This is a genomic window from Pseudomonas sp. LPB4.O, assembly GCF_038383825.1.
GTDB lineage: Bacteria > Pseudomonadota > Gammaproteobacteria > Pseudomonadales > Pseudomonadaceae > Aquipseudomonas > Aquipseudomonas putida.
The window spans coordinates 4553319-5011553 of record NZ_CP151298.1; the positions used below are offsets into that span (position 1 = coordinate 4553319).

At 62.6% G+C, this 458235-nt stretch carries 383 protein-coding genes, 14 tRNA genes and 3 rRNA genes (2 of these 400 running past the window's edge); 189 read left to right on the forward strand and 211 right to left on the reverse strand.

What is annotated here, in order from left to right; all coding sequences use genetic code 11:
* On the forward strand, positions 1-744 hold the 3' portion of the coding sequence (locus tag MRBLPB4O_RS20650) for an amino acid permease (protein WP_341796456.1). Its footprint begins 669 nt before the window's first position; the window shows 744 of its 1413 coding nt (coding positions 670-1413); its start codon lies off the left edge, out of view; it ends in the stop codon at positions 742-744.
* Here MRBLPB4O_RS20650 and MRBLPB4O_RS20655 read toward each other — a convergent pair.
* Together MRBLPB4O_RS20655 and phnN are read right to left on the reverse strand one after the other, a co-directional pair.
* Positions 723-799: transfer RNA gene (locus MRBLPB4O_RS20655), tRNA-Arg, on the reverse strand. The two genes, MRBLPB4O_RS20650 and MRBLPB4O_RS20655, sit on opposite strands and share 22 nt — an antisense overlap.
* A gap of 111 nt (positions 800-910) precedes the next feature.
* Positions 911-1504: a phosphonate metabolism protein/1,5-bisphosphokinase (PRPP-forming) PhnN gene (phnN, locus tag MRBLPB4O_RS20660; protein ID WP_341796457.1), complete on the reverse strand. Its 594-nt coding sequence runs from the start codon at positions 1502-1504 to the stop codon at positions 911-913.
* 344 nt (positions 1505-1848) lie between these two features.
* Here phnN and MRBLPB4O_RS20665 point away from each other — a divergent pair, with 344 nt between their 5' ends.
* On the forward strand, positions 1849-2175 hold the full coding sequence (locus tag MRBLPB4O_RS20665; protein ID WP_003254499.1) for an Arc family DNA-binding protein: 327 nt from the start codon (positions 1849-1851) through the stop codon (positions 2173-2175).
* A 184-nt stretch (positions 2176-2359) separates the two neighbouring features.
* Here the strand turns inward: MRBLPB4O_RS20665 and mgtE are convergent, their stop codons facing one another.
* The 9 genes from mgtE to alaS form a co-directional block, all read right to left on the reverse strand.
* Entirely contained in the window at positions 2360-3802 is a 1443-nt protein-coding gene (gene mgtE / locus MRBLPB4O_RS20670; protein WP_016498500.1) for a magnesium transporter, read from the reverse strand.
* Positions 3803-4234: 432 nt separating this feature from the next.
* Positions 4235-4311, reverse strand: a tRNA-Arg gene (locus tag MRBLPB4O_RS20675).
* A 73-nt stretch (positions 4312-4384) separates the two neighbouring features.
* Positions 4385-4461: transfer RNA gene (locus MRBLPB4O_RS20680), tRNA-Arg, on the reverse strand.
* 73 nt (positions 4462-4534) lie between these two features.
* A tRNA-Arg gene (locus tag MRBLPB4O_RS20685) sits at positions 4535-4611 on the reverse strand.
* A 71-nt stretch (positions 4612-4682) separates the two neighbouring features.
* Positions 4683-4759, reverse strand: a tRNA-Arg gene (locus MRBLPB4O_RS20690).
* Positions 4760-4865: 106 nt separating this feature from the next.
* Positions 4866-4956 (reverse strand) — tRNA-Ser (locus tag MRBLPB4O_RS20695).
* A 72-nt stretch (positions 4957-5028) separates the two neighbouring features.
* Positions 5029-5217 (reverse strand): carbon storage regulator CsrA, encoded by a 189-nt coding sequence (gene csrA, locus MRBLPB4O_RS20700; protein WP_003254503.1) that lies wholly within the window; start codon positions 5215-5217, stop codon positions 5029-5031.
* A 166-nt stretch (positions 5218-5383) separates the two neighbouring features.
* Positions 5384-6619 (reverse strand): aspartate kinase, encoded by a 1236-nt coding sequence (locus MRBLPB4O_RS20705; RefSeq protein ID WP_016498499.1) that lies wholly within the window; start codon positions 6617-6619, stop codon positions 5384-5386.
* An 84-nt stretch (positions 6620-6703) separates the two neighbouring features.
* Positions 6704-9328 carry an alanine--tRNA ligase gene (alaS, locus tag MRBLPB4O_RS20710; RefSeq protein ID WP_016498498.1) on the reverse strand — a complete coding sequence of 875 codons (2625 nt, stop codon included), beginning with the start codon at positions 9326-9328 and terminating at the stop codon, positions 6704-6706.
* 306 nt (positions 9329-9634) lie between these two features.
* Between alaS and MRBLPB4O_RS20715 the strand changes: the two genes are divergently transcribed.
* Positions 9635-10828: a M91 family zinc metallopeptidase gene (locus tag MRBLPB4O_RS20715; RefSeq protein ID WP_341796458.1), complete on the forward strand. Its 1194-nt coding sequence runs from the start codon at positions 9635-9637 to the stop codon at positions 10826-10828.
* A 42-nt stretch (positions 10829-10870) separates the two neighbouring features.
* Here MRBLPB4O_RS20715 and astE read toward each other — a convergent pair whose 3' ends face one another.
* The 13 genes from astE to acs form a co-directional block, all read right to left on the reverse strand.
* Positions 10871-11878: a succinylglutamate desuccinylase gene (gene astE, locus MRBLPB4O_RS20720; RefSeq protein ID WP_063423047.1), complete on the reverse strand. Its 1008-nt coding sequence runs from the start codon at positions 11876-11878 to the stop codon at positions 10871-10873.
* Between the two features lie 10 nt (positions 11879-11888).
* Positions 11889-12179, reverse strand: coding sequence for a hypothetical protein (locus tag MRBLPB4O_RS20725; protein ID WP_016488488.1), 291 nt, complete (start codon positions 12177-12179; stop codon positions 11889-11891).
* A 14-nt stretch (positions 12180-12193) separates the two neighbouring features.
* On the reverse strand, positions 12194-13543 hold the full coding sequence (astB, locus tag MRBLPB4O_RS20730) for an N-succinylarginine dihydrolase (RefSeq protein ID WP_341796459.1): 1350 nt from the start codon (positions 13541-13543) through the stop codon (positions 12194-12196).
* Between the two features lie 23 nt (positions 13544-13566).
* Positions 13567-15030: a succinylglutamate-semialdehyde dehydrogenase gene (gene astD, locus MRBLPB4O_RS20735; RefSeq protein ID WP_341796460.1), complete on the reverse strand. Its 1464-nt coding sequence runs from the start codon at positions 15028-15030 to the stop codon at positions 13567-13569.
* Complete coding sequence (astA, locus tag MRBLPB4O_RS20740; protein WP_016498492.1) at positions 15031-16059, reverse strand: arginine N-succinyltransferase; 1029 nt, start codon at positions 16057-16059, stop codon at positions 15031-15033.
* A 78-nt stretch (positions 16060-16137) separates the two neighbouring features.
* Positions 16138-17157: an arginine/ornithine succinyltransferase subunit alpha gene (gene aruF / locus MRBLPB4O_RS20745; RefSeq protein WP_341796461.1), complete on the reverse strand. Its 1020-nt coding sequence runs from the start codon at positions 17155-17157 to the stop codon at positions 16138-16140.
* A gap of 135 nt (positions 17158-17292) precedes the next feature.
* The gene (locus MRBLPB4O_RS20750) at positions 17293-18513 is read right to left on the reverse strand and encodes an aspartate aminotransferase family protein (protein WP_019473143.1); all 1221 of its coding nucleotides are present in this window, start codon (positions 18511-18513) and stop codon (positions 17293-17295) included.
* A gap of 530 nt (positions 18514-19043) precedes the next feature.
* A complete protein-coding gene (argR, locus tag MRBLPB4O_RS20755) occupies positions 19044-20024 on the reverse strand; it encodes a transcriptional regulator ArgR (protein WP_016498490.1) in 981 nt (326 codons plus the stop codon).
* Positions 20025-20122: 98 nt separating this feature from the next.
* Complete coding sequence (locus MRBLPB4O_RS20760) at positions 20123-20887, reverse strand: ATP-binding cassette domain-containing protein (RefSeq protein WP_043197038.1); 765 nt, start codon at positions 20885-20887, stop codon at positions 20123-20125.
* A gap of 22 nt (positions 20888-20909) precedes the next feature.
* Positions 20910-21608: an ABC transporter permease gene (locus MRBLPB4O_RS20765; RefSeq protein ID WP_016498488.1), complete on the reverse strand. Its 699-nt coding sequence runs from the start codon at positions 21606-21608 to the stop codon at positions 20910-20912.
* Complete coding sequence (locus MRBLPB4O_RS20770; protein WP_016498487.1) at positions 21605-22294, reverse strand: ABC transporter permease; 690 nt, start codon at positions 22292-22294, stop codon at positions 21605-21607. Before MRBLPB4O_RS20770 ends, MRBLPB4O_RS20765 begins: the two co-directional genes overlap by 4 nt.
* A gap of 88 nt (positions 22295-22382) precedes the next feature.
* Positions 22383-23168 (reverse strand): ABC transporter substrate-binding protein, encoded by a 786-nt coding sequence (locus MRBLPB4O_RS20775; RefSeq protein ID WP_341796462.1) that lies wholly within the window; start codon positions 23166-23168, stop codon positions 22383-22385.
* A gap of 614 nt (positions 23169-23782) precedes the next feature.
* Entirely contained in the window at positions 23783-25744 is a 1962-nt protein-coding gene (gene acs / locus MRBLPB4O_RS20780) for an acetate--CoA ligase (RefSeq protein WP_341796463.1), read from the reverse strand.
* Between the two features lie 397 nt (positions 25745-26141).
* On the opposite strand from acs, the gene MRBLPB4O_RS20785 reads away from it, so the two are divergent.
* Positions 26142-26396, forward strand: a complete 255-nt coding sequence (locus tag MRBLPB4O_RS20785; RefSeq protein WP_341796464.1) for a DUF2790 domain-containing protein — start codon at positions 26142-26144, stop codon at positions 26394-26396.
* A 151-nt stretch (positions 26397-26547) separates the two neighbouring features.
* On the opposite strand, the gene MRBLPB4O_RS20790 is transcribed toward MRBLPB4O_RS20785, so the two are convergent.
* The gene (locus tag MRBLPB4O_RS20790; RefSeq protein ID WP_341796465.1) at positions 26548-28107 is read right to left on the reverse strand and encodes a sigma-54-dependent transcriptional regulator; all 1560 of its coding nucleotides are present in this window, start codon (positions 28105-28107) and stop codon (positions 26548-26550) included.
* A gap of 255 nt (positions 28108-28362) precedes the next feature.
* On the opposite strand from MRBLPB4O_RS20790, the gene phhA reads away from it, so the two are divergent.
* The 4 genes from phhA (at position 28363) to MRBLPB4O_RS20810 (ending at position 31145) form a co-directional block, all read left to right on the forward strand.
* Positions 28363-29151 (forward strand): phenylalanine 4-monooxygenase, encoded by a 789-nt coding sequence (gene phhA / locus MRBLPB4O_RS20795; RefSeq protein ID WP_016498483.1) that lies wholly within the window; start codon positions 28363-28365, stop codon positions 29149-29151.
* Between the two features lie 40 nt (positions 29152-29191).
* Positions 29192-29548 carry a 4a-hydroxytetrahydrobiopterin dehydratase gene (locus tag MRBLPB4O_RS20800; protein WP_019472967.1) on the forward strand — a complete coding sequence of 119 codons (357 nt, stop codon included), beginning with the start codon at positions 29192-29194 and terminating at the stop codon, positions 29546-29548.
* 190 nt (positions 29549-29738) lie between these two features.
* Positions 29739-29867 (forward strand): hypothetical protein, encoded by a 129-nt coding sequence (locus MRBLPB4O_RS20805; RefSeq protein ID WP_016488505.1) that lies wholly within the window; start codon positions 29739-29741, stop codon positions 29865-29867.
* Between the two features lie 90 nt (positions 29868-29957).
* Positions 29958-31145, forward strand: coding sequence for an MFS transporter (locus MRBLPB4O_RS20810; protein ID WP_084967286.1), 1188 nt, complete (start codon positions 29958-29960; stop codon positions 31143-31145).
* A 124-nt stretch (positions 31146-31269) separates the two neighbouring features.
* Here the strand turns inward: MRBLPB4O_RS20810 and MRBLPB4O_RS20815 are convergent, their stop codons facing one another.
* A complete protein-coding gene (locus tag MRBLPB4O_RS20815) occupies positions 31270-34290 on the reverse strand; it encodes an FAD-binding and (Fe-S)-binding domain-containing protein (RefSeq protein ID WP_341796466.1) in 3021 nt (1006 codons plus the stop codon).
* Between the two features lie 152 nt (positions 34291-34442).
* On the opposite strand from MRBLPB4O_RS20815, the gene MRBLPB4O_RS20820 reads away from it, so the two are divergent.
* Complete coding sequence (locus MRBLPB4O_RS20820) at positions 34443-35327, forward strand: LysR substrate-binding domain-containing protein (RefSeq protein ID WP_341796467.1); 885 nt, start codon at positions 34443-34445, stop codon at positions 35325-35327.
* Positions 35328-35493: 166 nt separating this feature from the next.
* On the opposite strand, the gene MRBLPB4O_RS20825 is transcribed toward MRBLPB4O_RS20820, so the two are convergent.
* From MRBLPB4O_RS20825 to MRBLPB4O_RS20850, 6 genes are all read right to left on the reverse strand, one after another.
* The gene (locus MRBLPB4O_RS20825; RefSeq protein WP_341796468.1) at positions 35494-36912 is read right to left on the reverse strand and encodes an amino acid permease; all 1419 of its coding nucleotides are present in this window, start codon (positions 36910-36912) and stop codon (positions 35494-35496) included.
* A gap of 722 nt (positions 36913-37634) precedes the next feature.
* Entirely contained in the window at positions 37635-38702 is a 1068-nt protein-coding gene (gene rluB / locus MRBLPB4O_RS20830) for a 23S rRNA pseudouridine(2605) synthase RluB (RefSeq protein WP_132846931.1), read from the reverse strand.
* Positions 38703-38894: 192 nt separating this feature from the next.
* Positions 38895-39662: an SMC-Scp complex subunit ScpB gene (scpB, locus tag MRBLPB4O_RS20835; protein WP_341796469.1), complete on the reverse strand. Its 768-nt coding sequence runs from the start codon at positions 39660-39662 to the stop codon at positions 38895-38897.
* The gene (locus MRBLPB4O_RS20840; RefSeq protein WP_162801848.1) at positions 39649-40374 is read right to left on the reverse strand and encodes a ScpA family protein; all 726 of its coding nucleotides are present in this window, start codon (positions 40372-40374) and stop codon (positions 39649-39651) included. Before MRBLPB4O_RS20840 ends, scpB begins: the two co-directional genes overlap by 14 nt.
* Before the next feature lie 125 nt (positions 40375-40499).
* Positions 40500-41129 (reverse strand): L-threonylcarbamoyladenylate synthase, encoded by a 630-nt coding sequence (locus MRBLPB4O_RS20845; RefSeq protein WP_041167971.1) that lies wholly within the window; start codon positions 41127-41129, stop codon positions 40500-40502.
* Between the two features lie 13 nt (positions 41130-41142).
* A complete protein-coding gene (locus MRBLPB4O_RS20850; protein WP_016498473.1) occupies positions 41143-42003 on the reverse strand; it encodes a PHP domain-containing protein in 861 nt (286 codons plus the stop codon).
* Between the two features lie 67 nt (positions 42004-42070).
* Between MRBLPB4O_RS20850 and MRBLPB4O_RS20855 the strand changes: the two genes are divergently transcribed.
* The 5 genes from MRBLPB4O_RS20855 (at position 42071) to MRBLPB4O_RS20875 (ending at position 45704) form a co-directional block, all read left to right on the forward strand.
* Positions 42071-42664, forward strand: a complete 594-nt coding sequence (locus MRBLPB4O_RS20855; protein WP_341796470.1) for a septation protein A — start codon at positions 42071-42073, stop codon at positions 42662-42664.
* Position 42665: 1 nt separating this feature from the next.
* Positions 42666-42965: a YciI family protein gene (locus MRBLPB4O_RS20860; RefSeq protein WP_012273585.1), complete on the forward strand. Its 300-nt coding sequence runs from the start codon at positions 42666-42668 to the stop codon at positions 42963-42965.
* A 142-nt stretch (positions 42966-43107) separates the two neighbouring features.
* Complete coding sequence (locus MRBLPB4O_RS20865) at positions 43108-43785, forward strand: response regulator transcription factor (RefSeq protein WP_016498471.1); 678 nt, start codon at positions 43108-43110, stop codon at positions 43783-43785.
* Between the two features lie 101 nt (positions 43786-43886).
* Positions 43887-44303 carry a Spy/CpxP family protein refolding chaperone gene (locus MRBLPB4O_RS20870; RefSeq protein ID WP_016498470.1) on the forward strand — a complete coding sequence of 139 codons (417 nt, stop codon included), beginning with the start codon at positions 43887-43889 and terminating at the stop codon, positions 44301-44303.
* A 60-nt stretch (positions 44304-44363) separates the two neighbouring features.
* Complete coding sequence (locus MRBLPB4O_RS20875) at positions 44364-45704, forward strand: HAMP domain-containing sensor histidine kinase (protein ID WP_341796471.1); 1341 nt, start codon at positions 44364-44366, stop codon at positions 45702-45704.
* A 133-nt stretch (positions 45705-45837) separates the two neighbouring features.
* Here MRBLPB4O_RS20875 and MRBLPB4O_RS20880 read toward each other — a convergent pair whose 3' ends face one another.
* Positions 45838-46392 carry an NAD(P)H nitroreductase gene (locus tag MRBLPB4O_RS20880; protein ID WP_341796472.1) on the reverse strand — a complete coding sequence of 185 codons (555 nt, stop codon included), beginning with the start codon at positions 46390-46392 and terminating at the stop codon, positions 45838-45840.
* Positions 46393-46494: 102 nt separating this feature from the next.
* Here MRBLPB4O_RS20880 and MRBLPB4O_RS20885 point away from each other — a divergent pair, with 102 nt between their 5' ends.
* Positions 46495-47949: a TrkH family potassium uptake protein gene (locus MRBLPB4O_RS20885; RefSeq protein ID WP_016498467.1), complete on the forward strand. Its 1455-nt coding sequence runs from the start codon at positions 46495-46497 to the stop codon at positions 47947-47949.
* On the opposite strand, the gene MRBLPB4O_RS20890 is transcribed toward MRBLPB4O_RS20885, so the two are convergent.
* A complete protein-coding gene (locus MRBLPB4O_RS20890) occupies positions 47906-48967 on the reverse strand; it encodes an AraC family transcriptional regulator (RefSeq protein ID WP_049275127.1) in 1062 nt (353 codons plus the stop codon). The genes MRBLPB4O_RS20885 and MRBLPB4O_RS20890 overlap by 44 nt on opposite strands.
* A gap of 154 nt (positions 48968-49121) precedes the next feature.
* Here MRBLPB4O_RS20890 and MRBLPB4O_RS20895 point away from each other — a divergent pair, with 154 nt between their 5' ends.
* Positions 49122-49433 carry a DUF962 domain-containing protein gene (locus MRBLPB4O_RS20895; RefSeq protein WP_016498465.1) on the forward strand — a complete coding sequence of 104 codons (312 nt, stop codon included), beginning with the start codon at positions 49122-49124 and terminating at the stop codon, positions 49431-49433.
* 49 nt (positions 49434-49482) lie between these two features.
* Here the strand turns inward: MRBLPB4O_RS20895 and MRBLPB4O_RS20900 are convergent, their stop codons facing one another.
* Positions 49483-50295 (reverse strand): UDP-2,3-diacylglucosamine diphosphatase, encoded by an 813-nt coding sequence (locus MRBLPB4O_RS20900; protein ID WP_341796473.1) that lies wholly within the window; start codon positions 50293-50295, stop codon positions 49483-49485.
* A gap of 127 nt (positions 50296-50422) precedes the next feature.
* On the opposite strand from MRBLPB4O_RS20900, the gene MRBLPB4O_RS20905 reads away from it, so the two are divergent.
* Both MRBLPB4O_RS20905 and MRBLPB4O_RS20910 read left to right on the forward strand, forming a co-directional pair.
* Positions 50423-51190 (forward strand): AraC family transcriptional regulator, encoded by a 768-nt coding sequence (locus tag MRBLPB4O_RS20905; RefSeq protein ID WP_341796474.1) that lies wholly within the window; start codon positions 50423-50425, stop codon positions 51188-51190.
* Between the two features lie 167 nt (positions 51191-51357).
* The gene (locus MRBLPB4O_RS20910; protein WP_341796475.1) at positions 51358-52248 is read left to right on the forward strand and encodes a DMT family transporter; all 891 of its coding nucleotides are present in this window, start codon (positions 51358-51360) and stop codon (positions 52246-52248) included.
* Here MRBLPB4O_RS20910 and MRBLPB4O_RS20915 read toward each other — a convergent pair whose 3' ends face one another.
* Complete coding sequence (locus MRBLPB4O_RS20915) at positions 52249-52530, reverse strand: SelT/SelW/SelH family protein (protein ID WP_016498461.1); 282 nt, start codon at positions 52528-52530, stop codon at positions 52249-52251.
* 67 nt (positions 52531-52597) lie between these two features.
* Between MRBLPB4O_RS20915 and MRBLPB4O_RS20920 the strand changes: the two genes are divergently transcribed.
* Complete coding sequence (locus MRBLPB4O_RS20920; RefSeq protein ID WP_341796476.1) at positions 52598-54784, forward strand: patatin-like phospholipase family protein; 2187 nt, start codon at positions 52598-52600, stop codon at positions 54782-54784.
* A gap of 33 nt (positions 54785-54817) precedes the next feature.
* Here MRBLPB4O_RS20920 and MRBLPB4O_RS20925 read toward each other — a convergent pair whose 3' ends face one another.
* Both MRBLPB4O_RS20925 and recQ read right to left on the reverse strand, forming a co-directional pair.
* On the reverse strand, positions 54818-55255 hold the full coding sequence (locus MRBLPB4O_RS20925) for a MarR family transcriptional regulator (protein WP_016498459.1): 438 nt from the start codon (positions 55253-55255) through the stop codon (positions 54818-54820).
* 150 nt (positions 55256-55405) lie between these two features.
* Entirely contained in the window at positions 55406-57553 is a 2148-nt protein-coding gene (gene recQ, locus MRBLPB4O_RS20930; protein WP_016498458.1) for a DNA helicase RecQ, read from the reverse strand.
* Between the two features lie 245 nt (positions 57554-57798).
* Between recQ and MRBLPB4O_RS20935 the strand changes: the two genes are divergently transcribed.
* From MRBLPB4O_RS20935 to MRBLPB4O_RS20945, 3 genes are all read left to right on the forward strand, one after another.
* On the forward strand, positions 57799-58386 hold the full coding sequence (locus tag MRBLPB4O_RS20935) for a YecA family protein (RefSeq protein WP_010955200.1): 588 nt from the start codon (positions 57799-57801) through the stop codon (positions 58384-58386).
* A gap of 7 nt (positions 58387-58393) precedes the next feature.
* Complete coding sequence (locus tag MRBLPB4O_RS20940) at positions 58394-58759, forward strand: YbaN family protein (protein ID WP_341796477.1); 366 nt, start codon at positions 58394-58396, stop codon at positions 58757-58759.
* 312 nt (positions 58760-59071) lie between these two features.
* On the forward strand, positions 59072-60430 hold the full coding sequence (locus tag MRBLPB4O_RS20945; protein WP_341796478.1) for a TolC family outer membrane protein: 1359 nt from the start codon (positions 59072-59074) through the stop codon (positions 60428-60430).
* A 143-nt stretch (positions 60431-60573) separates the two neighbouring features.
* On the opposite strand, the gene MRBLPB4O_RS20950 is transcribed toward MRBLPB4O_RS20945, so the two are convergent.
* From MRBLPB4O_RS20950 to MRBLPB4O_RS20960, 3 genes are all read right to left on the reverse strand, one after another.
* Entirely contained in the window at positions 60574-61173 is a 600-nt protein-coding gene (locus tag MRBLPB4O_RS20950) for a DTW domain-containing protein (protein WP_341796479.1), read from the reverse strand.
* Positions 61174-61304: 131 nt separating this feature from the next.
* Positions 61305-62870 (reverse strand): PAS domain-containing methyl-accepting chemotaxis protein, encoded by a 1566-nt coding sequence (locus MRBLPB4O_RS20955; protein WP_197898184.1) that lies wholly within the window; start codon positions 62868-62870, stop codon positions 61305-61307.
* A gap of 136 nt (positions 62871-63006) precedes the next feature.
* Positions 63007-63900, reverse strand: coding sequence for a LysR family transcriptional regulator (locus MRBLPB4O_RS20960; protein ID WP_016498453.1), 894 nt, complete (start codon positions 63898-63900; stop codon positions 63007-63009).
* Between the two features lie 225 nt (positions 63901-64125).
* Between MRBLPB4O_RS20960 and speB the strand changes: the two genes are divergently transcribed.
* Positions 64126-65076, forward strand: a complete 951-nt coding sequence (gene speB, locus MRBLPB4O_RS20965) for an agmatinase (RefSeq protein ID WP_016498452.1) — start codon at positions 64126-64128, stop codon at positions 65074-65076.
* Positions 65077-65208: 132 nt separating this feature from the next.
* Complete coding sequence (locus tag MRBLPB4O_RS20970) at positions 65209-66588, forward strand: sodium:solute symporter (RefSeq protein WP_016498451.1); 1380 nt, start codon at positions 65209-65211, stop codon at positions 66586-66588.
* A 185-nt stretch (positions 66589-66773) separates the two neighbouring features.
* Here MRBLPB4O_RS20970 and MRBLPB4O_RS20975 read toward each other — a convergent pair whose 3' ends face one another.
* A complete protein-coding gene (locus tag MRBLPB4O_RS20975) occupies positions 66774-66902 on the reverse strand; it encodes a PA1414 family protein (RefSeq protein ID WP_009683677.1) in 129 nt (42 codons plus the stop codon).
* Positions 66903-67026: 124 nt separating this feature from the next.
* Entirely contained in the window at positions 67027-67920 is an 894-nt protein-coding gene (locus tag MRBLPB4O_RS20980; protein ID WP_063427284.1) for a LysR family transcriptional regulator, read from the reverse strand.
* A 106-nt stretch (positions 67921-68026) separates the two neighbouring features.
* On the opposite strand from MRBLPB4O_RS20980, the gene MRBLPB4O_RS20985 reads away from it, so the two are divergent.
* Positions 68027-69199: an MFS transporter gene (locus tag MRBLPB4O_RS20985; RefSeq protein ID WP_341796480.1), complete on the forward strand. Its 1173-nt coding sequence runs from the start codon at positions 68027-68029 to the stop codon at positions 69197-69199.
* 18 nt (positions 69200-69217) lie between these two features.
* Here MRBLPB4O_RS20985 and MRBLPB4O_RS20990 read toward each other — a convergent pair whose 3' ends face one another.
* The 4 genes from MRBLPB4O_RS20990 to MRBLPB4O_RS21005 form a co-directional block, all read right to left on the reverse strand.
* Complete coding sequence (locus tag MRBLPB4O_RS20990) at positions 69218-70144, reverse strand: DMT family transporter (RefSeq protein ID WP_014755720.1); 927 nt, start codon at positions 70142-70144, stop codon at positions 69218-69220.
* A gap of 106 nt (positions 70145-70250) precedes the next feature.
* Complete coding sequence (locus MRBLPB4O_RS20995) at positions 70251-70646, reverse strand: hypothetical protein (RefSeq protein ID WP_014590069.1); 396 nt, start codon at positions 70644-70646, stop codon at positions 70251-70253.
* 76 nt (positions 70647-70722) lie between these two features.
* The gene (locus MRBLPB4O_RS21000) at positions 70723-70977 is read right to left on the reverse strand and encodes a BrnA antitoxin family protein (protein WP_004576871.1); all 255 of its coding nucleotides are present in this window, start codon (positions 70975-70977) and stop codon (positions 70723-70725) included.
* Positions 70955-71233 (reverse strand): BrnT family toxin, encoded by a 279-nt coding sequence (locus tag MRBLPB4O_RS21005; RefSeq protein WP_341796481.1) that lies wholly within the window; start codon positions 71231-71233, stop codon positions 70955-70957. Before MRBLPB4O_RS21005 ends, MRBLPB4O_RS21000 begins: the two co-directional genes overlap by 23 nt.
* Positions 71234-71448: 215 nt before the next feature.
* On the opposite strand from MRBLPB4O_RS21005, the gene MRBLPB4O_RS21010 reads away from it, so the two are divergent.
* Entirely contained in the window at positions 71449-71721 is a 273-nt protein-coding gene (locus MRBLPB4O_RS21010; protein ID WP_341796482.1) for a hypothetical protein, read from the forward strand.
* A gap of 71 nt (positions 71722-71792) precedes the next feature.
* Here the strand turns inward: MRBLPB4O_RS21010 and MRBLPB4O_RS21015 are convergent, their stop codons facing one another.
* Entirely contained in the window at positions 71793-73154 is a 1362-nt protein-coding gene (locus MRBLPB4O_RS21015) for a DEAD/DEAH box helicase (RefSeq protein WP_341796483.1), read from the reverse strand.
* Between the two features lie 103 nt (positions 73155-73257).
* Here MRBLPB4O_RS21015 and MRBLPB4O_RS21020 point away from each other — a divergent pair, with 103 nt between their 5' ends.
* The gene (locus tag MRBLPB4O_RS21020) at positions 73258-74559 is read left to right on the forward strand and encodes a mechanosensitive ion channel family protein (protein ID WP_341796484.1); all 1302 of its coding nucleotides are present in this window, start codon (positions 73258-73260) and stop codon (positions 74557-74559) included.
* A 114-nt stretch (positions 74560-74673) separates the two neighbouring features.
* Here the strand turns inward: MRBLPB4O_RS21020 and MRBLPB4O_RS21025 are convergent, their stop codons facing one another.
* The 4 genes from MRBLPB4O_RS21025 to MRBLPB4O_RS21040 all read right to left on the reverse strand — a co-directional run bounded on the left by MRBLPB4O_RS21025 (position 74674) and on the right by MRBLPB4O_RS21040 (position 77729).
* Positions 74674-75609, reverse strand: a complete 936-nt coding sequence (locus MRBLPB4O_RS21025; protein ID WP_341796485.1) for an AEC family transporter — start codon at positions 75607-75609, stop codon at positions 74674-74676.
* Position 75610: 1 nt separating this feature from the next.
* Positions 75611-76486 (reverse strand): carboxylate/amino acid/amine transporter, encoded by an 876-nt coding sequence (locus MRBLPB4O_RS21030; RefSeq protein ID WP_049274453.1) that lies wholly within the window; start codon positions 76484-76486, stop codon positions 75611-75613.
* Positions 76487-76706: 220 nt separating this feature from the next.
* A complete protein-coding gene (locus tag MRBLPB4O_RS21035) occupies positions 76707-77306 on the reverse strand; it encodes an FMN-dependent NADH-azoreductase (RefSeq protein ID WP_341796486.1) in 600 nt (199 codons plus the stop codon).
* A gap of 108 nt (positions 77307-77414) precedes the next feature.
* Positions 77415-77729, reverse strand: coding sequence for a hypothetical protein (locus tag MRBLPB4O_RS21040; protein WP_024717905.1), 315 nt, complete (start codon positions 77727-77729; stop codon positions 77415-77417).
* 47 nt (positions 77730-77776) lie between these two features.
* Between MRBLPB4O_RS21040 and MRBLPB4O_RS21045 the strand changes: the two genes are divergently transcribed.
* From MRBLPB4O_RS21045 to MRBLPB4O_RS21060, 4 genes are all read left to right on the forward strand, one after another.
* Positions 77777-78700: a LysR family transcriptional regulator gene (locus MRBLPB4O_RS21045; RefSeq protein WP_341796487.1), complete on the forward strand. Its 924-nt coding sequence runs from the start codon at positions 77777-77779 to the stop codon at positions 78698-78700.
* Positions 78701-78712: 12 nt separating this feature from the next.
* Complete coding sequence (locus MRBLPB4O_RS21050; RefSeq protein WP_016498437.1) at positions 78713-79525, forward strand: alpha/beta hydrolase; 813 nt, start codon at positions 78713-78715, stop codon at positions 79523-79525.
* Positions 79519-80076 carry a peptidylprolyl isomerase gene (locus MRBLPB4O_RS21055; RefSeq protein WP_341796488.1) on the forward strand — a complete coding sequence of 186 codons (558 nt, stop codon included), beginning with the start codon at positions 79519-79521 and terminating at the stop codon, positions 80074-80076. The genes MRBLPB4O_RS21050 and MRBLPB4O_RS21055 overlap by 7 nt, the downstream gene beginning before the upstream one ends.
* A gap of 63 nt (positions 80077-80139) precedes the next feature.
* A complete protein-coding gene (locus MRBLPB4O_RS21060; RefSeq protein ID WP_341796489.1) occupies positions 80140-81972 on the forward strand; it encodes an ABC transporter ATP-binding protein in 1833 nt (610 codons plus the stop codon).
* Between the two features lie 160 nt (positions 81973-82132).
* Here the strand turns inward: MRBLPB4O_RS21060 and MRBLPB4O_RS21065 are convergent, their stop codons facing one another.
* The gene (locus MRBLPB4O_RS21065) at positions 82133-83260 is read right to left on the reverse strand and encodes a GNAT family N-acetyltransferase (protein WP_341796490.1); all 1128 of its coding nucleotides are present in this window, start codon (positions 83258-83260) and stop codon (positions 82133-82135) included.
* 262 nt (positions 83261-83522) lie between these two features.
* Between MRBLPB4O_RS21065 and MRBLPB4O_RS21070 the strand changes: the two genes are divergently transcribed.
* On the forward strand, positions 83523-84767 hold the full coding sequence (locus MRBLPB4O_RS21070; RefSeq protein WP_019473637.1) for a putative porin: 1245 nt from the start codon (positions 83523-83525) through the stop codon (positions 84765-84767).
* Positions 84768-84980: 213 nt separating this feature from the next.
* Here the strand turns inward: MRBLPB4O_RS21070 and MRBLPB4O_RS21075 are convergent, their stop codons facing one another.
* Positions 84981-86102 carry a beta-ketoacyl-ACP synthase III gene (locus tag MRBLPB4O_RS21075; protein WP_016498433.1) on the reverse strand — a complete coding sequence of 374 codons (1122 nt, stop codon included), beginning with the start codon at positions 86100-86102 and terminating at the stop codon, positions 84981-84983.
* A 175-nt stretch (positions 86103-86277) separates the two neighbouring features.
* Positions 86278-90183, reverse strand: a complete 3906-nt coding sequence (hrpA, locus tag MRBLPB4O_RS21080) for an ATP-dependent RNA helicase HrpA (protein ID WP_341796491.1) — start codon at positions 90181-90183, stop codon at positions 86278-86280.
* Between the two features lie 570 nt (positions 90184-90753).
* Between hrpA and MRBLPB4O_RS21085 the strand changes: the two genes are divergently transcribed.
* Complete coding sequence (locus MRBLPB4O_RS21085) at positions 90754-92118, forward strand: glutamine synthetase family protein (protein ID WP_341796492.1); 1365 nt, start codon at positions 90754-90756, stop codon at positions 92116-92118.
* Between the two features lie 24 nt (positions 92119-92142).
* The gene (locus MRBLPB4O_RS21090) at positions 92143-93450 is read left to right on the forward strand and encodes an FAD-binding oxidoreductase (RefSeq protein WP_341796493.1); all 1308 of its coding nucleotides are present in this window, start codon (positions 92143-92145) and stop codon (positions 93448-93450) included.
* A gap of 158 nt (positions 93451-93608) precedes the next feature.
* On the opposite strand, the gene fadD1 is transcribed toward MRBLPB4O_RS21090, so the two are convergent.
* Both fadD1 and fadD2 read right to left on the reverse strand, forming a co-directional pair.
* On the reverse strand, positions 93609-95306 hold the full coding sequence (gene fadD1, locus MRBLPB4O_RS21095; RefSeq protein ID WP_341796494.1) for a long-chain-fatty-acid--CoA ligase FadD1: 1698 nt from the start codon (positions 95304-95306) through the stop codon (positions 93609-93611).
* Positions 95307-95599: 293 nt separating this feature from the next.
* Positions 95600-97288, reverse strand: a complete 1689-nt coding sequence (fadD2, locus tag MRBLPB4O_RS21100; protein ID WP_341796495.1) for a long-chain-fatty-acid--CoA ligase FadD2 — start codon at positions 97286-97288, stop codon at positions 95600-95602.
* Between the two features lie 218 nt (positions 97289-97506).
* On the opposite strand from fadD2, the gene MRBLPB4O_RS21105 reads away from it, so the two are divergent.
* Entirely contained in the window at positions 97507-98451 is a 945-nt protein-coding gene (locus MRBLPB4O_RS21105) for a lysophospholipase (RefSeq protein ID WP_341796496.1), read from the forward strand.
* A 34-nt stretch (positions 98452-98485) separates the two neighbouring features.
* Complete coding sequence (locus MRBLPB4O_RS21110; protein ID WP_341796497.1) at positions 98486-98956, forward strand: MaoC family dehydratase; 471 nt, start codon at positions 98486-98488, stop codon at positions 98954-98956.
* Between the two features lie 126 nt (positions 98957-99082).
* Here the strand turns inward: MRBLPB4O_RS21110 and MRBLPB4O_RS21115 are convergent, their stop codons facing one another.
* The 6 genes from MRBLPB4O_RS21115 to MRBLPB4O_RS21140 all read right to left on the reverse strand — a co-directional run bounded on the left by MRBLPB4O_RS21115 (position 99083) and on the right by MRBLPB4O_RS21140 (position 102774).
* Positions 99083-100321 carry an RNA polymerase sigma factor gene (locus tag MRBLPB4O_RS21115; protein WP_341796498.1) on the reverse strand — a complete coding sequence of 413 codons (1239 nt, stop codon included), beginning with the start codon at positions 100319-100321 and terminating at the stop codon, positions 99083-99085.
* A complete protein-coding gene (locus MRBLPB4O_RS21120; protein WP_341796499.1) occupies positions 100321-100806 on the reverse strand; it encodes an SRPBCC family protein in 486 nt (161 codons plus the stop codon). The genes MRBLPB4O_RS21115 and MRBLPB4O_RS21120 overlap by 1 nt, the downstream gene beginning before the upstream one ends.
* Positions 100807-100827: 21 nt before the next feature.
* On the reverse strand, positions 100828-101172 hold the full coding sequence (locus MRBLPB4O_RS21125) for a YciI family protein (protein ID WP_341796500.1): 345 nt from the start codon (positions 101170-101172) through the stop codon (positions 100828-100830).
* Positions 101173-101216: 44 nt separating this feature from the next.
* Positions 101217-101642 carry a nuclear transport factor 2 family protein gene (locus tag MRBLPB4O_RS21130; RefSeq protein WP_341796501.1) on the reverse strand — a complete coding sequence of 142 codons (426 nt, stop codon included), beginning with the start codon at positions 101640-101642 and terminating at the stop codon, positions 101217-101219.
* A gap of 154 nt (positions 101643-101796) precedes the next feature.
* Positions 101797-102129 (reverse strand): type II toxin-antitoxin system HicB family antitoxin, encoded by a 333-nt coding sequence (locus MRBLPB4O_RS21135; RefSeq protein WP_341796502.1) that lies wholly within the window; start codon positions 102127-102129, stop codon positions 101797-101799.
* A gap of 387 nt (positions 102130-102516) precedes the next feature.
* Positions 102517-102774, reverse strand: a complete 258-nt coding sequence (locus MRBLPB4O_RS21140) for a DUF2790 domain-containing protein (protein ID WP_063427321.1) — start codon at positions 102772-102774, stop codon at positions 102517-102519.
* Positions 102775-103130: 356 nt separating this feature from the next.
* Here MRBLPB4O_RS21140 and MRBLPB4O_RS21145 point away from each other — a divergent pair, with 356 nt between their 5' ends.
* A complete protein-coding gene (locus tag MRBLPB4O_RS21145) occupies positions 103131-103499 on the forward strand; it encodes a GNAT family N-acetyltransferase (protein WP_341796503.1) in 369 nt (122 codons plus the stop codon).
* Here the strand turns inward: MRBLPB4O_RS21145 and def are convergent.
* The 3 genes from def to MRBLPB4O_RS21160 all read right to left on the reverse strand — a co-directional run bounded on the left by def (position 103454) and on the right by MRBLPB4O_RS21160 (position 105320).
* Complete coding sequence (gene def / locus MRBLPB4O_RS21150; protein WP_016498418.1) at positions 103454-103990, reverse strand: peptide deformylase; 537 nt, start codon at positions 103988-103990, stop codon at positions 103454-103456. The two genes, MRBLPB4O_RS21145 and def, sit on opposite strands and share 46 nt — an antisense overlap.
* Positions 103987-104946, reverse strand: a complete 960-nt coding sequence (locus MRBLPB4O_RS21155) for a YihY/virulence factor BrkB family protein (protein ID WP_016498417.1) — start codon at positions 104944-104946, stop codon at positions 103987-103989. Before MRBLPB4O_RS21155 ends, def begins: the two co-directional genes overlap by 4 nt.
* A 194-nt stretch (positions 104947-105140) precedes the next feature.
* Positions 105141-105320, reverse strand: a complete 180-nt coding sequence (locus MRBLPB4O_RS21160) for a CsbD family protein (protein WP_016498416.1) — start codon at positions 105318-105320, stop codon at positions 105141-105143.
* Positions 105321-105563: 243 nt separating this feature from the next.
* On the opposite strand from MRBLPB4O_RS21160, the gene MRBLPB4O_RS21165 reads away from it, so the two are divergent.
* Positions 105564-107036, forward strand: coding sequence for a NosD domain-containing protein (locus tag MRBLPB4O_RS21165; protein WP_341796504.1), 1473 nt, complete (start codon positions 105564-105566; stop codon positions 107034-107036).
* Between the two features lie 253 nt (positions 107037-107289).
* Positions 107290-107670, forward strand: coding sequence for a hypothetical protein (locus MRBLPB4O_RS21170; RefSeq protein WP_019471036.1), 381 nt, complete (start codon positions 107290-107292; stop codon positions 107668-107670).
* Between the two features lie 5 nt (positions 107671-107675).
* Here the strand turns inward: MRBLPB4O_RS21170 and MRBLPB4O_RS21175 are convergent, their stop codons facing one another.
* Positions 107676-108512, reverse strand: coding sequence for a S1-like domain-containing RNA-binding protein (locus tag MRBLPB4O_RS21175; protein ID WP_341796505.1), 837 nt, complete (start codon positions 108510-108512; stop codon positions 107676-107678).
* A 130-nt stretch (positions 108513-108642) separates the two neighbouring features.
* On the opposite strand from MRBLPB4O_RS21175, the gene MRBLPB4O_RS21180 reads away from it, so the two are divergent.
* A complete protein-coding gene (locus MRBLPB4O_RS21180; RefSeq protein WP_341796506.1) occupies positions 108643-109503 on the forward strand; it encodes a DUF6279 family lipoprotein in 861 nt (286 codons plus the stop codon).
* Between the two features lie 30 nt (positions 109504-109533).
* Here MRBLPB4O_RS21180 and aceK read toward each other — a convergent pair whose 3' ends face one another.
* Entirely contained in the window at positions 109534-111243 is a 1710-nt protein-coding gene (gene aceK / locus MRBLPB4O_RS21185) for a bifunctional isocitrate dehydrogenase kinase/phosphatase (protein ID WP_341796507.1), read from the reverse strand.
* Between the two features lie 284 nt (positions 111244-111527).
* Here aceK and MRBLPB4O_RS21190 point away from each other — a divergent pair, with 284 nt between their 5' ends.
* Together MRBLPB4O_RS21190 and MRBLPB4O_RS21195 are read left to right on the forward strand one after the other, a co-directional pair.
* Entirely contained in the window at positions 111528-112403 is an 876-nt protein-coding gene (locus MRBLPB4O_RS21190) for a DMT family transporter (RefSeq protein ID WP_341796508.1), read from the forward strand.
* A 13-nt stretch (positions 112404-112416) separates the two neighbouring features.
* Positions 112417-112875, forward strand: a complete 459-nt coding sequence (locus MRBLPB4O_RS21195) for a DUF4265 domain-containing protein (RefSeq protein WP_341796509.1) — start codon at positions 112417-112419, stop codon at positions 112873-112875.
* A 3-nt stretch (positions 112876-112878) separates the two neighbouring features.
* On the opposite strand, the gene MRBLPB4O_RS21200 is transcribed toward MRBLPB4O_RS21195, so the two are convergent.
* Both MRBLPB4O_RS21200 and MRBLPB4O_RS21205 read right to left on the reverse strand, forming a co-directional pair.
* Complete coding sequence (locus tag MRBLPB4O_RS21200; RefSeq protein WP_341796510.1) at positions 112879-113760, reverse strand: DMT family transporter; 882 nt, start codon at positions 113758-113760, stop codon at positions 112879-112881.
* A gap of 116 nt (positions 113761-113876) precedes the next feature.
* Complete coding sequence (locus MRBLPB4O_RS21205; RefSeq protein WP_167332716.1) at positions 113877-114038, reverse strand: hypothetical protein; 162 nt, start codon at positions 114036-114038, stop codon at positions 113877-113879.
* A 275-nt stretch (positions 114039-114313) separates the two neighbouring features.
* Between MRBLPB4O_RS21205 and MRBLPB4O_RS21210 the strand changes: the two genes are divergently transcribed.
* Positions 114314-115174 carry a formylglycine-generating enzyme family protein gene (locus tag MRBLPB4O_RS21210; protein ID WP_341796511.1) on the forward strand — a complete coding sequence of 287 codons (861 nt, stop codon included), beginning with the start codon at positions 114314-114316 and terminating at the stop codon, positions 115172-115174.
* Positions 115175-115299: 125 nt separating this feature from the next.
* Entirely contained in the window at positions 115300-117762 is a 2463-nt protein-coding gene (locus MRBLPB4O_RS21215; protein ID WP_341796512.1) for a TonB-dependent siderophore receptor, read from the forward strand.
* A gap of 222 nt (positions 117763-117984) precedes the next feature.
* Here MRBLPB4O_RS21215 and MRBLPB4O_RS21220 read toward each other — a convergent pair whose 3' ends face one another.
* The 5 genes from MRBLPB4O_RS21220 to MRBLPB4O_RS21240 form a co-directional block, all read right to left on the reverse strand.
* Positions 117985-135594 carry a non-ribosomal peptide synthase/polyketide synthase gene (locus tag MRBLPB4O_RS21220; protein ID WP_341796513.1) on the reverse strand — a complete coding sequence of 5870 codons (17610 nt, stop codon included), beginning with the start codon at positions 135592-135594 and terminating at the stop codon, positions 117985-117987.
* Between the two features lie 22 nt (positions 135595-135616).
* Complete coding sequence (locus tag MRBLPB4O_RS21225; RefSeq protein WP_341796514.1) at positions 135617-138970, reverse strand: amino acid adenylation domain-containing protein; 3354 nt, start codon at positions 138968-138970, stop codon at positions 135617-135619.
* Between the two features lie 296 nt (positions 138971-139266).
* Positions 139267-147123 carry an amino acid adenylation domain-containing protein gene (locus tag MRBLPB4O_RS21230; RefSeq protein WP_341796515.1) on the reverse strand — a complete coding sequence of 2619 codons (7857 nt, stop codon included), beginning with the start codon at positions 147121-147123 and terminating at the stop codon, positions 139267-139269.
* 1 nt (position 147124) lies between these two features.
* Positions 147125-153592, reverse strand: a complete 6468-nt coding sequence (locus MRBLPB4O_RS21235) for an amino acid adenylation domain-containing protein (RefSeq protein ID WP_341796516.1) — start codon at positions 153590-153592, stop codon at positions 147125-147127.
* A 260-nt stretch (positions 153593-153852) separates the two neighbouring features.
* A complete protein-coding gene (locus MRBLPB4O_RS21240) occupies positions 153853-154836 on the reverse strand; it encodes a TauD/TfdA family dioxygenase (protein WP_341796517.1) in 984 nt (327 codons plus the stop codon).
* Positions 154837-155016: 180 nt separating this feature from the next.
* Here MRBLPB4O_RS21240 and azu point away from each other — a divergent pair, with 180 nt between their 5' ends.
* The gene (azu, locus tag MRBLPB4O_RS21245) at positions 155017-155466 is read left to right on the forward strand and encodes an azurin (RefSeq protein WP_341796518.1); all 450 of its coding nucleotides are present in this window, start codon (positions 155017-155019) and stop codon (positions 155464-155466) included.
* A gap of 34 nt (positions 155467-155500) precedes the next feature.
* The gene (locus MRBLPB4O_RS21250; RefSeq protein WP_341796519.1) at positions 155501-157153 is read left to right on the forward strand and encodes a cyclic peptide export ABC transporter; all 1653 of its coding nucleotides are present in this window, start codon (positions 155501-155503) and stop codon (positions 157151-157153) included.
* A 38-nt stretch (positions 157154-157191) separates the two neighbouring features.
* On the opposite strand, the gene MRBLPB4O_RS21255 is transcribed toward MRBLPB4O_RS21250, so the two are convergent.
* The gene (locus MRBLPB4O_RS21255; protein ID WP_341796520.1) at positions 157192-158127 is read right to left on the reverse strand and encodes an aspartyl/asparaginyl beta-hydroxylase domain-containing protein; all 936 of its coding nucleotides are present in this window, start codon (positions 158125-158127) and stop codon (positions 157192-157194) included.
* Positions 158128-158300: 173 nt separating this feature from the next.
* Positions 158301-159275, reverse strand: a complete 975-nt coding sequence (gene cysK / locus MRBLPB4O_RS21260) for a cysteine synthase A (RefSeq protein ID WP_013973746.1) — start codon at positions 159273-159275, stop codon at positions 158301-158303.
* 133 nt (positions 159276-159408) lie between these two features.
* Here cysK and MRBLPB4O_RS21265 point away from each other — a divergent pair, with 133 nt between their 5' ends.
* The 3 genes from MRBLPB4O_RS21265 (at position 159409) to MRBLPB4O_RS21275 (ending at position 162740) form a co-directional block, all read left to right on the forward strand.
* Positions 159409-160482 carry a DUF748 domain-containing protein gene (locus MRBLPB4O_RS21265; RefSeq protein WP_019473480.1) on the forward strand — a complete coding sequence of 358 codons (1074 nt, stop codon included), beginning with the start codon at positions 159409-159411 and terminating at the stop codon, positions 160480-160482.
* A gap of 220 nt (positions 160483-160702) precedes the next feature.
* The gene (locus MRBLPB4O_RS21270; RefSeq protein WP_016488585.1) at positions 160703-161548 is read left to right on the forward strand and encodes a MoxR family ATPase; all 846 of its coding nucleotides are present in this window, start codon (positions 160703-160705) and stop codon (positions 161546-161548) included.
* A 13-nt stretch (positions 161549-161561) separates the two neighbouring features.
* The gene (locus tag MRBLPB4O_RS21275; RefSeq protein ID WP_284359854.1) at positions 161562-162740 is read left to right on the forward strand and encodes a VWA domain-containing protein; all 1179 of its coding nucleotides are present in this window, start codon (positions 161562-161564) and stop codon (positions 162738-162740) included.
* A 114-nt stretch (positions 162741-162854) separates the two neighbouring features.
* Here MRBLPB4O_RS21275 and MRBLPB4O_RS21280 read toward each other — a convergent pair whose 3' ends face one another.
* The 6 genes from MRBLPB4O_RS21280 to MRBLPB4O_RS21305 all read right to left on the reverse strand — a co-directional run bounded on the left by MRBLPB4O_RS21280 (position 162855) and on the right by MRBLPB4O_RS21305 (position 167284).
* Positions 162855-163772, reverse strand: a complete 918-nt coding sequence (locus MRBLPB4O_RS21280) for a biotin-dependent carboxyltransferase family protein (RefSeq protein WP_341796521.1) — start codon at positions 163770-163772, stop codon at positions 162855-162857.
* Complete coding sequence (pxpB, locus tag MRBLPB4O_RS21285) at positions 163769-164455, reverse strand: 5-oxoprolinase subunit PxpB (RefSeq protein ID WP_341796522.1); 687 nt, start codon at positions 164453-164455, stop codon at positions 163769-163771. The genes MRBLPB4O_RS21280 and pxpB overlap by 4 nt, the downstream gene beginning before the upstream one ends.
* On the reverse strand, positions 164452-165228 hold the full coding sequence (locus MRBLPB4O_RS21290) for a 5-oxoprolinase subunit PxpA (RefSeq protein ID WP_341796523.1): 777 nt from the start codon (positions 165226-165228) through the stop codon (positions 164452-164454). The genes pxpB and MRBLPB4O_RS21290 overlap by 4 nt, the downstream gene beginning before the upstream one ends.
* 236 nt (positions 165229-165464) lie before the next feature.
* Positions 165465-165986: a DUF2937 family protein gene (locus MRBLPB4O_RS21295; protein ID WP_341796524.1), complete on the reverse strand. Its 522-nt coding sequence runs from the start codon at positions 165984-165986 to the stop codon at positions 165465-165467.
* 9 nt (positions 165987-165995) lie between these two features.
* The gene (locus MRBLPB4O_RS21300) at positions 165996-166769 is read right to left on the reverse strand and encodes a class II glutamine amidotransferase (protein ID WP_086974630.1); all 774 of its coding nucleotides are present in this window, start codon (positions 166767-166769) and stop codon (positions 165996-165998) included.
* Between the two features lie 17 nt (positions 166770-166786).
* The gene (locus tag MRBLPB4O_RS21305) at positions 166787-167284 is read right to left on the reverse strand and encodes an MFS transporter (protein WP_341796525.1); all 498 of its coding nucleotides are present in this window, start codon (positions 167282-167284) and stop codon (positions 166787-166789) included.
* Positions 167285-167376: 92 nt separating this feature from the next.
* Between MRBLPB4O_RS21305 and MRBLPB4O_RS21310 the strand changes: the two genes are divergently transcribed.
* Entirely contained in the window at positions 167377-169419 is a 2043-nt protein-coding gene (locus MRBLPB4O_RS21310) for a S9 family peptidase (protein ID WP_341796526.1), read from the forward strand.
* Positions 169420-169576: 157 nt separating this feature from the next.
* Here the strand turns inward: MRBLPB4O_RS21310 and MRBLPB4O_RS21315 are convergent, their stop codons facing one another.
* On the reverse strand, positions 169577-169855 hold the full coding sequence (locus MRBLPB4O_RS21315) for a hypothetical protein (protein WP_341796527.1): 279 nt from the start codon (positions 169853-169855) through the stop codon (positions 169577-169579).
* A gap of 132 nt (positions 169856-169987) precedes the next feature.
* Here MRBLPB4O_RS21315 and MRBLPB4O_RS21320 point away from each other — a divergent pair, with 132 nt between their 5' ends.
* From MRBLPB4O_RS21320 to MRBLPB4O_RS21330, 3 genes are all read left to right on the forward strand, one after another.
* A complete protein-coding gene (locus tag MRBLPB4O_RS21320) occupies positions 169988-170359 on the forward strand; it encodes a YajD family HNH nuclease (protein ID WP_016488597.1) in 372 nt (123 codons plus the stop codon).
* A gap of 71 nt (positions 170360-170430) precedes the next feature.
* Positions 170431-170901: an RNA methyltransferase gene (locus MRBLPB4O_RS21325; protein ID WP_016498381.1), complete on the forward strand. Its 471-nt coding sequence runs from the start codon at positions 170431-170433 to the stop codon at positions 170899-170901.
* A 79-nt stretch (positions 170902-170980) separates the two neighbouring features.
* The gene (locus MRBLPB4O_RS21330; protein ID WP_341796528.1) at positions 170981-171319 is read left to right on the forward strand and encodes a DUF2892 domain-containing protein; all 339 of its coding nucleotides are present in this window, start codon (positions 170981-170983) and stop codon (positions 171317-171319) included.
* A 56-nt stretch (positions 171320-171375) separates the two neighbouring features.
* Here MRBLPB4O_RS21330 and MRBLPB4O_RS21335 read toward each other — a convergent pair whose 3' ends face one another.
* Complete coding sequence (locus MRBLPB4O_RS21335; RefSeq protein ID WP_341796529.1) at positions 171376-172584, reverse strand: hypothetical protein; 1209 nt, start codon at positions 172582-172584, stop codon at positions 171376-171378.
* A 41-nt stretch (positions 172585-172625) separates the two neighbouring features.
* Entirely contained in the window at positions 172626-173075 is a 450-nt protein-coding gene (locus tag MRBLPB4O_RS21340; RefSeq protein ID WP_016498373.1) for a YcgN family cysteine cluster protein, read from the reverse strand.
* Between the two features lie 143 nt (positions 173076-173218).
* On the opposite strand from MRBLPB4O_RS21340, the gene MRBLPB4O_RS21345 reads away from it, so the two are divergent.
* Complete coding sequence (locus MRBLPB4O_RS21345) at positions 173219-173812, forward strand: nitroreductase family protein (RefSeq protein WP_016498372.1); 594 nt, start codon at positions 173219-173221, stop codon at positions 173810-173812.
* A 113-nt stretch (positions 173813-173925) separates the two neighbouring features.
* On the opposite strand, the gene MRBLPB4O_RS21350 is transcribed toward MRBLPB4O_RS21345, so the two are convergent.
* From MRBLPB4O_RS21350 to MRBLPB4O_RS21365, 4 genes are all read right to left on the reverse strand, one after another.
* The gene (locus tag MRBLPB4O_RS21350) at positions 173926-174858 is read right to left on the reverse strand and encodes a D-2-hydroxyacid dehydrogenase (RefSeq protein WP_234229528.1); all 933 of its coding nucleotides are present in this window, start codon (positions 174856-174858) and stop codon (positions 173926-173928) included.
* A gap of 2 nt (positions 174859-174860) precedes the next feature.
* Positions 174861-175154: a YcgL domain-containing protein gene (locus MRBLPB4O_RS21355; RefSeq protein WP_016488604.1), complete on the reverse strand. Its 294-nt coding sequence runs from the start codon at positions 175152-175154 to the stop codon at positions 174861-174863.
* A complete protein-coding gene (gene rnd / locus MRBLPB4O_RS21360; RefSeq protein ID WP_341796530.1) occupies positions 175151-176284 on the reverse strand; it encodes a ribonuclease D in 1134 nt (377 codons plus the stop codon). Before rnd ends, MRBLPB4O_RS21355 begins: the two co-directional genes overlap by 4 nt.
* 225 nt (positions 176285-176509) lie before the next feature.
* Positions 176510-178147 (reverse strand): phosphoethanolamine--lipid A transferase, encoded by a 1638-nt coding sequence (locus MRBLPB4O_RS21365; protein ID WP_341796531.1) that lies wholly within the window; start codon positions 178145-178147, stop codon positions 176510-176512.
* Between the two features lie 252 nt (positions 178148-178399).
* On the opposite strand from MRBLPB4O_RS21365, the gene MRBLPB4O_RS21370 reads away from it, so the two are divergent.
* On the forward strand, positions 178400-178636 hold the full coding sequence (locus MRBLPB4O_RS21370) for a YdcH family protein (RefSeq protein WP_019470635.1): 237 nt from the start codon (positions 178400-178402) through the stop codon (positions 178634-178636).
* Between the two features lie 61 nt (positions 178637-178697).
* Here MRBLPB4O_RS21370 and MRBLPB4O_RS21375 read toward each other — a convergent pair whose 3' ends face one another.
* Entirely contained in the window at positions 178698-179879 is a 1182-nt protein-coding gene (locus MRBLPB4O_RS21375) for an aminotransferase class I/II-fold pyridoxal phosphate-dependent enzyme (protein WP_341796532.1), read from the reverse strand.
* A 92-nt stretch (positions 179880-179971) separates the two neighbouring features.
* Between MRBLPB4O_RS21375 and MRBLPB4O_RS21380 the strand changes: the two genes are divergently transcribed.
* A complete protein-coding gene (locus MRBLPB4O_RS21380) occupies positions 179972-180430 on the forward strand; it encodes an Lrp/AsnC family transcriptional regulator (protein ID WP_049276903.1) in 459 nt (152 codons plus the stop codon).
* 109 nt (positions 180431-180539) lie between these two features.
* On the opposite strand, the gene MRBLPB4O_RS21385 is transcribed toward MRBLPB4O_RS21380, so the two are convergent.
* Positions 180540-182870 (reverse strand): FdhF/YdeP family oxidoreductase, encoded by a 2331-nt coding sequence (locus tag MRBLPB4O_RS21385; RefSeq protein WP_341796533.1) that lies wholly within the window; start codon positions 182868-182870, stop codon positions 180540-180542.
* A 225-nt stretch (positions 182871-183095) separates the two neighbouring features.
* Between MRBLPB4O_RS21385 and moaA the strand changes: the two genes are divergently transcribed.
* The gene (gene moaA, locus MRBLPB4O_RS21390; RefSeq protein ID WP_341796534.1) at positions 183096-184100 is read left to right on the forward strand and encodes a GTP 3',8-cyclase MoaA; all 1005 of its coding nucleotides are present in this window, start codon (positions 183096-183098) and stop codon (positions 184098-184100) included.
* Positions 184101-184120: 20 nt separating this feature from the next.
* Entirely contained in the window at positions 184121-185020 is a 900-nt protein-coding gene (locus MRBLPB4O_RS21395) for a bestrophin family protein (RefSeq protein WP_341796535.1), read from the forward strand.
* 68 nt (positions 185021-185088) lie between these two features.
* Here the strand turns inward: MRBLPB4O_RS21395 and moaB are convergent, their stop codons facing one another.
* Positions 185089-185628 carry a molybdenum cofactor biosynthesis protein B gene (gene moaB, locus MRBLPB4O_RS21400; RefSeq protein WP_043204243.1) on the reverse strand — a complete coding sequence of 180 codons (540 nt, stop codon included), beginning with the start codon at positions 185626-185628 and terminating at the stop codon, positions 185089-185091.
* A gap of 140 nt (positions 185629-185768) precedes the next feature.
* Between moaB and MRBLPB4O_RS21405 the strand changes: the two genes are divergently transcribed.
* Entirely contained in the window at positions 185769-186656 is an 888-nt protein-coding gene (locus MRBLPB4O_RS21405; protein WP_341796536.1) for a LysR family transcriptional regulator, read from the forward strand.
* On the opposite strand, the gene MRBLPB4O_RS21410 is transcribed toward MRBLPB4O_RS21405, so the two are convergent.
* On the reverse strand, positions 186644-187426 hold the full coding sequence (locus MRBLPB4O_RS21410; RefSeq protein ID WP_341796537.1) for an AraC family transcriptional regulator: 783 nt from the start codon (positions 187424-187426) through the stop codon (positions 186644-186646). The genes MRBLPB4O_RS21405 and MRBLPB4O_RS21410 overlap by 13 nt on opposite strands.
* A gap of 368 nt (positions 187427-187794) precedes the next feature.
* On the opposite strand from MRBLPB4O_RS21410, the gene MRBLPB4O_RS21415 reads away from it, so the two are divergent.
* The 5 genes from MRBLPB4O_RS21415 (at position 187795) to MRBLPB4O_RS21435 (ending at position 194360) form a co-directional block, all read left to right on the forward strand.
* Complete coding sequence (locus tag MRBLPB4O_RS21415; RefSeq protein WP_341796538.1) at positions 187795-189408, forward strand: APC family permease; 1614 nt, start codon at positions 187795-187797, stop codon at positions 189406-189408.
* Positions 189409-189431: 23 nt separating this feature from the next.
* Positions 189432-190358 carry a 4-hydroxyproline epimerase gene (locus MRBLPB4O_RS21420; protein ID WP_341796539.1) on the forward strand — a complete coding sequence of 309 codons (927 nt, stop codon included), beginning with the start codon at positions 189432-189434 and terminating at the stop codon, positions 190356-190358.
* A 41-nt stretch (positions 190359-190399) separates the two neighbouring features.
* Positions 190400-191347 carry a dihydrodipicolinate synthase family protein gene (locus tag MRBLPB4O_RS21425; RefSeq protein WP_341796540.1) on the forward strand — a complete coding sequence of 316 codons (948 nt, stop codon included), beginning with the start codon at positions 190400-190402 and terminating at the stop codon, positions 191345-191347.
* A gap of 185 nt (positions 191348-191532) precedes the next feature.
* Positions 191533-193110, forward strand: coding sequence for an aldehyde dehydrogenase (NADP(+)) (locus MRBLPB4O_RS21430; protein ID WP_341796541.1), 1578 nt, complete (start codon positions 191533-191535; stop codon positions 193108-193110).
* Positions 193111-193112: 2 nt separating this feature from the next.
* Positions 193113-194360 carry an FAD-dependent oxidoreductase gene (locus MRBLPB4O_RS21435; protein ID WP_341796542.1) on the forward strand — a complete coding sequence of 416 codons (1248 nt, stop codon included), beginning with the start codon at positions 193113-193115 and terminating at the stop codon, positions 194358-194360.
* A gap of 115 nt (positions 194361-194475) precedes the next feature.
* On the opposite strand, the gene xenA is transcribed toward MRBLPB4O_RS21435, so the two are convergent.
* Entirely contained in the window at positions 194476-195567 is a 1092-nt protein-coding gene (gene xenA / locus MRBLPB4O_RS21440) for a xenobiotic reductase XenA (protein ID WP_341796543.1), read from the reverse strand.
* A gap of 49 nt (positions 195568-195616) precedes the next feature.
* Here xenA and MRBLPB4O_RS21445 point away from each other — a divergent pair, with 49 nt between their 5' ends.
* On the forward strand, positions 195617-195952 hold the full coding sequence (locus MRBLPB4O_RS21445) for a helix-turn-helix domain-containing protein (protein ID WP_016488623.1): 336 nt from the start codon (positions 195617-195619) through the stop codon (positions 195950-195952).
* Positions 195953-196086: 134 nt separating this feature from the next.
* On the opposite strand, the gene mqo is transcribed toward MRBLPB4O_RS21445, so the two are convergent.
* The gene (gene mqo, locus MRBLPB4O_RS21450; RefSeq protein WP_016498351.1) at positions 196087-197724 is read right to left on the reverse strand and encodes a malate dehydrogenase (quinone); all 1638 of its coding nucleotides are present in this window, start codon (positions 197722-197724) and stop codon (positions 196087-196089) included.
* Between the two features lie 332 nt (positions 197725-198056).
* Here mqo and MRBLPB4O_RS21455 point away from each other — a divergent pair, with 332 nt between their 5' ends.
* The 3 genes from MRBLPB4O_RS21455 (at position 198057) to MRBLPB4O_RS21465 (ending at position 202273) form a co-directional block, all read left to right on the forward strand.
* Positions 198057-198587: a sigma-70 family RNA polymerase sigma factor gene (locus MRBLPB4O_RS21455; protein ID WP_341796544.1), complete on the forward strand. Its 531-nt coding sequence runs from the start codon at positions 198057-198059 to the stop codon at positions 198585-198587.
* 4 nt (positions 198588-198591) lie between these two features.
* Positions 198592-199557: a FecR domain-containing protein gene (locus MRBLPB4O_RS21460; protein ID WP_341796545.1), complete on the forward strand. Its 966-nt coding sequence runs from the start codon at positions 198592-198594 to the stop codon at positions 199555-199557.
* 274 nt (positions 199558-199831) lie between these two features.
* Entirely contained in the window at positions 199832-202273 is a 2442-nt protein-coding gene (locus MRBLPB4O_RS21465) for a TonB-dependent siderophore receptor (protein ID WP_341796546.1), read from the forward strand.
* Between the two features lie 88 nt (positions 202274-202361).
* Here the strand turns inward: MRBLPB4O_RS21465 and MRBLPB4O_RS21470 are convergent, their stop codons facing one another.
* Positions 202362-202553, reverse strand: coding sequence for a YhfL family protein (locus MRBLPB4O_RS21470; RefSeq protein WP_003254720.1), 192 nt, complete (start codon positions 202551-202553; stop codon positions 202362-202364).
* A 189-nt stretch (positions 202554-202742) separates the two neighbouring features.
* Here MRBLPB4O_RS21470 and MRBLPB4O_RS21475 point away from each other — a divergent pair, with 189 nt between their 5' ends.
* Positions 202743-203360: a LysE family transporter gene (locus tag MRBLPB4O_RS21475; RefSeq protein WP_341796547.1), complete on the forward strand. Its 618-nt coding sequence runs from the start codon at positions 202743-202745 to the stop codon at positions 203358-203360.
* A 23-nt stretch (positions 203361-203383) separates the two neighbouring features.
* Here MRBLPB4O_RS21475 and MRBLPB4O_RS21480 read toward each other — a convergent pair whose 3' ends face one another.
* Entirely contained in the window at positions 203384-204547 is a 1164-nt protein-coding gene (locus MRBLPB4O_RS21480; protein ID WP_341796548.1) for an ATP-binding protein, read from the reverse strand.
* Between the two features lie 420 nt (positions 204548-204967).
* Here MRBLPB4O_RS21480 and MRBLPB4O_RS21485 point away from each other — a divergent pair, with 420 nt between their 5' ends.
* A complete protein-coding gene (locus MRBLPB4O_RS21485) occupies positions 204968-205231 on the forward strand; it encodes a hypothetical protein (protein ID WP_060519572.1) in 264 nt (87 codons plus the stop codon).
* 136 nt (positions 205232-205367) lie between these two features.
* Positions 205368-205640, forward strand: coding sequence for a DUF3077 domain-containing protein (locus tag MRBLPB4O_RS21490; protein ID WP_061203443.1), 273 nt, complete (start codon positions 205368-205370; stop codon positions 205638-205640).
* Positions 205641-205693: 53 nt separating this feature from the next.
* On the opposite strand, the gene MRBLPB4O_RS21495 is transcribed toward MRBLPB4O_RS21490, so the two are convergent.
* The 5 genes from MRBLPB4O_RS21495 to dapA all read right to left on the reverse strand — a co-directional run bounded on the left by MRBLPB4O_RS21495 (position 205694) and on the right by dapA (position 209399).
* Positions 205694-205783 (reverse strand) — tRNA-Ser (locus MRBLPB4O_RS21495).
* 91 nt (positions 205784-205874) lie between these two features.
* Entirely contained in the window at positions 205875-206585 is a 711-nt protein-coding gene (gene purC, locus MRBLPB4O_RS21500; protein WP_016498342.1) for a phosphoribosylaminoimidazolesuccinocarboxamide synthase, read from the reverse strand.
* A gap of 30 nt (positions 206586-206615) precedes the next feature.
* The gene (locus tag MRBLPB4O_RS21505) at positions 206616-207374 is read right to left on the reverse strand and encodes an MBL fold metallo-hydrolase (RefSeq protein WP_016488635.1); all 759 of its coding nucleotides are present in this window, start codon (positions 207372-207374) and stop codon (positions 206616-206618) included.
* On the reverse strand, positions 207375-208496 hold the full coding sequence (gene bamC, locus MRBLPB4O_RS21510; protein ID WP_016498341.1) for an outer membrane protein assembly factor BamC: 1122 nt from the start codon (positions 208494-208496) through the stop codon (positions 207375-207377). It lies immediately after the preceding gene.
* Positions 208497-208511: 15 nt separating this feature from the next.
* Positions 208512-209399 carry a 4-hydroxy-tetrahydrodipicolinate synthase gene (gene dapA / locus MRBLPB4O_RS21515; protein WP_341796549.1) on the reverse strand — a complete coding sequence of 296 codons (888 nt, stop codon included), beginning with the start codon at positions 209397-209399 and terminating at the stop codon, positions 208512-208514.
* 259 nt (positions 209400-209658) lie between these two features.
* Between dapA and MRBLPB4O_RS21520 the strand changes: the two genes are divergently transcribed.
* Positions 209659-210222: a glycine cleavage system protein R gene (locus tag MRBLPB4O_RS21520; RefSeq protein WP_016488638.1), complete on the forward strand. Its 564-nt coding sequence runs from the start codon at positions 209659-209661 to the stop codon at positions 210220-210222.
* An 11-nt stretch (positions 210223-210233) separates the two neighbouring features.
* Positions 210234-210707, forward strand: a complete 474-nt coding sequence (locus MRBLPB4O_RS21525; protein WP_197898984.1) for a peroxiredoxin — start codon at positions 210234-210236, stop codon at positions 210705-210707.
* 120 nt (positions 210708-210827) lie between these two features.
* Here the strand turns inward: MRBLPB4O_RS21525 and MRBLPB4O_RS21530 are convergent, their stop codons facing one another.
* Both MRBLPB4O_RS21530 and MRBLPB4O_RS21535 read right to left on the reverse strand, forming a co-directional pair.
* Positions 210828-211898 (reverse strand): AI-2E family transporter, encoded by a 1071-nt coding sequence (locus tag MRBLPB4O_RS21530; protein ID WP_341796550.1) that lies wholly within the window; start codon positions 211896-211898, stop codon positions 210828-210830.
* A gap of 20 nt (positions 211899-211918) precedes the next feature.
* Positions 211919-212158, reverse strand: a complete 240-nt coding sequence (locus MRBLPB4O_RS21535) for a sulfurtransferase TusA family protein (protein ID WP_016498337.1) — start codon at positions 212156-212158, stop codon at positions 211919-211921.
* Positions 212159-212280: 122 nt separating this feature from the next.
* Between MRBLPB4O_RS21535 and MRBLPB4O_RS21540 the strand changes: the two genes are divergently transcribed.
* Positions 212281-213717, forward strand: a complete 1437-nt coding sequence (locus MRBLPB4O_RS21540; protein WP_049278115.1) for a M48 family metalloprotease — start codon at positions 212281-212283, stop codon at positions 213715-213717.
* Between the two features lie 116 nt (positions 213718-213833).
* On the opposite strand, the gene nadA is transcribed toward MRBLPB4O_RS21540, so the two are convergent.
* Positions 213834-214892 (reverse strand): quinolinate synthase NadA, encoded by a 1059-nt coding sequence (gene nadA, locus MRBLPB4O_RS21545; RefSeq protein WP_019472564.1) that lies wholly within the window; start codon positions 214890-214892, stop codon positions 213834-213836.
* A gap of 297 nt (positions 214893-215189) precedes the next feature.
* A complete protein-coding gene (locus tag MRBLPB4O_RS21550; RefSeq protein WP_341796551.1) occupies positions 215190-216698 on the reverse strand; it encodes a YdgA family protein in 1509 nt (502 codons plus the stop codon).
* A 436-nt stretch (positions 216699-217134) separates the two neighbouring features.
* Here MRBLPB4O_RS21550 and MRBLPB4O_RS21555 point away from each other — a divergent pair, with 436 nt between their 5' ends.
* From MRBLPB4O_RS21555 to MRBLPB4O_RS21565, 3 genes are all read left to right on the forward strand, one after another.
* Entirely contained in the window at positions 217135-218487 is a 1353-nt protein-coding gene (locus tag MRBLPB4O_RS21555; protein ID WP_341796552.1) for an APC family permease, read from the forward strand.
* Between the two features lie 66 nt (positions 218488-218553).
* Positions 218554-220620: a methyl-accepting chemotaxis protein gene (locus tag MRBLPB4O_RS21560; RefSeq protein ID WP_341796553.1), complete on the forward strand. Its 2067-nt coding sequence runs from the start codon at positions 218554-218556 to the stop codon at positions 220618-220620.
* 145 nt (positions 220621-220765) lie between these two features.
* Positions 220766-221725, forward strand: a complete 960-nt coding sequence (locus tag MRBLPB4O_RS21565; protein WP_019472560.1) for a cation transporter — start codon at positions 220766-220768, stop codon at positions 221723-221725.
* A gap of 84 nt (positions 221726-221809) precedes the next feature.
* Here the strand turns inward: MRBLPB4O_RS21565 and MRBLPB4O_RS21570 are convergent.
* From MRBLPB4O_RS21570 to MRBLPB4O_RS21655, 18 genes are all read right to left on the reverse strand, one after another.
* Positions 221810-221885, reverse strand: a tRNA-Lys gene (locus MRBLPB4O_RS21570).
* A 60-nt stretch (positions 221886-221945) separates the two neighbouring features.
* Positions 221946-222620 carry a 7-cyano-7-deazaguanine synthase QueC gene (queC, locus tag MRBLPB4O_RS21575; protein WP_049276760.1) on the reverse strand — a complete coding sequence of 225 codons (675 nt, stop codon included), beginning with the start codon at positions 222618-222620 and terminating at the stop codon, positions 221946-221948.
* Between the two features lie 17 nt (positions 222621-222637).
* On the reverse strand, positions 222638-223285 hold the full coding sequence (gene queE, locus MRBLPB4O_RS21580; RefSeq protein ID WP_041167623.1) for a 7-carboxy-7-deazaguanine synthase QueE: 648 nt from the start codon (positions 223283-223285) through the stop codon (positions 222638-222640).
* Positions 223286-223453: 168 nt separating this feature from the next.
* Positions 223454-224260: a tol-pal system protein YbgF gene (ybgF, locus tag MRBLPB4O_RS21585; protein WP_016498328.1), complete on the reverse strand. Its 807-nt coding sequence runs from the start codon at positions 224258-224260 to the stop codon at positions 223454-223456.
* Between the two features lie 6 nt (positions 224261-224266).
* Positions 224267-224767 carry a peptidoglycan-associated lipoprotein Pal gene (pal, locus tag MRBLPB4O_RS21590; RefSeq protein WP_012273762.1) on the reverse strand — a complete coding sequence of 167 codons (501 nt, stop codon included), beginning with the start codon at positions 224765-224767 and terminating at the stop codon, positions 224267-224269.
* Positions 224768-224821: 54 nt separating this feature from the next.
* Positions 224822-226093, reverse strand: coding sequence for a Tol-Pal system beta propeller repeat protein TolB (gene tolB, locus MRBLPB4O_RS21595; RefSeq protein ID WP_341798919.1), 1272 nt, complete (start codon positions 226091-226093; stop codon positions 224822-224824).
* 26 nt (positions 226094-226119) lie between these two features.
* Complete coding sequence (tolA, locus tag MRBLPB4O_RS21600; protein ID WP_016498326.1) at positions 226120-227238, reverse strand: cell envelope integrity protein TolA; 1119 nt, start codon at positions 227236-227238, stop codon at positions 226120-226122.
* The gene (tolR, locus tag MRBLPB4O_RS21605) at positions 227238-227690 is read right to left on the reverse strand and encodes a protein TolR (RefSeq protein ID WP_012273765.1); all 453 of its coding nucleotides are present in this window, start codon (positions 227688-227690) and stop codon (positions 227238-227240) included. The genes tolA and tolR overlap by 1 nt, the downstream gene beginning before the upstream one ends.
* Before the next feature lie 14 nt (positions 227691-227704).
* The gene (tolQ, locus tag MRBLPB4O_RS21610; RefSeq protein WP_008090219.1) at positions 227705-228400 is read right to left on the reverse strand and encodes a protein TolQ; all 696 of its coding nucleotides are present in this window, start codon (positions 228398-228400) and stop codon (positions 227705-227707) included.
* Positions 228401-228402: 2 nt separating this feature from the next.
* Positions 228403-228855 (reverse strand): tol-pal system-associated acyl-CoA thioesterase, encoded by a 453-nt coding sequence (ybgC, locus tag MRBLPB4O_RS21615; RefSeq protein WP_016498325.1) that lies wholly within the window; start codon positions 228853-228855, stop codon positions 228403-228405.
* 125 nt (positions 228856-228980) lie between these two features.
* Positions 228981-230027, reverse strand: coding sequence for a Holliday junction branch migration DNA helicase RuvB (gene ruvB / locus MRBLPB4O_RS21620; RefSeq protein WP_043201924.1), 1047 nt, complete (start codon positions 230025-230027; stop codon positions 228981-228983).
* Positions 230024-230641 carry a Holliday junction branch migration protein RuvA gene (ruvA, locus tag MRBLPB4O_RS21625; RefSeq protein ID WP_016498324.1) on the reverse strand — a complete coding sequence of 206 codons (618 nt, stop codon included), beginning with the start codon at positions 230639-230641 and terminating at the stop codon, positions 230024-230026. The genes ruvB and ruvA overlap by 4 nt, the downstream gene beginning before the upstream one ends.
* A 109-nt stretch (positions 230642-230750) precedes the next feature.
* Positions 230751-231275, reverse strand: a complete 525-nt coding sequence (gene ruvC / locus MRBLPB4O_RS21630) for a crossover junction endodeoxyribonuclease RuvC (RefSeq protein WP_016498323.1) — start codon at positions 231273-231275, stop codon at positions 230751-230753.
* A 188-nt stretch (positions 231276-231463) separates the two neighbouring features.
* The gene (locus MRBLPB4O_RS21635; protein ID WP_059394726.1) at positions 231464-232210 is read right to left on the reverse strand and encodes a YebC/PmpR family DNA-binding transcriptional regulator; all 747 of its coding nucleotides are present in this window, start codon (positions 232208-232210) and stop codon (positions 231464-231466) included.
* Positions 232211-232324: 114 nt separating this feature from the next.
* Positions 232325-234100 (reverse strand): aspartate--tRNA ligase, encoded by a 1776-nt coding sequence (gene aspS, locus MRBLPB4O_RS21640; RefSeq protein WP_016498321.1) that lies wholly within the window; start codon positions 234098-234100, stop codon positions 232325-232327.
* A gap of 93 nt (positions 234101-234193) precedes the next feature.
* Positions 234194-234415 (reverse strand): zinc ribbon domain-containing protein, encoded by a 222-nt coding sequence (locus MRBLPB4O_RS21645; RefSeq protein WP_016498320.1) that lies wholly within the window; start codon positions 234413-234415, stop codon positions 234194-234196.
* Positions 234416-234507: 92 nt separating this feature from the next.
* Positions 234508-234837, reverse strand: coding sequence for a ribbon-helix-helix domain-containing protein (locus MRBLPB4O_RS21650; RefSeq protein WP_016488658.1), 330 nt, complete (start codon positions 234835-234837; stop codon positions 234508-234510).
* A 141-nt stretch (positions 234838-234978) separates the two neighbouring features.
* Positions 234979-235452, reverse strand: coding sequence for a Dps family protein (locus tag MRBLPB4O_RS21655; RefSeq protein WP_341796554.1), 474 nt, complete (start codon positions 235450-235452; stop codon positions 234979-234981).
* Positions 235453-235732: 280 nt separating this feature from the next.
* Here MRBLPB4O_RS21655 and MRBLPB4O_RS21660 point away from each other — a divergent pair, with 280 nt between their 5' ends.
* Positions 235733-236326: a cold-shock protein gene (locus tag MRBLPB4O_RS21660; RefSeq protein ID WP_341796555.1), complete on the forward strand. Its 594-nt coding sequence runs from the start codon at positions 235733-235735 to the stop codon at positions 236324-236326.
* A 62-nt stretch (positions 236327-236388) separates the two neighbouring features.
* On the opposite strand, the gene MRBLPB4O_RS21665 is transcribed toward MRBLPB4O_RS21660, so the two are convergent.
* On the reverse strand, positions 236389-236595 hold the full coding sequence (locus MRBLPB4O_RS21665) for a SlyX family protein (protein ID WP_016498318.1): 207 nt from the start codon (positions 236593-236595) through the stop codon (positions 236389-236391).
* Between the two features lies 1 nt (position 236596).
* Positions 236597-237016, reverse strand: coding sequence for an HIT domain-containing protein (locus tag MRBLPB4O_RS21670; RefSeq protein ID WP_341796556.1), 420 nt, complete (start codon positions 237014-237016; stop codon positions 236597-236599).
* Between the two features lie 692 nt (positions 237017-237708).
* Here MRBLPB4O_RS21670 and MRBLPB4O_RS21675 point away from each other — a divergent pair.
* From MRBLPB4O_RS21675 to MRBLPB4O_RS21685, 3 genes are all read left to right on the forward strand, one after another.
* Complete coding sequence (locus MRBLPB4O_RS21675; protein ID WP_338744939.1) at positions 237709-238992, forward strand: OprD family porin; 1284 nt, start codon at positions 237709-237711, stop codon at positions 238990-238992.
* A 160-nt stretch (positions 238993-239152) separates the two neighbouring features.
* Positions 239153-240868, forward strand: a complete 1716-nt coding sequence (locus tag MRBLPB4O_RS21680) for a proline--tRNA ligase (RefSeq protein WP_341796557.1) — start codon at positions 239153-239155, stop codon at positions 240866-240868.
* Between the two features lie 20 nt (positions 240869-240888).
* Positions 240889-241842, forward strand: coding sequence for a hypothetical protein (locus MRBLPB4O_RS21685; protein ID WP_016498315.1), 954 nt, complete (start codon positions 240889-240891; stop codon positions 241840-241842).
* 27 nt (positions 241843-241869) lie between these two features.
* On the opposite strand, the gene dinB is transcribed toward MRBLPB4O_RS21685, so the two are convergent.
* Positions 241870-242928, reverse strand: a complete 1059-nt coding sequence (gene dinB / locus MRBLPB4O_RS21690; protein WP_341798920.1) for a DNA polymerase IV — start codon at positions 242926-242928, stop codon at positions 241870-241872.
* 220 nt (positions 242929-243148) lie between these two features.
* Here dinB and MRBLPB4O_RS21695 point away from each other — a divergent pair.
* From MRBLPB4O_RS21695 to MRBLPB4O_RS21715, 5 genes are all read left to right on the forward strand, one after another.
* Positions 243149-243225 (forward strand) — tRNA-Met (locus MRBLPB4O_RS21695).
* A 134-nt stretch (positions 243226-243359) separates the two neighbouring features.
* Positions 243360-243436 (forward strand) — tRNA-Met (locus MRBLPB4O_RS21700).
* Between the two features lie 134 nt (positions 243437-243570).
* Positions 243571-243647 (forward strand) — tRNA-Met (locus MRBLPB4O_RS21705).
* A 261-nt stretch (positions 243648-243908) separates the two neighbouring features.
* Positions 243909-246551, forward strand: a complete 2643-nt coding sequence (gene mprF / locus MRBLPB4O_RS21710; RefSeq protein ID WP_341796558.1) for a bifunctional lysylphosphatidylglycerol flippase/synthetase MprF — start codon at positions 243909-243911, stop codon at positions 246549-246551.
* Positions 246551-247843 carry an AcvB/VirJ family lysyl-phosphatidylglycerol hydrolase gene (locus tag MRBLPB4O_RS21715; protein ID WP_016498312.1) on the forward strand — a complete coding sequence of 431 codons (1293 nt, stop codon included), beginning with the start codon at positions 246551-246553 and terminating at the stop codon, positions 247841-247843. Before mprF ends, MRBLPB4O_RS21715 begins: the two co-directional genes overlap by 1 nt.
* A gap of 58 nt (positions 247844-247901) precedes the next feature.
* Here MRBLPB4O_RS21715 and MRBLPB4O_RS21720 read toward each other — a convergent pair whose 3' ends face one another.
* Positions 247902-249812 carry a potassium transporter Kup gene (locus tag MRBLPB4O_RS21720; RefSeq protein ID WP_063427441.1) on the reverse strand — a complete coding sequence of 637 codons (1911 nt, stop codon included), beginning with the start codon at positions 249810-249812 and terminating at the stop codon, positions 247902-247904.
* A gap of 236 nt (positions 249813-250048) precedes the next feature.
* Between MRBLPB4O_RS21720 and rimO the strand changes: the two genes are divergently transcribed.
* From rimO to tsaA, 5 genes are all read left to right on the forward strand, one after another.
* A complete protein-coding gene (gene rimO / locus MRBLPB4O_RS21725; protein WP_059394723.1) occupies positions 250049-251380 on the forward strand; it encodes a 30S ribosomal protein S12 methylthiotransferase RimO in 1332 nt (443 codons plus the stop codon).
* 146 nt (positions 251381-251526) lie between these two features.
* On the forward strand, positions 251527-251979 hold the full coding sequence (locus tag MRBLPB4O_RS21730; protein ID WP_138737788.1) for a GNAT family N-acetyltransferase: 453 nt from the start codon (positions 251527-251529) through the stop codon (positions 251977-251979).
* A 77-nt stretch (positions 251980-252056) separates the two neighbouring features.
* Positions 252057-252767, forward strand: a complete 711-nt coding sequence (locus MRBLPB4O_RS21735) for an rRNA pseudouridine synthase (protein ID WP_049277699.1) — start codon at positions 252057-252059, stop codon at positions 252765-252767.
* Between the two features lie 47 nt (positions 252768-252814).
* Positions 252815-253276, forward strand: a complete 462-nt coding sequence (locus MRBLPB4O_RS21740) for a DUF1456 family protein (RefSeq protein WP_341796559.1) — start codon at positions 252815-252817, stop codon at positions 253274-253276.
* Positions 253277-253282: 6 nt separating this feature from the next.
* A complete protein-coding gene (tsaA, locus tag MRBLPB4O_RS21745; protein WP_059394717.1) occupies positions 253283-253975 on the forward strand; it encodes a tRNA (N6-threonylcarbamoyladenosine(37)-N6)-methyltransferase TrmO in 693 nt (230 codons plus the stop codon).
* A 74-nt stretch (positions 253976-254049) separates the two neighbouring features.
* Here the strand turns inward: tsaA and MRBLPB4O_RS21750 are convergent, their stop codons facing one another.
* The 4 genes from MRBLPB4O_RS21750 to MRBLPB4O_RS21765 all read right to left on the reverse strand — a co-directional run bounded on the left by MRBLPB4O_RS21750 (position 254050) and on the right by MRBLPB4O_RS21765 (position 258438).
* The gene (locus MRBLPB4O_RS21750) at positions 254050-255372 is read right to left on the reverse strand and encodes a dicarboxylate/amino acid:cation symporter (protein WP_016488678.1); all 1323 of its coding nucleotides are present in this window, start codon (positions 255370-255372) and stop codon (positions 254050-254052) included.
* A gap of 307 nt (positions 255373-255679) precedes the next feature.
* Positions 255680-257026 (reverse strand): ATP-binding protein, encoded by a 1347-nt coding sequence (locus tag MRBLPB4O_RS21755; protein WP_341796560.1) that lies wholly within the window; start codon positions 257024-257026, stop codon positions 255680-255682.
* Entirely contained in the window at positions 257023-257700 is a 678-nt protein-coding gene (locus MRBLPB4O_RS21760; protein WP_341796561.1) for a response regulator, read from the reverse strand. Before MRBLPB4O_RS21760 ends, MRBLPB4O_RS21755 begins: the two co-directional genes overlap by 4 nt.
* 132 nt (positions 257701-257832) lie before the next feature.
* Positions 257833-258438: an outer membrane beta-barrel protein gene (locus MRBLPB4O_RS21765; RefSeq protein WP_016488681.1), complete on the reverse strand. Its 606-nt coding sequence runs from the start codon at positions 258436-258438 to the stop codon at positions 257833-257835.
* A gap of 129 nt (positions 258439-258567) precedes the next feature.
* Between MRBLPB4O_RS21765 and MRBLPB4O_RS21770 the strand changes: the two genes are divergently transcribed.
* The gene (locus tag MRBLPB4O_RS21770) at positions 258568-259359 is read left to right on the forward strand and encodes a dienelactone hydrolase family protein (RefSeq protein ID WP_341796562.1); all 792 of its coding nucleotides are present in this window, start codon (positions 258568-258570) and stop codon (positions 259357-259359) included.
* A gap of 74 nt (positions 259360-259433) precedes the next feature.
* Positions 259434-260135 (forward strand): 4'-phosphopantetheinyl transferase superfamily protein, encoded by a 702-nt coding sequence (locus MRBLPB4O_RS21775; protein ID WP_341796563.1) that lies wholly within the window; start codon positions 259434-259436, stop codon positions 260133-260135.
* A gap of 3 nt (positions 260136-260138) precedes the next feature.
* On the opposite strand, the gene MRBLPB4O_RS21780 is transcribed toward MRBLPB4O_RS21775, so the two are convergent.
* Together MRBLPB4O_RS21780 and MRBLPB4O_RS21785 are read right to left on the reverse strand one after the other, a co-directional pair.
* Positions 260139-261746 (reverse strand): ATP-binding protein, encoded by a 1608-nt coding sequence (locus MRBLPB4O_RS21780; protein WP_341796564.1) that lies wholly within the window; start codon positions 261744-261746, stop codon positions 260139-260141.
* Complete coding sequence (locus MRBLPB4O_RS21785) at positions 261743-262441, reverse strand: response regulator transcription factor (protein ID WP_341796565.1); 699 nt, start codon at positions 262439-262441, stop codon at positions 261743-261745. Before MRBLPB4O_RS21785 ends, MRBLPB4O_RS21780 begins: the two co-directional genes overlap by 4 nt.
* A 792-nt stretch (positions 262442-263233) precedes the next feature.
* Between MRBLPB4O_RS21785 and MRBLPB4O_RS21790 the strand changes: the two genes are divergently transcribed.
* The 11 genes from MRBLPB4O_RS21790 to MRBLPB4O_RS21840 all read left to right on the forward strand — a co-directional run bounded on the left by MRBLPB4O_RS21790 (position 263234) and on the right by MRBLPB4O_RS21840 (position 277103).
* On the forward strand, positions 263234-266113 hold the full coding sequence (locus MRBLPB4O_RS21790) for a ribonucleoside-diphosphate reductase subunit alpha (protein WP_341796566.1): 2880 nt from the start codon (positions 263234-263236) through the stop codon (positions 266111-266113).
* Between the two features lie 139 nt (positions 266114-266252).
* Positions 266253-266384: a hypothetical protein gene (locus MRBLPB4O_RS21795; RefSeq protein WP_341796567.1), complete on the forward strand. Its 132-nt coding sequence runs from the start codon at positions 266253-266255 to the stop codon at positions 266382-266384.
* 506 nt (positions 266385-266890) lie between these two features.
* On the forward strand, positions 266891-268141 hold the full coding sequence (locus tag MRBLPB4O_RS21800; protein ID WP_016498293.1) for a ribonucleotide-diphosphate reductase subunit beta: 1251 nt from the start codon (positions 266891-266893) through the stop codon (positions 268139-268141).
* An 887-nt stretch (positions 268142-269028) separates the two neighbouring features.
* Positions 269029-270267, forward strand: coding sequence for an OprD family porin (locus MRBLPB4O_RS21805; RefSeq protein WP_341796568.1), 1239 nt, complete (start codon positions 269029-269031; stop codon positions 270265-270267).
* A 240-nt stretch (positions 270268-270507) separates the two neighbouring features.
* Complete coding sequence (locus MRBLPB4O_RS21810) at positions 270508-271314, forward strand: NAD(P)-dependent oxidoreductase (RefSeq protein ID WP_341796569.1); 807 nt, start codon at positions 270508-270510, stop codon at positions 271312-271314.
* A gap of 26 nt (positions 271315-271340) precedes the next feature.
* Positions 271341-272222, forward strand: a complete 882-nt coding sequence (locus MRBLPB4O_RS21815) for an SMP-30/gluconolactonase/LRE family protein (protein ID WP_341796570.1) — start codon at positions 271341-271343, stop codon at positions 272220-272222.
* Positions 272223-272286: 64 nt separating this feature from the next.
* On the forward strand, positions 272287-273258 hold the full coding sequence (locus MRBLPB4O_RS21820; RefSeq protein ID WP_016488691.1) for a TRAP transporter substrate-binding protein: 972 nt from the start codon (positions 272287-272289) through the stop codon (positions 273256-273258).
* 66 nt (positions 273259-273324) lie between these two features.
* Entirely contained in the window at positions 273325-273852 is a 528-nt protein-coding gene (locus MRBLPB4O_RS21825) for a TRAP transporter small permease (RefSeq protein WP_341796571.1), read from the forward strand.
* Positions 273853-275133, forward strand: a complete 1281-nt coding sequence (locus MRBLPB4O_RS21830) for a TRAP transporter large permease (protein WP_019472239.1) — start codon at positions 273853-273855, stop codon at positions 275131-275133.
* A 152-nt stretch (positions 275134-275285) separates the two neighbouring features.
* Complete coding sequence (locus MRBLPB4O_RS21835) at positions 275286-276209, forward strand: DMT family transporter (protein ID WP_341796572.1); 924 nt, start codon at positions 275286-275288, stop codon at positions 276207-276209.
* A 24-nt stretch (positions 276210-276233) separates the two neighbouring features.
* Positions 276234-277103, forward strand: a complete 870-nt coding sequence (locus MRBLPB4O_RS21840; protein WP_341796573.1) for an aldose 1-epimerase — start codon at positions 276234-276236, stop codon at positions 277101-277103.
* A gap of 48 nt (positions 277104-277151) precedes the next feature.
* Here the strand turns inward: MRBLPB4O_RS21840 and MRBLPB4O_RS21845 are convergent, their stop codons facing one another.
* The 15 genes from MRBLPB4O_RS21845 to MRBLPB4O_RS21915 form a co-directional block, all read right to left on the reverse strand.
* Positions 277152-278447 carry an MFS transporter gene (locus MRBLPB4O_RS21845; protein WP_341796574.1) on the reverse strand — a complete coding sequence of 432 codons (1296 nt, stop codon included), beginning with the start codon at positions 278445-278447 and terminating at the stop codon, positions 277152-277154.
* Positions 278448-278604: 157 nt separating this feature from the next.
* The gene (locus MRBLPB4O_RS21850; RefSeq protein ID WP_049275914.1) at positions 278605-279501 is read right to left on the reverse strand and encodes a LysR family transcriptional regulator; all 897 of its coding nucleotides are present in this window, start codon (positions 279499-279501) and stop codon (positions 278605-278607) included.
* 90 nt (positions 279502-279591) lie between these two features.
* The gene (locus MRBLPB4O_RS21855; protein ID WP_341796575.1) at positions 279592-281628 is read right to left on the reverse strand and encodes a pyridoxamine 5'-phosphate oxidase family protein; all 2037 of its coding nucleotides are present in this window, start codon (positions 281626-281628) and stop codon (positions 279592-279594) included.
* Positions 281629-281655: 27 nt separating this feature from the next.
* Positions 281656-282285: a glutathione S-transferase gene (locus MRBLPB4O_RS21860; RefSeq protein WP_341796576.1), complete on the reverse strand. Its 630-nt coding sequence runs from the start codon at positions 282283-282285 to the stop codon at positions 281656-281658.
* 169 nt (positions 282286-282454) lie between these two features.
* On the reverse strand, positions 282455-283006 hold the full coding sequence (locus MRBLPB4O_RS21865; protein WP_341796577.1) for a UPF0149 family protein: 552 nt from the start codon (positions 283004-283006) through the stop codon (positions 282455-282457).
* A 91-nt stretch (positions 283007-283097) separates the two neighbouring features.
* A complete protein-coding gene (locus MRBLPB4O_RS21870; RefSeq protein WP_341796578.1) occupies positions 283098-284087 on the reverse strand; it encodes an asparaginase in 990 nt (329 codons plus the stop codon).
* Positions 284084-285238, reverse strand: coding sequence for a hypothetical protein (locus MRBLPB4O_RS21875; RefSeq protein ID WP_341796579.1), 1155 nt, complete (start codon positions 285236-285238; stop codon positions 284084-284086). Before MRBLPB4O_RS21875 ends, MRBLPB4O_RS21870 begins: the two co-directional genes overlap by 4 nt.
* Positions 285239-285248: 10 nt before the next feature.
* Positions 285249-286145 carry a nitrilase family protein gene (locus MRBLPB4O_RS21880; protein ID WP_341796580.1) on the reverse strand — a complete coding sequence of 299 codons (897 nt, stop codon included), beginning with the start codon at positions 286143-286145 and terminating at the stop codon, positions 285249-285251.
* A gap of 145 nt (positions 286146-286290) precedes the next feature.
* Positions 286291-288225, reverse strand: a complete 1935-nt coding sequence (locus MRBLPB4O_RS21885; protein WP_341796581.1) for an FAD-dependent oxidoreductase — start codon at positions 288223-288225, stop codon at positions 286291-286293.
* Positions 288226-288369: 144 nt separating this feature from the next.
* On the reverse strand, positions 288370-290013 hold the full coding sequence (locus MRBLPB4O_RS21890) for an acetolactate synthase large subunit (protein WP_341796582.1): 1644 nt from the start codon (positions 290011-290013) through the stop codon (positions 288370-288372).
* A 445-nt stretch (positions 290014-290458) separates the two neighbouring features.
* Positions 290459-290574: ribosomal RNA gene (gene rrf, locus MRBLPB4O_RS21895) — 5S ribosomal RNA — on the reverse strand.
* A gap of 140 nt (positions 290575-290714) precedes the next feature.
* Positions 290715-293607, reverse strand: a 23S ribosomal RNA gene (locus MRBLPB4O_RS21900).
* A 235-nt stretch (positions 293608-293842) separates the two neighbouring features.
* Positions 293843-293918 (reverse strand) — tRNA-Ala (locus MRBLPB4O_RS21905).
* 6 nt (positions 293919-293924) lie between these two features.
* Positions 293925-294001: transfer RNA gene (locus MRBLPB4O_RS21910), tRNA-Ile, on the reverse strand.
* Between the two features lie 77 nt (positions 294002-294078).
* Positions 294079-295615, reverse strand: a 16S ribosomal RNA gene (locus MRBLPB4O_RS21915).
* Together the 16S, 23S and 5S rRNA genes with 2 tRNA genes alongside form the textbook arrangement of a ribosomal RNA operon.
* Before the next feature lie 457 nt (positions 295616-296072).
* Between MRBLPB4O_RS21915 and MRBLPB4O_RS21920 the strand changes: the two genes are divergently transcribed.
* Entirely contained in the window at positions 296073-296969 is an 897-nt protein-coding gene (locus MRBLPB4O_RS21920; RefSeq protein ID WP_341796583.1) for a formate/nitrite transporter family protein, read from the forward strand.
* Positions 296970-296972: 3 nt separating this feature from the next.
* Here the strand turns inward: MRBLPB4O_RS21920 and MRBLPB4O_RS21925 are convergent, their stop codons facing one another.
* Positions 296973-298064, reverse strand: a complete 1092-nt coding sequence (locus MRBLPB4O_RS21925; RefSeq protein ID WP_341796584.1) for an MBL fold metallo-hydrolase — start codon at positions 298062-298064, stop codon at positions 296973-296975.
* A gap of 130 nt (positions 298065-298194) precedes the next feature.
* Here MRBLPB4O_RS21925 and MRBLPB4O_RS21930 point away from each other — a divergent pair, with 130 nt between their 5' ends.
* Positions 298195-299268, forward strand: coding sequence for a diguanylate cyclase (locus tag MRBLPB4O_RS21930; RefSeq protein ID WP_341798921.1), 1074 nt, complete (start codon positions 298195-298197; stop codon positions 299266-299268).
* 50 nt (positions 299269-299318) lie between these two features.
* Positions 299319-301904 carry an EAL domain-containing protein gene (locus tag MRBLPB4O_RS21935; protein ID WP_341796585.1) on the forward strand — a complete coding sequence of 862 codons (2586 nt, stop codon included), beginning with the start codon at positions 299319-299321 and terminating at the stop codon, positions 301902-301904.
* Between the two features lie 100 nt (positions 301905-302004).
* On the opposite strand, the gene MRBLPB4O_RS21940 is transcribed toward MRBLPB4O_RS21935, so the two are convergent.
* Both MRBLPB4O_RS21940 and MRBLPB4O_RS21945 read right to left on the reverse strand, forming a co-directional pair.
* Positions 302005-302328, reverse strand: coding sequence for a DUF2025 family protein (locus MRBLPB4O_RS21940; RefSeq protein ID WP_016498271.1), 324 nt, complete (start codon positions 302326-302328; stop codon positions 302005-302007).
* A 160-nt stretch (positions 302329-302488) separates the two neighbouring features.
* Complete coding sequence (locus tag MRBLPB4O_RS21945; RefSeq protein WP_341796586.1) at positions 302489-303406, reverse strand: LysR family transcriptional regulator; 918 nt, start codon at positions 303404-303406, stop codon at positions 302489-302491.
* Between the two features lie 111 nt (positions 303407-303517).
* Here MRBLPB4O_RS21945 and MRBLPB4O_RS21950 point away from each other — a divergent pair, with 111 nt between their 5' ends.
* On the forward strand, positions 303518-304276 hold the full coding sequence (locus MRBLPB4O_RS21950; RefSeq protein WP_341796587.1) for an SDR family oxidoreductase: 759 nt from the start codon (positions 303518-303520) through the stop codon (positions 304274-304276).
* Between the two features lie 142 nt (positions 304277-304418).
* Here the strand turns inward: MRBLPB4O_RS21950 and MRBLPB4O_RS21955 are convergent, their stop codons facing one another.
* The 7 genes from MRBLPB4O_RS21955 to MRBLPB4O_RS21985 form a co-directional block, all read right to left on the reverse strand.
* Entirely contained in the window at positions 304419-305288 is an 870-nt protein-coding gene (locus tag MRBLPB4O_RS21955) for an HlyD family secretion protein (protein ID WP_016498268.1), read from the reverse strand.
* Between the two features lie 12 nt (positions 305289-305300).
* Entirely contained in the window at positions 305301-305507 is a 207-nt protein-coding gene (locus tag MRBLPB4O_RS21960; RefSeq protein ID WP_016498267.1) for a DUF1656 domain-containing protein, read from the reverse strand.
* Positions 305494-307482 carry an FUSC family protein gene (locus tag MRBLPB4O_RS21965; protein WP_284365204.1) on the reverse strand — a complete coding sequence of 663 codons (1989 nt, stop codon included), beginning with the start codon at positions 307480-307482 and terminating at the stop codon, positions 305494-305496. The genes MRBLPB4O_RS21960 and MRBLPB4O_RS21965 overlap by 14 nt, the downstream gene beginning before the upstream one ends.
* Before the next feature lie 300 nt (positions 307483-307782).
* Complete coding sequence (ccoM, locus tag MRBLPB4O_RS21970) at positions 307783-307899, reverse strand: cytochrome c oxidase subunit CcoM (protein ID WP_003254862.1); 117 nt, start codon at positions 307897-307899, stop codon at positions 307783-307785.
* A gap of 134 nt (positions 307900-308033) precedes the next feature.
* Positions 308034-308195, reverse strand: a complete 162-nt coding sequence (locus MRBLPB4O_RS21975; protein ID WP_003254864.1) for a hypothetical protein — start codon at positions 308193-308195, stop codon at positions 308034-308036.
* Between the two features lie 67 nt (positions 308196-308262).
* Positions 308263-308592 carry a hypothetical protein gene (locus MRBLPB4O_RS21980; protein ID WP_016498265.1) on the reverse strand — a complete coding sequence of 110 codons (330 nt, stop codon included), beginning with the start codon at positions 308590-308592 and terminating at the stop codon, positions 308263-308265.
* 63 nt (positions 308593-308655) lie between these two features.
* On the reverse strand, positions 308656-309351 hold the full coding sequence (locus MRBLPB4O_RS21985; RefSeq protein WP_049278000.1) for a hypothetical protein: 696 nt from the start codon (positions 309349-309351) through the stop codon (positions 308656-308658).
* Between the two features lie 162 nt (positions 309352-309513).
* On the opposite strand from MRBLPB4O_RS21985, the gene rapA reads away from it, so the two are divergent.
* Together rapA and MRBLPB4O_RS21995 are read left to right on the forward strand one after the other, a co-directional pair.
* A complete protein-coding gene (rapA, locus tag MRBLPB4O_RS21990; RefSeq protein ID WP_341796588.1) occupies positions 309514-312360 on the forward strand; it encodes an RNA polymerase-associated protein RapA in 2847 nt (948 codons plus the stop codon).
* Between the two features lie 294 nt (positions 312361-312654).
* Positions 312655-314919 carry an EAL domain-containing protein gene (locus MRBLPB4O_RS21995; protein ID WP_341798922.1) on the forward strand — a complete coding sequence of 755 codons (2265 nt, stop codon included), beginning with the start codon at positions 312655-312657 and terminating at the stop codon, positions 314917-314919.
* Here MRBLPB4O_RS21995 and MRBLPB4O_RS22000 read toward each other — a convergent pair.
* Positions 314819-315706, reverse strand: a complete 888-nt coding sequence (locus tag MRBLPB4O_RS22000) for an NAD(P)-dependent oxidoreductase (RefSeq protein WP_341796589.1) — start codon at positions 315704-315706, stop codon at positions 314819-314821. The genes MRBLPB4O_RS21995 and MRBLPB4O_RS22000 overlap by 101 nt on opposite strands.
* 170 nt (positions 315707-315876) lie before the next feature.
* Positions 315877-316188, reverse strand: coding sequence for a DUF2288 domain-containing protein (locus tag MRBLPB4O_RS22005; protein WP_063422167.1), 312 nt, complete (start codon positions 316186-316188; stop codon positions 315877-315879).
* Between the two features lie 360 nt (positions 316189-316548).
* Between MRBLPB4O_RS22005 and MRBLPB4O_RS22010 the strand changes: the two genes are divergently transcribed.
* From MRBLPB4O_RS22010 to nhaA, 8 genes are all read left to right on the forward strand, one after another.
* Positions 316549-317664, forward strand: a complete 1116-nt coding sequence (locus MRBLPB4O_RS22010; RefSeq protein WP_341796590.1) for a branched-chain amino acid ABC transporter substrate-binding protein — start codon at positions 316549-316551, stop codon at positions 317662-317664.
* Between the two features lie 186 nt (positions 317665-317850).
* A complete protein-coding gene (livH, locus tag MRBLPB4O_RS22015; RefSeq protein ID WP_008097482.1) occupies positions 317851-318774 on the forward strand; it encodes a high-affinity branched-chain amino acid ABC transporter permease LivH in 924 nt (307 codons plus the stop codon).
* A complete protein-coding gene (locus MRBLPB4O_RS22020) occupies positions 318771-320027 on the forward strand; it encodes a high-affinity branched-chain amino acid ABC transporter permease LivM (RefSeq protein WP_341796591.1) in 1257 nt (418 codons plus the stop codon). Before livH ends, MRBLPB4O_RS22020 begins: the two co-directional genes overlap by 4 nt.
* Entirely contained in the window at positions 320024-320791 is a 768-nt protein-coding gene (livG, locus tag MRBLPB4O_RS22025) for a high-affinity branched-chain amino acid ABC transporter ATP-binding protein LivG (protein ID WP_003254878.1), read from the forward strand. Before MRBLPB4O_RS22020 ends, livG begins: the two co-directional genes overlap by 4 nt.
* Positions 320792-321493, forward strand: coding sequence for an ABC transporter ATP-binding protein (locus MRBLPB4O_RS22030; RefSeq protein ID WP_016498257.1), 702 nt, complete (start codon positions 320792-320794; stop codon positions 321491-321493).
* A gap of 218 nt (positions 321494-321711) precedes the next feature.
* The gene (locus MRBLPB4O_RS22035; protein ID WP_341796592.1) at positions 321712-322386 is read left to right on the forward strand and encodes a hypothetical protein; all 675 of its coding nucleotides are present in this window, start codon (positions 321712-321714) and stop codon (positions 322384-322386) included.
* A 103-nt stretch (positions 322387-322489) separates the two neighbouring features.
* On the forward strand, positions 322490-324097 hold the full coding sequence (locus MRBLPB4O_RS22040) for an NAD(P)/FAD-dependent oxidoreductase (RefSeq protein ID WP_341796593.1): 1608 nt from the start codon (positions 322490-322492) through the stop codon (positions 324095-324097).
* Between the two features lie 313 nt (positions 324098-324410).
* Positions 324411-325586, forward strand: a complete 1176-nt coding sequence (gene nhaA, locus MRBLPB4O_RS22045) for a Na+/H+ antiporter NhaA (protein ID WP_341796594.1) — start codon at positions 324411-324413, stop codon at positions 325584-325586.
* Between the two features lie 70 nt (positions 325587-325656).
* On the opposite strand, the gene MRBLPB4O_RS22050 is transcribed toward nhaA, so the two are convergent.
* Positions 325657-326121 (reverse strand): glycine zipper 2TM domain-containing protein, encoded by a 465-nt coding sequence (locus tag MRBLPB4O_RS22050; protein ID WP_009684613.1) that lies wholly within the window; start codon positions 326119-326121, stop codon positions 325657-325659.
* Positions 326122-326268: 147 nt separating this feature from the next.
* On the opposite strand from MRBLPB4O_RS22050, the gene MRBLPB4O_RS22055 reads away from it, so the two are divergent.
* Positions 326269-326502: a hypothetical protein gene (locus MRBLPB4O_RS22055; protein ID WP_341796595.1), complete on the forward strand. Its 234-nt coding sequence runs from the start codon at positions 326269-326271 to the stop codon at positions 326500-326502.
* A 39-nt stretch (positions 326503-326541) separates the two neighbouring features.
* Here MRBLPB4O_RS22055 and pdxH read toward each other — a convergent pair whose 3' ends face one another.
* The 5 genes from pdxH to dinG form a co-directional block, all read right to left on the reverse strand.
* The gene (gene pdxH / locus MRBLPB4O_RS22060) at positions 326542-327189 is read right to left on the reverse strand and encodes a pyridoxamine 5'-phosphate oxidase (RefSeq protein ID WP_341796596.1); all 648 of its coding nucleotides are present in this window, start codon (positions 327187-327189) and stop codon (positions 326542-326544) included.
* Positions 327190-327208: 19 nt separating this feature from the next.
* The gene (locus tag MRBLPB4O_RS22065; protein ID WP_341796597.1) at positions 327209-328201 is read right to left on the reverse strand and encodes an OmpA family protein; all 993 of its coding nucleotides are present in this window, start codon (positions 328199-328201) and stop codon (positions 327209-327211) included.
* Positions 328202-328300: 99 nt separating this feature from the next.
* Entirely contained in the window at positions 328301-329446 is a 1146-nt protein-coding gene (locus MRBLPB4O_RS22070; protein ID WP_341796598.1) for a serine hydrolase domain-containing protein, read from the reverse strand.
* A 110-nt stretch (positions 329447-329556) separates the two neighbouring features.
* Positions 329557-331791 carry a beta-galactosidase gene (locus MRBLPB4O_RS22075; RefSeq protein WP_341796599.1) on the reverse strand — a complete coding sequence of 745 codons (2235 nt, stop codon included), beginning with the start codon at positions 331789-331791 and terminating at the stop codon, positions 329557-329559.
* An 80-nt stretch (positions 331792-331871) separates the two neighbouring features.
* Positions 331872-334016: an ATP-dependent DNA helicase DinG gene (dinG, locus tag MRBLPB4O_RS22080; protein WP_341796600.1), complete on the reverse strand. Its 2145-nt coding sequence runs from the start codon at positions 334014-334016 to the stop codon at positions 331872-331874.
* Between the two features lie 98 nt (positions 334017-334114).
* Here dinG and MRBLPB4O_RS22085 point away from each other — a divergent pair, with 98 nt between their 5' ends.
* Positions 334115-334579, forward strand: a complete 465-nt coding sequence (locus MRBLPB4O_RS22085; protein ID WP_341796601.1) for a CopD family protein — start codon at positions 334115-334117, stop codon at positions 334577-334579.
* A 102-nt stretch (positions 334580-334681) separates the two neighbouring features.
* Here MRBLPB4O_RS22085 and MRBLPB4O_RS22090 read toward each other — a convergent pair whose 3' ends face one another.
* The 4 genes from MRBLPB4O_RS22090 to MRBLPB4O_RS22105 all read right to left on the reverse strand — a co-directional run bounded on the left by MRBLPB4O_RS22090 (position 334682) and on the right by MRBLPB4O_RS22105 (position 337307).
* Positions 334682-335440: a collagen-like protein gene (locus MRBLPB4O_RS22090; protein ID WP_341796602.1), complete on the reverse strand. Its 759-nt coding sequence runs from the start codon at positions 335438-335440 to the stop codon at positions 334682-334684.
* Entirely contained in the window at positions 335433-335708 is a 276-nt protein-coding gene (locus MRBLPB4O_RS22095; RefSeq protein WP_341796603.1) for a DUF1145 domain-containing protein, read from the reverse strand. The genes MRBLPB4O_RS22090 and MRBLPB4O_RS22095 overlap by 8 nt, the downstream gene beginning before the upstream one ends.
* Positions 335709-335806: 98 nt before the next feature.
* Positions 335807-336526: an OmpA family protein gene (locus MRBLPB4O_RS22100; protein WP_341796604.1), complete on the reverse strand. Its 720-nt coding sequence runs from the start codon at positions 336524-336526 to the stop codon at positions 335807-335809.
* An 88-nt stretch (positions 336527-336614) separates the two neighbouring features.
* Positions 336615-337307 (reverse strand): OmpA family protein, encoded by a 693-nt coding sequence (locus MRBLPB4O_RS22105; RefSeq protein ID WP_338744993.1) that lies wholly within the window; start codon positions 337305-337307, stop codon positions 336615-336617.
* Positions 337308-337466: 159 nt separating this feature from the next.
* Between MRBLPB4O_RS22105 and MRBLPB4O_RS22110 the strand changes: the two genes are divergently transcribed.
* Genes MRBLPB4O_RS22110 through MRBLPB4O_RS22125 form a run of 4 tightly spaced genes read left to right on the forward strand, consistent with a single transcriptional unit; the run spans position 337467 to position 339139 of the window.
* The gene (locus tag MRBLPB4O_RS22110; protein WP_341796605.1) at positions 337467-337961 is read left to right on the forward strand and encodes a DUF6231 family protein; all 495 of its coding nucleotides are present in this window, start codon (positions 337467-337469) and stop codon (positions 337959-337961) included.
* A 2-nt stretch (positions 337962-337963) separates the two neighbouring features.
* A complete protein-coding gene (locus MRBLPB4O_RS22115; protein WP_341796606.1) occupies positions 337964-338440 on the forward strand; it encodes a YchJ family protein in 477 nt (158 codons plus the stop codon).
* A 2-nt stretch (positions 338441-338442) separates the two neighbouring features.
* Positions 338443-338928: an LEA type 2 family protein gene (locus MRBLPB4O_RS22120; RefSeq protein ID WP_341796607.1), complete on the forward strand. Its 486-nt coding sequence runs from the start codon at positions 338443-338445 to the stop codon at positions 338926-338928.
* 7 nt (positions 338929-338935) lie between these two features.
* Complete coding sequence (locus tag MRBLPB4O_RS22125) at positions 338936-339139, forward strand: SEC-C metal-binding domain-containing protein (RefSeq protein WP_019471879.1); 204 nt, start codon at positions 338936-338938, stop codon at positions 339137-339139.
* Between the two features lie 24 nt (positions 339140-339163).
* On the opposite strand, the gene MRBLPB4O_RS22130 is transcribed toward MRBLPB4O_RS22125, so the two are convergent.
* The 4 genes from MRBLPB4O_RS22130 to MRBLPB4O_RS22145 are packed head-to-tail and all read right to left on the reverse strand — an operon-like array spanning position 339164 to position 342766.
* The gene (locus MRBLPB4O_RS22130; protein ID WP_341796608.1) at positions 339164-340066 is read right to left on the reverse strand and encodes a pyridoxal-phosphate dependent enzyme; all 903 of its coding nucleotides are present in this window, start codon (positions 340064-340066) and stop codon (positions 339164-339166) included.
* Complete coding sequence (locus MRBLPB4O_RS22135; protein ID WP_341796609.1) at positions 340063-341271, reverse strand: MFS transporter; 1209 nt, start codon at positions 341269-341271, stop codon at positions 340063-340065. Before MRBLPB4O_RS22135 ends, MRBLPB4O_RS22130 begins: the two co-directional genes overlap by 4 nt.
* On the reverse strand, positions 341268-342056 hold the full coding sequence (locus MRBLPB4O_RS22140; protein WP_341796610.1) for an alanyl-tRNA editing protein: 789 nt from the start codon (positions 342054-342056) through the stop codon (positions 341268-341270). The genes MRBLPB4O_RS22135 and MRBLPB4O_RS22140 overlap by 4 nt, the downstream gene beginning before the upstream one ends.
* Positions 342053-342766 (reverse strand): serine O-acetyltransferase, encoded by a 714-nt coding sequence (locus tag MRBLPB4O_RS22145; protein WP_016498234.1) that lies wholly within the window; start codon positions 342764-342766, stop codon positions 342053-342055. Before MRBLPB4O_RS22145 ends, MRBLPB4O_RS22140 begins: the two co-directional genes overlap by 4 nt.
* Positions 342767-342938: 172 nt before the next feature.
* On the opposite strand from MRBLPB4O_RS22145, the gene MRBLPB4O_RS22150 reads away from it, so the two are divergent.
* From MRBLPB4O_RS22150 to pdeM, 7 genes are all read left to right on the forward strand, one after another.
* Positions 342939-344279, forward strand: coding sequence for a PLP-dependent aminotransferase family protein (locus MRBLPB4O_RS22150; protein WP_016498233.1), 1341 nt, complete (start codon positions 342939-342941; stop codon positions 344277-344279).
* 103 nt (positions 344280-344382) lie between these two features.
* Entirely contained in the window at positions 344383-346824 is a 2442-nt protein-coding gene (locus tag MRBLPB4O_RS22155) for a penicillin acylase family protein (protein ID WP_341796611.1), read from the forward strand.
* Between the two features lie 107 nt (positions 346825-346931).
* Entirely contained in the window at positions 346932-347948 is a 1017-nt protein-coding gene (locus tag MRBLPB4O_RS22160; protein WP_084966543.1) for a ligase-associated DNA damage response exonuclease, read from the forward strand.
* Entirely contained in the window at positions 347945-349603 is a 1659-nt protein-coding gene (locus MRBLPB4O_RS22165) for an ATP-dependent DNA ligase (RefSeq protein ID WP_341796612.1), read from the forward strand. The genes MRBLPB4O_RS22160 and MRBLPB4O_RS22165 overlap by 4 nt, the downstream gene beginning before the upstream one ends.
* 161 nt (positions 349604-349764) lie before the next feature.
* Positions 349765-350880, forward strand: a complete 1116-nt coding sequence (locus MRBLPB4O_RS22170) for a succinylglutamate desuccinylase/aspartoacylase family protein (protein WP_341796613.1) — start codon at positions 349765-349767, stop codon at positions 350878-350880.
* Positions 350881-350946: 66 nt separating this feature from the next.
* Positions 350947-353400 carry a ligase-associated DNA damage response DEXH box helicase gene (locus MRBLPB4O_RS22175; RefSeq protein ID WP_341796614.1) on the forward strand — a complete coding sequence of 818 codons (2454 nt, stop codon included), beginning with the start codon at positions 350947-350949 and terminating at the stop codon, positions 353398-353400.
* Complete coding sequence (gene pdeM / locus MRBLPB4O_RS22180; RefSeq protein ID WP_341796615.1) at positions 353397-354047, forward strand: ligase-associated DNA damage response endonuclease PdeM; 651 nt, start codon at positions 353397-353399, stop codon at positions 354045-354047. Before MRBLPB4O_RS22175 ends, pdeM begins: the two co-directional genes overlap by 4 nt.
* A gap of 6 nt (positions 354048-354053) precedes the next feature.
* Here pdeM and MRBLPB4O_RS22185 read toward each other — a convergent pair whose 3' ends face one another.
* On the reverse strand, positions 354054-354281 hold the full coding sequence (locus MRBLPB4O_RS22185; protein ID WP_016498226.1) for a hypothetical protein: 228 nt from the start codon (positions 354279-354281) through the stop codon (positions 354054-354056).
* 94 nt (positions 354282-354375) lie between these two features.
* Positions 354376-354942 carry a dCTP deaminase gene (gene dcd, locus MRBLPB4O_RS22190; protein ID WP_003258001.1) on the reverse strand — a complete coding sequence of 189 codons (567 nt, stop codon included), beginning with the start codon at positions 354940-354942 and terminating at the stop codon, positions 354376-354378.
* 328 nt (positions 354943-355270) lie between these two features.
* On the opposite strand from dcd, the gene MRBLPB4O_RS22195 reads away from it, so the two are divergent.
* Entirely contained in the window at positions 355271-355480 is a 210-nt protein-coding gene (locus MRBLPB4O_RS22195) for a cold-shock protein (protein ID WP_012273869.1), read from the forward strand.
* 187 nt (positions 355481-355667) lie between these two features.
* Here the strand turns inward: MRBLPB4O_RS22195 and apbC are convergent, their stop codons facing one another.
* On the reverse strand, positions 355668-356762 hold the full coding sequence (gene apbC / locus MRBLPB4O_RS22200) for an iron-sulfur cluster carrier protein ApbC (protein WP_341796616.1): 1095 nt from the start codon (positions 356760-356762) through the stop codon (positions 355668-355670).
* 158 nt (positions 356763-356920) lie between these two features.
* Between apbC and metG the strand changes: the two genes are divergently transcribed.
* From metG to MRBLPB4O_RS22235, 7 genes are all read left to right on the forward strand, one after another.
* Complete coding sequence (gene metG, locus MRBLPB4O_RS22205; protein ID WP_016498224.1) at positions 356921-358960, forward strand: methionine--tRNA ligase; 2040 nt, start codon at positions 356921-356923, stop codon at positions 358958-358960.
* 88 nt (positions 358961-359048) lie between these two features.
* On the forward strand, positions 359049-359597 hold the full coding sequence (locus tag MRBLPB4O_RS22210; protein ID WP_341796617.1) for an Rnf-Nqr domain containing protein: 549 nt from the start codon (positions 359049-359051) through the stop codon (positions 359595-359597).
* Positions 359594-360568 carry an RnfABCDGE type electron transport complex subunit D gene (locus MRBLPB4O_RS22215; RefSeq protein WP_341796618.1) on the forward strand — a complete coding sequence of 325 codons (975 nt, stop codon included), beginning with the start codon at positions 359594-359596 and terminating at the stop codon, positions 360566-360568. Before MRBLPB4O_RS22210 ends, MRBLPB4O_RS22215 begins: the two co-directional genes overlap by 4 nt.
* Positions 360565-361167: an RnfABCDGE type electron transport complex subunit G gene (locus MRBLPB4O_RS22220; RefSeq protein WP_341796619.1), complete on the forward strand. Its 603-nt coding sequence runs from the start codon at positions 360565-360567 to the stop codon at positions 361165-361167. Before MRBLPB4O_RS22215 ends, MRBLPB4O_RS22220 begins: the two co-directional genes overlap by 4 nt.
* Entirely contained in the window at positions 361160-361684 is a 525-nt protein-coding gene (locus MRBLPB4O_RS22225) for an Rnf-Nqr domain containing protein (protein ID WP_059395472.1), read from the forward strand. The genes MRBLPB4O_RS22220 and MRBLPB4O_RS22225 overlap by 8 nt, the downstream gene beginning before the upstream one ends.
* Before the next feature lie 4 nt (positions 361685-361688).
* Positions 361689-362327, forward strand: coding sequence for an endonuclease III (gene nth / locus MRBLPB4O_RS22230; protein ID WP_016498219.1), 639 nt, complete (start codon positions 361689-361691; stop codon positions 362325-362327).
* A 104-nt stretch (positions 362328-362431) separates the two neighbouring features.
* Complete coding sequence (locus MRBLPB4O_RS22235; RefSeq protein ID WP_016498218.1) at positions 362432-362608, forward strand: hypothetical protein; 177 nt, start codon at positions 362432-362434, stop codon at positions 362606-362608.
* A 55-nt stretch (positions 362609-362663) separates the two neighbouring features.
* Here MRBLPB4O_RS22235 and MRBLPB4O_RS22240 read toward each other — a convergent pair whose 3' ends face one another.
* Entirely contained in the window at positions 362664-363287 is a 624-nt protein-coding gene (locus MRBLPB4O_RS22240) for a response regulator transcription factor (RefSeq protein WP_016488774.1), read from the reverse strand.
* Between the two features lie 371 nt (positions 363288-363658).
* Between MRBLPB4O_RS22240 and MRBLPB4O_RS22245 the strand changes: the two genes are divergently transcribed.
* Positions 363659-364141 (forward strand): hypothetical protein, encoded by a 483-nt coding sequence (locus tag MRBLPB4O_RS22245; RefSeq protein ID WP_341796620.1) that lies wholly within the window; start codon positions 363659-363661, stop codon positions 364139-364141.
* A 71-nt stretch (positions 364142-364212) separates the two neighbouring features.
* Here the strand turns inward: MRBLPB4O_RS22245 and MRBLPB4O_RS22250 are convergent, their stop codons facing one another.
* Both MRBLPB4O_RS22250 and MRBLPB4O_RS22255 read right to left on the reverse strand, forming a co-directional pair.
* Positions 364213-365430, reverse strand: coding sequence for an argininosuccinate synthase (locus MRBLPB4O_RS22250; protein ID WP_341796621.1), 1218 nt, complete (start codon positions 365428-365430; stop codon positions 364213-364215).
* 416 nt (positions 365431-365846) lie between these two features.
* Positions 365847-366806, reverse strand: coding sequence for an OmpA family protein (locus MRBLPB4O_RS22255; RefSeq protein WP_341796622.1), 960 nt, complete (start codon positions 366804-366806; stop codon positions 365847-365849).
* 130 nt (positions 366807-366936) lie between these two features.
* On the opposite strand from MRBLPB4O_RS22255, the gene pyrC reads away from it, so the two are divergent.
* Positions 366937-367983, forward strand: a complete 1047-nt coding sequence (pyrC, locus tag MRBLPB4O_RS22260; RefSeq protein ID WP_341796623.1) for a dihydroorotase — start codon at positions 366937-366939, stop codon at positions 367981-367983.
* On the forward strand, positions 367980-368654 hold the full coding sequence (gene rnt / locus MRBLPB4O_RS22265; protein ID WP_016498213.1) for a ribonuclease T: 675 nt from the start codon (positions 367980-367982) through the stop codon (positions 368652-368654). The genes pyrC and rnt overlap by 4 nt, the downstream gene beginning before the upstream one ends.
* Positions 368655-368832: 178 nt before the next feature.
* On the opposite strand, the gene MRBLPB4O_RS22270 is transcribed toward rnt, so the two are convergent.
* The gene (locus MRBLPB4O_RS22270) at positions 368833-369435 is read right to left on the reverse strand and encodes a peroxiredoxin (protein WP_012273884.1); all 603 of its coding nucleotides are present in this window, start codon (positions 369433-369435) and stop codon (positions 368833-368835) included.
* A gap of 224 nt (positions 369436-369659) precedes the next feature.
* Between MRBLPB4O_RS22270 and MRBLPB4O_RS22275 the strand changes: the two genes are divergently transcribed.
* Complete coding sequence (locus tag MRBLPB4O_RS22275) at positions 369660-369878, forward strand: bacterioferritin-associated ferredoxin (RefSeq protein ID WP_016488781.1); 219 nt, start codon at positions 369660-369662, stop codon at positions 369876-369878.
* Between the two features lie 201 nt (positions 369879-370079).
* The gene (gene bfr, locus MRBLPB4O_RS22280; RefSeq protein ID WP_016498212.1) at positions 370080-370553 is read left to right on the forward strand and encodes a bacterioferritin; all 474 of its coding nucleotides are present in this window, start codon (positions 370080-370082) and stop codon (positions 370551-370553) included.
* 57 nt (positions 370554-370610) lie between these two features.
* Here the strand turns inward: bfr and grxD are convergent, their stop codons facing one another.
* Both grxD and MRBLPB4O_RS22290 read right to left on the reverse strand, forming a co-directional pair.
* Positions 370611-370946 carry a Grx4 family monothiol glutaredoxin gene (grxD, locus tag MRBLPB4O_RS22285; protein WP_016498211.1) on the reverse strand — a complete coding sequence of 112 codons (336 nt, stop codon included), beginning with the start codon at positions 370944-370946 and terminating at the stop codon, positions 370611-370613.
* A gap of 91 nt (positions 370947-371037) precedes the next feature.
* Entirely contained in the window at positions 371038-373146 is a 2109-nt protein-coding gene (locus MRBLPB4O_RS22290) for a molybdopterin-dependent oxidoreductase (RefSeq protein ID WP_341796624.1), read from the reverse strand.
* A 374-nt stretch (positions 373147-373520) separates the two neighbouring features.
* Here MRBLPB4O_RS22290 and argF point away from each other — a divergent pair, with 374 nt between their 5' ends.
* Positions 373521-374441, forward strand: a complete 921-nt coding sequence (gene argF / locus MRBLPB4O_RS22295) for an ornithine carbamoyltransferase (protein WP_016498209.1) — start codon at positions 373521-373523, stop codon at positions 374439-374441.
* Positions 374438-375547, forward strand: a complete 1110-nt coding sequence (locus tag MRBLPB4O_RS22300) for an ABC transporter ATP-binding protein (protein WP_016498208.1) — start codon at positions 374438-374440, stop codon at positions 375545-375547. Before argF ends, MRBLPB4O_RS22300 begins: the two co-directional genes overlap by 4 nt.
* Before the next feature lie 48 nt (positions 375548-375595).
* Here MRBLPB4O_RS22300 and ybaK read toward each other — a convergent pair whose 3' ends face one another.
* A complete protein-coding gene (gene ybaK, locus MRBLPB4O_RS22305) occupies positions 375596-376066 on the reverse strand; it encodes a Cys-tRNA(Pro) deacylase (RefSeq protein WP_012273891.1) in 471 nt (156 codons plus the stop codon).
* 303 nt (positions 376067-376369) lie between these two features.
* Between ybaK and MRBLPB4O_RS22310 the strand changes: the two genes are divergently transcribed.
* The 4 genes from MRBLPB4O_RS22310 (at position 376370) to glpD (ending at position 381367) form a co-directional block, all read left to right on the forward strand.
* The gene (locus MRBLPB4O_RS22310; RefSeq protein WP_016498207.1) at positions 376370-377221 is read left to right on the forward strand and encodes an MIP/aquaporin family protein; all 852 of its coding nucleotides are present in this window, start codon (positions 376370-376372) and stop codon (positions 377219-377221) included.
* Between the two features lie 51 nt (positions 377222-377272).
* Positions 377273-378772 (forward strand): glycerol kinase GlpK, encoded by a 1500-nt coding sequence (gene glpK / locus MRBLPB4O_RS22315; RefSeq protein ID WP_341796625.1) that lies wholly within the window; start codon positions 377273-377275, stop codon positions 378770-378772.
* A gap of 101 nt (positions 378773-378873) precedes the next feature.
* Positions 378874-379629, forward strand: coding sequence for a DNA-binding transcriptional repressor GlpR (glpR, locus tag MRBLPB4O_RS22320; RefSeq protein WP_016498205.1), 756 nt, complete (start codon positions 378874-378876; stop codon positions 379627-379629).
* A 199-nt stretch (positions 379630-379828) separates the two neighbouring features.
* The gene (glpD, locus tag MRBLPB4O_RS22325) at positions 379829-381367 is read left to right on the forward strand and encodes a glycerol-3-phosphate dehydrogenase (protein ID WP_341796626.1); all 1539 of its coding nucleotides are present in this window, start codon (positions 379829-379831) and stop codon (positions 381365-381367) included.
* Between the two features lie 27 nt (positions 381368-381394).
* Here glpD and MRBLPB4O_RS22330 read toward each other — a convergent pair whose 3' ends face one another.
* Positions 381395-385717, reverse strand: a complete 4323-nt coding sequence (locus MRBLPB4O_RS22330; protein WP_341796627.1) for an NEL-type E3 ubiquitin ligase domain-containing protein — start codon at positions 385715-385717, stop codon at positions 381395-381397.
* A gap of 335 nt (positions 385718-386052) precedes the next feature.
* Here MRBLPB4O_RS22330 and MRBLPB4O_RS22335 point away from each other — a divergent pair, with 335 nt between their 5' ends.
* The 7 genes from MRBLPB4O_RS22335 (at position 386053) to MRBLPB4O_RS22365 (ending at position 392922) form a co-directional block, all read left to right on the forward strand.
* Positions 386053-386970: a glutamate/aspartate ABC transporter substrate-binding protein gene (locus MRBLPB4O_RS22335; protein WP_049276558.1), complete on the forward strand. Its 918-nt coding sequence runs from the start codon at positions 386053-386055 to the stop codon at positions 386968-386970.
* 142 nt (positions 386971-387112) lie between these two features.
* Positions 387113-387859: an amino acid ABC transporter permease gene (locus MRBLPB4O_RS22340; protein ID WP_016488794.1), complete on the forward strand. Its 747-nt coding sequence runs from the start codon at positions 387113-387115 to the stop codon at positions 387857-387859.
* Complete coding sequence (locus MRBLPB4O_RS22345) at positions 387860-388531, forward strand: ABC transporter permease subunit (RefSeq protein WP_284364132.1); 672 nt, start codon at positions 387860-387862, stop codon at positions 388529-388531.
* Positions 388528-389262 carry an amino acid ABC transporter ATP-binding protein gene (locus tag MRBLPB4O_RS22350; protein WP_016498201.1) on the forward strand — a complete coding sequence of 245 codons (735 nt, stop codon included), beginning with the start codon at positions 388528-388530 and terminating at the stop codon, positions 389260-389262. The genes MRBLPB4O_RS22345 and MRBLPB4O_RS22350 overlap by 4 nt, the downstream gene beginning before the upstream one ends.
* Before the next feature lie 69 nt (positions 389263-389331).
* Positions 389332-391236, forward strand: coding sequence for an ATP-binding protein (locus tag MRBLPB4O_RS22355; protein ID WP_341796628.1), 1905 nt, complete (start codon positions 389332-389334; stop codon positions 391234-391236).
* Entirely contained in the window at positions 391233-392561 is a 1329-nt protein-coding gene (locus tag MRBLPB4O_RS22360; RefSeq protein WP_016498199.1) for a sigma-54 dependent transcriptional regulator, read from the forward strand. The genes MRBLPB4O_RS22355 and MRBLPB4O_RS22360 overlap by 4 nt, the downstream gene beginning before the upstream one ends.
* Positions 392562-392586: 25 nt before the next feature.
* A complete protein-coding gene (locus tag MRBLPB4O_RS22365) occupies positions 392587-392922 on the forward strand; it encodes a GlpM family protein (RefSeq protein ID WP_043197629.1) in 336 nt (111 codons plus the stop codon).
* Positions 392923-392977: 55 nt separating this feature from the next.
* Here the strand turns inward: MRBLPB4O_RS22365 and MRBLPB4O_RS22370 are convergent, their stop codons facing one another.
* Positions 392978-393973 (reverse strand): alpha/beta hydrolase, encoded by a 996-nt coding sequence (locus MRBLPB4O_RS22370; protein ID WP_341796629.1) that lies wholly within the window; start codon positions 393971-393973, stop codon positions 392978-392980.
* A gap of 196 nt (positions 393974-394169) precedes the next feature.
* Between MRBLPB4O_RS22370 and metR the strand changes: the two genes are divergently transcribed.
* On the forward strand, positions 394170-395087 hold the full coding sequence (gene metR, locus MRBLPB4O_RS22375; RefSeq protein ID WP_012273904.1) for a transcriptional regulator MetR: 918 nt from the start codon (positions 394170-394172) through the stop codon (positions 395085-395087).
* On the opposite strand, the gene MRBLPB4O_RS22380 is transcribed toward metR, so the two are convergent.
* Complete coding sequence (locus tag MRBLPB4O_RS22380) at positions 395071-395484, reverse strand: NUDIX domain-containing protein (protein WP_341796630.1); 414 nt, start codon at positions 395482-395484, stop codon at positions 395071-395073. The two genes, metR and MRBLPB4O_RS22380, sit on opposite strands and share 17 nt — an antisense overlap.
* A 126-nt stretch (positions 395485-395610) precedes the next feature.
* Between MRBLPB4O_RS22380 and MRBLPB4O_RS22385 the strand changes: the two genes are divergently transcribed.
* Together MRBLPB4O_RS22385 and MRBLPB4O_RS22390 are read left to right on the forward strand one after the other, a co-directional pair.
* Positions 395611-399891, forward strand: a complete 4281-nt coding sequence (locus tag MRBLPB4O_RS22385; protein ID WP_341796631.1) for a DEAD/DEAH box helicase — start codon at positions 395611-395613, stop codon at positions 399889-399891.
* Between the two features lie 273 nt (positions 399892-400164).
* Positions 400165-401784, forward strand: a complete 1620-nt coding sequence (locus tag MRBLPB4O_RS22390; RefSeq protein WP_341796632.1) for an FMN-binding glutamate synthase family protein — start codon at positions 400165-400167, stop codon at positions 401782-401784.
* A gap of 40 nt (positions 401785-401824) precedes the next feature.
* On the opposite strand, the gene MRBLPB4O_RS22395 is transcribed toward MRBLPB4O_RS22390, so the two are convergent.
* A complete protein-coding gene (locus tag MRBLPB4O_RS22395) occupies positions 401825-403243 on the reverse strand; it encodes an amino acid permease (RefSeq protein ID WP_016498193.1) in 1419 nt (472 codons plus the stop codon).
* 391 nt (positions 403244-403634) lie between these two features.
* Between MRBLPB4O_RS22395 and MRBLPB4O_RS22400 the strand changes: the two genes are divergently transcribed.
* The 3 genes from MRBLPB4O_RS22400 (at position 403635) to MRBLPB4O_RS22410 (ending at position 408173) form a co-directional block, all read left to right on the forward strand.
* Positions 403635-406784, forward strand: a complete 3150-nt coding sequence (locus tag MRBLPB4O_RS22400) for a transglycosylase domain-containing protein (RefSeq protein ID WP_341796633.1) — start codon at positions 403635-403637, stop codon at positions 406782-406784.
* A gap of 89 nt (positions 406785-406873) precedes the next feature.
* Positions 406874-407419 carry a PadR family transcriptional regulator gene (locus tag MRBLPB4O_RS22405; RefSeq protein ID WP_341796634.1) on the forward strand — a complete coding sequence of 182 codons (546 nt, stop codon included), beginning with the start codon at positions 406874-406876 and terminating at the stop codon, positions 407417-407419.
* Positions 407412-408173 (forward strand): siderophore-interacting protein, encoded by a 762-nt coding sequence (locus MRBLPB4O_RS22410; protein ID WP_341796635.1) that lies wholly within the window; start codon positions 407412-407414, stop codon positions 408171-408173. Before MRBLPB4O_RS22405 ends, MRBLPB4O_RS22410 begins: the two co-directional genes overlap by 8 nt.
* A gap of 119 nt (positions 408174-408292) precedes the next feature.
* On the opposite strand, the gene MRBLPB4O_RS22415 is transcribed toward MRBLPB4O_RS22410, so the two are convergent.
* Positions 408293-408928, reverse strand: coding sequence for a Pr6Pr family membrane protein (locus MRBLPB4O_RS22415; protein WP_016498189.1), 636 nt, complete (start codon positions 408926-408928; stop codon positions 408293-408295).
* 1 nt (position 408929) lies between these two features.
* On the reverse strand, positions 408930-409151 hold the full coding sequence (locus MRBLPB4O_RS22420) for a VF530 family protein (RefSeq protein WP_016498188.1): 222 nt from the start codon (positions 409149-409151) through the stop codon (positions 408930-408932).
* A 164-nt stretch (positions 409152-409315) separates the two neighbouring features.
* On the opposite strand from MRBLPB4O_RS22420, the gene MRBLPB4O_RS22425 reads away from it, so the two are divergent.
* From MRBLPB4O_RS22425 to cmoB, 7 genes are all read left to right on the forward strand, one after another.
* On the forward strand, positions 409316-411364 hold the full coding sequence (locus MRBLPB4O_RS22425; protein WP_341796636.1) for a TonB-dependent receptor: 2049 nt from the start codon (positions 409316-409318) through the stop codon (positions 411362-411364).
* Between the two features lie 217 nt (positions 411365-411581).
* Complete coding sequence (locus MRBLPB4O_RS22430; RefSeq protein ID WP_341796637.1) at positions 411582-412916, forward strand: carbohydrate porin; 1335 nt, start codon at positions 411582-411584, stop codon at positions 412914-412916.
* Between the two features lie 30 nt (positions 412917-412946).
* Positions 412947-415358, forward strand: coding sequence for a glucose/quinate/shikimate family membrane-bound PQQ-dependent dehydrogenase (locus MRBLPB4O_RS22435; RefSeq protein WP_341796638.1), 2412 nt, complete (start codon positions 412947-412949; stop codon positions 415356-415358).
* A 240-nt stretch (positions 415359-415598) separates the two neighbouring features.
* Positions 415599-418016, forward strand: a complete 2418-nt coding sequence (gene lon / locus MRBLPB4O_RS22440; protein ID WP_341796639.1) for an endopeptidase La — start codon at positions 415599-415601, stop codon at positions 418014-418016.
* Between the two features lie 109 nt (positions 418017-418125).
* Positions 418126-418518, forward strand: a complete 393-nt coding sequence (locus MRBLPB4O_RS22445; RefSeq protein ID WP_016498183.1) for a protease inhibitor I42 family protein — start codon at positions 418126-418128, stop codon at positions 418516-418518.
* Positions 418519-418607: 89 nt separating this feature from the next.
* Positions 418608-419351 carry a carboxy-S-adenosyl-L-methionine synthase CmoA gene (gene cmoA / locus MRBLPB4O_RS22450; protein WP_016498182.1) on the forward strand — a complete coding sequence of 248 codons (744 nt, stop codon included), beginning with the start codon at positions 418608-418610 and terminating at the stop codon, positions 419349-419351.
* On the forward strand, positions 419348-420304 hold the full coding sequence (gene cmoB / locus MRBLPB4O_RS22455) for a tRNA 5-methoxyuridine(34)/uridine 5-oxyacetic acid(34) synthase CmoB (protein ID WP_049276343.1): 957 nt from the start codon (positions 419348-419350) through the stop codon (positions 420302-420304). Before cmoA ends, cmoB begins: the two co-directional genes overlap by 4 nt.
* Positions 420305-420375: 71 nt before the next feature.
* Here cmoB and MRBLPB4O_RS22460 read toward each other — a convergent pair whose 3' ends face one another.
* Positions 420376-420579: a hypothetical protein gene (locus MRBLPB4O_RS22460; RefSeq protein WP_003252072.1), complete on the reverse strand. Its 204-nt coding sequence runs from the start codon at positions 420577-420579 to the stop codon at positions 420376-420378.
* 320 nt (positions 420580-420899) lie between these two features.
* Between MRBLPB4O_RS22460 and MRBLPB4O_RS22465 the strand changes: the two genes are divergently transcribed.
* On the forward strand, positions 420900-421574 hold the full coding sequence (locus MRBLPB4O_RS22465; protein WP_341796640.1) for a heavy metal response regulator transcription factor: 675 nt from the start codon (positions 420900-420902) through the stop codon (positions 421572-421574).
* Positions 421571-422953, forward strand: coding sequence for a heavy metal sensor histidine kinase (locus tag MRBLPB4O_RS22470; protein ID WP_341796641.1), 1383 nt, complete (start codon positions 421571-421573; stop codon positions 422951-422953). Before MRBLPB4O_RS22465 ends, MRBLPB4O_RS22470 begins: the two co-directional genes overlap by 4 nt.
* Before the next feature lie 128 nt (positions 422954-423081).
* Here MRBLPB4O_RS22470 and pdxJ read toward each other — a convergent pair whose 3' ends face one another.
* The 10 genes from pdxJ to rpoE form a co-directional block, all read right to left on the reverse strand.
* Complete coding sequence (gene pdxJ / locus MRBLPB4O_RS22475; RefSeq protein ID WP_341796642.1) at positions 423082-423822, reverse strand: pyridoxine 5'-phosphate synthase; 741 nt, start codon at positions 423820-423822, stop codon at positions 423082-423084.
* A gap of 43 nt (positions 423823-423865) precedes the next feature.
* Positions 423866-424549, reverse strand: coding sequence for a DNA repair protein RecO (gene recO / locus MRBLPB4O_RS22480; RefSeq protein WP_341796643.1), 684 nt, complete (start codon positions 424547-424549; stop codon positions 423866-423868).
* Positions 424550-424705: 156 nt separating this feature from the next.
* The gene (era, locus tag MRBLPB4O_RS22485) at positions 424706-425608 is read right to left on the reverse strand and encodes a GTPase Era (protein ID WP_264360582.1); all 903 of its coding nucleotides are present in this window, start codon (positions 425606-425608) and stop codon (positions 424706-424708) included.
* Positions 425601-426290 carry a ribonuclease III gene (rnc, locus tag MRBLPB4O_RS22490; protein ID WP_016488825.1) on the reverse strand — a complete coding sequence of 230 codons (690 nt, stop codon included), beginning with the start codon at positions 426288-426290 and terminating at the stop codon, positions 425601-425603. Before rnc ends, era begins: the two co-directional genes overlap by 8 nt.
* 161 nt (positions 426291-426451) lie before the next feature.
* The gene (gene lepB, locus MRBLPB4O_RS22495) at positions 426452-427306 is read right to left on the reverse strand and encodes a signal peptidase I (protein WP_049276347.1); all 855 of its coding nucleotides are present in this window, start codon (positions 427304-427306) and stop codon (positions 426452-426454) included.
* A 5-nt stretch (positions 427307-427311) separates the two neighbouring features.
* Complete coding sequence (gene lepA, locus MRBLPB4O_RS22500; protein ID WP_016498174.1) at positions 427312-429111, reverse strand: translation elongation factor 4; 1800 nt, start codon at positions 429109-429111, stop codon at positions 427312-427314.
* 182 nt (positions 429112-429293) lie between these two features.
* Positions 429294-430727: a DegQ family serine endoprotease gene (locus MRBLPB4O_RS22505; RefSeq protein ID WP_341796644.1), complete on the reverse strand. Its 1434-nt coding sequence runs from the start codon at positions 430725-430727 to the stop codon at positions 429294-429296.
* 176 nt (positions 430728-430903) lie between these two features.
* Entirely contained in the window at positions 430904-431869 is a 966-nt protein-coding gene (locus MRBLPB4O_RS22510) for a MucB/RseB C-terminal domain-containing protein (RefSeq protein ID WP_341796645.1), read from the reverse strand.
* A gap of 8 nt (positions 431870-431877) precedes the next feature.
* Positions 431878-432474, reverse strand: coding sequence for an RseA family anti-sigma factor (locus MRBLPB4O_RS22515; RefSeq protein WP_341796646.1), 597 nt, complete (start codon positions 432472-432474; stop codon positions 431878-431880).
* Between the two features lie 31 nt (positions 432475-432505).
* On the reverse strand, positions 432506-433087 hold the full coding sequence (gene rpoE / locus MRBLPB4O_RS22520) for an RNA polymerase sigma factor RpoE (RefSeq protein ID WP_003252049.1): 582 nt from the start codon (positions 433085-433087) through the stop codon (positions 432506-432508).
* 444 nt (positions 433088-433531) lie between these two features.
* Between rpoE and nadB the strand changes: the two genes are divergently transcribed.
* Positions 433532-435136, forward strand: a complete 1605-nt coding sequence (gene nadB / locus MRBLPB4O_RS22525; protein ID WP_241799942.1) for an L-aspartate oxidase — start codon at positions 433532-433534, stop codon at positions 435134-435136.
* 275 nt (positions 435137-435411) lie between these two features.
* On the opposite strand, the gene MRBLPB4O_RS22530 is transcribed toward nadB, so the two are convergent.
* Positions 435412-435876 carry a protein YgfX gene (locus MRBLPB4O_RS22530; RefSeq protein WP_341796647.1) on the reverse strand — a complete coding sequence of 155 codons (465 nt, stop codon included), beginning with the start codon at positions 435874-435876 and terminating at the stop codon, positions 435412-435414.
* Positions 435860-436114: a succinate dehydrogenase assembly factor 2 gene (locus tag MRBLPB4O_RS22535; protein WP_016498168.1), complete on the reverse strand. Its 255-nt coding sequence runs from the start codon at positions 436112-436114 to the stop codon at positions 435860-435862. Before MRBLPB4O_RS22535 ends, MRBLPB4O_RS22530 begins: the two co-directional genes overlap by 17 nt.
* A 133-nt stretch (positions 436115-436247) precedes the next feature.
* On the opposite strand from MRBLPB4O_RS22535, the gene MRBLPB4O_RS22540 reads away from it, so the two are divergent.
* Together MRBLPB4O_RS22540 and MRBLPB4O_RS22545 are read left to right on the forward strand one after the other, a co-directional pair.
* Positions 436248-437189, forward strand: a complete 942-nt coding sequence (locus MRBLPB4O_RS22540) for a folate-binding protein YgfZ (RefSeq protein WP_341796648.1) — start codon at positions 436248-436250, stop codon at positions 437187-437189.
* Between the two features lie 55 nt (positions 437190-437244).
* The gene (locus MRBLPB4O_RS22545) at positions 437245-438051 is read left to right on the forward strand and encodes an HDOD domain-containing protein (RefSeq protein WP_341796649.1); all 807 of its coding nucleotides are present in this window, start codon (positions 437245-437247) and stop codon (positions 438049-438051) included.
* A gap of 109 nt (positions 438052-438160) precedes the next feature.
* On the opposite strand, the gene MRBLPB4O_RS22550 is transcribed toward MRBLPB4O_RS22545, so the two are convergent.
* On the reverse strand, positions 438161-439540 hold the full coding sequence (locus tag MRBLPB4O_RS22550) for a sensor histidine kinase (RefSeq protein ID WP_016488836.1): 1380 nt from the start codon (positions 439538-439540) through the stop codon (positions 438161-438163).
* Positions 439533-440204 carry a response regulator gene (locus MRBLPB4O_RS22555; protein WP_016498165.1) on the reverse strand — a complete coding sequence of 224 codons (672 nt, stop codon included), beginning with the start codon at positions 440202-440204 and terminating at the stop codon, positions 439533-439535. The genes MRBLPB4O_RS22550 and MRBLPB4O_RS22555 overlap by 8 nt, the downstream gene beginning before the upstream one ends.
* 200 nt (positions 440205-440404) lie before the next feature.
* On the opposite strand from MRBLPB4O_RS22555, the gene MRBLPB4O_RS22560 reads away from it, so the two are divergent.
* The 5 genes from MRBLPB4O_RS22560 to MRBLPB4O_RS22580 all read left to right on the forward strand — a co-directional run bounded on the left by MRBLPB4O_RS22560 (position 440405) and on the right by MRBLPB4O_RS22580 (position 445918).
* On the forward strand, positions 440405-441694 hold the full coding sequence (locus MRBLPB4O_RS22560; RefSeq protein ID WP_063422238.1) for an OprD family porin: 1290 nt from the start codon (positions 440405-440407) through the stop codon (positions 441692-441694).
* A gap of 46 nt (positions 441695-441740) precedes the next feature.
* Positions 441741-442721 carry a tripartite tricarboxylate transporter substrate binding protein gene (locus MRBLPB4O_RS22565; RefSeq protein ID WP_049275301.1) on the forward strand — a complete coding sequence of 327 codons (981 nt, stop codon included), beginning with the start codon at positions 441741-441743 and terminating at the stop codon, positions 442719-442721.
* A gap of 199 nt (positions 442722-442920) precedes the next feature.
* Positions 442921-443379, forward strand: a complete 459-nt coding sequence (locus MRBLPB4O_RS22570) for a tripartite tricarboxylate transporter TctB family protein (RefSeq protein ID WP_016498162.1) — start codon at positions 442921-442923, stop codon at positions 443377-443379.
* A gap of 3 nt (positions 443380-443382) precedes the next feature.
* Entirely contained in the window at positions 443383-444897 is a 1515-nt protein-coding gene (locus tag MRBLPB4O_RS22575) for a tripartite tricarboxylate transporter permease (RefSeq protein WP_063422240.1), read from the forward strand.
* Positions 444890-445918, forward strand: a complete 1029-nt coding sequence (locus MRBLPB4O_RS22580) for an AbrB family transcriptional regulator (protein ID WP_341796650.1) — start codon at positions 444890-444892, stop codon at positions 445916-445918. The genes MRBLPB4O_RS22575 and MRBLPB4O_RS22580 overlap by 8 nt, the downstream gene beginning before the upstream one ends.
* 61 nt (positions 445919-445979) lie before the next feature.
* Here the strand turns inward: MRBLPB4O_RS22580 and ung are convergent, their stop codons facing one another.
* Positions 445980-446672 (reverse strand): uracil-DNA glycosylase, encoded by a 693-nt coding sequence (gene ung, locus MRBLPB4O_RS22585; RefSeq protein ID WP_049275302.1) that lies wholly within the window; start codon positions 446670-446672, stop codon positions 445980-445982.
* 125 nt (positions 446673-446797) lie between these two features.
* Here ung and MRBLPB4O_RS22590 point away from each other — a divergent pair, with 125 nt between their 5' ends.
* Entirely contained in the window at positions 446798-447904 is a 1107-nt protein-coding gene (locus MRBLPB4O_RS22590; RefSeq protein WP_341796651.1) for an enoyl-CoA hydratase/isomerase family protein, read from the forward strand.
* 30 nt (positions 447905-447934) lie between these two features.
* Here MRBLPB4O_RS22590 and MRBLPB4O_RS22595 read toward each other — a convergent pair whose 3' ends face one another.
* Positions 447935-448384: a hypothetical protein gene (locus MRBLPB4O_RS22595; RefSeq protein WP_341796652.1), complete on the reverse strand. Its 450-nt coding sequence runs from the start codon at positions 448382-448384 to the stop codon at positions 447935-447937.
* Between the two features lie 212 nt (positions 448385-448596).
* Between MRBLPB4O_RS22595 and MRBLPB4O_RS22600 the strand changes: the two genes are divergently transcribed.
* The 7 genes from MRBLPB4O_RS22600 (at position 448597) to MRBLPB4O_RS22630 (ending at position 455550) form a co-directional block, all read left to right on the forward strand.
* Positions 448597-450078: a diguanylate cyclase gene (locus MRBLPB4O_RS22600; protein ID WP_341796653.1), complete on the forward strand. Its 1482-nt coding sequence runs from the start codon at positions 448597-448599 to the stop codon at positions 450076-450078.
* Positions 450071-450283, forward strand: a complete 213-nt coding sequence (locus MRBLPB4O_RS22605; RefSeq protein ID WP_080889236.1) for a cysteine-rich CWC family protein — start codon at positions 450071-450073, stop codon at positions 450281-450283. The genes MRBLPB4O_RS22600 and MRBLPB4O_RS22605 overlap by 8 nt, the downstream gene beginning before the upstream one ends.
* A gap of 9 nt (positions 450284-450292) precedes the next feature.
* Positions 450293-450985: a 16S rRNA pseudouridine(516) synthase gene (locus MRBLPB4O_RS22610; RefSeq protein ID WP_341796654.1), complete on the forward strand. Its 693-nt coding sequence runs from the start codon at positions 450293-450295 to the stop codon at positions 450983-450985.
* Between the two features lie 347 nt (positions 450986-451332).
* Positions 451333-452220, forward strand: coding sequence for a (R)-3-hydroxydecanoyl-ACP:CoA transacylase (gene phaG, locus MRBLPB4O_RS22615; RefSeq protein WP_197898586.1), 888 nt, complete (start codon positions 451333-451335; stop codon positions 452218-452220).
* Positions 452221-452331: 111 nt separating this feature from the next.
* Positions 452332-452405, forward strand: a tRNA-Gly gene (locus MRBLPB4O_RS22620).
* 211 nt (positions 452406-452616) lie between these two features.
* A complete protein-coding gene (locus MRBLPB4O_RS22625) occupies positions 452617-454323 on the forward strand; it encodes a SulP family inorganic anion transporter (protein WP_341796655.1) in 1707 nt (568 codons plus the stop codon).
* A gap of 216 nt (positions 454324-454539) precedes the next feature.
* Entirely contained in the window at positions 454540-455550 is a 1011-nt protein-coding gene (locus MRBLPB4O_RS22630; protein ID WP_341796656.1) for a DUF4917 family protein, read from the forward strand.
* Positions 455551-455595: 45 nt separating this feature from the next.
* Here the strand turns inward: MRBLPB4O_RS22630 and MRBLPB4O_RS22635 are convergent, their stop codons facing one another.
* Positions 455596-456810, reverse strand: a complete 1215-nt coding sequence (locus MRBLPB4O_RS22635; protein WP_341796657.1) for an SAM-dependent methyltransferase — start codon at positions 456808-456810, stop codon at positions 455596-455598.
* Between the two features lie 144 nt (positions 456811-456954).
* Positions 456955-457572 (reverse strand): TPM domain-containing protein, encoded by a 618-nt coding sequence (locus MRBLPB4O_RS22640; RefSeq protein WP_341796658.1) that lies wholly within the window; start codon positions 457570-457572, stop codon positions 456955-456957.
* 186 nt (positions 457573-457758) lie between these two features.
* On the opposite strand from MRBLPB4O_RS22640, the gene bglX reads away from it, so the two are divergent.
* Positions 457759-458235, forward strand: the 5' end (the start) of a protein-coding gene (bglX, locus tag MRBLPB4O_RS22645; RefSeq protein WP_341796659.1) for a beta-glucosidase BglX. 1815 nt of this gene lie beyond the right edge of the window; the window shows 477 of its 2292 coding nt (coding positions 1-477); it begins with the start codon at positions 457759-457761; its stop codon lies off the right edge, out of view.

Below are 458235 nucleotides of genomic sequence, written 5' to 3' on the forward strand. Positions count from 1 at the left end.
GAGAACCCGCGGCAGAACGTGATCCGCGCGATCAAGAGCGTGATCCTGCGCGTGATGCTGTTCTACGTCGGCTCGGTGTCGATCCTGATCCTGTGCCTGCCATGGACCGACAAGGCCAACCTGGCCTCGCCCTATGTTTCGCTGTTCAGCCTGGCCGGATTCGGTGGTGCGGCGGTGGCCATGAAACTGGTGTTGTTCGTCTCGTTCATGTCGGTGATGAACTCGTTCATGTTCTCCAACTCGCGCATGCTGTTCTCGCTGAGCCAGCGCGGGCACGCGCCCAAGCTGTTCTCGCGCACCAGCGCCAAGGGCGTGCCGATCAATGCATTGCTGCTGAGCCTGTCGATCTGCACGGTGATCCTGACCGTACACTTTATCAGCGCCGGCGACCTGTTCATGACCCTGGCCAAGAGTACCGGCAGCCTCGTGATGGTCGTGTGGATCTTCATCATCATCGCCCATGTGGCCATGCGCTGGAAAACCCGTCATGAAGCGGTCGACCCCAAGGCCTTCCGCGCCTGGCTGTTCCCGTACGCCAATATCGTTGCGCTGTTCGCCTTGCTGGCAGTGATCGGCACCCAGGCGTTCGAACCGGCGTCGCGTTTCCAGTTCTGGTTCACGGTGCTGACGGTGGTGCTGGTAGTGGCGGGGTACTTCCTGACGCGCAAACGGACGGCCGCGGCTGCACAGGAGGCGGAGGCAAAAACGGGAGAAACAAGAAATGGCGTCCCAGGCAGGAATTGAACCTGCAACCTTCCCCTTAGGAGGGGGATGCTCTATCCAATTGAGCTACTGAGACGCTACGACCGGCAGCGAGCGCTGCGCAGCGGGATGGCCAGCATGTTAACCAGCATGCTGGCGTTTGTCATGCACCTGCCGGGCTTTTTCGCGTAATCCTTTTCTGGCACTGCTACAGCGGTGGCAGAACCCCTTCATCGCGAAGCAGCCCGAACAGGGCTGCGACCGCTGCCTCCAGGGTTGTCGAGTTGTCCAGCACATGCACTGAAGGATCGGGCGGTGCCTGCAAACGGGCGCTGCGAGCCAGGCGCTGCTCGATTTCCTCGGCGTTTTCGCGGCCACGGGCCAGCAGGCGCTGACGCAGCACTTCGGGCCTGACCTCGACCAGCACCGCCAGCAGGTCCGGGTAACGCTGGCGCGCTTCGGCCAGGTAGGCCCGCGAGCCATTCACCAGCACTGCCCTGCCCGCCGCCATCCACTCGTCCACCTGCTGCGCAATACCATAGTCCAGGCCGTTGGCGCGCCAGTGCATGGCAAATGCGCCCTGCGCACGCAGGGTCTCGAACTGCTCGGGCGTAACCCCATGAGCGGCTTCGCCCTTGGCTTCGGCCGAACGGGTAATGACGCGACGGGCAATTTCTACCCCGGCGGCCGCCAGTCGCTCACGTGAAGCGTCGATCAGGGAATCTTTCCCCGAACCCGACGGTCCTATCAGAAATATCAACCGGCCTGACCCTGATCGACGGTCGCTTGCGTCATGTTGCATAGCCACTATGCTCTATGAAGGGAAACCGCCGCATTCTAGGTGTTTTCCTTGCCTTTTGCTGCGTTTTACCAGTTTTTGACGGCAAAAGACTGACGGTTGGGCAAGCCGGAGCATGTAAAACTTTTCAAACCAGTGCTCATTTCTGATAATTGGTACTGGCAGAAAGCCTTTATCCGGCTCACTATTTGTCACAGAATTGACGCCAAGGAAACGGCGATGATGAGGCAAGATGAGCACCCATTTTTACTGCCGGTTGAACATTTTGTCGTCGCCACGGTCGTACTTCCACCCCGTGCGGCCAATTTGAGAACCGCTTCCCCTGAACCAAACTCCGGTCAATTTATATGCGCCCAATGAAACAGGCTATTTATTCGAGCCGCACCGCTGACAAGTTCGTCGTCCGCCTGCCAGACGGGATGCGTGAGCGCATTGCCGAGGTAGCGCGAAACCATCACCGCAGCATGAACTCCGAAATCATCGCGCGCCTGGAACAGAGCCTTATCCAGGAAGGTGCGCTGGGTGACGAGCTGAGCATGCGCCTGGACAGCCCTGAGCTGTCGCTGCATGAGCGCGAGTTGCTGCAGCGCTTCCGTCAACTGTCCCACCGCCAGCAGAACGCCCTGGTGGCCCTCATCGCTCACGATGTGGAAATGGCCGCTGACGCTTCCTGAGGTCTGCAGCGAACATGAAAAAGCCAGCGTAAGCTGGCTTTTTTGTGGCTGGCCTACGGCAACGGCATACGCCATTGCAGGAGCACTGTGGGAGCGGGCAAGCCCGCGAATCAGGCGACGCGGTGGATGGCACCGGCTGCGCCGGTGTTCGCGGGCATGCCCGCTCCCACAGGGAAAGATCGGTTTACAGCAGGAACAGCGTAGCCAGGCCGAGGAAGATGAAAAAGCCGCCACTGTCGGTCACGGCAGTGATCATCACACTCGCCCCCATCGCCGGGTCGCGGCCCAGGCGGGCCAATGTCATCGGGATGAGCACGCCCATCAGCGCTGCCAGTAACAGGTTCAGGGTCATTGCGGCGGTCATCACCAAACCCAGTGACCAGCTGCCATACAGCCAGAAAGCCACCGCACCGATCACTCCGCCCCACACCAGGCCGTTGATCAGCGACACTGCCAACTCCTTGCGCATCAGGCGGCTGGTATTGCCCGGCGACACCTGGTCCAGCGCCATCGCGCGGACAATCATGGTGATGGTCTGGTTACCCGAGTTGCCACCAATACCCGCAACGATAGGCATCAACGCAGCCAACGCCACCAGCTTTTCGATCGAGCCTTCAAACAGCCCGATAACGCGGGAAGCGAGAAAAGCGGTAATCAGGTTGATCGCCAGCCATGCCCAACGGTTGCGGAACGAGCGCCAGACCGAGGCAAAGATATCTTCCTCTTCACGCAGGCCCGCCATGTTGAGGACTTCGCTCTCGCTCTCCTCACGGATCAGGTCGACCATTTCGTCGATGGTCAAACGGCCGATCAGGCGCCCGCCTTTGTCTACTACAGGTGCCGATACCAGGTCATAACGCTCGAAAGCCTGCGCTGCATCATAGGCATCTTCCTCGGGCTGGAAGGACACCGGGTCGGTCGCCATGACCTCCGCTACCTTCTTCTCCGGGTCGTTGACCAGCAAGCGCTTGATCGGCAACACCCCCTTGAGGATGCCGTCGTAATCGACCACGAACAGTTTGTCGGTGTGGTTGGGCAGCTCTTTCAGGCGGCGCAGATAGCGCAGCACCACTTCCAGGCTGACGTCTTCGCGGATGGTGACCATCTCGAAGTCCATCAGCGCACCGACCTGCTCCTCGTCGTAGCTCAGCGCCGAGCGCACACGCTCGCGTTGCTGGGCATCGAGGGTTTCCATCAGCTCGTGAACAACGTCGCGCGGCAGCTCTGGGGCCAGGTCGGCCAGCTCGTCGGCGTCCATTTCCTTGGCGGCGGCCAGCAGCTCGTGATCGTCCATGTCCGCGATCAACGATTGGCGAACCGAGTCGGAAACTTCAAGCAGGATGTCGCCATCGCGATCCGAGCGCACCAGCTGCCAGACCGTCAGGCGGTCTTCCAGGGGCAAGGCTTCGAGGATATAGGCGATGTCGGCGGGGTGCAGATCATCGAGCTTGCGCTGCAGCTCGACGAGATTCTGGCGGTGGACCAGGTTTTCGACCAAGTCGTTGTGCGCGCCTTCCTGGCGGTGCGTCAGGTCTTCGACCACACGCTGGCGTTGCAGCAGTTCGACCACCTGGGCCAGGCGATCCTGCAGGCTTTCTTGCGCTTTTTTTACTTCTACTTCAGTCATAGGCGAACTCCACTCCCAGCAGCGGAGCACGCCGGGAGAATCAATCGGTCAGATCTTTCTGTATGAATCGTGTTAGCGAGTAACTACTGGGTAAGTCCATGGTGGTTTTCCACAAGCCCCGGCGGGGCTGACGGGCGCAATCATACACTGCTAAAGCTGTCAGATCGCTTAAATTTTTGGCCAGAACAATCGTTTGCGCGATAAAGGTGGGACAACGCTTGAAGCTATCAGTGCGACGGCGGCTCTGGCGTTTAAAGCACATTTGTTGTGTGCGTAGATGTGTTTGCGATGCCTGATCGAATTCGGCGCCGCACCAGCGGCCTCAAGCTACACCACAAACATTACAGAAGAGCTTAGATCGACATGGCCAACAATTCAGTGGCGCAGAAAAACAAAAAGCCCGCTCAACTGAGCGGGCTTCTTGATGGGATATGGCGGACTCAGCAGGATTCGAACCTGCGACCGCTCGGTTCGTAGCCGAGTACTCTATCCAGCTGAGCTATGAGTCCGTGTTGGTAGTTTTAGACCAGGTTACCACTGGTTGACTGAAGCAGCTGTGCAAGCAGAGCCACTTCAAGAAAGTGGCGGACTCAGCAGGATTCGAACCTGCGACCGCTCGGTTCGTAGCCGAGTACTCTATCCAGCTGAGCTATGAGTCCGCGATTGGAAGTTTTATACCAGTTACCGCTGGTTGACTGAAGCAGCTGTGCAAGCAGAGCCACTTCAAGAAAGTGGCGGACTCAGCAGGATTCGAACCTGCGACCGCTCGGTTCGTAGCCGAGTACTCTATCCAGCTGAGCTATGAGTCCGCGATTGGTAGTTTTAGACCAGTTACCACTGGTTGATTGAAGCAGCCTTGCAAACAAAGCCACTTCAAAAGTGGCGGACTCAGCAGGATTCGAACCTGCGACCGCTCGGTTCGTAGCCGAGTACTCTATCCAGCTGAGCTATGAGTCCGTGTCTTGCCGCGCATTATAGGTCGCTGAAACATTTTTGCAAGAACGTTTTCGTTTAAAAACAACTACTTAGCGTTCCTACCGTTTACAGCGCCCTACGCAAATAATGGCGGTGAAGGGGGGATTCGAACCCCCGATACCCTTATGAGGTATACTCCCTTAGCAGGGGAGCGCCTTCGGCCACTCGGCCACCTCACCGCAACACGAGGCGAATATTAAACAGGATCTTCCTCGCTTGCAACCCTTTTTTTTAAAAAAACTTCAAAAGAATTAAAGGCTTGGCTCCTCGTCCTTCTCTTTCTTGATCCGCAGGTAGATTTCCTCGCGGTGAACAGCCACTTCTTTCGGGGCGCTGACGCCAATACGCACCTGGTTGCCTTTGACGCCAAGCACCGTCACGGTGATCTCGCCGTCTCCAATGATCAGGCTCTCGGCGCACCGACGAGTCAGAATCAACATAGCTTTCTCCTTACGCAAAACATTCAGGGGTAACAGTCTTTGGTATCGGGGCCTGGTCGTGGACGACGACCAGGCCCCGGTTACTCGCCACACAGGGCAGGACAGGCCATGCGTGGCGAGCAGAAACGCGAAGGGCGCGGCAAGCCGCGCCCTTCCTGGCAGCGCCTTACTCGCCCTGTCGCACAGGTGCGTCGAGCTCGAACGCGGTGTGCAGCGCGCGCACGGCCAGCTCCAGGTACTTCTCTTCGATCACTACCGAAACCTTGATCTCGGAGGTGGAGATCATCTGGATGTTGATGCTCTCCTTGGCCAGCGCTTCGAACATGCGGCTGGCAACACCGGCGTGCGAACGCATGCCGACGCCAACGATCGAGACCTTGGCGATCTTGGTGTCGCCGATCACTTCACGGGCACCGATTTCGCGGGCAGTGTTTTCCAGCACGTTTTTCGCGCTCTCGTACTCGTTGCGGTGTACGGTGAAGGTGAAGTCGGTGGTGTTATCGTGGGCAACGTTCTGCACGATCATGTCGACTTCGATGTTCGAAGCGCTGATCGGGCCGAGGATCTTGAAGGCCACACCCGGGGTGTCCGGCACGCCGCGAATGGTCAGCTTGGCTTCATCACGGTTGAAGGCGATACCGGAAATGATCGGCTGTTCCATGGATTCCTCTTCATCAATGGTAATGAGGGTACCCGGACCCTCCTTGAAGCTGTGCAGCACGCGCAGCGGTACGTTGTACTTGCCGGCGAACTCCACCGAACGGATCTGCAGCACCTTGGAACCGAGGCTGGCCATTTCCAGCATCTCTTCGAAGGTGATCTTCTCCAGGCGACGGGCCTGTGGCACAACGCGCGGGTCGGTGGTGTAGACGCCATCGACGTCGGTGTAGATCTGGCACTCGTCAGCCTTCAGCGCCGCCGCCAGGGCCACGCCGGTGGTGTCGGAGCCGCCACGGCCCAGGGTGGTGATGCTGCCGTGCTCGTCGACGCCCTGGAAGCCTGCTACCACGACCACGCGGCCTTCCTTGAGGTCGGCACGAATCTTCTGGTCGTCGATCTGCAGGATGCGCGCCTTGTTGTGCGAGCTGTCGGTGAGGATGCGCACCTGGTTGCCGGTGTAGGACACCGCTGGCACACCACGCTTGATCAAGGCCATGGTCAGCAGGGCGATGGTGACCTGCTCACCGGTCGACACGATCACGTCCAGTTCACGCGGAACCGGCTGATCGGTGATCTGCTTGGCCAAGTCGATCAGGCGATTGGTTTCACCGCTCATGGCCGACAGCACAACCACCAGGTCGTCGCCCGCTTCACGGTGTTTCTTGACCTTTTCGGCTACCTGCTCGATCCGCTCGATGGAACCGACAGAGGTGCCGCCAAATTTCTGTACGATCAACGCCATTTCAATGGTGCCTCAGCCCATACAGGGCCCCAAAAAACAATCCAACATGAAGAAGCCGGCGACTAGACCGCCGGCCCCTTCATCTCAAAGTCCCTGCTCTGCGAATGGCACGGCCAGCGCCAGGGCCTGGTCCAGTGCAGCGACGTCGACGCCACCACCCTGGGCCATGTCCGGACGGCCACCGCCCTTGCCACCCACCGCCGCAGCGGCTTGTTTCATCAGATCGCCAGCCTTGAGTTGGCTGGAGAGGTCTTTGGTCACGCCGGCCACCAGCACAACCTTGCCCTCATGCTCGCTGCCCAGCAGGATCACTGCGTGGCCGAGCTTGTTCTTCAACTGATCGACCAGGGCCAGCAAGGCCTTGCCGTCCTGCCCATCCAGGCGGGCGGCGAGGACCTTGGCACCCTTGACCTCAACAGCCGCGTTGGAGAGATCGTCCCCGGCGGCGCTGGCGGCTTTGGCCTGCAGCTGTTCCAGCTGCTTCTCCAGCTGGCGGTTGCGCTCGAGCACAGCCGACAGCTTGTCGATCAGGTTGTCGCGGTTACCCTTGACCAGTTGCGCGGCTTCCTTGACCTGCTCTTCGGCAGCGTTCAGGTAGGCCAACGCAGCGGCGCCGGTAACTGCTTCGATACGGCGTACGCCAGAGGCCACGCCGCCTTCGCTGATGATCTTGAACAGGCTGATATCACCGGTGCGCTTGGCGTGGATACCGCCGCACAGCTCTACCGAGAAATCACCACCCATGCTCAGCACACGCACGGTGTCGCCGTACTTCTCGCCGAACAGCGCCATGGCACCTTTGGCCTTGGCGGTTTCGATGTCGGTCAGTTCCGTTGTCACCGGGGTGTTCTTGCGCACTTCGCGGTTGACGATGTCTTCCAGGGCCTTGATCTGCTCTGGCTTCAGCGCCTCGAAGTGGCTGAAGTCGAAACGCAGGCGCTGGCTGTCAACCAGCGAGCCCTTCTGCTGTACGTGTTCGCCCAGCACCTGGCGCAGCGCTTCGTGCAGCAGGTGGGTGGCGGAGTGGTTCAGCGAGGTAGCGTGCTGCACGTCGGCATCGACCTTGGCCTCGACTGGCGAACCGATTACCAGCGCACCGCTGGCGACCACGCCGTGGTGCAGGAAGGCACCGCCAGTCTTGGTGGTGTCGCGCACGTCGAAGCGCGCAGCGCCGGCCTGCAGGAAGCCGGTATCACCCACCTGGCCACCGGATTCGGCGTAGAACGGCGTGCGGTCGAGCACGACCACGCCCTGCTCGCCTTCACCCAACTGGTCGACGGCCTGGCCGTCCTTGTACAGGGCGATGATCTTGCCCTGGCCTTCGGTGGCGTCGTAGCCGAGGAATTCAGTGGCGCTGTCAACCTTGACCACGCTGTTGTAATCCATGCCGAAGGCGCTGGCGGAACGCGCACGCTCACGCTGGGCGTCCATCTCGCGCTCGAAGCCGGCTTCGTCGATGGTCAGCTCGCGCTCACGGGCGATGTCGGCAGTCAGGTCCATCGGGAAGCCGTAGGTGTCATACAGCTTGAACACCACGTCGCCCGGTACCACGTCGCCTTTCAGCTGGGCCAGGTCCTGCTCGAGGATGCGCAGGCCTTGCTCGAGGGTCTTGGCGAACTGCTCTTCTTCAGCCTTCAGCACGCGCTCGATGTGCGCTTGCTGGCTCTTCAGCTCAGGGAAGGCTTCGCCCATTTCGGCGGCCAGTGCGGCAACGATCTGGTAGAAGAAGCTGCCCTTGGCGCCCAGTTTGTTGCCGTGGCGGCAGGCACGACGAATGATGCGACGCAGCACATAGCCACGGCCTTCGTTGGACGGCAGCACACCGTCGGCGATCAGGAAACCGCACGAGCGAATGTGGTCGGCGACCACTTTCAGCGACGCCTGGCCATCATTGCTGCAACCGATGGCCTTGGCCGCAGCTGCCAGCAAGTTCTGGAACAGGTCGATCTCGTAGTTCGAGTGCACGTGCTGCAGCACGGCGCTGACGCGCTCCAGGCCCATACCGGTGTCCACCGACGGCGCTGGTAGCGGGTGCAGCACGCCGTCGGCGGTGCGGTTGAACTGCATGAAGACGTTGTTCCAGATCTCGATGTAGCGGTCGCCGTCTTCTTCTGGCGAGCCGGGTGGGCCGCCCCAGATGTCCGCGCCGTGGTCGTAGAAGATCTCGGTGCACGGGCCGCACGGGCCAGTGTCACCCATGGTCCAGAAGTTGTCGGAGGCGTAAGGGGCGCCTTTGTTGTCGCCGATGCGTACCATGCGCTCGGCCGGCACGCCAATTTCCTTGGTCCAGATGTCGTAGGCTTCGTCGTCAGTGGCGTAGACGGTGACCCAGAGCTTTTCCTTGGGCAGGTTCAGCCATTGTGCCGACGTCAGGAAGGTCCAGGCGAAGGTGATGGCGTCGCGCTTGAAATAGTCGCCGAAGCTGAAGTTGCCCAGCATTTCGAAGAAGGTATGGTGACGCGCGGTGTAACCGACGTTTTCCAGGTCGTTGTGCTTGCCACCGGCGCGCACGCACTTCTGGCTACTGACAGCACGGGTGTAGGCACGCTTCTCCGCGCCGAGGAAGCAGTCCTTGAACTGGTTCATGCCGGCATTGGTGAACAGCAGGGTCGGGTCGTTGTTCGGGATCAACGAACTGGAGGCGACTCGGGTATGTCCCTGCTCTTCGAAGAAGCGAAGGAAGGCTTCACGGATTTCTGCGCTTTTCATAGGTTCTTCCACGGAAACGGCGGCCGTTTGGGCTGATACGTCGAATCGACGAAACGACGGCAAAGGGCGCCATTATATCCAGCCTGAACGGCGGATGCAGTGTGTTTATACGCCCGAAACGGTCAATCGGCACGAAATCGTCATTTCGGACTTCAAAGTGGAGGCTATACGGTTCAGCGCCTCGTCACAACGCCCCCTCCTCGTCCATCTTGCCCCTAGATAAGTACCACTCCTCGCCTGCACAACCCTTTAGCTTTGGCCGCAGCGACAACCACCGCCCCCCATTCACAGCAAGCGAGCCTTCTCATGCACCCCAACCCCGTCTATTTCATTTCTGGCAGGACCAGCGGCTTTCAACAGCAGGCAGACACATCCATCGATGGCCAAGCCGTTCATCGTTTCTACGAATACCGGGACGACAAGATAGACGTCCTTCTCGAACAGGTATGGTTCGATCAGGGCCAGATCCCGGGCAAGCACCACATGGTGATTCAGAGCCATGCCTCGGCGGTCGATGTCGACATTTCCACCTACGATTGCCACCTCAAAGCCATTGTCGGCAACAAGAGGTTCATCCTCGCGCCTACCCACAGACACACCCTCATCATCAGAACAGCATCGGGTGAGGCCAACGTCCGCGTGGCGAAGGACGTGAAGACGCCTGTGATCATTCAGGCCGCAAAAGGCCGCGCACACATCACCACCGGCGGCGGCATCACCGAGGTCTTCACCGGCAGCAGCGATGCACAAATCAACGTGGGTCAGGGGCTGACATTCATCAAGCGTGGCTCGGCGAGCGGCGGTATCGGCGGTCATATCCAGGGAATCGACGGTCATATCCTGGTCGACGACCCCCATGAATCAGTCATTTATGCCCGTAACCAGGCGGGTGACGCCCGCTTCGAGCAACCCCTCTCCGCCCCGCTCGCCGCACTCGCCAACAACACACTCGACATACAAGGCAGCGATACCTTCAAACAGGCCGTTCACAACCACCTGGTGTTTCTTTGCCACACGGATTGCGGCCAGCAACTTCTGACTCAACTGGCGAAACGGTCCTGGATAAGGGTCACCGAAACACAGCTGGCCACCCGTTTCGACGTCTACACATCAGACCCGACCGACAATGACCATTACCTGCGACGAGACAGCAAACTGGAGTGGGTAGCCGGCTTGCCGGCCGAGGGCGGAAACCTGGCACTCAACCTGACGCGCTCGGACAGCGGCAATTTGCCGCTGCTCGACTTTTACCGTTGCTTGTGCGAAGCGTACAGCGCCTTCAACGGTACGACGGTACCTGGCCACACCTCAATAAGCACTATCGATCGCAGGCAGATCCAGGTCGACAACGCACACCTGCAAGCAATTGGCCTGCCGAGCGGCCCTCTGTACGATTTCGACAATAACCCCGACACGGCGCCAACCGACACCAACCCACCACCCTTCAACGAAAACACGCTGCGAATGGAACTGGGCCTGCCAGTACGCACCTACTACTGAGCAAGCCCATGTGGTGCGCCGGGACGCGCGCCACCTCCGCCATCAGCCCAGCCGCTGCCCCGAATCCGGCACAATGAGAATCCCCGCGCGCAAGCCGTTCTTCACCCTGGGGTTGGGGAAGATGATGCGCGCGCCCTCCTCCTCGACCACCCAGCGCGTCTCGGCCAGGTCTTCGGCCAGCAGGTAACCCTTGCTCAACTCGGAAAAGTTCTCGATGTCCGCCGGCAAATGCAGGTGGAAACTGTCGCTGTGCTTGATGATTTCGCGGGCGACGCTGAACAGCTGCAGGCCATCCAGCGAGCCTTCACCCTCTGGCTCGGTGCCTTCGATGATCTGGATCAGGCGCTGCTCCAGCCGGTCGAGGTTGACCTGCTCGTTCTGGCCAAACGGGCGGGCCTTGCCCAGCTCCAGGGTGAAGGCTTCGGCCTCCAGCTGTTCGTAGGTAAAGGCACTGAAAGTGATGGAGGATTTGCTTTGCAGCAGCACCGCCTCCATGCCGGCTGCCGCCAGGCGCGCCAGTTCGCGACGGGAGTGCTTGCGCCCCTCTTTATAGGGGTACAAGGCAAATTGCTCGATCTTCGAACCACGGATGGCGGTATGCAGGTCGTAATGCAGGCGGCTGCGCCCCGGCTTGCTGAAGAACACCCTGGCGAACTGCTCCAGCTCGGCGGCACGCAATGCCTCGAAACCACTGGAAAGCTCATGGCGGCCATTGAACAGCCGGTTGATGTCCTGCTCGATGAAGCGCTCGCCCTTGCGGATAGCCGCCGGGTTGCCGAACAGGAACAGCAGCCGTGCCTTGGGTTTGATCTTGCCGTTGGCCACGCCGTGCAGCAGCCGTTCGAGCAATTCGATCGGCGCCGTTTCGTTGCCATGGATGCCAGCAGACAACAGCAAGTCCAGCCCGCAATCATCGCTTTCGGCGGGGCGCACTTCGAGCGCGCCCTCCCCCAGCCAACGCAAACGCGCGCCCTTGGGTGTCACTTGGGTCTTCTCGGCCGGTTCGTGATCGGTGAGGGTCAGCTCAAGCAATTTGCCAAGGGCGAGCATAGGGGCTTCCTTAGTGGTGGTGGCCGCAGTCAGGGCCATGGACGTGATCGTCGTCTTCGCCAACCTCAGCCGGCTCCATTTCCAGCTGCAGGCTGACCAGGTTGGTGGCCATCGGGCGCAGCAGCAGGTTGGCGTATTCGGTGTCGTCTTCGTCGACGTCCACACCGATCAGCAGCTGGCCACGGCCGTCCTGCTGAATCCACACTTCCTTGCCTTGCCAAACCACGGCAAAGCGGGTGCAGGAGGTTTCCAGCTGGGTGCCGTCTTCATCTTCGAGGATCAGGCGCAGGGCGTCGGTCATTGCAAAGTCTCTCTTCAAGGTTGGCGTTGGAACGGGTATACCGAGCCCAACTTCAGGATCTGGGTCAATTCGTCCAGTGCCGTACGGCATTCCACCAGCAGTTGCGGGTCGGCCAGGTCCGCTTCGCCCAGGCGATCGCGGTAATGCTTGTCGACCCACAGCACCAGGGTGTCGTACAGCGGGGCGGTCATGATAACGCCTTGGTTGACCGCCGCCAGTTCCGATTCCTTCAACGCCACGCGCAGACGCAGGCAAGCCGGGCCGCCGCCGTTCTGCATGCTTTGCTTGAGGTCGAATACCTTGACCTCCTTCACCGGGCCACCCTGGCTGGTCAGCTGGCCGAGGTAGGCCCAGACCCGCTCATTGTTGCGGCACTCTTCCGGCACCACCAGCAGCATGGAACCGTCATCGCGGCTGAGCAGCTGGCTGTTGAACAGGTATGAGCGCACGGCATCCTCTACCGCCACCTCTGCCCGCGGTACACAGATGGCCTGGAAGGTGCCACCCTTGCTGGCCAGTTTAGCTCGCAGCTGGCCAAGCACCGCGTCGGTCTCGAGGAAAGCGTCCTCGTGGTAGAACAGCACCTCGCCGTTGCCCACCGAAATCACATCGTTATGGAACACGCCCTGGTCGATCACTGCAGGGTTCTGTTGAGCGTAGACCACACCGCCATCGCTCAGCCCATGCAGCCGGGCCACGGCCTGCGAGGCTTCCAGGGTTTGCCGGGCCGGGTACTTCTGCGGCGCCGGGTAACGGCTGTCGAAGGCACTGCGGCCATAGACGAAGAACTCCACACCCGCGTCGCCATAGGCACGGCAGAAACGCGTGTGGTTGGCCGCGCCCTCGTCACCGAACTGTGCCACGGCAGGCAATGCTTCGTGGTGGGCAAAGTGTTTCTCGTTGTTGAACATGGCGCCCAGCACACGGCTGGTGGTCGGGTGCTCAATGCTGCGGTGATACTTGCAGTTCAGGTTGGCGGCGGTGAAATGCACGCGGCCATCTGCAGTGTCGGCACTGGGGCTGACCGTGGCGGCGTTGGCCACCCACATGCTCGACGCCGAGCAGCTGGCCACCAGCAGAGGCATGGCCTCTTTGGCAGCACGCTGGATCACCTCGGCATCGCTGCCGCTAAAGCCCAGGCGGCGCAGCGCGGCCACATCCGGGCGCTCCTGGGGCGCCAACACGCCCTGCTTGAAGCCCATGTCGGCCAGCGCTTTCATTTTCGCCAGGCCCTGGCGCGCGGCTTCGCGCGGGTTGGAACCCTGCTGGCTGTTGCTCTGCGAAGCCACGTTGCCGTAAGACAGGCCGCCATAGTTGTGGGTAGGCCCCACCAGGCCATCAAAATTCACTTCATAGGATTTCATCGGCTAGGCTCCGTGACCTGTTGTTATAGGGTGACGCCCGGCGTCAGGGTCGCCGGCAAGGCAAGGCTGGCGGTCTCCAGCGAAGCCACGGGGTAAGCGCAGTAGTCTGCCGCGTAATAGGCACTGGCCCGATGGTTGCCACTGGCACCCACGCCACCGAACGGCGCACTGCTGGCGGCGCCGGTCAGTTGCTTGTTCCAGTTGACGATACCGGCGCGGCTGCGCAGCCAGAAGTACTGGTAGCGGGCACGCGAGTCGGAGAGCAACCCGGCGGCGAGACCGTACTGGGTGTTGTTGGCTTCATCGATGGCAGCATCGAAATCGGCATAACGGATCACCTGCAGCAGCGGGCCGAAGAACTCTTCGTCCGGGCGCTCGGCCACGGCCGTGACATCGACAATGCCCGGGGTCAGCAACGCGGCACCGGCCTGCGGCTGGGTCATTTCCAGCAGCTTCACGCCACCTTTGGCGGCCAGTTCGGCCTGGGCCGTAATCAGCGCCTGCGCCGCCTGCAGCGAAATGACCGAGCCCATGAACGGCGCTGGCTGCTCATCGAACGCACCCACCGTGATGGTTTTGCACACCTCGACCAGGCGCACGATCAGCGCATCACCCCAGGCGCCTTGCGGCACCAGCAGGCGCCGCGCGCAGGTGCAACGCTGGCCGGCGGAGATGAACGCCGACTGGATGATGGTGTACACCGCAGCGTCCAGGTCCCTCACCTCGTCTACCACGAGCGGGTTGTTGCCGCCCATTTCCAGGGCCAGGATCTTGTCCGGGCGACCGGCGAACTGCTGGTGCAGCAGGTTGCCGGTGCGGCTGGAACCCGTGAAGAACAGGCCATCGATCCCCGGGTTGGCGGCCAGCGCCACACCGGTTTCACGCGCGCCCTGCACCAGGTTCAGCACGCCCGCCGGCAGGCCGGCGGCGATCCAGCAGTTGACGGTCAGCTCGGCAACCTTGGGCGTCAGCTCGCTGGGCTTGAACACCACGCAGTTACCCGCCAACAGCGCCGGCACGATATGGCCATTGGGCAGATGACCGGGGAAGTTGTAGGGGCCGAACACCGCCACCACGCCATGGGGCTTGTGCCGCAGCACGGCCGTGGCGTCGGCCAGCGGGCCGCTCTTTTCCCCGGTGCGCTCGCGGTAGCTTTGTACCGAGATCGCCACCTTGTTGATCATGCTGGTGACTTCGGTCGCCGATTCCCACAGGGGCTTGCCGGTTTCCTCACCGATGCACTGGGCCAAGGCTTCGGCATGCTTTTTCAGCTGCTCGGCGAACTTCTCCAGCACGTCGATACGCGCTTCGAGGCTCAGTTGCGCCCACGCCGGAAAGGTCTGACGGGCTGCCTGGACGGCGGCGCCCACCTGGCTGGCGTCAGCGCCCTGCCCTTGCCAGATGACAGCCTGGGTCACCGGGTTCAGCGACTGCAGGGCTTCGCCCTGCCCCGCCAGCCAATTGCCTGCGATGTAATGCGTGGTCATTTACTGGGCCTCCCGGCTGGCCGATAGCGGCACGGCACGCACGTTGTCGCCGGCACCCATGCGCAGACGCTTGGCGGTCAACGGGTCGACCACCAAGGTACCGGCGGCCAGCCGCGCAGGCGCGGCAGTGATGCGGCAATCGTCGCGTTTGCGGTTGTGGATGATGTAAGGGGTGGCGTCGTCGCCCGGCGTGCCCACCGCCAGCACCAGCGTCTGGCTCTCGCGCACCGCGCGGATCTTGGCGGTATCACACTCGATGGCCGGGCCTGCGTCGAAGATGTCGACATAGCCCTGGTAGTTGAAGCCTTCCTGCTTGAGCATGGCCAGCGCCGGCTCGGTGTCGACGTGCACGCGGCCGATCACGTCGCGCGCCGCCTCGGACAGGAAGCAGGTGTACAGGGGGAACTTGGGCATCAGCTCGGCGATGAACGACTTGTTGCCAACACCGGTCAGGTAGTCCGCCTGGCTGAACTCCATCTTGAAGAAATGCCGGCCAAGGCTTTCCCAGAAAGGCGAACGCCCCTGCTCGTCGGACATGCCGCGCATTTCGGCAATGATCTTCTTGCCAAACAGCTCCGGGAACTCGGCAATGAACAGCATCCGCGCACGCGACAGCAGGCGGCCATTGAGCCCGGAGCGGTGATCGCTGCGCAGGAACAGCGAGCACAGCTCGGAATTGCCGGTCAGGTCGTTGGCAAGGAACAGGGTGGGGATTTCGCGATAGATCTTAAGCTCCTGCGAAGCACTGACGGTAAGGCCGACCCGATAGTTGTACCAAGGCTCGCGCAGGCCGACGGCACCGGCGATGGCACTGATGCCGACCACCAGTCCTTCGTCGTTTTCCAGCACGAACAGGTAATCGGTGTCGCCACGCTCGGCTTCGCCACGGAAGCTCTTTTCCGCCCAGCCAACGCGATGCCCCAGGCGTTCTTCGTTGGCCGGCAGCGTGGTCAGCCCGGTGGTGCCGGTGCTGCGTGCCAATTCGATCAACGCAGGCAAATCGCTGCTGCGTACAGGACGAACGATCATGCTATCTCCTTGTGCGGCGGCGTCGGCCGGCGCAAAACTCTTCTAACGCATCAATCCCGAAACGTCTGTTACCAGACCTCAGACCGCGACCAGGCGCACGCTGCCACCCTCGCCCACACCCAGCGCATCGGCCGCCGCCAGGCTCAGGCACACCGGTTTGCCGGGCACCCAATCCAGGTCCAGCAGCACCGCGCGGTAGTCCTGCAACTGGCCATTGCACACCAGGTACGGGCGCCCGCCCTTGCCTGGGGTGTCCTCGATTTTCACCGGCGCCGAGCGGCTCTGGGCAATCGAGCGAATGCCTGAGGTGCGCGCATGCAGGGTCGGGCCGCCGTCGAAGATGTCGATGTAGTGCTCGGTTTCGAAGCCTTCGCGCATGAGGATGTCGAAGGTGATCTGCGCGCGCGGGTGCACCTGGCCCATGGCTTCCTGCGCCTCATCGGGCAGCAGCGGCACGTAGATCGGGTAGTGCGGCATCAGTTCGGCGAGGAAGGTTCGGCTCTTCAGGCCACACAGGCGCTCGGCGTCGGAGTAGTTGAGGTCGAAGAAATTGCGGCCGATGGCATCCCAGAACGGCGATTCGCCGTTCTCGTCGCTGTAGCCGACGATTTCGGTCACTACCGAGTCGGCGAAACGCTCCGGGTGCGCGGCCATGAACAGCAGGCGACCGCGCGAATTGAGCTCGGCCCAGCCGCTGTTCACCAGCTCCGGCAATACATAGAAGCTGGTCAGCAGGCTGTTGCCGGTCAGGTCATGACACAACGACAGCACGTGGATCTTGTTGTGGATCTTCAGCTCGCGCGAGGCGTGCACGAAGGTCTCGTTACGAAAACTATAGAAAGGCTCGGAATACCCAGCCGAAGCGACAATGGCCGAGCAGCCTGCCAGCTTGCCAGTCTCGCTGTCTTCGAGCACAAAGAAATAGCTTTCCTCGCCGTTGAAGCTGACCTCGGCGGCGAAGGAAGTCTCGGAAGCGGCGATCTTGTCGCCCAGGCGAGCAGCGTCGTCCGGCAGCGAGGTGACACCAATGGGGCTGTCTGCAGCCATGCGCTGCACTTCGTTCAGATCAGCCATTTGCGCGGGGCGCATCACCAGCATGGTGTCACTCCTTTGGAATACGGGCCGCTCACGGCGGCACGGAAAAACGGCAGGTACACGGGCACCTGCAGTGAAATCGGGTATCGCCGGCCAGGCCCGGGAATGGCCTTTGCCGGCGAAGGTGGCGCAGGCGGGTCAGCCCTTGGTCAGGGTGGCCACGGCGCGCTCGAAGCGGTCCAGGCCTTCGTCGATGTCGGCGTCTTCAACCACCAGGCTTGGCGCAAAACGCACCACGTCCGGGCCGGCCTGCAGCACCATCACGCCTTCTTTCTCGGCGGCGTTGAGCACGTCCTTGGCCTTGCCTTGCCAGGCCTCGGTCAGCACGCAGCCGAGCAGCAGGCCGACACCACGCACCTGGGAGAACAGGCTGTACTTCTGGCCAATCTGTTCCAGGCGGGTCTTGAAACGTGCGTGCTTGGCCTTGATGCCGGCCAGGGTTTCAGGGGTATTGACCACATCCAGCACCGCGCAGGCGACGGCGCAGCCCAGCGGGTTGCCGCCGTAAGTGGTGCCGTGGGTGCCGACGGCCAGGTGCTTGGCCAGTTCGGTGGTGGTCAGCATGGCGCCGATAGGGAAGCCACCGCCCAGGCTCTTGGCACTGGTCAGGATGTCGGGCGTCACGCCGTAGTGCTGGTAGGCATACAGCGAACCGGTACGGCCCACGCCGGTCTGCACTTCGTCGAAGATCAGCAGGGCGTTGTGCGCGTCGCACAGCTTGCGAGCGCCTTCCAGGTAAGCCAGGTCGGCCGGTACCACGCCGCTTTCGCCCTGGATCGGTTCAATCACCACGGCGCAGGTCTTGTCGGAAATCTGGGCTTTCAGTGCTTCCAGGTCGTTGTACGGCACGTGGCTGATGCCGGTGATCTTCGGGCCAAAACCGTCGGAGTACTTAGGCTGGCCACCGACGCTGACGGTGAACAGGGTACGGCCGTGGAAGCTGTTCACGGTGGCGATGATTTCGTGCTTTTCCGGGCCAAAGCGGTCATGGGCGACGCGACGGGCCAGCTTGAACGCGGCCTCGTTGGCCTCGGCGCCTGAGTTGCAGAAGAACGCCCGGTCGGCAAAGGTGGCGTCCACCAGCTTGTGGGCCAGGCGCAGGGCCGGCTCGTTGGTGAACACGTTGGATACGTGCCAGAGGGTGTTGGCCTGGTCGGTCAGGGCCTTGACCAGTGCCGGATGGCAGTGGCCCAGGGCATTTACCGCGATGCCACCGGCAAAGTCGATCAACTCGCGACCCGACTGGTCCCACACACGGGAACCCTCGCCTCGCACAGGAATGAAGGCCGCCGGAGAATAGTTGGGGACCATGACCTGGTCGAAATCGGCACGTTGCACCGGGGCTTGCTCAACGGACATCTGAGTCTCCTGAAGAGGAACGCTGGCCTGGAAGTGGGCGAGCGATGGGGGGATTGTAAGGACTGATCCGCGCCTGTCCTTGCGGCCAAGCGACAACTTGTTACAGCGCAAAACCCAGTTTTGACAAGGCTTTCGGCAATGCGACAAACACTGTCGCAATCGCGCAGTGTACGGGAGAGAGGATGCTGGGTGAACGGGTGTTCACATAGGTTTGTGGGAGACGGGGATGTTCGGCGATGTTGATGTGTTGCCTGTGAGATCGAGCGCCGCCCGCGCGGCGCTTCGCAGCACAAGGCTGCTCCTACATCTGTTTCGGGCCAATTATTCCTGTGGGTATTGCGCGCGAACGCCTTGGTGCATGGCTCGATATCGCGTCAGGCAAACAAGGCGGTCGCGTGCGTTGGTGCAGGCGTGACTGGCCGGAAACAGATGTAGGAGCAGCCTTGTGCTGCGAAGCGCCGCGCGGGCGGCGCTCGATTTCCGCCCCACCATCACCCCCAAGGCATACACCCCGGGCCCCACGCATCATGTCAGCCCTTTTCGGCAGGCGCCGAGCTCAGTTCGAATGGGCTGCTGCTACGCCGCTGATTCCGGTCTTCCCGCGGCGTGGCGCCAAAGAAGTTGCGATAGGCACTGGAAAAATGCGGCCCCGAGGAGAAGCCACAGGACAAGCCGATCTGGATGATCGACTTACTGGTCTGCATCAGCATCTGCCGCGCCTTGTTCAGCCGTAGCTCCAGGTAGTACTGGCTCGGCACGCGGTTCAGGTACTGCTTGAAGATGCGCTCCAGCTGCCGACGCGACACGCACACATGCTGGGCAATCTCGTCAGTGGTCAGCGGCTCTTCGATGTTGGCTTCCATCAACAGCACCGCCTGGGTCAGCTTGGGATGGCTAGAGCCCAGGCGGTTCTGCAGCGGAATGCGCTGACGCTCGCCCCCCTCGCGGATGCGCTCCACCACCAGCTCTTCCGACACTGCCCCCGCCAGTTCCGCCCCGTGATCACGGGCCAGCACTGCCAGCAACAGGTCGGCCACGGCGATGCCGCCACAGGCAGTCATGCGATCACGATCCCAGTCGAACAAGTGACTGGTGGCAATGACCTTGGGGAAGCGTTCGGCAAAATCGTCCTGCCAGCGCCAGTGCACCGCAGCCCGGTAACCGTCGAGCAGGCCCAGCATCGCCAGCGGATACACCCCGGCAGCCAGGCCACCGACCGTGCAGCCACTGCGCGCCAGCTGCTTGAGCGCAGTCGACAAGGCAGCCCCTACCGCCGCAGGCGGCTCGTCAGCGAGCAGGAACAGTTTGTGGCAACCCTCCAGGCGGCCGGTCCACGGCTCGCCCGGCAGGCGCCACTCCCCCTCTGGCGCGGGCTCCGCCTGCAGGAAGGCCAGTTCGTAGACCACATCCGGATGCACCCGCTGCGCCACCTGCAACACTTCCTCGGCCAGCGCCAGGGTCAAGGGCCTGGTGCTGGGCCAGATGAGAAAACCGATTCGCTGGGTGGTCATAGGGTGCGGTCCGAAACCTGAGGTCGTTCGAGTCTGTGCGCCGGGTCAGGCTGCGCTCGCAGCGCAGCATGCCCTATTCTGGTGCAAAAATGCAGCTTTTACTTCAGGCTGCCGGAGAGGAACTGCTTCAGGCGCTCCGACTGCGGGTTGGCCAATACTTCGCGTGGGCAGCCCGCCTCTTCCACCAAACCTTTGTGCAGGAACACCAGCTGATTGGACACCTCGCGAGCAAAGCCCATTTCGTGGGTCACCACCACCATGGTCCGGCCTTCCTGAGCCAGCGCCTGCATGACCTTGAGCACATCACCCACCAGCTCCGGGTCGAGCGCCGAAGTCGGCTCGTCGAACAGCATAACCTCTGGCTCCACGGCCAGGGCCCGGGCAATTGCCACACGCTGTTGCTCGCCACCCGACATATGCCCGGGGAAGGCGTCCTTGCGGTGGGAGACACCCACCTTGGCCAGGTAGTGCTCGGCCTTTTCAAGGGCTTCTTTCTTGTTCATGCCCAGCACGTGTACCGGCGCCTCGATCACATTCTCCAGCGCCGTCATGTGCGACCACAGGTTGAAGTGCTGGAACACCATCGACAGGCGCGAGCGCATGCGCTGCAGCTGGCGCGGGTCGGAGGCCTTCAGCGCGCCGTCCTTGCCGGCCACCAGCTTGAGCTCTTCGTTGTTGAGCAGGATTTTGCCGGCGTGCGGCTGCTCCAGCAGGTTGATGCAGCGCAGGAAGGTCGACTTGCCCGAACCACTGGAGCCGATGATGCTGATGACGTCGCCGGCCTTGGCCGCCAGGGAAACACCCTTGAGCACTTCATGGCTGCCGTAGCGCTTGTGCAGGTCTTGGACTTCGAGTTTGTACATGCTGTCGATTCTCACAAAGCGGTCAGTGCTTGCGCGGCGCCAGGTAGCCGAGCCAGCGGCGTTCGGCCATCTTGAACAGGCGCACCAGGATGAAGGTCAGGCACAGGTAGAACACGCCCGCCGTGATGTAGGCCTCGAAAGGCAGGTAGTACTGGGCATTGACCGTGCGTGCGGCACCGGTGATGTCGATCAGGGTGACGATCGACGCCAGGCTGGTGGTCTGCAGCATCATGATCACTTCGTTGCTGTACTGCGGCAGCGCCCGGCGCAGGGCCGACGGCAGCAGGATGCGCCGGTACATCTTCATGCGCGACATGCCCATGGCCTTGGCCGCCTCGATCTCGCCGTGGGGCGTGGCCTTGAGGCTGCCGGCGATGATTTCTGCGGTGTAGGCACTGGTGTTGACACCGAACGCCAGGCAGGCGCAGAACGTGGCGCTGGACAGCAGCGGCCAGGCGAAGCTTTCACGTACCGCCTCGAACTGCGCCAGGCCGTAGTAGATCAGAAACAGCTGCACCAGCATCGGCGTGCCGCGAATCACGTAGGTGTAGAGCCACGCCACGAGATTGACCACAGGCTGCTTCGACACGCGCATCAGGCCCAGCGGAATGGCCGCCAGCAGGCCGAAGAACAGCGAAATCGCCAGCAGCTTGAGGGTGGTCAGCAGGCCGCCGAAGTACAACGGCAATGCCTCCCAGACGACGTTGTAGTCGAAGATCATAGTTCAGCCACCTTGACGCCCACCGAGTAGCGACGCTCGAGATACTTCAGGGCCAGCAGCGAGACGCTGGTCAGCACCAGGTACAGGGCCGCCACCGCCAGGAAGAAGGTGAAAGGCTCGCGGGTGGCATCGGCCGCCTGCTTGGCCTTGAACATCATGTCCTGCAGGCCGACGACTGAAATCAGCGCGGTGGCCTTGGTCAGCACCAGCCAGTTGTTGGTGAAACCCGGGATCGCCAGGCGAATCATTTGCGGCACCTGGATGCGGAAGAACACTTGGCGGTTGCTCATGCCATACGCCACGCCCGCTTCGGCCTGGCCCTTGGGAATACCGAGGAAGGCACCGCGGAAGGTTTCTGACAGGTACGCGCCAAAGATGAAGCCCAGCGTGCCGATACCCGCAGCCAGCGGGTTCAGGTCGATGTAGTCTTCGTAGCCGAGCAGCGGTGCCACCCGGTTGATGATGTCTTGCCCGCCGTAGAAAATCAGCAGGATCAGGACCAGGTCCGGAATACCACGGATAACGGTGGAATACAGATCGCCCAGCCAGGCCAGCCAGCGCACCGGCGACAAGCGCAGCGCCACACCGATCAGGCCGAGCACGATGGCCAGGGCCATCGACGACAAGGCGAGCTGCAGCGTCAGCCACGCCCCGTCGAGGATGACTGCCCCGTAGCCTTTCAACATGATGAGGTCCTCGACCTAGAGAATGAAAAATGGTGCAAACCTCAGAGCCTCTGCTGTTTGCACCATTGCACAGGTGAAACCCGACGTCTTAGTTCGAGTCTGGACCGTAGATGTCGAAGTTGAAGTACTTCTTCTCGATTTCTTTGTACTTGCCGTTGGCACGGATGGCGTCGATGGCCGCGTTGATGCGCTCGACGTTCGCTTTGTCACCCTTGCGCACGGCAATGCCGATACCGTCACCGAAGTACTTGGCGTCGGTGAAGGCCGGGCCTACGAAGGCAAAGCCCTTGCCGGCGTCGGTCTTGAGGAAGCCGTCTTCCAGCAGGGTGGCGTCAGCCACGGTGCCGTCGAGGCGGCCGGCCGCCACGTCCAGGTAGATTTCGTTCTGGGTGCCGTAAGGCACCACGGTGGCACCTTTGGCGCCCAGCACTTCCTTGGCGAAGCGGTCATGGATCGAGCCGCGCTGCACGCCGATCTTCTTACCTTTGAGCTCATCCAGGCTTTCGCTGACAGCGGTGCCGTCCTTCATCACCAGGCGCGCCGGGGTCAGGTAGTAGCGCTTGGTGAAGTCGACCGACTTCTTGCGGTCGTCGGTGATCGACATGGACGACAGAATGGCGTCGATCTTGCGCACTTTCAGCGCCGGGATCAGGCCGTCGAACTCCTGCTCGACCCAGGTGCACTTTGCTTTCATCTCTTCACACAGGGCATTGCCGATGTCGTAGTCGAAACCGGCGATGCTGCCATCGGGCTGCTTGAAGGCGAAGGGTGGGTAGGCAGCTTCAATGCCGATTTTCAGGGGTTTTTCATCGGCCTGCGACACCAGGGAAAACACAGACAGCGCCAGGGCGCCAAGCAGTGCGAGCTTCTTCATCAGGTAACTCCATCGGTACGGGGCAATACAAGGCAGGTAACAACTGCCCGATATGCGAATGGGTACAACGCGAGCCGCGCAGGGTTCGACCAAGGTCGCAGACCACGAGCGAGTGAGTGGCATTTTAGCGACAGCCCGGTAGTCGATATTTCTTCAAAGCGACAACTACTTACAGAAGCGCTTGAAACCGCTGCGGGCGATGTTGACAGCCAGTGCAAAATATGCAAAAGCGCAAGAAATAGAACCTATAGACCTAGCAATTCCTGGGCCTATTATTGGCAAAGCCTTGTACTACGGCAAGTGTAGCGTGCCGTGTTGCACAAAATGGCTAAGGAAACGCACCGAAACGGGCCTGATTTGTTTCTTCGCGCCCCGAACTTGTGCAGGACCGGTGACAGAACAGTTACCGATGAATGTCGGGTAACAGTAAAGCAAAAACCCCGCCGGTTGCCCGGGCGGGGTTTTGTCTGGTCGTGGCGTGTGTAAGCAGCCCTGTGGGAGCGGGCATGCCCGCGAAGCAGAGGCGCGGAGGATGGCACCGGCTGCGCCGGTGTTCGCGGGCAAGCCCGCTCCCACACAGGGCGCGCGCCCCCACAGCGCAAGCGACGAGACTATCAGGCCGAAGCCAGGTTCATGGCCTTGTGGGTATCGATCAGGTGCTGCACCACACCCGGGTCAGCCAGTGTCGAGATATCGCCCAGCGCATCGTACTCACCGGTGGCAATCTTGCGCAGGATGCGGCGCATGATCTTGCCCGAACGGGTCTTCGGCAGGCCCGGCGCCCACTGGATCACGTCCGGCGAGGCAATCGGGCCGATTTCCTTGCGCACCCAGTTTTTCAGTTCCAGGCGCAACTGCTCACTGGCCTCGACACCGGAATTGAGGGTGACATACACATAGATGCCCTGGCCCTTGATGTCGTGCGGCACACCAACCACTGCAGCCTCGGCAACTTTCGAATGCGCGACCATGGCACTTTCGATTTCGGCAGTACCCATGCGGTGACCGGAGACATTGAGCACGTCATCCACACGACCGGTGATCCAGTAGTAGCCATCTTCGTCGCGGCGCGCACCGTCGCCGGTGAAGTACATGCCACGGAAGGTCTTGAAGTAGGTGTCGACAAAGCGGTCGTGGTCGCCGTACAGCGAACGCGACTGGCCTGGCCAGGAGTCGAGGATCACCAAGTTGCCTTCGGCCGCACCCTCGATCAGGTTACCCAGGTTGTCCACCAGGGCGGGCACCACACCAAAGAACGGGCGGGTTGCCGAGCCCGGCTTGAGGCCGGTAGCGCCCGGCAGCGGGCTGATCAGGATGCCGCCGGTTTCAGTCTGCCACCAGGTGTCGACGATCGGGCAACGCTCCTTGCCTACAGTCTTGTAGTACCAGTTCCACGCTTCAGGGTTGATCGGCTCGCCCACCGAGCCAAGCAGACGCAGGCTGGAACCATCGGCCCCTTCAACAGCGGCCTGCCCTTCGGCCATCATCGCGCGGATGGCGGTTGGCGCGGTGTAGAGGATGTTGACCTTGTGCTTGTCGACGATCTTCGAGACGCGGGTAATGTCCGGGTAGTTCGGCACGCCCTCGAACAGCAAGGTGGTGGCGCCGTTGGCCAGCGGGCCGTAGACGATGTAGCTGTGGCCAGTGACCCAACCGACGTCGGCGGTGCACCAGTAGACCTCGCCCGGGCGATAGTCGAACACGCGCTCATGGGTCAGCGCGGCATACACCAGGTAACCGCCGGTGGTGTGCAGCACACCCTTCGGCTTGCCCGTGGAGCCAGAGGTATAAAGGATGAACAGCGCTTCTTCAGCACCCATTTCCTTTGGCGCGCAGTGGCTGGAGGCCACTTTCATCAGGTCTTCGTACCAGATGTCGCGATGCTGGTGCCAGGCGATATCACCACCGGTGCGCTTGCACACGATGATCTTCTGCACGCTTTTGGTTTCAGGGTTGGTCAGCGCCAGGTCGACGTTGGCCTTGAGCGGGGTACGACGGCCGCCACGCACGCCTTCGTCGGCGGTGATCACCACCTTGGACTCGCAATCGATGATGCGGCCGGCCAGCGCTTCAGGGGAGAAGCCACCGAACACCACCGAGTGGATCGCACCAATACGGGCACAGGCCAGCATGGCCACCACGGCCTCGGGGATCATCGGCATGTAGATGGTGACCACGTCACCACGGTGCACGTCCTGGCCACGCAAGGCGTTGGCGAACTTGCAGACCTGCTCGTGCAGTTCACGGTAAGTGATGTTGCGGTGCTCGGAAGGGTCGTCGCCTTCCCAGATGATGGCCAGCTGATCACCGCGCTCTTCGAGGTGGCGGTCCAGGCAGTTGGAGGAAACGTTCAGAGTGCCGTCGGCGAACCATTTGATATCGACGTGGTGGTCGTCAAAGGAGGTTTGCTTGACCTTGGTGAACGGTTTGATCCAGTCGATACGCTGGGCCTGCTCGCGCCAGAAGCCGTCCGGGTTGATCACCGATTTCTGGTACATGGCCTTGTAGGTGGCCTCGTCGGTCAGGGTAGTGGCCGCAACCTCGGGACGAACGGGATACAGTGGAGCCGCACTCATCTGTGTTACCTCGGTGTAATAGTTGTTTTTGTATGGAACCGTTTGTAACTGTACCAGAGCGACAAAAGCCATTCGACGTTGGTAGTAATTTGGTACGCCCGTTCCGGCAAAGCCCTCTAGCTCGGGCATTACAGCCCATGGGGGCAAAAAAATAAGGGGTTAACACGGGATTGTTACAGATTCTGTCAAAACACTTTATCAAAAGACCCACTGTTTCGGCCTTGGCCAGCGACATAAAATTCACCTCGCCAGCAACGGCAAGGCGATTAACAACTGGTAACAGCCCCCACGAAGGCAAGCGTTAATCTCCATCTAATCCCGATAGTTAAAACTAGCAATACTCGCGGCGCCATAAGCGCCGCGTGCCCCCTCACGACCTTAGACAGGTAAATAGAAAATGAAAGCTTTACTGGTATTGGTACTTGGCAGTCTTTGCGGCGCGGCGATCGCCGGCGAAGCCAAAGATGCCGAGCAGATTCCGGTTGAACAGTACAGTTACTCGCAGCACCTGGACATTGCCCGCGTCATTTCCATGAGCGAAGTGCCCAATGTGTGCGAAGTCGTGCCAGCCCGCATGACCTACGAGGACTCCCAGGGCCAGAAGCACATTCTCGAATACCGCGTGATGGGGAACGGCTGCTCCAACGGCTGACACCTTGTGAATTGGGGGCCCTGCGGGCCCCTTCGCGGCACAAGGCCGCTCCTACAGGTATTGCGCAATCCTCAAACCCGCGCCGAACCTGTAGGAGCGGCCTTGCGCCGCGAAAGGACTGCGAAGCAGTCCCAAGTTCTTTGCCTGACAACTAATCCGCAGACTTGTTAAGCGAGTAATCCCTCAACTTGTTGGCAATTGTCGTGTGCGAAACACCCAATCTTTTGCCCAAAGCCCGACTGCTCGAAAACTCTCCCATCAAACTTTCCAGTACCGCCTTTTCAAAGCGCCCGACAATCTGCGAAAGATCCCCTTCCAGCGAAAACTCACCCAACGGTTGCCGCGCGCCATAATCCGGCAAGCGAATATGCTCGCTTTTAACCACGCCGCCTTCACATAAAGAAACCGCCTGGAACAATACGTTTTCCAACTGCCTTACATTACCTGGCCAATGGTATTGCCCAAGTTTTTCCATTGCGGCCGGCACCAGCCGGGGCATGGCGCAGCCAATCTGCCGGCTGGCCTGATCGAGAAAGTGCTGTACCAGCCCTTCCAGCCCATCCATGCACTCACGCAAAGGCGGAATGTGCAGCGACAATACGTTGAGGCGGTGATACAGGTCCTGACGAAACTCGCCACGGGCACACAGCTCGGACAAATCCACCTGGGTCGCGCAAATCACCCGCACATCCAGGTAGACCTCTTCATCGCTGCCTACCCGGCGGAAGCAGCCGTCCTGCAGAAAGCGCAGCAGCTTCACTTGCAGGCGCGGGCTCATCTCCCCTACCCCATCAAGAAACAGCGTGCCGCCGGCGGTCAGCTCCAGCAACCCCAGCTTGCCCTCCGCCCGCGCCCCTTCGAATGCCCCGGGGCCGTAGCCAAACAGCTCGGTCTCGGCCATCGACTCCGGCAACCCGGCGCAATTGAGCGCCATCAGGGGCGACTGGCCGCGCGGGCTGGCCAAGTGGCAGGCGCGCGCCAGCAGTTCCTTGCCGGTACCGGTCTCGCCTTCAATCAGCAAGGGGGCATCCAGCGGTGCCATGCGCCGCGCCTCACGCACCACTGCGGCCATCACCCGCGAGCTCTGGAAGATGCTGTCGAAACCGCGCAGTTCCTGCTTGCGCACGTTATAGATACGCTCGCCGATGCGGTCAGCCCGGTGCAGGGTAAGTACCGCGCCCGCCAACGCCTCACTGTCATCGTGCTCGGACTGCAACGGGGCGATATCGGCCAGGAACACATCGCCTTTGACCTTGATGCGCATGCCGTTGATGCGCGACTTGTTGGCCCGCACCAGCTCCGGCAGGTCGAAGTCTTCCACGTAGCGCGCCAGCGGCATGCCGGGCACCTCGTCCACCCGCACCCCCAGCAGCTGCGCCGCGGTACGGTTGGCGGCGACGATGCTGCCGCCCATGTCGATCGACAGCACCGGGAAATCCAGCGCGCCCAGCAGTGCATTCAACTCCATGTGCCGGCGCTCGCTGGGCATCAGCCCCACGCGCTTGACGCCGAATACTCCGGCAATCGCCTCGAACTTGGGCCGCAATGCCTGGAACTGCAGGTTGATCAGGTTCGGGCAATGCAGGTAGATGGCGTTGCCGTGGTCGCCGCCCACCTCGCCGCGCAGCACGTTGATGCCGTACTCCACCAGCAGGTTGAGGATGTCGCGCAGGATGCCAATACGGTTCTGGCAATGCACTTTGATACGCATGAGGGCTCTCGAAGCGCCAATGTTTTTCAACACCGCGCAGAAAATTCGTAAAGATAAGCTGACAAAAACCGCGCAACCATCAGCCAGATGCCTCGGATTTTCCGACACCTGCTCGATTTTGTAAAATTATCGTTACGAAAGTAGGGTGGCGAGCAACTACAAGCCCTGCCATCCATCGTGCAAACCGACCCGGGTGGGGATATTACTTAGGCATGTCCTGCACATAACAAGAAAAGCCCTCACCAGGAGAGCCTCATGAAACAGACGCAATACGTGGCACGCGAGCCCGATGCGCATGGTTTTATCGATTACCCGCAGCAAGAGCATGCGGTATGGAACACCCTGATCACTCGCCAGCTGAAAGTGATCGAAGGCCGCGCGTGCCAGGAATACCTGGACGGCATCGACCAGCTCAAGCTGCCCCATGACCGTATTCCGCAGCTGGGCGAGGTCAACAAGGTGCTGGGCGCCACCACCGGCTGGCAAGTGGCCCGGGTACCGGCACTGATCCCCTTCCAGACTTTCTTCGAATTGCTGGCCAGCAAGCGCTTCCCGGTCGCCACCTTCATCCGCACCCCGGAAGAACTGGACTACCTGCAAGAGCCCGATATCTTCCACGAGATCTTCGGCCACTGCCCGCTGCTGACCAATCCGTGGTTCGCCGAGTTCACCCACACCTATGGCAAGCTCGGCCTGGCTGCGACCAAAGAACAACGCGTGTACCTGGCGCGCCTGTACTGGATGACCATCGAGTTTGGCCTTATGGAAACCCCGCAGGGTCGCAAGATTTATGGCGGCGGTATCCTCTCGTCGCCTAAGGAGACCGTCTACAGTCTGTCTGGCGAGCCCGAGCACCAGGCTTTCGACCCGATCGAGGCCATGCGCACGCCGTATCGCATCGACATCCTGCAGCCGCTGTATTTCGTGCTGCCGAACATGAAGCGCCTGTTCGACCTGGCCCACGAAGACATCATGGGCATGGTCCATAAAGCCATGCAACTGGGCCTGCACGCGCCGAAGTTTCCACCCAAGGTCGCCGCCTGAACGACCCTGCCGATAACAACTCGAACTGGAAAGACACCCCATGAATGCCTTGAACCAAGCCCATTGCGAAGCCTGCCGCGCCGACGCACCGAAAGTCTCCGACGAAGAGCTGGCCGAGCTGATTCGCGAAATCCCGGACTGGAACATCGAAGTACGTGACGGCCACATGGAGCTTGAGCGCGTGTTCCTGTTCAAGAACTTCAAGCACGCCTTGGCGTTCACCAACGCCGTGGGCGAAATCGCCGAAGCCGAAGGCCACCACCCAGGGCTGCTGACCGAGTGGGGCAAGGTTACCGTCACTTGGTGGAGCCACTCGATCAAAGGCCTGCACCGCAATGACTTCATCATGTGCGCGCGCACTGACAAGGTGGCTGAAACGGCTGAAGGCCGTAAGTGACCACTAAAAAATGGGGCCCAGACGGCCCCATTTTTTATGGGAAAAATGTGCGCTGTTCGCCCGCAAAACCGACAAGCGACCGGTAAAAAATCCAAACTGTCATCCAGACTTGTGTATCCTGCCCCAGCTTTGCGAAGCTTCAACCGCGCCTGGCGCAGACTTTTCACTCACACTTGCGAGGAACGACGAGATGCACGAAATCCCGAATCTTCCCTTCCCAAGCCTGAACCCAGAAGAGCCATCCGTGACCGTTCACGCCGAACCGGCAGCTGCCGTCGAGCAGGATGGTGACGATCAATCCAGCGCTGACCAGGAATAACTGCGCATCCCCGACTGTGTGAAAACGGCTGACCTGCGGGCTACCCCCGTCATCACGTTTTCACACCGTCCTGAACACACGTAGGTCCCCATGCCCGACTCACCGCGCCCCCTTGCGGTCACCCTGCAAGTCGTCTCCATCGTCCTCTTCACCTTCATCGGCTACCTGAACATCGGCATCCCACTGGCCGTGCTGCCCGGCTATGTGCATAACGACCTGGGTTTCAGCGCCGTGGTCGCTGGCCTGGTGATCAGCGTGCAGTACCTGGCCACCTTGCTCAGCCGCCCCACCGCCAGCCGCATCATCGACAACCATGGCAGCAAGAAAGCCGTCATGTATGGCTTGGTCGGCTGCGGGCTTAGCGGGGTATTCATGCTGGCTTGCGCCTTCCTCACCCACCTGCCATGGCTGAGCCTGACCTGCCTGCTGGTAGGCCGCCTGGTGCTGGGCAGCGCCGAAAGCCTGGTGGGCTCGGGCGCGATTGGCTGGGGCATCGGCAGGGTGGGCGCCGAAAACACCGCCAAGGTCATCTCCTGGAACGGCATCGCCAGCTATGGCGCACTGGCCATCGGCGCGCCCCTGGGTGTGCTGATGGTCAAGGGCCTTGGGCTGTGGAGCATGGGCGTCAGCATCATCCTGCTGTGCGCCCTTGGCCTGCTGCTGGCCTGGCCCAAGCAGGCCGCGCCTATTGTCAGCGGTGTACGCCTGCCGTTCCTGCGGGTGCTGGGCAAGGTGTTCCCGCACGGCTCGGGACTGGCCCTGGGCTCGATCGGCTTTGGCACCATCGCCACCTTCATCACCCTGTACTACGCCAGCCGTGGCTGGGCTGATGCGGCGTTGACCCTGAGCCTGTTCGGCGCCAGCTTCATCAGCGCGCGGCTGCTGTTCGGCAACCTGATCAACCGGATTGGCGGGTTCAGGGTGGCGATTGCCTGCCTGTCGGTGGAAACACTCGGGCTGCTGATGCTGTGGCTGGCTCCCAGTGCCGAACTGGCATTGGCGGGTGCAGCACTGAGCGGGTTTGGTTTCTCGCTGGTGTTCCCGGCATTGGGCGTGGAGGCGGTGAACCAGGTGTCGGCGGCCAACCGCGGCGCGGCGGTGGGGGCGTATTCGCTGTTCATCGATTTGTCGCTGGGGGTGACCGGGCCACTGGTGGGCGCGGTGGCGGCGGGGTTCGGGTTTGCTTCGATGTTTCTGTTTGCGGCGGCTGCCGCGGCTTGCGGGCTGGTGTTGAGCCTGTATCTGTACCGACAGGCGCGGAGTAGCCGCAGCCACTAACAAGCGGGGGCGCTTTGCGCCCCATTCGCGGCACAAGGCCGCTCCTACAGGGGGCACGCTATCACTTGTAGGAGCGGCCTTGTGCCGCGAATGGGCTGCAAAGCAGCCCCCGAGGCCCTGAAGATTAACGCTGAGCGTACTGCAACACCACTTCCAGCGGGTGGCGCATCTTGCGCTCGGTCATGCGCTTGACCTGGCTACGGCACGAGTAGCCCGTCGCCAACGGCTCCCCTTCCTTGTTCAGCTTGGTCGCCCAGCTCTGCTCGAAGATGGTCCGCGATGTCTCCTGGTTACGCGCCTCGTGCCCGTAGGTACCGGACATGCCGCAGCACCCCGTCGCCTCGGTCACCAGCTTCAGGCCCAAACGCTCAAACACCTGCTCCCACTGCCGGGTGCTGGCTGGCACGTTGGTCTTCTCGGTGCAATGCGCCATCAGGCGGAAGTTGCCCGGCGCGGTCGGCGCCTGCTCGGGCAGCACATCCATCAGCCACTCCTGCGGCAACAGCACCTTCGGGCAACCTTCCAGCCCCGGCACTTTCTGGTATTCCTGGCGATACACCAGGGTCATCGCCGGGTCCAGGCCCACCAGCGGCACGCCGCAGTCGGCCAGGGCCTTGAGCTGGGTGGCGTTGCGGATCGCCGCCTTGGCGAATGCACCGAGGAATCCCTGCACATGCAGCGGCTTGCCGTTGGCGCTGTACGGCGCCAGGAACACCCGATGACCCAGGCGGTGGGCCAGGTCGATAAAGGCTGACAGCAGCGGCGTTTCGAAGTAGCGGGTAAAGGCGTCCTGCACCAGCACTATGCTGCGTTCGCGCTGGGCCGGGGTCAGTTCACGCAGGGCCGGCACACTGGCCACGCCAACTCGGCAGCGGGTCAGGGTGGCCTGGAAGTTGAAACGGCTGATCAGCGGGCTGTCGACCATGCCGATCTTGTCGGCCAGCAGCCTGGTCACCCACTTCGAGCCCATGACCGCGTTGTAAAGCCCTGGCGCGTGGGCCAGGTACGGAATGCTGAATTCCAGCGAGCCAATCAGGTAGTCACGCAGCGGGCGCTGGTAGCGGCCGTGGTACAACTCGAGGAAGCGTGAACGGAAGTCCGGCACGTTGACCTTGATCGGGCACTGCCCGGCGCACGACTTGCACGCCAGGCATCCGGCCATGGCGTCATACACTTCATGGGAGAAATCTTCCTGCCCCTGGCTGCGTGCGCGGTTGTTGCGCAGGCGCGCTGGCAGGCCCTTGAGCCACGACACCTTGTTGCGCGCCGCGGCCAGCACGTCGATGTTCGCCTCGCCCTGCAGGCGCAGCCATTCGCGCATCAGCGAAGCACGGCCCTTTGGCGAATGCTGGCGTTCGCGGGTGGCCTTCCACGACGGGCACATGGCGTCGTTGGGGTCGTAGTTGTAGCAGGCGCCGTTGCCGTTACAGTGCACGGCACTGGGGAAGTCCTGCCACACGCGCTCGTCGATGGTACGGTCGAGGTCGCCGCGCAGGGTCACGCCATCGACCGGGGTCAGGCCTTCGGCGCTGCCTGGCGGGGTGCAGATCTTGCCCGGGTTGAGCTGGTTGTGCGGGTCAAAGGCACCCTTCAGGCGCTGCAGCGCCGGGTACAGCTCGCCGAAGTACTCCGGCACGTATTCGGAGCGAAGGCCTTTGCCGTGCTCGCCCCACAGCAAACCGCCGTAGCTTTTGGTCAGCGCCGCCACCGCATCGGAAATCGGCTTCACCAGCGCAGCCTGGGCCGGGTCTTTCATGTCCAGTGCCGGGCGTACGTGCAGCACGCCGGCATCGACGTGGCCAAACATGCCGTAGGTCAGGCCGTAGCCATCGAGCAGCGCGCGGAAGTCGGCGATGTAGTCGGCCAACTGCTCCGGCGGTACCGCGGTGTCTTCGACAAACGGCTGCGGGCGCACCTCGCCCTCGACGTTACCCAGCAAGCCCACCGAGCGCTTGCGCATGACGTAGACGCGAGTGACCGCCTCGGCGCCTTCTGCCAGGGTATGCCCCAGGCGCTCGACGCTGGTGTCCGCCTGCAAGTGTTCGACAAAAGCCTGCACCCGGGCGTTGACCTCGGCCGGCTCGTCGCCACAGAACTCCACCAGGTTGATGCCCAGGGTGGGGCGCTCGGGGTCGGCCGGGAAGTATTCGGCAACGCTGTGCCAGACGATGTCCTTCATCGCCAGCATCAACACCCTGGAGTCGACGGTCTCGATCGACAGCGGCTTGTGTGCCATCAGCGCGTTGGCGTCGCGCAGGGCATCCATGAAGCTGGTATAGCGCACGTTGACCAGCACCGCGTACTTGGGGATCGGCAGCACGTTGAGCTTGGCTTCGACCACGTAACCCAGCGAGCCTTCGGCGCCACACAGCACGCTGTTGAGGTTGAAGCGGCCCTGCTCGTCGCGCAGGTGCGCCAGGTCGTAGCCGGTCAGGCAACGGTTGAGTTTGGGGAAGGTGGTTTCGATCAGTTCAGCCTGTGTTTCCTGAATCTCGCGGGCCATGCGGTACACCTCGCCGACCCGGCCGGGCGCGGCGCAGGCCTGCTCCAGTGCTGCATCGTCGATCGGCAGGCTGTGCAGGCGCTCGCCACCGAGCAGCACGCTGTGCAGCTCCAGTACGTGGTCGCGGGTCTTGCCATAGGTGCAGCTGCCTTGGCCGCTGGCGTCGGTGTTGATCATGCCGCCGACCGTGGCGCGGTTGGAGGTGGACAGTTCGGGGGCGAAGAACAGGCCGTGCGGCTTGAGCGCGGCATTGAGCTGGTCCTTGACCGTACCGGCCTGCACCCGCACCCAGCGCTCCTCGACGTTGATTTCGAGGATCTTGTTCATGTGCCGCGACAGGTCGACGACGATGCCGTCAGTCAGCGACTGGCCGTTGGTGCCGGTGCCACCGCCGCGCGGGGTCAGCTTGACCTCCTGGAAGCGCGGGTCACCCATCAGCGTGGCAACCCGCGCCACGTCGTCGGCGTCCAGCGGGAACACCGCCGCCTGGGGCAAGCGCTGGTAGATCGAGTTATCGGTGGCCAGCACGGTACGGGTGCCGTAGTCGGCACTGATCTGGCCACGGAAGCCGCTGCTGCGCAGGGCTTCGAGGAATTCGGGGTAGTTGGCGCTCGGTGCAACGGTCGGCAGCTGGGCGATCATCGAAGGATGGCCTCTTGATATTGGCTAATTCACGGGATTCCTGTCGCTCCGGCATAGGTGTTGCCATGCCGGGGTGACGTATAGGCCAATGTTCCTGTAGTTTCGCCTCAGGGGCAAACGGATAATCCTGCCGCTATCAATGACTTTTATGAATGAATTACCGCCACCTGACACCGTCCATGTCGCTGCTGCTGGCATTCGAGGCCGCCGCCCGGCATGAAAGCTACACCCGCGCCGCAGCCGAACTGTCCCTGACCCAGAGCGCGGTCAGCCGCCAGGTGCAGGCGCTGGAACAGCAACTGGGCCTGACCCTGTTTCGCCGCGAAGGCCGCCAGGTGCAGCTGACCGATGTCGGCCGCCTGTACCAGCGCGAGCTCAGCGAGGCATTGGGGCGCATCCGCAGCGCCACCCTGCAGGCACTGGCCTACCAGTCAGGGGTGGGCACCTTGCGCCTGGCCACCCTGCCCACCTTCGGCTCGAAATGGCTGCTGCCGAGGCTGCATGCGTTCTACAGCGCCCACCCGGGCATGCTGGTGCACATTCATTCGCGCATCGAAGCCATCAACTTCGACACCAGCGAAATCGATGCCGCCATCGGTGTGGCCAGCCATGACCTGCCGGGGCTGATCTGCCATCGCCTGCATGCCGAGGAACTGGTGGTGATCCTGCCGCCGGAGGCCGGCGCAGATAGCCAGGGCTGGAGCCCGGCAAGGATCAGTGAAGAGGTGCTGTTGAATGTGGCCAACAACCCGCATGCGTGGGGCGAGTGGTTTTCGCACCATAGCCTGCCGCACCGGTCGATGCGCCTGGGGCCGAGCTTCGAGCTGACCTCGCATTTGATCCAAGCAGTGCGCGCCGGGATTGGCATCGGCCTGGTGCCGCGCATTCTGGTGGAGGAGGAGCTGGCCAAGGCAGAGCTGTACAGCCCTGGGGTAGCGTTTGCCAGCCAGCGCAGTTACTACCTGATCTATCCGCCCCGGAATGAGGCCTTGCCATCGTTACGGGCGTTCAGGAGCTGGTTGCTGGAACAGATCTGAAGGATACGTTGCCTGTGCCGGCCTCTTCGCAGCGCAAGGCTGCTCCTACACAGGGAACGGCGTCCGCCTGTAGGAGCAGCCTTGCGCTGCGAAGAGGCCGGGGCAGACAACAAAAAACCCCAAGTCAGTCGCCTGACTTGGGGTTTCTGCAGACTACGTTGCCGAGTTACTTGGCTGCGGTACCCGCAACTCCACCGGCATTCATCCTGCGGCGCGGCTTGACCATGTAGACAACGAACATCGCAAACAGCCACACCGGGATCGCATACACCGAAACCTGAATGCCTGGGATCATCAGCATGATGCCCAGAATCAGCACCACGAAGGCCATTACCACGTAGTTGCCATAGGGATACCACAGCGCCTTGAACAGCGGCTTCTGGCCAGTACGGTCCAGGTGCTGACGGAACTTCAGGTGTGAGTAGCTGATCATCGCCCAGTTGATCACCAGGGTAGCCACTACCAGCGACATCAGCAGCTCCAGGGCGTTCTGCGGCATCAGGTAGTTGAGCAGCACGGCGACAAGGGTAACGGCAGCCGACACCAGGATCGCACGCACTGGCACGCCACGCTTGTCGACCTTGGCCAGCGATGCCGGGGCATCGCCCTGCTCGGCCATGCCCAGCAGCATGCGGGCGTTGCAGTAGGTGCCGCTGTTGTACACCGACAGCGCGGCGGTCAATACCACGAAGTTCAGCAGGTGGGCGGCCACGTCACTGCCCAGCAGCGAGAACACCTGCACGAACGGGCTGCTGCCGTAGCTGCCACCCGAGGCATCGATGCTGGCGACCAGGTTGTCCCACGGGGTCAGCGACAGCAGCACCACCAAGGCACCGACATAGAAGATCAGGATGCGGTAGATGACCTGGTTGATCGCCTTCGGGATCACAGTCTTCGGCTTGTCGGCCTCGGCAGCGGTGAAGCCGAGCATTTCCAGGCCACCGAAGGAGAACATGATGAACGCCAGGGCCATGACCAGCCCGCTGACACCGTTCGGGAAGAAGCCGCCATGGGACCACAGGTTGGCGATGGTGGCGTCCGGGCCACCGCTGCCGCTGGTGAGCAGGTAGGCACCCAGGCCGATCATGCTGACGATGGCCACGACCTTGATGATGGCAAACCAGAATTCGGCTTCACCGAAGAACTTCACGTTCATCAGGTTAATGGCGTTGATCAGCACGAAGAACGCCGCCGCCGTGACCCAGGTAGGGATCTCCGGCCACCAGTAGTGAACATACTTGCCCACCGCCGAAAGCTCCGACATGCCCACCAGGATGTACAGCACCCAGCAGTTCCAGCCCGACAGGAAGCCGGCGAAACCACCCCAGTAAGTGTGGGCAAAGTGGCTGAACGAGCCGGCCACCGGCTCTTCGACAATCATTTCGCCAAGCTGGCGCATGATCATGAAGGCGATGAAGCCGCAAATGGCGTAGCCAAGGATCATTGACGGGCCGGCGGATTTCATCACGCCTGCAGAGCCGAGGAACAAGCCGGTACCAATCGCACCACCAAGGGCGATCAACTGGATGTGGCGGTTCTTCAGGCCCCGCTTGAGCTCGCCTGAATGCATGTTTTGTCCACTCATGAACGAAGTCACCTGCATTGTTTTTATCTGTGACGGAATCGGACCCACCGCGCTCGTGGCGCAGCGGAATGGGCAAGGTGATTACCTTGGGTTTCTTGACCTCAGGTGCCGCCGAGGCGGATCAACCAGGCGTGATCAAGAGTGCGCGGTACGCAAGAGGGTCACAGGTAAAACGCGGCGCACTGTATACCCCTGCAAACGCGCAGGCGTCAACGCGTTGCGTCCTTCCATCCGGAAAAAACGCAGCGATCCTGTGGTGTGGGCCTTGAAAGGCGGAGTGATCGGCGTACATGGCGCCTCCATTTGTTGTTTTGTCAGCCCGGCTCTGTGGACGGGCTCTTGCACACGGCAATGGCGGCTATAACACCGTGGGGACGGGGGTTTGGGCAAGGGTGGGAGGGCCCGGGACAGCGGCTTTGTCACCTGGACGCCGGCAAGGTTTGTTTACACGATTGGGCTTGATCTGAAATGCGGACTGAAACCGGCTACATTCGTATAAATTTCTTTACAGGGCGGTTCAGGAACTTGCCAGTCGTCCGAAAAATCTTTTTTGTTCAATATCTTGGGGCCGCTTTGCGGCCCTTTCGCGGCACAAGGCCATCCCTACAATGGCCGCGCAAGACCTCAAAGACCGGTCGTATGGGCTGCAAAGCAGCCGCCAATTCCCACAGGCATAAAAAAACCAGCCCGAAGGCTGGTTTCTTGATTACCACACTGGCTCATCAGCCACGCGGCTTGCCGCGACCACGGCCTGCCGGCTTGTCACCCTCAGGCTTGCCCGGGCGCTTGCGCATATCGCTTGGGCGCTCGGCCACCGTGCTGCCACGGTTAGGTTTACGCGGAGCCTCTTCACGCGGCTGACGCGCCGGGCGCTCACCAGTAGCGGCACCTTCGTGAGCCGGGCGCAGGTTGCGCACGCGCTCGCCACGGCCCAGCGGGCGGGTCGACTTGCGCTGCAGGCGCTCCATCTTGTCCTTGGCCTTGAGCTTCATGGCAGGCAGCGCCACTGGCTGCAGGCCCACTTCGGCGGCCAGGATGTCGATTTCGCCCTGGCTCATTTCACGCCAGCGGCCCATCGGCAGGTCGGAGTTGAGGAACACCGGGCCGAAACGCACGCGCTTCAGGCGGCTGACCACCATGCCCTGGGATTCCCACAGGCGACGTACTTCACGGTTACGGCCTTCCATCACCACGCAGTGGTACCAGTGGTTGAAGCCTTCGCCACCTGGTGCCTTCTGGATGTCGGTGAACTTGGCCGGGCCGTCTTCCAGCATTACGCCGGCTTTCAGGCGCTCGATCATCTCGTCGTCGACTTCACCACGCACACGTACCGCATACTCACGGTCCATCTCGTAGGACGGGTGCATCAGGCGGTTGGCCAGTTCACCGTCGGTGGTGAACAGCAGCAAGCCGGTGGTGTTGATGTCGAGGCGGCCGATGTTGATCCAGCGGCCTTCTTTTGGCCGTGGCAGGCGGTCGAACACGGTCGGACGGCCTTCCGGGTCGTCACGGGTGCAAATTTCGCCATCGGGCTTGTTGTACATGATCACCCGGCGAGTGGCCTCGGCGGCCTCTTCGCGCTTGATCAGCTTGCCGTCTACGGCAATGGCGTCGTGCAGGTCGACGCGCTGGCCAAGGGTGGCTGCGACGCCGTTGACCTTGATGCGGCCCTGGCTGATCCAGGCCTCGACGTCACGGCGCGAACCCACGCCAATGCGCGCCAGCACTTTCTGCAGCTTTTCGCCGGATGGCGGGGTGATTTCGGTATCTTGCAGGTCTTGCTCACTCATCTGGGCACCTCCCGGTGTAGGAATGAAAACAGGTTCTTGGCGACGAACGCGCCAAAAGGCCGCGCATCATACGCGGTTCGGCAATAGAACGCACTGGAGGTTAGAGGGTTTTGCAAGTATTGGGAGCGGTTTCAGCCTAGTGGTCTTGTGTTGATCTCACTGGCCCTATCGCCGGCACTGCCAAAAGAAGAATCAGGGCTGTAACTTCCCTTCTTCTTCCACGGAAGCCTCGGGCTCGTCTTCGCGCAAATCATCAAAATCAATCTTCAGCCCCTCCTCCATGGCATCCAGTTCCACCAGCAAGCTACGGAAGCTGGTTTCGTCCTTTGGCTCAGCAACCTCTTCGTCCCCAAGGCTGGCATCCGCCAACGCCTGCAGGTGCGCCGGCACGGGCGCGTCATCCGGGTCGAGCAGCGGCTCCGGCTCCATTTCGCGCAACTCGGCCAGGGCCGGCAGCTCATCCAGGCTCTTGAGGTTGAAATGGTCGAGAAACCCTTTGGTGGTGGCAAACATCGCTGGCCGCCCGGGCACTTCGCGGTAGCCGACCACGCGAATCCACTCGCGCTCGACCAGGGTCCTGATGATGTTACTGTTCACCGCAACGCCCCGTACGTCTTCAATCTCGCCACGGGTGATGGGCTGGCGGTAGGCGATCAGGGCCAGGGTTTCGAGCAGCGCGCGCGAATAACGCTGCGGGCGCTCTTCCCACAGGCGCCCGACCCAGGGCGCAAAGTCTTCGCGGATTTGCAGGCGGTAGCCGCTGGCCACTTCCTTGAGTTCGAAGGCACGGCCGCTGCACGACTTGCCAAGCACCTCAAGGGCCTGCCTGAACACGTGGGGCTCGGGGCGCTCGCCCTCTTCGAGCAGCTCGTACAAGCGCTCCAGGGATTGCGGCTTGCCCGAAGCCAGCAAAAAAGCTTCGATCAGTGACGCCAGGTCGCGGGGGTCATTCAGGTTCATCAGGTTCTTCAACAAGCGCTGGGCGAAGCCGCACGTGGATGGCGGCGAAGGGTTCATTCTGCACCAGTTCGATCAGCGATTCCTTCACCAGTTCGAGCACCGCCATGAAGGTAACCACCACACCCAGCTTGCCCTCTTCGGCGGCAAACAGCGCGCCGAACGGCACGAAAGCACCGCCCTTGAGGCGCTCCAGCACCTGGCTCATGCGCTCGCGGGTAGACAAGGTCTCACGGCTGATCTGGTGGCTTTCGAACAGGTCGTTGCGGCGCATTACCTCGGCCATGGACACCAGCAGCTCTTCCAGGCTGACCTGCGGCAACAGCTTGCGCACCTTGGCCTGCGGTGCTTCCAGGCGCGGCACCACGACATCGCGGCCCACCCGTGGCAGTTCGTCGATGCCTTCGGCCGCAGCCTTGAAACGCTCATACTCCTGCAGGCGGCGGATCAGCTCGGCGCGCGGGTCGCCCTCCTCTTCCTCGACATCGGCTGAACGTGGCAGCAGCATGCGCGACTTGATCTCGGCCAGCATGGCGGCCATCACCAGGTACTCGGCGGCCAGCTCCAGGCGCACGCTCTTCATCAGCTCCACATAGCCCATGTACTGGCGGGTGATTTCCGCCACCGGGATGTCGAGGATGTCGATGTTCTGCTTGCGGATCAGGTACAGCAACAGGTCCAGCGGCCCTTCGAAGGCTTCGAGGATGACTTCCAGAGCATCCGGCGGGATGTACAGGTCCAGCGGCATTTCGGTCAGGGCTTCGCCGTAGACCAAGGCCAGTTGCAGCTGCCGAGGGGCGTCGGCCTGTTCAGCCGGCGCCTCGGGCGTTTCCACCTGGCTCACGCGCTGACCAGAAACGGCGTGGGGTCGCCGCAGCCTTCGCGGATCAGTTCCGGCTCATCGCCGGACAAGTCGATGATGGTCGACGCCTTGAGGTCGCCGAAACCGCCGTCGATCACCAGGTCAACGTGGTGCTCCAGCCGCTCACGGATTTCGTGAGGGTCGGTCATTGGCTCGCTGTCGCCCGGCAGGATCAGGCTCACACTCATCAGCGGCTCGCCCAACTCGGCCAGCAAGGCCAGCGTGATGGCGTGGGCCGGTACGCGCAGGCCAATGGTGCGACGCTTGTCATGCAACAGCAGCCGCGGCACTTCACGGGTGCCGTTGAGGATGAAGGTATACGGCCCCGGCACATGCGCCTTGAGCAGACGGAAGGTGCCGGTGTCGACCTTGGCGTACAACCCCAGCTGAGACATGTCACAGCACATCAGGGTGAAGTTGTGCGTCTTGTCCAGCCCGCGCAGGCGACGCACCCGCTCAATCGCCGCCTTGTCACCCATCTGGCAGCCCAGCGCGTAGGCCGAGTCGGTCGGGTACACCACCACGCCACCCTTGCGGATGATCTCGACGGCCTGTTTTATCAGGCGCGCCTGGGGGTTCTCCGGATGAATCTGGAAAAATTGGCTCACGTAGTCATCCTGTTCATAGCGCCAAAGGCTGTTCATGGCTGAATCGACGCCACAGAGGTGGCAGGTCCTCGGGCAAAGGCCGGTAGGCACCGATCTCTCCCCAGGTGCCGGGGCCGTGGAAGTCACTGCCAGCGCTTGCCAGCAGACCGAACTCACGCGTAAGGATGGACATCGTGCCCACCTGCTCGGCCGGCATCATCCCGTTGACCACCTCAAGTGCCTGCCCGCCTGCCTGAATATAGTCGGCAATCAGCCTTCTGCGCTTGCTGCGGGTCAGGTCGTAATGCATCGGGTGGGCCAGGCTCACCCATGCTTTGGACTGGCGCAGGGTGGCGACAGTTTCGTCGAGGGTCGGCCAGTGCTGCTTGACGTCGCCCAGCTTGCCGGCACCCAGCCATTTGCGAAACGCCTCACCACGGTCCTTGACGTGCCCGGCCCGCACCAGGTACTCGGCAAAATGCGGGCGCGCCGGGGCGTTGCCGCTGTCGCCCAGTTCGTGCTGCACGGCGCGGGCGCCCTCCAGCGTGCCGGGCATGCCTTTGGCCGCCAGCCGTTTGTCGATTTCTTCGGCGCGCAACCAACGCCCCCGGTGCAGTGATTCAATCGCTGCCAGCAAGGGCGGCGCGTCCAGTGGGAAGTCATAACCCAGCACATGGATGGTCGCGCCACCCCAGGTGCACGACAATTCCACCCCGCTGACCCAATGCATGCCCCGTTCAGTGCAGGCCTGGCGTGCTTCGGCCAGGCCTTCGAGAGTGTCATGGTCAGTCAGTGCCAGCGTTTGCACCCCGTGCTCATGGGCCCGGGCAACCAGTACCGAGGGCGACAGGGCGCCGTCGGAGGCCGTACTGTGACAGTGCAGATCAACATTCATGGAGGAGCGCTTTCGCTGGAATCGATGTTTGTTATTATGCCGTCACATCCCGATTCTGGCTGCCATTGTGAAACAATTCATCGATTTCATCCCGCTGCTGCTGTTCTTCATCGTCTACAAGCTGGACCCGCGCCCCATGGAAGTCGCCGGCCACAACTTCGAATTCGGCGGTATCTACAGTGCCACGGCCATGCTGATCATCAGCTCGCTGGTGGTGTACGGCGCGCTATTCCTGCGCCAGCGCAGGCTGGAAAAGGGCCAGTGGCTGACCCTGGTGGCCTGCCTGGTGTTTGGCGGCCTGACCCTGACCTTCCACAGTGAAACCTTCCTCAAGTGGAAAGCGCCGGTGGTGAACTGGCTGTTCGCGCTGGGCTTTGCCGGCAGCCACTTCATCGGTGACCGGGTGCTGATCAAGCGCATCATGGGCCATGCCCTGACCCTGCCCGATGCCGTCTGGTCCCGCCTGAACGTTGCCTGGATCGCCTTCTTCCTGTTCTGCGGCGCGGCCAACCTGTTCGTCGCCTTCACCTTCCAGGACTTCTGGGTCGACTTCAAGGTGTTCGGCAGCCTGGGCATGACCGTGATCTTCCTGGTGGCGCAAGGCGTGTACCTGTCGCGCCACCTGCACGACGACCCTTCCATTACCAAACCCAAGGATTGACATGCTCTACGCCATCATCGCCAGCGACGTCGCAAACTCCCTGGAAAAGCGCCTGGCTGCCCGCCCGGCGCACATCGAACGTCTACAGCAGCTCAAGGCCGAAGGCCGCGTGGTGCTGGCCGGCCCACACCCGGCCATCGACAGCAACGACCCGGGCGAAGCCGGTTTCAGCGGTAGCCTGATCGTTGCCGAATTCGAATCGCTGGCTGCGGCGCAGGCCTGGGCCGATGCCGATCCTTACATTGCTGCAGGCGTGTACGACAAAGTCGTCGTCAAGCCGTTCAAGCAAGTACTTCCTTGACCTGAGACTGAGTCGCCTTCTTCGCGGGCTTGCCCGCGAAGAGCTGACGCGGTACCCGCAGTTATACGATTGCCATCAGTCTGCGGTATCTTTGCCACTGGCGGGCCGAATAGCCGCCGTCAATGGTTGAATTGAGTGAGTCATGAGCGAGCTGTTACTGATTGATGATGACCAGGAGCTGTGCGAGCTGCTCGGCAGCTGGTTGACCCAGGAAGGGTTCACGGTACGTGCCTGCCACGATGGCCAGAGCGCACGCCAGGCCCTGGCCGAGTACGCGCCGGCGGCCGTGGTACTGGACGTGATGCTGCCCGATGGCAGCGGCCTGGAGCTGCTCAAGCAATTGCGCAGCGAGCATACCGAGCTGCCAGTACTGATGCTCTCTGCACGCGGCGAGCCGCTGGACCGCATTCTCGGCCTGGAACTGGGCGCCGACGACTACTTGGCCAAACCTTGCGATCCGCGCGAGCTCACAGCCCGTCTGCGGGCAGTACTGCGCCGCAGCCACCCCACCGCCACCACCAGCCAGGTGGAACTGGGCGACCTGGTGTACAGCCCGGCACGTGGCGTGGCCAGCATCGACGGCCGTGAAATGACCCTGACCCTGTCGGAAAGCCGCATTCTTGAAGCCCTGCTGCGCCAACCCGGCGAACCGCTGGACAAGCAGGAGCTGGCGCAGATCGGCCTGGGCCGTAAACTGACTCTGTACGACCGCAGCCTGGACATGCATGTCAGCAACCTGCGCAAGAAGATCGGCCCACATGCCGATGGCCGTCCACGCATCGTGGCGCTGCGTAGCCGTGGCTATTACTACTGCCTCTGACCATCTTTACCGAGCCTTTACCATCCGCTGACTGCGCTTGACGGTGATCTCCCTAGACTGTGCTCATCCGGTAACCACCGGCCTATGAAAGGAGAGACACCATGCGCAAGACCCTTATCGCCCTGATGTTCGCCGCCGCCCTGCCGACCGTGGCCATGGCCATGCCTGAAGGCGGCCCGCGTCACGACGGCCCGCATCATCGCGGTGATGCGCCTTTCCATCAACTGGACCTGAGCCGCGACCAGCGCCAGCAGATCGGCAAGCTGATGGGCGAGCAGATGCAGCAGCGTCGTGAAATCAACGAGCGCTACTTGGCCAAGCTGCCAGCCGCCGACCAGAAAGCCATGAAGGACGAGCTGCAAGCCAGCCGCGACAAGACCGACACAGCAGTGCGCAATCTGCTCAAACCTGAGCAGCAGAAGAAGTTCGACGAACTGCAAAAGGAACGCGCCGCAAAGAAAGCCGAGTGGCAGGAGTTCCAGGCCTGGAAAGCTGAAAAAGGCACCAAGGCTCAGTAAGCTGTACGCCCGATGCCCGGCCCGTCTCCCTGCGGGCCGGGCTTTTACCGTTTACAGGAGGTGCACTTGCGTTCACTGTTCTGGCGCATTCTGGCCAGTTTCTGGCTGGCCATTACCCTGGTCGCAGGCCTGTCGATCCTGCTGGGCCACATGCTCAACCAGGACGCCTGGATCCTTAGCCGCCACCCGGGCCTGAATACCCTGGCCAGCAAGTGGGCCAAGCATTACGAGCAGGAAGGCCTGGATGCGGCACAGCACTTTCTGGAACGGCGCAAGGATCGCTACAAGATCGACGTGCAGGTGCTCGACGACAGTGGCGAGGCCGTGGTGCCCGGCACCTTCCCACGCCGTGCGGCAGCCTTCGAGGCACGCCAGCACAATGACGAGCGGCGCCTGCCATGGCGCCGGCTGACCGAGGAATACACCAGCCCCGAGACCGGCGATACCTACCTGCTGATCTACCGCATTCCCCATCCGGCGCTGGATGCCTGGCACCGCGAAAGCCTGATGTGGCCGCTCAGTGCCCTGGGGATTGCGCTGGTGGTACTGACCCTGTTCAGCCTGCTGGTCACACTGTCCATCACCCGCCCGCTAAGCCGCCTGCGCAGCGCGGTGCATGACCTGGGCCAGACCACCTACCAGCAGAACAGCCTGGCGCAACTGGCGGCACGGCGTGACGAGTTTGGCGTGCTGGCCAAGGACTTCAACAAGATGGGCGCGCGCCTGCAAAGCACCATTGGCAGCCAGCGCCAGTTACTGCGCGATGTATCCCATGAGCTGCGCTCGCCGCTGGCCAGGCTGCGCATTGCCCTGGCCTTGGCCGAGCGCGCCGGGCCCGAGCAGCGCGAGACCTTGTGGCCGCGCCTGACCCGCGAGTGCGACCGCCTGGAAGACCTGATCAGCGAAATCCTTGCCTTGGCCCGGGTCGATGCCGAGCAGGCGCATGCCGAGCCGGTCGACCTCAATGCCCTGCTCGGCAGCGTACGCAAGGACGCCCTGCTCAGCTCACCAGACCAGGACGTGCGCCTGGAGGCGCAGCCGGGGTTGACCCTGCACGGCTGGCCAACGCTGATCGAACGTGCCGTGGACAACCTGCTGCGCAACGCCCTGCGCTTCAACCCGCCGGGTCAGCCGGTGGAAGTGAACGCCGTGCGTGAGCAGGACCGTATCGTGATCAGCGTGCGTGACCATGGGCCCGGGGCGGCAGCCGAACACCTGGCGCAGCTGGGCGAACCGTTCTTCCGCGCACCGGGGCAGGACGCGCCGGGGCATGGCCTGGGGCTGGCGATTGCGCGCAAGGCGGCAGAGCGCCATGGCGGGAGTCTGGTGCTGGACAACCATCCACAGGGGGGCTTTGTGGCCAGGCTGGAGTTGCCCTTGGCTGAAGCTACTGGCAGTTGATGGGATTTAAAGGCTACTGACCTCTTCGCGGGGCAAGCCCGCTCCTACAGGTACGGTGCAGGTATCAGGCATCGCACAGTACCTGTGGGAGCGGGCTTGCCCCGCGAAGAGGCCAGTGGCCCTGATGCAATAATCAGCCCCAGGCGCTGACGAACTCGGCAGTGTCCAGCACCGGCGCAGTGCGCGGCTCGGTCAGCGGCGTGCCGACATACAGGTAGCCGATCAACTCTTCGTTCTCGGCCAGCCCCAAGCCCTTGTGCACATGGGCATCGAAGGCCATGTCCCCGGTGCGCCACACCGCCCCGACGCCTTGCGCATGCGCGGCAATCAGAATGCCGTGCGCTGCACAGCCCGCGGCCAGGCGCTGCTCGGACTTGGGCACCTTGAAGTGGTCCTGCAGCTTGGCAATTACCACGATCAGCAACGGTGCCCGCAACGGCATGGCGCGGGCCTTGTCCAGCGCTGCCTGGCTGGCATCGCCCTTGTTCTGCACGGCTTCAGCGAACAGCTCGCCCAGCTTTTCACGGCCCTGGCCTTCGATGGTGAGGAAACGCCATGGCCGCAGCTGGCCATGATCCGGGGCGCGCAAGGCAGCCTGGAACAGCGCCTCGCGCTGGGCGGCATTGGGTGCCGGTTCGGTCAGGCGTGGCACGGAAACACGGTTGAGCAATGCGTCGAGAGCCTCCATCGGCTACCCTCCTGGCAGTTGAATGTGCGGCCATTCTAGCGTTTACATCACCAGACCCATAGGTAGAATGGCGCCCTTCCGTTTCGAGTCAGAGCAGATCACATGGCGTTGCCGACCTTAAGGATCATTGGTTTCATCATCGGCATCTTCCTGATTACCCTCGCCGTCGGCATGGCCGTGCCCATGGCGACCCTGGTGATCTTCGAGCGCACCGGTGACATGCCGTCCTTCCTCTGGTCGAGCCTGATCACCTTCATCGCCGGCCTGGCCCTGGTGGTACCGGGCCGCCCCGAGCATGTGCACCTGCGCCCGCGTGACATGTACCTGCTGACGGTCAGCAGCTGGCTGGTGGTGTGCGTGTTTGCCGCCTTGCCGTTCCTGCTGACCCAGCACATCAGCTACACCGATGCCTTCTTCGAGAGCATGTCGGGCATTACCGCTACCGGCGCTACCGTGCTCAGCGGGCTCGATACCATGTCCCCGGGTATCCTCATGTGGCGCTCGATGCTGCACTGGCTGGGCGGCATCGGCTTCATCGCCATGGCGGTAGCGATCCTGCCATTGCTGCGCATCGGTGGCATGCGCCTGTTCCAGACCGAATCGTCCGACCGCTCGGAAAAGGTCATGCCGCGCTCGCACATGGTCGCCAAGTCGATCGTCGGGGTGTACGTCGGCTTCTCGATCCTCGGCTCGCTGGCCTTCTGGTGGGCGGGCATGAGCCCGTTCGATGCAATCAACCACGCCATGTCGGCCATCTCCACCGGTGGTTTCTCCACCTCCGACCAGTCGCTGGCAAAATGGGATATCCCGGCCGTGCACTGGGTCGCGGTGGTGGTCATGATCATGGGCAGCCTGCCGTTCACCCTTTATGTAGCCACCCTGCGCGGCAACCGCAAGGCACTGATCCGTGACCAGCAGGTGCAGGGTTTGCTGGGCATGCTGCTCGTTACCTGGCTGGTGCTGGGCACCTGGTACTGGTACAGCACCAACCTGCACTGGCTCGACGCCCTGCGCCACGTGGCGTTGAACGTGACCTCGGTGGTCACCACCACAGGCTTCGCCCTGGGCGACTACAGCCTGTGGGGCAACTTCTCGCTGATGCTGTTCTTCTACCTGGGCTTCGTCGGCGGCTGCTCCGGCTCGACGGCAGGCGGTATCAAGATTTTCCGCTTCCAGGTGGCCTACATCCTGCTCAAGGCCAGCCTCAACCAACTGATCCACCCACGCGCGGTGATCAAGCAGAAATACAATGGCCACCGGCTCGACGAAGACATCGTGCGTTCGATTCTGACGTTCTCGTTCTTCTTCGCCATTACCATCTGCGTCATGGCCCTGCTGCTGTCGTTACTGGGCGTGGACTGGATGACCGCATTGACCGGCGCAGCCGGCACGGTGTCGGGTGTGGGCCCGGGCCTGGGTGAAGTGATCGGCCCGTCGGGCAACTATGCCACGCTGCCGGACGCGGCCAAGTGGATCCTGGCGGCCGGCATGCTGCTTGGCCGCCTGGAAATCATTACGGTGCTGGTGCTGTGTATGCCGGCGTTCTGGCGTCACTGACCACTTCGGGATCCGCGCCCAGGCGGGCGCGATACTCGCTGGGGGTAACATCGAACCAGCGGCGGAACGCCCGGTAGAAGTTGCTGGGGTCGGCGAAACCCAGCAGGTAGGCGGTTTCCAGCAGTGTCATGCCCGGCTGGGCCAGGTATTGTTCGGCCAGCTCGCGACGGGTGTCATCGAGCAACGTCTGGAAACTGGTGCCCTCCTCCTGCAGTCGCCGCTGCAAGGTGCGCTGCGACAGGTGCAGGGCCTGAGCCAGGGTTTCGCGCTTGGGCTCGCCCTGCGGCAGGATGCGGCACAACACCTGGCGCACGCGGTGGGTAACCCGGCTTTCGGAAAAGCGTGCCAGGTACTCCCCGGCAAAACGGTCGTGCAACACCGCCATGGCCTCGTTGGCAGTCGGCAGCGGCGCTTCCATGTCGGCCCGCTCGAATACCAGCGCATCGTGCGGCGCACCGAACACCAGAGGTGAATGGAACGCCACCTTGTAGGGCTCGACATTCTTTGGCTGCGGCCCCTGCACCAATACCCGGCGCGGCTGCACCGGCCGACCGCTGAGCCACTTGCACAACGCCAGCGCACAGGCCAGCGATGCTTCGGCACTGTGCCGGGTCGGCGGCAAGTGGTCACCATGCACCGTCAGGATCAGCGAGTAGCCTTCGGCGCCAAGCACGAAACTGAGGTCGGAGCTTTCGGCGATGATGCGCTGGTAACGCACCAGGCGCTGGAAACCCTCGGCCAAAGTGCGGCTGGACATCAATGCATAGCCCACCACATGGAACGATGCAGGGCGTACTACCCGCGCCATGTTCAGGCCGATGGCTTCATTGCCCGATAACTCCACCGCCAACTGCCAGAGCCGGGTCATGGAGTCCTGGGGGAAACGTGCATCGGGGTCGTCAAGGGCAGCGAAGTCCAGCCCCAGCTGCTTGAACATGGACGGGCAGTCCAGTCCTTCCAGTTCGAGTGCCTTCACAATCCCTGATGCCCAACTGGCTGACGTGGTTCTTTCGCTCATGACAGGCTTCTTTTTACCGACCGCTCCTGCGGTGAACCCCAAGGATACTCAATTGGCGCCTATTGTCACTGGTAGGCCCCGTCAGTCACTCTAGACTCGAATCAGGCTCCACGCCGTGCATCTTGTCCAGAAGTATTAATCCCGGAGCACTGCCATGAACCGCACAGCGCAGTATCGCAGTTTTGCCGAGTTCTACCCCTACTACCTGGGGGAGCACAGCAATCCCACCTGCCGCCGGCTGCACTTTGTCGGCACCAGCCTGGTGATTGCCCTGCTGGCCTATACCATCGGCAGTGGCAAATGGTTGCTGCTGCTGGCCGTGCCCCTGTTTGGCTACGGCTTTGCCTGGGTCGGGCATTTCTTTTTTGAAAAGAACCGGCCGGCGACCTTCACCTACCCGCTGTACAGCCTGGCCGGGGATTTCGTGATGTTCAGGGATATCCTGCTGGGCAAGATCAGCCTGTAGATTCGGGGGCCGCGAAAGGGCTGCAAAGCAGCCCCATGGCCCTCAAGCCCTACGCCGGCTCGCGCAACGCCGCCACCGCCTGCGCTTCCCGTGCCTGGGCATCGGCCAGCCGGTACAGCTCGATGCTGCCATCCCAGTGCTCGATCAGCGCCGTGCACGACTCCACCCAGTCCCCGCAATTGAGGTACTCCACCTCCCCCACCTTGCGGATCTCGGCATGGTGGATATGCCCGCACACCACCCCATGAAAGCCACGCCGGGTGCACTCGTGGGCAATGGCATCCTCGAAGTCGCTGATGAAGTTCACCGCGCCCTTGACCTTGTGCTTCAGGTACGCCGACAGCGACCAGTAACCATAGCCATACCGCGCACGCCAGTGGTTGAGCCAGCGGTTGAGCACCAGGGTGAACTCGTAGGCACGGTCACCGAGAAACGCCAGCCAGCGATGGTAACGGGTAATCACGTCGAACTGGTCGCCGTGGATCACCAACAGGCGGCGCCCATCGGCGGTCAGGTGCTCGGCTTCATCCACCAGCTGGATATTGCCCAGGATCAGCCTGGAGTATCGGCGCAGGAATTCGTCATGGTTGCCGGTGACGTAGATCACCTCGGTACCGCGCTTGCTCATGGTCAGCAGGCGGCGGATCACGTTGGTGTGGGCTTGCGGCCAGTAGATGCCGCCGCGCAGTTTCCAGCCATCGATGATGTCGCCTACCAGGTACACGCGGTCGGCCTGGTAACCCTTTAGGAACTGCGACAGGTGTTCGGCCTGGCAGTCTCGGGTCCCCAGGTGCACATCGGAGATCCACAAGGTACGCACGCGTTGCTTGCGCGAGGGACGGGAGAGTTCGGCATGGCTCATGGACAGGCTCCGGCGCAGTTTGCTGGAGACTGGCAGGCGCGCATGACAGCGCCGTGGCAAAACGGTTACGAGTGATGGCCTGCAGGGAATGAGGCACAATGCGCATCTGCCCTGCGAGGACGCCCCCATGACCGCCGGCCCGATCCTCTCGCTGCGCCACTATCGCGACAGCCTGATCGCCCACAGCCACGAACACCCGCAACTGGTGTTTGGCCTGCGCGGCCGCCTGGAGTTCGAGGTGCAGGGGCAAGGCGCCGGGATCGACCGGCAGGGGCTGGTGGTGGTACCGGCGGGCGCGCATCACACCTGCGCCAGCGATGCCGGCAGCCACTGCCTGGTGCTAGATGTGCCTGGGGAGCAGTGGCTGCACGAGCAGTTGGGCGAGCATGCCGATGCCAGCCGCCGCCTGCTCGACCGCCCCGCCGCACTGGGCCTGGACAACCGTCAGCAGCAGTTGGTCGACTGGCTGGCGGCCAGCCCCATGGACGACCCGCTGATTGCCCGGCAAGGCGCAGCGCTGTTGCTGGCCAGCCTGAACCCAACGGCGGCAGCCAACGTGCGCCCCAGCCAGCGCTTGCCTTATGCCGCGTTCGATGCGCACATCGAGCAACATGCTGCCTACCCACTGCAGGTGGCCGACTTGGCGCGGCTGGCCGGGCTGTCCAGTGCCCGGCTGCACGCGCGTTTTATCGCGGAATGCGGGATGACGCCGATGGACTACATCCGCCAGCGGCGGTTGCTGAAGGCGCGGCGGCTGGTGGTGCAGACCTTGTTGCCGATGGGGGAAATTGCGGCGCAGGTGGGGTATGGCTCGCAGAGTGCGTTTTCAGCGGCGATGTTGCGGGCGTTCGGGTGTACGCCAATGGCTCTGCGGCGAGAGTCTGGCGACAACTGACAGCAGTCTTGCGACAGAAATCGTTGGCCTGTGGTTTTACACTTTGCCAGTGCCGGCCTCTTCGCAGCACAAGCCTGCTCCCACACAATACGCACAGTCCCTGTAGGAGCAGCCTTGTGCTGCGAAGAGGCCGGCAAAGTCGATAAAGATCTTGAGCAAGGACCACCATGAACCACCGCACCGCCCTCGGCGCACTGCACATTGGCGCACTGTTCTTTGGCCTGACCGGCGTCTTCGGCAAACTGGCCGCCAGCGCCAGCCCGTCGATCATCGTCTTCGGCCGCGCCGCCTTCGCCGTACTCGCCCTTGCCCTGTTCGCCAGCCTGACCGGCCCGGGCTGGCAACGCCTGAGCAGCCAGGATATCCGCCGCCTGCTGCTCGGCGGTGTGCTGCTGGCCGGCCACTGGGTCAGTTTCTTCATCGCCGTCAAAGTCGGCGGCGTGGCCATCGCCACCCTCGGCTTTGCCAGCTTCCCGGCCTTCACCGTCATCCTTGAAGGCTTGCTGTTCCGCGAGCGCATCCGCCGCAACGAGGCCGTGCTGGTACTGTTGGTCAGCATCGGTCTGATACTGGTCACGCCGGCCTTCGACCTGGCCAGCGAGGCCACTGGCGGCCTGCTCTGGGCACTGTTTTCGGGGTTGCTGTTCTCGCTGCTGTCCCTCACCAACCGCGCCGGCTCCGGGCGTTTGCCAGCGGTACAGGCTGCACTGTGGCAGAACCTGGTGGTAGGCCTGTGCCTGCTGCCGTTCGCAGCACCCGGCCTGGCAGGCGTGGCAACCATGGACTGGCTGTGGATCGCCCTGCTCGGCATCTTCTGTACCGGCGTGGCGCACAGCCTGTTCGTCGCCAGCCTGGCAGTGATCAAGGCGCGCACCGCCGCCGTGGTGTTCGGCATGGAGCCGGTCTACGGCATTGCCGTGGCCTGGGCGGTGTTCGCCGAAACCCCGACCCTGCGCATGCTGCTGGGCGGCGCGCTGATCATCTTCGCCATCGTGCTGTCCAGCCGCATGGCCACCGAGCAACCGCCCAAGCAGCGGCCTCTGGCCGAGGGCGCCTGATCAGCGGTCGTTGTGGCCAAGGTCACGCTGCGGGTCGATCTGGTCGCGCACCCGCTGCTTCAGCACCTTGGCTTCGGGGAAGCCGCCGTCGGCCTTGCGCTCCCAGATCTGCACGCCATTGCAAGTGATGCGGAAGATGCCGCCGGTACCCGGCTCCAGCGCCACCCGGCCAAGGTCGTCGGTGAAGGTGCTGAGCAGTTCCTGGGCCAGCCAGGCGGCGCGCAGCAGCCATTGGCACTGGGTGCAATAAGTAATGACGATTTCGGGCTTGTTGTCGGCCATGCTGAGGCATCTCCAGGTGAGGGGCCGCTTATACTAGCGGTCTTTAGCCCACGGTTTGAGACTCACGATGCGCCGTTTGCTGTTCTGTTTCATCCTTGTTCTCACCTCGCTTACGGCCATCGCCGCCGAATCTGCCAGGCCAAAGGTCGGCCTGGTGTTGTCGGGCGGCGCGGCCCGTGGCCTGGCCCACATTGGTGTGCTCAAAGCCCTGGAAGAACAGGGCGTGCGCATCGACGCCATCGCCGGCACCAGCATGGGCGCAGTGGTCGGCGGGCTGTATGCATCGGGCTACAGTGTCGAAGAGCTGGAAAAACTCGCCACCACCCTCGACTGGCAACAGGCGCTGTCCGATGCCCCGCCGCGCAAGGACGTGCCGTTCCGGCGCAAGCAGGATGACCGCGACTTCCTGGTCAAGCAGAAGCTCAGCTTTCGTGACGACGGCAGCCTGGGCCTGCCGCTGGGGGTAATCCAGGGCCAGAACCTGTCACTGCTGCTGGAAAGCAAACTGGCGCACACCGCCGACACCCGCGACTTCGACAAACTGCCCATCCCCTTCCGTGCGGTGGCCACCGACATCGCCAGCGGCGAAAAAGTGGTATTCCGCCGCGGTCACCTGCCTCAGGTAATCCGTGCCAGCATGTCGATCCCCGCCGTGTTCGCCCCGGTCGAACTGGACGGCCGCCTGCTGGTGGACGGCGGCATGGTCGACAACATCCCCGTGGACGTGGCCCGGGAAATGGGCGTGGACCTGGCAATCGTGGTCGACATTGGTACCCCGCTGCGCGATCGCAAGCAATTACTGACCGTGGTCGACGTGCTCAACCAGTCGATCACCCTGATGACCCGGCGCAATTCGGAAGAACAACTGGCCAGCCTGCGCCGTGACGACATCCTCATCCAGCCATCGCTGACTGCCTTCGGCGTGACCGACTTCGGCCGTGCACGGGACATGATCGACGCCGGTTACCGCGCCACCCGGCTGCTCGACCCACGCCTTGCCGCCCTGCGCCAGCCCGAGGGCGACAGCAGCCTGGCCGTGGCCCGCTCCCCGCGCCAGCGCACGCCGGTAATCACCGCGATCCGGATCGAAAACGACTCCAAGGTCAGCGACGACGTGATCCGCTCGTACATCCGTCAGCCGATCGACGCACCGCTGGAGCTGGACCGCCTGCAGACCGACATGGGCACGCTGTACGGCCTGGACTACTTCGACCGGGTGCAGTACCGCGTGGTGCACAAGGGCAACGACAACACCCTGGTAATCAACGCTCGCGGTAGACGCGGCGGCACCGACTACCTGCGCCTGGGCCTGAACCTGTCGGACGACCTGCGCGGTGACAGTGCCTTCAACCTGGGCGCCAGCTACCGGGTCAACGGCATCAACAGCCTGGGTGCCGAATGGCTGACCCGTGGCCAGATCGGCGACCAGCAAGAACTGTACAGCGAGTTCTACCAGCCGCTGGACGTGGGCTCGCGCTACTTCATCGCGCCGTACCTGGACGTCAGCTCACAGAATATCGAAGCCACCCTGGACAACGACCCCGTCGCCGAGTACCGCCTGGAGCGCTACGGCCTTGGCCTGAACGTCGGGCGGCAGATTGGCACCAACGGTGAAGTACGCCTGGGCGTGGGCAAGGCCTGGGGCGAGGCCGAAGTGCGCATCGGCGACCAGGACCTGCCCAAGGTCAGCTTCAATGAAGGCTTCTATGAGCTGAAATACTCGTTCGACACCCTCGACAACGTGTATTTCCCGCACAGCGGTGAGGACATCAGCCTGACCTTGCGCAAGTACGACAAGTCGCTGGACTCTGACCAGGATTACCGGCAGTGGCTGTTCAACCTGGACAAGGCCATCAGCAGCGGGCCGAACACGTTCGTGCTGGGCGGGCGCTACGGGCGCACGCTGGATGACACCGAAGTGGTGACATCGAGCTTCGTGATGGGTGGGGCGCGTGAGCTGTCAGGCTTCCGGCAGGACTCGGTATCGGGGCAGAACGTGAGCCTGCTGCGCATGGTTTACTACCGCAGGCTGACGCCACGGGCCTACGTACCGCTGGACTTCCCGCTGTACATTGGCGGGTCGCTGGAGCGTGGGCGCGTGTGGAACAACGACAACGAGTTCGACAGTGGCTACATCAATGCGGCGAGCATCTTCCTGGGGCTGGAGACGCCGCTGGGGCCGCTGAACTTCAGCTATGGCACTAACAGTGCGCACGAGCAGGCGGTGTACCTGAACCTTGGGCATACCTTCTGAGTCGTCGGGGCTGCCCAGCAGCCCCAGGGGCCCTCAGGACTTCTCGAGGTTGGCCAGGATCGTGGCATGCACGCGCATGCACACCTGCAACTCTGCCTCGTCCACCCCGGTAAACAGCTCCACCCGCAGTTGATTGGCGATGGTTTCGATCTGGTCGATCAGCGGCTTGGCCGGCGGGCACAGCAAGATCTTCTTGGCTCGTCGGTCTTCTAACACGGCCTGCCGGCGCACCAGCCCTTGGGCTTCCAGGCTGTCGAGCAGGCGCGCCAGGGTCGGGCCTTCGACGCCCACGCTCTGGGCCAGCTCACGCTGGGTGGGGGCTTCTTCGAACCGCGCCAGGTGCAGCAACACCAGCCAGCGCGCCTGGGACAGGTTCAGCCCGGCCAGGCGGCGGTCCAGCTCGGCACGCCAGCCCCGGGACATCTGGGCCAGCTGCATGCCGAAGCGGTGTTGGTTGTCGGTCAGGGGCATAGGCAACTCATTGAACAGATCTAATTATTAGGCAGCTAACCATGCCCCGCCCCACGAGGCAAGGCTCGCGCACCCTTCATTGTTCGATAATCGTCAAAAAGCATGACAAAGGTCAGCAGATGGCGGTTCTGCCCTCGATCCGGCTGCCGGTCACATCTCGAACTCGGCCGCCAGCGCCGCACGCACGCAATACAGCACACCCTCCGGCACACGGCCCGCAAACTGCGGCGCAATGGCCGACACCGGCGGCAGCTCGCCCTCGCCATCCAGGAAAGCGTCCTGCACTTCCATCAGCAGGTCTTCCGGCAGGTCGAGGGCCTGGTCGAGGCTCAGCTCCTGGCGGCCCAGCGCCTCGGCCAGCAGGCTATACACGTTCTTCTCGCTGCAGTTGAGCTGCCCGGCGATCTGCGCCGGGGTCATGCCGGCCCGGGCCAGGCTGACCAGTTCGTGGCGCAGGTCGAGCACCACTTTCGGCGCCTCTTCGGTGCCACCGCTGCTGTTCAGCACTTCGAGGAACGCCTGGCCGTAGCGTTCCAGCTTGCGCGCGCCCACACCGCTGACCTGGGCCATGTCGCTGAGGCTGACCGGCTGGCTGCGCAGCATTTCCAGCAGCGTCGAGTCGGGGAAGATGACATAGGGCGGCACACTGTGCTCCTCCGCCAGCTTGCGCCGCAGGGTACGCAGCGCTTCCCACAGCTCGCGCTCTTCGGCACGCACCAACTGGCTGGCCGGGCTGCCGCCACCGGACGACGAGGACTTGGCCGTGGTCTGCGGCTTGAGGTCGCGGCGCAGTTGCAAGGTCACCTCGCCGCGCAGCAGCGGCCGGCAGCTGTCGGACAGGCGCAGGCCGCCGTAGCCCTCCAGGTCGATGTCGACCAGGCCGCGCGCCACCAGTTGGCGGAACAGCGAACGCCACTCGACCTCGGCCAGGCCCTTGCCGACGCCGAACACCGACAGCTTCTCGTGGCCGAAATTGCGCACCTTCTCGTTGTCCTTGCCCAGCAGCACATCGACCAGGTGGCCCACGCCATAGCGCTGGCCCGTACGGAACACCGCCGACAGTGCCTGACGGGCCGGCTCGGTGGCGTCCCAGGTCTGGATGTTGTCGACACAGTTGTCGCAATGCCCGCACGGCTGTTCGAGGGTTTCGTCGAAATAGGCCAGCAGCGACTGGCGACGGCAGCGGGTTTCTTCGCACAGCGCCAGCATGGCGTCGAGCTTGTGCTGCTCGATGCGCTTGTGGCGCTCGTCACCTTCGGAGTTCTGCAGCATCTGCTTGAGCATCACCATGTCTTGCAGGCCGTAGGCCATCCAGGCATCGGATGGCAGGCCGTCACGGCCGGCACGGCCGGTTTCCTGGTAATAGGCCTCAAGCGACTTGGGCAGGTCGAGGTGGGCAACGAAGCGCACGTTGGGTTTGTCGATGCCCATGCCGAAGGCAATGGTGGCGACCATGATCAGCCCTTCCTCGTTGAGGAAGCGGTGCTGGTTGGCCGAACGGGTCTCGGCGGCCAGGCCAGCGTGGTACGGCAATGCCGGGAAGCCCTGTTCACAAAGAAAGGCAGCGGTTTCGTCGACCTTCTTGCGCGACAGGCAGTAGACAATGCCGGCGTTGCCGCGGCGCTCGCCGAGGAAGGCCATCAGCTGCTTGCGCGGCGCTTCCTTGGGTACGATGCGGTAGAAGATGTTTGGCCGGTCGAAGCTCGACAGGAAGCGCTCGGCGCCTTGCAGGTGCAGGCGCTGGACGATCTCTTCGCGGGTTCGCATGTCGGCGGTGGCGGTCAGCGCGATGCGCGGCACATGTGGGAACAGCTCGGCCAACTGCCCCAGTTGCAGGTATTCGGGACGGAAATCGTGGCCCCATTGCGACACGCAGTGCGCCTCGTCGATGGCAAACAGCGAGATGTCCAGCTCGCGCAGGAAGTCGAGCATGCGCGGCTGCACCAGGCGCTCGGGCGCCAGGTACAGCATCTTCACTTCGCCACGGCGCAGGCGCCCGGCCAGTTCACGCTGCTGCTCCGCCGTCAGGGTCGAGTTCAGCGCGGCGGCCGATACACCCAGTTCGTCCAGCGTGGCGACCTGGTCGTCCATCAGCGCAATCAGCGGCGAGACCACTACCGTCAGGCCCGGGCGCAGCAGCCCCGGCACCTGGAAACACAGCGACTTGCCGCCACCGGTGGGCATCAGCACCAAGGCGTCGCCGCCATTGGCCACGCATTCGATGATTGCTGCCTGGCGCCCACGGAAACTGTCGTAGCCGAAAATGTCCTTGAGAACGCGCTGAGCCTGTTCGAGCATGTGCAACTCCACAAATCGCCGTACCATCCTGGATACAGGCTGGACGAAAAACCCGCTCCGCACACGCCAAATGCGTAAGCGGTTTTTGCCAGGCGCCGATAAAATCTGCCCCTGGATGAAAAATCGCGGAGTATACCGCAGCACTGCACCGCACAGGGCACCACGGCGATAGACGTTCCCTTTACCCCGCTACCCGTGCTTGGTGCTAGAATTCGGTATCGTTTATTCCCCAAGGTAGCCCTGTAATGTCCTTCGCCGAGCAACTGACCCGCCTGCAAGCCTTCCTCGACGCCGACGAGCTGCACGAAGAGGCGCTGGACTACGTCGCCGCCCACGGCTACCTCACCGCCCTGTCGATCAACGCCGAAGACGTGCCCGAGCGCGAATGGATCGATGCCCTGTTCGCCGAAGAGCCGCACTACGCCAGCGAGGCCCAGCGCACCGAAATCGAAGCCACCCTGGTGGCGTTGAAAGCGCACATTGCCCGCCAGCTGGCCAGCGACGAAGAATTCGACCTGCCATGCGACCTCGACCTGACCGACGAGCCGGACGATTCTGACCTGCGCGGCTGGTGCATCGGCTTCATGGAAGGCGTGTTCCTGCGTGAAGAGGCCTGGTTCGAGAACGCCGAAGAAGAAGTCAGCGAGATGCTGCTGCCGATCATGGTTGGCTCGGGCCTGTTCGACGAACAGCCAGAGTTCGCTGACATCGCCAGCAACGCCAACCTGCAGGACGACATGATCGTACAGATCCCCGAGGCGCTGAGCGCACTGTTCTTGCTGCTGCACGCTCCTGACGAAAAACCGGCGCTGCTCAAGCCACGCCACCACTAAGTCGCCTGTGCCCTACCTGCTGCTGGCCATCGGCTGGCTCAGCGTTGCGCTGGGGGTGTTGGGGATTTTCCTTCCGGTATTGCCCACCACCCCGTTCCTGCTATTGGCGGCGGCCTGCTTTGCCCGCAGCTCGCCGCGCTTTCACCACTGGCTGGTCCATCACCCGAAGCTCGGGCCGTGGATCCGCGACTACCTTAGTGGTGAAGGCATCCCCCTCAAGGGCAAGGTCTACGCCATCGGCCTGATGTGGGCCAGCATCGGCCTGTCGTGCTATCTGGTGCCCCTGTTCTGGGCGCGCGCCTTCATGTTGACCAGCGCCGTGCTGGTAAGCCTGTATATCGTCAGACAGAAAACCCTTCACAAGCGAAAGTGACATTTTTTTGTCGCCAAATATCACTTTCGCCTAACTGACGTTTTCTTTATCCGAAATGGTTCTGGAACCGCACAAAAGCCTTGTAAATACTGGCTTTCGAGGCTTATTGCTCGCTCGCCTTCGACATGTTTTGTCGTCATTGTTAGACAATATACGTCTTATATGGCAATTTGATATGAATAAATCTTCTTATCTATCGCATTGAATGTACTTAGCTGTGTTGTTAAAAACCTGCAACACTATACGCGATAACTTTATCGTCATTTTTTTGGCGAGCAGCAGGATCAATTCCAGGATCAGGGAGATGTACCCATGCGCGTTTTGAACCCCATCACCAGTGCACTACTGTTGGCCCTGGCAAGTGCCAACGTACAGGCGATGTCGATCACCGAGGCCGTCCAGAGCGCCGTGGACTACCACCCGCAGGTCAGCTCCAATCGCAACAGCAAGCTGTCGGCCGATGAAGACGTCAAGTTTGCGCGTGGTGGCTACTACCCTTCCGTGGATTTGGTTGCTGGCTATGGTCGCCAGCGTTCGGACAACGCTACCACCCGTGCCGAGGGTAACCACAACAAGGAAACCCTCAACTACACCCAGTCCGAGCTGCGCTTGCGGCAGATGATTTTCGACGGCTTCAACACCTCGAACGAAGTGGGCCGCACCGAAGCGGTGTCCACCTCCCGCGCCTACTACACCCAGGCCGTTGCCCAGGATGTTGCCCTGCGTGCGACCGAGGTGTACCTGGAAGTGCTCAAGCGCCGCGAGCTGGTGACCCTGGCCAAGAACAACCTGCAAGCCCACCTGCGCGTCAACGACCAGATCGGCCTGCGTAACGAGCGCGGCGTCGGCAGCACCGCCGACCTTGACCAGTCCCGCGCACGTCGCGCCCTGGCGGAAAACAACCTGGACACCGCCGAAGTCGACCTGGCCGATGCCGAGGCCAACTTCTTCAGCGTGGTCGGCCGTGCCCCGGACGAGCTGGAAAGCCCGGCGAGCATCAAGGGCGAGGTGCCTGAGACCCTCGACGGCGCGCGCGACAGCATGCGCCAGAACAACCCTTACATCAAATCTGCCCAGGCTGACGTCAACGCCGCCGAGCAGCAATACGAAGTCGGCAAGTCGACCTTCTACCCGCGCTTCGACGCCATTCTGGCAACCGGTGCCAACAACAACACCGGCGGCGAAAAAGGCCACAACAACAACGACTGGCAGGCCGGCGTAGAGATGAACTACAACCTGTTCCGCGGCGGCAGCGACAAGGCCCGCCTGCAGTCTGACGCGCACAAGATCAACCAGGCCCTGGACATCCGCAACAACGCCCTGCGTGAGCTGACCGAAAACCTGAGCCTGGCGTGGAACGCCATGAACAACGCCAGCAAGCAGCTGCCGACCGCGCGTGAATACGCCGAGACCACCAAGCGCGTGCGTGCCGCCTACCAGGACCAGTTCGGTCTGGGCCAGCGTACCCTGCTGGACGTGCTGGACAGTGAGAACGAGCTGTACAACGCCGACCGTCGCTACACCGAAGTACGCTACACCGAGGAGTTCTCGCGCTACCGCGTGCTGGCGACCATGGGTGAGCTGCTGAGCAAACAGCGTATTTCGCTGCCGCCAGAGGCGCTGGCTACCACCGAGGTGCGTACCGAGGCGCGTTTGCCTGAGATGCGTTGATCGGCCTTAGATTTTGGGGCCGCTTTGCGGCCCATCGCGACACAAGGCCGCTCCCACAAGCGTTGCGCGCATGCCGCCCTTTGCGGGGTCTTCTGTAGGAGCAGCCTTGTGCTGCGAATGGGCTGCAAAGCAGCCCCCGGCCCTCACTCGACCCCGTGGTTGCGCTGGAACGTCTCCACCCCCATGGCCCTGATCTGCCCCTCGATCAACGCCTCGAACGGCGCCAGCAGTGCATCGAAGCAGGCCGGTTGCTCCAGCGCATTCAAAGCCCCCACCACCGCCTCGATAGTCGACAGCGCCCCCGCCTCCGGCGCCTTGCGCAGCCGATAACGCGAAGGTGCGACTGCCCCCAGCGTCACCCGTGGCAACCCCTCCAGTAGCGGGTTCATGTACAGCAGCTTGCGCGCCTTGCGCCAGGTGCCGTCGGGCACGATCAGCAACAACGGCGTGTCATCGACCTTGCCATAGGCCGTCAGCACCTGAGCGTCATCGCCCGGGAACAGCAGGGCCGGCCGATAACCAGGCGTTGCCAGCCATTCAGCCAGGTCATCGCAAACCTCGCCTACCCGTAGCTCGGCATTGTTCAGCCCAAGGGCAGCAAGGCGCGCAGTGTTCAGGGCATGGGCGGTTTCACTGGGGTGCTGCAGCAGGATGACGCGGGTGCGGCTGTCGAGCGCGGGGATCAGTGGGCAGAGACAATGGTCGAGCGGGCGCTGGCAGCGCTCGCAGCGGGGTCTGGGCATGGGGTTCTCCTTGGCGGGAACAGTTTGCCACAGAACCGGGGCCCGCTTTGCGGGCCATTCGCAGCACAAGGCTGCTCCTACAGGAGATCGCGATGCCTTTGCAGGAGCAGCGTGCTGCGGCCCCAGCGATCTCAGCGGTTGAAGCGCTCTGCCAGGCTGTGCAGGTACTCCGCCATGCGCTCCAGGTCCTGGCTGATTTCTGCCCCCTGCCTGGCCTGCCCGGCACTCTGGTCACACAGCTGGGCAATCCTCACGATCTGCTGGTTGATGTCCTCGGCCACATGGCTCTGCTGCTCCGACGCCGTCGCCATCTGCTGGCTCATGCCGGTGATGCGGCTGACCGCCTGGGCAATCCCGCTCAAGGCCGCCTGCACCGCCTCGACGCTGTGCACGCTGTCCCGCGAGATCTGTTCACCCCGGTTGGCGGTGCTCACCGCCCGCTCTGCTCCTGCGCGCAACGAGGCAATGATGTGGTGAATCTCATCGGTGGATGCGCGGGTACGCTGGGCCAGCGAACGCACTTCATCGGCCACCACGGCAAACCCCCGCCCCTGCTCACCTGCGCGTGCCGCCTCGATGGCAGCGTTGAGCGCCAACAGGTTGGTCTGCTCGGCAATAGAGGTAATCACATCGACCACGCTGCCGATGGACTGAGTCTGCTCGGCCAGCGCATTGACCGCCTGGCCAATGTCGTTGACGGCATCACTCATGCTGCCCATGGCTTTAAGGCTTTGCAGCGCCAGCTCGCTGCCCTGCTGCGCCAGCTGATCGGCATCGCCGGCCGCATGCGCCGTGCTTTGCACGTTGTGCGTGACCTGCTGGATGGTCGCCGCCATCTGCGCAATGGCCGTGGCCGACTGGTCGGTCTCGCTGCGCTGGCGGTCGAGCATCTGCGCCTGGGCATCGGACAGATCGGACGACTGCGCAGCCCGCGACTTCACCCCGACCCCGGCGTCCACCAGGCGGGTCAGGGCCGTTTGCAGGCGCGCTTCCTCGCTGATGATGGCCAGGTCAAGCTGGCCCAGCAGGCCCGGGTTGTCGCTATAGGTCAGCGCCACCAACGGGCTGGTGAAGGCTTTGGGGTGCTCGGCCAACGTGCGGCGGATAGCCTGGTTCTGCCGGTGCTCGACCAGGTACCAGGCCAACAGCAGGCTGGCCATCAGGATCCCAAGCGCTGCATAGGGCGGCAGCCACAGGTAACCGGCCGCCGACAGCAGGCCCGCGCCGATCAGCGGCCAGCCATGGCCCAACCCATGCCCGAGCCGCGCGGCCCACGGCACCGCAGCACGGTCGGCACGCAGGCGCGCATACAGCGCTTCGGCGCGCCGGATCTGCTCACGCGTGGGCACCGAGCGCACTGACTCATAGCCATTGATGCGGCCCTGCTCGTAAATCGGGGTGACATAGGCGCTGACCCAGTAGTAGTCGCCGTTCTTCGCCCGGTTCTTGACCACACCCATCCACGGTTTGCCCTGCTTGATCGTCTCCCACATATGCCCGAACACCGATGGCGGCATATCCGGGTGGCGCACCAGGTTGTGGGGTTGGCCGACCAGCTCGTCGTAGGTAAACCCGCTGATCGCCACGAAGGCTTCGTTGCAGTAAGTGATGCGGCTGTTGAGGTCAGTCGTGGAAATCAGGCGTTGATCGCTGGAGAAGGTTCTTTCGTGCTCAGTGACGGGCAAATTCATGCGCATCTGGGCGATCCTTGCAGGATGAACTAAGGGAAAAATCATCAGCGCAAGTTGATATGTAGCAGAGCGCTATCAGGTTAGCGGTCAGCTTTTGCCGGAATTTAACACCGCCCGACGGAATGCATGAGTGTGTCGCGTCTCAGCCCACGTTCAGCTGGCTTTTGAGCAGGTCGCGGAAGGTCTGGATCAAGGGCTCACGGCTACGCCCACGGCGAATGATCAGCGAAAACGGTGCCTGGTAGCCGAAGGTCGACGGCGACAGCACGCGCAAGTCGCCCTTGTCGACCCAGGCCTGGGCGTAGTGCTCGGGCAGGTAGCCGATATAGGCCCCGGAAAGGATCAGGATCAACTGCGCTTCCATACTCTCCACCGTCGCCGCGCTGTGCTTGAAGCCATGCCGGGCCAGCTCGGCCTGGCTCCAGTAACCACGCCCGACCATGCGCTGCTGGGTCACCACCTGCTCGGGGATGCGCCGCTCGTTATACAACGGGTGGCGGCTGCTGCAGTACAGCCAGTGCTGTTCACGGTACAACGGCTGGTAAAGCAGGCCGCTCATGCGCGAGGAGAACGCACCAATGGCCAGGTCCAGGCGGTTGTCCTGCACACCCAGTTGCAGCTCGTAAGGGCTGGACACCGACAAGTGCAAGTGCACCGCCGGGTGCTCCTGGCTGTAGGCGCCGATGGCTTCGGCCAGCGGCAAGGCCCTGTCACCGACCGTGGAGTCGATGACCCCGAGGTTGAGGGTGCCACGCAACTCGCCCTTGAGGGCAGCGGCATACTGCTCGAAGCCATCCAGTTCGGCCAGAAGCCGCAGGGTTTCCTGGTGGAACAGCTCGCCTTTGCTGGTCAGGCTGAAACCGCCACGGCCGCGGTGGCACAGCACGATCCCCAGTGCGCCTTCCAACTGACTCATGTAGGTGCTGATGGCCGAGGTCGACAGGTTCAGCTCGCGCTGCGCGTTGGCGAAGCCCTGGTGGCGCGCCACGCTGATGAAGATGCGCAGCAGTTTCAGGTCAGGCAATGTCGAGGCCATGGTGCAACGGTTCCGCAAGGGTATTTACGCGCAGTTTAACCGCTCTGCCGGCCTTTAGTTCAGAAATTCCTGAACTAAGTATTTGTCGGTAGCGATTCTTCCGCGGCACTACCTTGAGCAGACTTGGCCGAAATGTCCCTGCCCGCCGGCAAAACCACACTTGAAAGGCGCGCGGCGGCACAGGTTCGAACAAACAAAACAATCGACCGACTGATGAGGCCCACCGTGGACAAGACTCTCCACCAACCACTGGGCGGCAACGAAATGCCGCGTTTCGGCGGCATCGCCACCATGCTCCGTCTCCCCCACCTGCAAAGTGCCCAAGGCCTGGATGCTGCCTTCATCGGCGTGCCCCTGGACATCGGTACCTCGCTGCGCTCCGGCACCCGCTTCGGCCCACGGCAGATCCGCGCCGAATCGGTGATGATCCGCCCGTACAACATGGCCACCGGTGCCGCTCCGTTCGACTCGCTGTCGGTGGCCGACATTGGTGACGTGGCGATCAACACCTTCAACCTGCTGGACGCCGTGCGCATCATCGAAGAAGCGTATGACGAGATCGTCGAGCACAACGTCATCCCGATGACCCTGGGCGGCGACCACACCATCACCCTGCCGATCCTGCGTGCGCTGCACAAGAAGCACGGCAAGATCGGCCTGGTGCACATCGATGCCCACGCCGACGTCAACGACCACATGTTCGGCGAGAAGATCGCCCACGGCACCACCTTCCGCCGCGCCGTGGAAGAAGGCCTGCTTGATTGCGACCGCGTGGTACAGATCGGCCTGCGCGCCCAGGGCTACACCGCCGATGACTTCAACTGGAGCCGCCGCCAGGGCTTCCGCGTGGTTCAGGCCGAAGAGTGCTGGCACAAATCGCTGGAGCCACTGATGGCCGAAGTACGGGAAAAGGTCGGCGGCGGCCCGGTTTACCTGTCGTTCGACATCGACGGCATCGACCCGGCCTGGGCGCCCGGTACCGGCACTCCGGAAATCGGCGGCTTGACCACCATCCAGGCGATGGAGATCATTCGCGGCTGCCACGGCCTGGACCTGATCGGCTGTGACCTCGTCGAAGTCTCCCCGCCTTACGACACCACCGGCAACACCTCGCTGCTCGGCGCCAACCTGCTGTTCGAAATGCTCTGCGTGCTACCAGGCGTCGTGCGTCGTTAATACCGCTACACCCCGGCAGGAGCCATGAGGGAGGGCCACAGAGGCCCGCCAACAACACGACAAGACCGCCGGGCGCCGTAAGCCGCCCGCGTGGTCGATCTCGCCATAATAAAGATAATCGGGAGACCCCCAATGGCCTTGGACATCATTGTTGTAATGATCTATACCGCCGGCATGCTCGGGCTTGGCTGGTATGGCATGCGGCGCGCAAAAACCCATGAAGACTACCTGGTAGCCGGGCGCAACCTCGGCCCGGTGCTGTACATGGGCACCATGGCCACCACCGTGCTCGGCGGCGCTTCCACCGTCGGCACCGTGCGCCTGGGCTACGTCCACGGCATCTCCGGCTTCTGGCTGTGCGCAGCCCTGGGCCTGGGCATCATCGCCATCAACCTGTTCCTGGCCAAACCGTTGCTGCGCCTGCGCATCTTCACCGTGACCCAGGTGCTTGAGCAACGCTACAACCCCACCGCACGCCAGGCCAGTGCCGTGATCATGCTGGCTTACGCGCTGATGATCGGGGTCACCTCGACACTGGCCATGGCCACCGTATTGCAGGTGCTGCTGGACCTACCGTTCTGGGCTTCGCTGCTGCTCGGCGGCGGTGTGGTGGTGCTGTACTCCACCATTGGCGGCATGTGGTCGCTGACCCTGACCGACATCGTCCAGTTCGTGATCAAGACCGTCGGCCTGATGTTCATCCTGCTGCCGGTGTGCCTGTACAAGGCCGGTGGCTGGGACACCCTGGTGGCCAAACTGCCAGCGGCCAGCTTCCAGCTGACCACCATTGGCTGGGACACCATCATCACCTACTTCCTGATCTACTTCTTCGGCATCCTCATCGGCCAGGATATCTGGCAGCGGGTGTTCACCGCCCGTGATGAAAAGGTCTGCCAGCGTGCCGGTACCGTTGCCGGTGTGTACTGTGTGGTGTACGGCCTGGCCTGCGCCGCCATCGGCATGGCCGCGCATGTGCTGATGCCCGACCTGGCCAACCCGAACAACGCCTTTGCCGAGATGATCAAAAGCACCCTGCCCGATGGCATCCGTGGCCTGCTGATGGCCGCAGCCCTGGCAGCCATGATGTCCACCGCCAGTGCCGGCCTGCTGGCCGCCTCGACCACCGTGACCGAAGACCTGCTGCCCAAGCTGCGTGGCGGCAAGCAGTCGAGCCTGGGCATGAGCCGCCTGTTCACCCTGCTCACCGGCCTGGTGGTGCTGGGCATCGCGCTGATGGTGAACGATGTGATCAACGCACTGACCCTGGCCTACAACCTGCTGGTCGGCGGCATGCTGATCCCGCTGATCGGGGCGATCTTCTGGAAGCGTGCGACCACCGCCGGCGCGATTGCCAGCATGTCGCTGGGCTTTGCCACCGCGCTGCTTTTCATGTTCAAGGACGGGCTTGAAGCCAACACGCCGATCTACTACAGCCTGGCGATCGGCTTGGTGAGCTTCGTAGCGGTTAGCCTGATGTCGCGCAAACCAGTCGGTGCGGTGAATCTGGCCTGACCATTAGCCTGAAGCGGCCCTATCGCCGACAAGCCAGCTCCCACAAAAAATGCACAGGGCCTGAGGCTTGCGCAGTAACTGTGGGAGCTGGCTTGCCGGCGATAGGGCCAGAAGAGATAACAATAAACTCCAAGACACAAAAAAGGCCGCAGCACCCACCCAGGTGCTGCGGCCTTTGTCTTTTATCAGCGACGACGCGGTTGGCGTTTGCGCTGCTCTTCATCAGTCGGGATCGGCACCGGCTGCAAGGGTGGTGGAATCAGCCCCAGGGCGACCGCCAGGTCGTGGAGCCAGTTGGACAGTGGTTTATTCATAATGCCCCCTTGACGGGTCAGCCTCACGGCGAATCAATCCTGGGATGTTTCATACAGATCATAGCCTGATGTCCTGTATTACGCATGCCTATGCTCTTACAGATAAGGGCCATTTTGACGCGGATCAAGCCGTAGCGGCGCATTCCGACGACTGGTTAATCGTTTCGCTTTGTTGCAGGTCGATCCACGCCTGCAAATTCGCCCCACGCATACCCTGGCGCCACATCAGCCAGGTGACCGCCTGATCGAACGGCGCCTGCAGCGGGTGCACCCTTACCTGGGTGCGCCCAGGCAGGCTGTCGAGCATCGACTGGGCCATCATCGCCACACCCGCACCCGCGATCACACAGGCCAGCATGCTCTGGTACGACTCGATCTCCATCACCCGGCCCATGGGCGTGTGGGCATGTGCATACCACGCCTCCAGGCGCATCCGGTAAGAACAGCCTTGGCGGAAGGTGAACACCGCCTTGCCCGCCACATCCTTGGCAGTGTGGACCGCTGGGTGCTCGGGGCTGGTGATCAGCACCAGCTGCTCTTCGCACAGCGGCACGCCATCCAGCCCGGCCAGGCTTGGCGGGCCATCTACCAAGGCAGCGTCCAGTGTGTGGCCAAGCAGGCCTTCAAGCAGCTCGCCGCTGGGCGCTGCGCGCACCTGCAGGTTCACTGCGGGGTAAGCCTGGTGATAACGCGCGAGCAACGCCGGAAGGTGGGTCGCCGCCGTGCTGTACATGGTCCCCAGCACGAAGTCACCGGCTGGCTGGCCGCCGCGCACAGCGGCCAGCGCCTCGTCGCGCAAGGCCGACAGGCGGTTGGCGTACTCCAGCAGCACCTTGCCGGCCGGCGACAGCTGCAAGCGCTGGCGCTCACGCAGGAACAACTCGACACCCAGTTGCTCCTCAAGCTGGCGCAAACGCGTCGAGAGGTTCGATGGCACACGGTGCAAGCGTTCGGCGGCACGGGTGACCGAGCCTTCCTCGGCCACGGCCTGGAAGATACGCAGCTGGCTGAATTCCACAGCATTCTCCAAAACAGAACAACTTGATCATCATTATTCAATTTTATTGAACATAAAACCACCCTAACCTGCCAGTCATCGCTTACATCCGTGCAGGAGACCTGTCATGTCGCCCCTCATTCAACTGCTCGCCAGCGCCGTGGCGCTGATGATGGCCATGGGCATAGGCCGTTTTGCCCTCACCCCGCAACTGCCACAACTGATCGCCGAAGGCCAGTTCGACCTGACGGTCGCCGGGCTGGTCGCGGCCGCCAACTACCTGGGCTATTTCATTGGCGCGGTGGACGCCATGTTCGCCCGCTCACCCGGCCAGGTGCGCCTGCGCCTGCATGGGGGGCTGTGGCTGTGCGTGCTGCTGACCCTGGCCTCATGGGCCGCCGACGGGTTCTGGAGCCACCTGCTGCTGCGCTTTGGCACCGGCGTGGCCAGTGCCTGGGTGCTGGTGATGATCACCAGCCTCAGCCAACAGGTGGCCAACGCGCACAACCACCAACGGCTGGGTGCCCTGGTGTTTGCAGGGCCCGGCCTGGGCATCGCCGTGACCGGCCTGTTGGCACTGGTGGCGCACTTGGCTGGGCTGGGCTCGGCAGCACTGTGGCTGATCTATGCCGTGGCCGCGCTGGTGATGCTGCTGGCCGTGCGGCCTTGGTTGCCACGCGTTCTGCAAGCTGCGCCAACCTCATCGCCCTCGCACCCGGGCCCGACCCGCAGCGTCGGCATTGGCCGCCTGGGGCTGGTATACGCGCTGTACGGCGTGGGTTACATCCTGCCAGCCACCTTCCTCTCACAGATGGCCAACCAGCAGTTTCGCGGGCAATGGATGGCCGACCTGTTCTGGCCGGCGTTTGGCCTGTCGGCAGCGCTGGGGGTGATGCTGGTGAGCCTGCGCCGTGGTGGCCGCACCTCGACCTGGCTCACCGCCACCTTGTGGTTGCAAGGGCTTGGCGTGCTGGCCTGCCTGATGGGCGGGGGTATCGGGTTGGCGCTGGGAGTGGTGCTGTGTGGCGGGCCGTTCCTGGCCTGCATGCAACTGGTGATGCAGCGCTCGCGGGAGCTGGCACCGCATGCCACACAACGCAATGCCGGGCTGCTGACAGCGTGCTTTGCCCTGGGGCAGTTGAGCGGGCCCCTGCTGGCGACGGTCAGCAGCCATTACAGCGACGGCCTGCAACCGGCATTGATGCTGGCGGCGGGCGGGCTGGCGGTGGCGGGCGTGTTGGTCCAGTTGCCGGGTAACGCACAGCAAGGAAGCGCCTGTCAGGCCAAGGTTGCATCCTGAGCAGGTACAGGCAACACATCACCCTACCAACCGCCGCAATTGTTGCTTCACCCAAGGCTCGGCACTGACCAGGATCACACCCAACAACACCATCAACGCCCCCACCACGAAATTCGCACTGAGCGGCTCATCCAGCAGCAAAACGCCAAAGGTCACCCCAAACAACGGGGTAATGAAGGAAAACACCGCGAGGTTCGACGCCAGGTATTTGCGCAGCAACCAGAACCAGGTGAGGTAGCTGATGAACGACACCACAATCCCCTGGAACAATACACTGCCCATCGCCAGCGGCGTCAGCGACACCGCGCCGATCTGCCCGCTGAGCAGGGCGATCAGCAGCAGCCCGGCAAAACCGACCGCCAGCTGATAGAACAGGGTCAAGGTCGCCGGCGCCTCCGATAGCCGTGAACAACGCACCACCACCGTGGTCGCGCCCCAGGCCAGCCCGGCGATCACGCCAAAGGCATCTCCCAGCAAGGTGCGGCTGTCCATGTGCTCGAACGAAGTGCCACCGGCAAAGGCCATGGCAATGCCGCCGAAGGCCAGCAGAATGCCCAGCCACTGCAGCAGCCGCAAGCGTTCACTGGGTAGACGAAAATGCAGGCCCAAGGCGGTAAATACCGGCGCGGTATAGAGGAATACCGACATGTGCGCCGCCGAGGTCAGTTTCAGCCCTTCGGCAATGAACAGAAACTCCACCCCGAACAGCCCGCCCGCCACCAACCCTGCGCGCCAGGTACTGCCGACCTGCTCCCAGCCACCCCGCCAGCACAGCATCAGGCCTACCAGCACAGCGGCAATGCCATTGCGCAGGGCAGCCTGCATCACCGGCGCGATGTCGACGGCAGCAGTCTTGATCAGTACCTGCTGGCAGCCCCAGATCAGGCAAAGGCCCAGCATTACCTGGAAGGCAAAGGCGTCAGGATTCTTGCGGACCGCGCTCATAGGCGGGCCTGAGGGGTGATAGAAGGCATGGGCAAAGGCTCGGCAGCGTTCAGAGGCTACCGATTATCGGGTTTCGAACGCTGCACTTGCCAGCCTTAAAACGACCTCAAGCAATCTGTGCCTTCGCAGATACCCGTTCGAACGTCGTTTCGTCCAGCGCATCCTCCTGCTCATCCAGCACCTGGCGCGGGTGCTCGAAGCCGGGGATGCTGCTGTCGATCAGGCTCATCAAGCGCGAGCCGCGTTCGGTCAGGACGAAGTTTTCGCCATTGCCGCCGTCCTCTTCAGGCCGGCATTCAATGAATCCGCGCTCAAATAGCAGCTTTTCATACTCGCATGCACGGGTTTTCAGGTGATCCACGTCACCCACCGGCTCACCCTTGGCGGCCAGTGCAGCAGCATGCTGCTCGGCATAGGGGCGGGGCGTGAAGCTGTGACCGGCGCCGTTCTGCACTTCGTGCAGCAAGCGTTCGATCAGGTCCCAGTCGTAGGCGATGCTCATGGCTACGGGCTCCTGCTGTGGACGAAAGGGGTACACAGGTTGGGACCTGCCAAGGTTGCCAAGCGTTCCAAAGCGCTTAGCGCTGGCGTTGTTGCGCTTGCATGTACTGGCGCAGCAACTGATTGATGCGGGTCTGGTAGCCGCTGCCCTGCTCCTTGAACCAGGCGAGGACATCTGAGTCCAGTCGAATGGTCACCGTCTGCTTGGCGGGAACGCGCAGCTCGGCCTGGCGGAAAAAGTCCTGGTCCAGTTCAGGGATATCTGATGTGTCGATATCCTTGTCGTCCTGTCGGGCCAGGCGGCTCCAGTCAGTTCTCGATGATTTGGTCATAGTACCTGGCCTCCCGTTTGGTGGCTTTTCTTGCAGAAATGATGCGTATCACCTCACCCCGCCTCTCCGTGTACACGACGACACCTAACAGCGCCTTTAGCCATCCTAGGCTGACCCAACGTTCTTCAGCACATTCCACATCCTCATCACGCCGGATCAACATGGGATGGTTGAACATGTCAGGAACGTCGGCAAAGTCGATGCCGTGCTTGCGGATATTGCTCTGGTTTTTCCCTTCGTCCCATTCAAAGAACATGGGACGACCTGTATTTACAGCTGTACATACAATACCCCCTCTTTTCCTTCGAGACTAGAGCGATGTAGCGTGCTGCTCAACGGCGCTGGAGGGATACGGGAGCGTTTCAGAAACGGACTACCACCACCAAAGAAATCTTCCATCGGTCGCAAGCCCTGAACTTCCCTGCACCCACAGCCCTCCACCGGGCATCACCACCGCCGGAGGTTGGAAGGATGAAACCGCTACTGCCCATAGCCTGTGCCACTGCCCTGCTCTGCGCCCTGCCCGCTTGGGCCTGCACACCTGAAGAAGCGACGCAGAAACGTGAGGAGCTGGCCGGGCTGGTTACTCAGTTGACCGAGCAGAACCCGCAAAAGGCCAAGGAGATCAATGATGAGCTTCAGGGGATGGATCTGGGGACGGCGAGCAAGGACTTGCCCGACAAGTGTCAGCTGATCGACCAGCGGATCAAGGAGTTGAAGCAGGCAGAGAAAACGGCGGAGTGATCGTTCGTGGCCTGCGCACGCCCTTAGCAGAAGCAAGCTCGTGTCGCTTCTGCAAAGGGCCGGCGTGACTTTTATTCAGCAGCAGGCTTGCGCTTCTTCAGCGGCGCCAGGCCGTCAGCGCTGGCCAGCGGTGCGTTGGCCCGCGGTTTGGCGGTTGGCTTGCGCTTGGCGGCAGCTTTCTTGTCGCCGGTTTTCTTGTCAACTTTCTTCTTCTTGGCGCCAACAGCCTTGCCCGAGGCCTTGACCTTCTTCGGCCCGCTGTAGGTGCCTTTCACTTCCTTGATCACACGGCGCTCGAACTGCTGCTTGAGGTAGCGTTCGATGCTCGACATCAGGTTCCAGTCGTTGTGGGTGATCAGCGAGATCGCCAGGCCTTCGCCACCGGCACGGCCGGTACGGCCCACACGGTGGACGTACTCGTCACCGCTGCGTGGCATGTCGAAGTTGATCACCAGGTCCAGGCCGTCGATATCCAGGCCACGGGCTGCCACGTCGGTCGCCACCAGCACCTTGGAGCTGCCCTGCTTAAAGCGCTCGATGGCCAGTTTGCGGTCTTTCTGGTCCTTCTCGCCGTGCAACACGAAAGCCTTCACGTCCTTGGCCACCAGGTGACCGTAGATGCGGTCGGCCATGGCGCGGGTGTTGGTGAAGATGATCGCCTTGTCGAAGGTTTCGTTGGCCAGCAGCCACTGCGAGATGTGCTCTTTGTGCTGGTCGTGGTCGGCGGTGATGATCTGCTGGCGGGTGCCTTCGGCCAGCTGCGAGACGCTGTTGAGCATCAGGTGCTCAGGGTCTTTCAGCACCTTGCCGATGATGTCGCGCAGGGCAGCGCCACCGGTGGTGGCGGAGAACAGCAGGGTCTGCTCGCGGTTCTCGCACTCCTTGCACAGGCGCTCCATGTCTTCGGCAAAGCCCATGTCCAGCATGCGGTCAGCTTCGTCGAGGATAAGTACCTGCACGTGGGACAGGTCGAGGTTGCCGGCGTTGAGCTGCTCAAGCAGACGGCCCGGGGTGCCGATCAGCACGTCCGGCACCTTGCGCAGCATGGCGGCCTGTTCCTTGAAGTCTTCGCCGCCGGTCACCAGGCCCGCCTTGATATAGGTGAACTGCGAGAACAGCTCCACCTGCTTCAAGGTTTGCTGGGCCAGCTCGCGGGTCGGCAGCAGGATCAGCGCGCGGATCTCGACGCGCCCGCCTTTCAGGTCGACCAGGCGGTTGAGCAGCGGCAATACGAAGGCCGCCGTCTTGCCACTGCCGGTCTGCGCGGTCACACGCAGGTCGCGCCCTTGCAGGGCCAGGGGGATGGCCGCGGCCTGCACCGGGGTCGGCTCGACAAATTTAAGCTCGGCCACGGCTTTAAGCAGGCGTTCATGCAGGGCGAATTGGGAGAACACGGAGGTAACCTCAGGCAAGTGCGGGAAATTCAGTTGCATAGGGTAACGTTTTCTGCCGCCTTAGCCGAATTTCTTTTGGCAACTTTGTCGCCATCCGCGCTCTAATGGCACCTCGTTTCACAACAAGACTGTACCCAAGCCCATGGATATACAACGAATCTGGCGTGACTCCCTCGACCTGTGGGGCACCCTCGACCAACATCCCATGCTGCACGCGGCCATCGGCCTGGCGGTGCTGCTGCTGATTTCCCTGGTGGTCGGCCGCCTGGCGCGCTTCCTGATGCTGCATGGCGCCCGTCTGCTGGCCCGCCAGCCTGCCCTGAAGTGGCTGGACGACCTGCGCCATAACAAAGTGTTCCACCGCCTGGCGCAAACCACGCCCTCGCTGGTGCTGCAGTTTGGCCTGAAGCTGGTGCCGGAGCTGTCCGACACTGCCCAGCACTTCCTGGGCAATGTCGCCCTGGCCTTTACCCTGCTGTTCATGACCATGGCGCTGTCGTGCCTGCTGGATGCCCTGCTCGACATCTACGCCCGCACCGAACATGCCCGCACCCGCTCCATCAAGGGCTACGTGCAACTGGCCAAGATGATGCTGTGGATCTTCGCTTCCATCGTCATCGTCGCCACCTTGATCGACCGCTCGCCGCTGTTGCTGCTGTCCGGTCTGGGTGCCATGTCGGCGGTGCTGCTGTTGGTGTACAAGGACACCTTGCTGTCGTTCGTCGCCAGCGTGCAACTCACCAGCAACGACATGCTGCACGTGGGTGACTGGATCGAAATGCCGCAAGTAGGTGCTGATGGTGACGTGGTGGACATCACCCTGCACACGGTGAAGGTGCAGAACTTCGACAAGACGATTGTTTCCATCCCCACCTGGCGCCTGATGAGCGAGTCGTTCCGCAATTACCGCGGCATGCAGCAGTCCGGGGGCCGGCGCATCAAGCGCAGCCTGTTCATCGATGCGGCCGGGGTGCGCTTCCTCACCCGCGAAGAGGAGCAGCGCCTGAGCCAGGTGCAGTTGCTGGGCGACTACCTGGCCGGCAAGCGCCAGGAGCTGCAGAACTGGAACGAGGCGCTGGGGCCGGTGGCAGAGCTGTCGGCCAACCGCCGCAAGCTGACCAACATCGGTACATTCCGCGCGTTTGCCCTGGCCTACCTGAAAAACCACCCCAACGTGCACCCGAACATGACCTGCATGGTGCGGCAGATGCAGACCACCGCCGAAGGTGTGCCGCTGGAGATCTACTGCTTCACCACCACCACGGTGTGGGCAGATTACGAACGGATTCAGGGGGATATCTTCGACTATTTGCTGGCGGTGTTGCCGGAGTTCGGCTTGAGCCTGTATCAGCAGCCGAGTGGCAATGACATGCGGGTGGGGTTGAGTGGGCGTGCGGCGCAAGAGCCTGTGTCGCGTCGGCTGGAAGAGATGAGCGAGGCTTGAGATTGCCGGGGCTGCTTTGCAGCCCATTCGCAGCACAAGGCTGCTCCTACAAAATGTACGCGTTCCCTGTAGGAGCAGCCTTGTGCTGCGAATGGGGCGCAAAGCGCCCCCGAATCACCCCGCGTAACCTAGCAGGTACAACAACCCGGTCAAGGTCACCAGCGAAGCCACGGTCGACAACAGGATCGTCCGCGAAATCAGCCCCGCCTCGCGGTTGTAATACTCCGCCAGCATGAACGGCCCGGTCCCGGTCGGCAGCGCTGCCAGCAGCACCGCCGAAGCCGCCCACATGCTCGGCAGGCTGAACACCTTGTACGCCAGCACCCAGGTCAACGCCGGCTGCCCCACCAGCTTCAAGCCTACCAATGGCCAAGGGCTGGCTTGCGCACCCGCGCGCTTTTCTGCCAGGAATGCACCCAGAGATACCAAGGCGCACGGGGTGGTGGCCAGCGCCAGCATGTCGAGAAAATGCATCACCGGTTCGGCCAGCCCCAGCCCGCTCATGGCCCAGCCAGCCCCCGCCAGCGGCGAAATCACCAGCGGGTTCTTCGCCAACGCCTTGCCTACGACCACCACGGCGCGACCGATACGCCGCTCCTCCTGTAGCCCAACCTCGATGAGCGTCAGCGAAATGGCGAACACCAGGCACACCACGATCAACGATGAAATCAGCGCCGGCTGCAAGCCCGCCTGGCCGAACAGCAGCAGGCACAACGGGATGCCTATATAACCGGTGTTGGCATACCCCGCACTGAGCCCGTCGATGCTCGACGCTACAAGGCCATGGCCGCTGTTCAGGCGCCACAACAGCGTGACCACGAACATGGCCAGGGCGCCCGTGCCAAAGGCCGCGATGAACCCCGGGTGCCAGATCTCGCTCCAGGTGGCAGTGGCCGTCACCTTGAACAACAACGCCGGCAGGCACAGCCAGACCACCATCTTGTTGATTTCGGCGGCGGCCTTGTCACCCAGCTTGTTGGTCTTGCGGCACAGATAGCCGACCAGGATCAGGGCGAAGATCGGCGCAACAATGACGAAGATGGTGTGCATGTCAGGCCTTGTTGGCCAGCGGTGCCTGCGCGCGTGCGCCCAACCGGCTCAGCCACACCGACGCCAGGATGATCCCGCCGCCAATGAACAGCCGCCCCAGCGGCTCGTGCTGGTTCCAGATCAGCAGGTTCAGCAGCAACCCCACCGGCACATGCAGGTTGTTCATGACCGCCAGCGTGCCGCCTGAAACCATGCACGCGCCCTTGTTCCACCAGTACAGGCCCAGCGCCGTCGGGCACAGGCCCAGGAACAGCAGCACCAGCCATTGCACATCGGTACTCGGCAGGTGCTGGGCATTGCCGAACAGCAGGAAGGCCGGCAGCACCACCAGCAAGGCCCCCAGGTAGAAGTAGCCAAAACGGGCGTAGTGCGGCAGGTCACTGGGGTTGCGCGCGACCAGATGGCGGTACAGCACCTGGCCGGCGGCATAGGTGAAGTTGGCCAGTTGCAGCAGCAGGAAGCCGATGAAAAACTCGCCGCTGATGCTGTCGAAGCGGATCACCGCGGCACCGGCTACAGCCACCAGCGCAGCCAGCAGCGCCCATGGGTTGAAACGCCGGTTCATGGCGTCTTCGATCAGCGTCACGTGCAACGGCGTGAGGATAGTGAACAGCAGCACCTCTGGCACCGTGAGTACGCGGAAGCTCAGGTACAGGCAGACGTAGGTGATGCCGTACTGCAAGGCGCCGATCAGCAGCATCGAGCGCATGAAGCGCGGTTCGACCTGGCGCCAGCGGGTCAGCGGCAGGAACACCAGGCCGGCCAGCAGCACCCGTGCGAGCACGGCGAAGTAGCTGTCGACGTGCCCGGCCAGGTACTCGCCGATCAGGCTGAAGGAAAACGCCTGGATCAGCGCGACGATTATCAGGTAGCCCATGGTTGCCTCTCATGAATCAAGGCCGCGACCTTAGCGGGTTGCGGTAAATGAGTTCAACCATGAGGAATGTAGGGGCTGTACCAGCCTCTTCGCGGGCGTGCCCGCGAAGAGGCCGGCTCAGGTCCCCTCATGGCTTCACGCATAAAAAAGCCCGGCCATTGGCCGGGCAGTACACCCAAAGGAGCAAAAACAGGTGTCAGGGTTGGGAATTCAGTAAACCTCAGGCCACCGCCGCCAGTTTGGCCTTGGCCTGGTTGACACCTTTCTCGTGGAACTCGCCGCTCATGTTCAGGCCTTCGGCATGGATGAAGTCGACATCGTGAATGCCGATGAAAGCCATGACCTGGCGCAGGTACGGTTCCTGATGGTCACTGGTAGCGCCGGCATGGATACCGCCGCGGGCAGTCAGGACGATGGCGCGCTTGCCGGTCAGCAGGCCCTGCGGGCCAGTGGGGGTGTACTTGAAGGTGATGCCGGCACGCAGCACGTGGTCCAGCCAGGCCTTGAGGGTGCTGGGGATGGTGAAGTTGTACATGGGCGCGGCCATCACCAGCACGTCGGCGGCCAGCAATTCATCCGTCAATTCGTTGGAACGGCCCAGGGCCTCAAGTTCGGCGGCGCTGCGCTGTTCTTCCGGCTTCATCCAGCCACCCAGCAGGTTGGCGTCCAGGTGCGGCACCGGGTTTACGGCCAGGTCACGCACAGTAATCTGATCAGCCGGGTGAGCGGCCTGCCATTGCTGGATGAAATCTCGGGTCAGCTGACGGGAAACGGAATCCTGCTGGCGGGCGCTGCTTTCGATGATCAGTACGCGGGACATGGGGTGCCTCCATCGGCAAAAAGGGTGCGATTCGATGGAGGTGAGATTAAGGCTTGACCTATCGATAAAAAAGCGTAAAAAGTGGGTTCAATCAATCGATTAATCAGTTTATTCCGGACTGCAGTTCACGGCGATCCGTAGTTTGATGATCTGCCTGTTGAATTTGGCAGTGACATCCACGCTTTTACCGGCCGGCACGTTCACCCGGCGTACCCGCGGGGCCTCCGGGCCATTGCGGAAGGTTACCTTGCACGCCGCCGGGACCTGCCCGTAGTTGTTCAGGGTAATGGCGCCAATGTCGTAGGCCGTGTCATAGGCGGTGTAGTCAAGCTTGACCCCGGTCAGTTCCTTCTCCACATCGATGGGATAGGCCATGGCCCCGAGGGGCAGGCACATCAGTATTGCCGCACAACATTTCTTCATGGGCCGCTCTCCTTGAAAGAGGCAGCTTAGGACAACAGGAGCGAAAGATGAAAGCGCCGCGCGTAACCCTTGACCAGTGGCGAACCCTGCAAGCAGTGGTCGATCACGGCGGGTTTGCCCAGGCCGCCGAGGCACTGCACCGCTCGCAGTCCTCGGTCAGCTACACCGTGGCCCGCATGCAGGAGCAACTGGGCGTGCCACTGCTGCGCATCGACGGCCGCAAGGCGGTGCTCACCGAGGCGGGCAACGTGTTGTTGCGTCGCTCTCGCCACCTGGTCAAGCAGGCCAGCCAGCTCGAAGACCTCGCCCACCACATGGAACAAGGCTGGGAAGCCGAGGTGCGGCTGGTGGTCGATGCCGCCTACCCCAGTGCGCGGCTGGTACGTGCCCTGGCCGCGTTCATGCCGCAAAGCCGCGGCTGCCGGGTGCGCCTGCGTGAAGAAGTGTTGTCTGGCGTAGAAGAAGTGATGCACGAAGGCATCGCCGACCTGGCCATCAGCAGCTACAGCATTGGTGGCTACCTGGGCGCCGAACTGAGCGCGGTGGAGTTCGTCGCCGTCGCCCATCCTGAACACAGCCTGCACCGCCTAGGCCGGGAACTTACCTTCCAGGACCTCGAAAGCCAGTTGCAGGTGGTTATTCGCGACTCCGGCCGCGCACAGCCACGCGACGTTGGCTGGCTGGGTGCCGAGCAGCGCTGGACGGTCGGCAGCCTGGGCACCGCCGCCACCTTCGTCAGCAGCGGCCTGGGCTTTGCCTGGCTGCCCCGGCACATGATCGAGCGCGAGCTGACTGAAGGCGTGCTCAAACCGCTGCAGCTGGATCAGGGTGGCAGCCGCCACCCACTGTTCTACCTTTATTCGAGCAAAGAGAAGACCTTGGGCCCGGCCACGCAGATTCTCATCGAGCTGCTGCGCAACTTCGACACTGCGCCACTGGACGTGCCTTTCGCAGCCCCCCCGCAAGCTTGAGAGAACCAGCCCATGGCCTATTTCGAACACGAAGGATGCGCATTGCATTACGAGGAATATGGCCAGGGCGAACCCTTGGTGTTGCTTCACGGCCTGGGCTCCAGTTGCCAGGACTGGGAGTTGCAGGTGCCGGTGCTCAGCCGCCATTACCGGGTGATCCTCATGGACATCCGCGGCCACGGTCGCTCCGACAAGCCCCGCGACGGCTACCAGATCGCCACCTTCAGTGCCGACCTGCTGGCCCTGCTCGAACACCTGCACACGGGCCCCGTGCACTTCGTCGGCCTGTCGATGGGCGGCATGGTGGGTTTTCAATTCGCTGTCGACCACCCCCAGTGGCTGCGCAGCCTGTGCATCGTCAACAGCGCCCCCGAGGTCAAGCGGCGTACCCGTAGTGATTGGGCCTGGTGGCTCAAGCGCTGGGGCCTGGCGCGCCTGCTCAGTGTCGAAACCGTCGGCAAGGGCCTGGCCGAGCGCCTGTTCCCCAAGCCCCATCAAGCAGACCTGCGGCAGAAGATGGCCCAGCGTTGGGCGCGCAATGACAAACGCGCCTACCTCAAGAGCTTCGACGCCATCGTCGACTGGGGCGTGCAGGAACGCATCGGGCAGATCCACTGTCCTACCCTGGTGATCGCCGCCGACCACGATTACACCCCGATACAACTGAAAGAGCGTTACGTGGCCCTGATGCCCAACGCCAGGCTGGTCGTCGTCGACGATTCCCGGCACGCTACGCCACTCGATCAACCCGAGGTCTTCAACCAGACCCTGCTGCAGTTCCTCGCAGCCGCTTCCACCTCTCAAGGATCTTTGAGCCCATGCTGAAAAAACTCCTGCTCACCGCCTGCTCGGTCGCCTTCGCCACCAGCGTCATGGCCTCCGACAAGACCCCGCACGTCATGCTGGACACCAGCTTCGGCCAGGTCGAAATCGAGCTGAACGCCGAAAAGGCGCCGCTCAGCACCAAGAATTTCCTGGCGTACGTTGACAGCGGCTTCTACAACAACACGATTTTCCACCGGGTGATCCCGGGGTTCATGGTGCAGGGCGGCGGTTTCACTGACCAGATGGTGCAGAAGGACACCAAAGACCCGATCAAGAACGAGGCCAGCAATGGCCTGCTGAACACCCGCGGCACACTGTCGATGGCGCGCACCTCCAACCCGAACTCGGCCACCAGCCAGTTCTTCATCAACGTGGCCGACAACGATTTCCTCAACCCGGGGCGCGACGCCGGGTACGCCGTGTTCGGCAAGGTGACCAAAGGGATGGAAGTGGTCGACCAGATCGTCAACTCGCCAACCACCATCAAGAAAGGCATGCGCGATGTACCGGCCGACCCGGTCTACATCAAGTCGGCCAAACGCATCGACTGACCGCAGGCTGCACAGGGACGTGCAACCGCCTGAGGGCCGGATGGAACAGGAGTGTCGTTACCCATGCTGTACCGTCGTTTTGAACAGCTGATCGATATCTTTCGCGAAGCACCCAGTGAATCGCCACCCACCACCGTGTGGCCGTTCTACCTGTATTACCTGCGCCAGGTATGGCCCAGCTTCCTCGCCCTGCTGGTGGTCGGCCTGTTCGCCTCGCTGATCGAGGTGGCGATGTTCAGCTACCTCAGCCGCATCATCGACCTGGCCCAGGGCACGCCGAATGCCAGCTTCTTCAGCGAGCACAGTGGCGAACTGATCTGGATGCTGGTGGTGATTCTGCTGCTGCGGCCGTTGTTCTTCGGCCTGCACGACCTACTGGTGCACCAGACCATCAACCCCGGCATGACCAGCCTGATCCGCTGGCAAAACCACACTTACGTGCTCAAGCAGAGCCTCAACTTCTTCCAGAGCGACTTCGCCGGGCGCATTGCCCAGCGCATCATGCAGACCGGCAACTCGCTGCGTGATTCTGCCGTGCAGGCGGTGGACGCGCTATGGCACGTGCTGATCTACGCCATCACTTCGCTGGTGCTGTTCGCCGAGGCCGACTGGCGCCTGATGCTGCCGCTGCTGGTCTGGATCTCCGGCTACATCGCCGCGCTGTTCTACTTCGTGCCACGGGTCAAGGAGCGCTCGGTGATCTCGTCCGACGCCCGCTCCAAGCTGATGGGGCGTATCGTCGACGGCTATACCAACATCGCGACGCTGAAGCTGTTCGCCCACACCGACTACGAGCAGCAATACGCACGTGAAGCAATCCGCGAGCAAACCGAGAAAACCCAGCTGGCCTCGCGGGTAATTACCAGCATGGACGTGGTCATCACCACCCTCAACGGCCTGCTGGTGGTCGCCACCACAGGCTTGGCGCTGTGGCTGTGGAGCCAGTCGCTGATCACCGTTGGTGCTATCGCCCTGGCCACCGGCCTGGTAATCCGCATCGTCAACATGTCGGGATGGATCATGTGGGTGGTCAACGGCATCTTCGAGAACATCGGCATGGTCCAGGACGGCCTGCAGACCATCGCCCAGCCGGTTACCGTCACCGACCAGCCCAACGCGCCGGCGCTCAAGGTCAGCCGCGGCGCGGTGCATTTCGATGATGTCGACTTCCACTATGGCAAGGCTGCCAATGTGATCGAAGGCCTCGACCTGAACATACGCCCGGGCGAAAAAATCGGCCTGATCGGCCCGTCCGGCGCGGGCAAGTCGACTTTGGTCAACCTGCTGTTGCGCCTGTATGACGTGCAGGGCGGGCGCATCCTCATCGATGGCCAGAACATTGCCGAAGTCAGCCAGGCCAGCCTACGCGCACAGATCGGCATGATCACCCAGGACACCTCGTTGCTGCACCGCTCGATCCGCGACAACCTGCTGTATGGCCGCCCCGACGCCAGCGAGGCGGAGTTGCACGAAGCGGTTCGCCGCGCCCGCGCCGACGAGTTCATCCCGCAACTGTCGGACGCCCAAGGGCGCACCGGCTTCGATGCCCATGTGGGTGAGCGCGGGGTCAAGTTGTCGGGCGGCCAACGCCAGCGCATCGCCATTGCCCGAGTGCTGTTGAAGAATGCGCCGATCCTGATCATGGACGAAGCCACTTCAGCGCTGGACTCGGAGGTGGAGGCAGCCATCCAGGAAAGCCTGGAGACGCTGATGCAAGGCAAGACCGTGATCGCCATTGCCCACCGGCTGTCGACCATTGCCCGGATGGACCGCCTGGTGGTGCTGGACAAGGGCCGGATTGTCGAAAGTGGCAGCCATGCGCAGTTGCTGGAGCAACAAGGGTTGTATGCCCGGTTGTGGCATCACCAGACCGGGGGCTTTGTCGGGGTCGACTGATCTACGCTACGGCGCGCTTCTTGAGCGGCCTTGTGTCGCGAAAGGGCTGCGCAGCAGCCCGAGGTTTTCAGCTTCGCAGCAATAATTGCCGGGGCCGCTTTGCGGCCCTTTCGCGGCACAAGGCCGCTCCTACAGGGATCGCGCTGCAGCCGAAGACGCATCAGGCCCGGCGGTAGGGCAACATCCCCCTCGCCTCCTCGGCATACCCCTTGACCCCTTCGCGCTCCTGCAGCAGAAAATCCTCCACCGCCCGCCGCAACCCTGGGTGCAGCAGGTAATGCCAGGACCGCGTCAACACAGGCTCAAACCCGCGTATCAGCTTGTGCTCGCCCTGCGCCCCGGCATCGAAACGCTGGTAACCCTCGGCAATGGCAAAATCCATGCCCTGGTAGAAACACGTTTCGAAATGCAGCCGGTCGAACTCATCCAGGCACCCCCAGTAACGGCCAAACAGGCTGTCACCCCCCACCAGGCTCAAGGCCATCGCTACATCGCGCCCACCCTGACGGGCCATCACCACACGCAACGCCTCGGGCATGCGTTCGGCCAGCAGGCTGAAAAACTCGCGGGTCAGGTAAGGCGCGCGTCGGCGCACCGCATAGGTGTTGGCATAACACTGAAAGACGAAATCCCACTGTGCCTCGTCCAGTTCATCACCGCGGTACCAACGGAATTCGATGCCCTGCCCCGCCACCTGCTCACGCTCCTTGCGCATCTGCTTGCGCTTGCGCGAGCTCAGGCTGTCGAGAAAATCCTGGAAGTCCCGATAGCCCCGGTTTTGCCAGTGGAACTGACAGCCCAGGCGCTCCATCCACCCTGGCAGGCCCGCCAACTGCGCGTCCAGCGCCGGGTCGGTGAAGTTGATGTGCGCACTGGAAAGTCCGCCCTTGCCCAGATACTCCGGCAGGGCCTGCAGCATCAGCAAACCGTCAGCCGGGTCGGCCGTCAGCAGGCGTGGGCCGCTGACCGGGCTGAACGGCACAGCGCCGAGCAGCTTGGGGTAGTAGGCAATACCGGCCCGCTCACAAGCATCGGCCCAGCCGTGATCGAACACATACTCGCCAAACGAGTGCCACTTGCGGTACGCCGGCAGCAGCGCCCGTACCTGCCCGTCACGCTCCAGCACCAGGTGCTCGGCGGCCCAGCCGGTGCTGCGCTGCACACTGCCGCTGTCTTCCATCGCGCTGAGGAAAGCATGGCGCAGGAACGGTTGGCCGGCCGGCACCAGGGCATCCCAGGTGGCCGCCGGAAGATCACGCAAATGGGCAAGGCTATACAGGCTGGTCACGGTTTCGGCTCGCTGTCTGAAGGCGTTCAGTATCCCCAAGGAACGCTCCGCACTCAAATGACGAAAGCCGGGCTGATCCTTTTACTCTCAATTACTTAACAACAGTGCCACTAATTAGACATTAATCTGTCATTGGCCCCCGCAATACTTGCGCCTGTTTTCCGGAACCCCAGAACCTGTCTATTCAGGCCCTTTCCGAAGACATGCCAACGCAGGGGCAGGCGCTTGAGCCTCCCCCATTTTTTTCAGTAGGGAGAACCTTATGCGTCTTGTTTCTACACTTACCGGAGTGAGCCTCACCGGCATGATGCTGGCTCTGAGCGCCCCGGCCAGTGCTGCTGTCGACGCCAAGCTGCTCGAAATGCTCCGCGCCAACGGCTCGATCAACCAGGCGCAGTACAACGAACTGCAGGGCGACCTGGCAAAAGAAACCAAGGAAAAGGCCGACCAGAAAGCTCAGTCCGAACGCATGAGCTCGTTTGAACAAAAAGTGGCATGGGCCGCCAAGACCCAGATCAAGGGTGACGTGCGCCTGCGTTACGAAGACGTCAACGTCGATGACCCGAACAGCAGCAGCGGCAACCAGGACCGCCAGCGAGTGCGTGCCCGTGTCGGCTTCTACAGCGAGATCAACCCGCAGGTCGACGCCGGCGTTCGCATAGCCACCGGCAGCAGCGCCGACCGGCGCTCCACCAACCAGAGCCTCGACAACTACTTTGACAAGAAGTCGCTGTGGGTCGACCTCGCCTACCTCGACTGGCACCCTACTGCAGTCCCGAACCTGCACCTTATTGGCGGCAAGATGCCACAGCCTTGGGTAAGCATGGGCGACATCATCTGGGATAGCGACATCAACCCGGAAGGTGTGGCTGCCACTTACAAAGCGGACCTGGGCGGCGCCGAAGTCTTTGCCAGCGCCGGTCAGTACACCCTGAAGGACAACGTCGATGGTGATGGTGTCCAGTACAAGCACGATGCGCAGGTCTACCACGGTCAGTTGGGCGCCAAGTTCGCGCCGGCTGATGTGCTCAAGCTCACCGTGGGTGCGAGCATCTATGGTTATGACAACGACAAGGAAGCAGCCATCCTGCAGTCGTTTGGCAACACCACCAACGAGTTCAATCTGGTGGAAGGTTTTGGCCAGATCGATTTCACCGGCTTGGCCATTCCATTGTCGGCCTATGGTCAGTACGTGAAGAATACCGAGAGCACCGATGGCGAAGATCAAGCCTGGCTGGCTGGTTTGAAAACCAAGGTGGGAGCCTGGAGCCTGGACTACAACTACCGCGATGTGCAGCGTAACGCGGTGGTCAGCCTGTTCACCGATTCGGACTTTGGCAACGGCTTCACAGGTTCCCGTGGCCATAAGTTCAAGGTGGGTTACGAAATCGACAAGAACTTCTCCCTGGGTGCTGCCTACCTGATGGCCAAGACAGATCTGTCGCAGCTACCGAACAGCAATGCTGACGTAGACACCCTGCAGGTGGACCTGGAAGCCAAATTCTAAGCGTCACCCTCTCTGCTTCACGCTGAAGCGGGAAACGCCGACCCCATCCGGCGTTTCCCGCTTTTTTTGCCTGTGAAATTGTAAGGGGCTGCTTTGCAGCCCATTCGCAGCACAAGGCTGCTCCTACAGGGGGACGCGATCCCTTGTAGGAGCAGCCTTGTGCTGCGAATGGGCCGCAAAGCGGCCCCGGCTATCTCGGATCAGATCAAGCAATCAGCGCTTGCGCAGAATCACGCTACCAATCGAATACCCCGCACCAAACGAACTCAACACGCCCAGCGAGCCCTTGGCCAGGTCATCCTGGTACAGGTGGAAGGCAATCACCGACCCCGCCGAGCTGGTGTTGGCATAACGGTCGAGAATGACCGGTGCATCTTCCTCGGCCACTTCACGCCCCAGCAGCTTCTTGACGATCAGGTGGTTCATGCTGAGGTTCGCCTGGTGCAGCCAGAAGCGCTTGACGTCGCTCGGTTGCAGGCCGTTTTCCTGCAAGTGCTCACCGATCAGCTCGGCCACTTTCGGGCACACCTCGCGGAACACCTTGCGGCCTTCCTGGATGAACAGTTTGTCTGCCGCACCTTCGCCTTCTTCCGCCGCACGGTTGAGGAAGCCGAAGTTGTTGCGGATGTTGTTGGAGAACTCGGTCCATAACTTGCTGCTGACAATGTCGAACTGGTGCGCCGAGGTGGCCTGGTCGGCACGCTCGATCAGCACCGCCGTGGCGGCATCACCGAAAATGAAGTGGCTGTCACGGTCACGGAAGTTCAGGTGGCCAGTGCACACCTCCGGGTTGACCATCAGCACCGCGCGCGCCTGGCCCAGGGCCACGCTGTTGGCGGCGGTCTGGATGCCGAAGGTGGCCGACGAGCAGGCCACGTTCATGTCGAAGGCAAAGCCCTGGATGCCCAGCGCCTGTTGTACTTCGATAGCAATGGCCGGGTATGGGCGCTGCAAGTTGGAGCAGGCGACGATAACCCCGTCGACATCGGCAGCCGTGCGGCCGGCGCGCTCCAGGGCCTGGCGAGCGGCAGCCACGGCCATTTCGCAGAGCACCGACGGTTCGTCGTTGGAACGCTCTGGCAGGCGTGGCTTCATGCGCTGCGGGTCGAGGATGCCGGCCTTGTCCATGACGAAGCGGCTCTTGATGCCCGAGGCCTTTTCGATGAATGCCGCGTCGGACACCGGCGCCGCTTCGACTTCACCGCGCTCGATGGCGGCGGCGTTGTCCTGGTTGAACTGCTGCGACCAGGCGTTGAAAGAGGCCACCAGTTCTTCGTTGGAAATGCTCTGGGCCGGGGTGTACAGGCCGGTGCCGCTGATCACGACGTTATGCACGGTCGTTCCTCTGGTCAAAGGCCATCGCCACGGGGCGCTGGCTGGAAATATGGCAGGTTAATGGCACTTTAGTGCCAATTTAGGGGCGTAGGCTTGTCCCTGTGGGAGCGGGCGTGCCCGCGAAGGGCCGCAAAGCGGCCCCAAATTGCACCAATATTGCCACAACTGTAGAAGTTTAGCCTTCCACCTGACTCCACTGTTTGCTCAGTCGCTTGTCGGAAATCGGCACCTTGGTGCCCAACTGCTGGGCAAACAACGACACCCGATATTCCTCCAGCCACCAACGGTACAAAGCCAGTTGCTCATCACGCTTGCCCTCTTGGGCATGCTTGTCGGCACGGGCGTTGTACTGCGCCCACAGGTTGGCCAGTTCGCCGGACCAGACCCGGTCCTTCTGCACTTGCGAACCCAGCTTTTCCAGGCGTAGTTCCACCGCCTTGAGGTAGCGTGGCAGCTCCTTGAACCACGCCGCAGGCGTTTCGCGCACAAAGCCCGGGTACACCAGGTTGCTTAGCTGCTGCTTGATGTCGTTCAGCGCCACCGCCTGGCTCAGGTCGATCTTGCCCTTGAAGCGCTTCTGCAGGCCATGCCAGAGTTTCAGCACCTCCAACGTTAGCCGCGCCAGGCGCTCGGCATGCTCGGCCCAGCTGCCGCGCTTGCGTTCAGCCAGCCCGGCCAAGGCCGCGCCATCACGGGGCAGCGGTTGTTCGCCTTCGAGGATGCAGCTGTCCAGGCTGGCCAGCAGAATGTCTTCGACCAGCGCCTCGACCCGCCCCATTTCACGGTACAGCAGGCCCAGCTCGGTCAGCCCCGGCAGCTTGCCGCGCAGGAACTTGGCCGGCTCGGCCAGTTGCTGCAGCAACAGCCGTTGCAACGCGCGGCGGTGCTGGAACTCGGCTTCGGCCTGGGTCGAGAAGCGCCCTTCGCGCACGGTGCCGTTGTCTTCGACCAGCGCCGGGTACACGGTCATCGACAGCCCGGCAATCTTCTGCTGGGCGGTCTGTTTCACTTCGCTGAAAGCTTTGGCCTGCACCGGTTGTTCGCTTTTGGCATCACGCGGCACCGCCAGTGCTGCCTGGCTGGCAGCGGCAAAGCGTGCAGTCAGCTCGGCCAGGTCGCGGCCTTCGCCAAGGAACTTGCCCTGGCCATCAACCACCTCGATGTTCATTCGCAGGTGGCCTTCGACCAGCTTGACCGATTCGTCCCAGGCCTCATCGGACACCCGCGCACCGGTCATGCGCAACAGCTCCTGGCCCAGGGCCTGCGGCAGCGCCCCTTGGCCGAACGTCATGCGCGCCAGCGAGGCCTTGACGAAGTCCGGCACCGGCACGAAGTTCTTGCGCAGGGCCTTTGGCAGGTTGCGCACCAGCGCCACGCACTTGGCTTCCAGCAGGCCTGGCACCAGCCATTCCAGGCGTTCGCCGGGCAGGCTTGGCAACAGCGGTGCCGGCACCCGCACAGTCACGCCGTCACGCGGGTGGCCGGGCTCGAAATGGTAGCTCAGCGGCAGGCGCAGCTCGCCCACCTGCATGCTGTCGGGGTACTGTGCTGCGGTCACCTCGCTGGCCTCGCGGGCCAGCACGTCTTCCTCGCGCATGATCAGCAGGTTGGCGTCCTTCTGGCTGCCCATGCGGTACCAGCTGTCGAAGGTCGCGGTCTGGTGGATTTCCGCCGGCAGGCGCGCTTCGTAGAAGGCGTACAGCGTTTCTTCGTCGGCCAGGATGTCGCGCCGGCGGGCCTTTGCCTCCAGCTCGTCAAGCTCCTCAAGCAGGCGTTTGTTGGCTGCCAGGCACTTGGCTCGCGACTGGATTTCGCCCCCCACCAGGCCTTCGCGGATAAACAACTCGCGCGAAGTAACCGGGTCGATCGGGCCGTAGTGCACCGGGCGGCGGCCAACCAGAATCAGCCCGTACAGGGTGATCTGCTCATAGGCCACCACCTGCCCGCGCTTTTTCTCCCAGTGCGGTTCGAAGTGGTTCTTCTTGACCAGGTGGCCGGCCAGCGGCTCGATCCAGTCCGGCTCGATCTTGGCCACCATGCGCGCATACAGCTTGGTGGTCTCGACCAGTTCGGCGGCCATTACCCACTGCGGGCGCTTGCGCCCCAAGCCCGACGACGGGTGTACCCAGAAGCGCCGTTGGCGGGCCCCCTGGTAGTCGCCCTCTTCGGTCTTCTGGCCGATCTGGCTCAGCAGGCCACTGAGGATGGCCTTGTGCATCTTCAGGTAGTCGGACGGTTCCTTGTTCACCGTCAACTGCAGCTCACGGCAGATCAGTGCCAGCTGGCGGTGGGCATCGCGCCATTCACGCAGGCGCAGGTAATTGAGGAAGTTCTTGCGGCACCAGTTGCGCAGCGGGTTGGCCGTCAGCGCCTGGCGCTGCTCTTCGAAACCACGCCACAGGTTGACCAGCGCGGCGAAGTCGGAGTCCACATCCTTCCACTGTGCGTGGGCCTGGTCGGCGGCCTGCTGGCGCTCCGGCGGGCGTTCGCGTGGGTCTTGCACCGACAGCGCACTGGTGACAATAAGCACTTCCTGCAAGCTGCCCAGGCGTGCGCCTTCAAGCAGCATGCGGCCCAGCCGTGGGTCGACCGGCAGGCGCGCCAGCTGGCGGCCGATCGGGGTCAGCTGGTTCTCGCGGTTGACCGCCGACAGCTCTTGCAACAGATTGAAGCCATCGCTGATGGCCTTGCCATCCGGCGGCTCGATGAACGGGAAGGCATCGATCGCGCCCAGGCGCAGGTGCAGCATCTGCAGGATTACCGCCGCCAGGTTGGTGCGCAGGATCTCTGGGTCGGTGAACGCGGGCCGGCTGTTGAAATCTTCTTCGCTGTAAAGCCGTACGCAGATGCCTGGCTCTACCCGGCCGCAGCGGCCTTTACGCTGGTTGGCACTGGCCTGCGACACCGCCTCGATGGGCAGGCGCTGCACCTTGGCGCGGTAGCTGTAGCGGCTGATGCGCGCCGTGCCGGTGTCGATCACATAGCGAATGCCAGGCACGGTCAGCGAGGTTTCGGCAACGTTGGTGGCCAGCACCACGCGGCGCCCGGTGTGCGGCTGGAAGATGCGCTGCTGCTCGGCTGGCGACAGGCGCGCGTACAGCGGCAAAATCTCGGTGTGGCGCAGTTGCGCCTTGCGCAGGATTTCGGCGGCATCGCGGATTTCCCGCTCGCCCGGCAGGAAGATCAGGACATCGCCCGGCCCCTTGCCCTCGCTGCGCTCATGGTGCGCCAGCTCATCCAGGGTAGCGAGGATGGCCTGGTCGACGGTGAGGTCGTCCTCGATCTGGTTGCCTTCCTCGTCCTGCTCGCTGGTCAGCGGGCGGTACCAGGTCTCCACCGGGTAAGTGCGCCCGGACACCTCGATGATTGGCGCGTTATCGAAGTGCCTGGAGAAACGCTCCAGGTCGATGGTCGCCGAGGTGATGATCAGCTTCAGGTCTGGCCGGCGATGCAGCAGGGTCTTCAGGTAGCCGAGCAGGAAGTCGATGTTGAGGCTGCGTTCGTGGGCTTCGTCGACAATGATGGTGTCGTAGCGCTCCAGAAGGCGGTCGTGCTGGGTTTCGGCCAGCAGGATGCCGTCGGTCATCAGCTTGACCAAGGTATTGGAATCGCTCTGGTCTTCGAACCGCACCTGGTAGCCGACCAACCCGCCCAGCGGCGTGCCCAGCTCTTCGGCGACCCGCGCCGCCACGCTGCGCGCGGCGATCCGGCGCGGCTGGGTGTGGGCGATCAGGCCATGGCTGCCACGGCCCAGCTCCAGGCAGATCTTCGGCAGCTGGGTGGTCTTGCCCGAACCGGTTTCGCCGGCGATCACCAGCACTTGGTTTTCGGCCAGGGCCTTCTTGATTTCATCACGCTTGGCGGCGATCGGCAGGTTGTCGTCGTAGCGCACGGTCGGCACGCTCTGCTGGCGCGCGGTGACCTGGGCGCAGGAGGCCTGGACCTTTTCCACCCACTGCGCGAGCTTCGCCTCGTCGGGGCGCTTGCGCAGTTCGTGCAGTTGCCGGCGCAGGCGATGGCGGTCGGCGATCATGGCGTGGTCGAGGTTTTGCAGCAGTTTGTCGATGGCGTGGTCAGTCATGGGGCTTTTTAGTGATGCAGGTGAGCCTGCTTTTTCATGATCGGCATTCGAAGGATGCGCGATTGTCGCAGATTTGGGCCTACTTTGCTGTCCAGGCTGGCACGCTCCCTGTAGGAGCGGCCTTGTGCCGCGATGGGCTGCGGCAGCAGCCCCAGGATTTGCGCCCCAGCACACATTGCCGGGGCCGCTTTGCGGCCCATTCGCGGCACAAGGCCGCTCCTACAGGGATCGCATAGCGGCTGAAAGTTTAGCAAGGGCATATGTAAAGGTTGCCATTCACTGCTTTAATCAACCTTACGCCGCATGTGAGTATCAAAGGCATGACTCCCGTCCAGCCCATCGCCCCACCGTCGTCCCGCCCTTCGCTGCCGAAGGCCCGGAGCCGTGCCGGGGAAAATCCGCTGGTTCACATCATCCTCGCCTTCTGGGCTTTGTGGCACTGCCGCCACGCGCGCCCACCGGACACCTCGCTCACGCCATTGTGACCAAACCCGGCCTCCTTCTGGCCATTTGACTCAACTGGGCCGCCTGCTTGTGCGGTGGCCCTGTGCGCCCGTGAGCGAATCAATCATGCACTTTGCACCCGTAGAGCAGGCTTCCCGTTTCCTGGCCGAAAACCCCGATATCGAGCTGTTCGAGCTCTTTATCCTCGACGCCAACGGCGTACCGCGCGGCAAGCTGTTGCACCGCGAGGAACTGCTGGCCGTCTACCAGACCGGCCGGCCGCTGCCCAGCACCATCCTCGGCCTGACCCTGAACGGTGACGACGTAGAAAACTCGGGCCTGGTGTGGGACGTGGGCGACATCGACTGCCGCGCCTACCCGCTTGAAGGCAGCCTGGTGCGCTTGCCCTGGCGCCGGGTGCCAACCGCTGCCGTGCAGGTCAGCATGCACCCGAGCGAAGGCCTGCCGGCCAGCATCGCCGACCCGCGTCATGTGCTGCTGCGCACCATCGAAGCGCTGAAAGCCGACGGCTACCACCCGGTAATGGCCTGCGAGCTGGAATTCTTCCTGCTCGACCAGCAACGCGATGCCCAGGGCCGCCCGCAACCGGCGCTGGACAACGACGGTGGCCGCCCGCGCGCTACTCAGGTCTATGGCCTGCGTGAGCTGGAGCAGATAGAACCGTTTCTTGCCGACCTGTACGCCGCCTGCAAGGCCCAAGGCATTCCGGCACGTACCGCCATTTCGGAATACGCCCCAGGCCAGGTGGAAATCACCCTGGAGCACGGCGATGCACTGCAGGCGATGGACCAGGCCGTGCGCTACAAGCGCCTGGTGAAAGGCGTGGCCCATACCCACGGCATGCAGGCCTGCTTCATGGCCAAGCCGTTTGCCAACCTGGCCGGTACCGGCATGCACATGCACCTGAGCCTGGCCGACAACGCGGGCAACAACCTGTTCGCCAGTGAAGACAAAGCCGGCACCCCGCTGCTGCGCCAGGCTGTGGCCGGCATGCTGCGCCACCTGCGCGACTCGCTGCTGCTGTTCTGCCCCAACGCCAACTCGTTCCGCCGCTTCCAGGCCAACAGCTATGCGCCGCTGGCGCCGACCTGGGGCGTGGACAACCGCACCGTGAGCCTGCGTGTGCCAGGCGGCCCGGCCAACAGCCGGCATGTGGAACACCGCATTTGCGGCGCCGATGCCAACCCCTACCTGGCCGCAGCGGCAATTCTCGCCGCCAGCCACCGGGGCATCCGCGAACAGCTGGACCCAGGCGCACCGGTGGAGGGCAATGGCTATGCCCAGGCCACCGAACACCTGCCCACCGACTGGCTGACTGCCCTCGATGCCCTGCAACATTCCCATTGGGCCCGCGAAGCATTGGGCGAAGACTTCCTTGGCGTGTACCTGAAGGTCAAACGCGCCGAGTACCGCCAGTTCATGGCCGAAGTCAGCGAGCAGGACTGGCGCTGGTACCTGCACCAGGCCTGAGCCTCTACATAACAAGGAACACCCATGAACGCAGCATTGAACAAAGGCTCGGCGCAACGTGCGCCGTCCTACTACAGCGCCACCCTCAACGACCACACCGAGTACCCGCAGCTCAAGGGCACGGTGCAGGTGGACGTGGCCATCATCGGTGGCGGCTTCACCGGCATCGCCACGGCGGTGGAGCTGGCCGAGCGTGGCCTGAAGGTGGCCATCGTCGAAACCAACCGTATCGGCTGGGGCGCCAGCGGGCGCAATGGCGGCCAGGTCACCGGCAGCCTGTCGGGCGACGAGGCCATGCGCACGCAGATGCGTAGCCACCTGGGCGCCGAAGTCGACGATTTCATCTGGCACCTGCGCTGGCGCGGGCACCAGGTGATCGAACAGCGCGTGGCGCGCTATGGCATCGACTGCGACCTCAAGCACGGCCACCTGCATGCAGCGATGAAGCCCTCGCACATGAACGAGCTGCGCGCATTCGAGGCCGAGGCCCAGCGCCGGGGCATGGGCGAGCAGGTGCAATTGCTCGACCGCGCTGCAGTGGCCGAGCACCTGCAGAGCCCGCTGTACCTGGGCGCGTTGAAAAACCTGCGCAACCTGCACCTGCACCCGCTCAACCTGTGCCTGGGTGAGGCCCGCGCTGCCCACAGCCTGGGTGCATTGGTCTTCGAAAACTCCGAGGTGCTGGACATCGTCCACGGCCCGCGCCCGGCGGTGGTTACCGCCCACGGCCGGGTCGAGGCACGCCAGGTGATGCTGGCCGGCGATGTGTACCACAAACTGGAAAAGCGCCAGCTCAAGGGCAAGATCTTCCCGGCCATGGGCGGCATCGTCACCACCGCGCCGCTGGGTGAGCTGGCCGAGCAGATCAACCCGCAGGACCTGGCGGTGTACGACTGCCGCTTCGTGCTCGACTATTACCGCCTGACCGCCGACAAGCGCCTGCTGTTCGGGGGCGGCGCCAACTACTCGGGGAAAGATTCACGCGACATCGAAGGCGAACTGCGCCCGTGCATCGAACGCACGTTCCCGGCCCTCAAAGGCGTGCCCATCGAGTTCCAATGGAGCTGCGCCATGGGGATCGTGGTCAACCGAATCCCGCAGCTGGGCAAGCTGTCGGACAACGTGTGGTACTGCCAGGGTTATTCGGGGCACGGCATTGCCACCAGCCACATCATGGGCGAGATCATGGCCGAAGCGTTGACCGGGACACTGGAGAAGTTCGACACCTTCGCCCAGTGCAAGCATGTGCGGGTGCCGATGGGGGATTTGCTGGGTAACCCGCTGCTGGCGGCGGGAATGTGGTACTACCAGATGCTGGAAAAACTGCGCTGAGCCCGAAAGCGGTGCAACCTCTGGAGGAGCGGCCTTGTGCCGCGAAAGGGCCGCACAGCGGCCCCAGGTTTTCAGTGGTGTTGCTGAAATTGCCGGGGCCGCTTCGCGGCCCTTTCGCAGCACAAGGCTGCTCCTACAAGGGCCGCGCTGGCGGGGTGTCAGGCGATCTTCTTCAAGCCCTGCTTCTTGAGCTCTTCATCGCGCAGCTCGCGGCGCAGGATCTTGCCCACGTTGGTGGTCGGCAGCGAATCGCGGAACTCGATCAGGCGCGGTACCTTGTAACCGGTAACGTTGGCACGCATGTGCTCCATCACCTGCTCTTTGGTCACGGTCATGCCCGGCTTGACCACGATGAACACCTTGATCACTTCACCCGATTTCTCGTCCGGCACACCAATGGCTGCGCACTGCAGCACACCTGGCAAGGCCGCCAACACGTCTTCCAGCTCGTTGGGGTACACGTTGAAGCCCGAGACCAGGATCATGTCCTTCTTGCGGTCTACGATGCGCATGTAACCGTCGGCCTGGATCAGGGCGATATCGCCGGTCTTCAACCAGCCTTCGCTGTCGAGGATCTCGGCGGTGGCGTCTTCGCGCTGCCAGTAGCCCTTCATCACCTGCGGGCCCTTGACGCACAACTCGCCCACCTCGCCCAGCGGTAGCTCGTTGCCGGCGTCGTCGATGATCTTGCACAAGGTCGATGGCACCGGAATGCCAATGGTACCCACCTGGTTCGCTTCTGCCGGGTTCACCGCTGCCACCGGACTGGTTTCGGTCATACCGTACCCTTCGCATATGGCGCAGCCGGTAACGGCCTTCCAGCGCTCGGCCACGCTCAATTGCAGGGCCATGCCGCCCGACAGGGTGATTTTCAACGACGAGAAGTCCAGCGCACGGAACGCCTCGTTGTTGCACAGGGCAACGAACAGGGTGTTGAGGCCGACAAAGCCGCTGAACTTCCACTTGCCCAGTTCCTTGACCATGGCCGGCAGGTCACGCGGGTTGCTGATAAGCACGTTGTGGTTGCCGATCAGCATCATGGCCATGCAATGGAAGGTGAAGGCGTAGATGTGGTACAGCGGCAGCGGGGTGATGAGGATTTCGCAGCCTTCATGCAGGTTCGAGCCCATCAGTGCACGGCACTGCAGCATGTTGGCCACCAGGTTGCGGTGGGTCAGCATGGCGCCCTTGGCCACGCCGGTGGTGCCACCGGTGTACTGCAGCACGGCCACGTCGTTGGCCTGCGGGTTGGCCTCGGTCACCGGCTGGCCCTTGCCCAGGGCCAGGGCGTCGTTGAAGCGCACGGCCTGCGGCAGGCTGTAGGCCGGCACCATCTTCTTCACGTACTTGATCACGCTATTGATCAGCAGGCGTTTGAGCGGCGGCAGCAGGTCGGCCACTTCGGTGACGATGACGTGCCTGACCTGTGTCTTGGGTATTACCTTCTCGGCCAGGTGGGCCATGTTCGCCAGGCACACCAGGGCCTTGGCGCCGGAGTCGTTGAACTGGTGTTCCATCTCCCGCGCGGTATACAGCGGGTTGGTGTTGACCACGATCAACCCGGCACGCATGGCACCGAAGACCGCGACCGGGTATTGCAGGACATTGGGCAGTTGCACGGCAATGCGGTCACCGGGCTTGAGGTCGGTATGCTGCTGCAGCCAGGCGGCAAACGCCCCCGACAGCGCATACAGCTCGCCATAAGTGATAGTCTTGCCCAGGTTGCTAAAGGCCGGTTTGTCGGCAAAGCGTTGGCAGGATTGCTTGAGTACTGCCTGGATATTGGGGAATTCGTCAGGATTGATTTCCGCCGTAATCCCGGCTGGGTACTTATCCTTCCAAAAATTTTCGATCATGGAAGCCCACTCCTTCAGCAACAGCGAAGTTCGATTGGCGCGTCGATGCGCTTATTATTGATATGAGACGGCGGTTCGTTGCAAACCGGATCGTCTGAAAGCGGGCCGAGAGTAACAGCTTTGCCTGGGGTCGCCTAGAGGCCAAAACAGGCCTTGCAGTCACAAAAATGACTCAATGAACAATACAGGTCATTTTTAGAGTTTTTAACCAAAATGTCGCAGATCAGGCTGTAATCATCCTGTTAGAGCGGTTTTGAAGCATTCGCGGGCAAGCCCGCGAAGCCATCCCGGTATCACGCTATATCGCGCAACTCCCGCCGCAGGATCTTGCCAACCGGCGTCATCGGCAACGAATCACGCAGCACGATGTGCTTGGGTACCTTGTAGCCGGTGAAGTTGGCTTTGCAGTAGGCCTTGAGCTCATCCACGCTCACCCCGCCCTCGCGCGGCACCACAAACAGCTTCACCGCCTCGCCTGAGCGCTCGTCCGGCACGCCGATGGCTGCACAGTTGGCAACCTTGGGGTGGCCCATCACCACGTCCTCGATCTCGTTGGGGTACACGTTGAAGCCCGAGACGATAATCATGTCCTTCTTGCGGTCGACGATGCGGGTGAAACCGTCCGGGTCGATCACCGCGATATCCCCGGTCTTGAACCAGCCGTCCGCATCCAGTGCTTGAGCAGTGGCCTCAGGCTGCTGCCAGTAACCCTTCATCACCTGCGGGCCCTTGATGCACAACTCGCCCCGCTCGCCCAGCGGCAATTCGTTGCCGTCATCGTCGATAACCTTGAACGCGGTACCCGCCACCGGGATGCCCACGGTGCCCAGGCGCGCCAGCTGGCCATAGGGGTTGGTGCTGGCCACCGGCGAGGTTTCTGTCAGGCCGTAGCCTTCGACAATGCGGCACCCGGTAAGGGCCTCCCAGCGTTCGGCAGTGGCCTTGACCAGCGCCGTGCCGCCGGAGTTGGTGACCTTCAGCGCCGAGAAATCCAGCTGGCGGAAACCGGGGTGGTCCATCAGCGCGACAAACAGGGTGTTCAGCCCCAACAGCGCCGAGAAACGCCACTTGCCCAGCTCCTTGATGAAGCCGGGGATGTCACGTGGGTTGGTGATCAGGACGTTGTGGTTGCCGGTGACCATCATGCACATGCAGTTCGCGGTGAAGGCATAGATGTGGTACAGCGGCAGCGGCGCGATCATCACCTCCTGGCCGTCCTTGAGCAGCTTCTGCCCGTCGGGGCCGTGCTGCGAGAAGCAGGCTAGCACCTGCAACATGTTGGCCACCAGGTTGCCGTGGGTGAGCATGGCGCCCTTGGCCAGGCCAGTGGTGCCGCCTGTGTACTGCAGCACGGCAATGCCGTCCAGGCTCAACGGCACCGGTTTGGGCGACTGCTCGCGACCCTGGCGCAGCACCTGCTTGAACGCTATCGCCTGAGGCAGCTGGTAGGCCGGTACCATCTTCTTCAGCTTGTCGACCACGGTGTTGATCAGCCAGCCCTTGGCGGCGGGCAACAGGTCGCCCATCTTCGCCTCGATCAGGTACTCGATGCCGGTATCGGGCAGCACCTCCTGCACACGCTTGCCAAACATGTTCAGGTACACCAGCGCACGTGCGCCACTGTCCTTGAACTGGTGGCGCATTTCGCGCTCGGTGTACAGCGGATTGGTGTTGACCACGATCAAGCCGGCGCGCATGGCACCAAAGACGGCGATCGGGTATTGCAGCACGTTGGGCATCTGCACCGCGATGCGGTCGCCCGGCTTGAGGTCGGTGTGCTGCTGCAACCAGGCAGCAAAGGCTGCCGAATGTCGCTCCAGCTCCGCGTAGGTCAGGGTCACGCCCAGGTTGCTGAACGCCGGGCGGTCGGCAAAGCGCTTGCAGGAGCGCTCGAACACCTCGACGACCGAGGTGTAGGCATTGATGTCGATGGTGGAAGGCACGCCCGCCGGGCGCTTGTCATTCCAGAAGTCGGCTTGCATTTATTATTGTTCCTCTGCCTGGACCTGCACTGCGTCCTTTAGTCCTTTACCTGATCGCCTGCTGGCGAAAAGGCGTTGATCCGACGTTAGCAGGTAAGCCCAAGGCGGCATATACGCCAAGTGCCGCCATTAACATTGTGAATCTTATTTGTGCCCTTCCTGCAATCCGGCCGGTTGTGCATACACTGTTCGGGTACCTGTGCGCACAAGGACCCGCCATGCCCCACGACGCCTTCTGGCTACCCGCCAGCGAGCACTGCAGCCTGTACGTGCACCAATGGCTGCCGGCCACACCGGTAAAAGCCGTGGTGCTGCTGGCCCACGGCATGGCCGAGCATGCCGGGCGCTACCTGCGTCTGGGGCATGCCCTGAGCGAGGCCGGCTTTGCCCTGTTCGCTGCCGACCAGCGCGGCCACGGGCGCACCGCCGAGCTGGGCAGCCTCGGCCTGTTCGCCCGCCATCATGGCTGGAATGCCGTAGTCAACGACCTTGGGCTGCTGGCCCAGCACATCGGCCAGCAGTACCCGGGCACACCGCTGTTTCTGTTCGGCCACAGCATGGGCAGCTACATCGCCCAGGCTTACCTGCTGCACCACAGCGCCAGCCTGCACGGGGCGATTCTCAGTGGCTCCAACTACCAACCGGCGGCGCTGTACCGCGTGGCGCGGCTGATTGCCAGGCTGGAGGCCTGGCGCCAGGGGCCGCAGGGCAAGAGTGCGCTGATCGAATGGTTGTCGTTCGGTTCGTTCAACAAAGCGTTCAAGCCCAACCGCACGGCGTTCGACTGGCTTAGCCGCGACCCGGCCGAGGTCGACCTGTACGTCAGCGACCCGTTGTGCGGCTTTCGCTGCAGCAACCAACTGTGGCTCGACCTGCTGCAAGGCTTGGCGCAAATCAGCCAGCCGAGTAACCTCGCGCAGATCGATCCGAACCTGCCCATGCTGGTAATCGGTGGTGAATGTGATCCGGTCAGTGCCGGCAAGCGTCTCACCCATCTGGCCGACGCTCTGCGCGCGACCGGCAATCGACATGTACAGCTGCGCGTCTACCCTGAGGCGCGGCACGAAGTACTCAACGAAACCAACCGTGACGAGGTCACCGCCGATATTCTCGGCTGGCTTGATCAGGCGCTGGCCCTTGGCCGCCCTGCGCGCAGTGAATGATAGCCGCCCTCGCCCAACGCTTAAGGAAGCACCGATGTCCCAGGTCACCAACACGCCTTACGAAGCCCTCGAAGTTGGCCAGACGGCCGAGTACACGAAGTCCGTTGAAGAACGCGACATCCAGCTGTTCGCTGCAATGTCTGGTGACCACAACCCGGTTCACCTGGATGCCGAGTTTGCCGCCAAGAGCATGTTCCGCGAGCGTATTGCCCATGGCATGTTCAGCGGCGCGCTGATCAGTGCTGCAGTGGCCTGCACCCTGCCTGGCCCTGGCACCATCTACCTGGGCCAGCAGATGAGCTTCCAGAAGCCAGTGAAAATTGGCGACACCCTGACCGTGCGCCTGGAGATTCTCGAGAAGCTGCCCAAGTTCAAGGTGCGCATCGCCACCAATGTGTACAACCAGAACGATGAGCTGGTGGTGCAGGGTGAGGCCGAGATCCTGGCGCCGCGCAAGCAGCAGACAGTCGAGCTGGTGTCGCCGCCGAATTTCGTGGCTAGCTGAAAACCGAATTAGCCAGTTCCGGCTCTGTCGCCGGCAAGCCAGCTCCCACAGGATCACCATAGGCCTGAACATTGTGGTGATCCCGTGGGAGCTGGCTTGCCGGCGATAGGGCCGGTACCGCCACCCTCATTCAAGCGCCTGTAACCGCTGTTCGATATGCCGCCGCTCCGGCGCCTGCCGGGTCAGCGCCAGCGCCTGCCGCCACGCCGCACGCGCCTCCTCCACCTGCCCCAGCTGATAATGCAGCTCGGCCCGCGCCGCATGCGCCAGGTGATAGTCCAGCAGCTCACCGCGCGCCAGAATCCCTTCGACCTCCCGCAGGCCAACTTCCGGCCCGTCCCGCTTCGCCAGCGCCACCGCCCGGTTCAGCTCCACCACCGCTGACGGCCAGTGCCGCTGCAACACGTCGTACAGCCCGACAATCTCCGTCCAGTCAGTCTCTTGTGCCGTAGCTGCTTCAGCGTGCACCGCAGCGATCGCCGCCTGTACGGTGTAGGCGCCAAATGCCCGGCTTTGCAGGGCCTGGCGCACCAGCTCGCAGCCCTCGTCAATGCGTTGCCGGTCCCACAGGCTGCGGTCCTGCTGTTCCAGCACCACCAGGTTGCCCTGGGCATCGGTTCGCGCCTGCTGCCGGGACGCCTGCAGCAGCATCAATGCCAGCAGGCCGATCGCCTCCGCATCAGGCAACAATTGCACCAGCAGCCGCGCCAGGCGAATGGCTTCATCGCTCAGTTCCTGCAGCAGCAGTGACTCGCCCGAGGACGCCGAATAGCCTTCGTTGAATACCAGGTAGATCACCCGCAACACGCTCTCCAGGCGCTCGGGCAGCTCGTTCAGTTCCGGCACCTGGTACGGGATGCCGGCGTCGCGGATCTTGGCTTTGGCGCGGACAATGCGCTGGGCGATGGTGGCGGGGCTTTGCAGGAAGGCGCGAGCAATCTGCTCGGTGGTCAGGTCGCAGACTTCGCGCAGGGTCAGCGGCACCTGGGCATCGGCCGACAGCGCCGGGTGGCAGCAGGTGAAGATCAGCCGCAAGCGGTCATCCGCCAACAACTCTTCTTCACTGGGGTCGTGTGCCTGGCCGTCGAGCAGCATGCTCAGGTCTGCCTGAGAGCGGTCGAAACGGGCCCGTCGGCGCAGCGCATCGATGGCCTTGAAACGCCCGGTGGAAACCAGCCAGGCCCGTGGGCTATCGGGGATACCATCGCGCTGCCAGCGCTCGACGGCGATGAAGAAGGCATCATGCATGGCCTCCTCTGCCAGGTCGAAATCACCCAGCAGGCGGATCAACGTCGCCAGGATGCGTCGCGAATCCCGCCGGTACACGGCCTCGACTTCGGCACGCACCTGCGCCAGTGCCGTCATCAGTCGGGCATCCGCTGGGTCACCACCTCCACCAGGCGGTCCAGGCTTTCTCCCCAGCCCTGGTAGAAGCCCATTTCCTCATGGGCCAGGCAATCAGCGGCATTCCAGTGCCAGGCGCGGGCGGTATAGCGGGTTTTACCCTGCTCCTCGTCAAAGCTGATGACGGCGGTCATGAAGGCCTTGTCCGACGGCACCCAACCGGGGCCAAAGGCATCGGTGAACACCAGCCGGCGCGGCGCGACAATTTCCAGAAACACGCCCTGGGTCGGGTATTCACTACCATCCGGCGCCCGCATCAGGGTGCGGAATACCCCCCCAACCCACAACTGCATCTCGCACTCCGGGGTGGTCATGCCGTGCGGCCCCCACCACTGCATCAGCCACTGGGGTTCGGTCCAGGCGCGAAATACCTTGGCCGGCGGTGCGTCGATCAGGCGGCTGATGGACAACTCGTGTTGTGCTTGCGCGGGGTGTGCAAGGCTCATGCTGATGGTTCTCCGTAGCTGTCAGGGTTGCAGTTCGCGCACCGGTCGCACCTCGACACTGCCGACCCGTGCCGCCGGGATGCCCTTGGCGATGTTCAGCGCTTCGTTCAGGTCGCGGGCCTCCACCAGGTAAAAGCCGGCGAGTTGCTCCTTGGTTTCGGCAAACGGGCCGTCGGTCAGGCTCATGTGCCCGTTACGCACGCGCACCGTGGTGGCGGTTTGCACAGGCTTGAGCGCCTCGGCCGCCAGCATTCGCCCAGAGCCCTGTACGGCTTCGGCGTAGGCCATGCATTCGGCGTCTTCCGGGCTGTCGGGCAGGCTATGCAGCAGCCCCTCGTCACAATAGACCAGGCACAGGTATTTCATGGTCGCCTCCAGGGCATCGGCAAAGTGCGTTTGGCGATAACGGCTCAGGGCTTGAGATCGAACAGGGCTTTTTGCGTTTCCATGTCGAAAGGCGCCGACCAGTGCTCGTGGATCACCTGCCACTGGTCACCTTTCCGACGATAGCCCACGGTGGCGCGCATGAAGCCGCACTGGCTTTCGTCGTCGCCCGGGCCGCAGCGGTTCAGCCAGTGGGCCAGGGCCAGGTCGCCTGCGGCATGTACGGTGAGTTCGGCCAGTTCGAAGACCATGGGGCCGGTGCACATGCCCATGCACATTTCCCAGTGCGCCGTGTAGGCGGCCTTGCCTTTGAATTGCAGGGCCTGGATGGCATCGAAGGCAACGATGTCATCGGCATAGGGGGCGGTGATGTTGGGGATGTCACGATCGCGCACGGCCTGCATCCAGCGCTCGATCAGTTGGCGGATCTCGGTTTCGGCTGCGGTGATCATCGGGGTTCCTCCGACAGTACGTAGGTTTTGACACGCAGTGCGGCGTGCCTTCACCTATGGTCGAACGGAGAACGGAGGAATCGACAGGCCTTGGTAACTATTCTGTTCAGTGACGGCAGGATATTACCTATGCGCTGCGTTAGAGCAGCGTGGCTCAGGCCATCGCGGCTTGTTCAAATACCTCATCAGCCCACTGATTCAGGCTTTTACCGGCAGCACGGGCAGCGACACTCGCCGCAGCATGAACCTCAGGCCGAATTCTCAGCATGACCTTACCCGAAGCAGGCTTCTCCGGAGTAATGCCCTGCTCTACACAATCGGCCAGGTAATCCTCCAGTGCATCGCGGAACGCTTCATGCAATTCGGGCACCGACCTTGCGTGAAAACTGATGATGTCTCGCATACCGAGCACACGGCCGACGAAAATGTCATCACGCTCGTCGTACTCGATACGAGCGGCGTAGCCTTTGTAGCGCATGCAACTCATGTCCTGACCCCTGCCCGTAATAGAAATTCGCGAGCTTCTTCAATCTGATACCGCTTGGCTTCTTTAACTGGATGAGGCCGGTGACACCTCCAGCAGTGCTCACCAAGCAGCAGCTTGACCCTTGAGCCTTGCCGCTCCTGCACCTGGCCACCGAGATGGAGTATCAATGCCTCAATTTCGGAAAAAGCCAACGACGCCGTGGTCGGCGTTCGGAAAATTGCGTCGAGAATTTTGCGGTATCGAGTGTTCATCGAAAAATGCTATCAAATTAAGATAGCACTTTTTCCTCGATATTCATTCAGGATTTTACATTGCCGAGCTGTAAGACCGCTGATGGCCCTCTAGCCTGGGGAAGCAAGAGAGCCATCAATCTTTGACAAGGCCCGATCAACCCTGCTGACAACCCTCACCCATGGCGCGGTACTGGATGGTGTGCACCTGGCCCTGGTGGTCTTCGTAGGTCATGGTCGCAGGCACCACTTCGCAGACATTGGGGATGGTCGAGAGGTTGATCACCCGTTTGATGTCCAGGTTCATGGTGTAGTCGTACTGCTGGGCCACTGGCTGGCTGGAGACAGGTTGGGCCTCGTCGGCAAGGGCGAACGAGGACATACCGACCAATGCAAGAATCAGTAATGGTTTCATGTGGGTTTGCCTTTTGAGCATTCAAGCTGATCGATTGACTTCTAATGCCGTCAATGGCGCGGAGAAGTTGCCATCTACGGTGAAGATGGCACGAAGTACCGATCCCGCTTCGTACTGCCAGGGGGGATGAGTAAAATTCTACTCCCGGTTCGCAATAGTTGAACCCTGAAGTCGGATATTCACCCTTGCCGTATTTGCAACAATCTGCGTCAAATTGGCCGCAAAATCTCACGCCAGAGCCTTGGCGAGCTTTAAGGGCAGGACCCGCCATCTCATTAAAAAATATTCACTGCTCGACACTCTCGGCCACAGAACGCCGGCTGCTAGACCACTTTTACCGCCAACACGGCTCGCGCATGCGTGCTGCGGGCGACGCTGAACTGTGGGTGGCAAGGGCCCCGGGCATCGTTGCAGGCTTGAGCCTGAGTGGGGTGGGTGAAGGCTTTTGGTTGACGGGACTGTTCGTCGACCCGCAGCAGCGCGGCCAAGGGGTGGCCGGGCAATTGATCGAGGCGGCGCTGGAACAGGAAAAGGGACCCACCTGGCTGTTCTGCCACCCGGACCTGGTGCCGTTCTATGAGCGCCTGGGTTTCCACATGGCCGTGCAACTACCCGAAACCCTGGCCAGCCGCCTGCAGCGCTACCAGCGCAGCAAACGCCTGGTAGCCCTGCAGCGGGATCAGTCGTCGCTGAGCTCAAGCCCGGGGAACAGCACCTCGGTGTAGCCGAACTTGGCAAAGTCCTGGATACGCGACGGGTACAGCCGGCCGATCAGGTGGTCGCACTCATGCTGCACCACCCGCGCATGGAAGCCGTCGGCAAAGCGGTTGATCGGGCTGCCCTGGGGGTCGACCCCTTCGTAGCAGATATGCTTGAAGCGTGGCACCACACCCCGCAGGCCCGGTACCGACAGGCAACCTTCCCAGCCGTCCTCCACTTCAGTGGACATCGGCGTGATGACCGGGTTGATCAAAATGGTCTGCGGCACCGCTTCGGCATCCGGGTAGCGCTCGCTGCGCTCGAAGCCGAAAATCACCAACTGCAGGTCGATACCAATCTGTGGCGCGGCCAGGCCTACGCCGCCCACATGGCGCATGGTTTCGAACATGTCGTCGATCAGTTGCTGCAGTTCGGCAGTGCCGAGCATGTGCTCGGGTACTGGCGGGGCGATACGCAGCAGGCGTTCGTCGCCCATCTTTAAAATGTCACGGATCATCTGGGGTTCGGCTCGGAAGGTTGGTGCTGGCTCGGTTGCGGGTGTTCATGGCCCAGCACGGTGATGGTTTCCGGGGCCTTGTGCCCTTCGAAATCCTTCTCGCCAGGGTTCTTGCCCTCGCTCGACATGTGCTCGATCACCGCATTCATCTCCGCGCCCAGCAGCAACACGGCGGCGGAAATATAGAAATACAGCAACAGCACGATGATTGCACCAATACTGCCGTACATGGCGTTGTAGTCGGCGAAGGTTTTCACGTAATAGGCAAAGCCCAGTGACGCCACGATCCACACCACCACCGCCAGCACCGAGCCGGGGGTGATGAAGCGAAACTTCTGTTTTACGTCAGGCATCACGTAGTAGATAAGGGCCACCGCCACCATCAGCAATATGATGATCACCGGCCAGCGCAGAATGGTCCAAAGCGTGACAATGAACTCCTGCATGCCGATCTGGGCGGCGATCCATTCCATCACCTGCGGGCCCAGCACCATCAGCGCTGCGGCCGCCAACAGCATGCCAGCCAGGCCGATGGTGTAGAAAATGGAAAGCGGGATACGCTTCCACACCGGGCGGCCTTCGGGCACATCGTAAGCAGCGTTCATCGCGCTCATCATCAGGCGCACGCCAGCCGACGCGGTCCACAAGGCAATCACGATACCCACCGACAACAGCCCGCCCTTGGACTGCTGCAACTGATCGATCACCGGGTTGACCTGTTCCAGTGCCTGAGGCGGCAGCACCAGTTCCGATTGCAGGCGCAGCCACGAAAAGAAGTCCGGCAAATGCAGGAAACCAATCAGGGCAATGAGGAACAGCAAGAAAGGGAACAGCGAGAACAGCGCCTGGTAAGCCAGCGCGGAGGCGTAGGTGGACATCTCGTCATCAAGAAATTCCTTGACGGTACGAACCAGCACGCGGTGCAAGGGCAGGCCCTGCAGGGCGGAAAAAATCATAGCGTCTCCTTTCGCCGCTCGATCGATTCAACAGACAAGTCTAATAGACCATACCGCTGCTGTGCTGCTCCCGGCCAATGCATCAAAAATTGTGTAAGCCTGTATCAGCCTCTTCGCGAGCACGCCCGCTCCCACAGATACGTACATGTGGGAGCGGGCGTGCCCGCGAAGAGGCCGGTTCAGGTTGCCTCAAATCAAGGCTTCTTCACTGCGTCCTTTACATCGCCCTTGACCTGCTGCGCCTCGCCTTTAAGCTCCTGCGCCTTACCTTCGGCGCGCAGCTTGTCGTTGTCGGTCACCTTGCCAACACCCTGTTTCACGTTGCCGATTGCTTCGTTGGCCAGACCTTTGGCTTTGTCTTTAGTACCGCTCATGGCAAAACTCCTGCAAATGGAGACACGTGAACCGTGTCGACAGAAGGTGGACCCACCACCCTCGCCGGGAGTTTCAACGGATTTTCCAGCCACAAGCCGAGCGGTAAAACTGCGGGCGAATACCGCACCAAATCACCCCGGCGCACCTACTCAGCCGGCACAGCTGCCCTAGAATCCCCGCAAACGTCCGCCCAGAGCAGGCTGACACTCGATAAAAACAATGTTTTCCGGATACCCGCACCCATGCGTCTGATGCCTGCGCTGGTGGCCTTGCTGCCACTGCTCCCCCTGCCCGCCTTGGCCGCCGCACCGGCCAACCCCGAAACCCTGCGTGTCGAGCGCTACGCTGACGACGACCAGCCCGGCTCGCTGCGCTGGGCCATCGAAACCAGTAACCAGAACCCCGGCCACTACAGCATCGACATCGCCGCCGTCGGCAAGCCGCCCTACGTTATCCGCCCCAGCCGTGCGCTGCCGGAAATCAAGGGCCCGGTGCGCATCACCGGCCTGCCTTGGGCACTCGATGGCCAATACATCGCTATCGACGGTTCGGCCTACATCAAGGACCAGGGGGTACGCACCTGCCCCGGCGCCCTGCCCGGCCAGTTCGGCACCAACGTGCGCACCACCACCAACCCCGGGCTGGTACTACGCGACACCCAGGGCGTGCACCTGAGCGGCCTGGAAGTGCGCAACTTCTGCATCGGTATCCTGGTCAACCGCGCCAGTGGCAACGTGATCGAAGACAACCGCATCGTCGCCAACAAAGGCGGCGCGGGCATCATGCTGACCGGTGACGACGGCGCGGGTAACCCCACCGCTACCACCACGAACAACAACAAGGTGCTGCGCAACCAGCTGATCGACAATGGCGATGGCCTGGAACTGACCCGCGGCGCGGCATTCAACCTGGTGGCCGACAACCTGTTCCGCTCCACTGCAGCCAACCCCGAACCCTCGCAGGGTATCGAGATTCTGTTGGGCAATGACAACAGCGTGGTGCGTAACCGCTTCGAAAACTATTCCGACGGCCTGCAGATCAACTGGGGCAAGCGCAACTACCTGGCGGCCAACACCTTCAGCGGCAACTCGATCGGCGTCAGCGTCACCGGCGAGGGCAACATCCTCGACGGCAACCTGATCCACGGCAACCGCATCGGCGTTGCACTGCGCCCGGAACCGGATGCTACCGCCACGCGCCTGAGCGGCAACCGCATCTGGGGTAACAGCCAGGATATCCGCCGCTGTGAAGCGGGCGGTTCGTGCGTGCCGGGCCAACGCACCGGCGCCATCGTGTTTGGCGTGCCTGCGCAGGCCCATGCGCTGTATGTAGGTTCGCGCGGGGTGGGCGCCGACTTGCCGAAGAAAGACCAGGCGATCATCTGCGACGCCAAAGGCGAGCCCAAACCTTGCCAGCCGCTGCCCAATCATAACCAGCAGGCGCCACGGCTGCTTGCGCTGGAAGGCAATGTGTTGCGCGGTGAAGTGCAGGGGCCGGTGTCGAGCCTGCTGCGGGTGGAGTTCTTTGGCAATGCCGAGGCGGATGGCACCGAGGCGGAGCAGTACCTCGGGGAGGTGCTGGTGAACAGCGACAAACAGGGGCAAGCGCGGTTCGCACAAGTGCTGGAGAACATCGGCGGGTTGCGCAGCTTTACCGCGACCGTGACCACTGCCGATGGGGCAACCTCCCAGTTGAGCCTGCCGGTTCGGCGCTAACAACACCGACCCTCATCGGTTAATACGGCCGTTGTAGGAGCGGCCTTGTGCCGCGAAGGGGCTGCAAAGCAGCCCCAAGGTTCTAGCAACAAAGCCGATATTGCCGGGGCCGCTTCGCGGCCCTTTCGCGGCACAAGGCCGCTCCTACACTGACCGCGTCAGCCCCAACGCAAAGGTCTTCATCAAACCTTGCCCCGCCCCGTGCCACCCCTCACAATGCAGGCCTTCATAGCGTCAACCCGCAGGAACCTGCATGAAACTCGACAAACCCGCCGCCATCGCCCGGCGCAACGAAGCATTGGCCAAGCCGGTGCTGAACAGCAGCAACACCCTGTTCGCCATCCTGGACAACAAACGCAACCTGTGGTGGTTCGAAGTGCCCGTGAAGCTGCTGGGCAAGGGCCAGGCCGACTGGGTCAACCTGCTGCTGCACACGCCAGAAAGCGATGAGCTGCAGCACCTGAAAGTGCCCACCAACTTCCTCAAGGCTCATCTGGAGCAGATGGAAGTGCGCAAGCCCGGCAAGCGCCGCTCCACCATCAGCCTGGCCCTCAGCGCCGACCGCGACTCGCTGCTGCGCGACACCCGTCCGGGTGGCGAGCAGCTGGACTTCCGCAACTTCGTACAGGCGTAAGGCGGTCAGGCCCTTTCGATACGATCGTCATGGATGACGATCAGGCCCTGCTTGAACAACGCGCCAATAGCCTTCTTGAAGTTGCCCTTGCTGACGTTGAACAGCTTGCTGATCAGGGCCGGGTCGCTCTTGTCGCACACGCCCAACACCCCACCTTCAGCCTCCAGGCGCGCCATGATCTGCTCTTGCAGGCTGTCGGCCAGGGCCGCACCCACCGGTTGCAGGCTCAGGGCAATCTTGCCGTCGTGGCGCACTTCCTTGATGAAGCCCTTCTCGTGCATGCCCGAACGCAGGAACTTGAACACCTCGTTCTTGTGGATCAGGCCCCAGTGGCGGTTGTTGATGATGGCCTTGAAGCCCATCGGTGTTTCGCCGGCCACCAGCAACTCGACCGGTTGCCCGACTTTGTAGTCGGCCGGGGTGACGTCGAGGTAACGGTCCAGGCGTGACGTGGCGGTGATGCGGCGGGTGCGCTTGTCGAGGTAGACGTGTACCACGCAGTAATCGCCGATTTTCAGCTGCCGTGCCTCTTCCGAGTACGGCATCAGCAGGTCCTTGGGCAGGCCCCAGTCCAGGAAGATGCCGGCACCGTTGATATCCTTGACCTTGAGGCTGGCAAACTCACCCACCTGCACCTTGGGCTTCTCGGTGGTGGCGATCAGCTGGTCTTCGCTGTCCAGGTAGATGAATACGTTAAGCCAGTCATCCACCTCGGTTTCGGCGTTTTTCGGGATGTAGCGCCCCGGCAGCAGGATCTCGCCATCGGCGCCGCCGTCCAGGTACAGGCCGAAGTCCACGTGCTTCACGATTTGCAAACTGTTGTAACGCCCAAGCAGAGCCATTTCCGATGATCCTCAAGACAAGGCGGCTATTCTACACCTGAAGCCACCGGATGGCCCGACCACTGATACGGTGGAACCGCCAGCCCGCCCTTGCGTCTACCATCTGGCCAGACTGAGGAAGGAACAGCACATGCCGCTACGCCTGCCCAAAGCCCTGCTGATCGCCATCGCCTTAACCCTGGCCCTGGCCGCCTGCAGCCGCATCGACCTGGCCTACCGCAACCTGGACCGCCTGGTGCCGTGGTCGCTGGGAGATTACCTGGACATGAACAGCGAGCAAAAAGCCTTGCTCGACGACCGCTTGCGCGAACATCTGGCCTGGCATTGCAAGACCCAGCTGCCAGGCTACATCGACTGGCTGGACCGGGTACGCGGCATGGTCGCCGATGGCCAGGTGACCGACCAGGCCCTGCAGCAACGCACCCGCGAGGCCCGTGAGGCGATTGGCCGGGTGGCAGAGGAAATCACCCCGTCGGCCACCGAGCTGTTGCGCGGCATGAGCGACAGCCAGGTGGCGGAAATGCGCGAGGCGTTCCGCGAGGACATCAACGAACGGCAGAAAAAGTACGTGGATACCCCGCTGCCCAAGCAGATCGCCCGCCGTAGCGAGCGCATGGAGAAACGCCTGACCCCGTGGTTTGGCGAATTGACGGCAGCGCAGAAGCAGCGGGTGCAGGCCTGGTCCGCAGCGCTGGGCGACCAGAACCGCGAATGGATCGCCAACCGCGCCCACTGGCAGCAGCAATTGTTGCTGGCGATGAACCAGCGCAACGACGCCAGCTTCGAGCCACGCCTGGCGACGCTGCTGCAACGCAAGGAAAGTTTGTGGACGCCTGAATACCGCTCGGCATTTCAAAACACCGAACAACAGGCGCGCAGTTTGCTGGTGGACCTGGTGCAGCAGAGTACGCCGCAGCAGCGGCGGTTCTTGCAAGAAAAGCTGGGTAAGGTGCGGACTGATTTCAGTGAATTGAAGTGTTTGAAGGGTTGAAGTCACTGGTTGCCTGTCCTGGCCAAGCAATTACCGGGCCTTGCGCCGGTACGGAAACACATCAATCACCTTCCCCTCGCGAATGGCTGCCTGCAGCCCCTTCCAGTAATCCGCGTCATACAACTCCCCATGCAAGCGGCTGAACAACCGTCGCTGGCCAAGATCGGCAAACAGGAACGGCGGAAACTCTTCGGGGAACACGTCGTGGGGCCCGATCGAGTACCACGGCTCGCCCGACATCTCATCCTCCGGGTAACGCGGTGGCGGGATGTGCCGGAAGTTCACCTCGGTCAGGAAGCTGATCTCGTCATAGTCGTAAAACACCACCCGGCCATGGCGGGTAACGCCAAAGTTCTTCAGCAACATGTCGCCGGGGAAAATGTTTGCCGCCGCCAACTGCTTGATGGCCAGGCCGTAATCCTCCAGCGCCTCCAGCACCTGGCCTTCGCTGGCATGCTCCAGGTACAGGTTCAACGGCGTCATGCGCCGCTCTGTCCAGCAGTGGCGAATCAGTACAGTGTCACCCTCCAGTATTACCGTCGACGGCGCCACCTCCAGCAGCTCGGCCAGGCACTCCGGCGCGAACTTGCCCTGTGGGAAGCGAAAATCGGCAAACTCCTGGGTATCGGCCAGGCGCCCCACACGGTCGACGCTTTTTACCAGCCGGTACTTGTCGATCACGGTTGCGCGGTCGACGGTTTTTGATGGCGAGAAGCGGTCCTTGATGATCTTGAACACGGTGTTGAAGCCCGGCAGGGTGAACACGCTCATGACCATGCCGCGCACCCCGGGCGCCATGACGAAGCGGTCTTCGCTGCCGGCCAGGTGGTTGATCAGCGCCCGGTAGAACTCCGACTTGCCGTGCTTGTAGAAACCGATGGAGGTGTACAGCTCGGCAATATGCTTGCCCGGCAAGATGCGCTTGAGGAAGTTGACGAACTCTGCCGGCACCGGCACATCGACCATGAAATAGGAGCGGGTAAAGGAAAAGATGATCGACACCTCGGCCTCGTCGGTGATCAGCCCATCGGCCTCGATACCATGCCCCTCACGGTGCAGCAGCGGTATCACCAGCGGCCACTGCTCATCGCTGTTGTACAACCGGCCGACCAGGTAGGCACCCTTGTTGCGGTACAGCACCGGCGAAAACAGCTCCACCGCCAGCGTCGGGTCTTTGCAAACCCAATCCGGCAGGCACTCGCGCAGTTGCTCCTCAAGGCGTGACACGTCGCTTTCAAGGTCGCCATAGGCGAATGCATAGTCGGAAAGAATCGCCCGCAGCAGGCCCTGCAGATTGCCATCGGGGCGGTAGGTACAGGTTTGTGTGGCACGCTGGTGGCTGCGGATAGACGGCCGGGTGGTGTGGATGAACATGCAGCCGTCGCTGATCTGGTCATGGCTGAACAGGCTGCAGAACAACGAGTTGTACCAGGTCTCGGACAATTCATCGTCCAGGCGCGGGTCGATCAGGCGTATGTAGGCACTTTTCACCAGAGGCCACTGCTCGACCTCCAGCAGCACTTCGTCATCGAACGCATCACGCAACCAGCCGTTGACCTCGCCGACCTTCTGTTCGTAAAGGTTGATCCGAGCGGCGGCTGCCCGCTGGCTGTCTTGCCAACGCGCCTGCTCGAAGCGCTCGCGGGCGCCGAGGGTGATGCGGCGGAAATGCTCGCGGTAGTCGTCGAAGCCATCGAGGATCATCCGGGCGATCTCGCCGGCAGGCCAGTGCTGGGTCATGCGGTGGACCTCGGTGCAAAGATTGAGTACTGAGCTTAGCCGCCCTTGTGATCATGGGTTAATGCCACACCTCGAAGGCCTGCATGGCCTTTGTAGGAGCAGCCTTGTGCTGCGAAGAGGCCGGTACAGGCGAAAAATACCTGTGCTTGTACCGGCCTCTTCGCAGCACAAGGCTGCTCCTACAAGGGCCGCGCAGAGCGCAATGGATTGCACCGCAAGAAAGCACAAGAATCCCCCCGCCCCCTGGCGTACACTCGCGCCCTGCCCTGTACCCGGAGACCGCCGTGAGCCCCATCGCCCTAGCCCGCCTGCTGACACTTGCTGCCGTCTGGGGGGCGAGCTTTTTGTTCATGCGCATCATCGCCCCCGAGCTGGGCACAGTGCCGACCGCATTCTTCCGTGTATCCATTGCCTGCCTGGGCCTGATCGGCATCGTCGCGGTCGCCCGCGTGCGTTGGGACTTCCAGGGCAAGCTCGGTGCCTGCCTGGTGCTGGGCATGATCAACTCCGGTATCCCGGCCACCTTCTATTCCGTTGCCGCTCAGGTATTGCCAGCCGGCTACTCGGCGATCTTCAACGCCACCACACCACTGATGGGCGTGCTGATCGGCATGCTGTTCTTCCGCGAGCCCATGACCCTGCCCAAGATGTGCGGCATCTTCCTTGGCCTGTTTGGCGTCGGCATCCTCAGCGGCGCCGGCCCGGTGGCGCTGGACATGGCCCTGGTGCAGGGCGCCCTCGCCTGCCTGGCGGCCACCACCTGCTACGGCTTTGCCGGCTTCCTTGCCCGCCGCTGGGTCAGCGGCCTGGACAGCCGCCTTTCGGCACTGGGCAGCATGCTCGGCGCCACCTTGCTGCTAAGCCCGCTGTTCGCCTGGAGCGCGCTCAGCCAGCCGCCTGCCAGCTGGGGCGGCTGGCAGGTGTGGCTATCGCTGTTGGGCCTGGGCCTGTTGTGCACGGCGTTCGCTTATATCCTGTACTTCCGCCTGCTGGAAGAAATCGGCCCGGTAAAGGCCAGCACCGTGACCTTCCTGATCCCGGTGTTCGGTGTATTGTGGGGGGCGTGGCTGCTGGACGAGTCGCTGTCCATGGGGCACCTGTACGGCGGCTTGCTGATTGGCATGGCACTGTGGCTGGTGTTGCGCCCGACGCGCAACTGAAGCGGGGCACACGATGAACAGCGTATACAAGAAGGTCTTGTTCCGCCTGGAACAGGACGAAAACGGCTACCCACCCGCCTCAGTCGAGGGCCTGTGGGCCAAGGCTGTGGAAGGCGGCTATACGGTCGACAACATCCCCTTCCATGTCTACGGCATTGCCCCGGGTGATGTGATTGCCACCCGTGAAGAAAACGGCGAAACCTGGTTCGATGCACTGCGCAGCAGCAGCGGCAGCTCGGTGTTCCGGGTGCTGGTAAAGCCCCCGGAAACCCTGGACCAGGTACGTGCGGCCTTGCAGGACTTCGGCTGCAACTGCGAAACCGAGCAGGCCGTGAAGATGCTGGCTGTCGAGGTCCCGACGCAACGTTCACTCGACACCCTGCTCTACTACCTGCTCACCCAGCGCGAAGCCGGCCTGCTGGACTTCGAGGAAGGCGTATTGCGCCACGCCATCCCCGAAGAGTTCCGCTAGGACTTACGCCTCGGCCAGGCGCGCGACGGGCTTGCGAAACACGAACAGCAGGCCCACCACGATCAACCCCATGCCCAGCAGGCTGAGCGGTGCCAGTCGGTTGCCGAAGATCAGGAAGTCCATCACTGCGGTCACCGCCGGCACCAGGTAGAACAGGCTGGTGACATTGACCAGGTTACCCTTGGCGATCAGCCGATACAGCAGCAACGTCGCCAGCAATGAAACCACCAGGCCCATCCACAGCAACGCGCCGACAAAGCCGCCGGTCCACTCGACATGCAGCGGTTGCAACGGTGCGAACAGCGCGCACATGGCAAAGCCGGCCAGGTACTGCAACGGCAGCGTGCCCATAGGGTTATCGGTGATGCGCTTCTGCAGGATCGAGCCCAGGGTCATGCTGGCCAACGCCAACAGGGCAAACAGCATCCCTGCCAGCGACACCCCGCCCAGGTTGATGCCCTGGTACACCACCATGATCAAGCCGCCCAGCCCCAGACCCAGGCCGAACAGACGGCTCCAGGAGCGTTGGCGCTCCATCAGCACCACGGTCAGGATCGGTTGTACCCCCATGACCGTGGCCATGACGCCAGGGGTGACATGGGTGTTGAGCGCCAGCAAGTAGAAGATCTGGTAGGCGCCGAGCAGCACGCACCCGGTACCCAAGGCGCGCAGAATCGCCCCACGGCTGCGCGGCCAGCGCAGCCCCAGCAGCGGGCCGATCAGCAGCAGGCCGGCCAAGGCCAGCGCCGAGCGCAACAGCAGGAAGGCGAACGGGCTGGCATGCGCCAGGCCCAGCTTGGAGACGATCGCCCCGCTGCTCCACAGCAGGACGAACAGGCTGGTAGTGGCCACCGAGGCCACGGATGCTTTGGTAAAGACAGACATGTATTGCCACCTGATAGTAGGCAGGAAAGCCAAACGGACGGCGTGCGCTTCAGCGAGGGAAGTAGCCGACCGTGTTCAGTAGGTTGCGTGTGCGAAGGGGTTCGGCAAGCAGCCGATCAGCCCAGCACAACCACGCAAGGAGGCGGAGCTACGCCGCCTACGACGCCACTGACAGGTGGTGGGTAGTGACTGATCATGACCGGCTGCTGGCTGCCACGCACGACCATGCCCGCGACTGGCGCGATGGCAAAGCATGTGGTGGAAGGGCTGGCTGGCATGAACAGGTCTTCGGGAAGAGAACAGTGGGTTGGACTATAGCCCGGCGCCACATGGCTGGCAACTACCAGGCCGGCACACTCCTGTGCAGGGGCAGCCTTGTGCTGCGAAGAGGCCATCACTCCCTGCACATATGTATGAGGCAGCACTGGCCCTTTCGCAGCACAAGGCTGCTCCTACACAGGCCACATCCGATTGGCCACTGGTTAATTTTCCACCGCTCCGGCTCGTCTGAATGCGAAACGCAGCACGCATTCACCCGTTCCGAGGATCACCCATGAACGCAAAAGCCTGGCTCTACCGGCCAGCCCAGATCACCTGCCTGCTGCTGGTCAGCGCCTACGCCCACGCCGCCAAGCCCGGCGATATATTCAAGGACTGCAAGGACTGCCCGGAAATGGTCGTGCTACCCCCCGGCAGCTACGTGATGGGCGCCCCCGACGACGAAGTCGGCCGCCAGCCTGACGAAGGCCCGCTGCACACCGTGACCTTCGCCAAGCCCTTCGCCATGAGCCGCTACCAGGTTACCGCCGCCGAGTTGGACGCCTACATCAAGGCCACCGGCACCGTCATCAAGAGCGGCGACGACCGCCCCGGCCGCTGGTGCGAGGCCAGCAAGCCGACCTACAAGCAAGGGCCCCGCCAGCCGGCTGTGTGCGTGGACTACGACGAAGTACAGGCCTACACCCAGTGGCTGGCCAAGACCACCGGCAAGCCCTACCGCATGGTCAGCGAGGCCGAGCGCGAATACGCCGCCCGCGGCGGCTCCACCGGTCCGTTCCCCTTCCCCTTCGACGAGCCGGGCAAGTACGAAATCAGCAAGCACGCCAACACCTACGGCCCTCGCGATGGCTACACCTACACAGCCCCAGTGGGCAGCTACCCGGCCAATGCCTTTGGCATGTACGACATGCACGGCAACGTCTACGAATGGGTTGCCGACTGCTACCACGAAAGCTATGAAGGCGCCCCCGCCGACGGCAGCGCCTGGGTTCAGGACCCGAAATGTATCCGCGCGCACATGCGTGGCAACGACTGGGGCGAGCCGCCAATTTTCTCCCGCTCGGCCAACCGCAATGACCGCCTCAAGACAACCCGCGGCGACTTTCTCGGTTTTCGCGTAGCACGTGAACTGTGAAGTTGTGACGCGGTTAACGCAGCACTGGTGAAAAAAATAGCCAATAAGAATCGTTCCGGTTTTTCACAGGTGCTGCGTCACATAGCTGACATTAAAAAACCCTTCTGCCAACGAGACCGCAATAGATGTCCAAGTCCTTGCCCGGCCCGCTCAACCCGCTTGCAAAAGCGTTACTGATCCGTCATTCCCTTCGGCCCCGGCACGTGTTGTCGCGCGTAGGCCTGGGGCTGGCGTTGTCCACTGCGATGGTTGCCCAGGTGCAGGCGCAGGCGCAGGAATGGGCGCTGGATATTCCCGCGCAGTCGATGAACTCGGCGTTGCAGGCGCTGGCCAAGGAGACGGATACGCAGTTGCTGTACAGCCCGGAGGACATCGGTGGCTTGCAGTCCTCGGCACTTAAGGGCCGTCACGACCTCGCGACATCGCTGCGCATCCTGCTGGGCGGCAGTGGGCTGCGTTATCAGATCGACGGCAATACGGTGACGGTAACGGCGGGCTCTGCCGCAAAGGACGGCCAGGTCGAGCTTTCGGCGACTAACGTCAATAGCGTCGGCCTAGACGCAACCACCGAAGGCACAGGCTCTTACACGACGGGCGTGACAAGCACGGCCACGAAAATGAACCTGTCGCTTCGTGAAACACCGCAATCGATCACCGTTGTCACCCGTCAGCGCATGGATGACCAGCATCTGGGCGCTATTACCGACGTACTGAAACAGACGCCAGGTATCACCATTTCCCAAGACGGCGGGGAACGTTTCAACGTCTATTCGCGTGGCAGCGCCATCGACACCTACCAGTTCGATGGCGTCAATACCAGCCAAGAGAACCAGACGCGCAACATGCCCAGCACACTGTTGGACATGGCGTTGTACGACCGGGTAGAGATCGTCCGCGGCGCCACAGGCCTCATGACAGGGGCAGGCGAACCCGGCGGAGTCATCAACCTGATCCGCAAAAAACCAACCCATGAGTTCAAGTCTTATATCAAGGGCAGCGTAGGCTCCTGGGACAATTACCGCAGCGAAGCCGATGTCTCTGGCCCGTTGACTGAAACTGGCAATGTGCGAGGGCGCATGGTTGCGGCCAAGCAAGACAACCACACATTCATGGACTGGTACGACCAGAAACGCGAAATCTTTTATGGCGTCGTCGAGGCCGATGTGACCGACACGACCCTGGTACGTTTTGGCGTCGACTACCAGAAATACCGCTCAACTGGCTCGCCTGGCGTTCCTTTGCTGTTCACCAATGGCAAGCAGACCGATTTCTCCCGCTCCACCAGTTCTGGCGCACGGTGGATGTACGATGATTTCGAGACCATGAACTACACCGCTACCCTGGAGCAGCAGTTGGTGAACGACTGGAAGCTGCGGGTAGTGGCCAACTACATGGATGTGGACCGAGACGCAGACTTGGGATGGTATCGGAGCACGTCGGGTGTCACTTACCTGAACGAAGCAACCGGTTCGGCAAGCGCCGAGCGGGCCAAGATTTCTGCCGACCAAACGCAAAAAGGCCTGGACGTCAATCTCGCTGGCACCTACGACCTGTTCGGCCGCAGCCATGATCTGGTACTGGGCTACAACTACTCTGAATACGAGAATGACCACCGCTCCCAGACGGGCGGGATCGCCACCTTCAACTTCTACACTTGGGACAACTACCTGGCACGCGACGGCTACCGTCCATCCTTGATTTTCAACATCAAGACACGCCAGAGCGGCTACTACGTGGCCAACCGTTTCAACGTCACCGATGATCTGCACCTGCTGCTTGGTGCCCGAGTTTCGCAGTACACCTACGACTCCGACCTGACATCCCTGATCGCCAACACCAATACGGTCAGCAAGATGCGTGAAACCGGTCAGGTAACGCCGTACGCAGGTTTGATCTATGACCTGACGCCTGAACAATCCGTGTACTTCAGCTACACCGACATCTTCAAGCCGCAAACTTCGATGGACAAGGATGGCAAAGTCCTCGAGCCGGTTGTCGGCAAGAACTACGAAGCTGGCTGGAAAGGCGAGTTCTTCCAGGGCCGGCTTAACACCAGCGCTGCTGTATTCATGGTCGAGCGCGACAATTTTGCCGAACTCGATCCTGGCCAGCTCACTCCAACCGGCTCATCGGCCTATCGCGCAGTCGACGGGGCCAAGACCAAGGGCTTCGATCTTGAAGTCACGGGTGAGATCGCACCGGGCTGGAACGTACAGACAGGTTATAGCCATGCCAAAACCAAGGATGCCGATGGGGAGCGCCTGACCACGCAATTGCCCATGGACACCTTCCGCCTGTGGACCACCTATCACCTCAAAGGCGATTGGGACAAGTTAACGATAGGCGGTGGCGTGAACTGGGATTCGAGCAAATCGCTGACCTTTACCAACATCAACAACGCAAAGGCCAAGGATGACGATTATGCCGTCGTCAACCTCATGGCTCGCTACCAGGTCACCGAACACCTGGCGGCTACCGTCAACGTCAACAACCTGTTTGACGAAAAATACTACTCCGGCATGGCCGGCAGCTACGGTCACTACGGTGCACCACGTAATGCAACACTCGATGTCCGCTACGATTTCTGATCCTGCAAGCCAGTGTGAACAGCGCCCTTCTTCGTGAAGGGCGTTTTTTTTACCCGGTACCGGCAATCAGTATCCGCCAAGGGGCAACAAGCCTGCCCTACCAGGATAGCGGCAGGGCTGCACCCGCAGCCGAAGCAAAAAAAACCTGCGGAATCATCCTTGACGAATGACACCGCAGGTTGCTGAGCCCAGGCAAAGCCCGTGGTTCAGGGGCATGCTCCCTCAGTCACTTACCTTGTCTACCTCTTGCACCATTGTCACCAGGCCATCAATCACTTCCGGGTGTTTGAGGATGTCGTAATGCCCGGCGTTGATAGCCACATTAACGGTACTACGGCGGGTCCAGTACGGGCTGACGGTGTCGCCCGCCCACCAGCATGAGGCCTGTGCCGAGGTGCTCGGCAAACCGCTGATCTGTGAGGACAGCGCCTTTAATCGCATGGCAACGACGAAAGTATGGGCCAACTCGCCGCTGCTGATATCGGCATAGGCCGATTGCTCGCAATGATCGGCGCGCCATTGTTGGACCATTTGTTCCAGGGCAGCCGCCTCGGTATCGACAGGCACCACCCCCGCGGGCAGTTGCTCCTTCGCAATGCCCAGGACCACGCTCAGGAAACCACGCAAATCATTACCCCAGTCGCCTTCAGCCGGTACGACCTCTGGCTTGGGCATGAAGCTGTCAACCAGGCCTAGCGCCGCTACTTGCTGCCCTTGGTTTTCCAGTTCACGAGCAACCATCACCGCCAGTGATCCACCCAGCGACCAACCCATCAGTCGATAAGGGCCCTCAGGTTGTTTCTGGCGGATGTACTGGGCGTAGTCAATGGCCATCGACTCCAGGGAGTCGTCTTCCCAATCACGATCCAGGAACATGCGGCACTGCAAGCCGTAGACACTGCAATGGCCATCCAGGCGACGCGCCAGCGGCTCGTAGTCAAATACCGTGCCGAAGCCTGCGTGCAGGCAGAACAACGGTGTGGCATCGGCCACTCGGCTGTTGAGCAGCAAGAGCGGGTCAAGGTCATTTCCTGCGATAGTGAAGCCCGAAAGTTCGCCAATAGTCGGCTTGGCCATGACATCGCGCAACTTCAACTCGATGGGCAGATCTTCGTGCGCGCGTACCTTGGACAGCATCTTCAGCACCCGCAACGAGTCACCACCAAGCTCGAAGAAGTTGTCGTCGACCCCGACTTGGTCAACCTCCAACACCTCCTGCCAGATACGCGCCAGTACACGCTCGATATCATTGCGTGGTGCCACACGCTTGCGCTGCCCGGTAGCTTCGGGGGCGGGCAGTGCGTTACGGTCGATCTTGCCGTTTGGTGTAAGTGGCATCGACGCAAGCAGGACAACATGTGCTGGCACCATGTAATCGGGCAGCTCGGCACGCATCGCATCACGCAACTGCGCCGACATTACCATCGCGTTTGCTGACACCACATAGCCCACCAGTTGCTTGCCGTTGGCGACCTCGCGGGCCACGACCACCGCATCCTTGACATCAGGAAGGTTGCGCAGACGGGCTTCAATCTCTCCCGGCTCGATACGGAACCCACGGACCTTCAACTGGTTGTCCAGCCTACCGATGAAGTCAATGACCCCATTGGCACGACGGCGTACCCGATCTCCCGTGCGATACAGACGTGAGCCTGGGTTGAACGGGTCTGCGACAAAGCGTTCAGCCGTCAGCGCCGGGCGTTGGTGATAGCCTCGCGCCACCCCCTCGCCACCGATGTAGAGCTCGCCGGCGACGCCGTCAGGCAACGGGTTCAGGTCCTGGTCGAGTACATGCAGGGTACGCAGACCGACCCGTTCACCGATCGGTGCATAGACCGCTTCGCACGACTGCTGCGCCGATACCTTCCACAACAGGGGCGTGACGACCGTTTCTGTCGGCCCGTAGCCATTGGTCAGGTATTGAGGACGCAACGTACGCTTGACCAGCTCGAACAGCGCATCAGGCACGGCATCACCGCCAAAGCAGTAGATTCGCACCGGTGGTGCAGCCTGCGTCGATGCTTCGGCGAATTCTGCCAACTGCTGCAGATAAGCTGGCGGGAAGCAGGCAATATCGATGCGCTGCGCATGCAACACCTGCCAGGTTTCTTCGGCCGTCCACAAACGGTTGTCGCGTACCACGAGGCTGCCACCACTCGACAAGGTCGAGAGCCAGCGTTCCTGAGCACCGTCGAATGCAAACGACATGAACAGCAGCTCGCGGGTCGCTGTATCCATCTCATACAACTGGGCGATAGCCTGGCAATGCATGCGTATCTGCCCATGGCTCACGGCCACACCCTTTGGCTTGCCGGTAGAGCCGGAGGTATAGATCAGGTAAGCCAGGTTGTCATCCTGCACCTGCACCTGCGGCGCGCTGTCAGGTAGTTCAAGACCTGTCAGCAGGTCGAGCTCAACACAGCTGCGAACCTGGGCAAAGCGCTCACGCAAGCCACTGCTGGTGACTAGCAGATGCATGGCGGAGTCTTCGACAATCCACTGCAGACGGTCCTGCGGATAGTCTATATCCAGCGGCACGTAGGCGGCGCCGGTCTTCATCACTGCGAGGAATGCCACGATCACGTCCACTGACCGTTCCAGGGCGATCCCGACCGTGACTTCAGGGCGTGCCCCCAGGCTTGTCAGATGATGCGCCAATCGGTTGGCACGATGATCCAGCTCGGCGTAGGTCAATACCTGCTCACCGCAACTCACGGCCAATGCGTGTGGACGTTCGAAGGCATGCCGCGCGACTTGCCCGGCAAGGTGCAGCATGCTGCTTTCGCCGGCCGGCAGCCGATTACGCGCGACCGTCTGCTGCACCTGGGCCGAAGTGAGCATGCCAAGGCTGCCGATGGCGGCCCGGGGATTATCCAGCATGGCCGTGAGCAAAGACTCGAAGCTACCGCGTATGGCATCGGTGGCCGCTTGGGTGAAGCGGCTTCGCAGGTAGAGGAACTCGACCGACAAGGTCTCGCTCAGGTGTACGGCCAGGTCCATGGCGAAGTTGGTCACATCACGGTTGCTGACTTCACCGAACCGCAGGGTGCTATCGGCGCTTTCGCGCAAACGCTCATCCACGGGGTAGTTTTCAAAGACCACGATACTGTCGAACAACGCCTGCCCCGGTTGCCCGGCCCAGCGTTGTACGTCCGCCAGCGCTGCATGTTCATGGTCGCGCAACTCCAAATTGTAGGCCTGCAATTGTTGCAACCAGTCAGACACCACTACGTCCGGTTGTGGAGCCTGGACCACGGGCAGGGTATTGATGAACAGGCCCAGCATTTCATCCGAACCCGCCAGTCCCGCCGGCCGCCCCGCAACCGTTGCGCCGAAGCAGACGCTGGACTGGCCGGTATAGCGTTGCAGCAATAACAGCCAGGCGGCCTGAATGAGGGTGTTCGGGGTTACCCGCAAACGCTGTGCCTGCTGGCGCAGGCGCGAGGTCTTCGCGGCATCCCAGTGCAGGTACAACGCATCGTGACCCTCAAGTTTGCTGTCGGCATACGGGGCAACCGTCCCTGCCAACAGGGTCGGGCTTTCGAGTTCGCGAAGCTTGCCCGACCAGAACGCCTGCAATGCAGCCTGCGGCTGGCGGGCGAGCCAGCGAATGTACTCTGCAAAGCGCGTGACCGGCACACTCGACCCTTGACCGTGGTAACACTGCAGAACTTCACCCAGTAGGCGCGAGTTGCTCCAGCCGTCCATGAGGATATGGTGTCGCGTCCAGATCAGATGCAAACGCTCATCGTCGAGCCTGACCAGTGTCAGTCTCATCAATGGCGCACTCATCAGATCGAAACCTTGCGCCGTTTCATCCGCTGCCAAGGCTTGCAGATCGTCAGTGCTCACCTCACGCCCACGCCAGTCCAGGACCCGCGTTGGCAATTCGGCCTGGCGGTGCACCACCTGAAGTGGCTCGGCCAGCATGGGTGAAAGCCAGAACCCGGTGCGCAAAATGTCATGACGCACGATCACCTGATTCCAGGCCGTAATGAAACGATCAATCTCGAGCCCGGCCACTTCCACCGAGGTCTGATTGATGTACAGCCCGCTCTCCGATCCCTGCAGGGTATAGAACAACATCCCTTGCTGCATCGGCGACAACGGATAGATATCAGCGACCTGTTGAACAGGTACTGGCAAGCTGTCCAGTTGAGATTGGTTCAGGCCAGCGAGCGGGAAGTCCGAAGGTGTGACACCGGTGTGCTGTTGAAGGCAGCAATGCTCGATCAATGCGTTGAGTTCGGTCACATAGTCATCGGCCAAGCGCTGCAGTGTGGCCGGCGCGAACCGATCCCGGCTGAAGCTCCAGTTCAACTTGAGCTCACCGCCGTATACCTGGCCATTTATCGTTAGCATGCTTGCCAGTGGCGCGGACTTATCCTGAGGTGCCCCTGGGTATTCCTTGGCCGGCACGAATAGAGCAGAGGATGCATCAAAGCTACCATCGAACTGGCCAAGGTAATTGAACACGACTTCGCCATGCGGTAGCTGCACCAACGTATTGCGTGCCTGCTCATCGCCCAGGTAACGCAGCAGCCCATAACCCATGCCCTTGTCCGGCACCGCCCGAAGTTGCTCCTTGATCGCCTTGATCGAATCCCCCATGCCACGCTGTGGGTGCAGGTTTACCGGGTACATGCTGGTGAACCAACCCACCGTCCGGCTGAGGTCGATACCCTCGAACAAGTCTTCACGACCATGACCTTCCATGCGAACCAGCAGCTGCGGATGTGCAGTCCAGCGGCAAACCACTCGGGCCAATGCAGTCAGCAACAGGTCGTTGATCTGGGTGCGGTATGCCGCAGGAGCAACCTGAAGCAGTTGACGTGTGCGCTCACGGTCCAGACAGCTGCTGACCGAGGCAGCGTGTTTTTGCAGATTGCCGCCTTGCGGGTTGTCGCACGGCAGCGCATCGCTCGTACCTTGCAACTGCGCCTGCCAGTAGTCCATTTGCGCCACTAGCTGCGGGCTCGCCGCGTAGTCCCGCAATTGCTGCCCCCAGGCTTTGAACGAACTGGTCTTCTCCGGCAGGTTCAGCGGTTGACCGTCCCGCAGCGCCAGGTAAACCTGTTGCAGATCTGCTAGCAGTACGCGCCACGAGACACCGTCAACGACCAGGTGGTGGATCACCAGCAGCAGGCGTTGCCCACCGTCGGCCAGGTCGATGAGCACTGCGCGCAAGAGTGGCCCCTGCTCAAGGTTCAAGCTGCGCTGCGCCTGCTCGGTCACCAGCGACAATTGGCTGGCATCCGTTACCGAACGCGTCCACAGCAATGCTTGGGGAGCCTCCTTGAACGCCGCATGCCAGCCGCTTTCGCTTTGGTCGAAACTCAAGCGCAATGCATCGTGATGCTCCACCAGCGCGGACAATGCGGCACCCAAGGTTTCGCTATGCAGTATTTCACTCGGCTGCAACAGTACGGACTGGTTCCAGTGCTGACGCTGAGGGATGTCTTCGGCGAAGAACCATTGTTGGATCGGAGTCAATGGCATGCTGCCAGAAACCTTCCCTTGATCGACAGCACTACGCACGTTGCGTCGCGCGATCGCCGCCAACCTTTGGACCGTCTGGTTTTCGAACAACTCTTTGGGTGTGAACTGAATGTCCTGCAGACGTGCACGGCTTACCACCTGCAACGAAATGATGGAATCGCCACCTAGCTCGAAGAAGTTGTCGGTCAGACCGACCCTCTCCAGTTTCAGCACATCCGCCCAGATCGCCGCTAACTGCTGCTCCAGCTCGCTTTGCGGCGCAACGTATTCACCCTGCAACTGGCTGGCATCCGGCTGCGGCAGGGCCTTGCGGTCCAGTTTGCCGTTCGGTGTCACTGGCAGCTTGTCGAGCAGCAACAAGTGAGCCGGCACCATGTAATCCGGCAAACCGGCCTTGAGCGCCTCACGCAGGCTGTCGCGCAGCGCGCTTTCATCTTGCGTGTTGTCGACAGGCACCACATAGCCCACCAACTGCTTGCCGCTCGGTCCGTCCTGCGCCAGCACCACCGCTTCCTGCACGCTCGGCAGTTCCAGCAGGCGCGCTTCGATCTCGCCGAGCTCAATCCGCAAACCGCGGATCTTCACCTGATGGTCGATACGACCGGCGTAGTCGATCACGCCGTCGGCGCGGTAGCGCGCCAAGTCACCGGTGCGGTACAGGCGCCCGCCGTTATCACTGAACGGGTCCGGCACGAAGCGTTCGGCGGTCAGCGATGGGCGCTGGTGGTAGCCGCGAGCCAGGCCGACCCCGCCCAGGTACAGCTCGCCCGCACTGCCGCGCACGGCTGGCTGCAGGCTGCCTTCCAGGATGTGGGTCTTGAGATTATCGATCGGCTGGCCGATCGGCACGCTGATGCTTTCGTCCGGCTGGCAGGTCCAGTGGGTCACGTCGATGGCCGCTTCGGTCGGGCCGTACAGGTTGTACAGGCCCGCTGCCGGCAGGCGTTGCAGGGTTTGACGCGCCAGCTCGGCCGGCAGTGCTTCACCGCTGCACACCACGCGCTTGAGGGTGGTGCAGCTTTCGACCGCTTCGTGGGTCATGAACGCCTGCAGCATCGACGGTACGAAGTGCAGGGTGCTGATGCCATGGTGGTTGATGGTGTCGACCAGCAGTTGCGGGTCGCGGTGCGCCCCTGGCTGGGCCACCACCAAGCGCGCGCCGGTCATCAACGGCCAGAAGAATTCCCACACCGACACGTCGAAGCTGAACGGGGTTTTCTGCAGCACGCTGTCGCTGGCGTCCAGGCCGTAGGCCTTCTGCATCCACCACAGGCGGTTGACCAGGGCCTGGTGACTGTTGCCGGCACCTTTCGGGCGGCCGGTGGAGCCGGAGGTGTAGATCACGTAGGCGAGGTTCAGCGGCGCCACATCGACGGCCGGGTTGGCATCGCTGAAGCCGCTGAGGTCTTCGACATCCAGGTCCAGGCTGCGCAGGCCGGCCGGAATCGGCAGGTTGTCACGCAGATGCGACTGGGTCAGCAGCAAGGCGATACCGCTGTCTTCAAACATGTAGGCCAGGCGGTCCTGTGGGTACTCCGGGTCCAGCGGCACGTAGGCGCCGCCTGCCTTCACAATCCCCAGCAAGCCAATGACCATCTCCAGGCTGCGCTCCATGGCGATGCCCACCAGCGCATCCGGGCCAACGCCTAGTTCGCGCAGCTTGTGCGCCAGTTGGTTGGCACGGCGGTTGAGCTCAGCGTAGCTCAGAGCCTGCTCGCCAAACACCAGTGCCGGAGCGTCCGGGGTGGCGAATACCTGAGCTTCGATCAACGAATGAATGCTGCGCTCGTTCGGATAGGCCGCTTGGGTGTGGTTCCAGCCTTCGATCATCAGTTGCCGTTCTGCCTGGGCCAGCATTGGCAGTTCACCGACCAGTGCATCAGCGTTTTCAGTTAGCGCCTCAAGCAGGTTGCTGAAGTAGCCCGCCAAACAGTCAATGGTGTCGTCGCTCCACAACGTACGGTCATGGCTGTACTGCATCGACAGGGTCGCGCCCAGTTCCACCACCAGGGTCAGCGGGTAGTTGGTCTGCTCCTGTACGGCCACCTCGCCAAAGCGCAGGCCACCGGGCGCGCCTTGTTGCAGCGCCTCGGACACCGGGTAGTTCTCGAACACCAGGATGCTGTCGAACAGCGCGTCACCGCCCTGCCCCGCCCAGCGCTGCACGTCGTACAGCGGGGTGTGCTCGAATTCGCGCACAGCCAGGTTGCCAGCCTGCACCTGGCCGATCCACTCGGCTACAGTCTGCTCGGCACGCGGTGCACCGATCACCGGCAGGGTGTTGATGAACAGGCCAATCTGCTCTTCCACGCCGGGCAGGTCTGCCGGGCGGCCGGCGACCGTGGCGCCGAAGCACACGCTGGCCTGGCCGGTGCAACGCTGCAACAGCAGCAGCCAGGCCGATTGCACCAAGGTGTTGACCGTGACCCGGTTGGCCCGGGCGAAGGCTTCGATGCGTGCGGTCTGCTCGCGGTCGAAGGCCAGGCGACGGTCGCCGTAGCCGCTGCCGCCAGCACCTGCGCTGCCGGCGATGGCCTGAGCCAAACGGGTCGGCTCATCGAGGGAAGCCAGCTGGGCCTTCCAGAAGGCTTCTGCCACGGCGGCATCCTGGCCTTGCAGCCAGGCTATGTAGTCACGGTAATGAGTGGCCTGCGCTTGTGGCACCACCCCGGCATAGCGTTGCAGCACTTCACCCAGCAAGCGCGAGGTGCTCCAGCCGTCCATGAGGATATGGTGGTTGGTGTAGATCAGCTGGTGGCTGTCATCGCCCGTGCGTACCAGTACCAGGCGCAGCAATGGCGCTGCGGCCAGGTCAAAGCCGCGCTGGCGCTCGCCTTCGGCCAACGCCTGCAAGGCCTGCTCCAGCGCCGGTTGGCCGCGCCAGTCGTGCTCGCTGAATGGCAGCTCGACCGTCTTGCGTACCACCTGCACCGCCTGGTCCAGCTCGCCCTGCATGAGGAAGCCGGTACGCAGGATGTCGTGGGCATCGAAAGTGGCCTGCCAGGCCTGCTTGAAGCGCTGCACATCCAGCCCGTGCACGTCCACGCGCAGCTGGTTGATGTAGTTGCCGGCCTGTTGGTCAAACAACGTGTGGAAGAGCATGCCTTGCTGCATCGGCGCCAACGGATAGACATCGGCGATCTCGGCGGCAGGCAGCGGCAGGCTGTCCAGTTGTGCCTGGGTCAGCCCGGCCAGCGGGAAGTCCGAAGGTGTAACACCATGATGCTCCGCCTTACAACAATGAGTAATCACAGCCTTGAGTTCCTGGGCGAGTTCATCGGCCAGGTATTGAACCGTCGACTCCTCGAACACTTCCCGGCTGAAGGTCCAGCTCAGCTTCAGCTCACCAGCATAAACCTGGCCATTGATGGCCAGGAGGCTGCTCAGAGGCGTGTTTTCATCCTGGCCTTCACCACATCGCTCGGTTGCCGGAACCAGGAATGCCGCCTCATCTGCAAAGCTGCCATCGAACTGCCCGAGGTAGTTGAAAACGATATCTCCTTGAGGCAACAGCTCCAGCGCACGCTGCTGTTCCTCCCCCCCAAGGTAACGGAGTACGCCATAACCTACGCCCTTGTCTGGCACAGCCCGGAGTTGTTCCTTGACAGCCTTGATCGAGGCAGCCATTTGCGTGATGGGCTTCAACTTCACCGGGTAAATGCTGGTGAACCACCCGACCGTTCGGGTTACATCGATGTCGTCGAACAGGTCTTCGCGCCCATGCCCTTCCAGCCGGATGACCACCTCAGGTTGCCCGATCCAGCGGGCAACAACCCGGGCCAATGCAGTCAGCAGCAGGTCGTTGATCTGCGTGCGGTAAGCCGCAGGGGCTTCCTGCAACAGCTGGCGGGTATATGTCGGGTCGAGCTGGGTCGCCACCGAAGTGGCATATTTGGCCAGGTTGCGGCCCGCGGCATGATCCACTGGTAATGGGGCACTTCCGATGCCTTGCAAGCTGGCTTGCCAGTAGGCCATTTCACGTTGCAGTTCAGCACTACCCGCATACGCATGCAGGCGCTGCGACCAAGCCTTGAAGGCGCTTGTCTTGGCTGGCAGTTTCACAGGCTGCCCGGCGTTGACTGCCTGGTAAGCCTGCTGCAAGTCTTCAAGCAGTACTCGCCAGGACACGCCATCCACCACCAGATGGTGGATGGCCAACAACAGCCGTTGGCTGGCATCGGGCAACGTCACCAGCAACACGCGCAACATCGGCCCATGCTCCAGGCTCAAACTTCGCTGCGCCTCGTTGGCGAGCGCATGGAGCTGTTCGACACTTTCAAGAGCGCGTTGCCAAATGACCGCCTGCGCCTGCTGGGGAGCAAAGTGTGCCGACCAGTCGCCCTCGGTACACTCAAAGCGCAAACGCAACGCATCGTGATGGTCGAGCAAGGCTTGCAGGGCAGTGGTGAGGGTGGACATATCCAGAGGCGCGCCCGGACGCAAAAGCACCGACTGGTTCCAGTGGTGCCGCGCAGGTATCTCTACCGCAAAGAATCGCCGTTGTACCGGCGTCAAGGGCATGCTTCCGGTTACCGGCCCCTGGTCTATAACCAGGCCCGTCGAACGCCGGGCTACCGCTGCCAGCGCCTGCACGGTTTGATGCTCGAACAACTCCTTGGGTGTGAATTGCACGCCCGCCAGGCGGGCACGGCTGACGACCTGAAGCGAGATGATCGAATCCCCGCCCAGCTCGAAGAAGTTGTCTGTCAGCCCCACCTTTTCGAGCTTCAAGACATCCGCCCAGATGGCAGCGAGCTGTTTCTCCAGCTGCGATTGCGGCGCCACGTAATCTGCCTGCAGAAGGCTGGCGTCGGGCTGCGGCAGCGCCTTGCGGTCCAACTTGCCATTTGGAGAAAGCGGCAGTTGCTGCAAAAACATCAGGTGCGTTGGAACCATGTAGTCAGGCAGGCTCGCTTTGAGGATGCTACGAAGCGCATCGCGCAGCTCTGCCAACTGCCCGTCATCGATCTCAGGCCCGGCCGAGGGGGCAGGCACTACATAGCCAACCAGTTGATGGCCCTGCGGGCCAGGTTGCGCCACCACCACGGCGTGGAGAACGCTTGCATGCTCCTGCAAGCATGCCTCGATTTCACCGAGTTCGATCCGGAAACCTCGGATCTTCACCTGATGGTCGATCCGGCCCACATACTCCACTGCACCGTCGACGCGATAGCGGGCCAAGTCACCCGTACGATAAAGCCGGTCACCGCTGTGCTGTGCGAACGGATCGGGAACAAAACGTTCGGCGCTGAGCAGCGCCTTGCGATGGTAGCCCCGCGCCAGCGCCTTGCCACCAATATAGAGCTCACCGCAGACACCAACAGGTACAGGCTGCAACCCTGCGTCAAGAATCAGAATGCGTGTATCAGGAAGCGCATTACCGATCTCGACATCGCCATTTCTTGCACTCAAAGCCTGGCTGTGAGTCGCGTTGATGGTTGCCTCCACCGGCCCATAGCGGTTGTAGATCTGCACATGCGGCAGGCACTCAAGGGCCTTGTTCAGCAAGTCACTGGACAACGCCTCCCCGCCTGAAAACAGGCGTTTGAGGCTGTGGCACTGGGCCAGCCCCTCGGCCTCCAGGAAGTTTCTGAGCATGGAAGGAATAAAGTGCAGGGTGGTCACGCCATGGGTACGAATCAGCTCGATCAACAACGCCGGATCACGTTGATCACCCTGACGGGACAACAGCAACCTGGCACCACAGGTCAGCGGCCACAACAGCTCCCACACCGATACATCAAAGCTGAACGAGGTCTTTTGCAGCACCACGTCGTCTTCCCCAAGCGCATAGGCCGCTTGCATCCATAACAAGCGGGAGCAAAGTGCCTGCTGATCAATACCAGCACCTTTCGGCCTACCCGTGGACCCTGATGTATAGATCATGTAGGCAAGGTTGCCGGGTTCGGTCACGTTTGGCAGATTGCCAGGGGCCTCAGCCATGCGAAGCGCGCCATGGTCGACCAACACGCATTCAACCTGATCGGGCACCGGCAGTTTCGCCTGGCAGGCGTGGTTGGTCAGCAGCAAATGCACGCCGCTGTCTTCAAGCATGTAGGTCAGGCGCTCACGCGGGTATTCCGGGTCCATAGGCACATAAGCGCCCCCGGCCTTCAGAATCGCCAGCAAGCCCACGACCAGGTCCAGGCCTCGCTCCATGGCGATGCCCACCAGCACATCAGGGCCAACGCCCAGCGCACGTAGCTCATGGGCCAACTGATTGGCCCGGTCGTTCAACCCCTGATAAGTGAGCGATTCATCGGCAAAGCGCACAGCTTGTGCCTGTGGAGTCCGTGCCACCTGCGCCTCGATCAAGGCACTGACGCTGAGCCCGTCCGTGGCGGTTGGCTGGCAACGGTTCCATTGCTCGACTACCAGGCGCTGCTGCTGTTCATCAAGCAGCGGCAACTCACTCACCGGCCTGTTCGCATCCTCGACCAACGCCTGAAGTACATTACGCAGATGCCCGGCAACACCTTGAATGGCAATTTCATTCCACAACGCACGATCATAGGTGTAGCGGATGGAAAGTACGTTGCCCAGCCCTACTGCCACGCTCAACGGGTAGTTGGTTTGCTCGACATTGTCTACCTCGCCAAAACGAAGGCCGCTGGGCGCCCCCTGTTGCAGGGCTTCGGAAACGGGATAGTTCTCGAACACCAGGATGTTGTCGAACAGCGCTTCCCCCCCAGCGCCGGCCCAGCGCTGGATCTCATAAAGCGGTGTGTGCTCCAGTTCGCGCATGGCCAGGTTGTTTGCTTGAACCTGGTTGATCCATTGCCCGACCGTCTGTTCGCTGCGCGGCGAGCCAACAACTGGCAACGTGTTGATGAACAGCCCGATCTGCTCTTCGACGCCTGGCAGGTCAGCCGGGCGCCCGGCCACCGTGGCACCGAAACAAACGGTGTCCTGGCCGGTATAGCGTTGTAGCAAGAGCATCCAGGCCGATTGCACCAAGGTGTTCACGGTGACTCGATTGGTGCGGGCGAACGCTTCGATTCGAGCGGTCTGCTCCCGGTCAAAAATGTCATGCAGCGCAGCGTGGCCTGATGGTCGACCGTCTACGGGCAAACGCACAGCCTGAGCCAGGCGTGTAGGTTGTTGCAGGTTGGCCAACTGGCCTTTCCAGAAGGTCTCGGCAGCATTGCCATCCTGGCGTTGCAACCAGCCGATGTAATCGCGGTAATGCGTGGTACTGCTAGCCCGCCAATTGCCGGTGTAACGCTGGAGCACTTCGCCCAGCAGGCGCGAAGTACTCCAGCCATCCATCAGAATATGATGGTGGGTATAGATGAAGTGGTACTGATCGGCGCCGGTACGCACCAGCACCAGCCGCAACAACGGTGCTGCATCCAAGGGGAAGCCTCGCTGCCGCTCTCCCTCGGCCAATGCCTGTAGCGCGTGCTCGCGCGCAGGCTGCCCGCGCCAGTCATGCTCTTCGAAAGGTAGCGCAACGCTACGGCACACCACCTGTACTGCCTGGTCAAGATCGCCTTCCCAGATAAAGCCAGTGCGCAGAATACCGTGCGCCTGCAAGGCGGCCTGCCAGGCTTGCTTGAACGGCTCGACCTGCAGGCCTTCCACATCTACGCGCAGCTGGTTGATGTAGTTACCAGCATTTTGCTCATAAAGCGTGTGGAACAACATGCCCTGCTGCATCGGCGACAGGGGGTAGATATCAGCCACCTGGGCGGCATCGATCGGCAAGCTGTCCAGCTGCGCCTGGTTGAGTGCAGCCAGCGGGAAATCGGACGGCGTCATGCCATGATGCCTTGCATCACAGCAGTAGCTGATCAGTTGCTTGAGTTCCTCGACATATTCTTGCGCCAGACGCTGTATGGTCGACTCGTCAAACAGTTCGCGGCTGAACGTCCAGCCCATTTTCAGTTCGCCAGCGTAAACTTGACCATTGAGTGCCAACAGGCTACCCAAGGCGGCGTCTTCGCTTTGATTCGCCCCACCATACTCCCTGGCAGGTCGGAACAAGGTATTTTCATCTGCGAAACTGCCATCGAATTGACCCAGGTAGTTGAAGACGATTTCGCCCTTTGGCAACTGCGCAAGGATGTCCTGGCTTTCATCGCTTCCCATGTAACGCAGCAGACCATAGCCAATGCCCTTGTCAGGCACCGCGCGCAACTGCTCCTTGATGGTCTTGATCGTGCTGTCGAGTTGCGGCTGCACGTCCAGTTTCACCGGGTAGATACTAGTAAACCACCCCACGGTCCGCGTCAGGTCAATCTGATCGAAAACATCTTCCCTGCCATGGCCCTCAAGCCGCACCAGCACCTGAGAACGCCCGGTCCAGCGAGAAATGACACGGGCGAGGGCCGTCAGCAGCAAATCATTGATCTGGGTGCGGTAGGCAGCCGGGGCCTCATGCAAGAGTTTGTGAGTCCACTGCGCATCCAGGTGGGAGCTGGCATAAGCAGCATCCCGTTGGAGATTGCCGCCCTGCGGATTGTCAACAGGCAAGGCATCGTCTGCATCACACAGGTGATCCTGCCAATAGGCCAATTCTTGCGCCAGATCATCACTCTTGCCGTAGCGTTGCACCTGCTCGGCCCACGCTTTGAAGGAGCTGGTCTTGGCCGGCAAGGCTACCGGCTGGCCTGCTGCAAGAAACTGGTATGCCCCTTGCAGATCCTCCAGCAACACGCGCCATGACACACCATCCACCACCAGATGATGGACAACCAGCAACAGTCGCTGGGCGCCGTCGGCAAGCGTTACGAGCACTGCCCTCAACAACGGGCCGCAAAGGGTAAAGCTGGCCTGAGCTTCATCAGCCAGGCGCGAAAGCGCCTCAATATCGTCGACTGAACGATCCCACAGAACATCATGGGCATCCACGTCCAAGAAGGTGCCTTGCCATTGCCCTGCTACCTGATCGAAACCCAGGCGCAGGGCATCATGGTGCTGTAACACGCAGCCCAACGCTGCACTCAGCCGCTGGGCATCAATCTGTTCACTGGGTGCCAACAGTACAGACTGATTGAAGTGATGTGGTCGGGTAATCGCCTGATCGAAGAACCAGTGCTGCACCGGCGTCAGGGGCATGGAGCCCGTGACAACGCCCTGATCGATAGCCAGGTTGTCAGCAAGCCGGGCAACCGATGCCAAGCCCTGCACTGTCTGGTACTGGAACAGCTGCTTGGGCGTGAACTGGACGCCAGCCTGCCGCGCCCGGCTGACCACCTGCAAGGAAATGATCGAATCGCCGCCCAGCTCGAAGAAGTTATCGGTAATACCCACTTTTTCAAGCTTCAGCACGCTGGCCCATACCGCTGCAATTTCACGTTCCAGCTCCGAACGGGGCGCTACATGGCTGGCCTGGAAATGGCTGACATCGGGCTGCGGTAGCGCCTTGCGATCCAGTTTGCCGTTAGGGGTCAATGGCAGTTTGGCAAGGAACAGCAACTGTGCCGGTACCATGTACTCCGGCAGGTTTTGCTTGAGCCGGGAACGCAATGCATCACGCAGCGACGATTGTTGCGCGGGCGTGCCCGTCAGCGCTTCATCAACCGGCACGACATAACCCACTAGTTGCTTGCCAGACGGGCCATCCTGCGCCAGCAGGACCGCTTCGCGTACAGTCTCATGGGCCTGTAGCCGCGCCTCGATCTCACCCAGCTCGATACGGAAACCGCGGATTTTCACCTGATGATCGATACGGCCGACATATTCAATCAAGCCACCCGCCTGATAACGGGCCAGGTCGCCGGTACGGTACATGCGGCCGCCACCCTGCTCGTCGAACGGGTCTGGAATGAAACGTTCGGCAGTCAGCCCCGGACGCCCCAGATAGCCACGCGCCAAGCCTGCCCCGGCCATGTAAAGTTCACCGTTCACGCCCACCGGCACTGGCGCAACAGCATCACTCAGCAGATAGACCGAACTGTTGGCGATGGGTCGGCCAATATTGGCTTTGCCATGGGCTGCACGAAGCGTGAAGGTTGAATACGTAGTGTCTTCCGAAGGGCCGTAAAGGTCATACACCTGCTGAACATGCCCGGTGGCGTACAGGTCGTCGACCAACGACTGCTTCAAGGCTTCCCCGGCCAGGTTGATAGTGCGCACGGTAGCCGGCAAGCCTCCGGTCTCGTGCAGCATCTTGATCGCTGACGGCACGGTATTGATCAGTTGCACACGCTCTTTGGCTGCCAGATGAGGCAACTCCAGGGCGTTGGCCGCCAGAACCACATAGCCGCCAGCCGACAACGTGACAAACAGCTCCCATACCGACAGGTCGAAGCAGATCGACGTGGAAGCAAGCACACCGCACAGATCCTGCTGGCTGTAAACACCATGTGCCCAGCCGATCAGCGCAGTAACGTTGCGGTGCTCGATCAGCACGCCCTTGGGCTTACCCGTGGAACCTGAGGTGTAGATGCTGTACGCCAGGTTGCCCGGCTGTGTGATGCAAACCGGGTCAGTGGTGGGGTAGGACGCCAAGGACAACTGGTCAAGCAACAACGTCCTGGCATGAAACTCCTCGGGCATGCGCGCAAGCAGGTGCGATTGGGACAACAGCAATATCGACTGGCTGTCCTTGAGCATGTACTCAATGCGGTCCTGTGGATATTCCGGGTCAAGCGGCACGTAGGCGCCGCCGGCCTTGAGAATGGCCAACAGGCCAACGACCATGTCCGGGGTACGCTCCATGGCGATACCTACCAGCACATCCGGACCTACGCCTTGCTGCCGGAGCCTGTGCGCCAGCTGGTTGGCACGCTCGTTAAGCTGTGCATAGCTCAGCTCCTGCTCAGCGAAAAGCAATGCCGGTGCGTCAGGCGTTGCCTTTGCCTGGGTCTCGAACAACTGGTGCATGCATTGATCGGCGTGATAATCCGCCTGCGTGCTGTTCCAGTCACGAAGGACGCGTTGCAGTTCCTGGCCGTCAAGCATCGACAGGCCCGCCACAGGCTGGTTCGGTTGCGTCACGATACTGGCAAGGAGGTTCACCCAGTGTGCGGCCATGCGTTCGATGGTAGGTGCATCGAACAGGTCGGTTGCGTAGGTCAATGCTGCGCTGATGCCAGACTCATGATCAAAGGTGTCCAGTGCCAGATCAAACTTGGCGATATGGCTGCCCCAGGCCAGTTCCTCCATCACCAGCCCGGGAAGGGTGCGAGCGGTGTCTTGGCGGGTTTGCGACTGGTGGTTGTACATCACCTGGAACAACGGGCTCAGGCTTAGGCTCCGCTCAGGCTGCAACGCCTCGACCAGTTGCTCGAACGGCAGGTCCTGATGCGCTTGGGCACCGAGGGCACGCTGCCTGACCTGCTCCAGCAGTTCGGCAAAGGTGATGTTCAACCCAAACTCGGCACGCAATACTTGGGTATTGACGAAGAAGCCTGCCAAACGCTCCGTCTCCACACGGTTGCGGTTGGCGATGGGTACACCCACGCGTATATCCGACTGCCCCGAATAGCGATGCAGCAACGTCTGGAAGCTGGCCAGCAGCAACATGAAGGGTGTAACACCTTGCTGCTGCGCCAACCGTTTGAGCGAGGAGGTAAGCTCGGCAGGCAGTGGGATTTCCAGCCGCGCGCCTTGCTGGCTATGGAGGGCCGGACGAGGACGGTCTGTCGGCAGCTCCAGCACAGGCTGTTCGTCGCCCAGTTGAGCTTGCCAGTACTCCAGTTGCCGGTCCTTTTCACCGGCCTCCATCCACGCTCGTTGCCAGATGGCGTAGTCGGCGTACTGAATGGGCAGCGGGGGCAGCTGGATGTCATGCCCTTGGCTGGCCCCCTCGTAAAGCCGAAGCAGGTCTTCGACCATCACCGGCATCGACCAGCCGTCTGCAACGATATGGTGCAACGTGAGCACCAGTACGTGCTCTTGGGGAGCGAGTTTCAACAGCTTGGCACGCAACAGCGGCCCATGCTGCAGATCGAAGGGTTGCCGGGCCTCAGCTTCCAGGCAAGCTTGCAAGATGCCCGGCTCCTGAGACGCCACAGATTCCACGGCAAGTTCGAACTTCAAGCTTGCATGAACAACCTGTACCGCCTGCTCATCTTCCAGGCTGAACGTGGTACGCAGGATTTCATGGCGGCCGATCAGGACCTCGAAGCTGCGCTGCAAAGCGGCGATGTCCAGCTCGCCGCTGAACCTCAGGGCCGCTGGGATGTTGTAGGCCGAACTTTGCGGCTCCAATTGCCAGAGAAACCATTGCCGCTGCTGAGCATAGGAAAGCGGCAACCATTCTGCGTTCTGACGTGTCTGCGGAATTGGGAGCTGAGCCAGGCTCATGCCTTTTGATGCAAGTTTCTCCAGAAACAGCTTGCGCTGCGCCGAAGGCAGCCCGATAAAGCGCTGTACCAGTTCCATGTTTCGGTTATCTGTTTGCATCTCAAACTGCCTCAAGCTCGCTCATGAAGTCCTGGAGGTCATCCAGGTCAGCATCGGTATTGGTATTCAGGCCACTGATCATGGCTGCGTAGGTCTGCAGATCTGCGGCCTGGAACAACAGGCCGAGCGGCAGATTGACGCCCAGCTCCATCTGCAGGCGCGCCATCACCTGGGTGGCCAGCAACGAGTGCCCACCCAGTTCAAAGAAGTTGTCGTTCAGGCCAACCCTTTCCAGCTTCAGCACATCGGCCCAGATCGCCGCGATCTGCTGCTCGAGCGCGCTCTGTGGGGCCACGTATTCGCCCTGCAGCAGGCCGGCATCCGGCTGTGGCAGCGCCTTGCGGTCCAGCTTGCCGTTGCCGGTCAGCGGCAGCTCGGCCAGGAACAGCACGTAGGCCGGCACCATGTAGTCCGGCAGGCTGGCCTTGAGCCCTTCACGCAGCGTTTCGCGCAAGGCCACTTGCGCTTCAGGGTTGCCGACCACCGCACTGTCGGCGGGCACCACGTAGGCCACCAGTTGCTTGCCGCTCGGGCCATCCTGAGCCAGCACCACGCACTGCCGCACGTCGTCTTGCTCATGCAAGCGCGCCTCGATCTCGCCCAGCTCGATACGGAAGCCACGAATCTTCACCTGGTGGTCGATACGCCCCAGGTACTCGATCACACCATCACCCGCGTAACGGGCCAGGTCTCCCGAGCGATAAAGCCGCCCGCCCTGCCCGTCGAACGGGTTCGGCACGAAACGCTCGGCGGTCAGCGCCGGGCGGCCATGGTAGCCGCGAGCCAGGCCGTCCTGGCCAATCATCAGCTCACCGTGGCTGCCCGGTACGATCGGGTTCAGCGCGCCGTCCAGCAGGTACCAGCTGAGGTCGGGAATCACCTCGCCAATCGGGCTGCTGCCGACCTTCTTCAGGTCATCCAGGCCAATCGGTCGATAGGTCACATGCACCGTGGTCTCGGTGATGCCATACATGTTGATCAACCGTGGCAGGCCATCGCCGAACACCTCGAACCACGGCTTGAGGCTGCTCACATCCAGCGCCTCACCCCCAAACACCACATAGCGCAGGGCCAGTTTCCGGCCAGCCTGCGCGGCTTCGCAGGCAACCGGGATCAGTTGCTGGAACGCCGAAGGGGTCTGGTTCAATACCGTGACTTGCTCGTCTACCAGCAAGGCATGGAAGTCCTGCGAGGAGCGCGCCACATCCTTCGGCACGATGATCGCCTTGCCGCCATACAGCAGGGCGCCATACAACTCCCATACCGAGAAGTCGAAGGCGTAGGAATGGAACACCGTCCACACGTCGCTGGCATCGAAGCCGAACCAGCCTTGTGTGGCCGCGAACAGGCGCACCACGTTATGGTGCGCCAGCAACGCGCCCTTGGGCTTGCCGGTGGAGCCGGAGGTGTAGATCACGTAGGCCAGGTTCTGCGGCGACACCGACACATCCGGGTTGGCGTCGCTGTAGCCGGCCAGGGCCTGCTCGTCCAGCGCCAGGCACTGGATACCCGCTGGCGCAGGCAAGGCAGCGCGCAAATGGGTTTGGGTCAGCAACAGGGCAATGCCGCTGTCTTCGAACAGATAGGCCAGGCGATCCTGCGGGGATTCAGGGTCCAACGGCACGTAAGCACCGCCTGCCTTGAGGATGCCCAGCAGGCCGACCACCATCTCCAGGCTACGCTCCACGGCCAGCCCCACCAGCACGTCCGGGCCCACGCCCGACTCACGCAGGCGATGCGCCAGGCGGTTGGCCCGGCGGTTCAGTTCGCCGTAGCTGAGTGTCTGGCCGCCACAGCTCAGGGCGATGGCATCCGGAGAGCGCTGGACCTGCGCTTCGATCAGCTGGTGCAGTGTGCGCTCGCCGGGGAAGCTTGTATGGGTGCGATTCCAGTCATGAATGACCTGCATTCGCTCATGCTCAGCCATCATCGGCAAGTCGACCACTCGCTGCCCGGGATCACGCACGATTCCCTGCAACAGGTTCAACCAATGCCGGGCCATGCCCTCGATGGTTGTGGCATCGAACAGATCCGTCGCATAAGTCAATGCCGCGCCAATACCCTGCTCGTGCTCGAACGTATCAAGGGTCAGATCGAACTTGGCCGTATGACTGTCCCAGGCCAGCTCTTCCATCTCCAGCCCATGCAAGCTGTAGCGCTCGCCCTTTGCCTTGGCCTGGTGGTTGTACATCACCTGGAACAGCGGGCTGTGGCCCAGGTTGCGCTCGACTTGCAAGGCTTCGACCAGCTGCTCGAACGGCAGGTCCTGATGGGCCTGGGCATCCAGTGCGCACTGCTTTACCTGCTGCAACAACTGGCTGAAGGTCATCGTCAGATCGAATTCGGCGCGCAACACCTGGGTGTTGACGAAAAAGCCGATCAGGCGCTCGGTCTCGACCCGGTTGCGGTTGGCGACCGGCACGCCTACACGGATGTCGGGCTGCCCGCTGTAGCGGTGCAGCAGTGCCTGGAAGCTGGCCAGCAACAACATGAACGGTGTCACGCCCTGCTGCTGGGCCAGTTGTTTAAGCGCCGCAGCCAAGCCGTTATCCAGCGCAACCGTGACACGCGCTCCCTGATAGCTGCTGACGGCAGGGCGCGGGCGGTCAACAGGCAGTTCCAGCACAGGCTGCTCATCACCCAACTGGGCAGTCCAGTAAGCCAGTTGCTTCTCTTGTTCGCCGGCCTCCATCCAGTTGCGCTGCCAGGTGGCGTAATCGGCGTACTGCACCGGCAGTGCCGGCAGTTCCAGCGCCTGGCCCTGGCTGTGGCCGTGGTAGAGCTGCACCAGCTCGTTGACCATCACCGGCATCGACCAGCCGTCGGAGACAATGTGGTGCAGGGTCAACACCAGCACATGCTCGTCCGCCGCCAGACGCAGCAGGTGCACACGCAGCAGCGGGCCCTGCTGCAGGTCGAAAGGCAAGTGCGCTTCGGCCTCGACACGCTGACGCAGATGGTTGTCGTCAGCCTGCTCCAGCACTTCAATAGCCAGTTCGAAAGGAATGCGAGGGTGGATTACCTGAACCGCCCGATCCCCCTCCAGCTGGAAAGTGGTACGCAGCGTTTCATGGCGTTCGATCAAGGTCTCGAAACTGCGCTGCAGGGCCTGGATGTCCAGATGGCCTTTGAAACGCAAGACGGACGAAAGGTTGTACGCGCTGCTGACCTCGCCCAGCTGCGACAGAATCCACAGGCGTTGCTGGGCATAGGAAAGCAACGCCGGTTCTTCAGGGGGCCTCGGGAGGATTGGCGTAACACCGTACAGGTTCACGCCTTGTTTCTTGAGCAAGGCTGCCAACGCCTTACGTTTTTGGGTGGACAACGATACGACTGTATCGAGCAGCTCTTGCACAGGGAATCTCCTAAGAAATCAGCTCATCAATTTCCTCCGTAGTTAGACGGTTGAGTGGTGGCATGGATTTAGCCGGAAATTCGTGGCAGGTATCGCGCGGCATCTGTACGCATGAGACTGGAGGCTGCTCCAGGCCTGCAGGAGTGTCCACTGTAGGAGCGGGCTTGTCCCGCGAAGGGGGCCACGCAGTGCATGGCACCGGCTTCGCCGGTGTTCGCGGGACAAGCCCGCTCCCACAGTGATGGCGCCAGCTTGCAGAGCTTATGCAAGACCATTGCTGCCACAAGGCAGAAGGCTCAGGAAATCAGTTCATCGAGTTCTTCCATGCTCAGGCTATCCAGCAGCGCCAGGGACCTGGCCAGCTGGTCCTGGGTGGTATCGACAATTGGCGCCTTGCCCTCGAGCCGGCGGCTGAAGTCGGCCAGCACCGGGAACTCGAAGAGTTCTTTCAGTTCGGCCGCTACACCCGCTTGCTCCTGGATGCGCACAATTACCGAGGTGGCTAACAAGGAGTGCCCACCCAGCTCAAAGAAGTTGTCGTTCAGCCCGACCTTTTCCAGCTTCAGCACATCCGCCCAGATCGCCGCGATCTGCTGTTCCAGCTCGCTCTGCGGTGCGATGTACTCGCCTTGTAACTGGCTGGCATCCGGCTGCGGCAGGGCCTTGCGGTCGAGCTTGCCGTTCGGCGTTACTGGCAGCTTGTCGAGCAGCAACAAGTGAGCCGGCACCATGTAATCCGGCAAACCGGCCTTGAGCGCTTCGCGCAGGCTGTCGCGCAGCGCGCTTTCATCTTGCGTGTTGTCGACAGGCACCACATAGCCCACCAGCTGCTTGCCGCTCGGCCCGTCCTGCGCCAGCACCACCGCTTCCTGCACGCTTGGCAGTTCAAGCAGGCGCGCTTCGATCTCGCCCAGTTCAATACGCAGGCCGCGGATTTTCACCTGGTGGTCGATACGCCCGGCATAGTCGATCACGCCATCGCCGCGGTAGCGCGCCAGGTCGCCGGTGCGGTACAAGCGCCCGCCGTTAGCACTGAACGGGTCCGGCACGAAGCGTTCGGCGGTCAGCGATGGGCGCTGGTGGTAGCCGCGAGCCAGGCCGACCCCGCCCAGGTACAGCTCGCCCGCACTGCCACGCACGGCCGGTTGCAGGCTGCCTTCGAGGATATGCGTCTTGAGGTTGTCGATCGGCTGGCCAATCGGCACGCTGATGCTTTCGTCCGGCTGGCAGGTCCAGTGGGTCACATCGATGGCCGCTTCGGTCGGACCGTACAGGTTGTACAGGCCCGCAGCCGGCAGCCGTTGCAGGGTTTGACGCGCCAGCTCGGCCGGCAGCGCTTCACCGCTGCACACCACGCGCTTGAGGGTGGTGCAGCTTTCGACCGCTTCGTGGGTCATGAACGCCTGCAGCATCGACGGTACGAAGTGCAGGGTGCTGATGCCATGGTGGTTGATGGTGTCGACCAGCAGTTGCGGGTCGCGGTGCGCCCCTGGCTGGGCCACCACCAAGCGCGCGCCGGTCATCAACGGCCAGAAGAATTCCCACACCGACACGTCGAAGCTGAACGGGGTTTTCTGCAGCACGCTGTCGCTGGCGTCCAGGCCGTAGGCCTTCTGCATCCACCACAGGCGGTTGACCAGGGCCTGGTGACTGTTGCCGGCACCTTTCGGGCGGCCGGTGGAGCCGGAGGTGTAGATCACGTAGGCGAGGTTCAGCGGCGCCACATCGACGGCCGGGTTGGCATCGCTGAAGCCGCTGAGGTCTTCGACATCCAGGTCCAGGCTGCGCAGGCCGGCCGGAATCGGCAGGTTGTCACGCAGATGCGACTGGGTCAGCAGCAAGGCGATACCGCTGTCTTCAAACATGTAGGCCAGGCGGTCCTGTGGGTACTCCGGGTCCAGCGGCACGTAGGCGCCGCCTGCCTTCACAATCCCCAGCAAGCCAATGACCATCTCCAGGCTGCGCTCCATGGCGATGCCCACCAGCGCATCCGGGCCAACGCCCAGTTCGCGCAGCTTGTGCGCCAGTTGGTTGGCGCGGCGGTTGAGCTCAGCGTAGCTCAGAGCCTGCTCGCCAAACACCAGTGCCGGAGCGTCCGGGGTGGCAAATACCTGAGCTTCGATCAACGAATGAATGCTGCGCTCGTTCGGATAGGCCGCTTGGGTGTGGTTCCAGCCTTCGATCATCAGTTGCCGTTCTGCCTGGGCCAGCATTGGCAATTCACCAACCAGTGCATCAGTGTTTTCAGTTAGCGCCTCAAGCAGGTTGCTGAAGTAGCCCGCCAAACGGTCAATGGTGTCGTCGCTCCACAACGTACGGTCATGGCTGTACTGCACCGACAGGGTCGCGCCCAGTTCCACCACCAGGGTCAGCGGGTAGTTGGTCTGCTCTTGCACGGCCACCTCGCCAAAGCGCAGGCCACCGGGCGCGCCTTGTTGCAGCGCCTCGGACACCGGGTAGTTCTCGAACACCAGGATGCTGTCGAACAGCGCGTCACCGCCCTGCCCCGCCCAGCGCTGCACGTCGTACAGCGGGGTGTGCTCGAATTCGCGCCCAGCCAGGTTGCCAGCCTGCACCTGGCCGATCCACTCGGCTACAGTCTGCTCGGCACGCGGTGCACCGATGACCGGCAGGGTATTGATGAACAGGCCAATCTGCTCTTCCACCCCCGGCAGGTCTGCCGGGCGGCCGGCGACCGTGGCGCCGAAGCACACGCTGGCCTGGCCGGTGCAACGCTGCAACAGCAGCAGCCAGGCCGATTGCACCAAGGTGTTGACCGTGACCCGGTTGGCCCGGGCGAAGGCTTCGATGCGTGCGGTCTGCTCGCGGTCGAAGGCCAGGCGACGGTCGCCGTAGCCGCTGCCGCCAGCACCTGCGCTGCCGGCGATGGCCTGAGCCAAACGGGTCGGCTCATCGAGGGAAGCCAGCTGGGCCTTCCAGAAGGCTTCTGCCACGGCGGCATCCTGGCCTTGCAGCCAGGCTATGTAGTCACGGTAATGAGTGGCCTGCGCTTGTGGCACCACCCCGGCATAGCGTTGCAGCACTTCACCCAGCAAGCGCGAGGTGCTCCAGCCGTCCATGAGGATATGGTGGTTGGTGTAGATCAGCTGGTGGCTGTCATCGCCCGTGCGTACCAGTACCAGGCGCAGCAATGGCGCTGCGGCCAGGTCAAAGCCGCGCTGGCGCTCGCCTTCGGCCAACGCCTGCAAGGCCTGCTCCAGCGCCGGTTGGCCGCGCCAGTCGTGCTCGCTGAATGGCAGCTCGACCGTCTTGCGTACCACCTGCACCGCCTGGTCCAGCTCGCCCTGCATGAGGAAGCCGGTACGCAGGATGTCGTGGGCATCGAAAGTGGCCTGCCAGGCCTGCTTGAAGCGCTGCACATCCAGCCCGTGCACGTCCACGCGCAGCTGGTTGATGTAGTTGCCGGCCTGCTGGTCGTACAGGGTGTGGAACAGCATGCCCTGCTGCATGGGCGACAGCGGGTACACATCGGCGATCTGCCCGGCGGCCAGCGGCAGGCTGTCCAGTTGCGCCTGGGTCAGCGCGGCCAGCGGGAAATCAGATGGCGTCACACCTTGGTGTTGGGTATTGCAGCAATGCTCGACCAGTTCTGTCAGGGCCTGCCCGTAGGCTTGGGCCAAGCGCTCGATGGTGGCCGGATGGTGAACGTCGGCGCTATAGGTCCACTCCAGGAACAGTTCGCCGCCGTATACCTGGCCTGTGATGCTCAGCCAGTTACCCAGCTGCGCACCGGCACATTGGGTGCGACCTGCCGCTTCACCGCTTGGGGTGAACAGTGCGCTGCCTTCGCTATCAAAGCTGGCGTCGAACTGGCCCAGGTAATTGAAGGTGACACGGGGCTGGGCGGCGCTCGCCAGTTGCTCACGCACCTCGGGGGCGCCAAGGTAGCGCAGCAGGCCATAGCCGATGCCTTTGTCCGGTACTGCGCGCAACTGCTCCTTCACCCGTTTGATCGATTGGCCAAGGTCATGGCCAGGGGCAAGGCGCATCGGGAACAGGCTGGTGAACCAGCCCACGGTGCGGCTGAGGTCGAGGTCGTCGAACAGGTCTTCGCGACCGTGCCCTTCCAGCTGCACCAGTACGTTGTCCTGGGCACTCCACTGGCACAGCGTGCGCGCCAGTGCAGTCAGCAGCAGGTCGTTGATCTGCGTGCGGTAGGCGGCAGGGGCCTGCTTCAGCAGCTTGGCGGTACGCTCGGCGTCCAGTCGCGTGGCGGCGGTGCGGGCATGGGTGTTGTCCAGGCTGCCCTGTGGGTTGTCCCGCGGAAGTTCGGCGTTGTCGCCGGCCAGCACCTGCTGCCAGTAGCCTTGCTGTGCGTGCAAGGCCGGGCTACTGGCGTGAGCGGCAAGGCGCTCCGCCCAGGTATTCACCGGGCTGGTCTTGGCGGGCAGGCTCAAGGCCTGGCCGTTCAGCAATTGCTGATAGGCCTCCTGCAGGTCTTCCAGGAGGACGCGCCACGACACACCGTCCACCACCAGGTGATGAACCACCAGCAGCAGGCGCTGCTGGCCATCGGCGAAGTCGAACAGTTCGGCACGCAGCAACGGCCCGTGCTCCAGGTTCAGGCTGGCCTGCACGTCATTGCCGGCAGCGTCCATGTCGTCCAGCGAGGCCAACGTGTGCTGGCGTAGCAGCGGCGCAGTGTCCAGGGGCTGGAAGCGTGCTTGCCACTGGTCGCTACCTTGGGTAAAGCGCAGGCGCAGGGCATCGTGGTGTTTAACCACCGCGCGCAGGGCTGCTTCCAGTTGCGACACCTGTACCGGGTCGGCCGGTTCGAGCAATACGGACTGGTTCCAGTGCGCAGGCTGGGCAATAGCCATCTCGAAGAAGCGCACCTGGGCGGGCAGCAATACCGCCTCGCCACTGATACCGGGGTCCACGGGTGCCGATGCGGTGGCAGGTTGCTTGGCCTCGATGCGCTTGGCCACCTGGGCCAGTTGGGCGATGGTCTGTTGCTCGAACAGTTGCTTGGGGGTGATCTTGATACCCTGGCGCTTGGCGCGGGCGATGATCTGCAGGCTGAGGATGGAATCGCCGCCCAGCTCGAAGAAGTTGTCGCTGCTACCCACCTGCTCCAGCTTCAGTACATCGGCCCACACGGCGGCCAGTTTCTCTTCTATCTCCCCTTCTGGCGCCACATAACCACGGCTCACTGCGCCAGGCGCTGGCAACGCTCGCTTGTCCAGTTTGCCGTTGACGGTCAGCGGCAGGCGCTCCAGCAACAGCATCTGTGCCGGCACCATATAGTCCGGCAGGCGTGCTTGCAGTTGCGCCTGCAACTGCTGCACGGTCACACCACCTTCGGCCACGGCGTAGGCCACCAGTTGCAAGCGCTCGGCGTCGCCCTCCAGCGGCAACGCCAGCACCACCGCATCGTTGACGCCCGGCAGGCCAGCCAACATTCGGCCAACTTCACCCGGCTCCACGCGGTAACCGCGGATTTTAACTTGGTCATCGGCACGGCCAATGAACTCGACCAGGCCATCGGCCGTCAGCCGTGCACGGTCACCCGTGCGATACAGGCGCAAACCGTTCTCGGCCGGCACGAAGCGCTCGGCGGTCAGCGCGGGCTGGCCCAGGTAGCCCTGGGCCACGCCCTGCCCGCCCAGGTACAGCTCACCGGGCACCTGTGCCGCCAGTGGGTTGAGGTAGCCATCCAACACCTGGGCGCAGGCATTGCCCAGCGGGCGACCGACCGGCACCGTACGGCAGCCTGGCACAGGCGGGCCGGGTTCAAAGGTAAGCACACCGACCGTGGTTTCGGTCGGGCCGTAGTGGTTGATTACCCGGCAGCCTGGGCGCAGTTCGCGGACCTTTTCCAGCAAGCTCCAGCTGCATGCCTCGCCCCCCAGGATCAGCGCTTCGGCGGGCAGTACATCAGCACCGCGGGCTGCTTGCAGCAAACCTTGCAAGTGGCTCGGAACAAGCTTCAACACGCCAACCTGATGCTGCGTCATGTAGCTGGCGAAGCCATCCGGGTCGAATGCCAGCTCTTGTGGCAACAGATGCAGCAAGCGGCCGGAAGCCAGAGCGCCGAACAGCACGGTATGGCCCAGGTCGGCTGCGGGAGTGGACACCATTGCCATGCTGGCCGAGCCCGGCAGTTGCAGGCGCTCCAGCACGGCCTGGGTGTAGCTGGCCAGCGCGCCGTGGCTGACCACCACGCCTTTCGGCTGGCCGGTCGAACCGGAGGTGTAGATCAGGTAAGCCGGCTGCTCAGGCGCGATGGCCACCTCGACCGGGCTGTCGCTGCAGGTTGCCCAGGCGGTGTGCTCGCAGGCAATCACCTGTACACCTTGCAGGTCGGTGAAACGGTCATCACCGGGTTCGTGCAACAGCACTGAAGCACCACTGTCAGCAATCAGTTGTTGCAGGCGCTCCTGCGGTTGCTGGCCGTCCAGCGGCAGGTAAGCCGCACCGCTCTTGAGCACCGCGAGCAAGGCGCTGACCCACTCGATGGAACGCGGCAAGCACAAGGCTACGATGCTGCCAGCACCCACACCGCGCTGGCGCAGGAAGCTGGCCAGGCGATTGGACGCTGCCTCCAGCCCGGCCTGGGTCATGAACCGCTCACCGGCTCGCACGCCGCCGTGGGCCTGGCCTTGGGCTATGGCCTGGCGCCACAACGCAAGAATGTCACCCTGCGGATAAGACTGCACAGCAGCCGGCAGCGCAGCCACAAGCTCTGGGCAGTCGACGATTACCTGCTGCGGGTCGCGGGTCAGCGCACCCAGCACATGGCGCAATGAGCCAGCCATACGCTCGATGGTGGCCTGCTCGAACAGGTCAGTTGCGTAGGTGAAGTAGCCTTCAATGCCTTCGGCCTTGTCGGAAAAATCGAACGCCAGGTCAAAGCGCGCGTCGCCACCGTCACGGGCAAAACCCTCCACCTCCAGCGTACCCAGCCGCTTGCGTTCGGTGTCGCTGGCGGCCACGTGCTGGTTGATCTTGAACTGGAACAGCGGGTTGTGGGCCAGGTTGCGCTCCGGCAGCAAGGCATCCACCAGGTGCTCGAACGGCAGTTCCTGGTGCGACTGTGCGCCGCCGATCACGTCCTTGACCTGCTCCAGCAGCGCGGCAAAGGTGGCGCGCTCGTCCACCTGCACGCGCAGCACCTGGGTGTTGATGAAGAAGCCGATCAGGCCTTCCAGCTCCTTGCGGTTGCGCCCGGCGTTCGGCGCGCCGATGCGGATATCGGCCTGGCCGCTGTAACGCGACAGCACCACCGCCATGGCCGCCAGCACCAGCACGAACAACGTATGGCCACCCTTGCGCGCCTGGTTGCGCAGGGCTTCGGCCTGTTCGCCGGCAATGTCCACGCGCACCACCGCGCCGCGCTGGCTTGGCGTGGCCGGGCGCTCGAAGTCCAGTGGCAGGCTAAGCACCGGCTGCTCATCGCCCAGCTGTGTCTGCCAATATTCCAGCTGTCGCTGTGCTTCGCCGGCTTCCAGCCAGGCACGCTGCCAGATGGCGTAGTCGGCGTACTGGATCGGCAAGGCCGGCAACTGCGCCTGACGGCCTTCGGCCAGGGCGGTATACAGCTGGATGAACTCCTGCACCAGTACATCGCTCGACCAACCGTCAGAGATGATGTGGTGCATACTCAGCGCCAACACATGCTCCTCTTGCGCCACGCGCAGCAGGGTCACCCGCAGCAGCGGCCCTGTCAGCAGATCGAACGGCTGCTTGAGGGCTGCGTCCACGGCCACGCTCAACGAGGCTTCATCGGGCGGGCCGTCGAGCATCACCCGCTCCAGCGATAGCTGGCAGTGATCGAGAATTTCCTGATGGAACGCCCCCTCATCAGAGGCAAAGCGTGTGCGCAGTGACTCGTGACGCTGCACCAGCGCATCCAGTGCCTGTTGCAGCACCGCCTGGTCCAGCGCACCTTTCAGGCGCACCGCCATCGGCACGTTGTAGGCCGGGCTGGCAGGCTCCAACTGCCAGAGGAACAGCAGGCGCTGCTGGGCATACGACAGCGGGATGCGCGCCAGGCCCTGGCGTGCGGGCACGATGGGCAGCAGGCGGAAGCTCTGGCCGCTGGCCTGCATCTTTTCCAGGATCTGCTGGCGCTGCTCCACGGGGAGGCCGACGAAACGTTGGGCGATACGTTGTGCTGCAGTGAGTTCCATATCAGGCCTCTGTGAATGCGTTCATCATTTGTTCGATATCGCTCAGGCCGTCGTCGGAAAGCGATAGACCTTGCTCGTCCAGTGCCTGGGCGAACGCGCGCAGTTCGGGGTGGCTGAAGATCAGCCGCAGGGGCACGTCGAGCCCCAGCTCCACGTTGATCCGTGACACCGCCTGAGCGGCCAGCAGGGAGTGGCCGCCGAGCTCGAAGAAGTTGTCGTTCAGGCCCACCCGGGCAACGTTCAACAACTGCGCCCAGAGCGTGGCCAGCTGCTGTTGCCGCTCGGTCTGTGGCGCCTCGTAGTCATGCTGCGGCTGGCTTGGGTCGGGCAGCGGCAGCGCCTTGCGGTCGAGCTTGCCGCTGGGGGTCAGGGGCATGCTTGGCAGGGTCACCAGATAAGACGGGATCATGTAGTCCGGCAGGCTGCCCTTGAGGTACTGCTTCAGCGCCAGGCGCAAGTCACCGCTGTGGCCTTCAACTGGCACGGCATAGGCACACAGTTGTTTGCCAGTGGGCAGGTCGATAGCCAGCACGGTGGCCTCGCGCACGTCCGGGTGCGCCCGCAGGGACTGCTCGATTTCGCCTAGCTCGATGCGAAAACCTCGTACTTTCACCTGATGGTCGACCCGGCCGCGATAGGCCAGCTGGCCGTTCTCGTCGTAGTAGCCGAGGTCGCCAGTGCGGTACAGGCGGCCACCGCCAACAGGGTCGAACGGGTCGGGGATGAAGCGCTCGGCAGTGAGCGATGGCCGCTGGTGGTAACCGCGTGCAAGGCAGCCTGCACTGCCGATGAACAGCTCACCGGGCACACTCACCGGGGTTGGCGCCAGGCCATCGTCCAGCGCATGCAGGCTGCGGCCTGGCAAGGCTCGGCCGATAGGCACCCCCCCCAGGCTGATCTGCTGCTCGGTCATCACAGAGCAGTCATAGGTGGTGGCGACCACGGTGGCCTCCGTCGGGCCATAGGTGTTCAGCAGGCGCACGGCTGGCGGCCCATCGGCCAGCCAGGCGCGCAGGGCGTCTTCCGGCACTGCCTCGCCACCCACGTGAATCTGCTTCAGTCGGCCATAGGCTTCGGGGCCGCGACGCTCCAGCGCCAACAGGCGCCAGTAGGCGGCAGGCAGGTCGGCCACGGTTACGCCGTGGCGGTTGATTTCATCCAGCAAGGTGGCTGTATCCCACAGCCGCAGGTCGCGCAGCACCACGCAGGCGCCGCAGGCCAGCGGCGGGAAGAACTGCTCGATGAAGCCATCGAAGCTGAAAGTGGCGAACTGCAACACACGGTCGTGCGGGCTCAACCGCGAATAGTCGCCGGCCACCTGGCAGAACACCGACAAGGCATGGTGGTCGATGGCCACGCCCTTGGGCATACCGGTGGAACCGGAGGTGTAGATGACGTATGCCAGGTTTTGTGGCGTAACCAGGTTCGGTAGCCGCTCGGCTGGCCAGGCTTGCAACCACTCGCTGCCAGGCTCCAGCACCACGCAAGGCAGCTGCTTGGCCAGCTGCAGGCGCTCACGCGAGGCGGCATCGGCCAGCAGCAAGCCGATTTTGCTGTCCTCGACCATGTAGGCCAGTCGATCCTGCGGGTAGTCTGGGTCCAGCGGCACATACGCGCCTCCGGCCTTGTGAATGGCGATCAGCGCCAAGGCCATGCCCAAGCCACGCTCGACGGCAACGCCGACCAGGCAGTCCGGGCCTACGCCCAGTGCCCGCAGGCGATACGCCAGCTGGTTGCTGCTACGGTCCAGCTCGGCATAGGTCATCTGCTGGTCGTCGAAAATCAGCGCCAAGGCGTCTGGCCGCTCACGTGCCTGACGCTCCAGCAACTGGTGCGCGCACAGGCCGCTGCTGGCTGCTGGCGTCGGGTTCCAGCCATGGGTCAGTTGCTGGCGCTCGGTGCTGCCAAGGAAGTCCAGCTCGGCAACGCAACGCTGCGGTTCGGCGCAGATGGCCTCCAGCAGCGCCTGCCAGTGCCCGGCCATGCGCTCGATACGGGCTGCGTCGAACAGGTCGGTCGAGTAGTTGAACGAAGCCGTCACACCATCGGAGCGCTCCAGCGTGTTCAGCGAAATGTCGTACTGCGCGCCCGGCTCCAGCAGGTCCACTTCCTTGACGCTCAGGCCGTGCAGGGCATCGCTGGACACCTGCTCGCCCAAGTCGCGCAGGTGGTTGTACAGCACCTGGAAGAACGGGTTCACGCCCTGGTCCCGGTCGGGGTACAGCGCCTCGGCCACCTCCAGGAACGGCACATCCTTGTTGGCCTGGGCCTGCAAGGTGGTTTCCTTGATCGCAGCCAGCAGCTGCGGGAACGGTTGGCTGCCATCCACGCCAATACGGGCCACCACCACATTGATGAAGAAGCCGATCAGCCCTTCCAGCTCCAGGCGGTTGCGGTTGGTGACCGGTACGCCGATGTTCAGCGTACCCTTGCGGCTGTAGCGCGACAGCACGATGGCGTAAGCCGCCAGGAACACATGGAACAGCGTGGCGTTGGATGCCACCGCCAGTGCCCGCAGGCGCTCGGTCAGGGCCAGCGGCAGGCGCACGTCAAAGCGGCTGCCCTGGTAGCTTTTGACCTGCGGCCGAATGCGATCGGCGGGGAGTTCCAGCACTTCGAAGTCATCTTCAAGGCGGGCCTTCCAATAGTCGATCTGCGCCTGCATCTGCCCTTCGGCAAGCCATTTGCGCTGCCAGGCGGCGAAGTCGGCGTACTGCACCGGTAGCGGCTCGATGGCATGTGTCTGGCCGGTGGCCGCTGCGTTATAGGCAGCAGCGAACTCGCGCACCAGCAGGCTCATCGACCAGCCATCGGAAACGATGTGGTGCAGGGTCAGCGACAACAGGTGCTCCTGCGCATGCACCTTGAACAGGCGGGCACGCAGCAGCGGGCCGCGCTCCAGGTCGAACGGCACGAAGGCTTCGGCTTCCAGCTTGCGCATCTGCGCCGCGTGGTCCTGGCCGCTGAGGTCTTCAAAACCGATGGGCACCGGGGCGGCCGGCAGAATACGCTGCCAAGGCAAGCCTTCGGCCTCGACGAACACCGTGCGCAGCGACTCGTGGCGGGCGACCAAGGCGTCCAGCGCAGCCTGTACCGCCGCACGGTCAAGACTGCCCTGCATGCGCACGGCCATTGGCGTGTTGTAGGCCAGGCTTTCGGGGTTCAGCTTCCAGAACAGCCACTGGCGGTTCTGCGAACGGGACACTGGCAGCCGCTGCTGGCGGTCAAGTATTTCGATCTCCAGGCCTGCACCCTGCTCGCCTTCGGCCACTGCCTGGGCAAAGGCCTGCAAATCGACGGTGTCGAACAGGGTGCGCAGCGCAAGATCCACGCCCAGTTGCTTGCGCACCCGTGATACGGCCTGGGTGGCCAGCAGCGAGTGGCCGCCGAGGGCGAAGAAGTTATCCGTCAGGCCTACCTGCGGTACCTGCAGGACTTCGGCCCAGATTTGTGCCAGCTGCACTTGCAGCGGGGTTTGCGCCGCCTGGTACGCCACCTGGGTAGCGACCGGCTCTGGCAATGCCTTCAGGTCGACCTTGCCGTTGACGGTGACCGGCATGTGCTCCAGCACCATCACATAGGCAGGCACCATGTGCTCGGGCAACAGGCCTTTGAGGGTGGCGCGGATGGTGTCCTGCCAGGCCATGCTGTCGGCCGGCACCTGTGTGGGCACCAGCCATGCGGCCAGTTGCAGTTGCGGGGCCTGGCCATGAACGCGAACCACCGCGTTGGCGACACCGTCCAGCGTACGCAGCTGGTTTTCGATTTCGGCCAGCTCCACGCGGTAGCCACGGATTTTCACCTGGCCATCCATACGCCCGACAAATTGCAGGTCGCTGCCTTGGCGTACCCAGTCACCGCTGCGGTACAGGCGCTGACCGTGGCTGCCGCCTGGGTCGGGGACAAAGCGCTCGGCAGTGAGCGCCGGGCGGTTCAGGTAACCACGGGCCAAACCGGTGCCGCCGATGTACAGCTCGCCCTTGGCCTTGGTTGGCAGCGGCTGCAGGCAGCGGTCGAGTACCACAACCCGGGTATTGCCCAATGGCTTGCCGAGGCTGGCGTGCTCGTCAAGTTCGGCGACCAGCACGCCGACAGTGGTCTCGGTCGGGCCGTAGTGGTTGAACACCTTCAGTGCCGGATCCAGTTGGCGGATCTTGCCCAGCAGGCCCGGGCTGACGGCCTCGCCACCGAGCACCAGGCACTGCGCAGGCAATGCCGAACGGCCGGCCACCAGCATCGCCTCCAGGTGAGACGGCACGATTTTAAGCGCATCTACCTGATGCTCGGCCAGGTAGGCGGCGAAGCCTTCGGCATCCAGCACCTGCTGGCGTGACAGCATGTGCAGGGTGTGGCCACCGCACAGTGCGCCGAACAGCATGGTGTGGCCCAGGTCGGCAGCCGGCGTCGAGACCTGGGCCATGCTGCGGATGCGTTCGACCGGCAGGCGCGCGGCGATGCCATCCACGTAGTTGGCCAGAGCGCCGTGACTGATCGCCACGCCCTTGGGTTGCCCGGTGGTGCCAGAGGTGTAGATCACATAGGCCAGGTTGGCCGGCTCGGGCGCCAGGCGAACGGCACGGACGTTACCCGTCTGCACCCAGTCGATGCGCTGCACGCCATCGGCAAGTTCGGCCTGCCAGCTACCGGGGGCCAGCACCAAGCGCGTGCCGCTGTCGGCCAGCATGTAGTGCAGGCGTTCGGGCGGCTGTTCAGGCTCAAGTGGCAGGTATGCGCCACCGGCCTTGAGCACGCCAAGGATGCTGGCAAGCATGCCAACGCTGCGGTCGGCCAACACGCCGACCAGCGTGTCCGGCCCTACCCCGGCCTGGTTCAAGCGGCCGGCAATAGCTTCGGCACGGGCATCGAGCTCGGCAAAACTGGCTTGCTCGCCCGCGGCCATTACCGCCGTACGTTCGGGGTGACTGCTGGCGGCAGCGGCAAAGCGTTGGAGCACCGGCAAGGTTGCCTCGACCGGCTTCGGCTCACTGTGGGCAACGGCCAGGCCCGGCAATGCCAGCTCACCTACAGCACCACCGGTTTCATCAGCCAGCGCTTGCACCAAGGCCAGCCACTGTATGCCCAAGGCTTCGACGGTAGTGGTGTCGAACACATCCGTTGCGTAGGTAAAAGCCGCGTGCAACTGCCCGGCGCGTTCGTGGGTGTCCAGCGCCAGGTCGAAGCGGGCGGTGTGCTTTTCCAGCGCGATCGGCGCCAGGGTCAGGCCCGAACGGGTTTCGATGGCCTGCACATCAGCCACTTGGGCCTGGTGGTTGAACAGTACGTGGAACAACGGGCTCTCGGTGCTGCGCGGCAGCTCCAGGGCCTCGACCAACTGCTCGAACGGCAGGTCCTGGTGGCTTTGCGCGCCCAAAGCGGTCTCGCGCACGCGCTGCAGCAGCCCAGTGATGTCCAGCAGCGGGTCGATCTCGGTGTGCAGCACTTGGGTATTGATGAAGCAGCCGATCAGGCCCTGGCCTTCGGCACGGTTGCGGTTGGCGATGGGGACGCCGACGCGGATCGTTGCCTGGCCACTGTAGCGCTGTAATAGCAGCTTGAAGGCAGCCAGCAGGATCATGAACAGGGTGACGTTGTGCTTGCGCGCCACACCGCGCAAGCGCTCGGCGACGTCTGTGGCGATGGGGAACTCGTGGCGTGCGCCCCGGTAGCTGGGCCGGCCCTGGCGTGTGCGGTCCAATGGCAGTTCCAGCGGTGAATGGTCATCACCCAGACGGGCTTGCCAGTAAGCCAGCTGGCGCTCCTGTTCTCCGGCTTCCAGCCAGCTGCGCTGCCACAGGGCATAGTCGCGATACTGGATTGGCAGCGGCTCAAGGGTGGCGTCGGTACCCGCCACGGCGGCGTCGTACAGGCGCAGGAACTCGTCGATCAGCACGTTCATCGACCAACCGTCGGCGACGATATGGTGCAGGGTCAGTAGCAACACGTGATCTTGCGGGTCCAGTTGCAGCAGGCGCACACGCAGCAGCGGGCCGCTGGCCAGGTCAAACGGGGTCAGCGCCTCGGCTTCGGCGATGGACTCGACAGCGGCCTGGCGGGCACTTTCATCCAGTTCGGCCAGGGCATCCTGGCGCAGCTGCAACGGGGCAGCGACCGCATCGACCTGCTGGCGTACGTCATCGCCATCGGCGACGAACCGGGTACGCAGGGTTTCGTGACGGGCGATCAGGGCGTCGAAGGCGTGCTGCAGGGCAGCCAGGTCCAGCGTGCCATGCAAGCGCACAGCCATGGGCAGGTTGTACGCCGCGCCCTGCGGGTCGAGCTGCCAGAGGAACCACATGCGCCGCTGGGCGTACGATAGCTGGTCGCGCTCAGCTACTTCCACACCGGGCGCGATCGGCAGCACGGAAAAGTCCATGCCCTCGCCCTGCAGCGCCTTGAGGAACAGGCGGCGCTTGTCGGGGCTGAGTTCGATGAAGCGGCGGGCGAGCTTGAGCGTTTGATCAGCATTCATGTCGAGCGGTGTCCTGGCAGTCGAGCGGTAACTGTCAGACGAAGGCATGGGGGGCTGATTTAGGGGGGCAGCGGAGAACGGGCTTGCCGAGACTCTAAAAGTTGACGCAATCACTGTGGGAGCGGCTTCAGCCGCGAACACCGGCAAAGCCGGTGCCATTCTCCGCGCTGGATTCTTCGCGGGTGAACCCGCTCCCACAGGTCCTGCATCGTTCCTGAGGACAGTGATAACACTGCAGGAACACGGTACCTCAGAGCCCTTCAGCGCAGCAGTTCGGAATACCCCTCGGCCATCGCTACCACCACCTTGCGCTTGCCGGTAAACGGCGACCGCGCATGCGCCGCGAGCATGTTGTCGAGCATCAGCACATCATTCGCCAGCCAAGGGAAACTGATGGTGCAGTCATCCAGCACCCCGCGCACTTCATCGAGTAGCGAATCTTCGATGGTCGTACCGTCGCCGTAGTACACGTTGCGCGGCAGGTCCTCTTCCTCGACGATGTCCATCAGCGACTCACGCACTTCTGGTTGCAGGTTCGACACATGAAAGAGGTGCGCCTGGTTGAACCACACATTGTCCCCGGTCACGGGGTGGCGCCCCACCACCTGGCAACGCTGGCGGGTGCGCAGCTCGCCGTCGTCCTTCCAGATACACTCGATGGCATGCGCCCGGCAGTAGGCCTCGACCTGGCGCGGGTCTTCGGTGTTGAACACTTGCGACCACTCCACGTCCAGGCCGTTACCGTAGTTGCGCACGTACATCAGCCCTTTCTCTTCCAGACGTTGGCGAATGCGCACCGGCATGCGCCGGTACACCTCCCGGCTGTCGGCAATCGGCGTCTCGCCACCGGTCTCGGCGGGGATCACGCTGTAGAACCAGATCTTCATCGGCCATTCCAGGGTGTAGGCCTGCTCGTTGTGCAGCGGGATGCTCTGGTGCGCGGGGTACTCCGTTGAGGTGTAAACGCCCTTTGTCACGTTGCTGCGTGGCGTGGAGCCAAACTCGTAATTGAGCAGCGGGTGCCCGAAAGAGGCGGCAAACTGACGGAAGGCTTCGGCGCCACCTACCTCGAACCCGCGGAACAGGATGCCACCCGCCTGCAGCAGGTGCCGGTCCACCAGCGGCTGCAATTCGGCAAAGGCCTCCAGCAGGTCAACCCCCGGCTCCGGTGCGCGCACCAGCAGCGGCAGGTTGCCGCGCGTGGCGTCCAGGGGTTCGATGGCAAAGCTCAGCAGTTCACTCATGTACGGTCACCTCAAGCCAGGGCCGCTTTGGCGGCGTAATCGGGTTTTGCGCCATGGCGGCGCCTGACTAGATGAACGAGCGGGCCAGCGGGAAATTCACCAGGGCAGCACACGCAGGTAAAGCGCAGCCGCGCCGGTTCGTCTGAACGATGTGACCCTTTTATCGCCCAGGAACCGTACATGACTCGCCAGCTTCTGCTCCTCGCCCTGCTTGCCGCGGCCCCTGCCGCCTGGTCGGCGGAGCAATGCGCCGTGGAAATCCATGGCACCGACCAGATGACCTTCGACAAGGCCGCCATCACCGTACCCAAGGCGTGCACCTCGTTCACCGTCACCCTCACCCACCCCGGTGACATGCCAAAGAACGTCATGGGTCACAACTGGGTGCTGAGCACCGCAGCCGACATGCAAGGCGTGCTGGATGACGGCCAGAAGGCCGGCGAGGCGCAGGGCTATGTGAAACCTGGCGACACCCGGGTCATCGCCCACACTCGCCTGATCGGCGGCGGCGAAAAGGACAGCGTCACCCTCGACACCCGGTCGCTGAAGACCGGTACCGACTACAGCTTCTACTGTTCCTTCCCGTTCCACAGCACCTTGATGAAGGGCACCCTGACCCTTGGCAGCTGACCCCGCCCCCACCTCACCAGCGAGATCACGCTTCATGAAAACCTCCTCTCCCGGGGCCATCCGCGAATTGCTGGGCCTGCTCAAACCCTACCGCCCTGCGGTAATCGTGTCGGTGCTGCTGGGCATGCTCGGTGGCCTCGCCGTGACTGCCCTGCTGGCTACCGTCAACCAAGGCCTGCACGCTGACGGCGGCATGAGCCAGGGTGTGATCCTGGCCTTCGCCGGCCTGTGCGTACTGGCCCTGGTCAGCAGCGTGGCGGCCGATAGCGGCACCAACTACGTCGGCCAGAAAGTGATTGCCCGCCTGCGCAAGGACCTGGGTGCCAAAGTGCTGTCGGCGCCGATCGAACAGATCGAACGCTACCGCACTCACCGCCTGATCCCGGTGCTGACCCGTGACGTCGATACCATCAGCGATTTCGCCTTCGCCTTCGCCCCATTGGCCATCTCGCTGACCACGGTGACCGGCTGCATGGCCTACCTGGCCTGGCTGTCGTGGCCGATCTTCGTCATCACCCTGGTGGCCATCGGCATCGGCAGTGGTGTGCAGTACATCGCCCGGCAAAAAGGCCTGGCCGGCTTCAACGCCGCTCGCGATGCCGAAGACAACCTGCAGAAGCACTACTCGGCCATCGCTGAAGGCGCCAAGGAGCTGCGCATCGACCGCCGCCGCCGCCATGCCATGCTCACCCGTAATATCCAGGGCACCGCCGACTTCATCGCCGACACCCACATCCGTGCCATCAACATCTTCGTGGTGGCCAAGAGCCTGGGTTCGATGCTGTTCTTCGTGGTCATCGGCCTTACCCTGGCCCTTCAATCGCTATGGCCGAGCAACGACCCGGCAGTGATGAGCGGTTTCGTGCTGGTGCTGCTGTACATGAAAGGCCCACTGGAGACGCTGATCGGCAACCTGCCAATCCTTGGCCGCGCCCAGGTGGCTTTCCGCCGCATTGCCGACCTGGCCGAGCGCTTTTCGTCGCCCGAGCCGCACCTGCTGCTGGAGCCGCCGGTCAAGCGTGAAGCCACGGCTACGGCGCACCTGGAACTGCACGACGTCGAATACGCCTACCCGCCAGTGGACGGCAACGAGCCATTTCGCGTGGGGCCGGTGAACCTGAGCATCGAGCCGGGCGAAATCCTGTTCATCGTCGGTGAAAACGGCTGCGGGAAGACCTCGCTGATCAAGCTGCTGCTGGGCCTGTACACCCCGCAGCGCGGCGAAGTGCGCCTGAACGGCAAGGCTGTCGGCCCGGAGGGACTGGACGACTACCGCCAGCTGTTTACCACTGTGTTCGCCGATTACTACCTGTTCGAAGACCTGCCAGAGCACGAGCACAGCCTGCCCAGCGATGCCACACGCTACCTGGAACGGCTGGAGATCGCCCACAAGGTCAGCGTGCGTGATGGCGCCTTTACCACCACCGACCTGTCGACCGGCCAACGCAAGCGCCTGGCGCTGGTCAATGCCTGGCTGGACGGGCGGCCGGTGCTGGTGTTCGATGAATGGGCGGCGGACCAGGACCCGACCTTCCGCCGGGTGTTCTACACCGAGCTGCTGCCGGACCTGAAGCGGTTGGGCAAGACCATCATCGTGATCTCGCATGACGACCGGTATTTCGATACGGCGGACAAGGTGGTGCACCTTAGCCGTGGGAAGATAGTCGAGGCGTTGGAGCCGGCCTGAGAAAAGAGTGGGGGCGTTTGGCGCCCCCATTCGCAGAATCAGAACAACCAGCGATACAACGCGTATGCCACCACCACCGCCAGCACCGGCCGCAGCACGCGGTAGGCCTTGGGGTTGGCGCGCTTGAACTGCTTCACGTGGGTGCTGATTTTATTGCTGAACCGCTTGCTCCAGGCGTACGCCTGGTTGATGCCGCCCACGCGCTCGTCGTCGGTGTTCTGCGGCGCGGTGGCGCGGCCGAGGAAGGCACTGACCTGGCGGTTGATGCGGGTCATCAGCGAGCTGCTCAGCGGGCGCTCGATGTCACAGAACAGGATCACCCGGGTAACGTCGGTCTCGTTCTTGACCCAGTGCACGTAAGTTTCGTCAAACATGACGTCCTCGCCGTCACGCCAGGCGTATTCCTGGCCATCGACGTAGATGCGACAAGCATCGGAGTTCGGCGTGGACAGGCCCAGGTGGTAGCGCAGCGAGCCTGCGAACGGGTCGCGGTGCGGGTTCAGGTGGCTGCCGCCGGGCAGCAGCGCAAACATCGCGCCCTTGACGTTGGGGATGCTGCTGACCAGCTCGACAGTGCGCGGGCACAGTGCTTCAGCCGAAGGCAGCGGTTTGTCGTACCACTTCAGGTAAAAACGCTTCCAGCCTTTCTTGAAGAACGAACCGAAGCCGGCGTCGTTGTCCTTTTCGGCGGCGCGGATGTAGCCTTCGTCGAACAGGCGCATGGCCTCTTCGCGGATGTCCTGCCAGTTGTCCTTCAGCACGTCCAGCTCAGGGAAACGCTGACGGTCCAGGTAGGGCTTGGACGGCACACCGGAAAACAGGTACATCAAGGCGTTGTACGGGGCAAACAGCGCCGAATGGTTGACGAACTGGCGCAACACCGGCAGGCGGGCCTTGCCGCGCAGGTGCACGAACAGCACGCTGCCGAAAAACACCAGCAAGACGCCCGCCTTGGCTGCAAAGGAAAAGGTCATGCTTTCACTCCTTGGGGAAGAGCCAGGGCTGCGCCACCTGCTCTCCTGAAAATCATCCTGCCATCATAAACCGATCCCGCCCCGGTAAAAACAACCCGGGCGGGATCGCATTCATGAAGATTTTGCAATAAACCAGGCCGCCGATTGTTGCGCAGGGTCAGCGGCAAGGCCGATTACTGCTGGTTTTCCTGCTCGCTGAACATGTCGCTGAACAACATGCTCGACAGGTAACGCTCGCCCGAATCGGGCAGGATTACGACGATGGTCTTACCCTGCATTTCCGGTTTTTCGGCCAGGCGCACGGCGGCGGCCATTGCCGCACCACAGGAAATCCCGCAAAGAATGCCCTCTTCCTGCATCAGGCGAATGGCCATGGCCTTGGACTCTTCGTCGGTCACCGTTTCGACCTGGTCGACAATCGACAGGTCGAGGTTTTTTGGCACGAAGCCGGCGCCGATGCCCTGGATCTTGTGCGGGCTGGGCTTGAGTTCTTCGCCGGCCAGGGTCTGGCTGATCAGCGGCGAAGCCACGGGCTCCACAGCCACCGACAGGATGGCCTTGCCCTGGGTGTGCTTGATGTAGCGCGACACGCCGGTGATGGTGCCGCCCGTGCCCACGCCCGCCACCAGTACGTCGACGGCACCGTCGGTGTCGTTCCAGATTTCCGGGCCGGTGGTTTTTTCGTGGATGGCCGGGTTGGCCGGGTTTTCGAACTGGCCCGGCAGGAAATACTGGGCCGGGTCGGAGGCGACGATTTCGTTGGCCTTCTCGATGGCACCTTTCATGCCTTTGGCCGGGTCGGTCAGCACCAGTTCGGCACCCAGCGCCTTCAGCACCTTGCGGCGCTCCAGGCTCATGGAGGCTGGCATGGTCAGCATGAGCTTGTAGCCCCGTGCGGCGGCGACGAAGGCCAGGCCGATACCGGTGTTGCCTGAGGTGGGCTCGACGATGGTCATGCCCGGCTTGAGCTTGCCGCTGCTCTCCGCGTCCCAGACCATGTTCGCGCCGATGCGGCATTTGACCGAATAACCCGGGTTGCGCCCTTCGATCTTGGCCAGGATGGTTACGCCACGCGGGGCGATGCGGTTGATCTGCACCAGCGGCGTGTTACCGATGGAATGGGCGTTGTCTGCAAAGATACGGCTCATGGCAGGAGTCCTTGGCATGAAAAACAGCGGGAAAGACCTAAAGGGTAAGCCCCGACCGGTGGCCCGTAAAGCCTGTTCGAACTCGGCTGGGCGTGTTGCGGTCAACCGCACATCCCGCCTTGGAGACGTCCCGATGAGAGCCCGTTATCGCTGGCCGCTGATCGGCCTGGGCAGCCTGGTCGTGCTGCTGGTGGCCCTGCACCTTGCCCTGCCCTACCTGGTGCGCAACTACCTGAACGAAAAACTGGCCGACATGGGCGATTACCGTGGCCAAGTGGCCGATGTGGACCTGGCCTGGTGGCGCGGCGCGTACCAGATCAACGGCCTGAAGATCGTCAAGACCAGCGGCAAGGTGCCGGTACCGTTTCTGGACGCGCCGCTGATCGACCTTTCGGTGAGCTGGCATTCGCTGTGGTACGACAAGGCCGTGGTGGCCGAGGTGACCTTCGTGCGCCCGGAGCTGAACTTCGTCGACGGTGGCAGCAAGCAGGCGTCGCAGACCGGCCGGGGTACCGACTGGCGCCAGCAACTGGAAAAACTGCTGCCCATCACACTCAACGAAGTGCGTATCGACAACGGCGTGCTGACGTTCCGCAACTTCAACTCCAAGCCACCGGTCGACCTGAAGGCCACCCGGCTGAACGCCAACATTCGCAACCTGACCAATGTCCGTGACCCCAAAGGCCGTCGCGATGCGAGTTTTGAAGGTACTGCACTGATCGCGGGCGATGCGAAGGTAGAAAGCCGTGCCACGTTCGACCCGTTCAGTGATTTCGATGACTTCGAATTCAGGCTGCGCGCCACCGGCATCGAGCTGCGCAAACTGAACGACTTCGCCAGCGCCTATGGCAAATTTGACTTCAATGCCGGGCATGGGGACGTGGTCATCGAGGCGCAGGCGGAAAACGGTCGGCTTAACGGCTACATAAAGCCGCTGCTGCGTGACGTCGATGTATTCGACTGGCAACAGGACGTCGAGGAAAAGGACAAGGGCTTCTTCCGCTCGGTGTGGGAAGCGGTGGTGGGGGCGACCGAGACGGTGCTGAAGAACCAGCCGAAAAACCAGTTCGCCACCCGGGTGGAGCTCAGTGGCAGTGTGCGCAAGCAGGATATCAGCGCCTTCGAGGCGTTTTTGCAAATCCTGCGCAACGGGTTTATCCAGGCGTTCAATGCCCGATACGAGCGAGGCGCGCCGGATTCCGACTGAGGCGGCGTGACGGGGCATTCAGGGACTGAATACCCGGTCTGCGTTTGCAGCCGCTCAACCCCGCGTTATAGTCGGTAACAAATCGAAAACAGGTGTTGGGCCTTTCGCGGGCACGCCCGCTCCCACAGGTAACCCACAGCTCCAGGAATGTGTGCAATACCTGTGGGAGCGGGCGTGCCCGCGAAGAGGCCCTGACAGGCATACGGCAGAGGACAGACCCATGAAGTTCGAAGGCACCCGCGACTACGTCGCCACAGACGACCTGAAATTGGCGGTAAACGCGGCCATCACCCTCGAACGCCCGCTGCTGGTCAAGGGCGAGCCCGGCACCGGCAAGACCATGCTTGCCGAGCAGCTGGCGGCCTCGTTCGGCGCGCGGCTGATCACCTGGCACATCAAGTCCACCACCAAGGCCCACCAGGGCCTCTACGAGTACGACGCGGTCAGCCGCCTGCGTGACTCGCAGCTGGGCGTGGACAAGGTGCACGATGTGCGCAATTACCTGAAAAAGGGCAAGCTGTGGGAGGCTTTCGAGGCTGATGAGCGGGTCATCCTGCTGATCGACGAAATCGACAAGGCCGACATCGAGTTCCCCAACGACCTGCTGCAAGAGTTGGACAAGATGGAGTTCTACGTCTACGAAATCGACGAGACCATCAAGGCCAGACAACGCCCGATCATCATTATTACCTCCAACAACGAAAAAGAGCTGCCGGACGCCTTCCTGCGCCGCTGCTTCTTCCACTACATCGCCTTCCCCGACCGCACCACGCTGCAGCAGATCGTCGACGTGCACTACCCGAACATCAGCCAGTCGCTGGTCAGCGAAGCCCTGGATGTGTTCTTCGACGTGCGCAAGGTGCCGGGCCTGAAGAAAAAACCGTCCACCTCCGAGCTGGTCGACTGGCTCAAGCTGCTGATGGCCGACAACATCGGTGAAGCCGTACTGCGCGAGCGCGATCCGACCAAGGCCATCCCGCCGCTGGCCGGCGCGCTGGTAAAAAACGAGCAAGACGTGCAGCTGCTGGAGCGCCTGGCCTTCATGAGCCGGCGCGGCAACCGCTGACAGGAGCCGGGCCATGCTGCTCAACCTGTTCAATGAAATGCGCGCGGCCAAGGTGCCGGTGTCGGTACGCGAGTTGCTGGACCTTCACCAGGCCCTGCAAAAGCATGTGGTGTTCGCCGACATGGACGAATTCTACTACCTCGCGCGCGCCATCCTGGTGAAGGACGAACGCCATTTCGACAAGTTCGACCGGGCCTTTGCTGCCTACTTCAAAGGCCTGGAAAACCTCGACCGACACATCGAGGCGCTGATCCCCGAAGACTGGTTGCGCAAGGAGTTCGAACGTTCGCTCACGGATGAAGAGCGTGCGCAGATCCAGTCCCTGGGTGGCCTGGACAAGCTGATCGAGGAATTCAAGAAACGCCTTGAGGAGCAAAAGGAACGCCACGCCGGCGGTAACAAGTGGATCGGTACCGGCGGCACCAGCCCGTTCGGCTCGGGTGGTTTCAACCCCGAAGGCATCCGCGTGGGCGAGGCAGGCAAACGCCAGGGCAAGGCGGTAAAGGTGTGGGACCAGCGCGAGTACAAGAACCTCGACGACCAGGTTGAACTGGGCACGCGCAACATCAAGCTGGCCCTGCGCCGGCTGCGCAAGTTCGCCCGTGAAGGCGCCGCCGAAGAGCTGGATATCGACGGCACCATCGACCATACCGCGCGGGACGCCGGCTTGCTGAACATCCAGATGCGCCCCGAGCGGCGCAATACGGTAAAGCTGCTGTTGCTGTTCGACATCGGCGGCTCGATGGACGCCCACATCAAGGTTTGCGAAGAGCTGTTCTCGGCCTGCAAGACCGAGTTCAAGCACCTGGAGTACTACTACTTCCACAACTGCGTATACGAGTCGGTGTGGAAGAACAACCTGCGCCGCACCTCGGAGCGCTATTCCACCTTCGACCTGCTGCACAAGTATGGCGACGACTACAAAGTGGTGTTCGTCGGCGATGCGGCCATGGCGCCCTACGAAATCACCCAGCCGGGCGGCAGCGTGGAGCACTGGAACGAAGAGGCCGGGTATGTGTGGCTGCAGCGCTTCATGGAAAAATTCAAGAAGATCATCTGGATCAACCCGTACCCCAAGCAGGCCTGGGACTACACCGCATCAACCCATCTGGTGCGCGACCTGATCGAGGACAAGATGTACCCGCTGACCTTGCAGGGGCTGGAAGAAGGGATGCGCTACCTGTCCAAGTGATGTTGCCGGTGCCGGCCTTTTCGCGGGCTCGCCCGCTCCCACAGGTGCACCACAGACCCTGAGGTTCGTGGAATACCTGTGGGAGCGGGCAAGCCCGCGAAAGGGCCAGCAGCCTTACAACCAACGGCCCAGGTAAACCTGGTGCTCCCGCCAGGCCTCATCCTGCACCACCGCCCTGAACCGCGCCACCGCCCCCGGCATGCACTGCGCCAGTTGCGCCAGCGCCAACGGCGTCAATGCCCCCAGCCGCGGATAACCACCAATGGTCTGCCGATCATTGAGCAGCACAATCGGCTGCCCATCCGGCGGCACCTGCACCGCCCCCAGCGGTATCCCTTCAGAAATCATCGGCGCCCCCTGGTAAACCAGCTGCGGCCCCAACAGGCGAATGCCCATGCGGTCAGCCCGGCTGTCCAGCGTCCACTCCCGGTTGAAGGCTTCGAACAGGCTGGTACCACTGAAGTCACCGATCTGTGCGCCCATCACCAGGTCGAGCACAGGCTTTTCTGCGTACTGCGGGCGCAGCGCTTGCGGCACCTCGCGCAGGGTTGTATCGCTACCGGTAAACGCTAACGCCTGGCCTTTAGCCAGCGCCGCACCCTGGCCACCGATGCCACCCAGTGCTTCACGTACCACCGTGGCACAACTGCCCAGTACATCTTCGCCCAGGAACCCGCCCGGTGCCGCCAGATAAGCCCGCACGCCCTGCTTTGGCTGCTTCAGGGTCAAGCGCTGGCCCTTGCCCAGGGCAAAGCTGCGCCAGGGCGCGACAGGCTGGTCATCGACTCGGGCATCCAGGTCGGCACCGGCCAGGGCCAGCACGCAATCCTGTTCGGCCACCACGCCAAAGCCACCCAGCGCCACCTCGACCACCGGGGCCCCCAACGGGTTGCCCAGCAGCCAGTTGGCCCAGTGCATGGCCACCCAGTCCAGCGCGCCGCCCTGGGTCACGCCCAGGTGACGCACGCCAAAGCGGCCAGCATCCTGCAACTGGCACAGCGGCGTGCTGGCCTCGATCTTCAATTGCTTCATCCTTGTGCCTCCACATCGCCGCCCAACGCCAAGAACTCGCTGCGCGAAACCGGCACGAAACGCACCCGGTCGCCGGGCTGCAACAGGCTGTAGCCGTCACGCTCACGGTCGAACAGGCGCACCGGCGTGCGCCCGATCAGGTTCCAGCCACCCGGCGATACCGCCGGATACGCCGCCGTCTGGCGCTCGGCGATGCCCACGCTACCCGCCGCCACCCGCTTGCGCGGGGTGCTCAGGCGTGGGCTGGCCAGGCGTTCATCGACCAGGCCCATGAAACCGAAACCGGGGGCGAAGCCCAGGGCGAACACGGGATAATCACGTTCGCTGTGCAAGCGCACAACCTCGGTTTCACTCAACCCGCTGCGGGCCGCCAGCACAGGCAGTTCAGGGCCGACGCTGGCGTCGTACCACACCGGGATCTCGTGGCGCCGGCTGCCGCTGCCGGTGTCTGGCTGCAAACCCTCCAGCGCCTGGTTGATCAGCGCCCTCGCCTCGCCTGGCGGCAGGTCGAACTGCACCATCAGCGTGGTGTAGGACGGCACCAGGTCCAGCAGGTGCTCGCCGAACACGGCGCTCAGGCGCTGGCTAGCGGCGAGCATCCACGGCATGTTGGCCTCGTCGATACGGTCGAACAGGCGCACCATCAGGCTGTCGATGGCCACCACTTCGATACGCGCTTTCATTGCGGCTCCAGCGCGTCGAAGGCCTGGCGTATCTGCCGCACCGCCGCCACCGAACTGTCGTTGTCGCCATGCACGCAAAGGGTGCTGGCCTGCAGGCGCAGGGCGCTGCCATCGTCCGCCACCAGCGTATCGCCACGGGCCAGGCGCACCGCTTGCTCCACCACCAACGCCGGGTCGTGATGCACCGCGCCAGGCAAGCGGCGCGACACCAGGTGGCCGCTGGCGGTGTAAGCGCGGTCGGCGAACGCCTCGAACCACAGCGGCACGCCAATTTCATCGCCCAGGGCCTGGGCGGCGCGGTTGTCAGCGGTGGCCATCAGCATCAGAGGCAGGTTGCCGTCGTAGGCCGCCACAGCTTCCAGCACGGTGCGCAGCTTGAGCGGGTCGGCCATCATGTCGTTGTACAGCGCGCCATGGGGCTTCACATAAGCCACGCGGCCACCCAGCACTTTGCAGATGCCGTCCAGCGCACCAATCTGGTAGTGCAGCAGGTCGCGAATTTCCTCGGGGCTGCAGGCCATGGAGCGGCGGCCGAAGCCGACCAGGTCCGGGTAGGCGGGGTGCGCGCCGACAGTCACGCCATGCTCCAGCGCCAAGGCCACGGTGCGGCGCATGATGCCGGGGTCGCCGGCGTGGTAGCCACAGGCAATGTTGGCGCAATCGATGTAGGGCATTAGCTCGGCATCCAGGCCCATGCGCCAGCTGCCGAAACTCTCGCCCATGTCGCAATTGAGTAGCAGGCGTTCCACCACGCGGTCTCCCTTGTTGTTCATAGGCCTACCTTACCGCGCCTGCAGCTGTTTGCCGCGTGTTTCCTGCAGGCTCAAGGCCGCCGCAGGGGGCAGCGGAGTGCTGGGTCTAACCGATTTCAACCGCCCCACTTCTCACAGGCTGACTCGGCCCTTGTAGGAGCGGCCTTGTGCCGCGAAAGGGCTGCACAGCAGCCCCCAGGGGTTCAGCAGCGATGCACAAATTGCTGGGGCTGCGTACAAACTGATTTAGTAAGGCGTCAGCGCCAGCTTTCTTTCACCGCCCTGCGCCGCCCGCCCAGGATCACCCAGCCAAGCCCCAGCACCAGGCTTTCGACCACGAAGGCCAGCACAAACCCCGCGCCTACACCCCAGCCAATCGCCTCGGGCACCAGCAGGATCTGGTAGCTGTAACCATTGAGCGTTTCTTCGCGCAGCTGCGGGTCGGCCTGCACCAGCACATGCCAGGTACGCTGGGCCCAAGGCCCTTGCAGCGCCTGCCATTCGTTTTCCAGCAGTTGGTTGCGGATCATCAGGCTTTCGATGCTGTTGGCATCACTATTGAACACCGGGTCGTCACTGCTGCGGTAATGCTGCAGCAACGCCTGCAAGTCGCCCTTGAAGAAGCGCTCGGCGGTTTGCCGGAACCCATCAAGCGCCTCGCGCGATTCGAACAGGTGCGCCTCCACCCGCTGGCTATAGTCCTTGACCAGCCCCGGGACCTGGATACCGGCCAGCAGGCCGAAGGTGAACAGCAGCAACCGCAGGTAACTTCTGAACATGCAGCGTCCTTAGCTCTGGCCGTGCGCCACGCACTCGCCGTGCCGCCACAGGGCCCATTGACCCGGCTCGTAGCGGTGCCAGGTCTCGTTCTCGGTCAGGGCCTCGGTGGCAATCACCGTGACCACGTCGTTGGGGGTGGTTTCGGTATGAAAATCGACGATAAGGTCGACATCCTTCAACCGCGCGGCACCAAACGGCGCACGGCGGGTAATGTGCACCAGCTTGGTCGAGCAGAAGCAGAACAGCCAGTCGCCGTCGCTGAGCATGCAGTTGAACACGCCCAGGCCACGGTAGCCGGCACAAGCTTCGACCAGCACCGGTAGCAGCTGTTCCACCGGCACCGGCTCGGGGAAGGCACTGCGGATGCGGTTGAGCAGGTCGCAGAAAGCCGCTTCGCTGTCGGTGTCGCCCACCGGCCGGTAGAAGCTGGCCAGGCCCTTGAAGTCGCCCAATTGCCCGTTGTGCGCGAAGCACCAGTTGCGGCCCCACATTTCCCGCACGAACGGGTGGGTGTTGGACAGGCAGACCTTGCCGACGTTGGCCTGACGGATATGGCCAATTACCACTTCGCTCTTGATCGGGTAACGCTGCACCAGGTTGGCCACTTCCGACTCGCTGCTCGCGGCCGGGTCCTGGAACAGGCGCAGGCCACGGCCTTCGTAGAAGCCGATGCCCCAGCCATCACGGTGCGGGCCGGTACGGCCACCGCGCTGCATCAGGCCGGTGAAGCTGAAAACGATGTCGGTGGGGACGTTGGCACTCATGCCCAGCAGTTCGCACACTGGCGTGTCTCCTCCGTTTACAGACGGGGCTCGACCCGGCCATTGCCGCGGGGTGCGGCAGGGCGTGGGTCGTCGCGGTAACGGTCGCCGCGCTCGGCGGCCAAGGGGGCTTGCCCGCCGACCTGGTTATCCTCGTCCGCCTGGCGCTTGGCGGCGTCCTCGGCTTGCGCACGGCGCTCGCGGGCGCGCTTTTCCAGCGGCCAGCGCAGCAGCACGAAGAGGAAATACAGGCCGAAGGCAATCATGCCGTACATGGCGAAGTCGGACACCGCACGCCAGGCGTTGTTGCCGACCTTGAAGGCGACATCCAGGGCGGTGATGGCGATGGCCGGGGCGAAGCTGTCCTTGACCGGGTCGACCACGGTCGGGGTCAGCAGCAGCACGGCCAGCACCACCCGCAGCGGTTCGCGCAGCCAGCGCCACATCCAGCTGGTGACCTTGAAGGCCACCAGCAGGCAGCCCAGGGCGGCCACGGCGTACAGGCCCCAGGCGAAGGTGTAGTCGTTCTCGGTCATGGTGTTCGTGCAAGCCAGGCAAAGAGATGCCTATGATAAACACTTTTCCGGGCGCAGACAGTGTTTGCCTGTCCCTAGCCAAGAGATCACCAATGCCCAACAAGCCTCAGCCGCCCATCGCCCACGCCGACAACGCCGCGGACCCGTACGCCTGGCTGCAGCAGCGCGACACCCCCGAGGTACTCGCCTACCTGCAAGCCGAAAACGCCTACCAGGAAGCCTGCCTGGCCGACCAGGCGCCGTTGCGCGAGCACTTGTTCGAAGAGATCAAGGGCCGCATCCTGGAAACCGACCTGTCGCTGCCGGCACCCTGGGGCCCTTACCTGTACTACACCCGCACCACCGCAGGCGACGAATACCCACGCCACTACCGCTGCCCGCGCCCGGCCGACGACTCGAACACCGTCGATGAAAGCCAGGAGCAGCTGCTGCTCGACCCCAACGCCCTGGCCAATGGCGGCTTCCTGTCGCTGGGGGCGTTCAACGTCAGCCCCGACCACCGCCTGCTGGCCTACAGCCTCGATACCAGCGGCGATGAAATCTACACCCTGTACGTCAAGGACCTGGCCACTGGCAGCATCACCGCCCTGCCCTTCGACGACTGCGACGGCAGCCTGACCTGGGCCAACGACAGCCAGACGCTGTTCTTCGCCGAACTGGACGACACCCACCGGCCTTGGCGGCTGCGCCGCCACACCCTGGGCAGCGACGATGCGCAGACCGTGTTCGAAGAACCAGACGGGCGCTTCTTCCTGCACTGCTACCGCACCAGTTCCGAGTGCCAGCTGGTGCTGCTGCTGAACAGCAAGACCACCAGCGAGGCCTGGGTACTGGACGCCGAAACCCCGCAGGCGCCGTTCACCTGCCTGGCGCCGCGTGTCGAAGGCCATGAGTACTTCCCCGACCATGGCCAGCTCGATGGCGAGTGGCGCTGGTTCATCCGCACCAACCAGGACGGTATCAACTTCGCCCTGTACCACGCCCCGGTCACACCGGTGCCCAGCCGTGAACAATGGCAGGTGCTGGTGGCACACCGCGATGCGATCATGCTCGAAGGCCTCAGCCTGAATGCCGGCGCCCTGACCCTGAGCCTGCGCGAAGGCGGCCTGCCGATCATCGAAGTACGCCCGCAAGGCCTGCCGGCCTACCGCGTGGAACTCCCCGACGCTGCCTACAGCCTGTACGTGCAAGACAGCCTGGAGTTCGCCAGCACGCGCGTACGCCTGCGCTACGAAGCGCTCAACCGCCCAGCCCAGGTGCGCCAGCTGGCGCTGGCCACGGGCGCCCAGGCGGTGCTCAAGGAAACCCCGGTGCTGGGTGCGTTCGATGCCGATGACTATGTGAGCGAGCGCCTGTGGGCAACCGCCGCGGATGGCACCCAGGTGCCGATCAGCCTGGTGCGTCGCCGCCAGGACCTGGGCAAAACCGTGCCGTTGTACCTGTACGGTTACGGCGCCTATGGCGAAAGCCTCGACCCGTGGTTCTCCCATGCCCGCCTGAGCCTGCTGGAACGCGGCGTGGCCTTTGCCATCGCCCACGTGCGCGGCGGCGGCGAACTGGGCGAAGCCTGGTACCGCGCCGGCAAGCAGGAGCACAAGCCCAACACCTTCAGCGACTTCATCGCCTGCGCCGAGCACCTGATTGCCGAGGGCGTGACCACTGCCGAGCGGCTGGCCATCAGCGGCGGTAGCGCCGGCGGCCTGCTGATAGGCGCAGTGCTGAACCTACGGCCCGAGCTCTTCCGCTGTGCGATTGCCGAAGTGCCGTTTGTCGACGTGCTCAACACCATGCTCGACCCCGAGCTGCCACTGACGGTGACCGAGTACGACGAATGGGGCAACCCGGAGGAGCCGGAGGTGTATGAGCGGATCAAGGCGTATGCGCCCTACGAGAATGTAAAAGCGCAGGCCTACCCGGCGATGCTGGTGGTAGCGGGCTACAACGACAGCCGCGTGCAGTACTGGGAAGCAGCCAAGTGGGTGGCGCGCTTGCGGACGCGCAAGACCGACAACAACCTGCTGCTGCTCAAGACCGAGATGGGGGCTGGGCACGGCGGGATGAGCGGGCGGTACCAGGGGTTGAAGGATGTGGCTCTGGAATATGCGTTCGTGTTTGGCGAGCTTGGTATCGTTTGAGCTAGCTGGGGGCGCCTTGCGCCCCTTTCGCGACGCAAGGCCGCTCCCACAGAGACCGCACCGAGTTCAAGCCATGTGCAGTACTTGTGGGAGCGGCGTTGTGTCGCGATGGGCTGCAAAGCAGCCCCAAATTCCCGCCGGCAACTCACCTTGTCAGTCAATCATCCTCTCCCACCGGCTTCGGCGGGTCTTGGCGCAACCCCGGCAATGGCTGGTCCTTCGGCGGCCCGGGCACTGGCATTGGCGGCAACAAGGGCGCCCCCGGCTGGCTGTCGTAAGCCTTGGGCGGTGTACTCGGGGTTATCTGCGGGTATGGCGTGGGCGTGGGCGTACCCGGTGCACCAGGCACTGGCGTAGTGAGTCGTGGTGGCGTGCTGGCAGCTTCGGCCATGGGCAGGCCAGCCATCAACAACGCGGTGAGGATCGCGTGAAACATCAGCAACCTCCTGTCGGGAACCTGCTTACAGGCTACGCCTAAATCACCGCTTTCGCCTGTCCGCCTGCCCTGCAAGCGCGCTAGACTCAATGCCATAACCGTCATTTGCCTGATCAGAACAAAGGAAACACCATGAGCTCCACCTCTTCCGCCGCCGCCACCGCGCGCCTCGACCGCATCCTGGCCGATGCCAAGCGTGACAAGGAAATGGGCTACCGCGACAAGGCCCTGAGAATGTACCCGCACGTGTGCGGCCGCTGCGCCCGCGAATTCGCCGGCAAGCGCCTGAGCGAGCTGACCGTGCACCACCGTGACCACAACCACGACAACAACCCGCAGGACGGCTCCAACTGGGAGCTGCTATGCCTGTACTGCCATGACAACGAGCATTCGCGCTACACCGACCAGCAGTACTTCAGCGAAGGCTCCACCAGCACGCCGAGTATCGCCAAGGCCACCCACAACCCGTTCGCCGCGCTGGCGGGCATGTTGAAGAAAGACTGACCATCGATTCGGCCCCCGCTACTACCGGGCAGCCCGTATAATCGCGCTTTTTTCGCGAAGGGCCCCGGTACGTGGCAAACAAACGATACAGCTGCATCGGCCTGTTCAACCCCAAGTCGGCAGAAAACGTCGGCTCGGTGATGCGCGCTGCGGGCTGCTATGGCGTCAATTCGGTGTTCTACACCGGCAAACGCTACGAACGCGCGCGTGACTTCGTCACCGACACCAAGCGCGTGCACTACGACATCCCGCTGATCGGCATCGATGACCTGCAGCGCATCATCCCGCTGGGCTGTACGCCGGTGGCGGTGGAGCTGGTGGAAGGTGCGCGCCCCCTGCCGGACTATACCCACCCGGACCGGGCCATCTACATCTTCGGGCCGGAAGACGGCAGCCTCAGCCCCGAGGTGCGGGCGTGGTGCGAAGAAACCATCTACATCCCCACCGAAGGCTGCATGAACCTGGCGGCGACGGTGAATGTGGTGCTGTATGACCGCTTGGCCAAGGGGCTTAATACCCGCTCGGGGCCCAAGTTCAAATGAAGTTGCCGCTGAGCACCCCGAGTGAACGCGGCTGACACCCTGCTGGTCAGCTGCTTACATTTCACACGGAGGTCTTGCCATGCTCGATATACACTCTGCTGCGTCTTCACAGCACAATGTCCATGGTCTGGAACGGGTCAGCTCGCTGGCTGGCGGCGCGCTGATGGTGAGCAAGGGGCTGCGCCATGGCGGCCTGGTCGGCTTGCTGCAGCTGGTGGTGGGAGGTATTGCAGTGGCACGCGGGGTCAGCGGGCATTGCTCGACCAAGGCGTGGTGGCAGCGGCATCGGCAGGAGTACCACCGCTTGCGTTCGGATATAGAACACAGTGCGGCGGAGCTGGAGGCGTTGAAGGCCAGTGCCAAGGCGGCGACGCAGGGAGTGACGGTGACCGGGAAGGATCCGTTGGCTGACAGCTGATCTTTGTGTCGCCTGTACTGGCCTCTTCGCGGGGCCGATACAGGCGCCAGGGATGTCTAACGCAACGCCTTGCTTTGCAGTACCTCGGACTTGCGGCCCAGCACGTTCTCGCTGATTTGCACGAACTCTTCGGTGCTTACGCTGGGCAGCCGCATCAGCCCGCGCACCACATCGTCCAGCGAACGCTTGGCCTGGGTATGAATGCGGATTTCCTTGTCCAGTGCCTGTAGCAGGATTACCCCGCGGGCTACCTGGGCCGGGCTTGCGCGTTCGCCCTTGAGCTGGGTGACCTTGGCGCCCTGCTTGCTCAGGCGCGCCTGCCAGGCCTGGTAGCGGTCATCGCTGACCCCGCCCGAACGGCGCAGCAACTCGCTGGCGTAGTAGTCGGTCAGGCTTTCCACCAGCCAGTCATTGCCGTCGCGCCCACGGATCTGCGCAAACAGCTGCACCACTTCGCGCAGTAACGGGCTGCTGCCGTTCTCGCTCACCATCGGCCGGGCGCTGTGCAGGTACAGCGAACCCTGCGCGGCCATTGCCCCGCGCCACATGCCGTCACGGGCACCGACCAGCAGCAGCTTTGGCGGGTTGCGCGGGAACACCGCCTGCAGCTGCGGCCAGACGTAGGTCAGCAAGGTCAGGCTATCCATGCGCCGCATGCCCTGCCCCACCGGCGCGGCCACGGTGACCTCGGTATCGCCCAGGCGGGCACGGCGGCTACCCAGGTCGCCGGCCAGCATCCAGCCAGTCGGGCGGTCGAACAGGCGCGAAACGTTGTCGATGCGGAACTTGTCCTTGCCAATGCGTGGCCAGGAGGTCTCGATACTCTTCCAGCCCTCGGGCAAGTCGAACGCCAGGCGCGCCACCAGCTCGGTGCCATCTTGCTGGTCAAGTCGCGCAGGCGGTACCAGCTGGTCGCCGAGGAACAGCGCCCAGTGCGGGGTGATACGTGAGGAATAGGCACCGTTGGCGAGCTTCTGGTCGAGCTGCACGCGGTAGCTGAGGCTGGTCTTGCCGGCCGCCGGCTGCCACACGCCACGCTGGCCCTTGAGTTGCCATTGGCCATCGGCCTGGAAGCCGCTGAAGGCCCCGGCCTTGCCCAGGTCGAAGTCGAGGCTGCGCACGGCACTGCCTTCTGCCAGGGTGAGGCGCACTTCAGCCTGGCCACTGGCGGGCAACAGGCGCACCTGGTAGTCAAGGTCGACCTTTTTAGCCCAGGCTGGCGAACTGGCCATCAGGCCCAACAGCAAGAACAGCTGGCAACGCATACAGAAACTCCTTGTTTCCCCGTGGCAGCGGGCCGCGCCGGTCAGCTGGCGCGGAAGATCAGGTGGTCTTCCCAGTCGTCTTCGTGCACATCCTGCTCCCTGAGCATACGCCCCGACTGGGAAATGCGCTGTTCATGGACCTGCTGGCGATCGCCACAGACAAGATGGTGCCAGGCCGGCAGGTCCTTGCCCTCGCTGACCAGGCGATAACCGCAGGTGCTTGGCAGCCACGTGAACTGGTCGGCCTTGCCCGGGGTGAGCTGGATGCAGTCCGGTACATGCGCGAAGCGGTTGGGGTAGTCGCTGCACTGGCAGGTATCCATGTCCAGCAACTTGCAGGCGATACGCGTGTAATAGACGCTGTTGTCGTCTTCGTCCTCAAGCTTTTGCAGGCAGCACAGGCCGCAGCCGTCGCACAGCGACTCCCACTCTTGCGGGCTGAGTTGTTCGAGGGTCTTGCGCCGCCAGAACGGCGCGTTTTCAGCGATCATCACACGGTTTCCTGCACTCATCTTGGGGCCACGGCGCGCGGCGGCGCCAGTCTAGAGCCTGGCCTTCGGCAAAGCCAGACCGCTTGTCAGTCGCGACGGGACGCAGTAGCGTGCCGCTTTCCCGTACGTTTGCAGGAGCTGTCATGAGCGCCACCCCCCGCATTGCCGATTACGCCATCAACGAACAGTTCATCAACCGCTGGTCGCCGCGCGCCTTCACCGCCGAGCCGATCAGCGAAGAAACCCTGCTGAGCTTCCTGGAAGCCGCACGCTGGGCACCGTCGGCGTACAACTCGCAGCCTTGGCGCTTCCTGTATGCCCGCCGCGACACGCCGAACTGGGAGCGCTACCTGAACCTGCTGGTGCCGTTCAACCGCAGCTGGGCGCAACAGGCCTCGGCGCTGGTGCTGATCATCTCCAAGACCACCTTTGCCGCCCCGGGCGCCACGGAAGAAAAACCGGCGCTGTGGCACACCTTCGACACAGGTTCCGCCTGGGGCCACCTGGCCCTGCAGGCCAGCATCAGCGGCTGGCATACCCATGGCATGGCCGGATTCGACCAGGACCTGGCGCGTCAGGAACTGAAGGTTCCCGAGGGCTACGTGCTGCATGCCATGGTGGCGATTGGCAAGCTGGGTGACAAGGCCAGCCTGGATGAAGCGCTGCAGTCGCGTGAAGTGCCAAGCCCGCGCAAGCCGCTGAGCGAGCTGGCTGCCGAGGGTGATTTCAGCCTGTAAGGCCTGTGTAGGCTGCACTGGCCTCTTCGCAGCACAAGGCTGCTCCTGCAGGACCTCCATCGCCCTGCAGGAGCAGCCTTGTGCTGCGAAGAGGCCGATACAGGCACTACAAATCAGTAGCCCTTGGCGAAGTCGACTTCCCCACGCAACCCCTGCCCCGCTTCATAAGCCCGCACATTCTCGACAAACAACCGCACCATCGCCGCCGGCGAGGTGGGTGCCGAACTGTGCCCGGTCAGCAACAGCCCCCAGGCGGTCCAGAACGGGTGTTGTTTGGGTAGTGGTTCCTGCCGGCAGACATCGATCACCGCACCGGCCAGATGGCCTTCCTTCAGCGCTTCGACCAGGTCGGCATCGACCACCGCCACGCCACGCCCGGCATTGATGAACAACGCCGTGGGCAGGAAGCACTTGAACAGCGCCGCGTCATACAGGTCATGGGTAGCCGGGGTGTCCGGCAGCAGGTTGATCACGTAGTCGACCTGGCCAACCATGCGCGGCAAGTCGGCCAGGGCCGCCACCTCGACGAACGGTGCCTGTTCCCGGGCGGTGCTGGCCACACCGTACAGCACCACACCAAACGGTTGCAGGAACTCGGCCACACGCTGGCCAATGTCGCCGGTGCCGACAATCAGCACCTTGCGCCCTTCCAGCGTGCGCCCCGGGCGGTCATCCCAGCGCCGCTCGACCTGGCTGACCAGGCGCGACAGCACCTCGCGCTCATGGCCGAGCATGTAGGTAAGCATGTACTCGGCCATCACCTGGCCGAAGATGCCCACCGCACGGGTCAGGCGATAGTCACGCGGCAGGCCGTCGGCCAGCAACGGCGTGATACCGGCCCACGTCGATTGCATCCACTGCGGCTTGAGGCCCTGGCGCAGCAAGCTTGCCAGCAGGTCCGGCTGGCCCAGCCACACCGTGCACTGCGATGCCTGCTGCGCCAGTTCGGCGGAGTCACCGCTGGTCAGGATTTCCACTTCAGGCGCTGCTTCACGCAATAGCCCGGCGTATCGAGCATGCTCATGCTCAGCAATCAGTACACGCATGGTCAGACCGGGTCGTTACGGCGCAGCAGCTCTTCGGGCAGGTGCTCGATGTACTCATCTTCCAGCGGCGGCATCTGCAGGTGGTAGCCCTGGTTGTCGAGGTTCTCCAGTACCTTGGTGATGTCCTCGCGGGCAAGCTTGCGCTCGGGGCTGAGCACCAGGTCAAACGCGTGCATGGGGGTACCAAAGGCCGGCAGCAGGCCTTCGGGCACGCGCTCCAGGCCGTCCGCCTTGAGCACGTAGAGGTACATTTCGTTCTTGCGGGGGCTCTTGTAGATCGAGCAAATGCGTTTCATCGGGTCTCTCCGGCACCTGCGAGGTTGTCCAGCAGGGCCTGGCCCATGCGCTCACGGCGCCAGCCGCGCAGCGAATCGGGCAGTTGATATGGGCCGTTGGGGTAGCCGCTCTTGAGCAGCGCCTCCAGGGCTTTCTTGCGCAGCATCAGCTCGGGGGTAATCCCCAGGCGCTCGCCTTCGGCCTGGCCGATGGCACGCAGCTGCTTGAGGATGCCGGCGGCCTCGATCGGCAATGGCTCGGGCAAGGGCGCTGGCCACTGCTCCGCTGGCAGACTACCGGCGCGCTTGATCAGCTGGATGAGGAACTCACCGTCCTGACGAATGGTGCGCGGGTGCATCTCGTCGATCTTGGCCAGCGCCGACAGGTTGCTTGGCTGGCTCTTGGCCATGGGCCACAACGAGTGTTCCTTGAGGATGCGGTTACGCGGCACATCGCGGTTGCGGGCTTCGCGCTCGCGCCAGGCGCACAGTTCACGCAGCACCGCCAGTTGCTGGGGGGCCAGCTTCCAGGCGAGCTTGACGTCGCGGTACAGGCTTTCGGGCTCGACTTCACGACGCAATGCGGCCACCAGTTCGGCACCGTCCTCCAGCACCCAGGCGTACTTGTCGTCGGACAAGCGCGGGCGCAGCGCGGTGAACAGCTCGGCCAGGTGCACGGCATCCTCGGCAGCGTAGCTGACCTGGGTTTCCGAGAGCGGGCGCTGCAGCCAGTCGGAACGGGTCTCCCCCTTGGGCAGCTCGATACCCAGCACCTCTTGCACCAGGCGCGAATAACCCATGCTGAAGCCCAGATTCAGGTAACCGGCAGCCAGCTGGGTGTCGAACAGCGGCTGCGGCAGCTTGCCGGTCAGGCGCAGCAGCACTTCAAGGTCTTCGCTGCAGGCGTGCAGCACCTTGACCACGCCACTGTCTTCCAGCAGGTCGGCCAAGGGCTGCCAGTTGCCGATCAACAGCGGGTCGATCAGGAAGGCCCGCTGGCCGTCACCGATCTGAATCAGCCCGGCTTTCGGGTAAAAGGTGTCGACCCGCATGAATTCGGTGTCGACGGCGACGAAGGGCAGTTGGTGCCAGTCGCGGCAGTGTTCGGCCAGGCTCTGGTCGTCACGGATCCAGTGAATTTCGATGGCCACGAGGCTCTCCCACTAACATTGGCGCGCAGTATATACGGCGCGGGCACTGCTGGTGAAACCTGCGCCATCCCTGGAGTAGATAAACGGCGCTGCAAACCGGCCCGTTTTTGTAGGAGCAGCCTTGTGCTGCGAAAGGGCCGGTGCAGGCATTCTGGTAATGGGCTGGCTGTACCGGCCTCTTCGCAGCACAAGGCTGCTCCTACCGGGGGAGGTACAGTCATGCATTCAGCGCTTGGCCGCCAGCCAAGGCCGGCAGCTGGCGAACATGTCCAGCGACTGCTGGTAGAGCTCGGTGTGCACCTGTAACAGGCCGAGCATGGAGTGGAACAGGTTGTCCTGCGACAGCGGGGCATCGCTGAGCTTGGCCAGGCAGTCGGTGTCGAGGCCGAAGTCTTCCTTGTAGCTGTCGGAGAACCAGGTCAGCAGCGGCACGTGCTTCTGCTGCTCTGGGGCAATGGCGTAAGGCGTGCCGTGCAGGAACAGGTTGTACTCGCCCAGCGACTCGCCATGGTCGGACAGGTAGATCATGGCCGTATCGACTTTGTCCTGTTTGCTGCGCAAGGTGTCGATCAGCGACGCCAGCACCTTGTCGGTGTAGGCCAGGGTGTTGTCGTAGCCGTTGATGATTTCCTGCTCGCTGCACTGGTTCAGCGCGTTGCTCTGGCACACCGGCGTGAAGCGCTCGCCGCCAGTGGGGTAGCGCTTGAAGTATTCCGGGCCGTGGCTGCCCATCTGGTGCAGCACCAGCACGGTATCCTTGTCGAGGTTGTCGATCAGCTCGTCCAGGCCTTGCAGCAGGATCTGGTCATGGCATTCGCCATTGGCGCACAGCTGGGGGTCCTTGAGGTTGCTGACATCAATGAACTGCACACGGTCGCAGGTACCCTTGCAGCCTGACTGGTTGTCACGCCATTGTACGGCCAGGCCGGCACGCTGAAGGATGTCCAGCAGCCCTTCGCGGTTCTTCGCCACGCGGGCGTCATAATCCTTGCGTTTCATGCCCGAGAACATGCACGGCACCGAGACTGCCGTTTCCGTACCGCACGAGTGCACGTCGGAAAACGCCAACAGGCCCTGTTCCCTGGCCAGGTTCGGCGTGGTATCGCGGTCATAGCCCAGCACGCCGAAATGGTCTGCCCGGGCACTTTCACCAACCACCAGCACTGTCAGCGACTTGCGCTCATGTTTTTGCCAAGCGGCATCACGCTTGGCATCTTCGCCATAGTGCTGGAACGGGCGCGAAGCAGTACCGACTCGCTCGCTGACATAACCAATGGAGGCCCCGACGATATTGCTCGGGGTGAGCATCAGGCGCAGTTCGTGGTGGTTGCGAAACAGCGACGACAAGCCTTGATAGTTGACCAGCGCTACCGAGCCAAGGGCCACGACACAGGCACCACTGACCACCAGCTTGCCCAGCAGCTCACGGTGCCAGGGGCGGTAGGCGACAGGCGCTTTCCACAGCAGCACTGAAGGCAACACGCCCAGCAGCAGGATATAGGCAGCAAACTTCAGCGACATCAAGTCGCGCACTTCTGCAACATTGGTCTCAGCCATATTGCGGAACATGCCGGCATCAATAAGTACACCGTACTGGTTCATGAAGTAAGCCACACCGGCTCCACTCATGAACAACACGATAAGTAACGGCTTCAATATATAGCGGAAGGCAAACAAGGTGAGGATCAGATTGAAGGCAAACAACATCAGCACGGCAAATGCCAAGCTCAGCCACAGCCCCGACAGGCCGGCGGGCACGACCTCTTGCAGATGCTCCCAAAGGAACATGTTCAAGCCAATCAGCAGGTAAAGGCTGGCCAGCAGCGTGACCCATTCAGTCCGCATGGATTTGAAGTTGAGCATCAGCGTTCGCAATCAAGAGTAATTATCAACTCCCAGGCCGCATGGCACGGTGGGAAAGTTGGGCGAACTCTAGAAAGCGCGTCATCAATTTTTCGTGAAAAAGACGGTAACAATTTAGTGAAGCTGCGTCTTTTATCAATTACCTGACAGCGGTTCAGCTGGCATTCAGCCTGGCAGCCGTCACAAGCCTGCGCAAACGCGGCTATCCTCAGTGGTCAGGACCTTACCGACAACCCTGACAGAGGTGAAGAAATGCCAGTTCCGCATGATCTGCTCGCTGACCTGCACGTTACCGCTGATGCATTCCAGGCGCTCATAGACAAGGACCAGACGCTGCACACGCTGCACAAGGAATACAACGCCAAGGACAAGGAGGTGGTCGCCGCCGAAGGCAACGGTACCAACGACGACGCCGTCAACCGGCTGCGCAAGGAACGGTTGCTGATCAAGGACAAGATCGAACGGATCATCCATCCGCCCAAATCCTGACAAAAATTCATCCAACCTGCAGGCCTCTTCGCGGGCTCGCCCGCGAAGAGGCCTGCCGCCCTTACACTGCAGCCAGCGCTTTCAGTGCACCATCCAGGTCCTCGATCAGGTCGCGGTAATCCTCGATCCCCACCGACAGCCGCAGCAGATTCTCGCTGATCCCCATCACCCCTTTCTGCTCCGGGCTCAGCGAGCAGTGCGACATGGTCCACGAGTGGTTGATCATGCTCTCCACCCCGCCCAGCGAGTCAGCCAGCACAAAAATCTGCAGCGTTTCCACCAGGCGGTTGAGCGCGGCCCGATCACCCTTGACCTTCATCGCCACCACCGCCCCGCCACTGCGCATCTGGCGTTTGCACAGTTCATGCTGGGGGTGGCTTTCCAGCCCCGGGTAATACACCTGCTCGATCTGCGCATGCCCTTCGAGGAAACGTGCCACCTGCAGGGCGTTGCTGCATTGGCGTTCCATGCGCACATCCAGGGTCTTCAGGCCGCGCAGGGCGAGGTAGCAGTCGAACGGCCCCTGCACCGCGCCAATCGCCATGCTGATGCGGCGCAGGCGCGCCAGCAGCGCATCATTGGCCGCCACTACCACGCCACCGGTCAGGTCGGAGTGGCCGCCGATGTACTTGCTGGCCGAGTGCATCACCAGGTCCACGCCCAAGGTAATCGGGCGCTGGTTCCACGGTGAGCAGAAGGTATTGTCGATGCAGGTGAGAATCCCCCGCGCCCTGGCAAGGTCGCACACTGCCTTGATGTCGACCAGGTGCAGCAACGGGTTGGTCGGCGACTCGATCCAGATCAGCTGGGTTTCTGGCTTGATGGCGGCAGCCACGGCCTCAAGGTCGTTGAGGTCGACATAGGTGGTGGTCAGGCCCGAGGTGCGGCTGCGGTAGTCTTCCAGGATGCGGAAAGTGCCGCCATACACGCCGTTCATCACTACCACATGGGAATCCTTGGGCAGCAGCTCCAGCACCGTCGCAGTGGCATTCACCCCCGAGGCGCAGGCCACCGCGCCCACGCCTTCCTCCAGGGCGGCGACACAGGTTTCGTAGGCATGCCGGGTGGGGTTGCCGACCCGGCTGTAGGAGTACTCCGGCTTGTCGTCCAGGCTGCGCTTGGTGAACGAACTGGCGGTGACGATGGCCGGGAAGATGGCGTTTTCGGCGACGCTGAACTGCTCGCCGGCGTGAATGGTACGGGTGGCGAAATTGCGCGGCTTGTCGGACATGGTCAGGCCCATTGGCAGAGTGAAGGCTGCAACTATCGCACAACCCAAATCTTCTGGCCTTGGGGTAATCTGTGAAAAATTTTTCTACACGGCCCGCGCGCGATATGGACAGTTTCGACCAGCACATTCTTACCCTGCTTCAGCGCGATGCCTCGATCTCGCTCAAGGACCTGGCCGAGGCCGTCAACCTGTCCACCACGCCGTGCTGGAAGCGGGTCAAGCGCCTGGAAGAAGAAGGCTACATACTCGGCCGTGTCGCCCTGCTGGACCCCGAACGGCTTGGGCTGGGGCTGACGGTGTTCGTCCAGCTCAAGACCCAGCGCCACGACAGCGCCTGGCTGGAGCAGTTTGCCGCGACTGTGACCGGGTTCGAGGAAGTGATGGAGTTTTACCGCATGTCGGGGGATTGGGACTACATGCTGCGGGTGGTGGTGGGAGATATTGCGGCGTATGACCGGTTCTACAAAAAGCTGATTACCCGTACCGATGGGCTGTCGAACATCACCTCCAGTTTTGCCATGGAACAGATGAAGTACACCACGGCTTACCCGGTGCATCGGTGATCAAGGGCTGCTTTGCAGCCCATTCGCGGCACAAGGCCGCTCCTACAGGGGAATGCGATCACCTGTAGGAGCGGCCTTGTGCCGCGAAGAGGCCAGCTCAGGCAACCGGTCAATCCGAAGCCAACACCGCGGCAATGCGGTTCCCCGCCTTGGCTTTCTCGACCTTGATGGCCACAAATTTCGAAGTCGGGGTGTAGGTCCCCTCGCCATAACTTTCCAGCGGCACCAGTGGGTTGGTCTCCGGGTAATACGCCGCTGCCTGCCCCTCAGGCACGTCATACGCCACCAGGCGGAACCCGGAAACCCTCCGCTCCACGCCATCCTCCCACAGCGACACCAGGTCCACCTGCTCACCCGGCTCGAAGCCCAGGCGGCGGATGTCGGCCTCGTTGACGAACACCACTTCACGCAGGCCGAACACCCCGCGATAGCGGTCATCCAGGCCATACAGGGTGGTGTTGTACTGGTCATGCGAGCGCAGCGTCTGCAGGATCAGGTCGGGCTTGTCACCCCGCGCCAGCACCTTGGCGTTGACCAACTCTTCCGGCAGTGCGTGGGGCATGAAGCGGGCCTTGCCCGTGGCCGTGCGGAATTTGCGATCGGCGGCATTGTTGCCCAGGTGGAAACCGCCCGGGCTATGCAGGCGTTGGTTGAAGCCGGTGAAACCCGGGATCACGTCGGCGATCATGTCACGAATGCGGTTGTAGTCGGCCACCGCATACTCCCAGTCGATCGGCTGATTGCCCAGCGTGGCCTTGGCCATGCCGGCGACGATCCACGGTTCGGAGCGCATGTGCGGCGAACGCGGGCGCAACTGGCCGTTGGAGATGTGCACCATGCTGAAGGTGTCCTCCACGGTCACCCCTTGCGGCCCTTCGGCCTGCAGGTCGATTTCGGTACGGCCCAGGCACGGCAAAATCAACGCATCGCGGCCTGTCACCAGGTGCGAGCGGTTGAGCTTGGTGGAAATCTGCACGGTCAACGCGCAGTTCTGCAGGGCCGCGTGGGTGCGCGGGGTGTCCGGGGTGGCTTGGGCGAAGTTGCCGCCCAAGGCGATGAACACCTTGGCCCGGCCCTCTTCCATGGCCTTGATCGCCAGCACCGCGTTGTGCCCGTGGGCCCGCGGCACGCGGAACTGGAAGCGTTTTTCGATGGCGTCGAGCAGCGCCGCCTTGGGCTTCTCGTCGATGCCCATGGTGCGGTCCCCCTGCACGTTGCTGTGGCCGCGCACCGGCGACAGGCCGGCGCCGGGCTTGCCGACGTTGCCGCGCAGCAGCTGCAGGTTGACGATTTCCTGCACGGTCGGCACCGAATGGCGGTGCTGGGTGACGCCCATGGCCCAGCACATGATCACCCGCTCGGCCTTGCGGTACATGCGTGCGGCCAGCTCGATCTCGGCCAGGGTCAGGCCCGACTGTTTGACGATGTGCTCCCAAGAGGTGGCGTCCACCGCTGCCAGGTAGTCATCGACGCCGCTGGTGTGCTCGGCGATGAAAGCATGGTCGAACACCGCCGGCTCGCCCTTGGCCTGGGCTTCGCGCTCCCACTGCAAGAGGAATTTGGCAATGCCACGCATGGCCGCCATGTCACCGCCCAAGGCCGGGCGGAAGTAGGCGCTGGACGTCGGCTCGGAGCCGTTGCTGAGCATTTCGAACGGGTGCTGCGGGTGCTGGAAGCGCTCCAGGCCACGCTCCTTCAGCGGGTTGAAGCACACCACCTGGGCCCCGCGCTTGACCGCCTCACGCAGCGGTTCGAGCATGCGTGGGTGGTTGGTGCCGGGGTTCTGGCCGATGACAAAGATGGCGTCGGCCAGCTCCAGGTCGTGAAACACCACGGTGCCCTTGCCCACCCCGAGGGTTTCCGACATGCCGGCGCCGCTGGCTTCGTGGCACATGTTCGAGCAATCGGGGAAGTTGTTGGTGCCGTAAGCGCGCACGAACAGCTGGTACAGGAACGCCGCCTCGTTGCTGGCCCGGCCCGAGGTGTAGAACTCGGCCTCATCGGGCGACTGCAGCGCACGCAGGTGCGTGGCGACCAGCTCGAAGGCCTCCTGCCAGGTGGTTTCGACATAGTGATCGGTGGCAGCGTCGTAGCGCATCGGGTGCGTGAGGCGGCCCTGGTATTCGAGCCAGTAGTCGGTCTGGTCCTTCAGCGCGCTGACGCTGTATTTGGCGAAGAAGGCCGGGTCGACCGAGCGGCCGGTGGCTTCCCAGTTAACCGCCTTGGCGCCGTTTTCGCAGAACTTGACCATATCGCTTTCCGGCGACTCGCCCCAGGCACAGCCGGGGCAGTCGAAGCCGCCGTTCTGGTTGGTCTTGAGCATGGCCCGCAGGTTCTTGAAGGCATTTTCGCTGCCCAGCCAGCTTTTGGTGACGCTCTTGAGCGCCCCCCAGCCAGCGGCGGCGCCCTTGTAGTCCCTGATGTGTTCGTCCTGGCTCATGCGATGAATCCTCACGCTTCGATGCTTTTTTCCAGCCTATTGAGCGTGAGGCAGGGGCGTCCAATCGAAAGATCTTACGGTGTGATAAGCGGTTTCGATCATGGGCCGGGAATGTGGTTGCCGCCATGATAGAGGCCGTCGATCAAGCAGTCGGACAAAGCAATTTGACGCACCTGCGGCCAGGTTATAGCTTGGAGTTGTGTCCCAACCCATTCGAGCGCGAACGTGGAACAGAACAGCCGGGCCCTGATCGACGGCTTCAACCGGAAAATCGACTACCTGCGGATGTCGGTCACCGACCGCTGTGACTTCCGTTGCGTGTACTGCATGGCAGAAGACATGCAGTTTCTGCCGCGCCAGCAGATCCTCAGCCTCGAAGAACTGTTCCAGGTGGCCGAGCGCTTCGTCGCCCTGGGCACCCGCAAGATCCGCCTGACCGGCGGCGAGCCACTGGTACGCCAGGGCATCGTCGACCTGTGCGGGCGCATCGCAGCCCTGCCCGGCTTGCGCGAACTGTGCCTGACCAGCAACGGCTCGCAACTCGGGCGCCTGGCCCAGCCGCTGTTCGATGCCGGCGTGACGCGCCTGAACATCAGCCTCGACAGCCTGGACGCCGACCGCTTCAAGCAGCTGACCCGCACCGGCGACCTGCATCAGGTCATCGCCGGTATCGACGCCGCACGCAAGGCCGGGTTCAAGCGCACCAAGCTCAACTGCGTGGTGCTCAAGGGCCGCAACGATCATGAACTGGTCGACCTCGTGCGCTTCGCCATTGATCGCGAACTGGACATCACCTTCATCGAAGAAATGCCGCTTGGGGTGATCAGCGAGCACGAACGCGGCGAGTCGTTCTGCTCCAGTGATGAAGTACGTGAGCGCCTTGCCGAGCAGTTCACCCTGATCGAATCCACCGAATCCTCACAGGGCCCGGCCCGCTACTGGCGCCTGGCCGAAACCGCGAACACCCGAGTCGGCTTCATATCGCCGCACAGCCACAATTTCTGCGCCACCTGCAACCGCGTGCGCCTGACGGTCGAAGGCCGCCTGCTGCTATGCCTGGGCAATGAACATTCGGTGGACCTCAAGCATGTGCTGCGCGCGCACCCTGGCAATGCCGAACGCCTGGAAAAGGCCATCCGCGATTCGCTGCACCTCAAGCCGTACCGCCATCACTTCGAAGTCGGTGGCGACGTGCAGATCCTGCGCTTCATGAACATGACCGGCGGCTAAGCGGCCGTCTCTGGAAATCCATGATCGTCCACCCAACCCCCGATGTGCTGCGCGTGCTGTTCACCCTCAAGGGTTCGATCGTCAAGCGCATTGCCCTGCGCTGCCTGATGGTGACCCTGCTGGCCGCGCTGATCGTGCTGATCGAGCGCCATTACCCGGCGTTTTTCTACCCGGTGAGCGCCACGCCGTTCACCTTGCTTGGCCTGTCGCTGTCGATCTTCATGAGCTTTCGCAACAACGCCTGCTATGACCGCTGGTGGGAGGGCCGCAAAGCTTGGGGCAAGCTGATCATCGAAACCCGCTCGTTCGTGCGTGAGAGCGTTGTCATTACAGATGGAAAACTGCGTAACGAACTGCTGCGCAGCCTGTGCGGTTTTGCCCATGCATTGAATGCGCGGCTGCGCGGTGAGGACGAACTGGCGGCTGCCCGGCCATGGCTCGCCCGGCCAGAGGCGATCAGCTCGCACAACGTGTGCGATGGCATCCTGCGCGAAATTGGCCAGCATTGCTCAAGGCTGGCAGAGCAACAGCAGATCAGTGACTGGCGTTACAGTTTGCTGGAGCAGCGGCTGGTAGGGTTGACCGAAGTACAGGCCACCTGTGAGCGGATCAAGGGTACGCCCTTGCCGTTCCCCTATACGCTGCTGCTGCACCGCACCATCTACATCTTCTGCCTGCTGCTACCGTTTGCCCTGGCCGAGCCCCTGGGCTGGCTGGCGCCGCTGTTCACCACCATCGTGGGGTACACGTTCTTCGGGCTGGATGCGATTGGCAACGAGCTGGAAGACCCGTTCGGGCGCGATGAGAATGATTTGCCGACCGATGCCATGGTGCGGACTGTGGAGCGCGATGTGCTGGCGGGGTTGGGGGAGCAGCAGTTGCCGCCGGCGTTGTTGCCGGTGGGGTATGTGTTGAGCTGACGATTTGTGGTTGCCTGTTCTGGCCTCTTCGCGGGCACGCCCGCGAAGAGGCCAGAACAGGAGTAGCATCAGCCCCGGCTTGCGCAGGCCTCGATCGGCAACAGGTGTTTGACGAAATTGCACGGCCGATGCCGGGCATCCAGCTGCTCGGCCAGGATACCCTCCCACGCGGTACGGCAGGCCCCGGTAGAGCCAGGCAGGCAGCACACCAACGTTCTGTTGGACAACCCGGCCAACGCCCGACTCTGCACGGTCGAGGTGCCGATATCCAGAATCGACAACGCCCGGAACAGCTCGCCAAAACCATCGATGCGCTTGTCCAGCAAGCATTCGACGGCCTCCGGCGTGCTGTCTCGCCCGGTAAAGCCGGTGCCGCCGGTAATCAGCACCACCTGCACCTGCTCATCGGCAATCCAGGTCGCCACCTGGGCGCGGATCTTGTACAGGTCGTCCTTGAGCAGCGCCCGCGCCACCAGCCGGTGGCCGATCTCTACCGAACGGCTGGCCAGCAGCTCGCCAGAGGTATCGTTGTCGTAGGTACGGGTGTCGCTGACGGTCAGCACGGCGATGTTCAGCGGTACGAAGACTGCATCGGGTTGGACGCGCACGGTAAAGCTCCTTGAATGGCATTGTCGCCACGCTAGAGGCACGGCCCGAGGGCGTCCAATCAATATGGCGTACCGGGCGATCAATGACATCTATCGCAGACGTGGGTTAAGGTCTGCATAACCAGACGCCAGGCACTTTCATGGACATCAAGCAGCTCAAGTTCCTCATCGCCCTCGACCAGACCCGCCATTTCGGCCAGGCGGCGGCGTTGTGCCATATCACCCAGCCGACGCTGTCCATGCGCCTGCGCAACCTGGAGGACGAACTGGAGCTGGTGCTGGTCAAGCGTGGCCAGCGCTTCGAAGGTTTTACCGAGGCCGGCGAGCGCATCCTGGCCTGGGCCCGCACCCTGCTCGCCGCCCACGACGGCCTGCAGGCCGAGGCTGCCAGCTGCCGCGGCCAGGTGGTCGGCAGCCTGCGCCTGGGCACCGTGCCGCTGGCCAGCTTCAACCCCATGCACCTGCTGCTGCCGCTGCGCGAAAAATACCCCGAACTGCACTTTCAGCTCAGCTCGCTGAGCTCGGAACAGGTCATCGACGGGCTCAGCCGCAACCAGCTCGACTTGGGTATCTGCTACCTGGACCAGGTCAACACCAGCTTCTTTGAAGTGATCGAACTGGGCACCACCACCATGGGCCTGCTGCACGACACCCGGCACTTCCAGTTCGCCAGCGACCCGCTGCGCTGGGATGCACTCAGCGACATACCACTGGGCCTGCTGAGCAAAGGCATGCACTACCGCCAGTCTCTGGACCTGAGCTTCCGCAGCCGCGGCCTGGAGCCGAATGCGGTGCTGGAAAGCGACTCGACCTTCCAGCTGATCCAGGCCATCAACACCGGCATGTGCTGCGCGATCATGCCGCTGGACTGCGGCCTGGAAGACCTCAGCGAGCACCTGCGCATCTTGCCGGTGGCCGACGCCGCCATCCACAGCCCGGTCGGCCTGCTGTTGCGCCGCAGCGAGCCGCGCTCGGCGATTGCCGAACAGTGCTTCGCCGAGGCCAAGGTGCTGTTTCAAGCCACCTGATCGCTGGTGGCCTGGCGGTACTGCCGCGGGGTAAAGCCGGTCAGTTGCTTGAACTGGCGGCTGAAGGCGCTGTGGTCGGTGTAGCCGCAGCGCATCGCCACGTCCGTGATGGGCAGGTCCGAATGCAACAGGCGGTGGGCGTGCTCCAGGCGTGCCTTGTGGATCATCTGCCGGGGCGTGAGGTGGAACACCCGCTTGCAGTAGCGCTCCAGCTGGGCCACGGAAATACCGGCGATGCGGGTCAGCTCGCCCATGCTGATCGGCTGGTGAAAGTGCTGGCGAATGTGCTCGTCCACCGCGGCCAGGCGTTGATAGGCGGGGTGGCTGTCGGCGGCTGATTGCAGGTCGACCGAAATGCCGACCAGGCCGATGATCTCGCCCGCCTGGTTGTACAGCGGGCGCTTGTGGGTCAGGCACCAGCCGGGTTCACGGCTGCCGTACAGGTGCAGCTCCAGTTGGTCCTCCAGCACCATCCCTTCCTTGAGCACCCGGCGGTCTTGTTCGGTGTAGCCGGGGCCGAGCTGTGCCGGGAATACCTCGGCACTGGTCTTGCCCAGCAACGGTTGCAGGCGCTTGAGGCCACAGCGCTGGACCAGGGTGTTGTTGGCCAGCACATAGCGGGCAGCCGGGTCCTTGATGAAGATGGCGGCGTTGGGGATGGCGTCGAGGATCGGCAGCAGCAGCGACACACCGGCAAGCAGGGCCTCGAGGGTGGCGGGGCGGTGCTGGTCGAGAGACTGGTAGAGGGTTGCCAGGGGGGTGTTGGTCATCTTCTCTATCTCGGTTTGCTGGGCGGGCCTCTTCGCAGCACAAGGCTGCTCCTACATGCCTTGATAGCCATGCGGTCCTTGTAGGAGCAGCCTTGTGCTGCGAAGAGGCCAGCACTGGCGCTGCATCTCTCAAACCCTTATCCGGTATGGCCTACAGCCTATCTACCAGCCCACCCTGGCCACCAGCTTTTTTTGCAACTGTGCCGATTTCGTCATCCCCCCTGCAGAAAACCATCAAGAACCGTCGCCCCGACCGGTTCACTCTATGCCCCACGCAAGCCGCCCAAGTCCTACAAGAGCGCGGCCCAAAAAGCCGCATCTCGTGACATCAGACCTGCCTATCCAATAACCAACAAAAAGGCGAACCCATGTCAGGCAAATTCAAAAAACAGCTATCACTGCTGGACCTCACCTTCATCGGCCTAGGGGCCATTTTCGGCTCCGGCTGGCTGTTCGCCGCCAGCCACGTGTCGGCCATCGCCGGCCCGGCCGGCATCCTCTCCTGGTTCCTCGGCGGGTTCGCCGTACTGCTGCTGGGCATCGTCTACTGCGAACTGGGCGCCGCCCTGCCACGTGCCGGTGGCGTAGTGCGCTACCCGGTTTACTCGCACGGCCCACTGCTCGGCTACCTGATGGGTTTCATCACCCTGATCGCCTTTTCCAGCCTGATCGCCATCGAAGTGGTCGCCTCACGCCAATACGCCGCTGCCTGGTTCCCCGGGCTCACCAAGGCCGGCTCCAGCGACCCGACCGTGCTCGGCTGGCTGGTGCAGTTCGCCCTGCTGGGGCTGTTCTTCTTCCTCAACTACCGCAGCGTGAAAACCTTCGCCAAGGCCAACAACCTGGTCAGCGTGTTCAAGTTCATCGTGCCGCTGCTGGTAATCGGCGTGCTGTTCACCTTCTTCAAACCAGAAAACTTCGAGGTCCAGGGCTTTGCCCCGTTCGGCCTGTCCGGGGTGGAAATGGCCGTGTCGGCAGGCGGCATCATCTTCGCCTACCTGGGCCTGACGCCGATCATTTCGGTGGCCAGCGAGGTGAAGAACCCACAGCGCACCATCCCTATCGCACTGATTTTGTCGGTGCTGCTGTCCACCGCGATCTACGCCCTGCTGCAACTGGCCTTCCTCGGCAGCGTGCCCACCGAAATGCTGGCCAACGGCTGGGCCAGCGTGACCAAGGAACTGGCCCTGCCCTACCGTGACATCGCCCTGGCCCTGGGTGTGGGCTGGCTGGCCTACCTGGTGGTGGCCGACGCCGTGATCTCGCCCAGCGGCTGCGGCAACATCTACATGAACGCCACCCCGCGGGTGATCTATGGCTGGACGCAGACCGGCACCTTCTTCAAGTACTTCACCCGCATCGATGCAGAATCCGGCATCCCGCGCCCGGCCCTGTGGCTGACGTTTGGCCTGTCGGTGTTCTGGACCCTGCCGTTCCCCTCGTGGGAAGCGCTGATCAACGTGGTATCGGCTGCCCTGGTACTGAGCTACGCCGTCGCCCCGGTCACCGTCGCCGCCCTGCGCCGCAATGCACCAGACATGCCGCGCCCGTTCCGGGTCAAGGGCATGGCGGTGCTCGGCCCGCTGTCGTTCATCATCGCCGCGCTGATCGTGTACTGGTCGGGCTGGAACACCGTGTCGTGGCTGCTGGCCCTGCAAATCGTGATGTTCGTGCTGTACCTGCTGTGCAGCCGTTTCGTACCCACCCAACACCTGTCGCTGGCCCAGCAAGTACGCTCGTCGGCATGGCTGATCGGCTTCTACGCGGTGACCATCCTGCTGTCGTGGTTGGGCAGCTTCGGCGGCCTGGGGGTGCTCGGCCACCCGTTCGACACCGTGGCTGTGGCCGCCTGCGCGCTGGGCATCTACTACTGGGGCGCCGCGACTGGCGTGCCTGCCCACCTGGTGCGCCTGGAAGGTGAAGACGAAAGCGAAGCCGCCGCTGAAACCTATACCCGCCGCCCTGCCGCCGTCGCTTCCTGATCTTTTACGCAAGGGACAAGCCCATGAAACAGATACACGTCATCGACTCCCACACTGGCGGCGAACCAACCCGCCTGGTGATGAAGGGCTTCCCGCAACTGCGCGGCCGCAGCATGGCCGAACAGCGCGACGAACTGCGCGAGCTGCACGACCCATGGCGCCGTGCCTGCCTGCTGGAGCCACGCGGCAACGATGTGCTGGTCGGCGCGCTGTATTGCCCACCGATGTCGGCCAACGCCACCTGCGGGGTGATCTTCTTCAACAACGCCGGCTACCTGAACATGTGCGGCCACGGCACCATCGGCCTGGTCGCCTCGTTGCAGCACTTGGGCCTGATCGCACCGGGTGTGCACAAGATCGACACCCCGGTCGGCCAGGTCAGCGCCACCCTGCATGAAGACGGCGCCATCACCATCGGCAACGTGCCCTCCTACCGCTACCGCCAACAGGTAGCGGTGGACGTGCCCGGCCACGGCGTGGTGCGCGGCGACATCGCCTGGGGCGGCAACTGGTTCTTCCTGGTTTCCGAACACGGCCAGCGTATCGAGCTGGCCAACCGTGAGGCGCTGACCGAGTACACCTGGGCCATGCTCAAGGCCCTCGAAACCCAGGGCATCACCGGCGAAAACGGCGCGCCTATCGACCACGTCGAGCTGTTTGCCGACGACGCCAACGCCGACAGCCGCAACTTCGTGATGTGCCCCGGCAAGGCCTACGACCGCTCCCCGTGCGGCACCGGCACCAGCGCCAAGCTGGCCTGCCTGGCCGCCGACGGCAAGCTTGCCGAAGGCCAGACCTGGGTACAGGCCAGCATCACCGGCAGCCAGTTCCATGGCCGCTACGAGCGCGACGGCGACCACATTCGCCCGTTCATCACCGGCCGCGCCTACATGACCGCCGACAGCACCCTGCTGATCGACGAACAGGACCCGTTCGCCTGGGGCATCTGACCCCGCCTTTTTCCGACTGAATACTGCGAGGAGTGACAACAATGACCAACAACATCTTCACCGGCACCATGCCCGCCCTGATGACCCCGTGCACCGCCGAACGCAAGCCGGACTTCGACGCCCTGGTGCGCAAGGGCCGTGAACTGATCGCGGCCGGCATGAGCGCTGTGGTGTATTGCGGCTCGATGGGCGACTGGCCGCTGCTGACCGAGGCCGAGCGCCAGGAAGGCGTGGCGCGCCTGGTGGCCGCCGGCATTCCGACCATTGTCGGCACCGGCGCGGTAAACACCCGTGAAGCGGTAGCGCATGCCGCCCACGCCGCCGAAGTGGGCGCCGCCGGCCTGATGGTCATCCCTCGCGTGCTCAGCCGCGGCGCTTCGCTGATCGCCCAGAAACACCACTTCTCGGCCATCCTCGCGGCGGCGCCCAAGCTGCCAGCGGTGATCTACAACAGCCCCTACTACGGTTTTGCCACCCGCGCCGACCTGTTCTTCGAACTGCGCCGCGAATTCCCCAACCTGATCGGCTTCAAGGAATTCGGTGGTGGCGCCGACCTGCGTTACGCCGCCGAACACATCACCTCCAAGGATGACGACGTGACCCTGATGGTCGGCGTGGACACCCAGGTGGTGCATGGCTTCGTCAACTGCAACGCCACCGGTGCCATCACCGGTATCGGCAACGCCCTGCCCCGCGAGGTGCTGCACCTGGTAAGCCTGAGCAAGCAGGCGGCCAAGGGCGACGCCAAGGCCCGCCGCCTGGCGCGCGAGCTGGAAGCGGCGCTGGCGGTGCTGTCGTCGTTCGATGAAGGCTGCGACCTGGTGCTGTACTACAAGCACCTGATGGTGCTGAACGGCGACAGCGAGTACAGCCTGCACTTCAACGAAACCGACCTGCTGACCGATGCCCAGCGCAACTATGCCGAACAGCAGTACGCGCTGTTCCGCAACTGGTACGCCAGCTGGTCGGCCGAGCAGAACATCGCCTGACCAAAGCCCTGCTTGGGCCCTTGTAGGAGCGGCCTTGTGCCGCGAAGGGCTGCAAAGCAGCCCCAGCATTTCAGCGCAGACACACAAATTGCTGGGGCTGCTTTGCAGCCCTTCGCGGCACAAGGCCGCTCCTACAGGGGTTGCGGTTTACCTTGATACCCGAATTTGATCCACAAGGAGGATACATGACCCTCACCGGCAACATGCTGATCGGCCAGACGCCGGTAACCGGCAGCCGCGAAGCCATCCGCGCCATCGACCCGGCCACCGGCCAGCCGCTGGAACCGGCCTACCTGGGCGGCACCGGCGAACACGTGGCCCAAGCCTGCGCCCTGGCCTGGGCGGCGTTCGATGGCTACCGCGAAACCACGCTCGAACAACGGGCACAATTCCTCGAAACCATCGCCACCCAGATCGAAGCGCTGGGCGATGCCCTGATTGACCGCGCCGTGGCCGAAAGCGGTCTGCCCAAGGCGCGTATCCAGGGCGAGCGTGGCCGCACCTGTACCCAACTGCGAACCTTCGCCCGGGTAGTGCGGGCCGGTGAATGGCTGGATGTGCGGGTCGACAACGCCCAGCCAGAACGCCAGCCCTTGCCGCGCGCCGACCTGCGCCAGCGCCAGGTGGCCCTGGGGCCGGTAGCCGTGTTCGGCGCCAGCAATTTCCCGCTGGCCTTCTCGGTGGCCGGTGGCGACACCGCATCGGCATTGGCGGCTGGCTGCCCAGTGGTGGTCAAGGCCCACAGCGCCCACCCGGGCACCAGCGAACTGGTCGGCCAGGCGGTGGCGCAAGCGGTGAAGCTGTGCGGCTTGCCGGCCGGCGTATTCTCGCTGTTGTACGGTTCCGGCCGTGAAGTCGGCATCGCGCTGGTCAGCGACCCGCGCATCAAGGCCGTTGGCTTTACCGGCTCACGCAGCGGTGGTATCGCGCTGTGCCAGGCGGCCCAGGCCCGCCCGGAGCCGATCCCGGTATACGCCGAAATGAGTTCGATCAACCCGGTGTTCCTGTTCGAGGCGGCCCTGCAAGCCCGTGCCGAAACGTTGGCGCAAGGCTTCGTCGCCTCGTTGACCCAAGGTGCCGGCCAGTTCTGCACCAACCCCGGGCTGGTGATTGCCCCGCAAGGGCCAGCGTTACAGCGGTTTATCGACGCTGCCAGCGAGCACGTGCGCCAGGCCGCTGCGCAAACCATGCTCACCCCGGGCATCTTCAGTGCTTACCAAGCCGGTGTCGGTGCCTTGGCAGAAAACGCCAATGCCCAGGCTGCAGCCAGCGGCCAGGCCGGGCAAGGCCCCAACCAATGCCAGGCGCAATTGTTCGTCACCCAAGCCGAAGCCTTCCTCGCCGACCCGGCGTTGCAAGCTGAAATGTTTGGCGCGGCGTCGCTGGTGGTGGCGTGCGCCAGCGATGAACAGGTACACCAAGTGGCCGAGCACCTGGAAGGCCAGTTGACCGCTACCCTGCAACTGGACGATGCCGACATCGACCGCGCCCGTGCGCTGCTGCCGACCCTTGAACGCAAGGCTGGGCGCATTCTGGTCAATGGCTGGCCGACCGGCGTCGAGGTGTGCGATGCCATGGTCCATGGGGGGCCGTTCCCGGCCACCTCCGATGCCCGTACGACCTCGGTGGGCACGGCGGCGATCCTGCGCTTCCTGCGGCCGGTGTGCTACCAGGACTTCCCCAATGCCCTTCTGCCGCAGGCCTTGCAGCACGGCAACCCGCTGCAACTGCGGCGCCTGCTCGACGGCAAACGGGAAGGCTGAGTATGGTCGAAAACCCTGAAGCCGATATCGCCGTGGTGGGCGCCGGCATTGTCGGCGTTGCCTGTGCCCTGCAACTGGCCCGCCAGGGCCGCCGGGTGCTATTGGTCGACCGCCAGGCACCCGGCCATGGGGCGTCCTATGGCAACGCCGGGCACCTGGCCACCGAGCAGGTGTTCCCGATTGCCGACCTGTCGATCCTCAAGCGCTTGCCGCGCATGCTGCTGGACCCGATGGGCCCGCTGCGCCTGGACTGGAAGTACCTGCCCACGGCCATGCCCTGGTTCACACGCCTGCTGCTCAACCTGCGCCCCGCCCCGTTCCAGCGCAGTGTGGCCGGAATCCGCACGCTGAACGAAGGCAGCCTGGGTGCATGGCAGCGCCTGCTGGGCTCGATCGGGCGCAGCGACCTGTTCCAGGAGGATGGTTCGTTGCTGGTGTTCGAGAAGCCTGAGTCACGCCAGGCACTGGAGGCGTTGCGCACCCGCATGCAACAGCAGGCGGTGCCGGTGGACGTCTGGTCGGCCGACACCGTGCGCGAGGCGGCGCCGCAACTGAGCCCGTCACTGCTGGGTGGGCTGTTCTTTCCGCGCACCGGGCACTTCATCGACCCTTACCGGGTAGTGTGCGAATTGTTCGAAGCGGCCAAGGCCAGCGGTGTGCGCTTTGTTCAGGCGCAGGTCGATGGCGGGCAATTGCACAGTGCGGGCGTGAGCCTGGCCAGCGACCAGGGCACGCTCAATGCCCGCCAGGTGCTGATCAGCTGTGGTGCCCATTCTGCGAAACTGACCGCCGCGCTGACGGGCAAGCGGGTGCCGCTGGACACAGAACGCGGTTATCACCTGATGTTGCCGGGTGAACACCAGCGCCTGCCGTTTGCAGTCACCTCGCTGGAGCGCAAGTTCATCATGACGCCCATGGCCGAAGGCTTGCGCCTGGCTGGCACGGTGGAGTTCGCCGGGCTGGAGGCACCGCCGAGCATGCAACGGGCTTGGCAGTTGCACCGGTTGAGCAAGGGGTTGTTCCGGCAAGACTTGAGCGTCGAAGGGGCGACGCCGTGGATGGGCTTCCGGCCTTCGTTACCGGACTCGTTGCCGGTGATCGACAGGGTGTGTGATGGGCGGGTGCTGTTGGCGTTTGGGCATCAGCACCTGGGGTTGACCCAGGCGGCGGTGACGGCGGAATGGGTGGGGCGGTTGGCTGAGCAGGTTGGTGGGCCTGGGACGGCAGCCTACCGTCTGGATCGGTTCTAGATTCGGGGGCCGCTGTGCGGCCCATTCGCGGCACAAGGCCGCTCCTACAAAGAGCACGCTATCCTGTAGGAGCGGCCTTGTGCCGCGAATGGGCTGCGCAGCAGCCCCGGCATTCTCAGCGATAGCGCTCAAGCCAGTGCGCATACGGCGCCGGCAAGGTCCAGGAGGCTTTCTCCACCCCCAGCTCCTTGGCGGCAAAGTACGCCCAGTGCGGGTCGGCCAGGTGCGCACGCCCTACCGAAACCAGGTCCAGCTGGTTGGCCTGCAACGCGGCCTCAGCCAGCTGCGGTGTGCCAAAGCCCCACGCCGAAGTCACCGGCAGCTTCGCCTCACGGCGCACACGCTCGGCAATCGGCCCCATGAACGCCGGGCCCCACGGGATGTTGGTCTCGGGAATGGTGAAACCGACACTCACGCTCAGCAGGTCCAGGCCGCCTGACTTGAAGCGGCGCGCCAGTTCGATCGACTCTTCCAGGGTCTGCTCGTCGCGGCCATCGTATTCCAGCACACCAAAGCGCGCGGTCAACGGCAGGTTTTCTGGCCATACTTCACGCACCGCGGCCAGGGTTTCCAGCAGGAAGCGGCTGCGGTTGTCGAAGCTGCCACCGTAGGCGTCGGTCCGCTTGTTGGAGTGCTCGGAGAAGAAGCTCTGGCCCAGGTAGCCATGGGCAAAATGCAGCTCGATCCACTCGAAGCCGGCATCACGCGCGCGGCGGGCGGCATCGACGAAATCCTGTTTGACCCGGGCGATGTCGCCCAGCGTCATTTCGCGTGGCACTTTCGGCAGGTGCGCGCCAAAGGCAATGGCGGACGGGGCGATGGTTTCCCAGCCACGCGCGTCGTCGGCGGCAATGTGGTCGTCACCCTCCCACGGGCGGTTGGCGCTGGCCTTGCGCCCGGCGTGGGCGATCTGGATGCCCGGCACCGAACCTGCAGCCTTGATGGCCTGTACCACCGGTACGAAAGCCTGGGCGTGGGCATCGCTCCAGATACCGGCACAACCGGGGGTGATGCGCCCTTCCGGTGCCACCGCAGTGGCCTCGACCACCAGCAGACCGGCACCGCCACGGGCCAGGCCAGCGTAGTGCACGTGGTGCCAGTCGTTGATCATGCCGTCTTCGGCCATGTATTGGCACATCGGCGGAATGGCGATGCGGTTACGCAGGGTGACGTCTTTGAGGGTGTAGGGTTCGAACAGGGCGGACATGGGAAACTCCGGGTTCATTTGAATACTGTTGTTCGATCATAATCGAACTATGGCAATTAGTGAAACCCCCGTTATCATGTCGGCCATGCGAGCCTATAAACACCCCAACGCTGAAGACCTGATCCTTGAACGCCTGCTCTATGCGCTCAGCGACCCCGTGCGCCTGGAAATCGTCCGCCACCTGGCCGGCGTTGCCGAGGCCAGCTGTGGCGAGCTGGACGGGGGGCGGCCCAAGTCGAGCATGTCGCACCACTTCCGCGTGCTACGTGATGCGGGGTTGGTGCATACCCGCAATGTGGGGACGACCCATATGAATTCATTGCGCAGCGAAATGCTGGGCGAGCGTTTTCCCGGGCTGCTGGAGTGCATCCTGCGCCAGAGATGATTTTTGCCGCAGGCCCCTGGGGATAGTGATGAACCCGTGGGCCCATCAATGCGTAGAACCGCCGCGCAAAGGCCCGAACAGGCAAAAAAAAACCACGAGGTTTCCCCCGTGGCTTCTTTCACGACAATGGCCGATTACAGCGCCATGTCGTTCTCAGGCTTGCTTTCAACCGGCTCGCTGGCCGCGCCACCGAAATCGACGCTGGCGTCGATCACTGGCGGTTTCTCCAGCTGCAGTACTTCAGCGGTGTAGTTCCACTCTTTCTGGGTGGCCGCCGCCGAATCGTTCAGCTTGGTGCCGTAGCTCGGCACGATCTGCTTGATCTTGGCCTGCCACTCTGGGGTAGCGACCTTTTCCTTGAACACGGTTTCCAGCACGGTCAGCATGATCGGCGCAGCAGTCGAAGCACCTGGCGATGCACCCAGCAGGCCGGCAATGGTACGGTCTTCGGACGCGACCACTTCGGTGCCCAGCTTCAGCACGCCGCCCTTCTCGGCATCACGCTTGATGATCTGCACACGCTGGCCGGCCTGCCACAGGCGCCAGTCTTCCTTCTTGGCATTCGGGAAGTAGGTGCGCAGGGCTTCGAAGCGGTCATCGTCAGACAGCATCAGCTGGCCAGCGAGATACTCCACCAGCGGGTACTGCTCGATACCGACCTTGGTCATCGGCCACACGTTGTGGGTGGTGGTGCTGCTCAGCAGGTCCAGGTACGAACCGTTCTTCAGGAACTTGGTCGAGAAGGTGGCAAATGGGCCAAACAGGATCACGCGCTTGCCGTCCAGCACGCGGGTGTCCAGGTGCGGCACCGACATGGGTGGCGCGCCAGTCGAGGCAATGCCGTACGCCTTGGCCATGTGCTGCATGGCAATGGTCGGGTTCTCGGTCACCAGGAACGAGCCGCCCACCGGGAAGCCTGCGTATTCCTTGGCTTCAGGAATGCCCGACTTCTGCAGCAGCTTCAGCGCGCCGCCGCCGGCACCGATGAACAGGAACTTGGCGTCGGTAGCCGATTCGGTACCGTCCTTCAGGTTCTTGTACTCGACGTGCCAGGAGCCGTCCTTGTTGCGGGTGATGTCCTGCACTTCGCTGGACAGCTTCAGGTCGAACTTGTCCTGGGTCTTCAGGTGGCCAACCATCTGGCGGGTGATCTCGCCGAAGTTGACGTCGGTGCCGATTGGCGTCCAGGTCACGGCCAGTTTCTGGTTCGGGTCGCGCCCTTCCATCATCAGCGGGACCCATTTGGCGATCTGCGCGTGGTCCTCGGAGTATTGCATCGGGCGGAACAGCGGGCTGGCTTGCAGCGCGTCATAGCGCTTTTTCAGGAACTTGATGTTGTCATCGCCCCACACGAAACTCATGTGCGGGGTGGTGTTGATGAACGAGTGCGGGTTCTTCAGCACGCCCTGGCGAACCTGCCAGGCCCAGAATTGACGGGAAATCTGGAAGGCTTCGTTGATTTCGATGGCCTTGGAGATATTGACGTTGCCGTCTTTGTCTTCCGGGGTGTAGTTCAGCTCGGCCAGCGCGGAGTGGCCGGTACCGGCGTTGTTCCAGCCGTTGGAGCTTTCTTCAGCCACGCCGTCCAGGCGCTCGACCATCTCCATCGACCAGCTTGGCTCCAGCTCGTGCAGCCACACAGCCAGGGTGGAGCTCATGATGCCGCCGCCGACCAGCAGCACGTCTACTTTTTTGGTTTCTGCGGCGTGCGCTTGCATGAAGCTCGCAGCGACAGCCAGACCCAGCAAGGTCTTGCCAGCTTTCTTGAACATTGATCTATTCCAGTCAGGAGAACGGAGGGAGGGCCTGTGGCTGGCCCAGGTGTTCCGTGTTCTTCAGCGCAGGCTTGTTGTTGATCATTGTTCGGCAGCCAGAGAACCAGAAAACGACTCGGCCTTTTGTCGAATTGACCGACAGGGCTGAATCGTTTTTCTGATTGTATCCGAAATGCCAGCGCAAACAAATTGCCGGTCCTCGCGTCAAGGTGACGGGTTGTCCCAGGGGATACCCGCACGCTGTGCAGTGATTGCAGTATTTTTCCGGCGCCCCTAACATTGCGATCATTTCTCATTCGCACCAGTGTGCGCTCGCGCCGGATGCCGCCGTGGTTTCGATCCCAGAGTTGAACACCTCGCTCCATACCCTGTACCACAGCCACTCGCGCTGGTTGCTCGGCTTTCTGTACCGCCGGCTGGGCAGCCGCTGCGATGCCGCCGACCTGGTGCAGGACACCTTCGTGCGCATCCTCAAGCGCCCACGGCAGTTTGACGGCGACCGCGGCGAACGCTCGTACCTGGCGACCATCGCCCGCGGCCTGTGCGTCGACCATTGGCGCCGGCAAAAGCTGGAACAGGCCTGGTTGCAGCAATTGGCCTTGCAGCCCGAGGCGTTGCAACCCTCCCCCGAACAGCGCGCGATCATTGTCGAGACCCTGCACGAGGTGGACGCCATGTTGCTGCGCTTGCCGAGCAAGGTGCGCCAGGCATTCCTGCTGGCGCAGATCGATGGCCTGGCCTACCGCGATATCGCCGCGCACATTGGCGTGAGCGAACGCATGATCAAGAAGTACCTGGCCCAGGCGTTTCTGCACTGCGCCATTCTTGAAGCCGAACTCGACGGCTTGCTGGTGGAGTGACGCCATGACCGCGCCCGCGCAAAAACTCAGCCACGTCAGCCTGCAGCAGGCCGCGCACTGGTACGTGCAGTTACAGGACGAAAACGCCGCACCGCAGTTGCACACGCAGTGGCGACACTGGTTTGACCAGCACGGCGACCATCAGGCGGCCTGGCACTATGTGCAACGGGTCGGCCAGCGTTTTGCCCCGTTGCAGGCCGAAGGCGCCGCTGCGGGCCGGGCACTGCGTGAGCACGACGCGCGTCGCTTCAGCCGGCGCACCGGGCTCAAGTCGCTGCTGGTGCTTGGCGCCAGCTCGCTGCTTGGCTGGCGGGCGTGGCACGGTGCCCCGTTGTCGGGCTGGGATGCCGACATGGCCACCGGCATCGGTGAAACTCGCCAAACCCGGCTGGCCGATGGCAGCCAGTTGTGGCTGGGGGCGCAGAGCGCCGTGGACATGGAGTTTTCCACCCTCAGCCGGGTACTGCGGCTGCGCTTTGGCGAGCTGCTGGTGGAAACTGCCCACGACCCGCGCCGCCCGTTCTTCGTCGACACTGCGCAAGGGCGCATGCAGGCGCTGGGAACACGCTTTGCAGCTTGCCAGCTGGGCGAAAATACCCGGCTGGCTGTATACGCCGGCGCTGTCGAGGTGTGCACGGCTCAAAACGGCGAGCGCTGCATCGTGCCAGCAGGCCAGCAGGTGGACTTCAGCGCTCAGGCAATCAGCAACACCCGCCCAGCCCAAAGCGCCGGCGAGTCGTGGATTTATCACCGTCTCAATGCCGAAGACATGCCATTGGCGCATTTGCTGCAAACGCTGGGGCGCTATCGCCACGGGCACCTGGGTTGGCACCCGGATGTCGCCAAGCTGTCGGTGATGGGCGCCTTCCCGCTCAACGATACCGACCGCGCGCTGGCCTTGTTGCAAGCCGCGTTGCCGGTGCGGGTGCAGCGGCTGACGCCGTGGTGGGTCACAGTCGAGCCTGCCTGATTGGCACCTGTTTCAAGGCAAACACAAGCCCTGTAGGAGCAGCCTTGCGCTGCGAAGAGGCCGGTAAGGCTAAAGATTATCTTTGGCTGCAGTGGCCTCTTCGCAGCACAAGGCTGCTCCTACACAGGGACGCGGAAGCCTGAGTGATGGTGCTACCCACGTACATCCGCGCCAACGCATAAAAAAATCTGCCAAACCAGTTCCCTTTTTCCAAGCTCGTTCGGTTAACCCGGCATAGCCCTCCCAACTCACCCTTTCGATCCCAGAGACCAGCATGCCGACGCCCTTCCACCCCGCGCTTCGCCTGGCACTTGCCGCGCCGCTCTCGCTGTGTGCCGCCGCCCCACTGCTGTTACCCGCCAGCCAGGCCCACGCCGAACAGTCGGCCAGCGCCGAAACCCGCTTCAACATCGCACCCGGCTCGCTCACCAGCGCCCTCAACCAGTTCAGCAGCCAGGCCGGTATCTACCTGGCCGGCAGCAACGAACTGGCCGCCGGCAAGACCAGCCTGGGGCTGCAAGGCCGCTTCAGCGTCGCCCAAGGCCTGGCCCGGCTGCTACAGGGCAGCGGCCTGCAAGCCGTGCCCCAAGGCAGCACGGGTTATGTGCTGCAACCGCTTGCCGATGGCACCGCCCTGCAACTGGATGCCACGTCGATCAGCGCCGCTACCCTGGTCGCCAGCAACGGCCAGGGCGATAGCGGCTACCGCGCCGTCGCCAGTGCCACCGCCAGCAAAACCAGCAGCGCCCTGGCTGACACCCCGCGCTCGGTTTCGGTGGTAACCCGCCAGCGCATGGATGACCAGCAATCGCAAACCCTTACCGAGGTGCTGGGCTATGTCCCAGGCATTTTCTCCCCGCCGTTTGCCGGCGGTGACGGCCAAGCGGGTGACCTGTTCTTCATCCGTGGCTTCAACGCCACCGACTATGGCTATGGCCTGCTGCGCGATGGCCTGCGGGTGCAGGGCAACCGGTATGACACCAGTAGCGAGCCCTACGGCCTGGAGCGGGTGGAAGTGTTCCGCGGCCCGACTTCGATCCTGTATGGCGAAAACGCCCCGGGTGGCGTGGTCAACCTGGTCAGCAAACGGCCTACTGCCGACGCGCGCGGCGAAGTGCAAATGAGCTATGGCTCGCACAACCGCCGCCAGTTGGGTGTCGACGTTTCCGGCCCGCTAACCGATGAGGGCAATGTTCTCGGCCGCCTGGTGATGTTGGGGCGCAAGTCTGACACTCAGGTCGACCATCAGCCCGACGACCGCATGTACATCGCGCCATCGCTGACGTTGAACTTCGACGACTTCAACAGCCTGACCGTGCTGGCCACCTACCAGCGCGACCGCACCTTGATGGAGCTCGGTTACCCGGCCGCCGGCACCCTGCTGCACAACCCCAACGGCAAGATCGACAAGGACCAGCTGTCCGGCAACCCGGACTGGGACAACTTCGAACGGGAAACCTGGAGCCTGGGCTACGAGTTCAGCCACCGTTTCAACGACACCTGGCAGTTCCGCCAGAACTCGCGCTACCTGCAGTCGCGCATCGACCGCCAGGAAATGTGGCCAGGCAGCCTGAACAACGGCGGCTTCGGCACCACCCTGAGCAACACCGCGTACGACCGCTACAACAAGTCCATCGCCTACTCGCTGGACAACCAGTTCGAAGGCCACTTCAGCAGCGGCGCGTTCGACCATACCTTCCTGGTGGGGGCAAGCCTGGACCGCACATCGTTCAACCAGGATTGGGACGCGGGCAATGGCGGCACCATCAATGTGTTCGACCCGGTCTGGAACGGCAAGCCAAGCACGCCCCTGCATGTGCAGAACGCCTTGCTCGATCAGACCATGTACGGCCTCTACAGCCAGCTGCAAACCAAGGTCGACAACTGGGTACTGCTGTTGGGCGGGCGACTGGACCGGGTCAACAGCCAGTTCCGCAACAAAGCCGGCACCCTTAACGCACAAGCCGACATGAACAGTTGGGACAGCAAGTTCACCTGGCAGACCGGGGTGATGTACCAGTTTGAGAACGGCCTGTCGCCGTACTTCAGCTACTCCACCGCCTTTGCCCCTACCCAACAGACCGAAAGCAAGAGCGGCCCGCTGGACCCGACCACCAGCGAGCAGTACGAAGTGGGTATCAAGTACGAGCCCAAAGGCTGGAACACCGCCTTCACCGCATCGGTGTACGACCTGCGCAAGAAGGACGATGTGCTGTTCGATTCCGCCGTGGGTGACTACCGCCAGATCGGTGCCAGCCGGGCCAAGGGCGTGGAGCTGGAACTTAACAGCGACCTGAGCGAAAACCTCAACCTCACCGCTGCCTACACCTACACCGATTCGCGCATTACCAAGGACGTGGCCGGGTCGCTGTATGAAGACCACCAGATGACCGGCGTGCCACGCAACCAGGCGTCGGTGTGGAGCACGTATCGCTTCCGTGACGGCCTGCTCAAAGGCTTGCAGATCGGGGGCGGCGTACGCCACTTCGACAGTACCTTCGCCTATACCCCGGCAAGCCTGTACGGCAAGCTGGATACCGGTGACGTGACGCTGGTGGATGCCAAGGTGGGCTATGAAATCGACGAAAACTGGTCGGTCGAAGTCAACGCCCGCAACCTGTTCGACAAAGAGTATGTGGCAGGCTGCAACAACGCCGGCCGTTGCTACTGGGGTGAAGAGCGCACGCTGCTGGGAACCGTGTCGCTGCGCTGGTAAGTGGCCCACAAACAAAAGCCCCCGGCCATTTACATGACCGGGGGCCCTGGATCCCGTCGCAAGCGTCGCGATCAGGGTACCGCCAAGATTACTGCTGCTGAGGCAGTTTATCGATCGGGCCGCAGCCACCGATGATCTTGGAGATGGAAACCGAAGGGTGGAACAGGTAGTCGTAAGTGCAGTTTTTCGGTTGGTTGTAAACTTGGCCAGTGCAACCCGACAGCAGGGCAACACCCGAAACAACGGCAACGGCTACGGTGGCCTTGAACAGCTTTTTCATACTAAGTCCTTTAAATGAATCATCTTCGACCATCGTCTGATGGCCGCGGGATGATACAGACTCCTCCCATTGGATCCAAGTCGTACCTGGCACAAGTTCGTTGCAATTGTGCAACAACAGGTTGTAAAGCGCGCCTTCGCCGACGATAGTTCAGGGCACTGCCTTCGTATTGCCCAACAGGAACTCACCATGCTCGGCGTTACCGACTACGGCGCATTCGTCATCGCCTTCATCATTCTGCTGGCCATCCCCGGCCCAGGCAATTTCGCCCTGATCACCGCCACCGGCAAGGGCGGTATCAAGGCTGGCCTGGCCGCGACACTTGGGGTGATCGTGGGTGACCAGGTGCTGCTGTGGCTGGCGGTAGCCGGTGTCGCCACCCTGCTGGCCACCTACCCCACGGCCTTCCACATGGTGCAATGGGCCGGTGCTGCGTACCTGGCTTACCTGGGCCTGCGCATGCTCCTGAGCAAACCCGGTGGCGCTGCCCACGCCTGCCGCATGGACAACGGCCAGTACCTGCGCCAGACCATGATGATCACCCTGCTCAACCCCAAGGCGATCATGTTCTACATGGCGTTTTTCCCGCTGTTCGTCGACCCGGTGAAGCACCAGGGGCTGGTGACGTTCGGTTTCATGGCTGCGACGGTGGCGGTGGTGACCTTCGCGTATGGGCTGATTGCCGTGGTGCTGACCCATCAGCTGGCTGAACGCATGCGCGCCAACCCACGAATCAGCAGCCTGTTCGAGCGGCTGGCGGGGGCTTGTCTGATAGGGTTTGGTATCAAGTTGGCGGCGATGCGCTGAGCAAGGCCCGGCACAGTTTGTGGTCAACTCTGGCGACGCATGAACTCTGCAAAAAGCGGTACGGTGAAATCCAGCACACCATGATCGGTGCTGTACGCCATGCCTTTGGCGATGACCTTGGCTCTTGTGGGGCCAAGTGACGATTGGGTTCGGCCCATGGCCTTGGCGATATCACCTACCGCATAAGGCCCATCGCCAAGCTCCGACATGGCTCTGACGAAAAGCACTTCGCTGGGTGTCAACTGGTCGATACGCACCCTGAAGAAACCTGCATCCAGCAAAGCCAGGGTTTCCGAGTAGGATTGAACGACATCATCCAGCGATATCTCTGGCCCCTCGGCACAGTTCCACGCCGTGGACGCCCACTCTTGCAAAAAGAACGGATAGCCCTTGGTACGCACGACAATCTCTTGCAAGGCGGCCTCTGCAATGGATGCCTCCTCGTCCAGGATCGGCTTGAGCACGGCCTGGGCAGCAGCATCGGCATCAAGTGCATTGATTTCCGGATACAGGAACAGCCGCTCTGCATAGGATTTCGCCTCACCTGCCAACCGCGCGACCTGAGGCAGCCCGGCACCCACAAGCAGCACCGGCAGGCCTTCCTGAGACATTTTGTGCATGGAGACAATCAGGGCCCTGAGATCGGCTTCACCCAGGTACTGGACTTCGTCGATCAACAGAATCCAGCCTTTGCCTGCGGCCTGGGCCGCACGCCCGATAACGTTGAACAGGTCTGGCAGGTCGTATTGAAGATTGCCACTGTCCGCAAGGCCGGGCTCTGGCTCTACACCCACTTCCACACCGGCGATATCGATCTTGAAGATGGAGGCAAAGCCACGCAGGCCCTTCAGCCCCCGATTTGCAATTTGCTTGGCGGCTTCCACGGTGGACAGAGAGCGCATGACCTTGCGCATTTCCGGGTAAAGAAGGCGCGCAAGGCTTTCCTCTTCCGGCGACTCGACCTTGGAGACCAGCAAGCCCGCTTGCTCTGCAATTTTCCCGACTTCGTTCAAGAGCACCGTTTTGCCAGTCCCTCTCAAGCCAAGCAGCATCATGGAGCGCGCGCTGCGCCCGTTGATAGCCCGCCCACACGAAACGCGCGCGTGCTCAAGCACCACATCGCGGCCTGCCAGCTCAGGCGGTCTGCTGCCGGCGCCGGGTGCGAAAGGGTTGCGGTACGGGTCCATGGGCTGCCTCCAGAGAACGGTTATAGCAATAGATAGCGAAGTCTAGCGATTTTCGCTATCTATTAGTAGATTTCGGTAGCGTTTGCCCTTCTGCGCTGCAAATCAGCCCCCGTCCTACAGCTTGAACTCAGAATTATTCCCTTCCTTGTAGGGCGTTTCCCAAACATACTGGCAACCCGCTCAAACTGTTGCGACGGATCCGGTCGCGCTCTAGTCTCGGCTTGTCGTTGCAAAATCAACGGCCGGCTTTGACAGGCCGACGATTTCCCGCACACGTGCACTGTTTATGGCGGCTGTACGTGGGGCACCGTCGTGTGCGCCGAGTTACTCCGGGATCCTCGGTCTGTCAACCCATGTACAGCTGCCACCCTCTTGTTTGACAGCAAGCTTGCGGCAGCTCCAATGATCCTGGAGATGTGTATGCGCAAGATGGTCCCTGATCCCCCCTACTCCCTCGATTCCACCCAAGCCCTGCAAGACACCCTGGTCCAGTCCTCAGAGTACGTCCTCTGCGCCCTGTCCGTCGCCCGCCAGTCCGTGCAACTCAAGCCTACCGCCCACAGCTCGATTGTGATGCAGGCCGTGATCCATGAAATGGAGGCGGTCCAGAGCCTGGTCGAGTCGGCATTGATGCAATTGCAGATGCGGCCGCATTTACCCACTGAGCCGTACACCTTGCACTAGCAGGCCAGGCCTCTTCGCGGCTAAAGCCGCTCCCACAGGGTTATCTCCGCCCTCAGGCACTGCACAGCACCTGTGGGAGCGGGTTCACCCGCGAAGAGGCCAGCCCAGGCAACCCAGAACCCAGGGAAACAAATCAATGCCCACCGACAACACACAAGAACCCACCACAGTCGGCAAGACCTGCTTCTACCAAGGCGAAAACAACACCCACCCGCTGTTCCGCATCGAACCCGGCATCCCCTGCCAGGAAGCCCGCGAACAGGCTTCCGAACTGATGGGGTACGTGCGCGACCTGATCATCACCGGCCTGATGGACGGCGACCAGAAACTGATCTGGGCCTCGCACTACCTCAGCGCGATGGCCAAGGCGCTGCTGGATGATGCTGAATTGGGAATGATGAAAAAGTAAGGCACAACGAAAAAGCCCCTGAAAGCTTTCGCTTCCAGGGGCTTTATCTTGTATGGCGGAGAGATAGGGATTTGAACCCTAGGTACTGTTGCCAGTACAACGGATTTCGAATCCGTCCCGTTCGACCACTCCGGCATCTCTCCAATGCCGCGCATCATACCAGCGTTCTTTTAAAACGCAAACCTTTTTTTAAAAAAAATCGCGTGGTATCAGGCGCTTGCGTGAACGCGCCGATTACAGAGGCACGCCCAGGCGCTTGGCAACTTCTTCGTAGGCTTCGATCACGTCGCCCAGGCCCTGACGGAAGCGGTCCTTGTCCATCTTCTTGCGGGTTTCTTTGTCCCACAGGCGGCAGCCGTCCGGGCTGAACTCGTCGCCCAGCACGATCTGGCCGTGGAATACGCCGAACTCCAGCTTGAAGTCGACCAGCAGCAGGCCAGCGTCATCGAACAACTTGGTCAGCACCTCGTTGACCTTCAGCGACAGCTTTTTCATTTCGACCAGCTGCTCGGCGGTGCCCCAGCCGAACGCGACAACGTGGGATTCGTTGATGAAGGGGTCGCCCTTCTCGTCGTTCTTCAGGAACAGTTCGAAGGTGGACGGCTCCAGCTTGATGCCCTCCTCCACGCCCAGGCGCTTGACCAGGCTACCGGCGGCGTAGTTGCGCACTACGCATTCGACCGGGATCATGTCCAGCTTCTTCACCAGGCACTCGTTGTCGCCCAGCAGCTTGTCGAACTGGGTCGGCACGCCGGCTTCTTCCAGTTTCTGCATGATGAAGGCGTTGAACTTGTTGTTCACCGTGCCTTTGCGGTCGAGTTGTTCGATGCGCTTGCCGTCGAACGCCGAAGTGTCGTTACGGAACAGCAGGATCAAGCGGTCGGCGTCGTCGGTCTTGTAAACCGATTTGGCCTTGCCGCGGTAGAGTTCGTCGCGTTTTTCCATGATTGGGCTCCGCTTGCTTGAGGTGTTGGGCTAGGCGATTTCGCGCCAGTCGAGCCCGTGTTCCTGATTCGCCACCTGGAGCCAGTCCGGGTCGCACCCTAAGGTGTCGACGAAGCACTGGCGGGCCAAGTGTGGCAGGTTGTTCTTGCTGCTGAGGTGGGCCAGCACCAGGTGTTGCAGGTTGCTCCAGCCCAACTCGTGCACCAGGCGCGCGGCCTGGTGATTGTTCAAATGCCCTTGCATGCCACCTACCCGCTGCTTCAGGAAGACCGGGTAGTGACCGCGTGCCAGCAGGTCGCGGCAGTGGTTGGCCTCGATCAGCAGTGCATCCAGGCCCTGATAACGCTCCAGCAACAGCGCGTCGTACGAGCCCAGGTCGGTCAGCATGCCGAAGCGCCGCTGGCCGTCGCTGATCACGTATTGCAGCGGCTCGTAGGCGTCGTGCTCGACCCGCGCTGCGGTCACTTCCAGGCTGCCGATACGCAGGCTTTGGCCACACGCGAGAAAACCGGCCACCTCCACCGGCTTGCGCATGCCGCGCAACGTCCCTTGGCTGAGGTAGACCGGTACATTGTAGCGCCGTGACAGCAAGCCGACCCCATGCACGTGGTCGGCATGTTCGTGGGTGACCAGTACCGCGCTGAGCTGGGCCGCCGAAACGCCGAGCAGCGCCAGGCGCCGCTCGGTTTCACGCAGGGAAAAGCCGCAATCAACCAGGATGAACGTGTCACCACTGGCGATCAGCGTGCCGTTCCCTTGGCTGCCGCTTCCGAGTACCGCGAAGCGCACTTAGCCCAGGTGGTCCTGAATGGCGCTCAGCACGCGGCGGGCGACATCGGCCGGAGCCACGGTGTTGATGTTTTTCTCGACCGTGACCTGCACGCTCTCACCCACCTTGCTCAGGCGAACCTGATAGCGCTCGGCACGGGCTTCACGCTCTTCCTTGGTCGGCTCGCTGCCGAACATGCGGCCGAAGAAGCCAGGCTGGTTCTGCTTGTCATCAGGCTTTTCCGACAGGTTGATGTAGTACAGGCCCAGGCTGCGGTTGATGTCTTCGACACGCCACTCGCCACCCTGCTCCAGGGCACGGCCCACGCCAGACCAGGCGCGATCCAGGTCGGAGCCCAGGTACAGCACCGGGTTACCGCTGCCGTCTTCGCTCAGGCTGACGCGGCTTGGCGCGTCGAAATCGCGCGCGGCCAACAGCGACACCGAACCGCCTTTCTCGGCGCTGCGGTTCATGCTGGCAAGCATTTCGTCGACCAGCAGGGCATCGGCGCCGGTGTTGCTGGACGTGGACGGGAACCCTGGCTCGGCAGTGCTGCCGGCCGGGCGCTCGACGCTGACCACGTACACCTCGGAGGTGTTGCGCTGCACGCCAGGCTCCATGCGCACACGGACGCGCACTTCGCTGTCACCGCTGCTGGCGGTGCTGGCCAGGCGCTGGCCAAGCGATGCCGACAGTTCGTCGAAACGCTGCCAGGTGGTGTTGAATTCACCGGTCTGCGGGCGCTCTTCAGCAATACGGAAGCCGTTGTCCTCGAAGAACTGGCGGGCCACTGGCCACACCTCGGCAGGCGAATGCTGGGCCAGTACCCAACGGCTGCTGCCGCTGCGCTGCAGGCTGTAGTCGGTTACCTGAGCGGCGCCACCGGTCAGCGGCTGCGGGCGCGGCACTTCGAACTCGCCAGCGACGTTGTCGTCAGCGACGTTACGCGGGATCGGCAGCAGCGGGTCAAGGCGTTTGACGTTGCTAGCGTCCGGCGGCAGTTGCATCGGCGCGGTCGGGTGCGCCTGCAGGTAATCGCTGCCGCGGTCGCGGAAATAGCCATCCTCGCCCCACAGCCAACCACACCCACTGGTGCTGGAGATAATCAGGGCAAGGGCGGAAAGACCAGCCAGTCGCTTCATGCGGTGTACTTCCTCTTAAACCAGTACGCCGGACTGGCGCAAGGCAGTACGGACTTTTTCGTGGCAGCTTTCGCTCAGCCAGGTCAGTGGCAGGCGAATGCCTTTGTGCATCAGGCCCATTTCGACCAGCGCCCATTTCACAGGGATCGGGTTGGCTTCGCAGAACAGGTCTTTGTGCAGGGGCATGAGTTTTTCGTTGATTGCGCGGGCCTTCTCGGCATTGCCCTCAAGGGCGGCCTCGCACAGGTCGGCCATTTCGCGGGGGGCGACATTGGCAGTAACGGAGATATTGCCCTTGCCGCCCATCAGGATCAGCTCGACGGCAGTCGGGTCATCGCCGGACAGGACGAGGAAATCTTTGCTGACGCCATCGAGGATTGCCTTGGCGCGGACCAGGTCGCCGGTGGCTTCCTTGATGCCGATGATGTTCGGCACGGTCGACAGGCGAATCACGGTCTCGGCCTGCATGTCGCAGGAGGTACGGCCGGGTACGTTGTAGAGGATCTGCGGAATGTCGACGGCTTCGGCAATGTGCTTGAAGTGCTGGTACAGGCCTTCTTGCGTCGGCTTGTTGTAATAAGGCACGACCAGCAGGCAGGCGTCGGCACCGGCGCTCTTGGCGTTTTGGGTCAGGTGCACGGCTTCGGCAGTGGAGTTGGCACCGGTGCCAGCGATGACCGGTACGCTGCGGCTGCTGCGCTTGACGCGCTCGACCACGTGCTTGATGACCAGGATGTGCTCTTCGACATCCAGTGTGGCGGACTCACCGGTGGTGCCGACAGCGACGATCGCATGGGTGCCGTTTTCCAGGTGGAAGTCTACAAGTTTGTCGAGGCTGCCCCAGTCAACACGCCCTTGTGCATCCATGGGTGTGACCAATGCCACCATACTGCCCGCAATCATGTAACTGCTCCTGCCGGAAAAAGAGAGCGGTAATGGTACTGGGGGCATCGACCTTGCACAAGCGAAGCAGGCGGGCGGAGCATTCCCCTCGGCGCCTTATTTCGCTACCCTTGACCCTTTGATCGGTGCAGCGCGGCCCGCCGGGCCGTCGACCTTGCTCCCCGCCAGCGTCCAAGACCTCGCATGCGAGCCCCGGGCCCTGCCGACAGGAGGCTTTTGACCGTCCTGCACCGACCGCTCATCGCTTTAGGAATGCTGCATGTCCACCCCCACCACTGTTCGCGAACAATTCCTTGTCATCAGTGCCCTGGGACCGAATCCCATGGAGCTGGCCAACGTCCTCAGCCGCGCCGCCTTCGAAAACCGCTGCGCGGTGGTCACCTCGCGCCTGAGCCGCCATGGCGAGACCAGCGCCCTGGTGCTGCAAGTGGGCGGCAGCTGGGACGCCCTGGCGCGCCTCGAATCCACCCTGCCGGGCCTGGGCAAGAAGCACGGCCTGACCCTGGACGTAGTGCGCAGCGCCGACCAGGAAGTGCGCCCGCAGGCCCTGCCGTACGTGGCTTATGTCAGCGCCGCCTACCGCCCGGACATCATCAACGAGCTGTGCCAGTTCTTCCTCGACCACCGCGTCGAGCTTGAAGCCATGACCTGCGACACCTACCTGGCGCCGCAGACCGGCAGCAGCATGCTCAACGCCCAATTCACGGTGATCTTGCCGGCCGGCACCCAGATCAGCTGGCTACGTGACCAGTTCCTGGACTTTGCCGACGCCCTGAACCTCGATGCGCTGATCGAGCCTTGGCGTCCACAGAACCCAATGTAAGGAAACCGACCATGGCTGTAGCACTCGACCAACCCGTTGCCGACTTCCAGGCCCAGGCCACCAGCGGGCAAACCGTCAGCCTGGCCGAGCTCAAAGGCCAGCAAGTGGTGATGTACTTCTACCCGAAGGACAGCACGCCGGGCTGCACCACCGAAGGCCAGGGGTTCCGTGACCAGCACGACGCCTTTGCCGCAGCCAACACCGTGGTGTTCGGGGTATCGCGCGATGGCATCAAGTCGCACGAGAACTTCAAGGCCAAGCAAGGCTTCCCGTTCGAGCTGATCAGCGACAAGGACGAGGCCCTGTGCCAGCTGTTTGACGTGATCAAGCTGAAGAAGCTGTACGGCAAGGAATACATGGGCGTTGACCGCAGCACTTTTCTGATCGACAAGAACGGTGTGCTGCGCCAGGAATGGCGTGGGGTGAAGGTGCCGGGGCATGTGGATGCCGTGCTGGCTGCTGCCCAGGCCTTGAACAAGGCTTGAGATTGACGGGGGCCGCTTTGCAGCCCATTCGCAGCACAAGGCTGCTCCTACAGGGACTGCGCATGACCTTGTAGGAGCAGCCTTGTGCTGCGAATGGGCCGCAAAGCGGCCCCAGTTGCATCAAAGCAACGGCGAAACGCTAGGCTCCTGCCGCGGCCAGGCATCCAGCACGGCCTTGATCAGCGTCGCCAGCGGGATGGCGAAGAAGATCCCCCAGAACCCCCACAACCCGCCAAACAGCAATACCGCGCAAATGATCGCCACCGGGTGCAGGCTCACGGCCTCGGAGAACAGCAGCGGTACCAGCACGTTGCCGTCCAGCGCCTGGATGATCGCGTACACCGTCATCAGGTAGATGAACTGGTCGCCCCAGCCCCACTGGAACAGCGCAATCAGTGTCACCGGTACCGTCACCACCACCGCGCCCACATACGGCACCACCACCGACAGCCCCACCAGTAGCGCCAGCAGCGCGGCGTAGTTGAGCCCCAGGCTGATGAAGGCGATGTAGGTAGCAATGCCGCAGATCAGGATTTCAATGCCCTTGCCGCGAATGTAGTTGGCAATCTGCCGGTTCATCTCGCTGCCCACCCGGTTCAGCAAGGTGCGTTGGGTGGGCAGGTAGCCACTGACCCAACGGCCGATCAGTTCGCGGTCCTTGAGGAAGAAGAACACCAGAATCGGCACCAGCACCAGGTAGATCATGGCGTTGACCAGCAACGGCAGGCTCGACAGCGAAAAGGTCAACGCCCACTGCCCGAACTTGCCGATTTCCCCGCGCACCGACTCGATGGCGTGCAGCACCTGCTCGTCCGACACCAGGTGCGGGTAGCGCTCGGGCAACAGCAACAGCAACGACTGCCACTTGCCGAGCATGCCCGGCAGCTCGTTGAACAGGGTAATCAGCTGGTGCCACAGCAGCGGCACCAGCACCAGCATGAACACCGCCAGCGCCCCCATGAACAGGGCAAAGACCAGCATCACTGCCAGCCGGGTCGGTACCCGCAGCCGCTCCAGGGCATTGACCAGCCCCTGCATCAGGAACGCCAGCACCATGCCCGCCAGCACCGGCGCGAGCATGCCGCCCAGGGTAAGCACAGCGGTAAAAGCCAGGAACAGCAGCACCGCCAGCACCACCGCTTCTTCATCGGAGAAGTAGCGGTGCATCCAGTCGCGAAGCACTTTGAACATTGACGATCCTTGGAAAAGACTCAGGCCTTGCGCAGCCAGTAGGTATAGGTGCCGGCCTCAGCCGTTTCCTGCAGCAGGGTATGACCGGCCAGCTTGGCGAAAGTGCGGAAGTCGCGCTGGGAACCGGCGTCGGTGGCGATCACCTTCAGCACCGCGCCGCTGGCCAGGCGATTGAGCTCCATCTTGGCCTTGAGCAGCGGCAAAGGGCAATTCAGCCCGCTGGCGTCCAGTTCGGCGTCGCAGGTCAGGGTGTCACTCATCGCGGGGCTCTCCTAAGGCATTGCCGGGTTGCTGCTTCACAGGGTCGGCTAGGATAGCGCCACTGGTCGCCAACGTGTGAGCCCGCTACAGTAGGTATCTTTGACCGACGCGAGCTTCGTGCATGAATCTACTGCGCCCTACCCTGCTGACGCTGGCCTGCCTGATGGCCCTTCCCGGCCATGCTGACGACCTGCCATCACTGGGTGACGCCAGCTCTGCGATCGTCTCGCCGCAACAGGAACACCAACTGGGCCGTGCCTGGCTGAGCCTGCTGCGTGGCCAGGTCAACCAGTTGAACGACCCTCAGCTCAAGGACTACGTAGAGACTACCGTGTACCGCCTGGCCGAAACCAGCCAGCTGCAGGACCGGCGCCTGGAATTCATCCTGATCGACAGCCGTGAGCTCAACGCCTTCGCGGCCCCCGGCGGCATCGTCGGGGTCAACGGCGGCCTGTTCCTCAATGCCCGCACCGAAGGCGAGTACGCCTCGGTGCTGGCGCACGAACTGGCGCACTTGTCGCAACGCCACTTCGCCCGTGGCGTCGAAGCCCAGCAACGCATGCAACTGCCGATGATGGCGGCTTTGCTCGCGGGTATCGTGCTGGCTGCCGGTGGCGCTGGCGATGCGGGTATCGGCATGATTGCCGGCACCCAGGCGGCGGCAATCCAGGAACAGAGGCGCTTCTCGCGGCAGAACGAACAGGAAGCCGACCGCATCGGCATCCAGAACCTTGAAAAGGCCGGTTACGACCCGCGCAACATGCCCACCATGTTCGAACGCCTGGCGCAGCAGTACCGCTACGGCGCCAAGCCGCCGGAATTTCTGCTGACTCACCCGGTGACCGAATCGCGTATCGCCGACACCCGCAACCGTGCCGAACAGGCGCCCAAGGGCGGTGTCGAGGACAGCCAGCGCTATCAGCTGATTCGCGCGCGCGTGGCCCTGACCTATGAAGAAACACCCGGTCTGGCAGCCAAGCGCTTCCGCTCCCAGCTCGACGAAGACCCGAAACTTGACGCTGCACGCTATGGACTGGCCCTGGCGCAAATCAAGGGCGGCCAGCTGAACGAAGCACGCGAAAACCTGAAGCCGTTGCTGGCCAAGGCCCCCAACGACATCACCTACAACCTGGCGCAGATCGACCTGGACATCACCAACAACCGCCTGGCCGACGCACAGCAGCGGGCCGAGCGGATGCAGGGGCTGTACCCGGGCAACTACCCGCTTAAACAGGTGCGTGCCGATCTGCTGGTGAAGCAGAGCAAGCCGGCCGAGGCGGAGAAGATATTGAACGAGTTGATCAAGAGCCGGCCGGATGACCCGGACGTCTGGTACGACATGGCAGAAGTGCGGGGTTTGTCGGGCAATACCATCGGCCTGCACCGGGCACGTGCCGAGTTCTTCACGTTGGTAGGGGATTTTGACCAGGCGATCCAGCAGCTGGATTACGCCAAGCGCCGGGCGGGTGGCAACTTCCCGCTGGCGTCGCAGATCGACCAGCGCCAGCGCGAGATCCTGGAACAACAGCGTATGGTTCGGGAGATGATGGGGCGCTGAGAATCTGGGGGCGCTTTGCGCCCCATTCGCAGCACAAGGCTGCTCCTACAGAGATCGCATTCCCCTGGTGGAGCAGCCTTGTGCTGCGAATGGGCCGCAGAGCGGCCCCAGCATTTTCAGGCGTTACCGGAAAGCTTCAGGCGCGCCGCCTGGGTAAAGTCCAGCATGCGGTTCAGCGGCTTGATCGCCTTGGGCACCAGCGCCGGGTCGACAAAAATCTCGTTACTGCCATTACGCAGGCAATCCAGCACCCGCTCCAGGGTGTTCATCGCCATCCACGGGCAATGTGCACAGCTGCGGCATGCCGCGCCGTTGCCGGCGGTAGGGGCTTCGACAAACTCTTTATCCGGGCACAACTGCTGCATCTTGTAGAAGATGCCGCGGTCGGTGGCGACGATGAAGGTCTTGTTCGGCAGGGTCTGCGCCGCCTTGATCAGCTGGCTGGTGGAGCCCACTGCATCGGCCAACTCGATCACCGCTTCTGGCGATTCAGGGTGCACCAGGATCGCTGCGTCCGGGTACAGCGCCTTCATATCGGCCAGCTGGCGCGACTTGAACTCTTCGTGGACGATGCAGGCACCGTCCCACAGCAGCATGTCGGCACCGGTTTGCTTCTGGATATAACGGCCCAGGTGCTGGTCCGGGCCCCAGATGATGGTTTCGCCGTTGTCCATCAGGCTTTCGACGATTTCCAGCGCGCAGCTTGAAGTCACCACCCAGTCGGCACGGGCCTTCACGGCAGCGGAAGTGTTGGCGTACACCACCACGGTGCGCTCAGGGTGCTGGTCGCAGAAGGCTGAGAACTCTTCTACCGGGCAGCCCAGGTCAAGCGAGCAGGTGGCCTCCAGGGTTGGCATCAGCACGCGCTTTTCCGGGGTGAGGATTTTCGCGGTCTCGCCCATGAAGCGCACACCGGCCACGATCACCGTTTCGGCCGGGTGATTCTTGCCGAAGCGGGCCATTTCCAGCGAGTCGGACACGCAGCCGCCGGTTTCCTCAGCCAGGGCCTGGATGACCGGGTCGCAGTAATAGTGGGCAACCAGCACGGCATTCTGAGCCTTGAGCTCGGCAGCGATGGCCGCACGGTATTCGGCCTCCTGCTCGGCTGTCAGCGGGTTGGGCTGCTTGGCGTCGAGGTGAGCCTGAACCAACAGGCGTTCGGAAATCTGGGTCATGATCGCTGGACCTGCAGGCGCGCGTGCGCGTCAAATCGAGTGTATCACCCGGCCCTGGCAGATCGGCTAAGGGTGCCGGACGGTACGCAGGCCGCCACGGCCCTCTGCGGGCGCGGATTATTATCGGAGGCCGAAGGCTACAGACAATCCAGCGATTACTAAAGTGGTTTTTGTGTTGCCTGTGCTGGCCTCTTCGCGGGCATGCCCGCTCCCACAGGTACTACGCTGCCCTCAGGGGCAATGAGTAACCTGTGGGAGTGGGCGTGCCCGCGAAAAGGCCGGTACAGGTTCAATCAATCAACCCTGCGGCGACAGTGCTGCCAGGTGCGCTGCCATTAGCATGGCGAACTCTTCCACGGTCATCTTCTTGCCGTTGAAATCAACCATGCCATCGGCATAGTGCAGGCTGCTCACCACATCATTGCCTTCAACGGTGGCCAGGCCACTCTGCAGCGCCATCATGCCGACCATCTCCCCCGCCTGGCTCGACTGCATGGCAATCGCCTGGGCGTCGGTCTGGCCGTCCAGCAGCGCCTGCAAGGTCGCCAGGTCACCCATCATCGGCTTGGACAGGGACAGCTTGCCCTTCACCTCGGTGATCAGTTGCTTGCTCAACTGGTCCGGCGGCAAGTCGAAGCTCGCCGGGGCGGCGAAGTCCATCGACAGGTTGAAACGGCTCTCGCCATTGGCGGTCTTGAACGACAGGTTTTCTATCGCCACCTTGGGCTTGGCGGCCAGCAGCTGCCGCAGGTCACCCTGGAACCGGGCCTTCTCTGCGTCGTCCATCTGGATCTGCGGCACAGGCTGACCGGCTGCAGCGGCCGCCTCGAACTCCGGCAGGTGCGCCTGGTACCACTTCGACAACGCCTGCAATGCCGGTGCGTTGACCGAATTCACACTCACCAGCATGTGCGCCTTGCCCACCGCGCGGCCATCCCAGGTGATGTCGCCGACCTTGTACTCCACGCGACCGCCCACGGCATCCGGGCCGTCCAGGGTTTGCAGGACATTCTGCTCCAGGCCGTTGATCAGCAGCACTTGCTGCTTCGGCCCCAGGGTGACCTTGGTTTCGGCCAGCGCCAGGTCGACATTGCCCACATAGATGGCGTCGTGCGCGGTGGCCTGAAGGTTGCCGCCCACCTCCAGGCCTTTGAGTTCGAACGTGGCAGGCGGCTGGTCATCGCGCACAAGCTTCATCACGAAACGGTCGGCCTGGCCGTGGAACTTCGACGCCTTGCCTTCCTTGTCGCCACTGACTTCCAGCTGCATGCCCGAGAAGTCGAGGCTATTGCCGTCAGCCTCGTCGAGCTTGACCGGCGCGAGCCGGACCTGGCTGACCACACTGCCGCCGTAACCCAGGCTGGTCTGTGCGCTGACCGGGGCCTGCTCACCTGCAGCGGCGAACCACGCTGCGGTGGCATCGTCCTTCTGCAAGGTGCTGTTGCTGACCGCCATCACCGGCATCAGCTTCAACGCCTTGACCCGCGACCAGGGAAACGGCCCGTGCTCGATCTGGTCCGTCACGCCCACGTCGAAACTCACTACATCCCCTTCACCCACGTTGATATCGCGGGCCTTGAGCCGGTACTGGGCGGTACTGCTGAAGAAATGCTGCTCCAGCGACACCCGCTCGATGCTCATGCTGCCGCCGGTGGTCACCAGGGCCTTCTTGAGCTCGGCGTTGCTGCGGACAAGGGCATTGTCCAGCTCGGCAGGCAACTGCTTGCCGGTGTACCAGGCACCAGCGGTGGATGCGACGGCAATGGCAATCGCCAGGCCGGAAAGGATGCCAACTGATTTCTTCATGAATAGAACCGATTGTCCGTAAGGGCTTCTTGGGCGACAAAGGCCACGCAGGAGGCGAAGAGTACCACTGCGACAGAACACGATGGCCGATCGGAAAAGAGAAAACACATTTTTTCAGAGGCGACTGACACCCCTCAAAGAGAGCATCACTCGTTAATTTTTACGAACATCCGAATTGATCAAAACCGCAAGAAACCGCGCAAAAACCGAACAACCCCCCCTTTAAATCGATAAATATTTCAATTTGGTAACATCTTGTCATGTTTAACTTGACACCAACCTACCCATCGTTTTTTATTTTCACCACTTAGCGCGTCTCCCCCCGCGCCTTCCGCCGCTCCTACAAAAAAGGTGAACAACATGGAGCCCACCCGCTCGCCCTTGCCGCATGCGCAATACACCGTGCCCGCCGTTTACGCCCAGGAGCCATGCCAGCATGCAGCCTGATCACAGCGCTTCCGGCAACGGCCAACTCCGCAAAACCCTGCGCCTCTGGCACGTGATCATCATCGGCCTGGCCTACCTGACCCCGATGACCGTGTTCGACACCTTCGGCATCGTCAGCGGGATCACCGCCGGCCATGTGCCCAGCGCCTACATCCTGGCGCTGGCGGGCATCCTGTTCACCGCCGTGAGCTACGGCACCCTGGTAAAGCGCTTTCCGCAGTCGGGCTCGGCGTACACCTACACCCAACGCGCGATCAACCCGCATGTGGGCTTCCTGGTCGGCTGGTCGTCGCTGCTGGATTACCTGCTGCTGCCAATGGTCAACGCGCTGCTGGCCAAGTTGTACCTCTCGGCCATGTTCCCCGAAGTACCGGAGTGGATATGGGTGGTCGGCTTCGTCAGCCTGATCAGCCTGATCAACATGCGCAGCGTAAACCTGGTGGCGCACTTCAACCTGCTGTTCGTGGGCGTGCAGGTGGCGATCATCGCCGTGTTCATCTACCTGTGCGTGCACGGCCTGGGCCAGGGTGAAGGGCTGGGTACCACCTGGAGCCTGCTGCCGTTCGCCGACAACCAGACGCACCTGAGTGCACTGGCTGCCGGTGCGACCATCCTGTGCTTCTCGTTCCTGGGCTTCGACGCGGTCACCTGCCTGTCCGAAGAAACCCGCGACCCGGCCAAGACCATCCCGCGGGCGATCTTCCTCACCGCGCTGATCGGTGGCGTGGTGTTCATTACCGTGTCGTATTTCATCCAGGCCTACTTCCCGACCATGGCGCGCTTCCACGACCAGGAAGCGGCCCTGCCTGAAATAGCCCTGTACGTTGGCGGCAAGCTGTTCCAGTCGATTTTCATCGCCTGCACCGTGATCAACACCATTGCGTCGGGCCTGGCCTCGCAGACCAGCGTGTCGCGCCTGCTGTACGTGATGGGCCGCGACAACGTGATCCCGGCCAGCCTCTTTGCTCGCCTGCACTCGCGCTACAAGACGCCGGTGCTGAACATTGCGGTGGTGGGGCTGGTTGCACTTTCGGCGATCTACTTCGACCTGGTCACCGCCACCTCCATCATCAACTTCGGTGCGCTGGTTGCGTTCAGCTTCGTCAACCTGTCCGTGATCAACCACTGCTACCTGCGCGAAGGCAACCGCCGGGGCCTGGCCAACCAGCTGAAGTACCTGGTGCTGCCGACCATAGGCTTCTGCATCATCGTCTCGCTGTGGCTGGACCTGAACGCGCATTCGCTGATGTTCGGCGGCATCTGGGCGGCGGTCGGATTGATCTACCTGGGTTGGCTGACCAAAGCCTTCCGGTCGGCACCGCCCAACTACGTCGCCGAATGAACCACGCTGCCAACAACGCCCGCGCCAGACCGCGGGCGTTGTACTTGATCGAAAAGGAAAGCCCTCATGCCGCTGCGTCGCCTCTCCATCCAGTGGAAGATAACCCTGCTCGCCGGCCTGTGCCTGCTGGCCATCGTCGCCCTGCTGGTGGCCACGTCACTGACCCAGGCTCGGCGTAGCGCTGCGCTGGTCAACCAGGCCAACACCGCCATGCTCGACAGCAGCGCGCGCCAGCGCCTGCAGGCCCATGCCGAAACCCAGGCCCTGCGGGTGCAGCGCTACTTCATGGACGCCTACCAGTACGGCAATGGCTTTGCCCGCATGGTGCAGGTGCTCAAAGCCCGAGGCGGCAGTGACCTGCGCGCCGAGCTGACACGCCAGGCCCGTGCCAGCCTGGCCGGCAACCCGGATGTGATCGGCCTGTACCTGGTGTTCCAGCCCAACGCGCTGGACCAGCAGGACAGCCAGTACCTCGGCCAGGACGCCGTGGGCAGCAACGAAAGCGGGCGTTTCTCGTTGTACTGGTCGCAGCCGCGCCCCGGCACCCTGGAGCTTGAGGCCATGCCGGAAGCGATGCTCGGCGATGCCAGCGTCGGCAGCAACGGCGCGGCGAAGAACCGCTGGCTGACCTGCCCGCAAGACACCGACAGTACTTGCATGCTGGAACCCTACCTCGACGAGGTCAATGGCCGCCAAGTGCTGATGACCAGCATTGCCCTGCCGCTGCTGGAGCATGGCAAGGTGGTCGGCGTGGTCGGCCTGGACATCGGTCTGGCCAACCTGCAGCAACTGAGCCTGGACGGCCGCCGCGAGCTGTTTGATGGCCAGGGCCATGTCAGCATCGCCAGCGCAGCCGGCCTGCTGGCAGGCAACAGCCGCGATGTCAGCGCGCTCGGCAAACCCATGGACACTAAGGTGGCCGACGGCCTGCTGCGCGTAGCCCACCCCTTCGCCCCCATCCCTGACGCCGCGCCTTGGCAGGTGTTGCTGGAGCTGCCAGAAAGCGTGCTGCAGGCTCCCGCCGTGGCCCTCAACCAGCGCCTGGATGCGCACAACCAGAATGCCAACCTCACCAGCCTGCTGATCGGCCTTGGCGCCGCCATCGCAGGTTTGCTGCTGGTGTGGCTGACCGCACGCGGCGTTACCCGGCCAATCCTGGCCGTGGCCGCACGCCTGCAAGACATCGCCAGCGGTGAAGGCGACCTCACCCCCCGCCTGGACTACGCCCGCCAGGACGAACTGGGCCGGCTCACCCACTGGTTCAACCGCTTCCTCGACAAGCTGCAGCCGGTCATTGCCCAGGTCAAAGGCTCGCTGCAGGAGGCCCGCGGCACCGCCGACCAGTCGGCCGCCATCGCCAGCCAGACCAGCAATGGCATGCAGCAGCAGCACCGTGAAATCGAACAAGTAGCCACGGCAGCCAACGAGATGAGCGCCACTGCCCTGGATGTCGCCCACAACGCATCGCAAGCAGCCCAGGCCGCACGTGCCGCCGACCAGGCCAGCCGCGAAGGCCTGCAACTGATCGACAGCACCCGCGAGGGCATCGATCGCCTGGCTGCCGGCATGAACACGGCCATGGACGAGGCGCGAGCACTGGAAGGCCGCAGCGGCCAGATCGGCTCGGTGCTGGAGGTGATTCGCACCATCGCCGAGCAGACCAACCTGCTGGCACTCAATGCTGCCATCGAAGCTGCGCGCGCTGGCGAAGCCGGGCGTGGTTTTGCCGTGGTCGCCGATGAGGTGCGCGGCCTGGCCCAGCGCACGCAGGTGTCGGTGGAGGAGATTCGCCAGGTCATCGAAGGCCTGCAACAAGGTACCCAGGATGTCGTGGGCGCCATGCACGAAGGCCAGCGTCAGGCCCAGGCCAGCGCGGCACGCATGGAACAGGCGCTGCCAGCGCTGCAGCGCATCGGCGAGGCGGTGACCGTGATCAGCGACATGAACCTGCAGATCGCTTCAGCGGCCGAAGAGCAGAGCGCGGTGGCCGAGGAAGTGAACCGCAACGTGGCGGGCATCCGGGATGTGACAGAATCACTGGCTGGCCAGGCTGACGAATCGGCGCGCATCAGCCAGGCACTGAACCGGCTGGCCAACCAGCAACAGGCGCTGATGGAGCAATTCCACGTCTAACCTGCAAGGGCCCTTTCGCGGGCACGCCCGCTCCCACAGGTGCGTGGTCGCCTTCCCGGCCAACGCAGACCCGGTGGGAGCGGGCGTGCCCGCGAGGAAGCCCGTACAGACACCACAGCATTATCGTTTTTACTGAGCACACGTCATGCAAACCGCAACCAGATCCACCTTCTTCGACATCACCAGCGAACAGGGCCTGTTACGCACCTCGATTGCCGTCACCCTGTTCATCGCCACCATCGGTATCGCCTTCGGCCTGGCTTCCGGGTCGTTCTCCATCGTCTTCGACGGCGTGTACTCGCTGGTCGACGCCAGCATGAGCGGCCTGTCGCTGGTCGTGGTCAAGCTGATCACCTCGCACACCACCAGCGTGCAAATGTCGCGCAAGCTGCGCGAGCGCTTCACCATGGGCTTCTGGCACCTGGAACCGATGGTGCTGGCACTCAATGGCATCCTGCTAAGCGGTGTGGCCATCTACGCGCTGATCAACGCCGTCAGCAGCCTGCTGGAAGGCGGCCGCCACCTGGAGTTCGGCATTGCCATGGTCTATGCGGTACTGACCGTGATCACCTGCGTCACCATCGCCGTCGTCGAAGCCCGCGCCAATCGCAAGCTGAAGTCAGACTTCGTGCGCATGGACGTCAAGGGCTGGGTGATGTCGGCCAGCATCACTGCCGCGCTGTTGATCGCCTTCTGCTTTGGTTACGCGGTGCAAGGCACGTCGTTGGAGTGGGTGTCGCCGTACATCGACCCGGCGGTACTGGCGCTGGTGTGCCTGGTGATCATTCCGCTGCCGCTGTCGGTGGTCCGTCAGGCGCTATCTGAAATCTTTCTGGTTACCCCCGGCGACCTCAAGCTGCACGTCGATGAAGTGGCCAAGGCCTTCGTCGCCCGCCACGGGCTGCAGTCGTACCGCGCCTATGTCGCCAAGGTCGGGCGCTCACGGGAGATCGAGTTGTATTTCATCGTGCCAAAGACAATGGCCGCGAAGACCATCGATGAATGGGATACGTGGCGCAACGAGATTGGTGATGCGGTAGGCGGCGAAGGGCCGGACCGCTGGCTGACGGTGGTGTTCACCGGCGACCCGGAATGGGCTGAGTAAGCTGGGGGCGCTTTGCGCCCCCAAGGATCCCGAAAACGAAAAAGCCCGCGACCATTTCTGGTAGCGGGCTTTACGTACTGCGTATGGTGGGTCGTGTAGGATTCGAACCTACGACCAATTGGTTAAAAGCCAACTGCTCTACCAACTGAGCTAACGACCCGATTGATGGCGCGTATAATACTGATTTCTAACGAGAAATCAACACTCCATCAAAAAATCTTCAAAAATACCGCGTCGGGTCTGCTACACCGGCCGCCTTGAAGCCGTCGGCGCGCAGGCGGCAGCTGTCGCATTTGCCACAGGCGCGCCCGTCATCGTCGGCCTGGTAGCAGGAAACGGTCAGGCTGTAATCCACGCCACGGGCCATGCCGGCCTGCACGATCTGCGCCTTGCTCAGGTTCTGCAGCGGCGCCTGAATACGGAAGCCCTGCCCTTCTACACCGGCCTTGGTTGCCAGGTTGGCCATGCGCTCGAAGGCTTCGACGAACTCGGGGCGGCAATCGGGGTAACCGGAGTAATCCACGGCATTGACGCCAATGAAGATGTCACGCGCCTCCAGCACTTCTGCCCAGCCCAGGGCCAGCGACAGGAACACGGTATTACGCGCCGGCACGTAGGTGACCGGGATGCCTTCGCTCGGGGCTTCCGGCACATCGATGCTGCTGTCGGTCAACGCCGAACCACCGATACCGTCCAGGTTCAGGCCGATGACCTTGTGCTCGACCACGCCCAGGTCCCGGGCGACACGGGCAGCCGCATTCAGCTCGGCCCGGTGGCGCTGGCCATAGTCGAAGCTCATGGTGTAGCAGCTGTAGCCTTCGGCCTTGGCCATGGCTACGACGGTGGCCGAGTCGAGGCCGCCAGACAGCAGGATTACCGCGCGTTTCTCAGTCATGTGCTTTTTACTCTCAATCAACGTCCGGGTTCGTCGTTCCACAGCAGCTTGTGCAACTGCAGCTGGAAACGTACAGGCAGGTTGTCGGCAACGATCCAGTCGGCCAGGTCGCTGGCACTCACCTGGTGGTGGCTCGGCGAGAACAACACCTCACCGGCACGCTCAGCCAGGTTGTACTGGATCAGCTTGGAAACCGCCCAGTCATAGTCCTCACGGGAACAGATGACAAACTTGACCTGGTCGTTGCGGGTCAGCTGCTCGATGTTCTCGTAGCGGTTACGGTGCGACTCTTCGGAACCCGGGGTCTTCAGGTCGACAACGCGGCTGACGCGGGTGTCGGTGCCCGCGATATCCAGCGCACCACTGGTTTCCAGCGACACCTCGTAACCGGCATCACACAGGCGCTGCAGTAACGGCAAGGCGTTGGGCTGAGCCAGTGGCTCGCCACCGGTGACACAGACGTAGCGGGGCTTGAAGCCGGCAACCTGCTCAAGGATCGAATCCAGGGTACGAATAGTGCCGCCAGTGAAGGCATAGGCACTGTCGCAGTACTGGCAGCGCAGGGGGCAGCCGGTAAGGCGCACGAATACGGTGGGCAAGCCAGCCGTTCGCGTTTCACCCTGCAAAGAGTAAAAGACTTCTGTGATGCGTAATGTGTCTTGCATGCTCGCCACGGGCGTGACAGCTAAACAGGCTGTCCGCCTCCGTCAGGCACTGTCGCGGACTCGACATGGCGTTATCCGCAGCAGCGTGTTTACGAAAAAAGGGCAGTGATTCTAACGAAAAAACCCGCGACTGGCGCGGGTTTCTTTCGAGCGGTACAGCTACAGGGCTCAGAGCTTCTGCAGGTCACGCTGGGCCAGCTGCGCGGCGGAGGTGCCGGGGTACTGGGTGATGACCTGCTGCAGGATGCCCTTGACCTTGTCGGTATGGCCCATGCGGCGCTCGACGTCGGCCAGTTTGTAGAGCGAATCCGGCACTTTGCTGTGCTTGGGATACTTCTGGCTGACCTGGGCAAAGGCCTGACTGGCACCTGGCAGATCGCCTTTGGCCAGGTTCACTTCACCCAGCCAGTACTGCGCGTTGCCGGCGTACTGGCTGTTGGGGTACTTGCGCAGGAAGGCATTGAACGCCTGGCTGGCCTTGTCAAAGTCTTTCTGTTTGATCAGGTCGAAAGCAGCATCGTAGTAGAGCTTCTCTTTCGCTGGATCGCCGGGCTCGCTACTGGCGGCCGGTTGTTGCGCAGCAGCACCGGCTGCTGCATCGGGGGCGGCATTTGAAGCACCACCACCGGAGGAATTGTCAGGGGTCGCGGCAGGTGCAGCGCCACTGTTGATGCGACGGTCCAGGTCCTGGTATCGCTCCAGGTTTTCCTGCTTCATGCGCGACACATCGTTCTGCAGCTCTTCGATGATGCCTTGCTGGCGGGAAAGCTGGTCCTGCATCTGTTGCAGCTGCATGAACAGCTGGCCTTGTGCAGAGGCAGGGGCCGAAGCCCCTGACCCGGCATAGGCGCCGCTCGTGCCATAACCCACAGGCGGATAGCTGCCTGCGTTGTCATCTACTACAGGGACCTCAGCCCAGGCCGCGAGCGGCAGGCTGAGTGCGAGGACGGTTACTACACGGCGGCACATACGCATAAGAACTTACTTACGCAGTTCTACGCGACGGTTCTGAGCCCAGGATTGCTCGTCGTTGCCAGTGGCAACAGGACGCTCTTCACCGTAGGAGACCAGTTCCAGCTGAGCAGGGGAAACGCCCTGCAGAACCAGGTAACGCTGAACGGCCTTGGCACGACGCTCACCCAGAGCCATGTTGTACTCGCGGGTGCCGCGCTCGTCGGTGTTGCCTTCCAGGACAACGCGGTTGCCGTTGGACTTCAGGTCCTTGGCGTGAACGTCCAGAGCGCGCATGGCTTCTGGCTTCAGGTCCGAGCTGTCGTATTCGAAGTAGAAGGTGGTGATTGCGCGCAGGGCGGCTTCTTCGCTCAGGGAACCGTCAACAGCGCCAGTGTTGGCACCGTAGCCAGCGTTCGGATCTACAGCAGCGCCTTCGCCTGCGTTGTCACCGCCCTTCGAGGAGCAACCTACAGCTACGGCCATGGCCAGAGCCAGCGCAGCGAATTTACCAAACTTCAGCATTTCCATCGTGAAACTCCTAATGAAACCCCAGTGTGTTAAGCAAAACGTATTACGCCGCAATCAGTTCAGGTAAGGGGACCAGGACGGTTCTCTGACTTCGCCTTGAGCGGTAGGAAGTGGGAGCCTCACGCGGCCATTAAGCGACACGAGCATCAAGACTCCCCGGCCCTGCTGGCGGGTGGCGTAGATTAGCATGGTGCCGTTTGGCGCAACAGTGGGAGACTCATCAAGACTTGTTTCCGAGAGAATCTTTACACTTCCGCGCTGCAAGTCCTGTGCCGCCACTTTGAAGTTGGTAAAGCCCTGTTGGCGATGGATCATCACCAGGGTCTTTTCGTCAGCGGACAGTTTCGGGTTGGCGTTGTAGTTGCCCACGAAGGTTACGCGCTCGGCACCACCACCGCTGACCGACTGTTTGTAGATCTGCGGTTTGCCGCCACGGTCGGAGGTGAAGTAAAGGGTATTGCCATCCTTACCCCAGAACGGCTCGGTGTTGATACCTGGGCCTGCGGTAACCCGGCTGATCTGGCGCGACGCCACGTTCATCACATAGATGTCCGGGTTGCCGTCTTTCGACAGCACGAACGCCAGGCGCGAACCGTCCGGCGACCAGGCTGGCGCGCCGTTCAGGCCTTCGAAGTTGGTCACCTGCTCACGGCGGCCGGTATCGATGTTCTGAATGAAGATGCGCGGGCGTCTCTGCTCGAACGACACATAGGCGATACGCTTGCCATCTGGCGCAAAGCGTGGCGACAGGATCGGCTCACGCGATTGCAGCAGGGTGACCGCACGCGCACCGTCGTAGTCCGAACGCTGCAGGGTGTAGCGGGTGTTGTTGGTGGAGAAACGCTCGGCCGTCACGTACAGCATGCGGGTAGAGAACGCACCCTTGATGCCGGTGAGCTTCTCGAACGACTGGTCGGCGATGTAGTGCGCCATGTCACGCAACTGGTCGGTGCTACCCGCGACGCTGCCGGTCAGCACTTGCTGCTCGGTGGCGACGTTGAACAGTGCGTACTGCACCTGCAGGCGACCGCCCGATGGCACGATGCTGCCGACCATCACGTATTGGGCACCCAGCGCTTTCCAGTCACGGAAGATGACTTCGCTGGCCTGCGATGGCTGGCTGATCATGTTCTGCCGTGGAATCGGCGAGTAGTAGCCGGAGTTGCGCAGGTCGTTGCCGATGATGTCGGCAATGTCCTCGGGCAGCACGCTACCACCTTGCAGACCGAACGGCACTACCGCGATGGGCGTTGCCCGGTCGCTGCCGCTGGTGACCAGGATGTTCTTTTCCTCTGCCACGGCCATGCCTGCCACGCAGCACAGCATGACCAGCAGTCCTCTCAGACGTTTAATCACAACGCTAGATCCTCAGGTGTAAATGTCATCTTGAACGAACGATATTGGTTGAAATCGCTCGGCTTCATACCCTGCATCTCGGTCAAACGACCAATGTTCTTCACCGCAGCCACCGCCGAACTGTCATACGGGCCGTCACCACTGGAACGGGCCACGCTGACACTGGTGATGGTACCGTCCGGCAACATGTTGATCTGCAGGACCACCGTCATGCCCTTGCGCGCGGAAGGCGGACGTGCCCAGCCCTCGGCCGCGCGCATACGGATCAGGTCGTCGAAGTCGCCGGCCACCTGGTCACCCTGCTCGTCGGCCAGCGCCTGCTGCCGCTCGGTGGTGTCGGACAACAGCTCGGCCAGGGCCTGGGCTTTCTTGTCTTCTGCCGCCTTGCGGGCCGCTTCCTGTGCCTTTTTCTTCTGGGCATCTGCAGCGGCCTTTTTCTTGGCCTCTTCAGCTGCCTTCTTCTTCGCGTCCTCGGCCGCCGCTTTCTTCTTGGCGTCCTCGGCTGCTTTTTTCTTGGCCTCTTCGGCTGCCTTTTTCTTGGCGTCCTCGGCGGCTTGTTTCTTCGCCTCTTCAGCGGCCTCTTTCTTGGCCTCTTCTTCGGCTTTTTTCTTGGCTTCTTCCTCGGCCTTCTTCTTGGCGATGTCGGCCTGCTGCTTCTCGGCGGCCTTCTTCGCCTCATCGGCCTTCTTGGCTTCTGCGGCTTTCTTGGCCTCGCTAGCCTTGGCGGCTTCGGCAGCCTTGGCAGCGTCCTCGGCTTTTTTCGCCTCGGCGGCTTCGCGAGCCTCCTCGGCCTTTTGAGCGGCGTCGGCCTTCTTTTGTTCCGCGGCCTTCACGGCCTCCTGCTCGACCTTCTTCTGCTCCAGCTGCTCGACTTCGGTCTGGCGCGAAGCGGTTTTCTTCGCTTCCCCGGCAATCTTCTGATTGGTCTGGGTGGTCGCCTGGCTCTTGGACTTGAGCTGGTACAGGGTAGCCTGAACGATCGGCTTGGAAGGCGGCAGCTCAGGCGTCATGGCGAAACTGACGAACAGCATGGCAAACACCAGCACATGCAGGCCAATGGCCCAGACACTGGGCCAGAAGTAGCTTTCCGAGGCGGATGGCTCTCGCTGTTGCATCAGGGCGCCTCGGTAATCAGGCCAACGTTACCGACACCGGCCTTCTGCAACCCGCCCATGGCACCCATGACCGCGCCATAGTCGACAGCCTTGTCGCCACGAATGAACACCTGGGTCTGCTTGCCTTGGTCACGGCCGGCAGCAATGATCTTCGTCACTGCATTGGTCATGTCAGGCAAGGTCATGGCCTTGTCCATCTGCTTGTCGGTATCGACTTCGCTGCCAAGGTTCCAGTAGTAGGTCTTGTCGGCCTTGATGGAGATGGTGAGAATCTGGACGTTGTTGTCCTGCGGCAAGGCTTCACTGGAAACCTTGGGCAGGTCGACTTTCACGCCCTGGTTGAGCATGGGCGCCGTCACCATGAAGATGACCAGCAGTACCAGCATCACGTCGATGTAGGGCACCACGTTCATCTCGGCGACGGGCTTGCGTTTGTGGCGAACTCGGGCCATGGGCTTCTACCTGATTACTCTTCGCTGGTGTGCACTTTGCGGTGCAGGATCGCCTGGAACTCGTCGGCGAAGGTGTAGTAACGACCGATCAGCACTTCGCTGCGCGCGGCGAAACGGTTGTAGGCGATTACCGCCGGGATTGCTGCGAACAGGCCGATGGCGGTGGCAATCAGCGCTTCGGCGATACCCGGGGCAACGGTTGCCAGGGTGGCCTGCTGGGCGCTGGCCAGGCCGCGGAAGGAGTTCATGATCCCCCATACGGTACCGAACAGGCCGATGTACGGGCTGGTGGAACCGACGGTGGCCAGGAACGGCAGGCTCTGCTCGAGTTTTTCTTCCTCGCGCGAAATGGCTACGCGCATGGCACGGCCAACGCCTTCCATGACGGCGTCCGGGTCAACGCCCGGCTGCTGACGCAGGCGCGAGAACTCCTTGAAGCCGGCACGGAACACCTGCTCGACGCCGGAATCCGGGTCTGGGTTGCTGCCTGCCTGACGGTACAGCTTGGACAGGTCAATGCCCGACCAGAAGCGTTCCTCGAAGGCATCCAGTGCACGACGACCGGCGCGCAGCATGGTGCTGCGCTGGAAAATCATGATCCATGAGGTGACCGAGGCGGCCACCAGGATCAGCATTACCAGCTGTACCACTACGCTGGCATTGCTGACCAGACTCCACATGGAGGTATGGTCGACGACGTTAGCTTCCACGCTTATTCTCCTGCATTCGATTGATTACCCGAGCCGTCCGCCGCCAAGGCGTCGCGCAGCTGGGGGGGTATGGCTCGGGGTTTGAAAGTGTCGGCGCGCACGGCGGCCACCAGGAACTGCCCTTCGCAGAGCAGCGTTTCATCCTTTTCCCGCCAGACCTGCTGTACAAAGCGCAGGCTGGCGCGATTGAGTTCAAGTACTTGCGCGGTCACCCGCAACGCGTCGTCCAGCCGCGCCGGCGCGTGGTAGCGCGCTTCGCTGGAATGGACCACGAACAGCAGGTTGTCTTCGGCCAGCTGCGACTGGGAAAAACCCAGATGCCGCAGACGTTCGGTGCGCGCGCGCTCCATGAATTTCAGGTAGTTGACGTAGTACACCACGCCGCCCGCATCGGTATCTTCGTAATAGACGCGACAACGGTGTGCGAACGGTTCGAGCTGATTTTGCGCGCGCATACTCTAGTGCTTACTCCTCAGCTTGCCAATCCGCTGTGGCAACTGTTTTTTCTTCATTAATGTCTTATTGCCAGCGCACCCTTGGCATGCCAGCGGTAGGACCACGAAAAGTCGCTTTTGATCTGTCATTCATCGCCTGGCTCGGAAAAATCACCACCCTCCCCCAAACGCCCGGGAATATTCAGGCCAAAGTGCAGGTAGGCATGCCGGGTGACCACGCGACCGCGCGGCGTGCGCATGATGTAGCCCTGCTGGATCAGGTACGGCTCCAGCACATCTTCGATGGTATGACGCTCTTCGCTGATGGCCGCAGCCAGGTTGTCCACCCCTACCGGGCCGCCATCGAACTTCTCGATCATGGTCAGCAGCAGGCGGCGGTCGGAATGGTCGAAGCCACGTTCGTCGACATCCAGCAGGTTCAGCGCCATGTCGGCCACGGCCTTGGTGATCTGGCCCTTGCCGCGCACCTCGGCGTAGTCGCGCACGCGGCGGAGCAGGCGGTTGGCGATACGTGGCGTGCCACGGGCACGCCGGGCAATCTCGTAGGCGCCCAGGTCTTCGATGACCAGGCCCAGAATGTTGGCCGAACGGCTGACGATGGTGGCCAGGTCCTTGTCGCTGTAGAACTCCAGGCGCTGGACAATACCGAAGCGGTCACGCAACGGATTGGTGAGCATGCCGGCACGGGTGGTAGCCCCCACGAGGGTAAACGGTGGCAGGTCGAGCTTGATCGAACGGGCCGCCGGCCCTTCGCCGATCATGATGTCGAGCTGGAAGTCCTCCATGGCCGGGTACAACACCTCTTCGACGACCGGCGACAGTCGGTGGATCTCGTCGATGAACAGCACGTCGTGCGGTTCGAGGTTGGTCAGCATGGCCGCCAGGTCGCCCGGGCGCTCCAGGATCGGCCCCGAGGTGCTCTTCACCGACACACCCATTTCATGGGCAATGATGTTGGCCAGGGTAGTCTTGCCCAGCCCCGGCGGGCCGAAGATCAGCGTGTGGTCGAGCGACTCGCTGCGGCCACGGGCGGCCTGGATGAACAGCGCCATCTGCTCGCGCACCACCGGCTGGCCGATGTAATCGTCCAGGCTCAGCGGGCGAATCGCACGGTCCTGGACCTCTTCGCGGTCGCGGCCACTGGCGGCGATCAGGCGGTCGGCTTCGATCACTTGGTAATCATCCCTTTAAGGCTGCGGCGGATCAGCTCTTCACTGCTCAGGCCGGCCTTGTCTTTGATCGCGGCGATCGCCTTGCTGGCTTCCTGCGGCTTGTAGCCCAGCGAGACCAGAGCGCTGACGGCATCAGCCTCGGCGCTGGACTCGCTGGCGGCCGGCAGCGGGCCATCGGACACCAGGGTGAACATGGCCGGGGAGGTTTCCCAGGCCTTGAAGCGGTCCTTGAGCTCGACCAGAAGGCGTTCGGCGGTTTTCTTGCCGACACCGGGCACGCGTACCAGGGCCGAGGTGTCCTGGGCTTGCACGCAGCGCACCAGCTCATCGACTTCCAGGCCGGACATGAGCGCCAGTGCCAGCTTCGGGCCCACGCCGTTAAGCCGGATGAGCTCGCGGAACAGCTCGCGCTCGCGCTTTTCGGCAAAACCATAGAGCAAGTGGGCGTCTTCGCGCACGACCAGATGGGTGTGCACGGTGACGGGTTCGCCCACCTTGGGCAGACGGTACAGCGTGGTCATGGGAACTTCCAGTTCGTAACCCACGCCGTTGACGTCGATAATCAGGTGCGGCGGCTGTTTCTCCGCCAGGGTGCCGCGCAAACGTCCAATCACGTTCCGATCCTTCCTCTCGGGGAGCCGGTCAAAGACCGCTCAACCCTATCAGCAAATGCAACGGGTGAACGCATCACCCGAACAAAATGTGTATCAGCGCATGAAGCGCCTACAGACGCAAGCGCCCGCCGCGCCGCCGCGCCGTTGCCAGGCCATGGGGCACCAGGCTGGAACGGGTGTGGGCGTGGCACAACGCGATGGCCAAGGCGTCGGAGGCGTCGATCTGCGGCTTTTGCGTCAGTTTCAGCAGGTGCATGACCATCATCATCACCTGCTCCTTGTTGGCCCCACCAGTGCCGGCCACCGCTTGCTTGACCTGTGTGGCGCTGTATTCAGCGATTTCCAGGCCGGCTTCGGCGGCAGCGACGATAGCCGCGCCGCGGGCCTGGCCGAGCTTCAGCGCCGAGTCAGCGTTGCGCGCCATGAACACCCGCTCGATGCCCATGGTCACCGGTTCGTGCTGGGCGATGATTTCACTGACACCACGAAAAACGATCTGCAGCCGCTCGTGCAGCTCGCCGCTGCCGGTGCGGATACAGCCCGACGCCACGTACTCACAGCCACGGGCGGTCTGGCGTACTACGCCGTAGCCGGTGATGCGCGAACCGGGGTCGATACCAAGAATCAGAGTCATAGTGCCTGTCGTTCAAAGCTCACGGTTCAAGACCATTAGGGCCGCTGCGCGACCTATCGCCGGCAAGCCAGCTCCCACGAGTACAGTGCAGGCCTGAAGAAATGCACTGTACCTGTGGGAGCTGGCTTGCCGGCGATGGGCTGCGCAGCGGCCCCAATAGCAGCCTTGACGCGAAGGGTCAGGAGACCTTAGCCGATATTTTCCATGATCTCGTCGGAAATCTGGGCATTGGAGTAGACGTTCTGCACGTCATCCAGGTCTTCGAGCATGTCGATCAGCTTGAGCACCTTTTCAGCACCGTCCTGGTCGAGCTCGGCACTGGTGGTCGGCTGCATGACGATTTCTGCGTCATCGGCCTTGAAACCAGCCTCTTCCAGGGCGTTACGCACGGCATAGAAGCTGTTGAACGAGGTGAACACGTCGAACGAGCCGTCATCGTTGGCTACCACGTCGTCAGCATCGGCTTCCATCGCCGCTTCCATCAGCGCGTCTTCATCCACGCCTGGGGCAAAACTGATCTGCCCCTTGCGCTCGAACAGGTAGGCCACCGAGCCGTCGGTACCCAGGTTGCCGCCACACTTGGTGAAGGCATGCCGCACGGCGGCGGCGGTGCGGTTGCGGTTGTCGGTCATGGTCTCGACCATGATCGCCACGCCACCCGGACCGTAACCTTCGTAGCTGAGCTCTTCGACGTTGTCGCTTTCGTTGGTGCCGGCACCACGGGCCACGGCGCGATCGATGATGTCGCGGCTCATGTTGGCGCCCAAGGCCTTGTCCAGCGCCAGACGCAGGCGCGGGTTGGATGCCGGGTCAGGGCCGCCCTGCTTGGCAGCGACCGTCAGCTCGCGGATCCACTTGGTGAAGACCTTGCCTCTCTTGGCATCCTGGCGCTCTTTGCGGTGCTTGATGTTCGCCCACTTGGAATGACCAGCCATAACGACTCCGAATACTTTGAATCACAAACAGCCCCGCCCCTGTACGGGGCGGGACGGGAAAATACCTGCGCCGAAACGCAAAGGCGCATCCATGTGGATGCGCCCGGGGACCGCTTACTCGACCTTGGTCTGTTCGCGCAGTCGGATGTGCAGCTCGCGCAGGGCCTTGGCGTCGACCAGGCCAGGGGCCTGAGTCATGACGCACGCGGCGCTCTGGGTTTTCGGGAAAGCGATCACTTCACGGATCGACTGGGCGCCGGTCATCAGCATGACCAAGCGGTCCAGACCAAAGGCCAGGCCACCGTGCGGCGGCGCACCGAACTTCAGGGCGTCGAGCAGGAAGCCGAACTTCTCTTCCTGTTCCGCCGCTTCGATGCCCAGCAGGCGGAACACAGCCTGTTGCATCTCTTTGCGGTGGATACGGATCGAACCGCCACCCAGTTCAGTACCGTTCAGGACCATGTCGTAGGCACGGGACAGCGCTGTGGCCGGGTTGGCCTCAAGCTCTTCCGGCGAGCACTTCGGCGCGGTGAACGGGTGGTGCAGCGCGGTGAAGCTGCCGTCTTCGTTCTCTTCGAACATCGGGAAGTCGACGACCCACATCGGTGCCCACTCGCAGGTGTGCAGGTTGAAGTCGTTGCCGACCTTGATGCGCAGTGCGCCCAGGGCCTCGCTGACGATCTTGAACTTGTCGGCACCGAAGAAAACGATGTCGCCATCGACCGCGCCAACGCGATCGAGGATCACGTTGAGGTTGGCTTCAGGGATGTTCTTGACGATCGGCGACTGCAGGCCTTCGACGCCCTTGGCGCGCTCGTTGACCTTGATGTACGCCAGGCCCTTGGCACCGTAGATGCCAACGAACTTGGTGTACTCGTCGATCTTGCTGCGCGGCATGCTGGCGGCGCCAGGCACGCGCAGGGCGGTAACGCGGCACTTCGGATCGTTGGCCGGGCCTGCGAATACCTTGAAGTCGACATCCTTCAGCTGGTCGGCAACGTCGACCAGTTCCAGCGGGTTACGCAGGTCTGGCTTGTCGGAGCCGTAACGGCGCATGGCTTCTTCGAAGGTCATGTGCGGGAATTCGCCGAATTCCAGGTCCAGCACTTCCTTGAACAGCTTGCGGATCATGCTCTCGGTCAGGCCCATGATCTCGCTTTCATCGAGGAAGCTGGTCTCGATGTCGATCTGGGTGAATTCCGGTTGGCGGTCAGCACGCAGGTCTTCGTCACGGAAGCACTTGGCGATCTGGTAGTAGCGGTCGAAGCCAGCGACCATCAGCAGCTGCTTGAACAGCTGGGGCGACTGCGGCAGGGCGAAGAAGCTACCGGCGTGGGTACGGCTTGGCACCAGGTAGTCACGCGCGCCTTCCGGGGTGGCACGGGTCAGGATCGGCGTTTCGACGTCGAGGAAGCCGTTTTCATCGAGGAAGCGACGGATGCTGGTGGTGATGCGCGAACGCAGACGCAGCTTCTCGGCCATTTCCGGGCGACGCAGGTCGATGAAGCGATAACGCAGGCGGGTTTCCTCGCCGACGTCGGAGTATTCGTTCAGCGGGAACGGCGGGGTTTCTGCTTCGTTGAGCACGGTCAGCTGGTAGCCAAGGATCTCGATGGCACCGGAGGCCATGTTGGCATTCACCGCGCCGTCAGGGCGCTTGCGCACCTTGCCGGTGACTTGCACGACGTATTCGCTGCGCACGCGGTCGGCGGCGGCGAAGGTTTCGGCGCGATCCGGGTCGAACACGACCTGGGCCATGCCTTCGCGGTCACGGATGTCGAGGAAGATCACCCCGCCGTGGTCGCGGCGACGATGGACCCAGCCGCAAAGGGTGACTTCCTGGCCGTCCAGGCTCTCGTTCAGTTGGCCGCAATAATGGCTGCGCATCATGATGGTGGTTTCGCTTCTCGTGATTCGTGTATTCGGTGGAGGCCTTGGCCGCCCGGAGGGCTAATACTGCAAGACCCGGTCACAGCATTCAACTCAGTCGGCCTTGTCGCCGCCTGCAAGATTCTTTTTCGCCCCGGTCTTGAAGTCGGTTTCGTACCAACCATTACCGCTCAGGCGGAAGCCTGGCACCGACAGCAGCTTCTTCAGCGCCGGCGCCTGGCAGGCCGGGCAATCGGTCAGCGGCGCGGCGCTGATCTTCTGCAGTGCTTCCATGCGGTGCTCGCAGGATGCACATTGATAGTCATAAAGGGGCATGGGTGTCTCTCGTCAACCACAACGCTCGCTGCCAGGGCAGCAAAAAGCGGGATTATATATGGTTAGCAAGCACTGCGCAGCCCGCCAGGCGATCAGCGCACACTTGGCGGGTCTTGCAGCCAGGCAACGCAGATTACCCGAATCAGCCCACTGAAGTTGCGCACTCCACCCTGGCGCAGGTGCACTTCACGGTCCACGTAGGACAACACCGCACTGACCGAACAGCGGTTGGCGGCGGCGATGCGTTCCAGGATGCCCCAGTAGACGGCCTCCAGACGCAGGCAGGTGGAAAAACCGTTGAGCCGCACCGAACGTGATACCGGCTGCGTCTGCAACATATCGAAATCTGCCTTGAACGGATCAATGCACTGTTTTCCTGGCCAGCTCCCCTGGCCAGCCACACGCTTGCTCGCTTGCATCATGCGCCCTACTTCCTCGTCACCGGTAACAGGTGACCAATGAAGCGCTGGGCAGCAGGTTTAGAGCAGCGGCAAAGTCTTCCCGCACAGTTACCGACAGGCGCAGCCTTGTGCTGCACCTGCCGGGGACGCGCCGCCTGTTGATTACTTGCCGTCGAGCAATACCCGCAGCATCCACGCGGTTTTCTCGTGCACCTGCATGCGCTGGGTCAGCAAGTCGGCAGTCGGCTCGTCACTGACCTTGTCCACTACCGGGAAAATACTGCGCGCAGTACGCACCACGGCCTCCTGGCCCTGGACCAGCTGGCGGATCATCTCGTCCGCCGGGGGTACGCCTTCCTCCTCCTGGATAGAGGAATGCCGTGCATAGAATGCATAAGACCCCGGCGCAGGGAAGCCCAGGGCACGGATGCGCTCGGCAATCGAATCGACTGCCAGTGCCAGTTCGTTGTACTGCTCCTCGAACATCAGGTGCAGGGTGCGGAACGACGGACCGGTGACGTTCCAGTGGAAATTATGGGTTTTCAGATACAGCACGTAGGTATCCGACAACAGGCGGGACAGCCCATCGACGATGGACTTGCGATCTTCTTCACTGATACCGATATCGATTGCCATTGAAGTTCCCCTTTCCATAAGGCTTGAGACTCAAGCGGACGCCGACCACTGTAGCAACACTTGACCCACACCGCCTGTGACATGGCGCAACACATCGCCCACTGAGGCCTGCGGTTTGAGTAGCCTTCGCCTTTGCTGTTAAATAGGCACCGTGCCACCCGTGCGGACTGTTATTGCCGGGTGCATAGGCTGGCTTGTCACGTGTTCGCGCCCTACACCTCATGCGCACCGTGCTGCCAGCTCTTCCTGTGATCGGCCTTCTCAACTGTGAGCCAACCCCATGTTCAAGATCGTCCATCTGGTGACGGGCGTGGCAGCCTTGCTGCTATCGCTCATACCGAGCCTGAAAACCGATGCAACACCCTTCCTGCAACAACCCGACGCGGTTTACCTTGCCCTGCTCGGCCTGCTCAACCTGGTCCTGGCCCCGGTCGTGCCGCTGTACTACCGCGGCGCCCGGCAGCAGTTGCAGCACCTTGCCTGCGCCCTGCTGGTGGTGGCGGTGGTGCTGCAGACCCTGACGCTGCTGGCTCGCCCGGAAATGGGCAACCTCGCGGCGCTGGTCTGTGCGGTACTGGCCGTGGCCCTGCACCTGGCGGTGGGTTTTGCCCGCAGCCCGCGCAAGGCACGCAGCATCCAGCATGCCGCCCAGGATACTGGCAACCGTGATACCGGCACGGTGAAGTGGTTCAACACCTCGAAAGGCTTTGGTTTCATCTCCCGCGATTCGGGTGATGACATCTTCGTGCACTTTCGTGCCATACGCGGCGAAGGCCACCGCATCCTGGTCGAAGGCCAGCGCGTGGAGTTTTCGGTGATGCACCGCGACAAGGGCCTGCAGGCCGAAGATGTGGTGGCAGTTACCCGCCGCTGATTGTCTTGCGATAGCGCTCCTTGTGGCCGCGGGCATGCCCGCGCCCACAAGGACTCGTGTGATCAGTAATGAGGCGGCGGCGCCTCTTCCCCCTCGGTGCCGTACTGGCCGACCATCTCTTCATGGCGCTTGATCAATTCGGCCACCTGTAATTTCAGCCGCTCGATCACCTGCGCCTGCTCGACCACCACATCATTCAACGCCTGCAGGGTGTCATCCTGGAACGCCTGGCGGGTTTCCAGTTCGACGATTCGCAATTCCAGCGACATGTCAGGCCTCCTGATAGCCAGCAAGCTGCAGCCCACGCACGCGCTGGCGAATGGCTTGCAACTGGTCGTCGCGGTAGGCCACGGCCGGGCACTTGCCCCACACCGGTGCTGGCCAGGCGGCATCGTCACGCAGGCGCACGATCACGTGCATGTGCAACTGGCTGACCACATTGCCCAGGGTGGCCACGTTCATCTTGTCGGCGCCGTAGCTGGCCTTCAGTGCTTCAGCCAGCAGGGTGGTTTCCTGCCACAACTGCTGCTGCTCTGCCGCTTCCAGCTCGAACAGCTCGCTGATGCCGGCGCGCTTGGGCACCAGGATGAACCATGGGTAGTTGGCATCCTTGCTCAGCAACAGTTGGCATAACGCAAACTCCCCCAGCACCAGGGAATCCTGCTGCAAACGCGAATCCAGGACGAACACGGCATATCTCCTTCAGGCAAAAACAACCCGCTTTCAAGCGGAAAACAGGCCTGCAAGGATACCTTGCACATTCCCGGTAACACAGCGCTACTTTTCGCACCAAAATGAGGCCGTCTGCGCGCCGCCACCACACTTGTCACCCCACAAACGACTCTGGATGAACAAGTTGCGGTAACACATTGACTTTCATGACAGCTTTTCAAATTTTAATGATTCTCGACTCCATCATGCCCTGAGGTAGCCTTCGCCCCGTGTTTACGGCACTTTCCGACCCTCGGTAGCAGATTTTGTGAAAATTTCATGAAGTGTTGCGAATTTTGAGCACGCTTGTTGCATTCCCTTCACGCCAAGTCGGCACGACATCTGCAGTGGCAGGTGTACGCGACAAATAACAACAGCGGCATTGGTTACCAGGGAGTTTCCTCAACCAGAATCCGTAGTTACAGATTCGTTACGGTGACAGGAACAGCGCTGGCGTTATACGGCCCATAAACCGGGGCGTGATTTGCGACATGGAAATACCTAAAAGCGACATGGCAAAAAAGTTCCGCAAAGAGTCTATATAGCCATATCGCCAACAACAGTCAGCGTGCTATACATTTTCGCCGACATAACAAGAAAGAGCTGCACCCTATAACTAAAACACTTGGGCGCGGCGGTACTCTTCCTAAAAACCAAAGGAGCAAATCACGATGCGCGTGATGAAGTGGAGCATGATCGCCCTGGCCGTTGCGGCAGGGACCTCGCAGTTGGCAATGGCCTCGGCACAAGACGAGTCCAAAGGTTTCATCGAAGACAGCAAGCTGAACGTCAAGACCCGCATGCTGTACTTCAGCCGTGACTTCCGTAACAACGCGCCTGGCACCCAGAGCCGCGTTGAAGAAACCGGCCTTGGTTTCCTCGGCACCTTCGAATCGGGCTTCACCCAAGGCACCGTAGGCTTCGGTGTCGACGCCATCGGCATGCTGGGCCTCAAACTGGACAGCGGCAGGGGCCGTGCCGGCACCGGCCTGTTCCCGACAGGTTCCGACGGTCGCTCGCAGGATGACTACTCCGAAGGCGGCGGCGCAGTGAAAATGCGCATCTCCAACACTGTGCTCAAATGGGGTGACCAGTTCACCGCCCTGCCAGTGCTGGCTACCGACGACAGCCGACTGCTGCCGGAAGTTGCCGAAGGCGGCCTGATCACCAGCAACGAGATCGATGGCCTGACCCTGCACGCGGGTCACTTCACTGCCATGAACGCCCAGGCACAGACTTACCACGACAGCCTGAACATGACCGAGGCCAACGTCTTTGGTGGCACCTACGCCATTAATGACAACCTCAGCACCAGCGTTTACTACTCGCACATCGAAGACCATTTCCGCAAATGGTACGGCAACATCAACTGGGCGCTGCCGATCAGCGACAAGCAAGGCCTGGTGTTCGACTTCAACATCTATGACACCAAGTCCATCGGCAACAACCTGACCGGCGCATTCGTCAGCAAGGCCGACGGCAGCAACGAACTCGACAACATTGCAGCCAGCCTCTCGGCCGCCTACAACATTGGCGCCCACACCTTCACCCTGGCCTACCAGAAAGTCAGCGGCGACGGCGACTACGCCTACGGCGTCGACGGTGGCGGTACGGTCTTCCTGGCCAACTCGGTGGCCCGTTCCGACTTCAACGCCGAAGACGAAAAGTCCTGGCAGGCACGCTACGACCTGAACTTCGCCGAATTCGGCGTACCAGGCCTGACCTTCATGACCCGTTACGTGCGCGGTACTGGTGCAACTACCCGCACCACCGACGACGGCAAGGAATGGGAACGCGACATCGACGTGAAGTACGTGCTGCAAAGCGGCCCTGCCAAGGACCTGAGCTTGCGCGTACGTCAGGCCACCTACCGTTCGGGCGATGGCGTCTACTACGGTTCCCCATCGATCGACGAACTGCGCCTGATCGTGGAGTACCCGCTGAGCATCCTGTAAGCCTGGCTTGCAGTGCCCCGCACTTGAAAAAGCCCGGCGATCTCGCCGGGCTTTTTCTTGGCTGACAAGCGGCCCGCCCTGGGGCATCCTGTACGCCTTCGTTTCGCCCCCGTACAATGCGGGGCTATTTCAACGTCTTAGGCAATCGACACGGCTAACCATGCGCACCAGTCAATATTTGCTCGCCACCCAGAAAGAAACCCCTGCCGACGCAGTGGTCATCAGCCATCAGCTCATGCTGCGTGCCGGCATGATCCGCAAACTGGCCTCCGGCCTGTATACCTGGCTGCCGATGGGCCTGCGGGTAATGCGCAAGGTCGAGGCCGTGGTGCGTGAGGAAATGAACGCCGCCGGCGCCCTGGAAGTGCTGATGCCAAGCATCCAGCCTGCCGAGCTGTGGCAGGAGTCCGGCCGCTGGGAACAGTACGGCCCTGAGCTGCTGCGCCTGAAGGACCGCCACCAGCGCGACTTCTGCGTTGGCCCGACCCACGAAGAAGTCATCACCGACCTGGCCCGTAACGAGCTGTCCAGCTATAAACAGCTGCCGCTCAACATGTACCAGATCCAGACCAAGTTCCGTGACGAGATCCGCCCGCGCTTCGGCCTGATGCGCGGCCGCGAGTTCATCATGAAGGACGCCTACTCGTTCCATGCCGACCAGGCTTCCCTGCAGGAAACCTACGACCGCATGCACCAGGCGTACAGCAACGTATTCACCCGCCTGGGCCTGGACTTCCGCCCAGTGCAGGCCGACACCGGCTCGATCGGTGGCAGCTACTCGCACGAATTCCACGTGCTGGCCGAATCCGGCGAAGACGACGTGATCTTCAGCGACAGCTCCGACTACGCCGCCAACATCGAGAAGGCCGAGGCCATCCCGCGTGAAACCGTGCGCCCTGCCCCTACCGAGGAGCTGCGCCTGGTCGACACGCCAGATGCCAAGACCATCGCACAACTGGTTGAAAACCACGGCCTGGCGATCGAGAAGACCGTCAAGACCCTGATCGTGCGCGGCGCTGAAGAAGGCAAGCTGATTGCCCTGATCGTTCGCGGCGACCACGAGCTGAACGAAATCAAGGCCACCAAGCTGGAACAGGTTGCCGATCCTCTGGTCATGGCCACCGAAGCCGAACTGCGCGACGCCATTGGCGCCGGTGCCGGCTCGCTCGGCCCGCTGAACCTGCCGCTGGAATGCATCATCGACCGTTCGGTTGCCCTGATGAGCGACTTCGGCATCGGCGCCAACATCGACGACAAGCACTACTTCGGCGTGAACTGGGAGCGCGACCTGCCGGTTCCACAGGTCGCCGACCTGCGTAACGTGGTCGAAGGCGACCCAAGCCCGGATGGCCAAGGCACCCTGGTGATCAAGCGCGGCATTGAAGTGGGCCACATCTTCCAGCTGGGCACCAAGTACAGCGAAGCGCTGAAGTGCCAGGTACTGGGAGAGAACGGCAAGCCGGTGGTTCTGTCGATGGGCTGCTACGGTATCGGTGTGTCCCGCGTCGTCGCCGCTGCCATCGAGCAGAGCTATGACGACAAAGGCATCATCTGGAACGATGCCCTGGCCCCGTTCCAGATCGCTCTGGTACCGCTGCGCTACGAAACCGAGGTGGTTCGCGAGGCAACCGACAAGCTTTACGCCGAACTGACCGCCGCCGGCTTCGAAGTGCTGCTGGACGACCGCGACAAGAAGACCAGCCCAGGCATCAAGTTTGCCGACATGGAGCTGATCGGCATCCCACACCGCATCGTCGTCAGCGATCGCGGCCTGGCCGAAGGCAACCTGGAGTACAAGCACCGCACCGAGCAGGACGCCCAGGCGTTGCCGCTCAATGAAGTGCTGAGCTTCCTGCAGGCCCGCGTTCGCCGCTGATAACCAATGCACGAGTGATCATGTTCAAGCGAAGTACCTTTACCCTGGGGGGCGCCGCACTGTGCGGCGCCCTGCTCGTCAGCGGCTGCGCCAACCAGATGTCCCAGCGCAGCGACCACGAGGAGCGCGTCGAGCGCAAATTGCTCGAGCACACCCTGCAGATCGATGTCGGCGAGCCGAAGGTGATGGAGCTGCCGCAACGACGTGTGCGCGTGCATGAGCAGAAGCGCTTCGAAGTCACCGAGTTCGAAGTCACCCGTCGCTATGACCGCTACACGCCTTACCAGCCCTGGCGGGAGGTCTACGAGATCCCGCTGGGTGCAGTGGCCGTGGTAGCGGGCGTCGGCGCCAACGTGGTCAACGTCTTCGCCTTGGGCAACCTGCCGGAAAGCATCACCCATGACTGGCTGAGCTATGGCGTGGACGGGCTTAACCCGTTCATGAACGTGCCGTCCAACGGGCGTGCCCAGCAGAACCTGGCCGGGATCAGCGAAGTGCAGAAAGGCAAGCGCGAGGAATCGACCAGCGTGCCCTGGAGCGAACGCCTGGTCGAGGTCAAGGCCGGCAAGATGACCCACGAGCTGACCACCGACAGGAACGGCGTGCTGCGCCTGAACCTGCTCGACAGCCCGTTCTCCGAGCAGAACCTCAACCACGTCGGCACCCTGCACCTTCAGGTACTCGACGAGGACAACGCGGTGCGGGGTGATGCCAGCCTGCTGGTCAGCGCCACCTTGCGCAACAAGCTGCTCGAAGCCCATGAGCTGATCTTCGACGACCTCGAAGATGATGATGTCGGCCAGTGGGTACATCGGGTGAAGCGTCTGTCGGAGCTGGGCCTTGAAGAAGAAGCCAGTGAAATGGAACAAAGCCTGATCGAGCTGACTCGCAACGATCCGGAGCTGCAGCAGGAATTTCTGCAATCGCTGACCAAGGCCACTGGCCGGTTGGTGGCAGATCCGGGCGTGCAGTAAAAGAACGGGCCGCTATGCGGCCCCTTTTCATTCAGGCGTAAACAGCTCCAACTGCTCATGCGCTCCGCGTAAATCGCGCAACCTCACCCCTACCCCCAGCAAGCGCACCGGCTTGCCACCCCGGGCGAACGCCTGCCCCAGAAGCTGCCGATAACTATCAAGGTCCCGCCCGGCCCCTGCCTGCTCCATGGTGGTCTGGCTGAAGTCATGGAACTTGACCTTGACGAACGGCTTGTCCGGCCGATAACTGCTGTCCATACGGGCGATGCGCTCGTTCAGGCTCTCCAGCAGCTCGGGTAACCGCGCCAGGCAACTGGCCAGGTCCGGCAGGTCGGTGTCGTAGGTGTTTTCCACGCTGACCGACTGCCTGCGGCTGTCATTGTGTACTGCACGCTCATCTACACCCCGCGCCAGCCCCCACAAACGCTCGCCAAAGCTGCCAAACTCACGCACCAGTGCCAGGCGCGACCATTCACGCAGGTCAAGGCAGGTTTCGATGCCCAGCCGCGTCAGTTTATCTGCCGTCACCTTGCCCACCCCATGCAGCCTGGCCACCGGCAAGGCGGCGACAAAGGCCTCCACCTCGCTCGGGGTAATCACGAACAGCCCGTTGGGTTTGCGCCAGTCACTGGCAATCTTGGCCAGGAACTTGTTTGGCGCCACGCCCGCCGACACGGTGATATGCAGGGTGCGGGCGACACGCCGGCGGATATCCTCGGCGATGCGCGTGGCACTACCCGAATACCACTGGCTGTCACTTACATCCAGGTAGGCTTCGTCCAGCGACAAAGGCTCGATCAGCTCGGTGTAGTCGCGGAAGATCGCATGGATTTCCCGCGAGGCCTCACGGTAGGCCTCGAAGCGCGGCTTGACGATCAACAGGTCGGGGCACAGCTTCAGTGCATGCCGTGACGACATGGCCGAGCGCACACCATAGGCACGCGCTTCATAGTTGCAGGTAGCGATCACCCCACGGTGCTCAGGCGAGCCCCCAACCGCCATGGGCCGCCCGGCCAGGCGGGGGTCGTCACGCATCTCGATCGCGGCGTAGAAGCAATCGCAGTCGACGTGGATGATCTTGCGCAAAGACATGGATGGCCGTCAGCACTGTAAATTCATACAGATAGTATCGCATGCGACCTACCTGAAACACCTCACCCGCTGCATCACCCGACAATCTGCCTGAAAGCCCCGTCACGCCTGAGCCGCTTGCTGCTGACGAGCGCTAAGGGTTTGAACAAAAAAGGGTTTTTCAATGAAACTGCTTGACACTGTGGCGTAAATCCGTAGAATTCGATCTCACAGGCGCGGGATGGAGCAGCCTGGTAGCTCGTCGGGCTCATAACCCGAAGGTCGTCGGTTCAAATCCGGCTCCCGCAACCAGATTCAAGAAAAGGCCACTGTTCATACAGTGGCCTTTTTCTTTGCCTTCAAAAAAGTAAAACCGAAAAACCTTTGATAAATCAAAGCTTAGCGCTTGACACACCCTCAGCAAACTGTAGAATGCGCCCCACAGACGCGGGATGGAGCAGTCTGGTAGCTCGTCGGGCTCATAACCCGAAGGTCGTCGGTTCAAATCCGGCTCCCGCAACCAAGTTCAAGAAAAGGCCACTGTTAACGCAGTGGCCTTTTTCTTTGTCGGCTGAAAAGTGCCATCGGAAAAACATCGACAAATCAAAGCTTAGCGCTTGACATACAAACCACACGCTGTAGAATCCGCCCCACTGACGCGGGATGGAGCAGCCTGGTAGCTCGTCGGGCTCATAACCCGAAGGTCGTCGGTTCAAATCCGGCTCCCGCAACCATATTCGTCAGAACAAACCCCGCCTGTTTAACAGCAGCGCGGGGTTTGTTGCTTCTGCCCTCCCTGCTTTTCGTCGCATCGATTTTCCCCGCCCTCCAGCCAACCCGCAGGCTTGAGGCATCGTGCCCAGGATGAACTATCTTTAACCCTGCCAAGCCGCTGAAAGCGCCTGAGGCCGGAGTAACATTGGGTACGTTTTCCTAAGGGACTTTCACTTGGCCGTACCTCCCCTCAACCTCGCGCTGCAGGCCCGAGGCACCCCATGACTTCTCACAACCCCGAACCTCCGGTGCCACTGGCCTCGGCGCTACCCGGTGCCGTGCAGCGTCTGCCCTTGCTCGAACGCGTGAGCCGCTACCGCCAGCCCATCGGCCTGGCAGTGACCCTGGTGCTGTTCACCATGGCGTTGATTGCCTGCCGCCACCTGCTGAGCGAGCTGGACATCCATGCCTTGCACGGTGCCATGCTCAGCGTACCGGCCCAGTCAGTGCTGGGCGCCTTGCTGGCGACCGTGATCGGCTTCGTGATCCTGCTGGGTTACGAGTGGTCGGCCAGCCGCTATGCCGGCGTGAAACTGCCGGCACGCAGCCTGGTGCTTGGCGGCTTCAGCGCCTTTGCCATTGGCAACGCCATCGGCCTGTCGATGCTTTCGGGTGGCTCGGTGCGCTACCGCCTGTATGCACGCCAGGGGCTGGGCGCTGGCGAAGTCGCACGCATGACCGTGTTTGCCAGCCTGTCGCTAGGCTGCGCGCTGCCCCCCCTCGCCGCCTTGGCAACCTTGAGCGACCTGCCGGCAGCCTCGACCGCACTGGGGTTGGCGCCTGGCCTGCTGGCAGGTATCGCCGCCGCCGTGCTGGTGGCGTCCGCCCTGCTGGTGTTCGGCTTGTACCGCCGGCGCTTGGCCGAACAACCGCTGGCCAATAACCTGCTGGTGCAACTGGGCCGCCGTACACTGCGGCTGCCGGGCGCGCGCCTGGCCGCCCTGCAATTGCTGATTACCGCGCTGGATGTGGCAGCGGCCGCCACCGTACTGTATCTGCTGCTGCCTGAAGCACCACCCTTTGGCGCGTTTGTGCTGGTGTACCTGCTGGCCCTGGCCGCAGGCGTGCTCAGCCACGTACCGGGCGGCGTCGGGGTGTTCGAAGCCATCCTGCTGGCGGCTTTTGCCGACCAGCTCGGTGCCGCGCCGCTGGCGGCCGCCCTGCTGCTTTACCGGCTGATCTATGTGGTGCTGCCCCTGCTGCTGGCCTGCGTACTGCTACTGGCCAATGAAGCCCGGCGCCTGCTGTTCGCACAGCAGGCCATCAAGGCCGCCTCCGGGATGGCCGCCCCCATCCTGTCGATAATGGTATTCCTGTCTGGGGTGGTGCTGCTGTTTTCCGGCGTCACGCCCGAGATCGACACGCGCCTGGAGCACATGGGCTTCCTGGTGCCGCACCGGCTGATCGATGCCTCGCACTTTGGCGCGAGCCTGATCGGCGTGCTGTGCCTGTTGCTGGCCCAAGGCCTGCGCCGGCGGCTGTCCGCAGCCTGGCTGCTGACCACCGTGCTGCTCTTGGTCGGTGCCCTGCTGTCGCTGCTCAAGGGCTTTGACTGGGAAGAGGCTTGTCTGCTGACCTTCACCGCGGCCCTGCTAGCCTTGTTCCGTCGCTCGTTCTACCGCCCCAGCCGCCTGCTGGAGCTGCCATTTTCGCCAGTGTTCCTGGTGGCCAGTGCCTGTGCGGTCGGCGCATCGGTGTGGCTGCTGTTGTTTGCCTACCAGGATGTGCCCTACAGCCATCAGCTGTGGTGGCAGTTCACCCTCGACGCCGATGCCCCGCGCGGCCTGCGCGCCGCCATGGGCAGCGCCTTGCTGCTGGCTGCCTTGGCGCTGACCTGGCTGCTGCGCACCGCGCCGCCGGTGATCCACCTGCCCGACGACGAAGAACTGCAGCGCGCCAACCGTATCCTGCTGGCCTCCGACCAGCCCGACGGCGGCCTGGCCCTGACCGGCGACAAGGCGTTGCTGTTTCACCCACGCGACAATGCCTTCCTTATGTACGCCCGTCGCGGCCGTAGCCTGGTGGCCCTGTACGACCCGATCGGCCCGGCCCAGGAACGCGCCGAAATGATCTGGCAGTTCCGTGACCTGTGCGACCTGCACCACGCCCGGCCAGTGTTCTACCAGGTGCGCGCCGAAAACCTGCCGTTCTATATGGACATTGGCCTGACCGCACTGAAGCTGGGCGAAGAAGCCCGGGTGGACTTGCGCCGCTTCGACCTCGAAGCCAAGGGCAAAGAGATGAAGGACCTGCGCTACACGTGGAACCGCGGTGGCCGCGATGGCCTGAGCCTGGAAATTCACGAACCTGGCCACGCCCCGCTGGCAGAGCTGAAGGAAATTTCCGATGCCTGGCTCGACGGTAAAAACGTGCGCGAAAAAGGCTTCTCGTTGGGGCGCTTTAGCCCGGAGTACCTGCAGCACTTCCGTATCGCACTGATCCGCTTCCAGGGCCGGCCGGTGGCGTTCGCCAACCTGCTGGAGACCCACAGCAACGAGCTGGCCAGCCTCGACCTGATGCGTGCGCACCCCGAGGCACCGAAGCTGACCATGGAGTTCATGATGATCGGCCTGATCCTGCACTACAAAAGCCATGAGTATTCCCGCTTCAGCCTGGGCATGGTGCCGCTTTCAGGCCTGCAGCCGCGGCGTGGCGCGCCCCTGACCCAGCGCCTGGGCTCGATGGTGTTCCGCCGTGGCGAACAGCTTTACAACTTCCAGGGGCTTCGACGCTTCAAGGACAAATTCCAACCGGATTGGGAACCCCGCTACATGGCCGTGCCGGCCGGGCTCGACCCGCTTGTGGCACTGGCCGATACTGCCGCCCTGATTGCAGGCGGCCTGACTGGATTGGTGAAACGTTGATGACCCGACGCTTTTGGCTGTACCTGCTGGTTCCTCTGCTGCTGGCCGCCCTGGGAGGGGTGCTGGCATTCTGGCTGTGGACGCGCCCGGCCCCCGAGGCGCGCCTGGAGCAATTGAGCAGCAATGGCGCCAGCATCACCCGCGTGACCCCAGGCGTGCACCCGAAGGCCCGGGTGGCCATCGGTGTGCCACAGGATCAGGCGCTGACGGACAAGCAGCTGCTCGACCTGAGCCAGGCCGGTGAAGCCCAGCTGGTGCAGGTGGTTTTGCCGCCTAACGACTGCAGCAAGCAGCAACAGGTCATGGACCAGGCCCTGGCCGAGCTGTCGGACAAGCCGACATTGGTCGCTGGTATCGGCCCTGGCGCCGCCCAGGCCTGGCGCTGGCTGGCCAGCCAGAACGATGACAAGGCCCGGGCAATTTCCGTGGACTTCACCGTCGAGCAACCCGGCTGCCAGGCACCGCTGCCCAAAGCGGCTGCCCATGGCCACTGGAACGTCGCCTGGAACGACAACCCGGATGACGCCAGTGCCGCATTCGTGCGCGACCAGGCCAATGCCGAAACCAGCATCAGTGACTACGACATCCACTTGCCACAAGTGCTCAAGGCCCAGCTGACCCAGGCCCTGGTAGGCCACGATGGCAACGCCCTGGCCATCCCCGTGGTCGAAGTGCCGGCCGGGCAGACCACCGACACAGTCACCCTGTTCCTCTCCGGTGACGGCGGCTGGCGTGACCTGGACCGCGATGTCGCCGGGGAAATGGCCAAGCTGGGCTACCCGGTGGTGGGTATCGACACGCTGCGCTATTACTGGCAGCACAAGACCCCGGAGCAAAGTGCGGCCGACCTGTCCGAGCTGATGCAACATTACCGGCAGAAGTGGGGTACCAAGCGCTTTGTACTGACCGGCTATTCGTTCGGTGCCGATGTGCTGCCGGCAATCTACAACCGCCTGCCGGTGGAGGACCAGCAACGCATCGACGCGGTGATGCTGCTGGCCTTTGCCCGCAGCGGCAGCTTCGAGATCGAGGTCGAGGGCTGGCTGGGCAAGGAAGGCCAGGAAGCCCCAACCGGTCCGGAAATGGCCAGGCTGCCGGCCGCCAAGGTGGTGTGCGTGTATGGCGTGGAAGAGACCGACGAAAGCGGTTGCACCGAAAAGACCGCGGTGGGTGAGCGCCTGAAGCTGCCTGGGGGGCACCACTTTGATGAGAACTACCCGGCGCTGGCCAAGCGCTTGATTGGTGAGATCGAGACACGCCAGGGCAAGTCCAGCGTCGCTGAACAGAACTGAGCTCTCACCGTTGGAAGATTGACGCGGTCAATGTAGGACCGCGTCGAGTCTTGCCAACTCAGATCTCGACCTGGGTCCCCAGTTCGATCACCCGGTTCAGCGGCAGGTTGAAGAAGCGCAGGTTCCCGTTGGCATTCTTCAGCAAGAACGCGAACAGGTTGCCCCGCCAGCGCGACATCCCCTCCAGCCGCGAAGCGATTACCGTCTCGCGGCTGAGGAAGTAAGTGGTGCGCATCGGGGTGAAGTCCAGATCGTCCAGATGGCACAGCTTCAATGCCGCCGGCACGTCGGGCTCGTCCATGAAGCCAAAGTGCAACAGCACTCGGAAGAACCCGTCACCATAAGCCTCCACCTCGAAGCGCTCCTGCTCCGGTACCCGCGGCCGGTCCTCGCTGACCACAGTCAGCAACACCACCTGGCTGTGCAGCACCTGGTTATGCAGCATGTTGTGCAACAAGGCGTGGGGCACGGCATCCGACCGGGCAGTGAGGAACACCGCCGTCCCTTCGACCCGGTGCGGCGGCTGAATGCGGATACTGCTGATGAACAGCGGCAATGGCAGCGCACCTTCGTCAATGCGCTCCACCAGGATCTGCTTACCGCGCTTCCAGGTGCTCATCAGCAGGAACAGCACACCGCCAGCCAGCACCGGGAAGGCACCGCCCTGGAAGATTTTCGGCACGTTGGCGGCGAAGAACAGCCCATCCACAAACAGGAAGCCCACCAGGATCGGTACTGCCAGCACCGGCGGCCACTTCCACAACAGCAGCATCACCGCCGACACCAGAATGGTGGTCATCAGCATGGTGCCGGTTACTGCCACGCCGTAGGCCGCCGCCAGGGCGCCGGACGACTCGAAGCCGATCACCAGCAGCACCACGCCCACCATTAGCGTCCAGTTCACGGCGCCAATGTAGATCTGCCCCTGCTCGTCGCTGGAGGTGTGCTGGATCTGCATGCGCGGAATGTAACCCAGCTGGATGGCCTGGCGGGTCAGGGAAAAGGCCCCGGAAATGACCGCCTGCGAGGCGATCACAGTGGCCATTGTGGCCAACCCGACCAACGGCAACAGCGCCCAGCTCGGCGCCAGCAGGTAGAAGGGGTTGCGGGCCGCCTCCGGGTTTTGCAGCAGCAGTGCACCCTGGCCGAAATAGTTGAGTACCAACGCGGGCAGCACCAGGATGAACCAGGCCCGGGCAATCGGCTTGCGGCCAAAATGCCCCATGTCGGCATACAGCGCCTCGGCACCGGTCAGCGCCAGCACCACGGCACCGAGGATGGCTACGCCCATGCCTGGGTGAACCACGAAGAAGTTCACCGCCCAGCCCGGGTTGAAGGCCTTGAGCACTTCCGGGCTCTGTGAGATGCCGTGCACGCCCAATGCGCCCAGCACCACGAACCAGGTGACCATGATCGGGCCGAACAGCTTGCCGATTTTCTCGGTGCCGTGCTTCTGCACCAGGAACAGCGCCACCAGCACCACCAGCGAAATCGGCACCACCCAGTGGTCGATTCCGTCAAACGCCAGGCCCATGCCCTCCACGGCCGAGAGCACCGATACCGCCGGGGTGATCATGCTGTCGCCATAGAACAGCGAAGCGCCGATCAAACCGCAGATCACCATCAGCGTACGCAACCGCGGGTAGGCGGCCGTAGCCCGCCGCGCCAGCGCGGTCAGCGCCATGGTGCCACCCTCGCCCTGGTTGTCGGCGCGCAGGATGAACATCACATACTTGAACGACACCACCCATAACAGCGACCACAGGATCAGCGACAGGATCCCCAGCACGCCATCATGGTTGACCGGCACCCCGTAGCCGCCGGTGAAGACTTCCTTGAGGGTATACAACGGGCTGGTGCCAATATCGCCATAAACCACCCCGACCGCCGCCACGAGCAGGCCCAGCGACCGCGCCGCCCCCTGCTTCCCCGCGTGCCCGCCCTCGGCGTGACTGCTTGCCTGAACCATCGACCACTCCCGCAGACGGCCATCTCGGCCTTTAGTATTCACTCGCGCGCCAGGCCCCCGAAGGCACCTTCACGCAACGGCGCGAAGCATAGCGCAGCGTTCGTCGTATTTCTGCTGGTCAAGCGACCTTGCGCTCGCTAGAATTGCGCACTTTTTGATCAGAGGCGCCAAAAAGCGCCCGTCAAGATCGCCCGCGATTCCGGCCGGGCGACCTGCATTCAATACCGAGGTTAGTCATGTCCACCACGCCCGCCACCCCCAAGGTAGGTTTCGTAAGCCTGGGTTGCCCAAAAGCCCTGGTCGATTCCGAGCGCATCCTCACCCAGCTGCGCATGGAAGGTTATGAAGTCGTGCCCACCTACGAGGACGCCGACGTGGTGGTGGTCAACACCTGCGGCTTCATCGACAGCGCCAAGGCCGAGTCGCTGGAAGTGATCGGCGAAGCGATCAAGGAAAACGGCAAGGTCATCGTCACCGGCTGCATGGGTGTCGAGGAAGGCAGCATCCGTGACGTGCACCCCAGCGTGCTGTCGGTCACCGGCCCACAGCAGTACGAGCAGGTGGTCAACGCCGTACACGAAGTGGTACCGCCACGCCAGGACCACAACCCACTGATCGACCTGGTGCCGCCCCAGGGAATCAAGCTGACCCCGCGCCACTATGCGTACCTGAAGATTTCCGAAGGCTGCAACCACAGCTGCAGCTTCTGCATCATCCCGTCGATGCGCGGCAAGCTGGTCAGCCGCCCGGTGGGTGAAGTACTGAGCGAGGCCGAGCGCCTGGTCAAGGCCGGGGTCAAGGAGATCCTGGTGATTTCCCAGGACACCAGCGCCTACGGCGTCGACGTCAAGTACAAGACCGACTTCTGGAACGGCCGCCCGGTCAAGACCCGCATGCTCGAACTGTGCGAGGCCCTGAGCAGCCTGGGTGCCTGGGTACGCCTGCACTATGTGTACCCGTACCCGAACGTCGACGACGTGATCCCGCTGATGGCCGCCGGCAAGATCCTGCCTTACCTGGACATCCCGTTCCAGCACGCCAGCCCGAAAGTGCTCAAGTCGATGAAGCGCCCTGCCTTCGAAGACCGCACCCTGGCGCGCATCAAGAACTGGCGCGAACAGTGCCCTGAGCTGGTGATCCGCTCCACCTTCATTGTCGGCTTCCCAGGCGAGACCGAGGAAGACTTCCAGTACCTGCTGGACTGGCTGACCGAAGCCCAGCTCGACCGTGTGGGCTGCTTCCAGTACTCGCCTGTAGAAGGCGCCCCGGCCAACGACCTGGGCCTGGAAGAAGTGCCGGACGACATCAAGCAAGCGCGCTGGGACCGCTTCATGGCCCACCAGCAGGCCATCAGCACCGCCCGCCTGCAACTGCGCATCGGCAAGGAAATAGAAGTGCTGATCGACGAAGTCGAGGAACAGGGTTCGGTTGGCCGCAGCTTCTTCGATGCCCCGGAAATCGACGGCAGCGTGTTCATCGATGGCGACCATGGCTTCAAGCCAGGCGACAAAGTGCGTTGCCGTGTAGTGGATGCCGACGAATACGACATGTGGGCAGAGCCCATCTAAAACGGCTGAAACCTGAAAAGCCCCTGCCTTGGCATTCCCGCTTGGAATGACCGGAGCAGGGGCTTTTTTACGGGTCGCGCAACGCGAACAAGCCGACCGGTGGTTGGCCTGCTATGTTTTCCTGATCGCCATGGAGGACCACCGGCATGCCATCGCTACTGACGCTACAAACCCCGCACTTGCGCGACTATGGCGAGCTTGTGCAGGTGTGGGAGGACTCGGTACGTGCCACTCACGATTTCCTGCCAGAGGGCTACATTGTTTTACTGCGCGAACAGGTGCTGCGCCGCTACCTCGACGCAGTGATGCTGATCTGCTGCAAGGACCGGCAGCGCATCTGTGGCTTTGCCGGGGTCGCCAACGGGCGCGTGGACATGCTGTTTGTTGCCCCTGAGTACCGCGGCAAAGGGGTGGGCAAGCGCCTGCTGCACTATGCGATCGACGAGCTGAACGCCGAGCGCCTGGACGTCAACGAGCAGAACTCTCAGGCCTTGGGCTTTTACCTGCACGAAGGCTTCGAGGTAATCGGCCGATCGGAAACCGACGGCCTGGGCCAGCCCTACCCTCTTCTGCACATGCGCCTTGGCAAAATGGCGTAAATGACACAGATTCCCAGCCCCTCTGCCGCTCAGGCAGGTACAATGCTGGCCTTTCCCTGCCTTTGCGAATTGCCGTCATGTCCGAACCCGTCCGCCTGTCCAAACGCCTTATCGAGCAACTTGGCTGCTCCCGCCGCGATGCCGAGCTCTATATCGAAGGTGGCTGGGTCACGGTCGACGGCGTGGTGGTCGAGCAGCCGCAGTTCAAGGTAGAGGACCAGCGCGTCGAGCTGCTCCCGGGTGCCCGCGTCGAAGCGCTGGAGCCGGTAACCCTGCTGCTCAACCAGGCGGCCGGCGTGGACAGCGAAAGCGCCCGCGCCAGCATGAACATGGCCACCCTCAGCGAGGCGCACCGCGAAGGCGTGCGCGCCCTGCATGGGCACTTTAACCGCCAGGCCTGCGTGGCACCGCTCGAGCGCGGCGCCAGCGGCCTGCAGGTATTCACCCAGGACTGGCGGGTAAGCCGCAAGATCGAGGCCGACCTGCGTCGCCTGGAGCAGGAGTTCATTGTCGAAGTGCGCGGCGAGACCACACCTCAGGCGCTGGAACGCCTGGCGCGCGGTGCCACGCGCAATGACCGCGAGCTGCCCAAGGCCAAGGCCAGTTGGCAGAACGAGACCCACCTGCGCATGGTGCTGAAAAACCCCCAACCCGGGCAGATCGCCGAGCTGTGCGCCTACCTGCGCCTGGAACTGGTAAGCATGCGACGCATTCGCCTGGGTGGTGTGTCGATGGGCAAGCTGCCCCTCGGCCAATGGCGCTACGTGGCGACTACCGAACGTTTCTAAGCAATACGCCACGCACAAGCGTGGCACCTGAACAGGATTCTGCAGCAATGAACCACAACGACGTCCTGCGCAGCCTGCGCTACATGCTCAAGGTGAACGACGCCAAGATGGCCGAGATCATCGGGCTTTCCGGCCTCGAGGTGACCCCCCTGGTATTGGCCACCTACCTGAAGAAAGAAGAAGAGGAAGGCTTCGTCCGTTGCCCTGATCGGGTGATGGCGCACTTCCTCGATGGCCTGGTAATCCACCGCCGCGGCAAGGACGATAGCCGCCCGCCATTGCCGGTTGAGCTGCCAGTGACCAACAACCTCATCCTCAAGAAGCTGCGTGTGGCCTTCGAGCTCAAGGAAGACGACCTGCACGTGATCCTCAAGTCGGTCAACTTCCCGGTCAGCAAGCCTGAACTGAGCGCGCTGTTCCGCAAGGCCGGCCACGAAAACTACCGCCCGTGCGGCGACCAGTTGCTGCGCAACTTCCTCAAAGGCCTGACCCAGCGCGTGCGCGGCTGAGTGGCCATGCAGCATACGGTTGCACCCGTCGGCATCGTCCGCTCCTGCTTCAAGGAGAAATTCGCCATCCCGCGCCAGCCCCAACTGGCGCCTGCGGCGCGGGGCGTGCTCGAACTGCTGCCGCCGTTCGACCAAGGTGATGCGGTCGAAGGCCTGGAGCAGGTCAGCCATGTCTGGCTACTGTTCCTGTTTCACCAGGCCCTCGAGGACAAGCCGCGCCTGAAAGTGCGGCCACCGCGTCTGGGCGGCAACAAGAGCATGGGGGTGTTCGCCACTCGTGCCACCCACCGGCCAAACGGCATCGGCCAGTCGGTCGTGCGCCTGGAGGGTGTAGAGCCTGGGCGCCTGTTGCTGTCCGGGATCGACCTGCTCGATGGCACGCCGGTACTGGACATCAAGCCGTATGTGCCGTACGCCGACTGCATTACAGACGCCAGCAACCAGATGGCCAACGCAGCGCCCGCCGCGATTGCCGTGCAGTGGGGCGAAAACGCCCTGCCCCAGGCCCGCGAGCATGCACTGCGCCTGGCTGAACCGCTGGTAGAACTGATAGAACAATGCCTGGCGCAAGACCCGCGCCCGGCCTACCAGGTACCACCGGCCGAGCGTGTGTACGGAGTGAAGTTCTGGGATGTGCAGGTGAGGTGGCATTACCCTCAGCCGGAGGTGATCCGGGTGTTGGAGGTGGTGCTGGCCTGACCGCGCACCGACGCGAACAGCGCACATGAAAAAGGCGACCCGAAGGTCGCCTTTTTCGTACTACAGCCGCGCGATCAGCGCGCTGGGCCTTCGGCCACGCCCAGGTCATCAGTTGGACGGGTATCGACCAGCGGTGCACCACCGGAGGCCAGCTCGGAGGCCAGCTTGTCGTTGTCCATTTCCTTGACCCACTTGGCCACGACCACGGTGGCAACGGCATTGCCCACCAGGTTGGTCAGTGCGCGGGCTTCAGACATGAAGCGGTCGATGCCGAGGATCAGCGCCAGGCCAGCTACCGGCAGGTGGCCAACAGCCGACAGGGTGGCGGCCAGCACGATGAAGCCCGAACCGGTGACGCCGGCAGCACCTTTGGAAGCCACCAGCAGCACCAGCAGCAGGGTAATCTGGTGGGTGATGTCCATGGTGGTGTCGGTGGCCTGGGCGATGAACACCGCAGCCATGGTCAGGTAGATCGAGGTGCCGTCCAGGTTGAACGAGTAACCGGTCGGAATGACCAGGCCGACGACCGACTTCTTCGCGCCCAGGCGCTCCATCTTGGCCAGCATGCGTGGCAGGGCCGATTCCGAGGAAGAAGTGCCCAGCACGATCAGCAGCTCTTCACGGATATAGCGGATCAGCTTGAGCACGCTGAAGCCGTGGGCGCGGCAGATACCGCCCAGCACCACCAGCACGAACAGCAGGCAGGTGATGTAGAAGCACGCCATCAGGTAGCCCAGTTGCACCAGCGAACCCACGCCGTACTGGCCGATGGTGAAGGCCATGGCGCCGAAAGCACCGATCGGGGCCAGTTTCATGATCATGTTGATGATGTTGAACATGACATGGGCGAAGCGGTCGATCATGTCCAGCAACGGCTTGCCGTAGCTGCCCAGGCGGTGCAGGGCAAAGCCGAACAGCACCGAGAACATCAGCACCTGCAGGATGTCGCCGTTGGCGAAGGCACCCACTACCGTGTTAGGGATGACATTGAGCAGGAAGCCGACGGTGGTCTGCTGTGCGCCGGCGGCGGCGTAGGCGGCCACGCTGCTGGCGTTCAGGGTGCTGACGTCGATGTGCATGCCAGCGCCCGGCTTGACCACGTTGACGACGACGAGGCCGATGATCAGGGCGATGGTGGAGACGATTTCAAAGTACAGCAGCGCGTAGCCGCCAGTCTTGCCGACCGACTTCATGCTCTGCATGCCGGCGATGCCGCTGACCACGGTGCAGAAGATGATCGGGGCAATGACCATCTTGATCAGTTTGACGAAGCCGTCACCCAAGGGTTTGAGGGCGACGCCCGTTTCCGGGTAGTAGTGGCCGAGCAGGATGCCGATGGTGATGGCAACGATCACCTGGACATACAGGGATTTGTACAGCGGCTGACGTGTCGTCATGGCTCATTTTCCTCAAGTGTGCCGGTTCACCCTTCCCAGGGTGATGGGGCACCTGAATCGCTAACCCCCCTGCACTTGGAGGGATTTGTCGTTGTGTTCGAGCTGCCTGGGCAGGCCTCTGCGAAGATCAATAGCAAGGGTGGTGCCAAAATGCCCATGAAGGGTGCAAGGGCCGTATTTGCTAGGGATAAATGCCCAACGACAGGGCAATTTGCCTGAGGAAGGCTGGCGGATTTCCGCCCGGTGGCGGGTTTTGTACAGGGTGGATGGCGGGAATCCGCCCACCTGAATCAGAGGTGCCGGCCAATCAATCGAGATGGAAAGTGATTCTGAACGCCGCGCCACCCAAGGGCGAATCCCCCAGGCTGAGCTCGGCGTCATAGCTGTCGACAATGTCCTTGACCACCGCCAGCCCGATGCCTTGCCCCGGGTGCTGGCTGTCCAGCCGCTCACCGCGCTCCAGAATGCGCTCGCGCTGGTCGGCCGGCACCCCAGGCCCATCGTCTTCGATACACAAGGTCAACTGCCCAGGCGCCTGCTCTAGGCTCACCCGCACCTGGCCAAGGCTCAGGCGGTAGGCGTTTTCCAGCAGGTTGCCGAGCATTTCCAGCAAGGCGCCCTGCTCCATCGGCACCTGCGCCGCATCGGGCAATTCCAGTGCCACGCTCACCTGCTTGTCCCGGTAGACCTTGGCCAAGGTGCTGCACAGGCTGTCGAGCAACGGCCGTAGCCTCACGCTGTGGCGCACCAGGCCGCTCTTGCGCAGGCTGGCGCGTTGCAGCTGATAGTCGATCTGCTGGCTCATGCGCTCGATCTGGCTTTGCAGCACCCGCGCCTGCTCGCGCTCACCGCTGCGCTGCTGCAGGCTTTCGCCCACGCCTTGCAACACCGCCAGCGGCGTCTTCAGGCTGTGCGCCAGGTCGTCCAGCGAGTCGCGGTAGCGCGTACGCTGCTCACGCTCACTGCGCAACAGGCGGTTGAGCGAGCGGGTCAGGCGCAGCAGCTCGCGCGGGTGCTCGCCGCTCAGGCCATCGCGCGCGCCCGACTCCACTTCATCCAGCTCATGGCTAAGCCGGCGCAACGAGCGCAGGCCCCAGGTCAGGCCAGCCCATAGCAGCACCATCAGCGCCAGCAAGGCAGCACCGAAGCCCAGGTAGAGCTTCTCGCGCAGGCCATTGAGGGTGGCCGTGTACTCGCTCACCGGCTGCAGGGCGACAATGCTGTAGGCGGCACTCTGGCCCCCCAGTAGCTTTACCTCGACGTCGTAGACAAAGAACTCTTCGCCATCTGCTTGATGAATGCGGGCGAACTCATTGCCACGCCCGTCGTAGCGCGGGCGGTAGTTGATGTGCCGGTCGGCGGTGGCCCGCGACTGCCAGACCAGGTTGCCGTCGCGGTCGAAGATATAACCGAGCAGGCCCGTGTACGGCAGGTTATAGCGCTCGTCCGGCAGCAGGGCCGGCATCTGCAACTGACCATGCTCGATGCGCGCGGCGGAAATCAGCGTGGTCACATCCGAAGCCAGGCGCTGCTCGATCGACTCCTGCAGCGCCAGGCTGAAGGCCTTCTGCAAGGCCGGTAGCAGCGCCAGCATGAACAGCAAGGCCAGTACTGCGGCGGCCAGCATCAGGCGTATCCGCAGCGAGCGGATCATCGGCAGCGCTCGGTGAACAGGTAGCCCAGGCCGCGCACGGTGTCGATGGGTTTGAAGCCGTGCTCGCCCTCAAGCTTGCGGCGCAGGCGGCCGACCAGTACTTCGATGACATTGGGGTCGCGCTCCTCGTCGCCTGGGTACAGCTGCTCCATCAGGCGATCCTTGGCCACCACCTGCTGATGATGGCGCATGAGGTATTCGAGAATGCGGTACTCGTAGGCGGTCAGCGCCAGGGGCCGGTCGTCGAGGGTGGCCTGCTTGCGGTTGAGGTCGAGTACCAAGGGGCCTGCGGCGATGGTCGACTGGGTGAAGCCGCTGGAGCGGCGCAACAGGGCATTCAGCCGCGCTTCGAGCTCTTCGAACTGGAACGGTTTGACCAGATAGTCGTCGGCACCGGCGGCCAGGCCCTCGACCTTGTCCTGCCAGTTGCCGCGGGCGGTGAGGATGAGAATGGGGAAAGTCTTGTCCTGGCTGCGCAGGCGCGTGATCAGTTCCAGGCCACTGATACCAGGCAGGCCCAGGTCGATGATGGCCAGGTCGAAGTGGTACTGCCCGGCTTGGTACAGCGCCTCCTCGGCATCGGCGACCGCCTCGACCACATGGCCGCTTTCGCCCAGGCGGGTGTAGAGGTGATGGCGAAGCAGGGCTTCGTCCTCGACCACCAGCAGTTTCATGTGCAGCTCCTTAATGTGTATTGCCTGTACCGGCCTCTTCGCAGCACAAGGCTGCTCCTACAGGGGGTGGTATTCCTGTAGGAGCAGCCTTGTGCTGCGAAGAGGCCGGTACAGGATAACGCGGCTCGCCCGTCAGAACTTGTAGGAAGCAGCCAGGTATGTCTGCGCGCTGCTGGTCAGACGCAGGGTGCCGTCCTTCGGCCCGCCATGCGCACCCACTTCGGTCGCGGCATTGGTGCGCAGGTAACGGTAGCCCAGCTCCACCGAAGCCTTGTCGGTGATGTCCTGGATCACACCGGCCTGCAGGCCGTAGGCATAACCGTAGTCGGTATCCCGGCTGGCGCCTGGCGAGTCCTGGGTGAGCTTGGTCATGCCCAGGCTGCCACCGCCGAACAGTTTGGTGGTATCGCCCACCGGCAGGAACAGGTCGTAGCTGCCCAGCAGGTTTTCCTGGCGCAACTTCAGGCCACTGTGGTCACCCGAGACGTTGTCGTAGGTCATGTAGTAGCGGCCCTGATCGTTGATCTTGCCCACACGTACACCCCAGGTGTCGTCCTTGCCGATGATGCCATCGGCGTTGAGCTGGTCGGTGTTGCGCTGCAGCAGGCCGGACTTGCGAACCTTGTCGCTGGTCTGGCCGTAGGTGAGGCTGGCGAAGTTGTCGTCGGCGGCCTGGGCAGTGGTGATGCCAGCGGCACAGACGGCCATGGCGGCAAGCAGGGTGTTGAAGGTTTTCATGGCTGGTTACTCCAGTTGGGTGCGCTGTTTCGGTCTGGAAGCTAGAGTAAGGAGGGCACCCTGAACCGCGACTGAACCCTGGCTGAACCTCGGCTGAACGAACTGTCTGCAAGACAAGGAGTAGTAAAGATGCGTGCCCTGCTGGCCCTGACCCTGATGTGCAGCGCCGCCCTCGCCCAAGCGGCGGTAATGACCCGTGAAATTCCCTACCAGGACGCCGACGGCAACCGCCTGGTCGGCTACTACGCCTATGACGATGCGCTGGACGACAAACGCCCAGGCATCGTCGTGGTGCATGAATGGTGGGGCCTGAACGACTATGCCAAGCGCCGTGCACGAGACCTCGCGGCCCTGGGCTATAAAGCGCTGGCCATCGACATGTACGGCGATGGCCAGCACACCGAGCATCCGCAGGAGGCCCAGGCATTCATGGCCGAAGCGATGAAGGACCCGGCCGCGGCAGCAGCACGCTTCGACGCGGGCCTGGAGCTGTTGAAAAAGCAGCCGAACGTCAACAAGCACCAACTGGGTGCTGTGGGCTACTGCTTTGGCGGCAAGGTGGTGCTCGATGCCGCACGCAGGGGGGAGAAACTGGACGGCGTGGTGAGCTTCCATGGCGCGCTGGCCACCCAGACGCCGGCCAAGCCTGGCGTCGTGCGGGCGGACATCCTGGTTGAACATGGCGCTGCGGACAGCATGGTCACCCAGCAGCAGGTGGAGGCGTTCAAGGCGGAAATGGATGCGGCCAAGGTCAACTACCAGTTCGTCAGCATTGACGGTGCCAAGCATGGGTTTACCAACCCAGATGCAGACCGACTGAGCCATGGCGAACATGGTGGACCGGACATTGGCTACAACAAGGCAGCGGACGAGAGCTCCTGGGCGGATATGCAGGCGTTCTTCAAGAAGGTGTTCAAATAAGGATTGTCGGGGCTGCGTTGCAGCCCCAGCAATCCCACCTCCCACACCGCCGCTGCGGCTGGCACAATAGCGCCATGAACACTCTCCCAGCCTGCTGCGCCCCGCTCCAGCACCACTGGCCCTTGCCTCGCCCGCTGCCCGGCGCGGTGCTGGTCAGTTGCGCCTTCGACCCTGCCCGCCTGGCATCCGACGACTTCCAGCGCGCCGGCCTCGTGCCCAGCGCAAGCCTGCAGCGCTCGGTGGCCAAGCGCCAGGCTGAGTACCTGGCCGGTCGCGTATGCGCGCGCGCGGCGCTGCAGCGCCTGGACGGTCGCGACTACGTGCCCGGCACCCATGAGGACCGCTCGCCGATCTGGCCGGCGGGCGTTCGCGGCTCGATCACCCACGGCAAAGGCTGGGCCGCCGCCGTAGTCGCCGCCGAGGGCAGTTGCCAGGGCCTGGGCCTGGATCAGGAAGCCTTGCTGGATGACGAACGCGCCGAACGGCTGATGGCCGAAATCCTCACCCCGCCCGAGCTCGAACGCCTGGACCGCCGTCAACTCGGCCTGACGGTCACCTTGACCTTCTCGCTGAAGGAAAGCCTGTTCAAGACCCTCTACCCGCTGACCCGCCAGCGCTTCTATTTCGAACACGCCGAAGTGCTGGACTGGTCCACCGAAGGGCTGGCCCGCCTGCGCCTGCTCACCGACCTGTCGCCGCAGTGGCGCCAAGGCGCCGAGTTGCAAGGCCAGTTCTGCCTGCAGGACGGCCACCTGCTCAGCCTGGTCAGCGTCTGACCTTTACTGTGGCGCTTGCTGGCGTGGCCAGTTCAGGCTGAAGCAGGCACCACCCAACGCTTCGCTACGCCCCACCGTCGCCCGGCCCGTGTGCCAGTAGATGATTCGCCGCACGATCGACAGGCCCAGGCCGTGCCCACCCGAAGCACGGGTGCGGCTGTCGTCCAGGCGGGTGAACGGGGTGAAGATACGGTCCCAGAAGCCCTCGGGGATCCCCGGGCCGTCATCTTCGACATCAATGCGGCACCGCTGCTGCCCCAACTGGTAACTCACGCGCACCTCAGATCCGGCATGGCGCATGGCGTTGCCGACCAGGTTCTGCAGTGCCCGGTGCAAGTACCGCGGCTCGGCCTCGACCCAGGCGCCTTCGGCATCCGCGCCCTGGCAGTCGCCGCGCACGACCCGCACCTCGGCACGCAACGGGGCCAGCTCTTCGATCACCCGCGCGAGCAAGGCATCCAGGTCGACCCGCTGGAACTTCAAGGCCGGCGCGCCTTGCTCCAGCCGGGCGTAGGTCAGCATTTCGTCGACCAGCTTGTCGAGGTCCTGGATATCCCCGTCCATGCCGGCCAGATGCTTGGCGCGTGCCTGTTCGGTGGTGGCACTTTCGATCATCTCCAGGCCAAAGCGCAGGCGCGCAACCGGCGTACGCAACTCGTGGGACACCGCCCGCACCAGCTCGCGCTGCATGCTCAGCGAGCGCTGCAGGTGCTCGGCCATGCCGTTGAAGGCGGCGGCCAGGCGCCCTACCGAGTCGGCGTCGCCTGCGGGCACGCGGGTGTCCAGGCTGCCCTGGGCGATGCGTGTGGCGGCAATCTCCAGGCCCGACACGCGGCGCTCCAGCTGGCGCACCAGCAGGTAGACCACCAGGCCGATCAGGCACAGGCCGAGAAAAGTAATCAGGATCAGCAACTGCGGCGGATACGGGTTGAGCTGGTACAGCGGGCCAATCTCCAGCACCCAGGGCGAGCCTGCCAGCCCGGCAAACACACGAATCGAGTCGCCATCCTTGCCCAGCGCCATGACGGTGTCGCCCTCCTCGACCCGGCGCCGCTGATCATCGTCCAGGCTAACCCGCTCGATGCGCTGCAAGGCGACGCCAAAACCGAAGCCCTTTTCCTGCTTGATCTGTGCCAGTCGCTGCTGCTGCTCGGTTATAGGGTAGCGAACCAGTTCATCGGCCAACAGATACAGCGTGGCCCGCGCCAGTTGCTCGCTTATCTGTTTGATCTGCGCCACCAGCATCAGGTCTTCCTGGCCCACCTTGCGCAGCACTTGCGCCGCATGTGGGCCGGTCTTTTCGACCACCACCAGGCCGCGGTACAGGCGCGCCCGCTGGCCGCCGTCAAGGCTGCGCGCAGTCATCGGTTGCAGCGCCAGCGGCACACCGAGCAGTCGCTCCCAGATCAGCAGCGAGCGCTTGCGTTCGGTTGCATTCTGCTGGGCCAGGTTGTCAGCCATCAGGCTGAAGGTGCCTTGGGCCAGGCCCTCCCGGTGCTGAGCGGCGCGCACTTCGTTGGCCAGGTGCAGGCTGAGCACGCCGAGCAGGGCCACCAGCACCAGCACCGCCAGCATGCCGCCGTAGATGCGCAGAAAGATCGAGTTGTTCATGGCGCTTCGCCGACAAACAGGTAGCCCTTGCTGCGCAGGGTCTTGATCAGCCGTGGCTGAAGCGGGTCATCGCCGATCTTGGGGCGGATTTTGGAGATGCGTATGTCGATGGAACGGTCTTGGCCGTCGTAGCCCACGCCACGCAGCGCGGTGAAGATCTGTTCGCGGGTCAGTACCCGGCCGGCGTTGCTGGCCAGCAGCCAGAGCAGGTCGAATTCGGCACCGGTCAGCTCGATCAGCTGGTCGCCCAGGCGCGCCTCGCGCAGGCGGTTGTCGATACGCAGCGCGCCAAAGACCAGGTCCTGGCGCTTGCTGTCCACGGCTTCGCTGCGGCGCAGCAGGGCCTGGATACGCGCCAGCAGCAGGCGTGGGCGTACCGGTTTGCAGACGTAGTCGTCGGCACCCAGGTCCAGGCCCTGGACCTGGTCGAGTTCGTCGCTGCGTGCGGTGAGCATGAGGATCGGCCCGGGGTACTGGCTGCGCACCCGGCGGCAGATGCTCAGGCCGTCCTCGCCAGGCAGCATGAGGTCGAGGATGACCAGATCGGGCTGGCTGTCGACGATGCGCCGGGCGGCGCGGGCGCCATCGCCCTCCACCGCGACCTCGAAGCCGTTGGCCTGCAGGTACTCGGCGGTGAGCTCGGCCAGGCGCTGGTCGTCTTCGACGATGAGGATGCGGGGTGCGGGGTGGTCCATGGCCTCTGCCTTTGCTTGTTGTTTTTTTATTACCGGTACCGGCCTCTTCGCAGCACAAGGCTGCTCCTACAGGAGACGGCGCTCTTCTGTGGGGCCGGTACAGGCAACATAACCCTTTCACCAAAAGGCAACATCCCCCCTGGATACTAAGCCCCACGCCCGGCATTGCCAAACCGCCCGCAGCGGGCTCGACTGAACCGTTTTTTGTGATAGGGTTCGCGCCCGAAAAAAACTGCCATGGGGCAGCAAGGCGCAGAAAAATACTGCAAACCACTTGGCACAAGGCCTACAGCGAATACCCACCATTCACTCACAAAGTACGCACACGTTATCCACAGGCGCTCGCCTTGCAAAGCCCCCAATACCGCATTATCTTGTATCCCGAACGCAGCGAACCACTACATATAGGGGTTCGTGCAAAATCACACACAAAAGTCAACCCGCAAAATCAAGCGATTTTCCGAGCTGAACTTCAGGTGATTTCAGCAGCCAAACCGCTCCTGCGGAGGCGACCGAGGCAAGCCCTTCCAAGGCCTTGTTCGGGTATGGGTGTTGCAGGCCTGGCCTGGCATCCATCAGCAACAGTTTTTGGGCCCCGCCCAAAACCTTTGACTTCGGCCAGGGAGCGGCAAGCCATTGCCCCTTATTCCTGAGTCTGTCCCGAAGTCGGTACGCCCGTGCGGGCGGATGCGTATGCATTGCGCATCCCCGCCGGGCCATCGAGCAACTGGACGGAACGGTGGGCGCCCAAAAGGCGCCTGAACAATATAGAAACTGTGGAGACACCCACCCATGCAAACCGACACAACTCGCGAGAACCCGCAGGCCAAGGTGCCGCAGGCCGCCGATTCCAACCAGGATCTGGCCGCCACTGCCCCTGGCCAACTGCGCGTGATCAAGCGTAACGGCACTGTCGTCCCCTACACCGACGACAAGATCACCGTTGCCATCACCAAGGCGTTCCTTGCAGTTGAAGGCGGCACCGCGGCCGCTTCGTCGCGCATCCACGACACCGTCGCGCGCCTGACAGAACAGGTGACCGCCACGTTCAAACGTCGCATGCCATCGGGTGGCACCATCCACATCGAAGAAATCCAGGACCAGGTAGAACTGGCCCTGATGCGCGCAGGCGAGCAGAAAGTTGCCCGCGACTACGTGATCTACCGCGACCAGCGCGCCAAGGAGCGTGCCACCCGCGCCAACACCGACGCCGTGGTCGAGCCGCACCCGAGCATCCGCATCACCCTGGCCGACGGCAGCCTGGCGCCGCTCGACATGGCCCGCCTGAACACCATCATCAGCGAAGCCTGCGAAGGCCTGGCCGAAGTCGATGGCGACCTGATCCAGCGCGAAACCCTGAAGAACCTGTACGACGGTGTAGCCATCAAGGACGTCAACACCGCCCTGGTGATGACCGCCCGTACCCTGGTAGAGCGCGAGCCGAACTACTCGTTCGTTACCGCCCGCCTGCTGATGGACACCCTGCGCGCCGAAGGCCTTGGCTTCCTGAATGTAGCCGACAGCGCCACCCACCACGAGATGGCTGACCTGTACGCCAATGCCCTGCCGGCCTACATCGCCAAAGGTATCGAGTTCGAGCTGCTGAACCCGGCCCTGGCTGACTTCGACCTGGAAAAACTGGGCAAGGCGATCAACCACGAGCGCGACCAGCAGTTCACCTACCTGGGCCTGCAAACCCTGTACGACCGTTACTTCATCCACAAGGATGGCGTGCGCTTCGAGCTGCCTCAGGTGTTCTTCATGCGTGTGGCCATGGGCCTGGCGCTGGAAGAGAAAGACAAGGAAGCCCGTGCGATCGAGTTCTACAACCTGTTGTCGTCCTTCGACTACATGGCCTCGACCCCGACCCTGTTCAACGCCGGTACCCTGCGCCCGCAGCTGTCCAGCTGCTACCTGACCACCGTGCCGGACGACCTGTCGGGCATCTACCACGCGATCCACGACAACGCCATGCTGTCGAAATTCGCCGGTGGCCTGGGCAACGACTGGACCCCTGTGCGTGCACTGGGCTCCTACATCAAGGGCACCAACGGCAAGTCCCAGGGCGTCGTACCGTTCCTGAAAGTGGTCAACGACACCGCCGTTGCCGTCAACCAGGGTGGCAAGCGCAAGGGCGCCGTGTGTGCCTACCTGGAAACCTGGCACCTGGACATCGAAGAGTTCATCGAGCTGCGCAAGAACACCGGTGATGACCGTCGTCGTACCCACGACATGAACACCGCCAACTGGATCCCTGACCTGTTCATGAAGCGTGTCTTCGATGACGGCAAATGGACCCTGTTCTCGCCTTCGGAAGTGCCAGACCTGCACGACCTGACCGGCAAGGCCTTCGAAGAGCGCTACGAGTACTACGAAGCCCTGACCGAGTACAACAAGATCAAGGTGTTCAAGACCATCCAGGCCAAAGACCTGTGGCGCAAGATGCTGTCGATGCTGTTCGAGACCGGCCACCCGTGGCTGACCTTCAAGGACCCGTGCAACCTGCGTTCGCCGCAGCAGCACGTAGGCGTGGTTCACAGCTCGAACCTGTGCACCGAGATCACCTTGAACACCAACAAGGACGAGATCGCGGTCTGCAACCTGGGCTCGATCAACCTGCCGAACCACATCGTCGACGGCAAGCTGGACACCGTTAAGCTGCAACGCACCGTGAACACCGCCGTGCGCATGCTCGACAACGTGATCGACATCAACTACTACTCGGTGCCGCAAGCGCGTAACTCGAACCTCAAGCACCGCCCGGTCGGCCTGGGCATCATGGGCTTCCAGGACGCACTGTACCTGCAGCACATCGCCTACGGCTCCGACGCTGCCGTCGAGTTCGCCGACAAGTCGATGGAAGCGGTCAGCTACTTCGCGATCCAGGCGTCCTGCGACCTGGCCGACGAGCGTGGCGCCTACGAGACCTTCCAGGGTTCGCTGTGGTCCAAAGGCATCCTGCCGCTGGATTCGCAACAGATCCTGATCGAGGCCCGTGGCCAGAAGTACATCGACGTCGACCTGAACGAGACCCTGGACTGGGCGCCGGTGCGTGCTCGCGTACAAAAAGGTATTCGTAACTCGAACATCATGGCCATCGCGCCAACCGCGACCATCGCCAACATCACCGGCGTGTCGCAGTCGATCGAGCCGACCTACCAGAACCTGTACGTGAAATCGAACCTGTCGGGCGAGTTCACCGTGATCAACCCGTACCTGGTCCGTGACCTGAAGGCCCGCGGCCTGTGGGACTCGGTCATGATCAACGACCTGAAGTACTACGACGGTTCGGTGCAGCAGATCGAGCGTATCCCGCAAGAGCTGAAAGACCTGTACGCCACCGCGTTCGAAGTCGAGACCAAGTGGATTGTCGACGCTGCCTCCCGTCGCCAGAAGTGGATCGACCAGGCTCAGTCGCTGAACCTGTACATCGCGGGTGCATCGGGCAAGAAGCTGGACGTGACCTACCGCATGGCCTGGTACCGTGGCCTGAAAACCACCTACTACCTCCGTGCCCTGGCTGCGACCAGCACCGAGAAGTCGACCATCAACACCGGCAAGCTCAACGCCGTTTCCAGCGGTGGCGACAGCGCCCCGGTCCAGGCAGCCGGCCCAGCGCCAGTGCCGAAGGCCTGCGCGATCGACGAGCCTGACTGCGAAGCCTGCCAGTAAGGCCTGAATGCCGCGCGGGGTGCCTACGGGTGCCCCGCGCGGCATTTTTGTATCCGTGCCTCAGAGAAACCCTGCCCTTTGCCCACCGCTCGCGCGGCTCGGTAAAAGAACAGGACCTCTCAAAACAGGACGCAAGCCCATGGCCCGGAAAAAAGTGGCAACTCGCAAGATTGGTCGTAATGCTGAAACCGGCCGTTTTACCTCGGTAGAAGTAGCACGCAAACAACCCAAGACGCATATCGTCGAAACGCTGCGCAGCCACCGCTGCTAGTGTTGTGTGCCCCGGCCTCATCGCCGGCAAGCCAACTCCCACAGGTATTGCATCGCCCTGCAGCCAGGCGCGGTGCCTGTGGGAGCTGGCTTGCCGGCGATGAGGCCGGGCACACAACAAAATCCCCTCAAAAACACTATATGATGTGCCTTAAATTTAAACTGGCACAACATATAGGTTAGCGCTACACTCTCCCCCCGTAGAAGAACACAGCCATTTCGTGAACGGATGCACGCAAAACCGGTCGAAAAGTTACCTTCGCCCGCAAGACATGCGCCCCGATCGAAGGTGAATTCCGGTATACTTTGCGCCCTCTGAAAAGAGCGCCATTCAATTGTCCTGGCCCCTCCCCGAGGCCTGGCCAGGTACAAGCCAGAACACATTCAGATGTAAACGAGAGTCAGCCTCTCGAGCTGTCCATTCGCCGTTACCGGCCTTGCGTCAGGCATCACATTTTTAAAATCCAACCGGTTGCCCCAGGGCGACCCTCAAGCAGGAGCCAAACCATGCTGAGCTGGGACGAATTCGATAACGAAGACGGCGAAGTAGCCGCCAAAGGCAACACCCCTGCGCAGGCCGCTGCCGCCGCCACCCTCGACAAGCTCGACAGCGCCGGTGGTGCGGCCGCTCTGGAAGCTCGCGCTGCTACCGCGTCGGATTCCGAAGCCGTCAAACGTGCCAAAGCTGCCCTCGACGCCCTCGACGTGGCCGAAGGCCTGGCCGAGCTGGAAGGTTCTTCTGCCCGTGTCGCGGTAGACGAAAAGCGCATGATCAACTGCCGCGCCGACCTGAACCAGCTGGTACCGTTCAAGTATGACTGGGCCTGGCAGAAGTACCTGGACGGCTGCGCCAACCACTGGATGCCGCAAGAGGTCAACATGACCGCCGACATCGCCCTGTGGAAGAGCCAGGACGGCCTGACCGAAGACGAGCGCCGCATCGTCATGCGCAACCTCGGCTTCTTCTCCACCGCCGACTCGCTGGTTGCCAACAACCTTGCCCTGGCCGTGTACCGCCTGATCACAAACCCGGAGTGCCGCCAGTACATCCTGCGCCAGGCCTTCGAAGAGGCGATCCACACCCACGCCTACCAGTACTGCATCGAGTCGCTGGGCATGGATGAAGGCGAGATCTTCAACATGTACCACGAGATCCCGTCGGTCGCCAAGAAAGCCGCCTGGGGCCTGAAGTACACCCGCGCCATCTCCGACCCGGAATTCAACACCGGCACCGTCGAAACCGACAAAGAGCTGCTGCGCAACCTGATTGCCTACTACTGCGTCCTGGAAGGTATCTTCTTCTACTGCGGCTTCACCCAGATCCTGTCCATGGGCCGCCGTAACAAGATGACCGGCGTCGCCGAGCAGTTCCAGTACATCCTGCGTGACGAGTCGATGCACCTGAACTTCGGCATCGACGTGATCAACCAGATCAAGATCGAAAACCCACATCTGTGGGATGCGGCGATGAAGGAAGAAGCGACCCAGATGATCCTGCAAGGGACCCAGCTGGAGATCGAATACGCCCGCGACACCATGCCACGCGGGGTGCTGGGCATGAACGCGGCGATGATGGAGGACTACCTCAAGTTCATTGCCAACCGTCGTTTGACCCAGATTGGCCTGAAAGAAGAATATCCAGGGACTACCAACCCGTTCCCATGGATGAGCGAGATCATGGACTTGAAGAAAGAGAAAAACTTCTTTGAGACGCGTGTGATCGAGTATCAGACGGGTGGTGCTTTGAGCTGGGACTGATTGTCCGGGCTGAACATCGAGAAGGCTGCCAATTGGCAGCCTTTTTTATTGGTAGAGGAAGCATCGCAAGTCAGCGGACGGTTTCGCCTGTGTGGCCTATTCGCGGGCCAGCCCGCTCCCACAGAACGGCTTCATCTTCCTCGGTCATCAGGACTGGCCTGAAGGGTAGCTGGCCCCGCTCCGCTATATATTGCAGAGCCTGTCGAATGCACTGATCTTGGGGATTCTGCAATGGCGAATTGTTTGCCGGGGCCGCTGTGCGGCCCTTTCGCGGCACAAGGCCGCTCCTACAGGGAATTGCGTAGCAGAGGAGATTTGCCAAGGTAGCTGACGGCCGTGGCGCCAGGGAGCGCTGGATCTTAGGCGGGAAGCGTGGCGGAAAAGGAAGAGGCCCCGCCCACGCCGACAAGAGGGGTACGGCACCAACGAGGATGCCGGGACTGGACATGCCAGTCTACGTGGTCGAGGGCGAGGCCAGATCTGAAGATAGCGCAGGCTAGCGGCAGAGTCAGTCAATCAGATTTGATTTGTAAATCTTGTCCCGCGTACGGCGCGTGGAATGCAGCAACTGGGACCCTACCTGCTCAGCTATCAGCCGTTGACAGCTCACCTCCCACTTGCTAATAATCGCCCACAGTTGTACGACAACACATAACAAAAACAACAATCAGTGGACGATCCCATGTCGACCCCCATCCCGCTCCACCCACGTCTGTTGCACACCCCTCTTCGCCCGGCCAGCTCGCGTACACCTGCCGCTACGTAGCGCCCGGTTACCGCGCATTCACCCCTGGCCCTGACCGGCCCGTTAACTACCCGCCCCTGCCGCAGGCCGCTTGCGCGTGCCCGGTGGACGGGCTGCCACACCCTTCGGGAGCACAACAATAATGAAAATCTGCCACACCCTGCCCTTCGCCCTGCTTGGCGCCGGGGTCATCGCCGGCCTGCCGGGCACCAGCCTGGCCGCCGGTTTTGTCGAGGACAGCAAGGCCACCCTCGGGCTGCGCAACTTCTACATCAACCGCAACTTCACCAACCCCAGCAACCCGCAGAGCAAGGCCGAGGAGTGGACGCAAAGCTTCATCCTCGATGCCCGCTCGGGGTTCACCGAGGGGCCGATAGGGTTTGGCGTGGATGTGCTGGGGCTGTGGTCGGTCAAGCTCGATGGCGGCGGCGGTACCTACGGCACGGCGTTGCTGCCGCGCCATGATGATGGCAAGCCAGCAGATGACTACGGGCGCCTGGCAGTGGCGGGCAAGGCGCGTATTTCCAAGACCGAGCTGAAGATCGGGGAGTGGATGCCGGTGCTGCCGATTCTACGCTCGGACGACGGTCGCTCGTTGCCGCAGACGTTCCGTGGCGGGCAGGTCACCTCCAATGAAATCGCAGGGTTGACCCTGTATGGCGGCCAGTTCCGCGGCAACAGCCCGCGTAACGACGCCAGCATGGAAGACATGAGCTACGGCGCTGGCGTGTCGGACCGGTTCAACTTCGTCGGCGGCGAATACAAGTTCAACCAGGACCGCACGCTGGTGGGCCTGTGGAATGCGGTGCTGAAAGACGTGTACCAGCAACAGTACCTGCAACTGAGCCACAGCCAGCCGGTGGGTGACTGGACCCTGGGTGCCAACCTGGGCTACTTCCATGGCGATGAGGACGGCTCCGAACGCGCTGGGGAACTGGACAATAAAACCTACTCGGGGATGTTCTCGGCCAAGTACGGCGGCAGCACGTTCTGGGTGGGGCTGCAGAAAGTCGATGGCGATACCTGGATGCGGGTCAACGGCACCAGTGGCGGCACCTTGGCCAACGACAGTTACAACTCCAGCTTCGACAATGCCAACGAGCGTTCGTGGCAGGTGCGTCATGACTTCAACTTCGTCACCGTCGGGGTGCCGGGGCTGACCTTGATGAACCGCTATATCAGCGGGCGCGACGTGCACAGCGGGGTGGTGACCGATGGTAAGGAGTGGGTGCGTGAGACCGAGCTGGCGTACGTGATCCAGAGCGGGGCGTTCAAGGATTTGAGTGTGAAGTGGCGAAATTCGTCGATTCGGCGGGATTACAGCAATAACGAGTTCGATGAGAACCGGTTGATCTTCAATTACCCGTTATCGCTCTTGTAACCGAAAAGACCGGCACTGATTGAAATTGGGGCCGCTTTGCGCCCCATCGCCGGCAAGCCAGCTCCCACCAGGCCGCGGTAATTTCCAGCCAAGTGGAGTGCCTGTGGGAGCTGGCTTGCCGGCGATTGGGCCCTGACAGGCCATAAAGAGACGCAGGCCTCATTGACAACAGCCGAACCCACCGCCAATAATCAGTAAAGTCATACGACAACCTACAACAATTAACAACAAGAGCCGGCCATGACCCCTACCCCCCTCAATCGCCTGCTGCTCACCGGAGCCGCAGGCGGCCTGGGCAAGGTCCTTCGCGAACGCCTGCAAGGCTACGCCGAGGTCCTGCGCCTTTCCGATATCAGCCCGATGCCACCTGCTGCAGGCCCGCATGAAGAGGTGATTACCTGCGACCTGGCCGACAAGGCTGCGGTACATGCGCTGGTTGACGGCGTTGATGCCATCATCCACTTCGGCGGCGTGTCCACCGAGCATTCCTTCGAAGACATCCTCGGGCCAAACATCTGCGGCGTGTTCCATGTTTACGAGGCCGCACGCAAGCATGGCGTGAAGCGCATCATCTTCGCCAGCTCCAACCACACCATCGGTTTCTACCGCCAGGACGAGCGCATCGACGCCCACTCGCCGCGCCGCCCCGACAGCTACTACGGGCTGTCCAAGTGCTACGGCGAGGATGTAGCCAGTTTCTACTTCGATCGCTACGGCATCGAGACCGTCAGCATTCGCATCGGCTCTTCGTTCCCGCAACCGCAAAACCCGCGCATGCTCTGCACCTGGCTGAGCTACGACGACCTGGTGCAACTGATCGAGCGCGGGCTGTTCACCCCCAACGTAGGCCACACCATCGTCTACGGCGCCTCCGACAACCGCACCGTGTGGTGGGACAACCGCTATGCCGAGCACCTTGGCTACGTGCCCAAGGACAGCTCCGAGCGCTTCCGCGCCGCCGTGGAGGCCCAGCCGGCGCCCGCCGCCGATGACCCGAGTATGGTCTACCAGGGCGGCGCCTTCGCCGTGGCCGGCCCGTTCAACTGAACCCACGCACGCCAGGAGGCACGGCCATGAACTGTGAACTGATCGTCGACGCCCGCAACGGCACCGGCGAAAGCCCCGTGTGGCACCCCAGCGAACAGGCCCTGTACTGGGTCGATATTCCCGCCCGCCATCTGCACCGCTGGCAGGCGGCCGATGGCAAGCACCAGGTCTGGCAGGGCGACGAGATGCTGGCCTGCATCGCCCGCAGCGGCCAGGGCTGGGTCGCCGGCATGGAAAGCGGCATCTTCCAGCTCCAGGCCAAGCCCGACGGCAGCCTTGATAGCCGCCTGCTCAGCAGCGTGCCGCACGCCCAGGCCGGCATGCGCTTCAACGATGGCCGCTGCGACCGCCAAGGCCGCTTCTGGGCCGGCACCATGCTGCTGGACATGCAGCAAGGTGCCCACGTGGGTGCGCTGTACCGGCATGATGGAGAAGGCCAGCTGCACCTGCAGCAAGACGGCATGATCGTGCCCAACGGCCTGGCCTTCAGCCCCGACGGCACGCGCATGTACCTTTCCGACTCGCACCCCAACGTGCAGAAGGTCTGGGCTTTCGACTACGACATCGACAGCGGCACGCCGTACAACAAGCGGCTGTTCGTCGACATGCGCGGCTACCCAGGCCGCCCCGATGGCGCAGCAATCGACCAGGACGGCTGCTACTGGATCTGCGGCAATGACGCCGGGCAGATCCACCGCTTCACCCCTGACGGCCGCCTCGACCGCTCGCTGAGCGTGCCGGTGAAAAAGCCGGCAATGTGCGCCTTCGGTGGCGCCAACCTCGACACCCTGTACGTCACCTCGATCCGTCCCACAGGCACAGACCTCAGTGACCAGCCCCTGGCGGGCGGGGTATTTGCCCTCAACCCTGACACCAAGGGCCTGGAGGAACCTGCCTACCGGGGCTGACGCCCCCTGCCGCACCCACACTTGCACGCACGAAACCGGATAATAAAAACCACGGAGTTTCATCATGACGTTCAAACGCAAGCTGCTCCTTGCCGTACTCCCGTTCGCCTTCAGCGTGGCCATGCCCGCCTCGGCACTGGACATCAAGTTCGCCGAAATCCACCCGGCCGGCTACCCGACCGTGGTCGCCGAGCAGAACATGGGCAAAAAACTCGAACAGGCCAGCAATGGCGACATCACCTTCAAGATGTTCGCCGGCGGTGTGCTGGGCTCGGAAAAGGAAGTGATCGAACAGGCGCAGATCGGTGCGGTGCAGATGACCCGCGTCAGCCTGGGTATCGTCGGCCCGGTGGTGCCGGATGTGAACGTGTTTAACATGCCGTTCGTGTTCCGCGACCATGATCACATGCGCAAGATCATCGACGGCGAGATCGGCCAGGAAATCCTCGACAAGATCACCAACTCCGATTTCAACCTGGTGGCCCTGGCCTGGATGGACGGCGGCTCGCGCAGCATCTATACGAAAAAGCCGGTACGCAGCCTGGAAGACCTTAAGGGCATGAAGATTCGCGTGCAGGGCAACCCGCTGTTCATCGACATGATGAACGCCATGGGCGGCAACGGCATCGCCATGGACACCGGGGAAATCTTCAGCGCCCTGCAAACCGGCGTGATCGATGGCGCCGAGAACAACCCGCCCACCCTGCTTGAGCACAACCACTTCCAGAGCGCCAAGTACTACACCCTGACCGGCCACCTGATCCTGCCGGAGCCCGTGGTGATGTCCAAGACCACCTGGAACAAGCTCAGCCCCGAGCAGCAGGCGTTGGTGAAGAAGGTGGCGCGTGAAGCACAGATGGAAGAGCGCGCACTGTGGGACGCCAAGTCTGCCGCCAGCGAAGAGAAGCTCAAGGCCGCTGGTGTCGAGTTCATCACCGTCGACAAGAAGCCGTTCTATGACGCCACCGCCTCGGTACGGGAAAAATACGGCGCGCCGTACGCCGACCTGATGAAGCGTATCGACGCCGTCCAGTAACAGCGGCCCCAGCCCAATCGACCTCGGCAGTGCGGCGCCCGCCGCCCTGCCGCTTTGGTGATGCCCATGAAAAACCTCTTCCTGCGTGTGAACGACACGCTGTACCGCGCCTGTATCTGGATCGCCGGCCTGTCGATCCTGACCATGACGCTGATCATTCCCTGGGGCATCTTCGCCCGTTACGTGCTCGGTACCGGCTCCAGCTGGCCGGAGCCGGTGGCCATCCTGCTGATGGTGGTGTTCACCTTCGTCGGCGCCGCTGCCAGCTATCGGGCCGGGGCGCACATGGCGGTGGCGATGATCACCGATCGCCTACCACCGCTGCAGCGCGGCGTGATCGCGCTACTGGTGCAAGTACTGATGATTCTGGTGTGCGTGTTCATGACCTACTACGGCACCAAGCTGTGCATCACTACCTGGAACCAGTTTCTGGCCTCCCTGCCAGGTGTGCGGGTGGGCATGACCTATGCGCCGATCCCGATCGGTGGCGTGCTGACCCTGGTCTTTGTGCTGGAAAAACTCCTGCTGGGCGACCAGAGCCACCGCAAGGTGGTGCGTTTCGACCACGTAGAAGAAAGCGAAGGAGCGGCATAAATGGATGCGTTCATTCTGTTGGGCAGTTTCATTGCACTCATCCTGCTGGGCATGCCGGTAGCCTACGCCTTGGGCCTGTCGGCCCTGATCGGCGCCTGGTGGATCGACATCCCACTGCAGGCGATGATGATCCAGGTGGCCAGTGGGGTTAACAAGTTCTCGCTGCTGGCCATTCCATTCTTCGTGCTGGCCGGCGCGATCATGGCCGAAGGCGGTATGTCACGGCGGCTGGTGGCCTTTGCCGGGGTGCTGGTGGGCTTCGTCCGTGGTGGCCTGTCGCTGGTGAACATCATGGCCTCGACCTTCTTCGGCGCGATTTCCGGCTCGTCGGTGGCCGACACCGCCTCGGTGGGCTCGGTGCTGATCCCGGAGATGGAGCGCAAAGGCTACCCGCGTGAATTCTCCACCGCCGTGACCGTCAGTGGCTCGGTGCAGGCGCTGCTGACCCCGCCCAGCCACAACTCGGTGCTGTACTCGCTGGCGGCGGGCGGCACGGTATCCATCGCCTCGCTGTTCATGGCGGGGGTGATGCCCGGGTTGCTGCTGAGCGCAGTGATGATGGGCCTGTGCCTGATCTTCGCGAAGAAGCGCAACTACCCCAAAGGCGAAGTGATCCCGCTGCGCCAGGCGTTGAAGATTGCCGGTGAGGCGCTGTGGGGCCTGATGGCCATGGTCATCATCCTCGGCGGTATCCTGTCGGGCGTGTTCACCGCTACCGAATCGGCCGCCGTGGCGGTGGTGTGGTCATTCTTCGTGACCATGTTCATCTACCGCGACTACAAGTGGCGCGACCTGCCCAAGCTGATGCACCGCACGGTACGGACCATCTCCATCGTGATGATCCTGATCGGCTTTGCCGCCAGCTTCGGCTACGTGATGACGCTGATGCAGATCCCGTCGAAGATCACCACGGCGTTCCTGACCCTGTCGGACAACCGCTACGTGATCCTGATGTGCATCAACTTCATGCTGTTGCTGCTGGGCACGGTGATGGACATGGCGCCGTTGATCCTGATCCTCACGCCGATCCTGCTGCCGGTGATTACCGGTATTGGTGTGGACCCGGTGCACTTCGGCATGATCATGCTGGTGAACCTGGGGATCGGGCTGATAACACCACCGGTCGGCGCCGTGCTGTTCGTGGGCTCGGCCATCGGCAAGGTAAGCATCGAGTCGACGGTGAAGGCGCTGCTGCCGTTCTACCTGGCGCTGTTCCTGGTGCTGATGGCGGTGACTTACATACCTGCGATCTCGCTGTGGCTGCCTAGCGTGGTGCTGTAACGGCAATCGGGGCCGCTCTGCACCCCATCGCCGGCAAGCCAGCGCCCACAGGATTGTGCAGCCTTCCAGCCCTGCGCACCCTGTGGGAGCTGGCTTGCCGGCGATGGGCTGCAAAGCAGCCCTCTGGTTCTTTCTGCAAATGGATCCTGCACATGGCTGTCCCCTCCTCTGCTGCTCCCCTGTTCCCGCGCAAACTGGCCATCGCCCTGCTCGCCCTGCTGGCCTGCTCATTCGCCGGCAACCACATCGCCGCGCGCATCGCCTTCGATGACGGCACCGGCGTGCTGCTGGCGATTCTGTGCCGCTCAGGCATCACCTTGCTGGTACTGGCCTGCCTGCTGTTGTGGCAACGCCAGGCGCTGAGCCTGCCCGCAGGCACCCGGCACTGGCAACTGCTGCTCGGCCTGCTGATCGCCACCCAAAGCCTGTGCCTGTACTCGGCGGTGGCGCGCATTCCGGTGGCCCTGGCGCTTCTGGTGGGCAACACCTTCCCGATGCTGCTGGCGCTGCTCACCTGGGCGCTGGGCGGCGCACGCCCCACCGGCCGCACCGTGCTGTTCATGGGCCTGATCCTGTGCGGGCTGGTGCTGGCTCTGGATGTGCCGGCACGCCTTGCCGACAGCGGCACGGCCAACCCGCACTGGGCGCTAGGGGTCGGCCTGGCGTTCGGCGCCGCCTGTGCCTTCGCCTGCGCCTTGTGGATTACCGACCACAAACTGGCCAGCGTGCGCGGCCCCGTGCGCAGCCTGCTGACCCTGCTGATCGTGTTCTCCAGCATGCTGGTTGCGGGCGCAAGTGGCGTGATGCCGTCCGGCTTGTCACTGCCGGGCAGCAGCAGTGGCTGGGTGGCGTTGGCCAGCCTGGTGGTGCTGTATGGCCTGGCCTTCACCTTGCTGTTTGTGTGTGTGCCAAGGCTGAACATGGCGCAGAACGCACCGGTGATGAACGTCGAGCCCATCGCCACACTGCTGCTGGGCTGGGCCTTGCTCGACCAGCAGCTCGGCACCCTGCAATTACTCGGCGGTGCCGTGGTGGTGTGCGGCATCGTGCTGCTCACCTACCGCCGGGCCAGTTGATTGTTCATTTGAAAGGAGCCTTGAATGGCTGTGACCGAACTGCACCTGCAGGACCACCTGACCCGCCTGAGCCTGGCGCCGGAGCTGGGCGCCAGCCTGGTCAACTGGGAAGTGAAAGCGACCGGGCAAGCGCTGCTGCGCCATTCTGACCCGGCCGCGCTGGCCAGTGGCACCCCGCGACGCCTGGCCTGTTACCCGCTGGCGCCATGGTCCAACCGCATTGCCGAGGGTGGCTTCGCCCGCCCGGATGGCTGGCAGGCGCTAACGCCCAATACCGGGCACGACCCCTACCCGATTCATGGCAGCGCCTGGCAGCAGGCCTGGCAGGTGGAGCACCACAGCGAGCGACGCGCGCGCCTGAGGCTGCACAGTGAAGTGCCGTTTGCCTACCAGGCAACGCTGGATGTGCACTTGCATGAGGGGTGCCTGAACCTGGACCTGCATGTAACCCACCTGGATGAACCAGCTACCTGGTATGGGTTGGGGTTGCATCCTTACTTTCCGCGATATCCCGATACCCAGCTGTATGCCGCGGCGCGCAAAGTGTGGCTGGCCGAGCATGGGCGGTTGCCGTCGTACCAGGCCGAGGTGCCCGAGCAGTGGTGCTTCAATGCCTTGGGCCGTTTGCCCGAGACGGTGGTCGATCACGCCTTCAGTGGCTGGCCGGGAGAGTGTGTGATCGAACAGCCAAGCGCGGGTTATCGACTGGCGTGCAGTGCCAGCGGGGCTGAACACTTTTTGCTGTTTTGCCCGCAGGGGCAAGGTTTTTTCTGCTTTGAACCGGTAAGCCACCCGGTCAATGCGCATCACCTGCCAGGGCGGCCTGGGTTGCGGTTGTTGCAGCAGGGGGAAGGAATGAGCCTGGGGTTCAGGATGCAGTATCGACCCCTTTGATTGTGTTGCCTTGATGGGGGCCGCTTTGCGGCCCCTGAATTTCAAGCCTTATGCCAATGCCCCGGTCGGGTTCGCCATCGGCGTGACCGAAGGCTCGCCACGCACCTCCCGCGCCACCTTCCACACCAGCACTGCCGCCACGATATCGAACGCCGCCAGCACCACGAACAGCGGGCTGTAACCAATCTGCGTGACCAGAATGCCGAACACCAGGGTAAACACCGCCGCCCCTAGGTACCCGCACATGCCACCCATGCCCGTCGCTGTGGCCACCTGGTCCTTGCTGAACGAGTCCGAGGTGATGGCGTACAGCGCGCCCGACAGTGTCTGGTGGGCAAACCCGCCAATGCACAGCAACAGGATCGCCATGTACGGGCTTTCCACCAGGCCGATGCAGGCCGGGCCGATCATGCAACTGGCACCGAACACCAACACCATCTTGCGCGAGGTGAACAGCGACACCTTGAAGTAGCGGTGGAACAGCGGGCTCAGGTATCCGCCCAGCACACAGCCGATATCGGCAGCCAGGAACGGCAGCCAGGCGAACATCGCCACTTCCTTGATGTTCATGTGCCGCTCGGTCATCAGGTACAGCGGAATCCAGGCGTTGAAGGTTTGCCAGGCCGGCTCGGAGAGGATCCGCGCCGAAGCGATGGCGTAGAAGTTGCGGGCCTTGAAGATGCGCTTCCAGGCGCCCTTCTCGCGGCTGTCCTGTTTGAAGTGCGCTTCCTGGCCGGCCAGGATGTAGTCGCGCTCCTCATCGCTCAGGCGCTTCTGGTCGCGCGGGTGCTTGTACAACAGCATCCACAGCAGGGTCCAGACAATCCCGGAGACACCCACGATCACGAACGCCAGCTGCCAGCCACTGTGCAGGATCGCCCACACCACCAGCGGCGGTGCCAGCAAGGCGCCAAGCGACGAGCCGATGTTGAACCAGCCGATCGCCACCGAGCGTTCCTTGGCCGGGAACCACTCGGTGGTTGCCTTGACCCCAGCCGGCAAGCCGGCGGCTTCGGTCATGCCCAGCAGCCCGCGCATGAAGGCCATGCTCTGCCAACCGGTGGCCAGGGCGGCGCCAGCACACGCCAGCGACCAGGCCATGGCAAACACGGCAAAGCCCAGCTTGGTGCCGATGAAGTCGATGAACCAGCCGGCTACCGGCTGCATGAGGGCATAGCACACCTGCCAACTGGCAACGATCTTGGCGTATTGCTCGGTACTGATGGAGAGGTCGGTCATCAAGGTGGGGGCGGCCACCGAGAGGGTGTTGCGGGCGAGGTAGTTGACGACGAGCCCAGCCGTGACAAGGCTGACCATCCACCAACGGATGCCTTTCATCTTCATGGTTCACCTGAGTTTCTTGTTTTTAGTGTGGCGAGCAATTGGCGCGAACACCGGCAGCGGTATTTGCGACAAATTGTTTCAGGCGGAAGAGTGCCATGTCATAGGTCGTCGTACAACAGTTATTATTTCTTAATGTTTCACCTTGCGTTGTACGATCTCAGTCCAGCTGCTGGGCCCGCAGCGCCTGCGCTAGCATGTCGATGAAGGCCCTGACCTTGGCAGAGCCGTACTTGCTCTCGCGATGCAACACATGAATCGGCCAGGGCGCCTCCTCGTACTCCGCCAGGATCACCTGCAACTGCCCACTGGCCAGCTCATCGGCCACTTGGTACGACAACAGGCGGGCAATCCCCAGCCCGCCGCTGGCGGCAGCGATCGCCCCGTCATTGCTGGTCACCGTCAGGCGCGGCTTCATACGCACCAGGGTTGGCTCTTCTGTCACTCCAAAGCGCCAGCCTGCCCGGGGCGACAGGTTGGTGGTGCCGATCACCGCATGCCCGGCCAGGTCCGAGGGATGCTTCGGCACGCCATGGCGCGCCAGGTAGTCGGGTGACGCACACAACATGCGCCGCACCCTGCCGACCCGCAACGCCTTCAACCCGGAGTCGGGCAACGGGCCGATGCGCACGGCCACGTCCATGCCCTCCTCGACCATGTTCACCACACGGTCGAGGAAGTAGGCGGAAACATCGACGTCCGGGTACTGCTGCAGGTAGCGAACGATACAGGGCATGACGAACTTCTTGCCGAACAGGATCGGGGCGGTAACTGCCAGGTCGCCTTTGGGGGTGGCGTTGATGCCAGCGGCCGCTTCGTTGGCTTCGTGGATGCTGGCCAGGATATGCCGGGTGTCTTCCAGGTAGCGGCCGCCAGCTTCGGTCAGGCGCACGCTGCGGGTGGTGCGCAGCAGCAGCTTGACGCCCAGCTGGTCTTCCAGGGCGCTGACAGCGCGGGTGACGGCAGCCGGGGAAATGTCCAGGCGGCGAGCGGCGGCAGCGAAGCTCTCCAGCTCACCTACCGCAACGAATACCTTCATCAGGTGGATCTGGTCCATGCGGGCTCCTGGGTATTTGGGGTGCCGGGATTATCGGATATCCGGGCGCTTTGTGCTGCCAGTCTTGGCCTCTTCGCCGGGACTGGCATATCAGATATCCAGCACCAGCGCCTGTATCCCCTCCTCAACCTGCCCCGGTACCGCACAACAGATCAGTACCGATCCCGCCTCCGGCAGCTCTGCCGGTGGGTTCGGGTAATGCACCTGGCCGCTCACCAACCTGGTCTTGCAGGTACCGCACGACCCACCCCGGCAACTGAACTCCGGCGCCAACCCACGCGCCTCGGCCAGCTCCAGCAGGGTGCCGCTGCCTGGTGCCCAGCGCGCCTCCTTGGCCGACGCTGCGAAATACACAGGCACTGGCTCGCGGGCCGCAGGCGGCTGTTGCAAGGTGGGCTGGCCTGCATCCGTGTGCCGGCGCAGCGTTGACGGGCCAAAGGCTTCAGCGTGAATGCGCGCATCCGGCACGTGCACCGTGCGCAGCCCTTCATACAGGTCCTGAGTAAAGCTGCCCGGGCCGCACAGGTAGAAATCGTAGTCGTCCAGCGCCAGCGTCGCCTTGACCTGCTCGATGCCCAGTCGGCCGGTAAACTCATAATCCTGCCCGGCCACGGCATGGTCTTCTGGCTGGCTCAAGGCGCGATGAACGTGCAGCAAGCCGCCAGCCTGTTGCCGCAAGCTTGCCAGCTCCTGCCTGAATGGCAGGTCGGCCAGGCTGCGGGCGCCATGGAACACATGGATGCGCCGTGCCTGGCCTTTGCTCAGCTGCTCACGCAGCATGGCCAGCAACGGCGTGATACCCACGCCCGCACCAATCAGCACAAGCGGGCGCGTACTTTGCTCATCCAGGGTGAAACTGCCCATAGGCGAGCGCACATCCAGCACATCACCTGCCTTGACGCGCTCATGCAGGTGCCGAGAGGCGGGGCCCTGCGCTTTTACGCTGATACGCAGGTAGCCATCGGACGGTGCGCTCGACAAGCTGTAGGTCCGGATCATCGCGGCCTCACCGTCGATCTGCACTTGCACCGGAATGTGTTGCCCTGGCGCAAAGACCACGCTGCTATCGCTGGGCGGTTCAAGGTAGAACGAGCGGATATCGCGGCTCTCCTGCTCCACCCGCAGCACACGCCAGGCCTGCCATTGGCGCTGTCGCTGGCGTTGCTGCAAGCGTGCGTCGGCCTCGGCCCAGGTGCCAGTCATCAGGCTGGTCGGTGCGTATTCCTTGAACGCCCAGCGCAGGGAAACCGCCGCCGGGCGCCACACTGCCTGCTCCACCTCCAGCGTCCACAGCCGCTCGGCACCGTCGAAGGCCTGGATGGCCGGGCTGTCCAGCAGCACCTCCGCACGCCCGCACAGCTGCAGCACGTTGCCGTTGCGGAAATCGATGAACAGCAAACCGGCCCGCGGGTTCACCAACAGGTTGCCCAAGGTGTTGAAGTGCAGGTTGCCCGCGTAGTCGGGAATGATCAGCCGATTGCCCACGACCTTGACGAACCCTGGCCGGCCGCCACGGTGAGAAACATCCACAGCGCGCTGGCCGTCACCTTGCTCGACATAGCTGGCGACGAAGAACGTGTCGGCAGCCTGGATCATGCTGACGCTTGTGGCATCCAGTGTGGTCGCATCGACACGCGCCTGGGCGGGCTCGGCAACGCGGGTGTAGTCACGCAACTGGATGTACTGCGGGCAGTTGCCGAACGACTGCTCCACCCTCACCTGCAGTTGTCCTTCTGCAGCCTGGCGGATCTGCCCGTTGATGCGATTGCGCCGACGGGTGTGCAGTTCGATACCCAGCAGGCCGACCGCCTGCCCGGCTACCAGCCCCGGGGTGGCGGGGTCATCTGCTGGCAGCGTGGTATAAATCGTCAGCACGCGAGGGTCGGGCGAGCTGACGAACCCTTCCGGCCCTTCCAGCAGGGTGGCCCAAGGCCGGCCAAGAACGTCCACACTGGCGGCCACCATGAACGGCAACTGGTGATAGAAACTACGGTGCTGGTCGGGCATGTAGTCACGAATGACCTTTTGCCCGAACGCCTCCATGCGTTCTGCTACACCGACCTTTTCCTGCAGGGTTTTCTCGCCCGCATGCCAGGGCGAGGGGCGGTGGTCCGGGGGCTGTTGCATGGTGGCGTTCCTCTCGAAGGCGAGGTATCAGGCGCTGGTCTGCAGCCCGATCACAGTGCGTGGCATGGCCACGAACCCCGGCAGCGACTCGATCCGCGCCAGCCAACTGCGCACGTTGGCATAGGGCTCCAGCGACACGTTGCCTTCGGGGGCGTGGGCGATGTACGAGTAGTTGGCGATGTCGGCGATGGTGGGCGTGCTGCCCGCCAGGAATGGCACCTTGGCCAGCTCGGCGTCGATCACCTTGAGCAGGGTATGGGCACGGGCAATGACTTCGTCTGTGTTGAACGCAGCGCCGAACACGGTCACCAGGCGCGCAGCAGCGGGGCCAAAGGCCAGCGGGCCTGCAGCCACCGACAACCAGCGCTGGACACGGGCGGCGGCAGCGGGTTCTTCGGGCAGCCAGGTACCGTTGTCGTACTTTTTGGCCAGGTAGACGAGGATGGCATTGGAATCGGCGATCACCGTGCCGTTGTCATCGATAACCGGGACCTGGCCAAACGGGTTGAGGGCCAGAAAATCCGGCTGCTTGTGCGCGCCTTTGGCCAGGTCGACGAACACTAGCTCGGTGGGCAGGTTGAGCAGCGAGAGCATCAATTCGATGCGATGGGCGTGGCCAGACTTGGGGAAGTTGTAGAGCTTGATCGGGTTCGACATGGGTTTGGCTCCTGATCAGCACCGGGATGGGCTGGTGGAGCCTATGCTGCACTGGATCGGCTGGCAGCAGAATCAGTGCGTAAGGGAAACCATAATTTCGCGGGGCGCAATAATGGTTTCCAACAGATGTGCAGTTAAGTGCAGGGATCGCTAGCCAACGAATATCAGGTCAGTGCAGCTTCTTGAAATACCGGAACAGCCCACGTGCGGCCTCAACTACCTGCGGAACGCAGGCCTGGATATCCGCTTCGCTCATCTGGTCCAGCAGCTCGAAGTTGTCCTCCAGCCCATGTAGCGAAATGGCCTTGAGCAATAGCGCCTGCTCCTGCGGCAACTCGCCCCAACCGGCAATCTGGGTACCGCGCATATAGCCGAAGCACCACTCCTCCATGACGATCACAGTGCCAACCTCGCCCTCGCTTTCCTCGAACAGCGGCTCGAAGTGGTCTACGTCATCAGTCAATGCCTCTTTCACCTGATTGGCATAGCGCAACATCAACGCGGTGTACGCTTCTTCGTGCGCAGCCTTCTTGAACTTAGGCACCTTGCCACCGGCCACTGCGGGCAGCCATTGCTCTGGGAAGACGGCGACCGGCGAACTGGCCAGCGCGGTGAAAAAGCCATTGAGCTCGGCCAGGTTCAGCACGGAATAGTCGTTGCCGTAGGTGATCAACAGGTCTTCGAGACGGTCGAGTTCTTTTTCGCTGAGTACGGGGAGCATGGGTGAGAATCCTGGGAAGCAAAAGTGTGTGCACCCTAGCACAGCAACGCCGGAAGGGCTGCCCGCGTGAACTACCGCGCGGGCAGATGGTTCAGGCGTGCAACCAGTCCTGCAGCTCGTGTCTCCGGTCGGTGCCAATCAGCAGCCACAGCAAAATGCGGCATTTGCGCGGGCAGAGGTCCCCCGCCATGTATACGCCTTTTTTCTGCAGGTCGATTTCTGCACCCGCAAACCCATAGGTTGTCCGGGCGGTTGGCCCTTTACCTGTGCGCGTGGCAACAACTACTGGCAAGGTGGGCGCCAGGTGTTCCAGCACCTCGGACCAACTAGCGGCAACATGCCCAGCGCCGAAGCCGGCAATGACCAACCCTTCATAACCCAATGTAGCCACAGCCTGCAGCAGCGCCGTGTCTGCGTCCAGGCAGGCTTCCAGCAGGGCAACGCGCTGGTCGGTGCGATGCGGTACGGGCAGCACTTCCCGTCGTGCTGGCGGATGGCGATAGACCACTTCCCCCTCCACCACTTCGCCCAATGGGCCGGATCCCGGCGACTCGAACGCGGCTAACGCCATACTGGCCGTCTTGCGAACCCTTGCCGCGCAGTGGACCTGGTCATTCATCACCACAAGCACACCACGCCCGCAGCTGCCCTGTGCCAATGCAACCTGCGCCGCAGACAACAGGTTGGCCGGCCCATCATTGCCCGGCTGGCTGGCCGAACGCATGGCACCGGTCATCACCAAGGGCGCATCGAATGGCCACAGGAGATCCAGGAAATAAGCCGATTCCTCCAGGCTATCGGTCCCTTGGCTCACCACCAAGGCCTGGGCCCCGCGCTCAACCTCGCACCGGGCCCATGCCAGCACGTCCAGCAACGTCGCAAAGTCCAGCGAGGCACTAGGGACCAGACACAATGAAGCAACATTCAATTGCGCCATCTCGCGCAACTGTGGGACCTGAAGCAGTTGCTGCTCGCAGCCCAAGGTTGGCGTCACACCACACCCGACAGCCCCGGCCTGCATACTGACCGTGCCCCCCAGGCTAGCGATCGACAGCCTGGGCAGGCTGGAATGTTCAATCATGCTTTTCCCCCCGCAAGTAACCCGATCAGAGGCACGATCCCCAAGGTGCTGATGGCCATCGACATCACGTTGCCGATGTAGCCATGCACATAAGCCGGCAACCGCTGGGTGATCGCCACTGCCAGCGGCGGAGCCACCAGCGCCCCCAGCACTGCGCTGGCCACCACCACTTGCCAGCTGCCGCCATGCGTCAGCACTGCGGCCGGAACGATCGAGACAATCGGAATGTAGGTAGGGTACCACCCCCGGGCTTGCCACTGGCCTCGCCAGAATACGACCCCAACCAGCGATGCCAGGGCCTGCCCGGCCACTATGTGCATCACCAGCATTGAACCGTAGGACGGTGCAGCCGGGGCTAACAAGTAAGCCAGCAACACGCCCAGCAGCAGCCCGAGGCTGGCCAGCTCATTACCGAAAAATGGCGCTTCGCTGAAATCGGCCAGCACCCGACGCAACGTCCAGACCACACCGTAGTCTGGCCGGTTGATGACCGGCGCCACTGCGGTGGCTACACGACTTTGGCGTACCCATGAAGGAAAGCGCTTGCACAGGAGGAAGGCCACGACACTGGCTACCGCCATGCCGCTCACATTACCAACTACCACGGGCAACTGCAGGGGATAGCACAGGTAGTTGACTATCAGAAGGCTGGCCGGTGTTACCAGTAGAGCACCCAGTACCGCCCCCGTGATCGTCACCCGCCAGCCCGCACCAAACAGCAACACCATGGCGGCCGGCAATGACACGAAGGCGACGAAGGTGGGTTGCCAATTGCCACTGGCCAAGGTCCACCCCCACAACGCGTGGCTAAGCACCAAGCCCAGGAACGAACTGGTGAACACCCATGGCCATAATCCGCTGCCATAGCAAATGGCAAAGCCCTGCCAGCGATACCCTCGCACGTGGGCCCAGTGCGCCAGGCAAGCGCCAAGCAGCAAGCCCAGTGCGGGCAGCTCGTGCTTGTAGAATGCCACTTCACTGATATCACCGACGATCCAGCGCAAGCGACTCAGGGGCTGATCGAGCGTCGCCACCATAACTGCATAATCCGGCCATTGGCCATGGGCAAGGCTCGCAGCGAGCACAAGCAGCAGACAGGCAAAAATCAACACAGGCCAACGCTGCTGTCCTGAGAAGAGTAGCGTGTTCATTTGCGACTCCTCAACGTGGCATTGGCGCGTGCAAGCGGTAACCAAGATTGGCATCGTAGAGGTCGATACGCCGGTCCCGCGGCAGGTCGTTGAGGTTGTTCCAGATCGGCGCCGAGCGTGCACTGCTCAGATCTACATCGGCATAGAGAATTTCTTCGGCCTCTGCACTGCCCACTTCGCCAATCGGCCAGCCATTGGTACCGGCGATCAGCGAGCACCCCAGGAAGCGCCCGCCCCGCTCGCTCCCGACACGGTTCGCGGCGGCGATGTAAACGTTGTTGACATGCGCTGCGGTCATGGTCAGGTACGAGGCCATGCAGCGCCCTGCTTCATCGAACAATGGTGGCGGGGTCCATACCCAGTTGTTGAGGCTGCAGATGATGTCGGCACCTTGCGCCGCCATCAGCCGCGGGACTTCCGGGAACCATATGTCCCAGCATATGAGCAGGCCGATACGCCCGATTGGCGTCTCGAATACCGGGAACCCCAGATCGCCGGGGGTGAACCAGAGTTTTTCCTGGTTCCAGAGGTGCGCCTTCCGGTAGTGCCCGAGCCGGCCTTCAGGGCCAAACAGTACGGCGCTGTCGTAGAGCTTCAGCCCGTCGCGCTCGGAAAAACCTGCGGCCAGGTAAACCTGGTATTCCTTGGCGAAGTCCTCCCAGGCTTTCAGGCAAGGGCCGTCCTGCAGCGTCTCTGCATGGGCATAGGCTTCGGCGCGGGAGTTGAAGGTGTAGCCAGTATTGGCCAGCTCAGGCAGCACTATCAGGTTGGCGCCTTCGCGTGCTGCTCGCCGGGCCAGCGCCAGACCATTACCCAAGTTACGCTCGCAATGCTCAAGACCGACCTGGGGGTCGTACTGGATGACAGCGATACGTACAGGGCTGACGGGGGAACAGGATTCAGACATGGCGGCTTCCTTTTTGTGGTTGTTTTGGAAGGACGCCAGTAAAGCGATGTTGGGCCTGGGAGGGACAGTCAGGAGGGTCCGATGGGACCAAAGGAAAATCACATGATCGCAGTAGGACTCCCCCTACAAAATGCCCCGTACGCCGCTATTTCCCAACCTGATAATGTGGGTAGTGCTCAAGGGTAAAGCCACCATTGAATTGCGCTGAAGTGTTGTTGCAGAGGTTGATGACCGTATCAATCGCCGTGCGCAAACACGGCTCGGTCCACCCGGCGTCAACGGAGAAGGACTCTCCAGCCAGATACAACCCTGAGCTCCCGCTCAGATCACGGTTGTATTTCATCAGGCTTACCGCATCATAATAGGTACCTGCCCTATACAATTTCGCACACCCGAGCGCATTTCGGTCTGTGCTCCAACGCTGTATGCGAATGTTTCGAGTGTCGATGTAGGGCGATATAGCCTCGCCTACATTGGTGCACCGCAGCAGGATCCGATCGAGCTCCTTCAGGCACTTGGTCGCCAATTCCTCATCAGAGAAGGCTGCCAATTTTGTTGCATCATCCTCCCAGGTATAACTGAGGAGAATGCAGTCATCGGGGTAGCTGTCGTTGTATCGATAGGCATAGACATCGTGCACAAAGCTATCGGTAATCAGGATTTGCGGCAGTGGCTTGCGGTCGAGAAAACGTTTCTTCAGCGGCGCATAAACCTTGCAACTGGTCTCCCAGTGGGCATGTTTCCAGGCATCGATAATCGACTGAGGCAACATCTGGCGGGTGAAGCCGCTGAGGCGGATGTTGGTTTCGATCAGCCAAGACGGAGTGGTTATGATCACGCTGTCAAAGTCTTGGTACTCGGTGGTCTCGTGTATCGGATCACTGCACTGCCAACGATATCCGACCCTGACCCGGCCATTTTCCAGCTTCTGCACCGCGCACACGGACGTATCTGTCAGCAGCCCATCATCTCTTTCCAGCAGATGGTCATAAAGCGAGATCCCTCCCATGCCGACGTCCAGGTACAACAGGCATTCGTCCATGGCCGCAAGTCCGAGATAGGCGGGTCCTTGAAACGGCAATCCCCTGCTATCAGGAACATTGTTGGCTTCAAGATGCGGAGCAGCGTAAGGCATACCTGCTGAATCCACACGGCCATGCACCAGCTGCAAATGACTGCTGAAGCCAAAGATTGCCGTACGTAGCGGGTACAAGCAGCAAACATCATAAAATGCTCCCCAGCTGCCGTCGCCAATACCGATTGCATAGAAAATCGCTGACTCATCACTGCTCATGCCCAAACCGCCAAAGTCACCGGGGTTTTCAGGATCCCAGGCAACGAGGGCGGGCAAATGCACCAAATCCCTGAAGGACAAGCGGTGATAGCGTTCGACGATGTCCCGCCATGTCGACTCCCAGCTTGGCGTGCCATAAACAGCGGAAACGTGTTCAGCAAACCGCTGAGCAAAACTGCGCCATTTCTCGTAGACCTGCTGCAAGACAGCCGACGGTGGTGGTGTTTCCCCTGACGGATTACGCCAGACCAACAGCACCGGGTCACCCTCACCTTGTATTTGCCCTTCGCGCAGATAAATACCCGTGGCATTCACCCAAGGTGTACCTGGATTGGGGAAATCAGAAATCCGCAGCTCAAACAGCTTGGCGTAATACGCCATAAGCGAGCGGCCATCTTTAGGTGATTCTCCTGTCCTATTGAAGAAAGGCATGCGCATAGCCCCCATTTCAAAAGGAGTGACAGGGTGCTTGTGGCTTGCAGGGTTGTTCACGACTGTCAGGTGTCGCCCGCCTACACGCCGGGACTGCTCGATCAAGGTGATACGGCTAAAACCACAGCGCAATAATTCCCGGGCCGCAGTCAACCCGGTAACGCCGGCACCGACAATACAAATGCGGTGTTCGGGCTGTGTGGCCCGTGCAACGCCTCCCTCTTGTTCGATCAGGCGGCGGTAGTCGAAGCAGAGATCTGGGGGGTTAGGGAAACGCGCGGCCCACGGCTGCATCGGCAGTGATGGGTCGATGGTCAGATCGGCGGGGTGGTTGTGTGTAGAACCAATTGTCATGGTCTTGTGTTCTCCATTATTTGAAGAACCTGAGAATGAGCAATTGCTAGATGCGTGAGGGGTTGTTATGCACCACCCGCCGGCTCCTACAGGATCGTGAGATACCTGAAGGGGCCGGCTTGCCAGCTATACCGTCGTCGGTGCTTACACCGCCAGCGCGCGCTCACGCAGCTCGCTGTTGAGGATGCGGTCGTTCTCGCTGTAATCGACCGGGCAGTCGATAACGTGCACGCCTGGGGTCTTGATGCAGTGTTCCAGTAGCGGCAGCAGGCCTTCGGCGCTTTCCACGCGGTGGCCGTTGGCACCGTAGGCTTCGGCGTATTTGACGAAGTCCGGGTTGCCGTAGTCCAGGCCGAAATCGGTGAAGCCCATATTGGCCTGCTTCCAGCGGATCATGCCGTAGCCATCGTCACGCAGGATCACCACGGTGATGTGCATGCCCAGGCGTACAGCGGTTTCCAGCTCCTGGCTGTTCATCATGAACCCGCCGTCGCCGCACACCGAGATCACCGGGCGGTCCGGGTGCACCAGGTGCGCCGCCATGGCCGATGGCAGGCCCGCGCCCATGGTGGCCAAGGCGTTGTCCAACAGCACGGTGTTCGGCTTGTGCGCCTTGTAGTTGCGGGCGAACCAGATCTTGTAGATGCCGTTGTCCAGGGCAACGATGCCTTCGGACGGCAGTACGCGACGGATGTCGGCCACCAGGCGCTGTGGGTAGACCGGGAAGCGGTTGTCATCAGCGCCTTCGGCGATCTGTGCTTCGTTGGCTTCACGGATGGCCATCAGGCGGGTGAAGTCCCAGTGCGAGGTGTCGTTCAGCGCTTCGCTGATCTGCCACACGGCGTTGGCGATGTCACCGATCACTTCGACCTGCGGGAAGTAAACAGCATCGACTTCGGCAGAGCGGAAGTTGATGTGGATGACTTCGGTGCCGCCACGGACCATGAAGAATGGCGGCTTCTCGATCACGTCGTGGCCGATGTTGATGATCAGGTCGGCCGCTTCGACGGCGCGGTGCACGAAGTCACCCGACGACAGCGCAGCGTTGCCGAGGAAACGCGGGTGGCGCTCATCGACCACACCTTTACCCATCTGGGTGGTGATGAACGGGATGCCGGTCTTGTCGATCAGTTGCTTGAGGACCTTGGCGGTCATCTTGCGGTTGGCACCGGCACCAATCACCAGGATCGGGTTGCGCGCATTCTGCAATTTTTCGACGGCAGCCTGGATGGCCACATGCTCGGCCAACGGACGGCGGTGCAGGCTGCGCGGGATCGGCAGTGCGTCGGTCTGCTCGGCGGCGATGTCTTCCGGCAGTTCCAGGTGTACCGCACCCGGCTTTTCTTCTTCAGCCAGGCGGAAGGCTTCGCGCATGCGGGCCGGGATGTTGTCGGCCGAGGCGAACTGGTGGGTGTACTTGGTGATGGGGTCCATCATGCCGCACACGTCAATGATCTGGAAGCGGCCCTGCTTGGACTTCTTGATCGGCTTCTGCCCGGTGATCATCATCATCGGCATGCCGCCCAGGTAGGCGTAGGCGCTGGCGGTAACCAGGTTGGTGGCGCCAGGGCCGAGGGTGGACAGGCTGACGCCAGTCTTGCCGGTCAGTCGGCCGTAGGTGGCAGCCATGAAACCTGCAGACTGCTCGTGACGGGTCAGTACCAGCTTGATCTTCGACTTGCGCAGGGATTCGAGCAGGTCAAGGTTTTCTTCACCGGGAATGCCGAATACATATTCGACACCTTCGTTTTCCAGGCATTGCACAACGACATCGGCGGCCTTGGCCATCTTGCTTGCTACCTCAAGTGATGGGACGGTGGAAGTCCAGAAATGCGCAGCACGGTACGCTGGCATCGCTCGGTCCAGGGGTAGAAATGCCCTGAATCAAAGTCTTGACGTAGGATGGGCGTGGGAAAGTCACGTTAATGTAACTGCAATATTGTCGCAGTGCTGCGCTGGCGCCGTTGTAGAAGCAACAGTCTTGCTCAGGCTTTGAAAGCGCGCTCGTCTAGTATTCTGGCTCGAATTGTGGGGGGGGCGACGTACCACAGATCCCTGTAGGAGCAGCCTTGAGCTGCGAAGAGGCCATTGCAGCCGAAGATAATCTTTAGCCTTACCGGCCTCTTCGCAGCACAAGGCTGCTCCTACAGGGGGGCGGGCAGGACTAGGGATATTTGCGCCGCAAAGACAAAACCCCTACCTGCATGTGCAGATAGGGGTTTTGCGAAATGAATCTTGACGATGACCTACTCTCACATGGGGAAACCCCACACTACCATCGGCGATGCATCGTTTCACTACTGAGTTCGGGATGGGATCAGGTGGTTCCAATGCTCTATGGTCGTCAAGAAATTCTGTAGCCAGAATGTCCAGATGGACAGCCCAGCGAATCCGGATATGCGATATTTGTGGGTTGTTGCGAACTTTCGGTTCGTGTCATCTTCACCACCACAATTTGGCGTCTTAGGCGCAAATTGCTTGGGTGTTATATGGTCAAGCCTCACGGGCAATTAGTATTGGTTAGCTCAACGCCTCACAGCGCTTACACACCCAACCTATCAACGTCGTAGTCTTCGACGGCCCTTTAGGGGATTCAAGATCCCAGTGAGATCTCATCTTGAGGCAAGTTTCCCGCTTAGATGCTTTCAGCGGTTATCTCTTCCGAACATAGCTACCCGGCAATGCCACTGGCGTGACAACCGGAACACCAGAGGTTCGTCCACTCCGGTCCTCTCGTACTAGGAGCAGCCCCTCTCAAATCTCAAACGTCCACGGCAGATAGGGACCGAACTGTCTCACGACGTTCTAAACCCAGCTCGCGTACCACTTTAAATGGCGAACAGCCATACCCTTGGGACCGGCTTCAGCCCCAGGATGTGATGAGCCGACATCGAGGTGCCAAACACCGCCGTCGATATGAACTCTTGGGCGGTATCAGCCTGTTATCCCCGGAGTACCTTTTATCCGTTGAGCGATGGCCCTTCCATACAGAACCACCGGATCACTAAGACCTACTTTCGTACCTGCTCGACGTGTGTGTCTCGCAGTCAAGCGCGCTTTTGCCTTTATACTCTACGACCGATTTCCGACCGGTCTGAGCGCACCTTCGTACTCCTCCGTTACTCTTTGGGAGGAGACCGCCCCAGTCAAACTACCCACCATACACTGTCCTCGATCCGGATAACGGACCTGAGTTAGAACCTCAAAGTTGCCAGGGTGGTATTTCAAGGATGGCTCCATGAGAACTGGCGTCCCCACTTCAAAGCCTCCCACCTATCCTACACAAGCAAATTCAAAGTCCAGTGCAAAGCTATAGTAAAGGTTCACGGGGTCTTTCCGTCTAGCCGCGGATACACTGCATCTTCACAGCGATTTCAATTTCACTGAGTCTCGGGTGGAGACAGCGCCGCCATCGTTACGCCATTCGTGCAGGTCGGAACTTACCCGACAAGGAATTTCGCTACCTTAGGACCGTTATAGTTACGGCCGCCGTTTACCGGGGCTTCGATCAAGAGCTTCGCTTGCGCTAACCCCATCAATTAACCTTCCGGCACCGGGCAGGCGTCACACCCTATACGTCCACTTTCGTGTTTGCAGAGTGCTGTGTTTTTAATAAACAGTCGCAGCGGCCTGGTATCTTCGACCGGCATGGGCTTACGGAGCAAGTCCTTGACCCTCGCCGGCGCACCTTCTCCCGAAGTTACGGTGCCATTTTGCCTAGTTCCTTCACCCGAGTTCTCTCAAGCGCCTTGGTATTCTCTACCTAACCACCTGTGTCGGTTTGGGGTACGGTTCCCAGTTATCTGAAGCTTAGGAGCTTTTCTTGGAAGCATGGTATCAACCACTTCGTCGCCTAAAGGCAACTCGTCATCAGCTCTCGGCCTTGAAATCCCGGATTTGCCTAAGATTTCAGCCTACCACCTTAAACCTGGACAACCAACGCCAGGCTGGCCTAACCTTCTCCGTCCCTCCATCGCAATAACTGGAAGTACAGGAATATTAACCTGTTTTCCATCGACTACGCTTTTCAGCCTCGCCTTAGGGACCGACTAACCCTGCGTCGATTAACGTTGCGCAGGAAACCTTGGTCTTTCGGCGTGCGAGTTTTTCACTCGCATTGTCGTTACTCATGTCAGCATTCGCACTTCTGATACCTCCAGCAAGCTTCTCAACTCACCTTCACAGGCTTACAGAACGCTCCTCTACCGCATCACCAAAAGGTGATACCCGTAGCTTCGGTGCATGGTTTGAGCCCCGTTACATCTTCCGCGCAGGCCGACTCGACTAGTGAGCTATTACGCTTTCTTTAAAGGGTGGCTGCTTCTAAGCCAACCTCCTAGCTGTCTAAGCCTTCCCACAACGTTTCCCACTTAACCATGACTTTGGGACCTTAGCTGACGGTCTGGGTTGTTTCCCTTTTCACGACGGACGTTAGCACCCGCCGTGTGTCTCCCATGCTCGGCACTTGTAGGTATTCGGAGTTTGCATCGGTTTGGTAAGTCGGGATGACCCCCTAGCCGAAACAGTGCTCTACCCCCTACAGTGATACATGAGGCGCTACCTAAATAGCTTTCGAGGAGAACCAGCTATCTCCGAGCTTGATTAGCCTTTCACTCCGATCCACAGGTCATCCGCTAACTTTTCAACGGTAGTCGGTTCGGTCCTCCAGTCAGTGTTACCTAACCTTCAACCTGCCCATGGATAGATCGCCCGGTTTCGGGTCTATACCCAGCGACTAAACGCCCTATTAAGACTCGCTTTCGCTACGCCTCCCCTATTCGGTTAAGCTCGCCACTGAATATAAGTCGCTGACCCATTATACAAAAGGTACGCAGTCACCTAACAAAGTAGGCTCCCACTGCTTGTACGCATACGGTTTCAGGATCTATTTCACTCCCCTCTCCGGGGTTCTTTTCGCCTTTCCCTCACGGTACTAGTTCACTATCGGTCAGTCAGTAGTATTTAGCCTTGGAGGATGGTCCCCCCATATTCAGACAAAGTTTCTCGTGCTCCGTCCTACTCGATTTCATTGACAAGAGATTTTCGTGTACGGGGCTATCACCCACTATGGCCGCACTTTCCAGAGCGTTCCACTAATCTCAAACCAACTTAAGGGCTGGTCCCCGTTCGCTCGCCACTACTAAGGGAATCTCGGTTGATTTCTTTTCCTCAGGGTACTTAGATGTTTCAGTTCCCCTGGTTCGCCTCTTGCACCTATGTATTCAGTACAAGATAACCAGCTTGTGCTGGCTGGGTTCCCCCATTCAGAGATCTCTGGATCACAGTCTGTTTGCCGACTCCCCAAAGCTTATCGCAGGCTACCACGTCTTTCATCGCCTCTGACTGCCAAGGCATCCACCGTATGCGCTTCTTCACTTGACCATATAACCCCAAGCAATCTGGTTATACTGTGAAGACGACATTCGCCGAAAATTCGCACGTTGCTCTTTCGAGCAGAACTCACAAATTTTACCTTAGCCTGATCCACCAGCAGTGAAACTGGTGTTCAGTCTATTTCTATCACATATCCGAATTTTTAAAGAACGATCTGACAAAAGTCAGAAATCAACACTCATCAACGAATGTTCATTTCTAAGTTCTGATCAAGTAAAGCGAGTGGTGGAGCCAAGCGGGATCGAACCGCTGACCTCCTGCGTGCAAGGCAGGCGCTCTCCCAGCTGAGCTATGGCCCCGCATATTGGTAGGTCTGGGCAGATTTGAACTGCCGACCTCACCCTTATCAGGGGTGCGCTCTAACCAACTGAGCTACAGACCTATATAGGGTCTTGATCGTCTTCGACAATGAATCAAGCAATTCGTGTGGGAGCTCATCAGCAGGCTGATGTCGTCGATTAAGGAGGTGATCCAGCCGCAGGTTCCCCTACGGCTACCTTGTTACGACTTCACCCCAGTCATGAATCACACCGTGGTAACCGTCCTCCCGAAGGTTAGACTAGCTACTTCTGGTGCAACCCACTCCCATGGTGTGACGGGCGGTGTGTACAAGGCCCGGGAACGTATTCACCGCGACATTCTGATTCGCGATTACTAGCGATTCCGACTTCACGCAGTCGAGTTGCAGACTGCGATCCGGACTACGATCGGTTTTGTGAGATTAGCTCCACCTCGCGGCTTGGCAACCCTCTGTACCGACCATTGTAGCACGTGTGTAGCCCAGGCCGTAAGGGCCATGATGACTTGACGTCATCCCCACCTTCCTCCGGTTTGTCACCGGCAGTCTCCTTAGAGTGCCCACCATAACGTGCTGGTAACTAAGGACAAGGGTTGCGCTCGTTACGGGACTTAACCCAACATCTCACGACACGAGCTGACGACAGCCATGCAGCACCTGTGTCAGAGTTCCCGAAGGCACCAATCCATCTCTGGAAAGTTCTCTGCATGTCAAGGCCTGGTAAGGTTCTTCGCGTTGCTTCGAATTAAACCACATGCTCCACCGCTTGTGCGGGCCCCCGTCAATTCATTTGAGTTTTAACCTTGCGGCCGTACTCCCCAGGCGGTCAACTTAATGCGTTAGCTGCGCCACTAAAATCTCAAGGATTCCAACGGCTAGTTGACATCGTTTACGGCGTGGACTACCAGGGTATCTAATCCTGTTTGCTCCCCACGCTTTCGCACCTCAGTGTCAGTATCAGTCCAGGTGGTCGCCTTCGCCACTGGTGTTCCTTCCTATATCTACGCATTTCACCGCTACACAGGAAATTCCACCACCCTCTACCGTACTCTAGCTTGCCAGTTTTGGATGCAGTTCCCAGGTTGAGCCCGGGGCTTTCACATCCAACTTAACAAACCACCTACGCGCGCTTTACGCCCAGTAATTCCGATTAACGCTTGCACCCTCTGTATTACCGCGGCTGCTGGCACAGAGTTAGCCGGTGCTTATTCTGTCGGTAACGTCAAAACACTAACGTATTAGGTTAATGCCCTTCCTCCCAACTTAAAGTGCTTTACAATCCGAAGACCTTCTTCACACACGCGGCATGGCTGGATCAGGCTTTCGCCCATTGTCCAATATTCCCCACTGCTGCCTCCCGTAGGAGTCTGGACCGTGTCTCAGTTCCAGTGTGACTGATCATCCTCTCAGACCAGTTACGGATCGTCGCCTTGGTGAGCCATTACCTCACCAACTAGCTAATCCGACCTAGGCTCATCTGATAGCGCAAGGCCCGAAGGTCCCCTGCTTTCTCCCGTAGGACGTATGCGGTATTAGCGTTCCTTTCGAAACGTTGTCCCCCACTACCAGGCAGATTCCTAGGCATTACTCACCCGTCCGCCGCTGAATCGAAGAGCAAGCTCCTCTCATCCGCTCGACTTGCATGTGTTAGGCCTGCCGCCAGCGTTCAATCTGAGCCATGATCAAACTCTTCAGTTCAATACTGCTTGGGTTTTTAAGAAACCCTAAACTTGGCTCAGCAATCTCAAATGACTATGTGATTTCTCGCATGGCCACTTGTGATGCTGATAATCTTGTTGACTATCAGTCCATACTCACAAGCACCCACACGAATTGCTTGATTCAATTTGTTAAAGAGCGTTTGGTTAAGAGCTTTTCGTCTCAACCGAGGCGCGCATTCTACGCCTTCCTGACTTGCTGTCAAGCGTTTATTTCGAAGTTTTTTACAACCGCTTCCTTTCGAAAGCTAACAACTTCAAACACTTACCGCTTGCCCCGAAGCGTTTGTCGCTGCGAGGTGGCGAATAATACGCGCTTTGAAATTAGAGTCAACACCTTGATCTAAAAAACTTTTCAAAGGTGTTTCGCTGCCTCCTGGCAACTAATGGAAGCGCAGCGGATCTGTAATGAAACACCCCCACGGAGCGTAGCGGCCATGAGCGATGGGCAAAGCGAGAAAACCCCGGGCCTGTCTGCAGATGAAGAGCAGGAAGTCAGCCACAACCAGCCGCCGCGGGCGGCAGTGCTGCACGAGATGATTCGTTCCCAGGGCGACCAGGAGCTGGAGCGTACGCTCGCCGCGCTGTGGTGGTCGGCACTGGCCGCCGGCTTGTCCATGGGCCTATCGCTGATGGCCATGGGGCTGTTCTACGCCCGCCTGCCGGACGGCGACAGTGCCCAGGTGATTGCCAGCATTGGCTACAGCGCAGGCTTTCTCGCCGTTATCCTGGCACGCCAGCAACTGTTTACCGAAAACACCCTCACCGCCGTGCTGCCAGTCATGACCGCCCCTACCCTGGCCAACTTCGGTCGCCTGTTGCGCCTGTGGGGCGTGGTACTGCTCGGCAACCTGGCCGGCACCCTGCTGGTGGCCTGGGTCATGCTGGAGCTGCCGATCTTCGACAGCAAGACGGATGTAGCCTTTTTGGAGATTGGCCGCAAGGTCATGAAGAACGACGTCAGCCAGATGTTCGCCAAGGGCATCGTCTCGGGCTGGATGATCGCCACCATGGTCTGGATGATCCCATCCATGGAGCACGCCAAGATCTGGATCATCATGATGATCACCTACCTGATGGCCCTTGGCGACTTCACTCATATAGTAGTGGGCTCGGTCGAAGTCTCTTATCTGGTCTGGGCCGGCGATGAGACCTGGCGCAGCTTCTGGCTGGAATTCGCCTTGCCGACCCTGGCGGGCAATATCATTGGCGGCAGCTTTATCTTCGGCCTGATCAGCCATGCTCAGGTACGCAGTGACAGCGGCAAGCCGCCCTCGCAACTATTGAAAGATGACCAGGACCGGCCCTCGCGCAGCAGGGACGACAAACATTGAAGCTCAGCGTGCCGCCATTGTGCGCTCGTTCGCCTGGCCCCGCTGGCGCACAGGCCGCGGCTTCCACCAGTTCTGCCCGGCATGCGGTGAGCCAAGGCTGACCCGCTCGCCCATCTGCGGCGTACTCAGGCGCACCTGAGCCTGATTGGCCAGCGTCAGTATGCGTTCGAAGGGCTCCTGCCAGCCGTGGGTAGACAGGTCGAAAGTGCCATTGTGAATCGGCAGCATCCAGCGCCCGCGCAAATCCAGGTGGGCCTGCAAGCTCTGCTCCGGCTGCATGTGCACATCGGGCCAGGCGACGTTGTAGGCGCCGGTTTCGATCATGGTCAGGTCGAACGGCCCGAAACGTTCACCTATCTGCTTGAAACCGTCGAAGTACCCGGTATCGCCACTGAAGAACACCCGCACATCCTCATCGACAATCACCCAGGACGCCCACAACGTCCGATTGCTGTCCAGCAACCCGCGCCCGGAAAAGTGCTGTGCCGGGGTAGCGACGAAGCGCACGCCTTCCACCACGCTTTCCTGCCACCAATCCAGCTGCCGCACTTTCGCAGGGGCCACCCCCCAGCGCATCAGCAGGTCGCCCACCCCCAGTGGCGCCAGAAACACCCCGGTGTGCGGCGCCAGCTGGCGAATCGCCTGCTCGTCGAGGTGGTCGAAGTGATCGTGCGACAGCACTACCGCAGCCAGCGGTGGCAACTGGTGCAATGCCAGCGGCGGCGCATGGAAGCGCAAGGGGCCCGCCCACTGCACGGGCGAGGCGCGCTCGGCGAACACAGGGTCGGTGATGAAGAAGCGCCCGCGCAATTTCAGCAATACCGTGGAATGCCCCAAGCGCCATAAGCTGTGGTCCGGGGCATCGAGCACCTGCTGGCGGGTCATGGGCTGGAGGCTGATTGGCATGGCTGGCCGGGTTTGCGGGGGCTTGCGCAGGAACAGGTACTTGAGCCCGATGCGCAGCTTTTTCAGCACGCCATCCTGCGGCCGCACCGCCTGGTTATGGAAACGCCCATCCTGCTGGGGTGCCGGCTCGCCAGCGTGGTTGGCCAAAGGAACCATCAGCAGCACTCCAAGCAACAGGAAAGCCTTCATGTTACCCCACAGTGATCGCATCAACCGTGAATTGGCTTGTAAGGTCATTTTTCGCCGATGAAACTGTGTTCAACAATATTCACGTGAGTTAAGCGATAAACGGCACCCCGGCAGAAGAACAATGACCATGATGGACAATCGCAGCGGCAAAGGCCTTTCATTCGTCAAGCGCATCTACCTGCCGCGCGTTATCGGCATGGGCATCGGTCTGCTCAGCGTCATGGCCGGCATGGCTCCGCTGACGCCGCCTGCCTGGCTATGGGGCCTGCTGCTGTTCAACGGGCTGCTGTGGCCGCACGTGGCCTACTGTTGGGCTACCCGCTCGGTAACCCCTTACCAGGCGGAACAGCGCAATTTGCTGCTCGATTCACTGATGGGCGGGTTCTGGACCGCCGCCATGCACTTCAACCCGTTGCCCAGCGTGACCGTGCTGTCGATGATGACCATGAACAACGTATCTGCCGGCGGCAAGCGGCTGGTCGTGCGCGGGGCAGTGGCCCAGCTGGCCGGCATGCTTGTTGCCGTTCTGGTGCTCGGCCCCGGCCTGCAGCTGAACGCCACGCCCCTGCAGGTTTATGCCTGCCTGCCGATGCTGACGCTGTACCCGCTGGCCCTGGGCTGGGTGTGCTATCAACTGGCGATCAAGCTGGCCGACCACAAGCGCCGGCTGAGCGCCCTGACCCTCACAGACAGCCTGACCGGGCTGCTCAACCATGGCGCCTGGAAAGACCTGCTGCTGCTGAAGTTCCAGGCCTGTAAACAGCAACAAGGAGGCGCGGTCATTGCCCTGATCGACATCGACCATTTCAAGACCATCAACGACACCTTCGGCCACGTGGTCGGCGATTGTGTACTGCGCCAGCTCAGTGCCGAGCTACGGCGCAACCTGCGCGATGGCGACCAGGCCGGGCGCTACGGCGGCGACGAGTTCTGCGTCATCCTGCCGGACACCAGCGAAGCTCAGGCCTGCCTCGCCATGGAGCGCCTGCGCGAACGGGTCGCCAACTACCGTAACCCGCAGTTGCCGCACCTGCGTATCAGCCTCAGCATCGGCCTGTCAGCATTCGAGGCTAGCCTCGAGTCCCCGGAACACTGGCTGGAACAGGCGGACAAGGCGCTTTACACCGCCAAGCACGCAGGCCGTGACCAAGTCAATTTTGCCCGCGGCGAGGCTGCGACGCTCAGGCTGGCCTATCCTGATTGAGCCTCCTGCCTGATTGCCCGGTGGGGGCTGCTTGAAGGAGCCGCTCGCGCATGGCCAGGACCGCCAACCTTCCACCCGCAAGCCCCACGCCGCGCTTTCAGGTACGCCACCTGATCGCCGGTTTCAGCGCTGTTTTCGGGCTGGCCTGCCTGGTCACCCTCGGAGCGCTGTTCAATATCGCGACCACGCTTGACCAGCAGGAGCGCCAGCGTAGCGCCTTTCATGCGACCCAGGCGCTGGAGCAACGGCTGCTGGCCTCACGCCAGTTTCTGTCCAGCTATGCCGTATGGGATGCGGCCTTCGAGCACCTGGCGGGGAATGCCGACTGGAAGTGGGCCTACGAGGAAAAGAACATAGGCGAGTCGCTGTACAGCGCCAGCGGCTACGAAGGGGTGTTCGTGGTGGAAAACGACCGTACCATCTATGCCTTGTTCAAAGGACAACCCAGCCAGGCAGGCGCCAACACCTATATAGATGCGCCGTTGCAGCCGATCATCGACCTGGCCCGGGCGGCGGCCATTCCCCGCGAGCAGATCACCCGTTTCGTGCTGTTCAATGGCTGGCCGGCCGTACTCAGTGCCGCAGCCGTACGCCCGGACCGCGACGTCACCGAAAGCGAGGTAAGCCAGGCGCCAGTGATGCTGTTCGTCGACCAGCTTACCGAAGAAAAACTGGCGCAGCTGGGCAAAGGTGCCGGCCTGGCCGGCATGCATGTGGAAAAGGAAGACATGCAGCAGCATGACCACCTACGTATCGACCTGGGTGACACCGGCTATCACCTGTCCTGGAGCAGCCCGCTGCCTGGTCACCAATTGCTGTGGGCGGTAATGCCAGCCCTGCTGGGCGCGCTGCTGATACTCGGCCTGATCATGCTGTACCTGTTCCGCCTCACCTTGCGCAGCTCGCGGGCAATCGGCCTGACGCTTTCACACTTGCAGCAGAGCAACCAGGCCCTGGAGGCCAGCGAGCAGCGGTTTCGCGCGGTGGCCGAGTCGGCATCCGACTGGATCTGGGAAACCGACCGGCAACAACGCCTGACGTACCTGTCGCAGCGCTTTGCCAATGTCACCGGCTACCCGGTGGACGACTGGCTGGGTCACCCGCTCAACCAGTTGCTGGCCTGCGATACCACGCCGCTCTCACCTTGGCTGGACGCCCTCGCCAACGCAGACCCGCAACAGTTGGCCAACCTGCGCTGTACTTACCGCGACCAGAATGGCCAGAACCGCTACTGCAGGATTTCGGCCCGCGCGATCTGGCATGACGACAAACCCATCGGTTTTCGTGGCACCGCCAGTGACATCACCGACGAGGTCGACGCCCATGCCCGCATCCAGCACCTGTCGCTACACGACCCACTCACCGGCCTGGCGAACCGCAACAAGCTAGCCAGGCACCTGGAGCAGGCCCTGCTGCGCGGCAATGAATCGCCGCCACTGACCTTGCTGCTGCTGGATCTGGACAACTTCAAACCGATCAACGACTCCCTCGGCCATGGCGCCGGGGATGCGGTGCTGCAGGAAGTGGCGACGCGCCTGCGCGACACTACCCGCGATGGCGACCTGGTCGCACGCCTGGGCGGCGATGAGTTCATTGTGGTGCTCAGCGGCATGGACAACCGCAGCGAAGTGGACCGCTTCTGCGCACGGCTGATCGGCCTGCTGCAGCAACCCATCAGCTTTGACAGCCAACCGCTGCACGTCGGGGTCAGTATCGGTGTCGCGCAGACCCGCACCCAAGGCTTCGATGCCGGCGAGCTGATCCGCTGCGCCGACATCGCCCTGTACCAGGCCAAGGCCGATGGCAAGAATACCTGGCGCTACTTTGCCGCTGAAATGAACCAGCAGATCCAGTACCGCCGCCAATTGGAAAACGACTTGCGCCGGGCCCTGCGCAACCAGGAGTTCGTGCTGCACTACCAGCCACGCTACCGCATCAGCGACCTGCGCATCGTCGCGGTCGAAGCCTTGCTGCGCTGGCAGCACCCACAGGAAGGGTTGCTGGGGCCGGATACCTTCATCCCGCTGGCCGAGCAGAGCGACATCATCGTCGCGCTGGGCCGCTGGGTGCTGCGCGAAGCCTGCCGCACTGCCCACGACTGGCCCGCCGACATTCTGGTTTCGGTGAACCTGTCGCCTGCGCAGTTCCTGCGTAGCGATGTGGTCGCCGACGTGCGCGAGATCCTGCTGGACACCAGCTTCCCGGCCCAGCGCCTGGAGCTGGAAATTACCGAAAACGTGATGCTCAACGACATCGAGGGCGCGCTGGGCACCATGCTGTCACTCAAGGAACTGGGCGTACGCCTGAACATGGACGACTTCGGCACCGGCTACTCATCGCTGGGCTACCTGCGTACCTACCCGTTCGACAGCATCAAGATCGACAAGCGCTTCATCAGTGGCCTGAACAGCAACGGCGGCAGCGACCGCGCCGTGGTGCAGGCCATCATAAACCTGGGTGAGGCGATGGGGTTGACGGTAACTGCCGAGGGAGTAGAGAGCGAACAGCAACTCAGCGCGCTGGAAAAGGACCACTGCCACGAAGTGCAGGGCTTTTACCTGAGCCGGCCGCTGGACAGTGCCGGGCTGGCAGCGCTGCTGCAGCCCCCCTCTCAAAGCACTGCACAGCCCTTGTAGGAGCAGCCTTGTGCTGCGAAGAGGCCGGTACAAGCTGCACAGTTGATGGTGGCTTCACCGGCCTCTTCGCAGCACAAGGCTGCTCCTACAAGGGCCGGGTTTATTGCTGCATGCTGCGTTCGGCCACGATCTCTGGCAGATCCCGGCGGCGCAGGTAGGCGCGCAGTGGCTCAGCAATATTCAAGCGGTCATCCACATGCTGCTCCAGCAGCAGCGCCAGCCGCTCACGGCACAGCGCCATGCGCTGCCCTTGCTCGGCACGCCAGACAAACTCGCTGCAGGGGGTAATGCTGTCGTCGGCCACATCCATGCCGAACGAGTCCTCGGAAAAACGCACGATATGAACGCCGCGCTTGCCATGAAAACCGACAAAGCCCTTGAGCTGGTCGGCGGCATTGCAGATGTCCTGGGAAGTGATGGCCATGACGTAACCTCGCAATGATATCGGAAGATACGCACGCCTGGCGGGGATCGGTCGCCTCTACCGGGCAACTCGCAAACTGGAGCCTAACGCAAGTGCCAGGCCGTTCGCCAAGGTTTTTCGTGCTTGCCCCGCACGTCTGCACCTGCGCCCGGCACCCTGTTCAGCGTTCACTTGGCGCTGGGTCGACCTGCGACGCCAGCACCGCCGCCAGCCACTGCATGAACGCCTGAACCCGGCGCGGAACGTGCCGTTGCCGGGCATACAACAGCGACACCGGCATGGCCGGGGCCTGCCAGTCTTCCAGCAGTGAAACCAGCTCGCCCCGCTGCAGGTGCTCGGCAACCCCCACCGCCGGTACCTGAATCAGCCCCAGCCCGGCCAGGCAAGCCGCCGAGTACGCCTCGGCGTTGTTGACCGTGACCACACCCGCCATGGCCTGATAGTGCAGCTCATCCCCTTGCAGGTACTCGAACCCGGCGCTGCGTGCACCCAGGTTGCGCACGTAATGCACCAGCTGGTGCCCGGCCAGTTCCTGCGGCGTCTGCGGTACCCCGTAGCGGGCCAGGTACGCGGGGCTGGCACAGTTGCGCATGCTCAATTGCCCGACCGGCCGTGCCACAACATCCAGGTCATGCAGGGTACCTATGCGCATCACGCAGTCGAACCCTTCGCGCAGCAGATCCACCTGGCGGTCAGTACAACTGAGCTCCACCTCCAGCCGCGGAAAGCGCTGCAGAAACTGCGGCAACGCCGGGATGATGACCCGCCGGGCCATCATGGTCGGCAGGTCGATGCGCAGGCGCCCGGCCAGCTCGGCATCGTCGGCCCTGAACAGGCTCTCGATCTCGTCCATGCCTGACAGCAGGTCTTTGCTGCGCTCGTACAGCAAGGCGCCATCCTGGGTCGCCTGTACCCGGCGGGTAGTACGGTTGAACAACTGCGTACCCAGCAAGCGTTCCAGCGCCTTTACCTGCTCTGACACGGTCGAGCGTGGCAGCCCCAGGCTCTCGGCAGCCAGGGTGAAGCTGCGGACTTCACTGACCCGCACGAAGGTGCGCAACAATTCAAGCTTGTTCATTCGGGCATCGACTATCCGGTTCTGGCGAACAGTATTTCCATTTTTACAGGATTTAACAGCCTCGCGCCGACCAATAATCTGACCTCATCCACCCACCCTGAGGTTTTCACCATGACTCGCAAAATTGCCCTGATCACTGGCGCCAGCCGCGGCCTTGGCCGTAATGCCGCCGAACACCTGGCCGCACGCGGTATCGATGTGATCGGCACGTACCACAGCAAGGCGGACGAAGCCCAGGCCGTCGTTGCCCGACTGGAACAGGCCGGGGTCAAGGCGGCCATGCTGCAACTGGACGTCAGCGACAGCAGCAGTTTTGCCAGCTTCGCCGAGCGCCTGGGCAGCACGCTGCAGCAGCACTTTGGCCGCGAGCGTTTTGACTTTCTGGTGAACAATGCCGGGATCGGCCTGAACGTGCCGTACATCGAAACCAGCGAGGCACAGTTCGACCAGTTACTGAATATTCAGCTGAAAGGGCCGTTCTTCCTCACTCAGCGCCTGCTGCCGCTGTTGGTCGACAATGGCCGCATCGTCAACATTTCCACCGGCCTGGCGCGCTTTGCGCTGCCGGGGTATGCCGCCTATGCCGCGATGAAGGGCGCCATGGAGGTGCTGACCCGCTACCAGGCCAAGGAACTGGGCGCGCGTGGCATCCGGGTGAACATTCTGGCGCCGGGGGCGATCGAGACCGATTTTGGTGGCGGCGTGGTGCGGGATAACCAGCAGGTGAATGAGTACATTGCCGGCAATACGGCGCTGGGCCGCGTGGGCTTGCCGGATGATATCGGCGCAGCGATTGCGCTGTTGCTGGAAGACGGCAATGGCTGGATTACCGGGCAACGGCTGGAAGTGTCGGGCGGCATGTTCCTCTGAGGCTCACGGCACGCCAGGCGATGCGCCGTACCTGCAGGAGCAGCCTTGCGCTGCGAAGAGGCCGGCATGGCCAACACAACTACATTGCCTGTACTGGCCGCTTCGCAGCACAAGGCTGCTACAAGTTAGCAAGGCAGCACCATCACTGCTCGCCCCGGTCTTCATGCACCTGCACGCTCGCGGTCATGCCTGCACTCAGGGTCACCCCTTCCGGTACCTGGTCCAGGCGAATCCTTACGGGTATGCGTTGGGCCAGCCGCACCCAGTTGAAGGTTGGCTCTACCTCCGGCAGCAACTGGCTGTCCGGGTTGCTGTTGCGGTCGGTGATGCCGCGGCTGATGCTCTCCACATGCCCCTGCATCGGCTCGCCCGCACCCATCAGCCAGACTTTCACCGTGTCTCCCACGCGAATACGCGGCAGCTTGGTTTCCTCGAAGTAGGCCTGGATATAGAAGGTTGAATCATCCACCAGGGCCATTACCGATTGCCCGGTGTTCACATAGTTACCCTCGGCCAGACGCAGGTTGGTGATATGCCCGCTGCGTGGCGCCCGCACTTCACTGCGCGCCAGGTTGATCTTGGCAACCTGCAACTGCGCTTCGGCTTCATGCAGTTCGCCACGCGCAATGGCTGCATTGATCTGGGCATTTTCACGCAGTTCGGCACTGATCGCTTCTGGCCCCAGGGCGGTACGCCGGGCTGCCTCGCGCTCGCGCAAGCGCAGTTGCTGCGCGCGGGTCTCAGTCACCGCACTGGCCTGGTCGAAGGCCGCCTGGAAGCGCTCGCGGTCGATGCTCATCAACAGGTCGCCAGCCTTGACCTGCTGGTTATCACGGGCCTTGAGCTCACGCACCCAGCCGGACACGTCAGGGGCGATCACCACCACATCGGCGCGCACACGGGCGTCACGGGTCCAGGGCGTAAGCATGTAGTACTGCCACAGCTGGTAGCCGGCCCAGACGGCCAGAGCCACCACACACAGCGTCACCAGGGTACGTACGGCCGCACGCATCGAAACACTCCTTTATAAAGCTCCCAGCAGCCTCACCACCAGGAACAACACACAAACGAACAGCGCTGCATCGAACAACGCTTCATGCCAGATCCAGCGCCCCAACGGCGTCGCCTGCACCACCAGGCGCAACACGCCGGTTATCACCAGCGCCAGCAACACATAAAGCAGAAACGGGCTGAGCAGCACGCCGCCCACTTCCCATTCACGCAACCCCATGGGCTTCCTCCTGCCAACGGCACCACTTGCCCCAGCTTTTCTGCAACTGCAGCACAGCCCCTTCGGCCAGCCGCAGCGGGTCACTCGCAGGCAGCCGACGCAAGGCGGCAATGAATTGTTCACTGGCGGCGTCCAGGCGCTGCCCACGCCCGGCGGCCGGCCCCTTGGCCAATACCGCCTCCACCTGCTGCAAGTACTCGCGCTCGGCCCGCCCCAAGGGGGCCTGGGCAACCGCCAGGCACATGCGCAGGTGCACCAGTTCATCGCCGATATCCAGCCCGTGCAGGCCGTCATCCCAGCGCTTGCGCTCGTTTTCGGGCAGCTCGCCAGCATGCCGCGCCAGTTGCATCAGGCGGTCGGCCATGCGCCCGCCAAACCAGCTGTCGGCGCCGCGCAGGTCGCGCCGGGTCAGGCGCACCAAGTCGCTCTGGGTGGCGGCACGCAGGCGCCGGCCCAGCCAGGCCGGGTGGCGGAATACCAGTAACCGGAAGGCCATCACCGCTGCCGACACCCCTACCAGCATCGCCAACGCACTGTTGAGCATGGTCGCCACACCAAACTGCATGGCGTTGAGCGGGGATACCAGCACGATGAAGTGCAGGCAATAGGAAGTGGCGGTGGCCCCGGTGCGTGGGTGGGCCATGCCCAATGCGCCGAGAAACAGCGGCACGCCCATGCCCAGGCAAAGCATGGCGAAGCTGCTCCATTGCGGCAGCAGGATCTGCCCCACCAGAAACGCCGCAGGTATCGCCAGGAAGATCCCGCGCAGGAAGCTCAGGCCAATCTGCGCGCCGTTCTCGCGGCTGGCGAACAGGCTGCAGACCACGCAAGTCAACACCAGGCCTCCCGGCGCCGAAGGCCACGCTGTCGCCAGCCAGAAGCCGCTCATCACCAGAAAAGCCAGTGCGCTGCGTGAGCCGAACAGCAAGGCCAGCGACCAGTCGCGGTGCACGGCCAGGCCTTGGGATACATCCTTGGGCGCCCTGCCCGCCTCCACATCCTCCAGCGCCAGGCTGGCAGCCATGGCGTAATCCAGTAGCAAGGCCATGCGCGCCAGGCAGTAGTGCTCCGTCGAACTGATCTGCTCATCATGGGCGGCATCCCAGATGCGCTGGCGCAGCAGCAACAGGCTGGGCTGGTCGGGTTTGGCCAGAAGCGCGCGCACCTCTTCCAGCCAGTGTGCCAGGTGTGCTGCCTCACGCTCATCGAGTTGCCGCCACTGCCGGCGCACCGAGCGCGAGATGCGCAACAGCACCATCAGCTTCTGGCTGAGACCACGAATGGCGCGAGCTCGCTGGCGCCCGCGGTTGCCTTCGAACCAGGCATGTTCACGCTGGCTGTCGATGGCAACGATACGCCCCAGGCTCTCCAGCAAGCCTTTGCGCGCCTCATCCTCGCCGCCCAGCATGGCACTGGCAGCCTGCAGGCCGTTCTGCCAGGCCTGCCGCGCCTGCCCGCCCAATTGCTGCTCCACCCGCATTGGCCAGAGCAAGGCACTGGTGGCGGTGGCGCAAAAAATGCCCAGGCAGATCTCGGTACACCGTGCCACGGCCTGGTCGAACACCTGCAACGGGTGGTCGATGGCCGGCAAGGCAATAATCGCCGCGGTGTAGCCAGCCAATACAAAGGCATAGGCCCAGGCGCTGCGCAGTTGGGTCGAGGCAGCAGTGCACAGCGCCAACCACAGCGCCAGGGTAATGAGGAACAAGCCAGGGGTCTGGGCAAACAGGCCGATGAACACCACTGACATGACCGTGCCGACCAAGGTACCGGCCAGCCGTGCCAGGCCTTTCTGCACCACCATCCCGGACAGCGGCTGGGCGACGATGAAGGCGGTCATCAGTGCCCAGGACGGCTGCTCCAGGCCCCAGCGCATCGCCAGCCACAACGCCAGGCCGCCACCGAGCAAGGTCTTGATGGCGAACTTGAGGGCGAGGCTGGTGGGGGCGAACAGGGCCTGAAGAGTGATGGGCACTAGGCGGACCTTGCGGGGGATGGTCGTACTGGAAAGATAGACAATGATGAGAAGGATAATGCGGAAACGATTAATTAGCTAGCTAATCATCTGTATTGGAACATCGGTAAGCCTGTGCCGGCCCTTTCGCAGCACCAGGCTGCTCCTACAGAGATCCCGTAGAGCCAGGCATCACGCTCAACCTGTAGGAGCAGCCTTGTGCTGCGAAAGTCCCGGCACAGGCAACACTTAAATCCCAGGCAAAAAAAATGGGCGACCGAAGTCGCCCTAAATGCCTTGCGTGCTCGTGTACCCGAAAGGTCAGCGCGGCTTGCGCTTGTTCGAGTCCTTCCAGATGAAAATGCCCAGACCGGCAAAGAAAGCGACCATCAACCCGACCGTTACCACACCAGCGATAACCACGTTGTCGAAGAACATGCTGGCCTCCCATTCGTCTGCCGTTGTCCGATGGGTGAACGTTAACCAATGTGAGGGGGGAGAAAATTGATCGGGGTCAATGGTGCCCGGGGCCGGGCACGCGAGGCGGCTGCAGGGTTGACCTGCGTCAAGTTTCAGCGCTTCTTCGGTTTGCCCTTGGGCTTCTTTTTCTTGCTGGTGCTCAACGGCAGGGCTTGCTCGAACGCGTTGCGCATTTCGTTCAGGCGCTTTTCCTTGAGGTCGTGGACGCGCTTGGCGCGTTCGGCATCAAAATCGATGAGGTTGTCTTGGCTCATGGGCGGGCTCGACGATCAACTGAGGCTTGCATGATGAAGCCAGGCGCAGGCGCTGACCAGCCCCGCGTCAGACTTCGATATCCACCAGCAGCCCCTGGCGTACGTGCTCGCCCATCAACGGGGCGACCGGCACGGTGTTGTCAGCGTTGACCTCGTCACCTGGCACGGCACTGTAGCGATCCTGGTCGCCCTGCTTGCGACGTTGCTGCTGGCGCCGCTGCTCCTCGCGCAGCAACAGCACCTGCTCCTGCGGGTCGCGCTGGTGCTTGAGGTCGATGCCACTTTCGCTGGACGTAGGCTGCGCCGGCACCACCGGCTTGATGTCGGGGGTCGGCTTGACCGGGTCCAGTTGCGAGGTCACCGGGGCAGCGCTGAGCGGGATGATTGGCGGCAGCATGGACGTTCTCCTATACCCCCTGTATCGGCAGGCGCGGGTTTACCTTGATGTCATGGACAACAATTACTCGGCTTCGTCGTCAGGATCATCGTCGCTTGGCGGGCTGGCTTCGCTCCAGGGCCGCTTGTAAACCTGCTGCCAGACCGCATCCATGTGATCGCGCAGCACCTGCGGCGCGGCTTTGAGCGAGGCACTGTCATCCCGGTCACCGCCGATCGGCTCCTCACCCGCCGGGCTGATCAGTGACTGGCCGGTGATGGTGTAGCTGGCCTGCCCTTCGCGCATCTCGATAGCGATATCGTGCGGGTCGATGCCGCCGCCACAGAAGGCATGGCTGGCCACCGTAACCTCGGCCACATCATCCTTGTTCAGGTCGCTGACATCACTGACGTCGGTATAGAAGTCCACGTCCAGGTCCAGCCCCGGGCAGGTGGTTTCCTGCTCGATCTGCCAGCGCGCCTTGAATGCATCGCTTTCGGCAGTGCGCCCGTACAGGGTGGCCTTGAGTACCACCTTGTCCACTTCCTGCTCGCTTTCCGGGTCGCTGGCCTGGCCATCGCTGCGGCTCAATACCAACAGGCCTTCACCGTCGCGGTCACGAAAGTGCACGCTCTTGATCGGCGTCTGCACGCCCAGGACCTCAAGTTGCTCCATCGGGATGGCCGGCAAGGTCTCAAAGTTTTTCTGCTCGCAGGCGGCCAGCAGCAACAGGCTGCCCACGGCCATGGAAGCGCTGATCCAGCGGTGCTTGGCAGACATGTTGATCCGAGGCCCTCGTCAGCTGCACGGTGCAAGACGATGAAACGGCTAGACTGACTAACTTCCTGTTGTCGATCGGCACCTTTCGGTGCGTTCGCACTTTGGTCTGACCGGCCGATCCGTTAACATAATCGGCTTTTTCATCGCGGGAGTTCAGGCAGTATGGCGCAGCAGTATCAACCGGGGCAACGCTGGATCAGCGACAGCGAAGCAGAGCTCGGCCTGGGTACCATCCTGGCGCAGGATGGCCGCCTGTTGACCGTGCTCTACCCGGCCACTGGCGACACACGCCAGTATTCCCTGCGCAACGCGCCGCTGACCCGCGTGCGCTTCTCGCCAGGTGACCAGATCACCCACTTCGAGGGCTGGAAGCTGACCGTGCGCGAAGTCGACGACATCGACGGGCTGATGGTCTACCACGGCCTGGACGGTCAGAACCAGCCGCGTACCCTGCCAGAAACCCAGCTGTCGAACTTCATCCAGTTCCGCCTGGCAAGTGACCGGCTGTTTGCAGGGCAGATCGACCCCCTGTCGTGGTTCAGCCTGCGCTACAACACCCTGCAGCACACCAGCAAGCAGATGCAGTCGGCGCTGTGGGGCCTGGGGGGCTGCCGCGCGCAACCGATCGCCCACCAGCTGCACATCGCTCGTGAAGTCGCCGACCGCAGCGCCCCGCGGGTACTGCTGGCCGACGAAGTGGGCCTGGGTAAAACCATCGAGGCCGGCCTGGTGATCCATCGCCAGTTGCTGTCGGGCCGCGCCAGCCGCGTGCTGATCCTGGTGCCGGAAAACCTCCAGCACCAGTGGCTGGTGGAAATGCGCCGCCGCTTCAACCTGCAAGTGGCCCTGTTCGATGCCGAGCGCTTTATCGAAAGCGACGCCAGCAACCCGTTCGAGGATGCCCAGCTGGCGCTGGTTGCACTGGAATGGCTGGTCGACGACGAAAAGGCCCAGGACGCATTGTTTGCCGCTGGCTGGGACATGATGGTCGTCGACGAGGCCCACCACCTGGTCTGGCACGAAGACCAAGTCAGCGCCGAATACGGCCTGGTCGAGCAACTGGCCCAGGTGATTCCGGGCGTGCTGCTGCTCACCGCCACCCCCGAGCAGCTTGGCCAGGACAGCCACTTCGCCCGCCTGCGCCTGCTCGACCCCAACCGCTTCCACGACCTGGCCGCCTTCCGCGCCGAGAGCGAGCACTATCGCCCGGTGGCTGAAGCCGTGCAGGAGCTACTCGATGAAGGCCGCCTGTCGCCCAAGGCCCACGCCACCATCCAGGGTTTCCTGGGTGCCGAAGGCGAAGCCCTGTTGGCTGCAGTCAGCGACGGCGACAGCCAGGCCAGCGCACGCCTGATCCGCGAGCTGCTGGACCGCCACGGCACCGGCCGCGTCCTGTTCCGTAACACCCGTGCGGCAATCCAGGGCTTCCCCGAGCGCCAGTTGCACCCTTACCCGCTGGCCACACCCGAGCAGTACCGCGACCTGCCAGCCGGCGAGCACGCCGAGCTGTACCCGGAAGTCGCCTTCCAGGCCCAGGGTGATGTGGCTGACGACGAGCGTTGGTGGCGTTTCGACCCGCGCGTCGACTGGCTGATCGACACCCTGAAGATGCTCAAGCGCACCAAGGTACTGGTCATCTGCGCGCACGCCGAAACCGCCATGGACCTGGAAGACGCCCTGCGCGTGCGCTCCGGCATCCCGGCCTCGGTGTTCCATGAAGGCATGAACATCCTCGAGCGCGACCGCGCCGCCGCCTACTTCGCCGACGAAGAATTCGGTGCGCAAGTGCTGATCTGCTCCGAGATCGGCAGCGAAGGCCGCAACTTCCAGTTCGCCCATCACCTGGTGATGTTCGACCTGCCAGCACACCCGGACCTGCTCGAACAGCGCATCGGCCGCCTTGACCGGATCGGCCAGAAGCACACCATCCAGTTGCACATCCCGTACTTGCTGGGCAGCCCGCAAGAGCGCCTGTTCCAGTGGTACCACGAAGGCCTTAACGCCTTCCTCAACACCTGCCCCACCGGCAACGCCCTTCAGCACCAGTTCGGCCCACGCCTGCTGTCGCTGCTTGAAGGTGGCGAGAGCAAGGCCTGGGATTCCCTGGTGAACGACGCCCGCAGCGAGCGCGAGCGCCTGGAAGCCGAACTGCACACTGGCCGCGACCGCCTGCTGGAGCTCAACTCCGGCGGTGCCGGCGAAGGCCAGGCGCTGGTCGAGGCCATTCTCGAACAGGACGACCAGTTTGCCCTGCCGATCTACATGGAAACCCTGTTCGACGCCTTCGGCATCGACAGCGAAGACCATTCCGAGAACGCCCTGATCCTCAAGCCGAGCGAAAAGATGCTCGATGCCAGCTTCCCGCTGGGCGACGACGAAGGCGTGACCATCACCTACGACCGTGCCCAGGCGCTGTCGCGCGAGGACATGCAGTTCCTCACCTGGGAGCACCCTATGGTGCAGGGCGGCATGGACCTGGTGCTGTCCGGCTCTATGGGCAACACCGCCGTGGCACTGATCAAGAACAAGGCACTCAAGCCGGGCACCGTCCTGCTCGAATTGCTGTTCGTCAGCGAGGTGGTGGCACCACGCAGCCTGCAGCTGGGCCGCTACCTGCCGCCGGCGGCACTGCGCTGCCTGCTCGACGCCAACGGCAACGACCTGGCCTCCCGCGTGGCTTTCGAAACCCTCAACGAGCAGCTCGAAAGCGTGCCGCGTGCCAGCGCCAACAAGTTCGTCCAGGCCCAGCGGGACGTGCTCGCCAAGCGCATCAGTGGCGGTGAAGAGAAGATCATGCCGACCCACGTCGAGCGCGTAGCCGAAGCCCAGCGCCGTCTGGCAGCCGAGGCCGACGAAGAGCTCGCCCGCCTGGTGGCACTGCAAGCGGTCAACCCAAGCGTGCGCGACAGCGAAATCGACGCCCTGCGCAAGCAGCGTGAAGACGGCCTGGCGATGCTGGACAAGGCCGCCTTGCGCCTGGAGGCCATTCGCGTGCTGGTGGCTGGCTGATCTGACACGCCCGCTGGTGGCCTGACCACCATTTTGTAGGAGCAGCCTTGTGCTGCGAAGAGGCCGTATGCCCCACAACATTATTGTGAGGCTTACGGCCTCTTCGCAGCACAAGGCTGCTCCTACACGTATATGCCCCTCTTTATGCCTGATGGCGATTGGGTTGATAACCAAATCGTAGAAATCAATATGCCATTATTCAGGAAGGCTTAAACACCTCTTCCTATACTGCCTCTGGACAGTCTGCACAGGGTTGTAGGGCAGACGAGTGAAAACTCGATCATGGGGCACTCAATGGAATGGCTGGGGCTGCAACTGTTCGCCGACCTTCCGGCAACCGGGCGCATCGTTATCGATTGCCGCCATGAACCGTTCCTGGTGCTGCTTGCCTACTTCGTTGCCAGCGCGGCTTGCTTCGCGACCCTCGACATGGCCGAGCGCCACTCCCACAGCGAAGACCCCACTGCCCACCGACAATGGCACATGCTTGGCGCCTGCTGCCTGGCCGGTGGCATCTGGGCCATGCACTTCATCAGCATGCTGGCCTTCCAGGCGCCGGTGGAGGTGCACTACGACGTTTCCCTTACCATTCTTTCGCTGCTCATCGCCCTGGGCGTCGCCTGGGTGACCATGCACAGCCTCGACCGCAGCCAGATGCGCGCGCATCACTTCCTGCTGAGCGCAGTACTGATCGGCCTGGGCATCATCCTCATGCACTTTGTGGGCATGGCTGCGATGCAAACCGGCGCCCAGCAGTACTACCAGACTGGCCTGTTGCTGGTCTCTGCTGCCCTTGCCCTGCTCACCAGCCTGGCAGCGTTGTGCCTGGCCCGGTACTTGCGCAATGGCAGCGGCACGCTGCACCAGGCCATGAAGTACGGCGCCAGCCTGCTGATGGCCGGTGGTATCGTCGCCACCCACTTTACCGCCATGTCGGCCATGACTCTGGTGATCCCGGCCGATACCGCACTGCGCCTGCCCTCTGGTGACAACAGCCTGCAACTGGGGCTGGGCATCGGCTTCATCACCCTGCTTATCAGTGGCGCCAGCATCAGCGCCGCACTGGCCGACAAGAAGCTGCAGAGCAAGGAGCACGACCTGCGCCGGGTCAGCATACTGCTCAGCCAACTGGACCAGGCCCGCGCCTCGCTGCAGCAGGCCGCGCACTACGACGCCCTGACCAACCTGGTAAACCGCCGTGGCTTCAACCAGGTGTTCGCGGAGCGCCTGGCCGATCACCAGGCCACGGAAAACCGCCTGGCAGTGATGTTCCTCGACATCGACCACTTCAAGCGCATCAACGACAGCCTTGGCCACGACGCTGGCGACGAACTGCTCAAGGTGATCGCCAACCACATCAAGGCCGCCACCCGCAATCAGGACCTGGTTGCACGCCTGGGCGGCGACGAGTTCTGCGTGGTCACCAGCCTCAACAGCTGCGACGAAGCCCGCCACCTGGCACAGCGCATCATGCAACGGATGAAAGAGCCCATCGACCTGGGTGGGCGGCGCATGGTCATGACCACCAGCATTGGCATCAGCATTTTCCCCGACGATGGCAACAGCGCCGAAGAACTGCTCAAGCATGCCGACCTCGCCCTTTACCAGTCCAAGGATAGCGGGCGCAACAGCCTGCACTTTTTCAACCACAACCTGAAAACCCAGGCCTCCTTTGCCCTGCAACTGGAAGAAGAGCTGCGCCTGGCCCTGCTCGAAGAGCGTGGCCTGTGCGTGCATTACCAACCTATCTTCGACATGCACAGCGGGCAGGTGGCCAAGCTCGAAGCCCTGGTGCGCTGGCATCACCCCCAGCACGGCCTGCTGGCACCCGATCGCTTCATCGGCATTGCCGAAGCCAACGGCCTGATCATCGACCTTGACCTGTGGGTGATGCGCCACGCCTGCGCCGACCTGGCGCACCTGCAGCGCCACGGTTATGGCGACATCAAAGTGACGGTGAATTGCTCAGCCGTAACCCTCAGCCACGATGAACTGCCCAACGAAGTGGAGAAGGCGCTGTTCCACGCCGGGCTCGCGCCCCGGAACCTGGAGCTGGAAGTGACCGAAAACGCCCTGATGGGCGATATCCAGCGTACCGTCAACCTGCTCAAGCGCGTGCGTGCCCTTGGCGTGGCGCTGTCGATCGACGACTTCGGTACCGGCTACTCGTCACTGGCCTACCTCAAGCGCCTGCCGCTGGACGTGCTGAAGATTGACCGCACCTTCCTGCAGGATGTGCCGGGCAGCCAGAAGGACCGCGAGATCGTCCAGGCGATCATCGTCATGGCGCATACCCTGCACCTGCAGGTTGTCAGCGAAGGCGTAGAAACCGTCGAACAGCAGGCATTCCTTGAAGCCCATGGCTGCGACTACCTGCAGGGCTACCTGCTGGGCCGCCCGGTACCGTTGGCCGATCTGCGGCCGCTACTTGAGCGGCTGCAGCGCCAAAGCGAGGGAGTCAGCCCTTGTTGCGGTACAGTTCTACAAGGGTCGCCGGATCTTTTTGCAGGTAACCCTGGCTACCGTGCAGGCGCATCAGCTGCGCGGCGAGGCCACTGAGCGGCGTCGCCGAACCCTGCTCACGGGAAAACTTGACTGCGCCGTCGAGGTCTTTGAGCAGCGTGCGCACGTGCCACTTGATTGGCTCGAAGCGGCTTTCGGCCATTTGCGGCGCGAGGATCTGCAGTGGTTTGGAATCGGCAAAGCCACCCGCCAGTGCTTCGGCGATCAGCGTCGCGTCCACCCCGGACTGCTCGGCCAGCGCCACCACTTCGGCGATTACCAGCGCATTGCACGCCACGATCATCTGGTTGCAGGCCTTGGTCACCTGCCCGGCCCCCACAGCCCCCATGTGCGTCACGCGCTGACCAAGCACGTGCAGCACTGGGCGTGCTCGCTCTAGGTCGGCCGCTTCACCGCCAACCATGATCGCCAAGGTACCGGCCTCGGCACCGGGTGTGCCGCCAGACACCGGGGCATCCAGCCAGGCCATGCCGCACAGTACCGCGAGCTCGGCGGCCATATCACGGGTGGCGGTGGGCTCCAGGCTGGAGAAATCAATCAGCAACTGGCCACTGCGCCCACCGTGAGCAATGCCGTGCTCGCCGAACACCACCTCGCGGACCACGGCCGTGTCGGCCAGACACAGCAGTACCATGTCGCTGCCCTGGCACAATTCGGCGGGGCTGCTGGCCAGGCGCGCGCCGGCAGCGACCAGCGCAGCACACTTGTCCGGGCTGCGGTTCCACACGGTCAGCGGGTACCCCGCCGCCAGCAGGCGTCGGCACATGGGCAGGCCCATCAGGCCAATGCCGGCGAATCCAAGCGAAGGTAGTGCAGTGCTCATCAATGACTCCTGGCTATTCGAATTGTTTTCCAGGCTGGCCGGAACGGTGGACACATTACGCATCCCGTAAACTGTTACCGCCACGCCGAATTGTTACTTACCTCTACCCGCCTTGAACGCCTTCAAGCACCAAAACGGGGCTGCTGCGCATTTTTGCGCACCAAAAAAGATCATGCTTCAGTCGGGCGCTTCGCCTGAATCACGATGAACGGCGAAACCACCACGGCCCAGATCTCTGGATCGCGGCTTTGCAGGTCCAGTGCCTGCTCGGCCGATACCGGCCCAACAGTGCCATCACTACGCCACTTGGCGAAGATCTCGCTGCGATTCTCGGCCATCGCCTCGGCAACGGTGATCAGGTCGAGGCTGGGGTCGACCCAAATCAGGTCACCCTTGGCCCAGAAACGCTCCAGGGCTTTCCACTCGATGATTGCCGTCTCGCCAAGCAATTTGGCATAGAGGGTGCTTGTTTGATCAGTCATGGGCGTGTATCCGCAAAAATCGGCCAATAAAAAAGGTCGGCATTTTTGCAGAAAAACCCAGGTACAAATATGTAATTTGGTCGATTGACCCCGAACTTGTGGGGCGGGGTCGCAGATACAGGCCATTTGATGGCGCCTTTTTGTATCTTTCTGTCGAGCACGCGACAACCCAGGAAACAGGCACTTTTTGACGGCTTTCCAAGCGCTCAAACAGCGCTCTACACTGTACCGGTACAGTTCCGGGACATGTTCCGGGGGAAGGTGGGCTTGCGCGTTGGCATGGCCACGCTGCAAATCCCGCCCGGTCTGTAGCCCTGGCCGCCAGGACTATAAGAATTACAACAGAATGAGTGGAGCACTATGATCAAGATTTCCAAGCTGTTCGCCGCAATGGTACTGGCCGGGGTAGCCAGCCATTCGTTTGCCGCCGATACCATCAAGATCGGCATCGCCGGTCCGAAGACGGGTCCTGTGACCCAGTACGGCGACATGCAGTTCATCGGCGCCAAACAGGCCATCAAGGACATCAACGCCAAGGGCGGCGTCGATGGCAAAATGCTTGAAGCCAAGGAATACGACGACGCGTGCGACCCTAAACAGGCCGTGGCAGTCGCCAACAAAGTGGTCAACGACGGTGTCAAGTTCGTCATTGGCCACCTGTGCTCCAGCTCTACCCAGCCTGCGTCCGACATCTATGAAGACGAAGGCGTGATCATGATCACCCCCGCCGCCACCAGCCCGGAAATCACCGCGCGTGGCTATAAAATGATCTTCCGTACCATTGGCCTGGACAGCGCCCAGGGCCCAGCGGCCGGCAACTACATCGCCGACCACGTCAAGCCGAAGGTCGTTGCGGTGCTGCACGACAAGCAGCAGTACGGTGAAGGCATCGCCACCGCGGTCAAGCAGACCCTGGAAAGCAAAGGCACCAAGGTTGCCGTGTTCGAAGGCCTGAACGCGGGTGACAAGGACTTCTCCTCGATCATCCAGAAGCTCAAGCAGAACAATGTCGACTTCGTCTACTACGGCGGCTACCACCCAGAGCTGGGCCTGATCCTGCGCCAGGCACAGGAAAAAGGCCTGAAAGCCAAGTTCATGGGCCCAGAGGGTGTGGGTAACGACTCGATCTCGCAGATCGCCCAGAACGCCTCCGAAGGCCTGCTGGTCACCCTGCCGAAGTCGTTCGACGCCGACCCTAAAAACAAGGCCATCGTCGACGCCATCAAGGCCGACGGCAAAGACCCGAGCGGCCCGTTCGTGTTCCCTGCCTACTCGGCTGTCCAACTGATCGCCGAAGGCATCAAAGCGGCCAAGTCCGAAGACGCCGAGAAGGTGGCAGAAGCCATCCACGCCGGTACCTTCAAGACCCCGACCGGCGACCTGTCGTACGACGCCAAAGGCGACCTGAAAGACTTCAAGTTCGTGGTATACGAATGGCACTTCGGCAAGCCGAAGACCGAAGTCTCCCCTCAGTAACTGCGTGACTAAATAGCTGACCGTAGAAGCCCACTGTGCGAGCAGTGGGCTTTGTTTTACGAGGTTCATGGGCCCGACTCCCGCGATCCGGGGGCGGGCCCACCTGAAAATCTTAAAACCGTCACCCGCGGTTTCCTGGCATACCCCCGCCAGCGAAATGCAAATCAGGTTTTTAGGAGCGCTGTAATGCCTGAGATCTACCATTTCTTCCAACAACTGGTTAATGGATTGACCATCGGCAGCACCTATGCCTTGATCGCCATCGGCTACACGATGGTGTACGGCATCATTGGCATGATCAACTTCGCCCACGGCGAGGTGTACATGATCGGTTCCTACGTGGCCTTCATCGCCCTGGCGGGCCTGGCCATGATGGGCATCCATTCGCTGCCGATCCTGATGACCGTTGCCTTCGTCGCGACGATCTTCGTCACCAGTGCCTATGGTTACAGTATCGAACGGGTTGCCTACCGCCCCTTGCGCAACAGCAACCGTCTGATCCCGCTGATTTCCGCCATCGGCATGTCGATCTTCCTGCAGAACACCGTCTTGCTGTCGCAAGACTCCAAGGACAAGTCCATCCCCAACCTGATCCCCGGAAGTTTCTCGTTCGGGCCAGGCGGTGCGGAGGAAGTTCTGATCAGCTACATGCAGATCCTGGTGTTCGTGGTCACCCTCGTGGCAATGACCCTGCTCACCCTGTTCATCTCCCGTTCCCGCCTGGGCCGCGCCTGCCGCGCCTGCGCCGAAGACATCAAGATGGCCAACCTGCTGGGCATCAACACCAACAACATCATCGCCCTCACCTTCGTCATCGGTGCCGCCCTGGCGGCGGTGGCGGCCGTGCTGCTGAGCATGCAGTACGGGGTGATCAACCCCAACGCCGGTTTCCTGGTGGGCCTCAAAGCCTTCACCGCGGCGGTGCTGGGTGGCATCGGCAGCATTCCGGGCGCCATGCTCGGCGGGCTGGTGCTGGGCGTAGCCGAAGCCTTTGGCGCCGACATCTTCGGCGACCAGTACAAGGACGTGGTGGCATTCGGCTTGTTGGTTCTTGTCCTGCTATTCCGGCCGACCGGCATCCTGGGCCGCCCGGAGGTTGAAAAAGTATGAGCAAAAATCTCAAACAGGCGTTCTTCAGCGCCTTGCTGGTCTGGGCCGTGGCCTTCCCGGTGCTGGGCCTGAAACTGAGCATCGACGGCATCAGCCTGGTCGTGCACAGCCAGGGTTCGTTCACCATCAGCATCATCGCCGTGTGCTCGGTATTGATGTTCCTGCGCGTGCTGTTCGACAAGCAGTGGAGTTCGGTGATGGGCCGCCGTTCGGATCGCAAGCTGATCCCGCCGGCCGTCAGCAACTACCTGACCCTGCCCAAGACCCAGCGCTATGTGATCATTGGTCTGATCGTTGCGGCACTGGTGTGGCCGTTCTTCGGCTCGCGCGGTGCGGTCGACATCGCCACGCTGATCCTGATCTACGTGTTGCTGGGCCTGGGCCTGAACATCGTGGTCGGCCTGGCGGGCCTGCTCGACCTCGGTTACGTCGGCTTCTATGCCGTCGGCGCCTACAGCTACGCCATGCTCTCGCACTACCTGGGCTGGAGCTTCTGGGTGTGCCTGCCGATTGCCGGCCTGATGGCCGCCACCTTCGGCTTCCTGCTTGGCTTCCCGGTGCTGCGCCTGCGCGGTGACTACCTGGCGATCGTGACCCTTGGCTTCGGCGAGATCATCCGCCTGTTCCTGCGCAACCTCACCGACTGGACCGGCGGCCCCAACGGCATCAGCAACATCCCCAAGCCGGAGTTCTTCGGCCTGACCTTCGAACGCCGTGCCGCCGAGGGCATGCAGACCTTCCACGAGTTCTTCGGGCTGGAATACAACTCGATCAACAAGGTCATCTTCCTCTACCTGGTAGCCCTGCTGCTGGCCCTGCTCGCGCTGTTCGTGATCAACCGCCTGCTGCGCATGCCAATCGGCCGCGCCTGGGAAGCCCTGCGTGAAGACGAGATCGCCTGCCGTGCGCTGGGCCTGAACCCGACCATCATCAAGCTCTCGGCCTTCACCCTCGGTGCCTGCTTCGCCGGTTTCGCCGGCAGCTTCTTCGCTGCGCGCCAGGGGCTGGTCACACCGGAGTCGTTCACCTTCATCGAGTCGGCGATCATCCTCGCCATCGTCGTGCTCGGCGGCATGGGCTCACAACTGGGCGTGATCCTCGCGGCCATCGTGATGATCCTGCTGCCCGAGCTGATGCGTGAGTTCAGCGAATACCGGATGCTGATGTTCGGTGCGCTGATGGTGTTGATGATGATCTGGCGTCCGCAAGGCTTGCTGCCTATGCAACGTCCACACATGGAGCTGCATCGATGAGCCGTGAAATTCTGCAAGTCAGCGGCCTGAGCATGCGCTTCGGCGGCTTGTTGGCGGTCAACGGCGTGGCCCTGACCGTCAAGGAAAAACAGGTGGTGGCGCTGATCGGCCCGAACGGCGCCGGCAAGACCACCGTGTTCAACTGCCTGACCGGTTTCTACAAGCCCAGCGGCGGCACCATCCTGCTCGATGGCCAGCCGATCCAGGGCCTGGCCGGCCATCAGATCGCCCGCAAGGGCGTGGTGCGGACCTTCCAGAACGTGCGCCTGTTCAAGGAAATGACCGCCCTGGAAAACCTGCTGATCGCCCAGCACCGTCACCTGAACACCAACTTCTTCGCCGGCCTGTTCAAGACCCCGAGCTTCCGCCGCAGCGAGAAGGAGGCCATGGAACGCGCGCAGTACTGGCTGGAGAAGGTCAACCTGACCGAATTCGCCAACCGTACCGCCGGCACCCTGGCCTACGGCCAGCAACGCCGCCTGGAAATCGCCCGCTGCATGATGACCCAGCCGCGCATCATCATGCTCGACGAACCGGCCGCGGGCCTGAACCCGAAGGAAACCGAAGACCTCAAGGCACTGATCGCCTACCTGCGTGAGTCGCACAACGTCACCGTGCTGCTGATCGAGCACGACATGAAGCTGGTGATGAGCATCTCCGACCATATCGTGGTGATCAACCAGGGCACCCCCCTGGCCCACGGCACGCCGGAAGAGATTCGCGACAACCCTGATGTGATCAAAGCCTACCTGGGGGAAGCGTAAATGCTGAAGTTCGAAAACGTTTCCACCTTCTACGGCAAGATCCAGGCGCTGCACAGCGTGAACGTGGAGATCAACCAGGGCGAGATCGTCACCCTGATCGGTGCCAACGGCGCCGGCAAGTCGACCTTGCTGATGACCCTGTGCGGCTCGCCGCAGGCGCACAGTGGCAGCATCAAGTACCTGGGTGAAGAACTGGTCGGCCAGCCGTCCTCGCACATCATGCGCAAGAGCATTGCCGTGGTGCCTGAAGGCCGCCGCGTGTTCGCCCGCCTGACCGTCGAGGAAAACCTGGCGATGGGTGGCTTCTTCACCAACAAGGGCGACTATCAGGAGCAACTGGACAAGGTGTTGCAGCTGTTCCCGCGCCTGAAGGAGCGTTATATCCAGCGTGGCGGCACCATGTCTGGTGGCGAGCAGCAAATGCTCGCCATTGGCCGGGCGCTGATGAGCAAGCCCAAGCTGTTGCTGCTCGACGAGCCCTCGCTGGGCCTGGCGCCGATCATCATCCAGCAGATCTTCGACATCATCGAGCAACTGCGCCGCGATGGCGTGACCGTGTTCCTGGTGGAGCAGAATGCCAACCAGGCGCTCAAGGTCGCTGACCGCGCCTATGTGCTGGAGAACGGCCGGGTGGTGATGCAGGGGACAGGTGAAGCACTGCTGACCGACCCTAAGGTGCGCGACGCGTACCTGGGGGGTTGATCGGAAAAGGGCCTTCGGGCCCTTTTTCATGCCTGCCAGAAATGTCTCGCCAGTACCGGCCTCTTCGCGGTCTTGCACGCTCCCACAGAAAACCCACGGTACCTGTGAGAGCGGGCGAGCCCGCGAAGAGGCCGGCACTGGTAACCATTGACTTGAGATCCACCGCCGGCCTGAGTAACGTGGCCAGCTCTTTGCCAAAGATTCCCGGAGTTCGCCCGATGCGCCTCACCCCCACCCTGCTGCTCACCGCCCTGCTGCCCCTGTTCGCCGGCTGCCAGCTCATGGCTGACGCGCCAAGCGACCCGAATATCGGCACCACGCGCATGCAGGGCGAACTGCGTGCCGCCGGTGGCCAGCTGCTGTTCAAGCCGTGCAGCGAAAACCGCACGTTCGTGATCAACGACGTCGGCGCCACCGGCATCCTGCAGGAGGCCGCCAACCTCGCCAAAGACGCCAACGACAAACTGTTCGCCGACGTCCGTGGCCGCCTCACCGGCAGCAAGCAGGCCAACAACGACGGCCAGCTTGAAGTGCGCCGCCTGTACCGCCTGGAACCCTCCACGCGCGCCTGCGAAGACCCCAACTTCAAGCAGCTGACCCTGCGCGCCAATGGTCATGAACCCGAGTGGGACATCAAGGCCAGCGGCAAGGGCATGGTGCTCAGTCGCGTGGGCCAGCAGCCTTTGCCCCTGCCGTTTCTGGAAGAAGAAGTACCCGGCGGCGGCCTGACCCTTACCAGCGAAGCCAACGGCCAGCACGTGGAACTGTGGGTCGCGCCGCAGCGCTGCGTAGACAGCGCCACGGGCGCCATCCACCACATGCGTGCCGAGCTGCGCATCGACGGCAAGACCCTGCAGGGCTGCGGCTACTACGGCGGCGCGCGCGACAACTGATCACCGGGTACTTTTATCCTGCCAGTCGGGGCGGCGAACAGCTTATACTTGGCGGTTTGTGTAAAGCCGCCGGCCGCCCATGGCCGGGATACTGGACCCTGCCATGCTACGAATCACCGAACTCAAGCTGCCCCTGGACCATCCCGACGAAGCGCTGCGTGAAGCCATCGTCCAGCGCCTGGGCATCCGCGACGAGCAACTGCTCAGCTTCAACCTGTTCAAGCGCAGCTACGATGCGCGCAAGAAGAACAGCGAGTTGCTGTTCATCTACACCATCGACCTCGAAGCCAGCAACGAAGCCGAGCTGCTCGACAAGTTCGCCGACGATCACAACATCGGCCCGGCACCGGACGTGACCTACAAGTATGTCGGCCACGCCCCGGCCGACGTGCAGGAACGCCCGATCGTGGTCGGTTTCGGCCCGTGCGGCATCTTCGCCGGCCTGCTGTTGGCGCAGATGGGCTTCAAGCCGATCATCCTCGAACGTGGCAAGGAAGTACGCCAGCGCACCAAGGACACCTGGGGCCTGTGGCGCAAAAGCGTGCTCAACCCAGAGTCCAATGTGCAGTTCGGCGAAGGCGGCGCCGGTACCTTCTCTGACGGCAAGCTGTACAGCCAGATCAAGGACCCGCAGCACCACGGCCGCAAAGTGCTGGAAGAGTTCGTCAAGGCCGGTGCGCCGGACGAGATCCTGTACATCAACAAACCGCACATCGGCACTTTCCGCCTCACCGGCATGGTCGAGCAGATGCGCCAGGACATGATCGCCCTCGGCGCAGAAGTACGTTTCCAGGAAAAGGTCACCGACCTGCTGGTCGAAGACGGCCAGCTGACCGGCGTGGTGCTGGAGAGTGGCGAACAGCTGCACTCGCGCCATGTGGTCCTGGCCCTTGGCCACAGCGCCCGCGACACCTTCCGCATGCTGCATGCCAAGGGCGTGTACATGGAAGCCAAGCCGTTCTCGGTCGGCTTCCGTATCGAGCACCCGCAAACGCTGATCGACAAAGCGCGCCTGGGCAAGTACGCCGGCCACCCGAAACTCGGCGCCGCCGACTACAAGCTGGTGTACCACGCCAAGAACGGCCGCTCGGTATACAGCTTCTGCATGTGCCCGGGTGGCACCGTGGTCGCCGCCACCAGCGCCCCAGGCCGGGTGGTCACCAACGGCATGAGCCAGTACTCGCGTAACGAGCGCAACGCCAACTCTGGCATCGTCGTCGGCATTGACCCCGAGCGCGACTACCCGGGCGGCCCACTGGCCGGTATTGAACTGCAAGAGCGTCTGGAAGCCCACGCCTACGTGATGGGCGGCAGCAACTACCAGGCCCCGGCGCAGCTGGTGGGTGACTTCGTTGCAGGCCGGCCATCGACCGCCCTGGGCAGTGTCGAACCGTCCTACAAACCAGGCGTGACCCTGGGTGACCTGGCGCCGAGCCTGCCCGACTTCGCCATCGAAGCCATCCGTGAGGCACTGCCGGCGTTCGACCGCCAGATCAAGGGTTACAACCTGCATGACGCGGTGTTGACCGGGATCGAGACGCGGACCTCGTCGCCACTGCGCATTACCCGGGGTGAGGATTACCAGAGCCTGAACCTGAAAGGGTTGTTCCCGGCGGGTGAAGGCGCCGGCTACGCGGGCGGGATTCTGTCCGCGGGTGTGGACGGGATCCGTATTGCCGAGGCGGTAGCGCGGGATATGCTCGGCCTGTAATTTTGTATCGCCTGTCAGGGCCCTTTCGCGGGTAAACCCGCTCCCACAGGTACTGCACAGTATTTGAGAACTGCGCAGTACCTGTGGGAGCGGGCGCGCCCGCGAAAGGGCCCTTGCAGGAATCAGAAATATCCAACCCGAACATCAGACATTCCCTCCCCCTTCCGCCCCCGTCTGCATCTAGGCTTCACACAGCCTAGCCGGCAACACCATATAACAAAAACGAATATAGTTTTTGTTTTAAAGCATATCGTCACAGGCTAGGGTGTACGCCCGTATCATTCGTAAACTGCTCATGGAGAGCCTATAGCCCGTGCGTAGCCTGTTTACCCGTTTCTTCCAGCTTGAAGCCGCCAGCGGCCTGCTGCTGATCGCCGCCGCCGTCATGGCACTGATCATCAACAACTCACCACTGTCCTACCTGTACAACGGGCTGCTCGATGTGCCCGTCGCCGTCCAGGTCGGCGCGCTGAATATCGCCAAGCCTTTGTTGCTGTGGATCAATGACGGCCTCATGGCCCTGTTCTTCCTGCTCATCGGCCTTGAGGTCAAGCGCGAGGTGGTCGACGGCCACCTGTCCAAACCTGCCCAGGTGATCCTGCCTGCCACTGCTGCCGTGGGGGGCATGGTGGTGCCAGCACTGATCTACTGGTTCATCAACCGCGACAACCCGGCGGCCGTGGCCGGCTGGGCGATCCCCACTGCCACCGACATCGCCTTCGCCCTTGGCGTGCTGGCCCTGCTGGGCAAACGCGTACCGGTATCGCTGAAACTGTTCCTGATGACTTTGGCGATCATCGACGACCTGGGCGCGATCATCGTCATCGCCCTGTTCTACTCCGGGACACTGTCGAGCGTGTCGCTGCTACTGGCTGCGGCCTGCCTGGTGGCGCTGGTAGCGATGAACCGGCTTGGCGTGGTCAAGCTTGGGCCGTACATGATCGTTGGCCTGATCCTGTGGGTCTGCGTACTCAAGAGTGGCGTACATGCCACGCTGGCCGGTGTCGCCCTGGCCTTGTGCATCCCGCTGCGTACCCGCAACGCCGAGACTTCGCCACTGCTGTCCCTTGAGCATGCCCTGCATCCTTGGGTCGCTTATGCCATTTTGCCGATTTTTGCCTTCGCCAATGCTGGCGTCTCGCTGGCAGGCATGACCGTAGACAGCTTCACCCACCCGGTGCCGATGGGCATCGCGGTTGGCCTGCTGCTGGGCAAGACCGTGGGCGTTTTCGGCCTGACCTGGCTGGCGGTCAAGCTGCGCCTGGCCGCGCTGCCTGAGGGTGCCGGCTGGGGGCAAATACTGGGGGTGGCGATACTCTGCGGCATCGGCTTCACCATGAGCCTTTTCGTTGGCTCGCTCGCCTTCGCCCCGGGTAGCAGCGATTACGCCGGTATGGACCGCATGGGTATTCTTACCGGCTCGTTCTTCGCCGCAGTGATCGGCTACGCCGTCATCGCCATGGCCAGCCGCAAAACCCGTGTTGGTTGACGTTACTGAAGCATGAAAAAACCCCGACTGGCAGCGGCCATGTCGGGGTTTTTGTTTTACTGCGCTACGGTCAGTGCGAAACGCGGCTGGTGCCATCAACAGTCATGATGCGCACGCGGTCGCCAACGCGGAAGATTTCGTTCTCCTGCACGGCCTGCACGTAGGCACGCATGCTGCCATCGTCCTCACGCACGGTGATTTCGACGCCTTGGGTGCGGGTCAGGCCTTCTTCTGCAGCGGAACCGGCCAGGCCACCGGCCACGGCACCGATCACGGCTGCAACAATGCTGCCACGGCCACCGCCTACAGCACTGCCGGCTACGCCACCAACGATGGCGCCAGCGCCACCGCCGATCGGGGTCTTGGTACCTTCGATCTTGACCGGGCGCAGGGATTCGATGGTGCCCATGCGCACGGTTTGCACGCGGCGGGCTTCATCACGGGAGTAGCTGTCACCGGTCAGGCTCGAGGCACAGCCCCCCAGCAGCAGCGACATGGTGGTAAAGGTCGCCACCAGCAAAGCGGATTTACGCATGGGTAAAGTCTCCATAAGTCAGGTGCTCATTAGACGCTGCACGTTGACGGCTGTCACGGTACAAACGTAATAAAATTGTTTTCATTCAGCCGGTGTACAGCCTGTGCGGTTCTGCCATAGGCTCATCAATTGAGACCAAGGATAGCCATGGATTACTTCATCGTCGTGGTCACCACCGTTGCCGGGCTGTATTTCCATTGGTGGCTGTATGTACGCATGCGCCGCTGGATGGACCGTGACCTGGCGTTGTCGCTGGCGGGGGCTGACCCTGAAAAGCGTGAGTACATGCTGGAAAGGTTGGCGCAGGCGCGGCAGGAGAAGGTGGGGCGCAAGCAACTGGCGGGGTGGTTGGAGCGCGAGGCGGCGGGGTATCGGGGGTAGCCTGATGGATCACTGGGGCTGCAAAGCAGCCCCAAATTCTCAGGGTGCCAGCCGCTCACGCAGCCATTGCCCGTCCACCAGCCGGTAGTTCAAGCGGTCATGCAGGCGGCTCGCCCGCCCCTGCCAGAACTCGATACGCTCAGGCAACAGACGATAACCACCCCAGTGCTCCGGGCAGTGCGGCTGGGTGTCGGAGAAGCGCGCTTCGGTGGCCTTGACCAGGCCCTCCAGCTCTTCACGACCGGAAATCACACGGCTCTGCGGCGAAGCCCAGGCGCCCAGGCGGCTGCCCAGCGGGCGCACCTGGTAGTAGTCGTCCGACTCCTTGGCCGTGACCTTTTCCACCCGCCCTTCGATGCGCACCTGGCGCTCCAGCGCCGGCCAGAAGAAGGTCATGGCCGCAAAAGGGTTGGCCTGCAGTTGCTGGCCCTTGGCGCTTTCGTAGTTGGTGAAGAAGGTAAAGCCCTGCTCATCGAGCCCCTTCAACAACAGTACGCGGCAATGTGGGCGGCCTTCGCCGTCCACAGTCGCCAGGGTCATGGCATTGGCTTCCACCGGTACCTGCTCGGTCTTCACCGCATCGGCAAACCACTGGTGGAACAAAGCGAACGGCTCCCCCGGGGCCTGGGCTTCGGCCAGGCCATCACGGGTGTAGTCGCGGCGCATATCGGCCAGGGATTGGGTCATTGCTGCGTTTCCTTGACGATCAGTTGGTCTTCGCAGGGCTATTGGCAGCTACTTTCTTGTCAGCGGTAGCTTTCTTGGCGGCAGGCTTGGCGGCTGCCTTGGCCGGCGCAGCTGTTTTCTTGGCCGTGGCCTTGGCAGGGGCCTTGGCCTTGGCAACAGGCTTCTTCGCCGCAGGCTTCTTGGCTGCTGGCTTGCTGTCGACGGCCTTGGCTGCAGGTGCCTTGGCATCCTGCACCGCAACCATCGAGGCCGGGACAGGTGCCGGGGCGGCCTGCTGGTACTTGGCCAACAGTGCGACCATGGTGTTCTGCGGGGTCAGCAGCATTTCCACGCGACGGTTCAGGGCACGGCCCTCGATGCTGTCGTTGGCGGCACGTGGCATGACCGAGCCCATGCCCTTGAGGGTCAGGCGGTCACGCTGCAGGCCGCTAAGGCGGAAGATGGCCGATACCGAAGCGGCGCGTTCCAGGCTGAGCTTCTGGTTGGCAGCGGCAACGCCGCTGCTGTCGGCATGGCCCAGTACCAGCACGGCAGTCTTGGGGTCGCCTTCGACGGTCTTGGCCACACGAGTGATCGGGCCGAGGGTCATTGGCAGCAGCATGTTCGGGCGATCAGGGTTGTACGAGCTGTCCACCGGCAGGGTGACCGCCAGCACATTGTCGCGGCGCTCCAGTTCCAGCTTGCTGTCCTTGATGGCTTCACGCAGCTTGGGCTCGTACTCGTCCAGCCAGGCCTGGGTGGCCTTCTGGTCGATCTTCGGCACGACCGGCCCTTTGGCTTGCTTGTCATCGCCGCCGAACGGCCACCACCAGCGGCTGGCGCTTTCGGACTTGGCATCGGCCTTGGCCACTTTTTCGGTGACGGCTGCCTTCACTTCCTGCTCGGCGACCTTGTCGGAACCGAAAGGCCACCAGCTGGAGCCACCTTCCTTGGAGCCGTCCGGAGAATGACTGGCGCAGCCGGTAACGGCGGTCAGGCACAGGGCGAGTGCTAAGGTTTTATGTGAAGACATCAGCGATACACCATGAATTAGAAAGAGATTTTGCCAACGCACATGAGGCGTTGGCATTGAGGATAGTCAAAGGGGCGGGGCAATACCCGCATTACCCGATCAAAGGCAACTGGCAAGAACACGGACCAGTTTCTGGGCTCGTGGATCCATGAGCACGTAGGGACCAAGTGTATTGACCACGAAACCGAAGGCCACGTCGTGCTCCGGGTCGGCAAAACCGACCGAGCCACCAGCACCTGGGTGGCCGAAGGCGCGGGCGCCGAGGCCAAAGGTGGCATTGGCCACATCAGGCTGGTCGAGCATGCAGCCCAGACCAAAGCGGGTCTGGGTGAGCAAGGTGCGGTCCTGGCCGAGGCTGTGCTCGCGAGTCAGTTCATCAAGCAGTTCGGATTCGAGCAGGCTGCCGTCCAGCAAACCGGCATAGAACCCTGCCAGGCTGCGGGCATTGCCATGGCCATTGGCCGCCGGCTGTTGCATACGTCGCCATTCCGGCTTATTGGTGCTGGTCAGGATCGCCGGCGGGTTGGTGAAAGCACGGGTCGATAGCGCCTCGGGTTCGCGCATGGTCACCTGCAGCAAGCGCTGCGCGGCGGCGTCCCCGGGGTTGCCCTTGCCACGGGCGATGTGCGCCACGCGGTAGAACTCTTCGTCTGCCAGGCCAACATGGAAGTCCAACCCCAACGGGCGGGCGGTGCGGGCCACGATCGAGTCGCCAGGGCCACGGCCATCGGCGCGGCGAATCAGCTCGCCGATCAGCCAGCCGTAGGTGATGGCGGCATAACCGTGTTCGCTACCGGGTGTCCACCATGGCGTTTCAGCCGCCAGGGCATTGACCATGGCCTGCCAGTCGTACAGGGCTTCAGCGGGCAGCAGCTCACGGATGGCCGGCAAGCCGGCGCGGTGACTGAGCAGCTGGCGCAAGGTGATCGACTGTTTACCGGCCTGGGCGAACTCGGGCCAGTAATTGGCCACAGGTGCATCGAGGGCCAGCTTGCCCTCGCCCACCAGTTGCAGGGCGGTGACAGCGGTGAAGGTCTTGGTACAGGAGAACAGGTTGGCGATGGTGTCGCTGTGCCAGGCCTGCTGGCCATCCTTGTCGGCACTGCCGGCCCACAGGTCGACGACGGTTTCGCCACCGACCTGGATGCACAGCGCAGCGCCACGCTCCTGGGGATCTTCTAACAGCGCGGCAAAGGCTTCGCGCACGGCTTCGAACTTCAGCTCATAGTGACCCTGGATCTGCACCCGCTGTACTCCGTACGACCATGTCCAAAAAAGGTGTGCATTGTTTCAGTACTTGGGTGTTTTGCAAACTGGCTTGGGCCAAATGGTCGCGACGAACGGTAGCTTCGTGCTCAGGGAGCCGGTTTTTCCAGCAGGGTGCGCAATTGGCCCATCGCCTGCAGGTTGCTCTTGCGCACAGCGTCGACAAACCCCGGGTACGGCACATCGGTGATCGCCACCAGCCCGAGGTGGCCGTTTTCGCCGTCAAGCAGGCGGCCGCTGGCCGGCTGGTCGAGGTACTGGAACCAGTGCGCACCAACGATCATCGGCTGCGCCAGGGCCGCCTTGAGGAAGTTGCCGTAAGCCGGGCCGCGGTCTTCTTCCCGCGCCAGCTCCAGCGGCCCCGGCCAGAACGGCCCGCGATCTCGTGAACCGAACTGGAACTCGGACACCAGCACCGGCTTGTCCAGCTCGGCCAGGCGGGCAAAATCGTAGCCGTCCTGCGGCTTGAGGGTATAGAAGTTGAAGCTGAGCACATCGCAGAACTCGGCACAGGCCTTGACCGCCTCCGGCGTGCTCACCGCGTAGCGGCCACCGAGCAGCAGGTGATTGGGGGCATGCCACTTCAATGAATCGGCAATGGTCTTGAAGTAGGTCTCGGCGAACACCTGCTGGAAGTGCTGGTAGTCGCGCTCGATTTCCGGGTGTTGCGGGTCGGGCAACGGCGCCTCGAAGCCCGGGTCTTCCATGAGTTCCCAGGCGGTCAGTTCGATGCCCCAGGCCTTGGACAGCCCTTGCTGATTGCGGTACTTGTCACGCAACTGCTTGAGGAAGGCGCGCTTGGCCGGTACATCGGTAGTCAGGCGCAAAGTGCCATAAGCCAGGCCATACCGGGCTTTAGGGTCGCTGCCTGGGGCAGCCCAGGCCAGCTCGTTGTCGGCGAAATAGCCAATCAGCCAAGGATCGTCACGGTGATCACGGGCGGCAATGGCCACGGCGCGCTCGGTGGCCATGGCAAAGCGCGGGTCGAACGGGTCGGGCATGCTGCCCCACCAGTCCATGCCGGTGCTGATGCTGGCGTAATCACCCACGATCGACAGCGGCAGGGTGTAGGGCATGCGCTTGGCCAGGCCCAGGGCGGGCTCGCTCCAGTTGCCGATCGTGTTGAAACCCCAGGCCTGCAAACGGTCCAGCGCATGCGTTTGCCAGCGGGCAGCGTCCAGAACCAGTGGCGGGCAGTTGGCTGGCTGCCCTTCTGCGCCAGGCGGGCAGGGTTTGCCGTAGGTACGCTGCACGTTGGCGGCATAAAAATCGAACCAGCGCCCTTGCTTGAAGTGGCGCCCTTGCGACGAGGCATTGCCATCGTCGTTGTTGCCCTCGCCGTAGAATGCGGCCAGAGCATCGCCCTCGCCCGGCAACCCCTTGAACATGCCTTCACGGCCGGCGACGTAGGTACGCCCGCCATCTGCGGCGACGGCGTTCACCCCCAGGGAATAGAACGGGTGCCCTTCCGGTGTTACCAGGTACCAGCGGCCATCACGCTTTTCGGTGCGAAAGAAGCCCTTGGCCTCGAAGGCCGGCCCTGCCAGCAGCCCGCCGTAGCCATCGAGTTGCTGCTTGCCGCGTTCAGCCAGCCAGCCCTTGAGCTGCTGCTGTTCACGCGTATCGGCCGCCTTGAGCTGCTCGTCATTGGCAACCTTCTCGGGCCAATTGCCGCGCGTGGACTGGCCATAGGCATCGATCAAATCCTTATAGGCCGCCTTGTAGGCCTGGTCGTCATCCTGAATGCCTACTCGCTCGATCAGCAGGTTCTGCGCCACCTTGGGGCTGGGGATGCTCAGGCTGACCGAGGCCACCTGCTTGAGGTCTACCGCGCCCGCGCTGCTGGTCAGCAGCAAGCGCTGGCCACCATGGTGCCACGGCATGGGTGGGCCGGCGCGCATGCCCTGGCTCAGCGGCGAGCTGGCCGTCAGCGGCACCATCACGGTTTGCGCGGGGCCGGCCGGCAGGTCAACGCGGCTGGTCAAGGTGCGGCCATCGCTGCCTTGCACCGTGACATCCACCGTCAGCGCCCAGTCCATGGCACTTTGCATGCGCAACGTGAGGAACTGCCCGGTGGACCAATCCCACGCCTCGCCTTGCGGGCTCAGCCGCAGGGTGGGCCGCTCGACCGGGTTGAACACCACTCGCCGCAACACCTCGCCCTCGGCCGTTTGCTCCGCGTTGTACTGCGGCATGCCGGCATCCTCGGTCACCACATTGACCACCGAGGCCGGGCGCACGAAGCTGAACAGCGTCTGCTGCCCGGCCAGCAAGGGCGAGCTGAACAACAGGGCGAAAACGGCAGGCAGGGTGAGGCGGACCATAAGGCTGGGGCTCTCCTTCAGGCCCCTTACGGGACCAAGACTGAGTAATGGACAACGCGCCGGAGCAAGTGCTCCGGCGGTCAGGAAATCTCCCGCCGGAACGGCGGCAGCGCATTGAGAATAGCCTTGCCGTAGCGCTGGGTGACCAGGCGCCGGTCAAGCAAGGTGATGACACCGCGATCTTGCTCGGTACGCAGCAGGCGCCCGCATGCCTGGATCAGCTTCAGCGAGGCGTCGGGTACGGCAATTTCCATGAACGGGTTACCGCCGCGGGCTTCTATCCACTCCGCCAGTGCGGCTTCGACCGGGTCATCGGGCACGGCAAATGGAATCTTGGCAATCACCACATGCTCGCAATAGGCGCCAGGCAGGTCGACACCCTCGGCAAAGCTTGCCAGGCCGAACAGCACGCTGTGCTGGCCATCGTCGACCCGCGCCTTGTGCTTGTTCAGGGTTTCCTGCTTGGACAGGTTGCCCTGGATCAGGACCAGCTTGCGCCAGTCACGGTCCAGGCCATCGAACACATCCTGCATCTGCTTGCGCGAGGAGAACAGCACCAGCGCGCCACGGGCATCTTCGACGATGTTCGGCAGCTCGCGGATGATTGCCGCGGTGTGTGCCGCCGCATCGCGTGGGTCGGCCTTGAGGTCGGGCACCCGCAACAGGCCAGCGTCGCCGTGCACGAACGGGCTGGGCACCACACAGGTCATCGCATCACGCGGTAAACCGGAGCGCATGCGGAAGCGGTCGAACTTGCCCAGCGCGGTCAACGTCGCCGACGTCACCAGCGCACCGTGGGCAACGCTCCACAGGCTGCGGCGAAGCATCTCGGCGGCAAGGATCGGGCTGGCGTTGACTTCGATGTCGAACATCGCACCGCTCTCGGCCAGCGTCAGCCAGCGAGCCATGGGCGGGCTGTCTTCCGGGTCTTCGGCGGTGAAGGCCGTCCACAGTTCCCAGTTGCCCTGGGCACGGGTGACCAGGCTGCCGAACAGCGGGTACCACTCCTCGGCCTGGTGGCTGGCGATGCCGATATTGACCTCGCCGTCCATGCCTTCCTTGAGCAGATCGGCCAGGCGGGTGAACAGGTCGTTGAGGCGGGCAAAGCCCTTCTTCAGCTCGATACCCACTTCACGAAGCTGTTCCGGCACGACGCCGCCTTCGAAGCGATAGCGCGGGCGCTCACGGCCCTCGGTGTCTTCACTGGGGCGGAAGTCGGCAACCTGCTCGCAGAGGGTGAACATGAACTGCTGCTGGGTGCGCACTTCGCGCGCCAGCTCCGGGACCTGTTCGATGTACTTGCCCAGGTCGCCGGGCAGCGGGTGCTGGGCCAGCAGCTTGGTCAGGTTCTTGGCGGTCTGTTCCAGCCAGTCTGCGGTGGAGCGCAGGCGCGAATAATGAGCGAAGTGGCCGATGGCCTTGTCTGGCAGGTGGTGGCCTTCGTCGAACACGTACATGGTGTCGCGCGGGTCGGGCAACACTGCACCCCCGCCCAGGGCCAGGTCGGCCAGCACCATGTCGTGGTTGGTAACGATCACGTCTACCTTGCCCATGCCTTCACGGGCCTTGTAGAACACGCACTGCTGGAAATTCGGGCAGTGGCGGCCGGTGCACTGGCTATGGTCGGTGGTCAGGCGGGCCCAGTCCTGGTCTTCCAGGGCTTCTGACCAGCTGTCACGGTCACCGTCCCAGCGGTTGCCGGCAAGCTTCTCGATCATGCTGTTGAACAGCTTCTGGCTGCGCTCGTCGACCTCGATGCGAAAGCCCTCTTCCTCGAACAACTGGGCAGTGGCCGACTGGGCGTGACCCTCCTGCAGCAGGATGTCGAGCTTGGACAGGCACAGGTAGCGGCCACGGCCCTTGGCCAGGGCGAAGCTGAAGTTGAGCCCGCTGTTGCGCATCAGGTCGGGCAGGTCCTTGAAGACGATCTGCTCTTGCAGGGCCACGGTAGCGGTGGCGATCACCAAGCGTTTGCCAGCGGCCTTGGCGGCCGGGATGGCGGCCAGGCTGTAGGCCACCGTCTTGCCGGTACCGGTGCCCGCCTCCACGGCAACCACGGCAGGCTCGCCGGTGCGGCGGCCTTCATCGTCGCAGGCAATGTCGCCAAGCACCTTGGCCACTTCGGCGATCATCAGGCGCTGGCCATAGCGAGGCTTGAGGCTCTTGGCTTCGAGAAAACGCGAGTAGGCGCCCTGGATGGTGGCTTTGAGTTCGTTGCTGATCATGGTCTGCAGGCGCCCGTCGGGCTGGATATATTTTCAGTGTTTCGCATGGGGCGGCTATCATACCCCGCTATTGTCCTTTATGCCGCATGGAGATCCGGATGCTCGCCTTTGCCCTGCCCTACACACTGCATGTTCTGGCTGCCCTGGTATGGGTCGGCGGCATGTTCTTCGCCTGGCTGGTGCTGCGCCCGGCAACGGTTGCGGCCCTTGAAGGGCCTGCGCGGCTGCGGCTGTGGGTGGAAGTTTTCCGACGCTTCTTCGGCTGGGTCTGGCTGGCGGTGGCGATCTTGACGATAAGTGGTATCGGCATGTTGCACATGCGTTTCAGTGGCTTCGAGACTGCGCCGAAGTACGTGCAGGTAATGATCGGTGGCGGCATCGCCATGTTTGCCTTGTTCATGCGCATTCAGGCGCTGCTGCTGCCGGAGCTGAAGACGGCGGTGCAGGCCGAGGACTGGCCGACGGGTGCGGCGGTGCTGGGGCGGATTCGGCGGATGGTGGGGATCAACCTGCTGCTGGGCCTGGCAGTGGTCGCTGTGGCCAGTTCGCGCCTGATGATCTGACGGCTGAGTTATGCGTTGGAGATAGATCGAGCGCCGCGCGGGCGGCGCTCGATCGCATAGGCGCTGCAATTTCCCTCGCGAGAACTTCGCAGCCAAAAAGGTTCACAGGTGCTGCAGAATCAGCTCACCTGCGGCGCCTGCCAGGCCGGGCTGCCCAGGCTGCCCTGGCCGGCCATTGGCGCCAGCATCGGTGCTGTACACCAGGCAACCCTTGCTAGCTCCCCCTTTACCCGCCTTGCCCGCCGCCCCGGGCTTGCCTGGGGCGCCACCATCCAGGCGCACGACAACGCGCTCTTGCGCGAAGCCCTGCGGCACGCTCAGGCGAATGCGCCCTCCCGGCGCGCCATCATGCCCGTCGCCGCCGTTATCGCCATTGGCACCACGACTGGCCTGGCCCCAGGTGCAGCCACCCGCCTGGCCGTTGCCACCATCAAGCCCCACATAACCCGGAGCGCCCGCGCCACCACGGGCATCGATCGCCACCCGTTCGGCATCCACTTCAGCCAGTTTCAGGTCCAGGCTGCGGCCCGGACGAGCTGCCCGCTGATAACTACCCGCCGCCCCGGGGGCACTGAATTCACTGCCCTCACCCAACTTCGCGCTACGCGCCTCGATCACCAGGGGGCTATCGGAGGGTGCGATGGCGATGCGCGCATCACGCCCCAGTTCCAGCTGGTCGACCGTCAATTGCGCAAGCGAGGCAGGCAGCAACAGGGTTGCCGCATCCGCGACACGCAGGTGCGTGAAGTGCACGCTGGCCGACTTGTCGGGCAGGCGCAGCATGGAATTGGCGGCGACCTCCAGGCTTTCAGCCTGGGCCAGGGGAGCGGCCAACATGGCCAGCAACATCAGATTACGCATTTCGCGGCGCCTCCTGCGCACGGGGAATGGACATGACATGGAAGATACCTGTCAGCAGGATCTGCAAACGGTCGAACCAGCGGTGGCTGCGCCCACGCAGGCTGCCATTGAAGAACAGCACCTCGAGCAGGTGCAAGCCGAACAGGACGATGCCAGCGGCATTGATCAACAGATTGAAAGGCACAGGTTGTGGCATCAGCTGATTGAACAACGCCACACCCCAGAAAGCGACCGTCAGGACCTTGCCCAGGCCCAGGATGAACTTCATACCCCGCCCCTATTGAATGTTGTTATGTCGAGGCGGCCCGTTCGAGCGGGCCGTGCGACCCACATTAACTGCAATGCCAAGTCAGGCGCCAGCAGCGCTCAGTTGAGGTGCAGCTCCACCCGTCGGTTGCGCGCGCGGCCCTCCTCGCTTTCGTTATCGGTGATCGGCTGGCTTTCTCCGCGGCCCTGGCTGGTGACCTTGCCCGGCTCCAGGCCCTGACTGATCAGGTACTCGGCAACGCTGCTGGCACGGCGCTCGGAAAGCGCCTGGTTGTAGCTATCGGAACCCACGTTGTCGGTGTGCCCGATCACACTCACCTTGGCTATCGTCGGCGAGTCGAGTTTTACCACCAGGCCTTGCAGGCGTTGCTGCGCCGCCGGGGTCAGGTCAGCGGAATCGAAGGCAAACATCACCGCACCGTTGTCATCGAGGATGATCACCTCTGGCGAGGGCTCAGGTGCAGTGGCAGGCGCCGCTGCCGGGTACTCCTTCAGCGGGCAACCCATGTGGTCGACTGCAGTGTTGGCGGGGGTATCGGGGCAACGATCGCGGCGGTCGAAAATACCGTCGCCATCTTCGTCGCCATCCTGGGCGTAACAGATCAGCCCACCGGCGATAGCGCCCAGGGCACCGCCACCTGCGGCCCAGGTAGAACTTTCAATAGCGCCCAGGCCGCCACCGACCAGGCCGCCCAGCAGGCTGCAGATGGGCCAGGTCCTTTGGTTGAGCGGCGCACTACCATCGCTGTGGGTTGCACAACCCGCGAGCAGGCTGGCAGCCACCAACAGCGGCAATGCCGCCTTCGACGTCACACTCATGCTGAATGCTCCTGTGTCATCGGCCACGAACGGCTGACTGGCATGAAGACGCGCCCGCGCCACTGCTCAAGGCACGGGCGCACACCGTCTACCGCTGGATCTTGATTTCGGTACGGCGGTTCATGGCACGCCCGTCGGCCGTGGCATTGTCCGCCACCGGCTGGGTTTCACCAGCACCGACCACCGAAACGAAGCTGCTGCGCGGTACACCGCTCTCGACCAGGTAATCGGTCACCGAGTGGGCGCGGCGCTCGGACAGTTTCTGGTTGTAACTGTCGGAGCCGACGCTGTCGGTATGGCCGCTGACGCTCAGGCGGGCAGACGGCGCTTCCTGTTTCAGGCGCGTGGCAATGGTATTGAGGCGCTCTTTGTCACTGGCGGTCAGGCGCGCGGAATCGAACTCGAAGTGCACATCGCGGATGACGATGACTTCTTCCTTCTGCACCACCACTTCTTCCACCACCGCTACCGGCTCAGGCGGGCACCCGTTGGCATCGACCTGCACACCACGCGGGGTGCCCGGGCACTTGTCACGGCTATCCGGCACGCCGTCGCCATCCTCGTCGCCATCGCCATGGGCCCAGCAGTAGCCCGCCGCCAGGCCACCGCCCAGCAACGCACCCCAGCCAGCCCAGCTGGAACTTTCAATAGCGCCCAAAGCGGCGCCGCCTACACCCCCGACGGCGGCACATTTCGGCCAGTCGGTTTTTTGCAAACCTGCACAACCAGTCAACACACTGGTGAGCAGTACCAGGGGTAACGCTGTGCGTACTATGCTCATTTCATTGCTTCTCCTAGGGGGAATCGGCATAAGGCCGATCTCTGGGAGTAAAGACCGCGCTTTCCAACCCTGCCAGCAATAAGCCACGACGTGGTCACATGCCTCTTTGCCCACACGCCGCGGCCCGCTAGTCTTGGACGACTTGAACGAGGATTGGCAATGACCGACGGTTTTTCCCAACGCACCCCGCAGCAAGCCCTCGCGGCCCTGCTCGAACGCTTCACCCCGCAACGCCTGCTACTGGTCGGTACGCGCTTCCCGGCGCTGGACGCCTTCGCCCAGGCGCACCCCCGGGTGACGATCGCCACGGCTGCCCCGGGCCCGCTGCCGGCCGAACTGGCGGCCCAACGCTTTGATCTGGCGGTGCTGGTGGACTGCCTGGAACACCTGCCCAAGCGCACCGGCCTGGAACTGCTCGGCGGCATTCGCAACCTCAATGCCAGCCGGGTAGCGGTGCTGGCCGACCTGGCCGCCTGCGGCTGGCAAGACACCGACTTCTTTGCCCTGGCGCTGTCGGCCAGCGAGAAATTCTGCCGTGACCAGCAGGTATTGAGCCTGTTCACCTATGATCTACATGACTACAAGCAGGTCCCGGACTGGCTCAACGCCAGGTTCTGGGCCAACCCTGAAAACTTCGGCAAGTACTGGTGGTGATGATGAGTGTCTCGGTCTGCCCTTGCGGCAGTGGCAACCTGCTCGACGCCTGCTGCGGGCATTACCATGCAGGTACCCCGGCACCGGATGCCCAGACGCTGATGCGCTCACGCTACAGCGCTTACGTGCTGGGCCTGGTCGACTACCTGGTGGCCACCACCCTGCCGGCCCAGCAAGCCGGACTGGACCAGGCCGCCATGGCGGCCTGGAGCGCCCAGAGCACCTGGCTGGGCCTGGAGGTGGAAGACGCCGAAGTACTGGGCGGCCAGCCGGAGCACGGGTTTGTCACCTTCACCGCGCGCTGGCACGACCAGGATGGCGATCACCAGCACCGTGAACGTTCGGCATTCGTCCAGCATGCCGGGCGCTGGTACTTCATCGACCCTACGGTTGGGCTGAAGGCCGGGCGCAACGACCCCTGCCCTTGCGCCAGCGGGCAAAAATTCAAGAAATGCTGCGCCAGTTACGTGGGTAGCTGAGCATGATGGCCCGCGCCCGCCTGCTGCTGCCCTGCACACTGACGGCATGCCTGGCCTTTCTGGCGGGCTGTGCCAGTTGGGGGGGTGACGACTGGCGCGAACCCGAAGTGCACCTGGTCGAGGTCGAAACGGTCAAGGCCAGGTTGCTGGAGCAGGAGTTCGTGCTGCACCTGCGGGTCGACAACCCCAATGACAGCCGCCTGTTCATCCGCAACCTGTCGTATGCAATACGCCTCAACGACCTGCTGCTGGTGCAGGACGAAGCCAGTGTCTGGCGCAGCGTGGGCGGGCACGCCCGGCGCACCTTCAAGATTACCGCGCGCACCAACCTGTGGCAGCACCTCAAGCCACTGGCCAAGCTGCTCAAAAGCAGGCAGCCGCTGCATTACACCTTGGAGGGCGAACTGGCGACCGGGTTGGTCATCCATCGGGACCTGCACTTATCGCGCAGTGGTGAGATAATCCCCGGCGATCACATCCCGGAGTAACCCTGCAATGTCTCAACAACCCCACGTTCATGGCCCTGACTGCAACCACGACCATGATCATGACCACCACCACGATCATGGCCATGTACACGGCCCGCACTGCAACCACGGCCACCAGGAGCCGGTACGCAACGCCCTGAAGGACGTTGGCCGTAACGACCCTTGCCCGTGCGGTAGCGAGAAAAAGTTCAAGAAGTGCCACGGCGCCTGATCGACTGACTCGATTCAAAACCTGCTACGCGGCCTTTCGCCGGGTCGCCCCCAGCAAGTCCTGGTACCAGAGGCCGGCGTCATAGGCGATGGTGACCAGGGTGGTTGCTGCATAGCGCGGGTGCTGTGCCATGCGCTGGGCGACGGCGAGGCAGGCTGCGGCGGTATTCCCCACGAAAATGCCACTTTGCATGTAGAACCAGCGCTGTGCAGCCAGCATTTCGGCGTGCTGCACCTGAGCCCGTTCGTCCACCAGCGCCCAGTCCATGAAGGGTGGGCAAACACCCACCGCCATGCCTTCAAAGCGATGGTCCGTGAACACGCCCGCCCTTGAATCACAACCGCTGGGGTCGACCAACACGGTCGAAACGTCAAAACCGTGGTCCTTCAGCCCCAGGGTAATGCCTGTGAAACTTGCGCCAGTGCCGGCGCAGCCGACAAACAGGATTTCCCGCCCGGCCCCGACGTTGGTCAATTGCACGGCAAGCTCACTGGCCGTCTGGTAACGATGGGCTTCAATGCCCACCGGGTTGTTGAATTGATCGGTGTAGAAATAGGACTTGCCCAGTGCGGCCTGGTTCTCCAGGTGATGCATCACGACATCCTTGGGTGTGGCGCCGGCCACCAGCATCTCTTTGCCGATCAGCCTGGCACCAAAACACTCCAGCAAATCCCGTTTGGTCTGGCTGAAGCCAAGCCCTACTGCCAGTTCCACGGCAACCTGGTACTTGTGGCAGGCCGCCAGCAAGCCGAAACCGAAACTGCCGCCGGTTTTTTCAATGACCGTGGTCACACCCGGGATGATGTCGCCGTTGCGCAGGGCATGCTCGACAATGTGCCGGGCTGCCCGGTATTTGTGGCTGCCGCCCGGGTTGTTCATTTCCAGTTTGGTGTAGATGCGTTCGCTGACGCTGATGAGCTCGCTCATTTGCGGCTACCTTCCATTGAAGTGTGCAGACAGGCCTTGTTCTGCAGCAGGCCGGCAGTGGCGAAGAGCAAACCGATGCAAAGGGCCATGCAGATGGCATTGGTGCCATCCCAGCCAACCGTACTCAGCAACAGCGAAGGGCTGAACGCACCGACGGTTGCCAGAATGGCAATGGCGAGGTCGTTCTTGCCCTGCATCTGCATCGCTGCCGGGCTGTTTTGCAGCGACTGGGCCAGCAATGCGCCGCCGCCCACATACGTCAGGTTCCAGCCCAGCCCGAGGGCAATCAGCGCCAGGGTCATCATGGCGTAGCTGTGCGACCAGATATTCAGCGCCGAGCAACCGATCAACAGTGCCAGCCCGGCACAGATGGTGGTCTTGATGCCCAGCTTCTGGATGATTGCGCCGGTAAAGAATGACGGTGCAAACATGGCAACCACATGCCACTGGATGGCCAGGCGGACATCAGAGAAGTCCTCATGCATGTGTTTCATGTGCATCGATGCCTGAATCATGAGCAGGTTCATGATCCCGTAGCTCAGCGCCGCAACCGCCATGGCAACTTTCACCGACGGGCTGAACGGTTCGCGGGGAGTGGCCGTTTTTTCCGCGTGCTGACTGGATTTGGCGATGCCGGCATCGTCGGGCAGGCAAACGGCAATCAACAGCGACATCAGCGCAAGGCCAACGAACGAGGCATAACACAGCGAAAATAGCGGGTACCCACCCACGTCCCTGAGCCACTCCGTCAGAGTCGGCCCCACCACGGCTGCAATCACGCCCCCCGCCACCACCAGTGAAAGGGCCTTGGGCTTGAGGCTCTGGGCCAGGTTGTCAGTGGCCGCGAAGCGGTTGAAGTTGGCGAAGGCGATATAAACGCCCAACGCTGAATGGCTCAGTACCAGCAGCTGGAAGTGCTGGTATTCCACGGCCAGATAACCGCTGACACCAGAAGCCGCCAAGGGGATCGACCCCAGCATGAAGGCTTTCTTGCGACCGATACGGCTCATCAACCTGGAGACTGGGTACGTTGCCAGCATCAGGCAGAGAAACTGGAACCCGTAGGGCACGGTGGACCACGCAGCAGCCGGCGCCAATGCGGCCCCGACGATGGCGGCCATGGTCACGGACATGACAGCGGACGTCAGGTTGATCGACTGTGCGGTGAAGTACAGGTAGGTACGCCGCGGGAGTGTGCTGTTCATAACGCAGGCTCGTGATAGGTGGAAACATCGATTTCGGCATCGGGGAACACGCAGATCAGCCGCTCTTTGCCTTTGCCCAGGCGTTTGCGGCGCACGGACATGCGCCCGATCCGCCGAGGCGACTCAAGGTGTGTGCCGCCACACGGGATTTCGATGCCGTTGTAGGTCCACAGGCGCGCATCTTCCAGGCCCTGCACCGCGTAGTGTTCGATGGGCGCATCGCAGGCGATCAGCTCATTTGCACGCCGTTCTATCTCCACCACGTCTTCGGCAGTGAATGCGTCTTCGACCAGAAAGTCGAAACGCGCCGAGTCTTCCTTGATATGGCAGCCGATGGTCCACTGTTTCAGTTCTTCACGCAGGCTGATGGCGGCGGCATACAGGAAGTGACTGGCACTGTGAGACAGTGTCAACCGTTCGCGTCGGTCGATATCTATAGTGATGCGGGCCGGCATGCCGACGGTGACTTCATCCAGCAAGTGCAAGTCATCAGGGTGCAGGCTGTGAATAATGATGCCGCCCAGTTTTCCGCCTTTGAAACCTTCCAGGCGAATAGGGCTACCGTAGAGTTTTTTAACCCAGACAAAGCGCACAGTGCCTATCGGCAGTTCAATCGTGCCGACGTCAGCTTCCTGGCCGCCACCTTCGGGATAGGCCACGGTACTCTGCAATTCGATACCGTCACTGTGTACCCGCGTTACTTGAGTATTCGCACCCGCCAGGTATTGGTCCTTGTAATAAAGTTTCTCGGTATTGCGCAACACTTCATAATTCAGAGAATTCATGGTTCCAATACCACCTGCAGTGATGTTTTTACCTGCACACGGGCGGCGGCAGGGACGTCTTTGGTAATGATGCAGCCCGGCCCGATGAAGGCGCCGTCGCCGACGTGGATAGCACCCAGCACACTGGCGAACGCGCCGATCTGTACCCGGTTGCCCAAGGTCGGGTGCCTGGGGCTCGAAGGGTTGTCACTGATACCGCGGGCGCCCAGGGTGACGCCGCCCAGCACGTAGCAATCGTCACCAATGGTCGATGTTTCACCAATGACGGTGCCCATGCCGTGATCGATGATGAATCGCGCACCGATACGGCTGCGGAAATGAATTTCCGCCCCCGAGAGCATTTTTCCGCGCCTGGAGATCATGGCGGCCAGGCACTGGCCGCCAGCACCGTAGGTAGAAGCCGTATTGCAGTAGACCCAGTGGGCAAGCCGATAATGCAAAACCGCAGAATAAGAGGTGTAAGTTCTTGCAATAAATACCAGGTCGCGGCCAGCCGCTGGATCTTTTTGGGCAAAGGCCTGCAAGTCGGCATGGGCCTGTTCGGAAACACTTTCAATAATCAGTGTTTCTTTCAGCGCTTCGAACTCGTCGATTGAACAGCATTCCAATAACGCCGAGGTCACAAGATTCTTGACTACTTTGAATGACGCCAGTTCGTCAGGCAAAGGGAGCCTGGCAATGACGGCAGATTGCATGTCCATAGTATGCATGGGCTTGATATCCAGTTGTCTGGTCTGCACAGACGCTAAAAGTGCCGCCTTTGCTGGCAGCCGAAAGTTCCGACAAGGGGATAGTGGCAGGTACTGGCCATTTGCAAACGAACAGTCGACAAGCATTTCCGTTAACTGTTAGGCTTTTTTTTCTAACGGTTTCGGACCTGCCATGAACCCCTCCAGCCTTCATCACCTGTTGAAACAGCGCCTGGATGCAGGCGAGTGGTCGCCAGGGCAACGCATGCCCTCCATTCGCAAACTCACGGCCGCCGTCGATTTCAGTTACCACGACGTGGTATCGGCGTATGCCCAGCTGGTCAGCGAAGGTGTGTTGACGGCCTCGCCCGGCCGCGGCTACTTCGTCGCCAACCGCAGCCGGCAGACGAGCGTGATCCACGAGCCCGAGTGCATGGCCGGCGATCCGCTGTTCCGGCTGCTGCAGGGCGGCCAGCACTACACCAAACTGGGCAGCGGCTGGCTGCCGCCGGCGTGGCGCGACACCGAGCTGCTGGCCAAGGCGATTCGCCGCACCGCGCGGCTGGAGCAAAGCTCGCTGGCAGAGTACGGCGACATCCAGGGTTACCTGCCCATGCGCAAGCAGCTGTGCGTGCACATGAAACGGCTGACCCGTGTCGAAGCCCGACCCAACCAGTTGCTGACCACCCTGGGCGCCACGCAAGGCCTGGACCTGGTTGCCCGGTTGCTGATCAAGCCAGGCGACCACGTGTTCGTCGACGAGCCGGGCAACGGCAACCTGATCAAGCTGATCCAGCTGGCGGGTGGGCACGTCGTCGGTATCCGGCGGACCCAGGACGGGCCGGATGTGGAGGAAATGCGGCGCTACCTGGCCATCCACAAGGTCAGAGCGTTCTTCTGCAACAGCACCTTCCACAACCCGACCGGCAGCAACATCAGCCCGCACAACGCCTTCAGCGTGCTACGCCTGGCGGTGGAGCACGAGTTCTACGTGGTCGAGGATGATGTGTATGGCGACTTCAGCCCTGCCGTGCGCCAGACCTTCGCCGAGCTGGACAACCTTGACCGGGTCATCTACATCGGCAGTTTTTCCAAATGCCTGTCCGCCTCGTTGCGCGTGGGCTTCATCGCCTGCTCGCAAGACCTGATAGAACCGCTGACCCGACTGAAACTGCTGACCTGCGTGGCCGTGCCTGCGTTTTGCGAGCGCTTCGTCAACACCATATTGTCGGACGGCACCTACGCCCGGCACATGAAGGATGTACAGCAGCGCCTGATCCGGCAGCAAGTCCAGACCCAACGATTGTTGCTCGAGCGCGGCTGGCAGTTCGAGATCGCGCCGCAAGGGGGCATGTTCCTCTGGGTCTACCACCCGGACCTGCCCGACCTGCAACCCCTGGTGCGCAAACTGGAGCAGCACAAGATTCTGCTGATGCCCGGCTCTGCATTCGCGGTCACCCGTGACTACCGACGCTATGCGCGTATCAATTGCACGCATTTTTCCGACACGCTGGCAGACCACTTCAACGTTTGAGCCCGCGCAGGCAAATAAACCGACACAGGACCTTGCACGGCGCCTGCGCGCTTACTACCTTAGCGCCTTTCGAAACCCGCCTCGCCTTGCAGGAGCCCTTGTCATGGCCGCCCCCGCCTTTCCTCCCTTCCGCCTGCGGTTTGCAACCGCCGCCACGCTGCTCGGCATGCTCGGGCTGGCCGGCTGCCAGACGGGCGGCCACCAGGACAGCGTGCCACCGACCAGCGGCGTGCAGCCGCTCAAAGGCCTGGCGCAGAACGTCTCGATCCGCCGCAACGCCATGGGCGCGCCATTGATCGAAAGCAGCAGCTTCCATGATGCGCTGTTCAGCCTGGGCTACGTGCACGCGGGCGACCGTATCGAACAGATGGTCGCCATGCGCCTGCTCGCCCAGGGCCGCCTGGCCGAACTGGCCGGCAGCGACGCGCTGGACATCGACCGCCTGATGCGCGCTGCCAACCTCAAGCAGAGCGCCGCCCAGCAATACGCCGACGCATCGCCACGGCTCAAGCGCTTCTTCGAAGTGTATGCACGCGGGGTCAACGCCTACCTGTTCCGCTACCGCGACAAGCTGCCGGCCGACCTTGCCAACAGCGGCTATCGCCCCGAGTACTGGAAGCCCGAAGACTCGGCGCTGATCTTCTGCCTGTACGCGTTCAGCCAGTCGGTGAACCTGCAGGAAGAACTGAGCGCCCTGACCCTGGCGCAGAAAGCCGGCAGTGACAAGCTGGCCTGGTTGCTGCCAGGTGCACCGGATGAGCCGTTGGCCGAAACGGAAGTGGACAAGCTCAAGGGCCTGAACCTGGCCAGCCAGTTGCCGGGCCTGCCAGCGCTGGCGGCCGCCAGCCAGAAACTGGCCGACCTTGATCTGCTCGGCAGCCCGGGCTCTGCCAACCTGGCGCTGGGCCCGCAGCGCAGCCGCAGTGGCAAGAGCCTGCTGGCCAGCGACAGCCGCGCCGCCTGGGCCCTGAGCCCGGTACAAATCCACACGGGCAAGTACCAGGTTGCCGGCCTGTCGTTGCCCGGCCTGCCGATCGTGCTGGCTGGCTACAACGGCAAGCTGGCCTGGAGCAGCAGCGCCGTGATGGCCGACAACCAGGACCTGTACCTGGAGCAACTGCGTCGCCAGGGCAGCCAGCTGACCTACCTCGCCGATGGCAAATGGCTGCCGGCCCGCGCCCGTAGCGAAACCTTCTTCGTCCGGGGCCAGCGCCCGCTGCGCGAGGTGATGTACGACACCCGCCACGGTACCCTGCTGGCCCAACCTGATAACGCCAGCCTGGGCCTGGCGCTGAACCTGCCACAGTTCAAGGGCGACCGCAGCCTGGATGCACTGTTTGACCTGACCCGTGCCAAGAACGTCGAGCGCGCCTTCGACAGCACCCGTGAAGTGACCGCCGCCGCCCTCAACTTCGTCTTCGCCGAGCCCGACCATATCGGCTGGCAGGTCAGCGGCCGTTACCCCAACCGCCGCGAAGGCCAGGGCCTGCTGCCCTCGCCGGGCTGGGACGGGCGCTATGACTGGGACGGCTATGCCGACCCAATGCTGCACCCCTACGACCAGGACCCACCCGCCGGCTGGATCGGCCACGCCAACCAGCGCAGCCTGCCACGTGGCTATGGGATGCAGTTGTCCAGCACCTGGTACTACCCGGAACGCGCTGAACGCCTGGCCCAGCTGGCCGGCAATGGCCGCCACGACAGCCGCAGCCTGATGGCCCTGCAAAACGATCAGGAGACCCTGCTGGCCGCCAAGCTCAAGCAGATGTTCGATGCCCCTGGCATGGCCCAGCCACTGAAACAGGCGATCGATGCCCTGCCCGCCGCACAGCGCGACAAGGCCAAAGACGCGCTGGCCCGGCTGAAAGCTTTCGACGGCCGTCTGAGCCCGGTGTCGGCGGATGCAGCGCTGTACGAGCTGTTCCTCCAGGAAGTTGCACGGCAAACGTTCCTCGACGACCTCGGCCCAGAGTCCGGCCCGGCGTGGCAGGCGTTCGTCAGCAATGCCCGGTTGTCGTTCTCGGCGCAGGCCGATCACCTGCTGGGGCGCGACGACAGCCCGTTCTGGGATGACCGCAGCACCCCGCAGAAAGAAGACAAACCCACCATCCTCGCCCGCAGCCTGGCTGGCGCGGTGGATGCCGGCACCGCACAACTGGGTGCCGACCGCCGCGCCTGGCAGTGGGGCAAGCTGCACCAGTACCGCTGGCCGGCACCGGCCTACCATGGCCTGGGCGATGCCACCAGCCGTTCGCCGCTGGCCGCTGGCGGCGATTTCACGACCCTGGCCCTCACGCCGTATGCCTGGGGCAGCGACTTCGACACCCGTCTGCCGGCCTCGGCGCGGATGATCGTCGACTTCGGCCAGGCCGAACCTTTGCAGGTGCTGACCAGCAGCGGCCAGTCCGGCAATCCGGCCAGCGCGCACTACAGTGACGGGCTGGATGCCTGGTTCAAAGGGCGCTTCATGAGCCTGCCGCTACAGCCGCAAAACTTCGGCAGGGCGTATGGCAACCCGCGGCTTACGTTGGTGCCCGGCAAATAAACGGCATTGCCTGCTTTGGGGCTGCTTGGCAGCCCCAACCATTTCCTGTCGAACTTCCTTTCACCCGCATGGCTCCTAACTGGTAACTCCAAACCGGCGCCCATGCCATGGACCTCGTTATCGCCCGCCCCGAAGGCCTCTACTGCCCGCCCGGTGATTTCTACATAGACCCTTGGCGGCCGGTGGACCGCGCCGTGATCACCCATGGCCACGGTGACCATGCACGCACCGGCAATGGCCATTATCTGACCGCCAGCCCCGGCGCCGGTATCCTGCGCAGCCGCCTGGGCCAGGGTATCAATTTGCAGACCCTGCCCTATGGCGAGCGCCTGATACACCACGGTGTGACCCTGAGCCTGCACCCGGCCGGGCATGTGCTGGGCTCGGCGCAGGTGCGCCTGGAGCATCAGGGCCAAGTCTGGGTCGCCTCTGGTGACTACAAGGTAGAGCCCGATGGCACCTGCACCCCCTTCGAACCGGTGCCGTGCCACACCTTTATCACCGAATCGACCTTCGGCCTGCCGATCTACCGCTGGCCAAGCCAGGGTGAGATCTTCGCCGGCATCAATGCCTGGTGGCGGGCCAACAGCGAACAGGGCAAGGCCAGCGTGCTGTTCTGCTACGCCTTCGGCAAGGCCCAGCGCATTCTGCATGGGCTGGACCCCAGCATCGGCCCGATCCTCGTGCATGGCGCCGTCGAGCCGCTCAACCGGGTGTACCGGGACGCCGGCATACACCTGCCGCAGACCCACTATGCCGGCGATATCCCGCGCAACGACCCTTTGCTGCGCCAGGCGCTGGTCCTGGCACCACCCTCGGCCGGTGGCAGCAGCTGGATGCGCCGCTTCGGCGAGTACAGCGACGCCTTCGCCAGCGGCTGGATGCTGTTGCGCGGCGCCCGCCGACGGCGCGGCGTGGACCGGGGCTTCGTGCTCTCGGACCATGCCGACTGGCCCGGCCTGCTGTGGGCAATCGGCCAGACCGGCGCCGAACGGGTGATGGTTACCCACGGCTCGGTCAATGTGCTGGTGCGCTACCTCAACGAACAAGGCCTTGATGCCCGCGCCTTCGCCACCGAGTACGGCGACGAGGACGACGTCGCCACTACCGAACCTGCACCATGAAAGCCTTCGCCACGTTGTACCTGCGCCTGGACGCGACCACGTCCAGCAATGCCAAGCTTGAGGCCCTGCGCGACTATTTCGCCAGTGCCCCCGCCGAGGATGCGGCCTGGGCCGTGTACTTTCTGGCCGGCGGGCGCCCGCGCCAGCTGGTGCCCACGCGCGTGTTACGCGAACAGGCAACGGCACAGGCCGGGTTGCCGGACTGGCTCTTTGAAGAAAGCTACCAGGCAGTAGGTGACCTGGCCGAAACCATTTCGCTGTTGGTGCCCGTACACGCCGATGGCAGCAATGAAGGCCTTGCCACCTGGGTGGAGCAATATTTGCTGCCGCTGCGCGGGCTATCGCCTGAGCAGGTTCAGCAGCGCCTGCAGCCGCTGTGGGCGCAGCTGGACCGCCCCAGCCTGATGCTGTGCCTGAAGCTGATCACGGGCAGTTTTCGCGTGGGCGTGTCCAAGCTGCTGGTCACCCGCGCCCTGGCACAACTGGCCGGGCTGGACGCCAAACGCATCGCCCAGCGGATGGTCGGCTATACCGATATCAGCCACCGTCCAACAGCGGCCAGCTACCAGAGGCTGGTTGCAGCCGAGTCGGCCGATGAACACAGCCAGCGCGGCGGCCAGCCCTACCCGTTCTTCCTGGCGCACCCGCTGCAAGCGCCAACGGAACAGTTCGACACACTGCTTGGGCCGCCAAGTGCCTGGCAGATCGAGTGGAAATGGGACGGCATCCGCGCCCAAGTGGTCAAGCGCGAAGGCCAACTGTGGGTTTGGTCGCGTGGCGAAGAGCTGGTTACCGAACGCTTCCCCGAGCTGCACAGCCTGGCGCAGACGTTACCCGATGGCGTGGTGCTGGATGGTGAAATCCTGGTATGGAAGCCAGGCGATACCCCCGCTGAACTGGCCGTCCAGCCTTTTGCCCTGCTACAGCAGCGCATCGGGCGCAAGACGCTAGGCAAAAAATTGCTGAGCGATGCCCCGGTGGTGCTGCAAGCCTACGATCTGCTGGAGTGGCAAGGCGAGGACTGGCGCAACCGGCCGCAGCACGAGCGCCGCCGGCAACTGGAACGGTTGGTGGAAGACCACCCACTGGCCCCGGTGCTGCTGTCGCCCCTGCTTGATGGCCCGGACTGGGCCGACCTCGCCCGCCAGCGCGAGCAATCACGCAGCCTGGGTGTCGAGGGCCTGATGCTCAAGCAACGTGAAGCCTTGTACGGCGTTGGGCGCACCAAGGACATGGGCACCTGGTGGAAGTGGAAGATCGACCCGTTCAGCGTCGATGCCGTGCTGATATACGCCCAGCGCGGCCACGGCCGGCGGGCCAGCCTGTACAGCGACTACACCTTCGCCGTGTGGGACGCACCGGCCGGCACACAGGGGCGCGCACTGGTGCCCTTTGCCAAGGCCTACTCCGGGCTCAGTGACGAAGAAATGCGCAAGGTCGACGCCATTATCCGCAAGACCACGGTGGAAACCTTCGGCCCGGTGCGCAGTGTGACGCCGACGCTGGTGTTCGAACTGGGCTTCGAAGGCATCGCATTATCGAAACGCCATAAAAGCGGCATCGCCGTGCGCTTTCCGCGCATGCTGCGCTGGCGGCTGGACAAGCCGGTGGAAGAGGCGGATGACCTGGCGACCCTGCAGGCATTGCTGGCCTGAGGCAGTTTCGGCCCCCGGAGGGCCTTTTCGCGGGCATGCCCGCGAAGAGGCCAGCACGGTGATCGAGGCGCAAGCGATGGAGGCGCAAGGCCAAAAACTATGCTTCTATCTTTGTGCCGACCCGTGTCGCAGACCGTATTCGCCACGCATCCAGGACCACCATGCACCATTCAACACACGACCTGCTCTCACCCGTTCCGGGCATCACCCGCCAACTGCACAGCTTTCACTTCGGCCCCCGCGGTGGTGGCAAGGTCTATATACAGGCCTCGCTGCACGCCGACGAGCTACCGGGCATGCTGGTGGCCTGGCACCTCAAACGCCGCCTGGCGGACCTTGAACAACAAGGCCGCCTGCAACGTGAAATCATCCTGGTACCGGTGGCCAACCCGGTCGGCCTGGAGCAAGTGCTGCTGGATGCGCCACTGGGGCGCTTCGAACTGCAAAGCGGCGAGAACTTCAACCGCAATTTCGTCGACCTGTCGGACAGCATCGGCGACCAGATCGAAGAACACCTGGCCCAGGACCCGGCCCACAACATCGCACTTATCCGCGAATACCTGCGCCGTGGGCTGGACGCACACCCGGCCCGCACACCCCTGCAGGCCCAGCGCCTGATCCTGCAGCGGCTGGCCTGCGACGCCGACATGGTGCTGGACCTGCACTGCGATTTCGAGGCGGTCGAGCACCTGTACACCACTCCAGACGCCTGGCCGCAGATCGAGCCGCTGGCCCGCTACCTGGGGGCCCAGGCCAGCCTGCTGGCCACCGACTCGGGCGGACAGTCGTTCGACGAATGCTTCAGCCTGGTCTGGTGGCAGTTGCAGCAACGCTTCGGCAAGCGCTTCCCGATTCCGCTGGGCTGCTGCTCGGTGACCGTCGAGTTGCGCGGCCAGGCGGATGTTTGTCATGACCTGGCCAGCAAGGATTGCCAAGCGATAATCAACTTCCTGACCCACGCGGGTGTAATCGAAGGCGCCAGCCCCTCCTTGCCAGCATTGCTCCACCCCGCCACGCCGCTGGCCGCTGTGGAACCGGTGTCGACGCCACTCGGCGGCTTGCTGGTGTATCACGCCAAACCCGGTCAGCACCTGGAAGCCGGCCAGTTGATCGCGGAAATCATCGACCCGCTCAGCGACCGGGTGACCGCAGTGCGTAACAGCCAGCCGGGCCTGCTGTACGCCCGCAGCGTGCGGCGCATGGCAACGGCTGGCATGGTCATCGCCCATGTGGCCGGCGAGCAGGTGTGCCGCAGCGGCTATCTGCTGGGCAACTGATTCGGTAAAACCATTGCCCCTGGCGGATGGTCTGTAGAAGCACACCCTTCGACGGACCACTGCCTCATGCCCGCCGCCACCGACCTTGCCAATGCCTGGTTCGCCAAACGAGGGTGGAAGCCGTTCGCTTTCCAGCGACGCGTGTGGGCAGCTGTCGAGCGTGGTGAGTCTGGCCTGCTGCACGCCAGCACCGGCGCCGGCAAGACCTACGCCGTGTGGCTCGCCGCGCTTCGCGCTTTCAAGCCCAAGCCCCAGGGCAGCCAACCTGTGCCCTTGCAGGTGGTGTGGGTCACGCCCATGCGGGCCTTGGCCGCCGACACTGCGCGCGCCTTGCAGGCGCCGCTCGATGAGCTTGAACTGCCCTGGCGTGTAGGCGTGCGCAGCGGCGACACCGGCAGCGCCGAACGCGCCCGGCAAGCACGGCGCCTGCCCAGCGTGCTGGTCACCACCCCCGAAAGCCTGACATTGCTGCTGACCCGGGCACAGGCGCGCGAAGATTTCGCCACGCTGCGCCTGGTGGTGGTGGATGAATGGCACGAACTGCTGGGCAACAAGCGCGGTGTACAACTGCAACTGGCGCTGGCCCACCTGCGCCAGTGGCACCCCGACCTGCCCACCTGGGGCCTCTCTGCCACGCTTGGCAACCTGCAACACGCGCTGGAGGTGCTGTTGCCGCAAGGCGGCCTGCTGGTGCAGGGCCGCCAGGACAAGGCGCTGCAGGTCGATACCCTGCTGCCGGCGGCAATAGAGCGCTTCCCGTGGGCCGGCCACATGGGCCTGAAGATGCTCGACCAGGTCAGCCAGGAGATCGATGCCAGTGCCAGCTGCCTGGTGTTCACCAATACCCGTGCCCAGGCCGAACTCTGGTACCAGGCCCTGCTTGAAGCCCGCCCCGACTGGGCAGGGCTGATTGCCTTGCACCATGCCTCGCTAGCCCGGGAAACCCGAGACTGGGTCGAGCGCAGCCTCAAGCAGGGCAGCCTGAAGGCAGTGGTCTGTACGTCTAGCCTGGACCTGGGCGTGGACTTCCTGCCGGTGGAGCGGGTGCTGCAAATCGGCTCGGCCAAGGGCATTGCCCGCCTGATGCAGCGGGCTGGCCGCTCCGGCCATGCACCGGGGCGGCGTTCGCGCATAACCCTGGTGCCCACTCACAGCCTGGAACTGGTGGAAGCCGCAGCGGCGCGCCAGGCACTTGCGGCCGGGCACATCGAAGCGCGCGTCTCGCCACGGCTGTGCATGGACGTGCTGGTGCAGCATTTGGTCAGCATGGCCCTGGGCAGTGGCTTTGACGCCGAACAGCTACTGGCCGAAGTGCGCAGCACCTGGGCGTTCGCCGCATTGCGCGACAGCCAGTGGCAATGGGCCCTGGACTTCGTCTGCCGCGGCGGCGGCTCACTCAGCGCCTACCCGGACTACCAGCGTGTCGAACGCCAGGCCGATGGCATTTACCGGGTCGCCAGCGAGCGCTTGGCGCGGCGCCATCGCATGAGCATCGGCACCATCGTCAGCGATGCCAACCTGCAACTTAAATATTGGTCCAAGGGCGGCGGGGGCAAGACATTGGGCAGTGTTGAAGAGGCATTCATTTCACGCCTGCGGCCCGGCGATACGCTGGTATTTGCCGGGCGCGTGCTGGAACTGGTGCGCGTGGAAAACATGACGGCCTATGTGCGTCGCAGCACTGCGCGCAAGGCTGCGGTGGCCCGCTGGAATGGCGGGCGCATGCCGCTGTCGAGCGAACTGGCCGACGCGTTGGTCGAACAGCTCGATGCCGCAGCCCATGAACGCTTCGACGGCCCTGAGATGCGTGCGGTGCGCCCGCTGCTGGCGCTACAGGCCCAATGGTCAGCGTTGCCCACCACCGGCACATTACTGGCCGAGACGTTCAAATCCCGCCAGGGCTGGCACTTGTTCCTGTACCCGTTTGCCGGGCGCATGGCCAACCTGGGCCTGGCCAACCTGATCGCCTGGCGGGTCAGCCACGTGCAGCCACTGTCGGTGTCCATTGCTGTCAACGATTACGGGTTCGAACTGCTCAGCCCCGGTAACGTGGACTGGGCGGCGCACTTACCTCAGGCGCTTGCAACCGGGCAACTGCTGGAAGATGTGCTGGCCAGCCTGAATGCGGGAGAAATGGCGTTGCGGCGCTTTCGTGAGATCGCCCAGATAGCCGGGCTGGTGTTTGGCGGGTACCCGGCGGCGCAAAAAAGCACCCGACAGATCCAGGCGTCCAGTGGGCTGTTCTACGAGGTTTTCCGCAAGCATGACGCCGGGAATCTGCTGCTGGGTCAGGCGCGGGATGAGGTGCTGAGCGAGGAGCTGGAAATCGAACGGCTGCATCGGCATTTGCTGAAAATGAACGGCCTGCAACTGGATATGCGTATGTTGAAACGGCCAGGGCCGTTGGCCTTTGCCTTGCTGGTGGAGGGCATGCGCGAGACCTTGAGCACCGAAAAACTGGCGGACCGCATTGCCCGGATGGTCGCCGAGCTTGAACGCGCGGCAGGCGGGCCAGAATGACCCATCAGCCCATCGAGCACTGCGGTCAGACGCTTTGGCTGCTTGCCGACAAGGCCATCTACTGGCCTGCTCGCCGGGCCTTGCTGGTTGCCGACCTGCACATCGGCAAGGCCGCCAGCTATCGCGCCCTGCATCAACCAGTACCGCGCGGCACCACCGCAGCGACCCTCGCCCGCCTAGACGCCCTGCTGGCAGCGCACGACTGCGAGCAACTCATCGTCCTTGGCGACTTTCTCCATGCGCGCACCGCCCGCGCACCCGCAACGCTGGCCAGGCTTCAGGTGTGGCGGGAGCGGCATGCGCACCTGCATATCGTGCTGATACGCGGCAACCACGATCGCAACGCTGGCGATCCACCCGCCTCGCTGCGCATTGAAGTACAGGACGAACCCTGGATACTGGAGCCGTTTGCGCTACAGCACGAGCCCCGGCCCCACACGATGCACCCGGTGCTGGCAGGCCATGTACACCCGGCTTTCGTCCTGCGCGGGAAGGCCCGTCAGCGCGTGCGATTGCCATGCTTCCTGATCGATGAAGGCGTCAGCCTGCTACCGGCATTCGGAGAATTCACCGGCGGCTGGACAATCGCACCAGGCGCAACCGGCCGCGTATACCTGGCCGGCGCAGGGCGTGTCTGGGCGCTGTAAAAGTGCTCAGGCTACAGGCGCTGGCGGCGGCTCGTCCGGCAACGTTGGCTCACCCGGCTCCATGGGTTGCGTTTCACCCGGTTCCGGTGGCTGTGGCGTATCGGGATCAGGCTGATGGGGCACGCCCCCCGCCTGCATCGGCAGCGGGTGCGCCAGCAGTGACCAGGGCAACAACCCGATGTGGTTTGGCTGCAGGCCTGCCAGCTTGGCACTGATTGCGGGATGGAGTTTCATTGGCGGCTCCTGACGAAGGCCGATGCACATCATGCGCACCGGCATTACTGCGTTGGAGTGCCAAAGGCACGGGGAATTCCCCGCGTTTGTCGGGTCAGGTACGTGGCAGGGTAACGCCGCGCTGGCCCTGGTATTTGCCGCCACGGTCCTTGTAGGACACTTCGCACTCTTCGTCAGACTGCAGGAACAGCATCTGTGCCACGCCTTCGTTGGCGTAAATTTTTGCCGGTAGCGTGGTGGTGTTGGAGAACTCCAGCGTCACATGGCCTTCCCACTCTGGCTCAAGCGGGGTGACGTTGACAATGATGCCGCAACGGGCATAGGTGCTCTTGCCCAGGCAGATGGTCAGCACGTCACGCGGAATGCGGAAGTACTCGACGGTGCGGGCCAGGGCGAAGGAGTTCGGCGGGATGATGCACACGTCGCTCTTGATATCGACGAAGCTGCCGGCATCGAAGTTCTTGGGATCGACGGTGGCCGAGTTGATGTTGGTGAAAACCTTGAATTCGTCGGCGCAGCGCACGTCGTAGCCGTAGCTGGAGACACCGAAGGAAATGACCCGGCTGTCCTGTTCGCCGCGCACCTGGCGCTCGACGAATGGTTCGATCATGCCGTGTTCCTGCGCCATGCGGCGAATCCACTTGTCCGATTTGATGCTCATGGCGGGGGTGTCCTGAAGAGTTGCGTGGTAAAAATCGTGATCCGCATCTTACCGGTCCCGGCGCCCAGGTTAAAGTTCTATGCCGCATCCCGCGCCAAGCGGAGGCTGCAGCCACCGTCGATCCGAATTTGCCTAATGCATCCTCAGACCATTGGCAGGTTGCGGAAAGTGGGGTAAGGTGGCGCCACTGTGCTGCACGTGACACCGAGAATCTCTAGTTTGATGCACGATCCTGATCGGCCCATCGCTGAATTTTCTGCTCTCTTTGCGCTCAGTCCCGGGCAGGGTTTTTCCTGACCGTTCTTAAATTGTCCAAGGAGACAGAAAAATGTCCAACCGTCAAAACGGTACCGTTAAGTGGTTCAACGATGAAAAAGGCTACGGCTTCATCACCCCTCAGTCGGGCGACGACCTGTTCGTGCACTTCAAAGCCATCCAAGCTGACGGCTTCAAAACCCTGAAAGAAGGCCAGGCTGTTACTTTCGTCGCTACCCGCGGCCAGAAAGGCATGCAGGCTGAAGAAGTTCAGATCGCCTAAGTCGATCTCGCTTCCTGGCTTTCAAAAAAACCCGCCTTCTGGCGGGTTTTTTTATGCCTGTGTAGGAGCGGCCTTGTGTCGCGAAAGGGGGGGCGAAGCACCCCCCAAGATATGTGATCCAACCAAATACTGCTGGGGCCGCTTTGCGGCCCTCTCGCGACACAAGGCCGCTCCCACAGGAAATGCGTCAGTCTTCGCTGATGGTAATGCTCGGCATCGCCGGTGCCGCCGCTTCTTGCAAGACGATCCGTGCACCCACCTGGCGGGCCAGTTCCTGATAGACCATGGCAATCTGGCTTTCCGGCTCGGCAATCGCCGTGGGCTTGCCGCTGTCGGCCTGCTCGCGGATCAGCATCGACAACGGCAACGATGCCAGCAGGTCGACGCCATACTGGCTCGCCAGCTTCTCACCACCGCCTTCGCCGAACAGATGCTCGGCATGACCACAGTTTGAACAGATATGCACGGCCATGTTCTCGACCACGCCGAGCACCGGGATGTTGACCTTGCGGAACATCTCCACACCTTTCTTGGCATCCAGCAACGCCAGATCCTGCGGGGTGGTAACGATCACAGAGCCGGCCACCGGCACCTTCTGCGCCAGGGTCAGCTGGATATCGCCGGTACCCGGCGGCATGTCGATCACCAGGTAATCCAGGTCGTCCCATGCGGTTTGGGTCACCAGTTGCAGCAGCGCACCAGAGACCATCGGGCCTCGCCAGACCATCGGCGTATTGTCGTCGGTGAGGAACGCCATGGACATGACTTCCACACCATGGGCCTTGATCGGCACAAACCACTTCTGGTCACGGATCTGTGGGCGGGTGCCTTCAGCAATACCGAACATCACGCCCTGGCTTGGGCCGTAGATGTCGGCATCGAGAATACCCACGCGCGCGCCTTCGCGGGCCAGCGCCAAGGCCAGGTTGGCCGCGGTGGTCGACTTGCCTACCCCACCCTTGCCCGAGGCCACGGCAATGATGTTCTTGACGTTGGCCATGGCCGGTACCTGGGCCTGGGCCTTGTGCGCGGCCACCTGGCAATCGATCGACACCTGGGCGCTGCTGACGCCCTCGAGGTTGCCGATGGCGGTCTGCAGCACCTGGGCCCAGCCGCTCTTGAACAGCCCGGCGGCATACCCCAACTGCAATTGCACGCTGACCTGCGCGCCCTGGATATCAATGGCGCGCACGCAACCGGCGCTGACCGGGTCCTGGTTCAGGTAGGGGTCGGTGTACTGGCGAAGCACGCCTTCGACGGCGGCACGGGTGACGGCACTCATGGAGACTCCCATTGGCAAACTTGATGTAGAACAGGCGCCTATCCTAACCCGTCAATCGTCAGCAGATGCGCATGCGGGGTGAAATATCTTCGCCGGCCCTTTATAGTGGCCGATCACCCTCATTTTTACCCCGTAGCCAGATAAGTAGCCGAGCCACCATGTCCGAGCCACGTCAGATTCTCGTCACCAGCGCCCTGCCCTATGCCAATGGATCCATCCATCTTGGCCATATGCTCGAGTACATCCAGACAGACATGTGGGTCCGCTTCCAGAAAATGCGCGGCAACCAGTGCATCTATGTCTGCGCCGACGACGCCCACGGCTCGGCCATCATGCTGCGTGCCGAAAAAGAAGGCATCACGCCGGAACAGCTGATCGCCAACGTCCAGGCCGAGCACAGCGGCGACTTCGCAGACTTCCTGGTGGAGTTCGACAACTTCCACTCCACCCACAGCGAAGAAAACCGCGAACTGTCGAGCATGATCTACACGCGCCTGCGTGAAGCCGGGCACATCGCCACCCGTTCGGTGACCCAGTATTTCGACCCGGAAAAGGGCATGTTCCTGGCCGACCGCTTCATCAAGGGTACCTGCCCCAAGTGCGCGGCCGAAGACCAGTACGGCGACAACTGTGAAAAATGCGGCGCCACCTACGCACCTACCGAGCTGAAGAACCCAAAGTCGGCGATTTCCGGTGCCACCCCGGTACTGCGTGATTCGCAGCACTTCTTCTTCAAGCTGCCCGACTTCCAGGCCATGCTGCAGCAGTGGACCCGCAGCGGCACCCTGCAGGATGCGGTGGCCAACAAGCTGGCCGAATGGCTGGATTCCGGCCTGCAGGAGTGGGATATCTCCCGTGACGCGCCGTATTTCGGCTTCGAGATCCCGGGCGAACCGGGCAAGTACTTCTACGTGTGGCTGGACGCGCCAATCGGCTACATGGCCAGCTTCAAGAACCTGTGCGCACGCCGTCCCGAGCTGGACTTCGACGCCTTCTGGAAGGAAGACTCCAAGGCCGAGCTGTACCACTTCATCGGCAAGGACATCGTCAACTTCCACGCCCTGTTCTGGCCCGCCATGCTCGAAGGCGCCGGCTTCCGCAAGCCGACCGCGGTCAACGTGCACGGCTACCTGACCGTCAATGGCGCCAAGATGTCCAAGTCGCGCGGCACCTTCATCAAGGCCCGCACCTACCTTGACCACCTGCAGCCGGAATACCTGCGTTACTACTACGCAGCCAAGCTGGGCCGTGGTGTCGACGACCTGGACCTGAACCTGGAAGACTTCGTGCAGAAGGTCAACTCCGACCTGGTGGGCAAGGTAGTCAACATCGCCAGCCGCTGCGCCGGGTTCATCCACAAAGGCAATGAAGGCGTGATGGTGGCCGGCGATGCCGCACCGGAGCTGACCGAGGCCTTCCTGGCCGCTGCCCCGTCTATCGCCGAAGCCTACGAAGGCCGCGACTTCGGCCGCGCCATGCGCGAGATCATGGCGTTGGCCGACCGCGCCAACGCCTGGATCGCCGACAAGGCACCGTGGTCGCTGGCCAAGCAGGAAGGCAAGCAGGATGAAGTGCAGGCCATCTGCGCCCAGGGCATCAACCTGTTCCGTCAGCTGGTGATCTTCCTCAAGCCCGTGCTGCCCGTGCTGGCCGCCGACGCCGAGGCCTTCCTCAACGTTGCCCCGCTGGCCTGGAACGACCACCTGTCGCGCCTGGAAAACCACCAGCTGAACCCGTTCAAGGCACTGATGAGCCGCATCGAACCGGCCAAGGTCGAAGCCATGGTCGCAGCCAGCAAGGAAGACCTGCTGGCCGCCGAAGCCAAGGCCCCGGCCGGCAATGGCGAGCTGACCAAGGACCCGCTTTCGGCAGAAATCGAGTTCGACACATTCGCTGCCGTTGACCTGCGCGTGGCACTGATCGTCAAGGCCGAAGCCGTAGCCGGCGCCGACAAGCTGCTGCAACTGACCCTGGATATCGGTGACGAGCGCCGCAACGTGTTCTCCGGCATCAAGTCGGCTTACCCCGACCCGTCCAAGCTGGAAGGCCGCCTGACCATGATGGTTGCCAACCTCAAGCCACGGAAGATGCGCTTTGGCGTGTCCGAGGGCATGGTCATGGCCGCCGGCCCTGGCGGTGAAGAAATCTACCTGCTGAGCCCGGACAGCGGCGCCAAGCCAGGCCAGCGCATCAAGTAACGCCCCTGCCCCGGCCCTCGTGCCGGGGCAGTTCCTTCTGCGCCTTGCTTGCCGGACAACCACCCTGATTCCCGGCTATCGTCATCTCATGAGCGACTACATCCTGGTCCTGATCAGCGCGGCGCTGGTCAATCACCTGTGCCTGCTAAAACCGTCAGCCCCCAGGCTGCACTTGCATGTGCACGGCCTGGCCTGCGCGCTGTGCATTGCGCTGGGCGTGATCGGTGCCCAGTTGCTGGTGCGAGGGGTGCTTGCCCCGTTGCACATCCAAGACCTTGCCCTGTTCGTGCTATTGCCCTGGCTGGCATTGCTGGCATGGGGTGTGCCGTGGCTGCTGGCCAAATGGCGCCCGACCTGGCCCGTGACGGGGTTGCCAGGCCTACTCTTGAGCAATGCCGTAGCGCTTGGGCTGGCGCTACAGCAGGCCAGCGACGACAGCACGTGGCCCGCCATTCTGCTGCAAGCCTTGCTGGCCGGTGGTGGCTTCTGGCTGGCGCTGGTCTTGTTCACTGACCTGCGCCAGCGCAGTGCCCATGCCGATATCCCCGGCGTGCTGCGCGGCCTGCCTATCGAATTGATCGGTGCCGGGGTAATGGCCATGGCATTTTCCGGCTTCAATGGGTTGTTTGCACAATGAACACCAGCCCCGACCCGCGACTACGCACCAGCATGGGCCTGGTCTTGCTGGCCTGCATACCTGGCCTGCTGACACTGCTGTGGCTGCACGGCTGGGGTTTGCTGGTAAACCTGTTGCTCTGCGCCAGTGCCGCCATACTGTGCGAAACCCTGCTGCTTGCAATGCGCGGGCAACCGCCGAAGCCGGCGCTGAGCGATGGCAGCGCACTGGTGACAGCCATCTTGCTGGCGTGCGCCCTGCCCACCCTCACCCCTTGGTGGTTACCTGTGGTTGCCACCAGCGTTGCCATCGGCATCGGCAAGCAAGCGTTTGGCGGTGTCGGGCGCAACCTGTTCAACCCGGCCATGGTAGGTTATGCCTTCGTATTGCTGAGCTTCCCGTTGCAGATGAACCATTGGCCAGGGCCTGCACCTGGCCTGCTGGAAAGCCTGCAGCAGGTGTTTACAGGTGGTCAGCACATTGATGGCTGGGCTCGGCCTACGCTGCTCGACGGCCTGCGCCACAATCGCAGCCTGACCATTGACGAGCTGTTCGCCAGTCATCCGGGCTTCGGTAGTATTGGCGGCAGGGGCAGTGAATGGGCCAACCTGGCGTTCCTGCTTGGCGGCCTGTTCCTGCTGCAGCGCAAGGTGATCAGCTGGCACGCGCCTGCGGGCTTGCTGGCAGGGCTATTCGTGTTCAGCCTGTTGGGCTGGAACGGTTCGGGGTCGGACTCCAACGGCTCACCCTTGCTGCACCTGTTCTCTGGGTCAACCATGCTGGCGGCGTTCTTCATTGCCACCGAGCCCGTCTCCGGCCCCAAGAATGAATGGGCCAGGTTGTGCTTCGGCCTGGGAGCCGGGCTGCTGATCTACCTGATTCGCACCTGGGGCAACTACCCGGATGGCACGGCATTCGCCATCTTGCTGATGAACCTCATGGCACCGAGCCTTGAGCGCCTGGCCCTGCAACGCCAGCAGGCCCCCCGATGAACCGCCTTGCGCGTGACGCAGGCCTGCTGCTGCTGACCGGGGCACTGGCTGTGTCTGCCACGCTGACCTGGCGACATTGGACCAGTACCGCCATCGTCAGCGCCGAGAAGCAACTGCAAAGCCGCCAGCGGCTGGCGGTGCTGCCTGAAGGCAGTTACGACAACCAGCCACTGGACAGCCCCCTGCCAAGGCCCGCCGCCCAGCGGCCAAACAGCCGGATCCTGGCAACTTACCGGGCCACCCGAGCCGGCGAGCCCACCGCAATCATCCTGATCACCCAGGCCCAAGGTTATGTCGGGCCGATCGTGCTGAGCATCGCCATCGCCGCCGACGGCCGGCTGATCGGTAGCCAAGTGGTCGAGCAACAGGAAAGCCCGGGGTTGGGCGCACGCCTGGGAGACCCACAGGTGCACTGGCTGGAGCAGTTTGACAACCGTCAGTTGGGCGACCACTGGGCGCTGAAGCGGGACCAGGGCGACTTTGACCAACTGGCCGGCGCAACCGTGACCTCACGGGCCGTGATCACGGCACTACAGGAGGCCCTGAGCTACTTCGATGAGCAGCGCAGCACGCTGCTGGAGGTCACCCCGCATGAATAGCGTCTACTGGCTGGCAGCAAGCCTTGTGCCCATGCTCGGTGCCACCGTAACGCTGCGCGAGGGCGCCGCCATCGGCGTGTGCGCGATCGTGATGGTTAGCCTGCACCAGGTGTTGCTGGCACCCTTGCGCCAGCGGCTGGCCAACTGGGCGTACGTGCTGGCGAGCCTGTTGCTGTTGGCCGCCCTGGCAAGCTGCCTGCAACTGGCCTTGCGTGCGTGGCTGCTGCCACTGGCCATAGCCCTGGGCCACTATCCAGCGCTGCTTTGCCTGCCATGCCTGGCTTACGACCACCTGTTGCCTGATCAGGGCCGCTGGCGCCTGCTCGTCAGGCACCTTGGCGCTGTGCTTGGCATCTGCCTGCTGCTCGGCGCCAGCCGCCAAGGGTTGGCTGAGCTGACCGGCCTGCACCTGGCCAGCCTGGCCCCCGGCGCGCTGCTACTGCTCGGACTGCTGCTGGCCTTGTACAATCGCCTGCGTCCGGGCCCTGCCCACCCACGTCGTCAAGGAAAGCTCTGATTTCATGAATGCCGCCAAACGCCTGGAGATCTTTCGCAGGCTGCACGAAGACAACCCCGACCCCAAGACAGAACTGGCCTACACCACCCCGTTCGAACTGCTGGTCGCCGTGACGTTGTCTGCGCAATCCACTGACGTCGGCGTCAACAAGGCCACCGCCCGCCTGTTCCCCGTCGCCAACACCCCCGAGGCCATCCATGCCCTGGGCGTTGAAGGCCTGAGCGAATACATCAAGACCATCGGCCTTTACAACAGCAAGGCCAAAAACGTCATCGAAGCCTGCCGGATGCTGATAGAGCAGCACGGCAGCGAGGTGCCGCAAACCCGCGAAGCGTTGGAGGCACTGCCCGGCGTGGGCCGCAAGACCGCCAACGTGGTGCTTAACACTGCCTTTCGCCAGCCGACCATGGCGGTGGATACCCATATATTCCGGGTCAGCAACCGCACGGGCATCGCGCCAGGCAAGACGGTGCTGGAGGTGGAGAAGAAACTGGTCAAGTTCGTGCCAAAGGATTACCTGCTCGACGCCCATCACTGGTTGATCCTGCATGGGCGCTATGTGTGCCAGGCCCGCAAGCCAAGGTGTGGCAGTTGCCGGATCGAAGACTTGTGCGAATACAAGCACAAGACCAGTGACGATTGAGCCGATAGCTCAAAACCACTCGCGGCGATTGAAAAAATCTTTTTTACCAGCGTCTGCTTTCTGGTTATAAGGACGGCCAATGGCCCCTTGGCTTGGAGCGACTCATGAGCACCGATAAAGACGACCTGTCGATCGAAGATGATTTTGTTGCCACAGAGGATGAAGCGGAACCCCAGGTGGAAAGCGCAAAGACCAACCTGAGCAAACGCCGCACCATCGACAACATGCTGGAAGAACGGCGCCTGCAAAAGCAACTGGCCGATTTCGACTACGACCTGTAGCGCTGCTCGGGAGCCCTGGCAAAGCCTCCTGACGGGAGGCTTTGCGGCCTGGCAGTCAGTTAAGACCTTGCCGCTGCGCCAGTTCGATGAGGTCAACCAGCGACCGCGCATTGAGCTTGAGCAACAGCCGGGATTTGTAGGTACTGACCGTTTTGTTGCTGAGGAACATGCTGTCGGCAATTTCCTTGTTCGAGCGCCCCCGCGCCAACTGCTGCAACACGGTCATCTCGCGCGCTGAAAGACGGTTGACCATATCCGTCTCGCTCCCCCCTCCCCTGCCACGCGACGCATGCAAGGCCTGGTTGGGGAAGTAGCTATACCCTGACAACACGGCCTTGATGGCGCTGAGCAATTCGGTGAGTTCCTGCTGCTTGCACACGTAACCCGATGCCCCCGCCTGCATGCAGCGCATCGAGAAGTTGCCGGGGGCCTGCGACGTCAGTACCAGGACTTTGCTCCCCGGGCTGAACGTTGCCATGCGCGCGATCACCTCCAGGCCATCAAGCCTGGGGATGCCAATATCCAGTACCACGATATCCGGCAGGTGTTGCCGTGTGAGTTGCAGTGCAGCCACCCCGTTGTCGGTTTCCGCCACCACGTCATACCCATGCCGCTCCATCAGCATGCGCACGGCCAGGCGTATGACCGGATGATCATCCACGATAAGCACTTTATTCATGCGATATCCATTGATTCATTGTTTTTGCTTTGGCACGCCACGATAACCGACAGGGCGTCCGATGGCGCGGCGAATTCCCAGCGAAACTGATGAGCAGATGAAACTTACAGAACTTACGGAAATTTCCTACAAATAATTACTGCAGTTGTAATAACTAAATTCTTTATCACCAAACTGACGGTATCACCCGCCCGCAATTTCGCACCAGTTGAAAACCTGACGCCCACTTGAAGAAATATCCAACTCAAACACGCTGAAAAATCAAGGCAACCAGGCTATTCGGCGATTAGTTCTCACCCGGAAACCAGTCCAGTCTTTAGTTGAGTTCAACGGTCAGGTATAGATGGGCAAAACCGCTGGAGACGGCCCAAATGACCCAAGCACAACCTGTCGCCCCGCTGACGATCATTGCCATCTTCGCGGGGATCATCGAAGCCTCCGCGCTCGCGACACTGCCGTTTCTCAGCGAGTCCAGCCAAAAACTCTACACCTGGTTTCTGGTGGGCTTCCCGTTTTTTCTCACAGCACTGTTCTTCCTGACGCTCAATTTCAACTACAAGTCGTTCTACAGCCCATCGCCCGGCAGAACGACGGATGACAACATGCCGATCCCCAACAACGTGGCCACTCCTGCCATGACCAACAGTCCCCACGAAGCGACCAAGGGCGAGCCAGTCACGTTCATGTTTTCCGGCCCCGACGCCAACCGCATGATGGAACAGCAACTCCTGTCTGCACTAGCCCACCCCCCCGTACCAGCGCGTACCTGGCGCTTTTGCAATCTGGACAGGCGGCAATGTGCGCAGCTGTCGATCAGCGCACTCGAGGGCAACGTCGTGAACGACGAGCGCTAAAAGCCCGGACGTTTCTGCAGCCAGAAAAAAACCCCGGCCTGAGCCGGGGTTTCTACGACACGTGCCAGCAATCAGAGCAGCGAACGGCCCTTGTTGGCAGCAATGCGCATGCGCAGTGCGTTCAGCTTGATGAAGCCGGCCGCGTCTGCCTGGTTGTAGGCGCCGCCATCTTCCTCGAAGGTCGCGATGTTGGCATCGAACAGCGAGTCGTCCGACTGGCGGCCGACCACGATCACGTTGCCTTTGTACAGCTTCAGGCGTACCACGCCATTCACGTTGACCTGCGAAGCGTCGATCATCTGTTGCAGCATCAGACGCTCCGGGCTCCACCAGTAGCCGGTGTAGATCAGGCTGGCGTACTTCGGCATCAGCTCATCTTTCAGGTGAGCGACTTCGCGGTCCAGGGTGATCGACTCGATGGCACGGTGGGCCTTGAGCATGATGGTGCCGCCTGGGGTCTCGTAGCAGCCACGCGACTTCATGCCGACGTAACGGTTCTCGACGATGTCCAGGCGGCCGATGCCGTTGGCACCGCCGATACGGTTCAGGTCGGCCAGGACGGTGGCCGGAGTCTTCTCGACGCCATCAATCGCAACGATGTCACCGTTACGGTAGGTGAGCTCGATGTAGGTCGCCTGGTCCGGGGCGTTCTCAGGCGAGACGCTCCAGCGCCACATGTCTTCTTCGTGCTCGGTCCAGGTATCTTCCAGGACACCGCCTTCGTAGGAGATGTGCAGCAGGTTGGCGTCCATCGAGTACGGCGACTTCTTCTTGCCGTGGCGCTCGATCGGGATGCCGTGCTTTTCGGCGTAGTCCATCAGTTTTTCGCGGGACAGCAGGTCCCACTCACGCCACGGGGCGATGACCTTGACGCCTGGTTTCAGGGCGTAGGCACCCAGCTCGAAACGCACCTGGTCGTTGCCTTTGCCGGTGGCGCCATGGGAAATGGCGTCAGCGCCGGTTTCGTTGGCGATTTCGATCAGACGCTTGGCGATCAGCGGGCGGGCGATGGAAGTACCCAGCAGGTACTCGCCTTCGTATACGGTGTTGGCGCGGAACATCGGGAACACGAAATCACGCACGAATTCTTCGCGCAGGTCGTCGATGTAGATCTCTTTAACACCCATTGCCTGGGCCTTGGCACGGGCCGGCTCGACCTCTTCGCCCTGACCCAGGTCAGCGGTGAAGGTCACCACTTCGCAGTTGTAGGTATCCTGCAGCCACTTGAGAATCACCGAAGTATCAAGGCCGCCGGAATACGCCAGTACGACCTTTTTTACGTCCGCCATGCCATCACTCCACGGGGTTGTACGGAAAGGGATCGATTCTAACGACCTTGCGGATAAATTTACAGTGGGGCGACAGCTTCTGACGACAAAGCGACAGGAACTGTCGGAAGGGCGACGGGTGTATGCATGACCATCTCTAGCGCCTGTGAGATCGAGCGCCGCCCGCGCGGCGCTTCGCAGCACAAGGCTGCTCCTACAGTTGTTTCCGGCCAGTCACGCCTGTGCCTGAGCACGCGAACGCCTTGTTCGCCTGGCACGATATCGACGTGGACGCCAAGGCGCAGCGCTGCAACTTCAGGAATAACTGGCCCGAAACAGATGTAGGAGCAGCCTCGTGCTGCGAAGCGCCGCGCGGGCGGCGCTCGATCTCACAGGCGCTGGAAATGTCGTGGCAAACACCTGGAGCCACACCGATCTCAGGGCGCCTTCGCCCCCGGCGCGGCAGCAGCCGGGTTGGCTGGGGCTGGGGCCGGGGCGGCAGGCGCCGCTGGCTCAGCCGGTTTTTCCACAGGTTTCTCAACCACCGAAACCCGATCCAGCTCGATATTCACCCGGCGATTGCGCGCCCGGTTGGCAGCGCTGTTGTTCTTCACCAACGGGTACTGCTCGCCATGGAAGCGCACCGTGATCTGGTCTTCAGCCAAGCCATGGGCCTTGAAGTAGTCAGCCACCGCCAGCGCGCGACGGCGCGACAGGTCACGATTGGTCAGGCGGTTGCCACTGTTGTCGGAGTGGCCGTTCAGCTCGATGTGGTTTACCGTCGGGTCGGCTTTCATGTAATCCAAGATCACATCCAGCCGTGCACGCGCCGACGCGTCCAGATCGGTGCCGCCACCCGGGAAGCCCACTTGGGTCTGGCGCACCTGATCGTAATTCATTGGCAGCAGCTTGCTGGCACAAACCTGGTAGTCGCTGTAGGCCTTGGCAAAGCTGACCGGCAGCACGCGCACTTCCATCGGCCTATCGGCCTCACCGGTGTAGTTGCGCACCACTGTGCTGCGCCCGTCGAGCAAGCCGTTGATCAGGCGGCTGGCCTGGCCTTGGGAGGAACTGAACAGCACTCCGGTGCGGGCCATGCGCACACTGCCCAGGTTGATATCACCCCGCCCAGGCTGCCACGGCGCCGCCGCCGCCAGCAGGCTGGCCGTACCTGCACCCAGTACGTTGCTGTCCGAACGCAGCTGGAACACAGGTTGTTCACCTGCCCGACGCACGAACTCGCCGCTGCCAAAACCTTCTATTGGCTGGATAAGACGGCACTCGAACTGGTCACCCTCGACCTTCCAGGCAATGTTCTCCATGCGCGTCTGGAAAGTCAGTGCGCCGGCCGGCAGGCTGGCGAACAGGGTCAACAGGGTTAGGTAACGCTGGCGCACGGGCGGCTCCACTAATTCTGACGGCTTACCTGCAGGCTATCGGACGCCTGCCGGAAAACTTGATAGCCGTGCTCGCCCCAGGGTTTTCCGGTAGCATTGGGGCTTGAGTTCGACCCGCCTGGAATCCCCAATGTCCGATCGCCTGACCCTCCTGCGCCCCGACGACTGGCACATCCATCTGCGCGATGGTGCCGTCCTGCCCCACACCGTTGGCGACGTGGCGCGCACTTTTGCCCGTGCCATCATCATGCCTAACCTGGTTCCTCCGGTGCGTAATGCCGACGAGGCCGGCGCCTATCGTGAGCGCATCCTGGCCGCCCGCCCTGCCGGCAGCCGCTTCGAGCCGCTGATGGTGCTGTACCTCACCGACCGCACCAGCGCCGACGACATCCGCGAGGCCAAGGCCAGCGGCATCGTGTACGCCGCCAAACTGTACCCGGCCGGCGCTACCACCAACTCCGATTCGGGCGTGACCAGCATCGACAACATCTTCCCGGCCATCGAGGCGCTGGCGGAAGTTGGCATGCCGCTGCTGGTGCATGGCGAAGTGACCCGTAGCGAGATCGACGTCTTCGACCGCGAGAAGCGCTTCATCGACGAGCACATGCGTCGTCTGGTCGAGCGCTTCCCGACGCTGAAAGTGGTGTTCGAACACATCACCACCGGCGATGCCGCGCAGTTCGTTACCGAGGCTTCGGCCAACGTCGGCGCGACCATCACCGCGCAGCACCTGCTGTACAACCGCAACCACATGCTGGTTGGCGGCATTCGCCCGCACTTCTACTGCCTGCCGATCCTCAAGCGCAACACCCACCAGGTGGCGCTGCTGGACGCGGCCACCAGCGGTAACCCGAAGTTCTTCCTGGGCACCGACTCGGCACCGCACGCTCGTCACGCCAAGGAAGCCGCCTGCGGGTGCGCCGGTTGCTACACCGCCTACGCGGCCATCGAAATGTACGCCGAAGCGTTCGAGCAGCGTAACGCGCTGGACAAGCTGGAAGGCTTTGCCAGCCTGCACGGCCCGGCCTTCTACGGCCTGCCGGCGAACACCGACACCATTACCCTGGTGCGTGAAGAATGGACCGCCCCGGACAGCCTGCCATTTGGCGAGCAGACCGTAATCCCGCTGCGCGCCGGTGAAAAACTGCGCTGGCGCCTGCTGGAGGAAAACGCGTGAGCGAAGAACTCTACGAAGACGACATGGACACCCAAGGCAGCAGCGGTTCGCGCCACCCGATGGCCGAGCGCTTCCGCGGCTACCTGCCGGTAGTGGTGGATGTGGAGACAGGTGGTTTCAACAGCGCCACCGATGCCCTGCTGGAAATTGCCGCCGTCACTATCGGCATGGACGAGAAAGGCTTCCTGTTCCCCGAGCACACTTACTTCCACCGGGTAGAGCCGTTCGAGGGCGCCAACATCGAAGCCGCCGCGCTGGAGTTTACCGGCATCAAGCTGGACCACCCGCTGCGCATGGCCGTCAGCGAGGAAAGCGCGCTGACCGACATCTTCCGCGGCGTACGCAAGGCACTCAAGGCCAATGGCTGCAAGCGGGCGATCCTGGTCGGCCACAACAGCAGCTTCGACCTGGGCTTCCTCAATGCGGCGGTGGCGCGCAACGACCTGAAGCGCAACCCGTTCCACCCGTTTTCGAGCTTCGACACCGCTACCCTCGCGGGCCTGGCGTATGGCCAGACCGTGCTGGCGCGTGCCTGCCAGAGCGCGGACATCGACTTCGACGGGCGTGAGGCGCACTCGGCGCGGTACGACACCGAGAAGACGGCCGAGCTGTTCTGCGGCATCGTCAACCGCTGGAAAGAGATGGGCGGCTGGCGCGACTTCAACGATTGAGTTGAGTCCGGGGGCCGCGTTGCGGCCCTTTCGCGGCACAAGGCCGCTCCTCCAGGGTATGCGTACTCCCGCAGGAGCGGCCTTGTGCCGCGAAAGAGCCAGGACAGGCACTGAAAGCCCTGTAGTCCAGGCACAAAAAAACCGGCCACGAAGGCCGGTTTTTTTATGCGAGCGGCAATTACAGCTTGCCAGCGTTCTCGCTCAGGTAGGCTGCGACGCCTTCTGGCGAAGCGTTCATGCCTTTGTCGCCTTTTTTCCAGTTGGCAGGGCAGACTTCGCCGTGCTCTTCGTGGAACTGCAGGGCGTCAACCAGGCGCAGCAGCTCGTCCATGTTACGGCCCAGTGGCAGGTCGTTGATGATCTGCGAGCGGACAACACCGTTGGTGTCGATCAGGAAGGCGCCACGGAAGGCCACGCCGCCTTCGGACTCTACGTCGTAGGCTTTGCAGATTTCGTGGGTCATGTCGGCAGCCAGGGTGTACTTCACCTGACCGATGCCGCCGTTGTTGACCGGGGTGTTACGCCAGGCGTTGTGGGTGAAGTGCGAGTCGATCGACACGCCGATCACTTCGACGTTGCGCGCCTGGAAGTCCGGGATGCGGTTGTCCAGGGCGATCAGCTCGGACGGGCAGACGAAGGTGAAGTCCAGCGGGTAGAAGAACACCAGGCCGTACTTGCCCTTGATGGCCGAAGCCAGGTTGAAGCTGTCGACGATCTCGCCATTGCCCAGCACGGCTGGAACGGTGAAATCGGGGGCTTTCTTACCAACGAGTACGCTCATTGTAATCTCCTGATGAGGGTGAAAAACCGTTTGCCGGGCCAGACGGGCTTGCCCGACATCCAACAAAGGCCGACCATCATACACGGCTTCTGATGACAGGCCGAATCCATCAGGCAGGCAACCACCGGTCGCTCAAGCACAGCCTTTTCAGAAAGCACTTTGACAAGCATTCTCATTAACATTAAGCTCCAATCCATCGACTCAACCCGCGATGGTCAGCCCTTATGTATGTGTGTCTTTGTGTCGGCGTCACCGACGGACAGATCCGCGATGCGATCTATGAAGGATGCTGCAGTTACAAGGAAGTGCGAGCCGCGACCAATGTCGCAAGCCAGTGTGGCAAATGCGCCTGCCTGGCCAAGGAAGTGGTCCGTGAGACCCTGACCGAGCTTCAGGTCAGCCAGGCCGCCCTGCCCTATCCCGTGGAATTTACCGCGGCCTGAAACCCCAGAATTCAATGAACCGGACCCTGTGTCCGGTTTTTTTATGCCTTGAATTCAATAAGTTAGCGCTCCAACGCGGTTCACAAACATTCTTATTCCTATTAATTTTCACTTATTATTCAACAACTTAGGTTTGACACTACTAAGTATCGGGCTCAAACTTCACTGTATTGGCACACTTCTACAGGGCAGGAACCCGTAATGAAAGGCGACGTAAGCGTCATCCAGCATCTCAACAAGATCCTCGGAAACGAGCTGGTCGCGATCAACCAGTACTTCCTGCACGCACGCATGTACGAAGATTGGGGCCTGAACAAGCTCGGCAAGCACGAGTACAAGGAATCCATCGACGAGATGAAGCACGCTGACAAACTGATCAAGCGTATTCTCTTCCTCGAAGGCATCCCTAACGTTCAGGACTTGGGCAAGCTGCTAATCGGCGAGCACACCAAGGAAATGCTCGAGTGCGACCTGAAGCTTGAAAAGAAAGGCCTGGCCGACCTGAAGGCAGCCATCGCCCATTGCGAAACCGCTGGCGACTTCGGCTCGCGTGACATGCTTGAAGAGATCCTCGAATCCGAGGAAGAGCACATCGACTGGCTGGAAACCCAACTGGGGCTGATCGACAAGATCACTATCGAAAACTACCTGCAGTCGCAGATGGGCGAAGAATAATTATTCGCCGCATAAAAAAACCCGCTATCAGCGGGTTTTTTTATGCTTGCCGGAAGCTCAGGCTTCGGAAGCCTTGGCTTTGGCAGCAGCGTCCTTGATCAGGGTTTGCAACTCACCCTTCTCGAACATTTCCAGCATGATGTCGCTACCGCCAACCAGCTCACCGGCTACCCACAGCTGCGGGAAGGTCGGCCAGTTGGCATATTTTGGCAGGTTGGCACGGATTTCCGGGTTCTGCAGGATGTCGACGTAGGCGAACTTCTCGCCACAACCCATCACTGCTTGCGATGCCTTGGCCGAGAACCCGCATTGCGGGGCATTCGGCGAGCCTTTCATGTAAAGCAGAATGGTGTTGTTGGCAATCTGCTCTTTGATCGTTTCGATGATATCCATGTAGCACCTCGGCTTAACTTTGCGACGCTGTTGTCGGCACGGTGGCGCATTGTAACGGAAAGCCGAGCAGCGTGCTCGGCCTTGCTGTTCCTTACGCGGCCTCCACCTGCACGGGTACGCCATTGAGCGCAGCGTTGCCGGAAACCTGGTCACGCAAGCGCTCGTCGGTCAGGTCATTGGCGCTCACCCCGGGCTGCGCCTGGGCGATCTGCATGTGCACGCCCTGACGACCGTGACCGAAGCCATGGGGCAGGCTGACCACACCGGGCATCATGTCCTCGCAGGCTTGCACCTCGACTTCGAGATCACCCGTGCGGGAGCGGATACGCACCCGCTGGCCGTCCTGCAACTGTCGCTGTTGCAGGTCTTGCGGGTGCATCAACAGATGATGGCGAGGCTTGCCTTTCACCAGGCGGTGGAAATTGTGCATCCATGAGTTGTTGCTGCGCACATGGCGGCGGCCGATCAGCAGCAGCTCACCCGGTACGGGCGGTGCCAGTTGCGTCAGGCGGTGAAGGTCGTCCAGCAATACCTGGTGTGCCGCTTCGACAGCCTTGCTGGTAGTCGCCAGGCGCGCAGCGAGGTTGCTGCGTAATGGCCCGAGGTCAAGCCCGTGTGGGTGCTCATCCAGCGTTGCCAGTGACAGCCGCCAAGGCGTTGCTTCACCATAGCGCCCCTTGCGCAAGGCCAGATCGATCATCTGCGCAGGTGCCCAGGTCGGTTTCAACTCAAGCTCGGCACGCCTGGCAAACGCCTGGGCCAGGCCGACGAAAATTTCCCAGTCGTGCAGCGCGCCGTCAGGCTTGGCCAGGATCGCCCGGTTGAAGCGGGTGACGTTGCGCACGGCCAGCAAGTTGAAGGTGCTGTCGTAGTGGTCGTTTTCCAGCGAGGAGGTGGAAGGCAGGATCAGGTCGGCATGCCGAGTGGTTTCGTTGATGTAGAGGTCGATGCTGAGCATGAATTCCAGGCCTTCCAGGGCCGCATCCAGCTGGCGACCGTTAGGCGTGGACAGCACCGGGTTGCCGGCCACTGTCACCAAGGCGCGTACTTGCCCTTCGCCAGGTGTCAGCATCTCTTCAGCCAGGGCCGCTACTGGCAGCTCGCCACCGTACTCGGGCAAACCCGACACCCGGCTCTGCCAGGCGTTGAAATGGCCGCCCGAGGTTGTGGCCACCAAGTCGACGGCGGGCTCGGTACACAAAGCGCCGCCTTCACGGTCGAGGTTGCCGGTCACCAGGTTGATCAGTTGCACCAGCCAGTGGCAGAGGGTGCCGAAGGTTTGGGTGGAAACGCCCATGCGGCCATAGCACACGGCCTTTTCTGCCGCAGCGAAGTCCCGTGCCAGCTGGCGGATCTGCGTAGCGGCAATGCCGCAATGCGGGCTCATGGCTTCGGCGCTGAGGGGGGCAAGGGCCTCACGCACCTGCTGCAGGCCGTTGATGGGTAAGTGCGAACCTTGCGCCAGGCCCTCCTCGAACAGGGTGTTGAGCACGCCGCACAACAAGGCTGCATCCCCACCCGGACGGATAAACAGGTGGGTATCGGCCATGGCCGCCGTTTCGCTGCGCCGAGGGTCCACCACCACCAGGCGCCCGCCCCGGCCAAGCAGGGCCTTGAGGCGCTTTTCCACATCGGGCACGGTCATGATGCTGCCGTTGGAGGCCAGCGGGTTGCCGCCAAGAATCAGCATGAAGTCGGCGTGGTCGATATCCGGAATCGGCAGCAGCAGGCCATGGCCATACATCAGGTGGCTGACCAGGTGTTGTGGCAGCTGGTCCACCGAGGTGGCCGAGAAACGGTTGCGTGTCTTGAGCAAGCCGAGGAAGTAGTTGCTGTGGGTCATCAAACCGTAATTGTGCACGCTTGGGTTGCCCTGGTAGACCGCCACCGCATTGCGCCCGTGGGCCTGCTGGACCGCCCACAACTTATCCGTGGCCAGAGCAAAGGCCTCGTCCCAGCCGATGGCCTGCCAACGCTCCCCTACCCGCTTGTGGGGCTGGCGCAGGCGGTCAGGGTCGTTCTGGATGTCCTGCAAGGCCACGGCCTTGGGGCAGACGTGGCCACGGCTGAACGGGTCCTGGGGGTCGCCCTTGATCGAGCTGATTAGCGCCCGCCCGTCGTCTTCATGGCTGACTTCGATGTTCAGCCCGCAGATTGCTTCGCACAGGTGACAGGCACGGTGATGCAGGGTCTTGGTCATGGCCGCCTCTGCCTTGTTGTTGTCGAACACTGACTATGCGCCCGCCCCCTGCCCCCGGCCAGCGCCCTTCGCCTCGTGAATCCACCGACATCAGGCACACGATTTGCGACAGCCATTTGCCAAATTGCCAGCAAGCCCTGTACAACCTCGTGTAGCAAATAAAAAACAGCACAGGCCGACGGGTGAAGACACCCTTTGCAACACCCTTTGCAATCAGGCCGCTGTTCCCCCTTGGCTTCAGGCGACATTTACTTATAGTATTGCGCCTTTCCCTATTTTCGTCCGCCCCGTGCGGCTTACGCCGCAGGTCAATCCCGTTGTCAAAAAAAACCATACGGTCGACCTGCATACCGTTGCAGATAAGGTAGTCAATCATGAGCGCTAGGCACTTTCTCTCCCTGCTGGACTTCACCACCGACGAATTGCTCGGGGTGATCCGCCGCGGCATCGAGCTGAAGGACCTGCGCAAACGAGGCGTGCTGTTCGAGCCTCTGAAGAACCGCGTGCTGGGCATGATCTTCGAGAAATCCTCGACCCGTACCCGCGTGTCGTTCGAGGCTGGCATGATCCAGCTGGGCGGCCAGGCCATCTTCCTGTCGCCACGCGACACCCAGCTGGGCCGTGGCGAGCCGATCGGTGACAGCGCCATCGTGCTGTCGAGCATGGTCGATGTGGTAATGATTCGTACCCACGCCCACAGCACGCTGACCGAATTCGCCGCCAAATCGCGCGTGCCGGTGATCAACGGCCTGTCCGACGAGTCGCACCCATGCCAACTGCTGGCCGACATGCAGACCTTCCTCGAGCACCGCGGCTCGATACAGGGCAAGACCGTGACCTGGATCGGCGACGGTTTCAACATGTGCAACTCCTATATCGAGGCCGCCAGGCAGTTCGATTTCCAGCTGCGCATCGCCTGCCCCGAAGGCTACGAGCCGGATCAGCGCTTCATGGCGCTGGGCGGTGACCGCGTGCAGATCATCCGCGATGCCAAGGAAGCCGTGCGTGATGCCCACCTGGTGGTCACCGATGTCTGGACTTCCATGGGTCAGGAGGAGGAAACTGCACGGCGCCTGGCGCATTTCGCGCCTTACCAGGTCACCCGCGAACTGCTCGACCTGGCGGCACCCGATGTCCTCTTCATGCACTGCCTGCCCGCCCACCGTGGCGAGGAAATCAGCCAGGACCTGCTCGACGACCCACGTTCGGTCGCCTGGGACGAGGCTGAAAACCGCCTGCATGCACAGAAGGCGCTTCTCGAATTCCTTGTAGAACCGGCTTACCACCACGCATGAGTCAACCCCTACTGCTCAACCTGCGCAACCTCGCCTGCGGCTACGGCGACCAGCGCATCGTCCAGAACCTCAATCTGCACCTGAACGCAGGCGACATCGGTTGCCTGCTGGGTTCATCCGGTTGCGGGAAAACCACCACGCTGCGCGCCATTGCCGGTTTCGAACCGGTACACGAAGGCGAGATCCAGCTGGCCGGCGAGGTCATCTCCCGCGCCGGCTTCACCCTGGCCCCGGAAAAGCGCCGCATCGGCATGGTGTTCCAGGACTATGCGCTGTTCCCGCACCTGACCGTGGCGCAGAACATTGCCTTTGGCATCGCCAAGCACCCACGCCAGGCCGCCGTCATCGAAGAGATGCTCGAACTGGTCAAGCTTGGCGGTTTGGGCGGGCGTTACCCGCACGAATTGTCTGGCGGCCAGCAGCAACGGGTCGCCCTGGCCCGTGCGCTGGCGCCGGAGCCGCAGTTGCTGCTGCTCGACGAGCCATTCTCCAACCTTGACGTGGAGTTGCGCCGGCGCCTGAGCCATGAGGTTCGCGATATTCTCAAGAGCCGTGGCACCAGCGCCATCCTGGTTACCCATGACCAGGAAGAAGCCTTTGCCGTCAGCGATCAGGTCGGTGTGTTCAAGGAAGGCCGCCTGGAGCAGTGGGACACGCCCTACAACCTTTACCACGAACCACAGACGCCGTTCGTGGCCAGCTTCATTGGCCAGGGGTACTTCATCCGTGGGCAGATGAGCAGCCACGAGGCCGTCAATACCGAGCTGGGTGAACTGCGCGGCAACCGTGCCTACATCATGGCACCGGGCAGTTCGGTGGACGTGCTGCTGCGGCCCGACGATATCGTGTATGCACCGGGCAGCGCGCTACAGGCGAACATCGTTGGCAAGAGCTTCCTGGGGGCATCGACCCTGTACCGCCTGCAACTGCCGACTGGCAGCCAGCTGGAAGCGATCTTCCCTAGCCATAACGACCTTCAGGTCGGTGAAGATGTGGGGATTGCGGTGAAAGCCGATCACCTGGTGCTGTTCCCGGTGCCGGGTAGCGTTGCGGCGCAGTTGCCGCGGCAGGAGAATGGCGTGCGTCGGTACAGTTCCGCGACCTGATTGCTGATCCCTGGGGCCGCTTTGCGGCCCTTCGCGGGCTTGCCCGGCTCAGCCTCTGCCGATTCCGGCAAACTTGCCCTGGGTATGCTCGGCCAGCACCGCCGCCGCCAACTCCACTTCCAGCCCACGCCGTCCAGCGCTGACATGGATGGTTGCAAAATTCTGCGCTGATTCATCAATGAAGGTTCGCAAGCGCTTCTTCTGCCCCAAAGGGCTGATCCCCCCCACCAGATAACCCGTAGCCCGCTGCGCCGCCGCCGGGTCTGCCATTTCGCATTTCTTTACCCCGGCAGCATGGGCCAGGGCCTTGAGGTCCAGGGTGCCCACCACCGGCACCACCGCCACCAGCAACTCCCCTTTCTCGCTGCTCGCCAGCAAGGTCTTGAACACCTGCTGCGGGTCGAGCCCGAGCTTTTCCGCCGCCTCCAGACCGTAGGACGCCGACTTGGGGTCATGCTCATAACTGTGCACACGGTGCTCGGCGCGATGCTTCTTCAACAGGTCTAAGGCGGGGGTCATGCAAGGGCTCCGGTCTGGGACGGCTCGGCGGCTACTTTAGGACAATTCCCACAGCGCAGCCAGCACACCGCAATGGCGCACCTCTAGTACGCGGATTCGCAGCCAATTTTAGCGACCATTTCGTGACTGGTCGTTCACTTTCGACCTTTGACATCAGCGTTTCTTGTCTATATTTTTTCGCTTCTGAACAAATGACGCACTTTTAAGGTGCGTTTCCTGTATTTGCCCGGGGTCAATGGGGATCGACACCGGGCTTTGCTGTCGAGCGCCACGCGCCTCACAACAAAAAAAACGAGGTCATACATGACGACTGCTCTACGCCAACCCACGCTGTCCAGCCAATGCCTGGCCGAGTTTCTCGGCACAGCCCTGCTCATTTTCTTCGGCACCGGCTGTGTTGCCGCGCTCAAGGTCGCCGGCGCCAGTTTCGGCCTGTGGGAAATCAGCATCATCTGGGGCGTCGGCGTGAGCATGGCGATCTACCTCACTGCCGGCATTTCCGGCGCGCACCTGAACCCGGCAGTGAGCATCGCCCTCACCCTGTTCGCCGGTTTCGACAAGCGCAAGCTGCCCTTCTACATGCTGGCCCAGGTATGCGGCGCGTTCTGCGGCGCGGCGCTGGTCTACACCCTGTACAGCAACCTGTTCTTCGATTTCGAACAGGCCCACGCCATGTTGCGCGGTAGCGAAGCCAGCCTGGAGCTGGCCTCGGTGTTCTCCACCTACCCACATCCCTCGCTGTCCACCGGCCAGGCGTTCCTGGTCGAAGTCGTCATCACGGCTATCCTGATGGCCGTGATCATGGCCCTGACCGACGACAACAACGGCCTGCCGCGCGGCGCCATGGCCCCGCTGCTGATCGGCCTGCTGATCGCGGTGATCGGCAGCGCCATGGGCCCGCTGACCGGCTTTGCCATGAACCCTGCTCGCGATTTCGGGCCAAAACTCATGACTTTCCTGGCCGGTTGGGGCGAAATCGCCTTCACTGGCGGACGGGACATACCGTATTTCCTGGTTCCGGTGTTTGCACCGATCCTTGGCGCTTGCCTGGGTGCCGCGACCTATCGCGGCCTGATTGCCCGCAACCTGCCAATGGCAGCTGCCGCGAACCCTGAGACAAATGACAATCGCCAGGGCGATACTCAAGCCAATTGATGCCGGCTACATGCCCAGCCCTGACCTCCTATTCTCGCAAGGCCTACGACCATGACAGACACCCAGGACAAGAACTACATCATCGCCCTGGACCAGGGCACCACCAGTTCGCGTGCCATCATTTTCGACCGCGACGCCAATGTGGTGGGCACCTCCCAGCGCGAGTTCGCCCAGCACTATCCGCAGGCGGGCTGGGTCGAGCACGACCCGATGGAAATCTTCGCCACGCAGAGCGCGACCATGGTCGAGGCCTTGGCACAGGCAGGCATCAGCCATGCCCAGGTAGCCGCAATCGGCATCACCAACCAACGCGAAACCACTGTGGTGTGGGACAAGGAAACCGGCCGCCCGGTTTACAATGCCATCGTCTGGCAGTGCCGCCGCAGCACCGAGATCTGCGCCCAGCTCAAGCGCGACGGCCATGAAGACTACATTCGCGACACCACCGGCCTGGTCACCGACCCGTACTTCTCCGGCACCAAGCTGAAGTGGATCCTCGACAACGTCGAGGGCGTCCGCGAACGCGCCGAACGTGGCGAACTGTTGTTCGGCACCATCGATACCTGGCTGATCTGGAAGTTCTCGGGCGGCAAGGTGCACGTCACCGACTACACCAATGCCTCGCGCACGCTGATGTTCAACATCCATAGCCTGGAGTGGGACGACAAGCTGCTGGAAATCCTCGGCATCCCGCGGCAGATGCTGCCCGAGGTTCGTTCTTCTTCAGAAGTGTACGGCCAGACAAAAAGCGGCATTGCCATTGCTGGCATCGCAGGTGACCAACAGTCGGCACTGTTCGGCCAGATGTGCGTAGAACCCGGCCAGGCCAAGAACACCTACGGCACCGGCTGCTTCCTGCTGATGAACACCGGCGAGCAGGCAGTAAAATCGTCCCATGGCCTGCTCACCACCATCGCCTGCGGCCCCCGTGGCGAGGTGGCCTATGCACTGGAAGGCGCGGTGTTCAACGGTGGCTCCACCGTTCAATGGCTGCGTGACGAGCTGAAGATCGTCAACGACGCCCTGGATACCGAATACTTCGCCAGCAAGGTCAAGGACAGCAACGGCGTCTATCTGGTGCCGGCATTCACCGGCCTGGGTGCCCCGTACTGGGACCCGTACGCCCGTGGCGCGCTGTTCGGCCTGACCCGTGGCGTGAAGGTGGACCACATCATCCGCGCCGCGCTGGAGTCGATCGCCTACCAGACCCGCGACGTGCTCGATGCCATGCAGCAGGACTGCGGCCAGCGCCTGTCCGAATTGCGTGTGGACGGTGGTGCAGTGGCCAACAACTTCCTCATGCAGTTCCAGGCCGACATCCTCGGCACGTGCGTGGAGCGCCCGCAAATGCGCGAAACCACAGCCCTGGGCGCCGCCTACCTGGCCGGCCTGGCTTGCGGCTTCTGGAGCGGCCTGGACGAACTGCGCGACAAGGCAATCATCGAGCGCGAGTTCAGCCCGCAGCTGGATGAAACGCAGAAAGAGAAGCTGTATGCCGGCTGGAAGAAAGCCGTCGAACGTACCCGTGACTGGGAAGAGCACGAGGCGTAAAACACATTGGGGCCGCCACGCGGCCCCAATCGTCCACTGGCCGTCATCCCCTTCCTACGGCATCATTGCAGAATTTGTCCGGCTGCCCCAAAGGACCGCCCATGAATCTGCCCCCCCGCCAACAACAAATCCTCGAACTGGTGCGCGAGCGCGGTTACGTCAGTATCGAAGAAATGGCGCAGCTGTTCGTCGTGACGCCGCAGACCATCCGTCGAGATATCAACCAGCTTGCCGAGCTCAACCTGCTTCGCCGCTACCACGGTGGCGCGGCCTATGACTCGAGTATCGAGAATACGGCCTACGCCATGCGTGCCGACCAGATGCGCGATGAAAAGCAGCGTATCGCTGACGCCGTGGCCCGGCAGATTCCCGACCATGCCTCGGTGTTCATCAACATCGGCACCACTACCGAATCCATCGCCCGCGCACTGCTCAACCACAACCACCTGAAGGTCATCACCAACAACTTGCACGTGGCGGCGATCCTGGCTGCCAAGGACGATTTCGAAGTGCTGGTGGCCGGTGGCACGGTGCGCCGGGATGGTGGAGTGGTGGGCCAGGCCAGTGTCGACTTCATCAACCAGTTCAAGGTCGATTTCGCCCTGGTGGGTATCAGCGGCATCGACGAGGACGGCAGCCTGCTCGACTTCGACTACCAGGAAGTAAGGGTATCCCAGGCGATCATCGCCAATGCCCGGCAGGTGATCCTTGCCGCCGACTCCAGCAAGTTCGGGCGCAACGCCATGGTGCGCCTGGGCTCGATCAGCCTGGTCGACTGCCTGGTGACCGATCAGGCGCCTACCCCCACCCTCACTCAGTTGCTGAACCAGTACAAGATCCGCCTCGACGTGGTTTAGAGGGTGGCGGGTGCTTGCCGCAACCTGTGTGGCATGCAGACCGCCCAGCCGAAATTTTCGAAAATGTTCACTTTATTGTCATCTGATCAGTTTTTTCTATAAAGACTGGCTGGCTACGGGCGTTCTGTTGCGCTAGTATTTTCGCAAACGAACATTAATGTTCACTTTCGATGTGAACAGCTCCCAGGAGGCCTTGCCCGTGTCCCAGCCCGTTTCGTCACAGCCACCACTTGCCGACTGCTATGACCTCGCCGTGATCGGCGGTGGCATCAATGGCGTGGGCATCGCTGCCGACGCCGCCGGGCGGGGTCTGAAAGTATTCCTTTGCGAAAAGGACGACCTGGCCCAGCACACGTCATCAGCCAGCAGCAAGCTGATTCACGGTGGCCTGCGCTACCTTGAACACTACGAATTCCGTCTGGTACGCGAAGCCTTGGCCGAACGCGAAGTGCTGCTAGCCAAGGCGCCGCATATCGTCAAACCGATGCGTTTCGTGCTGCCGCACCGCCCACACCTGCGCCCGGCGTGGATGATCCGCGCCGGCCTGTTCCTGTACGACCATCTGGGCAAACGCAAGCGCCTGGGTGCCTCGCGCAGCCTGCGCTTTGGCCCGGGTTACCCGCTAAAGCCAGCGATCACGCGCGGTTTCGAATACGCCGACTGCGCGGTAGACGACGCGCGGCTGGTGGTGCTCAATGCCATGGCCGCCCGTGAGCAGGGCGCGCACATCCACACCCGCACCCGCTGCCTGCGCGCAGAGCGCGTGGACGGCCTGTGGCAGGTCGAGTTGCAGCATGCCGATGGCAGCCTGCAGAGCATTCGCGCCCGCGCACTGGTCAACGCCGCTGGCCCGTGGGTCGCCAGCTTCATCAAGGACGACCTCAAGCTGGATGCGCCGTACGGCATCCGCCTGATCCAGGGCAGCCACCTCATCGTGCCGCGCCTGTACGAAGGGGAACATGCCTTCATCCTGCAGAACGAAGACCAGCGCATCGTCTTCTGCATCCCTTACCTGGACCGCTTCACCCTGATAGGCACCACTGACCGCGAGTACAGCGGCGACCCTGCCAAGGTAGCGATCACTGAGCAGGAAACCGACTACCTGCTGAAGGTCGTCAACGAGCACTTCAACCATCAACTGAGCCAAGCCGACATCCTGCATACCTACTCCGGGGTGCGGCCGTTGTGCAACGATGAGTCGGACAACCCTTCGGCAGTGACCCGCGACTACACCCTCGCCCTCTCCGCACAAACAGGCCAGGCGCCGCTCCTGTCAGTGTTCGGCGGCAAGCTCACCACCTACCGCAAGCTGGCCGAATCGGCCATGGCTGAACTGAAGCCCTTCTTTACCCAGATGCGCGGCAGCTGGACTGCCGACGCGCCATTGCCAGGCGCCGAGGGGATGACCACGGTGCCGGCGCTGATCGATGCCGTACTGGCACGTTGTGGCTGGCTGCCTGCCGACATCGCCAAACGCTGGGTGCTCACCTACGGCAGCCGGGTGTGGCGGCTGCTCGATGGCATTGATGGGCCCGAGGGGTTGGGACAGGCTATCGGGGCCGGGCTGTTCACCCGCGAGGTAGATTACCTGCTGAAGGAAGAATGGGCCGTGCAAGCCGCTGATATCCTCTGGCGTCGTACCAAGCTGGGCCTGTCGCTGACCGCGCAGGAGCAGATGGCTCTGGAGGCGTACTTGCAGCAAGCCCGCAAGCTGCGCGCCAATAGCCGCGCAGCCTGACAGTGACCATGAAGCCCTCTTGATGGGTCAAGAGGGCTTACCCGGCCAGCGCTCATGGGCTTCGCGCGCCAACCGCAACAGCAATGCCCGCTCGCTGCGATCGTAATCAGTCCTCAGTGCTTCACAGCGCTGAAGGAATTCGCTTTCGTTGATCACTTGTTCATCCACCTGAGCCTGCAAGGCCTCCATGCGCTCGTGCAGTGGTTGCACCAAGTCTTCAAAGCGCTGCGCATAAAACTCCCGCGCGTATCGCCCCCAGAAAGGCCGCTGCGCCAACGCTGCAATCAAGGCATCGGTCGTTTCATTCTGCAACACCGTGTCCTGCGCTCGCAGCAGGTCACTGGTGCTGATGTTTGCAAAACCGGGAAAATGCATTTCGTCGATCTCGATGGGCAGGCCCAGCGGGTGGGCCAGCCGCTGCCGATAGAAAAGCCTGGTCTCGATCTCATCGATGAGTGGGGCGTGCTCGGCACGCATGCGCTGCACGTGCAGCGTCGCCAGGCGGTCGACCTCGTCCAGTCGAAACAACCCGCGCCCAAGGTTCAGCAAACGGGCTTCGATCTGGTTGCCATGGCTATCTTCGACGGCACGCACTACCAGAACGCCAAGCTCCATCTGCTCCAGCAAAATCAGTAACCGGTCTATACAGCTGCGTGGGCCAGAGGCCTCGAGAAACAACTGTTGGCGCAACCGTTCGTGCTGTTCGCATGCTTCCAGAATCCGCCAGATCCGGCTGCGATAATGCCCAGGGTGCTGTTCGAAGTCCTCGGTAATGGCGAAGTCCGCCAAAAACTGGAACAACCCTCCCGACTCCGGTTCCCCACGCAGCGCTGTCCATATTGCTTGCTGGCGATCACGTTCACTGTCGCCTGCACGGTTGGCCCAGTTGTCGAAGAGATCGCTGTCGATTGCACGGTGGCGCGCGGACGCTGACCCCCAACTTCCCGGCGTCACACCGCGCGCCTCATCCAGCAGCAATCTGTCAGCTTCGCTCAGTGGATTGTCATGCAAGGACAAATGGTTCACCTGCAAGCGCAACTGGTGCAACTCCTGGCGCAGTGCGCGGATGTTGTTGTTACGCAAGTCCACGTGGGCACGAAACGAAATCCGCTCAGGCAACGCTTCCAGGCTCGCAGCGCGCAGGTTGACTTCACGCAGATTGCCGAGGCGAGTGAGGACCGGCGCCCTTCCCAGCGGGTTGTGGCTCAGGTCCAGGTGCCGCAGGGCGGCACTCCCGGCCAGACGCAATTCACCGGCCTCGTCCATCACCAGCCTGTTGCGGCTCAGGTTCAAATGGCGCAGATGGGACAACCGTTCAATGCCCTGAGGAACAGCAGTCAAGCGATTGCCGGACAGGTCGAGCTCAACCAGATTGGGAAAGCGCCGAAGAAAATCCTGATTGATTTCACCAAGGCCCAGGTCGCTGAGGATCAGCCGTCGCACATGAACAAAGCTCACCCCCTCCGGTAAATGGGGCAGGCTACCGATACGCTCCCCGGTGATGATCAGCGCGTGGTCCCCGGCCTCGTCGGTTATCTTGCGCCGCCAACTGCGCCTTATGGCAGTAGCGACCCGGCGGCGGCGTAGAGCCTCCAGCGGGTTACTGGCGTCCCTACGCCACTGACGCAGGCCTTCACGCAGGCGCGTGAGCTGATCCATGAGCTGGCCATAGTGCTCCCACAACCCGACCCGCCGTTCCATGAGGTCGAGCAGGTAGGCTTGCAGTTCCCCGTCAGTCATTGTCGGAAACACTTGGTGAATACCCCGGCCAATGGCACGTCGGCTGCTTTCACCTCGCCCACTCAAGACATAACCGATACGCCCATCCCCCAAACGGCCCGGGGGGCGCAGGCCCACGCCCAGCCGGGGCATGCCACAGAGCTCGGCCGCCTGGGTACGGTCGCTGGCAGCGGCCTCGATCAGCAACGTGCCCAAGGCGTCAGGACTGGCAGCTGCGTCGCCAAGATCGGCTGTCTGCGTCTCATCCAGAGCAGCCAACAACGCCGCAAGATATGAACCGGTCGTGTTTTGGCCGGCATAGTGGTAGCCGTCGCTGCGGCGTACGATACACCGTACGTCCTGCGCAGCCTCGGCGCCCATGCCGGCCAAGTACCGCCCACCCGGGCTACCGTCGCGCACTTCGATGCGTAAGTCGTCCGGCCAATTCACTTGACGCTTCAGTAAGCCCAAGGCCAGGCGTTCAGTGTCGGGATTGACGCAACGCGGCAGACGCAAGCCAGCGCATGCCCTGTCCAGACGGCTCTCGCGCAGTGACCACCGTGCACGCTCGGCCACCGCCAAAGGAATCCGCTGCATGGCGCTGAGAGTATCGAGCTGCGCCCCGCTGCAGTGCTGCAGCAGCTCATGCGTACAGCGTGCCGACAGGCCTGGGAAAGTACGCTGCAACAGCCGCTCGATGCCGTTGGGCCGTACTTGCCGGGCAGCAACGTGTTGCGCCAGTTGTGGTGCGCTGAAGTCCGGGTGGCGCTCATGTGCCTGATAAAGCTCCAGGGCATCGAGCAACCGTGCAGGTGCGCCCGTGTGTTCGACATGCAAACGGCGAACCTGTGCTTCACTCAGCCCAGTCACCTGCAGCAGGTAATCACAAGCCTGCGCCGGTAGCTCTGCCAGCGGTGTACTCAAGCGGCGGACCAGATTGGCCCGCCCTTCCCAGCTCTGGGGAGCTTCGAGTTCATGACGCCAGCCGCCGGCTCCGTTCTGTTCGATCACCGGCCGGTAGGCACTGGGACGGCGAGGGTGCAGGATCCTGGAGCGGCCATCGTGCGGATCCTCCATCACCCTGTAACCCCCCTCATCAAGGTGCCAGAGCCATTCCTGCGCGCCGACGCCACGCAACGGTTGGGCATCGTAACCTGACAGATCCGTGGCCATGAGCTTGACCTTGCCAGCAGCGTGGCGCACCGGCGCCAAGTCATCCACGAAGGCCACACGCTCCAGGGCGCGCAGGGCAATGTGGCTGCCGGCGGCGATCATCCCGCCTACCACAACGTTTTCGGCAACGTTGAACAGGTGGTTCAACGCCCCTTCGCGATCCCCGATGCGCCAATCCTGGTACCCTTCATACACTTCATCAGCCAGCTGTACCGCATTGGCCACCAGCAACACTTCACCCAGCACTGGCACGAAGAACCCCGCCACGTTCAGCAAGTCCATACCCAGTTCTTTGTAGCCCCGCATGCGCGCTTCGCGGTCTTCATCATCCTCGACATCGGTGGGCACGGCGAGCACTTTGGCGTCGTCCCTGACCTTGGCGATGAATTGCCGGCGCAGGTGTGCGAACGGCGCATCAGTGATCGTTGCAGAACGAGCGTCAAGTTCAACCCCGGCCGCATGCGCCTGTGCGACCCGTTCGTTCAATACGCGATAGAAATTGACCCGCTCTCGCTCGGTAATGAAGCGTGCGAAAAAGCGCCGATATGCCGGCTTGCGAAAACGTTTTCCGAGGTAGGTGTCGAGTGCGTCCCAGCTGACGTGTTGGGAGACAGGCTCAAGTGGGTCACCGGGTATCCAAAGCACCACCGACTCTACTGCGCCATCCGCCGAAGGGCGCATTTCCAGCGTCAGTACACCTTGAATGGGGCGGCCCAGCAGATACAACTGTCGGGGTACAACAGTGCCAACCAGCACAGGCACCACCGGTTTTTCGGCGATAAGCGGCAACAGCAACCAATACGTGCGCTCGTCAATTTCGCCTTTGAACGCAGCAACCCGCATCGCCACCTCGAAATTGGCCCTGAAACTCCCCTCGAACTGCCCGTGCAAGCGAGCGATGGCCTGGCCCGGCTCATCCTGGGGGCCATCCTCAGGCTGCAGGTGCTGGGTGAGCAACGCCTGATACTTGCCACCGGCATCTATTTCACGACACGCCGAGGCAAACGCATGGAAGCTCATTGGCAGGCGTTTGCCCTCGCCATCGACCAGTTCACCCTTGAGCATGTGCCCGGGGCGCGTCTCCTTGCGATGATAGTTATGCAGCGCCGCCGCCAGCAAAGATCGCCCGGAGCGACGAACATAGGTTGGCCGCAGCAGAACAGGCGAAGCGCTGGGCAGCAATAACCGCTGCGAGATCCGCACCTTGCAACCAGTCACATCCGGGTTGCTGATGCCGCTCTTGCGCAGTTTGGTTGTGAGCAATTCAGCTGCGTAGTCCTGCAGTGAAGGGATGGCCTGAAGGATCGGGCCGAGCCGAGCCTCGCAGTTCGCCTGTCGGCGCAAAGCATTACGTAACGCATCGAGCCTTTCCGGTTGCGCATGATCGACGAGCCATCGGGGCAGGTTTTGGGCAATCAGGCTATCGATGGAATCGTGCGGGGGCTGGGGCGGTGACATCTGCGGAGCTCTCCAGGCAAAGTGGACAGCTCACCACGCCTGAGCCCGAACCGGGCAATGCATAGTTACAGCAAGCACTTTCATGGAAGGTGTCGCAGCGCCATACGTTCGGATAACCGAACGGGAAAAATGAATTCATTCGGTCAAACGAACTCTGCAGGGAGCTCTAGTCTGTCAAGCGCGAGCAATACAGGTGGTTTAGGGTCGACGCATGGCTTGGCACGAGTCATGCTCTACACTTGGAAGCCGAATGCACTCGCTTCTTGCTGTATTCGTTGAACGAAAGAGTCCGCCAACGGCTCCATAAAAAAAACAAACACGTCGAGGAAAATTTGATGCGTATCGTTCGTCAATTGCTGGGCGCCGCCATCGCGGCCGCTGTGATCGCTTCGCCGGCCATGGCCGAAGAACTGACTGGCACCCTGAAGAAGATCAAGGAATCGGGCACCATCACCCTGGGCCACCGCGACTCCTCCATCCCGTTTTCCTACCTGGCCGGCAAACCCGAGCCCGTGGGCTACTCGCATGACATCCAGCTGGCTGTCGTCGACGCCCTGAAGAAGCAACTGGGTACGGACATCAAGGTCCGTTACAACCTGGTCACCTCCCAGACCCGCATCCCGCTGGTGCAGAACGGCACCGTCGACCTTGAGTGCGGTTCCACCACCAACAACGTCGAGCGCCAGCAGCAAGTCGGTTTCTCGGTCGGCATCTTCGAAGTCGGTACCCGCCTGTTGACCAAGGTCAAGGACGGTGCGCCTGCATACAAAGACTTCCCGGACCTGGCCGGCAAGAACGTGGTGACCACCGCCGGTACCACCTCCGAGCGCATCCTCAAGGCGATGAACGCCGACAAGCAGATGAAGATGAACGTGATTTCCGCCAAGGACCACGGTGAAGCCTTCAACATGCTCGAAAGCGGCCGCGCCGTGGCCTTCATGATGGACGACGCGCTGCTGGCCGGTGAAATGGCCAAGGCGCGCAAGCCATCCGACTGGGTCATCACCGGTACCCCGCAATCGTACGAAATCTACGGCTGCATGGTGCGCAAGGAAGATGCTGCGTTCAAGAAAGCGGTCGATGACGCCATCGTGGGCTACTTCAAGTCGGGCGAGGTCAACAAGAGCTACGACAAGTGGTTCAATCAGCCGATCCCGCCAAAAGGCCTGAACCTGCAGTTCCCGATGAGCGACGAGCTGAAAAAGCTGATCGCCGAGCCGACCGACAAGGCTGCGGACGAGAAGAAGTCCTGATCCTCAGATAGTGGCCTGGTGCTCAACAGCACGAATCAATTCTGCAGGCCACTCATTAGTGTCTAACCTTTCATCCGAGGGCGCCAAGCGCCCCCGGATGCTCGAAGGTGCCCGTGAAACAACCGTCTGAGGGGAAATCCCGATGAATTACAACTGGGACTGGGGCGTGTTCTTCAAGTCCACCGGCGTGGGCAGCGAAACCTATCTGGACTGGTACATCACCGGCCTGGGCTGGACCATCGCCATCGCCATCACCGCCTGGATCATTGCACTGCTGCTGGGGTCACTCCTCGGTGTCATGCGTACCGTGCCGAACCGCCTGGTATCGGGCATCGCTACCGCCTACGTGGAACTGTTCCGCAACGTGCCACTGCTGGTGCAGCTGTTCATCTGGTACTTCCTGGTACCGGACCTGCTGCCGGAAGGCTTGCAGGAATGGTTCAAGCAGGACCTCAACCCGACCACCTCGGCGCTGATCAGCGTGGTCGTCTGCCTGGGCCTGTTCACCGCCGCCCGCGTCTGCGAACAGGTGCGTACCGGTATTCAGGCGCTGCCCAAAGGCCAGGAAGCCGCCGCCCGTGCCATGGGGTTCAGCCTCCCGCAAATCTATAACAACGTGCTGCTGCCGCAGGCTTACCGGATCATCATTCCGCCGCTCACCTCCGAGTTCCTCAACGTCTTCAAGAACTCCTCGGTGGCGTCGCTGATCGGCCTGATGGAGCTGCTGGCGCAGACCAAGCAGACCGCCGAGTTCTCCGCCAACCTGTTCGAAGCGTTCACCCTGGCCACGCTGATCTACTTCACCCTGAACATGGGCCTGATGCTGCTGATGCGAATGGTCGAGAAGAAAGTCGCCGTGCCTGGCCTGATTTCCGTGGGGGGCAAGTAAATGGACATGGATTTCAGCGAAATCATCCCGGCCCTGCCTGCCCTGTGGGAAGGCATGGTCATGACCCTGCAGCTGATGGTCATGGGCGTTGTCGGTGGTATTGCACTGGGCACCCTCCTGGCCCTGATGCGCCTGTCGTCGAGCAAGCTGCTGTCACGTGTGGCAGGGGCCTACGTCAACTACTTCCGCTCGATCCCGCTGCTGCTTGTAATTACCTGGTTCTACCTGGCGGTGCCGTTCGTGCTGCGCTGGATTACCGGCGAAGACACGCCAGTGGGTGCGTTCACGTCTTGCGTGGTGGCCTTCATGATGTTCGAGGCCGCGTACTTCTGCGAAATCGTGCGTGCTGGCGTGCAGTCGATTTCCAAAGGCCAGATGGGCGCCGCGCAGGCGCTGGGCATGAACTACGCGCAAACCATGCGCCTGATCATCCTGCCCCAGGCCTTCCGCAAGATGACCCCGCTGCTGCTGCAGCAAAGCATCATCCTCTTCCAGGACACCTCGCTGGTGTACACCGTGGGCCTGGTGGACTTCCTCAACTCGGCACGTTCCAACGGCGATATCATCGGGCGCTCCCATGAGTTCCTGATCTTCGCCGGCGTCGTCTACTTCATCATCAGCTTCTCCGCTTCGTGGCTGGTCAAGCGCCTGCAAAAAAGGATCACCGTATGATTTCCATCAAGAACGTCAACAAGTGGTACGGCGACTTCCAGGTACTGACCGATTGCAACACCGAGGTCAAGAAAGGTGAAGTGGTGGTAGTCTGCGGCCCGTCGGGCTCGGGCAAGTCCACCCTGATCAAATGCGTCAACGCGCTGGAGCCGTTCCAGAAGGGCGACATCGTGGTCGACGGCACGTCGATCTCCGACCCGAAAACCAACCTGCCGAAGCTGCGTTCGCGGGTGGGCATGGTGTTCCAGCACTTCGAACTGTTCCCGCACCTGACCATCACCGAGAACCTGACCATCGCGCAGATCAAGGTACTGGGCCGGAGCAAGGAAGAAGCCACCAAGAAGGGCCTCGCCCTGCTTGAGCGGGTGGGCTTGTCAGCGCATGCGCACAAGCACCCTGGCCAGCTTTCCGGCGGCCAGCAGCAGCGAGTGGCCATCGCCCGTGCGCTGTCAATGGACCCGATCGTCATGCTGTTCGACGAACCCACCTCGGCACTGGACCCGGAAATGGTCAGCGAGGTGCTGGACGTAATGGTGCAACTGGCCCACGAAGGCATGACCATGATGTGCGTGACCCATGAAATGGGCTTTGCCCGCAAGGTCGCCAACCGGGTCATCTTCATGGACAAGGGCAGCATCATCGAAGACTGCACCAAGGAAGAGTTCTTCGGCGATCAGAGTGCCCGCGACCAGCGCACCCAGCACTTCCTCAGCAAGATCCTGCAGCACTGATCCGGCCACAGCATCCGCTGCCACGGGACCCACCGGGCAGCGGATGCTGGTCGTGACAAGGCCACTGTGATGAAATGCGACCCCTCGCTACTTCGCCCTGCCAAGCCTGCCGTGAAATCCCGTCTGATCCGTCAATTGCTGTTACCGCCACTGATCATCCTGCTGATGGTCGGCTTAGGGCTGGCTGGCTACCTGATCAGCGAGAGCAACGGCATCCGCACCCTCAGCGAAAACGGCGAACGCCAGCTGGAGCTGCATGCGCGCACGGTCGAAAGCGAAATCAGCAAATACACCTACCTGCCGAGCCTGCTGGAGCTGGAAGACAGTGTCTCGCACCTGCTCACCGACCCGGACGGCGGCTCCCGCCAGGCGGTCAACGAATACCTCGAAGGCCTGAACAGGCGCAGCCGCAGCCGCGCCATTTTCGTCCTCGATACCAATGGCCGGGTACAGGCCACCAGCAACTGGCGCGACGCTGACTCGTTCCTCGGTGAAGACCTGTCGTTCCGCGCCTACTTCCAGACGGCTGTGCGCGGCGAGCCCGGGCGTTTCTACGGCATCGGCAGCACCACGGGCGAGGCCGGCTATTACCTGGCCCATGGGCTTGAAGAGCACGGCAAGATCATTGGCGTGGCAGTGATCAAGGTGCGCCTGGACACCCTCGAAGAGCGCTGGCAGCGTGCCCGCCTGGAGGCGTTCGTCAGCGACGAAAACGGCATCATCATCCTTTCCAGTGACCCGGCCCGGCGCCTGAAATCGGTGCGCCCGCTGACCCCGCAAATCAAGGAGCGCCTGGCGCGCAGCCTGCAATACTACTGGTGGCCGCTTAACGAACTGCAGCCACTGGCCCGGGAAACCCTGGCCGATGGCGTGGAAAAACTGACCTTCCCGGCCAACAGCGAAACTGCCCAGGGCAAGCCGCACGAAGTCGCCTACCTGGCCCAGACCCGGCGCCTGGCCGACACGCCTTGGCACTTTACCCTGCTGACCCCGCTGCAGGACCTGCGCCGCGAATCCATGGTGCAGGGCATCCTGGTGGGGGTGGCATTTGCCTTGCTGGCAATACTCGGCATTGCCTGGAACGAGCGACGCAAGGTCATCGCCACTCGCTTGGCGGCCCGCGAGGCCCTTGAGGAAGCCAACAGCCAGCTGGAACGGCGCATTGCCGAACGCACGGCAGACCTGCGCGCCAGCAACGAACGCCTGAAAGGCCAGATTCGCGAGCGCCGGCATGCCGAGCAGACCTTGCGCCAAGCCCAGGATGAGCTGGTGCAGGCTGGCAAGCTGGCCGCCATCGGGCAGATGTCCACCAGCATTGCCCATGAGCTGAACCAGCCGCTGGCCGCGCTGCGCACGTTGTCTGGCAACACCGTGCGCTTCCTCGAACGCGGGGCACTGGAAACCGCCAGCACCAACCTGCGCACCATGAACGACCTGATCGACCGCATGGGGCGTATCACCGCCAGCCTGCGCTCGTTCGCCCGGCGTGGTGACGACAGCGGCCAGGCCTCGCTGGCCAAGGCAGTTGAAGCCACCTTGCAGGTGCTGGCCAACCGCATCAGCGCCTGCCATTTGCAGTTGCACCACCAGTTCGAGGACCAGCAACTGGCCATCGACCAAACCCGCCTGGAGCAGATCCTGGTCAACCTGATCGGCAACGCCCTCGATGCCATGGCCGCGCAACCGTTGCCCGAGCTGTGGCTGGAAGGCGAGCTGCAAGGCGACAAGTACCGCCTGCAGGTGCGCGACAATGGCCACGGCATCGACGCCGAGGCGCGCAAGCACCTGTTCGAACCGTTCTTCACCACCAAACCGGGCGAACATGGCCTGGGCCTGGGCCTGACCCTGTCGGCGAGCCTTGCCGCCGCCGCCAAGGGCAGCCTCAACGTCGAGCACCCCGTCACCGGCGGCACGGCCTTCGTCCTGGCCCTGCCCCTGGTCTCCCCCCCTAGCGAATCGGCAGAGCACCCATGAACCAAGCGCCTCTTACCGTCCTGATCGTCGAAGACGACCCGCATGTGCTGCTCGGCTGCCAGCAGGCCCTGGCCCTGGAGGATATCGCCTGTGAAGGCGTGGGCAGCGCCGAACAAGCGCTGGAACGCATCGGCGACGATTTCGCCGGCATCGTCGTCAGCGATATCCGCCTGCCGGGCATCGATGGCCTGGAGCTGCTCAACCGCCTGAAGGCCCGTGACCGCAGCCTGCCGGTGGTGTTGATCACCGGCCACGGTGATATCGACATGGCGGTCGGCGCCATGCGTAATGGTGCCTACGACTTCATGGAAAAACCGTTCTCCCCCGAGCGCCTGGTCGACGTGGTGCGCCGCGCCCTCGAACATCGCGGGCTGTCGCGCGAAGTGGTGGCCCTGCGCCGCCAACTGGCCGAGCAGAGCAGCCTGGAGGGGCGCATCATCGGTCGTTCGTCGGCCATGGAACACTTGCGCGAACTGATTGCCAACGTCGCCGATACGTCGGCCAACGTGCTGATCGAAGGCGAGACCGGCACCGGCAAGGAACTGGTCGCCCGCTGCCTGCACGATTTCAGCCGGCGCCAGGGCCAGCCCTTTGTCGCGCTGAACTGTGGCGGCCTGCCGGAGAACCTGTTCGAAAGCGAAATTTTCGGCCACGAGGCCAACGCGTTCACCGGCGCCGGCAAACGCCGTATCGGCAAGATCGAACACGCCAATGGTGGCACGCTGTTCCTCGATGAAGTGGAGAGCATGCCGATCAACCTGCAGATCAAGCTGCTGCGCGTACTGCAGGAACGCACGCTGGAGCGGCTAGGTTCGAACCAAAGCATCCCGGTGGACTGCCGGGTAATCGCCGCGACCAAAGCCGACCTCGACAGCATGGGCCAGAGCGGCCAGTTCCGCAGCGACCTGTACTACCGCCTGAACGTGGTGACCCTCGAGCTGCCCCCCCTGCGCGAGCGCCGCGAAGACATCACGCAGCTGTTCGAGCACTTCCTCCAGCAGTCCGCACTGCGCTTCGACCGTGAAGCACCGGCGCTGGACAGCCAGATCCTCTCACGCCTGATGGCCCACGACTGGCCGGGCAACGTGCGCGAGTTGCGCAACGTGGCTGAACGCCATGCCCTTGGCCTGCCAGCCTTCAAGAAAGGCCCCAGCGGCGGCGCCAGCCAGGGCCTGGGCTTTGCCGAAGCGGTGGAAGCATTCGAACGCAACCTGCTCGGCGATGCCCTGCAACGCACGGGGGGCAACCTGAGCCAGGCCAGCCAGGAGCTGGGCATGGCCAAGACCACGCTGTTCGACAAAGTGAAAAAGTACGGCCTCGGCTGACCTCAACCTGAACTGGAAAGACAACGTGGATCTGGTATTCAAAGCTGCCTTGGGCGCTGGCGTGGTGCTGCTGCTGGCGGTGCTTTCGAAGACGCGCAACTACTATATCGCCGGGCTGGTGCCGCTGTTTCCCACCTTTGCCCTGATTGCCCACTACATCGTTGGCAAGGGGCGCAGCATTGCCGACCTGAAGACCACCATCCTGTTCGGCATGTGGTCGATCATTCCGTATTTCGTGTACCTGGCGACCCTGTACGTGCTGGTCGACCGCCTGCGCCTGGAGGCGTCGATGGCGCTGGCCACAGTAGCGTGGCTGATGGCCGCGACCGTACTGGTGACCTTGTGGGTGCGGATGCACTGATCAAAATTCGCGCTGGCTTCTTCGCGGGCTTGCCCGCGAAGAAGCCAGCGCGGAGTCACAGCCCTGCGATGTGCTTGACCTCTTGCCTATGCGTCTGCAAATAAGGCAATACGGCCCCCAGCAGCGGCGCCTTGAACGGCTCCTGAAAGCGGTGCGCCAGCCCCGGTATCAGCCGCAGCTGGCTGCCTTGAATATGCGCCGCCAGGTGCACGCCGTGCATGACTGGCAACAACGGGTCGGCCGTGCCATGCACCACCAGCGTCGGCACACGAAGCTGGTTCAAAAGCTCGACACGGCTCGGCTCGGCCAGTATCGCCATGATCTGGCGCTTGGCCCCATCAGGGTTGAACGCCCGGTCATAGGCGACTGCCGCCTGGTGCAGCAACACAGCGCGGTCGTCCCGCACCTCGGGGCTGCCCAGGGCCGCCAGCAGGTCGGCCTGCTGCTCGATGGCCACTTCGCGGTTTGGCGCGCTGCGCCGGGCCAGCAACTGCACCAATGCCGGATCCGGCGCCGGCAGCCCAGCCGCCCCTGAACTGGACATGACCAAGGTCAGGCTGCGCACGCGCTCGGGTGCCACGGCCGCCAGATGCTGGGCGATCATGCCGCCCATGCTCACGCCCAGTACATGAAACTGGCGCACGCCCAGCGCGTCCATCAGGCGCAAGCCATCATCGGCCATGTCCGTCAGCGTATAGGGCGCCGCCACCGGCAGGCCCAGCTTATAACGTAACAGCTCGACCGTCAGGTTGGCCGACGGAGGCATCTGGTTCCAGCGCGACAGGCCAACATCGCGGTTGTCATAACGGATCACCCGAAAGCCCTGGCGGCACAAGGCCTCGACCACATCGTCCGGCCAATGGATCAGTTGCCCGCCCAGGCCCATGACCAGCAGCAAGGCCGGGTCACCAGGCGCCCCAACGCTCTGGTACACCAGGCTGACCGCACCCAGTTCGGCACGCTGCACCGGTACCTGGGCGTCACAACGCTGTTCGGCGAAACTCGCAGGTACGCTGAATATCAAGAAAAGAAAAAGCCAAAAAGCCCGCATGGAAGAAACACCAGAATGCAGATCCCCAGTAGAGCGCGAGTCTGATGAATTCTGTTCGGGCGCGCTGCCACAGTTCGGTGACAGTTTCATGACTCCCGCCAGGCGGTGCGGCCGAACGCCCAGTCGACAGCTGCGTCAACATGAGAGAAACTCAACTCATTCCCTGTTTCTTCAAACCTACACCCCGGAGTCAGCAGTGCTGGAGATCCGTCACCTGAAAACCCTTCATGCCCTGCGCGAAGCCGACAGCCTGGTGGAGGCCGCCGAGCGCCTGCACCTGACCCAGTCGGCGCTGTCGCACCAGTTCAAGGAGCTGGAGGAGCGCCTGGGCCTGCCCATTTTCGTGCGCAAGACCAAGCCGATCCGCTTCACCAGCGCCGGGCTGCGCCTGCTGCAACTGGCCGATGCCACCCTGCCACTGCTGCGCGGCGCCGAGCGTGACATCGCACGCCTGGCCGGTGGCACTGCCGGGCGCCTGCACATGGCCATCGAATGCCACAGCTGCTTCCAGTGGCTGATGCCGACCATCGACCAGTTCCGCGATGCCTGGCCGGAAGTTGAGCTGGACCTGGCCTCCGGCTTTGCCTTCGCCCCCCTGCCAGCACTGGCCCGCGGTGACCTGGACCTGGTGGTAACCTCCGACCCGGTGGACCTGGCAGGCATCACGTACGTGCCGCTGTTCACCTACGAGGCAATGCTGGCGGTGGCCAACCAGCACCCGCTGGCCAGCAAGCCTTACATGGTGCCGCAAGACCTGCTCGACCAGACGCTGATCACCTACCCGGTGGAGCGCGACCGCCTGGACATCTTCACCCGCTTCCTGGAGCCGGCCGACATCGAGCCGGCCGCCGTACGCACCTCGGAGCTGACGGTAATGATGATGCAGCTGGTAGCCAGCGGCCGTGGGGTATGCGGCATGCCGCACTGGGCACTGCACGAGTACAGCTCGCGCGGCTATGTGAAGGGCAAACGCCTGGGTGAGAAAGGCCTGTTCGCCACCCTTTATGCCGCCGTGCGCACCGACATGCTCGATGCGCCTTACATGCGCGACTTTTTGCTGACCGCCAAAGACACCTCGTTCGCCACCCTCGATGGGGTCAGTGCGGTGCGTTGAGTGCCTGGCGGTACAGCGGCAGGATCAGGTCGCGGGTCAGCGGCGCCAGTTGCATGACGGGCGCCTGGTCAGCGGCCAGCCAGACAACCTCTTCGATCTCCGCAGCCGGGACCACGGCTGCGGCGCTGTCGACACGGAACAGCTCGGCCTGCACTTCGAAGCCTGGCTCGTTGGCGGCTGGGGCACTGAACTGGCCCAGGTGCACGGCCTGGGCCGGGTCGATGTGCAAGCCCAGCTCCTCGTGCAACTCGCGCACCAGTGCCTGCACCGGCGTTTCACCGGCATCGATCTTGCCGCCTGGCTGCATGAAAGCGCCGGTGCCGCGCTTGCGCACCAGCAGGGTTCGGCCCTGAGGGTCGATCAGCAGGGCGGCGGCGATGCGGATTATGTTCGGCATGGATCAGCTCACTTAATAAATCAAAGAAGATATCGCCTGCGCCGGCTCTATCGCCGGCGCAGGCAACATAGCATCCGCGACGAACGGCCTCTTGCCAACCCGCCGCATACCCTCCATAACCAACACATGAACCTGCCCGCCAAACACCACCCGGTGCTCGAGCTGTTCCATCCTGCCGTGCGCACCTGGTTCCGTCGCCATTTCGCCACGGTCACTGAAGCCCAGGCACAAGCCTGGCCGCTGATCCACGCCGGCCAGTCGATGCTGCTCGCCGCGCCGACTGGCTCGGGCAAAACCCTCAGTGCTTTCCTGGCGGTGCTCGACGAACTGTTCCGCGAAGGCCTGGAGCACCAAGGCGAACTGCCCGCGCAAACCCAGGTGATCTACGTTTCGCCGCTGAAGGCCTTGTCCAACGACATCCGCCTCAACCTGCAAGCCCCGCTCGAAGGCATCAGCCAGGCCCTCGCAGACCAAGGCCTGAAAGCCCCACGCATCACCACGGCCGTACGCACGGGCGACACGCCTCAAAAGGAACGTGCCGCCATGCGCAAGCTGGCCCCGCACATTCTGGTGACAACCCCCGAATCGCTGTACGTGTTGATGGGCTCTGCTTCAGGCCGTGAAGGCCTGGGTAACGTGCATACGGTAATCGTCGACGAAATCCACGCCTTGGCCGGCAACAAGCGGGGCGCCCATCTGGCGCTGACGTTGGAACGCCTGCAAGCCTTGTGCAAACGGCCACTGCGGCGCATCGGGCTGTCCGCCACACAACGCCCTGTCGAGCGGGTGGCTGAGTTTCTGGCCGGTAGCGGGCGCCCCTGCGCCATCGTCGATGTAGGCCATGCGCGCCAGCGCGATCTGGCCATCGAAGTGCCGCCGGTGCCACTGGGCGCGGTGATGGCCAACGATGTCTGGGGCCTGGTCTACGACCGCTTGGCGACCCTGGCGCGCGAACACCGCACCACGCTGGTATTCGTCAACACCCGGCGCCTTGCCGAGCGCATCACCCGTCACCTCAGCGACCGGCTGGGCAAGGAGGCGGTAGCCGCGCACCATGGCAGCCTGTCCAAGGAGTTGCGCCTGAATGCAGAACAGCGGCTCAAGAGCGGCCATTTGCGGGTGCTGGTAGCCACCGCTTCGCTGGAGCTGGGCATTGATATTGGCGATATCGACCTGGTGTGCCAAATCGCCTCGCCGGGTTCGATTGCCGCCTTCCTGCAACGGGTTGGCCGCGCCGGCCACCAGGTTGACGGTGTGCCCAAGGGGCGCCTGTTCCCCACCTCACGCGATGACCTGATCGAATGCGTGGCCCTGCTGGACTGCGTGCGCCAAGGCGAACTGGACGAGTTGCACATACCCCGGGCACCGCTGGACGTACTGGCCCAGCAGATTGTCGCCGAAGCCAGCAACCAGGACTGGCACGAACAAGCCCTGTTCGACTGCCTGCGCCAGGCCACCCCCTATGCCGAGCTCGACCAGCGCCACTACCAGGCGCTGCTCACCATGCTCGCCGAGGGCTATAACGGCCGCCAGGGCATCCGCAGCGCCTATTTGCACCGCGATGCGGTCAGCGGCACGCTGCGCGGCCGTCGCGGCAGCCAACTGACGGCGCTGACCAGCGGCGGCACCATCCCTGACAACGCCGACTACACCGTGCTGCTGGAACCGCAGGCGCTGAACATCGGCAGCGTCAATGAAGACTTTGCCGTGGAGAGCATTGCCGGCGATATCTTCCAGCTGGGCAACGCCTCTTATCGCATCCTGCGCGTCGAGCCGGGCCGCGTACGGGTGGAAGATGCCCATGGCCTGCCGCCGACCATTCCGTTCTGGCTGGGTGAAGCGCCGGGGCGCAGTGACGAGCTGTCTGCCGCCGTAGCCCGGCTGCAGGCGAGAATCGACCAGCAACTGGATCAGGCTGACGGCGACAGGCTGAAGGTACTCGCCTGGGTGCAGGCTACCTTTGAACTGGGCGAAGACAGCGCCAGCCAGTTGCTCGACTATCTGGCCCGCACCCGCGAGGTGCTTGGCGCCCTGCCTTCGCAGGACACGCTGGTGATGGAGCGCTTTTTCGATGAGTCGGGCGGGACCCAGCTGATCATCCATTCACCCTACGGCAGCCGCATCAACCGCGCGTGGGGCCTTGCCTTGCGCAAGCGCTTCTGCCGCACCTTCAACTTCGAGCTGCAGGCTGCCGCCAGCGAAGATGCCATCGTACTTTCACTGTCGACCAGCCACAGCTTCGAGCTGGACGAGGTGTGGCGTTACCTGAACAGCCGCAGCGCCGAGCCGATCCTCGTCCAGGCCCTGCTGGATGCACCGCTGTTTGGCGTGCGCTGGCGCTGGAACGCTGGCGTGGCCATGGCGCTGCCACGCTTCGTGGGCGGGCGCAAGGTAGCGCCGCAGATCCAGCGCATGAAGAGCGAAGACCTGGTGGCCGCCGTGTTCCCAGACCAGATCGCCTGCCTGGAGAACATTGCCGGCGAACGGCAGATACCCGATCACCCGTTGGTCGAACAAACACTCGACGACTGCCTGCACGAGGCGATGGACAGCGAAGGTTGGCTGGCCCTGTTGCGACGCATGGAAAGCGGGGCGGTACGCCTGCTGTGCCGCGACCTGCCCGCCCCTTCGCCACTGGCGTCGGCCATTCTCAACGCCAGGCCGTACGCTTTTCTGGACGATGCCCCGCTGGAAGAACGGCGCACCCAGGCTGTGCTCAACCGACGCTGGAGCGAAGTGCGCAGTGGCGACGACCTAGGCGCCCTGGACGCTGATGCCATTGCCGCCGTCGCGGCCGAGGCCTGGCCGCAACCGGGCAATGCCGACGAAATGCACGAAGCGCTGATGGGCCTGGGCGCGATCAGCCAAGCTGAAGTGCAAGGCAATGCCAGCTGGGACCTGCTGCTCAGGCAACTGGCCAAGAACGGGCGGGCCTTGCGCCTGGCGGACGAAAAACTGTGGTTGGCGCGTGAGCGACTGGGCCTGCTGAGGGTGCTGTATTCGGATGCTCTACTGGAGCCTGCGTTGCAGGTGTTGCCAGGGTTTGATCAGGCCATCGACCCGGACCTTGCCCTGGGTGAACTGTTACGTGCCCGCCTGAGTGGCCATGGCCCCAGGACCGCGACACAGATTGCGGCACCGCTTGGCAAGCCGTTGCAAGCAATCGAACAGGCGCTGGCCCGCCTGGAAGCCGAAGGCTATGTGCTGCGCGGGCATTTCAGCCCTGGTGCCACCGACCTGCAATGGTGCGAACGCCATTTGCTGGCGCGCATTCACCGCTACACGGTCAAGCGCCTGCGCCGCGAGATCGAACCGGTCAGCCTGCAGGACTTCATGCGCTTTCTGTTCGACTGGCAGCACCTGGCGCCCGACGAGCATCTGCGTGGCCCGCAGGCGGTGGCCGAAGTACTGGGCCAGTTGCAGGGGTTCCCCAGCGCCGCCGGTGCGTGGGAGGCGGAACTGCTGCCTTCGCGCATCAAAGACTACAGCCCGCACTGGCTGGACGATGCCTGCCGCAGCGGCCAGTTCGCCTGGAGCCGGCTGGCGGCAACGGTGGCGATCAGCACCCTATCGAGTACCCCAGTGGTGCTGCTGCCGCGCGACCAGCTGAACACATGGCGCAGCCTGGCGCCCGCACCAACGGTGGATGCCCTTGGCCTGCGTGCGCAACGTGTGTACGAAGCGCTGAAAACCCAGGGGGCGCTGTTCTTCGATGAACTGGCGCAGGAGGCGCACCTGCTGCCCACCGAACTGGAAACCGCGCTGCAGGAACTGGTGGGCTCGGGCCTGGTCGGCGCTGACAGTTTCACCGGCTTGCGCAGCCTGATCACGCCTGCGGCCAAGCGCAGTTCACGTAATAGCCGCCGAGGTCACCCGCCGCTTTCCAGCAGCATGGCGCATGCCGGGCGCTGGGCACTGCTGCGCCGCAGCGATACGCCGCCGGATCACGACCAGCGCCTGGAGGACGTTGCTCGCACCCTGCTGCGCCGCTATGGGGTGATCTGCTGGCGGCTGCTTGAGCGCGAGAGTGATGTGCTGCCGCCCTGGCGTGAACTGCTGCGCTGCTATCACCGGCTGGAGGCGCGTGGCGAGATCCGTGGCGGGCGCTTCATTGCCGGGCTGGCGGGTGAACAGTTCGCCTTGCCGGAGGCGGTGGGGTTGCTGCGGCAGGTGCGCCGCCGCGACCCGGACGGGACGTTGCTGGTAGTGAGTGCCAGTGACCCGCTGAACCTGATCGGCTCGTTGCTGCCCGGGGCGAAAGTGCCGGCGGTGGGTGGTAACCGCTTGTTGTATCGCGACGGGGTACCGGTGGCGGTACGGGTGGCCGGGCGTTACACGTATCTGGTCGAGGCGCCCGCACAAGAGCAGGAAATCTGGCACCGGAAGCTACTGCGCAACACGCTCTGAAAAGCAGCACCATCACTCAGGCTACCGCATAAACCTGTAGGAGCAGCCTTGTGCTGCGAAGAGGCCGGTAAGGCGGAAGATTGTCTTTGGCTGCAATGGCCTCTTCGCAGCACAAGGCTGCTCCTACAGGATAAGTGCCACGGCGCAGGTCTTGCCCGATTCGAGAATGATTTTCGCTACCCCGATTTTAATTTGCAGGGCCCTGCAACTTGGCTATGGTCGGGGTTTGCCCACCAGGCCCTGAGCCTGACCGCGCCATCGCAAGGACCCTGTATGAGCCTGTCACTTCTCAGTCGCTACGCCTTCTTCGCCGCCTGTGTACTGTTCACCCTGGCGAGCTTGCCCTTCACCCACCACGAATGGCTGTGGCCGTTCACCCTGACCACTGGCATCCTCAGCCTGATCGGCCTGTTCGACCTGCTGCAGCAACGCCATGCCGTACGTCGCAACTACCCGATCCTGGGCAACATCCGCTATCTGGTCGAGGCCATTCGCCCGGAAATCCGCCAGTACCTGCTGGAGTCCGACAGCGACGCCCTGCCATTCTCCCGCGCCCAGCGTTCGCTGGTGTATGCCCGGGCGAAGAACGAAGCCTCGGACAAACCGTTCGGCACCCTGATCGACGTGTACGAGTCCGGCTTCGAGTTCATCGGCCATTCCATGCGCCCGGCGCCGCTGGTCGACCCGGCCAGCTTCCGCGTCATTGTCGGCGGGCCGCAGTGCAGCCAGCCGTACTCGGCCTCGATCTTCAACATTTCGGCCATGAGCTTCGGCTCGCTCAGCGCCAATGCCATCCGCGCCCTCAACCAGGGCGCCAAGCTGGGCAACTTCCACCATGACACCGGCGAAGGCAGCATCAGCCCCTATCACCGCGAGCATGGTGGCGACCTGGTCTGGGAGCTGGGCAGCGGCTACTTCGGTTGCCGCACGGCGGACGGGCGCTTCGACCCCGAACGTTTCGCCGCCCAGGCGCGCAGCCCACAGGTGCGCATGATCGAAATCAAGATGAGCCAGGGCGCCAAGCCTGGGCACGGCGGCATCCTGCCCAAACACAAGGTCACCCAGGAAATCGCCGAGACCCGCGGCGTGCTGATGGGCGAAGACTGCATTTCGCCGTCGCGCCACAGCGCTTTCTCCACGCCGATCGAGATGATGCAGTTCATTGCCCAGCTGCGTGAGCTGTCCGGCGGCAAACCGGTCGGCTTCAAATTCTGCCTGGGCCACCCGTGGGAGTTCATGGGCATCGCCAAGGCCATGCTGGAAACCGGCATCCTGCCCGACTTCATCGTCGTCGATGGCAAGGAAGGCGGTACCGGCGCCGCACCGGTGGAGTTCACCGACCATATCGGCGTACCGCTGCGCGAAGGCCTGCTGTTTGTGCACAACACGCTGGTTGGCCTGAACCTGCGTGACAAGATCAAGCTAGGGGCCAGCGGCAAGATCGTCAGCGCCTTCGACATCGCCAGCGTGCTGGCCATCGGTGCCGACTGGGCCAACTCGGCGCGCGGCTTCATGTTCGCCATTGGCTGCATCCAGTCGCAGAGCTGCCACACCAACAAGTGCCCGACCGGCGTGGCCACGCAAGACCCGCTGCGCCAGCGCGCCCTGGTGGTGCCGGACAAGGCCCAACGGGTGCTGAACTTTCACCACAACACCTTGCGTGCCCTGGCCGAAATGCTGGCGGCGGCGGGCCTGGAGCACCCTGCGCAGCTGGAGGCCAAGCACCTGGTGCGGCGCGTCTCGGCCACCGAGATCAAGCTGTTCTCGCAGATGCATGTGTTCTTGAAGCCGGGGGAGTTGCTGACCGGCGAGGTGGATGGGCAATTCTATTCGCGCATGTGGCAGCTCGCCCGGGCCGACAGCTTTGAGCCGCACAGCGAAGTGGCGGCCTGATAGAGCCCTGGGGCCGCAAAGCGGCCCCAGAGGTTTCAGATCAGGAAGCAGTACTGGCTACACCTTGCACGTCTTTCGGCGCCAGACGGAACGCGTAGTACAGCACCGTCAGCAGCACCAGGAACGCCGGGCCGATGTACAGGGCCACACGGGTATCCTCGAAGTACGCCATCAAGCCAACCACCAGCACCAGGAAACCCAGCGCCAGGTATGAGCTCAGCGGCCACAGCCACATGCGGTACTTCAGCGCCTTGCGCTCGGCGGTAGTCAGGCCGGCACGGAACTTGAGCTGCGCCAGCAGGATCATCACCCAGGTCCAGATCGCACCGAAGGTGGCAATCGACGTGACCCACACAAACACCTTTTCCGGCACCAGGTAGTTGGCCAGCACGCCCAGCAGCAGCGCGCCAATCGACAGCAGCAGCGCATTGCGCGGTACGCCGTTTTTCGAGGTGCGGGCGAAGGCCGCCGGGGCCTGGCCGTTCTGCGCCAGGCTGTAGAGCATGCGCCCGGTGCTGAAGATGCCGCCGTTGCACGACGACAGCGCCGCGGTGATGACCACGAAGTTGATGATGCCGGCGGCGGTCTTGATGCCAAGGCGCTCGAAGGTCATGACGAACGGGCTGCCCTGGCTGCCGATTTCGTTCCACGGGTAGATCGACAGGATCACGAACAACGCGCCGACGTAGAACAACAAGATGCGCCAGAACACCGAGCCAATGGCCTGCGGGATGGTCTTTTGCGGGTTGCGTGCTTCGCCGGCGGTGAGGCCGATCATTTCCACACCCAGGTAGGCGAACATCACCATCTGCAGCGACATCAGCACGCCGGTCACGCCATTGGGCATGAAACCGCCGTTGCTCCACAGATTGGAGATACCCAACGCCACACCGTCATTGCCGAAGCCGAAGGCAATGACGCCGATGCCGCCAAGGACCATGGCGATGATGGTGACGATCTTGATCAGGGCGAACCAGAACTCGAATTCGCCAAAGGCCTTAACCGCCACCAGGTTGACCGCGCCCATGCTGCCCAAGGCCGCCAGGGCCCAGATCCAGCGCGGTACGTCGGGGAACCAGATGCCCATGTAGATGGCCACTGCGGTGATTTCGGCAACGCAGGTCACCAGCCACAGGAACCAGTAGTTCCAGCCGGTGAGAAAGCCCGCAAGCGGGCCGAGGTAGTCTTGGGCGTAGCGGCTGAACGACCCGGCGACCGGGTTATGCACGGCCATTTCGCCAAGGGCGCGCATGATCACCAGGATGGCCAGGCCACCGATGATGTAGGACAGCATGATGGCAGGGCCGGCCATTTCGATGGCTTTGGCCGAACCGAGGAAAAGACCGACGCCGATACAGGCGCCCAGCGCCATCAGGCGGATGTGCCGTTCGCCCAGTTCACGCTTGAGCGGGCCGCCTTCATTGGCCTGGCCATGGGCAGAGTGGTTGCCGACTGGCATAGCAATACAACCTCATTTTGTTATTGGATTTGACCTTCGTGCAGCACCGGCCATGCCGATAGGCGTGACGTAGGCTTGCCAGGCTGGCCTCGTGGGCCGGCCCGTATGCCGGGGTAGAGCGCCCGGCAGGGCGAAGGGGCCGAGCAGTATAGGAAGACCGTTGCAGGGATTTTCGCTGTATATACAGGAATAATCAGCAAGTTTTCTGGCGGGCGCAGCGGCCCTGAAAGCTGCCCCGGCACCATAGCAACATCGCCGTATCAAGAAACCCACACCAAAGCCGCATAGCCCTACCCCGCTTTTCTCCACCTCCTACAAAATTTTCACCTCACCCGCTCAACGTCTAAGCTTCAGTCAAGCAAGACGAAAACACCTGGCCGGATTGAAGACTATGGGCGCACTGTGGCAATCGGAACCAAGCAGAACGGAAGCACCCGAGATACCTCCGGCCGAGACGCCACAACCGAAGTCCCCCCGTCAGCGTCGGCTATGGTGGCGGCTGATCATCCTCATCCTGCTGGTGGCGCTGGTGGCCATCGGCTTCGCTGCATATGACGAATTCCGCACCTCCGAACTGCAATCACGCGAGTTCAGCAAACTGGCCGGTACCCTGACCTACTCGCTGGAGCCCGGCCCTAGTGATGCAATCATCTACCCCGGTGACGGGCCGTTCGACAGACGCCTTGGCTACAGTGCCCTGGGCGAATTCCTGCCACGCCTGCTCAAGCGCGACTACCTCATCACTGAGCAGGTAAAGTTCTCACCCGCGCTGATGAACTACGTCGATCATGGGCTGTTCGCACCCTATATCGAGAAGATTCAGGCCGGCCTGTCGATCACCGACTGCCGCGGCGACACGTTGTACCAGTACAACTACCCGCAGCACTTGTACCCGGACTTTGCCGCGATCCCGCCGGTGATGGTCAACAGCCTGCTGTTCATCGAGAACCGCGACCTGCTCGATACCCAGGACCCGCGCAACAACCCGGCCGTAGACTGGCCCCGCTTCGCCAAGGCCGCCTACAGCCAGGTGGCCAAGTACCTGGCCTTGCCCGGCCAGTCTGCGGGCGGCAGCACCTTGGCCACGCAGCTGGAAAAGTACCGCCACTCACCGGACGGCCTGACCGTGTCGGGTGCCGAGAAAATCCGCCAGATGATTTCTGCCAGCGTGCGTGCCTACCAGGGCGGCCCGGATACCACCGAAGCACGCCAGCGCATCGTGCGCGACTACCTCAACAGTGTGCCGCTGTCGGCCGTGCCTGGGCACGGCGAAGTGCACGGCATGGCCGAAGGCTTGCGGGTGTGGTATGGCGGCGACTTCGACCAGGTCAACCAGGCCCTGAATTCCACCGCCAGTGACGCTCAAAGCATGGCCGCACGCGGCCTTGCCCTGCGCCAGGTGCTGTCGCTGATGATTGCCCAGCGCCGCCCGTCCCACTACCTGACCAAGGGCCGGGTCGAGTTGGCCGAACTCACCGATTCGCACATCCGCGTGCTCGCCGCCAACAAAGTGATCGAGCAGCCACTGGCCGATGCCGCACTGGCCAGCAAGGCGGTCTATCGCGACTGGGTAGCGCAACCAACCATCGTGCCGATCGTTACCAACAAGGGCATCAGCCTGGCGCGCAACCGTCTGGCAGCCATGCTCAATCGCCCGCTGTACGACCTCGACCGCCTCGATGTGTCGGCCACCAGTACCCTGCAGGCCGACCTGCAACTGCAGGTCAGCCAGTACCTGAAGAACCTTGCCGACCCGGAATTTGCCGCGCAGATGGGGTTGATCGGCGAGCGCCTGCTCACCTCCAAGACCACCGACCAGGTCAGCTACAGCTTCACCCTGTTCGAGCGCACCGCCGACGGCTCGCGGGTGCGGGTGCAGACCGACAGCACCAACCAGCCTTTCGACATCAACGAGGGCAGCAAGCTGGAACTGGGCTCCACCGCCAAGTTGCGGGTGCTGACCACGTACCTGGAGATCATCGCCGAACTGCACGACAAGTACGCCGGCAAACCCGCTGCCGAGCTGAAGAAGGTCGATGTCGCCGAACTCGACCGCATCACCCAGTGGTCGCTGGAATGGCTGACGCAGAACAGCAAGAACCAGAGCCTGGACGCCATGCTCGACGCCGCGCTGGAGCGCAAGTACTCCGCCAATACCGGTGAAGCCTTCTTCACAGGCGGCGGCATGCACGTGTTCAACAACTTCCGCAAGGAAGACAACAGCCGCAACCCGACGCTCAAGGATGCGCTGCGCGAATCGATCAACCTGCCGTTCATTCGCCTGATGCGCGACCTGGTGCGCTACGTGACCTACCAGCAGCCGTACAACCGCGTGCCGCTGCTCAAGGACGACGCCGACCCTCGCCGCCAGGAATACCTGGCCCGCTTCGCCGACAAGGAAGGCACCAACTACCTGATGCGCTTCTGGAAGAAATACCAGCGCAAGACCTCGCAGCAGCGCCTGGACACCTTCCTGGACAGCATGCGCGTAACCCCGCAACGGCTGGCGGCGGTGCACCGCTACCTGTTCCCCGAAGCAGGCCAGGAAACCTTCAATGCCTTCGTACGTGCCCACCTCAAGGGCGACAAGATTACCCTGGGCAAGCTGACCGACGGCCGCCTGTCAGAGATGTATGACGCCTATGGCCCGGGCAAGTACGACCTGCCCGACCAGGGCTACATTGCCAAGGTCCACCCGCTGGACCTGTGGCTGCTTGGCTACCTGCTGAAAAACCCGAGCTCGACCTTGACCGAAATGGTCAACGCCAGCCGCTTCGAGCGCCAGGAGGTGTACAGCTGGCTGTTCAAGAGCCGCCACCAAGGGGCCCGCGACAGCCGCATCCGCACCATGGTCGAGATCGAAGCCTTCCTCGACATCCACCAGCGCTGGAAACGCGTGGGCTATCCATTCGACCACCTGGTGCCCTCGCTGGCCACCGCCATCGGCAGTTCGGGCGACCGCCCCGCCGCCCTCTCCGAACTGGTCGGCATCATCCAGAACGACGGCATACGCCTGCCTACCTTGCGCATCGACACCCTGCACTTTGCAGCCAACACACCTTATGAAACCAAGTTGATCACCGACCCGGACCGGGGCGTGCGGATTCTGCCGGTGGAAGTGGCGCGCGCGCTCAAAGGCGCCATGTCGCAGGTGGTCGATGCAGGCACTGCGCGGCGTATTTCCGGCAGTTTCAAGCTGCAGGACGGCACGCCACTGGTGATGGGGGGCAAGACCGGTACCGGTGACAACCGCATCGAAAGCTTCGGCGCCGGCGGTCGGCTGATTGGCTCGCGCTCGCTGAACCGCACTGCCACCTTCGTGTTCTTCCTGGGCGACAACCACTTCGGCACCCTCACTGCCTTTGTGCCAGGGCGCTCGGCAGAAGCGTTCAAATTCACCTCGGCGCTGCCGGTGCAGGTGCTCAAGGGCATGGCACCGATCCTCATGCCATACCTGCAGCCGGGCAATCCGAATGAATGCAAGCCGCCGCAGGCTGCGGTACATACGCCACCGCCGGCAGGGAACGTATCGAATGACTAGATGATAATCATCTGCATTAAAGGGGTTGTCTTTAGATATATCTTGAGTAATATCTTAAGATATATCGCAAACGACGGAGCCCTGCCCCCATGCGTGAACACACCCCCCATGACCCCTTCGAGCGGCGCCCCGGCCGCGGCGAGCGCGGCCCACGCGTCTTCGCCCCCGGTGACCTCAAGCTGCTGATGCTGGACCTGCTCGCCGAGCAGCCCGGCCACGGTTACGACCTGATCCGCCAGATCGAAAACCTGTTCGACGGCAGCTACAGCCCAAGCCCAGGGGTGATCTACCCCACGCTGAATTTTCTTGAAGAGGCCGAGCTGATCAGCGGCCAGGTGCAGGGCAGCAAACGCCTCTATGCCATCACCGACGCTGGGCGCAGCGCCCTGGCCGAGCAAGCTGTCGCGCTGGACGGCGTGCGCATGCGCATCGAAGTCAGCAAACGCGCCCTGCGCGGCCACGACCGCCCGCCAGAAATCCATGAAGCGGTCGGCAACCTGCGCCACGCACTGCACATGCACAGCGGCCGCTGGACACCGGAAGAAATCCAACGGGTCCGCGACTTGCTCAACCATACCGCCAAGGCCATCGCCTCCGGGCTGGCCGAACCTGTCGGGGAGACTTCCCATGAGTGACACCATCCACCGCGTCAACCACGAGATCCGCCAACGCCGTCTGCAGGTAATGCGCGTCACCGAGCTGACCCCACGCATGCGCCGCATCACCCTCGGCGGTGCCGAACTGCAAGGTTTCAGCAGCGTCGGCAGTGACGACCATATCAAGCTGCTGTTCGCCGAAACGCCGGAGCAACAACAGGCCATCGAGGCCCGTAATATGGGCCGGGACGGTGGCGCACGGCCCACCATGCGCGAGTACACGCCACGGCGCATCGACCTGGTGGCCAATGAACTGGACATCGACTTCGTGCTGCACGGTGACGGCCCAGCCTCCACCTGGGCCGCCCAGGCCACCCCGGGGCAAACCCTGGACATCGCCGGGCCACGGGCATCGATGGTGGTGCCGGATATTTTCGACAGCTACCTGCTGATCGGTGACGAAACCGCCATTCCGGCAATTGGCCGCCGGTTGGACGAACTGCCGGCTGGCCGCCAAGTGCTGGCGGTGATCCAGATCGAAGACGAGCAGGAGCGCCAGCCGCTGCCAAGCAAGGCGCAAGTCGAAGTTATCTGGGTGCGCCGCCGGCAGGAAGATTTGCTGGCCTTGGTGAAGAACCTGACCTTGCCGCAAGGCCGGTTGTATGGCTGGGTGGCGCTGGAAAAAGCCCTGACCCGCCAGGCCAAGGCGCTATTGCTGGAAAAAGGGGTGCCTGAGGATGCGCTGAAGGCTGCGGCCTACTGGCGTGCCGACGGAGCTGCGGACGACGAGTGATCTTGGTTGCCTACACCGGCCCCATCGCCGGCAAGCCCGCTCCCACAGGTACTGCACTGCCCTAAAGGTTTGTGAAGTACCTGTGGGAGCGGGTTTACCCGCGAAGAGGCCAGCACAGGCTATGCAAATTTCCGCACCCCGCGCCACCGATCCAGCCCTAGCAGCACCAACCCGATCCCCCAGAACCCCGCCAGCACCCCTAGGGCATTGAGCATCACCTGCCCATATCCCAGGCTCGCCACATCGATGAACGGGTAGGCGTATACGCCAATCTCGCTTCCCCGCCACAGCGCATAGGCGAAGTACACCGCCGGGTACATCGCCCACACTGCCAGGTGCCATAGCCGCAGGCTGCCCTTGGGCACCTCGCACCACCAGTACAAGGCATACAGCAGCGGCATCACATCGTGCAGCAACTCGTCCGCCAGCCACTGCCAGCCTTGCGGGTGCCACAAGTGGCGCAGCAACACGCTGTAGGCCAGCGCCACCAGCACGATGCTGGCTGCCACTGCAGCACTCACCGACGGCGACAGGAAGAAGCGCCTGGCGCGGCCTTCACGACCGAACGCTGCATAACTGAGCACCGTCGCCACCAAGGTGTTGGTCAGCACGGTGAAATAGCCGAACACATTGATCAGGCCGCCAATCAGGCTGGCCTGTTCCTGCCAGCGCGCCAGCAGCACCAGGTATACCTGCACGGTCAGGCCGAACCAGCCCAGCACGGCCATGCCGGTCAGCCAGGGGCGGCGCGGCATATCAGGCCTTGCGCTGCAGCTTCACGTACAACTGCTCGACCTTTTCTCGCGCCCACGGCGTCTTGCGCAAAAAGGCCAGGCTCGACTTGATGCTGGGGTTGCTCTTGAAGCAACGCACATCGATGCGCTCGGCCAGGCCCTGCCATTGGTAGTGCGCCACCAGCTCGGTGAGGATCTGTTCAAGGGTCTTGCCGTGCAGCGCGTTGTGTTGGGCCGTGCTCATGCTGTGCTCCGTAGGAAAGATGCGCACCTTACACGAGTGTAGTGGCGGGTGGGATGCGTCAAGCCCACAGAAAAAATGCTGGCCAGGGGCAAAACCTCTGTGCTGAAATAGTTATGTTATGTTGTAACACTATAAAAGCATCTGCCAAGGAACGCCCCATCCCCATGCTGTACTCACCGCTTCGCCTCTCCCCCCTTGCCGTCGCGCTCTGGCTGGCTGCGTCGCCCAGCCAGGCCGTGGAACTCGAACCCCAGGTCATCACCGCCAACCCATTGGGCAACCGCCAGTTGGCCGCCCCCAGCACCGTGCTCGAAGGCGACAACCTGCTGCAGCAACAGCACGGTAGCCTCGGTGAAACCCTCAACAAGCAGCCCGGTGTCGCCTCGACCTGGTTCGGCCCGGGCGCCAGCCGCCCGGTAATCCGCGGCCTGGACGGCGACCGCATTCGCATCCTGCGCAATGGCGTCGGCGCGCTGGATGCCTCGTCGCTGTCCTATGACCACGCCGTGCCGCTGGACCCGGTCACTGTCGACCGCGTCGAGATCGTCCGTGGCCCGGCCGCCCTGCTCTACGGCGGCAACGCCATCGGTGGCGTGGTCAACACCTTCGACAACCGCATCCCGGATGCACCGATCGAAGGCATCCACGGTGCTGGTGAGTTGCGCTACGGTGGCGCCGACACCACGCGCAGCAGCGCCGGCAAGCTGGAGGCAGGTAACGGTGCCTTCGCCCTGCACCTGGATGCCAACAGCCGTCAGTTCAACGACCTGCGCATCCCCGGCTACGCCCGCAGTTCCAAGGTGCGTGACGCCGATGAGCCCGGCAGCAAACACCGCCTGGAAAACAGCGACGGCCGCCAGGACGGCGGTGCAGTCGGTGGTGCCTATCACTGGGATCATGGTTACGCCGGCCTGTCGTACAGCGGCTACGACAGCAATTACGGCTCGGTGGCAGAGTCCGGTGTGCGCCTGGACATGAAACAGGACCACTACGCCTTCGCCTCCGAGCTGCGCGACCTGGACGGCCCGTTCAGCTCCGTCAAGGTCGATGCTGGCTATACAGATTACGAACACAGCGAGATCGAAGAAGGCGAGGTGCACACCACCTTCAAGAACAAGGGCTACGAAGCACGTATCGAAGCCCGCCATCAACCGCTCGGGCCGGTGGAGGGGGTGATCGGTGCCCAGGTCAGCCGCAACGAATTCTCTGCCCTCGGCGAGGAAGCCTTTGTCCCACACACCAACACCGACAGCCTGGCGCTGTTCATGCTGGAGCAATGGCAGGCCACAGAGCGGCTGAACCTGAGCCTGGGGGCACGCATGGAGCACACCCGGGTAGACCCGGACGCCAAAGGCAACGAAAACTTCGTCGATGCCGACAGCGCCAGCAGCTTCAACGCCTTCAGCCTGTCCTCCGGTGCGGTGTACCAGCTCGACCCGATCTGGTCGCTGGCCGCCAACCTTGGCTACACCGAGCGCGCCCCGACTTTCTACGAGCTGTACGCCAATGGTGCGCATGTGGCCACCGGCGCCTTTGAAGTGGGTGACGCCAGCCTGAACAAGGAAAAGGCCATTTCCGCCGACCTGGCGCTGCGCTTCGACAATGGCACCCACAAAGGCAGTGTCGGGGTGTTCTACAGCCACTTCCGCAACTACATCGGGCTGATCGGCACCGGCAACCTGCGCGAGGGCGGACATGACCACGACCATGGCGAGGATGACCACGACCACGATCATGACCACGAGGGCTTTCCGGAATACCAGTACCAGGGCGTGCGGGCGCGCTTCTACGGCATCGAGGCCCAGGACCGCTGGCAGCTGGTCGAGAACCGCTACGGCAGCTTCGCGCTGGAGTTGTCCGGTGACTACACCCGGGCCAAGAACCTCGACAGTGGCGAACCTTTGCCACGCATCGCCCCGCTGCGCCTGAACAGCGGCCTGGTGTGGGAACTGGACCGCTGGCAGGCGCGGGTCGATGTGCAGCATGCCGCGTCGCAGCACCGCAAACCGGCCAACGAAACCAGCACCGATGGCTACACCACACTGGGTGCAAGCGTTGGCTACCGCTTCGAAGTTGGCCAGAGCCAGTGGTTGGCGTTTGTACGCGGCGAAAACCTGACCGACCAGACCGTGCGTTATGCCAGCTCGATATTGCGCGATATCGCACCGGCACCGGGGCGCAGTGTGGAAGTGGGGTTGCGTACCACCTTCTGAAATCGCGGGGGCGCTTTGCGCCCCCTTCAGACCATTGTTACCCGCTGAACAACAATCCCCTGCGACAATTTGTCTTTTTTTCTTACAACTTCCGCTATATCCTCCCCGCCTGAAGCTGAATCGCTTCACTGAAACCATCTTGTCGCCATATCCATTGAAGGGCACGCCCTTCGATGCGCTTGCCGTTTTTTCAATAATCAAAAGATAGCGCTATCTCATGCTCCAACTGCCCAAAACCTGTTACATCGGCCTTGCCCTCAGCGCTTTGGCGACACCCGCCGCCGCCAGCGAAATGTTTGCCAGCGACTCCCCATGGATGCTCGGCGACTGGGGCGGCACCCGCAGCGAATTGCTGGAAAAAGGCTACGACTTCACCCTCGGCTACACCGGGGAGATGGGCAGCAACCTGCACGGTGGCTACGACCACGACCGTACCGCGCGCTACAGCGACCAGTTCACCTTTGGCAGCCACCTGGACCTGAACAGGATCCTTGGCTGGCAAGACGCCGAATTCCAGCTGACCATCACCGAGCGCCACGGCGACAACATCAGCAACGACCGCATCAACGATCCCCGCGTTGGCGGTTTCACCTCGGCCCAGGAAGTCTGGGGCCGGGGCGAAACCTGGCGGCTGACGCAGATGTGGATCAAGCAGAAGTACTTCGATGGCGCGCTGGACGTGAAATTCGGCCGCTTCGGCGAAGGCGAGGACTTCAACAGCTTCCCTTGCGACTTCCAGAACCTGGCCTTCTGCGGCTCGCAGGTGGGCAACTGGGTGGGTGGCATCTGGTACAACTGGCCGGTCAGCCAGTGGGCCCTGCGCGTGCGCTACAACCTCAGCGACGAGCTTTACACCCAGGTCGGCGTGTTCGAGCAGAACCCCTCCAACCTGGAAACCGGCAACGGCTTCAAGCTCAGCGGCAGCGGCACCCAGGGCGCGGTAATGCCGATCGAACTGGTATGGACACCACGCATCCAAGGCCTGAAAGGGGAATATCGCGCCGGCTACTACTACAGTAATGCCAAGGCACAGGATGTTCTCAAGGACAGCAACGGCCAGCCGGCCGCCGTCAGCGGCGCCGCCTACCGCAGCAGTTCGAGCAAGCACGGCATGTGGCTCGGCGCCCAGCAGCAGGTAACTTCGCTGGCCTCCGACCAGTCGCGTGGCCTGAGCCTGTTCGCCAACGCCACGGTGCATGACAAGAAGACCAATGCCATCGACAACTATGTGCAGGCAGGACTGGTATACAAAGGGCCTTTCGACGCCCGCGCCAAGGACGACATCGGTTTCGCCCTCGCCCGCGTGCACGTCAACCCTGCCTACCGCAAAAACGCCCGCCTGGCCAACCAGGCCGCCGGCCTCTACGACTACGACAACCCCGGTTTCCTGCCCGTGCAGGACACCGAGTACAGCGCCGAGCTGTACTACGGCATCCATTTGGCCGACTGGCTCACGGTGCGCCCCAACCTGCAGTACATCCGCCACCCGGGCGGGGTGTCGCAGGTGGATGGCGCCCTGGTCGGCGGCCTGAAGATCCAGAGCAGTTTCTAACCCCCTTTTTGACCTGACGGAGAACCTACGATGAGCACTGAAGGTGCCAACCAAGGAAGCCGCTGGCTACCTCGCCTGATCGGCGCGCTGCTGTTGCTGATGGGCCTGGCCCTGCTGGCCGGCGGTATCAAGCTGAGCCAGCTGGGCGGATCGCTGTACTACCTGATCGCCGGTATCGGCTTTGCGCTTTCGGGCATCCTGCTGCTGGCCCAGCGCCGCATTGCCTTGGGCCTGTACGGCCTGGTGCTGCTGGGCAGCACCGTGTGGGCCCTGCTTGAAGTGGGCTTGGACTGGTGGCAACTGGTGCCACGCCTGGCCATCTGGTTTGCCATCGGCGTGGTGCTGTTGCTGCCGTGGGCACGTCGCCCGTTGACCGGCCCGGCCAGCAAGGCCAACACTGCACTGCTGGGCGTTGCCGTGGTTGCTTCGGGCGCATGTGCCCTGGGCAGCCAGTTCACCCACCCCGGCGAAGTGTTCGGCGAACTGGGCCGCGAAAGCAGCGAAATGGCCAGCGCCGCCCCGGCCATGCCTGACGGCGAGTGGCAGGCCTACGGCCGCACCGAGCATGGCGACCGCTATTCGCCGCTGCGCCAGATCACCCCGCAGAATGCCTACCGCCTGGAAGAAGCCTGGCGCATTCAAACCGGTGACCTGCCGACCGAAAACGACCCGGTGGAGCTGACCAACCAGAACACCCCGCTGAAGGTCAACGGCATGCTCTACGCCTGTACCGCACACAGCCGCCTGCTGGCCCTGGACCCGGACACCGGCGCGGAAATCTGGCGCTACGACCCGCAAGTCAAGAGCCCGACCGGCACCTTCAAAGGCTTTGCCCACATGACTTGCCGTGGCGTTTCGTACTATGACGAAAACCGCTATGTCAGCCGCGACGGCAGCCCGGCGCCGAAAATTACCGACGCAGGCCAAGCCGTGGCACAGGCCTGCCCGCGCCGCCTGTATCTGCCTACCGCAGATGCCCGCCTGATTGCCATCAACGCCGACAACGGCAAGGTGTGCGAAGGTTTCGCCAACCAGGGCGTAATCGACCTCACCACCGGCATCGGCCCATTCACCGCCGGCGGCTACTACTCCACCTCGCCTGCCGCTGTCACCCGTGACCTGGTGATCATCGGTGGCCATGTCACCGACAACGAGTCGACCAACGAGCCGTCGGGCGTGATCCGCGCCTACGATGTGCACGACGGCCACCTGGTGTGGAACTGGGACAGCAACAACCCGGAAGACACCAAGCCGTTGGCCCCAGGCAAGATGTACAGCCGCAACTCGGCCAACATGTGGTCGATTGCCAGCGTCGACGAAGACCTGGGCATGATCTACCTGCCGCTGGGCAACCAGACCCCGGACCAGTGGGGCGCCGACCGTACCCCGGGCGCCGAGAAGTACAGCGCCGGCGTGGTCGCCCTGGACCTGGCCACCGGCAAGGCCCGCTGGAACTACCAGTTCACCCACCACGACCTGTGGGACATGGACGTCGGCAGCCAGCCGACCCTGGTCCACCTGAAGACTGACGATGGCGTGAAACCTGCGATCATCGTGCCGACCAAGCAAGGTAGCCTGTACGTGCTCGACCGCCGCGACGGTACGCCGATCGTGCCGATCCGCGAAATCCCCACCCCGCAAGGCGCAGTGAAGGGCGACCACACCTCGCCGACCCAGGCGCGCTCCGACCTCAATCTGCTCGGCCCTGAGCTGACCGAACAGGCCATGTGGGGCGCCACGCCGTTCGACCAGATGCTGTGCCGCATCCAGTTCCGCGAACTGCGCTACGAAGGCCAGTACACCCCGCCATCCGAGCAGGGTTCGCTGATCTATCCGGGCAACGTGGGGGTCTTCAACTGGGGCAGCGTGTCGGTCGACCCGGTGCGCCAACTGCTGTTCACCTCGCCCAACTACATGGCCTTCGTGTCGAAGATGGTGCCGCGCGAGCAGGTCGCCGAAGGCAGCAAGCGCGAAAGCGAGACCAGCGGCGTGCAGCCCAATACTGGCGCGCCGTACGCGGTGACCATGCACCCGTTCATGTCGCCGCTGGGCGTACCGTGCCAGGCCCCGGCCTGGGGCTATGTCGCCGCCATCGACCTGTTCACCAACAAGGTGGTGTGGAAGCACAAGAACGGCACCACCCGCGACAGCACCCCGGTACCGATCGGCCTGCCGGTTGGCGTGCCGAGCATGGGCGGTTCGATCGTTACCGCAGGCGGCGTCGGCTTCCTCAGCGGCACCCTCGACCAGTACCTGCGTGCTTATGACGTGAACAACGGCAAGGAATTGTGGAGTGCTCGCCTGCCAGCGGGTGGCCAGGCCACGCCGATGACCTACACCGGCAAGGATGGCAAGCAGTATGTGCTGGTGACTGCTGGCGGCCATGGCTCGCTGGGCACCAAAATGGGCGATTACATCATCGCTTACAAATTGGCTGAGTAAGTTACTGACTTAAGTATCGAGCCCTGCTTGCGGGGCTCATTCCCATCGCCGGCAAGGCAGCTCCCACAGATATTCCACAGCCCTTGGAAATAGTGGGTTACCTGTGGGAGCTGGCTTGCCGGCGATGAGGCCGGGGCAGGCAAGCAAAGATGAAACCCCTGGGCTGCTGCCTTCATCTACCATTGAAACCCATTCCCCTGCGCCCCATCTAAGCACCATAGCCATTCACGCAGGTGCCCCATGAGCAACCAGCAGGATTTCCCGGAACACCCCGACGAAGACAGCGAAGTCGAGCACACCACTCCGGCCGAACCCGGCCATGCCCTCGCCCTGCCCGGCCAGAACCTGCCGGACAAGGTCTACGTGATCCCGATCCACAACCGACCGTTCTTCCCGGCCCAGGTACTGCCGGTCATCGTCAATGAAGAACCTTGGGCCGAAACCCTCGACCTGGTCGCCAAGTCTCCGGACCACTGCCTGGCGCTGTTCTTCATGGACACCCCGGCGGAGGACCACCGCCATTTCGACACCTCGGCCCTGCCGCAGTACGGCACGCTGGTCAAGGTGCACCATGCCAGCCGCGAAAACGGCAAACTGCAGTTCGTCGCCCAGGGCCTGACCCGGGTACGCATCCGCAACTGGCTCAAGCACCACCGCCCACCCTACCTGGTCGAAGTTGAATACCCGCGCCAGCCCGCCGAGCCGACTGACGAGGTCAAGGCCTACGGCATGGCCCTGATCAACGCGATCAAGGAACTGCTGCCGCTCAACCCGCTGTACAGCGAAGAGCTGAAGAACTACCTCAACCGCTTCAGCCCCAACGACCCCTCACCGCTCACCGACTTCGCTGCCGCGCTGACTTCGGCCACCGGCAACCAGTTGCAGGAAGTACTCGACTGCGTGCCCATGCTCAAGCGCATGGAAAAGGTCCTGCCGATGCTGCGCAAAGAGGTGGAAGTCGCGCGCCTGCAGAACGAGATCTCGGCCGAGGTGAACCGGCAGATCGGCGAACACCAGCGCGAGTTCTTCCTCAAAGAGCAACTCAAGGTCATCCAGCAGGAGCTGGGCCTGACCAAAGACGACCGCAGCGCCGACCTTGAACAGTTCGAACAGCGCCTGGAAGGCAAGACCCTGCCGCCCCAGGCACGCAAGCGCCTGGATGAAGAGATGGGCAAACTGGCCATTCTCGAAACCGGTTCGCCCGAGTACGCCGTCACCCGCAACTACCTCGAATGGGCCACCGCCCTGCCGTGGGGCGTGTACGGCAAGGACAAGCTCGACCTCAAGCATGCGCGCAAAGTGCTCGACCAGCATCATGCCGGCCTCGATGACATCAAGGAACGCATTATCGAATTCCTCGCCGTGGGCGCCTGGAAAGGCGAAATCAGTGGCTCGATCGTGCTGCTGGTGGGCCCGCCCGGGGTGGGCAAGACCAGCATCGGCAAGTCCATCGCCGAGTCGCTTGGCCGGCCGTTCTATCGCTTCAGCGTTGGCGGCATGCGTGACGAAGCCGAAATCAAGGGCCACCGCCGCACCTACATCGGCGCCCAGCCTGGCAAGCTGGTACAGGCCCTGAAAGACGTCGAAGTGATGAACCCGGTGATCATGCTCGACGAGATCGACAAGATGGGCCAGAGCTACCAGGGCGACCCGGCTTCCGCCTTGCTGGAAACCCTCGACCCGGAGCAGAACGTCGACTTCCTCGACCACTACCTCGACTTGCGCCTGGACCTGTCCAAAGTGCTGTTCGTGTGCACCGCCAACACCCTCGACTCGATCCCCGGGCCGTTGCTCGACCGCATGGAAGTGATCCGCCTGTCCGGCTACATCACCGAGGAAAAACTGGCCATTGCCAAGCGCCACCTGTGGCCAAAACAACTGGAAAAAGCGGGTGTTTCAAAGACCAGCCTGAGCATCAGCGACAGCGCCCTGCGCCTGGTGATCGAAGGCTATGCCCGCGAGGCGGGCGTGCGCCAGTTGGAGAAGCAACTGGGCAAGCTGGTGCGCAAGGCCGTGGTCAAGCTGCTGGAAACCCCCGAAGCCAAGCTGAAGATCGGCACCAAGGACCTGGAAGCCGCACTCGGCATGCCGGTGTTCCGCAGTGAGCAGGTACTGGCGGGCAAAGGCGTGATCACCGGCCTGGCCTGGACCAGCATGGGCGGCGCCACGTTGCCGATCGAGGCAACCCGCATCCACACCCTTAACCGCGGCTTCAAACTGACCGGCAAACTGGGTGACGTGATGAAAGAGTCGGCCGAAATTGCCTACAGCTACGTCAGCTCCAACCTCAAGCAGTTTGGCGGTGACCCTGGCTTCTTCAACGAAGCGTTCATCCACTTGCACGTTCCTGAAGGCGCCACGCCCAAGGACGGCCCGAGTGCCGGGGTCACCATGGCAAGTGCCCTGTTGTCGCTCGCCCGCGACCAGGCACCGAAGAAGGGCGTGGCCATGACGGGCGAGCTGACGCTCACCGGCCAGGTGCTGCCGATTGGCGGGGTGCGCGAGAAGGTGATTGCGGCGCGCCGGCAGAAGATCTTCGAACTGATCCTGCCGGAGCCTAACCGTGGCGACTTTGAAGAACTGCCGGACTACCTGCGCGAAGGCCTGACAGTGCATTTTGCCAAGCGCTTTGCCGACGTGGCCAAAGTCCTGTTCTAACCTGCACCGGCCACTTCGCGGCTTTGGCTTCGAAGTGGCCGGCACTGGCAACACAAAACTCGTCGATCATCGGTTATCCTCAGGTCATCGTCAGCCCCCCGGAGCCAACATGACCGCCCCTCGTCTGCTCGTTCCCCTGAGCTTCGCCCTGCTTTCTGCCTGCACGCAACACCCCACGCAGCCCGTAGAACTGGACGCCGAAAGTGAATGCCCAAAGCGCCTGCAGGTCGGTCAGATGCTGACCCTCACCCTGCCCAGCAACCCAACCACCGGCTACCGCTGGCTGGTACAGAACCCGGCACCCAACGTGCTGCAAAGCCTTGGCCCCGAGGTTTACAGCGCGCCGGAAGACGCCGGTATCGTCGGCAGCTCGGGTATTTCGACCTGGCGCTTCCAGGCCCGAGCTACCGGCGACGGCCAGCTGGTACTGGTCTACCAGCAACCCTGGGCTCCGGAAGTACGCCCGGTGCAGACCTTCGATTGCGCCATCCGGGTCAATTGAACGCACAGCGCTGGTCAGCCGACCATGCATCCAGGCTGCGGTTTGGCTAGAATGCGCCCCCTGCCTATCACCAGCCGCCTGGATTCGCCGTGAGCAAACAACCCGACCGCCTTTTCTCCCAACCTTTGGAGCAGGTGCCCGACTTCGTTTTCAACGAAGACGTGGTGCGCGTGTTCCCGGACATGATCAAGCGCTCGGTGCCCGGTTACCCAACCATCGTCGAAAACCTCGGCGTGCTGGCCGCCCGCTTCGCCCAGCCGCACACCGCGCTGTACGACCTGGGCGCCTCGCTGGGTGCAGTCACGCAGTCGTTGCGCCGCCACGTGCGCAGCGACGGCTGCCGGGTGATCGCGGTGGACAATTCTGCGGCCATGGTCGAGCGCTGCCGCCAGTACCTCACCGCCCAGGACTCGATGTTCCAGGAGTTGCTGCCGGTGGATGTGCTGGAAGCCGATATCCTCGCCCTGCCCTTCGAGCCCGCCTCGGTAGTGGCGATGAACTTCACCCTGCAGTTCATCGCCCCCGACCAGCGCCTGGAACTGCTCGGGCGCATCCGCCAGGCACTGCTACCGGGTGGTGCGCTGATCCTTTCGGAGAAACTTCGCTTCGCCGATGAGCAAGCGCAGGACCTGCTCAATGAACTGCACCTGGATTTCAAGCGGGCCAATGGCTACAGCGAACTGGAAATCGCCCAGAAGCGCAGCGCCATCGAAAACGTGATGCGCCCCGACACGCTCGAAGCCCATCAAGAACGCCTGCGCGCCGCCGGCTTCTCCAAAGTGGTGCCCTGGTTCCAATGCCTTAACTTCGCCTCGTTGATAGCCCTGCCATGATTGATCTTTCCCCCCTCGTCCGCCGCCTGGCGGGCACGCCCCTGGCTTCCTGGTCACAAGGCCTGCAAGCGCAACTGGAAGCCAAGCTGGAGAAAGGCCACGGCGACCTCGACCGCTGGCGCGGTGCGCTCGACGCCCTGCCTGCCCTGAAACCCAGTGAAATCGACCTGGTCAACGGGCTGCGCCTGGACTGCGACTGCGACGACGCTACCCGCGCGCAGATGCGTCAGGCACTGATGGGCCTGTCGCCGTGGCGAAAAGGGCCGTTCGATCTGTTTGGCGTGCACGTAGACACCGAATGGCATTCGGACTGGAAATGGTCGCGGGTAGGCCCGCACCTGGACCTGAAGGGCAAACGCGTGCTCGACGTCGGCTGTGGCAACGGCTACTACCAGTGGCGCATGCTCGGTGCCGGCGCCGAGATGGTGATCGGAGTCGACCCCAACTGGTTGTTCTTCTGCCAGTTCCAGGCCGTACAGCAGTACCTGCCGGAGCTGCCGGCCTGGCACCTGCCCTTCGCCCTGGAAGAACTGCCTGCCAATCTGGAAGGCTTCGACACCGTGTTTTCCATGGGCGTGTTCTATCACCGCCGCTCCCCCATCGAGCACCTGCTGGCGCTCAAGGACTGCCTGGTCAAAGGGGGCGAGCTGGTTCTGGAAACCTTGGTGATCGAGGGCGATGAAAACCAGGTGCTAGTCCCTGAGGACCGCTACGCGCAGATGCGCAACGTCTGGTACCTGCCGTCGGTACCCGCCCTGGCGCGCTGGTTGCGCCGTGCCGGCTTCAGCGATGTGCGTTGCGTCGATGTGAGCGTGACCAGCGTCGAGGAGCAGCGCAGCACCGAGTGGATGCGCTACCAGTCGCTGGGCGACTTCCTCGACCCGAACGACCACAGCAAGACCATCGAAGGCCTGCCTGCCCCACGCCGCGCCACCCTGCTGGCGCGCAAATAAAAGAAGGCGCCCGGTTGGGCGCCTGAATACACCTGCGCCGAGGAGCTGTCGCGGCGCAGGTGTTTGTTACCTCAATCCTTGGCCACCTCGCGGGCCTTCTCTTGCGCTTTGCGCTCACGTTCTGCAACGGCCTGTTGCTTGTCGCCGTGCAGGCGCTGCTGGTCTTCGCGGAAGGCTTGCCAGAACTGCTTCGAACGCTCCGCGCCGCCCTCGGCATAAACACTGGCACTGCCCAGGGCAAGGGTGGCCAACAGCAGGTATTTGGTCAGGTTCATCGTGTTTGCCTCGTGATAACCGATCAGATGCGGCCATCCTAGCCAGGGGCGGCTAACAGCAAGGTGAGGCGGGGATTACAGTCCTGCAATGTGGCCTTGTGTTGCCTGTCGGGGCCTCTTCGCAGCACAAGGCTGCTCCTACAGGATCTGTGGGAGGGGGTTTACCCGCGAAAGGGCCCTGACAGACAGCCAGATAACAGCAGGATTACAAATCCGTTATCTGCGCCGCAGTGCCATATGCATGCCGTAACATCCTGCTCCTTGACCCTGATGTCACTACAGGGTCGAGAATCCCCCCCTTTCATCATATCGAGCCTCCCATGCGCCTACTGATCATCGAGGACGAACTGCGTACCGCCGATTACCTGCAACAGGGCCTGCGCGAAAACGGCTACGTGGTCGACTGCGCCCACACCGGCACCGACGGCCTGCACCTGGCCCGCCAACAGCCCTACGACCTGGTCATCCTCGACGTCAACCTGCCTGAAACCGATGGCTGGACCGTGCTGCAGCGGCTGCGTGCCGAATCGGCCACGCGCATCATGATGCTGACCGCCCATGGTCGCCTGGCCGACCGGGTCAAAGGCCTGGACCTGGGCGCCGATGACTACCTGCTCAAGCCCTTCGAATTCCCTGAACTTCTGGCGCGTATCCGCAGCCTGCTGCGCCGTAACGATCAGCAGCTGCAGCCCAGCACCCTCCGCGTCGCCGACCTGGAACTGGACCCCGGCCGCCACCGCGCCTACCGCGGCGGGCAGCGCATTGACCTGACCGCCAAGGAGTTCGCCCTGCTGCACCTGCTGATGCGCCAAAGTGGTGAAGTGCTTTCGCGCACCCAGATCATCTCGTTGGTATGGGACATGAATTTCGACTGCGACACCAACGTGGTCGAGGTTTCGATCCGTCGCCTGCGGGCGAAGATCGACGACCCGTTCGACAACAAGCTGATCCATACCCTGCGCGGCGTAGGCTATGTACTGGAGGCGCGCGCTTGAAAAACGCCAGCCTGTCACTGCGCCTGGGCCTGAGCGTGACACTGATGGGCGCCGCACTGGTGCTGCTGCTGGCCTGCCTGGCCGTGTTCGCCCTGGATCACGAACTGGACAGCCGCGCCCGCAAAGACCTGGCGCGCAAGATGCTGCAGGTTGAACACAACCTGCGCGTCGATCTGCGCAGCGAGGACTTGGGCACCCGCGCCCATCCGCTGCTCGACCTGGTAATGGGGCATGACAACCTCAGCCTCAGCGTACTGGCCCTGGACGGCCGCCACCCGCACCTGCTCAGCCTCGGCCCGGCCCTGGAGTCGCGGGTGAGCGAGTTGCACACCGATGCCCGCCTGGCCTTTCACGCATGGCGCGACAGCAGCGGCAACCAGTTCCTCAGCGTGACCCGGCTGATGCGCCTGCGCGACAACACGCCGGTGAAGGTGATGATGTCGCTCAACCGCGCCGACGACAACGCCCTGCTGCAGGCCTACCTGCATTCGACCTTGCTCGCCTTGCCACTGCTGCTGCTATTGATCGGTGCTGGCGCCTGGTGGCTGATGCAGCGCGGCCTGAAACCGCTGCGGCGCTTCCGGCGCATTGCCGGGCAAGTGTCGGCCCAGGACCTGCAACATCGCCTGCCGGCGACCGGCCTGCCGCAAGAACTGGCGCAACTGGCCGGCAGCATCAACGTGATGCTCGACCGCCTCGATCAGGGCGTGAGCCAGTTGTCGCAGTTCTCCGACGATCTGGCCCATGAGTTGCGTACCCCGTTGAGCAACCTGATGGGCAAGGCGCAAGTGACCCTGGCCCGTGAGCGGGACAACGCCAACTACCGGGAAGTGCTGGAAGACAGTATCGAGGAGCTGACCCGGCTCAACCGCATCATCAATGACATGCTGTTTCTTGCCCAGGTCAGCCAGCCGCAAACGCAGGTTGCATTGAAACCCTTGGCCTTGGCTGACGAGGCAGCGCGAGTTGTCGAGCTGTTTGCCTTCAGTGCCGAGGGGAAAGCAGTTGAGCTGCGTGTGCTGGGGTGGGGAACGGCGCTGGGGGATCGGCTGATGTTTCAGCGGGCGTTGTCGAACCTGTTGAGCAATGCCATCCGCCACAGCCCTGAGGGTGAGCGAGTCGAGTTGCGGATTAAACGTTCAGGCAGCGAAGTATGGCTTTCGGTAGAGAACCAGGGGCCCGGCATTGCTACAGAACACCAGTCGCGCCTGTTCGAGCGGTTTTACCGGGTGGGCCCGGGGCGTTCGCGGCTGGAGGGCGGAACCGGGTTGGGGTTGGCGATCGTGAAGTCGATCATGCAGCTGCATGGCGGGCGGGTGGAAGTGAACAGCAGCCCCTTGGGGCCTACCCGCTTCACTTTGGTGTTTGCTGCAGAGTAATTGGCTGCCAGCACCGGCCCTTTCGCGGGCTCGCCCGCTCCCACAGGAGCGTCACAAATGCTGAAACTTGTGAGGTACCTGTGGGAGCGGGCAAGCCCGCGAAGAGGCCGCCACAGGCACCCATCACATCAGCGCGAAGCCGCCACGATCAGTGCCTTCATCTCGGCCACCGCGGCTTTGAAGCCTACGAACAAGGCATGCGCCACCAGCGCGTGGCCAATGTTCAGCTCATTGATGCCCTTGATCGCCGCCACCGCCTCGACGTTGTGGTAATGCAGCCCGTGGCCAGCATTGACGATCAGCCCCTGCCCCACGCCAAACGCCACGCCATCAACAATACGCTGCAACTCCTCGGCCACTTCGGTCGGGGTTTCGGCGTCGGCATAACGCCCGGTATGCAGCTCGATGGCCGGCGCACCCACCCGGCGTGAGGCCTCGATCTGGCGCTCGTCAGCATCGATGAACAGCGACACTTCGGCACCGGTGCGGGCAAGGCGCTCCACGGCCGCCTTGACCCGTGCCTCCTGCCCCGCCACGTCCAGGCCACCTTCGGTAGTCAGTTCCTGACGGGTTTCAGGCACCAGGCAGATGTGCGCCGGGCGGATCTTCTCGGCAAAGGCCATCATCTCTTCGGTGACGCCCATTTCGAAGTTCATGCGCGTCTGCAGCACATCCTTGAGCAGCACCACGTCGCGTTCCTGGATGTGCCGACGGTCTTCGCGCAGGTGCACGGTGATGCCATCGGCGCCCGCTTCCTCGGCGTCCAGGGCAGCCTTGACAGGGTCAGGGTAACGCGTGCCCCGGGCTTGGCGCAGGGTCGCCACGTGGTCGATGTTTACGCCAAGAAGCATGCGGTTGCTGTGAGTCACGAAAGGCTCTCCTGAAGGTTGAGCCCCACAGCATACGTCGTGATCAGCGCTTGCGAAACAGTTCCCGGCTGACCAACGGTTTTGCGCCCAGGTGAACCGCCAGTGCCTGGCGCATCAGGCGCTTGGCCGCGAGCAAAGCGCCTGGAGTGCCCCAGTCGGCGTCGGCCAGGGCCAACAGCTCGATGCCGCGAAACAGGCCGGGTTGCACCAGTTCGACCCGCTCCAGGCCGGCATCCACACGCAAGCGGTACAGCCCGTCTGCGGCGATGGGTTGGTCGTTGACGTCATGATTCAAGGAGAACGCATAACCGAGTTCGTCCAGCAGCCGCCATTCGAACGAACGCAGCAGCGGCTCCAGCGGGCGCCCGGCGGCCAAGGCCTGCAAGGTCAGGGCGTAGTGCTCGAACAGGGCCGGGAACGGCGCTTCGGCGGGCAGCAGGCGCATGAGCAGTTCATTGAGGTACAACCCGCTGAACAGGGCATCGCCGTGCAGCCAGGCGGCGATGCCGGCGCTGTCCATCCGCCCGACATTCTTCAGCTCGCCACGCCCGCGCAGCTCCACCTCAAGCGGCACGAACGGCCGCACCAGGCTGCCGCCCTTGCCACGCGCACGCCGCAGTACAGCGCGCATGCGGCCCTGCGGCGTGAGGAAGTCCACCAGCGCGCTGGTTTCCTTGTAGGCACGGCTGTGCAGCACGTAGGCTGGCTGGCCGACAGGTTGTTCCATTAGCGTTCACCCAGCCCGTGGTTGTGGGAGCGGCCTCGTGTCGCGAAAGGGCCGCAACGCGGCCCCCCGGATTTCAGCATTGCCGCCAAAATGGCTGGGGCTGCTTCGCAGCCCTTTCGCGACGCAAGGCCGCTCCCACAAGGGCCGCCTTGAGCCTTAGAGGTCGCCGTAGCCCAGCGAGCGCAGGGCGCGCTCGTCGTCGGACCAGCCGCCCTTCACTTTGACCCACAGGTTGAGCATGACCTTGGAGTCGAACAGCACTTCCATGTCCTTGCGCGCCTCGGAGCCGATGCGCTTGATGCGCTCGCCCTTGTCGCCAATGATGATTTTTTTCTGGCCGTCGCGCTCGACCAGGATCAGCGCGTGAATATGCAGCACATGGCCCTGCTGCTTGAATTCTTCAATTTCCACGGTGATCTGGTACGGAAGCTCGGCACCCAACTGGCGCATGATCTTCTCGCGCACCAGTTCGGCGGCCAGGAAGCGGCTGCTGCGGTCGGTGATCTGGTCTTCCGGGAAGAAGTGATCGTTCTCGGGCAGATACTTGGCGATCTGTGCTTCCAGCGCTTCGAGGTTGTGCCCCTGCTGCGCAGAAATAGGCATGACTTCGGCGTTTGGCAGTTGCTCCTGCAGCCACTGCAGGTGCGGGATCAGCTCGGCCTTCTCTTCCATGCGGTCGGTCTTGTTGACCGCGATGATCAGCGGGCCGGTCACGTACTGCACACGCTCCAGCACCAGTTGGTCCTCGTCGGTCCACTTGGTGCGGTCGACCACGAAGATCACCACGTCGACGTCCTTCAGGGCCGCCGAGGCGTTGCGGTTCATGTAGCGGTTTAAGGCTTTGTCGTTGGCCTTGTGCATACCGGGGGTGTCGACGTAGATCGCCTGCACATCACCTTCGGTCTTGATGCCGAGCATGTTGTGGCGGGTGGTCTGCGGCTTGCGCGAAGTGATCGCCAGCTTCTGGCCCAGGATGTGGTTGAGCAAGGTCGACTTGCCCACGTTGGGGCGGCCGACAATGGCCACGTAGCCGCAGCGCGTCGGGTTGTTATCAGTCATTGCCATTCTCCACGCCCAGGGCGATCAGTGCGGACGCGGCAGCGACTTGCTCGGCAATACGCCGGCTAACGCCCTGACCACGACTTTTGTTGTTCAGCAGCACGACTTCGCATTCGACGAAGAAAGTACGGCAGTGCGGTTCACCCTGGATATCCACTACTTCGTAACGCGGCAGCTCACAGCTGCGCGATTGCAGGAATTCTTGCAGGCGGGTTTTCGGGTCCTTGTTGGTGTCGACCAGGGTCAGGCCTTCGAACTCGTCGGCCAGCCAGGCAAGGACGCGTTCCCGGGCCGTGTCCATGTCGGCGTCCAGGTAGATGGCACCGATCAGTGCCTCCAGGGCGTCGGCCAGGATCGACTCACGACGGAAACCGCCACTTTTGAGCTCACCCGAACCCAGGCGCAGGTATTCGCCCAGGTCGAAACCACGGGCCAGGCGGGCCAGGGTCTCGCCCTTGACCAAGCGCGCGCGCAAGCGCGACAGCTGGCCTTCGCGAGCCTGCGGGAAGCGCTCGAACAGCGCTTCGCCGGCGACGAAGTTGAGAATGGCGTCACCGAGAAACTCCAGGCGCTCGTTATTGCGCCCGGCGTAGCTGCGATGGGTCAGCGCCAGAAGCATCTGGTCCTGATTCTTGAAGGTATAACCGAGCTTTCGCTCCAGATGGGCAAGGGAAGCACTCATGCAACCACCCGTTTGTTGTTCAACGCGTTGTTCAAATCAACATCCTGAAAGACTGTTTGGCTGTGGCCCGCCGCCGTATGCGACGAATCTCCCGATCCCTGAGAACACAGCCTATGTCAGAAATGCATTCGGCGCTGTCTGCTGGACAGCGCCGATGGGTATCAATGGATCAGGCCGACCCGCGACAGGTTGGGCAGGTGGCTGAGCTTGGGCTCTGGCCAGCTCATCCACACCGCAAAGGCCTTGCCGACGATGTTCCGGTCCGGAACCATGCCGTGCAGTTCCTTGGGAATGTTCGGATCATCCCAGTAACGGCTGTCGTTGGAGTTGTCGCGGTTGTCGCCCATCATGAAGTAATGGCCTGCCGGCACGGTCCACTGCTGGTCCGGCGGCATGCGATAACGGCTCATTTCCTTGCGGATCAGGTGTTCGGCCTCGCCGAGCTTTTCCTTGTACAGCTCGGCGCTGCCCAAGGTGCCCGGTTCGGTGCCCACCAGTTGTTCGGCAATCGGCTGGCCGTTGACGAACAGCCGCTTGTCGTTGGTGTAGCGGATCTGGTCGCCCGGCAGGCCGACCACTCGCTTGATGTAATTGACGTTCGGGTCGCTCGGATAGCGGAACACCATTACATCACCGCGTTGCGGGTCACCCACCTCGATGACCTTCTTGTCGATCACCGGCAGGCGAATACCGTACGAGAACTTGTTCACCAGGATGAAGTCGCCCACTTCCAGGGTCGGTTTCATCGACCCCGAAGGGATCTGGAACGGCTCGACCAGGAATGAACGCAGCACCAACACGATGAACAGCACCGGAAAGAACGATTTACCGTACTCGACCAGCAACGGTTCCTTGTTCAGGCGCTCGACAACGGCCATCTCGGGCTGGCTGACGCTGCCCTGATAGTTGGCGATTGCCGCACGCCGGCGCGGGGCCAGGAACAGCAGGTCGATCAAGCCCAGCAGACCGCAGACAAAGACGGCGATGACTAGCAACAGCGGGAAATTTAGCGACATAGGACCTAGCTATCCAACCTGAGCACGGCGAGGAAGGCTTCTTGTGGAATTTCCACGTTGCCTACCTGTTTCATGCGTTTCTTACCGGCCTTCTGCTTCTCCAGCAGTTTCTTCTTACGGCTGACGTCACCACCGTAGCACTTGGCCAGTACGTTCTTTCTGAGCGCCTTGACGGTTGTCCGCGCGATGATCTGGCCGCCAATGGCTGCCTGGATCGCCACGTCGAACATCTGCCGAGGGATCAGTTCCTTCATCTTCTCGGTCAACGCACGGCCTTTGTAGGCCGCGTTGTCGCGGTGCACGATCAATGCCAGGGCATCGACCTTGTCGCCGTTGATCAGTACGTCCAGTTTGACCAGGTTGGCCGACTGGTAGCGATCAAAATGATAATCCAGCGAAGCATAGCCGCGGCTGGTGGACTTGAGACGGTCGAAGAAGTCCAGGACCACTTCGTTCATCGGCATGTCGTAACGCACCTGCACCTGGCTGCCGAGGAACTGCATGTCGCGCTGCACGCCACGCTTCTCGATGCACAGGGTGATGACGTTACCCAGGTGTTCCTGCGGCACCAGGATGGTCGCCGTGACGATCGGCTCGCGGAAGTCGGTCACAGCCGAGACATCCGGCAGTTTTGACGGGTTATCGACGATGATGGTTTCGCCGGTCTTCAGCTCGAGCTCGTAGATCACGCTCGGTGCGGTGGTAATCAGGTCCAGGTCGTATTCGCGCTCCAGGCGCTCCTGGATGATCTCCATGTGCAGCATGCCGAGGAAACCGCAACGGAAGCCGAAGCCCAGGGCGTCGGAGCTTTCCGGCATGTACTGCAGCGACGAGTCGTTGAGGGTGAGCTTCTGCAATGCGTCGCGGAAGTCTTCGAAGTCGTCGGAGCTGACCGGGAACAGGCCGGCGTAGACCTGCGGCTGGATTTTCTTGAAGCCCGCCAGCACTTCGACCTCGGGGGTCGAGGACAAGGTCAGGGTGTCACCCACCGGCGCACCGTGGATGTCTTTGATGCTGGCGATGATGAAGCCTACTTCGCCGGCTTTCAGATCAGCGGTCTGGGTATGTTTCGGGGTGAACACACCCACGCTGTCGACCAGGTGCACCTTGCCGGTGGACTTGACCAGAATCTTGTCGCCCTTCTTGACGCGGCCCTGACGCACACGCACCAGCGAGACCACGCCCAGGTAGTTGTCGAACCAGGAGTCGATGATCAGCGCCTGCAGGGGCGCGTCGATTTCGCCTACAGGCGCGGGGATGGTGTGCACCAGGCGCTCGAGCACCTCGTCTACGCCCATGCCGCTCTTGGCGCTACAGGCCACGGCGTCGGTGGCGTCGATGCCGATGATCTTCTCGATCTCGTCCTTGACGCGGTCCGGGTCGGCCTGGGGCAGGTCCATCTTGTTCAGGACCGGCATGACTTCCAGGCCCTGCTCGATGGCGGTGTAGCAGTTGGCAACGGACTGGGCTTCAACGCCTTGGCCAGCGTCCACCACCAGCAGTGCGCCTTCACAGGCCGCCAGCGAGCGCGAGACTTCGTAGGTGAAGTCGACGTGGCCGGGGGTGTCGATGAAGTTCAGCTGGTAGGTCTTGCCGTCTTGCGCCTTGTAGTGAAGCGTGACGCTGTGGGCTTTGATGGTAATCCCGCGTTCGCGCTCCAGGTCCATCGAATCAAGCACCTGGGCTTCCATTTCGCGCGCCGACAGGCCACCGCACATCTGGATGAAACGGTCGGCCAGCGTCGACTTGCCATGGTCGATGTGGGCGATGATGGAGAAATTGCGGATATGACTCAAATCACTCACGGGTCAACACTCGAAAAGGCTGCGAGCCGGGACGCCCGCCGAAAAATAGCCGGGAATTGTACCTCAAGCAGCAGGGATATGGGAGATTCCTCTATCGGGCTGTACCGCGCTTTGGCGCCCGCAATTGTGAATTTTCATGAAAAAGGGCAGCCGTAGCTGCCCTTTCCTGCCTGCAAAACCGCTTATTCAGCGAGCTTGAAGGTGATGAAGCTGGCACGCCCCTGACGCAGCACGCGCATGGACACCGAGCGGTTCTTCGGCAGTTCCTTGGCGATTTCGGTGAATTCCTTGGCCGAACCGATAGCCTGGTTGTTCAGGTGACTGATGACGTCACCCGGGCGCAGGCCGATCATCGCTGCCGGGCCATCCTGCACTTCCTTGATAACCACGCCGCCTTTGAGTTCGAGGGACTTTTTCTGCTCGGCGGTCAGGTCGGCCACCGAAACGCCCAGGCGGTTGCTGCTACGCTCGGCGCTGCCTTGGGCACCGGCACCGATGTCGGCATCGTCATCCGGCATCGCGCCGACACCCACATCCAGAGTCTGGCGCTTGCCGTTGCGGATGATCTCCAGCTTGGCCTTTTCGCCGTCCTTGAGGCTACCGACCAGGTGCGGCAGGTCGGCCGACATGACGATCGGCTGGCCGTTCATGCTCAGGATCACGTCACCCACCTGCAGGCCACCTTTGGCTGCCGGGCCGTCTTCCAGCACCTGGGCCACCAGCGCACCCGCCGGCTTGTCCAGGCCGAAGGATTCAGCCAGGTCCTTGTTGACCTCCTGAATCACCACGCCCAGCCAGCCGCGGCTGACCTTGCCGTCTTTCTTCAACTGGTTGGACACATCGATCGCCACATCGATCGGGATGGCGAACGACAGGCCCATGAAGCCGCCAGAACGGGTGAAGATCTGCGAGTTGATACCCACCACTTCGCCCTTCATGTTGAACAGCGGGCCGCCCGAGTTACCCGGGTTGATGGCCACGTCGGTCTGGATGAACGGCACATAGGTCTCGTTGGGCAGCGTGCGGCCCTTGGCGCTGACGATACCTTTGGTCACCGAATGGTCGAAGCCGAACGGCGAACCGATGGCCAGCACCCACTCGCCCACCTTGAGCTTCTCGGAATCACCCAGCTTCACGATCGGCAGGTTCTTGCCTTCGACCTTGAGCAGGGCCACGTCGGTGCGCGGGTCGGTGCCGACCAGCTTGGCCTGCAGCTCGCTGCGGTCCGACAGGCGGACAATGATTTCGTCGGCGTCGGCCACCACGTGGTTATTGGTCAGCACATAACCATCGCTGGAAATGATGAAGCCCGAACCGAGCGATTGCGCCTCACGCTGACGGTCGCCACGCGGCGAGGGCGGCTGCTGCGGCATGTTGCGCTCGAAGAATTCGCGGAACATCGGCGGCAGGCCTTCCAGGTCCGGCATCTGCCCAGCGGCAACGCGACGGTCCGGCAGCTTCTGCTTGGTACTGATGTTGACCACTGCCGGCGAGGCCTGCTCTACCAGCGTGGTGAAGTCGGGCAGGGCTTCCTCGGCCTGGGCGGTGAGCACCTGGCCGAGCATGAGCACGGCGGCGAACATCGATAGGTAGGATTTCAAGCGTGGTGTTGACATACGACTCCCGTCACAACGAGCGGTAGTTTAGAAAGGCCCCTGCACAAAGCAGGAAAGGCCAGACTCCAAGAAGCCTGACCTATAAAAAATTTGCCAGTAGATTGCAAATGACAATGCTTTAATTTCATTTCAGGCGCATATCCATTCGCCTTCGCATGGCCCGCAAAAGCGCACCATTACTGGCGCGCCTGGGCATCCTGAGGGCGCATCGACAATGCGACGCGTTCTGCCGTACCCAGCGGAATTTCGCCGACCACGGTGACGATCACCTTGCCCTTGGGCGTGTTCAGGCGCCGCGAAACCGCCGATGTCGGGCCAAGCTGGGTACGCACATCGGTCCCGGCATCGTCCTTCACGGGTTCAAGGAACACCGAGAAGCGCGCCAGGCCATCATCGTACATCAGGCTACTGACCGTGCTGTCACGCTTGGGGTCACGCCGTACCGAGCTGTTGACCAGCTCGAACCCTGGCGGGAGCCAGTCCGAGCGCCAGCCGGCGACACTGTCACTGCTGGCAGGGGCAACACGCTGCACCGGCTTGCAGGAAGCACTGGGGCGCAGGTCATCGTCGCTGGGCGGCTTGGTGGTATCGAGGCGAGTCATCTGGAAGCGCTCCAGCAACTGCCCTTTGTCGTTGAGCATCAACGAGCGAAGCGGCAGGCCAGTGTTGCGATCCAGGTGCAGTTCGAAGGCATAGCGGTGCTGGTCGCGGGGAGTGAGCGTCACGATCACGGCATCGCGCCCGGCGACCCGTGACTTGCCCGCCACGCTCAAATCGTACCAGCCCATCAGTTTCAGCGGATCAAGCACACGCTGAGCAGCATCCGCAGGAGTAGTCACACCGCTGACCAACGCCCCACTGACGCACTCCACCTTGCCATCCACGCGCAGGATTTCCTGGGCGGCGCCATCAAGCTGCAGCAGCCGCTCGCTGACCTTGCCGTCATCGACCCTGTGCCAGATATCGTGGGAAGAGAAGCTACCGTTGCGTTCGTAGACGAACGAGCCCTTATAACTCTGCTTTTGCTCGGCTTGTGCCAGCTTGCCAAGCCACTCGCTCGCTTGGGGCGAGGAGTTGGCTGCCAATACCGGCACAGTCATGCAGCTGCCAATCAGCAGCGACAGAAGAGGTAGCGCGCGCATGATCCTCCTTACTTAGCGGGGTTTCCCATGCTGGCGGCACGGGCGTACGGCAGGGCAGTCTCAGTGCCTTGGAGCGCGGACTCCTGGGCATGCTGACGCAGATAGCCCGGCAGACGCTGATCCCAGCCGGCCTGGTTTTGCAGCACACCGTTGGCCATCGGACCGGTCGGTTGCTCACTGCTTTCACTATAGCCTGCCAACACCGCCGGACCCCGAGTCTGAGGCATGCTCAGGCCCTGTTGTGCAGGCTGCTGCGAAGCCAGCTCGGCGCCGGTGATCTCGTCCTGGTTGTACATCCGCACGCCTGCCAGCACCGCAACGGTGACCGAGGCGGCGACCGCCAGGCGAGCGACGCTGCGCCATGGGCCCTTGTTGACCTTGGCCGGCACGGCTTCGTCAGCCAGCGCCGCAGACACCGCCGAGGCGATATCAAGGTTGGGCAGCAGCAGCTCCTTGTGCATGGCTGCACGCGCTACTTGGTAACGCGACCAGGTGGCACGGGTTTCGGCATCGTCTACGGCGCTCAGCACCCGACGCAGTTCCAGTTCGTCCGCTTCGTTATCCATCACCGCGGACAGCGATTCCTGCAAAGCTTCACGACTCATGGCGGTTCCTCTCTTGGCTGTCGCCGCTGTCTCAGGTTTCCTGCAACAACGGCTGCAGGGCTTTATCTATGGCCTCCCGAGCGCGGAAGATTCGAGAGCGCACGGTACCCACCGGACATTGCATGACACTGGCAATGTCTTCGTAACTCAGCCCGTCGAACTCGCGCAGGGTCAACGCCGTACGCAGGTCTTCGGGCAGTTGCTGGATGGTGCGATGGACGGTGCCTTCGATTTCATCCCGCAACAACGAGCGCTCTGGGGACTCGAGATCCTTGAGGCCATGATCGCCGTCATAAAACTCCGCATCCTCGGAGCTCACATCGCTGTCTGGCGGCCGTCTTCCACGGGACACCAGGTAGTTCTTCGCCGTGTTGATGGCGATGCGGTACAGCCAGGTATAAAACGCACTGTCACCGCGGAAATTGCCAAGCGCACGGTAGGCCTTGATAAAGGCTTCCTGTGCTACATCCTGGGCCTCGTGGGTATCGTGAACGAACCGCACGATCAACCCGAGAATCTTGTGCTGATACTTCAGCACCAACAGATCGAACGCTCGCCTGTCACCGCGCTGCACGCGCTCGACAAGCTGCTGATCCTCTTCCTGGGTTAGCATGAACACTCCTCAGTGAACTCGAAGGAGCGGTGCAACACCCATCGATCAGGCTTGCAACCATAGACTCGGGCTTTACGCAAAAGTTCTCCCCTCCAAGCAAGTTTCCTGCAGCCCTTGGTCGGCTGGCACGGAAGACGTGGCGCGGTCACGGCCGGCTACGTCGATAATCAGGTTTCGAATACGCCGGGACAGCCCGGACAGGCCTGCAACCCTGCGTCGCCGCGGCAAATTGTGACGTGCGGGCAACCTTCATAGGATTTCCGGCCATATCGGAAAGTTCCCACAAAGGTTGCCGCGCGCCTCGGTAAGTGGCCAAGTGGCATGGAAATTGGCCACCTCGGGCTGCTATAAAGGCAACCTGGCCAAGTTTAACGATAGTTTCACAATGCCATCTGCGCGTGACTATTGTGCCGCGCCCTCTCTAAAGATTACTAGTGTCCCGACATGAGCCAACAATTCCAACATGATGTCCTGGTGATCGGCAGCGGTGCCGCCGGTCTCAGCCTGGCACTGAACCTTCCCAGCCACCTGCGCGTTGCCGTGCTCAGCAAGGGCGACCTGGCCAACGGCTCGACCTTCTGGGCCCAAGGTGGCGTCGCGGCGGTGCTGGACAATACCGATACCGTGCAGTCGCATGTCGAGGACACCCTCAATGCCGGCGGCGGCCTGTGCCATGAAGATGCAGTGCGGTTTACCGTCGAACACAGCCGCGAAGCCATCCAGTGGCTGATCGAGCAAGGGGTGCCCTTTACCCGCGACGAGCACTCCAGCGTTGACGATGGCGGCTTTGAATTCCACCTCACCCGTGAGGGCGGCCATAGCCACCGACGCATCATCCACGCCGCCGACGCCACCGGCGCAGCCATATTCACCACGCTGCTGGAACAGGCGCGCCGACGCCCGAACATCCAGCTGCTGGAGCAACGCGTGGCGGTCGACCTGATCACCGAACGCCGCCTGGGCCTGCCGGGCGAGCGTTGCCTGGGCGCCTACGTGCTCGACCGCAACACCGGTGAGGTGGACACCTTCGGCGCGCGCTTCACCGTGCTGGCCACCGGCGGTGCAGCCAAGGTCTACCTCTACACCAGCAACCCCGATGGCGCCTGCGGTGACGGCATCGCCATGGCCTGGCGGGCGGGCTGCCGGGTGGCGAACCTGGAATTCAACCAGTTCCATCCGACCTGCCTGTACCACCCGCAGGCCAAGAGCTTCCTGATCACCGAAGCACTGCGCGGTGAAGGTGCGCTGCTGCGCCTGCCCAATGGCGAGCGCTTCATGCCACGCTTCGACCCGCGCGAAGAGCTGGCCCCGCGCGACATCGTGGCCCGCGCCATCGACCACGAGATGAAGCGCCTGGGCGTGGACTGCGTGTACCTGGACATCACCCACAAGCCGGCCGATTTCATCATGGGCCACTTCCCCACCGTGTACGAGCGCTGCCTGGCCTTTGGCATCGACATTACCCGCCAGCCGATCCCGGTCGTACCGGCGGCGCACTACACCTGTGGCGGGGTGATGGTCGATGATCGCGGCCACACCGATGTGCCAGGCTTGTACGCCATCGGCGAAACCAGCTTCACCGGCCTGCACGGTGCCAACCGCATGGCCAGCAACTCGCTGCTGGAATGCTTTGTCTATGGCCGTGCCGCCGCTGCCGACATCGAGGCGCATCTGGAACACGTGTCCATGCCCACGGCGCTGCCGGGGTGGGATGCCAGCCAGGTCACCGACTCGGACGAAGACGTGATCATCGCGCACAACTGGGACGAGCTGCGGCGCTTCATGTGGGACTACGTGGGTATCGTGCGTACCAGCAAGCGCCTACAGCGCGCCCAGCACCGCATTCGCCTGCTGCTGGATGAAATCGACGAGTTCTACAGCAACTACAAGGTCAGCCGCGACCTGATCGAACTGCGCAACCTGGCGCAGGTGGCCGAACTGATGATCCTGTCGGCCATGCAGCGCAAGGAAAGCCGTGGCTTGCATTACACACTGGATTACCCGGGGATGCTGGACGAAGCCAAGGACACCATCCTCAGTCCGCTTTGAAAACGGTAGCGCTCGGGAGATCGAGCGCCGCCCGCGCGGCGCTTCGCAGCACAAGGCTGCTCCTACATCTGTTTCGGGCCAATTATTTCTGTGAGATTTGCGCGCGAACGCCTTGGAACACGGCTCGATATCGCGTCGTTCAAACAAGGAGGTCGCGCGCGTCTGCCACAGGCGATACTGGCGCGAAACAAATGTAGGAGCAGCCTTGTGCTGCGAAGCGCCGCACGGGTGGCGCTCGATCTCACAGGCGCTGAACCTGCTACGGCGAACACCTGTCAGCCCCGACTCGCCCCCACCTCAGCCCACCTGCGCCGGCTGAACTTCAGCCGCACCCGCAAGCGCCGATGTTCATCCGCCCCCAGCGCATCCTGCGGTATGCACTGGCTCTGCCCCATCCATCGCCCCGCCCGCTCAAAGCGCAACACCACCAGCCGCGGCAACGCCACGCTGTCCCGGCACAATCGCACCGGTTGCCAGCCACGGGCACGGCAGAACACCTGCCAGCCGCGCACATCACGGCGCAGGCCGACAACGGCATGCTCATGGGTCAACAGGATTCGTCGGGGAATGGCACAGCCAGCGTGGGCGATACAGGCGGCGACAACAGAAAAGGAGAGCCAATCAGGCAACGGGCTCGCCCACACGGCAAGCCACGCCAGCACCTGGCAACCCAGGTAGGCCGCTAGCAGCAGGCGCGAGCCTTGCCAGCGGCACTCGAAACACTCACTTGGGCTGGACACGGTCCAGGATGATGCGGACCATGCGTTGCAGCTCCGGGTCTTCGGACTCGGTGCGCTCCATGAACCAGCCGAACATGTCCTGGTCCTCGCAGCTCAACAGACGCACGTACAGTTCGCGGTCGGTCTCGTTGAGGGTGGAGTAGACTTCCTGGGTGAAAGGCACCAGCAGTACGTCCAGTTCCAGCATGCCGCGGCGGCTATGCCAGAAAAGCCGGTTGAGTTCAGTTTGTTCGACCATGGGGCCCTCCTCGAATGGCCCGCCAGTATACAGCCCGGCGAGCGCAGCGACACCGGGCGTTGGTCTAGTCACCTACCTATTTTGTTACCGGCGTTCTATGATGGCCGCCAGTCTTTAGCCACCGCGATGACCCATGGCCGATTCCGCTTTCTTCTGCCCCCTGTCCCACGAGGGCATCCTCGCCGTCCGCGGCTCCGATGCAGGCAAGTTCCTGCAAGGCCAGCTGACCTGCAACATCAACTACCTCAGCCAGGAACACGCCAGCCTGGGCGCCCGCTGCATGGTCAAGGGGCGCATGCAATCGAGCTTCCGCATCTTGCCCGAAGGCAACGGCTACCTGCTGGCCATGGCCAGCGAACTGCTTGAGGCGCAACTGGCCGACCTGAAGAAATACGCTGTATTTTCCAAGGCCACGCTGACTGATGAAAGCGCCGCCTGGGCACGCTTTGGTCTGCAAGGCGGTGACGCTGCGCTGCTGGCACTGGGTCTCGACGTGCCCGAAGGCGCCGGCAGTACCGTGCGCCATGAAGGCCTGATCGCCATTACCGTGTCCGAGGGGCGTGTGGAGCTGTGGGTACCGGCGGAAAACGCCGACACGGTACGCCAGGCCCTCGCCGGCGCCCTGCCTGAAGGCAGCCTGAACGACTGGCTGCTTGGGCAGGTGCGTGCCGGTATCGGCCAGGTCATGGGGCCGACCCGTGAGTTGTTCATCCCGCAGATGATCAACCTGCAGGCCGTCGACGGCGTGAGCTTCAAGAAAGGTTGCTACACCGGCCAGGAAATCGTTGCCCGCATGCAGTACCTGGGCAAGCTCAAACGCCGCCAGTACCGCCTGGCACTGGACCAGCAGGCCATTCCGGCCCCAGGTGCCGAGATCTTCTCGCCCACCCATGGTTCCTCGGTCGGTGAAGTGGTCATTGCTGCCGGCAACGGCGCCGGCTGTGAACTCCTCGCGGTGCTCAGCGCCGACGCGGTGGCAGACGACAACCTGCACCTGGGCAGCCTCGAAGGCCCGCGCCTGCAGGTGCTGACCCTGCCCTACGAACTGGACCGCGACCGGGAAATCCAGCGCTGACCAGCCTGCCCCGCCACCGTGGCGGGGCCGCACCACCACTGCGGTAGACACGCCCATGAACAAGCTGGCCGAGATGGTTCAAGCACAGTTGCTCAATGCCATCGAAAAGGATGATCTGGTCTTGCCGACCCTGCCCGAGGTTGCCTTGAGCATCCGTGAGGCGGCGGAAGACAGCGAGATCAGCGTAGCGGCCCTGAGCAAGGTGATCGGTCGCGACGCGGCCCTTTCAGCGCGCCTGATCAAGGTGGTCAACAGCCCGCTGCTGCGCGCGGCGGTCGAGGTCACCGACTTGCATACCGCCATCACGCGGCTGGGTATCAACTACAGCTGCAATTTGGCCATCGGCCTGGTGATCGAGCAGATTTTCCATGCCCGCTCACCGGCGGTTGAACAGAAGCTTCGCGATATCTGGACCAACAGCCTGGAAGTGGCAGGCATCAGCTACGAAATCTGCCGTCGCTATACCCAGCTCAAGCCTGAACAGGCCACTTTGGGCGGCTTGGTCAACCAGATCGGCGCCTTGCCGGTGCTGATCTATGCCGAAGAGCACAACGAGCTGTTGTCCGACCCGGTTTGCCTGCACTACGTGATCGAGCAGATCCAGCCAGTGCTGGGGGACAAGATCCTCAAGGCCTGGGAGTTTCCGGAGCAGTTGATCAAGTTGCCGAGCCAGGTTCAGGACCTGGACCGGCAGACCGACAAGGTCGACTACATCGACATCGTGCAGATCGCCCGCTGCATCAGCCAGCGTGGCCGCCATCGGCCGTTGGCGGCACTGCCGGCGTACCGCCATCTTGGGCTGCCGTTCGGTACAGAGCTGGAAGTGGATGAACTGCTCGAGGCGCGGAGCATGTTGCGCTGACGTGCCTCAGCCTGTGCCGGCCCTTTCGCAGCACAAGGCTGCTCCTACAGGAATGTACATTACCTGTGGGAGCGGGTTTACCCGCGAAGAGGCAGGTACAGGCAACACATCAATCGGCAATAAAACTTACACGCACCCGCAACCCGCCCTTCTCGCCATCATGCAGGCTTACCTGCGCCAGGTGCGCCCGGCAGATCTCGCCGACAATCGCCAGGCCAAGCCCGCTACCCTGCGCACTGCGCCGGTAGAACCGCTCGAACACCCGCTCACGTTCAGCCTCGGGAATGCCCGGGCCGTCATCCTCCACCTCCAGCACAGCCGGCGCCACTACCCGCAAGATCACATTGCCCCCCGCTGGCGTATGTGCCAGGGCGTTGTCCACCAGGTTGCTCAACAGCTCGTTGAGCAGCGTCGGCTCACCCTTGAGCCATACAGGGGCCTCGGCCTCCAGGGCCAGCGCCACCCCTCGCTTGTGCGCCAAAGGCGCCATGGCCATGCCCAGCTCACGGGCCAGCTGACTCAGGTCCAGGCGCTGCGCACCGCCTTCGGCAATCGCCCGTGCACCGTTTTCAACCCGCGCCAGCGACAACAACTGGTTGGCCAGATGGGTCAGCTTGTCGGTGCCCTGGGCCGCAGATTCCAAGGTCTGCCGCCACTCCTGCGGCTCGGAAGAGCGCAACCCCAGCTCGACCCGAGCCTTCAAGGCCGCCAGCGGCGTACGCAGTTCATGGGCGGCATCGGCAATGAACTGTGCCTGGCGCTCGAACTGGCCGCGCAAACGCTCGGTAAAGTGGTTCAAGGCCCGCACCAGTGGGCTGAGCTCACGCTGCACCTGCACCACCGGCAGCGCCCGCAGATCATCCGGTTGGCGCTCCTCTACCGCCGTGCGCAGGCGCTCCAGCGGCCGCAACGCCGCGCTCACGGCAAACCACACCATTACCAGCGCTCCCAGCGCCAGCATGCCAAGGCGCAGCAGGGTGTCGGCCATCAACCCACGGGCCATGCGCACCCGCGCCTCCTCAGTCTCGGCCACACGGATTTCTGCCATGCCGTTCATGTTCGGCTCGCTCACTGCCTTCAGCAGGCTGACGACGCGCACGTCCTGACCCAGGTAGGTGGCGTTGTAGAACCGCGCCAAGGCCGGATAGTCATCAGTACGTGGCGTACCGGGTGGCGGCGGTGGCAGGTTCTCGTAGCCGGAAATCAGCCGCTGCTTGATGTCCAGCACCTGGTAGTAGATACGCCCGGCACTGTCGTAGGCGAAGGTGTCCAGCGCCACGTAGGGCACATCCGCGCTCAGCGAGCCGTCACGCTGCGAAAGCCCGGCGGCGATGGTTCGTGCCGAGGCCAGCAGGGTGCGGTCGTAGGCCGTGTCGGCGGCTTCGCGGCCGTTCCAGTAGGCACTCAGGCCGCTGGCCAGCATCAGCACCACCAGCAGCAAGGCCAGGTTGCCCAGCAGTCGCCCGCGCAGGCTGCCGTTGTCACGCATCGCGGTGCTCTAGCAGGTAGCCCAGGCCGCGGAAGGTGACGATGGCCACCGGGTGGCCGTCGAGCTTCTTGCGCAGGCGGTGGATGTAGATCTCGATGGCGTCGGGGCTGGCTTCTTCGTCCAGGCCGAATACCTGGGCAGCCAGTTGCTCCTTGCTCATCACCCGGCCTGGGCGGGCGATCAGCGCTTCCAGCACGCTTTGCTCGCGCGAGGTCAGGGTCAGGTTGTCGTCGCCCAGGGCGAAGCGCCGGGTATCCAGGTCGTAGACCAGCGGCCCGCAACGTTGCTGGCGCTCACCACCTAGCACACTGCGGCGCAGCAAGGCTTTGACCCGTGCTTCCAGCTCGGTCAGCTCGAACGGTTTGGCCAGGTAGTCGTCGGCCCCCAGGTTCAGGCCATGGACACGGTCCTTGACGTCACTGCGGGCAGTCAGCATCAGCACCGGCACGGTCTTGCCACGGCCGCGCAGGCGCGCCAGTACCTCGAAGCCGTCCATGCGTGGCAAGCCGACATCCAGCACGACCACGGCGTATTCCTCGCTAGCCAGGGCCAGGTCGGCGGCCACGCCGTCATGCAGCACATCCACAGTCAGGCCGTGGCTTTTCAAGGCCTGGGCCACGCTTTCGGCCAGTTGCAGGTGGTCTTCGACCAGCAGCACACGCATCGGTTTCTCCCTGCTCGGGTGGGGCGGTGGCGCGGAGTGTACCGCTGTCGCCAGGCCTGTGAAGCCCCTTCTGACAAACCTTTCTCGTTGAAAGGTTAGCGAAAGGTTCGTTGCCTAGCATCGCACCACGGTCGCTCCTCGCGCCGAAAAAAGCACCAGCAAGGTGCAACGAATAAGAACAATAAACGGAGTCATCGACGATGCTGTCATTGCAGCCGCAGGCGTTCGCGCCTACCCGTTCCTTTGCCGCACGCCCCTCTGCCATCGCCAGCGCCCTCGCGCTTGCCGGTGTCGCCCCGATGAGCCAGGCCGCCTTCTTCGAAGACAGCACGGCCACCTTCGAAACCCGCAACATGTACTTCAACCGCGACTTCCGCGATGGCACCAGCGCGCAGCAATCCAAGCGCGACGAGTGGGCCCAGGGCTTCATCCTCAATTTCGAGTCCGGCTACACCGATGGCACCGTAGGCTTCGGTCTGGACGCATTGGGTATGCTCGGCATCAAGCTCGACTCCAGCCCCGACCGCACCGATACCGGCCTGCTGCCGACCCATGATGACGGCAAGGCCGCCGACGAATACTCCAAGCTGGGCCTCACCGGGAAGGTGAAGATTTCCCAGACCGAACTCAAGATCGGCACCCTGATCCCTGAGCTGCCGACGCTGCAGCCCAACGATGGGCGCATCCTGCCGCAAACCTTCGAGGGCGGCCTGCTCACTTCGAAAGAGATCAAGGGCCTGACCTTCACGGGCGGGCGCCTGGACAAGGCCAAGGACCGCAACGACACCAATTGGGAAGACCTGGCGCTGAACAACAAGAACGGCCGCTTTGGTGGCACGTTCAGCGCCGACAACCTGGCCCTGGCCGGCCTGGACTACCAGTTCACCGACCGCATCACCGGCAGCTACCACTTCGCCCAGCTCGACGACATCTACCGCCAGCACTTCATCGGCATGGTCGCCACCCAACCCTGGGGGCCGGGCACCTTGGGCGCCGACCTGCGCCTGGCAGTGAGTGACGATGCTGGCGCTGCCAAAGCCGGCAACATCGACAACACCACCGTCAACGGCATGCTCAGCTACGCCCTGGGCGGGCACAAGGTCAGCGCCGCCTGGCAGCAGCTATCCGGCGACAGCGCCTTCCCGTATGTCGATGGCGCCGACCCGTACCTGGTCAACTTCGTCCAGATCAACGACTTCGCCGGTGCCGACGAGCGTTCCTGGCAGGCGCGTTACGACTACAACTTTGCCGCGCTCGGCGTACCCGGCCTGACCTTCATGACCCGCTACATCAGCGGTGACAACGTCAGCCGTGCCGCCGGTGGCGAAGGCAAAGAGTGGGAACGCAACACCGAATTGAAGTACGTGGTACAAAGCGGCCCGTTGAAGAACGTCGCCGTGCGCCTGCGCAATGCCACCTTCCGCTCCAACTTCGCCCGCGACGCGGACGAAGTGAGGCTGCTGGTGAGCTACAGCGTAGCGCTGTGGTAACCCCATAGCGGTAATCCAAAAACAACAACGCTCACGGAGATAGACGATGACCTTTTCACTGCGCCGCCTCGTCCTCGCTACCGGCTGCCTGCTGCTGGCCGGCAACGCCCTTGCCGCCGAACCGAAACGCCCTGAATGCATCGCCCCCGCCTCGCCCGGCGGTGGCTTCGACCTGACCTGCAAGCTGGTGCAAAGCGCCCTGGTGCAGGAAAAGATCCTCAGCAAGCCGATGCGCGTCACCTATATGCCCGGCGGTGTCGGCGCGGTGGCCTACAACGCCGTGGTCGCTCAACGCCCGGCCGATGCCGGCACCCTGGTGGCCTGGTCCAGTGGCTCCCTGCTGAACCTGGCCCAAGGCAAGTTCGGCCGCTTCGACGAGAACGCCGTGAAGTGGCTGGCAGCTGTCGGCACCAGCTACGGCGCCATTGCGGTGAAAAGCGACTCGCCCTACAAGACCCTCGACGACCTGGTCGCGGCCTTGAAGAAAGACCCCAGCAAGGTGGTGATCGGCTCTGGCGGCACCGTCGGCAGCCAGGACTGGATGCAAACCGCATTGATTGCCAAGGCCGCCGGCATCAACCCGCGTGACCTGCGCTATGTGGCCCTGGAAGGCGGTGGCGAAATTGCCACGGCGCTGCTGGGCGGCCATATCCAGGTCGGCTCTACCGACATCTCCGACTCCATGCCGCACATCCAGAGCGGCAACATGCGCATCCTTGCGGTGTTCTCGGAAAACCGCCTGGACGAGCCCGAGATGAAAGACATCCCTACCGCCAAGGAGCAGGGCTACGACATCGTCTGGCCGGTAGTGCGCGGCTTCTATCTGGGGCCAAAGGTGAGCGACGAGGACTACGCATGGTGGAAGGCATCGTTCGACAAGATGCTGGCCTCGCAAGACTTCGCCGAGCTGCGGGACCAGCGCGAGCTGTTCCCGTTCGCCATGACCGGCGAAGAGCTGGACGGCTATGTGAAGAAGCAAGTGGCCGACTACAAGGCACTGGCCAAGGAATTTGGCCTGATCCAGTAAGCCTGTCGGACTCACCACCACCCCTGTAGGAGCGGCCTTGAGCCGCGATGGGCCGCACAGCGGCCCCTGGCACAGCCGATACGATGCTTCGGACAGATCGCATCGGCAGGTTTGGCGGCCGCTTCGCGCCCGATCGCGACGCAAGGCCGCTCCCACAGGATTTGCATCTCACTTGAGCAATCCCGACGAGGATTCCCCAATGATCCTGCAACGCATCTTCGCCCTGGTCCTGCTGGCGGTGTGCGCCGCCCTGGCCGTGATGGCCTGGCCCTACCAGGCGGCGTTTTCCTATGAACCGGTGGGCCCGCGCGCCTATCCGCTGCTGATGCTCGGCCTGATGGGCCTGGGCCTGTTGTACCTGGTGTTCCGCCCCACGCCCATCGTGCGCAAGGACGACGAACCGGAACTGGACCGCGAAACCCTGACCAAGATCACCGCCTGCGTCGGCCTGCTGATCGTCTTCGCGGCCACCTTCGAAGCCTTGGGTTTCATCCTCAGCGCCATCCTTGTCGGCCTGCCCATGGCCCGGCTGTATGGCGGCCGCTGGCTGCACAGCGCCCTCGTGGTCGTCGGCATGAGCCTGCTGCTCTACTGGCTGTTCGACCGCGTGATGGACGTGCCCCTGCCCCTTGGCCTGCTGAGCGTACTGGAGAACTGACACATGGATACCTTGAGCTACCTGGGCCAGGGCTTCGGCGTTGCCCTGACCCCTTACAACCTGGTCACCGCCCTCTCCGGTACCCTGATCGGCACGGTGGTCGGCCTGCTGCCGGGCCTGGGACCGATCAACGGCGTGGCCCTGCTGATCCCCATCGCCTTCGCCCTGGGCCTGCCGCCAGAGTCGGCGCTGATCCTGCTGGCCGCGGTGTACCTGGGCTGCGAATACGGCGGGCGTATCAGCTCGATCCTGCTGAACATCCCGGGCGAAGCCTCGACCGTGATGACCACCCTGGACGGCTACCCGATGGCTCGCCAAGGCCTGGCGGGCGTCGCACTGTCGCTGTCGGCCTGGAGTTCGTTCATCGGCGCCTTCATCGCCACCTGCGGCATGGTGCTGTTCGCCCCGCTGCTGGCGAAATGGGCCATCGCCTTCGGCCCGGCGGAATACTTCGTACTGATGGTGTTTGCCATCGTCGCCCTGGGCGGCATGGCAGGTGACAAACCGCTAAAAACCTTCATTGCCGCACTGATCGGCCTGTTCCTTTCGGCGGTCGGCATCGATGCCAACAGCGGCGTCTACCGCTTCACCGGTGACAGCGTGCACCTGGCCGACGGCATCCAGTTCGTGGTGCTGGTGCTAGGCCTGTTCTCCATCAGTGAAATCCTGCTGCTGCTGGAAAAGACCCACCATGGTCACCAGGCGGTAAAAGCTACCGGCCGCATGCTGTTCAACTTCAAGGAAGCGGCTTCGGTATTCGTGGTCAACATCCGTTGCGGCCTGCTTGGTTTCATCATGGGCGTTCTGCCCGGCGCCGGCGCGACGCTGGCCAGTGCCGTGGCCTACATGACCGAGAAACGCCTGGCCGGGGAAAGCGGCAAGTTCGGCAAAGGCGATGCCCGTGGCCTGGCAGCGCCGGAAACTGCCATTGGTGCGTCCTGCTGTGGCGCCTTGGTCCCGATGCTGACCCTGGGCGTACCGGGCTCTGGCACAACGGCCGTGATGATCGGCGCCCTGACCCTGTACAACATCACCCCTGGCCCACTGCTGTTCGAACAGCAGCCGGACATAGTCTGGGGCCTGATCGCTTCGCTGTTCGTCGCCAACATCATGCTGGTGATCCTCAACATCCCGATGATCCGCATCTTCACCCGCATCCTCGCCGTGCCAAACTGGGCGCTGGTGCCAGTGATCGCCATCATCACGGCCATTGGCGTATACGCCGTTCATGCCACCACCTTCGACCTGTTCCTGATGGTCGGCATCGGCATCATGGGTTACATCCTGCGCAAGCTGGACTTCCCACTGTCGCCGATCCTGCTCGGTTTCATCCTGGGCGGGCTGATGGAGCAGAACCTGCGCCGTGCACTGTCGATCTCCAACGGTGAACTGGGCATCCTCTGGTCGAGCCCGATCAGCATGGGCGTCTGGGCGCTGGTGGCGCTGATGCTCGCCCTGCCGCTGCTGCGCATCTGGCGCAAACGCAGCCTGCAGCGTCGGGCCCTGGCCGATGCCTGATCGACCGTTGCCTTTGTTTGTCGCAACCGGGCTGGTCGGCCTTGCTGGCGGTTACCTCGCCAGCAAGGTTGGCTGGCCTTTGCCGTGGATGGTGGGTTCGCTGCTGGCCATCATCCTGGTGCGCTGCCTGACGCCCTGGCAGTTGTCGGAAATTCCCAGCGGCCGAAAATGCGGGCAGTGCATCATCGGCATCGGCATTGGCCTGCACTTTACGCCGGCAGTGATCGAGCAAGTGGGTAGCCATTTTGCGCTGATCTTCTTCGGCGCCCTGTTCACCACCCTGTCCAGCGTGATCGGCGTGTGGCTGCTGCGGCGCACCGGTGAAGACCGCGCCACGGCATTCTTCGCCAGCATGCCTGGCGGCTCGGGGGAGATGGTCAACCTTGGTGCCCGGAACGGTGCAGTGCTCAGCCAGGTGGCGGCAGCGCAGAGCCTGCGGGTGCTGGCAGTGGTGCTGTGCGTGCCCGCGCTGTTCAAGTTTCTGCTGGGTGACGGGGTGCCGCTCAATCATGCCGGCAGCGTCAGCTGGGGCTGGCTGGCCCTGATCACCCCGCTCGGCGTTGCCGTTGCGCTGCTCTGGCAACGGTTGCACCAGCCCAACCCCTGGCTGTTCGGGCCATTGCTGGTGGCGGCCACGGTCAGCCTGGCCGGCAACCTGCAGATCGCCCTGCCCAATGGCGCCAGCCAGATCGGCCAGTGGCTGATCGGCAGTGGCCTGGCCTGCCACTTCAACCGCGCCTTCTTCCGCCGGGCCCCATCGTTCCTGGGGCGCACGCTGCTGGCCACGGCGCTGTGCATGGCCATTGCCGGCAGTGCCGCGTGGGTGTTGAGCGTGATGACAGCGCTGGACCTGCGTTCGCTGACGTTGGGGATGATGCCGGGGGGCATTGCCGAAATGAGTCTGACAGCAGAGACCCTGCAACTGTCCGTGCCTTTGGTGACGGCGCTGCAGGTGATGCGCTTGCTGTTCGTGCTGTTTCTGGCGGAGCCGTTATTCCGGCTGTGGAACGCAAACCAGTAATAATCGCGTCGCCTGCTTCGCGGGCTTGCCCGCGAAGAAGGCGACGCGGTGTTTCAGGTGATTAGAGCGGTGGCACCGCCCAGTTGATCGGCGCCAGCCCACGTTGTTCGAGGAAGCTGTTGGTCCGGCTGAAATGCCCACACCCCAGGAACCCGCGGTAAGCCGACAACGGCGACGGATGCACCGACTTCAGCACCAGGTGCTTGGTCCCGTCGATCAGCTTCTGCTTGCTTTGCGCATGTGCCCCCCACAACAGGAACACCACGTTCGGGCACTGCTCGCTGACCACCTGGATCACCCGATCGGTAAAGAACTCCCAACCCTTCTTGGCATGCGACGCCGCATTGGCCCGCTCCACGGTCATGGTGGTGTTGAGCAGCAGCACGCCCTGCTCGGCCCAGCTTTGCAGGTAGCCGTGGCTGGCGATCGGGATGTTCAGGTCGCGCTGCATTTCCTTGTAGATATTGACCAGCGACGGCGGCGTGGCCACGCCCGGCTGTACCGAGAAGCACAGGCCGTGCGCCTGGCCTGGCCCGTGGTAGGGGTCCTGCCCGAGTATGACCACCTTCACCTGGTCCAGCGGCGTCGAGTTCAGCGCATTGAAGATCAGCGGCCCTGGCGGGTAGATTTCCTTGCCGGCGGCACGCTCGCTGCGCAGGAACTCGCGCAGTTGATGCATGTAGGGCTGGTCGAATTCAGCGCGCAATGCGGCTTTCCAGCTGGGTTCGAGTTTGATGCGATCGTCGTCAGTCATGGGGCCATCCGTAATCAATGGCGCGACACTAGGTAAGCCCTTCCCGCTTGTCAAACGATCCGACCGACGACCGGCATGTTCGGTCAGGCAGGCCATACTTGTGCGATGACTGAGCGAGGTAGTCCATGGCCATTCATTGTGAGGTACTCACCGGCGCCGACGGCGCCCGCATCGGCATCGCCACCCTGGATGCGCCCAAGGCGCTCAATGCCCTGAGCCTGCCGATGATCGAGGTGCTGGGCGAGCAATTGCACGCCTGGGCCCGCGACCCGGGGGTTGTCTGCGTGCTGCTGCGCGGCAACGGCGCCAAAGCCTTCTGCGCCGGAGGCGATGTGCGGGCGCTGGTGCAGGCCTGCCGTGACCACCCCGGGAGCGTACCGCCCCTGGCCGCCTCTTTCTTTGCCGCAGAGTACCGCCTGGACTACGCCCTGCACACCTACCCCAAACCGCTGCTGTGTTGGGGCCACGGGCATGTGCTGGGGGGTGGCATGGGGCTGCTGCAAGGCGTCAGTGTACGCATCGTCACACCCAGCAGCCGTTTGGCCATGCCGGAAATCAGTATCGGGCTGTACCCCGACGTGGGTGCCAGCTGGTTCCTCGCCCGGCTGCCGGGCAAACTGGGGTTGTTCCTGGGGCTGACGGGCGCGCCAATCAACGCACGCGACGCCCTTGACCTGGGCCTGGCCGACCGTTTTTTTGGCGAGCATCAGCAAGAGGCGCTGGTCGAAGAGCTGCTGCAACTGAACTGGCAGGAGCAGACCGCCCTGCAACTGAACAGCCTGCTCAAGGCCGAACAGCACCGCGCCTGCGCCGAGTTGCCCGAAGCCCAGTGGTTGCCGCGGCGGCAGGTGATCGATGCATTGCTCGACGTGGCCGATGCAGCGGCGGCCTGGCGTGCACTGGAGGGGCTCAAGCACCATGACGACCCACTGCTCGCAGAAGCAGGCCAGCGGCTGCACGAAGGCTGCCCGCTGACCGCCCATCTGGTATGGGAGCAGATTCGCCGGGCGCGTCATCTCTCATTGGCGCAGGTGTTCCAGATGGAATACTGCATGAGCCTGAATTGCTGCCGCCATCCGGAATTCAGCGAAGGCGTACGAGCCCGCTTGCTGGACAAGGACAACCACCCCCGCTGGCACTGGCCGGATGTGGCTCAGGTACCGGCGGCGGTGGTCGAGGCGCATTTTTCCAAGGCATGGGAAGGGCGGCATCCATTGGCGGACCTGAGTTGACTTCAACAACCTGGGGCTGGGTTCAATCACCTACCGCTGCCAGTTACCCCCGCGCCCTTGGCCACGTCGGCCATCCCAGCGCCCGCCGTCATTGCGCTGCCCATTGGAGTGCCAGTTGCCATGCTGGTAGCGCTGGCTGCCATCACGATAATCATGCCGGTCCCGATCCTGCCTGTAGTCCTGGCGCTGGCGGTTGCCGTAGTCATTGCGCGGGTTGCCGTGCCACTGCTGCATCCCCGGCTGCGGATACGGCCGGTATTGCGGCGCAGGCGCCGACCGATGGTAATAGCGCGGTGCCGGCTGGTAGTAATAGCGCGGTTGCGGCGTCACGTAGTAGCGGTCATAGCGGTAATACCCTGGCGACACGTAGCGGTCGGTGGAGTAGTAATCCGAACGGTAATAGCCCCCGCTCTCGTAGTACGGGGCGCAGGCGGAAGTCATCAGCCCTAGCAGGGCGATCAACAGGATTCGATAAGACATGGCGGCCTCCTGGACCGCTGGAGTGCCCGAACAGCGGCGCTGACGAGCGTGGATGCGTAATGCGTTCATCGACACTGAATAAGACAGTGAAGCCGAGGTGCAGTGCCATTTTTGCAATAATTTGATACAGGTGCGATAACCCTGAAAAACTTGCAGTCATTTGCCGGTCATCTCACTAGAATAGGCGCCCAGGCACACATCACGGGAAGATCATGCCGCTACGGTCCGCTCTGTTCTCGCAGCGCTCGCTGATCCTGACCCTGCTGGTGCTACTGGCCTGCGGCTTCCTCGCCACTTCGCTACTCAGCTACTTCTCCTCACGCAGCGCCATCCGCGACGGCATCATCAATACGGAACTGCCGCTGACCTCCGACACGGTCTACTCGGAAATCCAGAAGGACCTGATTCGCCCGGTGCTGATCGCCTCGATGATGGCCCAGGACACCTTCCTGCGGGACTGGGTGCTGTCCGGCGAGCAGGATACCGAGCGCATGACCCGCTACCTTGGCGAAGTCATGGGCAAGCAGGACACCTTCACGTCGTTTTTCGTGTCTGACCGCACCCTCACCTACTACCAGGCCAAAGGCGTGCTCAAGAAGGTAGAGCCCGGCACCTGGCGCGATGCCTGGTATTTCCGCCTGCGCGACCTCAAGGCGCCCTATGAGATCAACGTCGATCTGGACATGGCCAACCAGGACAGCCTGACCGTGTTCATCAACTATCAGGTACATGACTACCAGCACCGCTTCATCGGAGCCGCCGGTGTCGGGCTGAGCGTATCGTCGGTGGTCCAGCTGATCGACCAGTACCAACGCCGCTACCAGCGCTCTGTGCTGTTCACCGACGCCAAGGGCAAGGTGCTGATGACCGGCTCGGAAGGTGGCCCGCATGGTCTGCGGGTCGGCCAGCCGCTCAGCGACAACCCTGAACTGAACGACGTACTGGCCGAGCAGTTGGTGCCCGGTGAAGGCAGCCACGAATACCGCGACAGCGACAACCACAGCCACTTCCTCAACGTGCGCCACCTGCCCGAACTGGACTGGTACCTGTTGGTGGAAAAGCGCGAAACCGGCGCCCTCGACCGCATCCGCCACTCCCTGTACCTGAACCTGGCCATCTGCACGATGATCACCCTGGTGGTGCTGGCGCTGGTGCATGCCATGGTCCGCCGTCACCAGGCCAGCACCGAAGCCCTGGCCACCCTCGACAGCCTCACCGGCCTGCCCAACCGGCGCAGCTTCGACCTGCTCGCCGCCCAGGCTTTGCACGAAGCCCAGCGCGACAGTGGGCCGCTGGTGGCGTTGCTGATCGACCTGGACCACTTCAAGGCACTGAACGACACCCACGGCCACCTGGCAGGCGACGAAGTGCTGCGCCAATTTGCCAATGTACTGCAAGGCAGCCTGCGCCAGTCGGATATACTGTGCCGCTGGGGCGGTGAGGAATTCATCGTGCTGCTGCGTGAAGCCGAAGGCCGGCAGGCCATCGAGGTGGCGGAAAAGATCCGCCGCCGCACCGAACAGTTGACCTTCAGCTACGAAGAACAGCCGCTGCGCCTCACCACCAGCATCGGCCTGAGCAGCCTGCAGCCAGGGGATACCCTACACGCCCTGCTGACCCGCGCCGACCGTGCGCTCTATCGTGCCAAGCAGGCCGGCCGCAACCGCGTCTGCAGTGAAACCCGCCATGAATGACAGCCAACACTGCCCCGCTTGCGGTGCCCTCAACCAATGCAGCCTGGCCGACCCGCGCCGCGCTACCCAGGCCTGCTGGTGCTACAGCGTGACCATCGACCCGGCCGTGCTGCAGGCCCTGCCCGCCGAGTTGCGGAACAAAGCCTGCCTGTGCCCGCGTTGCGCTGCCGTTGAAGAGCAACTCCGATCAACCACTCCCCACTGACCTGTTCCAATGCGCCTCGACCGTTTCCTCGCCAACCTCCCCAGCCACAACCGCCAGCAAGTTCGCCTGATGCTGGCGCAACGCCGTGTGCGGGTGGAGGGCGTGGTGGTCAGCGACCCGCTGACCGAGATACGTGAATTCAGCCGTGTCGAGTTGGACGACCAGTTGCTCCAGGCGGGCCGCCCCGCACGTTACCTGATGCTGCACAAGCCACAGGGTTGCGTCAGCGCCACCCAGGACCCGCAGCACCCCACCGTGCTCGACCTGCTGCCAACAGCGCTCCGCGATGACCTGCACATTGCCGGGCGACTGGATTTCAACACCACCGGGCTGATGATCCTGACCAACGATGGCCAGTGGTCACGGCGCCTGACCCAGCCTGCCACCAAGCTGCCCAAGCATTATCTGGTGGAAACCGAAGACGACATTGCCGAGCACTATGTGGCCAAGTTCCGTGAGGGCTTCTACTTCGCCTTCGAAGACCTCACCACCCAACCTGCCCAGCTGGACATCCTCGGGCCGCGACGCGCTCGATTGGCTATCTTCGAAGGGCGCTATCACCAGGTAAAACGCATGTTCGGGTTCTTCGACAACAAGGTGGTGGGGCTGCATCGGGAGAGCATGGGGGCGATCCGGCTGGACACGAGTTTGGCGCCGGGGGAGTTCCGGGAACTGACGGCGGCCGAGATAGCCACTGTCTAGGCCGGGGCAGACACTAAGGGGTCGCCATACGACCACTCAGCGACAAAAGTCACATTTCTCCCCGAACGGCACTTGCGCGATCCGCGAGCCACTGCTTGAATCCAAATCGTCAGTCTGCATGTGACTAGCAAGTCACGCCCGCAGTCGAAGACACCTTTTGCCGGCTACCCAAGGCCTCGATGCCTTGGGGCACGGCAAATTGCCCCGCCAAAAACAATACCGTCGACGCAAGTGCCAAGGATCGACACAGGGCCCCCCGGTTTTCTCTTCAGGCAAATGCCTACCTGTCATAAAGAACGTGCACCCTAGGTGACGCGAATACCCTTTTTGCGCCAGGAGTCGATGACATGAGGCCAGAAATCGCTGTACTTGATATCCAAGGTCAGTATCGGGTTTACACGGAGTTCTATCGCGCGGATGCGGCCGAGAATACGATCATCCTGATCAATGGCTCGCTCGCCACCACCGCCTCGTTCGCCCAGACGGTACGTAACCTGCACCCGCAGTTCAACATCGTGCTGTTCGACCAGCCGTATGCTGGCAAGTCCAAGCCGCACAACCGTCAGGAACGCCTGATCAGCAAGGAGACCGAGGCGCATATCCTCCTTGAGCTGATCGAGCACTTCCAGGCAGACCACGTGATGTCGTTCTCGTGGGGTGGCGCAAGTACGCTGCTGGCGCTGGCGCACCAGCCACGTAAGGTGAAGAAGGCAGTGGTGAGTTCGTTCTCGCCGGTGATCAACGAGCCGATGCGCGACTATCTGGACCGTGGCTGCCAGTACCTGGCCGCCTGCGACCGGTATCAGGTCGGCAACCTGGTCAACGACACCATCGGCAAGCACTTGCCGTCACTGTTCAAGCGCTTCAACTACCGGCACGTCAGCAGCCTGGACAGCCATGAGTACGCGCAGATGCACTTCCACATCAACCAGGTGCTGCAGCACGACCTGGAGCGAGCGCTGGATGGTGCGCGAAATATCGACATCCCGGTACTGTTCGTCAACGGTGACCGCGACGAGTACACCACGGCCGAAGATGCCCGGCAGTTTGGCAAGCATGTGGGCAGAAGCCACTTCAGCGTGATCCGCGACGCGGGCCATTTCCTCGACATGGAAAACAAGACCGCCTGTGAAAACACCCGCAGCGTCCTGCTTGGCTTCCTCAAGCCGACCGTGCGTGAACCTCGTCACCGCTACCAGCACGTTCAACAGGGGCAGCATGCATTGGCTATCTGAGCGCCTCGGCACTCTGTAACTGATACCCGCAGGCTATGGGGTGCCGACAAGCTTTTTTATAACTTGGGCTTCTAATTCGTGAAGGGTTCTGGTAAAAAGTGCTGCGCAGACGCGGGTATAGTTTAGTGGCAAAACGAAAGCTTCCCAAGCTTTAGTTGAGGGTTCGATTCCCTCTACCCGCTCCACATCGCATTCCAGCATGACGTTCCAGCAACGTCATCGCAGTCAAAAGGAGCCTTGGCTCCTTTTTTCGTTTCTGCCCCCCACGTTGACCTGGCCCATGGCCATTTGCCTGCCGATCCGCTTCAATGCGCAGCGGGTGCATACGCCTGCAAGCGAAACGGCTTGTGGCGGATATGCTCACTGGATTCTTGAAACATTTCGAAAGGATGACGCATGTTTCTATCCCGCTGGCTACCAGGCCTTGCCAACCTCCTGCACTATCGGCGCGAGTGGCTGCATGCCGACCTGCAGGCCGGGCTCTCGGTCGCGGCGATCCAGATCCCCATCGCCATCGCCTACGCGCAAATCGTCGGCCTGCCACCACAATACGGCCTGTATGCCTGCGTCCTGCCGATGATGGTCTACGCCCTGATCGGCAGCTCGCGCCAACTGATGGTCGGCCCCGACGCTGCCACCTGCGCGATGATCGCCGGCGCCGTGGCACCGCTGGCCATGGGCGACCCGCAGCGCATTGTCGAACTGTCGGTGATCGTCACCGTGCTGGTTGGCGTGATGCTGATTGGCGCCGGCCTGGCCCGTGCCGGCTTCATCGCCAGCTTCTTTTCGCGGCCGATCCTGATCGGCTACCTTAACGGCATCGGCCTTAGCCTGATCGCCGGGCAGCTGTCCAAGGTGGTGGGCTTCAAGATCGAAGGCGACGGTTTCATCCTCAGCCTGATCAACTTCTTCCAGCGCCTGGGCGAAATTCACTGGGTCACGTTGCTCATCGGCCTGGCCGCCCTGGGCCTGCTGATCTGGCTGCCGCGGCGCTACCCGCGCCTGCCTGCAGCCCTCACGGTCGTGGCGCTGTTCATGCTGCTGGCCGGCCTGTTCGGCCTTGACCGCTTCGGCGTTGCCGTCCTCGGCCCGGTACCTGCCGGCATCCCGCAGCTGGCCTGGCCGCACAGCAACCTGGAGGAAATGAAAAGCCTGTTGCGCGACGCCCTGGGTATTGCCACCGTCAGCTTCTGCAGTGCCATGCTGACTGCGCGCAGCTTTGCCGCCCGGCATGGCTATGCGATCAACGCCAACCACGAGTTTGTCGCCCTGGGCGTCAGCAACCTGGCCGCCGGGGTTTCCCAGGGCTTTGCCATCAGTGGCGCCGACTCGCGTACGGCGGTCAATGACATGGTCGGTGGCAAAAGCCAGCTGGTGGGCATCATCGCGGCACTGGTCATCGCCCTGATCCTGCTGTTTTTCACCGCGCCCATGGCGTGGATCCCGCAGGCTTCACTGGGCGCCGTGCTGCTGATGGCCGGTTGGGGGCTGATCGACATCAAGTCGCTGGGTAGCATCCGGCGTCTCAGCCGCTTCGAGTTCTGGCTGTGCCTGCTGACCACGGCGGGCGTACTGGGCCTGGGTGTGCTGCCCGGTATCGTGTTTGCCGTGACCCTGGCGATCCTGCGCCTGCTGTACAGCATCTATCAGCCCACCGATGCGGTACTGGGCTGGCTGCCGGGCACCGAAGGCCAGGTCGACATCCGCAAATTCAAGGACGCGCGCACCGTGCCTGGGCTGGTGGTTTACCGCTTCGACGACGCGATCCTGTTCTTCAACGCCGACTACTTCAAGATGCGCCTGCTCGAGGCGGTACAGAGCCAGGACCAGCCCAAGGCCGTGCTGTTCGATGCCGAAGCTGTCACAAACATCGACGTCAGCGGCATCGCTGCCCTGCGTGAAGTACGCGACACCCTGGCAGCGCAGGGCATCTTCTTTGCCATCGCACGCGCCCGGGGTACGTTCCTGCGCATGCTGGTGCGCTCGGGGATGGCGCGGGAAATGGAAGAAAAGCTGCTGTTTGGTTCGGTGCGGGCCGGGATTCGGGCGTACCGGGTTTGGCGTAACCGGAGCCGCAGTGTGCCGGCTGCCGAGCAGGGCTAAAGAGGTGTTTTATTGCCACTGGCCCTATCGCCGGCAAGCCAGCTCCCACAGGTACCACGCAAGGCTCATGGGCTGTGCCGTACCTGTGGGAGTTGGCTTGCCGGCGACAGGGCCAGTGCAGGCAACACAAGCCCCTGGCGTGGACACCAACCCTCGCACACCGTGCATGACATGCTAAAGTCGCCCCCGTTCTCCGCTCCACCAACGGACCCCAGCATGCCCGCACTTGACGCCACCCTCACCCCCTGGCCAGAACTCGCTGCCCGCCACCCCTGCGACGCCCTGCTGCTGGGCAACGGTGCCAGCCGCGCAGTGTGGAAGCCGTTTGGCTACTTCTCGCTGTTCGAGGAAGCGCAACGCGCCGGCCGCAAGAAAGGCCTGGCGGTCAGCGACCAGGCGCTGTTCAAATCCTTGGGCACAGAGCTGTTCGAGCCCGTGCTCAGCGCCCTCAACACCACCGTGCGCGCCAACGCGGCGCTGGCCATCAACTCCACCGCGCCGCTGAACCGCTACTACTCGATCAAGGAAGGGTTGATCCACGCCGTGCGCACAGTGCACTTGCCGTGGTCACTGATGCCAGCCACCACGCTGGCAGCCTTCAACCAGGCCTTGCGCGGCTACCGCAGCGTCTACACCAGCAACTACGACCTGCTGCTGCCATGGGCTGTGCAACACGCCCCGCAGGGCTTCGCCAGTTTGTTCGACGAGCAAGGCTTCTTCGATGTACGCCGCACCCGCAGCGAAGGCACCCGGGTGCTGCACCTGCATGGCGGCCTGCACCTGCTCAAGCTGCCCGACGGCACCACCCGCCAACGCAGCGCCGACCACGCAGAGCTGCTCGATGGCTTTGCGGTGAACATCCCGGGGGAGGTGCCGCTGTTCGTCAACGAAGACCGCAGCGACGAAAAACTGCGCGCCATCCGCAACTCGGACTACTTGGGCTGGTGCCTGGGGCAGCTGGCACAGGAGAGCCAGGGGCTATGCCTGTTCGGGCAGCATCTGGACAGCAGCGACCAGCACCTGCTCGAAGCTATCCGACAGGCGCGGCCAAAGCATCTGTCGATTGCCATAAGGCCGTTGAGCGAGGCTTCGGTGATCAACCAGAAGCAACACTACATTGATCGGTTCGGGGATCTGACGGGCACGCAGGTGCATTTCTTTGATGCCAGTACGCATCCGTTGGGGCTGGCAGATTTGGCGATCGAGCTACCAGCCGCTCGACGCTAGCACGCTCCCAGCAGGAGCGCGCGCGCAGGCTTGCTGGGGTTGCCGTCAGAGCAACCCATCCGCCCGCAGCAACGTCTCCAGGCAATGCTCCTGCACCCCATAAAACGCCTTCAGCTGGCCAATCTTCTCCAGCAACGCCCCGTTGTCCCCCGCCTTCTGCCGCTTCACCGCAAGAATCATCTTGTTCTTGTTGGTGTGCTCCAGCGAGATGAACTCGAACACCTTGGTCTCGTAACCGCAGGCTTCCAGGTACAGCGCCCGCAGGCTGTCGGTCAGCATTTCGGCCTGCTGGCCCAGGTGCAGGCCGTACTGCAGCATGGGTTGCAGCAACCCCGGGCTGTGCAGTTGCGGGCGGATCTGTTTGTGGCAGCACGGCGAGCACATGATGATCGCGGCGTTGCAGCGGATGCCGGTATGGATGGCGTAGTCGGTGGCGATGTCACAGGCATGCAGGGCGATCATCACCTCGATGGCCTCTGGCACCACGCTGCGCACGTCACCGCACTGAAACTCCAGGCCCGGGTGCTCCAGGCGAGCGGCAGCGGTGTTGCACAGGTCGACCATGTCCTGGCGCAGTTCCACACCTGTCACCTGTGCATCGCGGCCCAGGCTGTTGCTCAGGTAGTCGTGCATGGCGAAGGTCAGGTAGCCCTTGCCCGAGCCAAAGTCGGCCACCCGCAGTGCCTGCCCGGCCGGCACCGGGGCGCTGGCCAGGGCGTGGTCGAAGACCTCGATGAACTTGTTGATCTGCTTCCACTTGCGCGACATCGACGGAATCAACGCGCCTTGTGCATCGGTTACGCCCAGGTCACGCAAAAACGGGCGCGACAACTCCAGGTAACGCTTCTTCTCGCGGTCATGGCCGCTGCTGGCAGTGACCTCACGCGGTGCCTGTGCGCCGTGACGCTGCAGCATCGGCTTGCCCTTCTTGCTGAAGGTCAGTTGCACTTCGCCGTCAGCATCGAACAGGTGGGCGTTGCGGAAGCTGTCTGGCAGCAGCTCGGCGACCAGCGCCTGGGCCTGGTCCAGCGGCAGGTTGCGGGTGATGTCGCGGGTCTGGTGGCGGTAGACCAGCGAAAGGCACGGCTGGCCCTTGACCTGCAGCGGCTTGGCGATGATCCGTTGCAAGGTCTGGTCGGCACCGACATGGCGCGCCAGCACCAGTTTGACCAAGGTATCGCCGTGCAGGGCGGCGTTCAGCAGGTCGAGAAACTGAGCGCGCGCATCCGGCGCGGAGGGGGCGGAAGTACTGGCGGACATGGAGAAACGGTGCCTCGAATAGCGGGAAGCGCATTCTACACCCTGTAGGAACGGGTTTACCCGCGAATGCGTCGGTGGCCTCCAGGCAGCATTCGCGGGTGAACCCGCTCCCACCGGGAACGCGTCAAGCCAGGCGGATCCGGATCAATCGAGAATCACCAAGCGGTTGGGCAACTCGTTGCGAGTATGGGTTGGCGGCACGTGCTGGCTAAGCAGCTCGCCACACGCCTCGATGCACTCGACAAAGCCTTGCAAGGTCCGGCCCTGGCGCACCTGTTCGGCAAAGCGCGCTCCGATGGCCGCGCGGGCTTCGGCGTCCAGGCAGTGCTCGATACCGCGGTCGACCAGGATCTCCACATGCCGCTCCGCCTCGCTGACAAAAATCAGCACACCCGTAGCGCCTGCGGTGCGCTGCAGGTTCTGCTCGCGAAACTGCTGGCGGGCCAGCCGTGAAGCACGCCAGCGACGCAGTGCACGGGGGATCAGCCAGCCGGCCAGGCGCGGGTTGCGCAGCAGCAGGCACAAGCCGACGAACAGCAACACGTTGGCCACCAGCAAGCCACGCACGCTGGGCCAACCCAGCAGCCAATGCAACAGGCCTGGCACCGCCAGCGCCAGCACGGCGGCCCACAACAGCGGCCAATAGGCGTAATCGTCGGCGCGGCGAGCCAGCACCGTCACCAGTTCGGCATCGGTGCGCCGTTCGGCACGCGCAATGGCTTCGGCAATCTGCCGTTGATGGTACTCGTCGAAGGGGGTCATGCCGTCGGTCTCTTGAGCGTTCTTATAGTTGTTGTCCCGGCACTCGGGGCTTCATCCGCAGACGACATATTCAGGCATAATCCGCTGCTGGAAAGTAAGCCTGCGAATCGTACAACAATAGCCGCCTGAAAACTTCGGCCGCGCGCGTATCACCCTGGATACGGCAGAGGCCCCACAACGGAATTGATGATGAAACTGTCTTTGCTGGGCCTGGCCATGGGCCTTGCCAGTCAGGCGGCCCTTGCCGCCCCCTATGCCCCGCCCCTGCAGGACAAGCAGGCATTCATCGAGCACCTGATCAGCCAGATGACCGAAGCCGAGAAAATCGGCCAACTGCGCCTGATCAGCATCGGCCCGGAAATGCCCCACGAAAAGATCCGCGAAGAAATTGCCGCCGGCCGCATCGGTGGCACCTTTAACTCGCGCACCGCGCCCGAAAACCGCCCGATGCAGGACGCGGCCATGCGTAGCCGCCTGAAGATCCCGATGTTCTTCGCCTACGACACCATTCACGGCGAACGCACCATCTTCCCGATCGGCCTGGGCATGGCCGCCACCTGGGACATGGACGCCGTCGCCAAGGTGGGCCGCACGGCAGCCATCGAAGCCTCGGCCGACGCCCTGGACATGACCTTCGCACCCATGGTCGATATCGCCCGCGAC

What these genes read in the sequence shown, in the direction of transcription:
- phnN (WP_341796457.1), bottom strand. Translation starts at nt 1,504, where the DNA reads ATGCAACATGACGCAAGCGACCGTCGATCAGGGTCAGGCCGGTTGATA.
- MRBLPB4O_RS20665 (WP_003254499.1), top strand. Translation starts at nt 1,849, where the DNA reads ATGCGCCCAATGAAACAGGCTATTTATTCGAGCCGCACCGCTGACAAG.
- mgtE (WP_016498500.1), bottom strand. Translation starts at nt 3,802, where the DNA reads ATGACTGAAGTAGAAGTAAAAAAAGCGCAAGAAAGCCTGCAGGATCGC.
- csrA (WP_003254503.1), bottom strand. Translation starts at nt 5,217, where the DNA reads ATGTTGATTCTGACTCGTCGGTGCGCCGAGAGCCTGATCATTGGAGAC.
- MRBLPB4O_RS20705 (WP_016498499.1), bottom strand. Translation starts at nt 6,619, where the DNA reads ATGGCGTTGATCGTACAGAAATTTGGCGGCACCTCTGTCGGTTCCATC.
- alaS (WP_016498498.1), bottom strand. Translation starts at nt 9,328, where the DNA reads ATGAAAAGCGCAGAAATCCGTGAAGCCTTCCTTCGCTTCTTCGAAGAG.
- MRBLPB4O_RS20715 (WP_341796458.1), top strand. Translation starts at nt 9,635, where the DNA reads ATGCACCCCAACCCCGTCTATTTCATTTCTGGCAGGACCAGCGGCTTT.
- astE (WP_063423047.1), bottom strand. Translation starts at nt 11,878, where the DNA reads ATGCTCGCCCTTGGCAAATTGCTTGAGCTGACCCTCACCGATCACGAA.
- MRBLPB4O_RS20725 (WP_016488488.1), bottom strand. Translation starts at nt 12,179, where the DNA reads ATGACCGACGCCCTGCGCCTGATCCTCGAAGATGAAGACGGCACCCAG.
- astB (WP_341796459.1), bottom strand. Translation starts at nt 13,543, where the DNA reads ATGAAATCCTATGAAGTGAATTTTGATGGCCTGGTGGGGCCTACCCAC.
- astD (WP_341796460.1), bottom strand. Translation starts at nt 15,030, where the DNA reads ATGACCACGCATTACATCGCAGGCAATTGGCTGGCGGGGCAGGGCGAA.
- astA (WP_016498492.1), bottom strand. Translation starts at nt 16,059, where the DNA reads ATGATCGTTCGTCCTGTACGCAGCAGCGATTTGCCTGCGTTGATCGAA.
- aruF (WP_341796461.1), bottom strand. Translation starts at nt 17,157, where the DNA reads ATGCTGGTGATGCGCCCCGCGCAAATGGCTGATCTGAACGAAGTGCAG.
- MRBLPB4O_RS20750 (WP_019473143.1), bottom strand. Translation starts at nt 18,513, where the DNA reads ATGTCCGTTGAGCAAGCCCCGGTGCAACGTGCCGATTTCGACCAGGTC.
- argR (WP_016498490.1), bottom strand. Translation starts at nt 20,024, where the DNA reads ATGACCACCCAGCGAATCGGTTTTCTCATCTGGCCCAGCACCAGGCCC.
- MRBLPB4O_RS20760 (WP_043197038.1), bottom strand. Translation starts at nt 20,887, where the DNA reads ATGTACAAACTCGAAGTCCAAGACCTGCACAAGCGCTACGGCAGCCAT.
- MRBLPB4O_RS20765 (WP_016498488.1), bottom strand. Translation starts at nt 21,608, where the DNA reads ATGATCTTCGACTACAACGTCGTCTGGGAGGCATTGCCGTTGTACTTC.
- MRBLPB4O_RS20770 (WP_016498487.1), bottom strand. Translation starts at nt 22,294, where the DNA reads ATGTTGAAAGGCTACGGGGCAGTCATCCTCGACGGGGCGTGGCTGACG.
- MRBLPB4O_RS20775 (WP_341796462.1), bottom strand. Translation starts at nt 23,168, where the DNA reads ATGAAGAAGCTCGCACTGCTTGGCGCCCTGGCGCTGTCTGTGTTTTCC.
- acs (WP_341796463.1), bottom strand. Translation starts at nt 25,744, where the DNA reads ATGAGTGCGGCTCCACTGTATCCCGTTCGTCCCGAGGTTGCGGCCACT.
- MRBLPB4O_RS20785 (WP_341796464.1), top strand. Translation starts at nt 26,142, where the DNA reads ATGAAAGCTTTACTGGTATTGGTACTTGGCAGTCTTTGCGGCGCGGCG.
- MRBLPB4O_RS20790 (WP_341796465.1), bottom strand. Translation starts at nt 28,107, where the DNA reads ATGCGTATCAAAGTGCATTGCCAGAACCGTATTGGCATCCTGCGCGAC.
- phhA (WP_016498483.1), top strand. Translation starts at nt 28,363, where the DNA reads ATGAAACAGACGCAATACGTGGCACGCGAGCCCGATGCGCATGGTTTT.
- MRBLPB4O_RS20800 (WP_019472967.1), top strand. Translation starts at nt 29,192, where the DNA reads ATGAATGCCTTGAACCAAGCCCATTGCGAAGCCTGCCGCGCCGACGCA.
- MRBLPB4O_RS20805 (WP_016488505.1), top strand. Translation starts at nt 29,739, where the DNA reads ATGCACGAAATCCCGAATCTTCCCTTCCCAAGCCTGAACCCAGAAGAG.
- MRBLPB4O_RS20810 (WP_084967286.1), top strand. Translation starts at nt 29,958, where the DNA reads ATGCCCGACTCACCGCGCCCCCTTGCGGTCACCCTGCAAGTCGTCTCC.
- MRBLPB4O_RS20815 (WP_341796466.1), bottom strand. Translation starts at nt 34,290, where the DNA reads ATGATCGCCCAGCTGCCGACCGTTGCACCGAGCGCCAACTACCCCGAA.
- MRBLPB4O_RS20820 (WP_341796467.1), top strand. Translation starts at nt 34,443, where the DNA reads ATGAATTACCGCCACCTGACACCGTCCATGTCGCTGCTGCTGGCATTC.
- MRBLPB4O_RS20825 (WP_341796468.1), bottom strand. Translation starts at nt 36,912, where the DNA reads ATGAGTGGACAAAACATGCATTCAGGCGAGCTCAAGCGGGGCCTGAAG.
- rluB (WP_132846931.1), bottom strand. Translation starts at nt 38,702, where the DNA reads ATGAGTGAGCAAGACCTGCAAGATACCGAAATCACCCCGCCATCCGGC.
- scpB (WP_341796469.1), bottom strand. Translation starts at nt 39,662, where the DNA reads ATGAACCTGAATGACCCCCGCGACCTGGCGTCACTGATCGAAGCTTTT.
- MRBLPB4O_RS20850 (WP_016498473.1), bottom strand. Translation starts at nt 42,003, where the DNA reads ATGAATGTTGATCTGCACTGTCACAGTACGGCCTCCGACGGCGCCCTG.
- MRBLPB4O_RS20860 (WP_012273585.1), top strand. Translation starts at nt 42,666, where the DNA reads ATGCTCTACGCCATCATCGCCAGCGACGTCGCAAACTCCCTGGAAAAG.
- MRBLPB4O_RS20865 (WP_016498471.1), top strand. Translation starts at nt 43,108, where the DNA reads ATGAGCGAGCTGTTACTGATTGATGATGACCAGGAGCTGTGCGAGCTG.
- MRBLPB4O_RS20870 (WP_016498470.1), top strand. Translation starts at nt 43,887, where the DNA reads ATGCGCAAGACCCTTATCGCCCTGATGTTCGCCGCCGCCCTGCCGACC.
- MRBLPB4O_RS20880 (WP_341796472.1), bottom strand. Translation starts at nt 46,392, where the DNA reads ATGGAGGCTCTCGACGCATTGCTCAACCGTGTTTCCGTGCCACGCCTG.
- MRBLPB4O_RS20885 (WP_016498467.1), top strand. Translation starts at nt 46,495, where the DNA reads ATGGCGTTGCCGACCTTAAGGATCATTGGTTTCATCATCGGCATCTTC.
- MRBLPB4O_RS20890 (WP_049275127.1), bottom strand. Translation starts at nt 48,967, where the DNA reads ATGAGCGAAAGAACCACGTCAGCCAGTTGGGCATCAGGGATTGTGAAG.
- MRBLPB4O_RS20895 (WP_016498465.1), top strand. Translation starts at nt 49,122, where the DNA reads ATGAACCGCACAGCGCAGTATCGCAGTTTTGCCGAGTTCTACCCCTAC.
- MRBLPB4O_RS20900 (WP_341796473.1), bottom strand. Translation starts at nt 50,295, where the DNA reads ATGAGCCATGCCGAACTCTCCCGTCCCTCGCGCAAGCAACGCGTGCGT.
- MRBLPB4O_RS20905 (WP_341796474.1), top strand. Translation starts at nt 50,423, where the DNA reads ATGACCGCCGGCCCGATCCTCTCGCTGCGCCACTATCGCGACAGCCTG.
- MRBLPB4O_RS20910 (WP_341796475.1), top strand. Translation starts at nt 51,358, where the DNA reads ATGAACCACCGCACCGCCCTCGGCGCACTGCACATTGGCGCACTGTTC.
- MRBLPB4O_RS20915 (WP_016498461.1), bottom strand. Translation starts at nt 52,530, where the DNA reads ATGGCCGACAACAAGCCCGAAATCGTCATTACTTATTGCACCCAGTGC.
- MRBLPB4O_RS20920 (WP_341796476.1), top strand. Translation starts at nt 52,598, where the DNA reads ATGCGCCGTTTGCTGTTCTGTTTCATCCTTGTTCTCACCTCGCTTACG.
- MRBLPB4O_RS20925 (WP_016498459.1), bottom strand. Translation starts at nt 55,255, where the DNA reads ATGCCCCTGACCGACAACCAACACCGCTTCGGCATGCAGCTGGCCCAG.
- recQ (WP_016498458.1), bottom strand. Translation starts at nt 57,553, where the DNA reads ATGCTCGAACAGGCTCAGCGCGTTCTCAAGGACATTTTCGGCTACGAC.
- MRBLPB4O_RS20935 (WP_010955200.1), top strand. Translation starts at nt 57,799, where the DNA reads ATGTCCTTCGCCGAGCAACTGACCCGCCTGCAAGCCTTCCTCGACGCC.
- MRBLPB4O_RS20945 (WP_341796478.1), top strand. Translation starts at nt 59,072, where the DNA reads ATGCGCGTTTTGAACCCCATCACCAGTGCACTACTGTTGGCCCTGGCA.
- MRBLPB4O_RS20950 (WP_341796479.1), bottom strand. Translation starts at nt 61,173, where the DNA reads ATGCCCAGACCCCGCTGCGAGCGCTGCCAGCGCCCGCTCGACCATTGT.
- MRBLPB4O_RS20955 (WP_197898184.1), bottom strand. Translation starts at nt 62,870, where the DNA reads ATGCGCATGAATTTGCCCGTCACTGAGCACGAAAGAACCTTCTCCAGC.
- MRBLPB4O_RS20960 (WP_016498453.1), bottom strand. Translation starts at nt 63,900, where the DNA reads ATGGCCTCGACATTGCCTGACCTGAAACTGCTGCGCATCTTCATCAGC.
- MRBLPB4O_RS20970 (WP_016498451.1), top strand. Translation starts at nt 65,209, where the DNA reads ATGGCCTTGGACATCATTGTTGTAATGATCTATACCGCCGGCATGCTC.
- MRBLPB4O_RS20975 (WP_009683677.1), bottom strand. Translation starts at nt 66,902, where the DNA reads ATGAATAAACCACTGTCCAACTGGCTCCACGACCTGGCGGTCGCCCTG.
- MRBLPB4O_RS20985 (WP_341796480.1), top strand. Translation starts at nt 68,027, where the DNA reads ATGTCGCCCCTCATTCAACTGCTCGCCAGCGCCGTGGCGCTGATGATG.
- MRBLPB4O_RS20990 (WP_014755720.1), bottom strand. Translation starts at nt 70,144, where the DNA reads ATGAGCGCGGTCCGCAAGAATCCTGACGCCTTTGCCTTCCAGGTAATG.
- MRBLPB4O_RS20995 (WP_014590069.1), bottom strand. Translation starts at nt 70,646, where the DNA reads ATGAGCATCGCCTACGACTGGGACCTGATCGAACGCTTGCTGCACGAA.
- MRBLPB4O_RS21000 (WP_004576871.1), bottom strand. Translation starts at nt 70,977, where the DNA reads ATGACCAAATCATCGAGAACTGACTGGAGCCGCCTGGCCCGACAGGAC.
- MRBLPB4O_RS21005 (WP_341796481.1), bottom strand. Translation starts at nt 71,233, where the DNA reads ATGTTCTTTGAATGGGACGAAGGGAAAAACCAGAGCAATATCCGCAAG.
- MRBLPB4O_RS21010 (WP_341796482.1), top strand. Translation starts at nt 71,449, where the DNA reads ATGAAACCGCTACTGCCCATAGCCTGTGCCACTGCCCTGCTCTGCGCC.
- MRBLPB4O_RS21015 (WP_341796483.1), bottom strand. Translation starts at nt 73,154, where the DNA reads ATGCAACTGAATTTCCCGCACTTGCCTGAGGTTACCTCCGTGTTCTCC.
- MRBLPB4O_RS21020 (WP_341796484.1), top strand. Translation starts at nt 73,258, where the DNA reads ATGGATATACAACGAATCTGGCGTGACTCCCTCGACCTGTGGGGCACC.
- MRBLPB4O_RS21025 (WP_341796485.1), bottom strand. Translation starts at nt 75,609, where the DNA reads ATGCACACCATCTTCGTCATTGTTGCGCCGATCTTCGCCCTGATCCTG.
- MRBLPB4O_RS21030 (WP_049274453.1), bottom strand. Translation starts at nt 76,486, where the DNA reads ATGGGCTACCTGATAATCGTCGCGCTGATCCAGGCGTTTTCCTTCAGC.
- MRBLPB4O_RS21035 (WP_341796486.1), bottom strand. Translation starts at nt 77,306, where the DNA reads ATGTCCCGCGTACTGATCATCGAAAGCAGCGCCCGCCAGCAGGATTCC.
- MRBLPB4O_RS21040 (WP_024717905.1), bottom strand. Translation starts at nt 77,729, where the DNA reads ATGAAGAAATGTTGTGCGGCAATACTGATGTGCCTGCCCCTCGGGGCC.
- MRBLPB4O_RS21045 (WP_341796487.1), top strand. Translation starts at nt 77,777, where the DNA reads ATGAAAGCGCCGCGCGTAACCCTTGACCAGTGGCGAACCCTGCAAGCA.
- MRBLPB4O_RS21050 (WP_016498437.1), top strand. Translation starts at nt 78,713, where the DNA reads ATGGCCTATTTCGAACACGAAGGATGCGCATTGCATTACGAGGAATAT.
- MRBLPB4O_RS21055 (WP_341796488.1), top strand. Translation starts at nt 79,519, where the DNA reads ATGCTGAAAAAACTCCTGCTCACCGCCTGCTCGGTCGCCTTCGCCACC.
- MRBLPB4O_RS21060 (WP_341796489.1), top strand. Translation starts at nt 80,140, where the DNA reads ATGCTGTACCGTCGTTTTGAACAGCTGATCGATATCTTTCGCGAAGCA.
- MRBLPB4O_RS21070 (WP_019473637.1), top strand. Translation starts at nt 83,523, where the DNA reads ATGCGTCTTGTTTCTACACTTACCGGAGTGAGCCTCACCGGCATGATG.
- hrpA (WP_341796491.1), bottom strand. Translation starts at nt 90,183, where the DNA reads ATGACTGACCACGCCATCGACAAACTGCTGCAAAACCTCGACCACGCC.
- MRBLPB4O_RS21085 (WP_341796492.1), top strand. Translation starts at nt 90,754, where the DNA reads ATGCACTTTGCACCCGTAGAGCAGGCTTCCCGTTTCCTGGCCGAAAAC.
- MRBLPB4O_RS21090 (WP_341796493.1), top strand. Translation starts at nt 92,143, where the DNA reads ATGAACGCAGCATTGAACAAAGGCTCGGCGCAACGTGCGCCGTCCTAC.
- fadD1 (WP_341796494.1), bottom strand. Translation starts at nt 95,306, where the DNA reads ATGATCGAAAATTTTTGGAAGGATAAGTACCCAGCCGGGATTACGGCG.
- fadD2 (WP_341796495.1), bottom strand. Translation starts at nt 97,288, where the DNA reads ATGCAAGCCGACTTCTGGAATGACAAGCGCCCGGCGGGCGTGCCTTCC.
- MRBLPB4O_RS21105 (WP_341796496.1), top strand. Translation starts at nt 97,507, where the DNA reads ATGCCCCACGACGCCTTCTGGCTACCCGCCAGCGAGCACTGCAGCCTG.
- MRBLPB4O_RS21110 (WP_341796497.1), top strand. Translation starts at nt 98,486, where the DNA reads ATGTCCCAGGTCACCAACACGCCTTACGAAGCCCTCGAAGTTGGCCAG.
- MRBLPB4O_RS21115 (WP_341796498.1), bottom strand. Translation starts at nt 100,321, where the DNA reads ATGACGGCACTGGCGCAGGTGCGTGCCGAAGTCGAGGCCGTGTACCGG.
- MRBLPB4O_RS21120 (WP_341796499.1), bottom strand. Translation starts at nt 100,806, where the DNA reads ATGAGCCTTGCACACCCCGCGCAAGCACAACACGAGTTGTCCATCAGC.
- MRBLPB4O_RS21125 (WP_341796500.1), bottom strand. Translation starts at nt 101,172, where the DNA reads ATGAAATACCTGTGCCTGGTCTATTGTGACGAGGGGCTGCTGCATAGC.
- MRBLPB4O_RS21130 (WP_341796501.1), bottom strand. Translation starts at nt 101,642, where the DNA reads ATGATCACCGCAGCCGAAACCGAGATCCGCCAACTGATCGAGCGCTGG.
- MRBLPB4O_RS21135 (WP_341796502.1), bottom strand. Translation starts at nt 102,129, where the DNA reads ATGAGTTGCATGCGCTACAAAGGCTACGCCGCTCGTATCGAGTACGAC.
- MRBLPB4O_RS21140 (WP_063427321.1), bottom strand. Translation starts at nt 102,774, where the DNA reads ATGAAACCATTACTGATTCTTGCATTGGTCGGTATGTCCTCGTTCGCC.
- MRBLPB4O_RS21145 (WP_341796503.1), top strand. Translation starts at nt 103,131, where the DNA reads ATGCGTGCTGCGGGCGACGCTGAACTGTGGGTGGCAAGGGCCCCGGGC.
- def (WP_016498418.1), bottom strand. Translation starts at nt 103,990, where the DNA reads ATGATCCGTGACATTTTAAAGATGGGCGACGAACGCCTGCTGCGTATC.
- MRBLPB4O_RS21155 (WP_016498417.1), bottom strand. Translation starts at nt 104,946, where the DNA reads ATGATTTTTTCCGCCCTGCAGGGCCTGCCCTTGCACCGCGTGCTGGTT.
- MRBLPB4O_RS21160 (WP_016498416.1), bottom strand. Translation starts at nt 105,320, where the DNA reads ATGAGCGGTACTAAAGACAAAGCCAAAGGTCTGGCCAACGAAGCAATC.
- MRBLPB4O_RS21165 (WP_341796504.1), top strand. Translation starts at nt 105,564, where the DNA reads ATGCGTCTGATGCCTGCGCTGGTGGCCTTGCTGCCACTGCTCCCCCTG.
- MRBLPB4O_RS21170 (WP_019471036.1), top strand. Translation starts at nt 107,290, where the DNA reads ATGAAACTCGACAAACCCGCCGCCATCGCCCGGCGCAACGAAGCATTG.
- MRBLPB4O_RS21175 (WP_341796505.1), bottom strand. Translation starts at nt 108,512, where the DNA reads ATGGCTCTGCTTGGGCGTTACAACAGTTTGCAAATCGTGAAGCACGTG.
- MRBLPB4O_RS21180 (WP_341796506.1), top strand. Translation starts at nt 108,643, where the DNA reads ATGCCGCTACGCCTGCCCAAAGCCCTGCTGATCGCCATCGCCTTAACC.
- aceK (WP_341796507.1), bottom strand. Translation starts at nt 111,243, where the DNA reads ATGACCCAGCACTGGCCTGCCGGCGAGATCGCCCGGATGATCCTCGAT.
- MRBLPB4O_RS21195 (WP_341796509.1), top strand. Translation starts at nt 112,417, where the DNA reads ATGAACAGCGTATACAAGAAGGTCTTGTTCCGCCTGGAACAGGACGAA.
- MRBLPB4O_RS21200 (WP_341796510.1), bottom strand. Translation starts at nt 113,760, where the DNA reads ATGTCTGTCTTTACCAAAGCATCCGTGGCCTCGGTGGCCACTACCAGC.
- MRBLPB4O_RS21205 (WP_167332716.1), bottom strand. Translation starts at nt 114,038, where the DNA reads ATGCCAGCCAGCCCTTCCACCACATGCTTTGCCATCGCGCCAGTCGCG.
- MRBLPB4O_RS21210 (WP_341796511.1), top strand. Translation starts at nt 114,314, where the DNA reads ATGAACGCAAAAGCCTGGCTCTACCGGCCAGCCCAGATCACCTGCCTG.
- MRBLPB4O_RS21215 (WP_341796512.1), top strand. Translation starts at nt 115,300, where the DNA reads ATGTCCAAGTCCTTGCCCGGCCCGCTCAACCCGCTTGCAAAAGCGTTA.
- MRBLPB4O_RS21220 (WP_341796513.1), bottom strand. Translation starts at nt 135,594, where the DNA reads ATGGAACTGGTACAGCGCTTTATCGGGCTGCCTTCGGCGCAGCGCAAG.
- MRBLPB4O_RS21230 (WP_341796515.1), bottom strand. Translation starts at nt 147,123, where the DNA reads ATGGAACTCACTGCAGCACAACGTATCGCCCAACGTTTCGTCGGCCTC.
- MRBLPB4O_RS21235 (WP_341796516.1), bottom strand. Translation starts at nt 153,592, where the DNA reads ATGAATGCTGATCAAACGCTCAAGCTCGCCCGCCGCTTCATCGAACTC.
- MRBLPB4O_RS21240 (WP_341796517.1), bottom strand. Translation starts at nt 154,836, where the DNA reads ATGAGTGAACTGCTGAGCTTTGCCATCGAACCCCTGGACGCCACGCGC.
- azu (WP_341796518.1), top strand. Translation starts at nt 155,017, where the DNA reads ATGACTCGCCAGCTTCTGCTCCTCGCCCTGCTTGCCGCGGCCCCTGCC.
- MRBLPB4O_RS21250 (WP_341796519.1), top strand. Translation starts at nt 155,501, where the DNA reads ATGAAAACCTCCTCTCCCGGGGCCATCCGCGAATTGCTGGGCCTGCTC.
- MRBLPB4O_RS21255 (WP_341796520.1), bottom strand. Translation starts at nt 158,127, where the DNA reads ATGACCTTTTCCTTTGCAGCCAAGGCGGGCGTCTTGCTGGTGTTTTTC.
- cysK (WP_013973746.1), bottom strand. Translation starts at nt 159,275, where the DNA reads ATGAGCCGTATCTTTGCAGACAACGCCCATTCCATCGGTAACACGCCG.
- MRBLPB4O_RS21265 (WP_019473480.1), top strand. Translation starts at nt 159,409, where the DNA reads ATGAGAGCCCGTTATCGCTGGCCGCTGATCGGCCTGGGCAGCCTGGTC.
- MRBLPB4O_RS21270 (WP_016488585.1), top strand. Translation starts at nt 160,703, where the DNA reads ATGAAGTTCGAAGGCACCCGCGACTACGTCGCCACAGACGACCTGAAA.
- MRBLPB4O_RS21275 (WP_284359854.1), top strand. Translation starts at nt 161,562, where the DNA reads ATGCTGCTCAACCTGTTCAATGAAATGCGCGCGGCCAAGGTGCCGGTG.
- MRBLPB4O_RS21280 (WP_341796521.1), bottom strand. Translation starts at nt 163,772, where the DNA reads ATGAAGCAATTGAAGATCGAGGCCAGCACGCCGCTGTGCCAGTTGCAG.
- pxpB (WP_341796522.1), bottom strand. Translation starts at nt 164,455, where the DNA reads ATGAAAGCGCGTATCGAAGTGGTGGCCATCGACAGCCTGATGGTGCGC.
- MRBLPB4O_RS21290 (WP_341796523.1), bottom strand. Translation starts at nt 165,228, where the DNA reads ATGAACAACAAGGGAGACCGCGTGGTGGAACGCCTGCTACTCAATTGC.
- MRBLPB4O_RS21295 (WP_341796524.1), bottom strand. Translation starts at nt 165,986, where the DNA reads ATGTTCAGAAGTTACCTGCGGTTGCTGCTGTTCACCTTCGGCCTGCTG.
- MRBLPB4O_RS21305 (WP_341796525.1), bottom strand. Translation starts at nt 167,284, where the DNA reads ATGACCGAGAACGACTACACCTTCGCCTGGGGCCTGTACGCCGTGGCC.
- MRBLPB4O_RS21310 (WP_341796526.1), top strand. Translation starts at nt 167,377, where the DNA reads ATGCCCAACAAGCCTCAGCCGCCCATCGCCCACGCCGACAACGCCGCG.
- MRBLPB4O_RS21315 (WP_341796527.1), bottom strand. Translation starts at nt 169,855, where the DNA reads ATGTTTCACGCGATCCTCACCGCGTTGTTGATGGCTGGCCTGCCCATG.
- MRBLPB4O_RS21320 (WP_016488597.1), top strand. Translation starts at nt 169,988, where the DNA reads ATGAGCTCCACCTCTTCCGCCGCCGCCACCGCGCGCCTCGACCGCATC.
- MRBLPB4O_RS21330 (WP_341796528.1), top strand. Translation starts at nt 170,981, where the DNA reads ATGCTCGATATACACTCTGCTGCGTCTTCACAGCACAATGTCCATGGT.
- MRBLPB4O_RS21335 (WP_341796529.1), bottom strand. Translation starts at nt 172,584, where the DNA reads ATGCGTTGCCAGCTGTTCTTGCTGTTGGGCCTGATGGCCAGTTCGCCA.
- MRBLPB4O_RS21340 (WP_016498373.1), bottom strand. Translation starts at nt 173,075, where the DNA reads ATGATCGCTGAAAACGCGCCGTTCTGGCGGCGCAAGACCCTCGAACAA.
- MRBLPB4O_RS21345 (WP_016498372.1), top strand. Translation starts at nt 173,219, where the DNA reads ATGAGCGCCACCCCCCGCATTGCCGATTACGCCATCAACGAACAGTTC.
- MRBLPB4O_RS21350 (WP_234229528.1), bottom strand. Translation starts at nt 174,858, where the DNA reads ATGCGTGTACTGATTGCTGAGCATGAGCATGCTCGATACGCCGGGCTA.
- MRBLPB4O_RS21355 (WP_016488604.1), bottom strand. Translation starts at nt 175,154, where the DNA reads ATGAAACGCATTTGCTCGATCTACAAGAGCCCCCGCAAGAACGAAATG.
- MRBLPB4O_RS21365 (WP_341796531.1), bottom strand. Translation starts at nt 178,147, where the DNA reads ATGCTCAACTTCAAATCCATGCGGACTGAATGGGTCACGCTGCTGGCC.
- MRBLPB4O_RS21370 (WP_019470635.1), top strand. Translation starts at nt 178,400, where the DNA reads ATGCCAGTTCCGCATGATCTGCTCGCTGACCTGCACGTTACCGCTGAT.
- MRBLPB4O_RS21375 (WP_341796532.1), bottom strand. Translation starts at nt 179,879, where the DNA reads ATGGGCCTGACCATGTCCGACAAGCCGCGCAATTTCGCCACCCGTACC.
- MRBLPB4O_RS21380 (WP_049276903.1), top strand. Translation starts at nt 179,972, where the DNA reads ATGGACAGTTTCGACCAGCACATTCTTACCCTGCTTCAGCGCGATGCC.
- MRBLPB4O_RS21385 (WP_341796533.1), bottom strand. Translation starts at nt 182,870, where the DNA reads ATGAGCCAGGACGAACACATCAGGGACTACAAGGGCGCCGCCGCTGGC.
- MRBLPB4O_RS21395 (WP_341796535.1), top strand. Translation starts at nt 184,121, where the DNA reads ATGATCGTCCACCCAACCCCCGATGTGCTGCGCGTGCTGTTCACCCTC.
- MRBLPB4O_RS21405 (WP_341796536.1), top strand. Translation starts at nt 185,769, where the DNA reads ATGGACATCAAGCAGCTCAAGTTCCTCATCGCCCTCGACCAGACCCGC.
- MRBLPB4O_RS21410 (WP_341796537.1), bottom strand. Translation starts at nt 187,426, where the DNA reads ATGACCAACACCCCCCTGGCAACCCTCTACCAGTCTCTCGACCAGCAC.
- MRBLPB4O_RS21415 (WP_341796538.1), top strand. Translation starts at nt 187,795, where the DNA reads ATGTCAGGCAAATTCAAAAAACAGCTATCACTGCTGGACCTCACCTTC.
- MRBLPB4O_RS21420 (WP_341796539.1), top strand. Translation starts at nt 189,432, where the DNA reads ATGAAACAGATACACGTCATCGACTCCCACACTGGCGGCGAACCAACC.
- MRBLPB4O_RS21425 (WP_341796540.1), top strand. Translation starts at nt 190,400, where the DNA reads ATGACCAACAACATCTTCACCGGCACCATGCCCGCCCTGATGACCCCG.
- MRBLPB4O_RS21430 (WP_341796541.1), top strand. Translation starts at nt 191,533, where the DNA reads ATGACCCTCACCGGCAACATGCTGATCGGCCAGACGCCGGTAACCGGC.
- MRBLPB4O_RS21435 (WP_341796542.1), top strand. Translation starts at nt 193,113, where the DNA reads ATGGTCGAAAACCCTGAAGCCGATATCGCCGTGGTGGGCGCCGGCATT.
- xenA (WP_341796543.1), bottom strand. Translation starts at nt 195,567, where the DNA reads ATGTCCGCCCTGTTCGAACCCTACACCCTCAAAGACGTCACCCTGCGT.
- MRBLPB4O_RS21445 (WP_016488623.1), top strand. Translation starts at nt 195,617, where the DNA reads ATGGCAATTAGTGAAACCCCCGTTATCATGTCGGCCATGCGAGCCTAT.
- mqo (WP_016498351.1), bottom strand. Translation starts at nt 197,724, where the DNA reads ATGTTCAAGAAAGCTGGCAAGACCTTGCTGGGTCTGGCTGTCGCTGCG.
- MRBLPB4O_RS21460 (WP_341796545.1), top strand. Translation starts at nt 198,592, where the DNA reads ATGACCGCGCCCGCGCAAAAACTCAGCCACGTCAGCCTGCAGCAGGCC.
- MRBLPB4O_RS21465 (WP_341796546.1), top strand. Translation starts at nt 199,832, where the DNA reads ATGCCGACGCCCTTCCACCCCGCGCTTCGCCTGGCACTTGCCGCGCCG.
- MRBLPB4O_RS21470 (WP_003254720.1), bottom strand. Translation starts at nt 202,553, where the DNA reads ATGAAAAAGCTGTTCAAGGCCACCGTAGCCGTTGCCGTTGTTTCGGGT.
- MRBLPB4O_RS21475 (WP_341796547.1), top strand. Translation starts at nt 202,743, where the DNA reads ATGCTCGGCGTTACCGACTACGGCGCATTCGTCATCGCCTTCATCATT.
- MRBLPB4O_RS21480 (WP_341796548.1), bottom strand. Translation starts at nt 204,547, where the DNA reads ATGGACCCGTACCGCAACCCTTTCGCACCCGGCGCCGGCAGCAGACCG.
- MRBLPB4O_RS21485 (WP_060519572.1), top strand. Translation starts at nt 204,968, where the DNA reads ATGCGCAAGATGGTCCCTGATCCCCCCTACTCCCTCGATTCCACCCAA.
- MRBLPB4O_RS21490 (WP_061203443.1), top strand. Translation starts at nt 205,368, where the DNA reads ATGCCCACCGACAACACACAAGAACCCACCACAGTCGGCAAGACCTGC.
- purC (WP_016498342.1), bottom strand. Translation starts at nt 206,585, where the DNA reads ATGGAAAAACGCGACGAACTCTACCGCGGCAAGGCCAAATCGGTTTAC.
- bamC (WP_016498341.1), bottom strand. Translation starts at nt 208,496, where the DNA reads ATGAAGCGACTGGCTGGTCTTTCCGCCCTTGCCCTGATTATCTCCAGC.
- dapA (WP_341796549.1), bottom strand. Translation starts at nt 209,399, where the DNA reads ATGATTGCGGGCAGTATGGTGGCATTGGTCACACCCATGGATGCACAA.
- MRBLPB4O_RS21520 (WP_016488638.1), top strand. Translation starts at nt 209,659, where the DNA reads ATGTCCACCCCCACCACTGTTCGCGAACAATTCCTTGTCATCAGTGCC.
- MRBLPB4O_RS21525 (WP_197898984.1), top strand. Translation starts at nt 210,234, where the DNA reads ATGGCTGTAGCACTCGACCAACCCGTTGCCGACTTCCAGGCCCAGGCC.
- MRBLPB4O_RS21530 (WP_341796550.1), bottom strand. Translation starts at nt 211,898, where the DNA reads ATGTTCAAAGTGCTTCGCGACTGGATGCACCGCTACTTCTCCGATGAA.
- MRBLPB4O_RS21535 (WP_016498337.1), bottom strand. Translation starts at nt 212,158, where the DNA reads ATGAGTGACACCCTGACCTGCGACGCCGAACTGGACGCCAGCGGGCTG.
- MRBLPB4O_RS21540 (WP_049278115.1), top strand. Translation starts at nt 212,281, where the DNA reads ATGAATCTACTGCGCCCTACCCTGCTGACGCTGGCCTGCCTGATGGCC.
- nadA (WP_019472564.1), bottom strand. Translation starts at nt 214,892, where the DNA reads ATGACCCAGATTTCCGAACGCCTGTTGGTTCAGGCTCACCTCGACGCC.
- MRBLPB4O_RS21550 (WP_341796551.1), bottom strand. Translation starts at nt 216,698, where the DNA reads ATGAAGAAATCAGTTGGCATCCTTTCCGGCCTGGCGATTGCCATTGCC.
- MRBLPB4O_RS21555 (WP_341796552.1), top strand. Translation starts at nt 217,135, where the DNA reads ATGCAGCCTGATCACAGCGCTTCCGGCAACGGCCAACTCCGCAAAACC.
- MRBLPB4O_RS21560 (WP_341796553.1), top strand. Translation starts at nt 218,554, where the DNA reads ATGCCGCTGCGTCGCCTCTCCATCCAGTGGAAGATAACCCTGCTCGCC.
- MRBLPB4O_RS21565 (WP_019472560.1), top strand. Translation starts at nt 220,766, where the DNA reads ATGCAAACCGCAACCAGATCCACCTTCTTCGACATCACCAGCGAACAG.
- queC (WP_049276760.1), bottom strand. Translation starts at nt 222,620, where the DNA reads ATGACTGAGAAACGCGCGGTAATCCTGCTGTCTGGCGGCCTCGACTCG.
- queE (WP_041167623.1), bottom strand. Translation starts at nt 223,285, where the DNA reads ATGCAAGACACATTACGCATCACAGAAGTCTTTTACTCTTTGCAGGGT.
- ybgF (WP_016498328.1), bottom strand. Translation starts at nt 224,260, where the DNA reads ATGCGTATGTGCCGCCGTGTAGTAACCGTCCTCGCACTCAGCCTGCCG.
- pal (WP_012273762.1), bottom strand. Translation starts at nt 224,767, where the DNA reads ATGGAAATGCTGAAGTTTGGTAAATTCGCTGCGCTGGCTCTGGCCATG.
- tolB (WP_341798919.1), bottom strand. Translation starts at nt 226,093, where the DNA reads ATGCTGTGCTGCGTGGCAGGCATGGCCGTGGCAGAGGAAAAGAACATC.
- tolA (WP_016498326.1), bottom strand. Translation starts at nt 227,238, where the DNA reads ATGCAACAGCGAGAGCCATCCGCCTCGGAAAGCTACTTCTGGCCCAGT.
- tolR (WP_012273765.1), bottom strand. Translation starts at nt 227,690, where the DNA reads ATGGCCCGAGTTCGCCACAAACGCAAGCCCGTCGCCGAGATGAACGTG.
- ybgC (WP_016498325.1), bottom strand. Translation starts at nt 228,855, where the DNA reads ATGCGCGCGCAAAATCAGCTCGAACCGTTCGCACACCGTTGTCGCGTC.
- ruvC (WP_016498323.1), bottom strand. Translation starts at nt 231,275, where the DNA reads ATGACTCTGATTCTTGGTATCGACCCCGGTTCGCGCATCACCGGCTAC.
- MRBLPB4O_RS21635 (WP_059394726.1), bottom strand. Translation starts at nt 232,210, where the DNA reads ATGGCTGGTCATTCCAAGTGGGCGAACATCAAGCACCGCAAAGAGCGC.
- aspS (WP_016498321.1), bottom strand. Translation starts at nt 234,100, where the DNA reads ATGATGCGCAGCCATTATTGCGGCCAACTGAACGAGAGCCTGGACGGC.
- MRBLPB4O_RS21645 (WP_016498320.1), bottom strand. Translation starts at nt 234,415, where the DNA reads ATGCCCCTTTATGACTATCAATGTGCATCCTGCGAGCACCGCATGGAA.
- MRBLPB4O_RS21650 (WP_016488658.1), bottom strand. Translation starts at nt 234,837, where the DNA reads ATGATGCAAGCGAGCAAGCGTGTGGCTGGCCAGGGGAGCTGGCCAGGA.
- MRBLPB4O_RS21655 (WP_341796554.1), bottom strand. Translation starts at nt 235,452, where the DNA reads ATGGCAATCGATATCGGTATCAGTGAAGAAGATCGCAAGTCCATCGTC.
- MRBLPB4O_RS21660 (WP_341796555.1), top strand. Translation starts at nt 235,733, where the DNA reads ATGTTCAAGATCGTCCATCTGGTGACGGGCGTGGCAGCCTTGCTGCTA.
- MRBLPB4O_RS21665 (WP_016498318.1), bottom strand. Translation starts at nt 236,595, where the DNA reads ATGTCGCTGGAATTGCGAATCGTCGAACTGGAAACCCGCCAGGCGTTC.
- MRBLPB4O_RS21675 (WP_338744939.1), top strand. Translation starts at nt 237,709, where the DNA reads ATGCGCGTGATGAAGTGGAGCATGATCGCCCTGGCCGTTGCGGCAGGG.
- MRBLPB4O_RS21680 (WP_341796557.1), top strand. Translation starts at nt 239,153, where the DNA reads ATGCGCACCAGTCAATATTTGCTCGCCACCCAGAAAGAAACCCCTGCC.
- MRBLPB4O_RS21685 (WP_016498315.1), top strand. Translation starts at nt 240,889, where the DNA reads ATGTTCAAGCGAAGTACCTTTACCCTGGGGGGCGCCGCACTGTGCGGC.
- mprF (WP_341796558.1), top strand. Translation starts at nt 243,909, where the DNA reads ATGACTTCTCACAACCCCGAACCTCCGGTGCCACTGGCCTCGGCGCTA.
- MRBLPB4O_RS21715 (WP_016498312.1), top strand. Translation starts at nt 246,551, where the DNA reads ATGACCCGACGCTTTTGGCTGTACCTGCTGGTTCCTCTGCTGCTGGCC.
- MRBLPB4O_RS21720 (WP_063427441.1), bottom strand. Translation starts at nt 249,812, where the DNA reads ATGGTTCAGGCAAGCAGTCACGCCGAGGGCGGGCACGCGGGGAAGCAG.
- rimO (WP_059394723.1), top strand. Translation starts at nt 250,049, where the DNA reads ATGTCCACCACGCCCGCCACCCCCAAGGTAGGTTTCGTAAGCCTGGGT.
- MRBLPB4O_RS21730 (WP_138737788.1), top strand. Translation starts at nt 251,527, where the DNA reads ATGCCATCGCTACTGACGCTACAAACCCCGCACTTGCGCGACTATGGC.
- MRBLPB4O_RS21735 (WP_049277699.1), top strand. Translation starts at nt 252,057, where the DNA reads ATGTCCGAACCCGTCCGCCTGTCCAAACGCCTTATCGAGCAACTTGGC.
- MRBLPB4O_RS21740 (WP_341796559.1), top strand. Translation starts at nt 252,815, where the DNA reads ATGAACCACAACGACGTCCTGCGCAGCCTGCGCTACATGCTCAAGGTG.
- tsaA (WP_059394717.1), top strand. Translation starts at nt 253,283, where the DNA reads ATGCAGCATACGGTTGCACCCGTCGGCATCGTCCGCTCCTGCTTCAAG.
- MRBLPB4O_RS21750 (WP_016488678.1), bottom strand. Translation starts at nt 255,372, where the DNA reads ATGACGACACGTCAGCCGCTGTACAAATCCCTGTATGTCCAGGTGATC.
- MRBLPB4O_RS21755 (WP_341796560.1), bottom strand. Translation starts at nt 257,026, where the DNA reads ATGATCCGCTCGCTGCGGATACGCCTGATGCTGGCCGCCGCAGTACTG.
- MRBLPB4O_RS21760 (WP_341796561.1), bottom strand. Translation starts at nt 257,700, where the DNA reads ATGAAACTGCTGGTGGTCGAGGACGAAGCCCTGCTTCGCCATCACCTC.
- MRBLPB4O_RS21765 (WP_016488681.1), bottom strand. Translation starts at nt 258,438, where the DNA reads ATGAAAACCTTCAACACCCTGCTTGCCGCCATGGCCGTCTGTGCCGCT.
- MRBLPB4O_RS21770 (WP_341796562.1), top strand. Translation starts at nt 258,568, where the DNA reads ATGCGTGCCCTGCTGGCCCTGACCCTGATGTGCAGCGCCGCCCTCGCC.
- MRBLPB4O_RS21775 (WP_341796563.1), top strand. Translation starts at nt 259,434, where the DNA reads ATGAACACTCTCCCAGCCTGCTGCGCCCCGCTCCAGCACCACTGGCCC.
- MRBLPB4O_RS21780 (WP_341796564.1), bottom strand. Translation starts at nt 261,746, where the DNA reads ATGAACAACTCGATCTTTCTGCGCATCTACGGCGGCATGCTGGCGGTG.
- MRBLPB4O_RS21785 (WP_341796565.1), bottom strand. Translation starts at nt 262,441, where the DNA reads ATGGACCACCCCGCACCCCGCATCCTCATCGTCGAAGACGACCAGCGC.
- MRBLPB4O_RS21790 (WP_341796566.1), top strand. Translation starts at nt 263,234, where the DNA reads ATGCAAACCGACACAACTCGCGAGAACCCGCAGGCCAAGGTGCCGCAG.
- MRBLPB4O_RS21795 (WP_341796567.1), top strand. Translation starts at nt 266,253, where the DNA reads ATGGCCCGGAAAAAAGTGGCAACTCGCAAGATTGGTCGTAATGCTGAA.
- MRBLPB4O_RS21800 (WP_016498293.1), top strand. Translation starts at nt 266,891, where the DNA reads ATGCTGAGCTGGGACGAATTCGATAACGAAGACGGCGAAGTAGCCGCC.
- MRBLPB4O_RS21805 (WP_341796568.1), top strand. Translation starts at nt 269,029, where the DNA reads ATGAAAATCTGCCACACCCTGCCCTTCGCCCTGCTTGGCGCCGGGGTC.
- MRBLPB4O_RS21810 (WP_341796569.1), top strand. Translation starts at nt 270,508, where the DNA reads ATGACCCCTACCCCCCTCAATCGCCTGCTGCTCACCGGAGCCGCAGGC.
- MRBLPB4O_RS21815 (WP_341796570.1), top strand. Translation starts at nt 271,341, where the DNA reads ATGAACTGTGAACTGATCGTCGACGCCCGCAACGGCACCGGCGAAAGC.
- MRBLPB4O_RS21820 (WP_016488691.1), top strand. Translation starts at nt 272,287, where the DNA reads ATGACGTTCAAACGCAAGCTGCTCCTTGCCGTACTCCCGTTCGCCTTC.
- MRBLPB4O_RS21825 (WP_341796571.1), top strand. Translation starts at nt 273,325, where the DNA reads ATGAAAAACCTCTTCCTGCGTGTGAACGACACGCTGTACCGCGCCTGT.
- MRBLPB4O_RS21830 (WP_019472239.1), top strand. Translation starts at nt 273,853, where the DNA reads ATGGATGCGTTCATTCTGTTGGGCAGTTTCATTGCACTCATCCTGCTG.
- MRBLPB4O_RS21835 (WP_341796572.1), top strand. Translation starts at nt 275,286, where the DNA reads ATGGCTGTCCCCTCCTCTGCTGCTCCCCTGTTCCCGCGCAAACTGGCC.
- MRBLPB4O_RS21840 (WP_341796573.1), top strand. Translation starts at nt 276,234, where the DNA reads ATGGCTGTGACCGAACTGCACCTGCAGGACCACCTGACCCGCCTGAGC.
- MRBLPB4O_RS21845 (WP_341796574.1), bottom strand. Translation starts at nt 278,447, where the DNA reads ATGAAGATGAAAGGCATCCGTTGGTGGATGGTCAGCCTTGTCACGGCT.
- MRBLPB4O_RS21850 (WP_049275914.1), bottom strand. Translation starts at nt 279,501, where the DNA reads ATGGACCAGATCCACCTGATGAAGGTATTCGTTGCGGTAGGTGAGCTG.
- MRBLPB4O_RS21855 (WP_341796575.1), bottom strand. Translation starts at nt 281,628, where the DNA reads ATGCAACAGCCCCCGGACCACCGCCCCTCGCCCTGGCATGCGGGCGAG.
- MRBLPB4O_RS21860 (WP_341796576.1), bottom strand. Translation starts at nt 282,285, where the DNA reads ATGTCGAACCCGATCAAGCTCTACAACTTCCCCAAGTCTGGCCACGCC.
- MRBLPB4O_RS21865 (WP_341796577.1), bottom strand. Translation starts at nt 283,006, where the DNA reads ATGCTCCCCGTACTCAGCGAAAAAGAACTCGACCGTCTCGAAGACCTG.
- MRBLPB4O_RS21870 (WP_341796578.1), bottom strand. Translation starts at nt 284,087, where the DNA reads ATGATTGAACATTCCAGCCTGCCCAGGCTGTCGATCGCTAGCCTGGGG.
- MRBLPB4O_RS21875 (WP_341796579.1), bottom strand. Translation starts at nt 285,238, where the DNA reads ATGAACACGCTACTCTTCTCAGGACAGCAGCGTTGGCCTGTGTTGATT.
- MRBLPB4O_RS21880 (WP_341796580.1), bottom strand. Translation starts at nt 286,145, where the DNA reads ATGTCTGAATCCTGTTCCCCCGTCAGCCCTGTACGTATCGCTGTCATC.
- MRBLPB4O_RS21885 (WP_341796581.1), bottom strand. Translation starts at nt 288,225, where the DNA reads ATGACAATTGGTTCTACACACAACCACCCCGCCGATCTGACCATCGAC.
- MRBLPB4O_RS21890 (WP_341796582.1), bottom strand. Translation starts at nt 290,013, where the DNA reads ATGGCCAAGGCCGCCGATGTCGTTGTGCAATGCCTGGAAAACGAAGGT.
- MRBLPB4O_RS21920 (WP_341796583.1), top strand. Translation starts at nt 296,073, where the DNA reads ATGAGCGATGGGCAAAGCGAGAAAACCCCGGGCCTGTCTGCAGATGAA.
- MRBLPB4O_RS21925 (WP_341796584.1), bottom strand. Translation starts at nt 298,064, where the DNA reads ATGAAGGCTTTCCTGTTGCTTGGAGTGCTGCTGATGGTTCCTTTGGCC.
- MRBLPB4O_RS21930 (WP_341798921.1), top strand. Translation starts at nt 298,195, where the DNA reads ATGGACAATCGCAGCGGCAAAGGCCTTTCATTCGTCAAGCGCATCTAC.
- MRBLPB4O_RS21935 (WP_341796585.1), top strand. Translation starts at nt 299,319, where the DNA reads ATGGCCAGGACCGCCAACCTTCCACCCGCAAGCCCCACGCCGCGCTTT.
- MRBLPB4O_RS21940 (WP_016498271.1), bottom strand. Translation starts at nt 302,328, where the DNA reads ATGGCCATCACTTCCCAGGACATCTGCAATGCCGCCGACCAGCTCAAG.
- MRBLPB4O_RS21945 (WP_341796586.1), bottom strand. Translation starts at nt 303,406, where the DNA reads ATGAACAAGCTTGAATTGTTGCGCACCTTCGTGCGGGTCAGTGAAGTC.
- MRBLPB4O_RS21950 (WP_341796587.1), top strand. Translation starts at nt 303,518, where the DNA reads ATGACTCGCAAAATTGCCCTGATCACTGGCGCCAGCCGCGGCCTTGGC.
- MRBLPB4O_RS21955 (WP_016498268.1), bottom strand. Translation starts at nt 305,288, where the DNA reads ATGCGTGCGGCCGTACGTACCCTGGTGACGCTGTGTGTGGTGGCTCTG.
- MRBLPB4O_RS21960 (WP_016498267.1), bottom strand. Translation starts at nt 305,507, where the DNA reads ATGGGGTTGCGTGAATGGGAAGTGGGCGGCGTGCTGCTCAGCCCGTTT.
- ccoM (WP_003254862.1), bottom strand. Translation starts at nt 307,899, where the DNA reads ATGTTCTTCGACAACGTGGTTATCGCTGGTGTGGTAACGGTCGGGTTG.
- MRBLPB4O_RS21975 (WP_003254864.1), bottom strand. Translation starts at nt 308,195, where the DNA reads ATGAGCCAAGACAACCTCATCGATTTTGATGCCGAACGCGCCAAGCGC.
- MRBLPB4O_RS21980 (WP_016498265.1), bottom strand. Translation starts at nt 308,592, where the DNA reads ATGCTGCCGCCAATCATCCCGCTCAGCGCTGCCCCGGTGACCTCGCAA.
- MRBLPB4O_RS21985 (WP_049278000.1), bottom strand. Translation starts at nt 309,351, where the DNA reads ATGTCTGCCAAGCACCGCTGGATCAGCGCTTCCATGGCCGTGGGCAGC.
- rapA (WP_341796588.1), top strand. Translation starts at nt 309,514, where the DNA reads ATGGCGCAGCAGTATCAACCGGGGCAACGCTGGATCAGCGACAGCGAA.
- MRBLPB4O_RS21995 (WP_341798922.1), top strand. Translation starts at nt 312,655, where the DNA reads ATGGAATGGCTGGGGCTGCAACTGTTCGCCGACCTTCCGGCAACCGGG.
- MRBLPB4O_RS22000 (WP_341796589.1), bottom strand. Translation starts at nt 315,706, where the DNA reads ATGAGCACTGCACTACCTTCGCTTGGATTCGCCGGCATTGGCCTGATG.
- MRBLPB4O_RS22005 (WP_063422167.1), bottom strand. Translation starts at nt 316,188, where the DNA reads ATGACTGATCAAACAAGCACCCTCTATGCCAAATTGCTTGGCGAGACG.
- MRBLPB4O_RS22010 (WP_341796590.1), top strand. Translation starts at nt 316,549, where the DNA reads ATGATCAAGATTTCCAAGCTGTTCGCCGCAATGGTACTGGCCGGGGTA.
- livH (WP_008097482.1), top strand. Translation starts at nt 317,851, where the DNA reads ATGCCTGAGATCTACCATTTCTTCCAACAACTGGTTAATGGATTGACC.
- MRBLPB4O_RS22020 (WP_341796591.1), top strand. Translation starts at nt 318,771, where the DNA reads ATGAGCAAAAATCTCAAACAGGCGTTCTTCAGCGCCTTGCTGGTCTGG.
- livG (WP_003254878.1), top strand. Translation starts at nt 320,024, where the DNA reads ATGAGCCGTGAAATTCTGCAAGTCAGCGGCCTGAGCATGCGCTTCGGC.
- MRBLPB4O_RS22030 (WP_016498257.1), top strand. Translation starts at nt 320,792, where the DNA reads ATGCTGAAGTTCGAAAACGTTTCCACCTTCTACGGCAAGATCCAGGCG.
- MRBLPB4O_RS22035 (WP_341796592.1), top strand. Translation starts at nt 321,712, where the DNA reads ATGCGCCTCACCCCCACCCTGCTGCTCACCGCCCTGCTGCCCCTGTTC.
- MRBLPB4O_RS22040 (WP_341796593.1), top strand. Translation starts at nt 322,490, where the DNA reads ATGCTACGAATCACCGAACTCAAGCTGCCCCTGGACCATCCCGACGAA.
- MRBLPB4O_RS22050 (WP_009684613.1), bottom strand. Translation starts at nt 326,121, where the DNA reads ATGCGTAAATCCGCTTTGCTGGTGGCGACCTTTACCACCATGTCGCTG.
- MRBLPB4O_RS22055 (WP_341796595.1), top strand. Translation starts at nt 326,269, where the DNA reads ATGGATTACTTCATCGTCGTGGTCACCACCGTTGCCGGGCTGTATTTC.
- pdxH (WP_341796596.1), bottom strand. Translation starts at nt 327,189, where the DNA reads ATGACCCAATCCCTGGCCGATATGCGCCGCGACTACACCCGTGATGGC.
- MRBLPB4O_RS22065 (WP_341796597.1), bottom strand. Translation starts at nt 328,201, where the DNA reads ATGTCTTCACATAAAACCTTAGCACTCGCCCTGTGCCTGACCGCCGTT.
- MRBLPB4O_RS22075 (WP_341796599.1), bottom strand. Translation starts at nt 331,791, where the DNA reads ATGGTCCGCCTCACCCTGCCTGCCGTTTTCGCCCTGTTGTTCAGCTCG.
- dinG (WP_341796600.1), bottom strand. Translation starts at nt 334,016, where the DNA reads ATGATCAGCAACGAACTCAAAGCCACCATCCAGGGCGCCTACTCGCGT.
- MRBLPB4O_RS22085 (WP_341796601.1), top strand. Translation starts at nt 334,115, where the DNA reads ATGCTCGCCTTTGCCCTGCCCTACACACTGCATGTTCTGGCTGCCCTG.
- MRBLPB4O_RS22090 (WP_341796602.1), bottom strand. Translation starts at nt 335,440, where the DNA reads ATGCGTAATCTGATGTTGCTGGCCATGTTGGCCGCTCCCCTGGCCCAG.
- MRBLPB4O_RS22095 (WP_341796603.1), bottom strand. Translation starts at nt 335,708, where the DNA reads ATGAAGTTCATCCTGGGCCTGGGCAAGGTCCTGACGGTCGCTTTCTGG.
- MRBLPB4O_RS22100 (WP_341796604.1), bottom strand. Translation starts at nt 336,526, where the DNA reads ATGAGTGTGACGTCGAAGGCGGCATTGCCGCTGTTGGTGGCTGCCAGC.
- MRBLPB4O_RS22105 (WP_338744993.1), bottom strand. Translation starts at nt 337,307, where the DNA reads ATGAGCATAGTACGCACAGCGTTACCCCTGGTACTGCTCACCAGTGTG.
- MRBLPB4O_RS22110 (WP_341796605.1), top strand. Translation starts at nt 337,467, where the DNA reads ATGACCGACGGTTTTTCCCAACGCACCCCGCAGCAAGCCCTCGCGGCC.
- MRBLPB4O_RS22115 (WP_341796606.1), top strand. Translation starts at nt 337,964, where the DNA reads ATGAGTGTCTCGGTCTGCCCTTGCGGCAGTGGCAACCTGCTCGACGCC.
- MRBLPB4O_RS22120 (WP_341796607.1), top strand. Translation starts at nt 338,443, where the DNA reads ATGATGGCCCGCGCCCGCCTGCTGCTGCCCTGCACACTGACGGCATGC.
- MRBLPB4O_RS22125 (WP_019471879.1), top strand. Translation starts at nt 338,936, where the DNA reads ATGTCTCAACAACCCCACGTTCATGGCCCTGACTGCAACCACGACCAT.
- MRBLPB4O_RS22130 (WP_341796608.1), bottom strand. Translation starts at nt 340,066, where the DNA reads ATGAGCGAGCTCATCAGCGTCAGCGAACGCATCTACACCAAACTGGAA.
- MRBLPB4O_RS22135 (WP_341796609.1), bottom strand. Translation starts at nt 341,271, where the DNA reads ATGAACAGCACACTCCCGCGGCGTACCTACCTGTACTTCACCGCACAG.
- MRBLPB4O_RS22140 (WP_341796610.1), bottom strand. Translation starts at nt 342,056, where the DNA reads ATGAATTCTCTGAATTATGAAGTGTTGCGCAATACCGAGAAACTTTAT.
- MRBLPB4O_RS22145 (WP_016498234.1), bottom strand. Translation starts at nt 342,766, where the DNA reads ATGCATACTATGGACATGCAATCTGCCGTCATTGCCAGGCTCCCTTTG.
- MRBLPB4O_RS22150 (WP_016498233.1), top strand. Translation starts at nt 342,939, where the DNA reads ATGAACCCCTCCAGCCTTCATCACCTGTTGAAACAGCGCCTGGATGCA.
- MRBLPB4O_RS22155 (WP_341796611.1), top strand. Translation starts at nt 344,383, where the DNA reads ATGGCCGCCCCCGCCTTTCCTCCCTTCCGCCTGCGGTTTGCAACCGCC.
- MRBLPB4O_RS22160 (WP_084966543.1), top strand. Translation starts at nt 346,932, where the DNA reads ATGGACCTCGTTATCGCCCGCCCCGAAGGCCTCTACTGCCCGCCCGGT.
- MRBLPB4O_RS22165 (WP_341796612.1), top strand. Translation starts at nt 347,945, where the DNA reads ATGAAAGCCTTCGCCACGTTGTACCTGCGCCTGGACGCGACCACGTCC.
- MRBLPB4O_RS22170 (WP_341796613.1), top strand. Translation starts at nt 349,765, where the DNA reads ATGCACCATTCAACACACGACCTGCTCTCACCCGTTCCGGGCATCACC.
- MRBLPB4O_RS22175 (WP_341796614.1), top strand. Translation starts at nt 350,947, where the DNA reads ATGCCCGCCGCCACCGACCTTGCCAATGCCTGGTTCGCCAAACGAGGG.
- pdeM (WP_341796615.1), top strand. Translation starts at nt 353,397, where the DNA reads ATGACCCATCAGCCCATCGAGCACTGCGGTCAGACGCTTTGGCTGCTT.
- MRBLPB4O_RS22185 (WP_016498226.1), bottom strand. Translation starts at nt 354,281, where the DNA reads ATGAAACTCCATCCCGCAATCAGTGCCAAGCTGGCAGGCCTGCAGCCA.
- dcd (WP_003258001.1), bottom strand. Translation starts at nt 354,942, where the DNA reads ATGAGCATCAAATCGGACAAGTGGATTCGCCGCATGGCGCAGGAACAC.
- MRBLPB4O_RS22195 (WP_012273869.1), top strand. Translation starts at nt 355,271, where the DNA reads ATGTCCAACCGTCAAAACGGTACCGTTAAGTGGTTCAACGATGAAAAA.
- apbC (WP_341796616.1), bottom strand. Translation starts at nt 356,762, where the DNA reads ATGAGTGCCGTCACCCGTGCCGCCGTCGAAGGCGTGCTTCGCCAGTAC.
- metG (WP_016498224.1), top strand. Translation starts at nt 356,921, where the DNA reads ATGTCCGAGCCACGTCAGATTCTCGTCACCAGCGCCCTGCCCTATGCC.
- MRBLPB4O_RS22210 (WP_341796617.1), top strand. Translation starts at nt 359,049, where the DNA reads ATGAGCGACTACATCCTGGTCCTGATCAGCGCGGCGCTGGTCAATCAC.
- MRBLPB4O_RS22215 (WP_341796618.1), top strand. Translation starts at nt 359,594, where the DNA reads ATGAACACCAGCCCCGACCCGCGACTACGCACCAGCATGGGCCTGGTC.
- MRBLPB4O_RS22220 (WP_341796619.1), top strand. Translation starts at nt 360,565, where the DNA reads ATGAACCGCCTTGCGCGTGACGCAGGCCTGCTGCTGCTGACCGGGGCA.
- MRBLPB4O_RS22225 (WP_059395472.1), top strand. Translation starts at nt 361,160, where the DNA reads ATGAATAGCGTCTACTGGCTGGCAGCAAGCCTTGTGCCCATGCTCGGT.
- nth (WP_016498219.1), top strand. Translation starts at nt 361,689, where the DNA reads ATGAATGCCGCCAAACGCCTGGAGATCTTTCGCAGGCTGCACGAAGAC.
- MRBLPB4O_RS22235 (WP_016498218.1), top strand. Translation starts at nt 362,432, where the DNA reads ATGAGCACCGATAAAGACGACCTGTCGATCGAAGATGATTTTGTTGCC.
- MRBLPB4O_RS22240 (WP_016488774.1), bottom strand. Translation starts at nt 363,287, where the DNA reads ATGAATAAAGTGCTTATCGTGGATGATCATCCGGTCATACGCCTGGCC.
- MRBLPB4O_RS22245 (WP_341796620.1), top strand. Translation starts at nt 363,659, where the DNA reads ATGACCCAAGCACAACCTGTCGCCCCGCTGACGATCATTGCCATCTTC.
- MRBLPB4O_RS22250 (WP_341796621.1), bottom strand. Translation starts at nt 365,430, where the DNA reads ATGGCGGACGTAAAAAAGGTCGTACTGGCGTATTCCGGCGGCCTTGAT.
- pyrC (WP_341796623.1), top strand. Translation starts at nt 366,937, where the DNA reads ATGTCCGATCGCCTGACCCTCCTGCGCCCCGACGACTGGCACATCCAT.
- MRBLPB4O_RS22270 (WP_012273884.1), bottom strand. Translation starts at nt 369,435, where the DNA reads ATGAGCGTACTCGTTGGTAAGAAAGCCCCCGATTTCACCGTTCCAGCC.
- MRBLPB4O_RS22275 (WP_016488781.1), top strand. Translation starts at nt 369,660, where the DNA reads ATGTATGTGTGTCTTTGTGTCGGCGTCACCGACGGACAGATCCGCGAT.
- bfr (WP_016498212.1), top strand. Translation starts at nt 370,080, where the DNA reads ATGAAAGGCGACGTAAGCGTCATCCAGCATCTCAACAAGATCCTCGGA.
- grxD (WP_016498211.1), bottom strand. Translation starts at nt 370,946, where the DNA reads ATGGATATCATCGAAACGATCAAAGAGCAGATTGCCAACAACACCATT.
- MRBLPB4O_RS22290 (WP_341796624.1), bottom strand. Translation starts at nt 373,146, where the DNA reads ATGACCAAGACCCTGCATCACCGTGCCTGTCACCTGTGCGAAGCAATC.
- argF (WP_016498209.1), top strand. Translation starts at nt 373,521, where the DNA reads ATGAGCGCTAGGCACTTTCTCTCCCTGCTGGACTTCACCACCGACGAA.
- MRBLPB4O_RS22300 (WP_016498208.1), top strand. Translation starts at nt 374,438, where the DNA reads ATGAGTCAACCCCTACTGCTCAACCTGCGCAACCTCGCCTGCGGCTAC.
- ybaK (WP_012273891.1), bottom strand. Translation starts at nt 376,066, where the DNA reads ATGACCCCCGCCTTAGACCTGTTGAAGAAGCATCGCGCCGAGCACCGT.
- MRBLPB4O_RS22310 (WP_016498207.1), top strand. Translation starts at nt 376,370, where the DNA reads ATGACGACTGCTCTACGCCAACCCACGCTGTCCAGCCAATGCCTGGCC.
- glpK (WP_341796625.1), top strand. Translation starts at nt 377,273, where the DNA reads ATGACAGACACCCAGGACAAGAACTACATCATCGCCCTGGACCAGGGC.
- glpR (WP_016498205.1), top strand. Translation starts at nt 378,874, where the DNA reads ATGAATCTGCCCCCCCGCCAACAACAAATCCTCGAACTGGTGCGCGAG.
- MRBLPB4O_RS22330 (WP_341796627.1), bottom strand. Translation starts at nt 385,717, where the DNA reads ATGTCACCGCCCCAGCCCCCGCACGATTCCATCGATAGCCTGATTGCC.
- MRBLPB4O_RS22335 (WP_049276558.1), top strand. Translation starts at nt 386,053, where the DNA reads ATGCGTATCGTTCGTCAATTGCTGGGCGCCGCCATCGCGGCCGCTGTG.
- MRBLPB4O_RS22340 (WP_016488794.1), top strand. Translation starts at nt 387,113, where the DNA reads ATGAATTACAACTGGGACTGGGGCGTGTTCTTCAAGTCCACCGGCGTG.
- MRBLPB4O_RS22345 (WP_284364132.1), top strand. Translation starts at nt 387,860, where the DNA reads ATGGACATGGATTTCAGCGAAATCATCCCGGCCCTGCCTGCCCTGTGG.
- MRBLPB4O_RS22350 (WP_016498201.1), top strand. Translation starts at nt 388,528, where the DNA reads ATGATTTCCATCAAGAACGTCAACAAGTGGTACGGCGACTTCCAGGTA.
- MRBLPB4O_RS22355 (WP_341796628.1), top strand. Translation starts at nt 389,332, where the DNA reads ATGAAATGCGACCCCTCGCTACTTCGCCCTGCCAAGCCTGCCGTGAAA.
- MRBLPB4O_RS22360 (WP_016498199.1), top strand. Translation starts at nt 391,233, where the DNA reads ATGAACCAAGCGCCTCTTACCGTCCTGATCGTCGAAGACGACCCGCAT.
- MRBLPB4O_RS22370 (WP_341796629.1), bottom strand. Translation starts at nt 393,973, where the DNA reads ATGCGGGCTTTTTGGCTTTTTCTTTTCTTGATATTCAGCGTACCTGCG.
- MRBLPB4O_RS22380 (WP_341796630.1), bottom strand. Translation starts at nt 395,484, where the DNA reads ATGCCGAACATAATCCGCATCGCCGCCGCCCTGCTGATCGACCCTCAG.
- MRBLPB4O_RS22385 (WP_341796631.1), top strand. Translation starts at nt 395,611, where the DNA reads ATGAACCTGCCCGCCAAACACCACCCGGTGCTCGAGCTGTTCCATCCT.
- MRBLPB4O_RS22390 (WP_341796632.1), top strand. Translation starts at nt 400,165, where the DNA reads ATGAGCCTGTCACTTCTCAGTCGCTACGCCTTCTTCGCCGCCTGTGTA.
- MRBLPB4O_RS22395 (WP_016498193.1), bottom strand. Translation starts at nt 403,243, where the DNA reads ATGCCAGTCGGCAACCACTCTGCCCATGGCCAGGCCAATGAAGGCGGC.
- MRBLPB4O_RS22400 (WP_341796633.1), top strand. Translation starts at nt 403,635, where the DNA reads ATGGGCGCACTGTGGCAATCGGAACCAAGCAGAACGGAAGCACCCGAG.
- MRBLPB4O_RS22405 (WP_341796634.1), top strand. Translation starts at nt 406,874, where the DNA reads ATGCGTGAACACACCCCCCATGACCCCTTCGAGCGGCGCCCCGGCCGC.
- MRBLPB4O_RS22410 (WP_341796635.1), top strand. Translation starts at nt 407,412, where the DNA reads ATGAGTGACACCATCCACCGCGTCAACCACGAGATCCGCCAACGCCGT.
- MRBLPB4O_RS22415 (WP_016498189.1), bottom strand. Translation starts at nt 408,928, where the DNA reads ATGCCGCGCCGCCCCTGGCTGACCGGCATGGCCGTGCTGGGCTGGTTC.
- MRBLPB4O_RS22420 (WP_016498188.1), bottom strand. Translation starts at nt 409,151, where the DNA reads ATGAGCACGGCCCAACACAACGCGCTGCACGGCAAGACCCTTGAACAG.
- MRBLPB4O_RS22425 (WP_341796636.1), top strand. Translation starts at nt 409,316, where the DNA reads ATGCTGTACTCACCGCTTCGCCTCTCCCCCCTTGCCGTCGCGCTCTGG.
- MRBLPB4O_RS22430 (WP_341796637.1), top strand. Translation starts at nt 411,582, where the DNA reads ATGCTCCAACTGCCCAAAACCTGTTACATCGGCCTTGCCCTCAGCGCT.
- MRBLPB4O_RS22435 (WP_341796638.1), top strand. Translation starts at nt 412,947, where the DNA reads ATGAGCACTGAAGGTGCCAACCAAGGAAGCCGCTGGCTACCTCGCCTG.
- lon (WP_341796639.1), top strand. Translation starts at nt 415,599, where the DNA reads ATGAGCAACCAGCAGGATTTCCCGGAACACCCCGACGAAGACAGCGAA.
- MRBLPB4O_RS22445 (WP_016498183.1), top strand. Translation starts at nt 418,126, where the DNA reads ATGACCGCCCCTCGTCTGCTCGTTCCCCTGAGCTTCGCCCTGCTTTCT.
- cmoB (WP_049276343.1), top strand. Translation starts at nt 419,348, where the DNA reads ATGATTGATCTTTCCCCCCTCGTCCGCCGCCTGGCGGGCACGCCCCTG.
- MRBLPB4O_RS22460 (WP_003252072.1), bottom strand. Translation starts at nt 420,579, where the DNA reads ATGAACCTGACCAAATACCTGCTGTTGGCCACCCTTGCCCTGGGCAGT.
- MRBLPB4O_RS22465 (WP_341796640.1), top strand. Translation starts at nt 420,900, where the DNA reads ATGCGCCTACTGATCATCGAGGACGAACTGCGTACCGCCGATTACCTG.
- recO (WP_341796643.1), bottom strand. Translation starts at nt 424,549, where the DNA reads ATGGAACAACCTGTCGGCCAGCCAGCCTACGTGCTGCACAGCCGTGCC.
- era (WP_264360582.1), bottom strand. Translation starts at nt 425,608, where the DNA reads ATGACTGATAACAACCCGACGCGCTGCGGCTACGTGGCCATTGTCGGC.
- rnc (WP_016488825.1), bottom strand. Translation starts at nt 426,290, where the DNA reads ATGAGTGCTTCCCTTGCCCATCTGGAGCGAAAGCTCGGTTATACCTTC.
- lepB (WP_049276347.1), bottom strand. Translation starts at nt 427,306, where the DNA reads ATGTCGCTAAATTTCCCGCTGTTGCTAGTCATCGCCGTCTTTGTCTGC.
- MRBLPB4O_RS22505 (WP_341796644.1), bottom strand. Translation starts at nt 430,727, where the DNA reads ATGTCAACACCACGCTTGAAATCCTACCTATCGATGTTCGCCGCCGTG.
- MRBLPB4O_RS22510 (WP_341796645.1), bottom strand. Translation starts at nt 431,869, where the DNA reads ATGCGCGCGCTACCTCTTCTGTCGCTGCTGATTGGCAGCTGCATGACT.
- MRBLPB4O_RS22515 (WP_341796646.1), bottom strand. Translation starts at nt 432,474, where the DNA reads ATGAGTCGTGAAGCTTTGCAGGAATCGCTGTCCGCGGTGATGGATAAC.
- rpoE (WP_003252049.1), bottom strand. Translation starts at nt 433,087, where the DNA reads ATGCTAACCCAGGAAGAGGATCAGCAGCTTGTCGAGCGCGTGCAGCGC.
- nadB (WP_241799942.1), top strand. Translation starts at nt 433,532, where the DNA reads ATGAGCCAACAATTCCAACATGATGTCCTGGTGATCGGCAGCGGTGCC.
- MRBLPB4O_RS22535 (WP_016498168.1), bottom strand. Translation starts at nt 436,114, where the DNA reads ATGGTCGAACAAACTGAACTCAACCGGCTTTTCTGGCATAGCCGCCGC.
- MRBLPB4O_RS22540 (WP_341796648.1), top strand. Translation starts at nt 436,248, where the DNA reads ATGGCCGATTCCGCTTTCTTCTGCCCCCTGTCCCACGAGGGCATCCTC.
- MRBLPB4O_RS22545 (WP_341796649.1), top strand. Translation starts at nt 437,245, where the DNA reads ATGAACAAGCTGGCCGAGATGGTTCAAGCACAGTTGCTCAATGCCATC.
- MRBLPB4O_RS22550 (WP_016488836.1), bottom strand. Translation starts at nt 439,540, where the DNA reads ATGCGTGACAACGGCAGCCTGCGCGGGCGACTGCTGGGCAACCTGGCC.
- MRBLPB4O_RS22555 (WP_016498165.1), bottom strand. Translation starts at nt 440,204, where the DNA reads ATGCGTGTGCTGCTGGTCGAAGACCACCTGCAACTGGCCGAAAGCGTG.
- MRBLPB4O_RS22560 (WP_063422238.1), top strand. Translation starts at nt 440,405, where the DNA reads ATGCTGTCATTGCAGCCGCAGGCGTTCGCGCCTACCCGTTCCTTTGCC.
- MRBLPB4O_RS22565 (WP_049275301.1), top strand. Translation starts at nt 441,741, where the DNA reads ATGACCTTTTCACTGCGCCGCCTCGTCCTCGCTACCGGCTGCCTGCTG.
- MRBLPB4O_RS22570 (WP_016498162.1), top strand. Translation starts at nt 442,921, where the DNA reads ATGATCCTGCAACGCATCTTCGCCCTGGTCCTGCTGGCGGTGTGCGCC.
- MRBLPB4O_RS22575 (WP_063422240.1), top strand. Translation starts at nt 443,383, where the DNA reads ATGGATACCTTGAGCTACCTGGGCCAGGGCTTCGGCGTTGCCCTGACC.
- MRBLPB4O_RS22580 (WP_341796650.1), top strand. Translation starts at nt 444,890, where the DNA reads ATGCCTGATCGACCGTTGCCTTTGTTTGTCGCAACCGGGCTGGTCGGC.
- ung (WP_049275302.1), bottom strand. Translation starts at nt 446,672, where the DNA reads ATGACTGACGACGATCGCATCAAACTCGAACCCAGCTGGAAAGCCGCA.
- MRBLPB4O_RS22590 (WP_341796651.1), top strand. Translation starts at nt 446,798, where the DNA reads ATGGCCATTCATTGTGAGGTACTCACCGGCGCCGACGGCGCCCGCATC.
- MRBLPB4O_RS22595 (WP_341796652.1), bottom strand. Translation starts at nt 448,384, where the DNA reads ATGTCTTATCGAATCCTGTTGATCGCCCTGCTAGGGCTGATGACTTCC.
- MRBLPB4O_RS22600 (WP_341796653.1), top strand. Translation starts at nt 448,597, where the DNA reads ATGCCGCTACGGTCCGCTCTGTTCTCGCAGCGCTCGCTGATCCTGACC.
- MRBLPB4O_RS22605 (WP_080889236.1), top strand. Translation starts at nt 450,071, where the DNA reads ATGAATGACAGCCAACACTGCCCCGCTTGCGGTGCCCTCAACCAATGC.
- MRBLPB4O_RS22610 (WP_341796654.1), top strand. Translation starts at nt 450,293, where the DNA reads ATGCGCCTCGACCGTTTCCTCGCCAACCTCCCCAGCCACAACCGCCAG.
- phaG (WP_197898586.1), top strand. Translation starts at nt 451,333, where the DNA reads ATGAGGCCAGAAATCGCTGTACTTGATATCCAAGGTCAGTATCGGGTT.
- MRBLPB4O_RS22625 (WP_341796655.1), top strand. Translation starts at nt 452,617, where the DNA reads ATGTTTCTATCCCGCTGGCTACCAGGCCTTGCCAACCTCCTGCACTAT.
- MRBLPB4O_RS22630 (WP_341796656.1), top strand. Translation starts at nt 454,540, where the DNA reads ATGCCCGCACTTGACGCCACCCTCACCCCCTGGCCAGAACTCGCTGCC.
- MRBLPB4O_RS22635 (WP_341796657.1), bottom strand. Translation starts at nt 456,810, where the DNA reads ATGTCCGCCAGTACTTCCGCCCCCTCCGCGCCGGATGCGCGCGCTCAG.
- MRBLPB4O_RS22640 (WP_341796658.1), bottom strand. Translation starts at nt 457,572, where the DNA reads ATGACCCCCTTCGACGAGTACCATCAACGGCAGATTGCCGAAGCCATT.